This window comes from Sporolactobacillus mangiferae (assembly GCF_023336505.1).
GTDB classification, from domain to species: Bacteria; Bacillota; Bacilli; order Bacillales; family Sporolactobacillaceae; genus Sporolactobacillus; species Sporolactobacillus mangiferae.
This window is the reverse complement of sequence record NZ_JAMAST010000001.1, coordinates 1-461,373: the sequence shown is the minus strand read 5'-3', so window position 1 is coordinate 461,373 and position 461,373 is coordinate 1. Positions and strand designations below refer to the sequence as shown.

Here is a 461,373-nt window from a genome sequence, read left to right as displayed (position 1 = left end):
ATGCAACAGGGAGTACACGGCCGGTTGGTGCGTTCGGATTCGGGATGACAGCGCCACCGTTTGGTTCGCAAAAAGCGCCAACCGGCAAAGTGAAATCATCATGCAGCGGAATAATTTTCGGGCTGAGCGAACACAGATTTGCATAGACCTTGTAAAAGCTGTACGTAATATCGGCAAACGCAACCGGGTTTTCGCGTGAAAAAAAGGTCATAAAGCTGAACGCGAGCACTTCATCCGAACCATTGCCAATGAATACCTGATCTGCTTCCAGCCCAAAGTGCCCGGCGATCTTTTTCCTTAGTTCATCGCAGCTCGGATCCGGATATAAGCGCAATTGACTGTTCGCTGCGTCTTTGATCGCTGCTGTTACGTTCACTGATGGAGGATAGGGATTTTCGTTCGTATTGAGCTTGACATATTTTTTATCCTTCGGCTGCTCACCTGGCACATAAGGATCAAGTTTCTGAACAAATGAATTCCAATAATTACTCATGAGTGCACCTCGCTTCATTCATCAAACGTAATTTCAGATCGAAAAATCTATTGAATGGGTCCATAGATTCTCTTTACTATTATGCAGTATTATTGAATAAAAGCAAAAAAATATAGAACTATTTGATTGCAGATTGTCACATTCTGAAGTGCTCATGTAACGCGCCTTATCCGGGCAAGAGCAGGCGATCCGTTCACTTAAAGGTACTTTCTGCAGCCGCTGAATTTTTGCGGATCACGGAAAAACATAGACTGGCGCCTATGCGATAAACCTTAGAAATTTCTTATAATAAAAAAGAAGCCAGACAAATACCATGGCTCCCTGAGACTGTTCATCCCATTTATTTTACACTGATTATTTAATTTCTTTTCCCTTTTTAAATACACGTTTTTCTTGCTGAATAACGGTAATGTCCTGCAATGGATTGCCACTGAGCACGATGAAATCGGCAAATTTTTCGGGTTCCAGACTGCCGTATTCCTGATTAATCTGCAGCAGTTCCGCTCCGTTGACTGTTGCTGCCTGAAGTGCCTGCAGCGGTGAGCAGCCTGCCTGGACCATCAGTTCCAACTCGAAGGCTGAGTCATTCTCGAAGTCATTGTTCGGCGTGCCGGCATCGGTGCCCATCGCCAGTCTGACACCAGCCTCAGCAGCTCTTCCAATGCTTTCCATATGCGCCCGTTTCACTTCACGGGCGACATCAAGCATGAAATCGGGCACCTGTCCGGCTCCGCGATCGGAAATGCCATACACGGCGATTAATGTCGGAACAATAAACGTGCCTTTCTCGAGAAACATTTGAATCGCTTCATCATCGAGGTAAAATGCATGCTCAACGGAATCGACACCGGCACGAAGCGCGTTTTTAATCCCTTCGGTGCCCTGCGCATGGGCATTTGCCGTTCGCCCTTTATGATGCGCTTCGGTAACTGCGGCGCGCATTTCTTCTTCGGTCAGTTGCACATCATCTGGCGATTCACCGCCGAACGAAACACCGCCGGTTGCCATGAGTTTAATATTATCCGCACCGTTTTTGAGCGCCTGCCGGGCAGCTTTTCGGGCTTCGTCAGGGCTGTCCACTTCATAACTGATCGTACAGAAATGCCCGCCTGTCATGGCGAGCGGCCGCCCGGATGCGCAAATACCCGGAGATACGATGTGACCGCCTTTTTCGAGTCTGGAAAGCTGAATGTCAACGTCAAAGTCAGCACCGACATCACGTATGTAAGTCACGCCGTGTTTCAGCAGGCTTTCAAGATTATCAAGTGCGATTTTGGCAGCAACAACGGGAGTCAGTTTGGGTGAGCCAAGCGCATCCAGCTTTCCAGAGACATCGGATGTAATGTGCGTATGTGCGTTAATGAGACCGGGCATCACAAATCGGTGCTCTAAATCGACTGTACGATCTGCTTTGCCAGGCAAACCGTTGTCTGCCTCCACAATTTTTCCTGTCTCGTCATCGACAATAAGCGATGCGTTGGCGTCAAAATGGTCCTTTTTTCCACTAAACAATGAAAAGTTGTGATACAGTGTGGTGGTCATGGTTGTACCCCCTTCAAAGATTGGATTGAAAAATCTCAAAAATGTTAAATTTATAATAATTTATACTCTTGATAATAGTTTATCAATAAACGGCGAGCTTTCAATCCTTTTTTTATATATTGCAAGAAACATTCAGAAGAAAGGGTGTCAATGGGTTGGCAACATTCTGTAAATGAATATTTTTATTCGTTCATGTAACAGAGTCTGTAAAAAAGAACGATCTTTTTTTGACATGACTTGCACTTATGGGTCGAAACGCATACAATGAAAGAAAAATAATAATCAAAAAAGCGAAGAAAAGGACAACAGCCGTTGCAGCCGTTTCTAGAGAGGGAAGGATTGCTGGAAACTTCCCAGCAGGGCACAATGGACTTACCGCCTTGGAGCTTCAGCGCCGAACGTTAAGTAGCCGCTGACGGCACAGCCGTTATTCGATCAAGTGCCGCCGTGTTCATGTACAGGGCGGAAGCAAGGGTGGAACCACGAGCACAAGCACTCGTCTCTTATTGAGGCGGGTGCTTTTTATTTTCAAAGGAGTGAAAGTCATGTCATCTGTTTCATTAACGTTCCCGGATGGAAAAGTACAGGAGTTTCCTAAGGGCGTCACAGCCGAACAAGTAGCTGAATCGATCAGTACAAGCTTAAAGAAAAAAGCGGTTGCCGGAAAAGTTGACGGCAAACTCTATGATCTGACACGGCCCATTGAGGAGAATGCAGCAGTCGAAATCGTTACTCAGGATTCCGAAGAGGGTCTGGAGATCATGCGCCACAGTTGCGCGCACTTGCTTGCGCAGGCATTAAGACGCCTCTATCCGGATGTTAAGCTGGGCATCGGTCCGGTCATTAAGGATGGATTTTACTATGATGTCGATATGGAGCATTCCCTTTCGAAAGAGGATTTCCCTAAAATAGAAAAAGAAATGAAGAAGATCATCAGTGAAAATCTTCCAATCACGCGTAAAGAGGTCAGCCGCGAGGAAGCCACTGACATTTTTACGAAGCTGAATGATTATCTGAAACTGGAATTAATTCGTGACCTTCCCGATGATGCAACAATTACAATCTACACTCAAGGTGAGTACGTGGACCTTTGCCGCGGACCGCATCTTTCGTCTACAGGAAAAATTAAAGTGTTTAAGCTGATGAACGTATCCGGCGCGTATTGGCGGGGAAGCAGCGACAATCAAATGCTGCAGCGCATTTACGGAGTCGCTTTTCTGAAACAGAAGGATCTTGATGCGCATCTGCATTTCCTTGAAGAGGCTGCCAAGCGTGATCACCGCAAACTCGGTAAGCAGCTTGAACTGTTCATGTTCTCGGAAGAAGCGCCGGGCATGCCGTTCTATCTGACAAACGGCCAGATTATTCGCACAGAACTCGAGGATTTTTCGCGCGAACTGCAGCGTCAGGTGGATTATGACGAAGTGCGGACACCGCTGATGATGAACCAGCGACTATGGGAAAATTCCGGTCACTGGGATCACTATCATGAGAACATGTATTTCACGAAAGTAGACGATGTGAATTATGCGCTCAAACCGATGAACTGTCCGGGGCACATGCTGATTTATAAAGACACCCTCCATTCGTATCGCGATCTGCCGATTCGGATCGCTGAATTCGGCCAGGTGCATCGTCATGAACTGAGCGGTGCGCTGAACGGAATGCTCCGTGTCCGGACATTCTGCCAGGACGATGCACACATTTTCGTACGTCCGGATCAGATCGAGAGCGAGATCAAGAACATTTTCCAGCTGATCGGTAAAATATACAGTACGTTTGGTTTTGAATACACAGTCGAGCTGTCGACAATGCCCGAAGATCATATGGGCAGCCTGGAGCTGTGGCAGCAGGCGGAAGCAGGACTGAAGCATGTGCTCGAAGCGATCAATCAGCCTTACACGATCAACGCTGGTGACGGAGCGTTCTACGGACCGAAAATTGACTTCCATATCAAGGATGCAATTGGACGCGAGCATCAATGCGCGACGATTCAGCTTGATTATCAGATGCCTGAGAAATTCGACCTGACATACATTGACGAGAATAATGAGAAGGTTCGGCCGGTTGTCATTCACCGCGCCATTTACGGATCGCTTGACCGTTTCTTTGCGATTCTGATCGAGCACTTTGCCGGTGCATTCCCGACCTGGCTTGCACCGACACAGGTCCAGCTGATTCCGGTTGCCGATGTGCATATTGATTATGTGAAGAAGCTTGTGACGGACATGAAGAAGGTCGGTATTCGTGCTCATGCGGATCTTCGCGGCGAGAAACTCGGTTATAAAATTCGTGATGCCCAGACGCATAAAATTCCTTATATGCTCGTCATCGGCGATCAGGAAATTGAGCAGAATGCCGTGAATGTTCGCAAGTACGGCGAACAGGAATCCAGAACTGTTTCTTATGAAGATTTCAAATCGGCGATTCTTGAAGAAATCAGAAACAGAGTGACCAAGCTCGTTAAAGCTTAATGTGATATAAGGAAAACGCCGGCAGGAGATTCTGCCGGCGTTTTCTAGCAGGTGAAGAAAGTATCTCTTTTTTAACCTGTACAAACCAGCAAATCAGTTTTGCAGGTGTGGTATTTTCATTTCGATGATTGGTTTTGTGCATAGTCGTACAGGCCGACTGGCAAGAAAAGAGCAGAGTGCCAGTGATCCTGCAAAAAGAAAGGTGTACTGATACAGGGTGTCAATTTTTTCATAAATCGGAAACAGAGCCATTGTTTTAATGAAAAATCCATGCAGCAGGTAAATATACAACGTATTTTTACCTAAATGAGTAAATAAAAATTGTTTTTTAGGGATCAATGCCATAAACGCGAAAATAGTTATCGTGGTGATGGCATAGACGAATAAACGGACGAATCCGCCGGTACGATTGGACAAATCAAAGGCATGATACGATGAATCATGCAGCAGCCAGTCCTGAAGGTTCTGAGGGAAAATATAGAAACAGGCGAGATAGATGCCGACGAGTACAAAAATGCTGGCGATTCGCGCCGTTTTACGGGTCAACAGCTCTGAGAACTGTTCTTTCTTCAGCAGAAAACCGAGATAGAAAAAAGGAAAGAAAGCCAGTGTACGCGAAGCACTGTAGTCCGTTGAAATAGAATCAAAGAATCCTGCACAGACGCCAATCATAATCGCTGCTGGAAAACCGAATTTGCCAAGCTTTGCAAATGGTATGATCATCAGCTTCCAGCACAGAATACTGATCAGAAACCACAGTGTCCAATGCGGCGATACTAAGTCGATTTTAAAACTATGTTCATATCCGGTCATGTAATAGAAGTAAGAGTAAATAACCTGGAAGATGATATAAGGGATAAGCGTCTTTTTGACAACATTGCTTACGTATCCCTGTTTTTTGAAATGCTTGGAAAAATAGCCCGAAATTAGAATAAATGCGGGCATATGAAAAATGAAAATAAACGTGTACAGCGCATTGATAATCGGCATATCAGATTTCAGCTTGGTAAGACTGTGTCCGAAAACAACCAGTAAGATTAAGAAGAATTTGGCGTTATCGAAATAACTGTCTCTGACTTTCGTCATGATTTTCTTCTCTCCCTTAACATAAGTTTCAACAAAACGGTTCGTACCTTTTCAAGATAAAATTATGGTTGTCACTCATTCATTAACCAATTGCAAAGGGCACGTAATACTTGTAACCTTGTGCCGTTTCATTCGACGGCTCTGCATTTATTGTGACAAAAAACGATTAAAAGTTTCTTAAAAAACGGTGGTTAAAAAGATGGCGTTTTGCACACGCATTTGCTTGCTCATGGAACCAAATATCTTGGGTCGATATAAAAATCCACACAAAAATGCTCCTTGGTCATCTCTTGCTTTTGATTCCGAACCCTGTTCGGATCGAAGAGAAACAAAGAAGCAAAATATGTTATAGCATATCTGAAAGTCGGTTTCAATAGTTCTGGAATACGCTCTGCTAAGCCTTGTTTTTTGCCCTGCGTGTTAGCAAAAAGCAGAGAGAAGGGGGAAATAACATTAAAATGAAGTGGCAACTTAGATTAAGAAAGAAGATGATACAGCCTTTCAAATCCAATGGATAAACAGAATTCATTCCAGAAGAACACCGTTATCGTACACATAAGGATGGTCGGGCTCTTTTATCGGTTGAATGTTTGTTCTTGTAAGCACAGGTACGGCTGTTTTGGATTTACTGACGGTTTCCAGTGTGCCTGTAACTTGTATCCATGTATCTTTTTTTAAGGATGTGACAGATCCCTTGGTGCGAATGCCATAAACGGATGCATCAGCAATGCAGCAGGATATATCAAATCGTGCTGTGACAATTTCATTTGTGGGCGTATGCGAATCACGATAGACGACCCCCTTGAGAACCAGCTGCTTGCCCCTGAACGCAGAAGGGTCCTGTTCCAGGATATTAAGAATATATGTGTACTGTGCATCATCAACGACAATTTTCTGGCGCTTCAGAAGCTTTTGCTTTAACGCATCAAATTGCTCCTGGCTGATCGGGTTCCTTTGTGCACCTGCAGAAGTTGCGGTTTTCTTAACTCCTTTTTCTTGCCGCGCCGTTTGACTCGGGATCGCCTGTTTAAAGGAGCGATTACTGGCAATCGCACTCCCGAGTGTATAATGAGGAAATACGAAACCGGTGAGCACCGGCAGAAAAAACAGGCTGAAAAAAAGCAGCGAGTGCAATCCCTTCTTAGGCAGTGAGTGATGATGCTCACAATCGTCACAGTTGTCGTGGCGATGCGTGACAGGAGGAAGGACAAAATGTATAAGGCTGAGCAAAGCCAGGGCACCAATCGTGAATTGAGCATAGATCGCCAGTTTAGGTGCGAGATAATATTTCAGATCGCCATAATAGGAGATACGAAAAAGGAATAATGCCATGCCTCCAAGTACAATTCCGCGCAAATAATGATGTCTGCTGATCCGCCGTTCATCCATGAAGCAATCCTCCTGACTTATAATAACCAATCCATTAACTGGCACAGAGTATAGACCGATACAGAAGTCAGTATGAAAAAAGTGAAGACAAAGCGAGCCTTGAAAACGCCAAACAGCATCATTGTATTTTTAATATCCAGCATGGCACCGAATACAAGAAAGGCAGTAATGGCACCGGGCGTGAATACACCGGTAAATGAAGCACCCAGAAAAGCATCCGAGGTCGAGCAAACGGATAAAAGGTAAGCCAGTCCCATCATTGAAGCAGCACCCAGACCGGGGTTAGCACCAATTGATGTGAGCAGATGCTGGTTAAAGAAGGTTTGAAATGAACTGGCGATGATTGCTCCGAAAATAAAAAATTTAGCAGTATCAAAGAATTCATCACTTATATGCATCAGCGTGTCCTGCAGATTAAAATGAGTATGTTGATGTCCATGCTGATTCTGTTCATGCATATAAAAAGACTGCCAGCTGATCCTGTTTTCATGGCTGACTGATTCTCCTTTAAGAATTGAATATTGGCCGAACAGATGATAAACTGCAGCGCCGATAAACAGTGATGAAAGCAGCGCGATGGTCATGCGCCCATACAGGATAACCGGATTATTTTGAAAGGCATAGAAAGTTGACAGAAAAACAATGGGATTCAAGACGGGAATGGCAGCAATCATGACGATACCCAGATGCTGAGGAAGCCCTTTTTTAATCAGACTGCGGATAACCGGAATGATGGCACACTCGCAGACAGGGAATAACACGCCGGTCAGAGCTGCCGGAACCATGGCAAGAATCGTGCGGTGTCCGGAAAATAAGCGTTTAATCAGTTTCTGGCTTACAAAGGACTGGATGAGCACAGAGACAAAGGCACCGATTAATATAAATGGAAGTGATTCAATGATCATACTGAGAAAAATAGTGTTGAAGCTGTAAAATTGTGCAGGAATCTGTTTCGGTGTTATGCCATTGGTCCGCTCAGACAGAAGAACGAGAATAAAAAGAAAGATAAAGAAAGCAATGGTCATGGGATGACTCATTCGTTTCATACCGAATGTATTCATAATAGCCTGTCTCCTTTGCATTTTTGATTGCGTCGCAGAGTACGAATGGTTAGACAGTGGTTGGATGAGCTGTTTTAATCCCTATGACGCTAAATGAGAACTAGAACTCTTTTTACGTTCTTGCTTGCACTTCTGTACAATTGGTGGTTAAATAGAGAATACAAAACGTAATGATTACGATTAAAGAGGAAGGGACATCTCCATGGCAAAGAAATCAAAAATAATAAAGCAGCTGAAACGTGAAGCATTGGTTGCTAAGTATGCTGAACTGAGACGCGAACTGAAAGAGAAGAAAGATTATGAAGCATTGGCGAAACTTCCGCGTGATTCGTCACCGACACGGCTGCACAATCGCTGCCCGCTGACCGGACGTCCGCACGGATACATGCGCAAATTCAATATGTCACGTATCGCTTTTCGTGAATACGCTTATAAAGGCCAGATTCCAGGTATAAAAAAAGCGAGCTGGTGATCTGATGATCGATTCAGGAAAATGTTCATCGCTGTTATTTCAGATCTGTGAAACATTCGAGATGCATGGTATGTGCGGAAGCATTGGTAACAGGTAATCTTTTGACAAATTAAACCGTAATGATTACTATTTATATTTGTGATCGGTTGCAGCCTGGCAAATTTAAGGTGAAAACAAATGGACAATTTGCACTTGGTATGCTGCTGAACGAGGGGACGAAAGCCCGCCCTGTGATAAAAGATATTTAGTTTCGATTTAGAAAGCATGAATAATGGGGGAAAAACAATGAAGTGTATGCGTAAGAGTTATGGTCTTATGGGAATTCTGATTTTACTGGTGGGTATTTTAGCTGGATGCGGCAGCAACGCGTCATCGGAGAACGGCGGAACTTCAAAAAAAATAAACATCGTTGCGGCGGAAGATTTTTATGGGGAAGCAGCCGAAGCAGTTGGCGGTAAATATGTTAAGGTTACTTCAGTGATTAATAAGCCAAGTATGGACCCGCACGATTATGAACCCACAACAGGGGTGGCTAAAGCAGTCAGCCAGGCAGACGTTGTGGTGTACAACGGTATCGGTTATGACGGGTGGATGACCAAACTGGTTAATGCTGATGATCAGAAAGTCGTCCGGGTTGCTGAAGACGTTATGGGGAAAAAAGATGGCGATAATGAGCATCTATGGTATCAGCCGGAAACCATGCCGAAACTTGCGGATAAAATTGCTGATCAATTAGCGAAAGTTGATGCGAAGCATGCCGATGAATATAAAGAAAATGCGAAGAAATACAAGGAAAGCATTAAACCGGTCAAAGATAAGATTACAGAATTAAGTCAGAATGCCAATCAAAAGCTTGTCGATGTATCCGAACCCGTTTTCGACTATACTCTGGATGCACTCGGCTATAAGGTAGCGAACAACCATTTTGAACTGGCCGTTGAACAGGAATCTGATCCGTCACCAAAAGATGTTGCAGCAATGCAAAAAGATGTTAAAGAAAAACGAATTGCGTTCTTTGTCAGCAATATTCAGGAAATGAGTCCGACGGTTAAGAAAATCGTTACGCTCGCTGATCAGAATAAAGTACCTGTTATCGAAGTGACGGAAACGCTGCCGTCCGGTAAAAATTATAAAACCTGGATGCTTGATCAACTGAAGCAAATTGAAGATGCACAGAACAGCAGCAAGTAAATCGCCAGGATCATATCCTGCACGATTATTACAGCTTTCGTGCACTTGCTCTGTCTTTTTTCAGGCAGAGTGCAGAATAATACTTGACAAAACAAATCGGTATCATTACTATTTATCAGTACGGTTGAATAAAAAACGTCCGATAGACCGTGTGTGAGGAGGATTCCGGATGCTGCACAAGATTCAAATCGACAAGCTGGAAGTGAATTTTCATGGGGAAGAGATACTGAAAGATTTGTCGTTCTCTGTGCCGGCCGGACAAATGTTTGCGATTATCGGGCCTAATGGTGCCGGCAAATCAACCTTGCTGAAGTCAATACTTGGCTTGGTTCGTCCGCAGCATGGATCGGTAAGCATAGCCGGAGATCCAAAAAAAACGGTGATTGGGTATGTGCCGCAATCACGTATTATTGATGAGGAGACACCCATTAATGCAAAAGATTTTGTATCCTTGGGCTTGATTTCCAGAATGGTTCCCTGGCTGTCACGGCAGGAAAAAAAAGGTTTGAAAGAAATCATGCGCTTTACGGATACCGAGCGGCTCGCAAAGAAACCAATCGGTAAGTTGTCAGGTGGGGAACGACAGCGCGTATTTCTGGCTCAGGCACTTGTTCGCCGCCCTGACTTGCTGCTTCTTGATGAATCAACCGCGAATCTTGACCCGGATGCTCAAGTTCGCATGATGGCACTTGTCAAGAAGGCAGTAAAAGAATGGGGTGTCACAGTGCTGTTCATTTCCCATGATTTACGTCTGGTTCGGGACTACGCAGATCAGGTACTGATCATCGCTCGCGGATTTTACAAAACAGGGGCCACTGAGACCATTCTGGATGATGCGGCACTGCTGAAGCAAGTATTTGAATTGCCTGCTGAAGATGCAGGTTCAGGTCGCGATCCTCTGAATGCATCCGAAATGCCGCTTTCAGCATCTTCATCTTAACCGGGCATGCGGCGGTGCTGCTCAGGAAGATGAATGGAGGGACTTTTACTTGACCATGTTTCAATATGATTTCATACAGCATGCATTTATCGCTGGTACACTGATCGCCCTAATGTGCGGTGTCATGGGCGTATTTATTATTGCGCGCTCACTTTCGTTTATTGCGCATACAATCTCGCATATTGGCTTTGCCGGTGCAGCCTTTGCAGCCTTTGCAGGCATTGATCCGCTGATCGGATTATTGGCGTTTACGCTATTGGGCGCGGCAGGTGTCGGTCAGATGGGTGTGCGGATGTTTCGACGTGATGCGTCGGTCAGCGTGATCCTGAGTTTATCGCTTGGTCTTGGGATTTTTTTCCTTTCGATCGGAAATATTCAAGGTAACTATTCACGAACACTGCTGTTTGGCAGTGTTGTCGGTATCGATATGGCTGATATTTGGCAGATTGTAGCGATTACTTTTTTTGTGCTTTTAGTACTGGCTGCCGGATATCGCTGGCTCAAATTCGATTCGTTTGATCAGGTAGGTGCCCAGGCTGCCGGTTTGCCGATCCGCATGATTTCAATCGGTTTTTTGCTGCTGATGGCGGTCGCAACCAGTGTGACGGTGCAGATTGTCGGTGCACTTCTTGTTTTTGCGTTAATGACCGTTCCCGCGGCAGCTGCCAGACTTTACACACAGTCGATTGCCGGAATGATTGTGCTGTCGTCACTGATCGCTGTGCTTAGCGTCTGGTTCGGGCTTGTCGCCGGTTATTATACCAGTGCGCCAGTCAGTTTTTTCATTGTTGCCTTTGATGCCGCTTGTTATTTTCTTGGGACGGTTTACCATCGGTTAAGTGATCGACGGCAAATCGCGGCATAGAGCGAGCGTTCATCTGTTTTTAAGCAGGAACATCATCTTAATGACATGTTAACAGAGAATAATAAATATAAAATCAATGCCCGATCATGTTTCCGGATGATCGGGCATTGATTTTTTCAGATAGCTCCAGCCTTCTTTTTGATACAATCGATCTGCTTTCATGAGCTGGCCAAGCGCTTTCTTAAAATCACCTTTGCTGATGCCGAAGCGATCTCTGATATCTTCCGCCCTGCTTTTATCCCAATAAGGCATTGCACCATCACGATCTTCCATATAGTTGAGAATCTTTTCAGCATTTTCACCAATTCTTTCATAGCTTCGCGGCTTCAGAGAAAGGTTCAATCGCCCATCTTCTTTTACAGCGATAACGCGTCCGGAAACCGACTGTCCAAGTCGCAGAGGAGTGTCAATTTCATTGTTGTGAATAAAGCCAAGAAAGCCTTCCTCGGTAATGACATGTACCCCATCGTCGAGCAGACGATAGACTGTTGCCTGCACGTTTTTATTTTGCAATTCGGAAGGAGCCGGTTTGCCAGTTCCCTGAATAGCTGACTCATCTGCCAGACAGGCAAACAGGCGGTTTTTCTTATCCAGTTTCAAGCTGCAGTAGACATGGTCACCTGGCTGCGGCCAGTAAATCCACTCATCCGGAAGATCATCCTTGGAGAGCAGCAAGTCTTTCTTGATGCCGATATCAACAAATACACCGTATTTCTTGTGCAGAGACACAGCCTGGACCCAGCCGTATGTATCGAAACTGATTGAGGGGAGGGCGGTAGTTGCAGCGATTCTTCCCTGATGGTCCTGATAAAGGAAAACGGTGACTTTGTCTTTATCCGCTAAAGTTGCTCCTGTGTCATGCTCGTGAAGCAGGACTTCCTGGTCACCGCAGCTGAGAAAATAGCCGAACGGCGCTTTATGTGAAACCTCGAGGGTCGTAATCATTCCGGCAGTTAGTTGTGCCATATTGTTTCCTTCTTTCCTGACGGTGCTCTTTTAACTTCATTATAGCATGAGTCGGCCCATGCTTATTCACAGTCACAGTAGTTTCTTTGTCAATGGTCGAAATCCGTAAGGACTGGAGGATGAATTTCCAGGTAACATGTATGATTTTCGTCACACTTTTTTCGCCAATTTAAGAAAACATCTTGTATAATAAATACTAGGAAATAAAGTCTGCGCCATTGCCGGGGCTTCGTTATTGTTTTCCCCATCCATGCTTCACTCACAGCAGGATGCATCTTTTAGAAAATTAAGGGCGTGATGCTATGGAAGAGATCGCTTGCTTAAATCAGGACGGATTGACCAATACGTGTATGTTTTCAGAATCAAGCATGAATGCGCTGAAATCGATAATGGTCGAGACGACCTTCAAAAAAAACAGAAACATTTTCTGGGAAGGTGATTCTGCTGACAAGCTCTATTTCGTGCTGAAAGGGTGCATCAAAGTCTTCAAAACGGCTTATGACGGGAAAGACCTGGTCATGCATTATTTCATGGAAAATGATCTGTTCGGAGAAGTCAGCTGTCTCGGCAGTGTTGAAAACTCATTCACGGCGACGACTATGAGTGACTGCAGAATTGGCGTCATTAATGAAAAAGATCTCGAGCCGCTGCTGCTCACAAATGCGAGCCTGTCTTTTGAATTTCTCAAGTGGTCGGGTATGCTGGGACAGTTTACTCAGATCAAAATGCGCGATTTAATTTTCTATGGCAAAAATGGAGCACTCGCGTCAACATTGCTTCGCATGATTCACGGATTCAGCCGTACAGATGACAATGGTGATATTCACTATACCATCAGTTTAACCAATACGGATCTGGCTCAGCTGATTGGATCGACGCGCGAGACGGTCAACCGGATGCTGCAAGCATGGAAAAATGACGGGGCGATTGATTACTATCACGGTTCCATCGTGATTAAAGATTTAAAGTATATTAAGTCTATCTGCCATTGCGAAGATCGCTGTCCTCTTAATATCTGCCGCCTGTAATTACAGCGTTGATGATAATGCAAAACGGCCGTCTACGCCGACGGCCGTTTCTTATTGCCCAAAATTTTTAAAAAGGTGAATACATGATGAATCGAAAAAGTTTTTCCACAGAAAATCACGCGGCAAGGTTGGCAATCTTAAAAAACGGATGTTTACGGGCCTTTCTCAGCCTTTTAGTATGTGCTTTGTTATTCGGCTGTTCGGAAGAAGTGGGTACCGGCGCGACCGGTTCGAGTACGGCACCCGGTACGCATGCATCAGCGGTCAATGAAACGGCCGGCAGTTATACGAAAACAATTAGGATACCGGACAACGGTGTGACAGCTAAGGTCGTCAAAGTCATTGATGGCGATACCTTTGAAGTACTTTATAAAGGAAAAGTAACCACTGTGCGCGTGCTGTTGATTGATACGCCGGAAACACATCATCCGAAATTGGGTGTTCAGCCATACGGACCGGAAGCAAGCGCACATGCACATCAGCTGCTGGATGGCAAAAGGGTTACACTTGAGCTTGCAAAGGATGGGGCACGCGATAAATATGGCCGGCTGCTTGCCTATGTCTTTGTAGGCGGGCAGTCGTTTGAAGCACTGCAGCTGTCAGCTGGTCTGGCACGTGTTGCTTACGTGTATCCGCCCAACACAAAATATCTGAATCAGTTTCAGGCGATAGAGCAGCAGTCGCGTGCAAAAAAACTCAAAATCTGGGCGGTCAGCGGCTATGCAGCTTCAGACGGGTTCCATTCCGACGTGATGAAGGGGACGAAAGCATACAATGAGATACATAAGGACAGCAGTCATTCAGCTGTAAGTACTGAATCAAACATTTCCGGATCAGGACAATCTGCTCCGAATGCCCAAGGCAACTGCAGCGGATTAATTAAGGGAAACGTCTCATCACGAGGGAAAATATATCATATGCCATCCGATCCTTATTATAAAGTGACAAAAGCAGAAGTTTGTTTCAAAAACCGGAGCGACGCACAGCAGGCGGGGTTCCGTGCAGCACGATAAATAAGAAGATCACCAGTTGCGAAGGCATGCGGTGATCTTTTTATCTTACCAGGAACGTATTAGATTTTAAGGATGATTAAAGTACGGTACTAATTTCAATTTTATTCTAATCAAATCAATAAATAATGGCCTGGCTGAGCATCGAAGGTTCGCAGCAAGTGAGCTGCTGCAGCAATTCAAAGTCATTTTGAGATAAGTTATCGCTGCTGTGACATGATTTCTTCTTTTACTTCTTTATAAGCTGTATCCAGATTTCGAATTCGGCGGATGAGTTCGAAATTTTTATTGATCCGATCCTGAATGATTGCGCTGACAACCGTGCGGTAGTAACTGTTCATCGTTTGAACCGGAGTCTGAACAGCTTCATTTTTCTGTACCTGCAGATGCAGCGCTTCCTTAAAGTAATCAACACTGAACAAATCTGAATTCATGGAACTCCTCCTTATTTAAACCTGTAAGAAGCGTATTCTATTGAATGAGTTTCCATTCATACGTTCCACCATGAACCTGTGTAAACATTTCCGCCATTTTCTCAATCAGCCGCTGCGCTTCTCCTGAATCCATGGATGGGCGCACGTAAGCAAGTTGCAGTGCCTGAGTCGTCTGCGGTGTGACACAGGTCCGCTTTGAATCGACAATCGGGCTTCCGAATGCGCCGTTTCGATCCGCAGAAATAATTTTTTGATTCATATGCATGAGACGCCCGTTCAAACCGTCATATTGATCGGTTTCCGTACCGATGCGAACCTGTATGGCTCCGTCCAGCTGCTCAGCATCATAAATACCCATCGGTATGCTGTATTGAACGCTGAAAAAATTGATCAGGTCAACAGCGGAATGAACAAAATGCGGCGTGCCGTCTTTTTTAATTTTCCGAAGCAGTGCTTCCTGAGAAGGCCGGTAACGCGAGGGATCTGTTCCCACTTTTTTAAAGATCTGACGCCATTCCTGAATTCCGGAAATTGCACTAATCGGTTGCGTGTCAAAACTCATTTGTACATTATTATAATAAACCGGTAGTCGGTCTCCAATGAGTGCCGGCAGTTTACCGATCACAATTGACGAATAGAACATGACTCCGATCTTAAAGTCCGGAACCGCAGACTTTAATTGAGATGAAAGCGTAACATCAAGCATGGCGCGCCTCCTGTGCATTCATTCTAGTGTTAGTGTACCATAAAGGCCGGCTTAAAGAATAACATTGTTTATCACGATGAATGGGTTGATTGGTAAAAAAACATTCAGCATGATCTGTCTGGTTGCTTCAAGGGCGCAAACATGCATTCTGGTATTTCATGTTAACATAGGATCATTGCTGACAAAAGAGCAGAACGTTCCGCAATTTTTGCTATAATTAATATAGGTAGTTTTGTTAAAGCCTGCTGTAGTTTTTAATCATTTATGACCCTCTATTGCTTACCGTGAGTCAGGAAACAACATTAAATGAAACATAGCTAAGTAGATAAGTTTTCAGCCACAATCGGCCGCGTCATCTGATCTCATTTTTGTATCTTGAATTGTTAAATTTAAGTACGACGGCACCTTTGCCAGAGATACGGTGAAGACAAGTTTTCTAAAAGGAGAAATGTCATGAATGCGAATGATTATCTTGCTGTCTGTGAGATGAATTCTGCGATCGGCCCCCTGACCTTGGCCGTTTATAAAGATCAATTATGCCATCTTGATTTTGGTACATGCAATGACCGTGAATCTGAATTAAAACAATGGGCACTCAGGAATGGGCTGCCCGCTGTTCTGATCCGGGATGAAATGCAATGCGGCGAGGCGATGCGTCAGCTGAGCGGCTATTTTGCAGGAACAAGAAAAAGCTTTACGTTAAAGCTGCTGATGAAAGGAACGGATTTTCAGAGAAAAGTATGGCAGGCGCTTGCCGAAATTCCGTTCGGAGAGACGCGTTCGTATAAAGAAATTGCGCATCGGATAAACAATCCGAAAGGTGCACGTGCGATCGGCATGGCAAATAATCGTAACCCGGTACCAATCGTTATTCCGTGTCATCGCGTGATTGGTGCGAGCGGTGCACTGATCGGTTACGGAGGAGGCCTTGCCACGAAACGCTTTTTGCTGAATCTGGAGCAAGTGTAGATGGCATCCGCCTGCAGTTTCTGCGTCATGATTTTATGCCTCAGCGCATAAAAACAGTAGAGAAAGAGAAATCATGGCGAAACGAGGAATCATTGTGGACTGGAAAGACATCTTTCAAGACCATATATCAAAACTTGGTAATTATTGGGTAGGTGCTGCCGATCTTCACCGCCTGGCATGTGATGCGGATGAGGAGCGGCGTATGGAAAACAAAGTAAAAGCACTGCGAGATCAGCGGGCAGAAATTGAACAGGTCATTGTTCATGCAGAGGACGTTCGTACCCTGGATAAGCGTGAGGATCTGGTTATTGATTATTGTCTCCACACTCAGTGGTTAATCCAAAGACAGCAGGATTTTTTCCTGGAGGAACGGAGTGAAGACCGTCAAGCCGTGATCCGTAACGGCCGAATGGTTAGCGATGCCTTAATTCCCCTCGTCTCTGCTCAGGAAGCTGCCACGCATACATCAGACATGCGTGAACCTTCCATGACTCGATCAAGGCGCTATGATCGGCTTCAGGCGGTTCGTTATGCAGATCTGTGGTGGAATCAAAGGAATCCACGCTATCCGAAGGTTGCGGATGATTGTACTAACTATATTTCTCAATGCCTGCATGCAGGAGGAATTGAAATGTGGGGCGATCCCATACGAAACAGAGGATGGTGGCAGAAACAAACCAATTGGAGTTTCAGCTGGACCGTTGCGAACAGTCTGCGCTGGTATCTGAGCAAGCAGGGCAATATCATCGGTACCGTTGAAAAAAGCAGTGCGCGTGATCTTGTTCCGGGAGACGTTATTTGTTATGACTTTGAAGGGGACGGGCATTGGAACCACAATACAATGGTGACCGCAATCGATGGCGCTGGAGACCCACTTGTGAATGCGCATACCTATGACGCGCGGCACAGACCGTGGGCATATACGGATTCACCGGCATGGACAGAAAATATCGCCTACAAATTTTTCCATATTAAGGATCAGATATGATTTCTTTTGCCTTACTGTGTTATAATAAATTCGATTTTTCGTCATTATGTTCAACAGGGTCGGTGCATCCGGCCTTTTTTCATTCACGGTCTGCAGAGGAGTTTTTATACGATGAGTAATCACGTTGTGCTTTATCAGCCGCTGATCCCGCCCAATACCGGGAATATTGCGCGTACCTGTGCCGGGACGCGCAGCGGTCTTCATTTGATCCGCCCGCTTGGCTTTTCCACAGATGACAAGCATTTGAAGCGTGCCGGTCTGGACTACTGGGCGTCGGTAGATCTGCATTATTATGACTCACTTGATGATTTCTTTGATCGGCATCCGAATGGTGAGTACTATCTCGTTGAGACGGACGGAAGCCGGCCATATGATGCGTTTGATTACAGCGATCCGAGTAAAGACTATTATTTTTTCTTCGGACGCGAGACAACCGGACTGCCTGAGGAGTTTGTTGCGAGCCATCAGGATCGCTGTGTTCGCCTTCCAATGACCGATGCGATCCGTTCGCTGAACCTTTCGAATTCAGCAGCAATTATTATTTATGAAGCACTGCGTCAGCAGCGGTTTCCCGGATTATCTTGAAGAAAACTGGCGGGTGCTTCATGCATCCTGCTGACGATGCATCCGCGCATCCTCCGTCGCCGTTCTTCCGCTGTCATAAAATATTTTCGTTAAGGAAACGGCAGTGTTTTTTTCCTTTGTGAACGCTTTTCCTGCTTTTCCAAATCAGGCGTTTCTGCAGCAGTTTCCCCTATTTCCATGAAAGATTAACATCCGCCAGCATACACTTAAATACATGAGTGAAACATTGGCGAATCTTTTCTAGGGGGGATACAATGAACTTTCTTGATAAACTGAAACAATTCCGCGACTATGAAGAACAGCTGAAATGGGAAGGAACATTTGCAGACTACTTGGAACTAGTAAAGAAGAATCCGATGATCGCGCAATCCGCACATTCAAGAGTCTATCAGATGATTATTTCGGCTGGTGTTTCCGAGAAGGATGGGCACAAACATTACCACTTCTTCGATGGACAGATTTACGGGCTTGATGAGGCCATTGAACGGCTTGTCGAGGAATACTTTCATCCGGCTGCTCGGCGGCTGGACGTCAAGAAGCGCATCCTGCTTTTAATGGGGCCTGTCAGCGGTGGTAAGTCGACCATTGTCACCATGCTCAAACATGGACTTGAGAAATACTCATGGACCGATGCAGGGGCGATTTATGCGATTAAAGACTGCCCAATGCACGAAGATCCTCTCCATTTAATTCCACCGCATCTACGTGAAGAATTTTTCCAGGAGACAGGCATTCGTATCGAAGGCAATCTCTCTCCATTGAATGCAATGCGCCTTGAGAAAGATTACGATGGCCACATTGAAAATGTCCCTGTCGAACGAATCTTTCTTTCCGAAGATAAACGAATCGGCATTGGCACTTTCAGCCCCTCTGATCCGAAGTCTCAGGACATTGCCGATCTGACTGGCAGCATCGATTTTTCCACCATTGCTGAATATGGCTCAGAATCTGATCCGCGCGCTTATCGATTCGATGGTGAATTAAACAAGGCGAACCGCGGACTTATGGAATTTCAGGAAATGCTGAAATGTGACGAAAAATTTCTGTGGCATCTGCTCTCGCTGACACAGGAGGGTAATTTCAAAGCCGGAAGATTCGCCTTAATTTCAGCAGATGAACTCATCATTGCACATACGAATGAAACGGAATATAAAACGTTTATCAGCAACAAAAAAAATGAAGCGCTCCACTCACGTATGATTGTCATGCCGGTGCCTTATAATCTAAAAGTCAGCGATGAAGAAAAGATTTATGAAAAACTGATCTCGGAAAGTGATGTGGCGAGTGTGCACATTGCCCCGCATGCGCTAAGAACGGCAGCTGTGTTCTCTATTTTGACACGTCTTAAGGAGTCAAAGAGCCGGGGAATCGACCTTATCAAAAAAATGCGCCTTTATGACGGTGAAATCGTTGAGGGCTACAATGCGGCGGATATCAAAGAACTGCGTCATGAATTTCCGGATGAAGGTATGAGCGGTATCGATCCACGCTATGTGATCAACCGCATTTCTTCGGCAATCATTAAGAAAGGCGTCCCATCAATCAATGCTCTGGATATTCTGCGTTCCATAAAAGAAGGGCTGGATCAGCATCCTTCAATTTCTGACGAAGATCGGGCGCGCTATGTTGAGTATATCGCGCTGGCACGCCGAGAGTACGATGAATTGGCAAAGAGTGAGGTACAGAAAGCATTCGTCTATTCGTTTGAAGAGTCTGCCAAGACGCTGATGGACAATTATCTGGATAATGTTGAAGCATATTGCAACAGCAATAAAATCTTTGATCCGATTACAGGAGACGAAGTAGATCCGGATGAGAAACTGATGCGTTCAATTGAAGAGCAGATCGGAATTTCAGAGAATGCCAAGAAATCATTCAGAGAAGAAATTCTGATCCGTATTTCGGCCTATGCGCGCAAGGGCAAGCGTTTTAATTATAAGTCCCATGAACGGCTGAAAGAAGCAATTCAGAAAAAGCTGTTTGCTGATCTAAAGGATGTCGTGAAAATAACAACGTCAAGTAAGACGCCGGATGAGACGCAGCTGAAACGAATTAATGAAGTTATTGCCAGACTTGTGGATGAATACGGTTATAATACAACATCTGCCAACGAATTATTAAAATATGTGGGCAGTCTGCTTAATCGATAAGCGGTGTCGTGGGGCGCAGCCATTAAGAAGGGACTTTTGCAAGTCAATGAGCACAACAAAAAAAGAATTCTGGAGCTGGGTTCGAGCGGTTGCCATTGCAATTGTCATTGCTCTGCTTGTCCGTCATTTTATTTTCAGTAATTACATTGTCCGCGGTGAGTCGATGATGCCGACACTTGATGATGGTGACCGGCTTATTGTAAATAAAATCGGCTACTCAATCGGTTCGCCGCACCGTTTCGATATCATTGTCTTTCATGCAAACGAAACGGATGATTTTGTCAAAAGAGTTATTGGACTGCCGGGGGATACCATCGTTTATAAAAATGATCAGTTATATGTGAACGGTCGAAAAGTGGCTGAACCGTATTTAAAAGCATATAAAGATGCCCTATCAGATGGTCAGCTGCTGACAGAGAACTTCAGTCTGAAATCCAAGACCAGTGTTGTCAAGGTTCCGGAAGGGAAGCTTTGGGTAATGGGAGATAACCGCCGGAACAGTGAAGATAGCCGCTATTTAGGGTTTATCAGTCAAAAAGCGGTTGTCGGCAAGGTGTCTGTCCGTTACTGGCCGTTTAATCACTTGACCATTCTGCAAAGTCTTGTGCTCCGATAGGCGATTTTAATGTTTAAATCATGACTTTTGGGTGGATTGCGAAAGTGCGTGTTTTTACTGATGTGCCATCAGCAGTAAAAGACATAATATTTTAACGGAATCTGCCGATAAAGGAAATGAGATGAATCGTAGGCACCGGGTGACCGTCGGTGCTTTTTTATACTATTAAGAAAGTATATAAATTTTAAGGAAAATAGTATAAGTGCGACGGCGACTTCGCTCGTGTCAAAGGCTTGGTGAAGCCAAGTTTTCTAATCAGGGGTAAAAAAAGTATATGATTTTAGCTAATCCTGTAAGCCAGATACGAAAGTGTGAGACTCCGCAGATTCCAGTTGTCCGAGGAGGCTCGCGGTGTGCCCGCGGCAAGCGAGCAGCTGGAATGTCCGTCAGGTATAAGATCAACGGCATAAAAGCTCTTTGATGCTCAGTGGGTACACTTATTGATTCCGTCATCGGTGCCGGGATCGGTATAAATGAACCCTTATCAGAATTGGAGACACAGCGCGCGAACGGGCGCGAAATGGCAAGCAGACGCTTGAGATCTGCGATAAGAAAGTATAAAATTTTTTAAGAATGATCGTAATGCTTCGTGCCTGCTACAGGCATGGCGAAGCCGGTTTCTCTAAGAAAGCATTCTTCATGTACATTGTCGTGTGAAGCAATTGTGAATGAACTGGGAGTCGTTGCAGTATGAGTCAGGACAAGAAAAGAAGCGAAACGTTTGCATGGTTTCGGGCGATTGCACTTGCTGTGCTGATCGTCATCATCGTTCGTACTTTTATACTTGGAAATTATATCGTTGACGGTCCGTCCATGGAGCCGACACTTGATAATGGCGACCGTTTAATCGTCAATAAAATTAATTATCGCTTTTCTGAGCCGAAACGGTTTGACGTCGTTATCTTTCATGCGACCAGGACTGATGATTATGTAAAGCGTGTAATCGGACTTCCTGGCGACACAATCCAGTACAAAAATGATCAGCTGTATGTGAACGGAAAACCTGTCGATGAACCGTTTCTGAAACAGGAAAAAAGGGCGATGCTGACCGGTCAGCTGACCTGGGATTTTTCGTTGAAAGAACTGACAGGGAAGGAACGTGTGCCAGAGGGAATGCTTTGGGTCATGGGTGACAACCGGCAGAACAGCACTGACAGCCGGGTTTTCCATTTTGTCAGCGAAAAAAAAGTGGTCGGTAAAGTGGATCTCCGATACTGGCCGCTGAAACATTTCGGTGCTATTCATCGAAACTAGTTGCTCTGTTTTCTGATGACCGCGCAAAAAACCAGCTGCCGGGCAATGTTCCTCGGTGGCTGGTTTTCTTCAATCAGTGGACTTTTCAGTTTTGTTCATTTCTAACGAATTCGCTTTGATCTCATGTTGATTCATCACGAGACTGACATAGGCATACCAGAGTAGCATCATTACTGGAAGCGCAAGCAGCAGTCCATAAGCGGTTTTGCTTAAATACGCTCCTTTGGCAATACGATATACGGCAAATTGAAGATCTTTTCTCTCTTTAAGGATTCCATTCTGTGAAAGAAATCCTCCGGGGTAGAGATCGCGCTGCTCATAGCCGCTTCCGTTGATTGCCAAGGTAAGCGATGCGCCCTTATTTCCATGGAGCTGGGTAATCGTTATTTGTTTTTTCCCCTTAATCCCGCCATGCGCGATCCTGAATGTTTGCACAGGCTGTCTGTACCGGGGGGCAAATGTTTTTGCAAACAAAGCATGCCCGGATCGTGCTTCAGAAAGAACGAATCTGTATTTTGCGTGCCGTCTGTTTTTCAACACGCCGAACGAGATCCGGTTGAATGGGCCGGTTGCCTGAAATGTCTGCGCTACGGAATGGCGCGCATCGACTTGAATGCCTCCTTTACCAACTTTGTAGCGCTGGTCGACAATATAATAACGCTGCGGCGAGTGTGCCTCCGTTACTGCATACATGCCTGCCAATCCGCCCAAACTGACAGCCGTCAAAAGAGTGATGACGACCGCAGCTTGTAATCGCTGGCGGCTGAGCGCGCCATGCTTGTTCCAGATGCTGCATGTGCTGATCCGTAGCTCAAGTTCCTTGAAACCGAATAACGCCCCAAGAAGAATGAACGGTGTAAAAAGCAGGCTGTAGCGTGGCTCGGCTTCCCAGACAAACACATAGAAGATAAAGTTTCCAAGCAGGCAGATCTGGATGAGCAGGTTCAGGTCTGCTGCCTTTATCCGAAAAGAACGCAGGACCGATAAGAGCAGCAAAATCAGATGAACGACATAGAATATCTGAATAATATAGATGGTTACCTGATTCTTTCGATTGAAAAGATATTGGTAAGCCTCTGTCGGATGAGCCGAACTATGCGTGTACCAGTAATAACCATGTGCGCCGACACCGTAAGTCCGGGCCGCTTTAATTCCCCATATGCGGATCAGACCTCTGATCCCGTATGCTTGAATACGCTTCGCGATTTGCTGCCGGTCAGCCTTTTTCTTCAACATGGGTGTCGTCTGCAAGCGAGTGAGCCGATAATCCCGGTGATTATAACCTCCATCATGCGACAGACCAAGCATGATCCAGTGGAGCGTGGGCATGTTCAGAGCTGGATCATGCTGATAGCCGAAATGCCGTTCGATCTGCTGCGCACCAGTGCTCAGGACGATCATCAAAAGACCAATGAGCGCAAGATTGAGCAGTACTTTCCTCCATTTCAGAGTGAAAAACATGTAGATCGCTAAAGCAGGCAGAAAAAGAATCAGGTTCGGCCGAATCAGTACGCCGACCCCGAGTGTCAGGCCGAGCAGGATCATGTACCGCTGTTTTCCGTTCCGGGCGTAAAGATACCACAGATAGAGCATAAGGACCGGAAACGCAATGACTGCTGTATCCGTATAGAAATACATAGTGTACAGATAAAGCGGCAGACAGGTTATCGCGATCAACAGAAAGAAACAAGCGGTCTGGCTGTCAAAGAATCTTTGCACCAGCTTCCATGAAATATAAATACCCAGGTCAAGAATCAATGCACAAAAAAAACGGTCGATCAGCATAAAACTGGAGATACGCATTGAACCGAACAGACTGTAGAGGAAGTAGCGAAGCAAAGTGACCGGAATATTGTTTGGATAAATTTTGAAATAGATGCTGCCTGAGGCGTGCCCGTGTGTGAGCAGATAAAGTGCTTCAGCATACGTATGCCCGCCATCAATGACCGGAGGAAGAATCGTGCGGAAGGAAATGATCAGCACTGCTTCAAAAATGACCATGATCAGAAAAAACATGGCACTGATTCTTATCACTGTCCGCTTGTCCTGGCAGCGAAGCCATCGGTAGCTGGCGATAAAGAATAAAAGGACAATGCATGCGAAAAAAAGCAAGGTAAATGCAGTTATTGCGGGCGTTATCCACATGGTTTCGTGACGGAAAACAAGCGGATAAACAAAACTGATGGAAAGAATGATCAGAAAACAGCTGAAAAAAGCAACACTGAACAGGTAAATCAGGCTTCGTTTTAAAGGTAAAATTGACGTCACACCCTATCTTAGCACAAGTCATTTGATACTGAATGATACATTTAGAACACGTTGTGTTTGAATGATTGATGTGTAAGAATCCGCTTCTCCACAATATAGCGTGGCCGGTGTTTCGTTTCCTTGAAAATTTTGCCGATGTATTCACCGATGATGCCGATTGCGACAAGCTGCATGCCACCGATCAGCCAGAGCGAGAGAATCATCGATGTCCATCCGGTAACTACATGTCCGAGAAAATGCTGAATCAGGGCATAAATACCGATGAAGAATCCGATACCGGCAAAGAAGGTGCCGAGGTAAGTGACCATTCGGATCGGTGTGACAGAAAAAGATGTGATGCCGTCAATCGCGAAATTCAGCATTTTTCGTAACGGATATTTGGATTCACCGGCGAAGCGTTCGGCGCGATTATAATAGACCTTGGTACTCGGAAAACCGAGCAGAGGGATCAAACCGCGCAAAAAAATATTTTCTTCCTGATAATTTACGAGTTCGTCCAGCACGCGTCTGCTGAGCAGCCGGAAATCGGCATGATTCGGAATCGTTTTAACCCCGAGCCGTTCCATTATTTTATAGAAGAATATTGCCGTGTTCTTTTTGAAAAGAGTGTCGGTATCACGTTTGTCGCGGACGCCATAAACAATGTCAAACCCTTCTCTGTATTTAATCAGGAATTTTGCGATTGCAGTCACATCGTCCTGAAGATCGGCATCAATCGTAATCACGCAGTCCGAATAAGAGCGAGCGTTTTCCATGCCGGCAATCAGCGCATTTTGATGGCCGAAGTTCCGGCTTAATTTTAAACCAGTGATTTTCTGATCCTGCTGAGCAAAGTGGTCGATGAGTTCCCATGTATGATCCGTGCTGCCGTCGTCCACAAATAAAATCGTACTTTGAAATGAAATCAATCGGTCATGGAATGCCTGTGTCAGGACATCTGACAGCCGTGAAACGGTTTCCTTCAGAACTGCTTCCTCGTTATAACAAGGCACAATAATTGTTAAAATGGGTGCTTCCATTATATGTATCCCCCCAAAAAACATTCGAAAGCCTGTGGCTCTCACCTTTCAGGCGAAAGAAGCACGCACATGCCTGAACTTTCTCCCTGCATTTCGCCTGCCTTTTTCTATGTTAGTTCTGTATGATTAATTCATAACAAGCAAACGATGAGAATTTTCTCATTAAATATTCACGATATTCTTTTTACAGCGGATTGACGAAGCATTTATAATAAGTTTGAAAAAGTCTGATCGAAAATTCTTATTTGCGGAAGAGATGGGCATGCAGATGGAGAAGGCCAATATTTTACTTGTTGAAGATGAGCAAAGTGTTGCTTCGTTCGTTTCGGCGGAATTAAATTTTGAAAATTATCACGTTCAGGAAGCCGGAGACGGTGAGGAGGCACTTAGAATTTTTTTTCAGAACGAATCCAGGTGGGATCTCGTACTGCTTGATATTATGTTGCCGAAACTGAACGGACTGGATGTCTGCCGGCGCATTCGAAATAAGAGTCTTGTGCCCATTATCATGATGACGGCTCGGGATTATGTCGGAGACAAGGTCGCCGGTCTTGACGGCGGGGCGGATGACTATATCACCAAGCCGTTTGAGATCGAAGAGCTTCTGGCGCGCGTTCGGGTGGCCATCCGGAGGAAAACCAGATATGAGGCAGCGTCCATGAGCCTTGTCCACAAGGTCGGTGATCTTGTTCTGGATATTGAGAAGAGGACGGTTGTACGAGGCGGAAGGACGTTTAATCTGACACAGCGGGAATTTGATTTGCTTGAAGTACTGATGAAGAACAAAGGAAGAGTCATGACCAGGGACGAATTGCTTTCCAAGGTATGGGGATTTAACTTTATGGGTCAGACGAATATCGTCGATGTCTATGTACGGTATTTGCGGAATAAAATCGATCAAGATCAAAAAATAAAGCTGATTCACACGGTTCGCGGTGTCGGTTATGTATTGAGGATCGGTTCATGAAGCCATTCCATAAAATCAGGAAACACACAACACTTTTTCAAATGGTCTTCTGGTACACCTTGATTCTTACGCTCACGGTGCTGTTCATCGGTTTCTCGGTGCTGATCATTGTCAGCCATCAGCTCTATAAAAATACGGAGCAGGAAGTCGAGTATGTAAAAAAACAGCTGATTGTTGAATCAAGAGAGAAAAATCCGGATTGGACGGATTCCATAGAAAGTATCCTTTATGTCCAGCACCCGGATTTCTATGTGCGGATTGAGACACCGGACAATCGTATGATTTATTCAAAAGGCAGTGAGAGCATTACTGATAACAATACGTACATGTTTAAGTTGTCTCTGTTTTCATCGATTGCGTTCAAGAAAAAATTTGTGCCGATCTATCATCATCGTTTCAATAACAACCGCTACACGTTCGATTTGTACGTCCGGATGATCAGTATCCATAAATTTATTGTCACGATGGTGAAAGTACTTGCCATTTGCATCGTGCTCGGCGTTCTTGCCGGCTCACTGGCCATTTATCAATGGTCACGCCGGATGATCCGTCCATTGATGGATGTAACCGGAATGATTAACGAAGTAACCAAAACCAATAACCTGAAAAGACGGGTGCCGGTTCCTGATCAGCCGAGGGAAGTGCGTGATCTGGCACACTCTTTTAATCGTTTACTGGGGCGTCTGGATCAACTGATTGAAAGGGACAAGCGTTTTGTCTCGGATGCTTCGCACGAGTTGCGCACGCCGTTGTCGGCAATCCGCGGACATGTCGAACTGATTCAGCGTCATGGGAACGGACATCCCGAAGTTGTGCAAAAATCGATCCATTTTGTTGACGCGGAATCCAAACGGATGCAGAATCTGATTGAACAGTTGCTGATGATCGCGCGTATGGGGAGAGATTCCCGAGCACTTGAATCCGTAAACCTTTCGGCCGTTGTCAGCAATGTGATCGCAGATTATGCTGAAGGCTTAAGCCAGGATTTTAAAACGGATATCGCCCATAATGTGTATGCACAAGCTAATGAAGATTATGTGCATCAGATCGTTGTATCGCTGCTCGGCAATGCACAAAAATATACACCGGCGAATGGATGGATCCAGATTAAAGTGAATGGAAACAATCAATTTTCTTATATACATGTGCTGAACAACGGTCCTTCCATTCCAGATGAAGAGAAGAGGAGAATTTTCGGCCGTTTTTATCGAGTGGATAAATCCAGAGCACGGACCCCCGGCGGTACCGGTCTTGGACTGGCGATTGTCAAAGAACTTGTGGAACTCGAAGACGGAATAATCTGGGTCGAGGATCTCAGGCCTTCGGGATGTGCATTTGTTGTTCGACTGAATGCAGACAGCACAGGGGCATGAGCCGTTCGGGGTTAAATGTAACAAGTATAAAGTACAGGACTGTTTACACCATTCACATCAAAAATAAAATGGTGCTCAAAAAGAATAAGGAGTCTCAAAAGCTATCTGGCGTTGAGATTCCTTATTTAATATGCTCTTTATTGTTTGATAAGTAAGACAGGATGAGCCATGCATAGCAGGGACTCCATAGTGCACCATAAGCAGGATTCTTTTTACAACGGTCACTTCACTGGTGAGACTCGATCGAACTTGCTTTTTTATGCCGACTCTGCATCAGGATCCTTGTGGAAAAAGTATTTCATAGCATGGTAGACGTCGCTTTTCTGTTTCAGGATGAATGAGTGGAAGGCTTCGTTTTTAATGCTTCGATAAGCACTCATTAACGTGCTTGATCGATGATATGGATTTATTTCACCGTAGCCGAAGAAATCAGTGATGTTCATGATTTCATTGACCAGACGCGTGCATTTTGGATTGTCTGACGACAGATTGTCACCATCTGAAAAATGGAACGGATAGATATTGAATTTAGACGGAGGATAAGCGGAGTGAATCAGTTCCAGTGCTTTAACATACGCGGAAGAGCAGATGGTTCCGCCGCTTTCGCCTTTGGAGAAGAAGTCTTCTTCACTCACGACCGTTGCTTCGGTGTGATGGGCAATAAACTGAATGGCAACTTTTTCATATTTCGTGCGCAGAAAACGGGTCATCCAGAAAAAGAAGCTGCGGGCAATGTATTTCTCCCATACGCCCATCGAGCCGCTCGTATCCATAAGTGCAAGCACGACTGCCCGGCTTTCCGGTTTGACAATCGTTTCCCATGTTTTAAAGCGCAGGTCTTCTTCGCGAATCGGATGAATCTGCGCGCGGCCGTCACGTGCATTTCGCTTAATTGCAGAGAGAATCGTTCGCCGCTTATCAATATTACCCATTAATCCTTTACGCCGGATATCACGATAGTCATAGCTGTTAACGGTAATATCTGCTTCCTGTTTTCTTTTCAGATGCGGCAGTTCCAGTTCCCTGAAAAAAAGATTTTCGATTTCCATAATCGACACATTGGCTTCGTAATAGTCGATCCCCGGCCGGTCGCCGGCACCCTGACCTTTTCCGGGCCCCTGCTGTGCTGACTGCTTTCCCGGTGCTTTTGCAATCACATCGCCGACCTGGCTTTTTCCGTTGCCCTGACCGACATGCTTGGTCTTGTCATAGTTATACCGCAATTTGTATTCGTCCAATGATCGAATCGGAATCCGTGTCATTTTTTTACCGTCTGAAAGAATAATATTCTCGCTGCTGATCAAGTCAGGCAGGTTGTTTTTAATGGCTTCTTTTACTTTTTCGGCATGCCGCCGCTGGTCCTGTTCACCTTTCTGATTCAGTTCCCAGTCTTCTTCAGAGATTAAGAAATTACTCAATATAGATCCCTCCTTTAATTTGCTCAAAAAGCCGGTTGCATGAGACTGGATCTGTGAGGGTTAATTATTTTAGTTTATGCACGAGTCGCCGAATCTTGACTTTTTTTCAGACTTTATGCATTTCATTGTGCAGGCCATGTTAAACGTCCACGTTTCGCTGATTTTTATAAATCTTTGTGAAAATGATCGAAATCACAATCACTCATGATAAAATAAAATTTGAAACCATCTGAGAAGGGTTGTATTTGATGATTAAAGCAATCGTTTTTGATTTTGACGGTGTGATTTTAGACAGTGAGCGCATCATGTATCTGGTTACGCAGAACCTGTTTCATCGCTATAAAGTCGAACTTCCGCTCAGTATCTGGAGTCAGGCGATTGGCACGCAGCACGGCTTTGATTCAATCAGCTATCTGGAAGAGCATGCACAGGTGAAAATAGATCGCAAAGCTTTTCGGGAGGAGCGCAACGCACTTTTTAACAGGCTTGTGGACGAAGAAGAGGTGCTGCCGGGTGTACGCTCGATACTTGAGCAGGCAAAGGCGCTCGGCATGAAAATTGGACTCGCTACAAGCTCAAGGGGCGACTGGCCGCGCAGACATCTGAAACGGTTCGGTCTCTCCGACTACTTTATGAGCATTAAATCATGGGATGACGTGCAGAGAGTCAAGCCGGATCCCGCTCTTTATCTTCAGTCGCTGGAAAGCCTTGACGTTGCCCCGAAGGAAGCCATCGCGATTGAAGATTCATTCAACGGATCGCTTGCCGCCAAACGCGCAGGTATGTACTGTATTGTTGTTCCGAATGCAGTGACGAAACAAATGCCGTTTGGCCATGTCGATGGCTGCTTCAATTCGCTTCAGGATGTCTCTTTAGATAAACTCATCCGTTATTTTTCTTCTGAGCTGCGCGCGCAGGCATAAACTTTTATCACAATGTTCAAATCTTAATAAGGGAATGACAGCGTTTTTTTTATCGTTGATATATAATAGAGAGGGTTTTCTCTCTGGACGTTTTAAATTGTATTTACTTAATGAGGTGAACACGATGAATTGGGAAACAGTGTACAAGAAATGGCAATCAGATGCAAATCTGGATCCGAATTTAAGAAAAGAACTGGAAGCGATTGCTGATGATCCGGTAATGCTGGAAGACTGCTTCTACACAAATCTGGAGTTTGGTACTGGCGGCATGCGCGGCGAAATCGGACCAGGCACGAACCGTTTGAATATTTACACCATTCGTAAAGCGTCTGAAGGACTGGCACGCTACATTGAGAGCGCCGGTCCTGAGGCAGTTAAGCGTGGGGTTGTCATTGCACACGATCCGCGTCATTTTTCTGCGGAATTCACACTCGAAGCAGCGAAAACGCTGGGAGCACATGGCATCAAGACTTATATTTTTGATTCGCTTCGCCCGACACCGGTATTGTCTTTCGCCGTTCGCTATCTGCATGCGTTTTCCGGTATTGTCATTACGGCCAGCCACAATCCGCCGCAATACAACGGATACAAGGTTTATAATGAATTCGGCGGTCAGCTGCCGCCTGCAGAAGCAGACGAGGTCATTCGTTATGTCGCTTCTGTTGCCGATGAACTGGCAGTCCGTGTTGGTAATGAAGAAAAGCTGAAGGCAGACGGTGTGCTTGAAATCATCGGCGAAGAAGTGGATCAGGCCTATCAGGAACAGCTCAAAACTTTGTCGCTGAATTCGGATGTCATTCGAAAGGTCGGCGCAGATCTGAAGATTGTTTATACACCGCTTCACGGCACCAGTTACCGCCCGATTGTGAACGGTCTGAAAAACTGGGGTTTTACCAATGTCACGGTAGTCAAAGAGCAGGCGGATCCGGATCCGGAGTTCTCAACTGTCAAGTCGCCAAATCCTGAGGAACATGCGGCATTCAAGATTGCTATTGCGTACGGTGAAAAACTCGATGCAGATTTGCTGATCGGCACGGATCCCGATTCTGATCGTCTTGGCGTTGCCGTAAAGAACGATGCCGGTGAGTATGTTGTATTAACCGGTAATCAGACCGGAGCCGTTTTGCTCGATTATTTGCTGACACAGAAAAAGAAAAAAGGCCTGCTCCCGGATAATGGAGTCGTTGTCAAAACAATCGTCACGTCGGAAATTGGCCGCACGATCGCAGCAGCTTTCGGCATTCCGACGGTTGACACATTGACCGGATTTAAGTTTATCGGTGAGAAAATCCATGAATATGAAAAAAGCGGGGCGCGCAGCTTCTTATTTGGTTACGAAGAAAGCTATGGTTATCTGATCGGCAAGTTTGTACGCGATAAGGACGCTGTTCAGGCAGCGCTGTTTTCGTGCGAAGCTGCGGCTTACTTTAAGTCGCAGGGAAAATCGTTTTATGATGCGCTTCAGGATATTTTTAAAACATATGGTTATTTTGAAGAAGGGTTGGAATCATTGACACTGAAAGGCATTCAGGGCAAAGAGCAGATCAATGCGATTATGAATGATTTTCGCACACAGCCACCTGCAGAAGTCTCGGGGGTTCCGGTGTCGGTGATTGAAGACTATAAAAAATCGGAAGCACAGGATGTGGCTGCGAAGACCGTTTCACCGATTAAGCTGCCAGTATCCAATGTGCTGAAATACAAATTGAGCGATGGATCATGGTTCTGCCTGCGTCCGTCCGGAACCGAACCGAAAATCAAATTCTATTTCGGCGTTAAAGGCGACGATGCGTCTGATCGAGACAAAAAATTTCAGGCACTGAAGAAGGCAGTCATGGATCGTGTGCATACATTAGTCGGTGAATAAGTGTAATAGCAACAGAATTCGTTATGATTCGCGCAACTTATGCATATAATGGATGAGTACAAAAGCATTCGCAGCAAATTGCCGATTGAAGCGGACGAAACGACGGCTGCTTAACACCGGCACGGCGGGTGCTTTTTCTTGAGCGGAAGCGCAACAATTTTGGTAAACGAATCATGATGAGCAGACGCGAAGATGCTACGAATCGGTTCATCCGTGAAAAATCCGTACTTTTCGTTTACTGAGAATGAGATGAAACATTAATCATGCCACTTAATCACGATATTTTTAATAGAGGTTGGAATTTTCGTCAGATGATTAATTGATGTGCGAAACTTTCTACAGATCAGTGCATGTGCAATAGGAGGAAACCATGAATCAGTTACAGCAGGAAATAAAAAGGCGACGGACATTTGCCATTATCTCCCATCCGGATGCCGGAAAAACGACGCTGACTGAGAAACTGCTGCTGCTTGGCGGTGCTATTCGAACAGCTGGTGCAGTCAAATCGCGTAAAGCTGAAAAATTTGCGACGTCGGACTGGATGGAACTTGAGAAGAAGAGAGGCATCTCAGTCACGTCCAGTGTGATGCAGTTTGAATACGACGGCTACAAGATTAATATTCTGGATACACCCGGGCATCAGGATTTCAGTGAGGACACGTACAGAACTTTAATGGCGGTTGACAGCGTTGTGATGATTATCGATGCGGCCAAAGGTGTGGAGCCGCAGACAATCAAATTGTTCAAAGTTTGCCGTGATCGCGGCATCCCGATCTTTACTTTTATTAATAAACTGGATCGACAGGGAAAAGAGCCACTCGAACTCTTTGAAGAAATTGAAAAGGTACTCGGTATTGAATCGTATCCGATTAACTATCCGATCGGCATGGGCCAGTCGTTCCGCGGCGTCTATGATCGGCAGGAACATAAGATTGAATGGTATAACGAAAAACGCGAACGTCAGGTGCAGTCGCTCAGTGACGTCGATGAACTTTCGGACATTTTGAGAGATTCTGTTGACGATTTTACGCTTGGGCAACTGGAAGAAAATTTAATGTTGCTGGATGAAGCAGGGGCAACATTTGATCTGGAAGCGGTCAAGGAAGGGAAACAGACACCGGTATTTTTTGGCAGTGCCATTTCAAGCTTCGGTGTGCCGACCTTTTTGGAACATTACCTGAAGCTTGCCCCGCAGCCGCAGCCGCGTCAATCCAGCAAAGCAGTCGTTCAGCCTGATGATACGGATTTCTCTGGTTTTGTGTTCAAGATACAGGCGAATATGAATCCGGCACACCGTGACCGTATTGCCTTCCTGCGTATTTGCTCAGGCAGGTTTGAGAAAGGAATGAGCGTGTATCTTGATCGGACGGGAAAACAGCTCAAGCTTGCCCAGCCGCAGCAATTTTTTGCCGATAGCCGGGAAATGATTGACGAAGCATACCCTGGCGATATCGTCGGATTATACGATACCGGATTTTATCAGATCGGTGATACGGTCTGCAGTGCAAAAGATACTTACAATTTTGGGGCATTGCCACAATTTTCCCCGGAGCATTTTGCTAAAGTGCGGGCCAAGAACGCTATGAAACAAAAGCACTTTTTAAAGGGTGTCAGTCAGCTTGCACAGGAAGGTGCAATTCAGGTGTATAAAACGCCTTATGAAGAAACCATTCTTGGTGTCGTCGGCACGCTGCAATTTGATGTATTCGTTTATCGCATGCAGGCTGAATACGGCGTGGATCTGGAAATTGAACATATGCCGCATCAAGTCGCCAAGTGGATCGCAAAACGGGAAGATGCGGAAGCGCTGCGCCGCAATGCCAACAATCTGATCGTTTCCGACTATAAGGATCGTCCGGTCATTATTTTTGAAAACGACTTTTCTCTACGCTGGTTCCAGCAAAAGCATCCCGATGTAGAACTGCGTGATTCCAGTCATAACATGTAGCAGTTCAAACACATGCGGAGTAAAATGTGAATCCAGCTTGTTCTCAAATCAACTGTATCGATGATTGAATACAAAAAAAGCGCCTGGAAAGCCCAGACGCTTTTTTGTACTATAAGCAGGTTTAAAATTCAGGAGTGAACTTACTTTGGCCCATTATAATATAATCCGCATTTTATTTGCTGACGCGATTGCTGAGTTCATTGCGTACTTCATGTGCCGCTTTGACCATGTGCTTAAGTGCCGGAATGGTTTCTTCCGGACGACGCGTCTTCAGGCCGCAGTCCGGATTGATCCACACAACTTTCGGATCAAGCACCTTAAGCGCCCGTTCCGCATAGCTTTTCATTTCTTCAGTGCTCGGTATGCGTGGACTATGAATATCGTATACGCCGAGACCAATGCCCTTCTTATATTTAAAATCTTCAAAAGTAGAAATAATCTCACCATGGCTTCTGGCGGCTTCGATTGAAATAACGTCAGTGTCAAGTGCGTCAATAGTGTCAATGATTTCATCAAATTCGGAATAACACATATGGGTATGAATTTGTGTATCGTTGTTGACAAAAGAGGTCGCCAGTCGGAACGCGTAAACCGCATCGTGCAGATACACGGGTTTTTTCGCTTCCTTGAGCGGCAGGCCCTCGCGAAGTGCCGGTTCGTCAACCTGAATCATGCGAATGTCTGCTTCTTCAAGCGCATGCACTTCTTTTTTCAGCGCAAGTGCGATCTGATTGAATACGTCTGCCTGGCTGATATCGTTGCGAACAAATGACCAGTTATAAATTGTGACCGGTCCGGTAAGCATGCCCTTCACTGGTTTGTCTGTCAGTGACTGGGCGTAGGCGCTCATTTTAACTGTCATCGGCGCACCCCAGGAAACGTCGCCGAAAATCAGCGGCGGCTTGACGCAGCGCGATCCATAAGACTGTACCCATCCGAATCGGGTAAAGGCAAAGCCTCCCAGTTTCTCACCAAAATATTCAACCATGTCATTACGTTCAAATTCACCGTGAACCAGTACATCGATGCCGATCTCTTCCTGAATTTGGATCCATTTTGCGGTTTCGTCTTTGATAAACTGTTCATATTTTTCTTCGTTCCATTCGCCCCGACGCAAATGACGGCGTGCCTGCCGAACTTCTTTGGTTTGCGGGAAGCTTCCGATTGTTGTTGTCGGAAGTGGTGGAAGATTAAAGGTGTCTGCCTGAATCTGCTGACGCAGCTGATAGGAGCTCGGACGTGCCGGCAGTTCACTGCTTAGTTGCGCCAGTTCTTTCTCAACTTCCTGATTATTGCGGTGTGCTGACTGCTGCAATGCTTTCAGGTCGGAAATACTTTTCTGGATTGCCCCGTCAACTGCGGCCGCACTTTCATTCAAACCTTTTGCGAGCGTCACGATTTCACTGAGCTTCTCATCGGCGAAGGAAAGAGCATTCAGCAATAACGGATCAAGTTCGCTTTCGTTGGAGACGGTAACCGGGACATGGAGAAGACTTGATGACGGCGTTACCCAGAGCTTCTCATGATATTTAACAGCCGAGAGCAGCGTTTGCAGTTCATCAAGCGTTGCAGCGAGATTGGTTTTCCAAATGTTCCGGCCATCAATCACTCCTGCGGCCAAAACTTTGTCTTCAGGAAAGCCAAACGTCCGGATTGCCGACAGATTGGCTTCTTTTCCATAGACAAAATCAAGACCAATGCCGTCCACTGGCAGGCGGACTGCGGCTTGGTAATCGTCCACGGCTTCAAAGTAGGTTTGAAGCAGCAGTTTTAAGCCGGGCACGCCGTCTTTAATCACTTGGTAGGCTCTGCTGAAGGCAGCCAAATCTTCATTCGTCTGTTCTTTAACTAATATCGGTTCATCGATTTGTACCCATTCTGCGCCCGCTTCCCGCAGTTCATTCAGCACGCGCACGTATAAAGGAAGAAGTTCATCAAGCAATGTGCTGAAATGTGCGGCATCATATCCTTTTGACAGTTTAAGCAGTGTAATCGGCCCGAGAATGACCGGTTTGGTAATGAGCCCGAGCTCCTCTTTTGCCTCGATGAACAGGTCAAGAAGACGATTATGCGTGATATAAGGTAGGGTATCGTTGCTGATTTCCGGAACGATGTAGTGATAGTTTGTATTAAACCATTTTGTCATTTCAGATGCCTCTGCGTTTTTGTTGCCGCGGGCAATGGAAAAGTAGGTTTCCAGTGAAATTTCTTTTTCCCCTGTCTGGAAACGTTTGGGAATCAGCCCGAAGAGTACTGCTGTGTCAAGCACGTGATCGTAGAGGCTGAAATCCCCGACAGGAATCAAATCGACACCGATTTGTTTTTGTTTTTTTAAATAGCTAAGACGAAGTTTTCTGACTGTATTCAGGAAAACATCTTTGGATAGATTACCTGTCCAGAATTGTTCCAGCGCCTTTTTCCATTCTCTTTTTTCACCGATTCTCGGGTATCCGAGATTTGCACTCAACACTTTGCCCATTGTTTCATCCTCCTGTAATCAATTTGCGATCATTTCTTGAGGGTTAAAATAAAAGGCCTCTCCGATCAGAGAGGCCTGAATAATTATCCGCACCCTCTTATTTTTCAGGATTTTCAAGTGAGAAATCCTGCTGGAATTAGCACCTTTTCAAAAAATGAAAGGTTGCCGGGCTTCATTGGGCCAGTCCCTCCGCCGCTCTTAATAAGAGTTCAATTAAGTTAATTCGAATGTTAACATGGATTATGATATTCGTCAATAATCGGATTTAAGATGACTTTGAAGTAATATGAAAATCGTCACATTTTCTGACTGAATGCTTAAAACGGACGGTAAGGCAGATTAAAAAAATCAGGACATATGGGTTCAGGTTACCAGGCTTTCTGACGATATAATAAAAGTAAATCTGCAATTTTTAAATGAACGGCAGCTTAGAGATACGAGGATGGACAGAACATGAGCGAATTATCAAGTCAAGAAAAATGGCTGGCAGAGGTTAAAAAGCAGAAAGTTGCACTGCCAGTCAGCAATCATAAGTTCCGGCTTCAAATTGCACTGATGAACGTTCACCAGCTGGACCTGCAACTGGTTCGCTGGATAAGCCCACTTCTTTTGAAGCATCATCAGAAGATCGCTGAACAAATGCATGGTTTTGCTACCGAATTATATCGAATGCAGAATAAGAGTCTCTCACAAGAGACGGGTGAGCAGCTGGTTAAGATGTATCAGAAGAAAACACGGTGTCTCTCCAGAGGAACACTTGATGCGTGTTTTCTTGCAGCTAGTCAGAATGAGGCGCGGTTCTTTTTCAAACATCGATTTAGTTTATCTGAGCAGTCTGCGTTTCTTGAAAAGTATAATCAGGCGATGACGGCAATGCTTAATCAGGAGGCTGGCCTTCCCGAGCAGGTACTGCTGCTATCCAAATCTCTGGATAAGATCCTCCGCCTGATGCAGCAGTTTGTGCTTGATGAGTATCAGCTTCTTGAGCATGAATATGAGACCGGGAAAGAAAATGCGCTGCGGTTTAAGGCATATCACGATGCGCTGACCGGTCTCCCAAATGATCTTATCGGGGAAAAAACGATTGAGCAGCTGATCAGCGCACGGGAAACGACACAAAAGACATTTGCTGTGCTGAAAATCAACGTGGATCGTCTGAAACTGATTAATGAAACTTTTGGAAGAAGCATCGGCAACGAATTGCTGATTGCTTTATCCGGACGCATGAATCAGGCATTGGATGGATTTCATGCACAATTATATCGGAGCAGCAGCGACGAATTTATGATCATTTATCAAGACAGCCTGAATCAGCAGGAGTTGGTTCAGGCGGCGGCGCTGCTGCTCCGTTCGACTGAAAAGCCGTACTATATCGACGGAAAGGAGATCTATGCAACATTCAGCATTGGTATCGCAGAATATCCGGCGAACGGCTGCTCAAGTGTTGAAATTTTGTCTGCGGCTGATGCGGCACTTCGAGAGGCAAAGAAAAATCATAAAAACCGCTATTTTTTCTATAATAATGATCTTCATCATCAGATGCTCCTGAAAGTAAATACGGAAAATGAATTACAGGTTGCTCTGTACAAGCACCAGTTTACTTTATTTTATCAGCCGCAGGTCAACGCAGATTCAGGGCATTTAATTGGTGTGGAGGCACTCATTCGCTGGCGGCATCCGAAACGCGGCATTATTTTGCCGGGCGCTTTTATCTCAGTTGCAGAAGAAACGGGCATGATCTGTGATATTGGCTGGTGGGTGCTTAATGAAGCCTGCCGTCAGATGAAACGCTGGCATGACAGTGGAGCGTTGAATGTGCCGATCTCGGTCAATCTTTCGTTTAATCAGTTTCACGATGACACGCTGGTTAAACGCGTGCAGCGTGCACTGAAGATGAGCGGGCTGCGCCCTGAGTTTCTTGAACTGGAAATCACGGAGTCAACGATGGCGGAGAATCTGGAGCGCTCAATTAAAATCCTGAATGAAATACGTGCGCTTGGCGTCGGTGTCAGTCTGGACGATTTCGGAACCGGCTACAGCTCACTCAGCTATTTAAAAAGCCTGCCGATCAACCAGTTGAAAATTGACCGTTCCTTTGTGCGCGATATCGCACAGAATCATCGAGACCAGGCCATTGTGACGGCCATTGTATCTATGGCTGAACATTTGTGGATTGATGTAATTGTTGAGGGGATTGAATCCTCCGAGCAGCTTCGCGCAATTCAGCGATGCCGTTGTCATGCCATTCAAGGCAACTATTACAGTCAGCCGCTTGCCGAAGATGATTTCTCAGAGAAATTTTTCGCGTAAATAGTGACCAAAGTGTGTAAAAAGGTCAAAAGCAGACAGAGTAACGGCAAATTATGTCATAATAAATTTAAAACTGAGGGTGGGTGAAGGTTCATGCCTTTATTAAAGAAAATGGTGAAAAAATCGTGGACGGAACAGGCAAAACAGGAAGAGGTACGGATTGATGTCTCAGAAGAACATGTGCAAGAAAAACTTTCGATGTTATCTATTGAGCAATATGATCTGCAGCTGCTCAAAATCATGCGTCCGTATGTAGAAAAGGAAATTGATCGAATCGCGCATGAATTTTATTCCAGTTTTACGAAAATTGATTCGTTGAGAGCAATCATTGAAAAACACAGCACAGTTGAAAAATTAAGCAAAACGCTGTCTGCCCATGTGCTGGAAATGTTCTCCGGAACAATTGATGATGCCTTTATTCAAAGAAGATATCGTGTCGGGATCATGCATTATCGTATCGGCCTTACACCGCCTTATTACATGGGTACTTTTCAGAATCTGCTTTCCAACCTGATAACCATTGTCTTAAGTCATACTGAGGATATGCCCTCGGCAGATCGCGTTATTCGAGCAATCAATAAAATCATCAGTTTCGAACAGCAGGTTGTGCTTGAAGCATATGACAAGGAATATGAAAATCACTTGAAACAGGAATATGACACAGGAAGGGACGATCTGCGCAAAGCTATTCTCCAGGTCAGCGATCAGCTGACGCAGCTGTCTGAAGAGAGTGGCACTCTGGTCAATCATCTTCTCGAGCAGCTAAAAGTTGTTCAGAAGAACTCAAAGAAAAGAAACCAGATGTCCCAGGAGGCGAAGTCCAACGCGGCTGACGGGCAAAAACAGCTTGAACAGCTTTTCGTTCAGGTGATGGCAGCCAATAAATCCGTTCAGAATATGGGTGAAATGGTCGGTGAACTGGAAGCATCGTCCAAACAGATCGGGCAAGTTACCCTGCTCGTCAAGGACATTTCCGAACAGACACATATTTTAGCGATTAATTCGGCCATAGAAGCAGCAAGAGCAGGCGAATACGGCAAGGGCTTTACCGTGGTTGCACATGAGATTCAGAAGCTTGCTGAAGAAACTAATCAAGCGATGCTTCAAATTTCCGAATTGATCAAGAAGTCGGGGAAAATGACCAAGGAAGTGGTTGCTTCACTTGAGCAAACCAATCGTGTCATGCAGAAGAGCATTGAGGAGTCAACGCATACAGGAGAAAAATTTGCCTTTGTCATCGACTCTGCCGATCAGAACAATTCGCTATCTCAAGTGACAAACCAAAGCATTGATCAGCTTGCCTTAATAACCGATAAATTGAGCGCAGGGATTGAGACCATAGTCGCATCTGCCGAGCAGTTGAAAGCCAGGCTTTAATTAAGTTTTTACGATTCTGTTTAAGAATCACGATGTCTGTCGTCACGGATCGAAACCATTCGTGGATTTTTTGCTAAAGGTTTACCGGCGCTCATTCTTTAATACTGCAAGAGGATAATAAATGATGAAGAACAGACGAATGTTATCGTGTGTTCTTTTTTGTACTATATTAGAAAGCATATAAATTTTAAGGAAAATAGTATAAGTGGTCCGAAAAAACGCCGCGTCCTGCGGCTTATCGGACACTAGGCCGTCCATGGCCGTCGCAAGAGGCTTGTCAAAGCCAAGTTTTCTAACATAAGAAAGTTTAAAATTTGCCGAATTGCTCATCTTTCAGTTACGCTGAAACGGTATGGGAAGGTGAAAAGCTCTGAGCGAGTCCTGTTGCTTGGCAATAAAAAAATTTTTTTTGTACAATAAAGTTAATGATTGAAATAATCGGAATACCGCGGAATCGAGGTAACTTATGAACTCAGACGCCGAATCGCATCAAATGATCTCAGAACTCATTGATCATGTAGAAACTGTAGTTGTAGGGAAAAGAGATGTCGTGAAACTCATGACAACCGCCATGCTTGCAGGTGGTCATCTGTTGATTGAAGATGTTCCTGGTGTCGGAAAAACCGTACTGGTTCATGCACTTGCAAAATCAATCGGAGCGGATTTTAAACGCATTCAATTTACACCCGATTTACTGCCTTCTGATATTACCGGGCTGTCCATCTATAATCAGAAGGAAGCAATTTTTGAATTCAGACCCGGACCGTTAATGGGCAATATTGTGCTTGCAGACGAGATCAACCGAACGTCACCGAAAACGCAGTCGGCACTCCTTGAAGGAATGGCAGAGGGGCATGTGACGGTAGACGGTGTTACCCGATCATTGCCGGAATTGTTCTTCGTCATGGCAACGCAGAATCCGATTGAGTATGAAGGCACTTACGCGCTCCCTGAAGCGCAGCTGGATCGTTTTTTAATGAAACTGTCCATCGGTTACCCGGATCGAAAGGACGAGCTTTTGCTTATGGACCGGGCACCCGGTAATCATCCGCTTCGTGACCTGCAGCCCATTTTGTCCATTGATGACGTTCTTTTTCTGCGCCGAAAGGTGTCTTCTGTATTCGTTTCTGATGACATGAAAAATTATCTGCTTGACCTTGTTCAGGCGACACGCGAACATCCTCTGATTACGCTTGGCGTAAGTCCGCGCGGGACGCTTGGTTTGCTGCGTGCTGTGCAGGCGTATGCCTTTATTGAGCAGAGGGATTTTGTTATTCCGGATGATGTGAAAAAGGTTGCTCCTTATGTGCTCGCTCATCGCCTTATTCTGAATCAGGAGGCGGTATTTGCGCATACCGATGCATTTTCACTGGTTCAGGAAATGGTGAGACAGATTAAAGTTCCAGTATTTGTAAAGGAATCTTTGAAATGAATTTTTTCCGATGGTACAGGAAGAGAAGAACGGGTGCGGTGCTGCGTGCCTTGCCTCTGCCTGTTCTTGGCATTGTGCTGTTTCTGTTCGCCATCGCGCAGGGCGGATTTTTGAGCTGGTTTCTCTTTTACATTTTTATTCCCATTGTTCTCTATCAATTCATTCTTATCGGTTACCCCTTTCATTCAATTGAACTTAAACGATCGATACACACCGGACGGTTGGTTGCCGGTGATACACTTGATATGACCCTCCATTTAAGAAGACGCTGGATGCTTCCTCTGTTTTTTGTGACCATCCGGGATTGCAGTGAGCATACCGTACAAAAAACGGGGATGCTGATTTGGTATACAAGGGAAGCGGCGCTTCCAATGACTTTCCGTAATATGCGAAGAGGGAAATATGTATTGGATACGCTTGAATTGAAAACAAGTGATCCATTCGGCCTTTTCGAACGAAGCGTTCTGCTGAGGTCGAAGCAGGTAATCTATGTATATCCTAAAGCGCGGCTGCTTTCATCAGCTGAACTCGGAATGCAGAGAAATGGCGCAAAGGCTTCCGTTCAGGATACGGACCTTGCCGGTTTTTCGGGTATCCGCGCGTATCGTCCGAGCGACCGTCCTTCCTGGCTTGATTGGAAATCTGCGGCACGAATGAACAGCCTTGTCACCAAGCAATTTGAACCGGAGCGTGAACGCCATGCATCCGTAGTTCTTGTTTCAAAGAAGGAAGAGAATGATGAACGCTTTGAACGTGCGGTCGCTCACACAGCCTCGCTTGTTCAGACCCTTCTCAGGCTTGGCTTTTCTGTTTTATTGACCTATGGTTCTGAACATGTGCCTCTTTTGCTGCAGGAACAGTTGCCACGATCTGTAGATACAGCCTTAAAAACGCTGGCTGAGCTTCGAAAAGAGCAGGCGCTGACGGTTGAAGATGTCCACATGGCGGCCAATAAAAAGTATGTCGGTTATGCCATCAGTACAGATCCTCAGTTAGCAGGCATGATGCGCAATTTTGCAGAAAAAAGCCGACAGTATCAGACAATGTATTATATAACGGATCAAGTTTCGTCTCAAACGATGCGTGGCATGAAATCATCGTGGTTTTCTTTGCGAACCGTGACGGAAATGAAAGGCAGGCGTGACAAAATCTGATGAACCGATCAATGATGATACAGCTGATGAACGCGGTCATGTATGGGCTTGCGGGCTTACTTTTATGGCTCTGCAGCAGACCGCTTGTTGAACTGACCATTCTTAATTCGAAAATTCTGCTTATCGTATTCATCGCAATCATGCTGCTGTTCTTTTATTTTAAAATGCCCGTATGGATTTGTTTTATGACTTGCGGTCTGCTCATTCTGTATGCGATGCATTTCTACTTCTTCACAAATGATCCCTTATTCGGACCTGTATGGCTGGCTCAGTTCACAGGAAGCATTGTTCAAAGTGTTGGCAGTGTGTGGAGAGGTGAGGTGGTTGAGGCATCTGATTTGTTCAGTGCTTTTCTTTTCTTTATTCTTTTTGGCATGATTCTGTTTGCCATCCGTTACTGGCTGAAGAAAGGGCGTCTCATACTTTTTTCTTTACTTGCCATGTTCAGTGCCGCGCTCATTGATACGTTCACTTTTTACGATGGGAGCCGTCCGATCGTGTTGATCGCAGTCGTCGCGCTGCTCATGCTCGTTTTTCGTAAGTGGCAGCGTTTCATGGTTGAAGGGACAGAAGCAGATGAGCCGAAAGGTCATCTGCCGTGGCTTTCGGTCACAGGTCTGGCCATGGCAGCCATTCTGTTTGCTGCACTTTTGTTTCCTAAACCGGACAGCCAGTGGAGCGGACCGTCGGATTATTTAAGTGGATTTGGATTTACGCTGTTTCAAAACGGTTCTTTCTTTTCAAGCGGTCAGCGGATCGGCTATGATGAGGATGATTCGCGGCTCGGCGGGTCCCTGGCAATGGATCAGACCCCGCTTTTTACTGCTTCAGTGAGCAGTGATCCCGGTTATTGGCGAGTGGCACATAAAGATCGTTACACCGGACGCGGATGGAGCAATGATACTCCGCTTTATATTCAAGTGCCCGCGAGCGGCGAGACGATTTCGCTGCTGTCTCTTTATGAAAAAAATACAAAAACAAATCAACAGACGGCGATTCTGCGCTTTGATCGTTCCAGCCCGGCAATCCTTCCTTTTACCGGTGAGCCGACACATGTCGCTGTGGCAGGAAGAAATCTGAAAGTCGAATTATCAACCGGTCAGTTAAAAACTGAGAATGAACAGAAAGCTGCTTCGGAACATCTGGTTTTTGCTGAGCCGGTCTATCGAAAATCACAGCTACGAAAAACCGATGTCCCTCCTGATTCTAAAGCGATTCGAAACCGCTATCTTCAGCTGCCTTCGAAACTTCCGAATCGAGTACGTGCACTTGGCCAGCGGCTCACCTCCGGACATGACAATCGTTATGATCAGGTCAGAGCAGTCGTCGATTATTTACGTTCATCACGTTTTCGCTACGCAACCGATCAGATTCCGCGCCCTTCCCGAGGGCAGGATTATGTCGATCAATTTCTTTTCTCGACCAGAGTCGGTTACTGCGATAATTTTTCGACCGCTATGGTTGTACTGCTTCGTTCCGCAGGTATTCCGGCCAGATGGGTTAAAGGATTTACGGCAGGGGAATATCAGGGCCAGGTTCAGGAAACGGTTAATGGGGAAAAGAAGAGTCTGAATAAATATCAGATTACAAATGCCGATGCACATTCCTGGGGCGAAGTTTATTTTCCCGGCAGCGGATGGGTACCTTTTGAGCCAACGCCGTCATTCAATGATCCGAGTCAATTTGCGTCTAATGCGTCAACGAACCGCGGATCAGGAACAGATGATGTGCAGCAGCAGTCCGAGGATTCAGCGTCAAGTCAGCCGGATGCTTCATCATCCCGCACGCAGCAGCAGGAGAAGCAATCCGAGCAACAGTCGGCGGGACAGTCAGACGTGCAGCAAGGCAAGGGACAAAGTACAGATGAACCACAGAACACGTCACATATAACAATTAATTGGACACGCGCTGTACAGGGGTTGCTTGTTGTGTTTGTGGCCGGCATGGCTGCAGCATGGCTGACACGCAGACGTTGGCTGCGCGCACTCTATAAGCGGAAGATTATGAACGATCCGCTTGGCAGCAGCAGCGACTTTCAACATACTTATCAATTGCTGCTCCGTCTCCTTCAGTTAAACGGCGTGAGAAGAAAGAATTCGGAAACATTGCGCGAATTCGCCATGCGTGTGACAGAAGGCAGGTCAAGAAACGCATTGCTGCTGCTTACTCGCCAGTATGAGCGTATGCTTTATTTACAGGACCATACCTTTACAGATCAAGATGCTGTTCGCGCAAAAAGACAGTTCCGCCATTTAATCGTCGATTCAAATCGAGTTTCTGAACATCAGGAATCACGGCGTAAAGCAGACTAAGCATCATTTCAACTGAATTTCCGGGCATTTACCGGGTATAAAAAGGCTGGCTTGCTTCATATGATGAAGAATAAAGTCATTGCCCGAGGCGGTAATGCCCAGAAAGGATGCTGCGATCCGATGGCAAAAAATGAGCATGCAGAACTTGAAAAGTCGATTGATGAAATTACAGAGATTGCAGAAGGATTTGGCCTTGACTTTTATCCGATGCGCTATGAAATCTGTCCCGCAGAAATCATTTATACATTCGGGGCGTACGGCATGCCTACCCGTTTTTCTCACTGGAGTTTCGGAAAACAGTTTTATAAAATGAAGCTGCAATACGACTTAGGGTTGAGCAAAATCTATGAATTAGTCATCAATTCAGATCCTTGCTACGCCTTTCTTTTGAATACCAACAGTCTGGTGCAGAACAAAATGATTGTCGCTCATGTACTTGCGCACTGTGACTTTTTTAAAAATAATGTTCGGTTTGTGAATACACGGCGCGACATGGTCGAGAGCATGAGCGCAACTGCCGAACGTATTCATAATTACGAGGAACAGTATGGAAGGCGGAAGGTAGAAACATTTCTCGACGCGGTGCTTGCAATTCAGGAACATGTTGATCCACGCATCATCCGCAAGGGCGACTGGCTGGACAGTAAACCGGGAAAACCGACAAAAAAACGAAAAAAACCGCTGTCCGCCTATCAGGACCTGCTGAATCTTGATGATCAGGAGCAGACGGATGAGGCAGAAACGGAAGCCACTAAATTTCCAAATCGCCCAGAAAAAGACTTGCTGTTTTTTATTGAAGAATACAGCAAGGTACTCGAAGACTGGCAAAGAGATATTTTAACGATGATGCGCGAAGAAATGCTCTATTTCTGGCCGCAGCTGGAAACGAAGATCATGAATGAAGGATGGGCGTCTTACTGGCATGCACGCATTATGCGCGCGCTGGACCTCACCTCTGATGAAGCGGTGGACTATGCGAAACTTAACGCGCAAGTCGTGCAGCCATCGCAGCAGAGCCTGAATCCTTATTATCTGGGATTAAAAATATATGAAGATATAGAGGAGCGCTATAACCATCCGACTAAGGAATTGCTTTCGCTCGGCGTCAAAGAAGGATCTGGAAGAGAAAAAATCTTTGAAGTGCGTGAACTTGAATCGGATCAATCCTTCATTCGCAATTATTTAACCAAGGATCTTGTTCAGCGTGAAGATCTTTTTCTTTTTGAAAAGAAAGGCGACAAATATACAGTTACCGACAAAGACTGGAAGAATGTTCGGGATCAGCTTGTCTCAATGCGTATTAACGGCGGCTTTCCATATATTGTCGTTGAGAACGGTGACTACCGGGATAATGGCGAATTGCTGCTCAAACACCGCTTTGAGGGCATAGAGCTGGATACGAGAGACTTGGAAGGTGTGCTCAAGTATCTTTTCCAGCTGTGGGGCCGCACCGTTCACCTTGAGACGGTTATTGAAGAACACCCGGTCCTGTTCAGCTACGAGCATGGAGAAATCAAAAGAAAGCGGCTGGATAGCTGAATGAGTAACAAGCCAAGCAGCTCCTCATTTTTTCTGAGAAGCTGCTTTTTGGTGCGCCCGGCATGGCACTGCCAGGGCAGTGGAAGTCTGTTACAGGTATCGCAGTGGGAGCGGTTAGCTGAAGGTAGCGCAAAACTAAGAATTCCCCTGATTTTTCCAGACACCACGTGACAATCTTTATTTTTTCTTAAAACGGCTTTCACAATCTTTATTTAAAATGAATATAGAAGCTAACTTTGGTAAGGAGTTGAATGTTTTGCGCCGCTCACGAAAAGTCATCCTTAGATCCGTTCAACTGCTTCTTGTCCTTGCCCTGCTCTACATCCCAATGATGGAGCATCCGCCGAAGATGCCTATCTATAAATCGCTTGAACAGCAGCCGTTGATTGAAAGTGAGCAGATTTCCCGAACTTCTGATTCCGAGCAGCAAACAGACATCCCAGTGTCAGGAAAGAAAAAGTTTCTTGCTTATACGCCGATTATCAAATAAATGAAGAAACCAGGCCAATGCCTGTTTTTTTTCATTTTAAGGGTTCTGTTACTTATGCGACGTATGGCTTTCCTGCAGAAGGAGAATAACCGCACATTCAGGATGACCATTCAATTTTAAAAGTATCGCCACCTCGAATATAAGAAAGAATAGGTAAATCTTCTTCGGTTATCCGCCCGATAACGTTCACTTTCGGATCGGCAGGCAGATCGCGTCGTGTGATTTGAATTTCGCCCTGGTACCTCCCGTACAGCTGATTATCAACGGTAACTGTTCCGGACGCTCGCTCCCGTCCATTGTTATAAGGCGAAACTGGAGATGGGATGAGATGAAGCGTTCTTGATTCTGCTGAGCGAATGCAGTCTCTTGCTTCGTCAAGGCGATTCATCTGCGGCGAAGAAACAATGTGAAGTAAATCCGAATCGTCAATCTGAGCATGAGCGCTCAGCAGAAAGATTCCCCTTTCCAAGGCAGCAAATTGGCGGAGGGCATGGGCGCTCATGCCGGGATCGCCAAGGATAAAATCGTCGATTTGCTCCTGAGTCAAATCGAGAAATGAAACAAACGGTGAACACTCGCGATGATCCTCGAGTGTCGGCAACCCTTTAAAAACAGGGCCGCGCAGATCGGCATCGCCGGGGAAGAAGGCGGCGGTTGTCAGTCCATGATTTTTCAATAGCTGATTTCGTTCACGAAATGTGCGGCGGGACAAGCCTGTTTCCGGACGCGGATAAAAATTATGGCAGGCCGTCACCTGATCGGTCCTGAGCCCTTTATTGATCAGCAAATCAATGAATGCTTCTGTAAGATTGCTGGCATTGAGCACAATAGGCATTTGCCGTGAAAGCGCTGCGGTAGATTCAGCAGTAAACCCTTCATCAAGACGCAGTGTATCAACCCCCATCTTCTTTAGCTCCGTTGCCTGGTTTAGCGGCAATCCGAGCACTTCTAAAGAATCTGCGGAAATATCAACAGTCAAGTGAAGGTTCAACTCTGTTGCCAATGCGCCTAATGCTTCCAGACGTTCTTTGTATGTTGCGCTGTCTTCCTCAGGTATGTGCAAAGAAGTAAACAGCAGATTAAAACCATGAGCATGATAGGTTTCCAATTTTTTTTGCTGGTTATTTATGGGTTGATTTAAATAGACAGAAAAGCCAAGCATCGATTGCCCACTCCCATTAATGTGCCTCAAACGAAGCAAACAGTGTAAAAATGAACTACACGAATAAAAAAGATGGAGCAGTTGGCCCGCTGCCAGCTCCATTCTCCAAGTATTCTTATTTGATGTTATCCGCCATTTTTTCATTATAGCCAAACAGATAAGTCAGGATAAATCCCGCTACGTAAGCAATAACAAGACCGATAAAGTAGTAGACATATTTATTCTGGGCAATAAGCGGAATCAATGAAAGTCCGGAAACGCCGATTCCAACTGCTCCCGTATGCATCACCGCCTGGAAAGCACCACCCAATGCGGCACCGATACATGCCGTAACAAAAGGCCTGCCGAGAGGAAGCGTGACACCATAGAGCAGCGGTTCGCCAATACCAAGAAATCCTGCCGGCAGACCTCCTTTGATATTGTCCTGAAGTTTCTTGTTTTTTGTTTTCACATAAATGGCAATTGCAGCGCCTACCTGTCCGGCACCGGCCATCGCCAGAACAGGGAGCAGGCTGGTAAATCCGTAACGGTGGATCAGATCCAGATGGATCGGTGTCAGCCCCTGATGCAGACCGACCATGACCAACGGCAGAAAGAAACCGGAAAGCACGGCACCTGCAAGGACGCCGCCAACGTTCAGAATAGCCTGAATACCGCTTGTTATGCCATCAGTAAATACTCCGAACAGCGGCTGAACGGCATAAAGTGAGAGCAATCCAACGATCAGCAGCGAGATTAAAGGAGTAATAATAATGTCTGCGCTGTTGGGCACGGCTTTGCGTACCTGTTTTTCCACAACCGTAATGAGCCACGCCGCGAAAATGACGCCGAACAGTCCGCCACGGCCGGGAGTGAGTGGTTCGCCGTAGATTGTAATATTGGCGAGTGCAGGATTAAAAAGAATCATACCCATAATTGCACCGAGTACCGGCGTTCCGTTAAATTCTTTCGCCGTATTCCAACCGACTAAGATTGCCAGAAATGTGAAAAGACTGCTGCCGATAAGTACCAGTATGGATAATAGCGATGATTTCGGATCTGCTCCGGAGTTAATGGCAAAGTTAGCGATTCCGTTAATGAGTCCGGATGCAACCAATCCGGGGATCAGCGGAATAAAAATGTTACCGATTTTTTTCAGTAGTTTTTTGATCGGTGTCTTTTTAGCAGACTGTTTCATTTTTTGTTTGTTAATGGCTGCTCGCTCCTGGAGCGTCAGGTCATCCGGATTGTTTTCTTCGCCGATTGCGAGCCCTGTTAACCCACTGAGTTCGTCAGCAACTTTGTTCACTGTTCCCGGACCTACAACGATTTGCAGTGTTTCATCATCGACAACACCCATGACACCGTTAATTGCCTTTAGTTTCACCAAATCAGCGTTTTCTTTCTTATTCAGCGAGAGGCGTAACCGTGTCTGGCAGTACATGATCTTCTGCAGATTCTTTTTCCCGCCTATGTTCTCCAAAATGGACGCAGCCATCTGTGTTTCTTTTTTCATTCTGTTTCGTCCCCCTCTAATGTTTTGCGGACAAATCCGTTTGCCTTCTGCAATCGATCGATCGCCTCATCATATGAGCAGTGAAGAAGGCTCATGACAATTGCTGCTTTTACATTGTGTCCTGCTTTTTCAAACTGGCATTCGGCTGTTTCATAACTGCATCCGACTGCCTCCATGATCATTCTTTTTGAACGTTCAATCAGTTTCTTATTTGACGGCTGAACATCGACCATTAAATTGCCGTAGACTTTGCCGATCCGGACCATTGACGCGGTTGAGAGCATATTAAGTACAAGTTTCTGTGCGGTTCCTGCTTTAAGCCGGGTCGAGCCAGTTAAGACTTCCGGGCCGGTTGCGACTTCGATAGCGATATCAGCATAACTGCTGATCGCTGATCCCGCGTTGCATGCAAGACTTATTGTTGTCGCGCCCTGTTTTCCTGCATATCTGAGACCGCCGATCACATATGGCGTTCGTCCGCTTGCCGCAATGCCGACAACCGTGTCAATCGGCCCAGCGCACACTTTTTTCAGATCATCACCTCCGAGTTGTTCACTGTCTTCCGCACCTTCAATAGCCGTTGTCAATGCTTTTTCACCACCGGCAATAATGCCCTTCACCATGTCGGGTGAAGCACTGAATGTAGGCAAACACTCAGAAGCATCAAGAACGCCGAGCCTCCCGCTGGTTCCTGCTCCGATATAGATCAGGCGTCCGCCCATGTTAAAGGAGTCAACAATTTTATTAACGGCCTTTTCAATCTCCGGCAGAACCTTACTGATCGCAAGCGGAACGGTTTGATCTTCACGATTCATCAGTGCGAGCAGATCATGCAGTGGCATCCTATCCAGATCCAACGTGTTCTGGTTACGGCTTTCGGTGGAATAATGTTCGTTCACAGCGCACACCCTTTATCTGTTTTCTTTATTTATTATATTTCTTCTTAATATTCTATAAAATTGAAATGAAAAGTCAATATAATTTAATTAAATGGTGAAATTTAATTTCAATTTATTGTAATAAAAGAAGTCATCAGGCCTTATCTTCTGAACCTGAGGACTGCTTCTCGTGCTTCACGATATTGTTCAACAAGATGGTCACTTGATTGATGGAAAACACTAAGATAGAGTGCACCAATAATATTCAGCTGTGTCATGGTTGAGGCAATGCTGCCGATTCGAAAATCCTGTTCTACAGGCGGTGTACAGAGCTTAATATCGGCAATTTTATAAAGCGGTGAATGCTGTGCGTTGGTGATTGCAATGACACAGGCCTTCTTATTCCGAGCAAGTTCCGCAAGTTGAAGGACATCTTTAGTCTTGCCGGACATACTGATAGCAATGAAAACAGAAGACGCTGTCAGGAAGGGCGTTGTGGCGGCGGCTTGATGAAAGTCGGAAATCATGACGGAATGATAGCCAAGCCGTGAAAATTTGTAGCTTCCGTCGATGGCGGCAATTGACGAACCACCGACGCCATAAAAAAAGATTCGATCGGCGTTCCGCAAATCGTTAACTGCCTTCTCAAAGCTTTTGCGATCAAGTGACAGCAGGGTCGACTCAATCGCATGTTTGTTCAGTTGGGTGACCTTGCAAAAAAGATCGTAGGGCGCATCAGCTTTTTGCAGGCTGGCAAAGTTCGTTAGATCTTCCTCGGCGAGTGTCAGCTCTTTTGCAAGCTCCAATTTAAATGTTTTAAAATTTGCGGCGCCGATCGATTTGCAAAAGCGAACGACGCTGGCCTCACTGACATCTGCTTTAATGGAGAGATCTTTTGAGGTCATGCTCGGAACGAGTTCAGGATGCTCCGTAATGTAGCGGCCAACCCGTTTCTCAGCTGATGACAATTGGTTTAATCGATTTTTTATTTGCTGAATGATCCCGTTCATGAATCCTCCTCCAAGGCGTGCTGTGAACAGATTTTGACGGCTTCTTTTATCTTATTATGGTTTCCAATGGGGTGCAAGACAGTAATGATTTTATTTGTTTGTGATATATTGAATTTGCGAACGTTTACGGAGAGGAGATTTTAAATGAAACAGATCGCTGTTTATTGCGGCGCGAGTAAGGGAAACAAGCCGATTTATGAGGAATATGCCGTCAGGCTTGGAACATGGATCGCGAGGCATCATTATGGGCTAGTATATGGCGGAGGAAAAGTCGGGTTGATGGGCTGTGTTGCTGATGCGGTTCTTGGTCTGGGAGGGACAGCGATCGGGATCATGCCACAATTTCTTGTAGATCGGGAGATTGCCCATCAGGGATTGAGTCGCTTGATTATCACTCAGGACATGGATGAACGGAAAAAGAAAATGATGGCGCAGTCGGATTGCTGTATTGCATTGCCCGGCGGACCGGGAACGCTTGAAGAAATTTCCGAGGCAGTTTCCTGGGCAAGGGTTGGTGAAAATGACAGTCCCTGTGTGTTTCTGAATGTGAACGGCTATTATGACTTGATCAAAAGCTTCCTGGATCAAATGGTTGGCGAAGGCTTTCTCACGGCTGAAGATCGGTCAAAAATCCTGATTACGGATGATTTTGATGAAATTGAGACCTATATGGACAGCTATGCGCCGCCTCATGTTCGTCGATATGCTGAAAATTCTTGATAAGAGCCGGCTCTGGTATCTGGTCACTTTAAACGATATAACAAAGCACGCCGCATTTCCAAGCGGCGTGCTTTGTCTCTTTATTTTATTGTGGAACAGCGACGAGCGGTCTGCGAATCTCCCGCTGAATGAGCATGGCGGCACGCGCGACTTCGTCATCTGTCGGTGGTTCGATACCCTCCAGTGGGTAGTCAAGCCCAAGCGCCTTCCATTTGTATACGCCCATTGTGTGATAGGGCAGAATTTCAACACGCTCCACATTGCTCAGTGAATTGATAAACGAGCCAAGCGCCGACAGGTCTTCTTCTGAATCGGTAATCGTTGGTACCAGTACGTGCCGGATCCAGGTTGGTATGTGCTTTGCGGACAACAGTCTGGCAAAGGCTAAAATATGCTTGTTCGGTTGACCGGTCAGCCATTTGTGCCGCTCCGAATCAATTTCTTTTATATCCAGCAGAACAAGATCAGTGTACTTTGCCAGTTCATCGAACTTTTTATGAAAGAAGGGCGCATCAACATAGCAACATCCGGATGTATCAAGGGCGGTATGGACACCGATAGCTTTGCATGCTTTGAATAATTCGGTCAGAAAGGGAATCTGCAGCAATGCTTCACCTCCGCTGACGGTTATTCCTCCGCCGGAAGCCTGGATAAACGGCAGATATTCCTTTAATTCATGAATAATCTCTTCCACACTGATTGATTTTCCGGTACCGATTGCGCGTGTGTCCACGTTGTGACAGAACTTGCACCGAAGCGGGCAGCCCTGCGTGAACACGACAAACCGGATACCTGGACCATCAACCGTACCGAATGATTCAACAGAGTGAATGTTGCCGAGAACCATGAGCCCCCCCCTCCTTTCAGGACACACATCATTTTGTTCAGATTGACTTATGGAACGTACGATGAAGTACTTCCAGCTGCTGTTCGCGAGTCAGCTTGATAAAGTTGACGGCATATCCGGAGACGCGAATGGTCAGCTGCGGATATTTTTCCGGGTGATCCATCGCATCGATCAATGTCTCCCGGTTAAACACATTGATGTTAAGATGATGGCCGCCTTTTACAGCGTAGCCGTCGAGCATTGCATCCAGGTTGGCTTCTCGGACGGTGTCATCTTTGCCGAGCGCCTGGGGCACAATAGAGAATGTGTTTGAAATTCCGTCGAGTGAATACCGGTACGGCAATTTCGCAACGGATGACAGAGATGCAAGTGCGCCCTTAGTGTCACGCCCGTGCATTGGATTCGCACCGGGAGCAAATGCTTCGCCGCGAAGACGACCGTCCGGTGTACTGCCGGTTTTCTTTCCGTAAACGACGTTGGAAGTGATGGTCAGGATTGATAAAGTCGGAACGGAATGACGGTACGTTTCTACCTTTTTCAGCTTTGTCATGAAACGTTCGACGAGATCGACCGCGATCGCATCAACGCGATCATCGTTATTACCATATTTAGGGAATTCACCCTCAATGTCAAAACCGACAGCAAGACCGTCGTCATCACGCTTTACATGCACCTTGGCGTATTTAATCGCGCTCAGCGAATCAGCAGCAACGCTCAGTCCTGCAATACCGGTCGCCATTGTACGAAGAATATGCGTATCGTGAAGCGCCATTTCGCTTCGCTCATATGAATATTTGTCATGCATGTAGTGAATTACGTTCAGCGTGTTGATATACAGCTCGGATAACCAATCCATCATGCGATCAAATTTTTTCATTACTTCATCATAGTTCAGAACGTCATCAGTGATCGGCGAAAGTGCCGGAGCGACTTGAACTTTTTTGATTTCATCAACGCCCCCGTTAATCGCGTAGAGCAGTGTTTTTGCCAGATTGGCACGTGCACCGAAGAACTGCATCTGTTTGCCGATGCGCATTGCGGAAACGCAGCAGGCGATGCCGTAATCATCACCATACTCCACACGCATCAAATCGTCGTTTTCATACTGAATGGCACTCGTTTTAATTGAAATTTTTGCACAGTATTCTTTGAATGCCTTTGGAAGCTGTTTCGACCACAACACGGTCAGGTTCGGTTCCGGTGCCGGGCCGAGATTTTCCAATGTATGCAGGAAACGGAACGAGTTCCTGGTCACGAGTGTGCGTCCATCAACACTCATACCGCCAATTGATTCGGTTACCCAGGTCGGGTCTCCACTGAACAGTTCATTATATTCCGGCGTGCGTGCAAACTTAACCAGACGAAGTTTCATGATAAAATGATCGACCAGCTCCTGTGCTTCTTCTTCAGTCAGCACATGATTGGCAAGATCACGTTCGATATAAATGTCAAGGAACGAAGAGGTTCTGCCAAGACTCATAGCGGCACCGTTCTGTTCTTTAACGGCTGCCAGATAACCGAAATACAGCCACTGGAATGCTTCACGTGCACTTGCAGCCGGTTTGGAAAGATCAAATCCATAGCTTGCGGCCATTTTTTTAATATCTTCCAAGGCACGAATCTGTTCGGTAAGCTCTTCACGCAAGCGTATGACGTCTTCACTCATTTTATTTCCGGTGTTTTTCTTATCCAGTTTCTTTTGTCCAATCAGAAAATCAATACCGTACAATGCAACGCGCCGGTAGTCGCCGATGATACGTCCGCGTCCGTAGGCATCGGGAAGTCCCGTTATAATACCAACATGGCGTGCCAGCCGCATTTCATCCGTGTAAGCGTCAAAGACACCCTGATTGTGGGTTTTTCTGTATTCAGTAAAGATATGCTTCACTTCATCGTCAATTTTGTAACCATAGGACGCAGCAGCCTGATCAGCCATGCGAATGCCGCCGAACGGCATCAGGGCCCGCTTAAAAGGTGCATCTGTCTGAACGCCGACAATTTTCTCCAGCTGTTTATTCAGATATCCCGGTTTGTGCGAGGTAATTGTTGAGACAATTTCGGTGTCCATTTCCAGAACGCCGCCGTTTTTTCGCTCCTCTTCAGACAGCTGAAGCACTTGTTTCCAAAGAAGATCCGTATTTTTGGTTGCGCCGGCGAGAAAAGTTTCGTCACCTTGATACGGATGTATGTTTTTCATAATAAAGTCGCGAACGTTAATTTCATTCTTCCAGATGCCGTCAACAAATCCATCCCATGCGGATCCATACTTGCTTTCTTCAATTACCGCTTCCATAGTGTTCATCTCCTTGATTAAATGGTGAACCAATTGAACAGATTCTTTCTGAGCACATATTAATTATATAATAACAATTGAAAACGCTTACATTATAAATGTGGCTATTTTGTTAACATTTTTAACGCTATGTTTGACAGTTGAGTGAACATTGAAGAACGCTCATAAAAGCCCTTCTAAGGTGTATTGACGTGTTTTTTGATACAATAAAGGCAAATCCTCAGAAATGGAAGTGATGCTTGTGTTCTGTCCGGTCTGCGATGATGTGCGGATGAAGGAAATCGAGAGAGATGGTGTGCAGGTCGATGTGTGTCCGAGCTGCAAAGGGGTCTGGCTGGACCGCGGAGAACTGGATAAGTTGTCGCGTCGGGTGAAGGAAGTCAGACGCCCGTTCAATGAATGGTATGAGCGTGACTACGATGACGACGAGCACAGAAAATACAGAGATCGTGATTTTCATGATCAATCTTATTATGATAAAAGAAAAGACAGAGATACCTATTATCCGAGAAAGAAGAAAAAGAAGTCGGTGATGGACATGTTCGGCGATCTTTTTGATTGACAAAGCAGGTCCGGAAAAGTCGGAAAGCACTTTTCCGGATATTATTACATAATTAGAAAAATAAAGATTCAGAGAAATTCAGGTAGTATGACGACTTTGCAGGTGGCCTGGTGAAGTCAAACTTTCTAACTATTATTAAGAAATAAGTCTTCATGATCATCGTTTTTTTCTGTTTGCTAATCCATTGCCTGTGTGGGAAATAGATTTATAAAGAGGAGCTGTATGTCATGCATCTGCATTACTTTCAGCACGTATCATTTGAGACACCAGGATTTGTCGCCAACTGGTGCGAGAAGAGAGGGCACAAATTCACCGGCACCCTCTTTTTTGAAGAAAAACCTGACGTGCCTGATCTTTCAGATATCGATCTGCTCGTTGTAATGGGCGGTCCGATGAACATCGATGAAGAAACAGTCTATCCATGGCTCAGGCAAGAAAAACAATGGATTTGCGAAGCTGTTGAACGCCGGATTCCTGTGCTCGGCATCTGTCTCGGCGCACAGCTGCTTGCCAGCGCTCTTGGCGCCAGGGTCTTTCCGGGAAAAGAAAAGGAGATCGGATGGTATCCAATTACCTGGATGAATCAATCGGAGCCAATTTTCCTGAAAATGCCGGAAAAGATGACTGTTTTTCATTGGCATGGCGATACTTTTGATCTGCCAGACGGCGCGTCACATATGGCATTCAGCAAAGCGTGTAGCAATCAGGCATTCGTTTACCATCAGAAATTTGTCGGACTCCAGTTTCATCTCGAAGTAGATGAGAAAAACATTCGCAAAATGATTGAACATGGACGCGATGAACTGATGCTTGGCGGCAGATTTGTCCAAGGCATTTCCGAATTATCAGGGCAGCGTGCGATTGTTCAGCGGAATAAAAAAGTCTTTTTTGATTTTTTAGATCGTTGGGCAGGACGAATAGCAGGTCATTGAAAGAGGTATAGCACATTCATCCGCAAGGAGTGCCTCCTTGATGTCCTCCAGATCGTTTGACAATGTAATTGTAATCTGCCGCACAGATGATCATTGTGGATGCTTCGGTAATGGCTGGCCGCTTCTTCATGCTGGCTAAACTCTGTATATAAGTCAATGAATTCGCTTACTTTTTTGACTTGTGATACACTGTCGATACACAATGCAGCTAAAAGGAGGGCCTATCATGACACGCCGTGAAAAAGTTTTGGCGTATCTGGAAAACCATGCTCTAAGTATTCCCCAAGGTGTGACAACAAGCGAAATATCTGAGGCGATCGGTGTGCTGCGTCCAAATGTCAGCAAAGAGCTGAATCAGCTTGTCAGAGAGGGACGGATAGCGAAGACGAAGGGGCGTCCGGTTCGCTATTATGTGAACCACGCAGCCGAGGCAGGAGAATCTAAGCTGCAGCAGAAACCCAATATCGGTTTTGCGGGTTATGCGCGTATCCGTGATCAACGTATTAAAGAAGATACGGCAAATCGGAACGAGACGGATGTTTTTAAGCACATGATCGGCAGTCGCGGCAGCCTGAAAAATCAAGTCGAGCAGGCCAAAGCAGCGTTGCTTTATCCACCGCACGGATTGAATACATTGATTATCGGGGCGACGGGCTCTGGCAAGACGTATTTTGCCAGTAAGATGTACCGCTTTGCACTGGATAAAAAGATTATTTCAAAGAAGGGATTTACCACATTCAACTGCGCGGACTATGCACACAATCCGCAGTTATTGATGTCACATCTGTTTGGGTACGTCAAGGGAGCTTTTACCGGTGCCAGCACTGATAAGGATGGGCTGATTCAGGAAGCGGATGGTGGCATGCTTTTCCTTGATGAAGTACATCGTCTGCCACCTGAGGGGCAGGAAATGATTTTTTACTTTATGGATCATGGGACATACAGTCGGTTAGGTGAAACGGCCAAGGTTCATCATGCGGACGTCAGACTTGTTTTCGCGACAACTGAGGATCCGAAAAGTTCATTGCTGCAGACTTTTGTCCGCCGTATCCCAATCATCATCCAGCTGCCTGATTTTAACCAAAGAAGTGCACATGAGAAGCTGCAGTTATTGGAACAATTATTAACGCTTGAAGCAAATCGGATTCATAAAAATATCCGTTTGGGTGAAGATGTTGTGCAAGCTTTGCTTGGCAGTGTCACATACGGAAATATCGGACAGTTAAAATCTAATATTCAATTGATCTGTGCTCAGGGTTTTTTAAATAGCATGCATAATAAAAATGAAATTAGCCTGCAGTTCAGTCAGTTGCCGCCCAATATTAAAGACGGGCTCTCCAATCTGGCTAACAATCGGCAGGAGCTGGGAAATCTGAGTCGTTTGCTGGAACCAACGATGGTGATCAAGCCTGATGCCGAGCGTGGGCTGCCCGACATTGACAGTTACGAGCTGCCATATAATTTATACGAAATCATTGTCGACAAAGCTGCATTGCTCAAAGAAGAAGGATTGGATCAATCAGCGATCAGCAACTTCATTATGACAGATATCAATCTGCATCTAAAATCTTTTTATCGTCAGGGAAAGATAGAAAAAACAGATGGTGGTCTGAGTGAGATCGTTGATCAGGATATCATTGATTTAACAAAACGGATTCAGCAGATGCTTCAGGAAAGAGAGAATTATCCGGTCAGAGATAATTTTATTTATGCAATGAGTTTACACATCAGTTCGTTTATTAAGCGGATTCAGTCAGGGAAACCGTTGCGCACTATGTCGACAGACCTGATTTCAATGGTTCATGATTATCCGACGGAACTGAAGATTGCAGAGCGCGTTAAAAATTTGATTCAGGATCATTATCATTTTCCTATTCCTGAATCTGAAGTTTATTACATAGCGATTCTTCTCGTATCTCTGAAATCAGAACCTAAAGCCGGGAAAGTCGGCATCGTTGTAGCAGCTCATGGAAACAGTACTGCATCCTCAATGGTACAGGTGGTTTCGCAGCTGCTGTCTGTCGATAATATCGCTGCCTATGACATGCCACTTGAAATGAGCCCCAAAATTGCGCTGGACGGGATTGCTTCACAGGTGAAAAATATTGATCAGGGAAACGGTGTATTACTGTTGGTCGATATGGGGTCTCTTAGCACATTCAGCAATAAACTGACGGAGAAAACGAATATTCATGTCAGAACGATTGATATGGTGACAACAGCGATGGTGCTGGAAGCTGCGCGTAAAACGGCATTGATCGACAGTGACCTTGAAACGGTTTATCGTGAATTGCGTGAATTTGACGGCTATTCGCGAACGGTTGAAAAGGTTCAGAAAAAGAAAGAATATGTCCGGAAAATATCGGATCAGCGTGAGAAGGCCATTATTGCGATCTGTTCGACGGGTGAAGGAACGGCGAGAAGAATCAAGGACCTGCTGGATAAAATATTAGTTGACAATCTGATCGATGATATTACTGTGATCACGGTTTCGGTTGTGTCGATGAGTGAACAGATTGCCAGAATTCAGCAAAACTATCAAATTGTGGCCGCAACCGGTATCGTAAGGCCTCAGATTGCCGCTCCTTTTGTTTCATTGGAAAATTTGCTGCAGGGCGGAGGAGAGCGGTTTGTCAGTCTGATTGAAGAAATAAACAATCATGCCGCCCGCGAGGCGGAGGATCTGGAACATTCGGAATTATTAACGAAAGAAACGAGTCAGAACTATCTGGAACAGTACTTTACATTCATTAACCCTGTAAAAATTGCGGGGGTATTATGGGATTATTGTGATTTTATTCAGCAGCGCAGCAAGTATAAAATGTCCAATGGATTCAAAGTTAATCTGATCATGCACCTGGCGGGAGCACTTGAGCGCTATCTGACACGTTCAGAAATGAGCGTTGATGAGCAAAGACTGTCTGGCGTCAGAAATGAAACACTGTATCCGATCATTAAGCAGGCCAATGAAATTCTGAATAAAACACTTAATATCAAGCTTTCAGATGCAGAAGTGTTTTATATCATTGAATTATTTAATACAGAAAAAGAAAAAATGATACACAAAAATAATTGATACACATTAAATAGTGCGCTCGTTCTATTTTTAAGTGAAAAAATCCAGTGATACCCGTACTTTTTGCGATACACAAAAAATGGCACGTAACTTGCTTGCCGTATGGTGTGTGTATTTTTTGTGATGGTTTGGCCGTTTTGCAGCGGGAAACCTGAATCATGGATATACTACGGCATCACTTGGAAACCATGAACGCATGGCATACGACTGACTGGAAAGGTGGGAGGGCTATTCGTTGTTTCGAGCGCACGGGCAGCGTTAGCGAAGGATCATGACGATGGATGTCCGCTTATTACGTATTGACAGTCGCTTGTTGCATGGTCAGGTGACAACAAACTGGGCAAAAGCCGTCAAAGTGAACCGCATCTTAATTGTGTCCGACCGTGTGGCGGAGGATCTGACGCGTAAGACATTGATCATACAAGCCGCTCCTCCAGGGATTAGAACGAATGTCATCACGGTGGAGAAAATGATCAGACTGTATCGAGACCCGCGTTTTGACATTTTAAAACCGATGATTCTGGTCGAGGATCCTGTTGATGCGAAACGTGTTGTCGAAGGCGGCATAAAAGTTGAGTCGATTAATATCGGTGCCATCAGTTTTGATACAACACGGATCATGGTTACCGATGCGATCGCAGTCAATGCAGCCGATGTCGAGGCTTTCAAATGGCTTCATGATCGCGGTATTAAACTGGATGTCCGCAAGGTTTCCAGTGACAGTTCAAAAAATCTTTGGAAATCACTTTCCGAAAAGGGTTTGGTGTAGATCTAAGGATTCTTGTTTTCCGCTATTTCTTGGCCATGAACTTTCCAAATGTAAAGGAAGGTGAGCAGCGCTTCAGTATAAGAAATTATCCGGTTTTTTGCTGCGAGGTTTTGAAAACGATACTATAATCGGATGTCTAAGAAATCGGTTAAAGTGAAAAAATGATAAAAATAGGAGGTATAGAAGAATGGTGGGTATTATTCTGGCAAGCCACGGCAATTTTGCTGAAGGCATTTTCCAGTCCGCCTCAATGATTTTTGGCGAGCAGAAGAATGTCAAAACGGTCACCTTAATGCCAAACGAAGGCCCCGATGACGTAAAGGCAAAAATGAAAAAAGCCATTGCCTCTCTGGATGATCAGGAAGAAGTGCTGTTCCTGGTCGATCTCTGGGGTGGTACACCTTTCAATCAAGTCAACAGCCTGTTTGAAGAGCATAAAGACAAATGGGCAATCGTTGCCGGTATGAACTTGCCGATGCTGATTGAGGCGTATGCTTCACGCCTGTCAATGAACACAGCGCGTGAAATCGCTGCACATATTCTGGCGATGGCGAAAGAGGGAATCAAAATAAGGCCAGAAGCCTTAGAAACGGAAAAAACTGCCGCCGCAGCGCCCGTACGGCAATCAAATACAGGGGCACCCGGTAAATTTAAATACGTATTGGCACGTATTGATTCTCGTTTACTTCATGGTCAGGTCGCCACTTCCTGGACGAAGACGACACAACCGACACGTATCATCGTCGTGTCTGATACAGTTGCCAGGGATGAACTGCGTAAGAAATTAATTCAGCAGGCAGCGCCGCCCGGTGTTAAGGCACATGTTGTTCCTGTTGATCAAATGATTAAGCTTGCGAAAGACGATCAGCATTTTGGCGGTCAACGCGCGTTACTTCTTTTCGAAAATCCCCAGGATGCGCTCAGGGCAGTTGAAGGCGGTGTGCCGTTGAAGACAATCAACGTTGGCTCTATGGCGCATTCACCGGGAAAAGTTCAGCCGAACAAGGTTCTTGCCTTTAGCCAGGATGATATTGATGCTTTCGTTAAGCTGAAGAAAGCTGGCCTGACCTTTGATGTACGTAAAGTACCAAACGACTCAAAAGGTGACTTGGACGAAATCATCAAGAAAGCTCAAGAAGAACTGAACAGAGTCAGACAATCTTAATGATCTGGGAAAAGGAGGATTAATCATCATGGATTTGAACATTATTCAAATTATATTAGTCGTTATCGTGGCATTCCTTGCTGGTATGGAAGGCATTCTGGATGAATTTCACTTTCATCAGCCAGTCATCGCCTGTACTTTAATCGGCCTGGTTACCGGGGATCTGGTACCGTGTCTTATCCTCGGCGGTACGCTTCAAATGATTGCCCTGGGGTGGGCCAATATCGGTGCCGCTGTAGCGCCTGATGCCGCGCTTGCATCCGTTGCTTCCGCGATTATTTTAGTTCTGGGCGGTCAGGGCAGTGCCGGGGTGTCATCTGCCATTGCAATTGCTGTTCCGCTTGCCGTAGCCGGCTTGCTGTTAACCATCATCTGCCGCACAATTGCCACTGCATTTGTACACTTTATGGACGCGGCAGCTAAAGAAGGAAACTTCAAAAAAATTGAATTCTGGCATATCTGCGCGATTTGCATGCAAGGGGTACGTATTGCTATTCCGGCTGCATTAATTTTAGCCATCGGCGCCGGTCCGGTCAGAAGCCTGCTTGCATCGATGCCTGTCTGGCTGACAGATGGTTTGGCAATCGGCGGGGGCATGGTCGTAGCCGTAGGTTACGCAATGGTTATTAACATGATGGCGACAAAAGAAGTTTGGCCATTCTTTGCGATTGGTTTCGTACTCGCAACAGTGACACAAATTACACTGATCGGTCTGGGAGCAATTGGTGTGGCTCTGGCACTTATCTATCTGGCGCTTTCGAAACAAGGCGGTTCAGGTAAAGGCGGAAGCACAAACACCGGTGATCCATTAGGCGATATTATTGATAATTACTAAGAAGGAAGGGACATAGTAATGGCACAAGAATTGAAATTATCAAAAAAAGATCGTATTTCCGTTTGGTGGCGTTCAACTTTCCTTCAAGGCTCTTGGAATTATGAACGTATGCAAAACGGTGGTTGGGCCTATTCAATGATTCCCGCAATTAAAAGATTATACACTTCTAAAGAAGACCGTGCTGCTGCACTGAAACGTCACTTAGAGTTCTTTAATACCCACCCGTATGTTGCTTCACCAATTATTGGTGTTACATTAGCGCTTGAAGAAGAACGTGCAAATGGTGCACCGGTTGACGACATTGCCATTCAAGGGGTTAAGGTCGGCATGATGGGGCCTCTGGCAGGCATCGGTGATCCGGTTTTCTGGTTCACGGTAAAACCGATCATTGGCGCACTTGCCGCTTCGCTTGCAATGACGGGTAACATACTTGGACCGATTCTTTATTTCGTTGCATGGAATATTATTCGTATGGCATTCATGTGGTACACGCAAGAGTTCGGATATAAGGCCGGTTCTAAAATTACCGATGACCTGTCAGGCGGATTGCTTCAGGACATTACTAAAGGTGCCTCAATCCTTGGTATGTTCATCCTCGGCGCACTGGTTAACCGCTGGGTATCGATAAAATTCACACCGGTTGTCTCTTCTGTTAAACTTGATAAAGGTGCTTATATTGACTGGGATCATTTACCTTCCGGAGCTCAGGGCATTAAAACCGCGCTGGAACAGCAGGCCGCCGGTCTTTCATTAGATGCTCATAAAGTAACGACACTGCAAAACAATTTAGATAGTTTAATTCCTGGATTAGCAGCATTAGCTTTAACACTTCTTTGCATGTGGCTGCTTAAGAAAAAAGTTTCGCCGATCATTATGATTCTTGGCTTGTTCGTGATTGGTATTGTCTTACACCTGGCTCATATCATGTAATCGTGCAAAATTTGACTTGGGTAATTTTTATGTCATTTAGGCGACGGCTTAATCGATGGAACAAGTATAATGGCACATGAGACGAAAGGGGTGCGGTCACTGAAATGGTTCAATCAATGAACACAAAAGTCGATTTTGTAACGGATGCCACTTCTTTTATGGGGTTGACCGATTACGGCAAAATCATGATTGGTGACAAAGGATTTGAGTTTTACAATGACCGGAATATTCGAAAATATATTCGAATCCCTTGGGATGAAATTGATTATGTTGTTGCCTCAGTGATATTCAAGGGGAAATGGATTCCTCGCTATGCTATACGGACCAAGAAAAATGGAACATACACTTTTTCTTCCAGGCATCCGAAAGAAGTTCTGCGGGCAATACGTAAATACGTTCATCCAGAGCGTATGGTCAGGTCTCTGACATTTTTTCAGGTTGTCAAGCGTGGCCTGAAAGCCATGTTCAGTCAAAAAAGGCGTAATTAGTATCCCGCGCATGATTAGAAAAGCAATTTTCATCAGTAAAAACAGCCATTTTGTGAGTGGCTGTTTTTTGTACTATAAGGAAGTTTAAAATTCAGCGGATTATCGTATAAGTGCAACGGCGGATTTGCCTTCACCAGAGGCTTTGCAAAGCCAGGTTTTCTAAGCAGGTAAAGAAGGTATATGATTTTGTTCTGTAAGTAACTAGCAAAACAATACAATGTCTAAGCGTCAAAGCGGAGGCGCTCTGGCGCCTGCGGAGCGTTCCGGTTGAAAGGAGATCCGCAGATATTTCGACCTGTCAGAGGATGCTCCTGGACTGCCCGCGGCAGCGAGCAGCTGGAGTGTTCAGCAGGTACAAGGTCAATGGAACGGGACCGGACTATGCTCGGTTCTTAGCTTTTTGTAGTACTAAAGTTAAACGATTGCACAACTTATTGTATTAATTGGCAAAACTTTCGTTTTTTTGGGTTGACATTTCTGTTTTTGCGCTCTATACTGAAATAGACCTAATGTGAATGACGAAATTACTGATTGTTTTTTGAATAGAGGTTTGTGTGCTTGGTATAACGTGCAAAGATTGCATGGAGAGCAGATTGATCATCTTGCGCTGAATCGTACTGGCTCGGTCAGAGGAACCGTAAGGATGGAAGAGAGGTAGGGCTTTCGTTGTTTCGGCGTTAGAAAAGCCGATTGATGTTTTTGATTTTTTTGTTAGGTCTAATTTTATGATTATTGTGTATGATAAAAGGTAACATTTATAATTCACGTATTATAAAAGGATTATCAATGTATGGTACTTTTTTATTGATACTTTTTATAATATGTGAATTTTTTATTTTTGCGGAAAGACCCGTTTGCTGAATATCTTTTCAGCGGAGGGCAATGTAACGCCAGATAAAACATACGCATATAAATTTTTCATGTGGCTCATTATTGAAATGTGTCCGCAATCTAGGAGGTTTTCTTCGTGAAAACAGGTACAGTTAAATGGTTCAACAGTGAAAAAGGCTTCGGATTTATCGAAGTTCCGGGCGAAAATGATGTATTCGTTCACTTCAGCGCAATCCAGACTGACGGTTTCAAAACATTGGACGAAGGTCAGTCCGTTGAATTTGAAATCGTTGATGGCAACCGTGGACCTCAGGCAGCTAACGTCGTTAAGCTGTGATTAGTGAACTTAGGAAAAACCGTCTCAGATAAAGAGGCGGTTTTTCTTTTTTTTTTTACTCATTTCTTTTATGATTAACTGTGACTTATATACTTGACTTGGGGGAGAGACAATGTCACAGCTTGAAGACATACTGAGATACAACGAAAAATTTGTTCAAAATGGAGACTTTCGGCCGTATGAAGCACCAAGCCGTCCAATAAAAAAGATGACGATTGTTTCCTGCATGGATTGCAGGCTGATCGAACTGCTTCCTAAAGCGATGAACGTAAAGAATGGTGACGCGATTATACTGAAATCCGCAGGTGGTATGGTTGAATCCCCGTACAGCAATATCATGAAGAGTATCCTTGTCTCACTTTATGAACTGGGTTCCCGGGCAGTTTATATTATTGGACACACGGATTGCGGCATGCATGGTCTGCATGCCACAAAAATGATTGAGGATATTAAAAAAACAGGCATTGATGAACATAAATTTGCGTCTGTGCAGATAAATCTAAACCAATGGCTGAACGGATTCCAATCGGTTGAGGATGAAGTGAGAAAGAGTGTATCGATTGTCAGCACGCATCCGCTTCTGCCGGACAATACGCCGGTCATCGGCCTTGTCATTGATCCTAAGACCGGAGAACTGACTCCGGTTGATTGATTTTCGTGTCTGCACCTTACCGCCCGAAATTTTCCAACAGATTGTTCGTATAGAGACAATTGGTCGGGAACAAAATAGGCGTGTAAGGGAGGTGAAACACATGGCCAATTCAAATAATTTAGTCGTGCCAGGTGTACAACAAGCAGTAGATCAGATGAAAGAAGAAATTGCCCGCGAATTTGGGGTCAGCCTTGGACCGGACACAACATCAAGAGCCAACGGTTCGGTAGGCGGAGAAATCACAAAGCGCCTTGTCTCACAGGCACAATCTCAGCTTGGTGGATTTCAAAAGTAAGTATTCGTATAAGCAGAAAAATTGAACGATAATCTGTGGGGTGTCTCGAATCATTCTGATGAGGAGACATCCCTTTTTGGTTCATCCATATTCCTTCCGCTATTCATAATGGTGCCTGGTTCTATTTCACCTGCCGAATTCATAAGCTTTTTTACAGGAACGCAGTATTGATATGGATTCCGAAAAGGGGGATAACCTTGGTATATCGCTTACTTGCTCTGGACATCGATGGGACCCTGTTGAACAGCAGCAATCGGCTGAATCGTCAAACGAAGGAGGCAATTCAGTATGCGCAAAAAAAAGGGGTTGCGGTTACGCTGGTTACCGAACGCCATTTTCATTCGGCCGCCAAGGTCGCGCGTGCGCTTCGATTAACGCAGCCTATTATTACACATAGTGGCGCATTTGTTTCATCTTCGATTGATGATCCGGTGTACACCAGTAAAATTGATCACAGCGTGCTGATGCAGCTGGCTGAATTTCTTGAAGCCTATCCCTGTCAGATCCAGATGTCACATGAACGTCTGTCAATCAGCAATCGGCCGCATCAGAAAAATCTGATTGCGAAAATGACGATCGGTATGAATGAACCGTTGTTTTATCCGGTCACCTATGTGGATTCTCTTAGTCAATATTTACTTGAAAATTATGAGGGCGCGACCGATGTAAAAATCAAACTTGATGATCAAAAGACCATGAATGATCTGGAAAAGGCGATCAATGACTACTTTCCATCACTGAATGCATGGCGCACCGGATCGGATAGTATGACTCTTGTGCGGCAAGGTACGTCTAAGTTTAACGGCTTATTGTTTTTTGCCGGCCAGCTTGGCATCCCGCTTAATGAAATTGTTGCCGTCGGTGATGATCTCGCCGATGCGGAAATGATTGAAAAATGCGGGCTCGGTGTGGCCATGAGAAATGCGGTCGATGAAGTGAAAGCTAAAGCGGATTGGGTCACCCGTTCGAATAATATGGATGGGGTTGCTTACATGGTAAAAGAAGTATTTCGAAAACAAATTCGCGTTCATTAAGGGATTTTCCCCCTGCTGCAGCCTGATTGGGCTGCTTTTTTAGTGCCCAAAAACGAAACATCATTTTAAGGCTGATCCGATAAACACAGATCGATGTTCTTCCGCGGTTCAATCCGGATTGAGAACATGTGATCGGTTGTGATAAAATGGAACAAACAGACAGAGTGAGGGGGGAGTGTCTTGGTTCGATTTATTCATGCGGCGGATTTGCATCTTGATCGACCGTTCGACGGACTGACACAATTGCCCGAAACGATCCGCCAGCGTGCGGCGGACAGCACATTCAGTGCATTAACACGGCTCATTGATGCCGTACTCCGTGAAGATCCTGATTTCCTGATCATCTCCGGCGACATTTTTGACAACAATCATCGCAGTATTAAAGCGCAGCGTCTGTTCGTCCGTGAGATGAACAGACTGCGTGCCGCTTCCATTCCTGTTTATCTTGTGTACGGGAATCATGATCATGTGAACAGAGAATGGGGCCATTTGCGGATGCCTGATCATGTTCACGTTTTCCCGGAGATGCCGTCCGTGTTTTCTGTGACCTGTGCAGACGGTCAAGTGGTTAACCTGTATGGCTTCAGTTATCATCAGCGCTGGATTCATGAGGACAGAGTTCTCCAGTATCATAAAAGAGGGCATGCGGATTATCATATTGCCATCCTGCATGGAGAAATACGTAACGAATCGGCTGAAGGTCACTATGCCCCTTTTTTGATTCGAGAGCTGGATGAATCCGGTTTCGATTACTGGGCTCTGGGCCATATTCACAAGCGGCAGCAGCTTCCATCTTCAGTTCCGGCATGGTATCCCGGCAATCTGCAGGGACTTTCTTTCAAAACATCTGAACTTGGTGCGAAAGGCGCTTCGCTGGTCGAACTGGATCACGACGGCGCACAGGTACAGTTTCTCCCGACAGCAGAACTGGAATGGGCACAGGCGTCACTTGGTTTTTCCGGTCCCGTAAGCGCTGATCAGCTAGAACGGGCACTGACCTCTTTTAAGGAAAAAGAGCGCATGCAGCATAAAGGAGCCTTCATTCGAATAGACCTTTCGTTTGCTGATCCTGGCATTCCAGGATTTAAAGTGGAGGAGATCGTTCAGGAACTTGTAGACGCTCTGAATGGGGATGAAGAAGAAATGGACGACTTTATCTGGCTCATTCCCGGAGCAGTCACGTTTCGAACTTCCTGGGATAAACAGCAGGTTCTAAGCAGTCCTCATTTTCTTGGCGATTTATTTCGTTTCATTGAGAAGCCGGGCAGTGTGAATCAGGCCTCGGATCTCCTATACATGCATCGCATCGGCAGAAACTATCTGGATCCTCTGAATGGAGAAGATCAGGAAGAGATCCGCCGTAAGAGCGAGCAGCTGCTTGCTGACGCATTGATCGGTCAGCAATTGGAAAATAATGAATGAAAGAGATGAGGAGGTACGGCGAATCTGCTTTCCGCCATTTTCGCTTTAAACCATGAGATTACAATCTTTGACTATTCATCAATTTGGCCGTTTCAGAAATAAATCCATTCGCTTGCCGCACACACCGATGATCATGATTTACGGAGAAAATGAATCCGGGAAATCGACGATCATGGCCTTCATTTTAAATCAGTTGTTTGGATTTCCTTCAAAAAAAAATCTTGAAAAATGGAGCGGGACAGCTGGCTCTGATGGACTTGGCGGACTTTTGACGTTCGTTGCGGATAATGGAATCCGCTATCAGATTGAAAGGTCGTTCGGGCGTGAAGAACGGCTGCATGTGATCGGGGAAGCGCGCAAGGCTGAAAGTCTGCATGAATTGCTTAGGGGCATGAATCGTATGCTTTTTGAGCATGTGTTCTGTTTTGATCTGGACGGGCTCCGTGATATTGATAAGATGGATCCGGATGATCTGAACGATCTGCTTCTTGGTGCGGGGATGATCGGCAGCGGTACACTTGGCCATCTTGAACAGACGCTAGAGAAACATTGCGCTGATCTTTTTAAAAAAAGTGGAAAAAATCCAGAGATTAATCAATTGCTCGGCGCGTTGAACAAAAACGCCTCGGAACGGAAAGAATGGGAGCGTAAGCTCGATCAGTATCAGGAGCTTCAAGATGCAATGGAGGCAGGTCGCAAACGTATTGAGGAACTTGAACAGGAAAAGAAAATCGTGCAGCAGAAGTTTCATGAATGGACAGCATACAAAGCCGCGCGGCCATTAATCAGGACTTACCAGTCACTGCAACATGAATTGCGGGCGTTTAAGTCAGATGCTCCATTTCCGCAAAATGGAAAAGAACGTTATGAGGATGTGCAGAAACGCCTTTCATCGTATCGAACGGAATGCGCGGAATTGGATGAGCAGATAAAGCAGCTGGATGAATCTCGGTCAGTCATTCGCGTTGACATGCAATGGAGAACGCATGAAGCGGCGATCCAGCGTCTGGATCGCGAAGCATCCGTCCATCAGCAATACGTGCAGGAAGAACAGCGAATTGAGGAAGAGGAGGCGCGGCTGCAATCTGAGTGCCGGCGCGCAGTCGCCCAGTTGGGCGGAGACTGGACGATTGAGCGCATCCAGCATGTCTCGCCCGAATTATCGATCCGGCGGCAGCTGAAGGAAAAGCTAAGCGAGTGGAAAGGTCTGCTCGAAGATCGCCGCGCATTGGCACGTGATTTGAAGGCTGCACTGAATTGGCATGAACAATTGAACCAGCAGGCAGAGAAGATGAAAGCGGTGGATCCTGGAGAACGGAAACGTTCGGAAAAGAGAAAACGATCCTTCGCATCATTGAGACAGACATTCGCTTTCATCGTCTTAACGATCGTACTTTCTGCGCTTTCGTCCGCCTGGATTGCTCCTCTGGCGGGTATCCCGGTCGCCATCCTGGGGATGGCCGCAATGATCGGTATTTTTTTCTTGATGCAGAAGCGTCCGGAAGCAGATGCCCGCGCGAATACGGCTGCATCGGGTGATATGGAACGGCTTTCCGCGGAGCAAGGGCTTCTGGAACAGCAATTAAATGCTGCCGATATGGAGATTCTTCGTTTAAAAAAAAGACAGGAAACATGTTCACGTTTATGCGAAGAAAAGGAAGCAGCAATTATTAACTGGCTGAATAGTTGCGGATTCATTGTCAGTGATTTGACCGAAGTTGAAGCAAAGGTTCACCTCGTAGATGAAACTCAGGAAAAATGCCGACTGCTTGAGCAGATTGTGATTCGAAAAAGGAAGCTGAAAGAGCGCATCAGGCGTTTTGAAACAGAGACGCGCAGTCTGGCTGCGGAACTGGGTATTTCCGGCGGAGATGCACACTATTTGGCGCAGCGCTGCCATGAAGAAATCGAACGCATCCGCCGCAGAGAAGAAATGGATCATCAGCGGCACATTTATCAAAAACAGAAAGATCGGTACCTGGCACTTATTTCAGCGCTTGAGCATGATCAAACGGGGCTTTTCAGAGCGGCCCAGGTGACTGATGAAGAACAATTCTACGCAGCGGCAGAAAAAAATGAACATCGAATCACGCTAAAAAAACAGTTGGCAACGACAAGGAAGCAACTGCTTGAGTTAACCGGATCTGAAGAACAGATTGCTGCCTATTCCGCATATTTGAATAAACGGCAATGGGAGGAAGAATCAGAACCGGAATTCAGAGATCAGATCGCACAATGTGATGCAGAGCTGAAATCAGTTCGCAATCAACTGGCAGATGATCAGGCAAAGTGTCTGGCACTTGAGAGCAGTCACTCATATCGCGATTTATTGGATGATTACCATGTCCTTTTAGAAGAAGTAAACCGGAAAGCTAAGGAATGGGCGGTTTATCAAACCGCTTTTTGGGCGATTCAGAAGGCGAAAGAGCATTATCGAAAAAAACGGCTGCCACGTGTATTGAGTGAGGCTGCCCGTTATTTGTGCTTAGTGACGGACGGACGTTATACAGATGTTCGCATTGATCGTGATGGTTTTCATGTCGAAGATGCGACGGGACGTGTATTTCGTGCGTTTGAATTGAGCCGTGGTACTGCCGAACAGCTCTATCTGTCTCTTCGTCTTGCGCTGATGCGAGAATTCAGCGGGTATGAGACGATGCCAGTGATTATTGACGACGGATTGGTGAATTTTGACCGTCAGCGCTCGGAACGCGTATACGCGTTGCTTGAAAAAATAGCAGAAGAACGACAAGTCATTATCCTCACCTGCCATGACAGTCCGTATCTACGTGAACATCCTGAATCGGTTTTTCACTTAGATATGGAAGAATCGATGCACAGCTGAATTCGGATTGTGAAATTTTGCCTCTTTTGTCGGTATGGGCGCAGTGCATGTTATAATTTATAATAATAACCTGCAACTCAAGAATCATATAAGGATGATTTCAGAATGAATGAAACACTTTTTAAAATTAATCTTGTTGAAGATGAAGAAAGTCTGTCCTCCATTCTTAAAGCGTATATGGAGAATGAAGGCTGGAGCGTATCTGTCTTTCATACGGCTGAGGAAGCTTTGGATTATCTGCATAATGGTGTCCATTTATGGGTGCTGGATATCATGCTTCCCGGAATGTCAGGGTATGATTTAATAAAGAAAATTAAAGAGAATCATTCCGAACAGCCCGTTATTTTTATTTCAGCCAGAGACCAGGATCTTGATAAAATTCTGGGCCTTGAATTGGGCAGCGACGACTATCTTGCGAAACCGTTTCTGCCGCGTGAACTGGTTATTCGAGTGAAAAAACTGCTGCATCGCGTATATGGTGCGGGCATTCATGAAAATCGGATGGTCATCTCAAAATATCAGCTTGATGTTGTGCGCAGGAAGGTCTTTGATGAAGAAAATCAGCAAATTGAACTCACTACGAAAGAATTCGATGTCCTGCTTTATCTGGTGGAAAATGTGAATGTCGCAAAGTCACGTCAGGATATTCTGCATGAAGTATGGGGCGAGGATTATGTTGGCTCTGATCGTGCGGTCGATGATGTTGTGCGGCGCATTCGAAGAAAAATGAACCGCCTGTCACTGGAAACCGTTTACGGTGCGGGATACAGGATTGTCTCATGAAATGGCATTTTAAAATGACTCTGACCAAACGGATCTGGCTTTCATTCGCATTGCTTGAATGTGTCATTGGTGTCATTATTCTTTTCGTTTATCCTTATTCGATTCAAAGTACATTGAAAGAGAATACTTTCCGAACGATTGAAGTTCAGCAACTGCTTAATTTTCGAATTGGCGGCGGGGGCTATCTTGTCGATAATCCGGAAACCAAGGGAAGCCAGCAAAGTGCGACAGGCAGCGTCTGGACGATGGTGGTCAGCAGCAATCTGCAATTTTTGTATGGTCAGGTCCCGGCAGAGCGCACGGTTTACAGGGAGATGCTGAACAAGGTCAGGCATCAGAAAAGCGGGCTTGCACGTTATGAACTGAAGCAGAATGACTCTACATTATATTTTGTCGCAAGAAAATTCCGCGCATTGGATGGCACAAACGGCTATACGATTTCTTATATGTGGGATGCCTATACCAATGAATTAAAAAACAGTCTCTGGAGCCGGCTGATTTTCACCTTCGTATTGGCAAGCATTCTTAGTCTGTTTCTTGCTTTCTGGCTTGCCCGCTATCTCAAAAGGCCGCTTGATATACTTGGCAGTCGTTTCAAAGAGATTTCACGGTTAAACTGGGAGAAGCCGTTTGAATGGAAAGGTGACGCTGAATACGAACGGCTTTCTGCTCAATTTGAGGAAATGCGGCTGAATCTGATTAAATATGATCAATCTCAAAAAGTATTTCTCCAGCAGGCCTCCCATGAAATGAAGACACCCATTATGATTATACAGAGTTACGCGCAGTCCGTTAAAGACGGTATCTATCCAAAGGGCGGACTTGATGATTCGATGGATATTATTATTCAGGAAACAGAACAAATGGAAAAACGTGTGCGCAAGCTGCTGTACTTCACCCGATTTGATTCGCTCAGTGACAAACAGATGCATTTTTCGCGGCTCCGTTTTGGAGATATCGCGGCTCTCGTTCGCAAACGTTTTATGACTCAGCGTGCAGATATAGAGATTCATATTGACGGCGGTCAGACCGTCATTTATGCCGACAAAGAACAGATTCAGACGGTTATTGAGAATTTGGTTGAGAATGCGCTTCGCTATGCAAAAGAAAACATATGGCTGGAAGCAAACGGAAGCGATGCTTATCGAACCACTATTTGTGTGAAAAATGATGGGCCGCCGATTCCGGAAGATGAGCACAGAGCAATGTTTGAGCCATTCAAAAAAGGCGAAAAAGGTCAATTTGGTCTGGGGCTGGCAATTGTCAAACGAATCATTCATAATCATCATGGAGCAATAGACGTCGTTAATCATGAGAATGCGGTTGAGTTTCGGATGACACTGCCGGCACCACCAAAGGAAAAAGGCAGCAAAAAGTCCGCTGGAGAAGTGAAGGACGAATGATTTCTCGCATGCAAAATCGATGGGTGCATACGGAAAAACAAGGCGGAATGAAAGGAAGGATTCGTGGTGAAAGGAATCGCATTTTATAAAGAAGGCGAGCACGTTCATGAGTACCTGTTGATTAAAAGTGTGACAAAAGGATTGGCCAGTAATGGTAAGCCTTTTCTTACGATCTTTTTGCAGGATAAGACAGGTGACATCGAATCAAAGCTTTGGGGCTGTACCGCAGAAGATGAACAAAATTATGTACCCGGTGCAATCGTCCTTGCGGAAGGTGAAATCACCACATTCAGAGGAAGAAATCAGTTCAAAATCCGGACCATTCGTCCGGCGACGGAACGGGACCCGGTTAATAAAGCAGAGCTGGTCATGTCTGCGCCGCTCACAATCGACCAGCTTAACGAAAAAATAACACAATATTTGTTTGAAATAAAAAACCCGGTCATTCAGCGACTGACACGTGCCCTGCTCAAAAAACATCAACGGGCGTTTTTTGAATACCCCGCAGCTGTGAGTATTCATCATAATTTCCTGTCTGGTCTTGCTTATCACGTGTGCTGTATGCTGGATATGGCAAAAGCAGTTGTTCATCAATATCCGGAAATTAATCAGGACTTACTGTATGCAGGCATTATTATTCATGACATGGGCAAATTGGAGGAACTATCCGGTGTAACGGCAACAAGCTACACCTTGTCCGGGAATCTGCTCGGCCATATTTCGCTTATGGTTGAACATATTGGAAAAATTGCAGACGAACTGGGTATTGGTGATAAAGAAGAGGTGCTTCTGCTGAAGCACATGGTACTGAGCCATCATGAGAATCCGGAATGGGGCAGTCCGAAACCGCCAATGTTCAAAGAAGCAGAGATTTTGCATATGCTTGATGATATGGATGCCAAAATTAACGTCATGACCCGTGCGATTCGCAAGACGCGGCCGGGAGAATTTTCGGAAAGAATTTTTGCGATGAATAATCGAATGCTTTACCGCCCTTCGTTTGACGCAGACGAAGAAGAGACTGAATCACAGCAATGAGGTGAGAAGGGAAAACTCGGTTCAGCCAGGCAGCGGTTGATGTCTGAGCCACAGATGCCTCATGTCCGCCACATCCAATATACTTATAATCATGCATCCAAGGTCTAATTTTCTGATTCTGAGCATAGTTTATAACGCAATCAGAAAATGGGACAGACCAACGGTTAGATTGCGTGGAGGCGAAAGGATGAAACAGGCAAGAAGATCATTGATTGTTGTCGGCGCGCTCTTCGTTCTTTTCATGATGCAACAATTCGGAATGCTTGAATCTATACTGAATAATCTGGAGCGCGTTGCATGGTGGGTTTACTTAGTTGTTGCGGGCATTATTTTCAGCGGTTATCAGGCTTTTAATCTTTCCAAACAGGAAAGAGAAGTGGATGATGAGTGGATTGAGCAGCAGGGAAATGTGTACATGAAGCGAATAAATGCGGAAAAAAAGCGCCGTCAAGATTTAAAGAATCCGAAAACCATGCAGTGATCATGGCTTTCGGATTCTTTCTTTCAATTAAGAAATATTCATGACCTGCTTGAAGGATATGGGACATCACTTGAATGAAAATACCATGGAATAAAGGATACAGCTCGTATTTACGTACACTAGGATTTTCCACCATACAAAATACACATACCAAACCAAAAGGCGCCTGCACGACCGGGGCTGTTGATGCGTGTCAGCAAGGGCCCCGCGGATTTCCAACCTGTCTGAGGAGACTTGCGGTACGTCTGCGGCAAACGGGCAGCTGGACTGTCTGTCAGGTACAAGATCAACAGCAAAGTGAAACAGTACCTGTGATTAATTCTTCATACGTTTATATAGATAAAACACCGGTCAGGGAGATATGGATCTGCCAGGCCGGTGTTCATGATTTCAATTTTTATTGTTGTGTTGTTGATGTGGTCGACGTTGTGGATGTTGAATTAAAGAGATCTTTAAAAGATTTATCTTTAACCTGAACATCTGCGTCCTTAATCAATTTCTTGATGACTTCGTCCTGTGATTTTTCCTTGCTGGCGAGATAAGCTTCTTTTACTGAAGACTTGAGATCCTCATATGAATCTTTTTTGCCTTCAAGTTTGATGATATGGTAACCGCCATCTGTGCTGGAATAAACAAGCGGGCTGAGCTGGCCGACTTTCAGTTTCATGGCTGCATTGCTGAATTCAGAAACCATTGTCGATTGCTTGAACCATCCGAGCTCCCCGCCTTTGTCCTTCGATCCTGTGTCGGTTGAATATTTTTTGGCAAGCTTCGCAAAATCTGCGCCGCCTTTCAATTGTTTCAAAACAGATTCAGCGGTTGATTTTTTCTTAATGAGAATATGGCTTGCCTTAAGTTCGGTTAATTGGACCTTATTCTTATTGTAGTAATCTTTGAGCGCTTTCTCAGTGACCTTTATGCCTGTCTGCTGCGCTTTTGTCATCATTAGGGAATCTTTGATCTGGCGTCTGAACTGAGATTCAGTCAGATTGTTCTGAGCGAGCGCCTGCTTAAACTGATCTTCCGAAGAGAAGGTTTTGCGCACTTCATTATATTTGGCGTCGACAGCTTTCTGTGAAACATTGTATTTCTTCTCCAGCAGTTTTTCGTATACAAGATTCTGCAGAACCGATTCCCCGTTTGTTTTTTTCAATTCATTGTAAAAATCTTCCTTCGTAATATTGCCGCTTTTTGTTTTAACAACAACGGCATCATCTCCGCCATTTCCGCAGGCAGCAAGGCTTGCGAGCACGATTGTGGCGGCTAGAATCATTATTATTTTCTTCACTACGTCCACTCCTATATTTTTAAATGTTCCACATTACAACAGTATTTCGTTGTTGCGCGCGGTTATCCGTCGCAAGCAGCATGATTTTTTAGGTTGTAAAGCGCGTTACCTGCAACACAGTTCATTCTAACTGAAACAGGTCCGGATTGTCGAGTTATTGCAGGAACTTCTTGTCTGATTACCGCGGTGTTTGTGAAATTGTTTCTCGCATGATTCATAAAATGCGCTATAATAAAAAACTGCGGGTCCTTTATGATTCACATTCAATTGAAAAAAAGTATTCATTTGTCAAAATAGATTAGAAAACTTAGCTTCGTCAAGCCTTTGACACGGGCGAAGCTTTAGTTGCACTTATACTATTTTCCTTAAATTTTATATACTTTCTTATAGTATTAGAAAACTTGGCTTTGCCAAGCCTTTGACACGGGCGAAGCCTTAGTTGCACTTATACTATTTTCCTTAAATTTTATATACTTTCTTATAGTATTAGAAAACTTAGCTTCGTCAAGCCTTTGACACGGGCGAAGCCGCCGTCGCACTGCGAGCCTCCTCAGGCAAGCTGGAATCTGCGGGGTCTCTATGGCACGCATCAACTGGGACAATCCCGCAGGCGTCTCACCTTTCGTATCTGGCTTGCACATTGACGCTTAGCTAAAATAAAATCCTATACTTTTTTATCATATCGTATAAGAAGGCCTGATGTTATCAGCTCCCCTGGCGATGGAGGACTCATCATCGCACTCATCATTAAAACGATATATTTTCTAAGTAGTAGAATAAAAAGAGAGGAACGTTTACATGAATGGTTCCAGACAAACAAGAAAAAAGAAAAACTTTTGGAAATACGCCTTCCTGATCCTGATTTCAATTGAACTTCTGGCACTTCTGGTTTTTTTTGCTTTTCTTACAAACGGATTTTCCTCCCCGGACTCACCGACACCGCACGTCAATCGAACCAAAGGACAGGCGATTTTTTCGGTGCAGGCAAATAAGCAGCAACTCGAGAACATGATTAATGATCAGATTGATTCGGGCAATAATAAACGGCTGTCTTATCACGTAAACATTGGTGATCAGCTTGTTTTGAACGGTAAATACAAACTTTTGTTTACCGCAATTCCGTTTTCCCTCACCTTTACACCAAAAGTATCCGATGGGGATCTTGTATTGAAAGAAACCGACGTTAAGCTGGGAAGTATACCGCTTCCGGACAAGCAGGTGCTGAGCTTTCTGAAGATGGGTTCGAAATTTCCAAAATGGGTTGTGATCCAGCCGGAGCAGCGTCAGGTTTACATCCATTTGACTGATGTTGAAGTACAGAAGGGACTTTATCTGCGTGCACAAACGGTTAATCTGCCAAATAATGAAGTGTCATTCAGTGTGCATCAAGTGCGTAAATAAAAGTTCATTCAATTGTTGGTAACGCTTGCATCAACTGACTCCCCAAGTGTTAAAATAAAAAAGGTAACATAATTGGTGCATACTATGGGAGACGGGAGGGACCAGTATTGAAGACTTTTATGCAAAAGCTGGAAAGGTATGCTGAATTGGCTGTTCATGTAGGAGCCAACGTTCAGAAGGGACAGGAAGTGCTGGTCAAAGCACCGATCGAAGCAGGTGAATTGGTACGTCTCGTTACTGAGAAGGCTTATCAGGCCGGCGCAAAGCGTGTCTATTTTAATTGGACTGACGATCAGTTGGCACATCTGAAACTAAAATATGCGGATGAAACGGTGATTGCTGACTATCCGATATGGCAGGCGGAAAAATTGACGGACCTTGTCAAACGCGGTGCTGCGTGTATTGATATCAAAACAGCTGGCATTGGTGTGATGGACGGAATTGATCCGAAGAAATCGGCGCTCGATCAGGAAGCGATGTGGCGGGCTCTGAAAACTTATTTTGATTACCGGATGTCTGATCGCGTGAGCTGGACCATTTTGATTTATCCAACTGTTGAGTGGGCAAAAAAACTGTTCCCGGGAAAGATCAGGGAGCTTGCGCTGGCTGATTTATGGGAAGTTATTTTTAAAATGACACGTGCTGATCGTGATGATCCGGTTCAGGCATGGAAGGATCACACAAAGAGGCTGTCGGAAAAGAAAGCATATTTGAACAGGAAGAAGTTCAGAAAACTGCATTATAAAGGACCGGGAACGGATCTTACAATTGGGCTCGACCCGGCTCATCATTGGGATGGCGGAGCAGCGGTGAACAGCGCGGGTACAACCTTTATCCCGAATATCCCGACTGAAGAGGTGTATACGCTGCCAGCAAAAACAGAGGTGAACGGCACAGTAATGGCGACACGTCCGCTTGTCTACGGTGGCAAGCTGATTGAGAAACTTTCGCTGACATTTGAACGCGGGCGGATAATCAGCCTCAATGCGAGGGAAGGCGAAGAACTGATCAATCATTTGATCGATACAGACGAAGGTGCACGCTTCCTTGGTGAAGTGGCACTCGTTCCTAATCTTTCCCCCATCTCAAAGTCCGGTCTGGTTTTCTATACGACACTTTATGACGAAAACGCGTCCTGCCATTTAGCCATTGGCAAAGCTTACCCTACCTGCCTTGATGGAGGGACCGAAATGTCTGCTGCAGAATTGGAGCAGCATGGCGCCAATGACAGCTTGATCCATGTGGACTTTATGATTGGTTCTGACCAGCTGGATATAGAGGCTCAGAATGAGCGCGGCGAATGGGAGCCGGTTTTCCAGAACGGGGCCTGGGCGTTTTAAAGAAACGCAAATGGCTCGGCCACCGTGTTTTCTTTCAAAAAGTATAAAAAAAGATCCCGCACGTCCAAATGCGGGATCTTCTGATTACAATGATGGCGGGGTCTCTTCTTCGCCCTGTTTTTTCTCAGGAGAATGTTCCGTCAGTTTATTGGCCAGTTTGTCTTTTGCCGCTTCCAGCTGAACCACATTGTTTTTGATTTTTGTTAAATAAGGCTGAACATCCTCTTTCCAATCCTGCAAAAGATTACCGATGTCTGTGATCGCCGATCTGAGGACAGGAACACTCTCATCTTTAAGTGCGATGACACGGTCTTTGACCTGATTTAAGTTGTTTGCAGCCTCTTTCAGCGGCTGTTGGATGGAGACTGCCTTTTCTTTCAAGTCATTTCTAATCTCTTCACCTTTTTTTGGTGTTGTCAGAAGCACAACGGTACCGCCGACGATCCCGCCGACAATCGCGCCGAATGTGTACGATAAAAATTTGCCCACTTCATTCACCTCCCGGGAAATTGTGAAATCATCATTAATTCTATTATACCCCAGATGCTCCCGGTTATCACTTGAAAGCGGGGAACAAAGAAGAAGGAAAAAAGAGACTTAAAAAGAAAGAATACGTGTAACCATCGTCAGGAGGCAGTTTATAAAAACAGTAAAGGTGTCCCATCATCAAAAAGACTTCTGAGACACCTTCAAATCATTATTTTTGCTTCATTTATTTATTCTGGTTTACCTTAATGAAGTGGTCGGATGCGCTGCAGGATGCAGAAATCCGCTTCGCTCGCCGATTTTAACAACGATGGGATAAAGAATGGCAAACAGAACCAGATTCACCAGGGCCGTCGGAAGCACCATGCCAACAAACATGGCACCAAATGCTGAGGCCGGGAGACCGGCAATAAAAATCGCGGCGAGAAGGAAAACCGTTCCGCTGAGCACCGTTCCGATACCTGCGAGGACAGTGCAGAACATGTATTTTACTTTTGACTGACCAGAGCCTGTATTTGATCGGAGCAGGGAAGCAAGTAAGTAAAAAACAAAGAAAACAATCGTTGATGTGATTAGTTTATCGATAACATTTGGAAAGAATCCGCCCGGAAGCGAGGTGGTCAGACCGGCAAGGATACCGTCAACCAGACCAATCACAAGAAACGTTTTCCGGTCGGCAAAGAGAAAAAGTGCCAGGAAAAGCATTACAAGGCTTAAATCAGATTTCATTCCGAAAATCAGCCCCGGAAATACTGCATGAAGTACCGTTCCGATGGCAAGCAACAAGGCGACAACAATTAAATTTTTGAGTTTCATACTGATCTCTCCTCAACTAATCTGGTGTATCCTCCAGCAGTGCCCCAGCGGCCTGCTGCAAGGTGTATTCATACTATACACGTGTTAAAAAGAAAATTCAATTCAAATGCTGAAATTTTCACATTATAGAATGCCGGAAAATCCGGAGAGATTTTCCGCAAAACCGCAGGATTTTCGTTCATAACGTGTCCCGCCGGTCTTTTTATTCTTTCGAGCACATTTCAATGAATTTCTTTGGCAATGGCCTCAGCGATCTCCGCGCGTGCTTCATTTGAATACTCATCCATGTGTGACTGAAAACTGAAAGAGAATGTGTCATCTTTTCCGTAACGCGGGATGAGGTGCAGATGGTAATGGAATACACTCTGGCCGGCAAGCTCACTGTTGTTATTTAATAAATTCATACCGACCGGATGAAAGGCATTCTGAATTGCTTTAGCAATGAGCGGCACTTTACTGAATAACTTTTCAGCGATCTTCGGATCCAGATGAAAAATGTCCTTCTGATGCACTTTTGGAATAATCAGCGTATGCCCCTTGGTTACCTGGCTGAGATCGAGAAAAGCGAATACATCGTTATCCTCGTACACTTTGGCGCTTGGAATTTCTCCATTAATGATTTTGCAGAAAATGCAGTCTGATGCCTCACTCATGAAAATCATCCTTGTCTATGTTTTTTTTAATTTTAGCACACTCTGAAAGGATTTTATCAAGGAATTAGGAAACGCCATGATGAATATAAAATCAGATATAGCATTCCGGGCATTATTTACGTTACAATAATTGTAATTAGATTGAGAAACGGAGAATTCTTATGGCTTATTTATTCAGTCTTCTGGCATTGACTTTAAATCCATTTGTATGGAAAAAGAAAGGGAGGAACAAGGCGTTTCTGTCCTTTCAGGCGGTTCGGATGATTGCCGGCCTGATCATTTTATTCATCCTTTTCTACTTTGGTCTGATTGATCATACGTGGCAGGCATTCCTGAGCTATGGATCGCTTATTTGGGGGCTGTTTCTGATTTCTGATCTTGTTTACGCCAAAGAGCGCCTGATTGCAGTCAATGTCCTTGCCGGACTTCTGATGCTTTTGTTTTTCTGCTTCCTGCACTTTATTTATCCGCTTACGGTGACTAAGGCGAAATACGAATTTGCTGCGGCGAAAACGACCGTGGTAAACCGTGCGGCGGAATCGATGAATGAGCAGCATATCCCGGTTGTTCCGGAAAAGTATGCCCGCTATAAAAGTGAAAAAGTGCTCGGTGAGCTGGCACATGTTTCTTATTATGAATTGGGTCATACTTCGCTGCAGAAAATCGACGGACATCTCTACTGGGTGACACCGATTGAGTACAGCGGCTTTTTCAAATGGATAAAAAGTCATCGTGTTCCCGGATATATTCGAATGAGTGCGGAGGATGAAAATGCGAATGCCTCATTGATAAAAAAAGAGATGAAATACGTGCCGTCCGCCTATTTTTCAGAGAATCTGAAACGGCTCGTGCGCAGCAAGTATGCAAAACCTGTTTTATTTCGTCCGAGTTTTGAACCGGACGAGGCGGGGAACCCTTATTATGTGGTCGCCTACGGCTATTATCAGAAGCTCAGGCAAATTCCGGATATTAAAGGCGTGTTTGTCGTTGATCCGCGATCTGGGCATGTGCGTCACTATACAATTGACAAGTTGCCTGCCTTCATTGATCAGGCCATTCCTTCAAATGTCGCTGAGCAGTGGAATGATTGGTATGGTGAGAATGTGCACGGTTTCTGGAATAAACTGTTTGCGCAGGAAGACATCAAACGGCCGACTGAGTGGTCGCATTCCGATGAAGTGAATGGTGTTTTCGATCATGCACTTGAGCTAAACTGGTTTACTGATTTCACACGGCCAAAATCCGGAAGCGGTGCGATGGTCGGCTATTCAATGCTGAACACGCGAACCGGGAAAATCACTTACTATTCGAGCGCGAACGGCCTGCTTAACGGGAAATCCGCCATGAATGTCGCGGAGAAAACATTTAAACAGAATAAATATGAGGCGGGTATTCCAAACCTCTATACAATTTATGGCCAGGAAACATGGGTGGTTCCCCTGATGGACAGCAATGATGTGCTGCGTGAACTGATGCTGATTCATGCGAAAAATGAGAATGTTTACAGTGCGGAAACCGATAAGCGCAGCCTTTTCGATAACTATAAATATGCGGTGGCAACCAAACTGGGCGGAGACAGTGCCTCACCGACAAACAAGGCCCTGTTAAAGAAACTGAGCGGCGAAGTAACTCAAGTTTATAAATATCAGGATAACGATTCGCGCCAGACAGTAGTTCAGTTTATGATTAACGGCAGTGACAAGATTTTCACAGTGAATTCAGGTCAAAATCCGTATAGTGTCTTTTTAAAGGCCGGGGATAAAGTGTCTGTGGATTATATTGATACGGATGAAATCGTTTCGGCAGTGAAAACGTTCACGACTCAAGGCAAAAAATGAAAGAAGCTGTAATGATGAATCCAGTTTTAACTGTAAACCAATTAAGTGGCGGCTATTCACGGCAGCGTCCCGTACTCCGTGACGTATCGTTTGAGATGGACACGGGTGAACTGGTCGGTCTTGTCGGTCTGAATGGTGCCGGAAAAAGTACGACTATAAAGCATATTCTCGGACTCTTACAGCCTTTTTCCGGCGAGATACGTGTAGGCGGGAAAACCCTTCAAGAGGATATGAGTGCGTACAGACGAAGCATCGCTTATGTTCCGGAGATGCCTGAACTTTATGAACAGCTCACACTAGAAGAACATTTACAGATGACGGCGATGGCCTATCATTTAGATAAAAAAACATATGAGGAACGAAGTGAGAAGCTGCTTCATCTTTTTAATATGGAGAAGAAAAAGCACTGGTTCCCGATACATTTTTCAAAAGGAATGCGCCAGAAAGTGATGATCATGTGCGCCTTCCTTGTTCGCCCTGCTCTGTATATTGTGGACGAGCCATTTGTCGGATTAGATCCGATCGGCATTCAGTCGCTGCTTGACTTAATGAGCGAGATGAAACAATCCGGTTCTTCGATTTTGATGTCTACACATATCCTGACAACTGCAGAGCAGTACTGCGACCGCTTTATTATTCTGCATGAGGGACAAATCGCCATTCAGGGAACACTTGATCAGATCAAAAAGCGATTTGGCAATACGCAGGCAAGCCTTCATGATATTTACCTGGCTGTTGCGAGAGGTGAAACTGAATGGCTGAATTAAGCAGACTCTGGTCAAAGCGTTGCAGAGAAAACATGCAAATGCAGCTTCGCTATTGGAATTTAATCGGAAGAAACAGCGGTCTGATGTTCTTTATCTATGCGATGATTCTGATTGGCGGATTTTATTACAAAAAATGGCTCGACAGCCTGCCAGGCGATTTTCCGGCCATACTCATCGTCAGTCTGCTTGTTGCCGCTGTTTGTGTTCATGCGCCCATTCGTACCTTTATTCAGCGCGCGGATCTTGTTTTTCTTCTGCCGGTTGAAGAAGAAATGGGTGACTATTTTCGCAAAAGCAGAGTGTACAGCTTTGGCATTCAAAGTGTCTGGCTGATCGGAATCTGGGTAATCAGCGCGCCGCTCTATTTCCACTATGAACGGTACAGTATTGGCGCTTTTTTCATCAATACTGTCGTGCTGTTTGCTGTGAAAGCCTGGATGATTGACTGCAGCTGGCAGGAACAACTGATCAGGGAAACTCTCCCGTTTCGCTTTCTGCGCAGTGCCCTTTCTTTTTGTCTGATTTATTTTGTGCTGAGCAGGCAGCCGGTATATGTTGTACTGACCTGCGCGGCCGTGATGTTCCTTGTTTCAGCGTTTCTTTATCACAGACAGACGCGCGGCTCGCGGCTCCATTGGCCGCGACTGCTTGACAGTGAAATGCGTCAGAGTCTGACTTTTCTCAGGTTTGCCAACTTGTTTACGGATGTCCCGCGTCTGCAGCGGAACGTACGTCCGCGCTTCATATTCAGCCGCTTATTTCCTATTCGCCATTTTAATGAACGGGAAGTATTTCTGCAAATCTTTGTCAAAACATTTCTTCGCGCAGATGACTATCTGGGTATGTACGTCCGGCTGACTTTTATTGGTATGCTGCTTGGTTACTTGCTCAATCTGGGTGCTTTTTCCGTATTTCTTGTTATCTCAATTGTTTATGTTACCGGGCTGCAGCTGCTTCCGATCTGGCATTATCCTTTTCCCCAGGCGCTTGCCGGCTTATATCCGATTGAAGAAATGCTGAAGCGTCAGCCCTTTGTCAGAATGGTGGCGGGACTGCTGATCATGCAGAGCGTGATCCTGAGCGCCGTTGCAGGAATCGGCGCTCGTTCGTTTGCTGATTTTCTGTTCTTTTTAGCGGGCGGGCTGGCCGTCAGTTTGCTTTTTTCACTCGCCTATGCGAAAAAATGGCTGCAGCAAAATGCATAAAAAAGTCCGAAGTGGCTTCATTGCGGCATACTTCGGATTTTCTTACAAGAAATACAGCTACGGATTCATTTTAATTTGAGACCAGACAGGTCTTTCGCATATTCTTTGATCAGGCGAAAACCGGGTCATTCAGCGTTTTCGTCAATTTTTCAAGATGACTTTGTTCATCGGCAATCATGTCTTCAAGTTTTACCACCAGTTCAATCATGCCGAGTTCCTGAGCCTGGCTGCGGCGTTCACGATAGTTTTCCAGTGTACTTGCTTCTGCCTGGCGCGCGCCTTCAAGCATTGCCTTAGCATCATTCACTTTCGTAACAGGTGCGGGGACTGTGGTGGGTTCGCCGCCAAGATTGGCAATTTTTTCCGAAAGATAGGCAGCGTGGCCGAGTTCATCGGGAATTTCTTCTTCAAAGAATGGTTTGAGAATCTGATAATTCAGTCCGGAAACCGTTGTTGCATAATAGTTGTACTGAATAACCGCTGAGTATTCACCTGCAAGATCTTTGTTTAATCCGTCAATTAATGCTTGGACTTTCTTGTCCATGTCCTTCACCCCTTCGCAGATCTATAATCAAAATACCCTCACACCATTCATAATAAACCTAATTGGATAAAATCATGGTCATCAGGTATTGTTTTCACAATTTTTTCACATTTTATGGGTTTCTGATCCGTCATGGGACGGAGAAAAAAACCGCTTGAGGTCTATGGAAATGTTTTGGCACACTCTGTATAGTAGAGCTATAAGCTTGGCCAGGACGCCTAAGTCACTGGGCTTTTGCATCGATAAGAAAGGATGAGGGCGTATGTCATTTGGAAAATTATTGGGTGCGCTGGTGATTGTCTTGCTGGGCATCTACTGGTTGCTTGACAATCTTAATCTTATTTCCCAGGGAATGATGCCTCTTTTTGACATGTATTTTCCTTTTCTGGCGGTTTTATTCGGTGTGTTGCTCATCGTCGCTCCACTGTTTGAGCGAAAAAAACCAAATTTGTTCTGGGGACTGCTCTTTCTGATTTACGGTGGACTGCTGCTTGCCGATGACTCAGGCATACTGGTTTTTAAATGGGCGGACTTCTGGAAGCTGTGGCCGTATCTCATCATTTATTTTGGCCTGTCCCTGCTCTTCGGGAAAAATGTAACAGTTTCAGTGACAGATGAACATCGAAGGCATCGAAAGCATCGAACGCAGCATTTTACGCTGGAAGGCGAGGATGAGCAGCACCATCGATCCTCAAAACGCGCGGAAGGGCCTTACACCTTTGTCAATGAGTCTTCATTTAAACATGAAAATTGGATGGTCAAACCGATGAATGAGCGGGTGCGGATCGGGGATTACACCTTTGATTTTACCAAAGCCTTTATTCCGGATGAGACGATTCCGATTACTTTATCCGGATGGGTGGGCAACATTCGGATGACGATGCCGGAGGATCTTGCCTATCGGATTCAGCTGAGGGCAAAAGTCGGCGATGCGAAAATCGGAGATGACAAGCAGAGCGGGGTACTGAGAAATATTGAGTACCAGACTCCAAATTATAATGAATCAACACGTCGAATCAATTTTTCTTTTGATTTTCAAGTCATTGATTTAAGTGTTGCGCAGGTGTAAATCATGCATAATTATCGGATTCGTACAGCCAGATTTCAAATCACGATCAGCTTTTTTTCATCGCTGCTTTTATTCGCGGTATTGCAGATTTACTTTTGGTTCGAGCCATCGGCAAATGCGCTTTTTATCAGTGCACTGGTATTTTTTTCGAGTTTTGTTATCCAATTTTTACTGGAAGCCAATGCCCTGACGAAAGACTATCGTTTGCTGATCGACCAGCTTGATGCTGTCGATTTATTTGTCAAGACACTTTCAACGGGCAAATTATCCGCGAGAATGAGAACGGAAGAAGGCGGCCCAATCGGCCAGGTTGCTCAGTCCCTGAATGAACTTGCTGATAAGATTGATACACAGGTGAAGTCGCTGCAAAGGCTTGTCGATGAAAATGTGCAAATGAATGCGAGGATAAAAAACGAGGCGGTTACGGAAGAGAGACAGCGTCTGGCAAGGGATCTTCATGACGCGGTCAGCCAGCAGCTGTTCGCCTTGTCAATGCTCGCTTCCGCTGCCGAGAAAACCGTTCATACCCACCCAGACCTTGCAGCGGAAAATATTGCTGACGTGTCCGACATTGCGCGTAAAGCGCAGGGAGAGATGCGTGCGCTGCTGCTTCATCTTCGGCCGGTCCGCTTAAATAATGAGGCGCTGGATAAAGGACTGGAGCGTTTGATCCAGGAGCTTGACGGCAAGACGATGATTCGTTTTGAGGCTTCTATTGAACCTGTGCCGGGACTGAGCAAGGGCGTGGAAAACCATCTGTTCAGGCTTAGTCAGGAGGCGCTTTCCAATGCACTGCGACATTCGGAAGCAACGAGGGTTGTCCTTTCGCTGCACGAGAAGGATAATCTGGTAACGCTTACTATTTTTGATAACGGACGTGGTTTTAATCCAAAGCGGGAGAAAGTGGCCTCATACGGTTTAAAAACGATGAAGGAACGTGCCGAGGAAATCGGCGGTCATTTTCTGCTGACTACTCATGAAGGCGAAGGTACATCCGTTAACATTCGAGTACCTATACACAGGGAGGCAGAGAAATCATGACGGAAAAAATCAGAGTAATGCTTGTCGATGATCATGATATGGTCAGGAAAGGGCTGAAAGCGTATCTCGCGACTGAAGAATCGATTGAATGGGTTGGTGAGGCGTCAAGCGGAAACGAAGCCGTCCGTATTTTTGCTGCACTGAATCCCGAGATCATTCTTATGGATCTGATCATGGAGGACGGAGACGGCATTGAAGCGACGAAACAGATTCTCACACAGGATCCTTCGAAAAAAATTATTATTCTGACGAGCTTTTATGATGATGAACAAGTGTTTCCGGCAATTGAGGCAGGTGCGATGAGCTATTTATTGAAAACTGCTTCTTCAGATGAAATTATCGAAACGATTTATAAAGCACATCGTGGGAAAACGGTAATCGATGGCAAAGTTGCCCAAAAGCTGGTGTCCGGTATGCATAGAAACCGGCCATTCGACCAGCTTACGACAAGAGAAAAAGAAGTGCTGCAATTGATTGCCGAAGGCAAAAGCAATGCGGAAATTGCAGACCTCCTGTTTATCGGCATTAAAACAGTTAAAACACATGTCAGCAGTATTTTCAGCAAATTGGAGGTTGCAGACCGAACGCAGGCTGCAATTTATGCATTTCAAAATCATTTATTTACAAAGCACAATTAAAGGCTATATTCATTTTTCAGCGTGTTTTTCAACAAGCTGCGGATTTGCGACAGCATAGAAAACGTGAATCTTTAACCAGATCTTCTGCAAAGTGATACGTAAACTAAAAATATTTGAAAAAATAATCGATTTGCCTTTGACAGATTATAAGATACATATTACAATTAATGTAACAAAAGAATTAGCCTCGTAAAAGGGGAGTAGCCATCAGAGTATAGCCGTCATTACGGGAACAGTCCCCGGCTTCTCTGGCAGCCATATAAGCTGTTGGCGAGACCTTTGCCTCGGACGGATGAAAAAAGGCAAAGGTTTTTTTGTGCAGCCTTTTCGATTCTTGTCGGAGCGGCTGCTTTTTTGTACCTGAGAAATGATTGGGAGGATGATTGAATGGATATTTTTTCGCTGGAGTTCTTGACCTCGCTGCTGCTGATCGTCGGCATCGACCTGATACTGGCGGGGGACAACGCGATTGTGATTGCGCTTGCGGCGGCACGGCTGCAGGAACATCAACGAAAACGTGCGATTCTTTACGGAACGCTTGGTGCGGTCGCTATTCGTGCGGCGGCAACGCTGGCCGTTGTCTGGCTGCTCAAAATTCCGGGCCTGCATCTTATCGGTGGTCTGTTGCTTGTCTGGATTGCTTACAGCCTGCTGAAAGATCACAAGGAAAATAAAAACATCGAAGCAAAAACAAGTTTGGGAGCCGCGATCCGTACCATTATTATGGCTGATGCACTGATGGGACTGGACAACGTACTAGCAATCGGTGGTGCGGCGTCAGGAAATTACCTGCTCGTCATACTCGGATTGCTGATCAGTATTCCGTTGGTTATGGGCGGCAGTACTTTATTTCTGAAACTGGTTGACCGTTATCAGTGGATCACTTATGCCGGATCGGGTATCCTCGCTTTCACGGCGGGGAAAATGATCTTCGATGATCACATAATCCATGATGCTGTTTCGGGTTTTTCCTGGATTAAGTGGCCTGTGCTTCTTCTCATTATTACAGGTGTACTGTTTTTCGGATGGAGAAGCCAGCAGAGGGAAAAGGACGCAGAACAGGCGGTTGTTAAATCATCCATTTAATAGAGACATTGTCTGTTGAAGGAACTTAACGTACCGGTGAATGATCACCGGTTTTATGTTTGCACAAATAAGAAAGTACAGAGATTTGCGCCGGTGCTTTCGCCAGAAGTCTGGCGAAGGCTGGGTCCCTAATTGATGGCATTTTACAGGAGGATTATTGAGAGATGGAGTTATTTACAATGGCCTTTTGGTCATCCTTGGTTATTATTGTCGGCATTGATCTGTTTTTAGCTGGCGACAATGCGGTTGTTATTGCTTTGGCTGCCCGCCGACTGCCGGAGCATCAACGTGGGCGGGCGATTCTTTATGGAACGGCAGGAGCAGTTGTTTTACGGGCGCTCTGCACCATTCTGGTGGTGTATCTTCTGATGATCCCGGGACTTCACTTCATCGGCGGTCTCTTGCTGATCTGGATCGCGTATCGCCTGCTTAAACCGGAAGAATCTTCACAGGAAAAGAAAGAGGTCAAGGCCAGCACAAGTCTCTGGGGAGCGGTGCAGACAATCGTCGTTGCCGATGCCTTAATGGGTCTGGATAATGTACTTGCCGTTGCCGGTGCGGCGCAAAATGACCCGCTGCTTGTTATTTTCGGACTTTTAATCAGTATTCCGCTCTTAATGGGCGGGAGCGCAGTCATTTTAAAACTGATGGATCGTTTTTCCTGGCTGATCTATGTCGGCTCGGGCATTCTCGCAATGACCGCGGCACGGATGCTGTTCGCGGAGCCATTTGTCATTAAGTGGCTCGGGAATCTTGCGTCATGGATCGAATGGCCGGTTGTTGTGGTCACCATTGCGGCTGTTCTGTATGCAGGCTGGTTCAGTCAAAAGAAAAGCATGCGCGCGCATAAGCAGAACCAGGCAGTGTAATTTTTCTATTTCCTGCTGCCCGGTGCGGCAGAAGAAAATTGCTCAAAATAGTCAATAATGAATTGATAAAAGTCCGTGACAATCGACGAGTGATAGCGCTCTTCATTCCACACAAGCCTGATGGTACGGCTGCAATGCGGATGACTGATTCGAAGCGGAGTGATTGATGTATCTTTGACTGTTCGCATGGTAAGTGAAGAGAAAAAGGCGATCCCCAGTCCTTCTGAAACGAGGCCTCTGATAGACAGGGAATCGTCCACTTCGAAGGCAATGTCCGGCTGGAAACCGGCCATCCGGCAGTAGCTGTCCGTTGTTTCTCGAAAAGCGCCGTTTGCTTTTAAGACAAAAGGTTCATGAGCGATATCGTGCAGATCAACGCTTTCTTTTGCGGCCAGCGGATGTTTTTTAGGGACAACGAGATAGATTTCATCATTCATCAGCAGCCGTGCACTGAGCGGTCTATCCTGTTCAAGTGAATATGGGGTAATACACAGATCGATTTCTCCGTTTTCGAGCTGATGCTGAATGGTTGCTCTTGATATTTGTTTTACGCGAAAACGCACAAAAGGATGCAGGCGACGGAATCTGCTGAGCAGGTCAGGAACAATGGGTGAGCGCATCACTGCCATCGAGATACTGTCTTCATTCAATTTTGCTAAGTCGACAACCTCCTGTTTTCCTTCCTGAAGAATGGAGAATGCCAGCTCTGCCTTTTCTAAAAAAATTCTGCCATAGCGATTGAGTTTAATTCGGCGTCCTTTTCGGTCAAAGAGAGGAACGCCGATTTCTTCTTCCAGTCGCTTAATGGTCTGGCTCAATGAAGGTTGAGCGATGGAGAGTTCCTGCGCTGCTTTTGTCATGTGTTCCATTCGTGCAACGGTTTGAAAATATTTGAGCTGAAGAAGCTCCATTTTTTGTGCCCCCTATAGTATATTGGCCGTGTTTCGAGATAAAACAGGTGGATGGCGATGAGTTTGGAGAGGAGCACTCATAGCTTTCAACCTATTCATTTATAATAATATATATATTGGAATTAATCAGCAATCAAGACTATGATGAAACATGCTAAGAATGTGCGATTGAATCCGGCACGTTCCTTCGGGAAAAAATGCAAAAGTAAGGTGTCTTCATTGTCTTTGCCTCTGTGGAAGAAAAACTTGTATGTGGTATGGTTCGGATCCTTTGCGACTGCGGCGGGAATGAGCCAGATTATTCCGTTTCTGCCGCTGTATATTGAAAAGCTTGGTGTTACGGACACGGCAGAAATTGAGAACTGGGCGGGGCTCATTTTTGGTGCGACATTCTTCGTTTCTGCAATTGTGTCCCCATTTTGGGGCCGTCTTGCCGACAAGTACGGTCGGAAACCAATGCTTCTTCGTGCCAGTCTCGGTATGTGCGCGGTTGTTTTTTTGATGGCCTTTGCACAAAATGTCTATCAGCTGTTCGGTCTGCGCCTCGTAATGGGAGTGGTGTCCGGCTATATTCCGGCCTCCATCATCCTGGTGGCTACGCAAACGCCGAAAACACATTCCGGATGGGCACTCGGTATGCTCTCTACTGGTGGCATCAGTGGATCGCTTATTGGACCGCTTGTCGGCGGGGTGCTTGCTGAATATATGGGCATGCGCTTTGTATTCATTGATACAAGTGTTCTGTTGTTCTGTGCGTTTCTTGCATCCTATTTTCTGGTGAACGAAAAAGTAACCGTTACGAAGAAGAAAGCACCGTCATTAAAACAGGTTTGGACTATGACACCGCATATCGGTCTGTTTGTTGCTATGTTTGTCACGACCTTTATGGTACAGCTTGCCAACATGTCCATTCAGCCGATCATTACGGTTTATGTGAAACTTCTTTCCCCGGGGTCGGCCCACCTTGAATTGATTTCGGGGGTGGTTGTCGCTGCGGCTGGCCTTGCAAGCGTCCTGTCGGCGCCGCTTCTCGGAAAACTTTCTGATCGAATCGGACCGCGCCGTGTCTTGCTTTATGCACTGTTGTTTACGGGCATTCTATTTATTCCGCAGGCATTTGTGACGAATGCATGGCAACTGACCGTACTGCGTTTTATGCTCGGTCTGGCTACCGCAGGTATTCTGCCGTCGATTAATACTATCGTGAAAAAAATGGCGCCAGCAGCAATTACCGGTCAGCTGTTCGGCTACAACCAGTCCGCTCAGTTCCTTGGAACGATGGGCGGCTCGCTGCTCGGTGGACATATGGCAGCCGCTTTCGGTATCAAATACGTGTTCTTTTCGACAAGCCTGCTCCTGTTTATCAATGCCGGCTGGGTCGTTGCCTCCGAGTTAATGGTGAAAAGAAGGGAAAGAAAAATCGAAGCGGCCCGAAGCGCGCTCCGATAATTTGGAAAACAGACACACAGGACAGAAGCATCCCATGTTAGTGGATGCTTCTTTTTTTGAAACGGCCGCCTTTGACATCGTGAATGTCACTGATGGCAAGAAACGCACTTTTGTCGATTGAATCCACAATATTTTTTACTTTTGCTTCCTCCAGCCGGCTGATCACCGTAAAGATGACGTTTTTATTGTTTCCGGTATAGGCGCCTTCACCATTCAGATAGGTCACGCCACGGCCAAGCCGATCATTAAGCGCATCGCCGATTTCTTCGTGTGAATCACTGATGATCCAGACGGCTTTTGAAGATTCAAGACCTTCACTGGTAATATCGATCATTTTAAAGGCAATAAAATAAGCGATCAATGAATACATTGCATAGTTCCATCCGAAAACAAATCCTGCCGATCCAAGGATAAAAATATTAACAAATAAAACAATCTCACCGACAGAAAATGGAGATTTTTGATTGAACAGTACGGCCAGGATTTCCGTTCCATCCGATGATCCGCCATTTCGGATGACCAGGCCGACACCGATCCCCATGATAATTCCGCCAAAAACGGCAGCGAGCAGTAAATCGTCGGTAAAGCGCGGAATGGGGGTAAATAAAGTGGTAAGGAAAGCAAGCAAGGTTACGCCGCAGGCGGAAGTAATTGTAAAGGTTTTCCCCATCTGCTTATAGCCAATAATGAAAAACGGGAGATTGATGACCACGAGAAATACGCCAATCGGCCATCCGGAAAGATGCCCTACCATTATTGAAATGCCGACGACACCGCCATCAATGATTTTGTTCGGGACAAGAAAAATTTCAAGAGCCACTGCTTCAAGTGTAACCCCTATCGCAATTAAAAGGGCACGTATGACATATTGATAGAACTTCAATCCTTGATGCTGTTTCTTCGGGAATTCGGTTTGCTCAGCTGTTACCAACAACACAACATCCTTTCTTTTTCACTTCTGGACGATATCATAATGATAAACGTTCAATAGTTCAGAGAATTCATCGCCTATTTCGAACGGGCGGAGCCATAAATTCCGTGCCGATCGCTTTCGGAACATTTATCTCCGACAGGGGGATAAGCGGGTCCGGCCAATAAATCTGATAAAGATCGATATAATCTGTCTGAAGACGGACAAGTGAGTCATCAATTTCTTTCATTATTCTTTCTTTCGATCCGTTGCGGAATACATCTGTTCCGATCCAGTCCAGCCTGCTTTTGTCGCCAGGACAAGTTCATCCCGATGACCGTATTCCTTAAGCACCATGCCGACAACAGTTTCAGCATGCCCCTGACCGTGTGCCGGAGCCGTGTCAATACAATAACGCTCTGATCCAGTCCAGTGAGAATCGTGCGTATCGATTCCTGATCATCAGCGTCTCACTACATCCATCCGCCGATTGCCCATGTACCTATGGCAATTCGTGTCGGCTGGACGGGCAGACCGTGAATTCGAACAGTTTCCAATCGTAACACCCCGCATCTTTGTGAGTCACTCATATTAATTATAGAAAACTTACAGAAATAATCCAAAGATTTTGTATTTGGAATGCACGTGGCTGAGGTGCCCGTCAGGTACGAGATCGACGGCAAAAGACTACGCGTAGCCTTGTTTTTAAAGAGTGTTAAAAATAATAAAAGTTAAATCGTTTTGATTTATGAACGATAACTTTTTTCTGGATTCATCAACATGAAAACGCTATTATTATAAATATACGTATTTGCGTCGTTTTTTTAGTCGGGGTATGATCATTGTACAGGAAGCAGGCAGATTGGCTTCTTGCTGAAAGGGATCTACAGGCAAACAGAATGATTCGTCGTCAGTTGCGCGCATTCATTAAATTAACGCATACATGGCTTACGGCAGTTCATGATCCGTTAATGGGACAAGATATGTTCTTAGTCCGCATATTATCGACTGGCGGCGCACATGATTGAGGGCTTGTTATCCAAAAATCGGGGTTAAAAAGAAGCCTGATGCAGCTGCACCTGTATATGATGTAACCAATTCATGAATTGGCAGCTTTTCCCCCATCCCCTCCTCCATCTGGCAAAAAAGCAGCGCACGCTGCTTTTTTGCCCTATTTAAGAAGGAATATAAATTTAAAGATACCTGTTATAGGCGCGACGGCAGATTCGCCTTGTAAGGTATTTGAACAACAGGCCAGATTCAAAATAGACTGCTTTGCATCTCTCAATGGGTTCATTTAGGTGAAAAGTGGGCCTTTTATAGTGAATCAGGCAATAAACGGTAGAGATGAGCAGCATGCGGGTAACAGTGTGCTATTTCCAGAGTTTTGAAGGGAGGAGACAGCAATGGTGCTTGAAAAACAAAAAATTGTACCTGCTGCCAATAATATGAAAAATTTCGAACGCTTATTGCAGCAGCCATTTAAATATTTAATTATTTTGGACAGCCATCTTTCGGTAATCAAAACGATGGTGGAGATGGGTAAACAGGCAAACAAACGTATTTTTATTCATGCGGATTTGATTCAGGGACTGAAAACAGATCTTGCCGGGGCTGAGTTTATTTGCCAGCAGATCCGTCCATATGGAGTGATATCAACCCGAAGCACAGTACTGGAAGTCGGGAAGAAGCGCGGGCTGGCGACTGTGCAGCGCATGTTTCTTCTTGATTCACGTTCACTGGAGACGGGCTATCATCTCTTTGAACAGGTCAGGCCGGATATGGTGGAACTCCTTCCGGGCATTATTCCCGATTTAATTCGGGAAGTTAGTAAAAAGCTGCCTGTCCCAGTCATTGCCGGCGGATTGATTCGGGAGACTGACGATGTAAAAACAGCACTTGATTCAGGTGCCGCAGCGGTTTCCACTTCAAAAGAGCAACTTTGGCGTAAAACGATTAATCGTTAACTGGATGAAATTCGATTTGAAACAGATCAGTTGTGAACAAAATAAATATTTTTTGTGACAATTTATTGACAACGCTTACATAAATGGGCTATGATTAAACTATCAAGTTCATGCAGTGCTGCGGATCATGAGATTGAAATCATCCACGCAAGAGAGCAGGTATCTATTCCTGTAGCTACTCGGCGTGGATTTTTTTTGAACTTGATCTAAAGAAGCAAGAAGGCCGGCCATTAAAAATTTTTCAAAGGGTGATCGTGATCATGTCTGGATTTCTAGGCGAACTCATTGGCACAATGATATTAATCATACTTGGAGACGGTGTTTGTGCCGGAGTCAATTTGTCAAAATCTTATGCGAAAAATTCCGGATGGATTGTCATTACCATCGGTTGGGGACTCGCGGTTGCGATCGGTGCTTATGCGGTCGGCCAATTCAGCGGAGCACATCTCAACCCGGCACTGACGCTTGCGTTGGCAACAATTGGCGCATTTCCCTGGAAAGAGGTTCCGGCCTATATACTTGCGCAGATGATCGGCGGATTTCTCGGCGCATGCGTGGTTTATTTGCATTATCTGCCGCATTGGCGTGAAACAAAAGATCCGGCTGTAAAGCTCGGCATCTTCTGTACGGGGCCAGCCATTAAGCAAAACTGGTCCAATCTGCTCAGTGAAGCGATCGGTACCTTTGTCCTTGTTCTTTCCATTCTTGCGATTGGTGCTAATCAGTTTGCACATGGTCTGAACCCGCTCATTGTCGGTTGTTTAATTGTCGTGATTGGCATGGCGCTCGGCGGAACAACCGGTTACGCGATTAATCCGGCCAGGGATCTGGCGCCGCGTCTTGCGCATGCTCTGCTGCCGATCGCGGGGAAGGGTGGCTCGAACTGGACTTATGCATGGATTCCGGTTATTGGACCTGCACTTGGCGGCGTTTTTGGTGCCCTATTTTACAATGCTTTTTTTCAGGGACACATCGTACCTGCATTCTGGATCGCGGCCACGCTTTTTGCCGTTGTGATCATTGGTGCTTTCTTCTCAAAGGCAGGGACTGCTTCACCGGATCGGGTATGGGATAAAAACTATTAATCTTATGTTACAGGTAAAAGGGGAGAGCAAACGATGGGAAAGTATATACTGGCACTGGATGCTGGAACGACGAGTGTTCGTTCCATGATCTTTGATGAGCACGGAAAAGTGGTGCAAATGGCGCAAAAAGAATTCACCCAGTTTTTTCCAAAACCAGGCTGGGTTGAACAGGACGCGAATGAAATCTGGGGCTCCATTCTTTCGGTTATTGCCGATGCATTGCTGACAGGAGAAATAGAAGCAAAAGAAGTTGCCGGGATTGGCATAACAAACCAGCGTGAGACGGCTGTGATCTGGGACCGAAAAACCGGTCATCCGATTTATCACGCGATTGTCTGGCAATCAAGGCAAACAGCCGATCTGTGCCAGAAACTGAAGGATGCTGGCTATGAAAAAACATTTAGAGAAAAAACCGGACTTGTCATTGATCCGTATTTTTCCGGAACAAAAATTAAATGGATGCTTGACCACGTTGAAGGTGCACGTGAACGCGCAGAAAAAGGTGAACTGCTTTTCGGTACCATTGATACGTGGCTGGTCTGGAAGCTGTCCGGGGGAAAGGCACATGTGACGGACTATTCGAATGCGTCAAGAACGTTGTTATACAACATCCATGAGCTGAAATGGGATGATGAACTGCTTGATATTCTGGACATTCCAAAGGCAATGCTCCCTGAAGTACGGGAATCCTCCGAAATCTACACCCAAACGATTGACTATCATTTTTTCGGAGAAGAAGTACCCATTGCCGGTATTGCCGGCGATCAGCAGTCAGCACTGTTTGGTCAGGCATGCTATGAAGAAGGCATGGTCAAAAATACGTATGGTACTGGCTGCTTTATGCTGATGAATACCGGAGAACAGGCGATACGCTCCGAAACGGGACTATTGACAACCATTGCCTGGTCACTGAACGGAAAGGTGACCTATGCACTTGAAGGAAGCATTTTCGTTGCTGGCTCGGCCATTCAATGGCTGCGTGATGGTCTGCGTATGTTCCGCTATTCGAAGGAAAGTGAGGAATACGCACGTCGTGTATCATCTACAGAAGGGATGTATTTAGTTCCGGCATTCGTTGGTCTGGGCACACCTTATTGGGATGCCGATGTCCGCGGCGCCGCGTTTGGTATTACACGCGGTACGACGAAAGAGCATTTTATACGTGCGACACTTGAATCGCTTGCCTACAGGACAAAGGATGTTTTGCTTGCCATGGAGAAAGATTCGGGCATCGACTTAAAAAAGCTTCGCGTGGATGGCGGTGCATCAATGAACAACTTTCTGATGCAATTCCAAAGCGATATTCTCGGCGTTGAAGTCGAACGGCCAAAAAGCAGTGAAACGACGGCACTCGGGGCAGCCTATCTTGCAGGTCTCGCAGTTGGCTTATGGAAAAACGAATCCGAAATTGCCGGTATATGGGAATCCGGCCAGGCGTTTACTCCGGGGATGACGGCAGGCATAAGGGAATCTCTCTATCAGGGATGGAAAAAGGCCGTTCACGCCGCACGTGTATACAAGTAATTAATTGACAAGTTAATAAAGGCCATGGACAGGGAAAAGACCGCAAAAATACACATATTGCGAATATGCGCCAGTGTATTTGTGGTCTTTTTCTGTATAGACACCTTGAGAGCATAATAACTAAACGATGAGAACGGAGGAATAAATATGAAACTTTCTTCTTCAAACAGAATGGATATTTTAGAAAAAATGACCGATGAACCTCTCGACTTGTTTGTGATCGGCGGTGGCATTACCGGCGCGGGTATCGCACTCGATGCCACGGTTCGCGGTTTAAATGTTGGTCTGGCCGACATGCAGGATTTTGCCGGCGGGACATCAAGCCGTTCGACAAAACTGGTTCACGGAGGCTTGCGTTATCTAAAACAACTGGAAGTGAAGGTTGTTTCCGAAGTTGGTAAAGAGCGTGCCATTGTTTATGAAAATGCGCCACATGTGACAACACCTGAGAAGATGCTGCTGCCCGTGTATAAGCGCGGAACCTTCGGACGTTTCTCAACATCGATCGGGCTCAAAATTTATGATTTTCTTGCTGGTGTGAGAAAGGACGAACGGCGCGTGATGCTCAATCGCGCGGAGACTTTGGAAAAGGAGCCGTTGCTGAAAAGAGAGGGATTGAAAGGCAGCGGATACTATGTCGAATACCGCACGGATGATGCGCGACTGACTATCGAAGTCATCAAAGAAGCCGCAGCACGTGGAGCGCTTCCGGTGAATTATGCCAAAGTCGAAGATTTAGTCTATGACCAGAACAAGAAAATCATTGGTGTACGCCTTGTCGACCGGCTGACGAAAAAGGAATATCGGGTGTTTGCCAGAAAAATAGTGAATGCTGCCGGGCCGTGGGTGGATACAATTCGTGAAATGGATCATTCGAACAAGGGCAAGCATCTTCATCTGACCAAAGGGGTGCATATCGTGATTGATGGGACACGTTTTCCCGCGAAACAGGCCATTTATTTTGATACACCGAATGGTGATCATCGAATGATCTTTGTCATTCCTCGTGATGGGAAGGTTTATGCGGGAACGACGGATACCACTTATGCGCATTGGCCGATTGATCCCAAACCGACGGCTGCGGATCGCGATTATATTCTGGAGGCGATTAACGGTATGTTTCCATCGGTTCATTTAACGGCGGATGACGTCGAATCAAGCTGGGCGGGTGTTCGGCCGCTTATTCAGGAAGAGGGGAAATCGCCTTCGGAAATATCTCGGAAAGACGAAATATTTATTTCCGCTTCAGGGCTTATTTCAATTGCCGGAGGAAAGCTGACCGGCTATCGAAAAATGGCTGAACGTGTTGTTGACACGGTTACAAAGCAGATCCATGAAGAGACAGGACGATCATTTCCTGCCTGCCAGACCGCGCATATCGCCTTATCCGGTGGGCATTTTGGCGGATCCGCGCATTTCATGGATTATGTACGGAAGCAGGTTTCATTCGGTATGCGTGCAGGGCTGAACGAAAAAGAGGCAAAGAAGCTTGCTGAAAAGTATGGATCAAACACCGAAACGCTCTTTGATTATGTCAGGAAAAATGGTGAAACAGCACAGAAATACCAATTACCGCAGGCACTTTTGGCCACGGTTCAATATGCGCTGGAAGAAGAAATGGTGGTCACATCCGTGGATTACTTTACACGACGTTCGGGTATGACACTTTTCGCAATTGATGAGGCAAGACGATGGGCGAAGCCGGTCATTCAATTTATGGCTGATTTTTTAAATTGGCCTGCAGAGCAAAGGAAGCGTGATGCAGCTGATCTGCTTCAGTCGATCAGCGAAGCTTCTGATTATGACACGCACAGCACGGATTTGTGATTCAGAACAAACTGCAAGTCTTACTAACAGACAGTTCCTGTCCATTTGAACGGGCATGCTGTCTTTTTTTTGTAAGAAAGTTTAAAATTCGGCGGATTATAATATAAGTGCGCCGGCGGCTTTGCCTGTATCAAAGGCTTGGCAAAGCCAAATTTTCTAATACTGAACAGATGCATTGACATTATACCCTGTGGGGGTATAATGTTCTTTGAGGGGAGGCATTTGATGAGCGAGTTTAAAGAAACCTGTGCATGCTCAGAGCATGTGCATCCGCAAATAGAAAATACGGAAAACCGGATGCCGCTCGTGCCCCGGACTTCCGAAGAAAAGCGCAAGATCTTAAATCGTTTGAAACGTGTCGCGGGGCAAGTCCATGGTATTGAAAAAATGGTGGATGAGGACCGCTATTGTGTTGATATTCTGATTCAGCTTTCCGCCATTCAGGCTGCACTGAAAAAGATTTCCTTTTCAGTGCTTGAGCGACATGCAAAATCATGCGTCACAAAAGCTGTTAAAGAAGGACGTGGCGAAGAACAGATTAATGAACTGGTGAATGTGTTGAAACATTTTAAATAATGGCTCTGTTAGAAAACAGTACTTTTTTCACTGGCCCGCATATTTGTGAAAACGGTACACTTTTTACGTCTTTTGGTAACCCGTGCTTAAATAATGGATGTTTCGGTATAACGTGTTTTATCGCCCGCGTGATCCAGGCTGAATTGTTATAGCTGAATTGTTATAGCTGAATTGTTATAAATGGTGAAATGATGGGCAGCATTTCGGTACACCGCAGCAAAAATTAAAATAGTACAGGTTCATAGAGTCCAAATGACATATGAAGAAAACGTAGAAAGGAGAAGCGGCAATGAAAAAAACGGCAAACATCGGGATTACCGGAATGACTTGTGCTGCTTGCTCCAATCGGATTGAACGAATGTTGAACCGGGTGGACGGCGTATCCGCACATGTTAATTTAGCTTTAGAGAAGGCAAAGGTTGACTATGACGATCAAAAGATCAGACCTGCCGATTTATCTGAAAAAATCGAGAAACTGGGTTACGGAGTTGCCAGCTCGCGCGTGGAATTATCGATCACTGGAATGACCTGTGCATCCTGCGCGACAAGAATTGAAAAAGGGCTGAACCGATTGCCGGGCATTAGATCCGCTGTCGTGAATCTGACGACAGAATCGGCAATGGTTGACTATCAACCGGGATTTACAGAACCGGAAGCAATGATTGAAAAAATAAACAAGCTTGGTTACCATGCGGCAATGAAGAAGGATCGTACTGAAGGGATGAAAAAACAGGAAGTGCGGAGAAAACGAAACCAATTGATTCTCTCATCAGTGCTTTCGTTTCCTCTTCTTCTGACCATGGCGGCACACCTTCCTTTTTATCACGGGCCCGAACCGATGCTGCTCATGAATCCGTGGGTTCAGTTCGTACTGGCGTCCATTGTACAGTTTTATATCGGCTGGCCGTTTTATAATGGCGCGATCAGGGCACTGCTCAATAAGAGCGCGAATATGGATGTGCTCATCGCGCTTGGAACGAGTGCGGCTTATTTCTACAGTGTTGTTCAAACTGTGCGTTATCAGATTGCGAACGTGCATCATCCATCTCTGTATTATGAAACGAGTGCTGTTTTAATTACGCTCGTTTTACTTGGAAAATATCTGGAGACACTCGCAAAACGACAGACGACAACAGCCATATCTGAATTGATGAATCTGCAGGCCAAAGTAGCGACACGGATTGAGCGGGGCGCGGAAAAACGTGTACCCATTGATCAGGTGAAAGTCGGCGACGTGCTCCGTGTCCGTCCAGGTGAGAAAATACCGGTAGACGGCATTGTTGTTGAAGGCGATTCCGCCGTTGACGAGTCGATGATAACCGGTGAATCGTTGCCAGTTATGAAACGGCAGGGTGATGCCTTGATTGGGGCTACTGTCAACACAACGGGTTCTTTTTTGATGAAGGCTGAAAAAGTCGGTAAGGATACAGCTCTTGCAGGAATTGTCCGTATTGTCGAAGAAGCACAGGGATCCAAGGCTCCGATACAAAGGCTTGCCGATAATATTTCCGGTATTTTCGTGCCGATCGTTACCGTGATCGCGCTTGTCGTATTTATTGTATGGTTCGCTGGTATTCAACCAGGCCAATGGGATATGGCACTTGCTGCATCGATCAGTGTACTCGTGATTGCCTGCCCGTGTGCGCTCGGTCTGGCGACGCCGACTTCTATCATGGTCGGTACGGGAAAAGCTGCCGAGCATGGCATTTTATTCAAGGGCGGCGAATATCTGGAAACCACACATCATTTGCAGTCCATTATGTTTGACAAAACCGGGACGCTTACAAATGGCAAGCCTGAGGTAACCGATGTGGTTCTGTTCGGCAGCCTGAGCCGCGTGGAACTCCTGAAACTTGCAGCGGCGGCTGAACGCGCAAGTGAACATCCGCTTGGAAGAGCGATTACTGCCGCCTATACGGGCGATGATCTGCCAAAAGCGGAACAATTTGAAGCACATATGGGAATGGGCGCATCTGCGACGGTTTCGGGGAAACGGGTCGTTATCGGGACGCGGCGATTGATGAGCAGAGAAGGAATCACCTTCCATCAGGCACTGGATGACGCGCTTCGTCTGGAATCCGAGGGGAAAACCGTCATGTTTGCAAGCGTGGACAGCACATTTGCCGGTCTGCTCGCTGTTGCGGATACGATCAAGGAATCATCGGTTGCTGCTATTAACGCACTAAAAGCGCGCGGAATCAGTGTTTATATGGTGACCGGTGACAATCAGCGCACCGCTGAGGCGATTGCGAAGAAAGTAGGGATTGACCATGTATTTGCGGAAGTACTGCCGGAAGATAAAGCGGCAAAGGTGCGCGAACTTCAGGACCAGGGTCTCAGCGTTGCCATGGTCGGCGATGGAATAAACGATGCGCCCGCGCTCGCTGTTGCTGATATCGGAATGGCAATCGGCACGGGAACAGATGTGGCTATTGAGGCCGCGGATGTTACTCTGGTTGGCGGCGATCTGCTCCATGTAACCAAAGCACTCGAGTTAAGTAAGAAAACGATGCACAACATCAGACAGAATCTTTTCTGGGCACTTTTCTACAATACGATTGGCATACCGGTAGCCGCGCTTGGACTGCTTGCACCATGGGTCGCCGGAGCTGCAATGGCATTCAGTTCCGTTTCCGTTGTCGCCAACAGTTTGCGATTAAAGCGAATGCGTGTATAGAGAATGGACACAGGTCCTTTAAGGAGGTGAGTATGTTGGCTGAACGTACATTAGAAGTTAAAGGAATGAGCTGCGGTCACTGCAAAATGGCCGTAAGCGGCGCACTGAAAGAGCTGGACGGTGTATCCGATGTTGATGTTGACCTGGCAAGCGGCAAGGTCGATATTCGTTATGATGAAAATAAAGTTGACTTTTTGCAAATGAAAGATGCCATTGAAGATCAAGGCTATGATGTTGTTAAATAATAAGCTGACAAAATGAGGATGCCTCAAGTCTTTTGACGATGAGCCATCCTTTTCTTTTTACAAGAGTAAAGAAACATCCATGACCTGATTGAGGGGTGCGGTGCGCCCGCGGCAAGCGAGCAACGGAAGCGCCGATGCCAACAAAATAAATAGATCAACGACTCTGGTCGAAAACTGTGAAAGCGCCCGCTGACCGGTAAATCATGCTGAAGGAATGACCGGTAAATAGCGGCGAATGGTCGGTAAATCGCAGTCAAACGGCATCCTGTGAAAGTACGTTCTGTGCACAACGTGGAAGCCAGGTTTTCTAACATTTTACTCCCGATTCATTTTCCCCGGGAAATCCTCCTTTTTGGCGATGGACGGCCGTGTAGTTTAACGTACAATCTGATTTGAAAAATGTGACGTAAATGTGAAAATTTTTAATGGAATATAGCCAATAGAAGGATTATAATTAGATAAGAAAACGCTTACAAATTAATGAACGGAGGTTTATGTATGGCGTCAAAACGGGGGAAAAAACTCGAGACATTAAAAAAACAACTGATGGATATTACGGGGACCGAAAATGTGGACGATTCAACGAGTATAAGGCTTGCTTATTCTTATGACGCGACGCCGAACTTCCAGTCGCTGCCTGATTTTGTCGTCTCTCCGCGATCTGCAGAAGAAGTTGCCGCAATTCTGAAGAAATGCAGCGAAACATCAACGCCTGTGTATACACGTGGCTCCGGTACAAATCTATGCGCGGATACGTGTCCTGTTCAGGGCGGCATCGTTCTGCTTACGAAGCATTTAAATCGTATTCTGGAACTGGATAAAGAGAATTTAACCGTTACGGTACAGCCGGGCGTGATCACCAAAAGTATTGCAGATCTTGTCGAAAAGGAAGATCTGTTTTATCCTCCGGACCCCAGTTCGATGAAAATCTCGACGATTGGAGGTAATCTTGCTGAAAATTCCGGTGGACTGCGCGGTTTGAAATACGGGGTCACAAAGGATTACGTCATGGCACTTCAAATCGCGCTGCCAAACGGAGCGTTGATTCGTACAGGAGGCAAACTGACAAAGGACGTTGCCGGCTATGATCTGACGCATCTTTTTGTCGGTTCGGAAGGTACGCTTGGCGTGATCACTGAAGCCACACTCAAACTGATACCAAAGCCGGAAACGCAGAAAACAATACTCGCCCTCTATCAGGATATTGAAGCGGCCGGGCGTTCGGTTTCAGCAATCATTGCACATAAAATTATTCCTGTTACACTGGAATTTCTTGATCAGGATACGATCCGGGCAGTCGAAGATTTTGCACACATTGGGCTTCCGACTAATGTAAAAGCGATTTTATTAATTGTTCAGGACGGTCCAAAAGAAATTGTTGCTCGTGATATTCATCAGATTGCACAAATTTGCCGTGAAGAGCAGGCGATCGATGTCCAGCTTGCCGCGTCAGATGAAGAAGCTGAAAAGCTGGCAACCGCGAGACGGTCTGCACTCAGTGCTCTTGCACGTCTGAAACCGACAACCATTTTGGAAGATGCGACGGTTCCCCGTTCGAAAATAGCGCCGATGGTTCGCGCGATCGCTGACATTGCCATGAAATATCAGGTCCGTATGTCAACATTTGGCCATGCGGGCGATGGTAATCTGCACCCGACCTGCCTGACTGATGCACGTGATCATGAGGAAATGGGGCGGGTGGAAGAAGCATTCGCGGAAATTTTTGAGAAGGCCATTGAACTGGGCGGTACCTTAACCGGCGAACATGGGGTCGGCGCAACCAAAGCACCATATCTTGAATGGAAACTGGGAAAAGCAGGCGTTGATGTAATGAGGGAAATCAAGCAATCGATTGATCCAAGCGGCATCATGAATCCCGGTAAGGTGTTTGCAAAAGAGACACAGGAAAGGATGGCGGCTGCGAAATGATGACCTCAGCACAAAAGGCAAGCATCCAGAAAGCGTTTAAAGAAGAAATGGATTACGACGAACTTTTAAACTGTATGCGCTGCGGCTTTTGTCTCCCTTCGTGTCCAACCTATATTGAAACAGGGCATCAGGAAAAACATTCTCCACGCGGGAGAATTGCGCTGATGAAGGCCGTGACGGATGGTGTGATCGAACCGGACGATGAATTCGCCCAATCGCTTGATCTTTGTCTCGGTTGCCGCGCCTGCGAACCCGTGTGCCCCTCAGGTGTTAAATACGGTCACCTGCTTGAAGGCGCCCGTGACATTCTTCAGCGTAACAAGAAGCAGACCATTCGTGTGAAAATGCTTAGAAAAGGCATATTCGACGAATTGTTTCCTCATCAGAACCGAATGGAAATGGCGACAGGGCTGATCGGTTTCTATCAACGCAGTGGACTGTCCAAAGTGGCGCGAAAAGTTGGTTTTATGAACTTGTTTCCTGAGAGCATGGCTACGATGGAAAAAGTGCTGCCTGAGGTGCCAAAACGGAGCGTTATGAAGCAGCGCCCGCATTTCTTCGCACACGAAGGTGAAAAGCAAGCGACCGTCGCTTTTTTTACCGGTTGTCTTATGGATACGATGTTTTTTAAAACGAACAATGCAACGATTAAGCTTTTGCGCAAGGCCGGATGCGATGTCGTCATTCCGGAAAATCAATTGTGCTGTGGCGCACTTCATGGTCACAACGGCGAACTGGAAAGGGCGAAAACGCTCGCAAAACAAAATATCGAAGCATTTGAGGCGGCAGATGCTGATTATATCATTACCAATGCTGGCGGCTGCAGCGCGTTTCTGATCGAATATGATCATTTGCTGAAAGACGAGCCAGAGTGGTCAGAGCGTGCACGGCAATTTGTAACCAAACTGAAAGATATATCTGCGCTTTTAGTTGAACTGGCGTTTCATAAAACACATCGGCTGCATTTGCCGGAGCAGACCATTACCTATCAGGATTCCTGTCATCTGCGCAATGTCATGAAAACATTCAATGAGCCGAGAATTTTATTGAAAGCCATTGACGGGGCACGGTATGTTGAAATGGAAGGTGCAAATACGTGCTGCGGATCAGCTGGAGATTATAATATTGTGCAGCCGGACATGGCGATGCAGATTCTGGACCATAAAATGGAAAAGGTCGAAACGACGCGTGCACGAACCATTGTTACCGCAAATCCAGGCTGTCTGCTTGAGATGAAGCTTGGCGTTGAACGCGCTCACAAAACCGGGGCCGTACGTGCCGTCCATATAGCCGATCTGCTTGTCGAAGCTTTGGAAGAACCATGAGTGCCATGAAAAATCCTTATTAAACGATTTTAAAAATCATCAAGTTTCCTGCGTTTAACTGCCCCGTCCATAAACGGAAAAACAACTGTCTGAAAATGCCATTATAATAAACAGCAGACCGGAATAATTTTTCCCGGCCTGCTGTTATTGATTTTTGCGTGCGCGCTCCTCTAACTTGGAGGCGGACGATTGTGGATCATCCTTGGTACGTCCAGAGGGTGTAACACTGGATGCAGTCGTCCCCTTATGGGAGCGGTATTCTTTTTTTCTTGCCTCAGTCATAACGAGAAACCTCCTTTGGAAATAGTATGCGGCTACCGCGTGTTTTCGATACATATCATAATTGTTTGCTCATATTTATGTCCGTTGCCAGGTAGCCAAGTTTCTGATAGATGTGGTAGGCGCGTGTATTATGGGCAAACACATGAAGACTGATTTTCATCAAACCGAGCGTTCGACAGTATGCAAAAAGAGTCTGCATGGACTGCTGCCCCAATCCCTGATTTCGATAAGGTTCAAAAATTTCAAAATCGTAAATAAATGCTTCTCTGCGTGCAGGAGAAATATGCAGCCAGATGATGCCGACTTCTTTTCCACTTTCCACGAGTGAAAGAAACTGGTGATTTGGCGTTCGATAGCCCTGGGGAAGCAAACGGCCAATTTCTGTCTGGGCGTTTATCAGTGCCTGATCTGTCGGCCAGGCACCGGATCGCTGTTTTTCTTCAGCATATGTCTGTGCTGAGTGCGCCAGGTAAGGAGCAAACTCATTCTCCGGAAGACTGGCAATCAAAATACTCATGGCAGATAACCTCCTTTGTCATTCAGAAAAAGTCCTGCGGATATCCCGGACGAGCGTAAGAAAATATTCGGGTTTTTTTTGAATAAAATCCATCAGCTGATGTGCTGTCTGCCATGCCTGTGTATACATATTCCGGTCGATAATGCCATTATCCAGTGCTTCGTTCAGTTCATCTTCATCAACTAAATACAGTTTATGATCCGGAAAGAGGATCAGGTCAAGATACAGATCATCAAACCAGGGGGTTCCCTGTGTATCGCGCCCTACCTGATGGACCACATCGAAGTAACATTGGACAAGCCGAAGATCTGCGTTAAACATCGCAGTTAAGACAAATCGCGGGCCATATGCAGGGAAGAGTTGCAGCCATGAATAATTCTTGTCGACTGTCTTTGTGCGCATGCCGCCATACACAACGGACAGAGGTGCTTTAATTTCGTTGAATTGGATTAAAACGGCTTCACCATGAAAAGAAGGCCACATATAATACTTCCTGTGGGTGTGGCTTGAAATAATTCGTTTCCAGCCGCGTCTATCCGCATACTTACGTTTCATTCTTGTTAATTTCAATCGATCACCTTCAGTCCTGCCTGTCTATTGTAACGTAGAATACCAGAAAATGGTGATTAAGCTGTTCTTAATCTGTATTATAGGGCTAAAATTTTTCTCTTGGAATAAATTATGTTTTATTTATCATTTTGAAAACTCGGAAGACGTTAAAAACGGGCAGACCTGGTACCATTCTTTACCTTTTTTAATGATTAATGCATCATCTTTTCCGTGACTACCTTATTGTGTGAAAAATGATTCAAAAAATCATCAGCAAAATTCAACCGCGCCGAGCAAAAAGAAAGCAGGACGACTAACCTGATGTCGGTCAAATCGTCCTGCCCGTTAAGAGTAAATTTACTTATTAACTGATAATCGGAAGTATTTTCGTTTCTTTTTTCATTTTCGAATGGCAAAGCGGACAGGTCGGATGGTCATCAAAAGAAAAATCGTCTCTCATCCATCCGGAACAGGCGTCGTTCGTACATGTCCAAATTGCTGTTTCTGCTTCAGGAACCGGTTCTTGCGGGCCACGATTAAATCCCATAAATTTAAAAATCCCCTTTCCTGTTAATTTAATAATTATAACATTTTGTCAATCCTTTATAAAGTGTTTCACTTTTTAATGAAAGACATTCAATTCGAAATACCAGTCTGCTGAATATTTACGGAGACCTGGCAATGAAAATGAGCGTTTGGATAACGATCCGGCCAGGATGCTCCGTCAAAATGATACGTAAAACTGCGCACCTGGTCTCCCAGTTGAAGCGGGTCAACTCCTTTTTTTTGAAATTGATGCACGAGCGCCTTAGCATTATATGTCAAACTTTTTTCAAAAAGTTTAGCAACCGATTGAGAGGTGCGTTTGCTGATTGCCTTTGGAGTGGCCTGACGTACTTGTCCGATCACTTTGACTTTGGCATAGATATCCGGCGTCGCGCTGTTTCCATTGCGAACATAATAGCTGATCGCTGTGTGTACATTTCTTAGCGCAATATGCTTGCCATGCGCATACTGCATATCATACACACCCTGATTGAACTTCTGGAAGAGCATTTTAAAAAGAAACACTTTTTTATTTGGAATGCTCATGACATAACGGTCTTTTTTAAAAATGGCAAGCCCTCTTAATTCCAGATGGTCGCCTTGCTTGCGGATCAGCGGCATAAACGGGTCCATATATGCGCCATAGTAAGCATAAAGAAATTTGGCCAGATCGGTCTCCGGATAATTTTGCCTGCTGTTGTCCTGAATTAAATTCTGAATGTACTGGGTGACGGACATCTGCGCCTGATAATCATTCGATGTGAGTATTTCTCTGCAGTTTCCCTCTACAACAGCAAGATTCATGTCGCGCGGCAGGTCTGGATCACGGTTGCGGAAGGAAAGCTGCCGGAGCAGTCCGTGCTTTGCCATTGCCTTATTATAGATCATTAAACGAGTCTTGCCGCCTTGCAGGCCCATTTGTCCTTCAGCCTGAAATTTATCAATTAACGATTTTCCATCATAGGTTTTTGCACTGAGCGTGCGCACCATAGGGCCGTTCGCAGGAACGCCTGTACTCTGACTTCCCCCTGAACCTGTGCCTTGGACAAAATTTGGCGTTGTGATTGTTCCAATAATTTTTCCGTTACCAATATAATCATAACCAATGCCTTCAATAATCATGATGTCATCAAAGATATAGGTAGGCACGCAGCCGCTTAAAAAAAACAGGCTGCAGAAAATCGGAATAAGTATTTGCGTGCTGTTGTGTTTTTTTCTCATGTATGATCACCAGAAAGCCTTTTTTTAAGCCATTGAATGAATGAAAGAAAAGGAATGTAAAGATAGACTACGATAAATCCGACTGGTACGAGCAGCCGGTGCACTTCTTTAATCTGCTCGCCATTTTGAATGAGTGATGTGATCAGAATAATCAGGATAAGTATTCCGTAAATTGAATATTTCATTTTTATTTTCGGACAGATTGATTTGATTCCTCGGGTCATGGCCCATGAGCAGACACTGGTCGAAGGAATCAGGTTCCATAACATGATGATGCAGAAAATGATGTCGATATGCTCAAATAGGGGAAAATGGATGCTTTTCCAATAGGTCATGGTTGGCCAGATCGTTGCCTGAAGCGCACCCTGACTGAAAAAAGTGATGGTGACGATGATAATTGCCAGATGGATATACAGGGCATTGAGAAGACCAAAATACGCCCATCTTTTAGCGTGCTTCGTCTGCTTAATAAATGGGTAAAAAAACATAAGATATTCGAAACCCAAAAATTCATGGGTTGCCATAAAGCTGGAAGAGAGGATTGCCCTCGGACTGTGCTCCATTATAGGCAATAAATTGGAAAAGTGCGCATGCGGTATAATGAACAGCAGCGAAAGAAAAACCGGCACAGCATAAATAAAGCTAAGGAGGCAGGTGCCGAAAATATTACGTATTCCCCCCATCACGACATACCAGATAATAAAGCAAAACATCAGTGAGAAGTAAAACGTTGAAAGCTGCGGGAACACCTCAACCTGAAGAATTTCAATGAATCCTCGCAGATAAGTGATCGTATAGAAGCAAATATAGCAAAGAATGACGATATTCATGATGTTGCCGATTCGTTTGCCAAGCAACCTGCACTGCAATGAAAAGAGATCGGCCTGTCCGTATTTCTTTTCATTTTCCAGCATGCTGAGCATGGTCCACATAACGAACAGAGTAGCAAGTCCGTTAATCAGAACTGAGATCCATCCGTCCTGTTCCGGTGAATCGGTAACAATTTGCTGAAAGGAAATAAATCCTACGCCGACCTGCATCGCCTGGGGAATGAAAAACGCGGAAGTTGGTCCGATTTTGCTTGCTTCACTGATTTTGGCCGCCATCATTCTGCCTCCCTATCTGCGCATCATTCGTCAATATCTGATTTATGTTTTCCTTTCTTTGCCTGTACACGTTTTGGACGTGCGCGACCCGGATCACGTGTGCGAAGGAACAACGGACGCATCGTCTGGTTGTTATAAGGCAATCGAATATATGCGTCTTTTAAATCGCTGACGCGAAGTGGAAAAATAGGCTCAATATATGGTCTGCCGAGCGATGTCAGTTTGATCAGATGGCAGACAAAAAGCATGTAGCACAGAGCAATGCCAAGCAGGCCAAGCACCTGCGCGGAGAGTATAAAAGGAAAACGGATAAAACGTATCGTCGTTGCCATCCGGTAATTAGGCGTAATAAAAGCCGCAAGGGCAGACATGGCAACGATAATTAAGAGAACGTTGCTGGTAATGCCTGCCTGGACTGAGGCGGTGCCAATCACGATACCACCAACGATGCCGATGGTCTGTCCCACTTTTGTCGGAAGCCTGGCCCCCGCTTCGCGCAGCAATTCGATCATTATTTCAAGCAGCAGCACTTCAATGATCGGATCATACGGAACTGAATTTCTTGACGTATACAATGTACTCATCAGTTCCTTAGGAATCAATTGATAATGAAAAGTCAGGATAGCGACATAAAACGATGAAGAGGTAACAGAAAAAGCGATGGCGAACAGGCGCAGCAACCGGTAAGCAGACGCAATCGGCCAGCTGACGAGATAGTCGTCAAAAGCGGAAAAAAATTCAACAATGGTCGTCGGCAGCAGAAGCGCGGCTGGCGCTCCGTCAACCAAAATAGCGATTTTACCTTCATAAATGGCGCTTGCAATCCGGTCCGGACGCTCTGTATCAAGAAACTGCGGAAAGAGCGAGTGCCCATTGTCGTTAATTAAAATGGCCAGCTGTGCTACATCCAGCAAGTTGGTGACCTCAAGGCTCTGAATGCGCTGTCTGATGGTGTTCAGATTTTCCTTATTGGTAACCCCATCAATTGATAACAGGCAAACTCGGGTATTAGATATCTTCCCCACACGCATTTCCTCGATTGCCAGCTGAGGGATCGGTATGCGTTTGCGGATCAGATTGATATTGATCTCAATAGATTCAACGAGCGATTCGTGAGAACCAAGGATACTTGTCTCGGTTTCGGCCTCGGTAACCTGTCTCCCGTGATTTTTTGTCGCAGGAATAAGCAGGCATTCCGAGCTGCTTTCTTTTTCCTGTACGATAATGTATCCATCAAGCAGTTTGGCCTGGATCTCGGTCAGATCTTTTGTGCGGATCACTTTTTCCATCGGGAGCACACGTACGGCGTCATTTAAAGACGATACGCGCCGGTCATAGAGAAAGGAAAGTACATCGCGATGCACGAAGTTAATGTCAATTAATGTGTGGAAGAATGAAATCCAGCATGTAAACGTATCACTTCTATGATTGAAGTGAATAAAATCGGGATTTGATTTCAATTGATGAAACAGTCCGCCGATTGTTTTTGCAGGTGTATCCGGTTCTGCCCGTTGATTACGTTTCTTTTTCCAAAACATGGTACAGCGCTCACCTCAATGGTTACTTCCATCTTCCGCGTGTCTCGCTTTTTGCTGCTCCGTTTTATTTTCTTCCAGATACAGGACGATAAATGGGACTGTATTAGGAAATAGAACGAGAATATAAGCAAAAAATGAAGAAAAGAATGAGAGACGAAAAAAGACAAAAATAAAAAAAACAGCGAGAAAGACAAAAAAGCTGAGAAATAAAATAATCGAAGGCATCGCTATCCCCCTCAATATACTCAGACTAGATGCAGCACATATCCGAGTGCTGATTAGTGTACCCGTTTTCAGATGGAATATTCTTTGGACGTACGGTCTGTTCAAAGTGATGACGAAATAATAGTGCAGGTAGCAAATTGTATCACTTCAGACCGATCAGAATAAATATAGTCCGGCCAGATTTCTTGTGGGCTTGCTTTCCCTGCACTTCTTTTCTTTTTGGCCATTCCTGTGGTAAGATTGATCAGGATATGAAACGCAGCATTGGAAGGAAAATGATATGAAATCAACATGGAAAGTGATTAAGGAGCAGATCAACAGCTTTTACCTGATCCGCAGGCTGTCCCTGTATGAATTAAAAAGTGAAAATAACAATAACTATCTGGGTATGGCATGGATCATCATCAATCCGATGATTCAAATTTTTATTTATTGGCTTGTGTTCGGGAAGATTTTAGGCAGATCCAATTATGTGATTATGGAAAACGGGGTCCATGTCAGATATATTCTATGGCTCATCGCCGGTATTTACTTATGGTTCTTTCTTCAGCCATCGGTAATCCAAGGGTCAAAATCGATCTATTCACGGATTCGGTTCATAGCAAAGATGAATTTTCCGATGAGCGCGATTCCTAGCTATGTTATTTTTGAAAAGTTTTATCAGCATTTAATGCTGACAGGAATCATTATCTGTATTTTACAGTTTACAGACAGGAAGCTGAGCATTTATATTGTTCAGCTGCCGTATTTTATGATTTGTTCCGTTGCATTTTTATTTGCTCTGTCGCTGATTACCTCAACTTTTTCAACGATTGTGCGTGATGTGCATCAGATCCTGATCTCAGCGATGCGTATGCTGTTTTATCTGACACCGTTTCTTTGGGAACAAACTTATTTGGACAAGTTGCACCCTGTTTTGAAAACTATTCTGCTGCTGAATCCGATGAATTATCTCGTTCAGGGTTATCGTTCTTCACTGTTAGGCGTCTCCTGGTACGGCGCTCAGCACCTTAAATATACGCTCTATTTTTGGGCGTTCGTCCTGCTTATGCTATTCTTTGGTTCGATGGTGCATCTGAAATTCAGAAATCATTTCGTAGATTATTTGTAAGGAGACATCCTTTCATGGAAAAATCGGTTATTGTCAAAAATGTATCAAAAAAATATAAAATGTACACGCGGAATTCCGAGAAAATTTTGGACCTGATCTCTCCTAAAGGATACGGAAAATCCTTTTATGCATTACTCGACATCAGTTTTGAGGCCAATAAAGGAGATGTCATCGGTGTTATCGGTGTTAACGGATCAGGAAAGTCCACCTTGTCCAATATCATCGCCGGCATTATTCCGCCGACTTCGGGTACGGTAGAAGTCCATGGGGACGCAGCACTGATTGCCATTCAGTCTGGACTGAAAAATGAGCTGACCGGGAGAGAAAACATTGAGCTGAAATGTCTGATGCTTGGTTTCAACAAGAGACAAATCGTTGCCCTGACACCACAGATTATCGAATTTGCTGATATTGGCGATTTCATCGATCAGCCAGTCAAGACTTATTCGAGCGGAATGCGTTCCCGGCTCGGTTTTGCTATTTCAATTCATATTGATCCGGATATATTGGTTATCGATGAAGCGCTGTCGGTCGGTGATCAGACCTTTGCGGATAAATGTCTTGATAAAATGAATGAATTCAAAGAAAAAGGGAAAACGATTTTCTTCATCAGCCACTCTATCGGCCAAATGAAAAAGTTCTGCCAAAAAGCGCTTTGGATTCAATATGGCCATGTTGAACAATACGGCCTGATGTCTGAAATCATGCCTCAGTATGAAGCATTCATCAAGAAATATAAAAAGATGTCTGAAGAAGAAAAAAAGGCCTTTCAGGAGCGTGTGCGAAAGAGCCGGATGATTGAAGCCTGAGCATAAGTATGCTCGCTTTTTTTAGCACGAATAATGAAAGTATATGATTTCCCTTTGGGCAGCAGGCAACTGGCAAAACAATACAATATCTAAGCATCAAAGCGGAAGGTGAGATGCCAGCGGGACCCCGCAGATTTCAGCCTGCCCGAGGAGGCTCCTGACAGTCCGCGGCAAGCGAGCAGAGGAGTGTCCGCCACAAGATCGACAGCGCCTTTGCCAGAGGCTTGGCAAAGTTAAGTTTTCTAATAAATATCTCCTGACATAAAAAAAATCCGCAAATGCGGATTCAGTAAAAAGTGAATTGGGGTTAGGGTTATTTATACTATTGCCAGTTTTTTCTTGAATGAAACCAGATTTAACAAAAAAAGCGTTTTTAAACTTTTTGCTGGTTCTTGAATGTACACTTTAAGTGCGACACTTAAAAGCGCCCATTGCTGAGTATCAAAACGGAGGAGCGAGACCCCGCAGATTCCGGCCTGCCCGAAGAGACTTCCGGATCGCCCGCGGCAAGCGAGCAACTGAAGCGCCGATGCCAACAAAATAAACAGATCAAAGACACCGATAGAAAATTGTGAAAACACGCGCTGACCGGTAAATCGCAGTCAACGGCATCCTGTGAAAGTACGTCCTGTGTACAACGTGGAAGCCACCGCATCGTGCGGAAGTAAGGACCGGGCTATGCCCGTTTTTTCTAAGCAAGCGAAAAAACATGGCTGGTGCTTTCCATGAATGAACAATTCAGTATGCATCTTACACTTCTTTATAAATTGAAGCAGGAAATGTAAGCGCTTTTATTGTATAATAATGTTTAAAAATACGAGACATGCAAATACTTAGAGAGCCTGATCGATACAAATAGAATCCGTAAAGGGGGGAAGGATGCTCGATAAGTAAAAATGTAAACGTTTACTTATCTGCCATCCGCGAACAATGCATACGATTAATTTACTGAGAAAAGCGGTTGAGAATCGAAAAAAGTATTTAATCCAAGTGCTTAAAAAAAATTATGTGGTTAAAGAATCAGATCAACTAAGCAATTGGACCCTGTCTGAACTGGAAAATGAGTGGAAAAACTATCAAAAACGATGTGAGGAAGACATCGGGTGAATAGAAGCGGACCACCACGGCTTCTGCTATACTGGGTATAGATTTTTCAGTGAAGCCCTGTCAGTTTGGAAGTGATGGTCAGTGAATCATTTAATCAGTTTTTCTGATTTTTACGGAAATAAAGTCAGTCTGGCACTTTTGTCCGCTCCCTTTTCAAAACAGCCGAGACATGTTTGGGTTATTTGCAGGTTTTATCGTCAATGGCTGCTTACGATGCATTCGAAAAGAGGGCTGGAATTTCCGGGGGGAAAGGTAGAAGCGGGGGAATCCCCGGAAGACGCAGCCAGAAGAGAAGTTTTTGAGGAAACGGGCGCCCATGTAGCACGTTTGTATTTTATCGGTCAGTATCAGGTGGACGGAAGAAATGAGCAGATCGTCAAAAATATTTACTTTGCACAAATTGATCAAATGCGTTTGAAAGAGGATTATCTGGAAACAGACGGTCCTAGATTGCTCAGTCATTTCCCAGATTCAATGAACAATGAGAAAAGCTACAGTTTTCTGATGAAAGATCAGATCTTTACGTGTTCATTGAAAGCCGTGCAAGAGAAACGTTGGATACCGCTTCGGCGATAGTTGACCAGATGCATTGCTGCCCAGATCTTAGCAGGTCTGTAAATGCTTTGTCTACGCAAAAAAGCAGCTTTTCAGTTCGAATCGCTGCTTTTCCTGTTGGTAAATGATTCGGTTATTTTAAATGAGTGGCCCGGCATTGATCCATTCAGTGGGTGCATCTTTAAACTGTCTGAAATTATTTTGGAAGTGTTTTGCGAGTTGTCTGGCCGCGCATTCATAAGCTGCGCGATCATGCCATGACTGCCAGGGAAGCAGTATGTTGCCTGGCACATCGGGGCAGGAGAGCGGCAGATGCAGACCGAAAATCGGATCCGTGAATTGCGTGCTGCGGTCAAATCGATCATTTAAGGCAGCCGTGACCATTGCACGGGTATAGGCAAGATTTATACGGGAACCGACCCCATATGGTCCTCCGATCCAACCCGTGTTTATTAAGAATACGTTTACATTTTCCTGCTTGATCCGCTTGTTCAAAAGCTTGGCATAAGTTAAAGCGGACAGCGGCATAAATGGTGCACCGAAACAGGTGGAAAAGGTAGCTTCAGGTTTAATGATGCCGCGCTCAGTCCCAGATAATTTACTTGTATAACCGGATAAAAAATGATAGATTGCCTGCTCCGGTGTAAGCAGACTGATCGGTGGGAGCACACCGCATGCATCGGCCGTCAGAAAAATGATGGTATCAGGATGAGTGCCGATGCTTGGAATCCGTGCATTTGCCACATATGCCAGCGAATAGGCGGCTCGTGTATTTTCTGTTGTCCGTGCATCGATATAATCAGGCACCCGCGTTTCATTGGAGATGGCCACGTTTTCAAGAATTGCTCCGAATCCGATACTGTTGTAGATTTGCGGTTCGTCTTTCCGCGTTAGCCGAATCGTTTTTGCATAGCACCCACCTTCAAAATTGAATACACCGTCCTCAGACCAGCCATGTTCGTCATCTCCGATCAGCTGCCGGCCGTGTGCATGAGAAAGTGTGGTTTTTCCGGTCCCGGAGAGTCCAAAGAAGAGCGCTGTCCTTCTGTTCTGATCGACATTGGCGGAACAATGCATAGGCATAACTCCTTTTTGCGGCAGCAGAAAATTAAGAATCGTGAATACTGATTTCTTAATTTCTCCGGCGTATGCGGTACCGCCGATCAGCACGATCCGATGGTGCAGAGAAATGATGATAAAAGCTTCGGAACGTGTACCGTCAAAAGAAGGATTTGCCTTGAATCCCGGAGCGGATAAAATCGTGAACTCTGGCTGATGGTGCATAAGCTCCTGTTTGGTTGGTTTAATGAATAATTGGCTGCAAAACAGATTCTGCCAGGCATATTCATTGACGACCTGAATGGAGAGGCGGTATCGTGCGTCAGCACCGGCAAATCCGCGAAATACATATTTTTCATGCAGGTGGTTCAAATACTGAGTCATTTTCTTCAGAAGGGATAAGAAAACGCTTTCATTAATGTGCTGATTTCGTGACCAGTCAATCGTTTCAGAGGTCCATTCATCTTTTACAAAAAACCGATCCTCAGGTGATCGACCGGTATATTTCCCAGTCGTGACTGCTAAAGCTCCGTTGTTTGCTAAGATACCTTCCTGATTTCTGAGTGCACATTCAATCAGTTCCGGTGCGGATAAATTGATAAATGAGGATGACTCAAGCAATTGAGAAACGGGCGTTGGTACAGACGCTTTTCTCATTAAGAACAGCCCCTTTTTAAGAAGATATAGTCAGTGTATTTTTAGTGTAGCATAATTATGATAATGTTACATACTAATAGCGTGATCGCAATGATCGGTTTCAGCAATGCCGCATGATGAAATGGATGTACCTGTTACTGATAAAAAGAAAAAATTCGTTGACAGGGATAATTCCCTGTTGTAAGATTGGATTTAAACACGGCTGCTCTTATTCCGAGTAGGCAGAGGGACAGGCCCGATGAAGCCCGGCAACCGGCCGCAGATGGTACGGTGCTAACCTGCAGGGAAAAGAGTCATTTGGACTCTTGACGCTGATAATAAGAGGCGAGCGATAAGAATCGGCCTATCCTTAATCGGAGCGGGCTTTTTTCATGCCTTGAAAACAAAAGCAGAGGGATCGGGTACCGTTGACACCATTTTGTATATCATGTTTGAAAGGCAGGGGAAGACAATGACAAAGAAATACTCAAGACGGTTATTTACTTCGGAATCGGTGACTGAGGGACATCCGGATAAAATCTGTGATCAAATATCTGATGCCATTCTGGATGAAATTCTAAAAGGGGATCCGAATGCCAGGGTTGCCTGTGAAACGGTAGTAAATACCGGATTGGTCCTCGTTACAGGCGAGATATCAACATCCACTTATGTGGATATTCCTAAAGTCGTCCGTCAGACCATTCAGGATATTGGCTATGATAACGCGAAGTATGGTTTTGATGCATCGAACTGTGCGATTCTGACAACCATTGAAGAGCAATCTGCCGATATCGCTCAGGGTGTGGATCAGGCACTTGAAGCCCGGGAAGGAGCGCTTACTGATGATGAAATTGAAGCGATTGGGGCCGGGGATCAAGGCTTGATGTTTGGCTTTGCGATTAATGAAACCCCGGAGCTGATGCCACTTCCCATTTCACTTGCACATAAACTGGCGAAAAGGCTGGCAGATGTTCGCAAAGACAAAACTATTGGCTATCTGCGCCCGGACGGCAAGACGCAGGTTACTGTTGAATACGATGAAGAAGGGCATCCGGCGCGCATCGATACAATTGTTATTTCCGCGCAGCATGACCCGGAGGCTACCGAAGCACAGATTAAAAAAGATCTTCATCAATATGTCATTAATCCGACGGTTCCAGGTCATTTAATCGATGAACAGACAAAATTTTTCATTAATCCGACCGGACGCTTTGTGATTGGAGGCCCTCAAGGTGATGCGGGACTGACCGGCAGAAAGATCATTGTCGATACGTATGGCGGTTACGCGCGTCACGGCGGCGGCGCTTTCTCTGGGAAGGACGCGACAAAAGTAGATCGTTCGGCATCCTATGCAGCAAGATACGTCGCCAAAAATATTGTGGCTGCAGGACTCGCTGACAAATGCGAGGTTCAGTTCGCCTATGCGATCGGTGTAGCCGAGCCTGTCTCGATTTCTGTGGATACATTTGGCACAGGAAAGGCGGATGAGGCGACGCTTGTTGCACTTATTCGCCGCAACTTTGATCTTCGTCCGGCAGGGATTATTAAAATGCTTGATCTGAGACGTCCGATTTATCGTCAGACAGCGGCATACGGTCACTTTGGTCGCACGGATATCGAACTTCCATGGGAAAAAACCGATAAGGCGGACATTCTGAAACAGCAGATTTCAACTAACTTCCAAGCATAATCGGATCATGAGGGGAAAACGTTTTTTAACGCCAGAGGGTGTCTGAAAACGTTTTTTCTTATACTATAAGAAAGTTTAAAATTTAGCGGATTATAGCATAAGTGCGACGGCGGCTTCGCCCGTGTCAAAGGCTTGGCGAAGCCAAGTTTTCTAACAAGATAAGAAAGTATATGATTTTGACCCATATGAAAACCAATAAACCAGTGTCTTACCGAGAATCAAAGCGCAAGTGCGCTGGCACCTGCGGAGCATTCCTGTTGATCAGCGAGCCAGGGAAGACCCCGCAGGCCCGCGGAGGCTTCCAGATCGCCCGCGGCAAGCGAGCAACTGAAGCGCCGATGCCAACAAAACAAACAGATCAAAGACTCCGGTAGAAAACTGTGAAAACACGCGATGACCGGTAAATGATGATTAGTGACCGATAAATAGCGCAGGAATGACCGGTAAATCATGCTGAATGGTCGGTAAATCGCAGTCAAATGGTATCCTGTGAAAGTACGTCCTGTGCACAACGTGGAAGCCACCACATCGTGCGGAAGTAAGGACCGGGCTATGCCCGGTTTTTCTAATGTTACATATAATGGTATTTTATCCCCTGTTTGCGGATTATTAAGATTAAAATTGAAGCTCGTACTGCATAAGTGGACTGTTCGTTTGCTATAATAGTTGATAGGTTTAAAAACCGAGGATTTTAAAGTGAGGAGACAGCAATGTCGGTACCGGCGAGACCAATTAAATTAATGGCGCAAATATATAAAAAAGTGCTTCCTGAGGTGCACCGTGAATTAGCGGTATGGAAAAAAAGAGCGCAGAATATTCCCGATGCCGAGTTGCGCAGGCAGGCACTGGCAAGTCTTGAAACAAAAACGTTTCACTGTGAAGGAGGCGGAATCTACAGCCTTTTGGCGGGAGATCACATGAAAGACGCGGTGGCATTCATCGTTGCATATCAGACAATCAGCGATTATCTGGACAATCTGTGTGATCGAAGCGTTTCGCTTGATCCCGAAGATTTCCGCTGTCTGCATCAATCAATGCTTCATGCACTGACGCCCGGAATCGAGCCAGTCAATTATTATCGATACCGGCGTGGCTGTGATGACGGAAATTATTTACGTGATCTGGTGACAACTTGTCAGGAAGTGCTCAGTCAGCTGCCTTTATTAGAAGTGATTCAGCCGGCATTGCACGAACTGGCCGGGTATTATTGTGACCTTCAGGTGCATAAACATGTGGAAAAAGACCAGCGTGTGCCGAGACTTATCGCATGGTTCCAAAAAAATAAAACCCGTCTTCCTGAAATGAGCTGGTATGAATTTGCTGCCTGTTCAGGTTCGACACTGGGCATTTTCTGTATTGTTTCGTATGCAGCTGGACGTGAGCACAATATGAATGAACTCGCCGATCGGATCAAAACCAGTTATTTTCCGTGGGTACAGGGGCTTCATATTATGATGGATTACTTTGTCGATCAGGAAGAAGACCGCGTGGAGGGCGACCTGAATTTCTGTAATTATTATCCGAGTGATCAGGAAATGTTCAGCCGGTTCAATTACTTCATCAAAGAGGCAGATGCAGCGATGAACCGTATGCCAGATATAAGCTTTCACAAGATGATCAATCGCGGGCTGCTTGGTATTTATCTTGCCGACAGAAAAGTGGCCCGGCAAAGGGACGTTCGTGTACTTGCACGAAAATTGATTTTCAGGTCAGGGGCGAGCGCCGTATTCTTTTTTATCAATGGATGGCTTTATCGAAGGATCAGGCAGGGCAGCATGTAAAGGATTTACCTGAAAATTGCCGGTTTGTAATACTTCCCCTGCCAGCTGTCCCGCCTTGCCAGTTCATCATCAATGGCGTCAAGGACCTCCCATTTATTCAAACTCCACATTGGGCCAATCATCAAATCAGCAGGGCCGTCCCCGGTCAGCCGGTGGATGATCATGCCTGGAGGGAGCATTTCAAGCTGATCACAGACAAGCCGAACGTAGGTATGGAAGTCAAGAAATTGCAACAGTCCTTTTTCATACTGTTTTACCATTGCGGTCTTTTTTAAAAGGTGGAGCAAGTGAATTTTTATTCCCTGAACACCCAGTCCGGCCACTGCTTTTGCAGTTTCCATCATCATTTCCGGTGTTTCCCCCGGAAGACCATCGATAATGTGGACACATACTGAGATATCATGGCGCCTCAGTTTGGCTACTCCTTTGACAAAGCAGTCATAATCATGTGCGCGATTGATCAAGATGCCGGTTTTGTTATGAACGGTTTGCAGGCCGAGTTCAATCCAGAGAAATGTGCGCCGGTTTAATGCCGCAAGGTAATCGACAACATCGTCCGGCAGGCAGTCCGGGCGGGTAGCGATGGACAGACCGACTACGCCATTCTGTTCCAGGATTACTTCGTAACGTGCACGCAGAACATCGACCGGTGCATATGTGTTGGTAAAGGCTTGAAAGTAGCCGATGTATTTATCGGCATGCGGCCATTTTGTTTTCATTTGTTCCTTTTGAAGAATGAATTGAGTTTTAAGATTGTCAAGGCGATTGCCTGCAAAATCTCCGGAGCCGTTCTGGCTGCAGAATGTACATCCGCCCCAGGCAACTTTTCCGTCTCGGTTTGGACAGTCAAAACCAGCATCAAGCGAGACTTTGAATACTTTTCCTCCGAATTTATGCCTTAAATAAGTGTTCCAGGAATAATAGCGTTTATCCGGTCCATAATGTGCCGGCCATTTTTTTTCGGTCATTTTGCATGTTCCTCTCATCAATTCTAATGGACATTCTAGCAGACATAGGTGAAAACATAAAGCGGCCGTCTAAACTCAGAAAGCAAACTAGGGAGCAATAGATGTTCTTGCTTGTGATCTGCCGCAAGGACTGCAACCCACAGTATCCGTTCGCACTGGAGTTGACATCTTCTGTTAATATCAATAAAATGGAAGCACAATAGGAATAAGGAAACGACGATGATGGAGATCAGTAGTCTGTGTTTCGCTTTCAGAGAGCCAGCGGCAGGTGCGAGCAGGTACGGGAGCAGACGAACTCACCCCGGAGATGTGTGCACCCTTGATTGGGTTGCATGCCGCTGGCCCGCGTTAAGGGACTTAAGCGAGCGCACGAACGAGATGTCCGGCGCTAATATGGGTGGTACCGCGGGAATACACGATTTAACCTCTCGTCCCTGACAGTAAATGTCCGGGCGGGAGGTTTTCTTCATCTAGTCTCTGTATTGGAAAAAGGAGGAACGTACCATGGCAATGGCTTTTGATCATCGAAAAATTGAAGCAAAATGGCAGAAATACTGGGATGATCACCAAACGTTTAAAACCGATGATGAGTCGGATAAGCCCAAGTATTATGTACTGGATATGTTTCCGTATCCATCTGGAAAAGGCCTGCATGTCGGTCATCCCGAAGGCTATACGGCAACTGATATTATGGCGCGTATGAAACGGATGAAAGGGTTTGAAGTGCTGCATCCGATCGGATGGGACGCGTTCGGTCTCCCGGCAGAGCAGTATGCGCTGGATACTGGTCATGATCCCGCTGTTTTTACGGAACAGAATATCGCCACTTTCAAAAGACAGATCAAGTCACTCGGCTTTTCCTATGACTGGAATCGCGAAATCAATACGACAGATCCGGAGTATTATAAATGGACGCAGTGGATTTTCCTGCAGCTGTATAAGAAAGGTCTTGCCTATATTGCTGAGGTTCCGGTTAACTGGTGCCCGGCTCTCGGTACTGTCCTGGCAAATGAAGAGGTGATTGACGGAAAGAGTGAACGTGGCGGACATCCGGTTATCCGTAAGCCGATGCGTCAATGGATGCTGAAGATTACCGCATACGCAGACCGCCTGCTCGATGATCTTGAAGAACTGGACTGGCCCGACAGTATTAAAGAGATGCAGCGAAATTGGATCGGGCGTTCCGAGGGAGCCGAAGTCCAGTTTGCGATTGACGGATTTAAAAATGAGACTGTGACCGTTTTTACAACGCGCCCGGATACCCTTTTCGGTGCGACCTATATGGTGCTCGCGCCGGAACATAAATTGATTGATGAAATTGTCACGCCGGAACAAAAGCAGGTAATTGATCTGTATCGTGCCGAGGTGGCGGCTAAGAGTGATTTGGAGCGTACTGATCTGGCAAAAACAAAAACGGGTGCGTTTACTGGCGCGTATGCAATCAATCCGGTTAACGGGAAAAAAATACCGATCTGGATCGCAGATTATGTTCTGATTACGTATGGATTCGGTGCAATTATGGCCGTGCCGGGACATGATGAGCGTGATTACGAATTTGCAACGAAATTCCATCTGCCGATTATTGAAGTGGTTGCCGGCGGCGATCTTTCGAAGGAAGCCTACACAGGGGATGGCAAACATGTCCATTCTGATTTTCTTGACGGGCTGGGCAAAAAAGAGGCAATTGCCAAAATGATCGATTGGCTGGTTGATCACGGTGTTGGGCGGCGCAAAATTACTTATCGGCTGCGTGACTGGCTGTTCAGCCGTCAACGTTACTGGGGTGAGCCAATTCCGATTATCCATATGGAGGACGGATCACTGAGGGCCGTTCCAGATGAAGAACTGCCGCTAAGACTGCCGAAAACGAAAAACATTAAACCTTCTGGTACAGGAGAATCGCCGCTTGCCAACGATACGGAGTGGATCCGGTTTATCGATCCCGAAACGGGCATGAAGGGGCGCCGTGAAACCAATACGATGCCACAGTGGGCAGGCAGCAGCTGGTATTTTCTCCGCTATATCGATCCGCGTAATAAAGAAAAGCTGGCGGATCCGGAGAAACTGAAACGCTGGATGTCGGTCGACCTGTATGTCGGCGGAGCAGAACATGCAGTCCTTCACCTGCTATATGCACGTTTCTGGCATAAGGCACTGTTTGATCTCGGTGTTGTGCCAACCAAAGAGCCATTCCAAAAACTCGTCAATCAGGGCATGATTCTTGGCACGAATCATGAAAAGATGAGTAAATCGAAAGGGAACGTCATTAATCCGGATGACATCGTCGCTTCTCATGGTGCGGACACGCTTCGCCTTTATGAAATGTTCATGGGACCGATTGACGCGGCAAAGCCGTGGTCAGAGAAGGGCATTGAAGGCTCACGTCGTTTTCTCGATCGTGTGTGGCGACTTTTTGTTACATCAGAACACAGACTGTCGCACGTTGTCGCCCGGGATGCAAAGGTCAGCGAAGCATTTGAAAAGGTCTATCATCAGACGGTCAAGAAGGTCAGCGAGGACTTTGAAATTATGCACTTTAATACCGGAATCGCCCAGCTGATGACATTTATTAATGAAGCTTATAAGCAGGAAAAAATCCCGGTTTACATGGCGGAAGGTTTTATTCAGCTGCTATCACCCGTTGCACCGCATATCTGTGAGGAAATCTGGTCGCTCATCGGTCACGATCAGTCAATTGAAAAATCGACATGGCCGACTTATGATGATGAAAAACTCGTCGAAGAGCAGGTCGAGATTATCGTCCAGGTCAACGGCAAGATTCGTGCCCGCCTGCAGGTCGATAAAGGAACATCAAAGCAGGAACTGCAGAACAAAGCAATGATCAACGACCGTATTCAGGACATCCTGAAGGGAAAAAGCGTCAAAAAGGTGATTGCTGTTCCAGATAAACTGGTAAACATTGTTGCCAAATAAAATAGTCTGTCTCCTGCATCTCTAAAAAAGCCGCTCCTGTACACGTGTACTGGAGCGGCTTTTTAACAGGGTGAAGAAAGCATATGATTTTGCCCTGCAAGCAACTAGCAAAACAATACAATGTCTAAGTGTCAAAGCGGAGGTGCGCTGGCGTCTGCGGAGCGTTCCTGTTGATCGCGTGCCAGCGAGCAGCCACAGTGATGACGCAAACAAAATAAGTAGATTAACTAACGAATCATGTTGAAGATTGAGTATCAGGTTATACCGGCAGATTCAGAAATCCAACCTGAAAAATGTGACAAAACATGCAAGAGATCGACAAGAGTCTGCTGTATGAACGGCATAATGTGGTAAAATACTAAGAGTTGTGGGCAGTTGGCCCAATTGATGATGATTTAGGAGCGTTGACCGATGTCCGCATCAAAAATGATCCGCGGAGCGATGATCCTGACGATCGCTTCATTTGTTTCGCGGTTGTTAGGTATTCTCTTTGTAATCCCATACAATGCATTAACGGGAACGGAAGGTTCTTTTTTATATCAATATGCATATACGCCCTATGCAATTATGCTCAGCATTTCAACAATGGGCTTGCCGCTTGCCGTTTCAAAGTTTGTGTCCAAATATAATTCACTTGGTGATTACGAGTCTGGAAATCGTCTTTTTAAATCAGGTATTCTGTTGATGTCCCTGACCGGTCTGACCGGCTTTTTGATTCTTTTTCTTGGTGCACCGCACATAGCGGCGACATACGGCGTGCCGCAACGTGAACTTGCCAACGTGATCATGGTTACCCGAGTCGTCAGTATCGCCATTCTTGTTGTACCGGTGATGAGCTTAATGCGCGGTTATTTTCAGGGCTTCCAATCAATGGGGCCGACCGCGGTATCACAGGTAGTGGAACAGATTGTTCGTGTCGCTTTTATACTCGTTGGCGCATTTCTTGTGATCAAAGTATTTGGTGGTACGGCAGTGACGGCGGCAGCACTTGCTACCTTTGCTGCTTTTGTCGGAGCTGTTGCCGGATTTTACGTGATGCTCCATTTTTGGGTCAGCCGCCGTCCTTATTTAAAACGCCTTCAGGATCAAAATACGAAAAGAAGGCGCTATAAAATTTCTTACCCGTCCATGTATAAAGAACTGGTTCTTTATGCTGTCCCGTTTGTTGCGGTCGGCATTTCCATGCAACTGTACCAGCTCATCGATCAGGTTATGGCTTATCACTATCTGCACTATTCCGATACAATGACCAAGCTGGTCATTACCGATTTAACGATGAATGACCAGAAGATGGTTATGATCCCGGTGACACTTGCCACCTCTTTGGCTGTCAGCGCCGTGCCCGCCATTATAAAGTCTTATTCCAGAGGCGCCATAAATGACGTGAATCAGAAAATCACTCAAGCCTTTGAACTGGTCCTTTTTTTAACGATTCCGGCAGCGATTGGACTATCGATGCTCGGCTACATGGTGCATGGACTGCTCTTTGACATTAGCCCGGAAGCTGTATCTGTTGGCGGACGCATTTTGCGATGGTATGCACCAACGGCAATTTTCTTTGCACTCTTTCAAGTGACGGCATCCATTTTGCAGGGGATAAATCATCAGAGAGTGACTCTGATCAGTCTGGCCGCCGGGGTGATCGTGAAAATATTGCTGAATCCCGTGTGTATGAAGCTGTTCGGCATGGTTGGCCCGGTGATCGCTACCAACATCGGTTATATGCTGTGCATCTTCATTAATCTGATCGCCATTAAGCGTGCAACCGATTATCATTATTCACGAATCGGTCAGCAGATGATCCACATTGCCGGATATACGCTGGTCATGTGTCTGACCATACAATTCATTTTTTTCCTGTCTGGCGGTCACGTGCCAAGCAGTCGGGGGAATGCGATGATTATTACGCTGCTCAGTGTCCTGTCTGGCGCTGCAATTTATTTGATTCTGGCGCGGTGGACCGGATTGCTGCGTCGCATTATGAGTGGGCTGAGGGGACGCAGCGCGGGAAAATAACAACCATTCGTGTAAAAAGTTTAACAGCGACTGAAAAATAGCAACAAAAAAACGAAGGCCATGTGTCAGTGCCTTCGTTTTTTATCTTGGCGGGAGGGTCGGACCGCCGATCGGTGGCACGGGAAATCCTAAACGACGTTCAATTGTGCGTACGCGCTGATCAAGTCTTTGCAGTTCCTGCTGAAAATGTTGCTGCTGCCGTTCAATTCGCTGGAGTCTTTGCTCCCATTGCTGCGGGTTAAATGGCGGGCGTGGCTGAGGCATCATCTGCCGCTTGTTTTCGTAACCGTTCCACACAAAACGTTGATTTGCAGACGTGGTGTCCGGTTGGCGAGGAGATGGGAAGGGAGCTTGCGTGTTTGGCGCCTGTTCATTTTGGATCGGGCCGGCTGAACCGTCCGCTGTGCTGCCAATCCATCCTCTCGGTGCTGAAGAAGGTTGAAAAACACGTGCATCCGGCTGTGAAAAAGGGGTGCTATCGTTTGAATACATAAAAATCATTTCCTCCTTAAGTGAGATCTTTATCTGCTCAACCATAGTCTATGTCTGGAAAAAATCATGGTTATAAAAATAATGGATGCGGTCGTGCAAAAAATTCAGCTCCGGGAGATTTTTATACATAAGTAAGAAAGTGCGATTTTGGGGCATGCAGTATATGCACAGCTAGTACGCTGCTCTTGTCAGCGATTTGGGAAGATGAGTTTTCCGATTTTGTGGGTTTTTCTTCATAAAAGGCAAATAAAAAGAGCTGTTAAAAACAGCTCATGAAACTCTAACTTTTTTTTCTGTTACGGTCCATAGTCCTCTGCGAGGGCTTCGAACCAAATCATTATAGGTGAGGATATTCAAGTCTCTTTGCATTGTTCTCTGTGTCATGTCAAATTCTTCAACCAGTTCTTTCGTTGTCACGGTACCTTGTTGCCGAATGAACAAATATACGGATCTAACGCGATTTAGCATTCGATCAGTTGAAGGACTCAAGTCATCACTCCCCAGAATATTTATCAATAAAAGACAGAGCTTTTACTGAGCGAAACATCAAGCAAGAGTTCATACACAGAGTTTCCTGTTTTGTAAGATGAACGCCGATAATCAAGGACTAAGTGTGCACATCTTACCTTAAAAAGTCACATAATTTTCTGTTAACAGTTTAAATATAACTCTTTCAATTTAAATGTCAAATCTTTTTTTGTTTTTAGCGTTTTAACTTTTGCCCGCTCATAAGTCGTTGAGCTATTCCATTGGTTTTGCATCATCGCTGCGGCTGCTCGATTGTCGCGGTCGCACCTCCGCTTTGATGCTCAGCCCATTGTATGATTGATTGGATATGGAGCAAAATCTTATACTTCTGTACCTGTAAAAAAACTGCAAAATACAAGAGTGGACGGTTTTAGATGAAAAAATCTCCGTCGGTTGATTGAACGGAGATTGAAAAATTAATGCGGGAATATATCGCCGGACAGATAACGTTCGCCGGTATCATTAATCATACAGACCACGAGATCACCGGGTTTAAATCGCTTGGCGACTTGGAGTGCCACATAGACTGTGGCTCCGGAGGAAGGGCCGCATAAAATACCTTCTTCGCTTGCCAGACGCCGGGTCAGTTCATAGGCATCCTCGTCGCTGACATCAATGACTTCATCAATAATAGACATATCCATCGTATCCGGGATAAAGCCCGGACTTGTGCCGACAATTTTATGCCGTCCCGGTTTTCCCCCTGAATAAACGGGTGATCCGGCCGGTTCACAAATATGTACAGTCAAATCAGGGAAAGCTTCTTTTAAGGCGCTGCCTGCACCAGAGATCGTTCCTCCGGTTCCGGCCGCTCCGACAAAGGCGCGCAGCGGACGGCCAAGTGCACGGACATCGCTGATAATCTCGGCACCGGTAGTTTGGCGGTGCACTTCTGGATTTGCGGGGTTCTCAAACTGCATGGGCATGTAACTGTTCGGCAATGTATCTGCAAGTTGACGGGCTTTACGGATGGCACCGGGCATTTTATCCTTTCCGGGGGTTAAGACCACATCCGCACCCAAAGCTTTTAATAAATTGATTCGTTCCTGTGTCATGGTGTCAGGCATGACGATTACCGGTTTGTACCCTCGAGACACGGAAGCCATCGCCAGACCAATACCCATATTTCCGGATGTTGGTTCGATAATCGTTGCTCCCTTTGCTATAATTCCTTTTTGTTCCGCTTCACGGATCATTGCCAGTGCCGCGCGGTCTTTTACACTTTTGGTCGGATTAAAGTATTCAAGTTTTGCATAAATGTCTGCACCGTTTGGATCGGGCAGCCTGTTTAAGCGAACCATAGGCGTTCCGCCGACAAGTTCGTCAATCGATTGGACAATTCTTACCATAACGACCTCTCTTTTCAGTTAATTTTGCAATGATATTCTTCTTTGTGTGTCGAATAAATAACAAATATGAGTACAGAGGAACTATTACGTCTGTTTCAAGGTTCCGCGCGTACACTATTCCAATCATAATAGTCTTATTATACAGGATTTATAACCGCCGGGTCGACCGTTGGTGTATTTTCTGCTTGGAAAATAGATTTTATAATACAGGTAAGCAATTTAAGAGGTCAGAGAAAAGAAATGAGGAATTTTCATGATCAGCCATTACTTTTTAGCGATTCCACTTGCAGAGCGGTTGCAGAGAGTGACGCGTCAAACTGCGGAAACCTTTCTAAAGACGGTTCGCTACAAACGAATAACTCAGCCATGTGATTACCATCTCACCCTTTATTTTTTTGGCGCGCTAAACAATGAAGAAAAACAGAAAGTATGCCGCATCAGCAAAAAAATTGCAGATAACAAGAACCCTTTTCAGCTTACATTGACTGGCATCGACGGTTTTGGAGAAAGGAGGCATCCGCATGTGCTTTTTGCTTCTGTTGCGGAAAGCAAGGAACTCATCGGTTTACAGGAGCAAATAACTGAAGTGTTGACTGTGAATGGTTTTCAACCGGATAAACGCGCGTATCATCCGCATATCACCCTGGCCAGGCATTGGATGGACGGCATGATGAATGTGGATTTACCGCAATATTCCAGCACGATTGCCGGTCATACGTGGGAAGTGGATCATATAACACTGTTTCAGATTTATCCGGATCAAGCACGGAAATACAGACCTGCATGTATTTTTCCTTTCAATAAAAAATAATGCGGTGCTTCGGTCCTTTTTTGTATTAAAATAGCCATAGAACATATAAAGGGGAAGGCATATGGCGCAACTCATTAAAATCAATCAGTGTGTTTCACGATATCAACACAATTTCCGATTGTACGCGAACCGGTATCATTGGTTGAAGCAGCGACGGGGGCAAGAGTGGAAACAGAATTGGGAAAATCATCTGTCACACATTAAAACGTATGGCGGAGTTGACGATAATGAAGATAAGAAGTCATGGTTTCATGATTTTGAGAACTGGTTATTTGAGAAACAAATCGAATGGTCGACGCGGACTGCCTATGAACAGTCGCAGTTGCCAGAATCTATTCGCGAAGAATGCTGGCTGAAAAGGATCGTCCATGGAATCAATGATGTTTCATTTCTTATGTTCCAACCGGTTCTCTTAACTAAATCCGGTTCTGTGCAGCTTGATTCACTGCTGATCAGTAACGATACGATCAGCTGTATTCATCCTGTTTCAGGTGCATATGGAGCTGTTTTCAGGCCGGTGTCACAACGACAATGGAAGATTATTGCAGACGGCGGCAATATTCGCACCATTATTAATCCGCTCATCTCGCTTCGCCGATCACAAGCCGTTGTTTCCTCTTTTTTGAAAAAGAACGAACTTTCGGGATTTAATGTGACATCTGTTGTCTACGCGCCCGAATGCTACATTGAAGACTCAGGGACCGGTAGTTATGAAGCGGAATTTGTGGACCGGAGAAATGAGCGAAGCTGGTTCCAGAAAGTGGATCAGCATTCGCTGTTAATGAAACGTGAGCAAGTCGACTGTGTTGAACAGTTGCTGATCCATTGTGAAACGGTTGCTGAGCCGAGAGACTGATTACTTTTGACACTCAATCCGTTAAATGATTGTTGAATGAACGCGAACGTGGTATATTTTTATTCATAGTCTGTTTTTCTCCTGGGCAGAAGGGCAGATCCGGAAAGGCAATGGTGGAATGCTTTGATTCAATTTTTTGACGGCGACAATTGGGAACTTTCTCCCGCCGGGGGATTAACAGGAGAAGCTTTTATGGCACGTTCTGGGGAGAACAGGCTTTTTATAAAGCGCAATTCTTCCCCGTTTCTTGCGGTCCTCTCTGCAGAAGGCATTGTGCCAAAGCTGCTTTGGACGAGACGTATGGATAACGGAGATGTGCTGACTGCGCAGAAATGGATGAAAGGGCGCGTGCTGATGCCAAAAGAAATGGCTTCAGAACAAGTCGCGGCACTGCTGAAAAAGATTCATACATCCGAGCCGCTTGTTTCGATGCTCAGGCGGCTGGGCAAGAAGCCAATTACAACGACGCAGATACTCGAGCAGCTGGAGCAGCAGGCACAGGGGCGGCATGAAACCCGTGCACTGAAACAGGCGTTGCACCTGCTTAAAGATACGGCGGAGCTTGCGGAATATCCAAAGAAAATGGTCTGTCATTCAGATATCAATCATAACAATTGGTTATTGAGCCATGATGAGAAAAACCTGTATCTTGTCGATTGGGATCAGGCAGTCATTGCGGATCCGGCTATGGATCTTGCCATGCTGCTCTACTGGTATGTTGAAGAAGCCCAGTGGGCCGATTGGCTTGATCACTATGGGCTGCAGTTTACGCAGACACTGCGGCTTCGGCTTGTATGGCATATGATTGCGATGACGCTGAGATTCATGTTCTGGCATCAGGAACATGCCGAGATGAAAAAGATGATATTATTTGAAAAGGACTTGCTTTGGCTTCATGAATATGCTGCCAGGACATTGCATTAATGCCGCTTGTTATTTGCTATATAAGCTATGTTTAAATTTAAAGCTGTTTTTCTGGCTTGCGGCAATGTTCATGCCGCCTGAGAGACTGTCCCAGTAGATGTGTGCCAGTGAGGCCTGCAGATTTTCAATTGTCTGAGGGAGCCTTGCGGTGTACGCCTGTGGCAGGTACAGGACAATAGATTTTAACAAAGCCTGTATATAAAATCAGCAGAATTGAATCGAGCATCTTCCCTTCCTGAGGGCGGGTGCGCTTTTTGATTTAAGGTACATTTTGGTGATCTTTTGAAGTAGCAGCCCCGCTAATCGTGATAGAATAGAAGAAAAGCAATAAAATGAATGTGCTGCTGATGCGCAGTACTGTATTTTAAGCGGCTGATTTAAGTGGCAAAGACAGGCCTTCCATGCTTTTTGGCCTGCCGAATAAGCGCCCAATCATTAATGAATTTTTAACATAGCCAAGTGAAAAGAAGAGGGAGAGTTAGTCATGAGAGTGCGTCATAAGCCTTGGGCGAAAGGGAAACTGGATCGTTATCCGGACATCGTTATTCCAGTGCCCAAAGATTATAGCGGAGAGTGGCACGATGCTTTTCACAGGGAGGCACCGCTCCATGTTGAAATCGGATCCGGCAAAGGGCAGTTTATTACCGGAATGGCCAGCCTGTATCCAGACATTAATTTTGTAGGCATAGAAATGCACGAAAGTGTGATTGTTACGGCTCTGGAAAAATGTCTGGATCAGCAACTTGACAATGTGCGCTTAATCAATGAGGATGCCAGGGGCCTGACGGAATTTTTTGCTGAGGATGAGGTGGATGCACTTTATTTGAATTTCTGTGACCCTTGGCCGAAAAGCCGGCATGAAAAACGCAGACTGACCTATTCAACCTTTCTGGCCCAGTATGAATACGTGCTTAAGAAAGGCGGCGTCCTTAACTTTAAAACGGATAACCAGGGGCTCTTTGAATATTCTTTGGAAAGCTTTTCAAAATACGGGTTTACATTGCAGAATATCAGTCTGGACCTTCATCACTCACAGATGAAGAACAATGTAGTAACTGAATATGAAGAGAAGTTTGCTGAAAAAGGTCAGAGAATCTATCGCTGTGAAGCGATTGCAAGTGAATAAATGTAACGCGCTACAGTTCTATGCACCAGAGAATCGGCGCTGACTCTTTAACTGGAGGATGGTTCCGCTTTTTGCGTCTGCAACAAAGTCGTAGTGGTGGTTTTTCCCCTGCTCATTACAGATCAACCCACCTTTATAAACCAGATGGTTCAATTGATCATTTGACCAGATGTGCGGAGTAAGGCAGATCCATGCTCCGTCAAATGACAGCTGATTTTTGGCTGTGTGCTTGACACGTTCAAGTACTTGCTCTGAGCTTAATGTTATTTTTCCATTCATTATGCGGGTCACGGTCATTCCGGCAATATAACCAGCAATGACGCCAATGATCAGCGTTTTGTTAAAGTGGTTGCTCATAATCATTCCTCCGGTTTCGCAAAGGTAGATCGCGACCTGGGATATGCGGTCTGTTCTGCGTTTATTTAAGCTTCTGCAAGGTGTGCTTAATCAAAGTATAATAATAATAAATGCGTTTTGCCAAGGATACATGCAAACATTCAATTATTAAAGGTTTATCCAGTGAAGGAGGGGGGATCAGAAATGAGGATCGGAGTCGGAACAAAAAATCCGGCGAAAATCAATGCGCTGCGGCAACTGATTCAGGAACAGTTTATCGACGCAGACATTCACAGCTTCGACGTTCCGTCAGGGATTTCTGCGATGCCGATGTCGGATCTGGAGACGCGTCAGGGGGCAGTCAACCGAGCTAAGGCAGTGCTTGAGCGTGATGAGACGATTGATCTTGGTGTCGGTATGGAAGGCGGCGTATCCGACATTGAAGGTGAGCTGTATTTATGCAATTGGGCAGCGGTGGCTGATCGTTCTGGACACGTAATCAGTGCGGGGGGTGCACGTATTCTTCTCCCTGACATACTTGCCGATGGCGTGCGTGCCGGTCATGAACTTGGCGATCTGGCCGATGACTATGCACATGAGCAGAGTGTACACACACGCGGAGGGACAATCGGTATTTTAACAGAAGGCCGCGTCACACGGACGGAAATGTTTTTGCATATTTTAAAACTCATTGAAGGAATGTATGCGCATCAGAAGGGCAAGGCTGATGATGAATTATAATCGGGCGGATTAGTCATTCAGACTTACAGTATCTTGTTTGAAAGGGGCACTGTCATGGATCGAGCCGAATTGAAAAAAATGGTTACTCAGCGACTTGGTGCTGAAGGGCGAACACTATATTTTGACCATAAAAAAGACAGCCTGCGCATCGATCAGGGTGAAGCGGGCAAAGGCGTCAGCCTGTCACTGGCCGAACTGCTCCGACGCTGTAATGAAGAGGGGACGGAAATCCTTGATGAACTGCTTTCCGCCATCGACCGCGGGCTTAAGGCAATTGCGGATTCCCCTCATTTGAGAGGCAGAGAGAATCAGATCTATCCCGTGATTCGATCAGCTTCATTTCCCGAACAAACACCGGACGGGCGGACGCTGCTATCAAAACAACATACGGCAGAAACAAAAATTTTCTACGCACTTGACCTTGGCAAAGCGGCCCGTCTGATTGATCTGCAATTTCTGACTCAGGAAGGATTGGATGAGCAGGCAGTCAGAGAACTGGCCATGTTTAATCTGAATGCGAGCCCATTCAAAATAAAAAAAGATGTCGTTCAGCACAATGCTTTTTATTTTGTTAACATGAACGATGGCTACGATGCCAGCAGAATCCTGAATCGGAAGCTCATCGGACAGATGCGCGTTCAGGCAAAGGGAGATCTGACCTGCGCGATCCCGCATCAGGATGTGCTGATATTCGGCGATCTTGTGAATCCGGAAGGATACGATATACTTGCCCAGATGACGATGAAGTTTTACATGTCCGGTCATTTGCGCATCACAATGCTTCCGTTCATGATTGATAAAAAAGGGGCGCTTGAGCCAATTTTTATCATGGCGAACAAGCGGCCGGGTGTTTGAAAAATTAACTATGCGAACAATCGAATTTTTGGAAGGGGTTTTTGTTGCATGATTTTTTATTACAATCCGACAGGGGTCGGAGATGTTTTGCTTGTTTATATGAAAGACGGAGCAAAGCCGTCATTTGAGTCAAAAGGTGCGGTGACCCGGATTTTTGATGAGGAAACGCATGAGACACTTGGCTACAATTTCTTTAATGCTGCATCGTTGCTGGATCATAAAAAAAATGGCAAGATCCAGCCTGATGCGGCTCTGATTAAGCTGCTTAATCAACAACTGACTGAAGCGGAATGGAAGCCCCTGCTTCCCGATGAAATCCGGCCGCTGATTGTAACCGGTTATGTGCGCGAGATGAAGGGGCACCCTGATTCGGATCACATGCATGTTTGTCAGGTTGATGTGGGTGAGGAAACGCTGCAGATTGTCTGCGGCGCGCCGAATATTGATAAGGGGCAAAAGGTGGTTGTGGCCCGGCTTGGCGCATTGATGCCAGACGGGCTGATCATTCGTCCGACTGTGCTTCGAGGAGTGTCTTCCTATGGAATGATCTGTTCAGCAAGAGAATTGGGTTTGCCTAATGCACCGCAAAAAAGAGGTATTTTAGTTCTTGATCCATTAACGGAAGTCGGACAGGATTTTTATGCAATGACCGTTTAAGGGATTGAAACTTGAAACAATTTATGTAGCGAGGGCGAGGTGACGGAAAATGAGCGACAGTTGGTGGCGGCGGCTTTTTAATTTGGACGAGCAGGAAGAAACGAGTCAGGAACGCGATCGGAATGAACCGCCTGCTCCTGTCGGACGCTTTAAAGATGCGAACCGGCATGTCGAAGTGAAAATGTGCGCCCGATATCCTGAACGCCAGGGACATCAAAATGTACATTCTGACAAGGGGAAAAAAATTGAACGATCAGCACCGTCTCATCAATCCTCTGAGTATTATGATAAAAAACCAAAACAGCCTTTTCGATTGACGAAAATTCCTTCACCAGTTTTCGGATTTCATGAACCGCCAAAGCAGATGCGTCCGAAGCAGCAGGAACGCTCGTTTTATCTTGAACATGAGAAAGAAGAACAGGAACGAAAGCAAATTCAGGAACGGAAGCAGGAGCTTATCCAGCATCCTGATGAATTCGGATCTGATCGGCCTGCGCTTGAGCGGAAAAAAGTGGAGCAGCCGGTGGTCCAAAAAAGTCCGATCCGATTCCATGAAGGTGAAGCAGGCAGAATCAGTAAGACTGAACAACAAAAGAGTCAGGCCAGCACGCCATCGACAACCGATGACCGCAGCACACAGGGCAGTGGCCGGCCGCAGCCGAAACCGACAGGTGAGCCAGGCCAGCCTGACACGGTATCGGAGCCAGAGCTTCATGACAGACATTATTCGCATCAGCAGGAAGTGCTGCGTGTCAGCAGCAGTTTGCCTCGTTCACCGCACCGTCACGAATCACAGTCTAAGGTGCCTTTCAATGTGCTGATGTTTCATTCGGATCGCGCGGTCAGGGAAAAACAGGCTGAGCCGGCCGTTCAATCCAATAAGGCAGAGGTGGCACAATTTCCGCTTGATCTCCTGCATGATGCTGAACCTTCGGAGACTGACCGCAAAGCCTGGATTGACGAGAAACAGGCGATTTTAATTGAAACGCTTGAAAATTTTCATGTCGATGCCGATGTGACCGGCTATGTACAGGGCCCAAGCGTGACGCGCTATGATTTACGTCTGCATCCCGGAGTTAAAATCAATAAGGTATTGAGTCTGACTGAGGATATTAAGCTGAGTCTTGCTGCGCGTCAGATTCGTATTGCTCCGGTACCGGGGACCAGTGCGGTAGGTATTGAAATTCCGAATAAAGTCCGCAAACCGGTCTTACTCAAAGACCTGCTGAAATCAGATACGTTTACCAAAAGTACGGCGCCGCTGACAGCCGCACTTGGTCAGGATGTATCCGGCAATCAGGTGGTCACCGATCTCGCGAAAATGCCGCACGGACTGATCGCCGGTGCGACAGGCTCCGGGAAAAGCGTCTGCATTCACTCACTTATTCTCAGTCTTATTTATCGAACATCACCTGAGCAGCTTCGCTTTCTGCTTATTGATCCGAAAGTTGTGGAGCTTGCTCCGTATCAGGAGATTCCGCATCTCGCGGCTCCGGTGATTACAGAGCCGAAAGAAGCGGCGGCCGCACTTAAATGGGCTGTAGAAGAAATGGAACAAAGATATCGATTGTTTGCACGAAATGCCGTTCGCGATATGGAAGGCTATAATCGAAAGCTTCATTCAATGAACGCAGATGCGTTGCCATACATAGTCATTATTATTGATGAACTGGCTGATCTGATGATGGTCGCGCCTCAGGACGTTGAGGAGTCTGTCTGCCGGATTGCTCAGAAAGCACGTGCAGCAGGCATTCATTTGCTTGTCGCGACACAGAGACCATCTGTTGATGTGATTACCGGCTTGATTAAATCCAATATTCCGACCCGGATAGCATTCAGTGTCTCATCACAGACTGATTCGCGAACGATTCTGGACTGCGGCGGCGCTGAACGCCTGCTTGGCAGAGGCGATCTGCTTTTCTCCGAAAACGGATCGAGAAGTTTGCGGCGGCTTCAGGCATGCTATGTATCCGATGAAGAGATTAATCAGGTGACCCATGCATTTCATAATCATCCGAAAACAGATTATCTCTTCTCCCCTGAGACTGCGCGTATCGATTACGAGCGGTCGGAGCAGGAAGACGAGCTGCTCAGCCAGGCAGCTGAATTTGTTGTTGATCAGGGACAGGCTTCCGTGTCGTCCATTCAGCGCCATTTCCGTATCGGCTACAATCGGGCTGCACGGCTTGTCGATGAACTGGAGCTTCGCAACATCATATCATCCAATAACGGCAGTAAACCGAGACAGGTTCTGGTTTCAAAAGACAAATTAAACGAGCAGCTGTCAGAACGTGATCTTGAACAAATGTAAGAGACGTTACTGCCGGAAATAATTGTTTTTACAACCGAATAAATAAAGGTTAAAATAAGTGTCGGATGTTTTAGCAATGATAAGCACAAGCCGTTCGTGGTTCCGCTCATCGTTCTTAAGCAATGATTGACAAAAAATGAATTTACTTCAATCTTATTTCAATCTGTTCATGTTTTCATTGATCACAGCGAATCTGCAGCACACAGAATAGCCAATAAATGAGTATACTATTCATATTGCAGTGATGTGTTCATGGACGAAGCAATTTATGGAGGGTCATTATATGACGAAATACCATTTTGTTGGCATAAAGGGCACGGGGATGAGTGCGCTCGCTCAGATACTGCATGATTTGCATCATGAGGTGCAAGGCTCCGATTACGACAAGCGCTTTTTTACTCAGAAAGCACTGGAAGATAAGCAGATTAAAATCTTACCTTTTACCGAAAAAAATATTACACCGGACGAAGTAGTGATCGCGGGAAATGCGTTTCCGGATCAGCACGAAGAGATTGTCAAAGCTAAAGAAATCGGCATACCTGTTTATCGCTATTACGACTTTCTCGGTGATCTGGCGAAAAAATATGTCAGTATTGCTGTGACAGGGACACACGGAAAAACATCGACAACCGGCCTTCTTTCGTTTGTCTTTGATGCATTCGCACCGAGTACCTATTTAATCGGAGATGGTACAGGTTCAGGCCGTGAAAAAAGTAAGTATTTTATCTGGGAATCATGCGAATATAAACGTCACTTTCTCCATTCGGATCCGGACTACTGCCTGATAACCAACATTGAGTTTGATCATTCGGATTATTATAAAGATCTTGACGATGTGGTCAGCGCGTTTCAGGAGCTGGCATTGAAAGTGAACAAAGCGATTTTTGCATGCGGTGACAATGAGCAGCTGCAGATGATTAAGTCAAATGTGCCGATTATTTACTATGGATTTAATGAAGAAAATGATTTTCAGGCGAGAAATGTCCATTTTCTCCCTGATGATTCCGGTACTGAGTTTGATGTTTATCTGAGGAACGACTTATACGGACATTTCAAAATCACCGGTTACGGCAATCACAACGTACTGAACGCGCTTGGTGTCATTTCATTCTGCAATTATATGAATGTGCCGATCCAGCTCGTTCAGGAACGCCTGGCGCTTTTCCGCGGTGTCAAACGCCGATTCTCAGAAACCAGCCTGGAACGGTATGATCAGGTCATGATCGACGACTACGCGCATCATCCGACTGAAATCCGCGCAACGATTGATGCGGCACGCAAAAAATATCCGGAACGGAAGCTGGTGGCTATTTTTCAGCCGCATACGTATTCTCGGACAATGACATTTATGGATGAGTTTGCCGAAGCGCTGAGTACGGCGGACGAAGTATATCTGTGCGCTATTTTTGGTTCCGCACGGGAAAAAAGTGGCAAGCTTTCCATTCATGATCTTCAGGATCGAATTCAGGGTGCCCATATTCTTCATAACAGCAACATTGACGATTTGAAACAATTTCAGCATAGTGTATTGCTGTTCATGGGTGCGGGCGATATCCAGAAATATCAAAATGCTTATAAAGAATCACTGTAACCCTTTTTCTGAACATGCTTTCTGCCTTTTTTTTGACATTTTTAAATGTTAAGATGAGAAGGCGGACAAGTAAATTTGCGATTCCTGTCCTGCCAGGGTATAGAAATACGATGATTTATTAAACTAATATGGAATCCATTGAAAGGGAGGATGTACGGTGATCATTATCTTATATTTAGCTGTGGCGCTCATTGCCGTTGCTTTTGCTGTACTTGTTTATTTCTTGTCGCAGACATTGCGGGCTGCGCAGAAAACGCTTGAAGACGTTGCTTCGACACTGGAAGATGTTCAGGAACAGGTCAAGGGACTCAGTGAGGAGACAACGGAGCTCCTGCACAGGACCAATGTGCTTGCTTCCGATGTCCAAAGAAAATCCAAGAGCCTGAACAGTGTATTTGATGCAGTCGAGGGGTTCGGGGAATCACTGGGGACCATTAATGATTCAGTGAAACGTGTAACTGCCAGCATTGAAAACCAGGGAATGGAACACTCGGGAAAGGTAGCTCAAACCATGCAGTGGGGAAAAGCAGTCATTGACTTGTTTCAACGCTGGCAGAACGCGCGCAAGTCGAAACAAGTCTGATTATGAGGAGGCATGTCTCATGGGATCTGGGAAGGCAGGAAAATCAGAAAAACGTATGGCTTTCATTTCAGGCTTTCTTATTGGCGGGGCACTGAGTGCATTCACTTTTTATCTGACAGCCGTACCTTCGGGGAAAAGGGCGCTGCAGCTTGTAAAAGAAGAGAGCATTTCATTCGGCAATAAGGGCGTTGAGCTTTTTCAGACAGCAAAGCAAAAGTCGGTTGGCCTTGCCCAAAGTCAACTGGCTGTCAAAAATGTTTCTCCTGAAGAACAAAAGCCAATGATTCCGATTCCAAGAGATTATTAATCAAACGAAATGCTGTTCCTCAAGCATGCTGCGTACTCTGATCCGTGTTTTTTCGCGTTCGGTCGCAAAAAAATATAGCGAATTTTGTCTGAATTTGGTACCATTAAAAACGAGCATCAACACTGATTTGATGCGTTTTTGGGCTACATTAAAATGAAAACGGTATATAGAGCGTGAACGGCGTTCAGGCTGACTATAGAAAAAGTGAAGAATTCTGAGGAGGTAAGTGTGTTGAGCGCAACGATTTATGATGTAGCCAGGGAAGCAGGCGTTTCGATGGCTACCGTTTCCCGGGTTGTAAATGGAAACCCGAATGTAAAGCCAACAACCAGAAAGAAGGTATCTGAAGCAATTAAGCGGCTTGGCTACCGTCCCAATGCGGTCGCAAGGGGGCTTGCAAGCAAGAAAACAACAACAGTTGGTGTGATCATCCCTGATATTTCAAGTGTTTATTTTTCAGAACTTGCACGCGGCATTGAAGATATTGCAACCATGTACAAATATAATATTATTTTATGCGACTCAGATCAAAATAAGGAAAAAGAAATTCACCTGATCCAGACACTGCTTGGAAAACAGGTCGATGGTATCGTCTTTATGGGCGGGAAAATTGACCAGGAGCACATCGATGAATTCAAACAGGCGAATGTATCAATCGTGCTTGCTGCTACAGTGGATGAGCAGCATGAAATACCTTCTGTAAATATCGATTATGAACAGGCGGTTTTCGAAGCAATTTCGACGCTGATCAAGTCGGGAAATCGTCGCATCGGCTTTGTCAGTGGTCCTTTAGAAGTGCCGATCAACAGAAAATATAAGATGGAAGGTTATAAACGGGCGCTTGAATCACATGATATCTCATTTGATGAATCATTGGTGATTCAGGGCGATTACACCTATGAATCCGGGAAAGAAGCGGCAGCGCAGTTCCTCAGCCAGGAAATTACGCCAACTGCTGTCTTTGTCGATTCAGATGAAATGGCAATTGGAACCATCCATGAAATCCAGGATAAAGGTTTGCGTGTTCCGGAGGATATCGAAGTGATCAGCAGCGAAAACACGCGGCTTGTCCAAATGGTCCGTCCAACGCTGACAAGTATTGCAGAACCTACCTATGATATTGGCGCGGTAGCCATGCGCCTTCTCACGAAGTTCATGAATAATGAAAAAGTTGAATCCAGGACGGTTATTCTGCCGCATCGTATTGAGCTGAGAAAATCAACAAAATAAATTGAGTGAATACATAAACCCCCGCTGTTTGATTGTCGATGATAACCAGACGGCGGGGGTTTTTATTTTTTCAACCGCAAGCTCAAGCTTAAGGGCGAATCTTCCCAAGTAACTTCGGGTTTGCTGCCTTCAGATCTGTATATGGAAAATGTGAATTAAAGAAATTCTGATTAAATCGGAACAGGCCACCGGTGGATTTTTGTTCCGCCTGTTGCTCGTTAAATGGTTCGAGCACTTCCACGGAATTCCGAGGTGTATATTTCTCATTCATTAAATCATTGACTTCAAAGCCTGCCGATTTACAATACGCGGTTGGCTTTTCTCCTGTGAGACCACAGTAGGTTTCTTGTCGGATACCGGCTGGCTGCTTGAATGTTTCTTTTGGCGCCATCAACTCTGGATCGACATTATAGGCGCTGTTCGCAAAGCCGGCAAACAACTGTTTGCTTTGATTTGAATAGATGCTGCGGTTGAGCTGTTGGTTGTGTGCATAGCCGATCCACACGCCCATGGTAACATTGGGATTTGAAGCAACCATCCATCCGTCTCGCCAATCCTGGGAAGTTCCAGTTTTACCGGCCCAATCCGCATGGAAATTCAGCATGCGCGGCAATGAAGCACCGGTCCCGTATTTAATGACGTCGCGCATCATATCCAGCATCAGATAGCTGGTCTGCTCTGAGAAAACATTAACCGGTGCAGTCTGATGCTGATAAATAACTTTCCCGCTGCTGTCTGTAATTCGATCAATCATATAGGCATCGATAAATTTTCCGCCATTTGCAAAGGTAGTATAGGCATTTGTATTTTCCTCAATCGTGATTCCTCGCGTGATTCCACCAAGTGCCGCCGAAACATTATAGCCATCTGAAGCGACGAGAGAAGTGATCCCCATCTTTTTCAGGTAGGTCGGTGCTTTATCGGTAGCGGCACTCAGCCTTGTGAATACGCTGACTGCCGGAACGTTATGCGAGGCCGCCAGCGCCGCCCGTGCCGTTTCAAAACCGTGAAAAACAGCACTGCCCGATGTTGAACCATAATCTGTCGGCTTGTACAGCTTTCCGTTGACGACCCGTCTGTACGGAAGATCGGGAACGGTGGAGCCTGGTTGGATCAGTCCTAATTCCATGGCAGGAGCATAGACAAGGAGTGGTTTCATCGTTGATCCATTTTGGCGAGGAACCTCTGTTGCATAATTTAATTCCGATGAATCAAATCCGCGCCCGCCAACGAAGCTGATGATCCGTCCGGTCTTGTTTTCAATCAGCGTAGATCCAACTTGCATCGGATCTTTCAGCTTCTCTGTTTTTCCCGTCTTACTGTTTTTGACCTCCATGATCTTCCCGTTCTGGTCACGGGCGTACTGATCAGGGCTGTATCCCGAATAATTGCGGGCAAAAGCCTCCATATCGTCGTATACCGGTTTATTAATTGTTGTATAAATGCGATATCCGCCGACGGCTAATTTAGCGGCGGCATTTGCCATGAAATCTTTAAAATTTGAGTAATGATTCTGTATGGATTGTAAATTGTAACCATGTTTTTTGGCGATTGCTGACATGGTGCGTCCACGATAAACATTGTGGTACTCATAGACAACTTTTTTATAATTCAGGTAATCCGTATAAAGTGTGTCGCTGCTGTATCCTTGCTGCTTCGCCATCAGCTTGGCCAGAATAATGGTCGTCCGGTTTTCAATTTCTTTCGACAGGTACGGATAGTCATCATTAATGGAACGTCCGCGTTTTGCAAAATGTTTTTTGTAGTCATATTTCAAAGCTTCAACCAGTTGTTTTTTGCTGATGTATCCAGCCGTGTACATACGGCGCAAAACCGTATGTGCCCGGTTGATGCCTGCGGACAAATCTTTTTTCAGGCCACCATGATTTTCAAAGGGAGAGTATGTAAATGGATTTTTCGGAAGACCGGCAATAAAAGCAGCCTGCGGAATAGACAGCTTATCGGGCTTAACATCAAAGATACCTTCGGCTGCGGTTGCCGCACCCGCAATGTTTTTTCCGGATGAATTGCGCCCGAATGAAGCCATATTTAAATAGGCTTCAAGAATCTGGTTTTTAGAAAAATAGCGCTCCAGTCGCATCGCGAGCAGAATTTCTCTGAATTTACGCTCGTTTGATACTTCGTTGGTGAGAATCTGATTTTTGACAAGCTGCTGTGTAATGGAACTGCCACCCGTGACTTGAGGCTTATTCAGAAGTTCTTCCATACTGGCGCGGAGGACCGCTTTCGGAACGACACCGTGATGCTGATAAAACAATTCATCTTCAGTTGCGATTACCGCATGAATGAGGTAAGGGGACATCTCGTCCAAATTCGTTTTGGTCTGAATCAGGTCACTGTTCAGACGGCCAATGGGAATATTTCCCGCGAAATAACTGACACTGCTTTCCGAGTAATTATTGATGTCGTGTTTCATGGTTTGATAATCTGGGACCGGCTGATTGTGCACAAGTGCGGCAAAATATCCGGAAACAGTGCCCACTGCAAAGAAAGAACCAATGAAAAGAATGGACAGCGTAATGAGCAATGAATGCCAGATAGCGCCTGTGATCGATTGCAGAGTCTGGATCGTTGGACTTGAAGCCCATTTATCTGCCAGTCGGTCGAAAAAATCGGAAAAACTCTTTAATCGGGCGTGCATGTGCAAATCTCCTCTATACTCTGAAATAGATTGCCATTAGTATGTAACATTCAGAAAAATATAATGAAAAGCTTCTTATTATATTAGCGTATATTTTTGGGGTTGAAAAGGGAAAAAGACATATAGGCGTTTTTAAAGAATGATGTAATTTTCTTTAATGATAGGCTGTTTATGCACGAAAATGATCGGAAAAATTCCTGCGGAGCTTCCCAGGCTCGCTGATCCTGCTGGCGCCAGAGCACCTCCGCTTTGATTCTCGGCAAGACACTGGTTTATTGGTTTTCATATGGATCAAAATTATATACTTTTGTATGTAAATATGGGTTTTATCCCATGGTATTTTCATTCAAGCGAACCATGGATGTTTCTTAATTCTTATAAAAAAACCCTTCCGATTTAACGGGAGGGTTGCAGGCAACAAGATCAATTATTTTGAGTAGAATTCGACAATCATTGCTTCAGTAATTTCAGCCGGAAGCTCTGAACGTTCAGGAAGTCGGTTATAAGTTCCTTCCAGGGTTTTTTCGTCGAAAGTCAGATACTCAGGTACGAAGTTATTCGATTCCAGCGCATCTTTAATAATAACAAGATTGCGTGATTTTTCACGAACGCCAATCGTTTCGCCGGGCTTTACGCGATAAGATGGAATATCGACGCGTTTGCCGTTTACCGTGATATGCCCGTGGTTGACAAGCTGGCGTGATTGTCTGCGCGTTCTTGCAAGACCAAGACGGTACACAAGATTATCAAGACGGGATTCAAGCAAGATCATGAAGTTTTCACCATGAACGCCCTTCATTTTGGATGCATCATCAAAAATGCGTCGGAATTGACGTTCATTCACTCCATACATAAAACGCAGTTTCTGTTTCTCTTGTTGCTGGCGGCCATATTCAGACAGTTTGATACGCTGATTCGGACCATGCTGTCCTGGTGCATAGGGACGCCTTTCAAGTTCTTTACCTGTGCCGCTGAGCGAAATGCCCAGACGGCGTGATTTTTTCCAAACGGGACCAGTATAGCGAGCCATTAAATGACTCCTCCTTCGTCATTTTATTTTCGCAAAGCTGCACTTGCTCTGTAAATGCTACAGGTACAGCTTCGCATGGTATAAAATGACACCTCTGCATGTACGCTGAAGGTATTTTGCCATCTTGCACCTTCGCCCAGGCAGTCCAGGTTACACAGTACACCTCTTGAGAGAAATGGTATCTCAGCCATAGAGGAACAAAATAGAAAAGCTTCAGAGCCATTACAGCGCTGCCTCATTTTACACGACCGCAATTATACCCTTTATGACAACTCCCTGTCAAGTTATAAAGTTATAAATGGGTAACCAGCGTTTCGGCAAAGGCTTCCAGAAATTGCTGATCGTCTTCCGAAAAACGGTCACATACAGGACTGTCAATGTCGAGAACGCCCAGCAGATTTCCGCCCTTAATCAATGGGATGACAATTTCCGATCGCGATGCTGCATCACATGCGATATGTCCGGGAAATTCATGAACATCGGGCACGCGCAGAATCTCTCGCTTTTCTGCTGATGTGCCGCACACACCTTTGCCCATTTTGATGCGCACGCAGGCTGTTTTACCTTGAAAGGGACCGAGTACGAGTTCGTCCTCTTCAAGCAGATAAAACCCGACCCAATTGATTGTGTCCAGACATTCATTTAACCATGCGGAGGCATTGGCCAAATTAGCGATTCGGCTGGGTTCATCTTTTATCAATGACTCAAGTACCTGAATCCGCGTTCTGTTGACAGAATTCATTGCTTTCCACCTCGAACCTATGAGAAGGTACTCTCATTTTATCAGAACAGGTCGGATTTTTCAGTATTTATGTCGAAGGGTTTTAAAAGGGTAGACGCGATTTTGGGCGAACGTATATAGTAAAAGCATGAGCAACGGTCAGCTGACGAGAGGAGATAAGGCAATGCCTGCAAAAAGCGTAAATGCTGCAAGCGGCAGAAAATCAAAAGAAGCGGTGATTCGCTCAGCGCTGAAATTATTCAACATGAGCGGATACGATGGTGTATCGGTGCGTGCGATTGCTTCAGATGCAGGGGTCAATATAGCACTTGTTTCTTACTACTTTGGCGGAAAACAGGGACTTTTGGAACATCTTATGGCGGATTTTTTTGAAGGTTATCTTGAAACGCTTGAGAAAGCAGAAAAAGAATCCACACGGATCCAGTCACCGGTTGATCAACTTGTCCTGATCGCCAACCGTTTAATCAGCTTTCAGCAGCAAGACTTTTATCTCTCGCGATTTGTGCATCGTGAAATGACGTTGGATAATCAATTGGTGCGTGAATTGATGGCAAGTTATTTAGTGAAAGAAAAATTTCATCTGGACCGGATTTTCAGACGGCTGCCTGCTGAAAGAGGCATTCATTCAGCAAGCAGAGAGTTTCTGATCATCCAATTTCGGGATCTGGTCATCATGCCATTCCTTCAGCCCCAGTATTTAAGAGAAGTTTTCTTTATGCAGCCGAGCCAGCAGTCATTCCGTACATTGTATATGCAGCAGATCGACGACTGGGCGCACAGGCTGTTTGCTGAAAAACAGGACGTTACGGCAGCGAATGGTTGGATTTAGTGCCTGCATCTGTAGGCCGGATGTTTGATATAAATTCAGCGTATCTCAATAGGGATAGAAAAAACATGGTTCAGGGCCCTCATCATGCTGCATTTTCCCCTTTTCAGGCATTCTTATAAGAATTCTGTGCGAAAATCGACAGATTCTTTAATTTATTGACCTTAACTCATTTAATTTTGTTACAATATAGTCAAATAAGAATGAGTGTGTTCCATGCGAGAATGGGGGAAATTCCGTATGTTGTATGTATTGGTGAGCTTGATCCTAATTGTTGTGTTTGTTGTTGCTTATGGTGCGTGGATGAGAAAAAAAACATTTACGAAAATTGACCGTGCCGAGGAGCGCCGGGTGGCACTGATGAGCCGCCCTGTAGCTGATGAACTGTCAAAGATCAAGCAGCTGAATATGGCCGGGGATACTGAAAAGAAATTTGATAAATGGCATAAAGACTGGGATACGATTGTCAGTCAGTCTTTGCCGGGAATAGAAGAAACTTTGTTTCAGGCGGAAGAACTGACTGAAAAATATCGTTTCCATAAAGCTGATAATCTTGTCAAAGAAATGAATAAAAAAATGCAGACCATCGAAAAACGGATTGAGGAAATTTTAAGCGAACTCCATATTATTGTAGAAAGTGAAACAAAGAACCGTGAAGATGTCATGCCGTTAAAGAAACTTTTTCATCAGATTAAAAAAGAGATCATCACCAAACGGAGTCAGTTTGGCCAGACACTCCCCTTACTCGAACAATCTGTAAAAACTATAGAAGAACAGTTGAAAAAGTATGAATCAGAAACAGAAAACGGTAATTACCTGGATGCACGTCAGATTGTCCTGAACGGAAGAAAAACCGCTGATCTGCTTGACAATCAGATCAAAAGGGTACCCGAACTCTATCATGAATTAAAAAAGATAATACCCGATCAAATGAATGAACTGCGCCAGGGAGAGCGTGAAATGAATGAGCAGGGCTATCAGCTTGCACATCTCCAAATAAATGATCAGCTTGATGAGGCAGAAAAACACCGACAGCTGCTTGAGACTGCAGTTGATCACCTGGAGCTTGATGAAGCAGATGCGGGTCTGAAAGCTGTTCATGACCAGCTGGACTGGCTGTACGCTCAGCTTGAAAAAGAAGTAGTGAGCCGGAATAAGCTCGAAGCACTTTCTCCGTCGATTGAAGATCATCTTCAGCGAGTCGGAAATAAAATAAGCGATTTAAGTGATGAAACAGAAATGATCCGTGACAGCTATCATATCGACGATGAAGATTTGAAAATGCAACGTGAATTAAGCAGGACGTTTCAGAAGCTTGAACATCAATTTTCCGAAACAAAAGAAACCGATCGAGAAGAAGCGTTCAGTTCGGTTTTTGACAAATTGGATCATCTGAAGGAAGAGTTGTCAGAGGTTGAGACGCTGACTGACGAATTTCGTGAGAAAATAAAAACGTTGCGTAAAGATGAGCTGAGTGCACGTAAGCAGATCCAGAAACTGAAACGCCAGCTCTTTGAAACGAAGCGGATCATTCTTAAAAGCAATCTGCCTGGTGTCCCCGGTTCGTTCGCATCAGCATTGCAAAAGGCGAGTGAACAACTCGGTTCAGTGAATAAGAAGCTTGATGAAAAGCCATTAAATATGGCGATGGTTCAGAAATTGCTGGAACAGGCGGGCGGAGATATTAATGATGTATTTCAGCAGGGTGAAAAACTGGTGGATACAGCCCGGTTTGCTGAAGAAATGATTCAGTATGGAAACAGATACCGCAGCGACTATTCCGACATTGATCTGGAACTGAAAAAAGCAGAAAATTATTTCAGAAATTATGATTATCAGTCAGCTGCTGAAACAGCAGTACATGCGGTTGAGAAGAAGGAACCGAAAATTTTAAAACGCGCTGAGCTGTATGAGGGGCGCGAAGCGTGAAAAATGGCAAAATGGGAAGACTCATGTTAAGATTCAAGCAAGATGGATACAAATGAAAACAAGTGCCTTTTTCGGCTTTATCTGAAAGGAGTTCCCCATTTTTTATGATTTATTTAGATAACAGTGCGACAACGAAACCTTATCCTGAAGTTCTGGATACATATCGAACGGTTTCCGAACGCTATTTTGCCAATCCTTCATCGCTCCACAGTCTCGGAGGAGTAAGTGAGCATCTGCTTTCCCGTTCACGTGAACAGGCAGCTGCCCTGCTTCATGCTGATCCGGATGAAGTCGTGTTTACTTCCGGAGGAACAGAAGGAAACAATCTGGCCATTAAAGGGACGGCTTTTGCTTATCGGAACAGAGGAAAGCATTTAATTGCCACATCTATAGAGCACGCATCGGCAGGCAATGCTTTTTCACAGCTTGAGGAACTCGGGTTCGAGGTAACGTATCTCCCTGTCAATCACGATGGGCGTGTTGCTTTTGAGGATTTTAAGAAAGCTTACCGGGAAGATACCATTCTTGTGTCGATCATGCATGTAAACAATGAGGTAGGAACCATCCAACCGGTTGCGGAGATTGGACGGTTTTTAAAGGATAAGCCAAAAACGGTATTCCACGTTGACAATGTTCAGGGATTTTCAAAAGTTCCGCTTCAATTAAGGGAGAGCGGGATCGATTTGTGCACAATATCCGGTCATAAGTTCCATGGACCTAAGGGGACGGGGCTGCTTTATGTACGCAAGGGCATACAATTGTCGCCGCTCTTTGCGGGTGGAGGTCAGGAGCATCAGCTCCGATCCGGGACTGAAAACTTGCCAGGCATTTGCGGGATGGTAAAGGCATTACGCATGACCCTGGCGCATGAGTCAGAAGGCATTGCCCATCTCAGAAAACTTCAAAACCGTCTGTTTGACGGGCTGAAGCAAATAGATAACGCTGTGGTTCATACGCCGCAAAGTCCGCTATCCTCACCGCACATTGTGAACGTCTCATTTCTTGGAATCAAGTCGGAAGTGCTCGTCCACGCCTTGGAAGAAGAGAAAATCTATGTATCGACAAAGTCTGCATGCTCATCAAAAGAAAGTGGAGCGAGCGAAATTCTGAAGGCGATGGGCGTATCTGATAAAGAAGCGGAGCAGGCTATTCGTATCAGTCTCGCCTATGAGACAACAGAGTCCGAAATCGATGTTTTTTTGAAAAAGCTGGCGGAGAAAGTCAGTCAGTTAAAGGTGGTAATGAAATGAACGATGTGATTTATGATTATCTGGTGATTCGATTTGGCGAAATCACTTTGAAGGGCAAAAATAAAAAACAATTTGTCATTAAGCTGGAGGATGATGTCCGTGATAAATTGCGCTCTTTTCCAAAGCTGGAGATCAAGCGGCATTTTGACGATTTGGAAGTTAAATTAAATGGAGAGAATTCAAATGATGTCCTTGCTGTTTTAAAGAAGGTTTTCGGCATTCAGAATATTTCGCCGGCTTTGAAAGTGGGTACCGGCTTGGATGCAATCCGTACTGGCGTGCTCAGGGTGGCTGAACAGGAAAAGAGTGCCCGAACATTTAAAATTGCTGCGCGAAGAAAGGACAAACGTTATCCAATTCATGGCAGTGAACTGAATCAGGAACTTGGGGCCTCGGTTTTAAAGCAGTGCGGCTGGCTGAAAGTAGATGTTCATCATCCTGATTTACCCATTCGGGTCGAGGTCGGTTATCACGAAGCACGAATATATGGTAAAGAAGTTCAAGGAGCTGGCGGACTCCCTGTAGGAACGAGCGGCAAAGTGATGTTGCTCTTGTCCGGAGGCATCGACAGTCCGGTTGCCGCTTATTTGGTTGCCAGACGTGGTTCGATTGTCGAAGCCATTCATTTTCAGAGTCCACCTTATACCAGTGATCGTGCAAAGCAAAAAGTCATTGATCTGTCAAAAAAACTGCGTGAGTTCGGTGGGAAGTTCGTATTGCACTTAGTGCCATTCACAAAAGCACAAGTGGCGATTCGTGATGCAGTGCCGGAGGACTATCGCATCACAATTATGCGCCGTCTGATGTTCCGTATTGCTGAGAAAACAGCTTTGAAACGTGGCGCTTTGGCTCTTGCAACCGGTGAAAGTCTTGGTCAGGTGGCAAGCCAGACGCTGGAGAGCATGAATACCATCAATGCGGTAACGGATCTCCCGATTCTTCGTCCGCTGATCGCAATGGACAAAATCGATATCGCGCGGATTGCGAAGAAAATTGACACCTACGATATATCGATCCGTCCCTATGAAGACTGCTGCACCATTTTTCTGCCGAAGGCGCCACGTACGCGACCTGACCGTGCGCATGCTGAACGATTTGAGCGCAATCTTGCGGTGGATCAGTTGGTTCATGAAGCCGTGGAAGGCATTGAGACGCTCGTAATCGATGATGATTCAAACGAAGACGCGCTGCTTAATCTGCTCTGACGATTGAAATAATTACCATCGCCTCCTGTGCATGCAGGTATTGAAGACTGCACAACATAATGGCACAAGGAGGTGAGAGACATGGCAGAAAATAATAGTAATCAGATCCTTGTTCCAGGTGCAGAAAAAGCGCTTGAACAATTGAAAAACGAAATTGCTTCTGAATTCGGTGTACAGCTTGGTCCGGACACGACTTCGCGTGCGAACGGTTCCGTCGGCGGTGAAATCACGAAACGTCTGGTTGCACAGGCACAGTCTCAATTCGGCGGTCTCCAGAAATAATTTGGAGTTCAATAATGGTTAATAAAAAAAGGGTGTCTCAATGAAAATTGGGATGCCCTTTTTGTAAATCCAGCGGACTGCCCGCGGCAAGCGGGCAGCTGAAGCACCGATGCCAACAAAATAAATAGATCAACAACTCTGGTCGAAAACTGTGAAAGCGCGCTGACCGGTAAATCATGCTGAATGGTCAGTAAATCGCAGTCAAACGGCATCCTGTGAAAGTACGTCCTGTATGCAACGCGAAAGCCACCGCATCGTGCGGAAGTAAGGACCGGGCGCTTTTTGCCCGGTTTTTCTTATAAAAGTATATAAATTTTAAGGAACATAGTATAAGTGCGACGGCGGCTTCGGCCGTGTTAAAGGTTTGGCGAAGCCAAGTTTTCTAATATAGATCGGTAAAGAATCATGTCATTTCTTGCCATAGCACCTTTGTATATGAGCATTGCGGTCAGCCGGGAATCTGTTTTGGATGCGTGATGCTGCTATTGACTTATTGCCCTTTTTCCACTAAAATACACAATAAATGCTTTATCGTAATAGTGAGGTAAAGCAAAAAGTGTCACGTTTCATACAGTATAGAGACAATGATTGTTGAGAGGAAGAATTGTTTTATGGCACAACCATACATGTTTGAAAAACCGCTCGGATTGCGTGACACACTGCCTAGGGCTCAGCGGGAGATTTCCAGGCTGGAGCTGATTTTTCAGCGCGAACTGCAACGCTGGGGGTATGATTTTATTAAGACGCCAGCATTGGAATATGCTGAAACCGTAGGCCGCGCTTCAGCAATTGCCGATCACAGGCTTTTTAAATTTCTGGACGCCGAGAGTCATCCTGTTGTACTTCGTCCGGATATGACGACACCGATTGCACGGATTGTCGCTTCAAGCCTGAGAAATGAGCCCCTGCCGCTCCGTTTGGCATATACGGCCAATCTGTATCGAAGCCAGCGCAAGGAAGGCGGACATCCAAGCGAATTTGAACAGACCGGGGCTGAACTCATTGGCGACCCTACACCTTATGCTGATGTAGAGGTCATTTCATTAATGATGAGTCTGCTGGAGAAAAGCGGATTGGAAGCTGTTCGTCTGGCAGTCGGGCATGTCGGATTTGTCAATGCCTTCTTTTATGACATGGTAAAGGATAAAGAAACGGTGATGCACCTGCGCAACCAGCTCTATAATAAAAATGATGTCGGGTTTCATGACTTTGTAGATGATCTGGAATTGCCGCGAGAAGATGCGAGAAAACTCCATTTGTTTATCGATTCACGAAGAATGGACAACAGGGATACGATAAAATTTCTTGAATCGCTTGTGACTCAATCCGCGACACCGGTACATTCATATTATGAAAACATTGTAGCGTTGATTGATTTACTGAGCGTGGATCATCTGGAAACCCAGATTGATCTGGATCTGACACTTGTTCCGCATCTCAGTTATTATACAGGATTTGTTTTTCAGGGGTTTGGCGGGAATCTGGGTTTTCCCGTTGCCAGTGGAGGCAGGTATGATGATCTGCTTGCAAAATTTAACCGCCCCTGCCCGGCGACCGGATTTGGTATTCGGCTGGATCGCCTGATGAGTGCCATGAAAATGTCTGAAGACGGGCATGTAAATAAAAAGCATGCAGTAATCTATGATCACATGCATGCGGGTGCAGCCATGCAATTTGCTGCAAAAGAAAGAGAAAAGGGGCGAACGGTTGTTCTTCAGCATGCGGATGGAATCGAAAACCCGGAAGTGTTTGCCCGCCAATTTGAGACAGTCCGTTATTTTCCGGACAGAACGGAGACAGGAGAATGAATGAATCGATACTGACCATTGCCATGCCAAAAGGGCGTATTTTCGGCGATGCCTGCCGATTGTTAAGAAACGCGGGGTTCCGGTTGCCCGAAACGTTTGAAACAACAAGAAAGCTGATCCTTGAACTGGATTCTGAACCCTTTCGCTTTATTCTGGCTAAACCGGTGGATGTACCCACTTACGTTGAATATGGTGCGGCAGATTTAGGTATTGCCGGCAAAGATGTTCTGCTTGAGAGCGGAAGAGATGTTTATGAAATGGTTGATCTGGGCATCAGCAAATGCCATATGGCGGTTGCTGGCAAACCGAATCACCGCAGCCGAAATCCTTTTCTTAAAATTGCTACAAAGTACCCAAATATTGCCTCGAACTTTTATCGCCGACGCGGTGAGCAGGTGGATCTGATCGCGCTGAACGGGTCGATTGAACTGGCACCCATTATCGGGCTGGCGGACGCCATTGTCGATATTGTATCGACAGGACAGACATTAAAAGAAAACGGGCTGGTGGAGTTTGATCGATTGCTTGACATTAGTTCAAGATTAATTGTCAATCCGGTGAGCTATCGACTGAAGAAAAATCTGATCGATCAAATCGTGGAAAAAATGATCAAGGCGACGGAGGGGACAAAAATTGGAATGGATTAAAGATGGCAATCTTGACTTTCTTAAAAAAAGAAAAATAGAAGCCAGGGAAGAAGCACAAAAATCTGTTGCCGAAATTATTGCCAAAGTAAAATCGGACGGGGATCAGGCGCTTCTGGATTATACGAGACAGTTTGACGGAATTGGGCTGGCTTCCATTCTCGCCAGCGAAGCAGACAAAAATGAAGCCGTGCGACATGTTCCAGAACCAGTACTGGCAGCGATCAAACAAGCAGCTAAGAACATATATGCCTTTCATAAAAAACAAATGCCGAAATCATGGACGGAGCCGGCAGAGCAGGGGGTTGTGCTTGGCCAGAAAGTAACACCCCTTGATTCAGTCGGTGTCTATGTTCCGGGGGGAACTGCATGCTATCCCTCATCGGTTCTGATGGGAGCCATCCCAGCACTGGTAGCCGGAGTAAAACGTGTTGTACTCGTATCGCCCCCTCAAAAAAACGGAAGGATCGCTGACGGCGTGTTCGCTGCGGCCAATGAAATCGGGATTGACGAAATTTATCAGGTTGGCGGCGCTCAGGCAATTGCCGCACTGGCTTATGGTACGGAATCGATTCGTCCTGTAGATAAGATTGTCGGTCCGGGAAATCTCTATGTCATGCTGGCGAAGAAGCAAGTATTCGGTGACGTTGCGATTGACAGCCTTGCCGGACCAAGTGAAATTGCGATTGTGGCTGATGAAGCATCTGACCCCGCCTGGATTGCTGCAGATCTGCTGTCTCAGGCAGAACATGACAGGCTTTCTATGCCAATATTGGTAACTGTTTCCGAAGCATTCGGCAAGCAGGTTGAGCAGGAAGTGATGAAGCAATTAAAAGATCTTCCGCGCACGGACATTGCTTCTGAATCCGTCAATCGCCAGGGGAAGATTATTTTAGTCAGTGGCCTGAGCGAAGCGGCCCAAGTGATTAATTCAATTGCGCCGGAACATTTGGAACTTGCGACCGGTGATCCGCACGCATTGCTTCCGCTCATTCGTCACGCAGGTGCCATTTTTCTCGGTAAATACAGTTCAGAACCAGTCGGTGATTATTTTGCCGGTCCGAATCATATCATTCCGACAAACGGTTCCGCCCGCTATGCCAGTCCGCTTGGTGTTGAAAGCTTTATCAAACGGTCAAGTATCATTGAATACAGTAATGACGCGCTGCAGGCGAACGGACAGGCCATCGCTGCTTTCGCCCGTTTTGAAGGACTGGAAGGTCATGCGCGCGCAGTGGAAAAAAGGATGGAAGGTGCGGTTGTTCATGGATAAACGTGTCGGACATATTGAACGGAATACGTACGAAACTCAGATAAAGTTGACCTTTGCTGTTGATGGAGGCGGCGAGGCAAAACTTGCCACCGGTGTTCCTTTTCTTACACATATGCTGACCTTGTTTGCAAAACACGGACTGTTTACGCTGGATGTCGAAGCTCATGGCGATACTGAAGTGGACGATCATCATACGACCGAGGATATCGGTATCTGTCTCGGCAGAGCGATTCGCCAGGCCGTCGGCGATAAAAAGGGTATTAACCGGTACGGTTATGCGGTCGTCCCTATGGATGAAGCACTGTCTGAAGTTGCAGTTGATTTAAGCGGACGTCCGTATTTCGTTTTTAATGGGGCGTTTCCTGCGCAAAAGGTCGGCACCTTTGATACGGAACTTGTTAAGGAATTTCTGGATAAATTAAGCATTGAAGCCCAGATGAACCTTCATGTTACGGTGCGTTACGGAGAAAATACACATCATATGATTGAATCGGTTTTTAAAGCGCTCGGCCGAGCCCTCGATGCGGCAACAGTACGAAATCCCAGGATTCAAGGGGTTCTGTCGACGAAAGGAACATTATGATGATTGGTGTTGTAGATTATGGTATGGGCAACCTGTACAGCCTTAGCCAGGCACTCAGAAGGCTTGATCAGACTTACATTATCAGTGACCAGGCAGAAGATTTGGATCGGGCTGACGGGCTCATTCTTCCGGGTGTCGGTGCATTTAAAGACGCGATGAGATTGCTTCATGAGAAGCATTTAAGCACTTATTTAAGAACGTTTGCGGAGACGCGGCCACTGCTTGGTATCTGTCTTGGCATGCAGCTCTTGTTTGATGAGAGTGAAGAAGGCACTCTGACAAAAGGACTGGGGCTCATTCCGGGACGTGTCGTCCGTTTTTCAGGCGTCTCTGAAAAGGGCAGGCGTTACAAGGTGCCCCATATGGGCTGGAATACACTGACTTTTATCAATCCAAATTCACCTTTGCTGAGCGGAGTCAAACCGGATTTTGCTTATTTTGTACATTCCTATTTTGCTGAACTTAAAAACCGCGGCACGCTGGTTGCCGCTGCCGATTATTATGGAGAGGTTCCGGCAGTTGTCAGCAGAGGCAATGTATATGGCATGCAGTTTCATCCTGAAAAAAGCGGCGCATTCGGTCAGGCACTGCTCAGGAATTATTTGCAGCTTGCATGCAGGCGGAGCGAGTCCAGCGCGTGCAGAAAGGAGAAGTGCTGATGTTTACTCTCTATCCTGCCATTGATCTGATTGACGGTAAATGCGTTCGGCTGTTTCAAGGCGATTATGGACAGTCCACGGTGTATGGAGAGGAACCGGTGGAGGTGGCGAAATCGTTTTATGAACAAGGTGCCGAATGGCTGCATGTTGTTGATCTTGACGGCGCGAAAGCGGGCCATCCCGTGAATCAGAACCTGATTGCGAAAATGGCTGCCGAAGTACCGATTAACATTGAAGTCGGCGGCGGTGTTCGCACAATTGAGACATTGGAAAATTATTTGAACCGGGGAATTAAGCGAGTCATTCTCGGCAGTTCAGCGATCAGCAATCCGGAATTCTGCAAGCAGGCGCTGCACCGGTTTCCAGAATCCATAGCGATTGGAATTGATGTAAAAAAAGAAAAAGTTGCCGTGCGGGGGTGGCTTGAGGTGTCCGAACTGAACGCAGCGGATCTTGCCAAACAATTGATTCGGGAAGGTGCCAGGCATTTCATTTATACAGATATTTCCAGGGACGGAGCCCTTCAGGGTGCGAATGTGGCGGCTGCAGAACAGCTTGCACTCGAAATCGGTATGCCGGTTGTCGTTTCCGGAGGAGTGACAACGTTGTCAGAAATAAAACAGCTGGCGGCTGATCGGAACATCAGTGGAGCCATCATCGGTAAAGCGCTGTATACGAAACAAATCGTGCTTAGTGACGCGATCAGGGCGGTGAAGCGATAATGCTGGCAAAAAGAATTATTCCATGTCTGGATGTTAAAGATGGCAGAGTGGTTAAGGGAAAACAGTTTGTCCAGTTGCGCGATGCCGGCGATCCTGTGGCGCTTGCGATGTTTTACAATCATGAAGGTGCGGATGAACTTGTCTTTCTCGATATATCTGCATCCAGCGAAGGCCGAAACACGATGGTCGAAATGGTGAAGCAGGTCGCGGCCAACCTGAACATTCCGTTTACGGTCGGCGGCGGCATTCACTCGCTCGAAAACATAAAAAAACTGCTTCGTGCCGGTGCAGATAAAGTATCGCTGAACAGCTCAGCAGTGGCCAACCCGGATTTGATCAGAGAAGGCGCAGATTTTTTTGGCAATCAATGCATTGTATGCGCCATTGATGCCAGGTGGCATCAGGAAAGCGGTACATATAAGGTATATACGCACGGCGGGCGAAGGGCAACGGATCTTGATGCGATTGCCTGGGCGAAAAAGGTGGTTCGTCTTGGAGCGGGCGAAATTTTGCTGACCAGTATGGATCAGGACGGTGAAAAGAATGGCTTTGAGCTGAACCTGACACGCGCAATCAGTGATGCAGTTGACGTGCCGGTTATTGCATCAGGTGGTGCCGGAAAGGCTTCTGATTTTCTTGATGTTTTTGAAAAGGGGAAGGCAGATGCAGCACTGGCAGCCTCAATTTTTCACTATAAAGAAACTTCTGTTGCCAGTGTGAAGGCATTTTTAAAAGAAAAGGGAGTGGCTGTTCGATGAATACTGAGACATTGAAATTTGATGAGCATGGATTAATTCCGGCAATCGTGCAGGACGCGCAGAGTAAAGAAATTCTGATGATGGCTTACATGAACAAAGAATCCATTGAAAAATCGCTGGAAAGCGGCGAAACATGGTTCTTCAGTCGTTCGCGAAATCAGCTTTGGCATAAGGGTGAGACATCGGGTAACACGCAGCGGATTGTGGACTGGGCGGTTGACTGTGATTCAGATACGCTGCTTGTGAAAGTGAATCCTGCCGGTCCGGCATGCCACACGGGCACGTACAGCTGCTTTACGCCGGAGCGATCAGATAAGCAGGAAGCGGTCGCAGCAGGTGCCGAGCGCTACGAAATTCTTGCGGAACTGGAGCGTGTGATTGCACAGCGGGAGGCTGAACGTCCGGAGGGTACGTACACAACATATCTGTTTAATGAGGGCATTGACAAAATACTGAAGAAAATCGGCGAGGAAACATCGGAAGTGATCATTGCGGCAAAGAATCGTTCAGTTGCCGAACTGGAATGGGAAGTATCCGATGTTATCTATCATACACTGGTTATGCTGCGCGAACAAAAAGTCGGTTTTGATCGGGTGCTGCGGGTGCTTGAAAAACGGCATCGCGACAAAAGTGAATTTCAACGTGAAAAAGCGAAAAATTTAGAGTGACACGTTTTCTTCTGCCCGGGCACAGACGCTCGGGCATTTTTTACATGTTTTTGAACGATTTACCGGATACTAAAAACAAAAGAGACAAAAAGGAGCGTCGAGCGTGCGCCTGTTCATCATTTTGTCAGTTATCTGTGTGAGTCTTTTTGTTCTTGTGATTTGTATCTTTTTAAAAAGCACACTCACCATGCGTGTCAAATTATTGATCAGCGCACATTCCTGTTCGTGGAAGGTTAAGATTTACATCTGGGGTATATGCCTGTGGGCGCAGCAATCTGATCCATTGCGCCAGGTTCCTTCTGAATCCACCGCGAACCAGAAGCATGATCCGGGATATTCACAACAAGAATTAGCGGATTGGCAGGAGCAGTTGGGCCAAGGAATAAGACTGCTGCGCAAAATGAACGTCAGTCATAAAATTCGCGTGCAGCTCGTTTCGTGGGTCACGCAATGCGGGACAGGCGATGCATTTGAAACAGCTATTCTCAGCGGCATCATCTGGTCGATAAAAGCCTCACTGATGCCGTGGATCGCCCCGTGGATTTCTGATCGTCCACGCATTCAGGTTGTTCCGGTTTTCCAAAGAATGTCTCTATGTTCGGATCTGTCATGCATGTTTCAGCTAAGGATCGGGGATGCTATAGTCATGATCAAGAAGATCAGGCGCCTAATGAAAGAAGGGTAAGCATATGGCAGATCATCCGATACAGGGACTAATGAAAACGGCGTTGGACAGTCTGCAATCAATGGTCGATGTCGGAACAATTGTCGGCGATCCGATTGAGACTGACGACGGGCACACAATTATCACTTTGTCAAAGGTCGGTTTTGGCTTTGTCGCAGGCGGAAGCGAATTTAATACCAAAAATGAAAATCCGGATGAAGATCCGAGTGAAGATACAGAAGCCTATCTTCCGTTCGGCGGAGGAACCGGCGGAGGCGTTTCGATCACCCCGATCGCATTCCTGATTATTGGTGAAGAGGGAGTAAAAACAGTTCATCTGGATAGCAATACGCACTTATATGAGCGCCTGATTGATCTTGCTCCCCAGACTATAGAAAAGATCAAAGAAATAATTGATAAAAACGGCGGTGGAGCTGCACAGCGGCGGAAAAAACGTCGTGGAGAGTGGCAGGACGAGGAATTTAATTAAATTTGATAATTGAAACAGAATGTTGCTCGCCGCGCATTCTGTTTTTTTAGGCTTGAATGTCTGAATGTCGGAGTGGTAGTGCGCTGGCGCCAGCGACAAGCAAGGGCCACAGCGATGATGCAAACAAAAAGGAACAGGATCAGGTCGAAGATTGTGGGAAAGTGCTGGCCAGTAAATCACGATTAACCAAACAGACCGATATATTGTGCAAACGGACCGATAACCCGCGCAGGAACAGATCGATAAATCGCGTTGGAAAAAACAGCGACGTTGCAGTCAATATGGCATAAATCACGAATCAGGATCTGAAAGGCTTTTTCGCTAAGCACGTATATGTCCTGTGAAAGTAGGACCGGGCGTTTTAGCCTGGTCTTTTTGATTGAAAAATTTTGTCCGGCCGAGCTGTTCTTAAATCATTTTTGCGCAAAATGAAACGAACCTGCTTAATGATACGTAGTAATAAAAGGCTTTATACGGATTTATGCAAATTCGCAGCCATTGCTCTGATATGAAATTTAGTCTATAGTTAGTGAACGTAGGAGTGAGTGCGAATATGGCGCAAGTGAAGATTCAGACGAACAGAAAAAAGCTGCAAAACAGGTATCCAGAAAAGAAAAAAGGATATCTCCACTCAATAGGTCTGCCAAAATTTGCATTCGAAAATGAGACAAGATCATTCAATCTTTTACAGGAGTCAATAGGCAATTTTTAAAATTCACGATATAATATATTATGAAAGCGCTTTATTTATATTTGGAGGAAATGACTTTGCAAACAACGTCAGTCAGTGAACTCTTTTCAGTGTTTGATCAGGCAACACTTTTTATAAAAAAAAATAACGAAACGAATTATTTAACCGCGCTTTGTGAGACAGCAGAAGGGCTGCTTCGCAATGAGATCAGGCAGGAGCCCTTAGAAAAGAAACTAAAGCCGCTCTACGAACGTTTTAATCACCTGAAGATGACAGCTGAAGAAGTCAGACGCGCATTTCAGCTTGCACTGCTTAAAGGGATGAAAGAAGCACCTCAGCCAAATCAGGAATTAACGCCGGACACTCTGGTGCTTCTGATCGGGCATATGTTTGCCATGCTAGCTGGGGAAAAAGCTTATTCCATTCTTGATCCCGCCGTCGGCTCCGCCAATCTGCTGACAGGTATACTGAACCAGTCGAGAACGGATAAGGTTCAAGCGTACGGGATTGACGCAGATCCGCTTCTTGTCCGACTGGCAGCGGCTAACGCAAACTTGCAGCAGAAAGAAATTCAGCTGTTTCATCAGGACGGTCTCAAACCAATCATGATCGAACCGGCCGATTTTGTTGTCTGCGATGTTCCGGTTGGGATCTACCCTGATCAGCGTTCAGCGGATACGTATTTACTTAAATCAGTAACAAAACAACCATTGACACATTTTCTGTTTGTGGAACAGGCATTGAGAAAATTAAAAACGGAAGGCTATGCGCTTTTTCTTATTCCGAATCACTTATTCACGGATGATCAAACGCATACGTTTCATGATTTTCTTAAAAAAAACGCAAACATACTTGCACTCATTCAGCTGCCTGTTTCTCTGTTTAACAAGGTAAATCAGGCAAAAAGTATTTTATTGCTGCAAAAGAAGTCAGGCAAAGGCACCCTTGCGCGGCAAGCACTGCTCGCGGAAATGCCGGATTTTTCAGATGAAGTGAAAATGCGTAAATTTATGCAGCAGTTAGATCATTGGTTTTTGCACCGTTCGGTTTAAGATGACGAGGGGGTGATCGACATTGGCATTAATTCTTGCGATCAACGCTGGCAGCTCCTCGCTGAAATTTCAGCTGCTGGATATGCCTGCAGAGCGTCTGGTGACTAAAGGTTCGTTTGAACGTATTGGTCTGTCGGATTCCATTTTTACAATCAGTGTACATGGAGAAAAAAAACAGGAAATTGCATCAGTACCAGATCATGAAGAGGCTGTGCGCATACTGCTTGATCGTCTTACCGGTTTAAAAATTGTCCGCACCTTAAAAGAGATCAGAGGCGTTGGACACCGAGTTGTGCATGGGGGCGAGACTTTTGATGATTCTGCGCTGGTTACAGATGAGGTCATAAAAAAAATAGAAGATCTTTCTGAACTCGCGCCACTTCACAATCCTGCGAATCTGGTCGGCATTCGGGCGTTTCGTGAAGTGCTGCCCGAAGTTCCCGAAGTCGTCGTTTTTGATACCGCTTTTCATCAAAGCATGAGTGATGAGGCGTATCTGTACAGCGTTCCATACGACTACTATAAACAATATGGCATTCGAAAATACGGATTCCATGGGACCAGTCATAAATTCGTTGCTTATCGTGCGGCGGAATTACTCAAACGGCCGATAAAAGAGCTGCGTCTGATTTCCTGCCATCTTGGAAATGGTGCCAGCATTACCGCAGTCAAAGCCGGTAGATCGATTGATACATCGATGGGCTTTACGCCGCTTGCCGGATTGACCATGGGGACACGTTCCGGTGATATTGATCCCGCTTTAATTCCCTACATTATGGATAAAACCGGTATGAACGCAAGTGAAGTTATTAATGTGTTAAACAAAAAAAGTGGTATGCTCGGAATTTCCGGATTTTCCAGTGATTTAAGGGACATTGAAAAAGAAGCGCGAAGAGGGAACAAACGTGCGAAACTTGCGATCGCGGTCTTTGTTGAACGGATACAGAAATATATCGGGTCCTTTGCTGCAAAAATGAATGGTGTCGATGCCATCATTTTTACTGCGGGGATTGGAGAACACAGTTCGATGATCCGTGCGCGTGTCCTTGATGGTCTCAGTTTCCTTGGCGTTCACTGCGATCAGGAAACGAACAAGATTAACGGACAGGAGACGTTCATCAACATGCCGGATTCAAAGATCAAAGTACTTGTCATCCCAACTAACGAAGAAGTAATGATTGCGCGAGATACTGTGCGTTTATCACAACAGCAGCAGAGTATCTGATACGGCGCTTTGCCATACAGGAAGAGGGTTCCTCAAAGAATATAATTCTTTGAGGAACCCTCTGGCATTTGCCTTGATAACGCTCGCCGACTGAATCTTTACTCGATGATTTGGAGCGCTTTCGGGTAATGGGTCAGCGTTTCCGGGCCCTTTTCACCAAGATAGACATCGTCTTCGATACGGACACCGCCGACGTTTGGAACGTAAATACCGGGTTCAATCGTAAAAACCATGCCGGTCGTCAGTACTTTGTCGTTTGCAGCACTCATGGATGGCTGTTCATGCTCACCAAGACCAAGCCCGTGTCCAAGCCGATGCGTGAAATAATGACCATAACCTGCGTCGGCGATCACTTTTCGCGCGACTCCGTCAAGGTCACCGATGCGCAATCCCTGGCGAACGGCTTCAAGCGCAGCAAGATTAGCCTGCAAGGTTGCATCATAAATTTTATATTGTTCGTCTGAAGCATGTTTGAAGCAGACGGTTCGGGTAATATCGGAGCAATAACCATCAATGACGACACCGAGATCGAAGAGCACGAAATCACCTTCGTGAATTTGGCGTGTTCCCGGATAGCCATGCGGATTTGCTGTGTTCTCCCCAGTCAAAACCATCGTATCAAAGGCCATTTCAGAATAGCCTTGTTTGGCAAGCTCATACTCAATTTCTGCGACAATTGCAGCTTCTGTACGGCCTTTTTTAATTGCGTCGATTCCTAACCTTACCGCATAATCCGCAATTTCGCCGGCTTTTTTCATAACTGCGAGTTCATGTTCATCTTTAATGTTGCGCATGTCAGCCAGATAGTCCTCAATGGATCGGAATTCAAGTTGCTTATCGATGGCTTTTAGCGCAAGCGTCTTATTATAAGGCAGTGTGCTTGGCTCAATATACACTTTGTTAAATGAAGCTGCACGGCTGCTCAGTGCTTTTTTTACGGTATCCCACGGATTCTGATCATCGCGGTAACCAAAAACCTCATGACCAAATGCCGATGCGCGTGCCTGACCGACTTCCAGTTCCGGGCAAACGAGGAACGGTTCATCATCGGGAAATAAGAATAAACCGAGAAAACGTTCATGTGGATTACATTTGAAATGCGTAAGATAAAAAACATTTGTAGGGTCGGCTATATAAGCGAACCGCCCTTCATGGCCGCGCAGCCATGATTCAATTTGCTTCATCTTCTCTGACAATTAGGGTCACTCCAGTTTCATTTAATAATAATAATGTATCACAATATAAGCGTGTTCGGGCCGTTTCGGGTTGATTTCTTAAAAAAGAGTTCTGCTAACTTTACTGTTGTATTTCGATCGATTATTCATCAGCCTGCTGAGATGATGAGGAGAGCAGATGAACCGATGACTGTGAGGTCCCGCGGATTTTTACAAAGCCAAACAGGATCAAACAAGGTGCGGCAACTGTTTTATGCAAACTTCGGCCTATATGTAGTGTATAATAATTTTTATAAATGCATGTTAAGAACGGGCGCTTAGTAATTAATGTTCAGTAACGAAGGGAGAAAAAGTGAATGAAAATTACCTATGTCGGACATTCGACCGTTTTACTGGAGACGGAGAAGGGCAATTTATTAATTGATCCATTTATCAGAGGGAATCAGCGGACCCCAATGACGATTGATGACTTACCAAAAATTGATGCCATACTGCTGACGCACGGTCATGGTGACCACATCGAAGATACGCAGCTAATTGCTGAGCGCGACGGGTCACTGGTTATAGCCATTGCCGAACTGGCTACTTATTTCAGCTGGAGAGGTTTGAAGACACATGGCATGTCTATTGGCGGTGCGCACACTTTTCGTTTCGGTACCGTTAAAATGACGCAGGCCTTTCACGGGTCGAGTATTACTGATGCGGCAAATCGCCAGATCGTGTATGCGGGTATGCCGGCCGGGCTGCTGCTGAAGATTGAAGAAAAGACGATTTACCATGCAGGGGATACTGCACTTTTTTCCGACATGAAATGGATCGGTGACCGCTATGCGATTGATCTTGCATTTCTGCCAATCGGGGATAACTATACGATGGGGCCAGAAGATGCACTGCAGGCGGCAAAATGGATCAAGGCTAAGACTGTTGTTCCGATTCATTACAACACATTTCCAGTCATTCAGCAGGATGCCGGCTGGTTTGCGGATCAGCTGAACGGACACGGATGTGTGATGTCACCTGGTCAGACACTAACCCTGTAAGGGCTGTTTGGAGCGGTTGATATGGAGACGAAGCATGAACAAATCTTAAGATACATTGCAGACCTGGATGTTGGCAGCAAAATTTCAGTTCGTCAGGTTGCTAAGGTTCTTCAGGTCAGTGAAGGCACGGCGTATCGGGCAATAAAAGATGCAGAGATTCAAGGACTGGTCAGTACCGTTGAACGGGTAGGGACGGTGCGGATTGAGCAGAAAATGAAGGAAAGCATTGAAAAACTGACCTTTGATACGGTTGTGAATATAGTAGATGGACAAGTACTCGGCGGGCGAACAGGGCTTTCGCGGACGCTGAATCACTTTGTTATCGGTGCGATGGAAATGGATGCGATGAAACGCTATATTGGCGCAAATGATCTGATGATTGTCGGCAATCGCGAGTCTGTCCATGAGTATGCTTTAAAAGAGGGTGCAGCAGTTCTGATTACCGGCGGTTTCAATACAAGTGAGCGTATTAAACGGCTGGCTGATCAGACACAGCTGCCAGTTATTTCAACTGCCTATGATACATTCACCGTAGCTGCAAAAATAAACCGGGCCATTTATGATCAGTTAATCAAAAAAGAGATTGTTTACGTATCGGATATCATGATTCCTTTTTCAGAGACCCAGTTTGTTTTTAACTATGATTCACCGAAACGTTGGTATGAATTAAACCGCAGGACTTCACATAGCCGTTTTCCGGTTGTAGATCAGCAGATGAAAGTCGTCGGAATAGTGGCGATGAAAGATCTGATGAAAGATCAGCATGTATCAACAATTGAAGAAATCATGACTGCAGCTCCGCTTGTCGTCACGCCGACAACATCAGTGGCTGCCGCTGCACATCGAATGATATGGGAAGGGGTGGACGGCTTGCCGGTTGTTGACAAGCAGCATCACCTTGCTGGTATTGTCACGCGTCGTGATGTGCTTAAAGCACTGCAAAGAATACAGCAGCAGCCGCAAATGGGTGAGACCATTGAGGACATCGTTTCGTCACAGCTCGCGGATTATTCAAATGATCATCGCTATGAATTTCGATTTACCGTTACACCGCAGATGAGTGACTATCTGGGTTCAGTCTCCCACGGAGTTATGACGTCAATTGTAACAACCGTCGGCAGACGTATTCTGAACCGCCTGCGTCGCGGTGATTTGGTAGTGGATAATCTTTCCTTTTATTTTTTCAAGCCGGTGCAACTGGAGCAAACGGTGACCGTCCATCCCAAAATTCTTGAAATGACTCGAAGAAACGGGAAGCTGGACATCGAACTGTTCGCAGACGGTCAGCTTTGTGGCAAGGCATTGCTTAATGCTCAGTTTATTGACCGTTATTGACGCATTCAAAATGAAAAGCGAATCCATAGGAGGACGCACATGATTGATGAGATTTTAAATCAGATTAAGCAATACGACACTATTATTATACATAGGCATGTACGGCCTGATCCTGACGCACTCGGATCTCAGGGGGGGCTCTCATGTCTGATAAAGGATAACTTTCCGCAAAAAAATGTTTATATTGTCGGAGAAGAAGCTGCCGACCTGCGGTTTCTGGTTACCATGGATACCGTTGATGAGGATGTATATGAAGAGGCATTGGTTATTGTCTGTGATACGGCAAACCGAGAGCGGATTTCCGATAACCGCTACCGTCTCGGCCGTCACCTTCTGAAAATTGACCATCATCCGATTGTTGACTCATACGGAGACCTGGAATGGGTTGACCCGCAGGCAAGCTCAACAAGTGAGATGATCTGTTCCATCTATCAAAGGCACCCGGAATTAACGCTTTCGCAAAATGCAGCCCGGCTGCTTTTTGCCGGAATTGTTGGTGATACCGGTCGTTTTCAGTTCAGCAACGTCACTTCTGCCACTTTTCGCGCGGCCTCAGAACTTGTCAGGCTCCCCTTTGACCGTCAATCGTTTTTTAATCAGCTCTATGAGCGCAGCCTGGCACAGGTACGTCTAAACGGTTATGTCCTGGAGCATTTTACGCTGACCGAAGAAGGCGTTGGCTACGTTAAACTTACTCAGCCGCTGATCCACGCTTACCATCTGACAGCTGCAGACGCTTCTTCACTTGTGAACAGCTTCTCCAATGTTGCTCATCTGAAGGCATGGGTCCTTTTTTCGGAAGAGGGGAAGGTTATTCGGGCAAGAATTCGATCAAAGGCGCCTTCAATTAACCAATTGGCTGAGAAATATCATGGAGGCGGACATCCGATGGCCTCAGGTGCAACAGTTAGCAGTTGGGAAGAAGCTGATCAGCTGATCGCAGATTTGCGCGCACTTTGTGCAAAATAAACGGATCGATCATCAATCTGGAAGAAGGAGTATAAGCCGATGACGTTTGTACATCTTCATGTTCATAGTGAATACAGTCTGCTTGACAGCACTTGCCGAATCGACCAGCTTGTTGCGCAGGCGCAACGTTTTGGTCAAAAAGCGATTGCGCTTACTGACCGAAATGTCATGTATGGTGTGATTCCTTTTTATCGTGCCTGCATGCGGTCAGGACTGCATCCGCTGATTGGGATGGAAGTGTCTCTTGAACTCGCAACTGAACAAAAAACAGTACACAGCAAAGCAAGCGACGATTTTCCGACAATCTTGTTATTGGCTCAAAATAATTTAGGTTACCAGAATCTTGTTAAGCTTTCTTCAACTATTCAATGCAGCGGCCGTTCATGTGCCCCTCTGCCTGTAATTGAAAAATATTCGGATGGTGTGCTTGTGTTATCAGGAGGTGCTGATGGTCCAATTGACCGTCTTCTAGCCAAAGAGAACGACGCATATGCGCGTGAGGCTGTTGAAGCTCTTCTCTCTGTTTTCGGAAACCGTTTTTTCATTGAAATTCAGCGCGCCGAGCATCATCAACCGATTGAGCGTCAGCTGCGGGCGCTTGCCAGACATTATGCACTGACACTTGTTGCGACAAACAGTATCCATTATCTGAGTCAGGAAGATGCAAGGGCCCATGCATGCCTTGCCTGTATAAAGAATGGGACGACCTTGAAGGAGCGGCCGGTATTCGATCATGAATTTGATTTTAAATCGACAGAAGAAATGTCGCGTAAATTTGCTGATCTTCCCGAAGCCGTTGCAGAAACCGGCAGGATTGCCGAATTGTGCCACGTCTCTTTCGAATTTGGAAATGCGCGTTATCCTTCTTTTCCATTGCCTGAGGGTGAAACGTCAAGACAGGTACTGCATGAACAGTGTATAAAAGGCATGAATGAACGCTATTCGGTGATCACACTGCAAATTCAGGATCGTCTGAAGTATGAACTTTCCATTATAGATAAAATGGGATTCAATGACTATTTTCTGATTGTTGCAGATCTTGTTGCGTATGCAAGAAAATCTGGCTATATGCCAGGCCCGGGCAGAGGTTCTGCAGCCGGGTCTTTAGTTGCTTACGTTTTAAAAATCACAGAAGTAGACCCAGTCAAATATCATCTGCTTTTTGAACGGTTTTTGAATCCTGAACGTATCACGATGCCAGATATTGATCTGGACTTTCCGGATATTGATCGAGATAAAATGATTGAATATGCGTATAAGAAATATGGGCGCGCGCATGTGGCACAAATTATCACCTTTGGCACACTGGCTGCAAAAGCGGCAATTCGCGATGTCGGACGAGTGCTCGAAAGTGATCCGCAGCTCGTTGACCGCATGGCACGGTTAATCCCTGCACTGCCGAAAAGAACACTGGATCAGGCGCTTAAAGAATCAGACAAGTTGAGGAATCTGGTAAATGCATCGAAGGAAGCGGCTGAGCTTGTTGCACTGGCACGTAAAATCGAGGGGCTTCCGCGCCATACATCGATTCACGCGGCAGGCGTTATTTTCAGTGACCGTCCGCTGACCGATTTGGTTCCCATCCAGCTGGGGCACGATTCCATTCCGGTAACACAATATCCGATGGATATTCTGGAATCCTTAGGGCTACTTAAGATTGACTTCCTTGGTTTGCGCAATCTGACTTTTATGCGGGAAGTCGTGCAGAGAACTCCTGAGTTTAATCATAACTCCATCACTCTTGAAACGGTCCCGTTAGATGATCCGGAGACATACCGGCTGCTTGGAAGCGGAGAAACGATGGGTATTTTTCAGATGGAGTCGGAAGGCATGCGTCAAGTCCTGCGTAAATTGCAGCCAACCGAATTTGAGGATATTGTTGCTGTACTTTCGCTCTACCGTCCTGGACCGGTACAATTCATTGATCGCTATGTACGCTGCAAGCACGGAGAAGAAAAGGTGACCTATCCGCATCCTGATCTTGAGCCAATATTGAAACAGACATACGGCGTTCTTGTCTATCAGGAACAAATTATGCAGATTGCTGTACGAATAGCCGGATACTCGCTTGGACAGGCAGATATTTTACGGAGGGCAGTCGCGAAAAAAAAACGTGCACTGCTCGAACAACAGAAAAAATCATTTATTGCCGGATGCGTGCGGAACCGGCACTCTGAAGAATCAGCATCAGAAATCTTTGACTTAATTGTCCGGTTTGCAAATTATGGATTTAATCGATCCCATGCAGTTGCCTACAGCTTTATCTCCTATCGGCTTGCTTTTTTAAAGGCACATTTTCCGCAGGCTTTTTTCGCGGCACACCTGACTGCGATCATTAACAATACGGATAAGCTTGAAGCAACCCTTCGTGAGTTACACAGCCGGAATATCCCGCTTTTCCCGCCTTCGATTAACGAAAGCGAGCGAGGGTTTGAACCTTCAGATCGAGGCATACGCTTCGGATTGGCAGCAATAAAAAACGTGGGTGTTGGCGCGGCTGATGCGCTTGTGTCTGAACGAGAAAAAAATGGCCCCTACACCAGTCTTTATGACTTCTGTCGCCGCATCCCGTCCCGCAAAGTGAACCGTAAAGCAATTGAGGCAATGATTTTTGCCGGAGCGTTTGATCTTTTTGATGTTGAACGCTCTTCTCTGCTTGCGACTCTGGATCGAGCAATGAGCTTTGGCGAAGAAGAGCAGAAGATGGCAGGTGGCCAGACCACGTTGCTGCCCGCCGAGCATGATCAGGATGACTACGCTGAGGTCCCTCCGCTCAGTCGGCAGGAACGCATGCACTATGAAAAAATGGTGCTCGGGTTTTATTTGTCGGCACACCCTGTCAGCGAGTTTCGGGCACATTTACCGCGAGGATTCACAACGGTTAGCGAAGCAATAAAAATGTCCGACGGCGGTGTGGCTGTGTTGCTTGTTATGAGTGAGCAGATAAAACGCATTCGAACAAAAAAGGGGCAGCCGATGGCCTTCTTTTCCGCGAGTGACGAAACGGGTGTCATTGACACCGTTTGTTTTCCGGATACGTATCAAATGGTTGATCATCTTCTTCTCGAAGGACAGTTACTCGTGATTCGGGCAAAACGAGCAAACGGAAAGGGCGGAGACACGCCGCAACTAGTGCTCATTCGAGTAATGCTTCTGAAAGATTATTTATCCCGAAACCAGATGGTACTTTTTCTGAAGATCGATCGCGCTCATCATCATCCGGAGATGCTTGAACAAGTAAAATCAGCACTGATGCAATCGCCGGGCAGGCATCGCGTTTTTCTGTATTATGAACTGAGTAAGGAAACAGTTGCCCTTGGCCCGAAATATTCGGTTCATCTGGATGAAGCATTTATCTCTTCTTTGCGCTCGCTTCTGGGTACGCATAATGTGACGACTACTTCTGAACGTATGCGGTGAGCATTTTTCACGCGTTCGCTCTGAACAGTGATGACCTGTGCATTTCTGTATTTTTGTATGACGTTTGTTATAATAGTGAAGTTTAGGAATTTTTTCGTGCAGCCGGCCTTTTAAATCATCGATTCAGTTTTCTGCATTAAATCCGTTAATGTGAAATTTTTTTAGCAATGATTGAAACCATTTATCAACGATTTCATGAATTATGCGTGAAGAAAAAGTGACAGGTTTACAAGGAAGATGAATTAAAAGTTTTGACAAAGTAAGAGGGTGATATACTTGATGAAGGACTTTTTCACTAAGAAAAAAAAGTACGCAACAGTCCCCTCCGCGAAAGCGAGGCAGGATGTTCCCGAGGGCATTGTCCGTAAGTGTCCAAAGTGTAAAAAAATCATGTATGTCAAAGAACTGCAGAAACATCTGTTTGTCTGCCAATCCTGCGGATATCACTATCCAATCAGTGCACAGGTCCGTGCAGAAATGCTGTTCGACCAGAATTCATACGTGGAATTTGACAGAAATATGGTTTCACTCAATCCACTCCAGTTCCCCAACTATCTCAACAAGCTGGAGTCGGATCGAAAAAAAACAGGACTGAACGAGGCGGTCTGGACCGGGAAGGGCATGATTGAAGGATATGAAACTGCCGTTGCCATTATGGACAAGGGATTTCGCATGGGCAGTATGGGTTCGGTCGTTGGCGAGAAATTGACGCGGCTTGTCGAATATGCAGATCAAAATGGGTTGCCAGTCATTATATTCTCTGCATCCGGAGGGGCACGCATGCAGGAGGGTGTGCTCAGTTTAATGCAGATGGCGAAAACAAGTGCGGCATTAAAAACGTTCAGCAAAAACGGCGGACTCTATATTTCGATTATGACTCATCCGACGACTGGTGGTGTTTCAGCAAGTTTTGCGTCGCTCGGTGATTACAACTTTGCTGAACCCGGGGCGTTAATCGGATTCGCCGGACGCAGGATCATTGAGCAGACAATTGGCGAAAAGTTACCCGAAGATTTTCAGACAGCGGAATTCTTATTGAAGCACGGTCAACTCGATCAGGTGATTCCACGTTCTGAACTGAGAAATGTGCTCAGTCGGATTTTGTCAATCCATGCGGCAGGAGGTGTCGAGGGATAATGGGACCGGAACTTGATTTTGAGAAGCCGATCTTTGAACTTCAAAAGAAGATTTCCGAGCTGAAGACGTTTATGGACGAGAAGGGCATTGATCTCTCTGACGAATTGAATCATCTGCAGGAACGGTTGAAGGATCTCGAAAAGGAGACCTACGGCAGCATGACCCCGTGGGAACGTGTTCGCGTTGCGAGAAAGTTGAATCGTCCGACAACATTGGATTACCTCCCGCTTCTCTTTACCGATTTTGTCGAATGCCACGGCGATCGCCTTTATGGCGATGACCCGGCGATTGTCGCTGGAATTGCAAAATTCCACGGACGCCCGGTGACGGTTATCGGGGAACAGCGTGGACGTGATACCAAAGAGAATATCATGCGAAATTACGGCATGCCTCACCCGGAAGGCTATCGTAAGGCGCTGCGTCTGATGCAGCAGGCTGAAAAATTTCGCAGACCGATTATTACCTTTATTGATACTAAAGGGGCATTTCCAGGAAAGGCTGCCGAGGAACGTGGGCAAAGTGAAGCGATTGCCCGGAATCTTTTTGAAATGTCGTGGTTGTCTGTTCCTGTCATTTGTGTTGTCATTGGTGAAGGTGCAAGTGGTGGTGCGCTGGCGATTGGCGTTGGCAATCAGATTCTGATGCTGGAAAACTCATGGTATTCAGTGATTTCTCCCGAAGGAGCAGCGGCACTTTTATGGAAGGATGCCGGTAAAGCGGAAGTTGCCGCGAAGACGATGAAAATAACCGGTTCCGATTTGAAAAAACTTGGTATTATTGATAAACTGATTCCGGAGGTTTTGGGCGGTGCTCATCATGACCCGGGGAAGCAGGCAGAAATTATAGATCAGGCACTTATTGATTCGTTGAAAGAGTTAAGTCCGCTGTCTGCTGAGCAGATTCGTCAACAGCGTTTGACCAAGTATCGCGCAATCGGCGATTATGAGACCGTCCAGGGAAATCAATCCGACCAGAAAGGCAATAACAGAGATAATAAAATGAGGTGATTGTTGTGATGAAAAAGATTGGTGTGCTGACGAGTGGCGGTGATGCTCCGGGTATGAACGCTGCGATCCGTGCAGTTGTAAGATCGGGCATTTATCGCGGCGTTGAAGTTTACGGTATTTATCATGGCTACAAGGGCTTAATTACCGGAGACATTAAAAAACTGGAAGTATCGGATGTCGGTGACATCGTGCAACGTGGTGGCACCATACTTTATACTGCCCGCTGCGAGGAATTCAAGACCGAAGAAGGACGAGCCACTGCGATTAAGCAAATGAAAAAATTCGGCATTGAGGGACTTGTTGTCATTGGCGGAGACGGTTCTTTTATGGGCGGTGTCAAACTGACCCAGCTTGGCTTTCCCACTATCGGCATCCCCGGCACTATTGACAACGACATTCCGGGCACTGATTTCACTTTAGGCTTTGATACGGCACTGAACACGATTATTGATGCAATTGACAAAATTCGTGACACAGCGACGTCTCATGAGCGACGGTTCATTATTGAAGTAATGGGCCGGGGATGCGGGGATCTTGCTCTGTGGTCCGGGCTTGCCGACGGTGCCGAATCGATTCTCATCCCTGAATCGAAGGAAGATCTTGATACCATTGTTGAGCGCCTGAATCGCGGAATTGAACGCGGCAAAAAGCACAATATAATTGTTGTTGCGGAGGGCGTAGGCAGAGCGGACGAAGTTGCCAAGGCAATCAAGGACAAAGCGAATATGGACACGCGTGTGACGGTTCTCGGACACGTTCAGCGTGGCGGTGCGCCTACTGCTTTTGATCGCGTGCTCGCGGCGCGGATGGGCAATAAAGCCGTTGATTTGCTCCTTAGCGGTGACAAGGGCAAAATGATTGCGATCCAGAATAATCAGATTGTTGCTCATGATATTCTCGATTTGCTCACTAAAAAGCATGAGTTTAACGAAAACTTATATCAGTTAGCAAAAGTTTTATCCATATAAAATGCCGGAGGGAACTATTTAATGAAAAAGACAAAGATTATTTGTACGCTGGGACCATCAAGTGACACGGTGGATACGCTTGTTAAAATGATCAATGCGGGTATGAATGTTGCGCGTTTCAACTTCTCACATGGTGATCATGAAGAGCATCACCAAAAAGTGCTTAATCTTCGCGAAGCAATGAAAATCACCGGAAAAAGAGTGGGCATCCTTCTTGATACGAAGGGGCCGGAAATTCGCACACACGATATGGCTACTCCGGAGGTTTTACTCGAAGAAGGCAAGAACGTTGATATTTCAACTACTGAAGTTGCCGGAACGGCAGAAAAATTTTCCATTACTTATGCTGAATTGATCAATGATGTCAGTGTAGGTTCGAAAATCCTGATTGACGATGGCCTGGTTGAGCTTGAAGTTACAGGCATCGACAAAGAAGCAGGACTGATTCATAACAAAATTCTTAACACCGGCGTTTTGAAGAGCAAAAAAGGCATTATTGTTCCCAATGTCAGCATTAAGCTCCCTGGTATGACAGAAAAGGACGCGGACGATATTGTTTTTGGCATCGGCGAAGGTATTGATTTCATTGCCGCTTCTTTTGTTCGCCATGCTTCGGATGTTCTGGATATTCGTAACCTGTGCAAGGAGCATGGTGCCGATGATGTGCACATCTTCCCTAAAATTGAAAGCCAGGAGGCTGTTGACAACATCGAGGAAATCCTTGAAGTTTCTGATGGCCTGATGATTGCCCGTGGCGATCTTGGTGTTGAAATTCCGCCGGAAGATGTACCGCTCGTACAAAAACGCTTGATCAAGATGTGCAATAAAGCGGGCAAGACGGTCATCACAGCGACACAGATGCTTGATTCAATGATCCGCAATCCGCGCTGTACACGTGCTGAAGCCAGTGACGTGGCGAATGCAATTTTTGACGGTACGGATGCAATCATGCTGTCCGGCGAATCAGCATCTGGTAAATGGCCGGTTGAAGCAGTGACGACGATGAAAAACATTGCATTGAAAGCAGAATCAGCTCTCGATTATAAAGGCATACTTAAGAAATTGAGCGATTCCAGTGAACCGACGGTTACGGCTGCCATTGGCGAAGCGGTTGCCCATACGGCATTGAATCTGGAAGTCGGTGCAATTATCACCTCTACGGTGAGCGGTTATACGGCAGGTGTCGTTTCACACTATCGTCCGAAAGCACCAATCATTGCTGTAACGAATTCTGAGCGTGTGGCCAATAAAATGTGCCTGGCATGGGGCGTAACACCGGTGCTGAGCGAAAGCGCAAAAACAACGGATGAAATGTTCGAAATTGCTGTTGACAGCGGCAAGAAGACGGGTCTTGTCAACGACGGTGATCTTGTTGTCATTACTGCGGGCCTTCCTGTTGCAGCATCCGGCAAGACCAATATCATGCGTGTGCATAAAGTTGGCGAAGTGCTGACTCAGGCTTGATGATCTGAACGATTTATTTTTATTCTTGCATTGTATTGTTTATGATAAGAGGGTGTCTCAAAAGTCTATTGACAATGGGGCACCCTTTAAAATTACATATGTTTTGGGATTAAGGTTGCGGGTAATGGACTCCGCGGAAATCCCTGCTGGTGCGGGCAACTTAAGCGCAGTATAAGTTCGCTGCTTTTTGTGCCTTCTCTTTAATATTCGCTTGTTAACAGAAAAATGTTTTTTGTCAGTTAAAGAAGCATCTCCAGGCGGAGTAATCGATACAATCACGATCTGAGGAACGTAAACAAGCGGAAATTTCTCAAAAATAAATTTTAACTTTGGGGTGTAACCGAAATGAACGAATGCACGACAAAAATTGCTGTTCGTTATAATGAAACCGATAAAATGGGTATAGTTCATCACAGTCAGTACGTCATTTATTTTGAAATTGCGCGCACGCAATTCGTACGCCAGGCAGGTATCCCATACAGGAAAATTGAGGAGGACGGATTGATGATGCCGGTACTCGGTGTCGAAGTACACTATCATTCTCCCGCATACTACGATGATTCGCTTATCGTGGAGACATCCATTGCTTCATATGACAGCATTAAAATGACTTTCAATTATAAAATATTCAGGGAAAGCGACCATTGCCTGCTGGCAGACGGATCAAGTATGCATTGCTGGACAGATGCAAATCTGCGCCCGGTTTCGATAAGGCGCAAAAATCCGCAATTGCACTCATTGATTGTAAACGCACTCAAGCGGACGCAATGAGGTGCAGCCATGATAAAAAAAGTGCTGCTTTTGCTGCTTCTCTATGTTTTCGCAGAAACAGGCGTACTGATTTATGTTGGCGGGCGGATTGGTGCTCTTCAATTATTTTTAATTGTATTCCTGTCGATGGTCATTGGCATTTGGATGGTGCTGCGTCAAGGTCTTGCTCTTCTTAATCGTATCAGAGATGAGTTAAGAATGAAGAGAATACCGGGCGAACAGCTTCTTGACGGGGCATGTCTGCTTTTAGGCGGGTTGTTGCTGTGCAGTCCGGGACTGATCAGTGATTTACTTGGTGTGTTGCTTCTTGTCCCGTCAGTAAGAGTTAAAATGGTTGTTTTTATCAAAAAATGGATACGCAGGCGGCTGAGCGATGGGAGCCTTTCTCTTTTCTTATTCAGAAGGCATTAACGATTGGTGTGTTATACTTTTTTTCCAGTGATGTATTGCCATATTGTCTGCCAGGTGCCTGTGCGATGCAAGGTTTTAATCGCAACGAGAGTCAATGGACCGATGATGATCCCGGGAAGGCCAATCCAGCGAAAACCAAAGTAAATGGATATCAGCGATGCCAGCGGGTCAATGCCGATTGCCATTGATAAAATTTTTGGTTCCATAAGCTGCCTCTGGATGATTGCCGCAATGTACAGACTGGACAGGCATATGGTGAAAAAGTAATGATGCGTGAAGAACTGATAGAGAATCCAGGGAATGAAAATAACGCCTGTGCCCAAATAGGGGATTAAATCGATAACCCCGGTGACAAGGGAAATGGTCAGCGGATGCGGCACACGTAAAACCAGCAGTCCTGTATAGATGAGCAGCATTGTCATAAAGACGAGCAAAAACTGGGCGCGTACAAACCCAATGCACGTTTTTTTCAGCTCCGAGAGTACGTGGTCAATCAATTTTCCGGTTGGATAACGATCACAGAATGCGTGGAAACGTCGTTTAATCTGTTCGGAATCCTTTGACAGAAAAAAAGAAGCCAGGAAAATAAATATAGCTGAAATCAATGTATCCGGCAAAGTGGCAACGAATTGTGTCAGATGAGACAGCAGCTGGCCGGCAAAATCGTTGACAAAATCAACAAGTGTACCTGCCATGCCTTCGATATTAAGTTGAATTGTTTTTTGCTGAACTTCCGGAAGTCCGGAGAAAATATGCATGGCTTGTTCCCATGACGGAAGCAGTTTTGAAAAAAAGAAGGTTTGTATATCGCCAATCAATACTTGAATTTCATCAGGAATCGATCGAGAAAAAGAAGATATGCCCCGGGTGACAGCGATAACGATAAATAAAAGTATACTGATAGAAAGAGAAAAAAAGAAAAAAAGGACAACAAATGACGCTGCTCCTCGGGGCAATCCTATTTTTTTTTCAATAAAAACAACGATGGGATTGATGAAGAAAGCGAGCACGCAAGCAATCAGGAAAGGCAGTGCGTAACGAACTGCGAGCAGCAAAGTGGCCACAATTAATGCCATTGCAGCCATAACGACGAGGGCACGTAATAAAATCATCAGACCAGCTATGAATGGTCGTGTTTCCTGTGAATTCATGTCCCATCCCCACCTTATATTCATCCTATGCGGACAAGGCATGAATAGAACGCAACAGAGGAGATAAACGAACGAATAGAGAGATTTTATTCACAAAGCCTCTGCAAGCAGATATAATCAAAATAACGATAGCTGAGTAAAAAAGAAACAGCCTGTCGATCCGCTTTTGATCCTGTAACTTGCTTCCAAATGATGAAGAGAAATGATTTAAAAACATCGGAAACAGAACGGCGCTTTTAAGGAGGGAATGACTTTGACGACAACGAGGGGATTGGAAGGTGTTGTTGCAACGACGTCAGCAATTAGTTCAATAAGAGATGACGTGCTGACGTACCGCGGCTATAGAATTCAGGATTTGGCCGAAACGGCGACTTTTGAAGAGGTTGTTTATTTGCTGTGGTATGGTGAACTGCCTTCAGTGCGGCAGCTTAAATCGTTCAGGCAGGCACTTGCTGAGCATGCGGAGGTACCAGATGAAATCTTTGAAATGATTAAGAAATTTCCTTTAGATATTGTTCATCCTATGGCAGTGCTTCGGACCGCTGTGTCGAATCTTGGAATCTATGATCCAAACGCTGAACAGATGAGCCGGGAAGCGAATATAGAGAAGGCAATTCGGATTCAGGCACAAATTTCAACACTGGTGGCTGGTTTCGCGCGTATTCGAAAGGGGTTAAGCCCAGTTTCTCCCAACAGGGCGCTTGGCTATGCGGCCGATTTTCTTTATATGCTGAAAGGAAGCCTGCCGCCTGATGCGGAGGCACGTATGTTTGATAAAGCGCTTATTCTCCATGCCGATCACGAATTGAATGCCTCAACATTTACGGCACGTGTGTGTGTCGCGACACTCTCAGATATGTATTCGGGAATTACATCAGCGATCGGTGCATTGAAAGGGCCGCTTCATGGAGGGGCAAACGAACAGGTCATGAACATGCTGACGCGCATTGGATCGATTGAATGGGTAGAAGATTATGTGGCGAATGCACTTGAGAAGAAGAAAAAAATTATGGGTTTTGGGCATCGCGTTTATAAAAACGGTGATCCGCGTGCCAGAATATTAAAAGAAATGGCCAAAAAGATCAGCGATCATCGGGGCGACCGCCATTATTATGACATGTCTGAAAAAATGGAAAAAATCATTCGCGAGAAAAAAGGGCTTTTGCCGAATACAGATTTCTATTCAGCGACGCTCTATCATTTACTTGGCATTGATCATGATTTGTTTACACCTGTCTTTGCGATCAGCAGAACCTCAGGATGGGCCGCGCATATTATGGAACAATATAATGGAAACCGGTTGATTCGGCCGCGTGCTGAGTATAATGGTCCAAAGCTCAGACGCATTGTCCCGATTGAGCAGCGCTGAGCGCTCGTCATCAATCATCAAATCTATATGAGATCATGAGAAGATGGAGGTATCGTTGTGTCAAGAGGAGAACAAATCAACGTAAGAGACGGTCAGCTAATCGTTCCAAATCATCCAATTATACCCTACATCGAAGGAGACGGAATCGGTCCGGATATATGGCGGGCGGCTTCCCGTGTTTTTCAAGCCGCTGTTGAAAACGCCTACAAGGGAGAGAAAGAGATTGTCTGGAAAGAGGTTTATGCCGGGCAGAAAGCTTTTGATCTGCGCGGGGAATGGCTGCCTCAGGAGACGATGGATGCGATCAGAGAATATAGAATTGCGATTAAAGGGCCGTTAACAACACCGGTTGGCGAGGGCATCCGTTCGCTGAATGTGACACTTCGACAGCAGCTCGATCTGTTTACTTGTCTGCGTCCTGTACGATACTTTGCGGGTGTTCCTTCGCCGATCAAACATCCGGAACAAGTGGATATGGTGATCTTTCGGGAGAATACCGAGGATATTTATGCAGGCATTGAGTTTGCCGCAGAATCTGAGAAAGCCAAAAAAGTTATTCGTTTCCTTCAGGATGAAATGCACGTCGGGAGCATTCGTTTCCCGGAAACATCCGGAATTGGCATCAAACCCGTGTCGAAAGAAGGCACCGAGCGGCTGGTACGCGCGGCCATCCGTTACGCGATCCATGAGGGCAGGAAGGGCGTGACGCTTGTTCACAAAGGCAATATCATGAAATTTACTGAAGGTGCTTTCAAGAAGTGGGGCTATGCGCTTGCTGAACGAGAGTTTCCAGATCATATATTTACTCAGAATCAATATAACAAAATCGCATCAGAAAGTGGAAAGGAAGCGGCGGAGCATGAATTAAGCAAGGCAGTGGATGCTGGAAAGATCATAGTCAAAGATGTGATTGCGGATAATTTTTTGCAACAGATTCTCATCCGGCCAGCGGATTATGATGTTGTTGCTACGCTGAACTTGAATGGAGATTATATTTCCGATGCGCTTGCGGCTCAGGTTGGCGGTATTGGTATTGCGCCGGGAGCCAATATTAATTTTGTAACAGGTACCGCTTTATTTGAAGCGACACATGGGACCGCCCCATCATTTGCGGGACTTGATAAAGTAAATCCGTGTTCATTGATTCTTTCCGGTGTGATGATGCTGGAACATATAAACTGGCATGAAGCGGCGAACTTGATTATTCATGCAATCGAGAAAACAATTGCAAACGGGATAGTCACATTTGATTTTGCACAATTGATGGATCATGCTACTGAAGTTAAATGTTCGGAGTTTGCTGATGCATTAATTTGTAATTTGTAAAAAGACAGATCACAAAAGTAATAGCTGGAAGGGACCTAAAGGTAATGGCCTTAGGTCCTTCTTTTTTATACGCTTGAAAGTATTTTAGCTAAGCATAAAGTGTAAGCCAGATACGAAAGCGCGAGATGCCAGCGAGACTCCGCAGATTCCAGCTTGTCCGAGGCGGCTCGCGGTGCACCCGCGGCAGGCGAGCAACTGAAGTGCCGATTCAGTACCATAAAGACACGAACCCAATTCGATTATAGAGTAAAAGGAACTTCCACTAACGTAGGGAATTTTCAATAACTATAAGGAACTTTCGATGGTTGAAAAGGAACTTCCACTAATGTAAGGGAACTTTCAATAATGTAAGGGAACTTTCAATAATGTAAGGGAACTTTCAATAATTATAAAGGAACTTTCGCTAAGGGCGCATACGTCCTGTATGCAACGCGAAAGCCATCACGTCCTGTGAAAGTACGTCCTGTATGCAACGCGAAAGCCATCACGTCCTGTGAAAGTACGTCCTGTGCACAACGCGGAAGCCACCGCATCGTGCGGAAGTAAGGACCGGGCTATGCCTGGTCTTTCTAACAGATAAAGTATATGGTTTTGCCCTGTATCAAAACAATGCTCAGCATAAGTACAATGACTGAATACAAAGATCTTCAAAGGATGTCTGCTGCTTCGAGGACTTATGCATGATCTTGATGCTGGCGATAAATAATAGTTATGCATGGACAAAAAAATCAGTCTGACCATGCACAAAAACCAGGGAAAAACAATAATGTACGGTGCTTCGACAAAAAGCGTCTTTACAAAACCTTTACAATTCGTTTATATCGCTTTAAAAGTCGAGCCTTAATATTGAAAATGAAATAAGGTGACTCAACAATCTGAGGGGGAAATATTCTTATGAAAAAGAAAAACTTGCTTGCGATTGGACTTGCTCTTGTCCTTTCATTAACACTCATCCTTAGCGGATGTGGAAACGGGAGCGGTTCATCAGACAGCAGCAGTTCTTCTAAAGAGGACTCCAGTTCATCTGAAGCCCTGTCCGGTAAAATTACAATCGGCGGATCAACTGCACTTCAGCCACTGGCTGCACAGGTTGCAAAGGAATTCATGGAAAAGAATCCTGATGTTCAAATCGAGGTTCAGGGCGGCGGCAGTGGTACCGGTTTAAGTGAAGTTCAGGCGGGCAATTTTGACATTGGTATGTCCGACGTATTTGCAGAAAGTAAATCAAACATTGATGCAAAGGCACTCAAGGATTACCAGGTTGCTGTAGTCGGCATGACTGCCGCAGTAAATCCGAAAGCTGGAGTAAAGAATCTTTCAAAGAAAGATCTTCAGGATGTATTTACTGGCAAAGTAAAGAATTGGAAAGAAGTTGGCGGCAAAGACCAGAAGATTACTCTTGTTAACCGCCCAGACGGTTCTGGTACACGCGCTACATTCGATCAGTTTGCACTTGACAATAAGACACCTGCTGAAGGGATTACTCAGGATTCAACGAATACTGTAAAGAAAATTATTTCTGAAACTCCTGGCGCAATCGGCTATATGGCACTCTCTTATTTCACAGCAAATGATGATTCAGTTGTTAAACTTTCCATTGACGGCGTTGATGCATCAGAAGATAACGTAGCATCCGGAAAATTCCCAGTGTGGGCATATGAACATATGTACACAAAAGGTGAACCTTCAAAACTGGTTAAGGCATTCCTTGACTTTATGATGAGTGATGCAGTACAAACCAAAGACGTTCCTGCTCAAGGTTACCTTTCTGTAAAAGACATGAAGGTTCAACGTGATGCTGAAGGCAAACAAACGGATAAATAAAAAACGCATATTAAATCAATGCGTCAGTTAAATAAGAGTTGAAAAGTCTAATGGCGGCTAAAGCGGGATCGTAAGATACATCCCGCTTGTCGCCATATAAGCATTTTGAATAACTGTAAAATGAGGTGTGAGGATGAAAGTCGGCAGTTTAAATGATGCGGCACCGGCATCTGAGGGAAAATCAAAATTAATTAATGAAAAAAGCTTTTTTGGACGATTTACGGATCGCGCAAGTGAAAGCAGGGGAAAAGTAATCATTTACAGCAGCGCGCTGCTTATGATTGTTGCTGTTGTTGCGATCACATTGTTTTTAACAATACAAGGTCTGCGCTCGTTTGTTGTTGATCACCTTAACTTCTGGACGTTTATTACAGGGACCGAGTGGTATCCGGACCGCACAAAAAATCCGACTTTCGGTGCATTTCCATTTATTTTTGGATCGCTGGCGGTTACTTTTCTTGCTGCTTTGATCGCGACCCCCATCGCGATCGGAACCGCTGTATTTATGGCGGAAATTGCCAAAAAATGGGGAACAAAGGTGATGCAGCCGGTCATTGAAATTCTGGTTGGTATCCCCTCCGTTGTTTATGGACTTATCGGCCTTTCGATTGTCGTTCCCTTCCTGCGTCAGCATTTCGGCGGGACTGGATTTAATTTGATAGCCGGAGCATTTGTTGTAGGTATCATGATTTTGCCGACTGTGGCCAGTATTGCGGCGGACAGTCTTCGCGCTGTTCCTGATTCGCTGAGACAGGCATCATTCGCAATTGGAGGAACGAAATGGCAGACGATCTGGCGTGTTGTCATCCCTGCCGCAGGTTCCAGTTTGCTGACAGCAATTATATTAGGTATGTCCCGAGCGTTCGGTGAAGCTCTTGCCGTTCAGATGGTGATTGGAAACGCGAGAGATCTTCCCAAGTCCATTTTGGATCCCTCAGCCACATTGACAACGATCATTACTTTAAGTATGGGGCACACAACCACCGGGAGTCTGTTAAACGATGCTCTGTGGTCACTTGGCTTGATCCTTTTACTTATTTCATATGTTTTTATTGTCATCATTCGTTTTCTGGGGAAAAGGGGTGAAAGCAGATGAACAGCAAGGTGACGAATCGGATCGCACTGTCCGTCATTTTTTTATGCGCAGCTGCGATGGCAGCAATCCTGCTTTCCATGCTTGGCTATATTTTGGTTAAAGGTGTAACCAGTATCTCCTGGCATTTCCTTACAACGTCAGCAAGCCCGTTCTTAGCCGGCGGCGGTATTAAAGATCAGCTGTGGAATTCTTTCTATGTACTGGTTATCACCATGTTGCTGACAGTTCCGATCGGTGTATGTGGCGGTATTTACCTTGCTGAATATGCTAAACCGGGCAGACTGACTTCATTTATCCGTACTTGCGTTGAAGTTCTTGCTTCACTTCCGTCTATCGTTGTGGGTATGTTCGGTATGCTTATCTTTGTGAATTATTTTGGATTAAAATATTCGGTATTATCCGGTGCACTTGCGTTGACGGTTTTTAATCTTCCAGTCATTGTCCGAGTTACAGAAGACGGTTTCCGCGCACTGTCCCGCCATCAAAAAGAAGGCGGGCTCGCTCTTGGCCTGACGCGCTGGCATACCATCAAAACCATCCTGCTCCCTGCAGCATTTCCAAGCATTCTTACTGGCGTTATTTTGTCTGCCGGCCGAGTGTTCGGCGAATCTGCCGCACTTTTATTTACAGCCGGTCTCTCTTCACCGGATCTGGATTTTAATAACTGGAATCCGGCGGCTCCGAATTCACCGCTTAATATTTTCCGCTCAGCCGAGACGCTTTCAGTGCATATTTGGGCTGTAAATACAGGCGGTATTATGCCGGATGTACAAACGATTGCCAACGGATCAGCCGCTGTTCTTGTCATCAGTGTGCTCATATTCAATCTAATTGCCAGGATGCTTGGCAAAGTCATTGATCAAAAATTTTCAGGCAAATAAGCAGGAGGAATGAATGATGATACAAATGGAAAACAATATTGTGACCTTTGCAAATAATAATACGGTCAATAAAGAAATGCCGATACAGATTAATGTGGAACATGTTGATATTTATTATGGAGACAATCATGCAGTGAAAGATGTGAATCTGCCTATTCACGAAAAGTCGATTACAGCGTTGATCGGACCTTCCGGATGCGGGAAATCAACGTTTATCCGAACAATCAATCGAATGAACGATTTGATTCCATCTGCACGTTGTGAAGGTACCATCAGCTACAAGGATGTCAATATCCTTAATCCGAAAGTGGATGTGGTTCAGCTTCGCAAAGAGATTGGCATGGTTTTCCAGCAGCCGAACCCATTCCCAAAATCCATCAGTGAAAATATTCAATTACCGCTGCGCTTTGCTGGCGTACGCAACAAAAAAACGCTGAGAAAAGCGACTGAGGACTGCCTGAAACAGGTTGGACTTTGGGATGAAGTAAAGGATCGTCTGGATCGCTCAGCAACCAGTCTTTCCGGCGGGCAGCAGCAGAGACTGTGTATTGCCCGCGCGCTTGCGCTTAAACCGGATGTTATTCTACTCGATGAACCTACATCTGCACTTGATCCGGTGTCGAGTTCAAAGATTGAAGAACTTTTACTTGAGCTTAAAAACAGTTATACAATTATTATTGTTACGCATAACATGCAGCAGGCAGCCAGAATTGCGGATTTTACGGCCTTTTTCTATCAGGGCGAACTGGTTGAGTTTGGAGAAACAAGGAAATTGTTTACAAATCCTGAGAAAAAAAGCACTTCCGATTACATTTCGGGACGTTTTGGTTGATCTGTATGCAATTAAATGCAATGATTATACTGAATGTTATGATATAGAGAGCAGTAAGGGGTGGATGAATTGGCAAAAAAAATTCTGGTCGTTGATGATGAGCCGTCCATTGTGACACTGCTCTCCTTTAACTTGAAAAAAGGCGGCTATGAGGTACTGACAGCAACGAACGGGACGGATGCACTTAAATTGGCGAAAGATAATCGTCCGGATTTAATTGTACTTGATTTGATGCTTCCGGGAATGGACGGCATGGATGTATGCAAGCAACTTCGGCAGGAGAAATTCTTTATCCCGATACTCATGTTGACCGCGAAAGATGATGAGCTTGACAAAATTCTTGGACTTGAATTAGGCGCTGACGATTATATGACGAAACCATTTAGTCCACGCGAAGTGGTTGCACGTGTCAAGGCAATATTAAGACGGACGGACCTGGGCAAACAGGAACAGAATGAAGTGCTGTCCATTGGGGAACTGAAGGTTTATCCGAATAATTTCGAAGCGACATTCAAGGGTGAAGAGATGGTACTGACACCCAAGGAGTTTGAACTTCTTGTTTATATGATGCAGCATAAAGGGCGTGTTCTGACACGAGAACAGCTGCTTAATGCGGTCTGGAATTATGATTTTGCCGGTGATACACGTATTGTCGATGTGCATGTCAGCCATCTTCGCGATAAAATTGAAGATGTCACACGAAAACCAGTTTATATTAAAACAGTGCGGGGGTTGGGTTATAAACTTGAAGAGCCAAAAGTTTGACAAAATGATCTGGATACGTTGGGCATTTGTACTTGCCTGCCTATTCTTCATTGTTTTTGTCTTAAACGAAGTGGTCCAGTTGGCTCTTCTGCATAATGATCGTCTTGCAATGGAGTCTCGTGCACGGACTGTTGAAGCAATCGTTGTTCAAAAAGGAACCACCGTGCATACTCACGAATTAGAGTCAGTTCTGGGGCGTTATGCGAAAAAGGAAAGGGTTCGCATCTCTGTATATAATCAGAACAAAAAGTTATCCTATTCAACCGGCGGTGAGAAAGAGACTTCACTTGACCGCGTGATGTATGCAAACCAGTCAGGTGATTCTTTTGTATACATAAATGCATTAAAGACGAATGGGAAAACTGCCGGCTATGTGAAGCTCACGGGTCAAAAATCTGTTGTGGTCGGATTAGGCATGATCTATGTCTTTATAATAGCTTCCGGTATTGTCCTGCTTGTATATCGCGATGTACTCGTGCATTCTTATTCGCGGCCTATTCGATTTGCAGCACGGATGGCTGAAAATCTGCTCGAAGGCTCCTATAATATGATTGCGTCGGAGCAGGTGAAGCGTGACAGCGTACTTCGTCTTAATCTGGCGATGAATCGAATGTCGAATGTGATGCATGAACTGAATCGTTCGTACTCCAGACAGCAGGACAGTATGACGACATTAATTGAGAATATTGGCAACGGGCTTTTGTTTATTGATGGGGTCGGAAGAATCAACTATGTAAACAAAACTTTTAAAGAGGATTTTCAGACACAGGCAACGCATTGGGAATTGGCGGACTATCATGAAGCCGTGCCTTATGAAGAAGTCCGTCAAATGATCGATGAGGTCTTTCGAACGAAACAGAAACTGGTACGGCAGCTGCAGCTTCCCGTACATATAGAGCGCAAACATTTTGATGTGTCCTGTGCACCGATTTTGAATAAACGCAGGAAAGTCCGCGGTATCGTAGTTGTTTTCCATGATATCAGTACAATTAAAAATCTGGAAAATATGCGTAAGGATTTTGTTGCCAATGTATCACACGAATTAAAGACGCCGGTTACTTCACTGATTGGATTTACAGAAACATTGCTTGACGGTGCCTGTGAAGATAAAGAGATGGAAAAGCAGTTTCTGCACATCATGCTGCATGAAGGAAGGCGTCTGCAGAGCTTGATCAATGATCTGCTTGAACTGTCAAAAATTGAGCGTGCGCATTTTGCAATCCAGTGGGAATTCGTTTCCCTGAGGAACATTGCAAAAAGCGTTGTGCTGATGCTGAAAGAAAAAGCGGCAGCGAAAAATATTAAGCTGGAACTGACAGAAGGCAGTGAAGGGGTCGTTTCCGGTGATACCTTTCGCATCCGTCAGATAATGATCAATCTCATTTCCAATGCAATTGCTTATACCCCGGAGCATGGCACTGTCACCGTGAGCGTCAGGGAACACGATCAGAAAACGGATCTTGTCATTGCAGATACAGGCATTGGCATTGAAAAAGAAGAGATTCCGCGAATCTTTGAGCGCTTTTACCGCATTGATAAGGCAAGGAGCAGAGATTCCGGGGGAACCGGTTTGGGTCTTGCCATTGTCAAGCATCTTGTTGAAGCACATGAAGGGCAGATTCATGTGAAAAGTACTCCGGGAAAAGGATCGACATTTACTATTACATTTAAGAAAAGACATTCTTGATTGGATAAATCACCTGTGTTGCTTTAAAATAGGCTATGTTAAAGAATTGTTTTGTTGTTTAATACGGATCAGTCCTGCATCTGCTTGCTGGAATATGAGGGACCTTTGTTTGTACCTTGAACTCAGTAAACGGTTGAAAAATGATCCGTAACATCAGCAAAGTTTAACAGTGCCTGAAAGCAACGCAGGTTTTCTTTATGACGCGTTCAAATCAATGATTAGAAAAACATGGCCTTGCCAAACCTCTAGTTTCAGGAGGATTCTATGAAAAAACTTGTTTTAGTTGATGGAAATAATGTAGTCTACCGTGCGTTTTTTGCTCTGCCTCTGCTCAGCAATAATCAGGGGCTGTATACGAACGCGGTATATGGATTTACTATGATGCTCATGAAGGTGATCGAAGAAGAGCAGCCAACGCATCTGCTGGTCGCGTTTGATGCAGGGAAAATGACCTTCCGGCATGAAACATACAAAGAATATAAGGGTGGACGTCAAAAGACACCGCCGGAGCTGTCCCAGCAGTTTCCGCTTGTTCACCGGCTTCTTGATGCGATGGCAGTAAAACATTATGAGCTTGATCACTATGAAGCGGATGATATTGTCGGTACATTGGCACGCAAAGCGCATGCTGATGGGTATGATGTCCGTATCGTAACTGGAGACAAGGACTATCTGCAGCTTGTTGACGAAGGAATCCGCGTCTCACTGATCCGTAAGGGAATTACTGATGTCGTTGACTATGATATTGATCAGGTTCGTGAACGTTACGGAATCAGTCCAGCAGAAGTCATTGATTTAAAAGGTCTGATGGGCGATGCATCGGATAACATTCCTGGCGTTCCCGGTGTCGGAGAAAAAACAGCAATCAAATTGTTAAAACAGTTCGGCACTGTCGAAGGCGTATATGATCGTATTGAAGAGGTTTCCGGAGCTAAACTGAAGGAAAAGCTGCAAACCAATAAAGCCCAGGCATTATTAAGCAAAAAAATAGCTACCATTGATCGTGACGCTCCGGTCGGCATCACGCTGGATTCATGTGTCTATGCACATGAATTTTCCGACCAGCTAATCGATTTTTTCCGGGAACTTGGTTTTCAGTCCCTGCTTGACAAGCTGGAGATCCCGGATACACATAAATCTGACTTGCGGGCAGAAAAAATTTTCGTTGAAACAGTAACTGAATTCAGGGAAGAACAGCTGACTTCTCCAAGTGCGCTCATTGTTCAGATGCTGGATGAAAATTATCATTACGCCGAGATCAACGGTTTTTCAGTTTCAAACAGCGCCGGAACCTTTTTTATTCAAACGCAAAATGCGCTGGAAGATTTGCGCTTTCGAAAATGGCTGGAAAATCCGAGGATGAAAAAAGTGTTGCTGGACAGCAAACAGTCAGAAGTTGCTTTGAAATGGCGCGGCATTTCACTGAAAGGCATTGTCTTTGATGTTCGCCTGGCAACCTATCTGATCGATCCTTCTGAAGCGGGCCAGGACCTGGCGCAATTGGCAGCAAAACGCGGCTTGCCCGCCATCGAAACTGATGATCAGTTCTATGGGAAAGGGGCCAAAAGAAAAGTGCCCGATGGAGACGGACAAGCGCGGCATCTGGGCAGCAAAGCGGCTGCCTTGCTGCAATTGGAACCAAAACTGATTAAGGAACTTGAAGCCAATCAGCAAAAAGAACTGCTGTTTGATCTTGAATTGCCACTTGCACGTGTACTCGCGAAAATGGAGTATCTGGGTATTAAGGCAAGCGGCGAAACGCTGAGAGCGATGGGCAGGGAACTGGATCAGACGTTGGACGTGATTGAGCAGGAGATCTATGCAATGGCAGGGGTTCCTTTTAACATCAATTCACCCAAACAGCTCGGTGAAATTCTGTTTGAAAAACTGATGCTGCCGCCAATCAAAAAGACGAAGACAGGCTATTCAACGGCTGCCGATGTTTTGGAAAAATTACGCAGCAGGCATGAAATTGTCGGCAGAATTCTTGATTTTCGCCAGCTTGGGAAATTAAAGTCGACCTATGTTGAGGGTCTGCTCAAGGTGATTCACCCAAAGACAGGACGTGTTCATACTTGCTATAATCAGGCGCTGACACAAACCGGAAGACTCAGTTCAAACGACCCTAATCTTCAGAACATCCCAATCCGTCTTGAAGAGGGGAGAAAAATCCGCAAGGCCTTCCTGCCAAGCGAGGCGGGATGGCAGATTTTTTCTGCAGACTACTCGCAAATTGAACTACGGGTGCTTGCTCACATTGCAGATGATGAAAACCTGAAGCATGCTTTTATTGACGGGATGGATATCCATACAAAAACCGCCATGGATGTTTTCGGTGTTGAAGAAAAAGATGTGACGCCACTCATGCGGCGTCATGCCAAGGCGGTTAATTTTGGAATTATTTATGGAATCAGTGATTACGGTCTGTCACAGAATCTGGGTATTACCCGAAAAGAAGCGGCTCTGTTTATTGATAAATATTTGCAGAGTTATCCGGGCGTTCGCCGATATATGGATGAAATCGTCAAAAAGGCCAGATCCGACGGGTATGTCACCACCTTGCTTCATCGCCGCCGCTATTTGCCGGATATTAAGAGCCGAAACTTTAACAGCCGGAGTTTTGCGGAACGGACGGCCATGAATACGCCTATTCAGGGAAGCGCCGCAGATATCATTAAAAAAGCGATGCTGATTATGGATCAGCGTATTAAAGAAGAAGAATTGTCTTCACGTATGCTCCTTCAGGTACACGATGAATTAATATTTGAGGTTCCGCAACAGGAACTGGAGATCATGCAACAGCTCGTGACGGACGTTATGGAGCATGCGGTTAAACTGAATGTACCACTAAAGGTAGAAACATCTTTTGGGCCTACCTGGTATGAAGCAAAATAAGAGAGAGCAAAGTAGCCAAACGATGATTGAACGACATTAGGGGGAAGCGCATTGCCAGAATTGCCCGAAGTGGAAACAGTGAAACGAACATTGAGAATGCTTGCTTTAGGGAAAACGGTGAAGGAGGTCGAGGTACGCTGGCCGAACATTATCCGCCGCCCGAATGATATAAGCCAATTTAAGTATGCCTTAATCGGCAAAACGCTGCGCGATGTGCAACGGCGCGGTAAATTCTTGCTGATTCATTTTGACGACCTTGTTCTTGTTTCTCACTTAAGAATGGAAGGACGATACCATCTTGATCCCGAACAGGAGCCAACTGATGTCTACACTCATGTGATTTTCCACTTTACAGACAGAACGGCACTGCGCTATCGCGATGTACGTAAATTCGGAACGATGCACCTGTTCAGAGAGGGCGAAGAATACAAACACTTACCGCTTTCGAAACTGGGACCGGAGCCCCTTTCCCCAAACCTTACTGCCGGTTACCTGGAGGCTGCTTTTCATAAAACAAAGCGCTGCGTAAAACAAGTGCTGCTTGATCAAACGGTCGTTGCAGGACTCGGGAATATATACGTCGATGAATCGCTGTTCCGGGCAGGCATCCACCCGTTGGTACCTGCATGTTTTCTTGAACTGAAACAGTTGGAGCGGCTGAGACAAGCCATTGTGGACACGCTGAGCGAGGCAGTCAGACTTGGCGGGAGCACGATTCGAACATTTGTGAACAGCCAGGGCCAGGAAGGCTTCTTCCAGCAGCAGCTCAAGGTATACGGCCGCTCAAAAGAACCATGTGTGCGCTGCGGAACGCTGATTGAAAAAATAAAAGTGGGGGGACGCGGCACGCATTTTTGTCCGGTGTGCCAGCGTAAAACTGACAGAACATGATGAAAATCGGGCTGACTGGCGGCATTGCCAGTGGAAAGAGTACCGTGTCGCAATGGTTGAAGGCACACGGCTATAAGGTTCTGGATGCTGATCAGATTTCGCGTGAGGTGGTTGCTCCGGGTCAGCCGGCACTCAGTCAGATTGCTGAACAGTTCGGACGATTGATGATTTTGCCGACTGGCGAACTGAATCGCCGTCTGCTTGCTTCCGTTGTTTTTCAGGACAGCGAGAAGCTGAAAAAATTAAACGCCCTGCTCCATCCGCTTATCCGTGCGCGTATGCTGCAGCAATTGGATCTGCTCGTCCAAAAGGGGATTAAGACGGTTTTTTTAGACATACCTCTACTGTTTGAAAGCGGGCTGGACAGGTGGACAGACAGAATTATTGTCGTAGCTGTATCAGAAGAAAATCAGCTTAAGCGATTAATGGAACGCAATCAGTTAACCGAACAACAGGCACGGGCGCGGATCGCTTCGCAAATGCCGCTTTCAGACAAGGTAAAACGTGCGGATGCTGTTATTGATAATAACGGGACGGTGAAGAAAACAGAGATTCAATTGCGCAGGCTTCTTCAGCAATGGTTGCTTATGCCGTGAGTCATGGCAACCGTTCATGCAGCTTTTCTTCTGTAGTCCAGTAGGATACAATAAGCTTAACGAAAACAGCAAATGGAGTGAGAGAAATGCGCTGTCCAAGCTGTAAACAAATGGGAACGAAAGTGCTTGATTCCCGTCCTGTTGACAACGGACGGGCAATACGAAGACGAAGAGAATGCGAGTTATGCCATTTTCGTTTTACCACGTTTGAAAAAGTGGAACAGACACCGCTTGTTGTGGTTAAAAAGGGGGATAACCGCGAGGCGTTCAGCCATGAAAAAATGCTGCGCGGTCTGATCAGGGCATGCGAGAAACGCCCGGTGCCGCTCGAACGGTTGGAACAGCTGGCAAATGATGTGGAAAAGAAGCTTCGCGATGAAGGACGTTCAGAAGTCAAAAGCCACGAGATCGGCGAACTTGTAATGAATGAATTGGCGAAAGTCGATGAGGTTGCCTATGTTCGTTTTGCTTCGGTATACAGGCAGTTTACGGATCTTAATGTCTTCGCAAAGAAAATTCAGGAACTTAAAGATCAGCTGGAAAAAGAGAAAAACAGCAAAAAGTAAACGATCAAGGCATGCAGATCATGCATGGTCCTTGATTTTGCATGAGCTACGCAGAATGGGGGGAGAAAATGCTGCAGTCATGGAAAGAAGTCCTTCCCGGAGATCATTATCGTGTTCAGATACATGGGCTGCTTCACTCTTTTGACCAAAGAGTGATTACGTGTCTCTACCAGCCTCTGGTTGGCCTTGAGGCAGTAAGCATGTATTTTACGTTTTGGCAGGAAGCTAGTGATTCAGAAGCATTTTTTACGCACCATCATTTGATGGGGGCAATGAATCTTCCACTGGATCGCATTCTCCTCTCAAGGAAAAAACTTGAGGCAATCGGCCTGCTGCACACCTTTAAAAAAAAGGAATCCGCTCCCGGCCAATTTGTCTATCGCCTTGAACCGCCGCTTACGCCGAACCAGTTCTTTAATGACGGTTGTTTAAATCTGTTTTTGTATCGGCAGGTTGGGCCGAGGGAATATAAACGATTGATCCAAATGTTTACGGAATCATCGATGGACACAGAGGGATATGACGAAATATCTGTATGTTTTGACGATGTTTTTCAGTCACTTCCCTCGGCGGAATCTGCTGAGGAGCGGCTTATGGAAGCTTCTTCCGGCGATACGTCTTTTCGTTCGGAGGCACCGGGTGTTGGCTTCCGAAATCACTTTGATTTTAAGAAAATGCTTGTCTACCTGTCGGATGCCATTGTTGACGAAGACGCACTTACTGAAGAAGTTCGTCTTGCCATTGACAAGCTTTCGTTTGTCTATCAGCTCGAACCGTTTGATATGAGCCGGGCGGTTCAGGCGGCTGCGCTTCATACCGGGACCATTGATATTGAGACCTTGCGAAAAGAAGTGCGTGATTTCTATTTGCTTGAACATGGACCGGACGAGCTCCCAGCATTATATGAACGCACGCAGCCGGCGAAAGATCGCGAACTCGACGAGAAAAAGCCGGAAACCGAAGAAGAGAAACTGATTGCCTGGTATGAACGGAACTCTCCTTATCAGCTTCTTGAAGCACTGGGCGGGGGAAGCAGGCCGGCTGCCCCTGATTTGCGTCTGGTCGAAAATTTAATGTTTGATACCCAGCTTAATCCCGGCGTGATCAATGTGCTCATCGATTACATTTCACAGATTAACGACCATAACCTGAACAAATCTTTCGTTGAGAAAGTAGCGGCACAATGGGCACGTGCAAATATTCGAACAGTTCGCGGGGCAATGGTGTATGCGCGTGAGGAACAGAAAAAACGGGCGCAAATCCAAAATCGTTCGCAAGCCTCACAGAATAAAACAAGGCAAAAAAGAAAGACTGCCCAAAACGAACATCATGAAATTATACCTGAATGGATGAATAAGCCGGAACAGGCCGAGCCGAAATCCCGTGAGGACGATGAAGCAGTGGAACAGCGCGTAAAATGGCTTGAGGATTACCTGAAGAATATCTGAGTGAAGAGAAGCTGGCCGAAACCGAATTTTCAATGATGGTTCCTTAGTATGGGAAAGGGGGATGGAGATGAAACCGATCCATTCGTTCTTTAATGATTTACGGGCGGGAAATAAGATGCAGGCACAATGGGAAGAGCTGACGAATACACTTCACAGGCATCCTGCCGTCCGAGATTTTGCTGAAAAAAATCCGAATATTGACGCCGATGCATGGGTGAGAAGTCAGTCACGAATTTATCAGTTCGTTCAGGAGCGGGATCACTGTACGCGTTGTCCGGGTCTTGATCAATGCCCGAATATGATGAAAGGTTATCGGCCGGAACTGATGAATGATAAGGGAACGCCTTCCCTGACCTTTTCGCCCTGTCCTTTGCTTGCGGAGCGGGAAGCAAGACGCCGCCAAAGTGAGCTGATTCGCAGTTATTATGTGCCTATGGATATTTTAAGCGCAACGTTTGGTTCGATTGACAAACGTGAAAGTGGGCGAATAGATGCGATCGTTGCGGCCGGCGATTTTGTTAAAGCATATCTGGAGAACCCTTTGCAGACAAAGGGGCTTTATCTTTGCGGGCAATTCGGAATCGGCAAAACGTTTTTAATGGGCGCAATTATGAATGCACTGGCCAGGCGAAAGCATATTGCTTCATTAATTGTCTACGTTCCCGACTTTTTCAGAGAAATCAAAGGAGCAATTCAGGATAATACAGTTGACGCTAAGCTTGATGTTCTGAAAAAGACGCCTGTGCTGATTCTCGATGATATCGGCGCTGAAACGATTACTCCGTGGGTGCGCGACGAAGTGCTGGGCAGCATTCTGCAATATCGGATGATGGATCATCTTCCTACGTTGTACACGTCAAACTTTAACTATGATGAATTAGAAGATCACTTTTCTTATTCACAGAAAAGCGGTGTTGAGCACGTGAAAGCGAAAAGGCTGATGGAACGAATCAGGCATTTTACAAAATTGGTGAAGATGGAAGGCGAGAATCGCCGCTGATCATGATGATTACAGGCAACTGGATATGCGACATTCAGATTTGCCGATCTGCATGCAAAAAATAATGAAATGAACGCATGAATGTGAACCTCCGCCCATATAGTTCTTATATAAGTTGGGACGGGGAGGATGGACCATTGGAAATTGAGTTTGATACACAGCAGGAGGCGGCGGACTTTTATCGAAGACTGCCTTCTTCATTCAGACAATTGAACGGTGTCCTGCAAATCAATAACCGACTTGCCGTTTTTCCTGAGAAAACAGCAGACTTTAAGGAGTTTGCGCAGCTGATTACTCGTTATATTATCGACCTTTATGAAAAAAAATGGATCATGGAAATTATTGAAAAATTCTACTATTTTACGGATCCTGAGGAACAGGTCGCCATTTTAAACATTGTGTCGGCAATTTTTGCCGGCGAAAAAAATGATTTGCCGCAGATTGAAGTACTGAAGGACAGACGTGAGACGATTATGGAATCACTTGAAGGAATGTTACATGAACATCATTCATTTTCATTCGCTTCGATCATTCGTTTTCGGCTGACCGCTTATAAAGAGGCACTGCGACGATTTGTTGAAGTGGCAATTGATGAATATAAACTTGAACAGGAGTATCAGGTTTTTGTAGACAAGCTGAGACGCATCATCAGAGCTTATAAACCACTTTGTGAAAAAATCGAAGTTTATGATGAACATCCATTCAGACTGTATGATGATCGCCATCGCCTGATCCGCAACATGCAGTCGGTGCGGTCATTCTATCCGCTCCTGAAGCAATGGGGTATTGAGGCTGAGCCCTCCATTGTACTTTCACTTATTGCGCTTGCTCCGAAACAAGTCATTGTGTATACGAATCGGCCGGACTCCGGGGTAATGAAGACACTGCATCATGTGTTTGAAGATCGTGTCTGTTTTGTTCACTCATCTTTGCGGATGACGAGCGAGAATCGGATTATGCAATGAGTACCCATCTTTCTAAAAAGGGTTTACAATGAAATATTTACCATTTATAATAAGAAAGTAAATGAATGAAAGGAGGTCATCGGAAATGATGACATTTGGAAAAAACATTACCAAATCACCAATTATATATCATGTGCCGATGACCTCGGTGAACGTGTGATTCATGACCAGTTAATATTGGCAGTAATGAATTAAGACGCAACCCGCAGGTCTTTAACGACTGCGGTCTTTTTGTACTATAAGAAAGTTTAAAATTCAGCGGATTATAGTATAAGCGCGACGGCGGCCTTGCCTTCGCCAGAGGCTTGGCAAAGCCAGGTTTTCCAATGACTTCTTTTATTGACCGCAAACGGCAGCAGCTGTTTCTGCGGTTTTTTGTGTACTCTCGGGTGTAACGCAAAATAGCTATCTTTATTTTTGCGTTTTCCAATAAATCAATTAGTGAAAGGATGATCAGTATGCAATCAGCATCAGCAAGCGTAGTAACGATGAACCCATGGACTAAAGGCAGGTCATTAATCATGAAGGGAGGCCATGACATGATGCATTTTAGTTTGTTTAATCTGACCTTTACTGTTTCGATCAGGAAACAGAGAACGAATCAGGAACGATATGAAGATCATATTCGTATTGATGCGCTGAGAAACCAGATGCTTGATAAGCGCTACGAGTGTCGCCGCTATATGTATTAATACTATTTATTATAGTGCGGCTCTCACCTTGTCTGAGAAGCCAATTCTCTAAAAAAATCATGGTTCGGCAAAGGATCTTAAAGTATTGCTGCGAATCTTTCGTCAAAAAATCATAACCTAATAAAAGGAGGAGTTCTAATGATTGTAAAAACAGCTTCGGTAATTCAGGCACGTTATAGAAGGGGGACACGCTTTTTGTAACGGTGTTTCGCTTTGATTGCCAGTATGGTTGTGGTACGATAGCAGCAGAAGAAAAAGGAGTGAGCGGTGATGAAAACGTTTCTTGTTTTGCTTGCGGACGGATTTGAGGAAACCGAAGCAGTGACAGCCATTGATGTTCTTCGGCGTGGAGGCGTTAAGGTTGTACTCTGCTCACTTGCCTCAACCTTGTTGGTTGAAGGATCCAGAAATATTGTCATTAAAGCGGATGTGCCAATCGACAGTGATGGCTTATTGGATTTTGACGGTATTTATCTGCCCGGGGGAGCAAAAGGGGCAGCAACACTCCGTGATGATCAGCGTGCCCAGCAGTTAATTCGTGAGTATAAGGCAAGCGGCAAGCTGGTTGCGGCTATTTGTGCCGCACCGATTGCCCTGGAACGTGCCGGTGTGCTGAGAGGAGAGACGGCGACGAGCAATCCGGATTTCAGAGATCATATTAAGGACGCTGTTTACAGCGAAGACCCGGTCGTCGTCTCCGGGAAAGTGATTACATCGCGTGCTGCGGGCACAGCTTTGCCGATCGGATTGGAAATTTTGCGACAGCTTGGGTTGAAAAAAGAAGCGGAAAAAGTCAGTCACGACATGCTTTTTGATTTTCTTATGGATCATCACGATAAAATCCGTGCGTAATTGAATGTATTGATGTTGCAATTCAGAATCATTCATGGTACAGTAATACAGTAGTTTAACAAAAGGAAAGCAGAGGCGCCCGGCTTCTCACCTGTTCGACGCAGCAATGCCGTTGCCAGGTATGAAACATAGAATGAATTGTTAATGTGGGCGCTTTTGTGCCTGCATTTTTAGTATGTTTGCTTAGCCAGCGATTTGCTTAAATTATTTTGGAGGTGGCTCGATATTAGCAAAGATATGATTGTCAACGAAGGTATCCGTGCGCAGCAAGTCCGTTTGATCGGTCAGAACGGGGAACAAATCGGTATCAAGTCAAAATCCGAAGCATTGGTGATGGCCCAGAATGTGAATCTTGACCTGGTTATGGTTGCTCCGGGCGCTAAGCCTCCGGTTTGCCGGATCATGGACTACGGGAAGTTCCGTTTCGAGCAGCAAAAGAAGGAACGTGAAGCTCGGAAAAACCAGAAAGTCATCAGCCTCAAAGAAATTCGTCTTAGCCCAAGTATTGAAGAACATGATTTCAATACGAAAATGCGCAATGCCAAGAAGTTTCTTGAAAAAGGTGACAAGGTAAAGGCTTCCGTTCGTTTCAGAGGACGTGCGATTACTCATTCTAATCTTGGCAGGCAGGTACTTGAGAAGCTTGCTGAGGAATGCGCAGATATCAGTGTTGTTGAGGCAAAGCCGAAGATGGAAGGGCGCAGCATGTTTCTTGTGCTTGCCCCTAAAGCCGATAAGTAAGAAAAGTTATTAACGGATCGACCTGAAGATGATTTCGGCAGTCTGCAGCGACCGATCCAATGAGGAGGATTTTTCATGCCAAAAATGAAAACACACAAAGGTGCCGCAAAGCGATTCAAAAAGACGGGTACCGGTAAATTTAAACGTGAACACGCATTTACAAGCCACATGTTCAGCCATAAGTCGAACAAGCAAAAACGTAATCTTGATAAGAGCGCGATAACAACGTCAACTCTGGCTAACAAGCTCAAGAAACTGATTAATAATTGATTTTTCATCGAAACAGGATTCATTTTTAATGCCGATTCGTGGCAGTCTCAGAAAACACTGAACGGCTTATTCTAGGAGGTTTTTATAATGGCAAGAGTTAAAGGCGGATATGTGACCCGTCGCAGACGCAAAAGAGTACTTAAATTAGCGAAGGGCTATTTTGGTGCAAAGCATAAATTATTCAAGGTTGCACAGCAACAGGTCTTCAAATCGCTGACCTATGCTTACCGTGACCGCCGTCAAACCAAGCGCAACTTCCGCAGACTGTGGATCGCGCGTATCAACGCTGCGGCCCGTCTGAACGGATTATCCTACAGCAAACTGATCAATGGGTTAAAGGTTGCCGGTATTGAAGTGAATCGCAAGATGCTCGCAGATCTCGCAGTTAACGATGCAGCTGCATTTGCGACACTTGCTGAAAAAGCAAAAACAGCAGTCGTGAAATAATGACTGTCAGCGCATAAGATCCCCTCTCGCCAAAGTGCGGAGGGGATCTTTTCACTTTGTTAAACTTTACTGCTCGTTCTCCACCTGTATTCTCAGCGGAACCGCTGGATCTTTCAACATGCGGAAAGATGTGAAAAATCCACACTTTTCACGAATGAGTTAATCCATGCGGCTAACAATAAAAGTTATCCGTTCCGTTGGTTCGTGCTCAATAGCAAAATGCTGTTCCCACGATAATCAGCAGAATGAAAAGGACAACGATCAATGCAAATCCATTGCCTGATTTGTAAGCATATTCACCCATAATGATGACCTCCTTATTTACATCCCTTATTGATGATGAATGAAAAAGAATAAACGCAGATTTACCGGCACATCTGTTTCTTTTACTGCTTCATGTGCGTCACAGTATAATCGTTACAGCGGAGATACCAGAAACAACCCATGCAAACCAGGTGATCACGTCAATGCGGCCGCTACACCATTCTTGTATTCGCAGGCAAAGCTCATGCCGTCCGTTAACCTGTGCTTTCCTCTATCCATCACTTACTTATGCAGTATATTCGAGAACGGGTCAGGTGGTTATGATCAGTTTGCCTTGTTTTCCGTTTAATGAGGAGGAGATAATCATGAATGCCCGGTCCAGAGAGCAGTTCTACTCATACCTGCTCTCTTAAATGCTTTTTATTTTCCCGATAATATTGTGCCTGTGCCTGCCACAATTGATGATACTGGCCATCCGCATCCTGCAGCAGTTCGTCATGATTACCGCTCTGAATCAGTCTGCCTTTGTCAAAGACTAAAATATTGTCACAGAAGCGGCAGGAAGAAAGTCGGTGCGAGATGTAAATCGCGGTTTTGTCGCTGGCAATTTCCTGGAATTTGGAATAGATCTCAAATTCGGCAACCGGATCAAGTGCCGCGGTTGGTTCATCTCATCCTTATAAAGTGCGCGGGCAATGGCAATTTTCTGAGCCTCCCCACCGGAGATTTCAACACCGTCTGCATCTATTTTATAAAGTGGTGTATCAAGATCTTTGCTCATTTTACGAATCCGATCACCAACGCCGGCCTTGTCAAGGCATTCCATCGCACGTTCTTTATCGTAATGCACGTCTGCTGCAACGTTTTGTCCGACAGAAAAGGCAAACAGTTTGAAATCCTGAAAGACAACGGAAAAAAGCTGCAGATATTCCTGGTAGTCATATTTCTGGATATCGATTCCGTTCAGCAGAATTTTACCCTCCTGTGGATCATACAGTCGTGTGAGCAGTTTGATGAACGTTGTTTTGCCTGAACCGTTGCGTCCGACAACAGCAAAATGTTCGCCGATTTTCAGCTTGAGTGAAAGATCTTTTAAGGCATAGATGCCGGAGCCCGGATATTTAAACGATACATTTCGAAATTCAATCTCATATTCATTGTCATTGCGTTTCTCAATGGGCAAAGTTCCTTTGTATTTTGGGTTCGGCGTGTCGAGAAATTTGAAATAGAGTTCGACATAATCAAGATCCTGCCAAATGTCGGTTGCCGAAGTAATCAGTTCGGAGAAACCGGTTGTAAACTGGCTGATTGCGCCGACATACTGCACAACTGACCCGATACTGATCAATCCGATTAACGCCTTCATGCCGACGAATAAATAAACGAATCCGCTGATCAGAGCGGAAAGCGCGGCACTGCCTGCCCAAAATCGACCTTGCCGTCTGGATATGTCAAAGCAAAACGAGACCATTCCTCGCCGGTTGAAATCGTCATAGGCTTTTTTAATCAATTTTTGTTCCTGATAAATTCGGATATCCTTCCCTAATTGATGATCCTGCATCAGATGACCATAGAAGCTAAATGCGCGGTTAATTGGCATCATAGCGTCCATCTTATGAAACGCCCATTTGCTGAACCTGGCGTTTGATCGAACTGAATAAAGGGAGGAACAGAGAATCAGAGCAAGAAAAAGCAGAGACAGCCACGGCGAATTAAAAAAAGAATCCGAATGTACTGAAAGAGCTAAGAATAACGGGATGGACAGAGTCACAGCAAAAGCAACAATACATAGGTTAGCGATAAATGAACTGATCAGTTCAGGAAGTTGCCAGATACCGCGCCTGTTCATGTTGGCTGCTTCGTCAATTTTTTGTTTTTTCAGGTGAAAATCAGGTTTTTCCACGTTCTCGTAATCTGTGTTTAAGATCAACTGATCCATCTCGAACGATCCGAAATAGAGCAATCGGAATTCCCCCATGTCTTTTATGCGTTCCATCGCTTTTTGCAGGAGATATACGATTAAGTTCAGAATAACGGTTACAGCAGCCAGCCACGCAAGATAAGCAGCGGAGCGCGCACCAAATAGTTCATCAATGATCCGGGCCGTTAAATAGATGGTGATAAAAGGACTGAACGCTTTCAGCAGCGCACCCAATGCAACGGACGGGAGCAGGGAAGGCACTTTGGCATGAATAAATCTTAAACCGCGCCATAGATAATGCCATTTCAATTTTGATTGCTGAATGTGGACTTTCAAAACGATTCGCCTCCTGCAGCTTCTCCGTGAAGCTGATCTTGATAATAATGACTTTGGATGGCAAAAAGTTCCGCATACTTTCCGCCCTGTTTCATGAGTTCATCATGGGTACCGGACTCAGCGATTTTTCCATCAGACAGAAAAATGATCCGATCACAAAAGCGTGTGCTGGACAGGCGGTGAGAGATAAACAGAGACGTTCTCCCGGCTGCCAATATTCCGTAGCGCTGATAGAGTTCGTTTTCTGAGATGGGATCAAGCGCCGCAGTCGGTTCGTCAAGAATCAGAATTGGTGATTCCTTATACAAAGCACGTGCAAGCAGCATTTTCTGAAGCTCGCCACCGGAAAATTGCACAGCGTGTTCATGCACTTCTTTCACCATCATGGAGTCCAGCCCGTGTTCAAGACTGTCAATTTTGTCTTTAAAACCTGCCAGGCGCAGGCAGCGCTCCATTTTCTCATCATTGATAGGCTCATCAAGTTTCGGTACAATGTTACGGGCAACCGAAACGGGCAGAATATGAATATCCTGAAAAACGGCCGTTAACAACTGGTAATATGCATCTCGATTAAAAGAAGCTGTGTCTTTGCCGTTGATCATGATGCGGCCAGATGTCGGCTGGTAGAACCCGCACAGCAATTTGATGCAGGTTGTTTTTCCGGCACCGTTCAAACCGACCAGTGCGATTTTTTCTCCGGCATTGATATGAAAACTGACATCATCGAGAATTTTCCGATCATTTTCTGGATAAGAGAAGGAAACATGGTCGAAGGTGATAGAACAGGGCCAGCTGTCTTTTGATGGAAGTGGAATGCCTTTACCACGATTCGATGTATCCTTCATATCCAGATAATTACGGACATCACAGATCTCAAGGCTCATATGCTGCACCTTTGCCAATTGCTCGGTCAGACCGGTCAACCATGTGGAAAATCCGGCAATGGTGCCAAAAAACAGCGTAAAATCAGCAACTGTTAACTGCCTGTTCAATACAAGATAAATGAGATAAGCGTATGCCGCGCAATCACGGCACAGTGCCATAATACCAACGACACCATCGGAAAAATAGTGACGCAGTGCAATGCGCTTGAGCCAAGTGGTCCGATCATGCATCAGTTCATCGAATCGTTCGCCGAACCAGTCGGTCATATGATAAAGACGCAGATCTTTTCCGGTTGAATAGTCGTCGCATTCGCGGATCAGATAATCCAGCTTGTTTTCGGTCGGTGTCCAATCATCCTTATGGCTGTGTTCATAGACCTGCGCGTGGCGGGAGAAAAGGAAGCCAGTAAGCGCAGTGATCAGCAGAAAGGCAATCACCAGTGGATTAAGCGTGGCAAGCACGCCGCCATAAAGAATGATACCGAAAAGATTGGCAGCAAGCGTAACGAGCGCCATGATGATCGCTTCTGTTCCTTTTTGATTGCTGTTTGTTGCCTGATGCGCCTTTTCCCGTTTGTTTTGTCCCTCGGGGCTTTCAAGGTTGCCGTAATCTGTATCCATCATCTTTTGCTGCATAAGCTCAATGTAATGGATGCGATTACCGGTAACATTCCATTGCAACCAGGCATCAAGGTATCTACCGAGCGTATTGCAGACAAGAATGGCAAGCGTCATGAGGCCGATGAACGAAGCGAAATGCCAGGGGCTAACTTTTGCAGTCAGGCAATCAATAACCAGCTTCGGCATAAAGATGCCCAGAAAAGGAAGAAAAACAAGGAAAGGAACACGCGCGGCCGCAGCGAAAAATAACTTTCGGTTCCAATGCCACATGTTTTTCAGAACGTATCCGATATTTTGTACTGTCGAGTAACTCGGCTTTTGATCAGATTGTCTCACGAAACATCAACTCCTTATGACTAAAAATTAGCACAGGAATTGCTTTAGGGATTTAAATGTGCACGAATGGCACGAAATGAAACACGAACGGTTAATGACTATTGCGTGAAATAAATAACCGGTCCCACCTGCGCCCTCTCGTTAAAGGGGCAGCACAATTTGGGTTCATCAGCGCCCCTCCCCAGATAAAGGGGCAGCACAATTTAGGCTCATCAGCGCCCCTCCCCAGATAAAGGGGCAGCACAATCTGGGCTCATCAGCGCCCCCTCCTCAGTTAAAGGGGCAGCACAATCTGGGTTCATCTGCGCCCTCTCGTTAAAGGGGTAGCACAATTTGGGTTCATCAGCGCCCCTCCCCAGATAAAGGGGCAGCACAATCTGGGTTCATCAGCGCCCCCTCCTCAGTTAAAGGGGCAGCACAATCTGGGTTCATCAGCGCCCCTCCCCAGATAAAGGGGCAGCACAATCTGGGTTCATCAGCGCCCCTCCCCAGATAAAGGGGCAGCACAATTTAGGCTTATCTGCGCCCCTCCCCAGATAAAGGGGCAGCACAATTTGGGTTCATCAGCGCCCCCTCCTCAGTTAAAGGGGCAGCACAATTTGGGTTCATCAGCGCCCCCTCCTCAGTTAAAGGGGAAGTATAATCTCTGTAGCGAATACGCCGGGCTCGTTTTGGCGGTTGAGATAGCCGCCATATTTCCTGACGAGGGTGTCAATCCGCTTTAAACCGAAACCGTGACCTATGCCTTTTGTTGACAGGTAGCGCCCGATGCCTGTTTTTCTGAGCTTTTCCGGTGCGGAGTTCGTTACGGAAAGGTAGAGCTGTTTTTTAAAAATGCCGATATAGATGCGGATGAATGGCTGCGGGTTGCTGAGCAGCGCGCGGCAACTCTCAAGCGCGTTATCAAGCAGGTTGCCAATGATGATACACAGATCGACATCGTTTACAGTAAGTCTGGCGGGTACCTGGGCTTTGGCATTTACTTGAATGTTGCTGCTTGCGATCAGTGAAAGCTTGCTGTTCAGAATGGCGTCCAGTTTGATGTTGCCGGTTTTTATTACCGTATCCACAGCTTCCAGATCATGATCCAGCATGTCCAAATAAGCTTTGAGCTCGTCTGTTTGATGAAGGGCAAGATGAGCTTTCATCGTTTGGATATGGTTGTGGTAGTCATGGCGCCAGCCGCGCATTTTGTGGTAGATATTCTGGATTTCATCATAGTGCTTGGCAAGCAGATCCTTCTGATATGTATCAAGACGGTGTTCATCTGAGCGGCGTATGTGACGTTTTGTCATCATCATAGTCAGAAAGATCAAGGAGAGGGTAGCCAATCCATAAACGAAATAAAAAATCATCGCAGGACATCTCCTTTATAAAAACGGATGAATGCCTCATTGACTTCCTGATAGCGGCGCCTGCTGACTGGAATGTTCTTACCGTTATCAAGCGTCAGTTCCGTTTTTCCAAGCTGGCTGATATATGCTAATCCGACAAGATAAGAGCGATGGGGCCGGACAAAGAGATAAGGATCAAGCTGACGCTCAAGCCGATCAATGCTTGCTTTAACCTGATAGTTTTGCTCTGAGGTGGTCACATCAATGGTGTGAGCGAATGCTTCCAGACAAAGAATGTTCTCCTGATTTAGGCGAACCGTCTCACCGTCTTGCTCTATCAGCAGCGTCTTAATCTTCTTTTCCTTTTTCTGGGAAGCACGTTCAAGAACAGGAATAAGCTTCTCCTTTTGCACTGGTTTCATCAGATAATGGAGTGCCGAAACTTCATAACCTTCGTCCATAAATTCGGAATATCCGGTAATGAAAATGATAGCCAGCTGTTCATCATTTTCGCGTATTCTTCGGGCCAGTGCCATTCCGTCAAGTCCCGGCATTTGAATATCAAGAAGCAGCGCATCATAACTTTGATCGCCACTCCAGGAAAAGAGAAATGCCTGCGCATTTTCAAAGCATTCCAGTCTAAGCATTGTGCCGCTCTTTTTCGCCCATTCACTGACGAGGGCCGTCAAGTATTCTCTTTGCGTTTTGTCGTCATCACAGATTGCGATTTTCATTTTTTGGCTCCGGCAATTATTCATTAAGTTGATTATAATGTGTATTCTGCTTTCAGCCAAGGTACGGGAGATGGACCCATGGCCGATCCGCAGACGGACCTGTTTTTATCTCAAAGATGTGCTTAAGCATGATGAGGAGCAAAATTAAGGTTATATTCAACTGAAAAATAAAAAAACAGCACAGATCACACTGTGCTGCTTCTCAGTATGCTTTCAGATCACTTCTTTATACACCTTGCTCGAGTCGTGACAGCATTTGATCGCGGAACGCGTTGTCTGACTTGTTCCAAAGCACTTCGAAAAGTACGCCGAGTCCGGGCAGCATTTTTTCCTGACCGTCCTGAATGGCGTCAACGACGGTATCCTGAAGCTGCTGCTTATTATTTCCGTGAAGATTGTGCAAAACGGCGCGTCTGATGTCCAGATCCATTGAAAAGCAAACTCCTTTCATATAAGCATTTAATGCCGGTGATATGGTATAGTATGGATAGTCTGCGGACAAATATGTAACACTTCTAAAGGGGCCTGTAATCGTGCGTCGTATGGTGTCATTACAAAATGAAAAAGTAAAGCTATGGAAAAAATTAAAGCTGCGCAAATGGCGGGAGCGTGAGCAAAAGTATTTGATTGAAGGTCCGCATTTAGTTCAGGAAGCCGTTTTTTCCGCCAGAGAGCAAGTGAATACAATTCTGATTGATGAAGCTTTCCATCTGCCTGCGGAATGGCCGTTGGACGGGATTGAAATCTTTCAGGTGACACATAAAATTTTTACAGAGCTGACGCAAACGGAAACCCCGCAAGGTATCATTGCCATATGCGAAATGAGCCGGCCGGCGGTACTATTAAAACCCGGACGCTATCTGCTTGTTGATGGTGTCCAGGACCCGGGGAATCTGGGTACGCTGATCCGAACCGCGGATGCCTTTGGGCTTGATACCATTTACCTTGGAGACGGATGCGTCGACGGTTATAATGCGAAAACTTTGCGCTCTGCTCAGGGTTCACATTTCCATCTTCCGGTTGTCCATAAAAATCTTTTTCAGCTTTCTAAAGAAATGAAAGCACAAAAGATCCCACTCTATGGTTCTTCACTTCAGGGGCATGAACTTGATCAGGTTAGCGTAAATGGACCGTATTTTGGGCTGGTCGTTGGAAATGAAGGAAATGGTGCGTCGCCTGAACTGCTTGCCGAGATGGATCAGCAAGTGAAAATCCCAATGCGCGGATCTGCGGAATCACTCAATGTGGCGGTTGCATCAGGTATTCTGCTGTACTGGCTGCAGGCGAAGGGACTTGCATAAACGGATGAAATTATCTATACTGAAAAAAGATTAACCCGAATTCACGGATCGTTGCTGTGATCGGGAATGAAGGAAAAACGATGAAGGAGATCAGTACTTCGGAACCGTTATTCAGGGAGAGCGTGCCGCCGACTGAGAGCGTGCTTATAATATGGGCCGAACGAATTCACTCCGAAGTTGCTGTCTGATGCCGGTTTTCAGCCGGCCTAGGATCAGCCGGCACTCGCCGTTAAACGAACGAAAGTGGGCAGTTTTTTTGTCAGAACTGTCAACAAGGGTGGTACCACGACGCTTCGTCCCTTTTCAGGGGAGAAGCGTTTTTTTTATGAATAGGAATTGATGAAGGGATGAAGAAAAATGCTGAAAGAGAGACTGCTTGAGCTGCGCGCTCAGGCGCTTGAGAAAATCGAATCTGCGGACGGACTCAAGACCTTGCAGGAAGCACATGTCCGCTTTCTTGGCAAAAAAGGTCCGATTACTGAAGTTCTGAAGGGCATGGGGAAACTTTCCGCTGAAGAACGCCCGATTGTCGGCCAGCTGGCAAATGAAGTGCGCAAACTGATTGCTGCGAAGATTGAGGAGAAGAAAGCGGATCTGGAAGCGAAACTGCTGGAAAAACAGCTTGAAGCGGAGAAAATAGATGTGACACTGCCCGGAAGAAAAATAACGACCGGCAGTCATCATCTGCTTGCTTCCATCATTCGGGAGGTAGAGGACCTGTTTATCGGACTTGGCTTTTCAATCGAAGAAGGGCCGGAGGTGGAGCAGGATTATTACAATTTCGAAGCGCTTAACCTGCCGAAAGATCATCCGGCGCGCGATATGCAGGATTCATTCTATATTACGGATGAGATCCTGATGCGTACGCATACATCGCCGGTTCAGGCACATACTCTTGAGAAGCACAAAGGGATCGGACCGGTCAAAGTGATCTGCCCGGGCAAGGTATATCGGCGTGACAATGATGATGCGACGCACTCACACCAGTTTATGCAGATTGAAGGGCTTTATGTTGACCATCATGTGAGACTGAGTGACTTAAAGGGCATTTTAACCGTATTCGCGAAACATCTGTTTGGTGCAGATCGTGAAATTCGACTTCGCCCGAGCTTCTTTCCCTTTACCGAACCTTCGGTAGAAATGGATATCTCCTGTTTCAGATGTGGCGGCCATGGCTGTCGTGTATGCAAGGGTACGGGCTGGATCGAGATTCTCGGTGCCGGAATGGTGCACCCGAATGTGCTTCGTATGTCAGGATTTGATCCGAACGAATACACGGGTTTTGCATTCGGCATGGGACCGGAAAGAATTGCCATGCTGAAATACGGCATTGAAGATATCCGTCATTTCTACACCGATGACATTCGTTTTCTGAGACAATTTAATCGAGCGTAAGGAGAGAGAAAAATATGCTGGTTTCTTATAAATGGCTGCAAGACTATGTGGATTTAACCGGAGTGACGCCGGAACAGCTGGCGGACAAAATTACCAATGCCGGGATCGAAGTCGAGCATATTGACTACCCCGGGGAAGGCCTGAAAGGAATCGTTGTCGGCAAAGTCGAAGCCTGCACGCCGCATCCTGAAGCGAAAAAACTTCATCTCTGCCAGGTGAATTTAGGATCCGAAACAGTCCAAATCGTTTGCGGCGCACCTAATGTTGCTGCCGGTCAGAAAGTGCCTGTCGCTACGGTCGGTGCACAGATCGCGAACCACGTAACCATCAAGCGGGCACAGCTGCACGGCACGGAATCAAACGGAATGATTTGTTCACTTGAAGAACTTGGTTTTGATCGTAATTACGTGCCAAAAGAATATGCGGACGGAATCTATATCTTTGATGATCAAGTACCGGTTGGCGCTGACGCACTTCCCTATTTGAATCTGGATGATGTGATCCTTGATCTGGATATTCTAGTGAACAGCGCACACTGTATGAATATGCTTGGCGTCGCTTTCGAAGTCGCAGCCATTCTTGATCGGAAGGTTCGCTTCAGAAAGCCTGAAGTCATGGAATCAACTGATTCCGCAGGCAGCAGAATCAGTGTGTCAGTTGAGGCTGCAGACAAAGTCCCCTACTATGGTGCGCGTGTCCTGACCGGGATTCAGGTTACTCCGTCGCCCAGGTGGATGCAGCTGCGCCTGATCGCTGCCGGCGTTCGGCCAATCAGCAATGTGGTAGATATCGCTAACTATGTCATGCTTGAATACGGTCAGCCGCTGCACACGTTTGATCTTGATCAATTTGGCTCAAACCATATTCTGGTTCGTTTTGCCGGAGAAAATGAAGAGATTACGACACTTGACGGTCAGCAGCGAATACTTGTTTCGGATGATCTGCTGGTCACCAATGGTAAAAAAGGTGTGGCCGTTGCCGGTGTGATGGGCGGCGAAAATACGGAAGTTTCTAATGATACGAAAAATGTGTTGCTTGAAGCGGCAGTGTTCGATCCGATTTCAATTCGTAAAACAGCTTCACGGCTTCAACTGCGTTCGGATGCCAGCAGCCGTTATGAAAAAGGTGTGGATCGAAACCGTACAGCAGTTGCTGCAGATCGTGCGGCTGAACTGCTGGCTCAATTTGCTCATGCAACAGTACTTAAAGGAATTGTTGAACAAGGTTATCGCACGGTTCCGGAACAAAAAATCACCATGCCACTGGAGAAGATTAACCAGGTTCTTGGTACTCAGCTTCCGCGAGAACAGATTGTCGGCATATTGAAGCGATTGAATTTCACTGTCAAAACGGAAGGAGAAACGCTTCACATATCCGTTCCCGCACGGCGCTTCGATGTCAGCATTCCAGAAGATATTATAGAAGAAGTCGGCCGGATATACGGATATAATCGGATTCCGGCAACTCTTCCGGACGGTACTTCATCGCATGCCGCGCTGACGCCCTATCAAAAAATCAGGCGCAGGGTAGAGGCGCTGATGGAGAGTACCGGGCTTAATCAGGTTTATACGTATTCGCTGACAACGAAAATGCATGCTTCATCCTATGCCGTGCACCATGCGGCAACGGAACCGACACAAGTCGTCTGGCCAATGAGCGAGGAGCATGAGGCACTGCGTCAGAGCATTGTTCCGCAGCTTATTGATGTCATTCAATATCATCTCAACCGGCAAATGGCGGACGTCAAGCTTTATGAAATCGGCAAGGTGTTCCTGCCGGACGCTGGCAGTCCGAGACCGTCCGAAGAAGAACATTTAGCCGGAATCATGACTGGAAAGCGTACGGAACGAAACTGGGAAGGCGAACCGGAATCAGTAGATTTCTTCTCAGTTAAAGGAATCGTTGAAACGTTATTTGAGTCACTAGCCATTGAGAATCAGGTCGACTACCGTCCATCGAAAAGAGCAGGCATGCACCCAGGGCAGACGGCAGACATTCTGCTCAATGGCGAGGTTATCGGCTATCTGGGCACACTCCATCCAACGGTCCAGCGGGAACATGGGCTGAACGCTACGTATGTTTTTGAGATTGCCATTGAATCACTGCTTCGTCGTGGTGCAACTGAAATCAGTTACCAGCTCCTCCCGCGTTATCCATCAACGTCACGGGACATTGCGCTGGTCGTCAAAAGGTCAGTTGCCGCGGCAGATCTGTATCGTGTGATTCGCGAACACGGCAGGCCGCTTCTTAAATCGGTTCGACTTTTTGACGTATACGAAGGTGGGCATGTTGCCAGTGATGAAAAATCGATGGCTTTTTCCCTTGTCTACTTTGATCCTGAACGGACATTGACCGATGATGAAGTGAATGCCGTTCACGAGAAAATATTGAATGCCTGTGCCGATGAACTGGGTGCTGAGCTGCGGGGCTAAGGGGATACCGGTGATTTTAAAGCCAATGCGACAGATGCATTGGCTTTTTCATACGATCAGAAAGTATAAGATTTTAGCTAAGTATAAAGTGTAAGCCAGATACGAAAGCGCGAGATGCCTGGGGGCCCTGCAGATCCCAGGTGCCCGAGGAGGATCGCGGTGCGTCCGCAGCAAGTGAGCAGCTGGAATGTCCGTCAGGTACAAGATCTGTGGCAAAGGACCTGGCTTTGCCTGGTCTTTCTAAGTTGCATAAAAGGATGAATCCGTGTAAAAGCTGCTGTTTGACAGAGATTGTGCATGAAAGTCTTGTTTTTCATCTGTTTGAGTTTCTGATATGATAGAAAAAAGTACGTTTGCCGACTGCTTAACGGTCGGTTTCTATCATGATGCAACAAAGAAAGTTGGGATTGATTTTTATGCTTCTTACGATTGTTTTGCTTATCATCCTTGCTTCAGGTTTCTTCAATGGCTTTCGGCGTGGACTGATCTTGCAGCTGATCCATCTGGCAGGATTTGTTATTGCCTATGTGGTTGCGATGATGTACAGCAAACCGCTGGCCGGCACACTGAAATTCTGGATTCCTTTCCCGACCTCCGCTTCGGAGAGCAGTGTGTTTCAATTTCTCGGTACAATGGATCTGCAGTCCGCCTATTACCAGGCCATTGCGTTTATCATCCTGTTTCTTGCGACAAAAATAATCTTGAATATTATAGGGTCAACATTGAATTTTCTTGCCGAACTGCCTATTCTGCGTTCAGTTAATCACTTGGGCGGTGCATTAATCGGTTTCATTGAGATTTATCTTATTCTGTTTTTCCTGCTTTACGCCGGTTCGTTAACGCCGGTCAGCGGGATTCAATCGGCGATCGCTCAATCGTCGCTTGCCAAATCAATGATTGCGCACACACCATATTTTTCAGATCTTCTTAAGGGAATGTGGGTGGCCTTTGCCGGCTGGATCAGATAATTTCAATAAGTGAACAATTTCGAGCGATAAGGGCATTGCATAAAAAAGGTGAGCTTCTGTGGATAAAAAACAGATTATTAAACAGCTGGATATGATTGCTGTCTATCTGGAAATAAAGGGCGAAAATACTTTTAAAGTTGCCGCCTACCATCGTGCGGGACGCGCATTGGAGAACGATCCGCGTTCAATGAAAGAAATCGATGATTTAAGTAAATTGAAAGGCATCGGCAAATCGACTGCACAGGTCATCGAAGAATTGCTGGTGCACGGTCAATCATCAGTGCTGGATGCACTTGAAAAAGAAATACCGCGCGGGCTGATTGATTTACTTCGTCTGCCGGGACTTGGTGGAAAGAAGATCGGCCGCTTATATCGAGAACTTGATGTGATTGACCGGGATTCGCTTCGCAAAGTCTGTGAACAGGGAAAAGTGCGCCTGCTTTCCGGATTTGGCGAAAAAACGGAAAAACATATTCTGCAGGCGCTCAGCGAGCAGCAAAGACCTGCTGAACTGGCTGTCCCATACATGCTGGAGCTGGCGGAAAAAATCATGTGCATTCTCCGCCAAATAAAATCGATCAAACGTTTTTCCTATGCCGGCAGTTTAAGGCGCACAAAAGAAAAGATGAAAGACCTGGATTTTGTTATTGAAACAGAGCAGTCAGAGCAGACTTCGGAAGATTTGCTGACATCGCTTCCGGTTAATGAAGTTGTCGGGCGCGGTGAGGCAAAAATGACGGTGCTGCTCGATGATCCGGCTCATGTTTCCGTTGACTTTCGGTTTGCCGAAAAGAAAACATATGCGTCGATGTTACTGCATTTTACAGGATCACAGGCGCACAATGTGCTGCTGCGCAGGCTGGCCAAAACGCGTCATGAGAAGATCAGTGAATATGGGATTGAGCGAAGTGACGGATCGGTGCTTACGTTTGACAGCGAAACAGCCATCTACAATTACTTTGGGTTAACTTACATTCCACCGCAGGTGCGTGAGGGAAAGCAGGAAATAGAATGGGCACAGGAAGGGGCACTCCCGTTTATCAAATGCTCAGATATCAAAGGTGATCTGCATATGCATTCCACATGGAGCGATGGATCACATACGATTATGGAAATGGCGTCTGCGATGAGGGCAAAGGGTTATGCCTATGCCTGCCTGACCGACCATTCACGTTCGCTGCGTGTCGCAAACGGTCTGAGCTTTGAGCGCCTCGATGAGCAGATCAGCGAAGTTGCACGAATCAACAAACAGTTTGATGACTTTACATTATTCTCGGGAACTGAAATGGATATTTTGCCGGACGGGGCGCTGGATTATCCTGATGAGATGCTGAAAAAGCTGGACTTCGTCATTGCATCTGTTCACTCCTCTTTTTCGCAGGATCGCAGGCATATCATGAAGCGTCTGGAAAATGCCTGCCGCAATCCGCATGTTCGTCTTATCGCGCATCCGACCGGCCGTCTGCTCGGCAAACGACGTGGATATGACGTGGATGTTGAACAGCTGATTGAACTGGCAAAGGAAACTGGAACGGTGCTTGAATTGAATGCCAGCCGTTCTCGCCTTGACTTGTCTGCAAAATGGCTGGACAAGGTTCAGAAAGCCGGTGTCAAAATAGCCATTAATACAGACAGTCACTCCCTGCAGATGATAGAAGATATGCATCTGGGTGTGGAAACGGCGATCCGTGCAGGTATCCGGCCGGAAAACGTGATAAATACATGGCCGATTAATCGGATCAGAGATTTTTTACTTCAGAAAAAAAGATAACAGAAAGCATCCTCAAACAGAGGGAGATGTTGATTTTGAATGAGCATGCCTTGCGCATCCTTGAATATGAAAAAATAAAGCAGCAACTGATGTATTGCGCTGCGTCTTCGCTTGGCAAAGAGCGCATTGCGGAGCTGACACCATCAGGAAGTCTGGATACAGTCAATCGTATGCAGGAAGAAACGGATGAAGGAGCAACCGTACTGCGTCTGAAGGGTTCGGTCCCCTTCGGCGGCATTACGGACGTACGCCCTGCGTTGAAGCGGTCAAAAATCGGCGGAATGCTTCAGGCAAAGGAACTGATTGATCTTGCCGATACGATTCGTGGCGCACGATTAATGAAAAAGTTTATTTTTGATTTGATCGGGAATCAGGAAATTGAATTACCGATATTGGTTGATCTTGTCGCTCAGATTGATCCGCCAGGAGGTCTGGAACGAAAAATCCGCAGCGCTATTGATGATCAGGGTGGTGTTATGGATTCGGCCAGTCCGGCACTGCGCCAGATACGCGGACAGATCCGAACATGTGACAGCCGGGTCAAGCAGAAGCTGGAGAGCATTGTGCGCGCGAATAACAAAATGCTTTCCGAGCAAATCATTACGATTCGCAATGATCGGCAGGTCATTCCAGTGAAACAGGAATATCGCGCGTCATTTGGCGGAATTGTTCATGACCAGTCCGCTTCGGGCGCCACTTTATTTATTGAACCTCAGTCCATTGTGGATCTGAATAATCAACTCAGCGAGGCGCGGGCAAAAGAACGCCATGAAATTGAGCGCATCCTGCGCGCACTTTCTGCGGAAACAGCGGAAAGTGCCGAGCCGATGCTTGAGGACGTCGGACGACTTGCACAGCTTGATTTTATTTTTGCCAAGGCGGCATACGGACATCAGATAAAGGCGACGCGCCCAAAATTAAATGATCACGGAATCATTCGGCTCAAGAAGGCGAGACATCCGCTGATTGATCCCGATCAGGTCGTTCCGATTGATGTTGTTTTTGATGAGCACACTCATGCCTTGATTGTTACCGGTCCGAATACCGGCGGAAAAACGGTCTCTCTGAAAACAACCGGCCTGCTGACGCTGATGGCACAATCCGGGCTGCAGATACCGGTTGCCGAAGATTCGGAGGCAAGTGTGTTCCGCAACGTGTTTGCAGACATTGGTGACGAGCAGTCCATTGAGCAGAGTCTCAGTACGTTCTCCTCTCATATGACGAATATCGTTAAAATTTTAGGAAATGTGGATTTCAGCAGTCTCGTTCTTTTCGACGAACTGGGTGCGGGCACTGATCCTCAGGAGGGTGCGGCGCTGTCCATGTCAATCCTTGATGCCGTATACGGGAAAGGTGCGACGATTATCTGTACGACACATTACAGTGAATTAAAAGCATATGCTTACGAACGCCCAGGCGTCATGAATGCCAGCGTGGAATTTGATGTTGAAACGCTGAGTCCGACATATCGTCTTCTGCTTGGCATTCCCGGACGAAGCAATGCATTTGAAATCGCACGAAAGCTCGGTATCCCGCAGGAAATCATCGAAAGCGCCCGTTTGCAGATCAGCCATGAAACCAATGAGGTAGACAAGATGATCGCTTCGCTGGAAAAAAATCGTAAAGCGGCCGAGATGGAAGAAGAAAAGGCGCGCCGGCTGAAGATCGAAGCCGAGAAGAAAGAGGCGGATCTGACAAAGCAGCTGGAGGAGCTGGAACGTTCAAAAGAAGCAATTCTGGCTAAGGCTCGTGAAAAAGCGGAACGAGCGCTTAAGCAGGCGTGCCGTGAAGCTGAGGAAATTATTGATGAATTGCGCCGGTATCAGAGGCAGGGACAGGTGAAAGAACATCAACTGATTGATGCCAGGACGAAACTGGTCCATGCCATTGATTCACTGGAACCGGCTTCTGATGCACCCGCATCAGAAAAACCAAACAGCTCAGTTTCCGGATTTCGTCCAGGCGATGCCGTAAAAATTATCAGCTTTGGACAGAATGGATATATTGTCAATAAAATAAGCGATCAGGAATATCTCGTTCAGGCTGGTATTTTAAAAATGAATGTACAGGCAGGCGATTTAAAACGAGTGAAAGAAGAAAAAAAGGTAAAACCGGTGGTTAACGTCCGCACTTCGGGGAATACTGTACGCCCGGAGCTGGATCTTCGCGGGGAACGGTATGAGGATGCCATGCGGAGGTTGGAAAAATACTTGGATGAAGCCATGCTGGCCGGCTATGCGCGTGTATCGATTATTCACGGCAAAGGAACAGGTGCGCTGCGCAAGGGTGTGACACAGTTGATCGAAGGCCACCCTCGAGTCAAAACATCGCGGCTCGGTGCTCAGGGCGAGGGTGGCAGCGGTGTTACCGTTGTTGAATTTAAGTGACGGGACACTCAAGCTGAATAATGGCATCTCAGAGCGGCACATGCTATACTTTGTGACATAAAGCAATCTGAATTTTGTTAAGGGGGTTTCACAATGGCAATTAATCAGGTAACTGATACAAACTTTACGGATGAAACATCAAAAGGACTCGTGCTTGCCGATTTCTGGGCAACCTGGTGCGGACCATGCAAAATGATGGCACCGGTTCTTGAAGAAGTGGATTCTGAATTATCCGATAAGCTTAAAATCGTTAAGCTGGATGTTGATGAAAATCAGGCAACTGCCAGCAAATACGGAGTTATGAGCATACCGACTTTGTTCCTGTTCAAAGACGGTGAAATTGTTGACAAGGTTGTTGGTTTTCAGCCCAAAGAAGCACTTGCTGAACGCATTAAACAACATATTGGTTAATGCCTGATCACTCATCAACAGGCCCATTAGTGGTCGACAACCTGCTTTCTTTATACTATAAGAAAGTTTAAAATTTAGCGGATTATAGTATAAATGCGACGGCGACTTCGCCCATGCCAAAGCTTGGCAAAGCCAGGTTTTCTAATACTATAAGAAAGTATATAAAATTTAAGGAAAATAGTATAAGTGCAACTAAGGCTTTGCCCATGCCAAAGGTTTGGCAAAGCCAAGTTTTCTAATAGCAGGCATTAAAAAAGACTGGGAACGGCTGTATGCCGATTTACCGGTCTTTTTTTTGCAAGAACTATATGCATTTACCTTGTTGATACAACGATTAGTGGCATTTCATCACGAAAGTTCTCTCAAGATACATAGGTGCCAGGCGCGCGAAAGATGCCATGTCCTGCGCCTATTCAGCAATATTTTTAGATGAAGGGTCAAAATTGACGATTTCCAGAATAATAGGAACATTTGACGCAACTTCGGATCCTTCAGGTACGAGCATCATTAAATTACCTATATCTTTTCCTCCTGAGGTATAAGCAAAATTGTCTTCCATTTGCAACACGCCATTTATAAATACATGGAAATAGCTGTTGTCAAGATTCAGTTCAGGAAACTCAGAAGCATTCTCACCTGTATCATCCAGAAATTCAGACACATCAATTTGTAAGGTCGTGCCACCGGGTGCGGTTTCTTTTGTTTCATAAAAAAATCTACCTACTGACGGTGTAACCGAAAGCTTGGTTTCAGCAGGAAACGCAAGTTTTATTATCTTTAACGGCATCCTTATTCCTCCTGTCTTTTTAAAAAACTGAACAAACGATAGACCTTCCGGTTCTCATGTCTTACAAGATAAGAAAGTATATGATTTTGCCCTGCAGGCAACCAACAAAACAATACAATGTCCGGGCATCAAAACGGGAGGTATGTCTGCGGGAACTGCGTTACCAGCGGGACCTCGCAGATTTCAACTTGCCCGAGGAGGCTTCTGGACTGCCCACGGCAAACGAGCAGTCGTCACCTCTTCCACCACGGAACGTGCCGTGCACAATTGATCTCTCCCTTCAGTTCAATGGTTATGCTGTCTATGGTCACAGTTGCATTCTATGTGAATTTGTATCTATGCGTATAAACGAATAACCCGCCGAATAGAATTATTCAATTTGCCGAAAAAAGTGTCACCCTTTGCAGGCGATGCGAATAAAATGAATCACAATATGGAGGGAGCGGCAATGAACAAAAAAGATATTCCGAAACCTTTTCTGAACTACCCGACTGTCTGTGGCACAGAAATACAGATTTCTCTTCCTGCTTCGGTTAAGTGTTTCGAATTTTATACGATTTCCGACGGTCTGAAAAGGGTGTACACCAATAAAGATGCTTTAAAAGGGTACGGGCAGCAGCGAATTCTGGATCCATGCAGCACTTCATTTACAAACTTATTTGTTAATGGTATTTTGCAGCCAAAAGCAAGCTATGAAGTAGGCGAAGGGAGACTTGTGTTTAAGACGGAGGATCTTCCTCCGGCAGGTGTCTCAATCATCTTACAAATGATTGTCATGTGATCCATGCTAAGAGCACCGTTTAACTACTGAAGGCTTTTCGGCGGACTGGTTAAATTGTTCAGCAGGCTGAAAAACATATAAAGTCAGCACTTTTCACGAATAAGCCGGTCTGCGCGTAAAACTGCATTAACTTTTGAATGTAAGCATAATGGCGCACCTCTTTTGCCAACTGACTTCTTCGCTTTTGACCGCCTCGCCCGCCTCAAATTTCTGCTTCACTTAATATGTCGTGCAGACATCTCAATTCTTGCCTCTATTAACTGATACATCGATCCAAAAATTCCAATGGAATACACTGCAGCCTTTCCAAAATGCAATGGCGCAGCATTTTATATGATGAACGAATCTTTTACAAGGAGGATGACCAGTTTTGAGTTTTGAAACAATTAATGGCAACTACGATTCCATCTTCAGTTTAGGTGATTTATGCCTTGCAAGTATTCAATTAAGAAAACTTCATTTACGGCCTTTTGCCGGAGTTATCGATTGGATGGGCTCGCCATCATTGCATGACGTAAATCGGCTGCTTAAAAATAGATTTCAAGGATTTATGGAGCGGTCGAATTTGTCAGTGAAAGGATACGCTGATGAAAAGAATCTGCTGGTCGTTGATACGCAGTACAATATTATTTCCAATCATGATTTTGATGCCAGGCTGAATACAGTGACCCATCTGGCGACGTATCCGGAAGTCAAAGCAAAATTTGATCGCCGGGTGAATCGATTTCTGACCAAGGTGAGGACTAACAAACGGATACTCTTTATTCGTACGGAGGGTGCATTTGATGAGATTCTGGCACTGCAGGAAACGTTATCACAGTTAGTAAACGGTGATTTTCGCATTCTTGTGATCAATCATACGAACGTTAAAGACATGGTCGTGAAAAACTGGCCGATTGATAAAGTCTGTGCACTTGAGTTTCCTAATCGTGATAAGTGGGACGGAAATAATGAACTTTGGGCACAGGCGTTAAAAGATGTTCATCTCCGGTGAATGCTCAGCATATAGAAATGCACACAACCCGTATCAGGCGGGCTGTGTGCGCATCTTTACACTCAAAACTTCTCATTGAGAGCAATTGGCAGCTTGTAATCTTCAGGAAGTTCATCTGCAATCGTGTCCCACACAGTACGATCGACAGCTACCGGATCATGCTCTGTCTCCGGCTCAAGGAAAAGGTGGCTGTAATGACGAGAATCAAATTGATTCAGCAGTTGCAGATCCCGTACATCCGGTATCTTATAATCTTTTGGGAACCGGCGAATCATAGGATCCCAGATTTCACTGTTAACAAAGACATCTGGTGTGCGGGTGTCGTTTAGAAAGAGTGAAGGAACACGGTCTGTTTTCATTGTTTTAAAGAGTTCAATCGTCTCAGAATCAGGCATGGAAAAAGTCGCAGGTATTGCTTTCATGATTGATCGCCACGGCTCATCAACAAAAACCCTGGCGGTGTCAGACGGATTCCTGAACAGCTGGTTATAGTGGTTCCCGCTCATCGAATCAAATGTCCGAAGCAGATCATGATCAGGAATCCTGTATTGTTTTGGTAACTGTTTTAATGTTTCGCCCCATAATTCATGATCAACAAACAGGTCCGGAGTTTGGCTGGCATTAGTGAACAGCTGATTATACCGATCGCCATTCATTTTTTGTAATAAACGCAGCATCGCCTGCTCCGGGAGTAAATATCCGTCCTTTGTATCTTTGCTTATTCGATCCCATATTAATCGGTTGACAACAACTTTTGCCGGTGGGGAAGGCGGCAAAAATAAATGATCGTATATGTGGCTATAACCGGGCTTAAAGGGCAAGACATTTTCTTCAGCGGATTGTTCCTGTGCACGTATATTTTTGGGCGATTTCCAGAAATGTGTCAACCATGTACGTGCTCGCGACCATGCGTTTAATAACGCATATTTAATGATTAACAGAAAAGCCCGTATCATCGGTCACATCCTCTCCGGCAGTTTGCGCGCGTTTGTAGATTTTTATTAAATTTCTTACTGCACGTTCCTGAGACCAATGACTGATTCCCCATATTTTAGCATTCGATCCCAGTTTTTTTCTAAGCTTGGCACTGTCCAGCAGAAGATCCAGATTTTCATACAGGGACTGAGGATCGCCTGCGGGGACAACGATTCCGGTAACGCCATTCTCAACCATTTCCGGTAATCCCCCCGCGTCGCTGACAAGCACTGCCTTTCCGGCAAGCTGTGCTTCAATAACCGATAATGGCTGATTTTCAAGAAGACTGGGTAAAACATGTACGTCACTTAAAGAGAGCAAATACGGTATATCCTGCCGTTCACCGAAGAAGAAAACGTCATCAGTTAAGCTGAGTGATTGCGCTCTAATTTTTAAATCTTCCATCTGATCTCCGTCGCCGATGATCCAGCATACCCAGTCTTTCTCTGCGCGCTCTTTTTTTAACTGGCCCAGTGCAGTCAATAAATGGTGTACACCTTTTAACTCTACTAACCTTCCAGTATAAGTAATGACTTTTTTGCCTGATGGTTTTTTAATAGATGATTTTTCTTTCATTTTTTCCAGGAAACTTCTCGTATCATAGCCGTAATGCTGCACCTGGATTTGTGTCGTTGGAACGGCAAATTCATCAGTTAAGATATTTTTCAGCCAATGATTTGCAACAATCGTTGTGTTTGCCGAAGTTGCGCCTAAATACTCCAGCTTTTTATAATACTCCTTCGCCATGAACGATGTAGAAGAACGAAGCGTTGTCTCCAATTGATGATAAATTTCATGCGCGACAGAACCGTGCAATGTTGCCACCAAAGGAATATGACTCGGTTTAATACGGCTCATGGAAACGGTAGACAGTACATCCTGTGTATGAATCAGATCATAGTCTCCAAGTCCAAAGTATGCCGCTGCCAGTTCATACATGTACCGGTGAAATTCGGTATATTTCACCAGATCATTGGCATAGATCTCAGGATAATTCGCAGGTGTAATTTTCGCCTGGAGCAGCGGGCGTAATTGATCCGTAGATAGTTTTTTGTTTTTATTAACGAGGTGAATGAACGTATTATCCTTGCCGTAGCCTAGCAAATCCACCTTGTGTCCTGCTCTTTCCAAATTTTTTTTCAACTGAACCATGTATTTCCAGACTCCGCCCACGTGTGGAACAGCCCAGTATGTGGCTAGCAGTATTTTCACTGGTTAATCATCACCCTTTCGTCGTATATGTTAACTATATTGTTTACCTGTGTCTTTGGATTGGATGATTGACCTGAAGATGATAAATAACTCGCTCTGTCTTCATTAAGCTGGGCATCTGCAATCGGGCCGTCTGTTTTTCCATTAAATATGCCTGTTTTTTCTTGCGTACAAAAGTATAAGATTTTCTACCATACCAAATCAGCTAAACAATGTCATGTCCAAACATCAAAGCGAAAGCGTGAGACACCTGCGGGATTGTTCCAGCTGATCTCTATCAGGTGAATCTGCAGATTTCTGCCTGCCGGGGAGGCTCGCAATGCGCCCGCGGCAGCGAGCAGCGATAGCGACGATGCAACTCAAAAGGCATCAATCAACGACTCATGATAGAAGATTTAGGACCGCACCCGGTTTTCATACAAACCTATGTTAGATTCACCTAATTATGAATACGAGACGTCAAGATAAAGAGACTGCCTATGCCATCCTGAAAATGCCATGCATACGCTATAGAAGCTGAGGATTGAGATAAGCGAAAAGGTGTTTGCAGTCATAGAAGCGACCGGGACAAACACTCACTTCTGTCTTAGTATTCAGCCTATCGTTACTATGAATTTCGGGAGGCATTGGATTTGTTGGCGAATCAAATCATCCTGGTAACGGGTGGAACAGGATCATGGGGATATGAGTTAATTCATCAATTGCTAGATAAACAACCTAAGGAAATTAGGATCTTTTCAAGAAATGAAGCCAATCAATTTACAATGAAACAGCAATTTGATCAAAATCCTAAATTACGTTTTATTATTGGCGATATCAGAGAAAAGGACGCTTTGTTTGAAGCGTGCAGAGATGTTGATTATATTTTTCATCTGGCAGCGCTAAAACACGTGCCTATTTGTGAAGAGCAGCCTATTGAAGCATTGAAAACGAATGTGATCGGTACGCAGCATGTCATTGATGCAGCCATCCATTGCGGTGTAAAAAAAGTCGTTTATATATCAACGGATAAAGCATCGGATCCATTAAATTTTTACGGATTGTCAAAGGCTATGGGCGAACGGTTAATGATTCACGCAAACACAATGAACAGGCATACAAGATTTGTATGTGTTCGGGGCGGCAATGTACTGGGGACGAACGGAAGTGTGATCCATGTTTTTAAAAAACAGATCATCGAAAAACAGAGAATCGGAATCACTGATCTAGAGATGACACGCTTTTTCCTGTCTGTACAGGACGCAGTGAAGCTGGCTTTAAAAGCTGCTTATGAGAGTGTCGGTGGAGAAATTTATGTGATGAAAATGCCCTCCTGTAAAATTATTGATCTTGCTCAGGTGTTATCGGAAGCTGCGGGCATAAAAAAAATAGACGTCACTATTCTTGGCATTCGTCCGGGAGAGAAAATTCATGAATTACTTCTTTCGGTCAATGAGAGCATGAAAACAGTCATTTATGATGAAGCCTATTATGTGATCCTGCCGACCGTGCCAATAAAAGGCTTGGCAGAACATTATGCTAAGTATCCTGCAGCCAAAATAGCCGACTATCGTTCCGATCAGGACTTAATGAGTAAAGACGAAATTAAAGCAATGCTGAAAAAAGGCGGATTCATCTAAATGAAGCTGCTGATTTTCGGAGGAGAAGGCATGGCAGGGCATGTCATCGTATCTTATTTTCAGGAACTCTCAAATGTTTCGCTGTATTACACAACGAGAACTATTGATGACCGGCACAGCATCTACTTTCATTTACCCGATTCTGTAAAGGCAGAAGAAATTATTGAAATGATCCGCCCTGATATTGTCATTAATTGCATTGAAATAGCAGGAGAGGAAGCTGAAAAAAATCCGCTTCTTGCTCTTCAAATAAACAGTTTGTTTCCATATCAGCTTGCGAAATTAACGGAACGTCAGGGTGGGCGACTGATTCATTTAAGCACTGACTGTGTTTTCTCCGGGGCAAGAGGCGTGTATTCAGAAACGGATGATCCCGACAGCCATTCTGTCTATGCAACGTCCAAACATTTGGGCGAAGTGACCCGCGGTCCTCATCTGACGATTCGTGCTTCCGTGATCGGGCCTGAATTGCGTGCCGGAAGCGCAAGGCTCTTTTCCCGGTTCATGGAATGCACTGATGAAATAAGCGGCGCTGAATATTGCATGTGGAATGGGGTCACAACTCTGGAACTGGCGAAAGCAATCAAAGCGTTTATCGACAATAAGGTTACCGGACTCTATCACTTGAGCTCGCCTCACCAGATTTCGGAAAAAAATTTATTGGAATTGATGCAACGTGTTTTTTTAAAGAATGAGATAACCATCATTCCGGAATTTGAAAAACATTTTGAACGATTCATTAAAAATTCAAGAACAGATGCTGATTACCAGGCGCATCCATATGATTTAATGCTGATGGAATTAAAACAATGGATGAATGTGCATACAATTTAAGGAATAGCCCGATTCATAAGATGCAGACACTGCCTACATTGCCATACAACGATGCGGGCAGTGTTACTGCGCAGTTAATTTTCGGGCCAGTTCTGCAATTATTTTTTTTTCGTTTGCTGTGTAACGGTTCGCCTTCTTTGTCCCGCCTGACCCATCTGCGATTCCGATAATTTGAGTGGGTGCCATGACCTGGTCAACAATAATATCGCCGGCATTGCCGATGATTCCGCCTGAGACTAAGTGGCAGTCTTTTTCGGGATATTCAATTCTTCCCATTGTTTGTGTGAAAAAGGATGTTACTTCATGACTTAGCAGAAGCACATAGTACAAAAAGGCAATCCGGACATCTAATCGATAACAGGTGATACCCTTTTTCAGAGCCTTTTTAATAAAGGCTGGTTTAAAATTGTTAATCCCTCCGTCAATAATCAAGGAATCTTCATTCAGAAAAGGAAGGAAATCCTCGCCGATGATCCCATCGGCAGACAAAAAGGAAATGATGCTGTCATAGTTGCGGGCAGGTGCCTGTACAGCATGTATGGCCGGAGAGAATTCAGGCGTAATTAAATTTAAACAGTCAGCGATTTGAACGGCTTTGGTATAGCTTCTGCTGAGTAAATGCACATTTGCCTGTCTCTCAGCAAGCCTTAAGGCAATTTTCGTACTTAAATTACCGGATCCGATCACCAGTATGGATTTGTTTTCCAATTCATCATGTGCGTGATGTCTGATGAGCAGATCGCAGGCCTCCACAGTTGCATCATTAGGCTTGCACGTGATGATTCTGGACTGCGTAATCATTGCTCGTGCAGTGCGAATAAGAGATATATTCTGTTTTTGTTCAATATCAATCAGAATGTAGTCGACCTGACCGTCTAGTGCAAGCAGACAATCACGAACCTGTTTCAGATCGGTGACCAGAAAATTGATTGCCGTGAAGCCCAGTGCTGTTCTTCTTGGTAGTGTACGCAGGCCGCTTGATTTTCTGCCAGTCATACTGATAATTGCCATGGACTTCTTCCTGGTATTTCTCAAAAACCGCAACTCATCGTTGATCATTTTCCAATGATCCATAGTGATGCCAATCGCTCCCGTCACAATTGTTTTCATCTTGTGCACGCTTCGCTTTACGAGAAAAGCAGCAAACAAGGTGAGTAAAGAAAAAAGCTCACTTAAATTGTATTCAGGATGCGAATTTTCGTGCGGTCAGGGCTGTCATCTTTCAAAGTATTCGGCTGTTGTTCGTTCATTTCACGAACGGTCATCCGGAAGTTGCGCATTTTGCCTGTAACAAGTGGTCGTTTTCAGACACACTTCGTGGTATTCCATTTGCGTATGATGTTCATAAATTGCTGCACATGCGCTGACAAAGTTAATGTCTTTCGATAGACAAGCATGACCGTTAAAAAAGGCTGACTTTCATCGGTCAGGTGGATGCTGACGATCGGATCACCGGGAAGGATGGTCAGATCGGCAATGTAACTGATCGCTGTCCCGTGCGACACGATACGCTTTAACGTGTCAATATTGCTTGTTCGGTAAATGATGCGAGGCGTGACACCTGCATAACGGGAGATTTGTTCAAATGCAATGGAATTTGCAAAATGGTGATTGAGTACGACGAACGGGTAACGGGTGGCTTCTCTGAAGCTGATAGATGTCTTTCTTGCAAGCGGGCTGGACGGAGCAACCACAATTTTAAACGGTACGGTTTTCAGTTCCTCAGCACAAAGCTGCTGGCGAAGCAGCGGTGCCACGCTGCCGACCAGTCCAATATCAATGTTTCCGTCTATAATCGATCGGAGTACCTCGCGTGATCCGTCTTCATAGGTTTGCAGATGGTTCAATAACCCGGTCTTCAGTAACTGATTCGTCACTTTTGGGAAAAAATAGCTGCTGATTGCCGGGGACATGCCAAAGCGGATAACCTGCTCGTTCAGAGCGTGAATTTCCTGATGTGCCAGCTGCCATTCATTCAGTATCTGCTCAATATGGCGATACAGTTGCATCCCGCTCTCAGTCATTGACAGATCATTATGCGCAGCATTCCGCTCCACCAGTTTTGCGCCGAATTCTTTTTCAAGCCGTTTAATTGCCAAAGTAATCGTTGGCTGACTCACATGAAAATGGCCGGCCACTTTCGTAAAGCTCTGATCCAGAACCAGCTGGTGAAAATAGTTAAGATCCTGTATGTTCATGATGCACTCCCACCATTAATAATATTTATGACCCTTTGAATGTTTGACTATGATTCTAGCATAGTTGTAAGCTTGTAACTACGAAAAATAAATAAAATTTATGACCACGAAAAAAATTTCAAAGATACTTTCATTATCGTTGATCGGTCAGATCTGGAGGCACCTGAATTGGGGACTTTTTTTCAAGGCATTCAAGGCATCTTGGTTATTCTTATTATGATCGCTTTAGGCTATGAACTGACGCGCCGCGGATGGTTCGATAAAAAAATGAGTAAATTAATTGCCAGGCTGGTCACGCAAGTCGCTTTGCCTGCCTATATGATCAGCACAATAACAAATGATTTTACAAGCAAAGAACTGCTGAATCTGCTGCCAAATCTCCGTTTTCCCGTCCTTTCAATGCTTATTCTGTTTGCCATTTCATTTCTGGCTGTGAAGATCTTTGCTGTTCCTGAGCGACACAGCGGGCTTTTTAAGTCCATGTTCTGCAACTCTAATACGGTTTTTATCGGCCTGCCGGTAAATCTGGCGCTCTTTGGTGAACAGAGCCTGCCGTATGTACTTGTTTTTTATATGGCTAATACAACATTTTTCTGGACACTTGGCGTATACCTGATCCAGCGTGACGGTGATCTTCATGAAAAAATGTCGCTGAAACAGACGTTGGGCAAGATCTTCTCGCCGCCGCTTCTGGGTTTTATGATCGGTGTGGTACTTGTGCTGCTGCATGTTAAGCTGCCCGTTTTCTTAATGTCCGACCTGAATTATATCGGCGGGCTGACTATCCCGCTGTCAATGATCTTTATCGGAATTGCGATTCATCAGGCGGGATTGCGCAAAATTCGACTTGAAAAAGACAATATCGGTGTGCTGATCGGCCGTTTCGTTGCTGCACCAGCGATTATGACGCTGCTCGTATTGCCGACACCGATGCCTCTTCTTATGAAGGAAGTCTTTATTCTACAGTCGGCGATGCCGGTCATGACCAACGCGCCGGTTGTATCGGAATTGTACCATGCTGATTCGGATTACGCCGCGGTCATGGTAACTGAAACAACATTATTAAGCTTAATTGAGATCCCAATTCTGATGGTACTCATTTAAAGCCTATTTTTCAGAGCCGGACAGATGCGCAATGATTTGCGTCTCTGTTCGTTTTTTTTGTACTATAAGAAAGTAAATAAATTTTAAGAAAAATAGTATAAGCGCAGGCGGCGGCCTTGCCTACGCCAGAGGTTTGGCAAAGCCAAGTTTTCTAATACTATAAGAAAATTTAAAATTCAGCGGATTATAGTATAAGTGCAGCTAAGGCCTTGCCTACGCCGGGGGCTTGGCAAAGCCAAGTTTTCTAATACTATGTAAGAAGACATATAACTTTTAAGGATTATAGTATCAGTGTGTTGGCGGGTTTTGCTACCGTCAGGCATAGCTGGGTCAAGTTTTCTAAAAGGATGATTGAACATGGTCAGTCAGAAAATTAAAGAGAAGCTCAGCCTGCTTCCTAAACAGCCGGGCTGTTATCAGATGAAAAATGATCAGGGGGAAATTATCTACGTCGGAAAGGCGAAGAATCTTTTTAATCGTGTCCATTCTTATTTCAGTGGATCACATGACGCGAAGACGCAGCGGCTGGTTGCGGACATCGCTGACTTTGAATATATTGTCGTTTCTTCGGAAATTGAATCACTGCTGCTGGAAATTAATCTGATCAAGAAATACGAACCGCACTACAACATTATGCTGAAGGATGACAAAAGCTATCCATTTATCAAATTGACGAGTGAAAAATATCCACGCCTGATCATCACGAGAAAGGTGAATCGGAAAAGCGGCAAATACTTTGGTCCCTATCCCAATGTAACGGCTGCCAGCGAAACGAAGCGTCTGCTTGACCGGCTCTATCCGCTGCGCAAGTGCCGCACGTTGCCGAACCGTGTCTGCCTGTACTATCATATTGGCCAATGTCTCGCGCCATGCGTGAACAAGATTCCAAAGGAAACGTATGAATCAATGGCTGAAGACATTACACGTTTTCTCAACGGTGGCTATCAGGACGTAAAAAAACGTCTGAAAAAAGAGATGTTCGAGGCTTCCGATCAGCTTAATTTCGAGAAAGCCAAAGAACTGCGCGATCAGATCAGCCATATCGAAACGGTTATGGAGAAACAGAAGATTATTTTTAATGACCTTGATAACCGCGATATCTTTGGCTTTGCCTATGACAAAGGCTGGATGTGCGTCCAGGTCTTTTTTATGCGCCAGGGGAAACTGATTGAACGCAAGGTCTCGATGTTTCCTTTCTATCAGGAACCTGAGGAAGATTTTTTAACCTTCATCGGTCAGTTCTACAGTCACCAGAATCACATAAAACCGAAGGAGATTCTGATTCCGAATTCTGTTGACCGGCAACTGATCGAACAGATGCTGGAGACGGATGTTCTACAGCCGCAGCGTGGAAAGAAAAAAGATCTTGTCGCAATGGCAGTTAAAAATGCCGGCATTGCGCTGAAAGAAAAATTCTCACTGATTGAGCGGGATGAAAAAAGGACGATCGGAGCTGTCGAGCAGCTTGGTGAAGCATTGGATATGCCAGCGCCACGCCGGATCGAAACGTTCGATAATTCGAATATACAGGGTGCGGATCCGGTATCGGCGATGGTTGTGTTTGAAGACGGGCGTCCGAAGAAGAATGATTATCGAAAGTATCGGGTAAAAACTGTGGATGGTCCCGATGACTATGCGACAATGCGCGAAGTTGTGCGCAGGCGGTACGCACGCGTCCTGAAAGAGGGCAAACCGCTTCCGGATCTGATCCTGATTGACGGAGGCAGAGGCCAGCTTTCGGCGGCAATTGATGTGCTGGAAAACGAATTCGGACTTTATATACCAGTCTGCGGTCTGGTGAAAGACGACAAGCATCGCACCTCCCGACTAGTCATTGGTGATCCGCCGCAGGCTGTCCCGCTTTCACGAAACAGCCAGGCCTTTTACTTGCTTCAGCGGATTCAGGATGAGGTGCACCGGTTCGCGATCACGTTCCACAGACAGGTCCGGGCGAAATCGATGGTTCATTCACTGCTTGACGATGTACCGGGAATCGGCAAGCAGCGTAAGCAAATGCTGCTGCATAAGTTCGGGTCAATGAAGAAGATTCGTGAGGCAAGCAGCGAGGAGCTTCAAGACGCCGGTCTGCCGGAAAAAGTGGCTGTGTCAGTCAGGGAATACCTGGATACGGTGAAATAAAAGATGTTGTTGTTTCGCTCGCACAGGTTTGTTATAATTACGATAACTTAATTTTTTAAATATCTGAGTGATAGAGGAGCAATCTTCATCAGTAGACCGCGCGAGAAGAATGAACTTTGCAGACCGCGGTGGAAAGGGGAGCTTGCCGAAGCCGTAGCTGTTTCATTGCCGCCGCGAGCTGGACCTGTATTGAACAAGTGCAGGGCTGTCACACTGTAAGGTCGTTTCATGGCGTGCCTCGTGTGGAGAACTATCTCAGCATGTTGATGGCTATTGACGGTTCAGCAGCGGGGATTTTTCTCGCTGTTCTTTTTGTCATTGAAAAGATGATCAGGGACATGCTCCGAATGCGCCTGGGACGACAGACCAGAAAATGGGTTCGGCACATTATAATGCCGGTTAACTCAAAGGAGCGAATGAATGTGGCTTTAACGGTAATGAAATTTGGCGGGACTTCCGTCGCTTCGATTGAACGGTTGCAAAGCGCGGCGGAAAAAATCATCAGAAAAAAAGAAGCGGGAAATCAAGTGATTGTCGTTGTCTCAGCCATGGGGAAAAAAACAGATGATCTTGTGTCTCTTGCCCGAACAATTTCCGCTCATCCTTCCAAACGGGAGATGGATGTGCTGCTTTCAACAGGAGAGCAGGTAACGATCGCGCTGCTGTCAATGGTACTGATGGAACGCGGCTGTAAGGCAGTCTCGTTTACCGGCTGGCAGGCGGGAATCAAGACGGAATCGGCGCATGAGCATGCACGGATTCTTTCAATTGACACTTCGCTCATACGTCCGCATCTGAAAACAGGGTCGATTGTTGTTGTCGCCGGTTTTCAGGGGGTTACTGAGGACGGTGAAATTACGACATTAGGCAGAGGCGGCTCCGATACATCGGCAGTGGCGCTTGCAGCAGCTTTTGGTGCGGCGCAATGCGAAATTTATACTGATGTGACTGGCGTGTTTACGACAGATCCGCGTGTTATAAGTAAGGCAAGAAAACTGAAAGAAATCAGCTATGATGAAATGCTTGAAATGGCTTATCTTGGTGCCGGTGTTCTGCACCCGCGCGCGGTGGAATATGCGAAAAACAGCCATCTTGAACTTGTGGTCCGTTCCTCTTTCTCTGATGAGGAAGGGACGGTTATTAAGGAGGAAGTATCCATGGAAAAATCGAAATCAGTCAGAGGCCTTGCTTTTGAGAAAAATGTGACACGGGTGACTCTGCTCGGACTTCCCAATAACGTGACTGCTGTATCTCATGTGTTTGACGCAATCGCGGCAAAACAGATCAATATTGATGTTATTGTTCAGAATGTGCTCGATGAAGCGAGAACCAGTCTTTCCTTTACTGTTGATCAGGACGTTTTAAGCGATATACTGAATGTGCTGAACGATAAAGAAGGGGTACTTGGCTATCAGCAGATCATACATGAATCTCATTTAGCAAAGGTTTCCATCGTCGGTTCCGGCATGGCGTCGAACCCGGGAGTCGCGGCGGAGATGTTTCATGCTCTGGCTGCGAAGGGAATTAAGGTAAAAATGATCAGTACTTCAGAGATTAAGGTATCCACAATTATCGATGATGATAATCTGGTTCCGGCACTGGATACACTTCATGAAACCTTTCATCTGGCAGAAGAAGAATCACTCAGTTTGTAAAGAGACAAAAAGCAGGCGTATGCCTGCTTTTTGTCTTAATATAAGAAAGTTTAAAATTCAGCGGATTATCGTATAAGTGCGCTGGCGCCTTTGCCTTTGCCGGGGGCTCGCGGTGCGCCCGTGGCAAGCGAGCAGCTGGAGTGTCCGGCAGGTACAAGATCAGCGGCAAAGGACTAGGCTTAGTCAAGTTTTCTAAAGATCAATTTGCCGCTGAACGAGTAACCGAAGCAATAGGGTCTTTTGCATCCCATTTAACTGAGTAGACTACTTTTTTCTGTTTGCCGTTTTTGGTTTCCATGTAGCTCTCAGCAACATATCCGGTTTGCCGCTGAATTTGTTCGGCAATGAAACCTGCTTCAAGGGAGAAACTGCCTGAATCCGGATAATCATGAATTCTTGACGCGATCAGCGGTGAGCTGCATTCAAAAGTCATTTTATTTTTGGTCTTGCTGATCAGGCTGAGGGTCCCCCATCCGGCGCGATCAAAAAAATCAATGACCTGCTGCTCGTTTTCAAGCGGATACTGACGGGCTAATTTACGTCCTGACCAGTAGAGAATCGATGCCGTTTCCTTGCCAAGCAGCTCAGGAATCAGCAAACTTCTTATAAGTTCATACCCGAATGCCGGTACAGTTGCTTCTCCATAATGCTCCGGCTGCGGACGGGTTTCATTTTTCTTCATCACATTTATCCCCCCACTGACTAACTGACTATATTATAACTTTCTTTGCCATAATCCTCTATGGATGTGGGAGAAAGTACGTATTCTTATTGTATCATAGAGATTTCACACATCCGAGGTCATACATAAGCATTGCGTAGCCTTTTTGCAAGGGTACGCAAATTGTATTTCACAAAAACAGCGAACTATGTAAAACTTAATAAAGGAAAAATGAGAGGGTGAATATTTTTGAATTATCGATTGGAGCACGACACACTTGGCGAAGTAAAAGTCCCGGCAGAACGTCTTTGGGGCGCACAAACTCAGCGAAGCAAGGATAATTTTAAAATCGGATGGGAAAAAATGCCGATGGAGATCGTGTACGCACTGGCTGTTCTGAAAAAAGGTGCTGCCCTGGCCAATGCGCAGCTGCTGACTTTAGAACCGGAAAAAGCAGAGGCCATCGCTGATGCGGCGGACGAGGTGGTCTCCGGAAAATGGGACGGTGAGTTCCCGCTCGTTGTCTGGCAGACAGGAAGCGGTACACAGTCCAACATGAATATGAATGAGGTCATTGCGCATCGGGCGAATCAGTTGCTGGAAGCGCGGGGCAGCGCCATGCGTATTCATCCGAATGATGATGTGAATAAAGCGCAGAGTTCTAATGATACATTTCCGACCGCGCTGCATATAGCAGCTGTGCAGGCCATAGAAGATCGCGTGCTGCCTGCTTTGATGGAACTGAAGACCGCATTGGATGAAAAAGCGGAAGCCTTCCAAGCTATTGTCAAAATCGGCCGCACGCACCTTCAGGATGCCGTTCCGCTTACTGTCGGACAGGAAATCAGCGGCTGGTCGTATATGCTGGAAGTATCGAAAGCATTGATCGAAAGCTGCACTGATCATCTCCGCGGTCTGGCGATCGGCGGAACGGCGGTCGGCACCGGGTTAAACGCGCCTGCCGGTTTCGGCGATCTGGCAGCGGAAAAAATCAGTGAATTAACCGGGAAAGCGTTCCATGCTTCGGAAAATAAGTTTCATGCACTGACCAGCCATGACGCCGTGGTTGCGGCTCACGGGGCTTTAAAAGCACTTGCAGCCGATCTGATGAAAATCGCCAATGACATTCGCTGGCTTGCCAGCGGACCGCGCTGTGGTCTCGGCGAGCTTGAGATTCCGGCTAACGAACCTGGCAGCTCCATTATGCCAGGAAAAGTAAACCCGACACAGGCTGAGGCCGTGACCATGGCTGCTGTGCAAGTGATGGGAAATGATGCGGCAGTCGGTTTTGCAGCCAGCCAGGGCAATTTTGAACTGAATGTGTTTAAACCCGTCATTGGATATAATTTCCTTCAGTCAGCCAGCCTGCTTGCCGATGTCATGCATTCGTTTACCGTGCACTGCGTCTCAGGTATTAAAGTGAATGAAGACAGAGTGCGGGAGTATCTCCATCATTCATTGATGCTTGTTACTGCGCTCAATCCTAAAATCGGGTATGAGAAATCAGCACAAATCGCCAAGTTCGCACATTCAGAAGGTATTAGTCTGAAAGAAGCGGCTATGAAACTTGGTATTCTGAATGCCGATGAATTTGATCGTCTTGTTAAACCGGAAGAAATGGTGCATCCGCATCTGTAAATGCCTATGGGATGATTCCAGCTGCTGCGACCCAAAAGGTATAAATCAATTTCTCACGGTTATAAGTACAGGAATTTACGCTGTAACCATTCAAAATAACAATGGCTTGACTAAGCATCAAAGCGGAGGCGCGAATAACTAAAAGGGATTTTCACTAATGAAAGGGGATTTTCAATAACTATAAGGAACTTTCGATGGTTGAAAAGGAACTTCCGCTAATGTAGGGAATTTTCAATAACTATAAGGAACTTTCGCTAAGTGCGCATACGTCCTGTATGCAACGCGAAAGCCATCACGTCCTGTGAAAGTACGTCCTGTATGCAACGCGAAAGCCATCACGTCCTGTGAAAGTACGTCCTGTATGCAACGCGAAAGCCATCACATCCTGCGGAATTCGGGCCAGGTGTATTTTACGTTTTTTTCTAAGGGCGTTCCAAAGACGTTTGTGTAAACAGGTCAAACCGCGCACGCATCGTCCTTATTTTCATAAACTGGTATTGACTAAAAACCTTCCCCGCCCGCTCTTCTGCTGAGCAAGGAGGGGGAATTTTTGAAGGAAGAATATCACCGTCCAAAACCTTTGCTGACGAAGAGGGAGAGAGAAGTTTTCGAATTGCTTGTCCAAGACAAGACAACCCGAGACATAGCTAAAGAACTCTTCATTAGTGAAAAAACCGTTCGCAATCACATCTCAAACACCATGCAAAAGCTTGGTGTGAAGGGACGCTCCCAGGCGGTTGTCGAACTTTTGAGGCTCGGAGAACTCAAATTATAGCATCGGCCGGCTCCTGATAAAGAGCCGGCTGTTGTTTTTGTAATAGATAACAAATCATGCTTTTTTCATTGATTTTCATTTGCGAAAAATCAGATTTAATCCCAGACCCTAATTTGTTCAAGTAAAATAAACGATTTAAACGCATCATTTCGTTCTACTATAAGAAAGTTTAAAATTCAGCGGATTATAGAATAAGTGTGGCGGCAGTTTTGCCTTCACCATTTTATCCTTTTGATTCTAAAAATTATTTTTCGAATATAAAATCCAATTAATCGTTCACGAAATGTTCGATTTTTTGTAACCAAAATTGCAAATTTAAAAAATCAGCAGTAAAATTTAAGCGATGTAAGCGCTTCACCGATGAATCCATCAGAAAAAATTTTACGTTTTATGGGGAAGGGGAAGATAAAGATGCAATGGGCTCAGAATTATAATCCGTTGGGTAATATGTTTCTGTCTTTTCTTGTTGCCTGTATTCCGCTTGTGTTTTTTTTCTGGAGTCTGGCAGTCAAAAAAATGAAAGGCTACCAGGCCGGTCTTCTGACGGTTGGCGTTGCCATACTAGAGGCGGTTCTCATTTATAAAATGCCGATTCATTTAGCTTTGGAAGCGACCGCATTAGGCGGCCTGCAGGGACTTTGGCCAATTGGCTGGATCATTGTAACGGCGGTTTTTCTTTATGAACTGACGGTTGCTTCGGGAAAGTTCCAGATCATCAGTGATTCGATCACTTCTATTACACAGGATCGACGGCTGCAGGCTTTGCTGATTGCCTTTTCGTTTGGCGCCTTTCTCGAAGGAACGGCGGGCTATGGTACACCGGTTGCGATTGCCGGTGGTCTGCTTGCTGGCTTAGGCTTCAATCCCTTTTATGCTGCAGGGCTTTGCCTGATCGCGAATACTGCACCGGTTGCATTCGGAGGTGTCGGCATCCCGATCCTGACTTCGGGTCAGGTCACTGGAATTGATGTTTTTGCACTCAGTCAGATGGTCGGTCGACAGGTTCCTCTGCTGTCTTTAATTGTGCCCTTCTGGCTGGTTCTGATCATGGCCGGATGGAAGCGCACCCTTGAAGTGCTTCCGGCAATTCTGGTTTGCGGACTATCATTTTCCGGGACTCAGTTTCTAACTGCAAATTTTCTTGGACCTGAGCTGCCTGACGTGGCTTCAGCTATTGTGAGCATGGCGGCACTCGTTCTTTTCCTGAAATTCTGGCAACCGAAAACCGTTTTTCGGTTTAAAGATGAAGAGGAGCAGCCATCTGCAGCTTCTGTTCAACAACAAAAAACGTACACTTTCGGGCAGATTACGCGTGCCTGGTCACCCTTCGTTCTCCTGGTTCTGGTCATTTGCGTGTGGGGTGGATCATCAAGTTTTAAAGAATGGCTTGGCAAAGCGACGGTTATGATTCCGATCCCAGGATTGGATCAGATGATTGAGCAAGTGCGTCCTATTGTCACTCAGCCCACACCTTATGGAGCGATCTATAAGTTCGATGTGCTTGCTGCTACAGGAACCGCTATTCTTCTCACCTGCATTTTAAGTAAACTTCTAATCGGAATTAGCTGGAGGCGTTGGTGGGTGACATTCTGGCTGACTCTGAAAAAGCTGGCATTGCCGCTTGTGATGATTGTGTCCGTTCTCGGCTTTGCCTACATTGAAAATTATTCGGGAATGAGTGCGACACTTGGTTTAGGTCTTGCATCGACTGGTGCGATTTTTCCATTTGTTTCACCGTTCATTGGTTGGATCGGGGTGTTTCTCACAGGTTCGGATACCTCGTCCAATGCTTTGTTCTCGAATCTTCAGCATGTGTCGGCACGGCAAATTGGAGTGGATCCTACACTGCTCGTTGCTGCCAACTCAACCGGAGGTGTTGCGGCTAAAATGATTTCTCCTCAGTCCATTGCGGTCGCTACCGCAGCAACAGGTCTGGTCGGCAAAGAAGGAAATTTGTTCCGGTTTACTTTAAAACACAGCCTGCTTCTTGTATCCATTATCGGAATCATTACCTTGTTTCAGGCCTACGTATTTCAATGGATGATCCCGTAACATCGATGCATTTGTTAAAGCTAAGTTGAAAAAAAGACAGAGAAAAGTCCTATGTGGACTTTCCTCTGTCTTTTTTTCAAAAAACATCCATTCTGGAAATTCTTTGATTTTCGTGCCTGTTTGCTGCTATTAATCTGGAAAGCAGAAATGATAGTGCAAAAAATAGTCTGCATTAAGCATTCTTTAAGAATGGCCTGACATAATGTCTTTAAGCAAAAAAGCCGATACTGACGAGTATCCGGTGAAGGGTGATCTGAGGAGGAATTTGAGATGAACTTATTTAAAAACAGGCGTGTGGATTTTTATTTAATTGCGGTTATTGTTTTTTCGGGATTCATGAATTTTTTCCTGCTTAACAAAGCAGACACAAATGAGTATTACACAGTAGCGGTCAAGAGCATGATGAAAAATTTTCATAACTTTTTCTATGCTTCTTTTGATCCCGCAGGATTTATCACCGTTGACAAACCGCCAGTTGCGCTCTGGCTGCAGGCAATAAGCGCCAAACTGCTGGGATTCAGCAACTTCAGTGTTCTGCTTCCAGAAGCTGCGGCGGCAGTTCTATCAACAGTGCTTGTTTACCAGATGGTGAAGCATAAAGCCGGTAAGCTTGCCGCCTTTATTTCCGGAATGACCATGTCGGTGACACCGATTTTCATTGCGATCACACGGACCAATAACATGGACAGTATTCTGATTCTTTGTCTGGTTATAGCGGCATGGGCAGTACTGAAAGCCGTTTCCACGACTAAATTTCGCTGGCTCTTACTCAGTGTAGCAATGATCGGTATCGGTTTTAATGTAAAGATGTTTGAGGCCTTTATGATTGTTCCGGCAATCTACCTGCTTTACTGGATAGCAATGAAGGTCAACTGGAAGAAGAAAGTACTGCATCTTCTTGCTGCAACAATTGTTTTGGCAGGCATTTCGCTTTCATGGGCCATTATTGTTGATTCTGTTCCTGCCAGCAAGCGTCCTTATGTCGGTGGAAGCCAGACCAATTCAGTTCTTGAGCTGGCATTCGGTTATAATGGCGTATCACGATTAACCGGGCAGCAGGGCGGTGGACAAAAGTCAGGAACACTCCCAAAAATGTCCGACAGCAATCAGATGGAAAGCGGAACGCAGTCATCTGATAATCAGCAGGGGATGCCAAACATGAATGCCACTTCCGGAGAGAATAATAATTCCGGAGACGGCATGGGTGCTGCTGCTCCGGGCGGGATGAGAGGAAACCAGGGAGGCATGTTCGGGACGGGAAGCGCGGGTCCGCTGCGCCTTTTCTCCAAAGAACTGTCCGGACAGGCAAGCTGGCTGCTCCCATTTGTCCTTTTTGCTGTGATTGCGATTGCTGCTGACTGGTTCCGTCTCAGAAAGCTGGATGATAAACACAGGTTCACCATTTTCTGGCTTGCCTGGCTCATTCCAGCAATGATTTTCTTCAGTATCGCGGGTTTCTTTCATCAATATTATTTAAGCCTGATGGCACCGCCGATCGCGGCACTAGTGGGTATCGGGTTCTCGTACCTGTGGCGTGATTTCAGTGATCCCGATCATTCATGGCGGGGGTATCTCCTTCCGATCGCTTTTGGCTCCACGCTTCTTTTTGAGGCAGTGATCTTCTATCAGAACAGCATCGGAACGATTTGGACCGTGCTGCTCATTGCTGGCGGTATCCTTACGCTCGGTTTCGGAATTGTCTGGCGGTCTGCAGAACGGAAAATTCAAGGAGCTGTAGCCGGAACCAGCCTGTTCATTATGTTGCTGGCGCCACTGTATTGGACGCTACCTTCAACATTTAATCAGACAGGAAGTTCCACTCCGATTGCCGGGCCAAGCGACACGCAATCCGGCATGGGCGGTATGGGCGGCAGACAGATGAATGGGCAGCGCCCGAGTGGCTTTTCCGGAAATGGAGCTGCAGGTCCGGGCGGCGGCCAAAGTGAAGCACCATCAATGGGCGGCAATTTTGGTGCTCCTCAGGGGAACACTGGATCATCACAAGGCCAGTCTTCAAGTAATAATGAAAAGCGCATAGTAAGACGCGGCGGTATGGGTGAGCAGGTAAATACCAAGCTACTCACCTACTTGCGGAAACATTACAACGGTGAAAAGTTCATTCTGGCAGTTCCAAGTGCACAGTCTGCCTATTCGATCATGATGAAAACCAATTATGCAGTAATGGCCATGGGCGGATTCGGAGGCAGTGACCCTGCATTAACTGTAAGTAAATTGGAAAAGATGGTGAAGGCAGGAGAAATTAACTATTTTCTGATCTCTGAAAATGGACGCGGCGGGCAGAATACCGCGGTAACAAACTGGATCAAGAAACACTGCACCAAGGTTAAAACGAGTGAATGGTCCTCAAGCTCAAGTTCAGGCAGCCAAATCGGTCCAGAAGGTCAGTCAACGCTCTATGTCTATAATAAATAACAATAGCCAATGATTGCGATATGAAAATAAGAAGGAGGATGCCCATGACTGTTAAATATTCCGTTGTCGTGCCGGTGTTCAACGAAGAAAAAGTGATTTATGAGTCATATAAGCGGCTGAAAACAGTTATGGATCGAACGTACGAATCCTATGAATTGCTCTTTATCAATGACGGAAGCCGTGATCGGACCTCTGAAATGCTCAGTTATATATCTGAAAGTGACACAAATGTTAAAGTGCTTGAATTCTCACGGAACTTTGGCCATCAAATCGCAATAACGGCCGGGATGGATTATGCGACAGGTCAGGCTGTTGTCGTGATCGATGCTGACCTTCAGGACCCGCCCGAATTGATTCTGAAAATGATTGAGAAATGGCGTGAAGGCTATGATGTAGTCTATGGGAGGCGAGTCCAGCGAAAAGGAGAGACCCTTTTTAAGAAATGCACGGCAGCCATTTTTTACCGGACATTAAAAATGTCCACGGACATCGATATACCGCTTGACACGGGTGATTTCCGCCTGATTGACCGGAGAGTATGCGATGAAATGAAGCGGATACCTGAAAAAAACCGATTCATTCGCGGTCTTGTCAGTTGGGTCGGATTCAAACAGACGGCCATTGAATATGTACGTGAGGAACGGCTGGCGGGCGAGACAAAATACCCTTTAAAGAAAATGCTGAAGCTTTCGATTGATGGATTGACATCGTTTTCTTATAAACCGCTGAAACTGGCAACTTACGGCGGAGCGATCCTTTCGCTGGCAGGTTTTGTTTACATGATCGTTGCTCTTTCATTAAAATTGTTCACATCAAGCACGGTTCCCGGATGGACCTCATTGATTGTCATTCAGCTGCTGTTCAGTGGTTTCACTTTGTTCATCCTTGGCGTCATCGGTGAATATATTGGCAGAATCTATGATGAGACCAAAGATCGTCCTCTCTACATCATCAAGGAAGCCAAAGGGTTCGGTACGGCCAATCGCGTACGCTCCATATCCAGTGTCAAGCATGGGTGAGTGATCGATTGTCATTAAATGCATAATAAAATCCGGACAGACCTTATACCTGTCCGGATTTTTTTCATATTATAAGAAAGTTTAAAATTCAGCGGATTATAGTATAAGCGCAGCGGCGGCTTCGCCCATGCCAAAGATTTGGCAAAGCCAAGTTTTCTAATATTACATGGATATCATTTATGAGAGCTGGAACAGACTGCATGGTATACGCTTTACAGGGTCGGTGAGCGGACCTGATCGTAGCAAAGAAGCCATTATGATTTTAATCTGAATGAACTGTTAAATCCGCACCGAAAACGCCGTTGATCTGTCCTGACTGTTGAATCGGGAAGGATAGGGTGACACAGGGTTGTTTTGTAATTGCGGAAAAATAGGGCTCTGATACAAAAATGTTGCCTTTCATCGCTTCAAGGAACCACTGACGCGCGCCGGCATTGGCCAAAGCGGCTTCAGGTTCTGAATAAATGAAGGATCCGTCAGGAAGATTTGACCATACTGCTTCCAGTTCGGGATTGTTGTTTTTCAGTGTGTTCAGGATACCTCGGTGCCGGTTCGTCTCAATTGGCGAAAGCGGATGATCATTGATGAAGTGAAGAATAGTCTGTTTCATCTGACTGATTAACTCTGGATCTGTGGTCATCACCATACCTTTGTCTGTCTGAATGGAATTTTGAAGTTCGTCTGAGGTTCTGATAAGCTGTTTGTTCAGATCAAGCATCTGCGCGATGCTTTTGAATTGAGTGGAGATATCTTTCTCAACGGTTTCCGCGAGTGCCTGATTTGTCTGAGTCATTGCTGAAATCTGATTCATGAGTTCGGATATGGCACTGATGCTTGCTGTCTGTTGATTGACAGATTCAGCGGATTTTTTGCTGCTTTGTTTAATCGTTTCTACTTTTTGTCTGAAACCGCCAAGTTGTGTAATGACTTTTTTTAACTTTTCTGCGCCCTGATTAATGTCGGTGGTCTCCTGATTCACACGTTCGGTAGACTGCCGGATTTCATTCTGAATACTTTGTATCGATTCTTTTGTTTCAAGAACCGCCTGCTGCGTTTCACCGGAGAGCTTACGGATTTCATCGGCCACAACGGAAAAACCCTTTCCCGCTTCACCTGCGCGGCTTGCCTCGATCGCAGCGTTCAGTGACAGAATGTTGGTTTCCTCAGCAATTGAACCGATTAGTTGAAAAACCTGATCGATTTTTTGAGATTGTGCGACCAGATCGTTCATTTGCTGAATCAGCTGCTGATGACCGCGCAGAATACTGTTCATCGTCGCTTCCAATTCGTGAATGGATGCTGAAGAAAGCATGAGGTCATGGAAGGTTTGCCGGCTGTCATCCTGAACACGATTGACGGTAGCCAGTATTTGCTGCGATGACTGATGAATGACCTGCATTTGTTCATTGACCTGTGCGCTGTCCTCTGCTGTTCGTGCGGTATGTATTTTGAATTCAGAAACACTGGATTCACTGGAACTTGAAGATGCGCGCAGTGCGTCGGCCGCGCGCTTCAATTGTTCCACGATTCCCTTCAACTGATCGGCAGCAACCTGAATCTTTCCGATTGACTGACTGGCTGATTTGTTTTCTTCCACCTGGACCTTACGATGTTTTTTTAAGAGGATCACGCGATTCCCTCCAATATTTTTATTAAATTAAATCTAACTAAAAGTATAGCACGATATGAATGAATTTTCTTATTTTTTAGGCATTTGCTGGACAACACCTTTTTCAATATTTTATTTGACCTGGAGCAAGGTCACACCACATGATGAAGCGCCTGCCCGGTTCAAACATCTTTTTCGCTCAGAAGGTCTATTCAAAGCAACGGCTCGTATACATAGAAGTACAACCCTGTAGGGATTAAGGAGGGTACTCACGATGGATCGTCGTTCATCAATTATTATTTCAAGCGTGTCTCTTATTCTAGCCGTGACATTGCTGTCCGGTTGTGGAAGTATGGCAGATCGGCAGCCGGACAGTGTCACCTATGTAAATCGTAAAAGTGACCTGGCAAAAACAGCAACGCGTCAGCAATTTACAGAGCGGGTTCTTTATTTAAAAGACGTGAACGGTCTGGTTGCACCGCAGGCGGTTGGACTGCCCAAAACAGATCAAGCAACCAAGCAGGTACTGAATTATTTAGTTGATGACGGACCAGTGTCTGAACTGCTTCCTAACGGATTTCAGGCCACGCTTCCGCCTGGAACAGAAGTCAACCATGTGTCCATAGATCAAAGAGGAAATGCGACAGTAGATTTTTCTAAGGAACTGTTTGATACGCCTGCATCTGGCCAGACTCAGGCCATTCAGTCAATTGTATGGACGCTGACACAATTTCCGTCCGTTAAATCCGTGACGATTACAGTTAATGGGAAAACGCTGAGTGTCTGGCCGTCTACAAAAAATGAAGTGGGCGGCGGACTGACCCGCGCAGATGGTATTAATCAGGTTTCAGGAGGGGTTGCGGATATGAGCGGCAGCCAACCGCTCACCGTTTATTATCTAGCCGCCAACAAGGGGAAAACGTATGATGTACCCGTAACGGTGCGCGGCGCGGCGGATACTGACCGTGTGACCAGTCTTGTTCACGCTTTGATCCATGAGCCCGAATCTGGACCGTTTATCACACCCCTGAATCCTGAAACAGAACTAACGGAAAAGCCGAAAATAAAAAATGGTACTGTTTATCTCCACTTTAACGAAGCTATCTATGATAACAAAAAGGCGAAAACAATTAATGATCAAGTCATACGCAGCTTAGTACTTACGTTAACTGGAGATGCCGCGATTCAAAAAGTATCCATAAAGGTCGGACAGTCCACGAAGATGACGCTGGAGTCGGGAAAAACGATATCTGGCCCTGTAACACGGGAGTGGGTTGACGCTACGGGCATATAATGATCGGGATGAAATATGGTATAGTAAAGGGGAGCGCAGGATGCTCCTCTTTTTGGCGAGGGCGCATTAATCGGTGCAACGGGAGCAATTTAAACGTCATGAGACCAGATGGAAGAAAATATGATGAATTGAGAACGATCCAGATTCAACCGGATTTTATTATGCATCCGGAAGGCTCTGTTTTGATAGCTGTCGGCAATACGAAAGTGATTTGCAATGCAAGTATTGAAGATCGAGTCCCGCCTTTTTTACGCGGACAAAAGAAAGGGTGGATTACTGCTGAATATGCCATGCTGCCCAGAGCAACGCCGGAGCGTAATATGCGTGAATCAACCAAGGGGAGGGTAAGTGGAAGAACAATGGAAATTCAGCGATTGATTGGCCGTGCGCTGCGTTCCGTTGTCAATCTTGAAGCAATGGGCGAGCGAACACTTTGGATTGACTGCGATGTGATTCAGGCGGACGGTGGTACACGGACAGCTTCAATAACAGGCGCTTTTGTTGCCGCAGTGCTTGCTTTTAAGCGTGCGGTTGCACGCAAAGAAATTGTGAAAATGCCGATTCAGTCCTATCTGGCAGCGACCTCAGTTGGTATTCATCCGACATATGGCCCCATTCTGGATCTTTGCTATAAAGAAGACGCAACGACGGATGTGGATATGAATATTGTCATGAATGGACGCGATGAATATATCGAAATTCAAGGTACTGGCGAAGAAGCTACTTTTAACGAAAAGGAATTGACGGTACTCCTTGCACTGGCCAGAAAAGGCATTCATCAGCTGATTCAGGCAGAAAAAGCGGTGCTTGGTGATTGGACCGCAGAACAGAAAGCAGGTGCAGCGCATTGAAAGTATTAATCGCGTCCAACAATGAGGGGAAAATAAAAGAATTTAAAGCGCTTTTTGCACGATTCGGAGCAACAGTCTGTTCACTAAAAGATCTGGACCTTGATGTAGACGTACCCGAAACGGGGACTACTTTTCGCGAGAATGCGGCATTGAAAGCAGAGACACTTTCCCATATGACCGGTATGCTTACGCTTGCGGATGATTCCGGGTTATGTGTTGATGCTTTGAATGGGGCGCCCGGTATTTATTCGGCACGCTATGCGGGTCCGGATAAAAACAGCGAACATAATATTGATCTGCTGCTCAGCAGGCTTAAAAATATACCGGAAACTGAGCGTACGGCTCATTTTATATGCGTACTGGCAATCAGTCAACCAAATGGTCCGACTCATTTTGCGGAAGGTCGGTGTGAAGGGATGATCACCATGGAAAGACGCGGAACAGATGGATTTGGTTACGACCCTGTTTTCCTGCTTCCGGATCGAAACAGGACGTTTGCCCAGATGGGACATGCTGAAAAGAATAAAATCAGCCATCGGGCGCTGGCGCTGGAACAGCTGAGAAAAAACTGGACAAGTTGGGTGGGAGCGAGTAAATGAAAGCACTGATTGTCAGTGACACACATGGCCTGTCCCATGAATTGACCGAACTGAAAGAGCGTTATGCTGACCACGTAGACGCAATGATACACTGCGGCGACTCAGAACTTTATCCCGACCGGATGGAGATGGACGGTTTTTTTCCCGTTGAGGGTAACTGTGATGCCCCGGGCGCTTATCCGAATGAGCGTATAGTCAGAATCGGCGCTCTGAACATTCTGATCGCACATGGACATTTGTTTGGTGTGCGCCAGTCGCCAACGCGTCTCTGTGATTGCGGTCTTGAACGAAATGCCGACATCATCTGTTTCGGGCACACCCATGTTGCAGGTGCGTTCCAGCAGGAACACATGATTGTCATTAATCCCGGAAGCCTGCGTCTTCCACGCAATTATCATGAAGGCACTTACGTAATTCTGGACTACAATCAGCAAAAAAAGAGTGCGTGCGTTAATTATTATAATGCCGCGGGAGAACCTGTTGACATTTTTTCAAAATCATTTAATCTGACTGATTAATTGTTAGGTCTAAAGAATGGTGGATTTTTCCTTTTAGAAAATCCGGCTTCGTCAGGCTCGTGGATGGCGATGGTTCAGCCGGACTTAAAGTGCTATTCAAGGTAAAAAAAGAGAGCCGGTGGAAACCGGCTCTCTTTTTCGCGGAAGCGACACCGCTGTATGACAGGGAGTGATGAGGAGGGGCACTCATATGGCGGTTATCAGACATTGTAAAGTTTTGTCTGATAGTACATACTATGACGACAGTAAAGCAATGCGTGGGGAGATGAACAGGCGGAAACGCCTGTTTTTTCCACGCGCGAGTAAAAGAGGGTCGGCTCATATAAAAATGTGCAACCGCTTTTTTATTTGTGATAGACCGGTATCTCATTGCTGAAAAACGGATATACTGCCGATATGCAAATCAATCGGTCTGAGATCGGGTCAGGTTCGCGGAAGACAGTAATGAGGTGAAATAATGGTGGATGGCAATTTTTTTAAGGGCGCGTTGTGGGCAGCTGCTTTATGCATCCCATTCTGGATCGCAGTCATTAGTTTGCTGATCGCGTTCTGGTGACGGAAGTTCATTGATTGAACGCCCGAACCTTGATACAATCAAAGAAAAAGCACCGGATGAAGAGGGTTAAAGATGCTGATCAATGCCGACGAAATCGTAAGCAAGTTATCGCCAAATCAAAAAATTAATTATGACTCTGTGTTGCTGAAAATGATCGAATCCTGGAAAAAAGAGGGCGAGCGTCCGAATTTACTGATTCACAGCTGTTGTGCCCCCTGCAGTACTTATGTGCTCGAGTTTCTTTCTCAATATGCTGATATTGTTATTTATTATACAAATTCGAATATCCATCCGAAAGCAGAATACGAACGGAGAAAATATGTTCAGGAGAAATTTATTCTTGATTTTAATGAACGAACCGGCCATCATGTTCGTTTCCTCGCTGCTCCCTATCGTCCGCTTGAGTATTTTGCAAAAGTAAAAGGGCTGGAAAAAGAACCTGAAGGCGGGGCGCGTTGCAGTGTCTGTTTTGAGATGAGACTTGATCTGGCTGCAAAGAAAGCGAAAGAATTGGGCTGTGATTATTTTACCACGGTACTCACGATCAGTCCGCATAAGAACAGCCAGGTTGTGAACAAAATCGGGCTCATGATTCAAAAAACGGATAACTGTCCCTACCTGCCTGCTGATTTTAAAAAACGCGGCGGCTACCAGCGTTCTGTGGAAATGTGCAAAGAGTATGCCATTTACCGTCAGTGTTATTGCGGATGTATTTTTGCAGCGTTGCAGCAGGGTGTTGATCTCGTTCATGTAGTGCGAGAGGCAAAGTCAGCTTTAAAAGATACGGAAAATGTAAATAAAACTCAAAAAAAATGTAATAAAGAAAAAACATTACTATAATAAAAATTTTGCAAATAAATGTAGCTTTCTGTTACTTTCTCTGTTAAGCTAAAATTGTAATTCGTAAAAGTAATAACCCCCCTTTTAGGACCTTCTGTAACTGTAAGGTCCGTTTTTCTTGCAAGCAAAAAATGTAGCATTTTGTCGTATCAAACTACAGTACCATGTTTAAGTGGAGGCGCCCCGCAGCAAGCGGGCAGCCAGAGCGACGATGCAGTTCAATGGTACAGATTGATGAACCATGGTTGAAGAAGGAACTTCCGATGCTAAAAGGAAGGTAAGAGCTGGGTAATGTCCTGTAAACAGCTTTTGAAACGATTGCTTTTAGAAAGTTTTTAAAAAGAACACAACAAAAAACTTGTGTTTTGATAATTCCAAGTTATATAATATGAATTGCCTTCTGTTTCTGATATGTAACATCCTTTTCGTTCGCTTCTCAATAATTTGAGAAGCTTTTTTTTGTTAATTTTAACCATATTATCAGCTGATCACTAAGGATTGCGCATGCGTGCATACTATTGCATGAGGTGAATACAATGCGGACAATGTGGAAGGGCTCTATACAATTCGGACTTGTTTACATTCCGATTAAGCTGTATACAGCAACAGAAAACAAAGATATTCGCTTGCGCATGTTGCATAAAGACTGCATGGCGCCGATCAATTATACACGAACCTGTTCTAAATGTGGAAAAGCTGTAGAAAATGACGGAATTATCAAGGGCTATGAATATGCACCAGGACAATTTGTCGCGATCAGTGAAGAGGAACTGAGCGATCTTCAGGATCATGCAGATAAACATATTGAAATCATCAATTTTGTGAAATTAAGTGAAATTGATCCGATTTACTATGAAAAAGCATATTTCATCGGTCCTGACAGCGGAAATGGTCTGCGCGCCTTTTCATTGCTGAAGCAAGCGATACAGGACACCGATAAAATCGGAATTGCCAATATTATTATCCGCTCAAAACAACATTTGGCTGCGATTCGCAGTTATCAAAACGGCATGCTGCTCGAAACGCTTTATTATCCTGATGAAGTGCGCGGCATCAGCGAAGTGCCGGGAATCAGTGATCTTGCTCCCGAGCAGGAACCCAAAGAACTGAAGATTGCCAATCAATTAATTGATCAGCTGACGACCGCATTCAATCCGACTAACTATAAAGACGATTATCGCATGAAACTGAAAAAACTGATCGACGAAAAAGCGGCCGGTATGCCGGCCAGACAAGAGACAGGTCCTGTTTTGTCGAAGCCTAATGTAGTTGATCTGCTGTCAGCGCTTGAAGCGAGCGTAAAAGAAACGAAGCCAAAACGAAGAACGGCTGCACGTAAAAAAAAGACGGTCTGATCTGATGAAAATAAATCCATTGATCCCATTTGAACCAATACGCACTGAAGTGATCCCTGAAGGATCGGATTGGATTCATCAGGTGAAATGGGATGGTGTGCGCCTGCTCACTTATTATGACGGTTCGGAAACACATCTGTTCAATCGAAGAAAGAATGAACGCACCATGATTTATCCGGAATTATCAATGATCGGAGATATGGTCAAGGCACATTCCATGATTCTGGACGGAGAAGTTGTTGTATTGGATGAGGAGGGGCGCCCATCTTTTCATGAAATTATGAAACGCGACCAATTGCGTGATTCATCACGTATCGATTTGATGATGCGGATGCTGCCGATTAATTATATGGTTTTTGACATGCTTTATCACAACGGCTGCTGGATCAATCATCTGCCTTTTTGCGAGCGAACAGAACTTTTAAAAGAAGAGCTTCCTGAAAATGAACACATCCATTACGTTCCTTCGTTTGAAGATGGCCCCGCGCTTTTTCATGCCGTTGAACTAAGAGGTATGGAAGGCATTGTTTCGAAAAAAAGGGACAGCCCATACATGATTAATGGAAAAAACAGAAACTGGAGAAAAATTAAAGTGATCCGTGATCTCATTGCCGTTGTTGGCGGAGCTATCTTTAAAAATGGGACGGTAAACGCCTTGCTGCTGGGCCTTTATGAAAAAAAGCGGTTCATCTATATCGGCCGGGCGGGTACGGGGAGACTCTCGGATGAAGATTGGCAGTTCCTGACCCAACTTGCCAGCCAGATGGCCGCGGAAAAAAATCCATTTGCCAGTCCGGTAGAGAAGGTTGCCGGCATTCACTGGATGAAACCAATAGTTACGGTCAAAATCGCCTATCAGGAATGGACAAACGGCCAGGCGCTTCGCCAGCCGAGCATTCAGGCCATTGTTGACATGGATCCAAAGCAGTGCACCATGGAAGAGAGGAATGAATAATGAAGCACGATACGATGACCGAAGCTGCTCAAATGGTGATCACACATCCGGAGAAACCGGTCTGGGGTGAGCCTTCGATCAACAAGGAGCGATTTATCGCCTATCTGGAACGGGTTGCACCGTTGATGCTTCCTTTTTTACAACATCGTGCACTGACGGTTATTCGATATCCTCACGGAATACCCGGCCCGTCCTTTTTTCAAAAACATTGGCCCGATTATGTACCGGAATGGGTGCGCACGGATGTAGAAGGAGCATCTCAAAACATGGTCTGCAACAATTTGGATACGCTGAAATGGCTTGGCAATCAGCTGGCGGTCGAGTATCACATTCCATTTCAGAAAATCGGATCAACCGGTCCTGAAGAAATTGTGTTCGATCTGGATCCACCTGAACGTGCATATTTTCCGCTCGCTGTCCAGGCAGCACAAAACATGCATGATCTGTTTGGACGATTAGCCATTACTGGATTTCCGAAACTGTCCGGAAGCAGGGGCCTGCAGATTCACATCCCTGCTTTCGGGCTTGGACTAAGCTATGCGGACACACGGCTTTTTACATCTCTTATCGCAGAAATGCTGGTCAGGCAGTCTCCTGATCTGTATACCATTGAGCGGCTAAAGAAGAATCGGGGCGGTAAACTGTATATTGACTATGTTCAGCATGCGGAAGGAAAAACGATCATTTGCCCTCTGTCGCCGAGAGGGAAGGAGGGGGCAACCGTGGCAGCTCCTTTATTCTGGAAAGAGGTCAATGACCGGTTGCGGATTGAATCGTTTACGATACAGACTGTGCTTAAACGCGTCAAGCAAGGCATCAATCCGATGCATGCGTACTTTTCGTGCCGCAATGAATCGCTGACGGCGATCATCAGACATCTGAAGAAACATGTCAATAATCGCTAATCAGGAAAAACGGGCAATCCTGACTTTTACATGCTGCTGATGCCGCGTGCAATCCGGCCGATAAAATGGATATTGACAAAATCAATGACCTCACAATTGACGTCTTCATCATTGCGAAGCATCAGTGACTTCCCGGTCAATAATTTTGATTTTCCGGCAAAAAGACGCTGATCAATCGTTTGAACGATGATCCGATCGCCCTCAAGAAACATTGCGCGTGGTTCGATTATCCAGACAGAAAAATGCCGGATGTCGATAAAATCAACCAGATCGATATTCAGACTGTAAAGAGCAAAAGTTTTCGGAAAGACATGCTCTTTTTCATGAATGGCATACGGAAAATAATGATTTTGATTAACTACATGCGGCGAGATCCATTGACCGCCTTTCAAATCAGTGACGTAAGGGAGCCTGACAATCCGAGTGGGTTCCAGCTGAATGTTAAACACCTCCAAACCATTCATGAGAAATTCATTACTTATTCATTCTGCGCATAGCAACAACGTCAATATAATCGTAATTATTATGGACTAAGCAGATCAGGCATGCAACTGTTCATTTCTTTTTTAACCCGCCACGTGTATGTAAGAAAACGCATTTTTGCTTTTATGCGTGCTGAAAATAAGAATGCTTAAATGACTGAAAAAAAACAATAGACAGTAACTGCAACGAGGATGATGCTGATAAGAATCACGTATAATTTGCGGTTGTTAGTGGATGAAACGATTCGCTGATCCAGCACATCGATACTGCTGACCTCAAGAATACTGTCACATTCACCATCATCCTTATAAATTTTAAATGAGACAACGTATGTCATACCTGATTTTGTACGATATGACATATTCTCCAGCCCGACGATATCCTCCCAGTACAGCCGTTTGAACTCACGCGCACCTCCTGTAATCCGCGCACAGATTTCATCCAGTTCATGTGGTTTGAACTTTTTTCCAACTAATTGATTTAATGCGTCAATCATATAAATCCTCCCATTACGCCAGGAAATACATACGTTTTTTTGAAAGTATAAAATTTTCCTCAATAACAAAGAACAGCATCCATGGCTTGCAGATCGCCCGCGGCAAGCGAGCAGCCGCAGTGACAATGCAATCTGCAATCCAACAAATCAATAGTTCGAAGATGGAGGACCAGGTGTTTTTGCCCGGTTTTTTCTTGTTTTCTGATAATTACTGTAATCAAAGAAGAATATGGATGACATGTTGCTGTTATATGAAACTGGTACATTGTATTCAGAAAAAAATTAAAGGATGTTGGTAATGAAGAAAATCATTTTGTTACTTACCTTGATTACGCTTGTTTTTTCGAGTATGCCTGTAAACGAGGCAGTAGCGAAGTCAAAATATAAAAAAATATCAGTTAGTGCAACCGCATATAACGAACTTGGACGGACGGCTACCGGGTTTGACTATCGGAAACATCCTACGGCAAAAGCTATCGCAGTAGATCCGCGTGTAATTCCGCTTGGATCAAAAGTCTATGTACCGGGTTACGGCTATGCAATTGCCAGAGATGTCGGTGGAAGAATTAAAGGAAAGATTATTGATGTCCATTTTAAAACCAGAAAACAAGCGATCAAATGGGGCAGAAAGAAAGTAAAAATCCGAATTTATCGAAAATAAAGCAAAAGGAACGCTCATGTCTGCGTATGCAGCCATGAGCGATTTTTTTTAACCTTTTTCTCTAGTTTGTCTAACGTTCGTTCATTAAGTCTGGGTTGCGCGTATGGTAGCGATCCCAGATAATGGCACCAATAATCGGGACAAGGACACAGACAGTACCAAACACACCTAGTGTAAACATCTCTCTGTCACGCTCCCTTAAGTTTTTTTTGAAAACGTTTACATCTATAGTATACATCTGTACTCCTGTCCTTTTCAAATGCAAAGCTAAATGGTTTATAACGATAAAAAAATATCGAAATACAATAAATATATGCTGTTAAACAATAATTATTGTGTTATAATCTTTTTGGCATAATAAAGAAACTGAAGTGAACGGGGAGTGTAAAAAATTCTATGGAAAAATGGAAAGAAAAAAGCATAAATAAAACGGCCTCTCGAAGAGGACTCAGGCTTTTAATCAGTACGATACTGCTTGGCATCCTTGCCACTTGGTTCTTTTTTGACCAGCTTCCGGGTATTACGATTCCGCTTTTTGTGACCGCTTTTTATAGCGTATTCTTCTGGAACGTGAATGGGGAAGTTCATGTTCAACGGAGTTTTGCCTGGCTTTTAATCATTCCCATTGCTCTGCTGTCACTGACCTATTTTGTTTTCTCAAATCGCGTTTTCTTTGCGCTTAATCTATTAGCTGTGCCGATCCTGATTGTGCTGCAGACAACACTTGCCGCGCATAAGGCGAAAAGCTCATGGGAATCATTTAAAATCATTGGCGATCTTTTCACAGGCTGTCTCTATCGCCCGTTTGCTTTTCTCTTCGTTCCTTTTCGCATAACTATAAAGCTTATCAATGCCAAATTTGCAGCTAAGGAAAGTCAGACAATGGTAAAAGTGTTGCTTGGTATGCTGATTGCTGTACCGCTTGTGGTTGTGATCGTGTCATTGCTCACATCTGCTGACGAGCGGTTCAGGTACTTGCTTGGCGGCATACCGAATCTCTTTACAGCTATTAATCTCGATGAATGCCTGCCACGGCTGATCTTTACTCTCGTCATTGCCTTGCCGGCTTTTAGTTATATTTGGAGCCTTATGACGAAAGCGAAGCCGGTGGTTTCCTTCCGCGTGCCGGAGGATGTTTCGAACGTGACCAGCAGCCTTGACTGTGTGATCGCTGCGACGCTTTTGACGATTATCAATGCGATTTATGCGCTGTTTACTTTTGTTCAGTTTTCCTATCTGTTCGGCAGTTTTTCATTGGCATTGCCGCATCAATTTACTTACGCGGAATATGCGCGCCGAGGATTTTTCGAGCTGGTTCTGGTAACTTTGATTAACTTCAGTATTTTACTTGTGACCGTGTATTGTACAAAGAAAGGGAGAAAGTCAATGAATCGCCTGTTGAACGGCCTTCATTCATTACTGATCAGTTTTACGCTGGTTATGCTGGTCTCAGCATTTGTCCGTATGTATGCATACGAGCAGATGTATGGATTCACCTATCTCCGTGTCCTGACTCATGCGTTCATGATCTTTCTCTTTGTCCTGTTTATCGTGACGCTGTGCCGGATATGGAATGAACGATTTAAGCTGTTCAAATATTATTTGCTGATTGCGCTCTCCACTTTTGTTCTGATCAATTATGCAAACGTGGATGTCTGGATTGCCAAGTGGAATAGTGAGCGCTATGAACAGACAGGAAAAATTGATGTTGACTACTTAATGACGCTTTCAGATGATGCTGTTCCGCAGCTCACCGCACTGCTCGATACTCAGGATCCACAAGTTGCACAACAGGTAAAGAAAGGGTTGGCAGACTGGAAAGAGTCACTGGATGCGGAGCGATCCTGGCAATCATTTAATCTCTCAAGCCTTCATGCAAGACAGGTACTGCAAAGTTATGATCTGGGGAGCGGGGACACATCAGCTGGCTCTTCCCAGGATCACGATTAAATCACTGCCTGCAGAAAAAGGACGGACACCAAAATTAAGGTGCCCGTCCTTTTGATTTTAATTTATTATTCCACATGCAATGTGACATTGCCTAAATGATGATCAAAGCTTGCCACATAGGTTCCTTTTTCCAGCTGTTCCGGCAGACAGAAGGTTCCAGTTGAGACGGTTGTCCCTCTTGTTATTTTTTTTCCTTCCTGATCTAATCTTTCGACAAGCCATTTCAATGCATGGAGCGGATTACCGAGCACTTCGGATGAAACCCCTGAAGTCAACGGCTGACCATTCAAGGTAACCGTTGCATGTACATCAGTCAATGCCTCAACGGAGGGTTTCGGTGCCGTCTCGCCAACTACAATGCGGCCGCAGACCGCGCTGTCCGAGATGACGAGTTCCAAAGGCAGCGCAGGAAACCAGTTCTTGAATCGTGAATCCGGCACCTCAATACCCGGTGCAATTTCTGTTTTCTCAAGCAGGGTCTGTACATCATCTTCCGGTGATAAATCTTCTAAAGCGGTGAATTCCAGTTCAAGTTCAAGCAACGGTTCATTAAGTGTACTTAACGCAACTGTGGCACCGTTTCTCAGAACACTTGACGCTACGATTTGCCCGTAAAGCGGAGAGTCAGAATGGAACATATCCTGAGTCTGTTTGCTGGTCAGGCTGATTTTGTAGCCCTTGACGGGTTCGCTTTTCTGTTCATTAAATTTGTGCTGCACCTCATAAGCATGCTCAGGGGTCAGACCGGAGCGATCGACAGCCTCCCAATCCAGGGGTTCATGCGTACTGAGCGCGTTGTACAACTTTTCTGATAAATCATCCTTTGTTACTGGCATGGTAAAACGCCTTCCTTTTCTGTTTTCTATTTTTTATCTGTATTTGTAAGGATCATTATAGTACTGCAAGAGGCAGAGTCAACCCTTTTTATGGAAAAAATCGGACAGATGGCAATAATCGCGCTGCGGGAACAATTCTGAAATTTAAGGCTGGCAGTAGTGTGAGACGAACGAGCCGGACTAATGGGTGGAAAATCGGATAGACTGAAGCGAATAAGAAAAATGCATCCCATTTTGGGATACACAGTTTTTACGGCTTATCCTTTTAGGTCAATAATAGTTCCTAAATTAGGATCTGTCGCCTGAAGGGTTTCAACCAATTGGGCACCGCTTTGCTTTGCGCTGTTCAAGGCCATTTTCGTAACAGCAAGACTAACATTCTGGCCGAGCAAAGATTGGTTTAAATCGATTGACAAAGATGGAATATCCAAGATAAACGCCTCCTTATTTATTATATCGGAACGATACTGAATTTCTTGAGGAGCCGGTGAAGGACTTACTTTTTTAGAATTATGCTGTTATCAAGCCTCTGGCAAAAACGCCGCCGCACTTATACGATAATCCGTTGAATTTTAAACTTTTTTATAAAAAAATCCTGCGCTTGCCGCGCAGGAGGAGAGGGGTAGTTTGATTTTACATTTATTATATCGGCTGACTCATTGCATTCTTTTAACTTATCGATCTGCCGAATAAGCGGCTTATACGTTCCAGCCGAATCAGATTTGGGCATCGGCAATCTGATTTGCTTATTTCCAATGACCGCCTATTTTTTTGGATCGGATTCGGAGCTGGCTGGACGGACGCAGAGATGGTCCTCTGAACAGTGCAGTCCGGCCATATTTTTGATGAATGGCATCTATAGCGGCGTTTAGTTTTTCTTTTTTTTCTGACTGATCGAACAGACTAAGCTGGTATTCTTTATCAGAATGCAATCCGGAAAGGGTTACGGCAATGCTTCTGATTGGCTGCCGGTCCCAGAAACGATCAAACAGGATGGAAGCAGCATGATAAATATCCATTCCGAAACTTGTTGTGTGGAAAATGGTTATCTGTCTGTAGAAGCCTGTCGGGTGATCAAAGTTCGCACCTCTGACACCGATTGAGACAATATTGCCGCGACAATGTTTTGCGCGTGCGCCGCGTGCCACTTCTTCGGCCAATTCAAGGATGATTGTTTTTATATCTTTTTCGTACACGTAGTCGTACGGAAGGGTTATGTTGTGGCCAATCGCTTTCGGTCTGTCATAAGTATGGACGGTTACGGGTGACGAATCGATCCCATTGGCTGTCTGCCACAGCAGCACGCCATTGATACCCCAGCGTTTTCTTAGCAGTTCAACAGGAGTGCTGGCCAGCATACCAACGGTTCGGATTCCCATGCCGATTAAATGCTTTTCCATATGACTGCCTACACTGAACATTGCTCTGATCGGCAAAGGCCACAAACATTTTTCAATATTATTTTGATCCAGCCGGAAAATGCCCGCTGTATTTTTTTTGGCGAAATTGTCGCATGCCATTTTTGCAAGCACTTTGTTTGTCCCGATGCCGATCCTTGCACGGACTCCCGTATCCTTCATGATTTTTTTCTGAATGGTTCTGGCTATTTCATCAGATGTTCCAAAAAGGTGCCGGCTCCCTGTGATATCGAGAAACTGTTCATCAACGGAATAGGGTTCAACAAGGTCAGTGAATGATTTCAATATCTGAGTGATCAACAGAGAGATGTCAAGATAGTGCTGCATACGTGGCCGTACAAGGACGGCCTGCGGACACTTAAGCAATGCCTGACCAACCGATTCAGCAGTCTTTATCCCATAGCTTTTGGCAACGGGATCCGCTGCCAGAACAATACCTGATCTTTGCTTCGGGTCACCGGCGACGATCAGCGGCTTATCTTTAAACTCCGGATGATCAGCCTTTTCTACAGAGGCATAAAAGGTCTGTATATCAACCAAAAAAATTTCCCGTGTCATATCATCATCACCATATATATTATATACGAACACACGTTCCTTTTATACTGGAAAAAACATGTATGGCTGCTGATTGATGAAAATGAAGAAAAATGAGTAGGAAAATACCGTACGTGATCCGATGGAACGCCTGATCTTTGGTGAGCTGAGACTGGATTTCTGCGAGCCTGCGAGGCACACATTGATCGATAATGACGGTGAAGGAGCAGAGCGGTATAAGCCTTTTCTCTTGTTTATGAGAGTGATTTTATGACGGAATGTTTGGCTGTATGAACAAGCTGGCACGAACGCAAAGCTGAGAGACAGGTAGAACAGGGCCAAAGATAAAAAATGGTGAGGCAAATTCTATTTTCCACTAATACCGAGAAAGTAGAATATCGGTAAAGCCACACCAGCAATTCGATAGAAAGTTTTAATTCCTGGATTCGGTTTGAAATGAGAAAATACCGGGCTGGATTTCATTGTCCACTCTGGTTTGATAATGGCAACGAGACCCCATATACAAATGATTATTCCACCAGCGATTTCTTTAAACATAACGAACTCCTTAGCCACGATGATGAACTAATTATAGCAAAAAAGGGAGGCGGGTACGTGTCATATCTGGAACATTGCACTCTCCCGGTAACTGCGCGCACAGGCTTTTATCAGGCATTGCTGTTTTGAAATCAATGATTAGCTAACTATTTTCGATTTTCCTGATTAACTTGTAATATTCAACAACAGCGAGAAGCAAGAAGGGATTAATCATAAATGAATAAATGGTTTTCCACCATCCATAGCGAAAATATCCCCACGGTTCAGGTAATAATGTCACAAGTTCATATGCGGTAATGGCTACTGTCCAAAGGGATAAATACAAAACGCGTTTATATAAAGAACGTCCAAACGGATACCAATTCAGAAATATCAAATTAACTGGCGGAATCAGCATAACTAAGGCAGGCAGAGCCTCAAAATCAACCCCGGGTTTGAAATACCAATACGCATGAAATTTCTGAATGACAAACGCGTCGATTATAACTTGGAAGGCGATAGTAAATGTCCAAATATGAAAAATTTGATTTTTTGTTAATCGTGAAACCCTTAAAAAGGCAAAGAAATTAAATAAAACCACGGCAGTTAGCAGGCCGATCATGAAACTCACCTTGTTTTTAGACCTATTATTTCCGTTACGTACGGTATGTATGCGAGCAAGCGCTTTGAGTGGATCACACGGGTGTTGCCAATGCCGTTGATCGAGTGTATACAGAAGCGCCTGAGGACGTTCAGTGGATTGTTCAGGCAAAGTATTGGAGCAAAGACAAAACCAACTGGCAGACAATCGCTGGACGTTTGGGCGTGAGCATGCAGAAAGCAGTAAGGATAAACAAGGCGCTAATTTTTAAGACAGCGGATATTACGGGATTATGTCATGTTATAATCAATACAGGCAATAAATGAAGCATATGAGCGGATGCGGTGACACCCTCAGAAAGGGGGTGAAGCCGATGACGGTATTTCAAGCATTAACATTGATGATTAGTTTTGCAATGCTGGTGCTGATACTGTCAGATAAAAAGAAATGATCCGCTTCATATGCCATTTGCGGTGGCTTTGATTGAAGTGGATCATTTTCAGATGATATAAATTTTAGTCTTAGCACCGTACCGCTCTATGCGGATATTGCCATTCCGTCAGTGTTCGCGCACTGACGGTTTTATTCTACGTTCCTTGTGTCTTTATTATACCCGGTAAGAGGTATAAGATGCAACGATAATACGGCGGAACAAAATTATACTGGTTGCTTTTTTGTGTCTATAAGATAGTCTTAAAGCCGTTTATTTTAATTCATTTTTGCACTCGATTTGCACCTTTCGGATTTCTGAGAGGGGATCACGAAATTTAGACAAAACAAAAAGCCTTATATATCAAGGCTTTTCGGTATGTCCCAGAAGGGATTCGAACCCATGACCCACGGCTTAGAAGGCCGTTGCTCTATCCAGCTGAGCTACTGGGACGAATATTTACGACGACCTTTATAATTTTAGTGAACGGGACAAGATCTGTCAATGCCTAACGAAAAATACTTTTCTCACGTCAAGAATCTTTTTATTTTCTTGTCATGGTATTTCTGGTTTTGCGCAGATTGATGTGGGAATCAGCGTTCTGTGCGGCTATAAAAGAGTAAATAGGAGAAAGGTACCTCTCCGGTTGCGCGCATCAACGAGGGCAGCCGCTGGCGATCCAGGAGTCTCCGTGGCAGACCTGCGCTGCCAGCAGGATCCCCTTTGGATCACATCAACAGGGACGCTCTACAACAGTAATCCGCCACCCGTGTGCTTAATCTCAAAACGTACGTCATTTTAAAGGGTGTCCCATTGTCAATAGACTTTTGAGACACCCTCTAAAAAAGAGTTATTATCGATTAGGTATTTGAGCCGTTAAGGATAACAAGGGGTTTATCCCTCTTTGAAATCGTTTCACTCTGAGACGATAGAAGTCTTCGATGACAATGTATTTCTGATTGTTTAGTTGAATCACATCACCTTTTTTATACTTTTGACTGCTGGCATTGATCTGCACCTTCTGGCTTAAATGCCATGAGAATCGATCGACATATTTAATCACATACATATTGCGAAGCATAAAAGATAACCTCCTTGTTTTGTGATCATGATTGTTGAAGATGTAATTCGGATAATTATTATAGCAATTCATGCAGGAAATGAAGCAAAAGGTTAATATCTTATACATTGTGAAAAGGCGGGGGAGGAAGATCAGGACAAAAACAGATCTCGGAGTCCGCATTACTTGTGCAAACTTTTTTCTGATCTGCTTATTTCAATGGCATACGTCACAGTATTAATTTTTTTCTTCATGTATACTGACAGCAACAGGTTTTTAGATATTACTGATGGCAAGTGATACCAGTATCCGGCATCATGAGAGACTGGATGAACGAATGTAAAGGAAAAGAGGTCATGAACATTGAAAAGAATTATTACGTTAAACACGATGAATTTAAAAGAATCAGTGAGCCACGGGGGACATGGCGAATGCCAGACGTCTTGCCAGTCTGCGTGCAAGACATCCTGCGGCGTTGCCAATCAGCAATGTGCTGAGCCGGCCAATCGATAAACCGCTGGTTGTTACCGCTCAGTTGCCGCATGCAGCTGGGCGGCAATTTTTTTGTGCGATTCAGGCGTCTTTTCGTCATTTGACTAAATAATCTATGTGCGGTACGAAGGAGCTTGATTGAATGATTCATCAATATAAATTAAACGGATACAACATTGTGCTTGATACGTACAGCGGTTCGGTACATGTTGTTGATGATCTTGCCTACGATATTATTGAACGCTATGAACATATGGATCCGGACACTATTATTGAGAAAATGCTGGATAAATATCGGGGCCACGAAGATGTAACGGAAACGAGCATACGCGAGACGATTGAAGAGGTTGCTCAGTTGAAAAGAGATGGCAAGCTTTATTCTGAAGATGAATTCAAGGATCTTTCCTTCAATCTGAAAAAAAGAAAAACTTATGTCAAGGCTCTTTGTCTCAATGTCGCCCATACGTGTAACCTGACCTGTGATTACTGTTTTGCGAGCCAGGGTAAGTATCATGGTGCACGGGCGCTGATGAGTCTGGAAGTCGGCATGCGGGCAATCGATTTCCTTCTGGAGAATTGCGGTTTTCACCGCAACCTGGATGTTGACTTCTTTGGCGGTGAACCGCTGATGAACTGGCAAGTCGTCAAACAGATTGTCGCTTATGCACGAAGCAAGGAAGGAACGTGCAATAAACATTTTCGTTTTACATTGACAACCAATGGTTTGCTGCTTAGAGATGAAGTCATCGATTTTCTGAACAAGGAAATGCACAATGTCGTTCTCAGTCTGGACGGGCGCAAAGAAGTTCATGACCGGCTGCGCAAAACGATTAATGGAAAAGGCAGTTATGATTATATCGTTCCGAAGTTCCAGAATTTTGTCAAAAAACGTGGAGACAGGGAATATTACGTACGTGGAACGTTTACCCATAACAACGTGGATTTCACCAATGATATTTTCCATATGGCGGACTTAGGTTTTGATCGTCTGTCGATGGAACCTGTGATCAGTGATCCGTCTGAGCCATACGCACTTAAAGAAGAAGATTTGCCTGAAATTTATGAACAATACGAAATTCTTGCTAAGGAAATGCTGAAGCGCGAAGAAGAGGGACACGGCTTTATTTTCTATCATTATATGCTCGATCTGAACGAAGGCCCGTGCATTCATAAACGAATCTCAGGTTGCGGATCCGGGACGGAGTATCTGGCAGTTACCCCATGGGGAGAGTTGTTCCCCTGCCATCAATTTGTCGGTGATGAGGCATACAGCATGGGCAACATTTGGGATGGTGTGAAAGCACCTGAAATTCAGGAGCAGTTCAAAGAGACCAACTGTTATTCAAAACCGGAATGTCAGGATTGCTGGGCAAAACTATATTGTAGCGGCGGCTGTCCGGCAAATTCGCTCCATGCAACCGGTAAACTGACAGGAAACTTTGAATTCAGCTGTGATATTTTTCGCAAACGTATTGAATGTGCCATGATGATTAAGGTCGCACAGTCCATGAAAGTGGGCAGCGAAAATCAGGCTGTGTATAAATAAAAAATGGTAGGTTAAGAGACTGTACCCAGAGGCATTTGCTAACAACCCCACAATTTGATGCATCAGAAATTTGCGCGTTCAAAGAGGAATCTCATAGTCAAATCGACTTTTGAGACCCTCTTTTTTTGCAGGTTCAACTCGGTGATTGCTATTTCGGAATATTTCATAATGAGTCATATAAGAAAATATATGACATAATATATAGAAGTAATGACGTAATTATGTTATCCTTAAAGTGGCGCGTAAATTGTCGCTGCATAACGGACAGTGAGTGGCATGCTTACAAAAGCAAAGGCTGGCGATCATTAAAAATAATAAAGTTAAATCTAGTTGTGAAAACGCTTGCAACATATTTTATGAGGTTAAGGGGATGCCGATGGACACGAAGTACCTGGATTTACTTGCTGAGAAGTATGATACAGAAGAAAAAGTGGCAACGGAACTTATTAATCTGGAAGCCATTTTAAACCTGCCTAAGGGGACTGAGCATTTTGTCAGTGATTTGCATGGTGAATATTATGCATTTCAGCATGTTTTGCGGAACGGTTCCGGAAACGTCAAACAAAAGATCAGTGATTTGTTTAAGAATTGGTCACAGCATGAAATCAACGAGTTTGCGACACTTGTCTATTATCCCGAGGAGAAACTTCAGGCTGTGAAAAAAACAGTCAGCCAGGAGCAGATGAACCAATGGTATGAAGCGACAATTGATCGATTGATTAAGTTGACCTCGTTTTCCTCATCCAAGTATACGCGCTCAAAAGTCCGTAAAGCCCTTCCGCAGTCCTTTGTCTACATCATTGAAGAACTTCTTTATAAAAAAGATGAATTCAGCAATAAAAAGGAATACTACTCAAAAATTATTAACCACATTGTTGCGCTCGGTCAGGCGGATAAATTGATTATCGGGCTCTCGTACACAATTCAGCGTTTGGTTGTTGATCATTTGCATGTTGTTGGCGATATATATGACCGTGGGCCACACCCGGATCGAATCATGGACACGCTTCTAACGTATCATTCTGTCGATGTCCAGTGGGGGAACCACGATGTTCTTTGGATGGGTGCTTATTCGGGTTCAAAAGTATGTCTTGCCAACCTGATTCGTATTTGTGCGCGATATAATAATTTGGACATTATTGAGGATCGCTACGGAATTAATCTTATCCCGCTGCTCAATCTTGCTGAAAACTATTACAAGGACAATCCGGCATTCCGGCCCAAACTGAGCGGCAATACGCACATTACCGAAAGTGAACGGCTGCAGATCACTAAAATTCATCAGGCAATTGCAATGATCCAATTTAAGCTGGAAATACCGATTATCAAGCGTCGCCCAGACTTTCATATGGAGCACCGTTTGCTGCTGGAGCGTATTCACTTTGACCAAAAGTCGATTGAAATAAATGGAAAGCGATTTCCATTGACGCATACCTGCTTTGCCACAGTTGATCCGGAACATCCGGATCAACTGCTGCCCGAGGAAGAAAAGGTGATCAATAAACTGCTAAGCTCTTTCCAGCACTCTGAAAAATTAGCGCGGCATATGAATTTTCTGATTGAAAAAGGCAGTCTTTACTTGAAGTATAATGGCAACTTATTAATTCATGGCTGTATTCCGCTTAACGAGGACGGCAGCATGAAGGCAATGACGATTAATGGACAGAGGTATAAAGGGAAACAGCTGCTTGACATTTTTGAACACTATTTGCGTTTCAGCTGCGCACATCCGCAAATGAATGATGATCTGGCAACGGATATGGTTTGGTATTTATGGACAGGTGAAAATTCATCGCTTTTCGGGAAGAAAGAAATGACAACATTTGAGCGGTATTTTATTGAAGATAAATCGATGCATAAAGAAGAGAAAAACCCGTATTATACGCTGCGTGAACAAGAAAAAGTGTGTCGCAGAATTCTCAGTGACTTCGACCTGGATCCCGAAAATGGGCACATCATCAACGGACATACGCCAGTTGAAGAAATTAACGGTGAAAATCCGATCAAGGCGAATGGTAAGATGATTGTCATCGACGGCGGTTTTTCCAAAGCCTATCAGTCAAAAACGGGAATAGCAGGCTATACGTTATTGTATAACTCGTATGGAATGCAACTGGTTGCGCATCAACGGTTCACCTCCAAGGAAGATGTGCTGATGAACGGCATGGATGTTCTTTCGGTAAGGAGGCTTGTCGATCACGAATTACGAAGAAAAAAAGTGCGTGAAACAAATGTTGGCAAACAAATATTAGAGCAGATTGCTGTATTAAACGACCTGCTTAAGCATTGTTATCAGCATTAATTCCTTCTTGAAAAGCTGTTTCAAAGTAGTAAGGCAGCGATAAGAAAGTCCCAAGTTCTAAGAATCATTTATCTATCATATAAAGCGCCCTTGCCGGAGGCATAGCGAAGCCAAGTTTTCTAATACGAAAGGAAAGTATAATTTTTTCCCTGTAACAAATAAGCAAAGCAGTTATTTCCTGGTGTTCTTCCTTTATTTTGCTACGCATTTTCTGTAGGTGAAAATCATCGTGATGATCCCAAAGCCAATGATTCCGAGAATAAGCAGCGCTGCGTGAAGAAAGAACGTTTCCGGAAGAATACGGATAATCGGATCTGCTGCAGGATCGAAAATCCAATAGTTGTTTCGGAAAAATATTCGATGGAACAAAATAAACGTGCCGTTAAAATCCATGGCAAAAAGCAGCAACGGTATGATCGTGAAAAGGGTCAGGAATACAGCGGCGCGTTTCAGAGGGAAAAAGTCGCGGATTCTTGTCATTTTCCAAATACCGAATGCACTTGATAACGCAGCAAGACCAAGCAGCACTTCAACTGCTGTAAAAATTCGTTTGACTTCTTGAAAATGGATGCGCCCGCCATTTGAATAGGCAAGCGAAGGGAGTTCAAAAGGTTGTGGAAACGGGTTAAGCAGATAAGCAATGACATAATTATAATTTTCCACGATTTGCTCATGGCTGAAACCGGACTCATTAGCGATTTGCAGATGCCAGATATCAAAATAGTAAAGCGGTGTAAAAGATAGAGTAATGATTATGGCAAGGCAAATGACGAATACGGCAATACTGAGTGCAAGAAAGCTCTGGACCAGGCGATATGCAGAAAAAAACAAGTATGAACACTCCTTACGGCAACGGATTGATGATTAATGGAAGATCAGTTCCATCTCTCTTACCTTCCATTATCTATTATTATTAGCAGAAGTTCAAAAGTGGGGATGAATAAAAATTAAAGGGACCTTGAAAAAGTCGTCATTTGCACGGCGTACTTACGGAGAGAATAACGATAAAAATTCTTTGGTTTTGTCATTTTCCGCGCAATAAGTGTGACGGCGGCTTCGCCTTCGCCAGAAGCTTGGCGAAGCCAGGTTTTCTAATCCAATGCAGGCCGTTTTTGCGAAGTCGACATGACGGCACATTTCAGATGATCAAATGTTACGAATGATTGTTCGCTTGTTTTTAATGATTTAACCATATGGAAATGCCGGAAGAAAATTAGTTTTGGGCTCTGTAAGCAAACCTTACAGTATCGCCTGCAGAATTACTGGTTCAGCAGGCTTCATAGTCAATAGCAAAATGATGCACCGATAATAATCAGCAGGATAAACAGAACGATCAGCAGGGCAAATCCGTTTCCGTAATTCCAGCCGCTATTTTCCCATCCCATGGCGGCAACTTCCTCATCACGTGATACTGTATTATATGACGGATGAAAGCACTGGGTTTGAGCCAATGCCAGACTATCGGTGCCGCTCGTTTCACAATCGTTTGATTAAATAGGGCATATTATTGCTTGCTTTATTTAAATCTTTTGTGACCTCATAGCACTGCATGCATTCTGAATCAAAAGGTTTAAGCATACGCAACAGCTCGCCTGGCTCCGTTGAAGGATCGATCCATTTCTCTTCATCCTTTTTGGAAAGAATAACGGGCATGCGGCTGTGAAATGGCTCTACCAGCGCATTTGCTTCAGTTGTCAGAATGGTGCAACTGTAGATGGTTTGCCGGTCTTCGGTTACCCATGAATCCCACAGCCCGGCCATCGCGAACAGATCGCCTGACTTCATTAGAAATCGATAAGGTGTCTTCTGAGAGTGTTCGTTATGATCCCACTCATAAAATGAATCGGCAATGATCAGGCAGCGTCTTTTGCTGAACGATTCACGAAAACTTGGCTTCTCTGTCACACTTTCCGAACGTGCATTGATCAGTTTATAACCAATTTTTTCATCTTTAGCCCAGGAAGGAATCAGTCCCCAGCGCAGATAACCCATGCGATTTCCTGAACTTCCTCTGACTACGGCAAGTATATTCTGACCGGGCGCAGTATTATAGCTTGCATTGTACTTCTCTTTACTTACGGCATGGCGAACGCCAAAACGTGCAGTGATATATTGGTAAGGCGCAATCAGAGTAAAACGTCCGCACATCAGATCACCTCATTATTGTCTGCTTAAATCAAGTATAACAAATTTGATCGAATGGAATGGAAAGATATGGAGATACTATGAGATGACCAATAGATAAGTATTCCAAGGAGAGAATGAAATGTCTGCCATTGTTAAAAATATGGATTTATCTGCTCGGGGCCTCTGGTTTCCGATTACTCTGACATTGTCGCTTTTAGTGCTTGTTCTCTTCATGAAGAAGAAACAGTTAACATGGAGAGAGATCTATCTCACCTATGGATCCATTGGATTTCTGACCTGGGTGATTGATACACTGACTGGAAACATACTGGATTTATATGATGTTGGCCATGCAGGCATTACAGGAATCGGTGATTTTCTTTCTTTTTCGTTTGTACCGTCTTCATTAGCTGTCATTTTTTTGAATTTCAGAACAGAGAAAAACAAGGGATTCATGATTTTATTATTTACGGCCATTTCAATGATTATCTATTGGGGAGTCCGTGCATCCGGGTACTTTAAGGATAAAGGGTGGAACATTTTTTTGGCGCTGGCAGTTTTTATCATTGCGTACTGGCTTATCATTCCACTGCATTTACGCCTGATGCGTAATAATGATCGACATATGCGGAAATAGCATCGTGCACGAACAGTGAAATCATCAAAACTTCTATGTCTGATGTTCTCCAATAACGGCAAGTCAGCTATAATAGAGCAATAGATATGGAGGTAATGATATGGAGCAATTTCATGAGGCATTAAAAAAATTTGCAAGGCTGGCAGTAAAGACGGGGGTAAACCTGCAGCCCGGACAGGGACTTTTTCTGACTTCACCAGTTGAAGCCGCGCCTTTTGCACATCTGGTAGCTGAAGAAGCGTACAGGGCTGGCGCAAAGGATGTCACAATGCGCTGGGGAGATGATGAAACCGACCGCCTTCGCCTGGAACATGCACCGGAAGAAATACTGAAGCAAGTCCCAGAATGGAAATTCGTTGCACAAAATGCAGCGGTAAAAGATAACTATGCGGTTTTACATATTTACGGACCGAATCCGGATTTACTGGATCAGATTGACGGAGCGCGGGTCGGTACCTTTATGAAAGCAATGAACAATGGATTAAAGCCCTATATGGAATGCATCATGAAAGATGAGACGCAGTGGTCCATTATCGCTTATCCAACCAAAGCGTGGGCTGTGAAGGTGTTTCCGGACAAAAAGGAAGAAGAAGCGCAGCGCCTGCTCATGGAGGAAATTTTACGTATCAGCCGTGTAAGCGGATCAGATGATCCCGTCGCCGCATGGGATGCCCATAATGAAATCATGCACAAAGCCAGTGATTTCATGAACCGAAAAAAATTTAAGCAGTTGATCTATCGAGCACCTGGAACTGATTTAACCATTGATCTGCCGGAAGGACATATTTGGAGCGGCGGGTCAGGGCCATCGACAGCCGGTATCTATTTCAACGCAAATATTCCGACCGAAGAAGTATTTACACTGCCTCATAAACGCGGTGTCAACGGCACGGTTGCCAGCACAATGCCGCTAAACGCTAACGGACAGATCATTGATCACTTTTCACTGACTTTTAAAGAAGGTGAAGTGATTGACTTTAAAGCGGAAAAAGGTGAAGAGGCCCTGAAACATTTGCTGGATTCCGATCCAGGGGCATGTCGCCTTGGAGAGGTTGCGCTTGTTCCTCATAATTCCCCTGTTTCCCAATCAGGACTCGTATTTTTTAATACGCTTTTTGATGAAAATGCGTCCTGTCATTTAGCGCTTGGCAAAGCTTATCCGACATGTATTAAGGGTGGCAATGCACTTGATGAGGCAGGATTGGATAAAGCAGGTGTCAACGACAGTCTCATTCATGAAGATTTCATGGTCGGTTCGGCCGAACTGGATATCGATGGACTGACAGAGGATGGTATCTATGTACCTGTATTCCGAAAAGGTGCCTGGGCATTTTCGTTTGATTGAGCATCTGGTGATGATGTCAATGAGCAGGCATTGCTAAGTCGGGTCGAAGCTGATATTCTTAAAGCAAAGGCTACGGGAGCGGGAAAGCAGGATGAAAATAAAAGGCAGACCAGTCCAAGTCAGGGGAAACGTAGTCATGTTTCCGAATTTGGAAGAGAGACTGCTCAGCAAGGCAATGGCTTTGCTTGAAGAAAAAAGGTACGAACCAGCGCGTGAACGATTCGGGAATTTGCTGGAAATTAATCTCCGTAATGTTCGTGCACTTTACGGGTGGGCTGTCTGCTCCATTGAACTTGGCGATTATCAGCAGGCGGAGGAAGCAATTACACTCCTTCTTGAAGAGGATACGCCCTACTACTATGATGTATTTCGCCTGTATTTAACGATTTTGATTGAACGCAAAGATTATAAGGCAGCACTTTACGAAATAGAAATGGTGGGGAACAAGAACGACCTTCCTCAAGAGTTCAAGAATTTTCTTGATCAGATGGAAAAGTTCTGCCGAATACGTATGGATGAGCCGTCGCATCACAGTGAAAACAGAGCAATCAGCCTGGATGAGTCAGGCAAGCGGGCGGACAAACCAGGCCGGGAAAAAATGTCCATCGACTGGCCTGCTCTGGAAAAAGCCAACACCAAAGATCAACTGCTCCTGATTCATAATTTGGCTGATCGATTGCGTGCGACGCATCTGCCTGAAATTAAACGGTTTCTTCTTGATGAAAAGCAGCACACAGAAATTAAAACCATGTTGCTGTGTGCCGTTAAAGAGGGCAATCTAGCAAAAGAGATTCCTGTACGGAAATTCGGCCATATTTATCATGCTCATCTGGAGAGCGACGAATTTCTTAATAAGCATCTCGCCGATGAAATTGAAAGAACCATACGGAAGAAGATGGACTCGGACAATCCGACATTAGCGAATTTAGCTGTTGAGATGGAAAGAATGTTTACGATGAATGTTTATCCGAAACCAGTCAGTCCGAACAGTGCTCATGTGTGGGCGGCCGTTTTTTGTTTGCGTGCGCTGGCTGTTGACACTCAGGATGAGAAAGAAAAGGTATTGGATCAATTTGGTGTGAAAGATGATGATTATCAGTGTGCGGACCGTTTTTTGCGTGAGATTGAGACCTACGGACTCTGGGATTGAAGCCGCGGGCGTATATGTCACTAATTTGTTGCAAATCGGTTTTTTACAGGAAACTCTTATGTTATAATATGAAGGTTGTCATTGCTTGCTGAAGTACGTCGCAAAAGCGTGCTCACACTGGCATAACAAATGGCGGATATGCGTGTCATTCAGGCGGATAGCCAGTATGCTAAAAGCATGAAGGAAGATAGATGGTGGAGGTAAAGAATAAATGACTGTAGAAGCAAAATGGGACAAAAAAGAAGGTAACGTCGGCACACTGTCATTCAAGGTGGACGCTGCTACTTTTGATCAGGCATTGGATAAAGCCTTCAAAAAAGTAGTCAAGAAGGTAAACGTGCCTGGATTCCGAAAGGGGCGCGTACCGCGCATGCTGTTTGAACAGCGTTTCGGTATTGAGTCATTGTATGAAGACGCAATTGATTTTGTGCTTCAGACAGCGTATTCCGAGGCACTTGATCAAACCGGAATCGAACCGGTAGATAAACCGCAAGTTAACGTGGAAGAGATTGGCAAGGGCAAGGACCTGGTACTTAAAGCTGAAGTTACGGTTAAACCGGAAGTCAGACTCGGCGAATACAAGGGGCTTGAAGTTGAAGAAAAGAGTACCGAGGTCACCGAAGAGGATGTAGATCACGAAATAAAGCATCTTCAGGAGCGTTATGCCGAGCTGGTGGTTAAAGAAGACGGTGAAATTGAAAACGGCGATACAGCTGTGATTGATTTTGAAGGCTTTGTAGACGGCAAGGCATTTGAAGGTGGCAAAGGTGAGAACTATTCACTCGAAATTGGATCCGGTTCCTTTATTCCGGGCTTTGAAGATCAGCTGATCGGTCTGAAAACGGGTGCGGAAAAAGATGTGGCTGTTACATTCCCGGAAGATTACCACGCAGAGGAATTAAAGGGGAAAGAAGCAACATTCAAAGTAAAGGTAAACGAAATTAAACAGAAACAGCTGCCGGAACTTGATGATGAATTCGCTAAAGATGTCGATGAAGAAGTTGAAACACTGGCCGAATTGAAAGAGAAAATTAAAAAGCATGAAAAAGAACACAAAGAGGCGGACGCGGTAAGCAGCAAGCGTGACAGTGTCGTTCAGCAGGCTGCGGCGAATGCGGAAATTGACATCCCGGAAGTTATGATTTCCAATGAACAGGACAACATACTGAAAGAATTCGAACAACGCCTTAAAGCTCAGGGCATGACGCTTGAGATGTACACTTCACTCACCGGAAGTGACAAAGATCAGCTTCGCGATCAGATGAAAGAGGATGCCGAAAAACGCGTGCGTGCCAATCTGACACTTGAAGCAATTGCTAACGCAGAATCTATTGAAGCAACTGAGGAAGAAATTGAAGAAGAACTGAAAAAGATGGCTGAACAATACAGCATTGGCGCGGATCAGATTAAGGCTGCCATGGGCGGAACGGATTTTGTTAAGAACGATCTCAGATTGCGCAAAGCCGTTGATTTCCTCATCGATAACAGCAAGGTTAAAACTGCTGAGGAAAAATAAGGCTGACATAGCTGGATGATCATTGGCGGAGCACTTTTTTTGCAGTTGCTCTCCAATGATTTATTTTTTACAGGCATGGAAAATCTTTTCTGTGCTGTACATAGTTTTTGTGGAAAAGGCATATGGCTTATCGGAAGCATCTTTTTGTGTTACAATGCCTACATAGTAAACGAGCTGAGAATCTGAAATTCGATGATCATAAACATTTCTGAGCAATTGTGAAAACTTACCATGATCGGAATGATCGCTTTTCTCTCTGGTTGGTTAGCCTGTAAGTAGTAAGAGGCGACAATATGTCGACTGTGATGCTCTTCCATCGGTGGTACGATTCATGTGAACGGAGAAAAAGTAAGTATGCTGTTTCTGCATAACATGCAGAGCAACTGATGAGTCAATCGGCCACAGGTTCGCTCTTATCTGAAAAAACGATAAGGAAAGCATGAATAGGGGTGAAAGAATGTTCAAATTTAATGAAGAAAAAGGGCAGTTGAAATGCTCGTTTTGTGGAAAGACTCAGGATCAGGTACGCAAGCTGGTTGCAGGTCCCGGTGTCTACATTTGTGATGAATGTATTGAACTGTGTACAGAAATTGTAGAGGAAGAACTCGGTACGGATGAAGAGGTGGAGTTCAAGGATATTCCGAAGCCGCAGGAAATCTGCTCCATTCTGGAAGATTATGTGATCGGCCAGCAGGACGCCAAGAAAAGTTTGTCTGTTGCCGTCTATAATCACTATAAACGAATTAACAGCAAACAGAAACCGGATGATGTTGAGCTATCCAAAAGCAACATTATGATGATCGGACCGACAGGAAGCGGCAAAACACTGCTTGCCCAGACTCTGGCACGTATATTGAATGTTCCGTTTGCTATTGCTGACGCGACTTCATTAACTGAAGCGGGTTATGTCGGCGAGGATGTAGAAAACATTTTGCTGAAGTTAATTCAGGCAGCGGACTATGATGTGGAGAAAGCGGAAAAAGGCATCATCTATATTGATGAAATTGATAAAATTGCACGCAAATCAGAAAATCCGTCCATCACTCGTGATGTATCCGGTGAAGGCGTACAGCAGGCGTTGCTGAAAATTCTTGAAGGAACTGTTGCGAGTGTTCCGCCTCAAGGTGGTCGCAAGCATCCGCATCAGGAATTTATTCAGATCGACACAACCAATATTCTGTTTATCTGTGGCGGTGCGTTTGACGGTATCGAGCAAATCATTAAGCGCCGCCTTGGCAAGAAAGTGATCGGGTTCGGTGCCGGAAGCAAAAGTCAGGAGCTGCATCGCGATGATGCTCTGAAAAACGTGCTTCCGGAAGATTTGCTGAAATTCGGATTGATCCCGGAATTTATCGGGCGTCTGCCGGTGATCAGCACATTAAAACAGCTTGATGAGAAAGCACTTGTTGATATTTTGACAAAACCGAAAAATGCGCTTGTCAAACAGTATAAAAAGTTGCTCGAACTGGACGATGTTGATCTTAAATTTACAGATGAAGCTTTGCAGTCGATTGCGAAGCTGGCGATTGAACACAAAACGGGAGCACGCGGTCTGCGTTCAATCATTGAAGGCATGATGCTGGATGTCATGTATGAGCTTCCGTCTCGTGACGATATCGAAAAATGCGTGATCACAAAGGAAACGGTTGAAGGTAAGGCTCATCCGACGCTGATCTTAACGGATGGAACAGAAGTCAGCGTTGAAACGCCGAAAGAAAGCGCCTGAAAAAAGATAAATAGACATGAACTTTTCGAATGTCCCAATAATGGGGCATTTTTTTCGCAAGAGAAGAAAGTATATGATTTTTTTCCATATCAAACCAAAGAAAGATCGTGTCTGAGCATCGAAGCGAAAGTGCGCCCGCGGCAAGCGAGCAACTGAAGCGCTGATGCCAAAAAAATAAACAGATCAAAGACTCCAGTAGAAGACTGTGAAAACACGCGCTGACCGGTAATTCATGCTGAATGGTCGGTAAATCGCAGTCAAAAGGCATCCTGTGAAAGTACGTCCTGTGCACAAACACGGAAGCCACCGCATCGTGCGGAAGTAAGGACCGGGCGCTTTTTGCCCGGTTTTTCTTATACTATAAGAAAGTATATAAATTTTAAGGAACATAGTATAAGTGTAACTAGGACTTCGCCTATGCCAGAGGCTTGGCAAAGCCAAGTTTTCTAATTATACCGGAAAGCGATTATGGACATTAAAGATTTCAATATGCCTGTTTAAGTCATCTTATCCTTGGAAATACTGCCTTTATGATATGTCGTTCGGTCAGCGTTAAGACGCTACGGTCAGAGGAGGCAGAAGAACACATGAACTGGATGGTATTGTTAATCTTCACACAAATTTTCTTTGGAGCGATTATCGGTCTGTATTTCTGGAGTCTGCTACGCAATCAGCGCGTCCAAAAAATATCAATCGATAAAGAATCAAAAAAAGAAATGGAGCAACTAAATCGAATGCGCCGACATGCTTTGTCAGAGCCCTTGTCTGAGCGCATTCGGCCCAGAACACTTAGCGATGTGGTTGGGCAGAACGATGGGATTGTTGCATTGCGTGCGGCTTTATGCGGTAAAAACCCGCAGCATGTAATCATCTATGGACCGCCCGGGGTGGGTAAGACGGCTGCGGCGCGGCTTGTGCTTGAAGAGGCCAAAAAAAATCCGGACTCTCCCTTTAAACCCTCTGCTCCATTTGTTGAACTGGACGGGGCGACCGCCCGGTTTGATGAACGAGGGATTGCCGATCCTCTGATCGGTTCTGTCCATGACCCTATTTATCAAGGAGCAGGGGCGATGGGACAGGCGGGTATTCCTCAGCCGAAGGAGGGCGCAGTCACTCATGCGCACGGCGGGGTGCTGTTTATTGACGAGATCGGTGAATTACACCCGATCCAGCTAAACAAGCTGCTGAAAGTGCTCGAAGATCGCAAAGTGTTTCTCGAAAGTGCATACTATAATGAAGAAAATCGGCAAATTCCTGCTTATATTCATGATATATTTAAGAACGGTCTGCCGGCAGACTTTCGTTTGATCGGCGCAACGACCCGGCGCCCGGAAGAAATTCCTCCAGCCATTCGTTCGCGTTGCCTGGAGATATTTTTCTCGGAACTTAGTCGGTCAGATCTTGTTAGAATTGCCAAAAGGGCTGCCGACAAACTGTCACTGACGATTTCCGGTGAATCATTGGAGAAGATTGCCGACTATGCGAAAAGCGGGCGTGAAGCGGTAAATATGATGCAGATTGCAGCAGGGGTGGCAACTGCGAATGCAGGCAGCAATACCGTCATTGGACTAGATGAAATTGAGTGGGTTGTGCGATCGAGCAGGCTCACTCCGAAACCCAATCATAAAATACCGTCCACGCCGCAGATTGGTCTGGTCAATGGTCTTGCCGTTTACGGACCGGGACAAGGTGCTTTGCTTGAGGTTGAAGCTTCCGCGGTAAAAAGCCGTCGTGAAGGCAGTCTGACTATTACCGGCATTGCCGAAGAAGAGTCAATGGGTTCTTCGGCACATACGGTTACACGGAAAAGCATGGCGCGAGCATCGGTAGAGAATGTATTGACGGTTCTGAATCGGATGGGTTTCGCTTCATATCACTACCATATTCACGTCAATTTTCCGGGTGGTGCGATTGTTGACGGCCCTTCTGCAGGTATTGCAATGGCGGTTGCCATAGCTTCGGCCATCTTGCGGCGACGTGTTTACCCGGATATTGCAATGACCGGAGAGCTTGGTCTGCACGGGCAGATCAAACCAATCGGCGGGGTCATGGCAAAAATCGAAGCCGCGGTTGAGGCAGGAGCCAGACGCATCATCATTCCGAGAGAAAATATGCAGGAAACGCTAAAGCATTATGATCAAGCGGAAGTCATCCCGGTTGAAACACTCCATCAGGTACTCGAAATGAGTCTTTGCACTGATGCTGCAGGTAAAACGCATGATCTTCACAAATCTCTTATTGACATGCAGCTGAATCATCAATTATCTGCACGGTCGGCATCAAGTGATCTTGAGAAGCAAGGCTGAGCTTTATTGACATACACGGTCTCACATTTAAAAGCTTTTGATTTACTTGAATGGGACCTTATTTGTATAGGATGGTTAATGAAAAAATCATCGATTCCCGATGGTTTTTTATTGTTGCGGCAAAAAGGATCGCTACTATTGACGAAGGTCTGGTGAAACCAGGTTTTCTAATGGCCGCATTGGACAGGGATGACGGTTTTCGTTAGAATGTGAATACATGAGTCGGCTCGATTTCGGACGCCTACGAGGAGCGATAATAGTGAAAGTAACACAGGCGGATTATGTAATCAGTGCGGTGGGTCCAGCGCAGTATCCGAACAATGGCTTGCCGGAATTTGCGCTTGCCGGACGCTCGAATGTCGGAAAATCATCTTTTATCAATAAAATGCTGAACCGGAGAAATCTGGTTCGGATTTCTGAAAAACCAGGCAAAACACAAAAATTAAATTACTTTATCATTAATGACTCTTTTTATTTTGTTGATGTGCCCGGATATGGCTATGCTAAGGTGTCAAAGAAGGAAAAAGAGGCCTGGGGGAGAATGCTTGAGACGTATTTTGCGGAACGGACTGTCCTTTCTGCTGTAGTACATTTGGTTGATCTTCGTCATCCACCGTCGAAGGAAGATGTGCAGATGCATGAGTTTCTGGCTTTCTACAAGCGCCCGGTTATTACGATTGCGACAAAGGCTGATAAGATACCTAAAAGCAGGCAGCAAAAACATAAACAGATCATTGCTCAGACGCTTTCACTCACGCCTGAGGATCCGCTTATTCTTTTTTCATCACAGACGGGTGCGGGAAAAGAAGAGGCATGGCGTGCACTTGAACATTATTTGCATTAAGATGAGTAAGAACCGTGTACATAATCATGTATTTGAAATGTGTTAAGAAGGGGAAGGAAAGTATGAATTTATCCAAATCCATTGCTGCTTACGAAGAAGCGAAACCACTGATGCCGGGTGGGGTCAACAGTCCGGTGCGATCTTTTCCTTCAGTGGACATCAGCCCTATTTTTATGGATCACGGGAAGGGATCGAAAGTTTATGATATTGACGGAAATGAATATATTGATTATGTTCTGAGCTGGGGACCGCTGATTCTCGGGCACGCCGATGAACAGGTCATCAATTTTATTAAAGAAACCGTAGAGAAGGGCACCGGGTTTGGCTCACCGACGCTTCTTGAAACCAAGCTGGCAAAGCTTGTCATTGATCGTGTTCCCTCTGTGGAGAAGGTTCGCTTTGTCAATTCGGGAACTGAAGCAACGATGAGTGCGATTCGACTTGCCCGGGGGTATACGGGCCGGGATAAAATAGTGAAATTTGACGGCAGTTACCATGGCAGCGCGGATTCACTGCTGATTAAAGCGGGATCGGGTGTTGCAACGCTGGGTCTTCCTGACAGCCCGGGCGTGCCGGCGCAATTGGCAAAGGATACGCTGACCGTTCCGTATAATGATACAGAACGGGTTGCTGAAGTTTTTAAACAGTACGGGCATGATATTGCCTGTGTGATCGTCGAACCGGTTGCCGGAAATATGGGTGTTGTACCACCGGTTAACGGCTTTTTAAAATCGCTTCGGAAAATTACGAATGAATATGGTTCACTGCTGATTTTTGATGAAGTAATGACCGGTTTTCGAGTGGCTTATCATTGTGCGCAAGGGTATTATGGTGTGATGCCTGATCTGACGACGCTTGGCAAAGTAATTGGCGGCGGGATGCCTGTCGGTGCCTATGGAGGACGCGAAGACATTATGAGCCAGATCGCCCCGGAAGGACCGGTCTATCAGGCGGGAACCTTGTCCGGAAACCCGATCGCCATGGCGGCCGGTTACATGACACTCAGCCAGCTGACGCCGGATGACTATAAAGTATTTCGTAAAAAAGCGGATCTTTTGGCAGAGGGCTACAAAGCGGCTGCTGATCAATACGAAATTCCTCTGACCGTAAATCAGGCTGGTGCGATGATGGGCTTTTTCTTCACTGATCAGCCCGTCATCAATTACCAACGTTCGAAATCATCAAATCTGAGCCATTTTCGAAGCTATTTTACGACAATGATCGAACAGGGGATTTCACTTCCGCCTTCTCAATTTGAAGGTGTGTTCCTGTCGACCAGGCACTCGATGGAAGATATTGAAAAAACCATTCAGGCAGCGGCGTATGCCTTTAAAACAATAGCCGAGTCTGAACGGTAAATGCTGATTCTCAAAAAAGTATGTTGATCAGAATGAGTCCGGGACGAACATGAAAATGGTTCGTCCCGGATTTTTTTACATAGGTACGTTCATTCAAAATATTTTTTGCATATCGAGAGACAATAAGCCTGAGATAAATGAATGATTTCGTGCGAAGGTGGTCAAGTTATGCATTTTGTTCGTATTTCAATTGAGCTTATTTTAGGTTTCGCAGCGCTTTTTCTCATGACGAAAATTCTCGGGAAAGCGACACTGGCACAGGTCACACCCTTTGACTTTATTTCGGCAATCGTATTAGGCGAATTTGTCGGCAACGCGCTCTACGATCCGAACATTGGGATCGGCTCCATTTTCTTTGCCATTGCACTGTGGGGAGCCCTGATCTACATCGTTGAGTGGTGTACCCAGAAGTTCAGGAAAACACGCGGTTTTCTTGAAGGGAGTCCGACCATTGTTATTCGGCATGGACATATGGATAAATTGGCGATGAAAAAGGAAAAGCTCGATATTGATATGCTTCAGAATCTGTTAAGGCAGAAGGATGTTTTCTCAGTCAGGGAAGTCGAGCACGCTATTTTAGAGACGGACGGATCGGTCAGTGTTCTGAGAAAATCCCAATATGATACGCCAACTCAAAAAGATTTGCAGCAACCGAAAAAAGCGGTCTATCTGCCTTATACCCTGATTGATGATGGTGAAGTTGACTGGGACAACCTGAAGGAAGCAGGGTTGAATGAAGAATGGCTGCTGAAAAGTCTCAGACAGCACCATATCAAAAGCTATAAGGATGTTTTTTATTGTGATTGGAAGAAGGATGAGGGGGTCTTCATTGAAAAATATTAATCCGTGATCTAAAGCTGAACGGAGCATCTTTGCCGGAACAAGTGTCTATCGAATGTTTGGGCATATTTCCATACTTCACGCATACAACAATATTAAGAATGGATGAGAGGGTGGAAGGAATGTCTCAATCTTCGAATGATCGCTTGCAATTTTCAATAAATGAATCAGTGTGGCTCAGAGATGACGCACCTGCTGAAGAAATATTGTCCATGGCTTTGGAACCGGATATAACCGTTGAAGAAAATTGGAATGACGTGAGTATAAAAGGCTTTCTTCGTCTGACGGGTGAATACAGACCCGCTCAGGTTTCGGGCACAGATGCGGGCACAGAAAGTGCAGCCCCCTTTCGCACCATTGATGAGATCATAGATACGGGCAATGGAACGGACACACTTGAACATCGCTTCCCAATTGATATAACCATACCGGCAGATCGTGTACCAGACCTGGAGAATCTCTTTGTTGTCATTGACTCTTTTGATTATGAGTTAACCGAACACCGGCATATTCAGCTGCAGGCCGATATTGCCATTACCGGACTGATCAACAAAAATTCGGAAGACCGAACAGAAAAGCCGAAAGAGGCACCGGTTGTTGAAAAGCCCGAAGAAGTACCAGTAAAAAAGGAAAAAGCAACGAAACCGTCAAAACCTTTAAAAAAGCCGGTAACAGAAAAAGCAGAACAGAAGTCTGATCAGGCAGAGAAAAAACCAGCTAAAAATGCTGAGAAAACCGAACAGGGCAAATCTGCCGCCCCAAAAAACGGAAAGGAAAAACAAACCGAAGCAGAGACCAAAGGAAAATCTATAAAAAAAGAAGAAAAGTCAGCAAAGAGCAAAGAAACAAAGAAAGCGACAAAATCGGACCCTAAGAGCAAACGTACACTTGGTGATGGACTGCCTATTGCTGGTGCTGACCTTTCCGAAGAAGTATTTGAAGAGATGCCAACGGATCATTTGAATCGGGAAGAGGCAGATGATTTTCAATATGAGGCATTTCGTAAACCTTCTGATGAACTGCCGGATGACAGTACACCGCATATTGCTTTTAGCGGGCAATTTTCAGATCGTTCAGAAGGCGTGCAGGCGACGCACCAGCAGCCGGCGCCTGTCCCGGAACAGGATCAGGCGAGCCAGCCAGCAGGTGAACCCGGAACCGAACAGCCAGAAGGTAATGAAGAGAAAAAATCTCCGGATGCCACAAGTCTGTACCTGACTAAGGTGCTGGCAGGGAATGACGAAGAGCAAAAAACAAGGCTGAAAATCTGTATCGTTCAGACTGGTGATTCTCTTGAGACGATCTCGGAGCGGTATCATGTTCCTGTAACGACACTGCTGCGAAAAAATGATCTCACCTCTGCAGAAGTGGAACCTGGGGAACTGCTTTATATCCCAAAAAGTACGAAGGCTGTTCAGGATGATCGATGATCATGCAGCGGTTTTATCTGCTGCTGCGGCCCATTTTAATTTTGGCCGAATACGCGTGGTGAGTGACCAGCCACTCTTGATTGAGACAGAGCGAGGGATGAAGAAGATTCGAGTCTGGGAGAACAATGCATTATTGAAGATACACTTAAAGTGGCGTGAGCGTGTGTCCGGTGATCAATTTCTGGTTGACCGTATGTATGTCACCCGGGCAGGTTATCCGCTGGTCCGACTCGGACGTCTGTCGGTGACCTGTCATGATGCACCATCTCTTTTATTTAAGCAGGAGGGCAATGAAAAAACGCTGGCACAGCTTATTGATTATCTGTTTCAAAACAGTCGCGGCATTCCGGCTGAAAAGCCTGTGGGTTCGTATAATGCTTACGTGCACCAGCTATATGAGCAGACAAAAAATAGTGAGTCAGTGCAACAATCAGAAATCTGGAGCATGGTTTCTGCCTGCTTCTCTTCTGCCTGTGCACGTGCGGAAACCGCTGATCGGTTGCGCAAGGCTCATCACGGACGATCGACTGTTTTTCTGCTCCCTGAAGATTTCTCATATCATTCATTTTTTTCTCTTTTTGATACCATTTTTTTCGAAATCGGTCAGTCACGGCCAGTTAACGGATACGGCCGAATCGCAGCTTTTTTTTTAGATAAAAGCTTGATGTGCAGTGAGCAGTCGATGCATCGCTTATTTGAAGCGGTCAGGGAAAACGGATCAATGGATCGCGAAATGGTCGATTTGCTATTAGCGGAATGGTACGAGCCAGCAGAGTGGGTACGTTTGCTTCACTATGGAGCTTCATCCCGGGTGCAGGACAATGACCTGATAATTCAGGAATTTAGAAAAATATGGGATCGAAAAATAAAATTAATTAAAGTATTTGAATCGATTGTGATGCAGCCATGAGCATCGGATAGGGAGGAGTGGCATGTGGAGCGGACGGCCAGCAACCAGATCAATCGCATCCTTTTTTATTATGATCTGAAACCATACAACTATACCCCTCATGGACAATTAACTCGTATTGATACAATCGCCGGGTCTTTCGCATTAAAAGAAAAGGTGCTGAATGACCGGCAGATACGTAATCTCCAGACAGTTTATGATCTATCGCGTCGATTGGTGATCGATGCGGTATGCCCTCTCCCATCCAAGTACGGTGATCTTGTGATTCAGGATTCGGGAAGCAGCTGGTATCTGATGCCCTGGCTTGATGAAACTGTCGATGATTCAGATTTTCAGGAGCGATATCGCCATCTGTTTGTTAAAGCCGGGCAGCTTCATATGCAGACACGCGGCAAGGCAGTTGACTGTACTTCACTCGATCAGGGCATGATGCGGGTATTAGCTCAGAGACAGAGGATATGGGAACTTTTTATGTATCAGGCCGAGCATCATGTCTATCCATCACCGTTTGAGCAGGCTGTACTGAGCAAAGCTTTTATATATCTTGAAAACATGCAAAGAGCGCGGAACTTCTTTTCGCAGGAGAAAAATGACAATGGTAAGCAGAAAACATTGCGCTACGCGCTTTGCCATGGACGTCTGAGTCCGCTCCATTTACTGATTGAGAACGAACGGGTCCGTCTGACTAACTTTGAGAACAGTGAGGACGGTTTTTTTATTGTTGAGACGGCCACGCTGTTTGAGCAGGCGTCGGCAATGCTTGAGCCAGAACAGGCAAACTGGCGTGATTTCTACCGTTCCTACCAGTCTGTCTGTCCGCTGAGCAGTGAGGAACAAGCTTTTCTTCTCCATTTTTTGCTGTTTCCCGGCGCGCATGCCCGGTTGCTGGATCAGTACATGCATGCGACCAATCAGGTAAATGAACAGTGGTTTGTCAGACAATGGACGAAACTGTGCCGTGCGCATCAAATCATGTATACAGCCATTAAAAAAGAGATCGATGAAGAAAATGAAATAAGAGCAGCCAGGCAGGCTAAAGAAAAGAGTGGTGAAGAGGGACACGCAGAAGAAGAACATGCAGAAACGTGATACGCGTCACCTGCTTATAGCCATTTCTTAAGGAACCCGACGTAAATAAAAAAGAGAATGGCCGTCAGGAGAACATCGAGCGTGGTTGGCAGAAAAATAGTGCGCGTCAGCTGAAAGAGCGCAAGAGGCAGGACAACGACGCTTAAACCCTCCCGGCATTTTTTTAAAAAGGGTTGAAATCGATTGTTCTTGAACAACTGTAAGTGCTCCTCTCGTTAATAAGAAATGATAAACGAAGTGAAATCATCACTAAAGGCTCAAAACCACTATCCAATTTAGCTATGCTATAGACTATGATTCGTTCTGATTGTGCGTGTGCTTTTTTACGGGCATTGACGAGCGGTGCATGAAGTATATATAATAATAAAAAACGCAGATATTCTGTGTCACAACAAAATGCTGTGACAGGGAGCAGTACACATTGTTGTGCTAGAAGAGAGAGAAGCTGACACGCTGAGAGGCTTCTTTAGTGGCAGATGTGGAAGTAGCCCTTGAGCAGTCTTTCTGAACGATCTTTTTGTGATCTAATAGGAAAGTCCGGATTTCCGTTATCAAACGAATGAGGCGCGCTTGTGCGCGTGAACATAGGTGGTACCACGAAGCTCCCTTCGTCCTTGCGGCGGAGGGAGCGTTTTCGTTTGTTGATCCGAAGACAGAGAAAACTGAAACAAAGGAGCGGTTCATAATGGATACTGAAACGTTAGCGACAAAATATGATCCAAGTCAGACCGAAGAAAAATGGTACAAATACTGGCTTGAGCACGATTACTTTAAGGCGGAAGGCAACCCTGAGAAAAAGCCTTATTCGATTGTTATTCCGCCTCCAAATGTTACAGGAAAGCTGCATCTCGGCCATGCCTGGGATACGACAATGCAGGATTTGCTGATCCGTTTTAAACGCATGCAGGGTTATGATGCGCTTTATCTGCCGGGTATGGATCATGCCGGTATCGCAACACAGGCAAAGGTAGATGCGAAATTGCGCGAGGAAGGAAAATCGCGCTACGATTTGGGACGGGAGAAGTTTCTCGAAGTAGCCTGGGAATGGAAAAAGGAGTATTCGAATTTTATCAGGAAACAATGGGCCAAGCTGGGACTGTCTCTTGATTATTCCCGAGAGCGTTTTACTCTTGACGAAGGCCTGTCGAAGGCGGTCCGCAAGGTATTTGTTGACTTGTATAACAAAGGGCTGATTTATCGAGGCGCTTATATTATTAACTGGGATCCGGCTGCGCGAACCGCTTTATCCGATATTGAAGTGATTTATAAAGAAATTCCCGGACATCTGTGGCATGTGAATTATCCGCTCGCGGACGGCTCAGGCTCGATTCAGATTGCCACGACCCGGCCGGAAACGATGCTGGGCGATACAGCCATTGCGGTTCATCCGGATGATGAGCGCTATAAAGCACTTGTTGGCAAGAAGGCGATTCTGCCGCTTGTCGGTCGTGAGATTCCGATTATTGCCGACAGCTATGTTGACCAGTCATTTGGTACCGGAGCTGTGAAAATTACACCTGCCCATGATCCAAATGACTTTGAAGTAGGCAGGCGCCATCATCTCCCTCAGATTCTTGTTATTGACCTTGCAGGAAAAATGAACAAAAATGCGGGAAAATATCAGGGCATGGATCGTGATGCGTGCCGCAAACAGATTGTTAAGGATCTGGAGGATTCCGGTACGCTCGCGTATGTGGAAGAACACGCTCATGCAGTCGGCCATTCCGAGCGTACCGGGGTTGTCGTCGAACCGATTCTTTCGACACAGTGGTTTGTCAAAATGAAGCCCCTGGCGGATGCATCTTTAAAAATGCAGACAACAAAGGACAAAGTCAATTTTGTTCCGGAACGTTTTGAGGGCACATACAGACACTGGATGGAAAATATTCGTGACTGGTGTATTTCTCGTCAATTATGGTGGGGGCATCGTATTCCTGCATGGTATCACAAACAGACCGGAGAGGTATACGTGGGTATGGTGGCTCCTGAAGACGTTGAGAACTGGAGACAGGACGAAGATGTTCTCGATACATGGTTCAGCTCTGCGCTTTGGCCGTTCTCGACGATGGGCTGGCCGGAAGAGGATGCGGCAGATTTTAAACGTTATTTTCCGACCAATGCGCTTGTGACAGGCTATGACATTATCTTTTTCTGGGTCGCACGCATGATGTTCCAATCGACTGAATTTACAAACAAGAGTCCGTTCCGTGATGTGCTGATCCACGGTCTCGTTCGCGATGAACAGGGAAGTAAAATGAGCAAATCACTTGGTAATGGCATTGATCCAATGGATGTGATCGCGAAGTATGGTGCTGATGCACTTCGTTATACACTGGCAACGGGTACGACACCGGGACAGGATTTAACCTTCCAATGGTCGAAGGTAGAAGCGAATTGGAATTTTGCCAATAAGATCTGGAATGCATCACGTTTTGTGATCATGAATCTTGAAGGATTTACTGCGGAGGAGGTTGACCTTTCCGGAGAGAAATCCGCTGCGGATCGATGGATTCTGGCGCGCCTTAATGAAACCATTGGAAAAGTCAGTGCGTTCTATGAAAGCTACGATTTCGGTGAAGCCGGCCACTATTTGTATCAGTTTGTCTGGGATGACTTCTGCGACTGGTATATTGAAATGGCGAAATTGCCGCTTTACAGCGAGGATGCTGATGCCAAGAGAACAACTAAGTCCGTGCTGACCTATGTGCTCGACAAAATTTTAAAAATGCTTCATCCGATTATGCCATTTGTTACTGAGGAAATTTGGCAGCATATTCCGCATGATGGTGAAACGATTATGCACAGCAAGTGGCCAGCAGTCAACCCGGAATGGAATGATGCCGAAGCGGAAACAGAAATGCTTGTCCTGCAGAATGTGATTCGTTCTGTGCGCAATATCCGTGCAGAAATGAACGTAGCGCCAAAGAAACCGATTGATATGCTGATAAAAACTGCTTCTGAACGTGAAACAAAGATTTTCCGGGCAAATCAGGAATACATTGAGCGTTTCTGCAATCCGGCAACGCTGTCCATCGGAACGAGCCTTCAAGTACCGGAAAAGGCGATTTCATCGGTTATCACCGGTGCGGACATTTATTTGCCACTCTCAGGATTGATCAACATTGAAGAAGAAATTGAGCGTTTGAAAAAAGAGCTTGAAAAAATGAATGCCGAAGTTGCGCGCGTGGATAAGAAGCTTGGCAATCCAAAATTTGTTGATAAAGCACCAGAGGCGGTTGTCAATAAAGAGCGCGAAAAAAAGACGGACTATCTCCAAAAACGCGATAAGCTTGAAAAGAGAATCGCTGAATTGCAGGCATGAAAAATATTCGATGATTGATTAAGACAATGGCGGGGGGCTGTCTGGCTCGCCGCCATTATTTGTCAGCATGTACAGGAGGCAGTCATAATGTTTAGAAGTATTGAAGAAACGATGGATTGGATTCATCAGTTGAATAAATTCGGGATCAGGCCCGGGCTGGAGCGAATGGAGTGGGTGCTGCGGGAAATTGGTAACCCGGAACGGAAGCTGCATGCCATTCATGTGGGCGGTACGAACGGGAAAGGGTCAACGGTCTGCCTGCTGCGGTATATCTATCAGGAATCTGGTTTGCAAGTTGGAACGTATATTTCCCCGTATATTACATCGTTCAATGAGCGGATCATGGTGAACGGGGAACCGATCAGCAATGGAGACCTGATTAAAGCCGCCAATATCGTCTATCCGTTAGCACAGCGTGTCAATCGGGAAACGGATTTCGGCAATCTGACTGAGTTCGAGGTGGTCACTTTGATCAGTTTTGTTTACTTTGGCATGATCAGGCCATGCAATCTTGTCATTTATGAAGTCGGGCTCGGAGGACGCCTGGATTCAACCAATGTGATCCAACCGCTCGTTTCAGTCATTACCAATGTTGCGATGGATCATATGAATTTGCTTGGAGACACAATTAAGGAAATTGCCTTTGAAAAATCAGGAATAATTAAACAGGGAATCGGGGTTGTCACAACAGCTGAGCATCCGGATGCACGAGCTGTGATTCGCCGGAGCGCAGCAGAGAAAAACGCAAAACTTTTTGTGATCGATGAAGATTTTACGACCAGACCGCTGGGTTATGATGAAGCCGGTGAGCATTTTGATTTTGATACCAAAACAATACATTATCGAAATCTGACCATCCATTTACGCGGGACGCATCAGCTGAACAATGCCTCTGCAGCGTTAATGGCTGTTAATTATTTAGCCACTTATTGCGGCATCACTGTTCAGGAGGATGCCATACGTTCAGCATTGAAAAAAGCCGCATGGCCTGGCCGGTTTGAGAAAATCATGGACCACCCGCTTGTCATCATTGACGGCGCGCATAATGTTCAGGGGACAGAAGCACTGGTTCAGGCGATTCAGCGCTATTATGCCAAGAAAACGATTCATCTGCTTTATGCGGCACTTGAAGACAAAGAATACAAAAAAATGATTCGCTGTATCGAAACAATTGCGAGCGACATGACGCTGACTACCTTTGATTTCCCAAGAGCAGCCAGCAGTGATGTGCTTTTCAGTGTTTCACTGCATCCGCGCAAAAGAAAAATAGCAAATTGGAAAACAGCCCTCCGTCAATTGCTTGCTCAAACAACGGATCAGGATTTGCTTTTAATCTGCGGATCGCTTTACTTTATTTCTCGTGTACGGGTTGAACTAAACCGTTACATGCATGATTAACAGATGTCGCTTTGAATAGAAACGGATACATTTTCTTAAATGTTGAGAAGGCTTAGAAAAACCTTTTCAACCTATTTTTGTTTTGTTACAATTATTAGTAAAATAGTAATAGGATAATAGATTATTAATTGTAATCGCACAGCAGAGAAAAAGGGGGAAGTGCGATTGAGCATAATAAAGCAACGAGTGATAACTGTCGCTTGGCTTTTGACGTTTATAATTTCACTGCCTCTCGTTTATGCGGCAGATCCGCCGCGCAACATCACAACTTCTTCTCTATTAACCGTAGCGATTGTTTTTATTCTGACTGCCCTTTTCAGCTTTAAAGTGAATGGAACAGATATTATTGTCCTGCAAGGCATTGGTCTGGCGGCTTTTCTGATCTTTGGCCTGTTTGTGGAACTGTTATTAACTCAGTTCTGCATTTGCGTTTACTTGCTTACACAGCGGATCAGCAAAACCGATCTCCACCGGATACCTGTAAACCTGACGATGTTTCTGCTCGTATCGGTTGCTTCCGGGACGGCCTACTACTTTCTTGGCGGTGGGAAAATCGCCATTACAAGAAATGTTCTGCAACTTGGGTTACTGCCAATCGCCGGTTTTTATACCGTTGCCTATTTAACGAACACGGCAGTGCTTGTACTCATTCGCAAATGGCTGCTTGATCCTCCGGTTAAAGCAAGGTTCTTTGACCGAGATTCGCTGTGGGAAGTTCTCATCACCTTTCTGATGCTTCCGCTTGGACTTGCTTTCTATCTAATGTACGCGGCAAGGGGATGGGAGGGCATGCTGATGATCGCCATTCCCATGGTCGCACTTTCAGTTATTATGCGGCAGATTAATTACAGCCAGGAACTTGTCAGATTTCTGCAAAGCGTCAATCGCTTCGGACAGCAGCTGACTGAGGTCCTTTCTGTAAAGCATGTTTTTGATCTTCTTTTTGAAAAAATGCCGAAAATGCTTCCGGTTGATTATATGTACGTCGTCCTGTACACACACCCTGATCGCCCGAAACTTGTGCGTATATTCCGTAAGGAGCAGGGAGAGTCGTTTGTTCCTTTTCAACAGGAGGCCGATGTCAGTCTGAGTGTCTACCGCCAGGGAAAGGCAGTCATCGGCTCTGGCAGCACAGCAACGCTCTATCCTTTTTTGGACGCCATATCAGACAGCCGCGCCCGATCCTATCTGTCCGTACCGATGATGCATCATGGACAGGTTATTGGCGTGATGACACTTGCATCGCATATGAGCAGAGCTTATACGAAAACGAGCCGGATCGGCATTGAGATTGTCGGTGATTTTCTGGCGATCAGTCTGGAAAATGCAAAAAATTTTGAAATCCGAAAAAAAGAGAGTGAGCGTTGTCCACTTACCGACCTGTACAATTATCGTTATTTAATGAAAGCTATCAATAAACTGTATAACAATCCATTAGTGGACGTATTCTCAATTATCATGATGGATATCGACAATTTTAAAAGCATTAATGATACATATGGGCATCAGAACGGTAACGCAATATTGATCGGTGTCGCCAACCGGCTGCGCAAGACTGTCAGCACGAAAGGAATCGTAGCCAGGTATGGGGGGGAAGAATTTACTGTTCTGCTGCCGGATATGGATCGCAATCTGTGTTTTGCCGTTGCAGAAACCATTCGGCTTGCTGTTGCGACTGAACCGTTTATGATCTTCAATGAAATTGAAAATCGATACGATAAAATATTTGTGACAATCAGCCTGGGAACTTCTACTGCACCCGCGGATGCAAAGGATCCCTCAGAACTCATTTTCAATGCGGATCATGCCATGTACAAAGGAGCAAAACAGCAGGGGAAGAATCGAGTAGCGCGCTATATTTAATGCAGGAGTACGGTGCATACCTGCCGGCATTTGCTCATTTTGTATCGGCATGCAAACGAATTTACCTGCGGATTCAGTAAAACCGGCAATTCAGCAGGCTGAACAATCTGCGTTTTGCATAAATAGGCCAATCTGTTTCATGCGCTCAATGTAAAAAAGAGACGAAAAAAATTGTGGACGAGACGACAAATGTCTTGTCTTTTTTTATACATGCTGTGCTAAACTTATCGGAAGCTTAGCCTTGCTTCGGATTAGGGGGAATCATACGTGCATGAAGGAAACAAAAAGAAACCCCAGGTGACGGTTACTTTTAACGGCAGAAAATATACGCTGGACGAGTGGACAAAGAAACAGACAGCTGCTGATCGGGAAAAAACACTGGACTGGAGTGCGGCATTTTCAGCTGCTCGTGAACCGAACGAGCAGCACGTGCAGCCGCTCGCTGATCCAGATGCATCTGAAGAGCAAAAACCTGAACGGCCTGGCTCTGCGCCTCGAAGATCTACAGATCCGCTGCGTCCACTTCGCTTTATCTGGCTTCCCGCTGCTGCGGCACTTGTTGTCGGGCTTGTTATCGGAATGACCATGCTCATGCTTTTCAGTCAACAGAACACGCAATCAAGCCGTTCGTGGACTGGGACAAGCCAGACGGCGCAATCTGACGGCAATGCAAAGTCTGTTCGTACAGCAGATTTAAATATATCTGTATTTGCGATTCAGGCAGGTCTTTATCGTTCGGAAAATAAAGCAAGCCAGATTGCCGATCAATTGCGCGGCACTGCGCCTGCATCTTCTCTGCAGGTATCCGGAGGAACGGCTATTCTCGTCGGCATCTCTTCAACGGATCAAGGTGCTGCGAAACTGCTGGATGTCTTCAAACAAAAGAATCTGACTGTGTTTAAAAAGAAAATTTCGATTCAAGCTACCCAGAAAACAGTTAAGGATCAATCACGCGCGAGCGACATGCTGAGCTGTAAAAAAATGCTGCTTGCACTGCTTCATCTGTCTGATCAAATGAAAAGCGGCACCCAGGGAGAGCGGACGGCTGCTTTAAAAACATTTGACAAGCTTTATAAATCAATAACAAGTACCCAAAGAGTAAAAACAGATTCTTTTTTGAAAGATGTGAAAGCAGCACGCCAGGCAGCCGGGGAATTACCGAAGAAAAGCTCGGATTCACAATTCTTTGCTTTTCAGCAGCAACTTTTAAATGCCCTGGTTGATTATCGTGCGTTGATTCATCTGTAATGTTATGAAAATTTAATGTAGCCATTTTTTGTGTTTTAATGACATAAAGCATGGCGTCGTGTCGAAAATAATGAGCAGCGGCCAGAAAATCGGCTCGTTTTTCACATTTTCCATTCTGCAGACATTATCAAAACAAGCTATGCTATAACGAAACAGGATTTCAGTTATGCAGAATGGAGGAGCCGATAATGGTGAAGAATATCAGGATGAAAGATATACCGCAGGAAGATAGGCCGCGAGAACGGCTTGCACGTGACGGTGCATCGGCACTTTCGAATCAAGAGCTCTTAGCCATTCTCCTGCATTCGGGAACAAAGAACGAATCCGTGATGCAGCTGGCTGAGCGATTGCTCTGCCGCTTCGAGGGTCTGGAACTTTTGAAAGATGCGAGTATTGAGGAATTAAAACAAGTTAAGGGGATTGGTGCTGCAAAGGCGATTCAATTACTCGCAGGATTTGAACTTGGGCAGCGCATGGCACGAAAGGCTCGTGAGTCGCGGTACAGTATTCGCTCTCCCGAAGATGGCGCGGATTATGTGATGGAGGAAATGCGTGCTCTGAAACAGGAGCATTTTCTGGTTTTATTCCTAAATACAAAGAATCAGGTGCTTCACAAGAAAACCATTTTTGTTGGCAGTCTGAACGCTTCAATCGTGCATCCGCGTGAAGTATTTAAGGAAGCGGTTCGCCAGTCTGCGGCATCTATCATCTGTTTCCATAATCATCCAAGCGGTGATCCAACACCAAGTCGGGAAGATGTTGATGTCACCAGACGTCTTGCTTCGTGTGGTAAAATGCTTGGTGTTGATGTTCTTGATCACATTGTGATTGGTGACCGGCGTTTTATCAGTTTGAAAAAAAAGGGGCTGATGTGAGCAGTAAATTAATTTTGCGTGCAACATTTTGCTGAGCCCCTATAAATTCAGGGACAATTAAGATATAATTAAGGACATGAGTTTTGCAACTTGAAGGGAGATTACATAGATGTTTGGCGGATTTTCTAAAGATATGGGCATAGACCTCGGTACGGCGAATACGCTTGTGTACGCCAAAGGCAAAGGTGTTGTCGTCAGAGAACCTTCTGTCGTCGCTTTGCATACGGATACGGGTCTGATTGAAGCTGTAGGCACCCCGGCAAAAAAAATGATTGGACGCACGCCCGGGAATATTGTTGCCGTTCGCCCGATGAAAAATGGTGTAATCGCGGATTTCGAAACGACTGCGACAATGATGAAATATTTTATAGATCAGGCACAGAAACAGCGCTCTGTATTTTCACGTAAGCCCAATGTGATGGTTTGCGTACCTTCGGGAATTACGGCAGTTGAAAAGCGGGCGGTAGAAGATGCGACAAAGCAGGCGGGAGCACGTGAAGCCTATACAATTGAAGAACCGTTTGCTGCAGCGGTTGGTGCTGATCTTCCGGTCTGGGAACCGACGGGAAGCATGGTCGTTGACATCGGCGGCGGAACCACTGAAGTTGCGATCATCTCGCTCGGTGGCATTGTCACCAGCCAGTCTATTCGAATTGCCGGGGATGACATGGATGAGGCAATTATTCAATATGTTAAGAAAACGTACAATCTGATGATTGGCGAACGTTCAGCTGAGGCATTGAAAATTGAAATCGGTTCGGCCGGCGGATCTGAAGAAATAGAAAGTGAAAAAATGGAAGTACGCGGACGGGATCTTCTGACCGGACTTCCGAAAACCATTGAAATTACGGGTAAAGAAATTGCCGAAGCACTGCATGATTCGGTGAATCAGATTATTGAAGCAGTGAAAGTAACACTTGAAAAAACGCCACCTGAACTTGCTGCAGATATTATGGATCGAGGGATTGTGCTGACCGGAGGCGGCGCGCTTCTGAATAATCTGGACCGTGTGCTGAGTGATGAAACAAAGATGCCGGTTGTCGTTGCGGAAAATCCATTGGATTGCGTGGCTATTGGCACCGGCCGTTCTTTAGAAAATCTGCCGCTCATCCGCGCAAAAGCCAATTCAATTCAGGCTGCAAAAAAATAATAAGTGTTCATGATTAAGCAGGTGTCTGTATGCCTTCATTTTTTTCAAATAAAAAATTAATTATACTACTGACGAGCCTGATTATTTTGATTGCGCTAATCAGCTATTCTCTCAGACAGGGGAACCGATCGACATGGACTGAACAATTTGTTCAGGATGTGATCGGCGGATTTCAATATGTAGTTAGTGTACCCGCTCGTTATGCAGCGGGTTTCTTTCAGAATGTCAATGACATCGAACGTGCCTATCAGGAAAATAAAAAACTGAAAGAAAATCTAGCAAATTATGCAAGTGTTGAACAGGAAAACAGAGATCTGGCTGCACAGAACAAAGAACTCAAGGCACTTATTGGCATGAAAAATGATCCCGCTCTTTCCGATTACAAAAAATATTCGGCTACTCTGATCGGTCGTTCATATGATCAATGGAATCAGCTGATTACTATTGATAAAGGTAAGGTGAACGGCATAAAAAACGGTATGCCGGTGATCACATCGGGTAAAAGACTGATCGGCAGTGTAACCAAAGCTGGCAACTTTACAAGTAAGGTGTCGCTGATTTCCGATGATCAGAATACAAATCAGATTTCGGCAATGATCCTGCCAAAAAAGGGTGCACCGATTTTCGGAATGATTGAAGGCTATGACCAAAGTAAAGGTGTATTGACTTTTGCCAAAATACCGATTAAAGCGAAAGTGTCAAAAGGGCAGGTAGTCACAACATCGGGGCTGAGTGGCAAATATACAAAGGGATTGGTTGTTGGAACCATTACACAAGTGACAACGGATCAGTATGGTCTGACAAAGACGGCGCTGATAAAACCCGCGGCGGATTTGAATCATCTGAACTATGTGCTTGTTTTGGACCGGCAGGCACAGGAGTCCGGTGGAGGGGGGAAGGGTGATTGAAGCAAAGCAAGATCTTCATTCTTCTTCTCTTTCTTTTTCTCATTCAGGGCACGGTCATGCCTTTGTTGCCTTTTAGCGATGCATGGGGAAAGGTGCAGCCGGTTTCGGAGTTTGTTTTTGTTGCTCTGATCCTGACCTCCTTTTTTGGTTCACTGAGCCTGAGCTTGCGCTACGCGCTTATATTTGGTTTTTTAACCGATATTGTTTATTCGTCCATTCTCGGTGTGTACGCGTTTTGTTTTGGCGTGACCGTCTATTTAGTGCATGCCCTCTCCAAATGGGTAAATTTAAACGCTGTGATGACTGTTTTGCTTGTTTCATTAGGGATTTGCATGGTGCAGGCGGAAATCTATCTGATTTATTCCATGATTGGCATTGCAAAACAGCAAATTGAATTTTTCTTTCAATATCATCTCCTGCCGACTATCGGATTGAATGCTCTATTTACATTATTGCTTTATTATCCATATAAACGCCTTTTGGAAAAGATTGCTGATGCCATTGAAAAATAACGCAAAATTGCCGATACATAATTCGTTAGTTCTCTTTGAGTGTACCGTGATTGTTAATGCGTTTTTTCTCAGCATTTATGAAGGACTTTTTCCTTCTCGCATTGAATATCAAACATATCGAGGTGAAAATCCCGATGTCAGTCATACAGCCTCTGGTGACAATGAAAGGCAGAAAAGACGGGCTCGTTCTTGTTATGGATGAAACGTGTGCCTATCGTGATTTAGTGCATGAACTCAAGGTTAAATTAACCGAAAACACGAACCTATATAAGGATGGCCCGATCATCTCAGTTAAGGTTCAGGTAGGAAACCGTTATATCAGTACAGAACAGCGGGAACAGCTGAGGGACATCATTCATGCATTTGAGCGTCTAAAAGTGGACGAGATTCAGTCCAACGTCATGTCACTTGAAGAGATTGCTCAAAAACAGAAGCAGGAACGAATCATTCGAATGGCCCGAATCATTCGCTCGGGCCAGGTGCTCTCAGTAGAAGGTGACTTGTTGCTGATCGGTGATGTCAACCCTGGGGGCAAGGTTTCGGCCTCTGGCAATATTTATATATTGGGTGCTCTGCGCGGTATAGCTTCCGCAGGACTGGCCAACGACGGAAAAGGCGCGGTCATTGTGGCATCACTGATGATGCCGACACAGCTGAAAATCGGACAGGTCATCAGTCGAAATGAGTACAGTGCGGTCGAAGAAATGAAAGAAGATCATCTGCTTGAATGTGCGTACCTGGATGAAAAGATTGGAAAAATTGTGATCGACAGATTGCACACCGCGTTAAAGAAGCAAAATCTGTCATTAACGCTGAATAAGTTGTTAGATTGAGATAAAGGGGTGTTAACGATGGGGGAAGCAATCGTTGTGACTTCAGGCAAGGGTGGTGTCGGGAAAACGACGACGTCAGCAAATATCGGCACTGTGCTTGCATTGCAGGGGAAAAAAGTATGCCTTGTGGATACAGACATTGGATTACGCAATCTTGATGTGGTCATGGGGCTTGAGAACCGGATCATCTATGACCTTGTCGATGTTGCCCAAGGGCGGTGCAAACTGAATCAGGCGCTGGTCAAAGATAAACGCTTTGAGTGTCTGAGCATGCTCCCGGCTGCGCAGACAACTGATAAAACAGCAGTCAAACCAGCTGAGATGAAGAAAATGGTCGATGAGCTGAAGGCGGACTTCGATTATGTAATCATCGATTGTCCGGCGGGAATCGAACGTGGTTTTCGCAATGCTGTTGCGGGTGCAGATCATGCGATTGTTGTGACCACTCCTGAAATCTCTTCAGTGCGTGATGCTGACCGCATTATTGGTTTACTGGAACAAGAGGAGCAGGTTACACCGCCTCGACTGATTATCAATCGTATCCGCCAGCATCTGCTGAAAAGCGGCGATATGCTGGAAATCGATGAGATCATGAATATTTTAGCGATTGATTTGCTTGGCATTGTCGTTGATGATGATCGTGTCATTTCTTCTTCCAACAAAGGAGAACCGATTGCCTTAGATCCGAATTCACGGGCTTCGCAGGCCTATCGAAATATCGGCAGGCGTATTTTGGGTGAGACAGTGCCTTTGATGGTTCTGGATGAAAAAGGCGGATTTTTCCATCGAATGAAAGCCTTGCTTGGTATGCGATAAAAAAACGGATAGGCAGCTGCTCCAAAAGGGTACTGAGCTTTTGTTGCGTTGCTCATATCAGCGGAAATCGCCTGCTCAAGGTCAACCAAAATGCTTCTGGGACTTCGCTACCCGCAACTTAATATCAAAACGTATGTTTTTTAGGGTATCTCATAAGTCAGCAGACTTCTGAGGCCCTTTTTTTCAGGTAAAGTATATGATTTTTCCTCCATATCAAATCAAAACTGAATCATGTCCAAGTATCAAAGCGGAGGTGTGAGACAGCCTGCGGAGCGTTCCTGCTGATCGCAGGCCAAAGGAGATCTCGCAGGTTTCGGCCTGTCTGAGGAGGCTCCTGAACTGCCCACGGCAAGCGAGCAGCTGAAGCGCCGATTCAGTACCGTAAAAACACGAAAGCCACCGGAAGTAAGACTAGGCTTAGCCTAGTTTTTCTTATACTATAAGAAAGTACATAAATTTTAAGGAACATAGTATAAGTGCGACGTTTTTGCCTTTGCCAGAGGTTTGACAAAACCAAGTTTTCTAATATTCATAATTTACTAAATCATATGTGCTGCTGTTTATGCGTCCACCATTCATAAACGGCCTGACTACTGCATAAAAATCTTATTGAGAATGGCAAATTGCTGTCAATGGACCAACCGGTTCAATGCATAAGATGGACAAGGCAGAAAGGAAGTCGGCCATGAAGAACTATATGGACTACAGACGCAGACATGAGCAGAGAAAAAGGCAAAGGTTGATCAATCTGCAAACACCGTTAAAATCATATTCGGATGACGGAATGGGCACTTTACATCAACATACACGGCCATACTGGGAAGATACGGACGAACAAGTCAGACCTTCAAACCATCATCTGCGCCGCTTCATGATTCAGTGCGTGATGTCTGCCCTCCTTGTAGGTGCTGTGTATTGGATAAATGAAAATGAAAACAGTCAACTGCGAAAAATCAAAACATCCATAGATACGGCAATGACACAAGAATTTCAATTTGCAACGGTTTCTGACTGGTATCAGCAGCATTTGGGTGATCCGATTGGATTTTTACCAGGTTTCAACGATCAGAAAGCAACGAAAGCATCCGATGAGCAACTTGTTAAGAATGGGACCGGTTCACAGTCTTCCTCATTCACTGAACCTGTGGTGGGACAAGTTAAATCTCCTTACAGCAGCGAAACCAAAGGGGTAACCGTTGAAACATCTACCCATTCCGAGGTTAAAGCCGTAAAAGACGGACTCGTTGTTTTCGTTGGCGAAAAAAAGGGGATCGGCGAGACGGTGGTCATCCAGCATAAAGACAGCGATGAGTCCTGGTACGGCAAATTGGATAAAGCGAATGTCAAAGTATATCAGGAGGTGAAAAAAGGACAAAAAATCGGTATTACCTCGGGAAAAGATAAAAAAGGAACTTTTTATTTCGCGTTGAAAAAAGGAGAAAAGTTTATCGACCCTATTCAGGTGATGTCCTTTGATTAGTCTGCTGCGCTGTGTGCGTATTCATCCGGTTTTCTGGCTGGTGATCGCTGCTGGCACGTTAACCGGTCATTTATGGGATACAGCTATTGCCTTTTTCATCGTTTTCGTTCATGAACTGGGTCACGCGGCGGCAGCCCAATTGTTTCACTGGAAGATTAATGAAATCGAATTGCTTCCGTTTGGTGGAGTCGCAAAATTTAATGAGCGCGAAATCTATCCATTTTATCAGGAGTGTGTCGTCATCATTGCCGGACCGCTGCAAAACCTGTGGTTGCCGCTGCTTTCCTATGCGATGCTTCGTTTCCCGTTCTGGGGAGAAAATCAACATGCGATTTTCTTAGCACAAAACAGTGCGCTGCTGCTTTTTAATCTTCTGCCGGTCTGGCCTCTGGATGGCGGACGGCTGGTTGATCTGATGCTGGAAATTGCTTATCCTTTTAAGCAAGCCTGCAAACGAATACTTGCTTTTTCATTTGGCGCATTGCTGCTTTTCAGTGGACTGGCACTTTGGCATTTTCCTTTCTCCATTAATCTTTGGATTATTCTTGCTTTCATTATGCTGGCCATCTATAAAGAATGGCGCGTGCTCCCTTTCCGTTTTATGCGCTTTTTAATTGCCGTTTCCGTTCATCGCGGCAGACCCATGCGTTTGAAGCGACTGATTGTTTCCAGGGATGCACCGCTTCCTCAGGTGTTTGCGATGTACTATCGGAATGCCGAGCATCGTATTCATATTGACGGCATCAACAATTCCGGCATTGATGGAAACGAGCTTGCCAGTCAATATCTTAGCGGACGCTGTGCAGGGACAACAATAGGGGATTGTCGCTGATTTTGATTCGGTTGCGATTATGGTCGGTATTTGCGATAATGATGCTGAATGCGGGGGATGAATGGTGTCTCAGACAACATTGGTGTTGGAGCAAGAAGCGGACGGCATTCGCGCTGCTTTTCTGGAAAACGGAACTGTCGTATCCTTTTACTTTCAGCCAAATTCAGATGATGCTCGAGTGGGTGACATCTACATCGGACGGGTGCTTAAAAATCGATTTGAACAGATTGGCTGTTTTATCGATCTTGGCGGTGGTCGGAGCGGATTTCTGCCGCACTCAAAGTGTGGCAATCGGCCGCCGGTGGCCGGTGAACGATTGCTGGTGCAGGTTACTAAGGAACGAAGGGAAGCAAAAGTTCCCGAATTAACCGACCAAGTGCAGATCAAGGGCAGACTGCTGATCTATCTGCCGCTCAATCATTATGTCACGGTATCACGCCGCATTTCGTCAGATCAGTGTGAACGCTTAAAAAAAACGGTGATGGAGTGGTGCACTTCAGGAGATGGAGCGATTGTCCGTACACAGGCGGAAGGATGCTCATACAACAGTCTTCATGAAGAATTTGACGTACTCCGAAAAAAATGGCTGTCCATTCTGTCGCACAGCGATAATCATCAAGGGAAAACACGTATTTTCAGACAATTTTCTTTTGCCATGGCACTATTGAATGAAAACCGTTTTCCATCAAACTGCACAGTCATCGCTAATTTTCCGGTCCGTAAAGAAGATCTTCCGCCAAACACAGAGTTTATTTATCAGCCGGAAGAGGAACTTTTTCTTAAACGAAAAATTGAAATGGAGTATAAAAATGCATTGAAGCCATTTGTGCCGATAACAGATGGTGCTTCATTAATGATTGAATATACCGATGCACTGACGGCGATTGATGTCAATTCGGGCAGCGCAGCATTTGCCAGGGATCGGGAACACACTGCACTGGAAATTAACTGCCACGCGGCCAGGGAAATTGCAAAGCAACTGAGGCTGCGGCAAATCGGCGGATTGATTGTTATTGATTTTCTTCGTATGGAAAAAGAGCAAAGTCGTACACGATTGCTGCAGGAGCTGAAACGTGCGGTCAGTCCGGATCCGTGCAGTGTGCGTGTGTACGGGTTTACCCGGATTGGTCTGGTCGAGCTGACCAGAACGCGCGTGCGCTCCGGGCTGCGCACTTATGCACAATTGAAAGGAAAAGTATGATTATTGACATTCGCAGGCCCACTATGCTAAGATAAACCACGTTATTGTGTTGTTTTGAGGCTTAGGAGCATCTCGCTCCAACCGCTCGGAACTGGCTCTTAATGCCCCTTCTTAGACGGGCAGCCTTTCTCCGGCGAGTCTGAGAATGACAGAGCCTGGAAATTTTTTCCGGCTATGATCTTAAAGGAGGTGCATCAAGGATGTATGCAATTATTGAAACCGGCGGCAAACAGCTGAAGGTTGAAGAAGGAAAGTCGATCGTTGTTGAAAAGCTTGCTGCGGAAACCGGTGACACAGTGACTTTTGACAAAGTCCTTTTTGTCGGCGGCGAAGACGTTAAAGTCGGCGCTCCGACAGTGGAAGGAGCAAGTGTAACGGCGAAGGTTGTTGAACAGGGGCGCGATAAGAAAATTATCGTCTTCAAGTTCAAGAAAAGAAAGAACTATCGCCGTAAACAAGGTCACAGACAGCCTTTCACGAAACTTGTGATTGAAAAGATCAATGCGTGAGGATGATTTTCTGTGGTTGTACTGACTGTTCAGCGTGACCGTCAGGGGAAAATTGCTGCTTTTAAAATGAGCGGTCATGCAGACAGCGGACCACACGGTCAGGATCTCGTCTGTGCAGCAGTATCGGCTGTTGCATTTGGAGCCATTAATGCTGTTGAATCGCTTGCTGGTCTGAGCATGAATGTGCAGCAGGCCAGGGACGGCGGCTATCTTGAATGCAGCATTTCCGGGTGTTCGCCAAAAGCTGATCTTGAGCGTGCTCAATTGATCTTGGAGGCAATGCTTGTCTCAATGCGTACCATTGAAAAATCCTATGGGCAATATATAAGAATTAATGATTGAGGAGGTGCTTAGAGCATGCTGAAATTAGATCTTCAATTTTTCTCATCGAAAAAAGGTGTTGGTAGTACAAAGAATGGTCGTGACTCCATCGCAAAACGTCTTGGTGCTAAAAGAGCAGACGGGCAAACGGTGACGAGCGGATCGATTCTGTACCGCCAGCGCGGAACGAAAATCTATCCGGGTACCAATGTTGGTCGCGGCGGTGATGATACATTGTACGCAAAGGCCGATGGTGTGGTTAAGTTTGAAAAATTTGGTCACAACCGTAAGAGAGTCAGTGTTTACCCGGTAGAAGCTGTAAAAGAAGCGTAATAAGCGATTTTATGCAATGAACTGAGGCGGCAGATGGTTTTTGCGTGAGCAAAAAAGAGCATCTGCCGCCTTTTTTGTCTTGTTATGTCCGGCTTTAGCAGGAAACAGCAGACCGTCTGCAGCAGGGACACGTATTATTATAATCAACGGATTAAACACTATGGGTTGGGGCAGAGTGTTTAAAAGAAGTGAGGTGGACGATATGTTTGTCGATCAAGTGAATGTATTCGTTAAAGGCGGCGATGGTGGAAATGGAATGGTCGCCTTCAGACGTGAAAAATATGTGCCAGACGGCGGCCCTGCCGGAGGTGACGGTGGCAAAGGTGCCGACGTGATTTTTGAAGTAAATGAAGGGCTAAGGACACTTATGGATTTCCGTTACAAACGTCATTTTAAAGGACAGAAAGGCGAGAATGGGCGTACGAAAAACCAGCACGGAAAAAGTGCACCGCCACTTGTTGTCCAGGTACCGCCTGGAACGGTCGTCAGAGACAGAGAAACCGGTCAATTGATTGCGGATCTGACCGAAAACAAGCAGCGTGCAATCATTGCTGCCGGGGGTCGCGGCGGTCGCGGAAACACCCGTTTTTCAACGCCGGCCAACCCTGCGCCCTATATATCCGAAAACGGAGCACCAGGCGAAGAGAAAGAAGTTCAACTGGAATTGAAGCTGCTCGCTGATGCAGGACTTGTCGGATTTCCAAGTGTCGGAAAATCAACGCTGCTCTCAGTTGTTACTTCAGCAAAACCGAAAATCGCCGAATATCATTTTACAACGCTGGCGCCGAATCTGGGTGTGGTCTCTGTAGATGAAGGAAGAAGTTTTGTTCTTGCCGACCTTCCGGGACTGATCGAGGGCGCGAGCAGTGGTGCGGGACTTGGCTATCAGTTTTTACGCCATATCGAACGGACACGGGTCATTATACATGTTGTTGATATGTCGGGAAGTGAAGGCAGAGACCCGTATGATGACTTTGTCAAAATTAACGAAGAACTGAAAAGTTATCAGCTGCGTCTGCTTGAGCGTCCGCAGATTGTTGCCGCATCAAAAATGGACATGCCAGACGCTGAAAAAAATCTTGAAGCTTTCAAGAAGAAAATGGATCCAGACATTCAGATTTTCCCGATTTCATCGTTAGTGAAATCAGGACTGCAGTCGATGATCACTGCAGTCTATAACCTGATACTGGAAACACCTGAATTTCCGGTTAAGCAGGCGGAAGAAGCAGAAGAAAAAGCGGTATTTGCATTTGATAAAGACGAACCACCTTTTGTCATCACAAGAGATGCAGATGGTATTTATAATGTATCGGGTCCAAAGGTCGAACAATTATTTAAAATGACTAATTTTCAATTTGACGAGGCCGTACGGCGCTTTGCAAGACAGTTACGTGGAATGGGCATTGATGACGCACTTCGCAAAAAAGGCGTCAGGGACGGTGATACAGTCCGTGTTATGGATTTTGAATTCGAATATACAGATTAAAGAGGCAGGCTAGAGCAGATAGCCTGCCTCTTTTAATGAAGCCGTTGCTCGATCAAGTTTCTCAGACGAGTCAGCTTCAAGTTCGTGAAGATGTACGCCACCAGTCAATGATGAGAGCAGGGACGCTCCGGATTTTTCCAGGTTATCAATGAAGTGCTGCACATCATTTAAATTACGGATCATTAATGAACGGGTAATTTCACCATAGAGTGGATGCTCAACCGTTACGTTAAGGACAGTCACGCCACATTTTACAATTCGTGTCAGTTCATCTTCAGTCTCGGAGATCGTATGATTGCAGGCGACCATTTTGGTAATTGAGTGGGCGTGTGGCTTCTGCAGTAAAAGATAGCCTTGAGAAGTGGCAATAATGGGTTTTCCGGCCGCTTTGAGCAGAGAAATATCCTGGACAATCACTTGCCGGCTCACTTGCATTTTTTCTGCTAAATCATTTCCTTTAATCGGGTCGTCGGCTGATTTTAACAGATCCAGGATGATTGTTCGACGTTCCTCGGCTGACTTTCGCTTCTTTTGCACCATTAAATCGTACACTCCATTGTTCGTTTTACAGGACAGGTTTTGTTAACCCTTGAAAACACGTTTTCACTATGCATCGTTTTGTTCTGAATCAGATCAATAAAACATGTCTTGACCATCGTATCCTGCGGAAGCAGGGGCGTGTTATGCCCGGCTTTTCTTCTCGCAATATTAAGTATAAAACAAAATAATGCTTCTGTGCATTGTTAGATTATGTACGTTCAAAATAAGGACACCATTTTCACAAGTTTCCCCGGGGAAGAGTGGCAAAACGCCCAGAACAGCCATATACATATAATGACTTTCACAGGAGGGATGGGAAACCGTGAAATTATATGTTGTCCAAAAGGGCGATACTTTGGAGAAGATCGCCCATAAACACGGCATGACTATTGACGAATTCAGGAAGATGAATACAAATTTAACCGAAGGATCGCTTGCTCAGGGGATGAAGGTGAGAGTAGCGATTGGAAAACAACCGATCAAACGGGCGGCGGTATCATCCAATGAACGTTCGGAAGCAGTACACCACGCTGCTACTCAGCAGCAACCAGCCCAGCAAGTACCGCAGCCAGCTGCTCCGTCACCAGAAGCGCCGGCAAAGCCAAAACCAAAACCAAATCTCTCGGGAGCGCAAAGCCAGTCAGATAATGAAGCAACAACTGATTATTCACAAATTCTATACCCAAAACATCCGCAAAATAATTGGACACCGGAAGGGCTCGGGTCTTACCCTGATTTTTCTTCGCCAGCCGCGGTCAGCCCGGAAACCGGCGGTCCAGTACAGAGCGGAAATGCGACCTCTTATTATCCAATGGGCAGCTTTGGCAATCCTTTCAATGCGGCTGTACAAAGTGGCTCGAATCTTGGAAATGGAGCAGTACAGGGCCCAAACACAGGTCATGTGGTGAGCCCCGTGTCACAAGGTCCAAACATGGGGAACGTGGTGAGTCCGGCAACACAAGGTCCAAACATGGGTCATGCGATCAGTCCTGCGGCGCAGAGCCCAAACATGGGGAACGTGGTGAGTCCGGCAACACAAGGTCCAAACATGGGTCCTGCGGTGAGCCCTGCGGCGCAGAGCCCAAACACGGGGAACGTGGTGAGTCCGGTAACACAAGGTCCAAACATGGGTCATGCGGTGAGTCCTGCGGCGCAGAGCCCAAACACGGGGAACGTGGTGAGTCCGGTAACGCAGAGCCCGAACACAGGTCATGTGGTGAGTCCGGCACAGGGAAATGGCTCCAATCCTTATTATCCGAATACAACTGTCGGAAATACATGGAAGAACCCTGTGTACTATCCGGCACAAGCTGGAAAAGCAAATAAACAAAGTCCGCAGCTGCAGCCATGGAACGGCCCGCAACCACAATATCCGATCAGTCAAAAAAATGTGACACTCGATAAAGCGTTTGTCAGTGGCAATCATGCACAGAATAACACGAAAGCGCCGTGGATGAATCAGCAAATTACGGGTGCGCCAAAGAAACCGATCATGCCACAGACGTCTCCGACCGGTACAAGCAAGTTGTCTCCATTAGATTATGGAACATTGGGCGGCAATCCATATGCGTATCCGTCTTCGAAAGCGCAACCTAAAAAGCCTTGCAACTGCGGCGGACCGGTATCACCTTTACCCTATGGCGGGATGTCAGCCCCGGGTTACTATGGAGGTAATCAGCCGCCTCATCCGCAGCCATTGCCATACTGGGCAATGCCGAATGTATCGGCACCAGTTTATCAGCCGCAGTCACCTTCTTCAAAAACGAAGCAATAAATAATGGCTGTACACTTATCTAAATTCTGCCAAAATAACGGTAAAAATTCATAAGCGTAAAAAAAGCTCCCTTCACACATGATAAAGTGCGAAAGGGGGAGAAAATCTTGAAAAAAGCAATGATTAAGTTGGGTACAGTGCTTTCATTAAGCGCTCTGCTAGCCGGATGTCAGGCGGGGCCGAATAACGCTGCCTACCAGCGTCCGAACGCACCCAGAGATGTCACATATCGGACCAATAATACAAATCCGAATGTGCCGGACTACACCAACCTGAATGACAACAATGCGAATACGAATCAGATCAATCAGGTAAGTGACAAAGATCAGAGGAAGCTGGCTAAACGAATTGCTGATCGTGCTGCTTCTGTCGACGGTGTAGACAAGGCGCATGTTTTGGTAACCGGAAACAGTGTTGCTATCGGTGCGGTTCCAGATAAAGGACAGACGGACCGTGCCAACCTAAGGAAAAAAATTCGTCTGTCTGTACTTCCGCTTGCTGGTAATCGTGAAGTATTAGTATCCACCGATAACCGTTATGTTAAACGAATCACAGCTGCGGAAACGCCAATTAATGCGGGTAAAGCGACACAGGAAGTCCGTTCAGACGTTGTCGGTATCATCAACGACCTTGCAAATGCGGTAAAACGTCCGTTTCAAAACAACAGCAAATAAAACTCTGAAATGAATAGAGCGAGGGCTTATGCCTTTGCTCTTTTTTTCGGTATAAAAAATGGTTATAATGGGAACGGAACATTTTCAGCGGCACGAGCTGAACGGGATGAAGACGGACAAGAAATTATGTTCCTGTTGAATTCTGTTTATTGGCAACCTGATTGAGCCGCAACAGTTTGGGAGGAGAAAGACGATGTCTGGACATTCAAAATGGAATAATATTCAACATAAAAAGAATGCGATGGATGCTGCACGCGGGAAAATTTTTATGAGACTGTCTAAGGATATTTTCCTGGAAGCACGCCATGGGGGCGGAGATCCGACGATGAATGCCGGATTACGTCATGCCATCGAAAAAGCGAAGGCCGCCAACATGCCCAATGACAATATTTCCAGGGCAATAAAAAAAGCGACCGGAGACCTGGACGGTGTCACTTATGAAGAAATAACTTATGAAGGCTATGGTCCTGGCGGCGTTGCCGTAATGGTTGATGTCTTAACGGATAATCGGAACCGTTCGGCATCGGATATTCGCCATGCATTTACGAAGGCAGGCGGAAATCTGGGTGAATCAGGCAGTGTCGCTTTTTTGTTTAATAAACAAGGCATTATTGAAATTGAGAAAAAAGAGGGCCTGGATGAAGATACGGTAATGATGGATGCCGTTGAGGCGGGTGCAGACGACATGAATACGGAAGATGACCGGTATGTTATTGTGACTGCGCCCGAAGCGTTCGAAGATGTTCGCAAACATCTGGAAGTGAAAAATTATGAGATTGACCGGGCTGAAGTGGTCATGATACCAACCACAAAAACTGCACTGACAGGCGCTGATTTGGAAAAAATGGAAACCTTGCTTCAGATGCTGGAAGATAACGACGACGTTCAAGATATTTACAGCAACCTTGAAGAAGCATAAATTCGTGCTTTATGTGTTGGAGAGAGGGACATTCAGAACGAGTGTCCCTTTTTTATACTATAAGAAAGTTTAAAATTAAGCGGATTATAGTATAAGTGCGACCGCGGCTTTGCCTTCGCCAGAGGCCTGGCGAAGGCAAGTTTTCTAACTTTCTATACGCATGTACGTCTTTATCGACAGATTGATTTTAATTGGGACTAATGAGCGCCATATGCTATGATAAACAAAGGCATAAATTTAGAAACGAACGGATAGGGAGCTATCAATGTGTTTGATTATATCCAAGGAATACTGACTTATTTATCCGGTGGCGGAATTGTTATTGAGCAGAGTGGAATCGGTTATCGAATTATTTGCCCGAATCCATTCAGCTACCAGCCCCAGATCAATCAAGAAACAAAAGTATATCTTTATCAGTACGTTCGTGAAGACGCAAATATTTTATATGGTTTTCAGACGCGGGAAGAACGGGAGCTGTTTGTTCGGCTGCTCTCTGTATCGGGCATTGGTCCGAAAAATGCACTGGCTATCCTTGCTGCAGGCGATCCGGATGAAGTGATCAGAGCCATTGAAACAGAGAACGTCAACTATCTGACCCGCTTTCCGGGCATTGGTCGTAAAACGGCAGGACAAATCGTTCTTGATTTAAAAGGAAAACTGCAGGAATTTTCTGTGCATCCCACTGCTGGTGAGGCAGATGATACGAAAGTTCGGATCGAGCATGCCTTGTCTGAAGCATTGGATGTTCTGTCTATGCTTGGCTATTCTGAGCGTGAATTGAGAAAAATACTGCCTCAACTGAAGAAGCAGGATCTGAGTGCTGAAAACTATGTTAAAGAAGCATTGAAACGGCTGTCGAAGGTGTAAAGGAGGAGGGGTATGGAAGAAGATCATTTGCTGTCCAGTGATTCAACACTGGAAGATCAGGGACTGGAACAGTCCATACGTCCTGCCAGCCTTGATCATTATATCGGTCAGGAATCGATTAAACAGAATCTGAAAGTCTTCATTGCTGCGGCGAAGGCACGTCACGAACCGCTTGACCACGTATTGCTTTACGGTCCGCCGGGCCTTGGTAAAACAACACTGTCCATGATTATCGCAACAGAAATGAATGCAGGAATACGCACAACGTCCGGTCCTGCACTGGAACGCCCGGGTGATCTTGCCGCGGTTCTCTCTTCTCTCGAACCCGGTGATGTGCTGTTTATTGATGAAATTCATCGGCTTCCCCGACACGTGGAAGAAATACTGTACCCGGCAATGGAAGATTTTTGTATGGACATTGTCATTGGAAAGGATGAAACGGCGCATTCCGTGCGGATTAGTCTGCCGCCCTTCACACTTGTGGGTGCCACAACTCGTGCCGGATATTTATCGCCTCCGCTTCGGGATCGTTTCGGAGTGATTAGTCGTCTCCAGTTTTACAGTCCAGAAGAATTGTCGCTGATTATAAAAAGAACGGCTTCTGTATTGCACACGGATATAGAGGAAGATGCATGCTTTGAAATTGCACGCCGGTCGCGCGGCACGCCGCGAGTAGCCAATCGGCTGCTGAAACGGATCCGGGATTTTGCTCAGGTTGAAAGCAACGGTGTTATTGACCGAAAAACAGCTCGGGATGCTCTTCGCCGTCTGCATGTTGATGAAGTTGGTCTGGATCATATTGATCACCAGTTACTGACAGGAATGATTAGTCAATTTCACGGTGGACCAGTGGGGCTGGACACACTTGCGGCGGCAATCGGTGAAGAACGCCACACCATTGAGGATGTACATGAACCTTATCTGCTGCAAATCGGTTTTATACAGCGGACACCACGCGGACGTATCGTTACTGATCAGGCATACAAACATTTCCATTTGGAACGAGGAGATCGTAACTGATGGGCGATTTCGGCAAACTTCTAATGACTTTGGGCATCGTTATGTTCCTGGTGGGGCTTTGCTGGCCGCTGATCGGACGTCTGCCTGGAGATTTTATCTTCAAAAAGGGTCATGTAACTTTCGTTTTTCCAGTGGTTACATGCATCATGATCAGTGTTGTTTTGTCTCTGATTCTGTATTTGATCAGGCGTTTTTTTAATTAAATGTGAATGGATATTGCTCTATGCAGTGGTCGCTGTTAACCTTGCTGATGGCTTTCCGACTTATTTTCGCAGGATGAAAACTGGGTGCTACACGACGGAGAAGCTTATCCGTGATGTCGGAGCTGTGCAGTGAGACTAGACTGTTTGTAAAAGCGTTTAAACTTCGCCCCAGTCCACATTGGCGAAAGTAAGTTTTCTAACATTTGAAGTTTAGATATAGGTATGAAAGAGAGTGCGCATATGGATGTTTCAGATTTTGATTACGAATTGCCCGAAGAACTGATTGCACAGACACCGCTTAAAGATCGTGCTGCTTCACGATTAATGGTACTGAATCCGAATAAAGACCGGATCGCACATCACACGTTCAGCGAAATTATTGACTATTTAAATCCCGGTGACTGCCTGGTACTTAATGACACAAAAGTTCTGCCCGCACGTCTGATTGGTCACAAGGAAGAGACCGGTGCCAAAATTGAGCTGCTGCTGCTGAAGCAAAAAGAGGGAGATTCTTGGGAGTGCCTTGCCAAACCTGCGAAAAGAGTGCATCAAGGTGCACGAATTTCGTTTGGTGATGGGCTGCTCATTGGCGAGTGTACGGAAGAATTGGATGAAGGCAGGCGTATCGTTACATTCAGCTATAAAGGAATTTTTTATGAAGTATTGGATACACTTGGCAAAATGCCACTTCCGCCGTACATAAAGGAACAGCTGGATGACCCGAATTTGTATCAGACAGTTTATGCAAAACACCGCGGTTCTGCTGCCGCTCCGACTGCCGGTCTGCATTTCACAAAAGAACTGCTTGCTCAGATTGAAAAGAAGGGCATTCATCTTGTATTTATCACGTTACATGTCGGACTCGGAACTTTCCGTCCGGTCAAAGTGGATAAGATTGAGGAGCATACGATGCATTCGGAGTTCTATCAGATGTCTGCTCAGGCAGCAAAACAGCTGACCAGGGCACGTACTGCAGGCAATCGTATTATTGCCTGCGGGACTACGGTTATCCGGACTTTGGAGACGATTGCAGCCAAATATGACGGAATGTTTCAGGAGGCATCCGGATGGACAGATATTTTTATCTATCCAGGATTCAAATATCGTGCCATCGATGGAATGATTACCAATTTTCATCTGCCCAAGTCGACGCTGATTATGCTGGTCAGCGCGTTTGCCGGACGTGACTTCGTTTTGAAAGCATATCGCGAAGCTGTGAAAAACAGGTATCGTTTTTTCAGTTTTGGCGACGCTATGTTTATTGAGGAAGGAATTAATCGTTTATGAAACCTGCAGTCACTTATGAATTAATTAAGACGGATAAGCATACCGGTGCACGTTTCGGCAGACTGCACACACCGCACGGAACGTTCGAGACGCCGATGTTTATGCCGGTTGGGACACAGGCCACTGTAAAAACAATGAGTCCTGAAGAACTCAAAGAAATGGGTGCGGGTGTGATATTGAGCAATACGTACCACCTCTGGCTTCGTCCCGGTGAGGCCATTGTTGAGGAAGCGGGCGGCCTGCATCGGTTTATGAACTGGGATCAGGGGATTTTGACCGATTCTGGTGGATTTCAGGTATTCAGCTTAAGTAAATTGCGAGACATTTCCGAAGAAGGCGTTCACTTTCGTAATCATTTAAATGGAGAAAAATTATTTTTATCTCCCGAGAAATCTATTGCGATCCAGAATGCGCTTGGGTCAGACATTATGATGGCATTTGACGAATGTCCACCGTTTGATTCAGATTTCGACTATATGAAAACCTCAGTTGAGCGGACAAGTCGTTGGGCGGAACGCTGCCTGGCCGCAAACATCAATCCAGAGCGTCAGGCTTTGTTTGGGATTGTTCAGGGCGGAGGATACAGGGAACTGCGTAAACAGTCTGCAGAAGCTTTGACATCGCTTGATTTTCCCGGTTACGCAATTGGTGGTTTATCAGTTGGCGAACCGAAGGACACCATGAATGAGATGCTTAGCTATACGACTCCGATGCTTCCGTCAGACAAGCCGCGCTATTTAATGGGCGTTGGTTCACCTGATTCACTCATTGACGGGGCGATTCGTGGTATTGATATGTTTGACTGCGTTCTGCCGACCCGGATTGCCCGTAACGGAACCTGCATGACCGAACACGGACGGCTGGTGATCCGCAATGCAAAGTATGCCCATGATTTCGGCCCAATTGATGCATCGTGTGATTGCAAGGTATGCCAGAACTATTCACGTGCTTATATTCGACATCTTGTAAAAGCAAACGAAACATTTGGATTTCGGTTAACTACTTATCATAACCTTTATTTTCTGATAAAATTAATGAAGCGTGTCCGATCTGCAATCAAAGAAGATCGGTTGCTCGATTTCAGAGAGGAATTCTTTGAAGCTTATGGTTTTAACAAACCGGATGCGAAAAATTTTTAGTGTATAGAAGGGAAGAAGTTCATTGAGTAGTCTCATGCAGTTTTTGCCGTTACTTATCTTCGTTGTGATTTTCTATTTCTTGCTTATTCGTCCGCAGCAGAAAAGGTCTAAGGAAACAAGAGAAATGCAGGCTGCGCTGGCAAAGGGCGACAAGGTTGTAACGGTTGGCGGTCTTCAAGGTACGGTTGATGCAATTGATGATCAGACAGTTGTGCTTCGTGCAGGTGGAAGTAAGCTGACATTTGAACGTAATGCCATCCGCGGTGTTCTGAAAAAAACAAATGTGCCTGAACCTGCCGTTGCAGAAGAAAACGAAAAAAAATAATGATTCAAACAAAGCGGCCGATAAAACGGCCGCTTTGTTCATGCTGTAAGGAACAGAAAGACTCATGGCGTTGCTCCTTGCTGATCTCAGATGATCCAATACATACCCTGCTTGTCTGCAAAAAGGCAAGTTATTATCCGGCATCTCTTCCGGGAAAAGGGATGGAAAACGTCTTTTCATCCTGTAAATACCAAATCAGTCACCATCATTCTAGTGCCTTGCCGCTGCAAAGAGATTAACGCCAATCGCACCTCCAAGCGAAGCAGATGCAATATTGGCAATGAAAAACAGGTACTGATTGAGGCCGGGAGCCTGATCAAGGCCGAGATATTGAAAAAACAGGCTGAACAAGCAATAAGCAAGACCGGTGATTGCGCCGATCAACAGCCCTTTTTCTTTTGTTTTTGATCCGGCGATGACGCCGCCGATAAAAAGCGCAACCAGAGATATGACAATTGGCAGTATAGATCCATTCGATTCGGCGAACGAAGTAAATCGCAGCAGTGAAGCAAGCAGAAGAGCAGAAGCCAGTACAATGACAATTGCGGCAGTCATTCCATAAGTGACTGCACTCAGCCAGTTTCGTGACATATATGACACCTCCGAACAGTATTTTGGGCAGTAACCGCCATGGCCCAGCGGCCATTTGAACGATTGGATAGTCCATTTTATTCGTACAATCCTGAATTCATGACACCTGTTTGATTCATGAAATCATCAGCTTTGCTCATAATAACAGGAGAACGTCAGGAACCTGGAGTGGGGGAGCAGAATGGAAACATCGGTTGTTCGGACGATATGTCTTGTATTGCTTGTGATGCTTGGCTTTAGAAAAGTGATGCGCGCAAAGCTCTCTGAGCAGACGGGTGCAGATCTTGTCCTGCTTCTTTCATCGTCGGCTCTTGCAACTGCTGCGGTACTTATGCCTGAAAAACCGCTGCTGCCTATCCTCGTACCGCTTATGCTGCTTATCCTGATTGATCGATCCCGCCTCTGGATAGATCATTTTATTTCCCACGGCTCGTCTTATGAGCCTCTGCCTCACTATGTGAAACAAGCGAAGAAAAAGGAGACAGAAAAAGAAGTGTACATGCCTAGATCCGGGTTAGCACTGATTGAAAAAGGAAAGGTGCGAAACGATAATCTGGCACGGATTGGAAAAACACAATTCTGGCTCAGGCGGGAATTAAGAAAATTCGGTTATCGGAACATTCGTCAGGTCAATTATTTAACAATTGATGCACTTGGCAACTTTTATATGGATCTCAATCAATTTATGCACTGAGATTAGCTGAACCATTTTCCAATCATCGGAAGCTGACTCAGCTGTTCTTTTTGCAGCAGACCAAGGAAAGAGGCGAGAACTGTATAAAAAGCAGTGATGACGGCAATCAGAGCCATTGTTCTGGGCAGCAGCGCCAGCGTGATGAAGGCATGCTGAATCAACAGGCGCGCGATAAATGCTGTAAACAGAATTAATATCAGTGTGCGGATATAATCACGGATAATCAGTGAAAAGCCGATTGCATGAAACATAACTGCAGCATGGAGCATTGTGACGAGGACGACGTTGATGCAAATTGCGAGCGCAGTGCCTTTAATACCAAACTCCGGGCTGCAGGTCAGAATAAAAAGCAGAATATTTTTGATGATCGCTCCGATCAGCGTGTTATACATTGCAGCTTTTGCCTTATCAACCGCCTGAAGAACGGCATGCATCGGTGCCTGAAAATAAAAAATGAGAAAAAAAGGTGCCATTATATGAAGAAACTGCGAGGCTTCCGGCGCGTCATAAATAATGTCCATTAGAGGTTCAGCAAATGAATAAGTAACAATAACGGAGAGCCCGCCGGTTAGCATGGCAATGCGCAGCGCCTGATTCAATCGATAATGAATCATTTTGTATGACTTCCTTGCATAGGCTTCGCTGGCAGCGGGGACTAGTGATACATGAAGTGCATGAGTAATAAAACTAGGCAGAAGCAGCAGTGTCATCGCATACCCTGTCAGTTGTCCGTACAGCTTCGTCGATTCCGCGATTGAAAAACCCGCAATGACAAGTGCATGGGAAGCAATCATCGGTTCAAGAAAGTTACTTAACGAACCGATCAGCCTGCTTCCCATGGTCGGTAAACCAATACGAAGAAGATCCCGAAAAATTTCGCGCGTTCCTTTAAGTGACCGCCTTCGCGGTCCTTTTAACTTGATTCCTTCATCGTGTTTAAAAATGTAAAGCATATAAAGCAGTGAGGCGCATTCTCCGGCAGAACCGGCAACCATTGCTCCTGCAGCTGCATAGGCAACACCGTAGGGCATTAATAAGTTCGCAAGAGTTGCGACAAGAGAAATGCGGACAACCTGTTCGACAATTCCTGAATACGCGTAGGGCTTCATATTACGGATCCCTTGGAAATAGCCGCGAATAACAGAACTGACTGCAACGATCGGAATCACGGGTGTAATGGCGAGTAAAGGGTAAACGACACGCGTGTCGGCAAACAGATATTTTGCTGACAAAGGAATGACCAGAAGCATGGTCGTGGTCAGTACAACACTGACCAAACCGACAATAGAAAGCGACCAGACAAGGATGAGCTTAATCTTTCGATAGTTGCCGAATGTCTGAGCTTCCGCAATGAGTTTGGAGATGGCGACTGGCAAACCGAGTTCAGTCAGCGTGACCACAAGGAGCATCGCAGGGAAAGCCATCATGAACAGACCGACCCCTTCGTCGCCGATTACCCGTGCCAGAACCATGCCATTAATCATACCTAGTATCCGGGTGATCAATCCGGCAGTCATTAATATAAAAGAACCCTTTAAAAAAGATTGTCGTGTCATAATCGGCCCCCCTTCACTGTTTAGTCGTAGCCATGACGGTGGATGGTTCCGCGGCCATAGTGAAGTATATGCATGAAAGGGGTCCAAGCATGACAAGCAGTTTGTGCTTCTTCGGCAGTGAATGAAAACTTAAGAGGGATCGTATTATCACATCATGTTAGAGGCGGAAACGAGTATTCACAGTGTTTTTGGGCGGACTGGCGAAAAATGAGCTCGAAAAACAGTGGCTGAGTTTTAACGATACCAGGAAAAAAGTCGAGTACTTGATTTTGTGTTTCGTATTCGTTCACAAATATGCTATTATAAGCTTTATGGGAGGAATCGAAATGCCGGATGAATTGTATAGCAACGATCTGGAAAAGTGGCGGCCGATTATTAAGCCGTTTTTGGATAGCAAATTAGATGAATTTCATTTGCTTGGTCTGAATCACTTGAAAATGGATGAATTCTGGCAATTTGTGAAAGCTTCTTTAGAAAAAAAGAAAGAGGACAGGCCGGGTCGACTGCATGAAGTGGTGGCTGCTGTCATGGCACTGACGGTAAACGATTACATGGACAAATTGCGTGTTGATCTGTTTAAAAGCGGTGCAAATGAAATGGACAGTACATTCCTCGGATAACGAACGGCTGCAGGGACATGCTTTCGCTTTGCGCGAAAGCTGCATTAAGAGAAGGGAGCAGACTTGGATAATGGTTAAAAAAGGACCGATTTTTTCCTTTTTTGCACTTATAATTGTGCTGGGGGTCATCATAGGTTTTGCGGTTAATCCTATCATACATAAAGTGAATCTTGGACTTGACTTGAAGGGCGGTTTCGAGGTGCTCTATCAGGTTGAACCGCTGAAGTCAGGTCAGAAAATTGATCAGGCGGCAATGAGCAACGCAGTAGCGGCAATCAATAAACGTATCAATGTGCTTGGGGTAAGCGAACCAAACATATCGATCGAAAATGGTCATCGAATCCGCGTTCAGTTGCCGGGGGTCAAAAATGAAAAGCAGGCACGTCAATTGCTTTCAACAACGGCAAAACTGGAATTTCGCGATTACAAGGACCGGCTGATGATGGACGGAACGGATCTGAAACCGGGGAAAGCCAAAGTAGCATACGATGAAATGAACAAGCCAATGGTCACGCTGCAGCTGAAGGATCCTAAGAAATTTGCCAATGTGACCAAAAAAATTGCAGGTTACTATCCGAATAACGTACTGGTCATTTGGATGGACTACAGTAAGGGCGATTCCTTTGCCAAAGAAGCAAAGAAAACCGATCATAAGTTTATTTCCGCTCCGACTGTGCAGCAGGAATTAAACACATCGGATGTTGAGATAAGCGGCAGCTTCACAACCAAAGAAGCCACCACGCTGAAAGATCTTCTGAATTCCGGTTCGCTACCTGTACGACTTGTTGAAAAATATTCGACATCGGTCGGCGCGCAGTTTGGGCAGGATTCGATGAAGGAAACAATTTATGCAGGTGCGCTTGCGGTCGCCGCCATTATGTTGTTTATGATTTTCTTCTATCGTTTAGGCGGCTTAATTGCGGACATCACTCTGGTTATTTATGTGGCGGCCGTTATGGCGGTTTTCGTTGGTTTGCAGGCAGTGCTCACACTGCCCGGGATTGCTGCGATGATTCTTGGCGTCGGCATGGCAGTCGATGCCAATATCATTACGCTTGAACGAATTAAAGATGAACTGCGCAGCGGAAAATCGGTGCTTTCCGCCTTTAAAGCGGGAAACCACCGGGCATTGCCTACAGTTGTCGATGCGAACATGACGACGATTATTGCGGCAGCCGTGCTGTTTGTGCTTGGTGTCAGTGCGGTTAAAGGATTTGCCGTCATGCTGCTGATCAGTAATATTGTTACATTTATAACCTCTGTATACGGTGCACGTCTGCTGCTCGGTCTTCTGGTCCACAGCCGCGCGTTAAACGATCATCCATGGCTGTTTGGCGTTCGAAGGAGTGATATCCGTGGAAATGAATGAAAAAATGAACTATAAGCATTACAATAAATTTTATGATCGCTTCGATTTTATGAAGCATCGAAATATATTCTTTGCTATTTCGATTGCTTTGATCATCATTGGTATCCTATCGCTTTTTGTCTTCAGATTGAATCTGGGCATTGATTTTTCAAGCGGCACACGTGTTGATGTGCAAAGTAAGCAGGCGATTTCAGTAGAAAAGGTGGATCAGGCTTTTCGTGTGATGGGTTACACGCCTGAGCGCCCGGTATTGTCGGGGACTCATAATAATATCGCAACCGTGCGGATTAATCAGGAATTGAACCAGCATCAGATTGCTGAAATTAAAAGCAAGATAAAAGATCAATTCGGTGTAGAACCGAATGTCAGCACGGTATCGCCGCAGGTCGGCCGGGATCTTGCAAAGAACGGGCTGCTTGCCCTTGCGCTGGCGTCAATTTTTATCATCATTTACGTGTGGATTCGGTTTGAATTTCTTCAGGGATTGACTGCAGTCCTGGCGTTGATTCATGATGCGTTCTTTATTGTTACGGTTTTCAGCCTTTTGCACATTGAAGTCGATATTCTGTTTATTTCAGCGATATTGACGATCGTCGGTTACTCGATCAATGACACGATTGTAACCTTTGACCGAGTACGCGAAAATATCAAGCTGAGCAGAAAACGCTTGTCAACGATTGAGGAATTCGGATTTATTGTGAATCTGAGCATTCGCGAAACGCTGACACGTTCGCTAAATACTGTGCTGACCGTTTTGATTCCAGTTGTGCTGCTGCTGATTTTCGGTAGTGAATCAATTCGGACCTTTACGATTGCTCTGTTTGTCGGTCTGATCTGTGGTGTCTATTCTTCAATCTGCATCGCCTGTCCTCTGTGGGCAGTACTGAAGGTCCGTTATCTTGAAAAACGAAAGCAAAAAAGAACTCTGCAGACGACTCAAGGCTAACTAATTGGAGGTGCTGACAGATGACGAAGCAATGGAGAATACTTCTCGTTTTGATTTTTATCTTAATCGTCGTTCTGTTTTCCATAGCAAATGTGGAAACCGTTGGATTCAGCTATCTCTTCGGTGTAGTCCGGTTGCCGCTTATTCTCATCATTATCAGTTCGCTTATCATCGGTGCTTTGCTGATCGGTTCTTTCACCTATCCATCCATCTATAGGCAGCGGCGCCGCATCGGTAAACTGGAACGCGAAGTGGACCGAATGATTGAACTGCATCCTGAGGACTCTGACCGGTTGAACATTGCAGCCAGTGGCGAAGAACCGCAAAACAGTGAAACACGCAGCGCACGCAGGTCGAAAAAATAAAACAATCCGGCTGAGCGAGGAACCGGCAATTTTAGGGAGGCGCAAAGACGGATGTTGAAACCAGAATATTACTGGAAAGTAAAAAAAACAGATGATGAAAAAGTGCAGCGACTGTGTCAGTCGCTGCATATTTCTGCAACCACGGCACATCTGCTGGTTGCCAGAGGCTTTGAGCAGGCTGAGGACGCAAAGCGTTTCATGGATTGCCGTTTATTAACATTCTATGATTCTATGAAAATGAAAGGCATGCCCGAAGCGGTTGCCCGGATTCACAAAGCAGTGGAAAATGAGGAGCATATTCGAATTTTTGGTGATTATGATGCGGACGGTGTGACATCGACGGCCATTCTGGCGCGGACTCTGAACGTGATGGGGGCCTCTGTGACAACGTATATTCCCAATCGCTTTAAAAACGGATACGGTCCGAACGCAGCAGCTGTCGAACAGGCCAAAAAAGATGGCATTTCTTTGATCATTACTGTTGATTCAGGGATCGCGGCACATGACGCAGCTGAGTGCGCTGCAAGAATGGGTATTGACTACATTATTACCGACCATCATGAACCACCGGAGCATCTGCCGGATGCCTCGATCATTGTTAATCCGAAACAGACGGACTGTTCATATCCATTCAAGGGGTTATCCGGGGCAGGTATCGCGCTGAAGCTTGCTCAGGCGCTTTGTCCTAGGGATTCTTTTGAAGAGGACTGGATTGCGCTCGCAGCCATTGGAACGATTGCCGACCTGGTACCGTTGGTTGATGAGAATCGGCTGATTGCCTATCGCGGTTTGAAAAAAATAAACGAAGGCTCGCTCCCGGGTATCGATGCGTTGAAAACGAAAACTTCAGGCGGGGGAAACGTTGACAGCGATGTGATCGGTTTTCAGCTGGCTCCACGAATCAATGCTGCCGGAAGACTGGATGATGCGCGGGCGGCACTTGAATTACTGCTGACAGAATCAAGTGACGAGGCAGCGCAATTAGCCGATCATCTTGATGCGCTGAATCAGGAACGACGGTCCATTGTCGACCAAATTGCAAAAGAGGCAGATGAACAGGCGGCCTATTATATACATCGCGGAGATAAGGCACTTGTTTTGGCAGGGAAAAACTGGAACCAGGGTGTAATCGGTATTGCTGCTTCCAAAATAGTCGGTAAATATTACCGACCGGTTGTCATTCTCAGTGTGGATGAACGTGCAGGCACAGCAAAGGGGTCAGGGCGCAGCATTGAAGGTTTCAACTTATACCAGGGATTAAAGGATTGTGCAGAACATGTGCTTCAATTTGGCGGACATCAAATGGCTGCCGGTCTGACCGTAGCGGAAAGTGAAATTGATGATTTTCGCATGGCTTTTGCTGCAGCGGCGGAACGTATGCTTCAGCCTGAGGATCTTGTCCCGACCTTAATGATTGACGGTTCTGTTTCGGTTGACGCGCTTTCGGTTGATTTAATGGATGAGCTCAATGCGCTTGCACCATATGGTACCAGTAATCCACGACCGCTGCTGCAGGTCAATCCGGCACCGATTGCGAAAATCAGTGCGGTTGGTAATGACAAAAAGCACTTAAAGCTTTCTTTAAAAGGCGACAATCAAACACTGGATGCAATTGGATTCGGCTTGGGTGAACGATTGGCACAAATTTCACCGAGCGACCAAATTTCAGTGGCCTGTGAACTCGGTATTAATGAATGGAACGGCTTCAGACGCGTGCAGTTATTTATTCGGGATCTTCGCGTTGACGGCATCCAGGTCTATGACTGGCGGTCGGCGCACGACTTCCAGGATCGAATCAGAGCGCTTATGGCTGAATCCGTTCCCATGCTTGCCTTTCAGCAAGAAACAGAGACTTATTTTCGCCTTGCAGAGGGATCCGTGCAGCATTATGAACCGGGCACTAATATTCACGCTGATGCAGTGGCATTTCTGGATCTGCCTGGTGAAGAGAAGATTATGGCTGATTTTCTGGCAGAAAATCAGCACCTGAGCCGGTTTTACTGCATTTTTTATCATTCGCAAAACCATTATTTCTCAGTTTTTCCGGAACGGGAGCATTTCGTGTGGTACTACGCGCTGATCCGTCAGCGGCAATCTTTCGAACTGCGCACCATGATTCGGCAAATTGCTGGATATAAAGGATGGAGCGAACACTTAATTTCTTTAATGACGCAGGTGTTTTTTGAACTTGGTTTTGTTAAAATAGAGAAGGGTTTTTTAACGATTAATCCTGCTGCAGCCAAAACGTCGCTGACTGAATCTGAAACGTACCGGAGGGAGAAAACACAGCGTGAGCTGGAGGCAGCCTTATGCTACTCTCCTGTCGGCGAACTGAAGCAGCGGCTCATCGGTTACATGAAAACCAGTGCGGAAACCCTTTAATACATATTGGACTTTGGTTTTGGAGGAGAACAAACAGGAATTCATTGAAGAACGGAGCGGAAACGAAGCATGGATTACGCAAAATATATTAAATCGGTTCTGGACTTTCCAACGGCCGGTATCAATTTCAGAGACATTACTTCCCTATTGGAGGAAGGACCTGTCTACCATTCGGCAATTGACGAGATGGCTGCTTTTGCAAAAAATAAGAATGCTGAAGTTGTTGTGGGCCCGGAGGCCCGCGGGTTTGTTATTGGCGGTCCGCTTGCTTATTCGCTTGGGATCGGCTTTGTTCCGGTGCGCAAACCCGGCAAACTTCCACGGGAAGTAGAGACAGTTTCCTATGAAAAAGAATACGGAATCGATACTTTATGTATTCATAAAGATTCGATCAGATCGGGGCAGCGCGTCATTGTGACCGATGATTTACTGGCGACCGGCGGTACGATTGAAGCGACAATTAAGTTAGTGAAGAAATTAGGCGGAGTTATTGTCGGCGTTTCTTTTCTCATTGAATTAACCGAGCTTGGCGGTTCTGATCTTTTGAAAGATTACGACGTTCTGTCTTTGATTAAATATTAAAGGCGTATGGAGTGCCAGAGTTAAGGCACTCTTTTTTTACTCTTGAATTTACATTTTAAGTGCGACGGCGTTTTTGCCTTTACCAGAGGATTGGCAAAACCAGGTTTTCTAACACGCTGGAAGTCTGGACCATGAGGTTTGCCTTTTCTCTGAATGGGAAGAATAACCATAAACTCTTTACAATAAGCGCAGTTTCTTTGATAATGTTCTTAAAGCGAGGATCATGTCAACGGCACCATTGGTACCGGCTTCAGTTTTTTTGTTTATTCATAGTTTCATATTTATCTGAATAATTAAATTCAATATCTTCGAAGATTGATTTTGACAGCGGAAGTGGGGACCGGCTTGCAGGTGATCATACAATGACGATGGAAGAACTGATCCGGAAAGCATCGACTTATTTAGATGAAAAAGACATAGAACTCATCCGCAAGGCCTATAGGTTTGCGGATCAGGCACATAAGGGACAAGTCCGCAAATCGGGAGAACCTTATATCACGCATCCGATTGAGGTGGCCGGCATCCTCGTCAATTTAAAAATGGATGTCACGACGATCATCAGCGGTTTTCTTCATGATGTCGTTGAAGACACGCTGATTACACTTCAGGACATTCGTGAGGAATTCGGAGACAGTGTTGCCGAGCTTGTTGACGGTGTTACAAAACTGAGAAATTTTGAATATACGTCAAAAGAAGATCAGCAGGCGGAGAACCACCGGAAAATGTTTGTCGCAATGGCGCGGGACTTGCGCTGTGTGATCGTAAAGCTGGCCGACCGTCTGCATAATATGCGCACTCTGAAATATATGCGTCCTGAAAAACAAATTCAAAAGGCGAATGAGACACTGGAAATTTACGCGCCACTTGCCAACCGGCTTGGTATTTCAGCAATCAAATGGGAGCTTGAGGACATATCGCTGCGTTATCTGAAAACGCAGCAGTATTACAAAATCGTTAACTTAATGAAACAGAAGCGTGATGAACGTGAGGCATATATCGCTCAGGTTGTTGATGAAGTGAAACAGTATGTCCGTTCAGTTCATATTGATGCGGAAGTGTCGGGACGTCCGAAGCATATATACAGCATTTATCGCAAAATGGTGAATCAGCATAAGCAATTCAATGAGATTTATGATTTATTTGCCGTTCGAATTATTGTGCAATCGATCAAGGACTGCTATGCGATACTGGGCATCATCCATACACACTGGAAACCGATGCCCGGTCGTTTTAAAGACTATATAGCAATGCCTAAGGCAAACATGTACCAATCACTTCATACAACGGTGATCGGACCGAAGGGAGATCCGCTTGAAGTACAGATCCGTACCGAAGAAATGCATGATGTTGCTGAATACGGAATCGCCGCTCACTGGGCATATAAAGAAGGAAAGTCACGAAACATTAACAATAAATTTGAAGACAAGCTGACCTGGTTCCGCGAGATTCTTGAGTATCAGAATGAGACCGATGATGCAAAAGAATTCATGGAATCACTGAAAATGGATTTGTTTTCAGACACCGTCTTTGTCTTTACCCCGAAGGGAGACGTGATTGAACTTCCCGTCGGATCGGTGCCGATTGATTTTGCATATCGTATTCATACGGAAATCGGCCATAAGACGGTCGGTGCACGTGTAAACGGGAAAATGGTTCCGCTTGATTACAAACTGAAAACGGGAGATATTGTCGAGGTGATGACCTCCAACCACTCCTATGGCCCAAGTCGTGACTGGCTCAAGATCGCTCAAAGTTCGGCGGTGAAAAACAAAATCAGGCAATGGTTTAAACGTCAGCAGCGTCAGGAAAATGTGGCCAAGGGCCGCGAATTGCTGGAGAAGGAATGCCGCAGTCAGAATTTGAGCCTTAAAGATAACCTGAGTGAAGAAAAAATTAATGCTGTTGCAAAAAAATTCAACTTTTCCCACGAAAATGAATTGTTTGCGGCAATTGGCTATAACGGAATTACTGCAAAGCAGGTAGTGACTCGCCTGACTGAGGATGAGCACAGGCACTCAGAAGAATCCGAAGCAGATGAGAAGATCAAGCAGGTAAACGAGAATCGTTCCAATACGAATACGCATCGAAAAACGTCGCTTGGCGTACGCGTCAAAGGTGTAGACAATCTGCTTGTCCGTCTTGCGCGATGCTGCAATCCTGTGCCTGGCGATGCGATTGTCGGCTACATCACGCGCGGCCGGGGCGTCACGATCCATCGTGTGGATTGTCCGAATATTATTCATGAAGAAGAGCAGCGCCTGATGAAAGTCGAGTGGGAAAACAATGAATCAAAGGCCAAGGAATATAATGTTGATATTGAAATAACCGGATATGATCGAAACGGATTGCTTAATGAAGTACTTCAATGCGTTTCGGATTCGCATACAGCGATTAATGGCATTTCCGGCCGTGCAGATAAGAATAAGGTAGCCACAATTCATATGACGATTGCTATTACGAACATTGATCATCTGTATCGCGTTGTTGAGAAAATCAAGCGGATCCCGGATATTTATTCCGTCCGCCGTGTCATGCAGTAAAGGAAGGACGGACGATATGAGAGTTGTTTTGCAGCGTGTGAAAAATGCCAAAGTCGATATTGACGGTGAGACGGTTGGAAAGATAAACTCGGGACTCCTCCTCCTGGTCGGCATAAAAAACGAAGATACGGAACAGGATCTTCAATATGTAGCGGACAAGCTTGCGGGGCTGCGCATTTTTGAAGATGAAGGGGGCAAAATGAACCGATCGATTGTGGAGGCAGGGGGAGCCATTCTTTCTGTTTCTCAATTTACTTTATATGGGGATGCGAGTAAAGGGAGGCGGCCAAGCTTTATCAGTGCCGCACGTCCTGAGATTGCCGAACCGCTCTATGAAGCTTTTAATGACAAGCTGCGCGCTCATGGCCTTCATGTCGAAACCGGTGTGTTTGGCGCCAATATGGCTGTGTCATTAGTCAATGACGGGCCAGTCACTTTGATCATTGAAAGTAAAAAACATGAGCATTGAAAAAGCGGACAGCAGGTAACTTTTCATCAAGCCTTGACAATTATAGTGAAGATACGTAGTATAAAAGAACGAACAAAGCCATTGATGAAGAGGTTTCGGGGTTGATTCGTCATAAGAGAAGGCGTGCCGCAGGCTGGAAGCGTGCCGGCGAATTCCCGCAAACAGACACTTCAGAGGCGTTTTTCTGAACGACCGCATACCATGCGTTCATTAGGATCAACCGTACCCGGGCGTTAACCGGATTCAGAGGAAGCAGTGTTACTGCTTTGAATAAGGGTGGCACCACGAAGCGTATTCGTCCCTTGTCTTTCGGATTTCCGATGGACAAGGGCTTTTGTTTTACTATAAGAAAGCTTAACATTCAGTGGATTATAGTTATAAGTGCGACGGCGGTTTTGCCTTCGCCAGAGGCTTTGCAAAGCCAAGTTTTCTGATCTATACATGTATTTTTTCTGGTACATTAAAGATTTTACAGAGAGAAAGCAGCTGTTGCGGTAATTATCCGCATTAATGCGAAAACAGATGAAGGAGGAAGATTCTGTGACAATTCAAATTCCACGCGGTACTTATGATGTCCTGCCGGAAGATGCCGCCAAATGGCAGAAAATAGAAGATGTCGCAAGAGAAATCTGCGCTTTATTCAATTATAAAGAAATACGGACACCAATTTTTGAATCCACCGACCTGTTTCACCGCGGTGTCGGCGACACGACCGATATCGTGCAAAAGGAAATGTATTCATTCAAGGATCGCGGCGGCCGTGATCTGACACTTAGGCCGGAAGGGACGGCTTCAGTTGTCCGTGCTTATGTGGAACATAAATTATTCGGAGCGCCAAACCAGCCGCAGAAACTGTACTATATCGGACCGATGTTTCGGTACGAACGTCCGCAGGCGGGACGCAATCGCCAGTTCACACAGTTCGGATGTGAAGCACTCGGTTCGGCCGATCCGTCGATCGACGCGGAAGTGATTGCACTGGCAATGTCTTTTTATCGCAGGCTCGGATTGAAAAACCTGAAACTTGTACTGAATAGCCTCGGAGATCCGGAAAGCCGCAAAGCACACCGCGAGGCACTGATTGCACACTTCAAACCATCAATCGGTGAGTTTTGCGAGGATTGCCAGAATCGCCTGGAAAAAAATCCATTGCGCATTCTTGACTGCAAAGCGGACCACGATCATCCATTGATGGCAACCGCACCGTCGATTATTGATTATCTCAATGCTGCCTCACATGAGTATTTTGAAAAGGTGAAATCGATTCTGGATGAGATGGGAATCGGCTACGCGCTTGATCCAACGCTTGTCCGCGGACTCGACTATTACAACCACACGACCTTTGAGATCATGGGTGCAAGTCAGGGAGCTATCACCACTTTGATGGGCGGCGGTCGTTACAATGGCCTGGTCAGTGAACTTGGCGGTCCGGAGACACCAGGCATTGGCTTTGCACTGAGCATTGAGCGTCTGCTTCTTGCCCTTGAGGTTGAACAGGTGGAGCTGGATGCAGATGACGTTCTGGACTGCTTTGTCGTTGCCATCGGCGATTCCGCTGAGCAGAAAGCGCCGGTGCTGCTAAATCAATTGCGGCAGGCCGGATTACGCGCCGATAAAGATTATATGGCGCGCAAGGTGAAAGGGCAGTTTAAGCAGGCTGATCGGGAACGTGCCCGTTTCGTGATTGTGGTTGGCGACGAAGAGCTGAATGCACAACAGGCGGTTGTCAAGAATATGGCGGACGGAACGCAGGAAAACATCGTGTTCCGTTCATTAACGGATTATCTTAAAGACAGACTTTAATTAGTAATGGTGTTCAGAGCTTTAGCAAATATACCGGAAAATATTAGTCAATTGACCATATGGAGGTAATGAAATGTATCGCAACGCGAATTGCGGTGAATTAACCGAAGCATCCGCCGGTCAGAGCGTAACACTGGCAGGATGGGTGCAAAAACGAAGAGATCTGGGCGGTGTCATTTTTATTGACCTGCGCGACCGCTCTGGAATTGTTCAAATCGTCTTTAATCCGCAGGTGTCTCAGGAGGCATGGAACAAGGCAGACAAGCTACGCAGCGAATATTGTGTGACTGTCAGCGGCGAAGTAACAAAACGTGATCCGGAAGCAGTTAACGAAAAGATTAAAACTGGGAAAATTGAAGTGATGATCAGTGAAATCACATTGCTGAATAAATCGAAAACACCGCCGTTCCCGATCGAAGATGAAATTGAAGCTTCCGAAGATATTCGACTGAAATATCGCTATCTTGATCTCAGACGTCCGGAAATGCTGGCGACTTTGAAAATGCGGCATAAAATCACGCATACTCTGCGTGAATTTCTGGATGAAAAAGGCTTTCTTGATGTCGAGACCCCTATTCTGACAAAAAGCACTCCGGAAGGTGCGCGTGATTATCTCGTACCAAGTCGTGTGCACCCCGGTGAATTCTATGCGCTGCCGCAGTCGCCGCAGCTGTTCAAACAGCTCCTCATGGCTTCCGGCATTGAGAAATATTATCAGATTGCTCGCTGTTTTCGTGATGAAGATCTGCGCGCTGACCGTCAGCCTGAATTCACACAAGTGGATATGGAGATGTCTTTCTTCGAAGTGGAAACATTCCAGAACATGATCGAAGAAATGCTTTTCCGCGTTATGAAAAATGTAAAGGGGATTGAGATTCCCCGCCCTTTCAAGCGCCTGACCTATGCCGAAGCCATTGATTTGTACGGTAGTGACAAACCGGACACACGTTTTGGTATGACGCTGATCGACCTGACCGACATCGCGGCGGACAGCACGTTGAAAGTATTTAAAGAAGTTCAGGAAAAGGGCGGACTCGTCAAAGCGATCAACGCAAAGGGCGCCGCCACGCAATTTTCACGCAAACAGGTCGATGAAGACCTTCGGGCCGTTGTTTCGCCATACGGAGCCAAGGGCCTTGCATGGCTGAAGGTCGAAGAAGGCGCTATGAAAGGCCCGATCGCGAAATTCTTTGACAAAGCATTGACGGCACGTATTATGGAACGTACCAATGCCGAACCGGGAGACTTGCTGCTGTTTGTTGCCGATAAGAAAAAAGTGGTCGCCGACAGTCTTGGGGCACTTCGTCTGCATCTCGGCAAGATTCTTCATTTGATTGATGAATCAGCGTTCAACTTCTTATGGGTGACACACTTCCCGCTGCTCTCATACAGCGAAGAAGAACACCGCTATGTGGCAGAACACCATCCGTTTACAATGCCGGTTGTTGAGGATCTTGATCGAATTGACAGTGATCCCGGCAGCGTACGCGCCCAGTCCTTTGATATGGTCTTAAACGGGTTCGAGTTGGGCAGCGGTTCTCAGCGTATCAGTGATCCAGCAATGCAGGAACGAATGTTTAAGCTGCTCGGTTTCACGGAAGAGCGCGCAAGGAAGCAGTTTGGTTTTCTTCTTGATGCCTTTGAATATGGCGTTCCGCCGCATGGCGGAATGGCACTGGGGATTGACCGTATTGTCATGCTGCTTGCCGGGCGCAGCAGCCTGCGTGATACGATTGCGTTTCCGAAAACCGCGAGCGCCAGCGACGTGCTGACCAAAGCACCAAGCGAAGTCAGCCCGGTACAGTTAAGCGAACTGCATCTGGATGTAGCGGCGATTTTAAAGTGATTACCAGCAATCTCCATACTCTTCAATGTTGATAAGCGCTTTCAATTGTGCTAAAATAAAGGCATAATAAAAGATGAAGAAATCCTGAAGTGTTAGTCTAAAGTCGTTATGTTTTGACCGAACATATTTTGAAAGGGAGTCCGTTGTTTCCGCTCGGAGTGCATGCCCGTAATCGGGACCCGCAAACTGTGGAACAGGGCACCCACCTGCTTATAAGTGCGGGTTTCAAATCTGCGGCTTCACAACGGCACGTTCGGGGTTTTTTAATACGCTAAGAAGCTGTATAGGATTTTAGCTAAGCATAAAAGTGTAAGCTAGATACGAAAGCGCTCACCAGCGCTTGCTGAAACCAAAGCTTTTTACATCTGTAATTTTTAAAACAGCGCGTGGCAACCAATGCTCATCCCGGTATCTCATCATGTCGGGGTGAGCATTTTTGACAAGTAAAGAAACAGCCATGGCCGGCCGCCTGAGACCCTGCATGCTCAAAATCTGCGGCAATCAAATATATGTTGTTTGTTCGAATGAATCACATTATACTAATTTTAAGGAATTGAGCGAAGGAGATAAACTTATGCGACAAACCAATCAAAAGAAGTGGCTGCATGCAGGTATGATTATGGCAACCGTTGTTATTCTTTTGATTGGTTTAGTTCTTTTTCATGGATCCAAAATGCAAGTAATGGATAAGAAAGCAAAAAGTTCTGTAGCTACGAAAATAAATGCACCGAAGCGTCAGCAAGGCAAGTATAGTCGTGAAATAAGTGAGACACAGAACTTCGTTGACGGAGAGTTGTCGGGGTCCACTGGCATTTATACCAACTTGAAGGATACTGAACAAAATCAAAATTCGGCCAGTGGGCATGAAGTATTGAGTGAGTCATATGGCTTATTATTAAACATTTATGCACTTGAGAAAGATAACAAGTCATTTGACAAGACCTGGTCTCAGTTGCAGAATACATTAAACATGGAGATGGGATGGAGCTACCGCTATAGCCCGAAATGGGACAAGAAATATCCAACTAATGCAGCTATTGATGATCTGCGTATCATATATAGTTTAAAGCTTGCTGCAAGTCAATTTTCAGATTCTGGATACATACAACGAGCGAATAAGTATAGTGCCCGTTTTAATCGTTATATGATAAAAAACGGTCGCATGTACGACTTTTATGATTCGCTTTCAGACAAGAACAACGAGTATGTAACCTTATGTTATATTGAGTTGAAATGGCTTAAACAATTAACAATGGAAAAGAGTGAAAAAAAAGAATTGCTTCGCAATATGGCAACAATTCTAAGGAATGGCTATATCTCTGACCATCTGCCATTTTATAAGAAAAATTATCATTATGCGACAAAACAATATGATTCTCTGACTACGATCAACACGACTGAGTCAATGCTATCCATACTTAGCCTTACAGAATTGGGGTTAGAAAAAGACAGGAGCATTGACTTTATTAAGAAAAAGGTGGATCAACGACAGTTAGCCAATGCCTATCATCAAGATGGTTCTGTGGCCGACGAAAATCAGTCGGCAGCAAATTATGCCATTGCCGCGATGATTGCATCGGAAATGAATGATAAAACATTTTTCGAAAAGAGCATTCATCAAATGAATACTTTCAGAGTTAATGATAAAAAAAGTAAATTCTATGGAGGGTTTGGTTATCCGGAAACAAAGGCGTTTTATTCGTTTAATAATCTAATGGCACTCCTAGCCTACAATTATTGAATGCAAGGCATGATTTAAAATCATTTGGGAGGTAACTCAAGACAATGTATCGAATTTTAAAAAACAACTCCCTCTCTTACAATAAGATTTTTCATATTTTTACACCAAGCCTGATTGCCAGCCTTGGCATAGGGGTCGTTACTTCATTGCTATTATTTGTTCCTCCTTATAAGGGTGTTGCAGATAATGGAGACTTTTTCAGAGTAGCCTATAGTAATGGCCTTTACTATTTGCCACATTATGACAGTAATTATTTCGGTTATTTTGTTCGACAATATGGGCTATTAAACTACTATAATGAAAATGGTTCTACATATTTTTCTTCACAGTCTCTGTTTATCCAGCTTTCTATAATGCTTAATCGACTTTTCTTTAGTTCACATATTTTTGATATTCGTTTTCAAGCAGTAATTTATGTTCTGCTTTTAATGATTGGTATCTATCTTCTGGTTGAATCGCTGACCTGCATGGCCACCAATGTCCTTAGTGGGTACTTTGTGGCCGGCTTAACAGTATTTATTTTCGGTGATTCTGCTTATACTGAATATTTTAATTCTCTGTACAGTGAAAGTACCATGTATGTGTCGTTTATTTTTATTGCCGCTTTCTCATTATTACTTTATCGTAATCGATATAATAACCTGTTACTGGTCATTCTGTACACGGTAAGTGCTGTTATTTTTGTTACATTAAAACAGCAAAATGCACCACTGTCCCTGATTTTTGCATTGTTTGGAATGAGCTTCTGCATGATAAATAAAAATCGCTTTTTTCGTTGGACCGTTGTATTTTTGATGCTTGTCATTCTTGGTTCTGGTGTCATGACTTACCATTTTATTTCTGATGAATTTAATAACATTAACCAGTATCAGGCGCTGACAAGGGGCGTTTTGCTTAATTCTAAGGATCCGGAACAGTCATTGCAATCATTGGGGATAAACAAGCAGTATGCCTTGTTAAGAGAAAGTATCTATTATCAGCAATATAGTACGGTTGGCGTTAATTCTAATGAACTCCGCAAAGGCCTGTATGATCATTATAACTTTGTATCTATTAGTATTTATTATATAAAAAACCTGGACCAATTTGTTGATTTGTTAAATACTGCGGCCGTGCATTGGTTTGATGTCCGGCCTATGGCCATGGGGAATTTTGAGCGATCTTCTGGCTATGCTTTTGGCGCACATACTTCATTTTTTTCAGGCTATAACACGATTCGGAAGTTGATAGCGCCAGGAAGATTTGGCTTTATCGTTGTTTTTGGCCTTCTCGTCAGCGGATGCTATCTATTTTCTTTTATTCAGGCGTATCGACAGAAAAAAAAGAGACTGTTCATTCGCTTTTTCTTGATTTTGACGTTTTTATTGCTGGGAACTGCTGCGACAATGATGTCGATCATTGGTGATGGAGATGCAGATTTAAGCAAGCATTTGCTGCTGTTTCCGATTACATTTGATTGCATGATTACTATGTTCCTATCTGATCTCATCACGAAACATGTATTTAAAAATCATGGAATTGTTAATCGAAAACAAGATAGAACCAGACGCCGAGAAATGCAGGAAAATTTACCTTCAACACCGGTTTTGGAGGACCTGTAATGAAAAGATATAAATCATTGCTGCTTTTTTTAGTTGCTTCTACTCTTGTTTTCCAGTTCATTACGCCTGAGTACACTCAGGCAGGAACATTGAATCATAAAAAGGTGCTTGTTGTTTATGATGGACTTTCTTTTCATACCGCGCATTCAGATAATGTGGCGTATATAGTACGTCAGTTAACGAGCATGGGCAGGCAAGTGACACTAACGGATCTTGCACACTATAAGTCAAAAACTGTCAATGAATTCGATAATATTGTGTACATTGTGAACACGGAAAATAACAATAACTTGAGCGGCAAATTTGAAAATGACTTAATTCAATATAAAGGACATTTTTTTCAAATTGGCGGATCACTCATTTCAAAATATTCAAACCTGCTCCGCCTGCGTACGCAGGTAGCGAGTGGAACAACACGGATGAGTGTGCACGATCAAGAATTGGAGCAAATATTGAGAGGCTCTGATACACGTTATATTAGTGATGGAAAAGGCACTCTGCTGGGACGCGTCTCCATGAATGGACAAAAAACGGGCAGTATCGGTATTTTAAATGAGCATAATCATATTGGCTATATGGCCAATCTAACCAATAATTTATCGCTGAAATTATTGGTTGCTGATCTGCTGAAAAAGTGGCTTTCCATTAAGGGGCAGGGAGCTGCTTATCTTACTTTAACGGATATAACACCATTCTCCAATTTTAAGGTGATCAGGTATGTTGCAAAAGAATTATATGACAGAGGCATCCCCTTTATTGCGGTCGCTCAACCAGTATTTTCTCATTTAAAATCTGATGCAATGCTGCGTTACCTTAATGTTTTAAATGAACTGCAAAGTAGAAATGGCGCCCTCTTTATCGGCTCGCCAGTTGTGTATAAAACGGATGTCAATGATAATCAATTGCTTCAACGTCAGATGGATGCTTTTATAAATACATTGGCTGATCATCACATTGCTCCGCTTGGCATTTCATCTCAGAACTATTGGCTTTTTGATCGTCAATATCGTAAACAAGGACTTGGTTTCTTTTCAGCTGTAATTAACACTGAAAACGATGCACACTTGTACTGGCGAGATAAAACGGAAACAGCCTTAGTAAAAGAGACACAGCTGTTTTCACTCCCTTTTCAACAGGTGGTATCACTAAATCTGCCTGAATGGGCCCAGCTTGACTTGCCAATGAACACGGCTTTAACTTATAGCATCACCCATTTCAAAACCATGAGTTCTATAAAACAATTCTTAAAAGAAATAGATACCTATCCGATCACAATTAATGACTTTATGAGGAATGATTTAGAGACGAAAAGCAGTCGTCATCATATAGAACAAAAAAATGGTGAAATATTTATAGATGGCGCACCAATAAATCATGATATACTTAAACAAATTGAATTAAAAAAGCAGAAAATACAGAAGAAAAAAAGTCAAAAACAAATTATTTTTGCAAGGCAAAACCGTTTTTTAATTCTATTATTTTCTTCTGTATTAGTTCTGTTTATTGTTTTTCTTCTAATCAGCAGACGCTATTATAAACGTAAATATCTTAAGGATTGATGAGATATGCTATCTGCCAACACGCTCCTGATTATTTCTACAGTGTGTATCTGGATATTACTCTGCATAAATATTTTATTAATCATTGCCGGATACATCTATTATTTAAAAACTGAGCATGCAACTGTTCATTTAGTGAATAAAGATTATCCTTTTGTAAGTGTGCTTGTGCCGGCGCATAATGAAGCAGTTGTGATTACACAAACGGTTAAGTCACTGCTTTCCTTTAACTATCCCAGTGATCGTTATGAAGTTATAGTCATCAATGACAACTCTTCAGACAACAGCTCGGAATTATTGGAAAATCTGAAATTAAACTACCCAACAAGACAGCTAATCATTATTAATACCAATGCACGGAATGGAGGAAAAGGAAAATCCAATGCCTTAAATATAGGGCTTAAAAAGAGTAAGGGAGCACTCATTGCAGTATACGATGCAGACAATACACCTGAGCAAAACGCTCTTCTCTATCTTGTTTCGGAACTGGTGCAGGATGAACGGCTGGGAGCGGCTATTGGTAAATTTCGAACACGGAATCGTTTAACTAATTTGCTTACACGATTTATTAATATTGAAACATTGTCCCATCAATGGATGTCGCAGGCAGGGCGCTGGCAGCTTTTTAAATTATGTACGATTCCCGGGACTAATTTTATCATACATAGACGGATTTTAGAGAAGATAGGGGGATGGGATACCAATGCGCTTGCAGAAGATACGGAATTAAGTTTTCGTATTTATATGGAGGGCTATTTAATAAAATTCCAGCCCAAAGCTGTAACCTGGGAACAAGAACCCGAAACTTTACTGGTTTGGTTCAGACAACGGACCAGATGGGTGAAAGGAAACATTTACGTTATTGTTAAAAATACAGCACTATTATTTAATGTGAAAACGAAAAAGATACGCTTTGATATTTTTTATTATATCGCGATTTATTTTTTGCTTGTACTGGCGCTAGTCACATCTGATTTGCTTCTGGTCCTTAACTTTTCAGGATATGTACAGACCACAGTTGCTGGAATAAGCAGTATGCTATGGTTGATTGCGATCCTATTATTTATTACAGGAACTTTTATAACGGTGACCACCGAATCTGATGAGATGACGATGAAAAATGTGGCCATTATTGCATTGATGTATTTGACATATTGCCAGATGTGGCTTGTTGTTGCTGCGTATGGACTCATTATGTATTTTATTGATAGTATTTTTAAACGTGAGAGAAAATGGTATAAGACAGAGCGTTTCAAATAAGTACTAGAATAGACACGAAGCAAGGTTTCAACGGGGAGATGAGTACGATGAAATACAGAGCGGTAATCGTTGCAGTGATTTTAATGGTTGCGCTGCTGGCGAATAATACAGCCAAGATTGTAAAAGCACAATCTAATAAAGAGATTAGTTCCACTTATGCTTTTCAACTTAACACAAATAATCAGGATTCCACCTTTCAGGATTTATATGATGACAAGGATTACTCATTTGAGACGATGCCATATTGGAAGACAAATAAGGTAACTGTACAATTGGATTATTCTCTATCACAGCTTACAGATCCAGATTCATCAAGTGTCACACTGTCTATAAATGGTAAGCCATTCTTTTCATTCCATCCCAAAACTTCAAAAAATCCCAATGCTATTGAGCATATTGCGGTTGTGATTCCTCAACGTTTTATTAACAATGGTTCCAATACATTAAGAATTAATAGTGAAATAAATACACGAAATTCTGATCGTATTTGCAGAACCAACGATACAAATGATTGGCTAACCGTTTATAAAACCTCACAGATTCGTGTTGATTATAACAATAAACACTTTTCTTCTCATGTCAGTGATTTTTTTGAACGCTTTTCCGGTGTCGACGTTATGACAAAGCATGATAACTCAATTGCTGTCTCTGACCAGGCAACTCATTCTGAATTTAAAGCTGCAGCGTACAGTCTTATAGGCGTTAATCAATTCAGTTCAACCGATCCGAGTTCGGCAAGCACTGGCGTTTCTATCAATCATTGGAACAGTCGCTCACTGAAAGGCAAACATTGGATCCTTCTGATCTCAGAGTATAATCATCTCCCCAGTGAGATAAAAAAACAGATCCCATCCAAGAATCTTAAAAGTGAAGCAATAATAAAAGTCGTCTCGTTCGGTAATAAGCAAGTCGCTGTTGTGACCTCGATGAATGCGGATGCATTAATACGAACCGCCAGATTAATTGCAGATCAATCATTATTGAAGCAGATGAATTCATCCTCTGCATACATAAGTAAACAAATGAATATGTTACCGGCAGACCAGAACTTTAAAACCAGACAGAAAATAGTCACTTCAAGCGATCAGGTGATCGGCCCGTTCCATCATGAGAAGAATTATTATTTTACAGTTCCAGTTAATCAAGTACTTGCCGCCGGAAGCCGTATTCATTTGCAGCTAAGGTATGCAAAAAATTTGGATTTTAATCGTTCCCTAGTTACGGTTTCAATTAATAATACGCCTGTTGGAAGCAAGAAATTAACAAAAGACCATGCGGATTCAGATTCCTTAGATCTTACTGTTCCAAAAGATATTAGAGTCTCTGGAAATTTCACGATTAATGTTTCTTATGACCTTGAAATGGATGGATTAAAATGTGCCCGAATCGGAAGCAAAACACCTTGGGCACTCATAACACCACAATCTTTTATTCAAATTTATACAAAAGAGGAAAAGAACAAGTTATTCCAAAGCTACCCATTCCCGTTTTTGAGCGATGGCCAGTTGAACCATGTGGCTGTTGTTCTGCCGTCTGAAAAGAATGACAGTGTATATGAATCTTTATCGAATGCATTAAGCTTAATTGCGAAAAATGCTCAAACAAATAATGGATCAATCGATTTTTATAACGATGATGTGGACAAACAAAAAATACGTAATAAAAACATCATTACAATTGGTACTTATTTAAATAACGGCTTAATACGGGAAATTAACAAAAACCTATATTATAAATATGATCGAAAGGGCCAAAAATTCTTGTCTAATGAGAAAATGCTGATTGACCAGAATTATGGACAAACCATTGGTACGCTGCAGCTAGTTGATGCTCCTTTTTCAAAGCAGAACGAAATACTTGTCATTACAGCACCCCATCATGCTGATATGAAAATGGCGTCAAAACTAATAGGTTCAGAAATAAATTTATCGAAAATCAGCGGTGATGGAGTCTTTGTAGACAGAGATAATCGAATTCAGTCCAATCGATACAAAAAAATAATAAATGAAGACAAGAATTCAGCCAATCTGTTTTCCAGAATGAAACACAACTCAGGCTTTGTCTGGATATTATCAATTACATCCCTGATGTTACTAACTCTGGCGACAGCCATCATTCTGCTAATTTTTAAATATAGAAAAAGGAATGAATCTGATCATGAAAAAAAATAATCTATACACAGATCTCTCGTTTATCGGATTTATTTTCCTTTGCTTTGTAATGATCGGTTATGGGTACTTATTTCATGATAATGCCTATGAACAGGCACTTTTTTTGAACATCACATTGCTTATTGCTTTAATTACTTACTTTAGTTCACTGACTCTGGGATTGATTATTAATCTGGTGTTGATTTTTTTATGCGGTAGCTATGCGCTATATCAAACCACAGTCATCGGCAATTTCCAATATTATGAGCTGTCATTTTGGATGATTGTTTCGCCGATTATGACAGTAGTGGTTCATATTATGGCACGTCGCTTAAAGTCACTGCAATCCGACATTTCGAAAATGGAAAATAATAAAACGAAATTAGGCCTGTTAGACGAAAAAACAAAATTGCGTACGCTCATCGGGTTTCAACAGGATTACAATGTCTTTATAGAGACTTCAAAGAGATATAATATTCCACTGTCTTTGATGACGATTACGCTCAGGCATAAAGCGGCGTTGGAAGGCATACTGAATCGTCAACAGCTGGATCAAATTCTTAATGATATCTCACAGACTTTAATTAAAAGTACAAGAAAAAATGATATTCTTTATCTCATTGATAAAAAGAACTTTGTGTGGGCGTTGCTTTTATTTGTCGATGGCGACCGTACGCCAATTATTATAGAACGTGTAAAAAAGAATTATGATGAATTAACAAAGTCAGGTCAGTTTCCTGTGATGCTCGATCTGCAAATGGGTTACTTACAATACGATAAAAATAATGAACTTTCTGCAGGGGAATTTATATCAGAAGCAAATAAACAAATGCAGTATGATGTCAATCAAAAAAATAATGTCAGCGGAAGAAAGTAGAGTAAAACGTGCTGGTTCGTGTGTCTTAATTGGTAGTCCTCGACGTAACGATTCATATATTTATTTTATAAAAAGCAGTTCTTGATTTAATTTTGGAAACTTCGGGAAATGAGCAGTAAAGTTTAAAGCTGAAAATGGTTTTTAATAACCTTTACAATTCTTTCTGATGCATGGCCATCTCCATAAGGATTTTTGGAGTTGGCCATTTTATTATAGTGCTCTTTATTCGTTAACAAGTCCAAAGCAGTCGTTAAAATAACATTCTGATCTGTTCCCACCAGTTTTAAAGCACCGGATGTGACGCCCTCTGGACGCTCTGTTCGGTCTCTTAAGACAAGTACCGGGACATTAAAAGAGGGCGCCTCCTCCTGGACACCACCACTGTCGGTCAAAATTAAATCGGCTCTTGACTCAAGATGGTGAAAACTAATGACATCAAGTGGCGGAATGAGATGAATGCTTCTATTTCCGGACAACATCTCATTTGATAAGTTCTGAATGGCCGGGTTTAAGTGCACAGGGAAAATGACATGCAGATTATCCAAGTGCTCAGTAATTTGCTTAACAGCACTAAAAATATTTACCATATTTGATCCCAGGTTTTCTCTTCTGTGAGTGGTAAGCAGAACAATGCGTTGTTTTTTCTGGGTTTTCTTCTCCATTTGAAAAATATCATCCAGTACAGGATGACTAAAAGGGGCTTTGATCGTCTGTTGCAATGCGTCAATTACTGTGTTGCCGGTAACAAATATGTTTTTGGAGGACTTTCCCTCACTCAATAAGTTTTGTTTTGCCTGTTCTGTCGGGCAAAAGTGTAAGTCTGCTAAAGTCCCCGTAATACGCCGATTCATTTCCTCTGGGAAAGGTGCATATTTATCATTGGTCCGCAGCCCGGCTTCAATGTGCCCGAGAGCGACTTTATTATAAAAAGCGACGATACCTGAAGCCATGGTTGTCGTCGTATCCCCATGTACAAGGATCAAATCAGGTTTTTCTTTTTTGACAACGTCATCGAGATGATTAATGACATTGCAGGTTATATCAACTAAACTTTGTTTGTTTTTCATGATGTTCAAATCATAGTCAGGAATGATATTGAATGCAGTCAGCACTTGATCCAGCATTTGCCGATGCTGAGCAGTTACTGAAACAATGGTCTTCATTTGTACTTCTTTTTTCAGCTCAGAGATAACGGGACACATTTTAATTGCTTCGGGCCGTGTTCCAAACACAGTCATAATTTTAATCATAAAAGCACCATGCCTTCAGAAGTAATTTTTACTTAGGAACAAGGGATTAGAATAATTAAGATTATATTATCATAAGGTTTTTAAGATGTTAATCTAATTTATGTTTTGCATTAATCCTCTTATAGGATCCTATAGTTTCTTTGAAAAATGGTAAAAATGTTTCAAGATTGCTTAAAACGATGACAATGCATGCCCATTAAGAAAAAGCGTCTTATAGATGGAGAATATATATTCCCCCCAAAAAAGAGAAGAGATCATACCGATAGCGATGAAAGGGGCAAATGGGATCGCCTGTTTTCTGTGTATCATATGAAGCATACGTGCAATGATGCAGGTGATTGTACCTGCAAACAGCGCCATAATAAATCCAATAAATACTATTTTAGTGCCGACAAGAATTCCTGCAGCAGCTAACAGTTTAATATCACCACCGCCGATCCCTCCTTTGCTTAAGAATGCAATGAAAGATAAAAAGAGAAAAATAAGTGTACCTCCAAGGATAGAGTCCCACCATGGTTGCATTGTGAAAATCATTCGATATCCTGAAAAAACGATCAGGAAAAAAAGAATCAGTTTGTCCGGGATGATCATTTTAATTAAGTCAGTCACTACTGCGATCATGACGAATGAAATGAGCAGTAAATGTGCGGCTAACGTAACCAAATTTACAGCATAAGCTGAAGCAAGAAGGAATGCAAAGCCTGTTGACGCTTCAATAATTGGGTAAAGAAAAGAAATTTTAACTTTACAATGCCTGCACTTACCTTTGAGAAGCAAGAAGGAAAAAATGGGGATGAGATCGCGGTGTTGTATAGGATAGTGACAATTCGGGCAACGCGATCGTGGAAACACAATGGATTCATCGGTAAGCATTCTGTTTCCGACGACATTAAAAAAGGATCCAAACGTTATGCCTGCAAAAAATGCATAAATGCTGATTAGCGGAGAGGACATTTTTTCCCTTCTTTCGAGAGAGGATTTTTTGAGGTTGATAAGAGGATAATGCTGTAATTTTATATTATTTTGATAAATTTGTAAATGGACACTTAAAGGGTGTCTCATTGTCAGTAGACTTCTGAGACACCCTCGGGATACTTATATTTTTTTACTTCGCAATCTTCTCCAGATTCCCGTTCTGATCCATCTTGAAAGCGGGCGCGTCATCTGCTTCATCCTGTTCCTTGAAAGCAACCATCCGACGGGCTCGATCCATGATACCGATCAGTGCCTGATAGTCGTCTTCAACCGTTTGCTGACGGTTGTTCAGATTTTCCACCTCATGTTCAAGTTCCTCAATGCGTTTTTTCAGTTGATGATTCTCTTCCTTAAGTTGGGCGTTTTCTTTAGTAACGCGCTCGTTTGTTTCGCCGCCGTTTTGAATCGTTTGCAGAAAGTGAATGACATCGTGCATCGTCAGGGGATTTGGCGCGGCAGATGCACCATGGGTATTTTCCGATTCGGGCAAATCAATTGGAGCCTCTGAAGTGAATGGAGCAGGATCAGGCATGGATGCTGTTTCCATAACAGGAAACGCAGGGGCCACAGGGCGGATGATCCGCCCGCGCTGTTCGGCGCGTTTCTTTTGTTTGCGCTGCTTTTTGGCAATTTCAATGGCTTGCTCGTATTTTTTGCGGACAATCGCATTCCAGCGGAATCCGCATGCCGCTCCTGTCCGATTCAGCCGATCCCCGACTTCCTCAAAAGCGTCGAGCTGTGTACTTCCTTCTCTGATATGGCGCAGGACGGTTTCCGCAAGCAGAAGATCGTCTTCATGCGACCAGGCATCTTGTCTCACTTTTGTCATGGTATATGCTCCTTCTTGCATTCTTGTTGATTTGTAAAAAGGATTGACAACTTGCAAGACTTTTATACACATATGTCATTTTATGGCAGTGTATCCGCACCAAGTGATTGCTTAGTGCTTTTCAAGATCTCGTTTAGCGAAGTAGTCCAGCCGTTTCTGCACTGTGCGTTCATATCCGCGTGGTGATGGATGATAGAAAGTTTTGTGCCGCAGTGACTCGGGAAGATAATCCTGTGGCACATAACCGCCTTCAAAATCATGCGGATAGAGATAATCTCTGCCATGGCCGAGCTTCGCCGCTCCTTTGTAGTGGGCATCGCGTAAATGAATCGGGACTTCACCGCTTTTTTCATTCTTTACGGATGACAGCGCTTCGTCAATTCCGACGACGACGGCATTGCTTTTTGGTGCCGTTGCAACGTACAAGGCGGCTTCGGCGAGCGGTATGCGTGCTTCGGGAAGTCCGATGAAAGTCACCGCCGTAACAGCTGCATTGGCAACAAGTATGGCATTTGGATCTGCAAGGCCGACATCTTCCGCTGCGTGAATGAAAATACGGCGGGCGATGAATTTCGGATCCTCACCTGCGGCAATCATTTTTGCAAGCCAGTAAAGCGTAGCGTTCGGATCAGAACCGCGCATGCTTTTAATAAATGCAGAAATGGTGTCATAATGGTTGTCGCCTTTTTTGTCGTATTGCAATACTTTTTCCTGAATGGATTCTTCCGCAACTTCCAGATCAATATGAATGACACCGTCTTGGTCTGGATTGGTCGTCAGAACGGCGAGTTCGAGTGCATGGAGAGCAGTACGGCTGTCGCCGTCTGCCACACGCACAAGATGATCGAGCGCTTCAGGATCCATCTTGATCTTGACTTTGCCATATCCTCGGATCTTATCATTTAGCGCATGCTGGAGTATGTTTCGGATCGCTTCGTCGGTAAGCGGCTCAAATCGAAACAGGCGCGAGCGCGACAGAAGCGCTGCATTGATTTCAAACATCGGACTTTCAGTTGTTGCACCGATCAGGATGATCGTCCCTTTTTCTACAGAGGGAAGGAGTGCATCCTGCTGTCCCTTATTAAATCGATGGATTTCATCAATAAAAAGTATCGTTTTCTGGTGATCGAATTTCAGTCGTTCCTCTGCAGCAGAGATAATTTTTCGCAAATCGCTGACGCCTGAGGTCACTGCGTTTAATTGTTCATAATAAGCTGAAGTTGTGCGAGCGATAATGTGAGCAAGCGTTGTTTTACCGGTTCCAGGAGGACCGAAAAAAATCATCGGTGTCAGCTTGTCAGCCTGGATCGCACGACGGAGTAAGCGGCCTTTACCGATAATATGCTCCTGCCCAACAAAATCATCGAGTGTCTGCGGACGCATACGGTCAGCGAGCGGCCGCCCGTTTAAATTGGATTGGTCATCGGCTGGAAAATCAAAAAGATCCATTCCGATCATCCTCTCATTTATCAGTTTTAGTAAGGATTTTAATAGATCACGTGCAACTCCAAGCATTTTCGTCTATAATGATTGAAGGTCTGCACATAGTTTACCATAAATCCGTCCACCTGTTCGCCAGGCATGAATATCATTCAAAATGTCGGACGGACATGATACTGTGAATAATATTTAAGTACTGAAACAATTGATTGAATAGATCGCTTGATGCGTCTTTCATTGTTTAAGATAAATGAAGAGGTGGCATGTTATGAAGATCTCAACAAAGGGCCGTTACGGCTTGACCATTATGATGGCTCTTGCAAAGAATAAAGGGCGCGGACCGCTTTCCCTGAAAGCGATCGCGAACGAGCATAATCTTTCAGAACATTATTTAGAACAGTTGATTGCTCCTTTGCGCAATGCGGGGCTGGTAAGCAGCATTCGCGGTGCTTACGGCGGATATGTTTTATCAAAAATGCCGAGCGAGATTACGGCAGCGGATGTCATCCGCGTACTGGAAGGCCCGATTCAGCCCGTTGAAGTGATGGACGATGATGATCCGGCCAAACGTGAATTGTGGGTGAAAATCAGAGATGCCGTGCGTGACGTGCTTCAGGGAACAACGCTGGATGATTTGATTCATTATGATACGGATCCTCAAGTCCAGGATCCGGATATGTTCTACATTTAAAAACAAGAGGTTGCCGGTGCCGTTTGATGGTGGCCTGTGTTTTCGGGTAATTGATAAAGGAGTGTAAAAAAGGTGGATCCGATTTATCTTGATCATGCCGCAACAACGCCAATTGATCCGGAAGTTCTGCAGATCATGGTGGAAACATATCAAAGTGCAGTAGGGAACCCGTCAAGTATACACTCATTCGGGCGCAAGGCACGTAAAATTGTAGACGATTCCAGGCACGAGATTGCAAAATATATCGGCGCGCGCAGCCGTGAACTTGTGTTCACAAGCGGTGGAACGGAAGGTGACAATCTTGCTATTCTTGGCACGGCCTTCGCTAATAGCCATAAAGGGAAGCATATAATTACGACGAAGATTGAGCATCACGGAGTTCTTCGTACATGTGCCTATCTTGAAAGCCAGGGATTTGAAGTTGATTATCTGGACGTTGATCGTTCAGGCAGGATTTCGATTGATGATTTGAAGAGCAAGCTGCGGCATGACACGATACTCGTGACGATCATGTTTGCCAATAATGAAGTGGGCACAATTCAGCCGATCCGTGAAATCGCACATTTGCTTGCTCATCATCAGGCTTATTTTCACACCGATGTCGTGCAGGCGTTCGGAACAGTGGATATGGATGTTAAAGATACACCGATTGATCTGCTGTCAATGGCAGGGCACAAGATCGGCGGACCGAAGGGCATTGGATTCCTCTATGTGCGTGACGGAGTGTCATTGAAAGCTTATACACATGGCGGCGATCAGGAACGGAAAAGGCGCGCGGGTACAGAAAATGTTCCGGAAATTGCCGGGCTGGCCCGTGCGGTTGAAAAAGTCGGTGAACGTCTGCACGAGCGGATTCAGGAAGGTTTGAAAGCGCGGCAAATCATGCTGGAGACGCTTGACGAGGAGCAGATTGACTACAAGATTAATGGCAATCCGGAGCACTTTCTGCCGCAAATCTTAAATCTTTATTTCCCCGGCACACAGGTGGAAACGCTGCTGACAAAACTGGATTTGGCGGGCGTCGCTGTATCGAGCGGATCCGCTTGTACAGCAGGTTCTGTTGAGCCGTCACATGTATTGACGGCAATGTTCGGCAAGGGGGCACCCGAGACCGGCAGTTCGATTCGCATCAGTTTCGGTGAAGGAATGAACGAAACGCGACTGAGGGAAGCAGGCAGGATTATTGCTCAGTCCGTACGAGAACTCACAACAATCGGAAAGTCTGGTGAATTAATGTGAACAAGAAATCCCCCAACCAAACGAGAGTCGTCGTGGGCATGTCCGGGGGTGTGGATTCGACTGTTGCCGCGCTTCTCCTGAAGCAGCAGGGCTATGATGTGGTCGGCATTTTTATGAAAAACTGGGACGACACGGATGAAAATGGCGTTTGCACAGCGACCGAGGATTATGAAGATGTGGTGCGGGTTTCCAATCAAATTGGCATTCCCTACTATGCGGTGAACTTTGAAAAGCAGTACTGGGATCGTGTGTTCACGTATTTTCTTGAAGAATATAAATTAGGACGTACACCGAATCCGGATGTCATGTGTAATAAGGAAATTAAATTCAAAGCTTTCCTTGATCACGCCATGGCACTCGGCGCTGATTATGTAGCAACCGGTCACTACGCGCGCGTTGAACAACGCGGTGATCATGTGGCCATGATTCGTGCTCAGGATCAGAACAAAGATCAGACTTATTTTCTGAATCAGCTTTCACAGGAGCAGGTGTCAAAGGTGATGTTCCCCCTTGGAGATCTTGAAAAACCGGAAGTGCGTGAGATTGCACGGGAGCATCATCTAGCAACGGCAAATAAAAAAGACAGTACCGGGATCTGCTTTATAGGCGAACGGAATTTCAAGGAATTTCTGAGCCATTATCTGCCAGCCAATCGCGGAGAGATCCGTTCGGTTGACGGTGATCGCAAAGGGTGGCACGACGGACTGATGTACTATACCAACGGTCAGCGGCAAGGACTGGGCATCGGGGGTCCGGGCGGCCCATGGTTTGTCTGCGGCAAGGATCTGAAGCGGAATATTCTGTACGTGGCAGAGGGTGCAGATCATCCGGCACTTTATTCGCAAGGGCTGATTGCCGATCACGTGAACTGGATTGCAGGGAATCCAAGAGACAAAATATTCCACTGTACAGCGAAATTTCGCTATCGCCAGAAAGATCGTCCGGTAACCGTTCATGTGATGGATGATGGGCGGATTGAGGTCGTTTTTGATGAACTTGAATGGGCGGTAACACCAGGTCAGGCGGTCGTTCTGTATGACCGTGATGAATGTCTCGGCGGAGGGACCATTGCAACGATTTTGAACCAAGGGACCGATGCCGCACTTGATTTTACAGACTCGGCTTCGCTTTAAAGAAGTCCGGGCCTTTTTAATCTTTAATCTTTTGGCGGTGATCGAGTGGCAAAAATTATGGCGCAAATACAGCGTCTCATTGCGGAGAAAAAATATGAACAGGCAGCCAAAATTCTGAATCAGCAGATTGAGAAAAATCCTGAAGATCCGGCAGGCTTTACCAATTTCGGCAATCTGCTTCTGGCTATCGGAGACGACGCCCACGCCTTGAATTTTTTTGAAAAGGCGCTGTCTTTAGATAAAGCCTATGGATCGGCTTTGTTTGGATACGGAAATGCACTGTTTGAACTTGGCAGGTATGAGGAGGCGTTGACACAGTTTATGGCCGCTCAGGCCGCAGGTGTTAATAACGGGGATCTTTTCTATATGATCGGCCGTTGCGCTCAGGAACAATCCCGCCCCGGTCAGGCATTGGCGGCATTTCAACGGGCGGTCGAGCTTAATGCCAATGATGTGGATGCACGTTTCCAATATGCGCTGCTGCTCGCTCAGTCAGGAAGGCTGGCTACGGCTGATAAACAATTTTTAAAAGTTATTGATTCGGATCCGCAGTATGCAGATGCTTACTACAACCTTGGTGTCATCGCCGCCTTTAATGATGACGTGAATAAGGCGCAGCGCATGTTTCAGAAAGCAGTGGCGCTCAATCCCGGTCATGTGCTGGCTGCAAATGGTTTAAAAACGTTAAATAAGAAAATTTAAACTTTACTATTGATATTTCGGCTGCTCACTCAGCAAACGTAAGGATGAGCCGATTCGTGATGAAGGACAACATGATTCGTAACTATACAGTTCATTGAAAAAAAGCAGAAGGGACGGCGGAACATGGAGCAGACCACAATGGATCTCTTTTCAACTCAGAAGGGCTCGGTCAAAGGGGAACCGATTCGGATCGTTTTTCAAAACAGCGACAATGGCTACACGGTCATGATCGTTAAAATTGATGAAACCAATGAACCGATTGATGAGAAAGAGATTACCATGGTCGGCTACTTTCCCGCAGTTCATTTGTATGAAACATATCAATTTGCCGGTCATCTGAAAAATCATCCGCGATACGGACAGCAGTATGAAGTCGAAAACTATCGTAAAATGCTGCCAAAATCCAAATCAGGTGTAATTACCTACCTTTCAGGCGACCTTTTTCCTGGAATCGGCAAGAAGACGGCAGAAGCGATTGTAAATGAGCTTGGTGAACATGCGATTACGGAAATTTTAAATGATCCATCCTGTTTGAATCGTGTTCCCAGACTGGATGACTCGAAGCGCTCACTGATTGCGGATACATTGCTGCAGAATGAAGGCCTGGAGAAAATACTGATCGGTTTGTCAGACTACGGTTTTGGCAGTCAGCTGGCAATGAAAATCTATCAGGCTTATGGAAATGAAAGCCTGGAGATCATTCAGGAAAATCCATATCAGCTGATACAGGACATTGAGGGAATTGGTTTTCAGCGGGCAGACGAACTTGCTGCAAATTCAGGGATTTCAGGCAATCACCCAGATCGAATACAGGCGGCGTTTTTGTACTGGCTTAATGAACGGGCAATGAATGACGGTCATGTGTATATGCCTGAGCAAGAGACGATTCACGAGGTACAGAGGCTGCTTTCATCCCGGGAAAAGATCGATGAAGGCGATCTGGAACGGGAACGAGACGTGCTTGAGGAAGACGGAAAACTGGTTCATGACAATGACCATCTCTACCTTCCGCCGCTTTATTATGCTGAGAAGGGAATTGTCACCGGGATTGAGAAGCTGACGGATCAGGAACCAGAAGAAGAGTTCTCGGAGAGCGAATTTCTTAAAGCGCTTGGAAAAGTAGAGGACAAGCTGTCTATGCAATATGCGAAAAGCCAGCAGGAGGCAATTCGCCAGGCGATTCAGTCACCGATCATGATCCTGACCGGTGGGCCAGGTACTGGAAAAACAACCGTTATCCGCGGTATTGTCGAGGTTTATGCTGAGCTTAACAGCTATTCGCTCGAACCAAAGGATTATGACGATGAACATCCGTATCCGATTTTGCTTGTGGCGCCAACCGGGCGTGCTGCAAAAAGAATGAAGGAGTCGACCGGACTTCCTGCTGTTACGATTCATCGCCTGCTCGGATGGAACGGTGGATCCGGCTATGCGCATGACGAGGATGATCCGATTGAAGGAAAGCTTCTGATCGTTGATGAAATGTCAATGGTTGATATATGGCTTGCCAATCAGCTTCTGAAATCACTTCCTGAGGGAATGAAAGTGGTTATTGTCGGAGATGAGGATCAGTTGCCTTCAGTCGGACCGGGACAAGTGCTGAGCGATCTGATCCATTCAGAAGCAGTTCCCGTTATTCGGCTTACGGATATTTTCCGCCAGGCACAAGGCTCATCAATTATTGAACTGGCACATGAAATTAAAGAGGGCGCTTTGTCAGATGTGACTGTACCAAAGAATGATCGACGTTTTTTCAAATGCCATCAGAATCAGGTTGTTGATGTAATCTGCCAAGTGGCATCACTTGCAAAAAAGAAAGGATACCCTCCGAAGGATATTCAGGCTCTTGCTCCGATTTACCGGGGAAGCGCCGGCATTGAACGGATCAACAAGGCACTTCAGGAGCTTTTCAATCCGAAAGATGAGCAGAAACGTGAGCTCGAATATGGTGATCAATGCTTTCGTGTCCATGACAAAGTGCTGCAGCTTGTAAATAATCCTGATGAAAATGTCTTTAACGGTGATATTGGCGAAATCACGGCTATCTTCAAGGCGAAAGAAACGACAGATAAAGAAGATACGGTGATTGTCACATTCGATTCAGTAGAGGTCAAGTACTTAAAACATGATTTGAATCAATTGACACTTGCCTATTGCTGCTCGATTCATAAAGCGCAAGGAAGCGAATTCCCGATTGTCATTCTGCCTGTGGTTAAAGGCTACCACAGAATGCTGCGGCGCAATTTGATTTACACCGCGGTGACACGCAGTAAAGAGTCGTTGATTCTTTGCGGTGATGATGAGGCTTTTGCGGAAGCAGTGGGCCGAAATGATGGAGATAAGCGACATTCTGCTTTAGCAAAAAAAATACGTGAGCGGCTGCATCTGCCTCCAATTTCTGAGGATTGCGATTAAAAAATGATATTTACGAGGGAAGAATCTTTGCTTTAGAGAAGATTCTTCCCTCGTTGTTATTTCCATGGACGCTGATCCGGATGACATTTCAGCAAATCTTTTCTATTTTTTATTAGATATGTATAGATCGTTAAAAAAATGGGCATGGATGCGAGTAATCAAAAAATCATGCTTTCCAGATTTATGAGGTGAAAACAGATGAAATGTCCAAATTGTCACCATTCGAATATTGGTAAAATCGGTGTCAATCAGTATTATTGCTGGGATTGCTTTATTGAACTGATGCTGGTAGACGGAAAATTATCTTTGCGTCAGGTTGAGGAAGACGGCAGTCTGACTTTGCTTGATGATCTGTTTCAGGAGTCTGAATTGAAAGCTGATGCCAATGGCTTTTAAATCTGTATATGCAGTCCGTTTGCATTTTGTCTCATGTTTTTACCTGTAGTTGGGCAAAACTAGAGACGGAGGGATGAACATGCGCAATTGGACTGCATTACAGTGGATGAAGGGCTTGTCGATTTCACTGCTGCTTTTTCTGAATGGCTACCTGTTTTATCGACTGCTGCCACTGATTGGCACTGTTGCACAGTTTCTCCTGCATGTGGCCGTACCGTTTCTGGCTGCCGCGATTATCGCGTATCTCCTTCATCCGCTTGTCGGTCGGGTTCAACGGATCGGTCTACCCAGGACGATCGCCATTCTGAGTATCTATGCTCTTTTTTTTGGCGTTGCCGGATTAACACTTTATAAAGGCGGCCCCATATTGCTTCATGAACTGCGTGGTCTTGATGACGATCTGACCAATTATCAGAAAATCTATCAAACGAATGTTGATCATGTTTATGGCTCAACACCTGAAGCGATACATGATCAGGTTAATGAAGCGCTGGCACGAATCCGCAGTGGACTGATGCAAAGCGGCGAACGTGTGATGGACTGGTGTTCCGGTGTCGTTCAATCATTTTTAACCTTGTTAATTATTCCCTTTCTCTCTTTCTATATTTTAAAAGATGCAGGATCAATCAGAAAACATAGCCAACTGCTTATTCCGGAACGCTGGCGTCAGCAAACGGTTGATTTGTGTTCGGAGATGGATCGGTCAATCGGCAAATATATTCGCGGCCAGCTGACTGTGTGTGCCATTCTCGCCGTAATGGCGACGATCGGTTTATGGATTCTGAAGGTACCGTATCCAATTGTTTTCGGACTGTTCATTGGCTCTACGGATTTGATCCCTTACTTTGGTCCATTTATTGGCGCTGCTCCAGCCGTTCTTGTCGCGGCAACGAAATCTTTTTATTCCATGGCCGGTGTCGTACTTATGATCATTTTGATTCAGTTTCTTGAGGGAAGTGTGATCGAACCTCTGGTGGTCGGAAAGAGTGCCGAAATTCATCCGCTGTATATTATGCTCGCTGTAGGAATAGGCGGCGATCTGGCGGGCATTGTCGGAATGCTGCTTGCTATTCCCTGTTTTATTGTTATTCGTACCTGCTGGCGCCATCTGAACGAGCGGTTTCGTTTCATTGACAAATAAGGGGAAACTCATCTATAATTACGGCAGAATAGTGAAACCGAGACGAAAAGAATAGCGACAGCGCGAGCAGTCGGGATCGCCGTTGAGATGCGGGATATACTTTTTATCCTAGCGGGTCTTCGGTGGCGGCGCTGTGATACATAAGCCGCGGAGTTTCTTTTCATGTGCGGCGCAGAGTAAGCTTGAAAGCTTTCGTCCTTTCTGGTGATGGGATGAGAGCTTTTTTCATTGAGCGCCCCTGTGGTTTACATTTACATAATGATAGTTGAAGCTTATAAAGTGTGGAGGTTCTTGTGATGAGACAACTGAGTTCATCGGAAGTCAGGCAAATGTTTTTAGATTTTTTCAAGGAAAAAGGACATTCGGTCGAACCGAGTGCCTCATTGATTCCGGTTGACGATCCGTCGCTGCTTTGGATCAACAGCGGTGTGGCAACGCTGAAAAAGTATTTTGACGGACGCGTGGTACCTAAAAATCCACGCATCTGCAACGCACAGAAAGCGATACGAACCAATGATATCGAAAATGTCGGTTACACGGCAAGACATCATACATTTTTTGAGATGCTTGGGAACTTTTCGGTAGGCGATTATTTCAAAGCAGAGGCCATTACGTGGGCATGGGAATTCCTGACCAGCCCGAAATGGATCGGCTTCGAACCGGACAAATTGTCAGTAACCATTTATCCAGATGATGAGGAAGCTTATAAATTGTGGCATGATAAGATCGGCATTCCGGAAAATCGGATTGTTAAACTTGAGCACAATTTCTGGGACATTGGCGAAGGCCCCAGCGGCCCGAATACGGAGATTTTCTATGATCGCGGTGAAGCATTCGGTAATGACCCGAATGATCCGGAACTCTTTCCCGGGGGAGAAAATGAGCGCTATCTTGAAGTTTGGAATCTTGTGTTCTCTCAATTCAATCATAACCCGGACGGCACGCACACTCCGCTGCCGAAAAAGAACATTGACACGGGCATGGGGCTTGAACGAATGGTGAGTGTCATCCAGAATGCGGAAACAAATTTTGATACGGATCTGTTCCTTCCGATTATCCATAAAATTGAGGAGCTCTCCGGTGCAAAATACCAGTCCGGCAAAAAAAGTACGGCATTCAAAGTTATTGCCGATCATGCGCGCACGGTCACCTTTGCGATCGCTGATGGTGCACTCCCGTCGAACGAGGGACGTGGCTATGTGCTGCGCCGGCTGATCCGTCGCGCCGTTCGTTATGCAATGGATCTGGGACTTGACAAACCGTTTATGTACGAGCTGGTGCCGGTTGTTGCCGAAATAATGAAGGATTACTATCACGAAGTTTTGGAGAAAGTAGCATTTGTACAGAAAGTTGTCCGCAGTGAAGAAGAGCGGTTTCAGGAAACGATCCATGAAGGGGTAACGATTCTGAAAGAGCAGCTTGAAGAAACGAAAAAACAGGGCAAGAGGGAACTTTCCGGAGAAAATGTGTTCAAGCTCTATGACACGTATGGATTTCCAGTGGAATTAACAGAAGAATATGCACGGCAGGCCGGCCTTGAAATCGATAAAAACGGCTTTGATGAGGCGCTTGACGTCCAAAGAAATCGAGCACGTTCGGCACGAAAAGATCAGAGGTCGATGCAGGTTCAGAGTGATACACTGCGCAATATTACGCAATCGAGCGAGTTTATCGGCTATGACCGATTCGAGGCGGACAACGTCAAAGTCATCGCGCTTGTAAAAGATAATACGGTTGCTGATCAGGCAGAGAAAGGCGACACCGTTCAGGTGATACTTGATCACACGCCATTCTACGCAGAAATGGGTGGCCAGGTGGCGGATCGGGGAATGCTATCCGGCAATACGTCAGAGCTTGAAATCATCGACGTGCAAAAAGCACCGAACGGCCAGAACCTGCATACCTGTATGGTTAAAAGCGGCCGCGTTCGGATTGGCGATCATTTTTATGCCGCAATTGATGGAAAAGCACGTCTCGCCATACAAAAGAACCATACGGCAACTCACCTTTTGGACCAGGCACTTAAGGACGTGCTTGGCAGTCACGTCAATCAGGCGGGTTCCTATGTATCCGCGGATCGACTGCGCTTTGACTTCTCACACTTCGGTCAGGTCACGGATGAAGAACTGCAGCGGATTGAGCGCATTGTCAATGAAAAGATTTGGGAACAGCTGCCGGTAACCACTAAAGAAATGCCGATCGATGAAGCCAAGAAAATGGGTGCAATCGCTTTGTTCGGTGAAAAATACGGCAAAATTGTCCGTGTTGTCAGTGCTGGTGACTATAGTATTGAGCTCTGCGGTGGCTGTCATGTATCCAATACATCGGAAATCGGATTGTTTATACTTGTCGGTGAGAGCGGTATCGGTGCAGGAACGCGGCGTATCGAGGCGTTAACCGGGGCTAAAGCATTTGAAAAATTGAATGAAGTCCGCCTGCAGGTTAAGACCATTGCTGCATCGCTGAAGGCATCACCAGACCAGCTTGCCGAACGCGTAGACGCTTTACAGACGCAGATAAAGAATCTCGAGAAAGAAAATACCGTATTGATGGATAAACTTGGCAGTGCAAAAACCGGGGAACTTGAACAATCGGTAAAAAAAAGCGGAGATGTTGCGTTTGTCGCTGCAAAAGTAGATTCCGTGGATATGAATCAGCTGCGCTCAATGGCTGATGATCTGAAAAATAAACTTAAATCAGTAATTGTTGTTCTTGCATCTGTCGAAGAGGGTAAAGTTCATCTTGTCGCCGGGGTTACTAAAGACTTGATTCAAAAAGGATTCCATGCTGGCAAAATCATTAAAGAAATTGCAGCAATCTGTGGCGGGGGCGGAGGTGGACGTCCGGATATGGCACAGGCAGGCGGAAAGCGGCCGGAAAAAGTGCAGGCTGCGCTGGATGCGGTAGCGGATTTAATTGAGAAGGCAGTTGTCGGCTAAGAGGTTGTGCCTGTTTTATGTGAATTCCAGTTTGGGGGATGAGTATCATGGATAAGACGATGAAATTCAGTTTTGGTGAACAAAGAGACCATAATCCGCGTGAAGTTCTGTTTCAAGTCTATGATGCGCTTGATGAAAAAGGCTATAATCCAATTAATCAAATTGTCGGTTACCTGATCTCGGGAGATCCTGCCTATATTCCAAGACATAAAGACGCACGGAAACTCATTCGCCGGCTGGAGCGCGATGAAATTATTGAGGAACTGGTTACTGCATATCTAAAAGAGAAATGGGATAAAGAATGAGAATCATGGGTCTGGACTTCGGCACAACAACCGTCGGTGTTGCCATCAGCGATCCGCTTGGCTGGACTGCTCAAGGTATTGAGACGGTTAATTATGTCGAACATAAGAAAAATCTGCTTTTTAACCGCCTTGGCGAACTGATTATCAAGTATGAAGTTGATCGGATTGTCGTTGGGCTTCCAAAAGACTTAATTGGGACCGAAAGTGCGCGAGCCTTTGCCTCACGCGGATTTGCCAAAAGTGTACGCCGCAAATTCAAGATTCCGGTCGAGCTCTGGGATGAACGGTTGACAACAGTAGCCGCAGAGCGGATTCTAATTGCTGCTGACATGAGCCGGAAAAGGCGAAAACAGGTTATTGACAAGGAAGCTGCGGTGCTGATCCTGCAAAGCTATCTTGATAAAAAAAGAATGGAGCAATGAAGCGATGAGTGAACAAGAACATAATCATTACCCGATTTTCCTGCCGGATTCAGAGGAAAAAGAACGCATTGTTATTCCAGAAGAAAATGGGGATGAAAATTTATTTGACGTCCTGTTCTATTTCGATGTCCCGGAGACGGACAAGTCATATGTCGTTGTCGTTCCCACAGAGCAGGAGAGTGAGGATGACGATGATGAACAGGAAGTTTTCGCTTTTCGTTATGAAGGAAGCGACGAAGATTTCAAACTGTTCCCGATTGAAACGGATGAAGAATGGGATGTTGTTGAAGAGATGATTAACACATTCAGTGATGAATTTGAAGAGTAAAGCAGACAAAATGCTGGCTGCCGTTTTTCAGTGCCCGGGCCCCCCATCAGCCAGGGCTTTTTTCATACGATAAGAACGCATTTTAGCTAAGCATAAAGTGTAAGCCAGATACGAAAGCGCGCTGGCGCCAGCGGAGCGTTCCTGTTGACCCGCGTGCAAGCGAGCAACCGTAGCGTTGATGCAAGCATAAATCAATAAATCATGGTCGGTGGATCAGGCGCATGTGCCCGATTTTTCTTATACGATAAGAAAGTATATAAATGTTAAGGAACATAGTATAACTGCAACCAGGACTTTGCCTTCGCCAGAAGCTTGGCGAAGCCAAGTTTTCTAACAAGTAAAGCAAGTCTATGCTTCTTCCTAAGCGCGAGATGACTTCGGCAGAGATTCTTACGAAAACAATGTCGATTTATGGAAAAAACGTGTGTTATTTAGTGTATAATTGACGAGGTACTCTTGAAAGGAGTGGCTCATTGGCATGATAAAAAAGCATTGGCGTTTATTTAGCGCCATAGTGGTTGTTTTTCTTATACTGACCGCCGGAGCTGCCTGGGGGTTTAATCGCTATTATGTAAGTCTTTTAACCCCTGTTGACAGGCAGGATGACCGGCCAGTTTCAGTGACCATCCCTCCAGGTGCGTCTGTAAGGGATATCGGTCATCTTCTGCAAGAAAAAGGTCTGGTCCGAAAAGCGTGGGCTTTTGAATTTTATGCCCGCTGGAATCATCTGAATCAGTATCATTCCGGAACTTATTCGTTTACTCAATCAATGTCGGTCGGAAAAATGATGATCAGTCTGAAAAAAGGCGAACATGAGCTTGTCCGGCTCGTGGAAGTCCGTCAGGGCATGTGGATCAGCGAAATTGCAGACCAGATGGCAAAAGCGACGCAGACGGATAAGCAGAGTATTCTTCAGAAACTTGGCAATCATGATTACATCAAGGCACACTATGCTGTAAAATATAAATTTCTGACAAATGAAGCTTTTGCAAAGGGGATTAAATATCCTCTTGAAGGTTATCTTATGCCAGGCAGTTATTCCTATAAGGTCACAAAACAGCATCCACTGACGCTTGATCGGATCGTGGATCAGATGCTTGACCGAACGGCACAGACTTATGAAACTTATGAGCCGCAGATAAAGCGGAGCAAGCTCGGATCACTTCATAAAATCCTGACTCTGGCATCTCTTGTCGAACAGGAAGCACCAGATTTGAAGAATCGCAAGAAGATTGCAGGTGTTTTTTTAAACAGACTTAATCAAAAAAAGCGTCTGGAGTCCGACACAACGGTCATTTACAGCAGACAAAAACGAAATCGCGATTATGATCTTAAAGATATCCGAAAAGACACGCCCTATAATACCTACACACGTACGGGGCTTCCTGTTGGTCCGATCGGTGCACCGGCAAAAGATGCAATCCAATCCGTGCTACAACCCACTCAATCGGATGATTTGTTTTTTTACGCAAGACCAAACGGAAAAATTTATTATTCGAAAACATTTGAAGAACATAAAAAAATTGTTGCAAAATATAGACATGAGTGGTCGGAATGATCGTGAGTTTGCGGTAATAAATGAATTGGAGGAAGAAAAACTTGATTGATTTTAAAGCGCTGTCGGCTTACGCGGCCGCTTTTACACAATCAGAAAATGATCTGCTTCGGCGCATGGAACAGCGTGCATCTGATCTTTATATTCCGATTATGCAGCCTTCTGCAATGGCCTTTCTTCAGCAACTGATTCAATGGACCGGCGCGCGTCAAATTCTTGAGCTGGGAACAGCGATTGGCTATTCTTCTATACGAATGGCGATTGCTGCGGGACAAGATGCTCAAATCATAACCGTTGAAAGAGATGAGAAAATGATTTGTGAGGCGCGTCAGAATATTGAAGCGCTTCATCTGCAGAATGCCATTCAAATTGTCGAAGGCGATGCCACAATGCACTTACCTGAAATTGAAAAAGCCGCTCCTTATGATCTCATTTTAATTGACGCGGCAAAAGCGCAGTATGAACATCTGTTTATGAAGTGTGCAGCAATGGTTGGCAAAGGCGGAATGATCGTGACCGATAATGTTTTTTTTCACGGTCTCGTCTGCAACATTGATGCAGTAAAAAAGAAGCAGCTGAACAGGCTGGTTAAAAAGATAGACGATTATAACCATTTCTTATTCAAGCAAAAAAAGTTTGACACTATTTTTCTTACGATCGGCGATGGGATGGCTGTAAGTACGAAGAATAGTGATGGGGAGGAATGCTGCCTTGAGAAGAAATAAGCCGATTGTCATTGGTGTAGCCGGTGGCTCAGGTTCCGGGAAAACGACGGTTACTAAAGAAATCTACCGAAGTTTCCCAGACAAATCAATCGCAGTGATCCAGCAGGACTCCTATTATAAAGCGCAGGATGATAAGCCTTTTGAAAAAAGATTACTTACCAATTATGATCATCCGCTTGCTTTCGACACCGATTTGCTGATTTCTCATATCAAAGAACTGCTTCACTTTCACCCGATAAAAAAACCTGTATATGACTATACAGTACATACAAGATCTGCTAAAATTGTACCCGTCGAACCGAAAGATGTGATTATTCTTGAAGGTATATTAATCCTTGAGGATGAGAGACTGCGCGATCTGATGGATATAAAAGTTTTTGTGGATACCGATGCGGATCTGCGCATTATTCGGCGTCTGCTCCGTGATACGGAGGAACGCGGGCGAAGTGTTGAATCAGTCATTAACCAGTATCTGACTGCCGTTCGTCCAATGCATCTGCAATTCGTTGAACCGACGAAACGTTATGCGGATATCATTATCCCGGAAGGCGGGAAGAACACAGTAGCAATTGATTTGATGACAACGAAAATACGTGCTGTTCTGGAAAGCACGAGCGAATCATGGTAAATTAAGTGATTAAACGTTTGCAGTCTATACCGGATGTAAGGTATTGGCGAAGTGAACAGATGGACATAATTTATTCAGGAGTGTGGAAGAAATGGCTGAAAAACTTCATTATATGACCGCTGAAGGAAAAGCAAAGCTTGAACATGAACTGGAATATTTGAAGACGGAAAAGAGAAAAGAAGTCGTTGAACGCATTAAAATTGCCCGTGGCTTTGGTGACCTGTCTGAGAACTCGGAATATGATGCGGCCAAAGATGAACAGGCTTTTGTTGAATCACGTATCCAACAGCTGGAACTCATGATTCGTAATTCAGTAATTATTGAGGACGATGAAACGACTGATGTTGTGAAAATTGGTAAATCAGTGACTTTCCGTGAATTGCCGGATGGTGAAGAAGAGACTTATCAGATTGTCGGCAGCGCAGAGTCAGATCCTTTTAAAGGGAAAATATCAAACGATTCACCAATGGCAAAAGGATTGATTGGTCTGTCTGTCGGTGAAGAAGTGACGGTCAATACGCCGGGCGGCGACATTCGTGTCAAGATTTTAAAAGTGGAATAATCGTTTCTCAGTGACGGCGCAAATCTGTTCGGTTGTGATTCATACCGGCGGATTTGCTTTTTTTATGCTATAAGAAAGTTTAAAATTCAGCGGATTATCGTATAAGTGCAGCGGCTTTGCCTTTGCCAGGGGCTTGGCAAAGGCAAGTTTTCTAATACTCTTGAAGGCGTGTAAATATAATAATTTTGGTTTTATTCCCGGTTTCTCTTATATTCTTGGATTATCATGCATTCGTCAGAGCCATGTGCATATCTTAGAGGGAAACTCGAATTAGATTTAAAAAAGACAGTCACGATTCTTACTCTGGGTTCGAATCATTTCTTATTAGTATTGCATTTAGAAGGAAAAAACTCGTTTTTCAGGTAAAACGAGAACGATTAATCTATCGTTCTGCTGTTCAAACCATCATATCAAGAGTTTGTTTTTACAATCATGGTTGTTACATGAGCTGTAGTCGATCAAAAAGGAGGATGTCATATGAGAAGTCAAAGAGGGAGTGGGTATTCCTCATCCCGCTACGAGCAGCGCAGAAGCAGGACAGACCGTTTGCTTGGCTGGATCATTGGCATGGTCTCACTGCTGATTTTAGTGGTCGGCTGCATCATTCTCATTTCCGTTTTCCATACATCATCGGAAACGAACCAGGCGTCATCGTCAAATACGCATTCACAGTCCAGCACAACCAACAACAGCAAATCACAGGAAAGTAAATCGGATAAATCATCATCTTCGTCTTCAATATCGGATTCAAGTCAGGTTTCAAATGACGACAGCAGCACTGCTTCGAGTGCTGACTCAAGTTCGTCATCACAATCGGATGAGAATCATCAGGCATCTTATGAGATGGGGTCGGCGGACTGGAATGCTCAAGTCGCCGCAATTTCTGAAGCAACCGGAATCGAAGAAGAAAGCATGACTATTCGCTGGTTAGGAAATGGCGGCACGCCCAACAGTTCACTCGCCCGTGTGGCACCTAAGGATAATCAAAATGCGATTTATGTTGTGCATCTCGTTTACAAAAACGGTCACTGGCAAGCAGATGATGTGAAAAAACCATAAAATTATTTTTTCAAAAAATGACTGTGATTAAGAAAGTATACCTTTTGCGCCGGGCGCTTTTGTCCGGCTTTTTTGTACAGTAAGAAAGTATATAAATTTTAAGGAACATAGTCTAAACAAGTAAAGAAAGTATAAGATTTTGACCCGCATGAAAACCAATAAACCGGTGCCTTGCCGAGAATCAACGTGGGGGTGTGAGATGCCTGCGGAGCGTTCCTGTTGATCAGCGAGCCTGGGAAGACCCCGCAGGAATTTGCCTGCCTGAGAAGGCTTCCGGATGCCCGCGGCAAGTGAGCAACTGGAGTGTCCGTAAAGACAAGTTCTACGGAAAAGGACTAAGCTCAACCTAGTCTTTCTAACGTTTTGAAAATTCTCTGTCATTCAGAGCTGATGTGTATCAGTTGAAGACTTTTACAACCTGTGCTAATTTAGTAACATTGAATGCTTTAATCCATACTAATATTATACGAATAAACAGTATTATGGCATTATTGGAGGTATTCGCATGGGACGCGAATTTATTCATACATTTGAGCAATGGGCAGACAAATACGATCAGTCGGTTTCCGGAAGCGATCCGGAATACAGGGAAGTTTTCAAGGACTACGAGATAATACTTGATGAAGTAGCAGAAAATGCACGTGGAGCTGTTCTTGAATTTGGCGTTGGCACAGGCAACTTAACAAAAAAATTGATCAAGAATCATTGGCAGATAACCGGAATTGAGCCGTCAGAAAAAATGCGCAGAAAGGCGCTGGCAAAACTTCCAGGGCTAAGATTGCTCGACGGCGATTTTCTTGATTTTCCGAAACCGGATCATCAAGTGGATACAATTGTCAGTTCCTTTGCCTTTCATCACTTAACGGATGCGGAAAAAGAACAGGCGATTGAAATCTATAGTCGCCTGCTCTCAAATAATGGTAGAATAGTGTTTGCAGATACTTTGTTCGGAAGCGAGATTGAGAAAAAAAGGATACATCGCTGGGCACGTGAACACCGTTATTTTCATCTGCTGAAGGATTTGCAGACAGAGTATTATCCGCTGCGCGGAACGCTGTACAGGATGTTTCGCAAGCATCATTTTATTCCCTATTTTAAGCAGCTGAACGAATTTGCGTGGTTAATCGTTGCTGAAAAAAATTCATGATTTCGGAGGATCGAGACTGTGACACTAGGAATAATCGGGGCAATGGAAGAGGAAGTGTCCCTGCTCAGAGAACAACTGGATAAAGCTGAATCATACGAAATTGCCGGGTGCCATTTTTTTAAAGGGCAGCTGCAAGGTACAGATGTTGTCCTTCTTCAGTCCGGAATCGGTAAAGTGAGCGCGGCAGTCGGTACAACGTTGCTGATTGATCATTACCATCCTAAGGCCGTGATAAACACCGGTTCAGCAGGCGGAACAGATTCTGCGCTGTCGATTGGCGATGTAGTCATTTCGTCATCTGTGGTCCATCACGATGCGGACGCGACTGCATTTGGCTATGTACCCGGACAAATTCCGGGCATGCCAGCAGAGTTCCTGCCGGGCCAGGCGCTTGTTCAGGTGGCATTTGCTGCAGGAAAGTCAGTACTGGACGATCATCAGATTGTCGAGGGGCAAATTGGTTCTGGCGATACATTCATGGCTGACCCACAGCGCATCAAATCGGTGATGCACACTTTTCCAAAATTAAAAGCGGTGGAGATGGAGGCGGCGGCTATTGCACAGGTGTGTCAGCAGTTTCATGTTCCGTTTCTCATTATCCGGTCTTTGTCCGATATTGCAGGCAAAAATTCATCGGTTTCTTTCGATCAGTTTTTAAAAAAGGCTGCCCGTCATTCAGCAGAATTTACACTTTCTATCATAAAGGAGCTGTCCAATCATGGAGCGTAAAAAAATGAATGTGGAAAGTTTTAACCTGGACCATACGAAAGTTAAAGCCCCCTATGTCCGCCTTGTTGGTGTGACTAGGGCGCCGCATGGTGATGAAATTTATAAATATGATGTTCGTTTCTGCCAGCCGAACCAGGAGCATATGGAGATGCCAGCACTTCATTCCATGGAACACTTAATGGCGGAAAACATTCGCAATCATATTGATAATATATTTGATGTCGGCCCGATGGGCTGCCAGACCGGTTTTTATGTGTCGATTATCGATAACAGCAGCTACGATGCGATTCTTAAGGCACTTGAGCAGACGTTGAACGATATATTAAATGCAACAGAAGTTCCAGCTGCAAACTGTTATCAGTGCGGCTGGGCGGCAAGCCACGATCTTGCTGGAGCAAAAAAAATTGCAGAAAAAATGCTGGCGCACAAGTCCGAATGGAAAGAGATTTATGTCTGACCTTGTGCCCATCAAGAGGGAGAGAAGGTTATGGCCGTTTACAAGAACGTGCATGAACTTGTCGGAAAAACGCCGCTCGTTCAATTAGAGGCATTTCCATTGCCTGAAGGAGTCCATCTCTATGCAAAGTGTGAATTCTTTAATCCGGGCGGTAGCGTGAAGGACAGATTGGGAGAGAAACTTGTCCGCGAAGCATTGCAGTCAGGCACGCTGAAACCGGGTGGAACCTTAATTGAACCGACAGCGGGGAATACTGGTATTGGTTTAGCTCTTGCTGCGATTGGCAAGGGCATTAAGGTGATCTTCTGTGTGCCTGAGAAATTTAGCATCGAAAAGCAAATCATTATGAAGGCGCTCGGTGCTGAAATTGTCACAACACCGACAGAGCTGGGCATGACTGGAGCGATTGCCAAGTCCCGTGAATTGGCGCAGTCGATTGAAGGCGGTTATTGCCCGAATCAATTTGCCAATCCTGATAATCCGGCAGCATACACGGAAACACTTGGACCGGAAATCTGGGAAGATCTGAATGGAAAAGTGGATGTTCTTGTTGCTGGTGCCGGAACGGGCGGCACATTTACCGGAACCGCTGAATATCTGAAAGCGAAAAATCCAGATGTAAAAACAATTGTTGTCGAACCGGTTGGCTCTATCCTTAACGGAGGTACACCTGCTGAGCACCGAACTGAGGGGATTGGCATGGAATTTATTCCTTCTTTCGTTAAAACCGAGTATTTTGATGGTATTTATACAGTTAGCGATGAAGATGCTTTTCGCAGACTAAAAGAGGCAGCAAGAAAAGAGGGCCTGCTCATTGGAAGTTCCTCGGGTTCTGCATTGCATGCAGCGCTGCTTGAGGCAGAGAGATCGAGGAAAGGGACGAATATTGTCGTTATTTTTCCGGATTCCAGCGAACGTTATCTCAATGAACATATTTATAGTTAAATCATGCAGCAATTCTTGAGTGGTTGTGCGTTAAAAAGCAGCATTAAAATTTCACAGCATTATTTTTTTAGAAAACGGGGGGATGAGACATGAAAGCAAAAACGCAGGTCGTACACGCGGGCATCACTGGTGATGAATTTACAGGTAGCGTCAGTGTACCGATTTATCAAACCAGTACCTATAAGCAGGAATCAGTAGGAAAAACAAAAGGCTACGATTATTCACGGTCCGCTAATCCGACACGCCGAGCGCTGGAAGTTTTGATCAGGGATCTTGAACATGGTAAAGCGGGTTTTGCTTTCGGATCTGGCATGGCAGCGATCTCATCGGTGCTGATGCTTTTAAACAGCGGAGATCATCTGGTGATTACTGATGATGTATACGGAGGGACATTCCGGGTTATTGACAAAGTTTTTAAACGGCTGGGTATTTCAGCGACCTTTATCGATACGAGCAAACCTGAAAACATTGAAAGGGCGATCACCGAAAAAACCAAAGCCATCTATCTTGAGACACCAACAAATCCGCTGCTTAAGGTGACGGATATTCAGAAATCCGCAACGATTGCACACGATCATGGGCTTATACTCATTGTTGACAATACCTTCGCCACACCGTATTGGCAGCATCCGCTTGATTTAGGCGCAGATATTGTGCTGCACAGCGCAACAAAATATATTGGCGGACACAGTGACGTGGTCGCGGGGCTTGTAGCTGTTGCAACGGATGAACTGGCTGAACGTCTCTATTTTATCCAAAACTCGGTCGGTGCGGTTTCCGGTCCTCAAGACGCGTGGCTACTGCTCAGAGGTATCAAGACCCTTGGACTTCGCATGGAGCAGATTGAAAAAAATGCACGTCAGATTGCAAAATTTCTTACTGAACATCCCAAAGTAAAGCGCGTTTATTATCCGGGTCTGGAGTCGCATCCAGGCCATGCGCTTGCTGCGCGACAGGCATCTGGCTTTGGCGGTATGATTTCATTTGATGCGGGGGATGAAGCAGCAGCAAATCGAATTTTATCCCGTGTCCGATATTTCACGCTGGCTGAGAGCCTTGGTGCGGTGGAGAGTCTGATCTCGGTTCCGGCAAAAATGACACATGCATCGATTCCAAAAGTTCGACGCGAAGAACTGGGTATCACCGACGGCCTGATCCGTCTTTCCGTTGGTATTGAGGACGCAGAAGATTTGATTGAGGATTTAAAAAACGCACTTGAATAACGGTATTCTGTTTAGGAAACGCACAAGCAGAATATTGCCAAGTCGTAAAGACGGTCTCCTTATTGTGAAAAATTTCCTGAACCGTTTTCCCCTCTCTCATGGTATAGTAATCTAGTGATAACTGACGGAGGGGATGAACATGGAAGAAGAGCAGAAGATGATCATGGAGAAAATTACGGACTGCCGAAGATTTGGCATGATGTGCCTGTCACTCAGCACTTTTCTCTATATGGGCATGCTGATTCCGGGTTATGGTGATGTTGAATGGAAGGCTGGGTTGCTCGCTTGTTCCAGTTTCCTGTTTTTAATATTATCGTTTGTTTTTTATCGAAGATCGGCCAAACTCAATGAAAAAATATAATATGCTGGTGCATTTAAAGCTTCTGGACAACCCGTTACGGTTGTTCGGGGGCTTTTTGAGTTATCGTTCTTTTTAGTTTTGGTGTGAAAACAAGTGTTCATGCTGAAATGTGAAGCCGGAGGATGCAGGATCGGTGGCACGGCTTTTCTAATACTTTTAAGTCGTAGAGAAAATCAGTCTTCAGCGGGAGAATAAAACCATTCGAAAGGACGTCGAAACGCGGTGGATCGGGCAATAAAATGAATGTATGACAAAACAGGAGGCTGATTTCAATGGATCGATTCCGTATTCATTCAGGCATGATTTTTAATTGGGGATTATTCTCTGAGGAGGACGTGACACAGTTTTTACATCGAGACCGCTTCGAAAAAGCGCATGAAACGGTTTTGGATTATCAATGCACGAATTTTTATCAGATCGCTTTCTATCGCTGACCAGATGTAACATGCGGGAAGAGAGAATGATTGCTGGAAAAAACAGCAGCAGATAAGATGTAAAGGTCTTTTTCTGCTGCTGCTCGCCGGTTATCTATTTAGTTTCGGATCTCAAATTGATGAAAGTTTTTCGGCTCTGTATATTCATAAATGTCAACGTCGCTGATTCGTGAAAAGGGGCTTCCTTTTTTAATGGTTTTCATAAATTGCTGAATGTCGGATTTTTCACCTTCTGCAACGATTTCAACGCTGCCATCGCTTCGGTTGCGGACCCAGCCGAAAACACGATAGACGTTTGCAGTCTGCCAGGTGAAGTAGCGAAAACCGACTGCCTGCACTCTGCCTTTCACGATCATGTGAATGGCTTTTATTTCTTCAGGCTCGCCCATGAGATTTAATCCTTTATTCTTGTCTGATTTGTTCATCATAATCCCTCGATTCTGGTTCTTATTCTGAACTTCTCTGGTTTTAGTGTACCATTGAATGGGGGGATGTGTATATTTATCGATTTTTAATGATTCGGTTTTCGATAAATTTCATGGAACAGTTTCATGAGTGCACGTTTTTCGATGCGTGATACATAACTTCTTGATATGGACAGTTTATTTGCGATTTCTCTCTGTGTCAGTTCATCCTGATTGTTAAGCCCGAAACGGTTGATAATCACTTCACGTTCACGAGCGTCAAGAATGTGCAGGGCACCATATATTTTCTTTGTTTCAAGGTTGAGTGAAATTTCATCGACGACGTCTTTGTTGCCTGATTTCAGAATGTCGATCAGACTAATGGTGTTTCCTTCTTTATCCTGGCCGATCGGATCGTTCAATGAAACATCTTTTCTGGTTTTTTTAAGCCCACGTAAATGCATCAGAATCTGATTTTCAATACATCTGGCCGCGTAGGTGGCAAGTTTCGTACCCTTATCTGCCGAATAACTGTTAATCGCCTTGATTAAGCCGATCGAACCTATCGAGATTAAGTCATCAGTATCTTCTTTTGTATTGTCGAATTTTTTGACAATATGAGCAACGAGACGCAGATTGTGCTCGATGAGTTTGTTGCGTGCCTTCTCATCTCCTTCAGCCATCCGTTTCAGACATTCAGCTTCTTCTTTCTCTGACAACGGCTGAGGAAACGCATTATTTTTGATATAGGAAACCAGCAGCCATACATTTTTGAAAAGATAGGCAATTCCACCGACAATTGACAGCATAATCGTTCACTCCCCGGGAGATCTGATTTTTCTTCGCTGTCTTTTAGTCTATGGGTGTTTGCCCTGTTCTGTGCCTGTCTGCTGGATAAATGAGCGAATACCGAAGGGTTTCTGAAACCGGGAAGTTCTAAATGATCAGCTCGTTTGTTTTAATTCCTTCTCCAGGCTTCGTCTGTTTATTTCAGCCTCAATTAATTTGATAAAGTCTTCGCTTAAATGAAATTCTTTCGCCTTAGTATAGGACTCAATAAGCAAATCGTCAGATAGATTGTTCATTTTCAACCGTTACCGGGTTTTCATCTCCTTTAAAAAATGTTTTGAGTAGAATCATTGACAATTCAACCTGTGGAAAAACGCGCAGAACTCAGGGAGAAATTTTTTGAAATTGTCAACCGCTTCCATTTGTACTGGCCATTGTGCATATTCCAGTAAATTTTATAAATACACTCTATCATGTTCCTGGATAAGGGACAATTCGTTTTTTATCCACACGAAAGGTGGATAACTTGTGGGTTTTGTGTGGGTAAAAGATAAAAAATGTAGAAAACTACAAGCGGGTACTGTGGATAAAAACTATCCACAAGTATGCTTTGTCAGCATGTGTCGAAAAATTTTGCTTCTATATAGCGACCCTCACGCATACAAATCGTTAATTTTAGGAAATAGGGCTTGGTAAAATGACGAACATGTGGGAAAATGAGATCAGGATATGAGGTGAAGTATTTCGTGCTGAAACAATTTTTGCCTGAAGAACATGCAGAAAGCATTCTGAATATAGATCCGGACAAGCTAAAGCGAAGGGGCATTAAGGCTCTTGTTACGGATTTGGATAATACATTGATTGCATGGAATGAAAAGGATATGAAGCCGGAACTTATGCGCTGGTTTTCTGAACTAAGGGAAGCAGGCATCACAGTGATGATCGTATCAAATAACAATGAAAGGCGCGTCCAGGCCTTTTCACACCTTGCGGATCTTCCATTCATTTATCACGCACGGAAGCCGTTGCCGTTTGCTTTTAAAAGAGCAATGAAGATGATGGATGTGACTGGTGAGGAGACCGTTGTTGTCGGCGATCAGCTGATGACTGATATTTGGGGTGGAAATCAGGTCGGCGCGCACACCCTTTTAGTAACACCCATTGCTTCAACAGATGGATGGGCAACAAAAGTGAACCGCCATTTGGAACGCTGGATCCTTTCGCTGCTGAGACGTAAAGGGTGGCTGAAATGGGGGGAATAAAGCATGGTTGACCTTTATTGTTCGGGGTGCGGTGTTAAAATTCAGACTGAGGATCCGGAAATGATCGGCTATGCGCCGGCAAGCGCTTTACAGCATAAACCTGTCGTTTGCCAGCGCTGTTTCCGATTGACCCATTACAATGAAATTCAGGATGTTTCCCTGAATAGTGACGATTTTTTAGCAATGTTGTACAGGATCTCCGATAAAGATGCCCTTGTTGTTTATTTAGTGGACCTTTTTGATATTGCCGGAAGCTGGGTTCCTGACCTTCAGCGTTTCATCGGCAGCAATCCGGTGCTTCTGATAGGGAATAAACATGATTTATTTCCAAAATCAACGAATCCAAATAAACTCATCAGCTGGCTGCGAAGGTCTGCGCGTGGGCAAGGAATTGATCCGGTAGAGGTCCTTCTCATGAGTGCCGGAAAAAACCATGGGGTGGACGAAGCGGCATCGAAAATTGATGTGTATCGGAAAGAACGTGATGTTTATGTAGTCGGTTCAACCAATGTTGGGAAATCAACATTTATTAACCGACTGATCCGAAATCTGGGCTCAGGTGATTCGGTGATCACGACCTCACGTTTTCCAGGCACCACTTTGGATTTTATTTCCATTCCGCTTAACGATGGTCATCATTTATACGATACGCCCGGCGTTGTCAATGATCATCAGGTGGCGCAGCATATCGACACGCGTGACTACAAGATCATAATGCCTTCAAAAGAGATCAAACCAAAAGTGTATCAGTTGAATGAAGGGCAGACGTTATTTCTTGGCGGCCTTGCACGTGTCGATTACATTGGGACTTCGCGCAGATCATTGATTGTCTACGCATCCGGCGCTTTGCTTATCCACCGGACGAAGACGGAACAGGCGGACGATCTCTACAAGCGGCAGCTTGGGAATCTGCTTGCACCTCCCGGCAAGGATACTCACCTGCCGCCAATGGTCCGGCATGATTTCCGTACGCGTGAGACGGATACAGATGTTGTTTTTTCCGGCCTGGGATGGATCACGATCAAAGGAAAAGGGGCATTTGTATCTGCCTATGCCCCGAAAGGAATCGGTGTCTCGTTGCGCCCATCAATCATAAAGGGGTAGATATGGTGACGGATCAATATCGACTCATTGGTGCACCGGTTGCACACAGCCTTTCTCCAGTTATGCATAATTATTGGTTCAGATCACTGGAAATTTCCGCGTATTATCAGGCGGATCTTGTCACGCGGGATGAACTGGAACAGGCCGTCATGCAAATACGAGCATCCGGAATCAAAGGTTTTAATGTGACCTTCCCACACAAAAAGTCAATTTTACTGTTGCTCGATGAACTAAGCGAACGCGCCCGCCTGATCGGCGCGGTAAATACGGTCGTTTGCGCAGGTTCCAGGCTGATCGGGTATAATACAGATGGAGTGGGATTCTTACAGGGTCTGTTTCACCATTTTCCAAATCTTGCCCAGAAGCAGCATCTGTCCGTACTGATGATCGGCGCTGGAGGCGCAGCTTATTCAGTCGCTCAGATTCTGTCCGAAACCATTGCTGAACGTATTGATATTTGCAATCGAACCATGGAAAAAGCGTTTCACCTCAGTGCAGCATGTGGCGCATCCGTTTTATCTGATGCGCTGACCTTTGCACAGGCGGAACAGCATTTGGATCAGTATCAAATAGTTATTAATACAACCTCTGTTGGTCTCATGCCAGAGCAGGACCATTTACTGATTCGGCTTGATCATGCGTGCAGACATACCGTATTTGTCGATCTTATCTATCAACCAAGGCGCACGGCTTTACTTAAAGAAGCAGAGCGGCATGGGTTCCCTGTTCTGAATGGCTTGTCCATGCTGGTGTACCAAGGCGCACTTGCTTTTCAAATGTGGACACAATTGGTTCCAGACAGCAGATCAATGGAATCCTATCTTGAAAATAATTATCTGTCCTGAATGAAAACGGAGGCATTTATAAGAATATGCTTAGCAATGACCAGAAAAAATTTTTGAAAAAATTAGCCCATCCGCTTAAACCGGTCTTTCAGGTTGGAAAAACCGGTGTACACGATCAGTTTATTCAAGAAATTGATCGTGTCCTGGAAAAGCGTGAATTAATTAAAATTCAGTTTTTGCAGAATACATTTGAGAATCCGGTAGAAGCAGGCAGAAAAATCAGCGAATATACGCATTCAGAGCTTGTCCAAGTCATTGGTCACACAGCGGTTCTCTACCGGCGTTCAGAAAAACACCGGCAGATCGATGTTCCGTTAAGGTAGGGCAGGCAGATGAGCAAAAAAATTGGTTTATTTGGTGGTACATTTGATCCGCCACACCTGATGCATTTACTCATTGCGGAGGAAGCGCTGGAAGCCTGCAAGCTGGATCAGATCTGGTTTTTGCCGAGCTATCAACCGCCTCATGCCAAAGGCAAGCAGGCACATACAAGTGCTGCACATCGCGCTGAAATGCTGCGTCTTGCAATTGAGGAAAATGAACATTTTTCCATTTGCTTTGCAGAAATTGAGCGAAGAGGGAAATCTTACACAGTGGATACACTTCGTGGATTAAAACAAAAGTATCCTGATTTTCAGTTTTATTTTATTCTCGGCGCGGATATGGTCGAAGATCTCCCGACCTGGCATCACGTCAATGAGTTATGCAGAATGACCTCATTCATTGCCTTCAGTCGGCCGGGGTACGCAGATACACCGCCGGATTTTGCCGATGTGCGGTACATCGACATGCCGAAGGTTGAACTTTCTTCAAGCTACTTGAGGGCGCGCTTGAAGCAGGGGAAATCGTGCCGTTATTATCTGTGTGATTCAGTAATCAGCTACATAAAGGGGCGAGGGCTTTATGAAAATTGATGAGGCGGAACAGGCAATTAAAAAGATACTTCCGGAAAAACGTTTTGTACACTCCGTTAGTGTTTCGGAAACGGCGGGACGACTTGCCAAAAAGTACGGAGGAAATGAAGAAAAAGCACGGCTTGCCGGTATGCTGCATGATATTGCCAAATATTTTTCAAACGACGAATTGAAAGCTATGATCCTGAGCAAACCGGGTACATGGCATGACTGCCTTGACTATTCGGATAAATTATGGCATGCACCTGCCGGAGCCATTTATGTTCAGGAAAAATATGGAATTGACGATTCGGACCTGCTACAGGCAATGATTTATCATACAACTGGGCGCAAGCAGATGACGCTGCTTGATAAGATTATCTTTCTTGCTGATTATATTGAACCGGGACGTGACTTTCCAGGCGTTGAGGAAGTCAGAAAGGCTGCGGAAATGGACCTGGATACAGCTGTTTTGCTTGAACTGCAAAAAACGATTATGCATTTGCTGAATCAGCAGCAAAGGGTTTATCCGAAGACTTTTGAAGCATATAATGAACTTGTAAACAGACATGCAAACAAATAAAAAGTAATGAGGTGACTGAATGAATAGTGAAGAATGGGTCAAATACCTGACAGAAGCTGCAGACGATAAGAAGGCGCACGATCTTGTCATTCTTAAGATGCAGGGAATCTCGATAATGGCTGATTACTTTATCATTTGTCACGGAGATTCTGAAAAACAGGTGCAGGCCATCTCAACCGCGCTTCGAAAAGCTGCGGATGAGAAGGGGATTATGGTACATCGAATGGAAGGCTATGATCAGGCACGCTGGGTGCTGATCGATTTGGGTGATGTGATTGCCCATGTCTTTCATAGAGATGAACGCGACTATTACCAATTGGAAAAATTATGGGGAGATGCCCCGTTATATACATTGGAAAAAAAACCACTGTTGTAAATCATTTTCGGGCGGAGGGGTTAAGGATCTCTGCTCTTAATAATAGAAATCAGCAATGAGTCCGTCCGGGGTTAACAATAAAATTTAATCGATCAACATTAAAAAACCGAATTGCAGTCATTTAAGCTGCAATTCGGTTTTTTGAAGGATTTTAAGTGACTGTGTCGAATTTATTTATTGATCCTCAATTCAGTGTTCTCCATGGTTAAATGCGGTATCAATCTGCTTGCGGTCTTCCTCAAACTTTTTCTGCGTTTCAGTAAACAATTTCTGGAATGTATCATGATTCTCCTGTTCAAGAACCTCAATACCAATCCCGGTAATACCGCCTTTAACCGTAACTTTTTTTTGCAATTCCCCCAGAGTGTAGGTTCCATCTGCCAGTAATTTCCCCAGACCTGAGATCATCTCTGTTGTCAATTGCGTCGCCTGTGCTTGTGTAATCGGCGTCGTGCTTACAGCGCCGTCAATCATTTTTCGCAAAAGAAAAGTCAGAAATGCAGGACCGCAGCTTGCAAGATCTGAAGCTGCCCGAATCGTTTCTTCGTCAATCTCAATGGGATGGGAAAAATGGGAAAGCAGCGCCCATAGTTTGCTTTTTTGTATATCGGTGATCTCGGTTCCGAATGTAACCAGCGTGCTGCCTGCAAGACTTTGGTTGACAATACTCGGGATCACTCTTGCAACCTGGCATGGAATCAACTGCTCCAATTGTCGCACGGAAATCGGGCTTGTGATGGATATGGCGACTTGCGAAGGATGCCAAGCCCCGCGCAAGGAATCAAGCAAGGGAAAAAATTGGTCGGGCTTTACACAGATAAAGACAAGATCAGAGTGCTGGAGCACTTCATTTGGTGATGTAAGTACGGACAGGTGGTGATATTTTCTTTTTAAAATTAACGCTTTTTCTTTGGTCCGGTTCATTACAGAAATGAATTTCGGTTTCACTGCCCTGCTTCGGATTAGTGCGCCAACAAGCAGCGAACCCATATTTCCAGTCCCAATTACGCCGATCCTCATGATGCTTCACCTCAATATTGCTTCGGTATCCTTTTTGAACCTATGTGTGTTTACGGTAAATTATGTCTGTGATCTCTAGTGATGAAGGGGGGATATTTCTGAGAATCTATTGGCTAAAATTTAAATGGTGGATTATTCTGGGTGCCGTATGCCTTTTGGTTCTTCTATGGGTTTTCTATCAGTATCAGGGAAATAATAAGAGTACGGCCCAGGTCCAGAAAGCAGATTCATTTTTTTCAGATACAGAGACACAGAAATCAAATGAACAAAAGCAGAATGTTTCTCAGCAGAAAACGATTGTGATTGATATAAAAGGGGCTGTGCAAAAACCGGGAATATACCATGTTCAGGACACAGATCGCGTCATTGATGCGATTGAGCAGGCAGGAGGATTCACAGAACATGCGGACCGGGACAAAATTAATCTGGCACAGAAGCTAACGGATGAACTCGTCATTTATGTACCTAAAAAAGGTGAAAAAGAGTCTTCGGCGTTTTTGACATCGGCAAGCAGTGAAATAGCGGACCAGCAAACCGGCAATGACAAAATTAACGTGAATACCGCAGATGAACAAACATTGCAGAATCTTCCCGGAATTGGTCCAGCGAAAGCGAAAGCCATTATTCAATATCGAGAAGAACATGGACCGTTTAAAAACGCGGATGAACTGACGAATGTGACAGGCATTGGCGATAAGTCACTGGAACGTATGAAGCCGAATTTACAGTTGCAGTAAACGGACAAATTTAAAAGGCGGACAGTGCCGGAATTCTGGTACAATGAAAGCAGTTTGATTCATCTGGGAGGATGTAACATATGGAGAGACTGTCTTGGGATCAATATTTTATGGCACAAAGTCATTTGCTTGCTTCAAGGAGTACGTGCACAAGACTGGTTGTCGGTGCAACAATTGTTCGCGATAAGCGTATTATTGCCGGCGGTTATAACGGATCCATTGTCGGGGGACCGCACTGCATAGACGTTGGCTGTTATATGATTGACGGGCACTGTGTACGCACGATCCACGCGGAGATGAACGCGATTCTTCAGTGCGCAAAATTCGGTGAACCGACAGACGGTGCTGAAATTTATGTTACACATTATCCATGTCTGCAATGCTGCAAGGCGATCATTCAGGCGGGTATCAGGGCTGTCTATTATGCAAAGGACTATAAAAATGATCCTTATGCCCAGGAGTTATTTGAGGCAGCAAAAGTGACCGTGAAAAAAGTACCGTTCGATGCCGTTATTTCGTTTCGATCTTTGAGAGAACAAAAAAATTAATGAATCATTTGTTAGGGAGTGATCAGCCATAGCTATTCTTCATTGCTTGAATCAAGCACTCCGTGAGGATGTCTTTGATACGCTTCTTCGGTAGATGGCATATACTTGCGCTCTCAGGCTGTCTGGCTGCCTGGATGCTTCAAAACCTGCATTCGTTAGTTCCTGCGCTTCTGTACGGCGCATTCGGGTTGTTTCTGCTTTGGCGAAGACAATTTCTGCTTTTGTCCGCCGCTGCTTTATTACTTGTGGTGACGATCATTGATATTGTCTATGTCCAGACAAATGAGAGCCTTCTTTCTGAGGGACAACGTGAACTGAACGGGCGGATTTCCGGTATCCCGGATTTCGATGGAGACCATTTGCGCTTTCAATTAAAAACAGAACAAGGCGAGGATGTTTTAGTTGAGATGCGTCTTGTGACTGAATTGCAGAAGCACACTTTAATGCGTGATTTGAAAGTCGGCATGGCATGCAAGGTTAAAGGAACGCTTGAAAAACCCGAACGTCCGGGAAATTTTCATGGTTTCGATCAGAAAATGTATCTGGAACGCCATCATATCTACTGGATTCTGACATTAAGCAGTGCCCCCGTTTATTCAGAGACTGAGCAATCGCCGGTTGAGCACATTCAACGTTTTCAGCAGGAGCAGATTCAATTTATTCATGAGCACTTTACGTTGACCACTGCGGAGATGATGAACGCGCTTTTGTTCGGCTACGACAGTCAAATGAGCGATGAACTCATTGATGCGTACCGAATGTTTGGCCTTGTTCATCTGCTGGTCGTCTCAGGCATGCATATTGCAGTTGTATTCGGGGCACTGTTTTATATTTTTCGCCGAGCGAGCATTGCACGCGAGCATGCTTTGCTGCTGATGCTCTTGTTAATTCCGGGCTATGTTGTGATGACAGGATCAGAGCCTTCCATCATACGTGCGGGAGTGACGTCAGGCTGTCTGATTCTCTCATCATGGATAAAAGCCATTCATCTCACCGTCACTGATGCAATCAGCATCGCCTGTTTGCTCATGGTGCTTTTTGATCCGAAGATCATTTATGATCTGGGGTTCCAGCTTTCGTTTGTGGTCACGTTGGCCGTCGTGCTTGCCTCTAAGGCTGTGCGTTCATATAAATCGCTGATTGTGCGGATGGTCGTTCTCTCATTGATTTGCGAGCTGGCTACTTTTCCGATCATTGTGTCTCATTTTTATCAGTTGTCACTTGCAGGGATTGTCCTCAGTATCTTTTTTGTCCCCTTCATTACATTCATTATCTTTCCTTTGTGTGTCGCCGCTTATTTTATATCACTTTTTTTTACAGAACTCACCCCATTTCTGTCCTACCTGATTGACAGTGTGTTGTACTGGCCGCACCGGCTGTTGTTTTATCTTTCACAGCATCCCCCGTTGCAGTTAAATTACGGTGCATTGACCGGCTGGGAAATTTGCGTATCAATTCTCATCATTTATTCCTCGCTCATTGTGTGGGAACATTACCACAATAATCGCTCCATTTTTATACTGCTTGTTCCATTTGTTTTTGTTTATGCCATGCTTTTTGTTTCAGATCGCCTTGATGCACATGGATCGGTTACGTTTCTCAATGTGGGGCAGGGGGACAGCATATTCATTCAATTTCCATATAAGAAAGCGGCAATGCTGATTGATACCGGAGGAACGATCATGTTCAATCAGGAAGAAAAATGGCGACAACGGCGAAAATCTTTTGAAGTGGGACGTGACGTGGTCGCGCGTGAACTGTTAGCCGAACGGATTGGACGCTTAGATGCGGTTGTGCTTACGCATCGCGATTACGATCACATCGGGGGGCTGAAAGGGCTCACTGATCAGATTCCCGTCAGCCAGTTGTTCGTCAGCCCTTATCATGACCCGGACGCAAAGGATCAAGCGCTTTTCAGAGATCTGATAAAGAGGGGAACAAGAATTGCTCAATTGCGCTCAGGTATGTCATTGAAATTTAACGAGACAACGTTTCATGTAGTGGCACCTGAGGAGCGCTCCAAAGAAAGCAATGACAATTCAATTGTGCTGCATACAGAACTAGGGGGCGAACAATGGCTGTTTACCGGGGATCTTAGCCAGGACGGTGAAAAAAGAATGCTGCAGGCATTCCCATCAATCAAAGCAGATGTGCTGAAGCTCGGTCATCACGGCAGTCGTACTTCAACTTCTGAAGAAATGCTTATCCGTTTGCAGCCGAAAATCGGTATCATCTCATGCGGGCGCAGAAATCGATACGGTCACCCTCATCCGGAAGTGCTTCAGTTGCTGCGCGCTTACCACGTGCGCAATTTACGAACGGATCAGAACGGTGCCATTCGTTTTCACTTTGACCGTAAGCGAATCATCGGCTGGGAGCAGCCACGCGCTCCATGATTTAGATGAATTGCCATTAATTAGCTGCGAAAAGCATTTGCTGTCACCCATACTTTTATCGTTCATAGGATAACATAGAGAGAGTAATGTATATCGCTCGGCCGGCAATGTCCTAGGCTTTGCGGGTCGGCGTTTATATATATCAGGAAGCAGGGCATCACTTTGCTTCCTTTTTATTTGGCATGGATGATCGAAGGCTGCCGGCAGCAGGCAGGCGTTTTTCTGCTTCATTCGTTGTCCTTAGTTACAGGGTAAGCGCCATTGTTCCTGCGGACGTTGCTGCCCGCGCAATGAACAAGGGCTTGTCATGCATTCATTTGCACGTTAAAGTTAGATATGGGCACTTGTATCATTATTATTTCGACAATTATTGCCTCTGAAGGAATGATTCATTCATGGCAGCAGCAAAACAAGCAAATTTAACGATCAGTAAACCGCTGGCACCGATTTATCTGCTTTTCGGCACTCAGGATTTTCTGCTTCAATTGATGAAGAAAAATATTACTGACGAAGCATTAAAGGATGAAGAACGTGATTTTCATCTGTCCGTTTATGATCTGGCGGAAGTACCGCTTGATCAAGCTGTCGAAGATGCTGAGACAGTCCCTTTTTTTGGCGGGAAGAAGGTGGTCATTCTGGAAAATGCCTATATCCTGTCTTCAGAACGCGTAAAATCAAAAGTTGAACATAAAGTGGATCGCTTGCAAATTTATTTGGAACATCCCGCAGAGGACACCGTGCTGATCATGGTTGCACCGTATGAAAAGCTGGATCGAAGGAAGAAAATCGTCAAAGTGGCAGAAAAAACGGCCGTTACATATGAACTCTCACGTATTACGGATACCATGATTTACAGGCTGATGGAAAATGTAGCTGCCCAGTACAATGCATCGTATACAAAAGAAGGGCATGAACGATTACTTGCAGCTATTGGACCGAATCTTGGGCAACTGGCAAATGAAGTGGGTAAGTGCGCGCTTTATTGCGGTCCAGAACGTCCGATTGATGCCCGGGTAGTTGATGAAATTGGTTCACGTTCACTCGAGACCAATGTGTTTTTACTTGTAAATCGAGTTATGGCAAGAAAAACCGCCGAAGCACTTCATATGCTCCACGATCTGATTCTGATGAAAGAAGAACCGCTTAAGCTTCTTGCGTTGCTTGAAAGGCAGTTTCGCATTGTCTATCAGGTTGGCTTTTATCAGAAAGCAGGATATACCCAGAACAACATTGCCAAAAAGACGGGTGTGCATCCTTATGCAGTCAAACTGGCACTTGACCAGACACGTCTGTTCAGCGAGCGTATGCTGGAGATGGCACTGGAACAATGCGCGGAGGCGGATTATCAGATCAAGACTGGTCAGACAGATAAGGTGCTGGCCCTTGAACTTTTGATTGCTGCTCTTTCTAATAAAAACGAGAATGTTTAAACACTGGGGAATCATGATCGTTCACAGAATGCGGTAATTTTCACGCCGTCGTTCTTAATTATGGTCAAGCTTATTTGTTAAAAAGAGTAAAAAAAGAGACTCGCCAATGGCGAGCCGTTTTTTTATGCGTCCAGACTGTTTAATTTCTTAGAAAGCCTTGACTTCTCATGGGCAGCTTTATTTTTATGGATCAGGCCCTTAGTTGCCGCCTTATCAACCTTTTTCGTTGCGGTCACAAATGCTGCTTTCGCGCCTTCAACATCTTTTTCTTCAACCTTTGAGTTGAACGACTTGATTGCCGTGCGCATCGCTGACTTATATTGAATGTTATGCTGACGATTTGCTTCACTTGTTTTCACACGTTTAATCGCTGATTTAATATTTGGCATTCGATTCACCTCCAAATCTGGATTCCCGGTCATCATACGAACTCCGCCGAAATATATAAAGAAAACTGAACAGAACCAGATTTACTGGCTGAGTTTTCGCTTACTTTTACACTCTATTCACAACGATTATACAGTGTAAAATAAACCTCTATGCTTGCAGCAGAGCTTCATTCTGACAAACTGTATTGTATCAAAGGAAATTCGCTTTTGCAATGAATGAATGAAAAAAGGCGAATTGAACATCCTTTTAACGATAAGCACGAGAAAAAGGAGCCAGAACTGATGAATGAATTGGATGTCAATCGATTTGCGGTAAGGACCGACCTTGCAGTCGAGGCAAGTGAGCAAAAACCGGGAATTCAGAGTGTGCAAACCTCCGTGCAGATGGAATCCGGCATTAAAATTACCACGATGATGATTAACGAGCAAGCCGCGATAGCCATGAAAAAAAAATCCGGCGCTTACTTGACATTTGAAGCACGTAATTTTCGCAAAGGCGATACAGAATTTGATGGGAAAGCAGAGACCATATTTGCCCGATATTTCGCTCAATTCCTGAAGAACCTGAAGATCGCTGATGACGCAAGCTGTCTGATCGTCGGGCTGGGCAACAAGCAGGTCACTCCAGATTCGCTTGGTCCGAATGTTGTTGACAACATCCTGGTCACAAAGCATTTATTCGATCTCCAGCCGGAGAATGTCCAGCCGGGTTATCGTTCAGTGAGCGCTATTACACCGGGTGTCATGGGATTGACCGGTATTGAAACGAGTGACATCATTCTTGGCGTGATCGAGAGAACAAAGCCTGGGTTTGTGATTGCTATAGATGCCTTGGCTGCGCGGGCTGTAGACCGTGTGAATACAACCATTCAGGTTGCCGACAGCGGCATTCATCCCGGCTCAGGAGTTGGTAACAATCGAAAGGAACTTAGTATGAAGACTTTAGGTATTCCGGTTATTGCAATCGGTGTACCGACAGTGGTTGATGCGGTCACGATTACGAGTGATTCACTGGATCTCCTGCTTCGGCACCTGCATCGGGAAATGACTGACCGCAAACCTTCCAAGGCGCTGGCTCCCTCCTGGATGGCCTTTGGGGAAAAAATTAATTATAAATCGATCGATCTGCCAAGCAAAGAAAATCGCGCTGCGTTTCTCGGCATGGTTGGCACGCTGACGGAAGATGAGAAGGCGCAATTAATTCGCGAAGCACTCGGTGCAAGTGGTATGCAGATGATGGTGACACCTAAAGAGGTTGACTTCTTTATCGAAAAAATGGCCAATGTAATTGCCGAAGGGCTGAACGCTGCTTTACATCACCAAATAAACCAGAAAAATGTCGGTCATTTTACTCATTAAGACATAGCAGTAAAGAGTCATGCATAAAGTAGATAGCGGAATATAGGACAAGCCAGATCAAAAGGAGAGATGTTTCGATGAAGCGTATCGTGATCGAATGTTTGGTTATCTTGCTTGTCCTACTTTTTTGCAGTTTGTACGGGGCGGTAACTGTCAGGGACGTCAGGCATCCGGTGCAGACGATTCAATCCGCACGTGAATTTAATGACAGGGAGACTTCCCAAACCATCGTGATTCCTGAAAAGCAGTCGAGCCCAGTTTCTCCGGAAACGAACAGACAGTCTGGTGCCCTCCCAAAAAATTCAACAAGTGATGTTTTTTCCGAACATGTGCAGCGCTTTTTCTTGCAGGGAGTCAGCGCAGTTGCCGAATTTGTCGGCGGTCTGATCAAAGCTTTCTAATTGAAGAGGGTTACACGTTCATCATGTCTCAGTATTTCTGTGCCGATTATTTTCGGTAAATTCCAATTAAAAATACCGGCCATGGCCGGCAGAAACAAAAATGACATGTCCTTCATTGAAACACAGCCTGGTGATTGATATAATCGAAACCAAGTGATGTTTTTTGGATCAGGAGGAACGAGCATGTCAGACAAGCAGTCACGTCAGTCGCGGATCCGTAATTTTTCGATCATTGCGCATATAGATCATGGGAAGTCAACTTTGGCCGATCGAATTCTGGAAGCAACACAAGCGTTGACGCAAAGAGAGATGAAAGCGCAAACACTTGATGCAATGGATCTGGAACGTGAGCGTGGGATTACCATAAAATTAAATGCAGTCGAATTAACTTACAAAGCGCCCAATGGAGAGACATACATCTTTCACTTAATCGATACACCTGGGCATGTCGACTTTTCCTATGAGGTGTCGCGGAGTCTCGCTGCCTGTGAGGGGGCATTGCTGGTTGTCGATGCAGCACAGGGAGTAGAAGCCCAAACGCTTGCCAATGTTTATCTGGCTTTAGAGAACAATCTGGAAATTATACCAGTCATTAATAAAATTGATCTTCCTAATGCAGATCCGGAACGCGTCAAACAGGAGATTGAGGATGTGATCGGTCTGGACGCTTCAGAGGCCGTGCTGGCTTCTGCCAAAACGGGGATTGGGACCGATGATATTCTTGCACAGATTATTGATAAAATCCCCGCGCCTGACGGTGATCCGAATGCGCCGCTTCAGGCGCTCATTTTTGATTCGCTTTACGATGCTTATCGTGGTGTGGTGGTCTACATTCGCGTTGTGCAGGGCACTGTCCGGGTCGGTGACAAAATTAAAATGATGGCCGGAGAAAAGACGTTTGAAGTGCTTGAAGTCGGTGTCTCCACTCCAAAAATTGAGAATCGCCAGGAACTGTCCGTGGGCGATGTCGGTTTCATCACAGCATCGATCAAATCAGTGCATGACACGCAGGTTGGCGACACGGTAACACATGCTGAACACCCGGCCGAAAAGCCGTTGCCCGGATATCGTAAAATGAATCCGATGGTATACTGCGGATTGTACCCCATTGACACCGCACGCTACGATGATCTTCGCGAAGCATTAGGCCGTTTGGAATTGAATGATTCCGCACTTCAATATGAACCGGAAACGTCGGAAGCACTCGGTTTCGGTTTTCGATGTGGCTTTCTCGGATTACTGCACATGGATATTGTTCAGGAACGGTTGGAACGTGAATTCAATATTGATTTGATCGCTACCGCACCGAGTGTTATCTATCAGGTTAAATTGACGGATGGTTCAAGCGTGCGCGTTGGCAACCCTTCGGAGATGCCGGAACGAAAATTCATTGCTGAGGTTGAAGAGCCATATGTGAAGGCAACCATTATGACGCCGAATGATTACGTTGGAGCGATTATGGAACTGTGCCAGCGAAAACGCGGCGAATTTGTCACGATGGAATATTTGGATGCGAACCGGACGAATGTCATCTATGATTTGCCACTTTCGGAAATTATGTATGATTTTTTTGATATTCTGAAGTCAAGTACAAAAGGGTACGCCTCACTTGATTATGAAATGGATGGGTATCGTACCAGCGATCTGGTGAAAATGGATATTTTGCTGAACGGTGAACGAGTGGATGCCTTGTCTGTCATTGTGCATCAGGAGTTTGCCTATGACCGCGGCAAAGCGATCGTTGAGAGACTGAAAGAACTGATTCCGCGTCAGCAGTTTGAAGTACCGATTCAGGCAGCGATCGGTCAGAAAATTATCTCCCGCTCAACAATTAAGGCATTGCGTAAAAATGTGCTTGCAAAATGCTACGGCGGCGATGTTTCACGTAAAAGAAAACTGCTTGAAAAGCAAAAAGAAGGAAAAAAGCGAATGAAGGCAGTCGGAAGTGTCGAAGTGCCACAGGAAGCGTTCATGGCTGTGTTCAGGATGAGCCACGATGACTGAGATTCAGCGCGGGGCATATATTCATATTCCGTTTTGCGATCACATTTGTTATTACTGCGACTTTAATAAGGTGTTTATGAAGAATCAGCCGGTCGATGAATATCTTGAAGCGCTGTCAAAAGAAATGAATCATTGTGCCATGGATGAGCTGCCGATTACGATCTATATTGGCGGAGGTACGCCGACGGCATTAAATGAAAAACAATTTGAACGGCTTTTGTCCAATGTTGACCGGTTTCTTATGAATCCGGCTGTCAAAGAATATACCGTAGAAGCAAACCCGGAAAGTTTGAATGCAGCAAAACTTGAAATGATGAAAAGATATGGGGTCACGCGATTAAGTATCGGTGTGCAGACTTTTGACGATCGGCTGCTTCGTGAAATTGGGCGTGCACATCAGTCGAATGATGCGGAACAAGCGGTTCGCCTTGCACAGGAGTATGGTTTCGACAATATTACGGTTGATTTAATGTTCGCTTTGCCGGGACAGACGGAGCATGTGCTCCATCAGTCGCTGGAGCGGGCGATTCATCTACATACGCCGCATATTTCGATTTACTCACTTCAGCTTGAGCCGAAAACCATATTTTACAATCGAATGCAGAAAGGCAGTCTGAAGCTGCCTAGTGAGGACATCGAGGCGGATATGTACGGCCAGATCATTTTAGAACTTGAAAAACATGGACTGCATCATTATGAAATCAGCAATTTTTCCAAACCGGGCTACGAAGGAATCCATAATTCCATGTATTGGCGGAATAAGGAATATTACGGGATCGGCGCGGGAGCACACGGTTATTGGTCAGGCGTGCGCTATGCCAATGTCGGTTCGGTTAAGAAGTATATTGAATCCATGTATGTTGACGGTCACGCACGAATTTCCGAACACAAAGTTTCTCGTTCAGAACGAATCGAGGAAGAAATGTTTCTTGGACTGCGTCTGATGGAAGGTGTAAATAAGCTGGATTTTAAAGAAAAGTTCGGTCTCTCGATGGACGATGTTTATCGCTTGCAAATCAGGCAATTAAAGAAGCAAGGATTAGTGCACGAGAAAGATGGGTGGCTGAAGCTGACTCAAAAAGGGATATTTCTGGGAAACAACGTTTTTGAAGCGTTTTTAATTTCTTGAGAGCCGGCAAAAACATTTGACAAACAGCCATGAAGTTGATACATTTTAATGTAGATTTAGCACTCGTTAACTTCGAGTGCTAACAGGGGTGATCAACAAGATGTTAACTGATCGTCAATTGTTCTTGTTACAGTTATTGGTTAATGACTATGTTGTCTCTGCTGAACCGGTTGGTTCGCGATCTATTGCCAAAAGGGATGATGTCACTTTCAGCCCGGCGACGATCAGAAACGAACTTGCTGATTTGGAAGAGATGGGTTACCTTGAGAAAACCCATCTGTCCTCAGGGCGGGTGCCATCAGAAAAGGGATATCGATTTTATGTCGATCATCTGCTTGCGCCAGTGATGCTGTCGGATGATGAAATAGAAAATATCCGCCACGCGTACCAGAAGAAGTTTTCTGAAACAGAAGAACTGATTCGCGCAACTGCAAAAATTCTTTCTGAGTTTACAAACTATACGGCGATCATGCTTGGTCCCGAGCTTCTGGAGATGAAGCTGAAACATATTCAGATGGTTAAGCTGAATCAAACTCAGGGTGTTCTCATTATTGTTACGGATACCGGACATGTGGAGAACCGCACCGTTTCTTTACCACAAACGATAAAGGCGGAAGATGTTGAGAAAATTGTTAATATCTTAAATGATAAGCTGAATATGGTGCCTCTCTACCAGTTGTCCAGAAGATTAAATACAGAAATCGCCAGCGTTATGCGAGATCATGTTCGCGATTACCAGCATGTGATGTCATTGTTGAAAGACAGTCTAATGATCGATGACCCGGAACAGATTTTCTTCAGCGGTAAAAACAACATGCTGGCTCAGCCGGAATTCCAAAATGCTGATAAACTCTTGCCGCTTTTTAATGTGCTCGAAGGAAAAGAATTTGTGCGTGAAATCATGAATATGTCTTCTTCGGGTCTGCAAATCCGTATCGGCAGTGAAAACAAACTGAACGGTATTGAGGATTGCAGCCTGGTTACGACCACCTATTCCATAGGCGGCGAACACTTGGGAACTGTTGCGGTCATTGGACCAAAACGCATGGCTTATCCGCGTGTGGTTACACTGATCGATATGGTTTCAAAATTGCTGACTGAACATCTTAACAAACAAGAGCACAGCAGTCAGTAGCTGTTTAACAATTCAGGAGGTGAGCCTATGACAGAAAAGGTAAATCAGGAAAAAGCGGAAACAAAAGAAGAAACAGAAGAATTGAAAAACGCGCAGACTTCGGCAGATGTCGATGATACTGAGAATGATCAATCCGTGAGCGATACGCAGGAAGCTGCAGAAGAAGGCCAGGAAAAGAAGGAAACAGATTCAGATGCGTTACTTAAACAGATTAAGGAGCAGGCCGCTCAGATTGAGGCGCTGAAGAAGGAAACGGAAGAAACGAAAAACCGCTGGTTGCGCACTCAGGCTGACTTTGATAATTTTCGGAAACGCACCGCGAAGGAGAAGGCGGATTCACGAAAATTCCGCGCTCAGGAACTTGTTTCTGATATGCTTGAAATTCTGGATAATTTTCAACGTGCACTTGCTGTTGAAACGGTTTCCGAAGATGGAAAAGCGTTGAAAAAGGGAATGGAAATGGTGTTGTCAAAACTGGAGGCTGCTTTAAAAAAAGAGGGTGTGGAAGAAATTCCTGCATTGCATGAACCGTTTGATCCGAATGTGCACCAGGCGGTTATGCAGGAGCAAAGCGAGGAGCATGAATCGGGCATAATTATTCAAGTCCTGCAATCAGGCTATACACTGAATGGACGAGTAATTCGCCCGGCAATGGTAAAAGTAAGCTCTTAATGCAGACAGTCCAAACTCAATGTTTTATATACTAGGAGGAATTGGTCATGAGTAAAATTATTGGAATTGACTTAGGAACAACAAACTCTTGCGTTGCAGTTATGGAAGGCGGGGAACCAGTCGTTATCCCTAATCCGGAAGGCGCGCGGACTACCCCTTCTGCGGTAGCATTTAAAAACGGTGAACGCCAGGTCGGGGAAGTAGCTAAACGCCAGGCCGTAACTAACCCGAATACGATTCTGTCGATCAAACGTCATATGGGTACGGACTACAAAGTCGAGGTTGAAGGCAAGAAATATACCCCTCAGGAAATTTCGGCTATTATTCTGCAGAAGCTGAAGGCAGATGCGGAGGCCTATCTTGGTGAAAAAGTTGAAAAAGCCGTTATTACCGTCCCTGCTTATTTCAATGACGCACAGCGTCAGGCAACCAAGGATGCAGGTAAGATTGCCGGACTTGATGTACTTAGAATTATTAATGAACCGACGGCTGCATCACTTGCTTACGGTCTGGATAAAGGTGAAGATCAAACCATCCTCGTCTTCGACCTTGGTGGCGGTACCTTTGATGTTTCCATTCTTGAACTCGGGGATGGCATTTTTGAGGTAAAAGCAACGGCAGGCAACAACCGTTTGGGCGGTGACGACTTTGACGAACGGATCATCCAGTATTTAATCAGTGAATTCAAAAAAGATACAGGTATTGATCTTTCAGCAGACAAAATGGCCCTGCAGCGATTAAAGGATGCATCGGAAAAAGCGAAGAAAGAGCTGTCAGGCGTTTCTCAGGCACAGATTTCTCTTCCTTTCATTTCTGCAGATGCTACAGGTCCGAAACATCTGGAAATGAGCCTGTCTCGAGCAAAGTTCGATGAATTAACTGCCGATCTGGTTGAATCAACGATGGGTCCGGTTCGCCAGGCACTTTCCGATGCAGATATGACGATGGATGATATCAATAAAATCGTGCTTGTCGGCGGATCAACACGTATTCCGGCTGTCCAGGCAGCCATCAAAAATCTGACCGGTAAAGAACCAAGCAAAGGGGTTAACCCTGATGAAGTCGTAGCTGTCGGAGCAGCTATTCAAGGCGGCGTTCTGACCGGCGATGTAAAAGATGTCGTGCTTCTTGACGTAACGCCTCTTTCGCTCGGTATCGAGACTATGGGCGGTGTATTCACAAAACTGATCGAACGCAACACGACAATTCCAACGAGCAAGTCGCAGGTTTTCTCAACGGCTGCGGATAATCAGACGGCGGTTGATATTCATGTACTGCAGGGCGAGAGGCAAATGGCCGCGGACAACAAAACACTGGGGCGTTTCCAACTGACAGATATTCCGCCGGCTCCGCGTGGTGTGCCGCAAATTGAAGTTACCTTTGAAATTGATGCCAATGGCATTGTCAACGTTAAGGCCAAAGACAAAGGAACGAATAAAGAACAGTCGATCACCATCCAATCATCTTCAGGGCTGAGTGACGATGAGATCGACAAGATGGTTAAAGATGCAGAAGCGAATGCGGAAGCAGATAAGAAACGCAAGGAAGAAGTCGATCTGCGCAATGAATCAGATCAGCTCATCTTTGCTACGGAAAAAACAATAAAGGATCTTGGCGATAAGGTTGATGCCGCTGAAAAATCGAAAGCGGAAGCGGCAAAGGATAAGCTGAAAAAAGCATTGGATGGCAAAGATATAGAAGCAATTAAGTCTGCTAAAGAAGAATTGAATCAGGTCGTTCAGCAACTTTCCGTTAAGCTGTATCAGCAAGCGCAGCAGGCACAAGGCGCTCAGGCTTCCACCAGCGGCGAAAAAAAGGATGACAATGTGGTCGATGCAGATTATAAAGAAGTTAACGACGATGATAAGGATAAGAACAAAAAGAATTGATGGTCAATATGTATAAATAAAGGTTGATTATTGGCGGTTGTGCAGAGACGAGCGTTCCGCCGCCGGATGGAATTTCTTTGAGAAAAGTCGAAGTCGGACGCGGGTTCTGGCTTTGGCTTTTTCTTGCTTAACAGGCAAAGTCAATGATATGATAAACCTTATGTGAAATCATTTCGGGAGTGATTTGATGAGTAAGCGGGATTATTACGAAATCCTTGGCGTCAGCAAAGACGCCTCAAAGGATGAAATCAAGAAAGCCTTTCGGAAGCTGGCACGTAAGTATCATCCCGATGTGAACAAAGATCCGGATGCGCCGCAAAAATTTAAAGAGGTTACGAAAGCTTATGAGACATTAAGCGATCCACAAAAAAGGGCACAGTATGATCAGTTTGGAGAAGAAGATCCAAACCAGGGCGGTTTTGGTGGCTTCGGTCAGGGCTTCAGCGGAGCTGATTTTGGCGGCTTTGGTGATATTTTTGATCAGATTTTTAACGGCGGGACACGTCGCCGTGATCCTAACGCGCCACGGCAGGGATCCGATTTGCAGTACGAGATGTCGATAACCTTTGAAGAGGCTGCGTTTGGCAAAACGACAGACATTCGCATTCCGAAAGAAGAAACCTGTACGACCTGTCATGGCACCGGTGCGAAGCCGGGAACGAAACCGGAACAATGTCCGCATTGTCACGGAACCGGGCAGCTGAATCAGGAACAAAATACGCCCTTTGGCCGGATCGTCAATCGACGTGTTTGTCCATATTGTCATGGCACCGGCAAAATCATCAAAAATCCTTGCGGGACTTGCCACGGTACGGGGAAAATGAAAGTAAACAGAAAAATTGAAGTGAAAATACCTGCAGGTATTGACGATGGCCAGCAGATTCGTCTGTCAGGGCAGGGTGAACCAGGCATCAATGGTGGACCGGCCGGAGATCTGTATATTGTTTTCAGTGTCAAACCGCATAAATATTATCAGCGCGCGGGCGATGATGTGCTCCTGGAGGTTCCGCTTAACTTCGCTCAGGTTGCGCTTGGTGATGAGATCGAAGTACCGACTTTATACGGAAAAGTGAAGCTGCGCATTCCTGCCGGTACTCAGACGGGTACGAAATTTCGGCTGAGAGGCAAGGGCATTAAAAACGTCAGAGGTTATGGACAAGGCGACGAGCATGTAACTGTAAAAGTCGTGACACCGAAACATCTCTCGGAAGAAGAAAAAGAACTGTTTAAAAAACTGGCTTCGCTAGGCGGAAACGCAGTCAATGCAGACGATGAAAGTTTCTTTGACAAGATGAAGAAAAAAGTATTTAAAGGCGAATGATAGACTTTTATAAATACATTGATTGCGCAGGCAATCAAGCGGTAATTATCGATTAAGGAGCGATCCGTATACGCGATGAAATGGTCGGAGATTTGCATCCATACAACAGAAGAAGCGGTCGATGCGGTGACGAACATTCTTTATGAAGCAGGGGCTGGCGGTGTTGTCATTGAGGATGCTCAGGATTTTCAAAACACACTGTCAGGAGGCATTGCGGATTATGCATTGGATCCTGCAGACTTTCCGCTCGAAGGAGTCAATGTGAAAGCCTATTTGCCAATGAACAGTTTTCTTGGCGAAACAGTTGAAGAAATCAAGCAATCACTGAACAGTCTTCTCTTGTATGATATTGATCTGGGGGACGGGCGGATCACTTTGAGTGAGCATAATGAAGAAGAGTGGGCAACTGCCTGGAAAAAATATTATAAGCCGGTGCGCGTGGGAAACCATTTCTATATTGCTCCGGCATGGGAAAATTTTGTTCCCGAGGATGCGGGGCGGAGGGTCATTGAGCTTGATCCGGGGATGGCATTCGGCACGGGGACGCATCCGACCACGGTGCTTTGTATTGAAGCACTTGAAAAATATCTGCCTGAGAATGCGAAGCTTCTTGATATTGGTACGGGAACCGGGGTCTTGTCCATTGCGTCTGCAAAACTTGGCGCCCGGCATGTGGATGCCGTGGACTTGGACGCAGTCGCGGTGCAGTCTGCGCGGATCAACGTCAAACTGAATCATGTTAAGGATGTTGTCTCAGTCAGCCAAAACAATCTGTCAGATAGCATCGACGGACAGTATCAGGTTATCGTCGCCAATCTGCTTGCAGAACTTGTTATTCGTCTCGCGGATGAAAATGTCGCTCGCCTGCTCGACCATGATGATGGTGTGCTGATCACATCAGGGATCATTAAACCAAAAAAAGACCAGGTTACAGAAGCACTTTCCAGATCGGGTCTGCGCGTCATTGAAGAGATGGACTCAGGTGACTGGATTGCTCTCATTGCTGCAAGGGTGGATTGATCGATGCAGCGTTATTTCGTTTCAAAAAACAATATCGCCACTGATGGTCATATCATCATCACAGGTGATGATGCACGACATATTCAAAAAGTAATGCGTATGCGGCCCTCTGACCGAATGATTTGTGCGGATAACAGTGGAAATGCTTATCAGTGTGTCATTGAAGCATGCGGTGATGATCAGGTTCACGCGTATGTTCAAAACAAACTGACTGCTGATCCTGAACTTCCGATTTATGTCGCCATTGCTCAAGGTATGCCAAAGAGTGATAAATTTGATACAATTGTTCAGAAGGGAACCGAATGTGGTGCTTCACTTTTCATTCCTTTTCAGGCCGAGCGATCAATTGCGATCTGGAAAGAAGAAAAGAAAGACAAAAAGCTGCTTCGGCTGAAAAAGATCGGCAAAGAAGCTGCTGAACAGTCGCATCGTCTCTATATTCCTGAAATCGTTAATCCGATGGGTCTTGATCAACTGATTGCATTCAGTGCCTCATTTCCCTTCAGAATTGTAGCTTTTGAAGAAACTGCAAAATCCGGAGAACAGGCCGTTCTACCTGAACTGTTAGGGAAAATGCATAGGGGGGAACGGCTGCTTGCCGTGATCGGTCCGGAAGGTGGACTGACTCTGGAAGAGGCGCAAAAGCTGAAAGATCACGGTTTTGCCTTATGCGGATTGGGGCCAAGAATTTTAAGAACCGAAACGGCTGCCGTCTATCTGCTTTCAGCGATTTCTTACCATTTTGAATTACAACAGGTGAGGTGAATGGATAAAAATGCCTTCAGTTGCTTTTCATACGTTAGGCTGCAAAGTCAACCATTACGAGACCGAAGCCATTTGGCAACTTTTTAAAAACAGCGGTTATGAGCGAACCGCATTTGAAAAACATGCAGATGTATATGTAATCAATACTTGTACCGTGACGAATACCGGTGATCAAAAAAGCCGCCAAACCATTCGCCGGGCAATCCGCAGCAATCCGGACGCGGTTATTTGTGTCACGGGGTGTTACGCACAGACCTCTCCTGCTGAAGTGATGTCAATACCCGGTGTGGATATTGTGGTTGGCACGCAGGACCGCAATCGTCTGCTTGGCTATATTGAACAGTATCGAAAAGAGCGGGAACCGATTAACGGTGTAAATGATATTATGAAAGCCAGAGTCTATGAAGAACTGGATGTTCCAGAATTCACGGACCGCACACGCGCTTCATTAAAAATACAGGAAGGATGCAACAATTTCTGTACATTTTGCGTGATTCCATGGGCACGCGGTCTTCTGCGATCCCGCAAACCTGAAAACGTGATGACGCAGGCGCAGCAGCTTGTTGATGCCGGATACAAAGAAATCGTTCTGACCGGAATACATACGGCCGGGTACGGCGAAGATATGGATGATTATAATTTTGCACAGCTTCTGCTGGACCTTGAACAAAACGTACGTGGATTGAAGCGTCTGCGGATCTCATCAATTGAGGCAAGCCAAATTACAGACGAAGTCATTGATGTGGTCGGAAAATCGAAAGTCATTGCCCGGCATCTGCACATACCGCTCCAGTCAGGATCGGATACCGTGCTGCAACGCATGCATCGCAAATACAAAACAGCTTTTTTTGCTGAGAAGATTGCCCGGCTTCGCGAAGCGCTTCCGAGTTTTGCGCTGACTTCAGATGTCATTGTCGGTTTTCCAGGCGAAACGGAAGAAGAATTTCAGGAGACCTATGATTTTATTCGCGATCTCCGTTTTGCTGAATTACATGTTTTCCCATATTCCAAGCGAACAGGAACGCCTGCGGCCAATATGCCGGGACAGGTACCTGATGAAGTGAAACACAATCGAGTGAACCGCTTGATCGAGTTATCAGGCAGGCTGTCAGCGGAGTATGCCGCAAATTACAAAGGCCAGGTTGTAGAAGTAATTCCGGAAGAACCGCTCAACCATCATGAGCCCGACGGATATTTTGTCGGTTTTACGGATAACTACTTAAAAGTAAAATTTAAATGCCCGACTGCGGATATCGTCGGCAGACTGGTACGTGTGAAGCTTGTGAAAACGGGTTATCCGATCAATGAAGGTGTATTCGTAAAGATGGTGGAAAACGAATCTTCTGAAGCACTGATCTGAATTCTGCGCCATGGTTTACAGTCGAGTGCGTTCCACCCAGCGACCAAATGGTCCGGCCAGCGGGATGGCAAGCAGGCCCGTCAGCAGGTTGAATAAAACAGAAGCATGTGCCAGAGCTGAGCGTCCCGTTCCGCCAATCATCATTGAGTAATCAGCCATGTAATGAATGAGGGGAAAGAAAATAACAACGCTGAGCACATTAAAAAGTATATGTGTATAAGCAGTCCAGCGCCCTTCTCTGCCTGTCCCAAGACTTGCAATATAGGTTGTGAGACATGTACCAACATTTGAACCAAGCATAATGGCGATTGCTGCGGGCAGTGACAGAATGTTGTGATCGAGAAATCCCATGCAAACAAGCAGAGTAGCGGAACTCGATTGAATAATGGCTGAGAACAGGGTGCCAACAAGAACCGCATAGACCATGCTGTCATTGGAGTCGACAAGCAGATCTCTGATGAAAGGTGACTGAACAAGCGATTCAGCCAGGTTGCTGAATCCGGTCATTGAGGCGAAGAGACAGCCGATGCCAAATAAAAAAGAGCCAATTGAGAAGAAGCGGCGAAGAGGAAGACACATCATGATCAGGCCTGCCCCGAAAAAAATGTAGTGAAGCGAGCCCATTGGCAAGGCAGCAATTTCTCCGGTCATGGTCGTGCCGATATTTGCGCCAAGTATTATGCCAACACTTTGGGAAAAGCGCATCGCATGGGCTCCGATCAGTCCGACAGTAATAATCGTGACCGCCGAACTGCTTTGCAAAAGCATCGATGCAAGCGTGCCAATGATCAATCCCTTCAAAGGGGTATTGGCTGCCTGCTCAAGTGTACGGCGCATTCTGTTTCCGACAAGTGCATGCATACCGCCCGTCATGACACCCATTCCGAATAGAAAAAGTAAAATATACAGAATAAAAACCATGATCTGCTGATTCACATTCGGTCACCTCGTCCTATTGTATGGACAAGAAACGATGCACATGACTTGAAATTCAATCTTTCAGTCTAGTCAATCAATGAAGAGACTGTCTCATTTGGTAATCTCCAGAAAAAGGCAGCATTCATTTGATAATTTGTTTTTTATCGTATATAATGGCTAGTGACATAAAAGAGATGTCCTTTGAATTGTTTTCGTTTTTGGAGGGAGGGAAACATAGATGGTCGAGACACGGGTTCGCAAAAATGAATCAATAGAAGATGCTCTGCGTCGTTTTAAACGTTCGGTTTCTAAATCCGGTACATTAGCAGAAGTGAAAAAACGGAGAAATTATGAGAAACCAAGTGTGAAGCGTAAGAAAAAATCTGAGGCTGCACGTAAGAAGCGCCGCAGGTATTAAAAACAGCTCAAAAAGAATGCTGAAGAGAATGATTGCGTTCTACTTGGAAGATACCATCCCGACATTCTTTTCTCGGTCTTTTTGAACCTTTCTTAAAGGAGTACGACAAATGAGCCTTGTTGATCGTTTGACAACCGATATGAAACAAGCGATGAAAGCGAGAGCGAAAGAACGTCTCTCGGTTATCCGTATGATACGTACGTCGCTTCAGAACGAATCGATCAAGCTAGGTAAGCCGTTGTCCGACGACGAGTCACTGGCGATTCTGTCCCGAGAGCTTAAGCAGAGGAAAGACTCCCTCCAAGAGTTTAAGAATGCAGGACGGCAGGATCTTGTGGACGAAGTCACCAATGAAATTGCAATTGTGCAATCTTATATGCCGGAACAGCTTTCTGAGGAGAAAGTTGCATCAATTATAGATGAAACAATTTCTGAAGTGGGTGCCACTGGCAAAACGGATATTGGCAGAGTAATGAAAGCAGTAATGCCAAAAGTAAAAGGCCGGGCGGACGGTAGCTTGGTCAATAAAATTGTGCGCAGTAAATTAACTTAAATTAAAAAGAAGCTCTGTTTGTTTTAAAGCGAACAGAGCTTTATTTTACTATAAGAAGTATATAATTTCTAAAGCTTATCTTAATGAGCGTAACGGCACCTTTGCCAAGGTTCCGAGAAGCTGGGTTTCTAATTCCTTTCTTTCTCCAGATAAAAGGCCCCTCCGAAACAAGTTCACAGGCATGTAAACAAAATTAAATGGTCAGGAGATGAGCGACACATGCAGCTTGATGCTTCAACAGTCGGTGTATTTATCATTGCCGCACTGATTATTATTGCTCTTGTTATTCTTTTCACAATGGTACCGGTAATGCTTTGGATCTCTGCACTTTCATCCGGGGTGCGTATCAGTATTTTTACATTAATCGGAATGAGATTGAGACGGGTAGTACCAAGACGCGTCATCGATCCGCTGATTAAGGCGACAAAGGCCGGCCTGGATCTGCATACAAACCAGCTGGAAAGCCATTATCTTGCAGGCGGCAACGTAGACCGTGTCGTTAATGCGCTGATTGCGGCACATCGTGCAAATATTGCGCTGACGTTCGAACGGGCAGCGGCAATCGACCTGGCAGGGAGAAATGTTCTTGAGGCGGTGCAAATGAGCGTCAACCCGAAAGTGATTGAAACACCTTATATTGCCGGAGTTGCGATTAACGGCATTGAAGTAAAAGTTAAAGCACGAATCACTGTACGCGCGAATATTGACCGTTTGGTAGGTGGCGCCGGCGAGGAAACGGTTGTTGCACGTGTCGGTGAAGGCGTTGTCAGTACAATCGGTGCTTCGCATACGCACAAAGATGTCCTGAAAAATCCGGATACGATCTCGAAAACTGTGCTTGAAAAGGGGCTGGATGCCGGAACTGCATTTGAAATTCTTTCAATTGACATTGCTGATGTCGATGTCGGTAAAAATATTGGTGCATTCCTTCAGACGGAGCAGGCAGAGGCCGATAAAAATATAGCGCAGGCAAAGGCTGAAGAACGCCGTGCCATGGCGGTCGCCAACGAACAGGAAATGCGTGCACGCGTGGAAGAAATGCGTGCTAAAGTTGTTGAGGCAGAATCGGAAGTCCCAATGGCGATGGCTGCTGCGCTTAAATCAGGAAAATTGGGTGTAATGGATTATATGAATTATAACAATATTAAAGCAGACACGGAAATGCGTCACTCCTTCGGTAAAGATAATAACGACGATACTTCTTCCGGCGATGAATACAAATAACGATTAAATAATGAAGGAGGCTGTCTGATGTCCCTGATCTGGATTATTGGCGCAGTCATATCCCTGATTTTCTATGTGGCCAAATCCGTCGAGAAACAGAATGCTGAAGAGCGACAACGCAGACAGAAGCGCGGTAGACGGCAGATGGCACCATCCGAAGAGCGGCATAATAATCGTCCAATACCTGTGGATTCTGACACCACAGTGAAAAAAAAGACATTGCATCCACCTTCAGTTCAGAACGAACTGGCAAAACGATATGCTGAAGTGGCCCAACGAATGAACAGGCCAGAGACTGTCCCTGCTCCTTCTATTCAAGTTGTCCGTACAGAGCGTTCTCCCCATCATTCTGTGAATCAATGGTTCCGTGACCGACAATCACTGCGTCAGGCATTTGTTTTTTCCGTATGCATGGGGAAGCCGCGCGCGATCGAACCGCACCGTTCTTATCAACGGTACAGAAAAAACTGAATGATCATTTCACAAGGCTGTTCTGCATACCATCAATCGGTTGCGGACAGCTTTTTTTGTACTATAAGAAGGTTTAAAATTCAGCAGATTATAGTATAAGTGCGCCGGCGTCTTTGCCTTCACTAATATATATTCTTCATAAATTACAGATTCATAGTGCTAGGCAACTTTATTTATTCATAAGGTTGTAAAGAGGTGGGGAGAGATCATGAAAAAATGGAGTGCGCATCTAAAAAAATGGTTTGCCGAGGTCTCAGACATTCCTGAAGATGTAGTCATGGGCCTGCCCCGATTAACATTAGTCGGTCGTTTCCGTCTCTCCATAGAAAACTACGAAAGCGTGCTTGCATTTTCAAAAACAGAGCTCAAGTTGGCGGTAACAGATGGCGAACTTCATATTGCCGGGGATGATTTCATTCTGGAAACGATATTAAAACAGGAGATTATCCTTAAAGGAAAAGTAAATGATGTCCGATTCGTGGATGACTGAATGGAGGGTGAGTGTTTGAAGCATGTAGTTCAACACGCAAAAGGGTATTTAAAAACAGAGATCCTTGGAGATGATCCTGAAAAGTTCATCCGTTATTGTGTTCGTGAGCATATAAGAATATGGAATATTGTGCGTAAAAATGAGACAACCCTCATCTGCTTTATAGAATTGAAGAATTCACAGACATTGAAAGAATGGCTTAAAGAAACGAATTGCAGAATGCGTATTTTAGAAAAATCGGGCATTCCTTTTTTTCTGAAAAAATTAACCCGGCGTTTAGGAATCGCAGCGGGCATTCTGTTTTTTTTATTCATACTGCTGCTTCTGTCAAATATGGTATGGTCCGTTCGTGTGCAGGGCGCCGATGCACAATTGGAAGAACAGATTCGCAGCATACTGAAACAGCATCATCTGTATGAAGGGGCACTCGATCTGCTTATACCTGACGCTGGGCAGCTTGAAAACGAGTTGTCTACCCGTCTGACAAAAGTGACCTGGATTGGGGTTTCTAAAGAAGGAACGACTTATAAAATAAGCGTGGTTCAAAAAAAATATCCGAAACCGAAATCCGTATCCGGTCCGCGCAACCTGGTCGCGGCAAAACAGGCCGTTGTTCAAAGACTGTTCGTTGAAACGGGACAACCAGCAGTGGAAAGTGATCAATTTGTCAAAGCAGGACAGGTTCTTGTCAGCGGGATGGTCGGTGATGAAAAATCGTCAAGGTTTGTTTCTGCAAAAGGGACGATCATTGGCGAAACATGGTATCATTCAGATATGCAGATTCCTTTAAAAAGCAGGTATACGCTTTATCCGGGGCAAGATGCTCATAAGTACCGCCTTATGGTCGGCAATGTCTCTCTGCCGCTGTGGGGAACTAAGAAAAAGCCGTTTAAACGGTATGACCGTGAAGAATTACGCAAACCGATTCGTTTTTTGTTTTGGCGGACTCCATTTGTATATGTCCAGGAAAATTTTCGAAAAAAACAAGTTGTTGAGCGTCGCCTGACTGCCAGACAGGCGATGGCAGAGGCAATGGAGTCCTCAGAAAAAAAGCTGCTGGACAGTCTGCCAAAAGGATCCAAAATCATTTCTTCAACGATTGACTACAAAAAAGTTGTACGGGACAGCTTGTATATTCGAACACATCAGGTAGTCAATGAAAATATTGCGGTTCCAAAACCGATCAATGTAAAAAAGGAGACAGGCAAACAAAATTCCAAAAAACAATGACTGGCTAACTGCACAGTGATAACGATTTTTGGAGCAATACGTGGATGTACACGGTTTATTGAATGAGTCACAAAACGGTGGGCATAAAACCGATTGGAATTTAATGTGATACCTATGATAAAATAATGGAAACGTTACTGATTTTGAGGGGGACACATAGAGTTTGCCAGAACGCCACTTATATAAAATTACACTGAATTTTGAAAACGGAAATGAGGCAATGCTCCTGTTCGGACCGAGGGATGCCCATTTAAAAATTATTGAACAGACACTTGGCATTTCAATCGTGACAAGGGGCGGATCGGTGAATGTGTCAGCTGAGCGTGAAGAAAGCGCAAGAAAAGTGGAACAGGTTCTGAAAGCGCTGCTCAGCCTGATTAGAAAAGGAATTGCCATCACTGATCGGGATGTGGTTTATGCGCTTAAAATGGCGGATAACGGGCAACTTGATGCATTTGATGATTTATATGGAAACGAAAGTGAAATTACGACGAACAGCAAGGGCAAGCCAATTCGTGTTAAAACGCTTGGTCAAAAAAAATATGTAGAAGCGATCAGTAAACATGATATGGTCTTCGCCATCGGACCGGCCGGAACGGGGAAAACCTATTTAGCGGTTGTCATGGCCGTGACTGCGATGAAAGCCGGAAAAATCAAACGTCTCATCCTGACCCGGCCAGCAGTTGAAGCGGGAGAAAACCTCGGCTTTCTCCCTGGTGATCTGAAAGAGAAAGTGGATCCATATTTAAGACCCCTTTATGATGCACTTCATGATGTGCTGGGCTCAGAACATACATTGCGATTAATTGAAAGAGGAACAATTGAAATAGCACCTCTTGCCTATATGAGGGGAAGAACTCTGGAAGATGCCTATGTGATCCTGGATGAAGCTCAGAACACAACACAGGAACAAATGAAAATGTTCCTTACAAGACTTGGGTTCGGTTCTAAAATGATTATCACCGGTGACATCACTCAGGTTGATTTGCCGAAAGGGAAAAAGTCGGGATTAAAAACAGCGAAAGAATTGCTGGGACAGGTCGATGAAATTTCTTTTATTCAATTAAGCCGCACTGATGTTGTGAGGCATCCGCTTGTTCAAAAAATCATTGAAGCCTATGGGGACTGAAACGCTGCGTAATCCGGTTTACCTGCTTACTTGTTTTAACAATTGCGCCAGGCTTTGAGAAAATAAGTCGTGGAGGCATAGCGATGTTACAATCAAGCCCAATCAAACAAAAAATAAAATACGTTGCACTGAATTATTTGTCTGACTGGGTCATTGTACTGATTGTCGGCTGTATTCTCTATGGACTGATGATCGGCAGTGTATTACCGAGAGATCCAGATGTAAAACTTCATGAAATCGCGACCAGCGATATTCAGTCGCCAATTGATACGGTTGACACGCAGGCCACTCAGGCAAAACGACAGGAAGCGATTGGATCCACGCCTTCAGCCTATGTTTATAATAAAAATCTTGCTTTAATCCAGGTGGAGAAAGTCGGTGATCTGTTTGATACGATTACTGCGGTAAAGAAAGAAGATAAGATCAGCTCTGACTCATCTCAGACAGAAATAAATACGGCGGTTCAGGCCATCAAGGACAGGCTTTCCGGTTCTTCCGATTCACAGCTCTCCGACAAAACGCTTGGCACCCTGAGCACAGCATCAGATCACAATCTGCAAATTGCGGTAGATATTGCCAGTACAGGTATCTATGAAGCGATGAATGACAAGATTGGCTGGAATGACTTGGAACGCGTGCAGAATAAGGCCTCTGCACAACTGCCATCATCAGTACTGAATGACGGCATGCGTCAGGCACTTAATGATGTGCTTCATGCGTACATTACCGCAAATTATTCCTTTGACGCTAATGCAACCAAGCAAAATAAGCAGGAGGCAGCAAGCAACGTTGATGAAGTTGTGATTCATCAGGGAGAAGTTATTGTGAAGAAGGGTGAATTGGTTACTAATGATATGATTCGCCAGCTGAAACTTGTCGGGCTTCTTGATGATCACTTCAATATTATTCCCTTTGTCGGCTTATTATTGCTTATCGGATTTATTATGTTTCTCTTTTGGTTTGAATACTATCGGTTTAGAGAAAAACAGCAAAAAGTCTCCGTGAAATTTCTTTATATGTATGCGATTATCTTTGCTGGAGCGGCTGCACTTATAAAATTGTGCAGTTTTCTTAAACTGACAGGGGTTCCAGGCATTTCCTATGTGTTGCCACTTGCAACAGCATCACTGATGATTCGGATATTGTTAAATGAGCGCGTTGCGTTTGCCTCTGGAGCAATGCTTTCGCTTGTGGGCAGCGTTATCTACGGAATCAGCGCCAAAGCGGCAATTTTTGACGCTCCTTTCGGTATCTATTTATTTCTTTCGACACTTGCCGGAGCATTCGTTCTGAAGAAGAGGATGGCACGGCCGAAAATCGTTCAAACCGGCGGCCTGATTGCATTGGTGAATGTTCTGGCTGTACTTGCACTTTTTATGTTTCAGAATACGCCATTTTCACCGGTAAGTACAGGGCTCAGCCTGGGATTCGCGGCTTTGTCTGGATTTATCGTAGTTATATTGACCAACGGATTGATGCCGCTTTTTGAGACGGGTTTCCAAATTCTTTCGCCGATTCGGCTGATTGAACTGTCGAATCCCAATCATCCGCTGCTCAGAAAAATACTGGTTGAAGCTCCAGGCACTTACCATCACAGTCTTATGGTTGCCAATATTGCTGAACGCGCCTGTGAAGTTATTGGTGCAAATGGTTTGCTGGCAAGAGTTGCCGCGTATTATCATGACGTGGGAAAGACAAAAAGGCCTAAATTCTTTGTTGAAAACCAGATGGACGGAATCAATCCACATGATAAAATCTCACCTCAGCTCAGTCGAACAATTATAATTTCTCATCCGTACGATGGAGCAGAAATCCTCAGGCAGTACCGTATGCCGAAGGAAATTGTCGATGTCGCTGAACAGCATCATGGGACGACGCTGCTTAAATATTTTTATGTAAAGGCTAAGGAACAGAGTAATACATTGATTGATGAAAGTGAGTTTCGCTATCCGGGTCCAAAGGTGCAGACTAAGGAAGCAGCTGTCGTCGAACTTGCAGACAGTATTGAGGCAGCAGTGCGTGCAATGAAGAAACCCAATCCGGTCAAGGTAAATAATCTGGTAAAAAATATTTTTAATGATCGTTTGAGTGACGGTCAGTTTGATGAATGCAATATCACATTAAAGGAATTGAAACGTGTCGAACGATCAATTGATGAGACATTGCGCGGTGTCTATCATTCACGCATTGAATATCCAAAAGACCTCAAAATGAAAAGGTGAACTCGAAATGACAATGACCATTGATATGCATGATGAAACTGGAGAAATTAATGATAATATTCAGGAAGCTGTGATCCGTCTGATTGATTACGCTGCCGGGCAGCTGAACCTGGCCGGAGAAATCGAGTGTTCGATAACTTTCGTTGATAATAAACGTATTCAGGTGATCAATCGAGAGTATCGAAGCATTGACCAGCCGACAGACGTCATCTCGTTTGCTCTTGAAGAGATGGGGGCAGATGAGGTACCAATACTGCGCGAAGAAGGAGCGCCCAGAGTGCTGGGTGATATCATCATTTCTGTTGAGCGCGCGCATGAGCAGGCTGTCGAATATAATCACTCATTTGAGCGTGAACTTGGGTTTCTTGTTGTTCACGGACTTTTGCATCTTCTTGGTTATGATCATCAGACCAAAGAACAGGAGAAGGAAATGTTTGGTCTTCAGGAACGGATTCTTTCTTCATTTGGATTAAGCAGGGGATAAAGTGAAGAACCAGCAGCCAAGAAGGCATAAAAATCTGACGGACAGCTTCAAAGATGCGACTTCCGGATTCATGCTCGCTCTGTGGCAAGAACGAAATCTACATATTCAGCTGTTTGCAGCTGTCGCTGTTCTTGTTTTTTCTTTAATGATTCATGTATCACTGATTGAACTCATGGTTGTCATTGTTCTCATTGGTGGTGTAATCAGTCTTGAACTTGTCAATACCGCGATTGAGCGAATCGTCGACTTGGTCACCAAGGAAGAACATCCAATGGCGAAAGCGGCAAAAGATACAGCAGCGGCGGCTGTATGGTGGTTTTCTGTGATTGCCGTGATTGCCTATATTTTTATTTTGCTGCATACCTTGGGATAAATGAACGGGAGTGTAATAATTTAATGGAAGATAAAAAACTCATAGCGCTTGCGAAGGGCGCAATGCAGATGGCCTATGTACCTTATTCACATTATCAGGTAGGGGCTGCCCTGCTTACTAAATCAGGAAAAGTTTTCACAGGATGTAATATTGAAAACGCAGCTTATTCAGTTTGCAACTGCGCGGAACGTACAGCCATATTCAAAGCTTTTTCAGAAGGTGAGCACGAATACGATGCAATGGCTGTTATCGCGGACAGTAGAAGACCTGTTCCCCCATGTGGCGCGTGCAGGCAGGTTTTAAGCGAACTGTGTCCCGGCAGTATGCGTATCATTCTGGCAAACATAAAAGGGGACGTAGAAGTGACAACAGTCGCTCAATTGCTTCCCGGGGCATTTGTATCGGAGGATATGCAATGAGCAAACAATTCAAATCCGGATTTGCGGCGATCGTTGGCCGTCCCAATGTTGGCAAGTCCACTTTGCTGAATCGTGTGCTGGGTCAAAAAGTTGCTATCATGAGTGATAAGGCACAGACTACGCGAAACAAAATCCATGGTATTTATACGACGGATAGCGAACAGGTGATTTTCATTGACACGCCAGGCATCCACAAACCAAAGCATAAACTTGGGCAAATGATGACGTCCCTTGCTCTTGCCACTCTGAATGAAGTTGATCTTGTCCTGTTTCTTATTGATGCGGAGCAGGGGTATGGCCGCGGTGATCAGTTCATTATCGATTTTTTGAATAAAACGGAAGTCCCCGTTTTTCTTGTTGTGAATAAAATTGATAAGGTACATCCCAATGACCTGCTTCCGTTGATTGAACGCTACAGACATCTCTATGCGTTTAAAGAGATCATTCCTGTATCTGCATTACAGGGCCAGAATGTTTCATCATTGATGAACCAGGTCACAAGCTACCTCCCTGAAGGGCCAAAATATTATCCGGAAGATCAAATTACCGATCATCCTGAACGATTTATTATTGCAGAATTGATTCGCGAGAAAATTTTGCATTTAACCCGTGACGAGGTACCGCATGCCATTGCCGTTGTCATTGATAAAATGAAAGTGGATGAACATCGAAACTTTGCTGAAATTCAGGCAACGATCATGGTTGAACGTTCATCTCAAAAAGGAATTATTATTGGAAAGTCAGGCAGTATGCTTAAAAAAATCGGCACATTGGCACGCAAGGAAATTGAAGCTTTAATTGGTGCCAAGGTCTTTCTTGAACTTTGGGTTAAAGTGGATAAGAATTGGCGTGATAAGGAAGAGGAACTAAAGAATTTTGGATATACTGTCGACGATGAGTGATTTAATGGTCTCGTTTCCATTTCCATGATTTATTGACAATCATTGCATCACATGATTCCTTTTTTTTCGTTCACTCTATAACTGAGGCGAAAAAATGGGAAGGATGAGACAAATGTTAGAACTTAGTTGGAAATTATTCAGCATGACAGGGAGCATTGGCTCTTATCTTTTAATTAAGGAATTAGAACGTACAGGATATGCGAAACCAGAACATTTTGGCAGAAAGATAGCTGCTGCGAAAAAACAGGCAGGTGCGTCATAAAGCAGTGAATCGACGCAAGGGGAGCGTGTTGATCCTGATGATGGCTAAAGCGGAAGGAATTATCATTCGCACAACAGACTATGGGGAGAGTAATAAAATTGTTACATTGTATACAGAACAGTTTGGCAAAATCGGGCTGATGGTGAGAGGAGCAAGAAAACCAAGCAATCCATTATCCGCGGTCAGCCACGTTCTTTTTTACGGCCTCTGTCTTTTTCGTAAAGGCAGGGGCCTTGGTGTGTTGTATCAGGCGGAATCGATCAATCCCTTACGCGCCGTGCGGGAGGATATTGAGAAGATGGGTTACGCGGCTTTGATTTTAGAGCTTGTGGACCGTCTGACCGAAGAGAGACAGCCGGCGCAGGGATTGTATCATTTACTGCGTGATGCACTGCTGCTTATGGAAAAAGGAACGAGTTCCCCGGTTCTGGCCTTAATCTGTGCACTAAAAATGATGCCGCTTGCCGGGATTGATCCTGAGCTGTCCTGCTGCACGAGGTGCCATGAAAAAAAGATGGATTACTTATTTTCAATCTCAGAAGGCGGATTTCTTTGCAGAAACTGCGCACATATTGATCGGTATGCACAGAACATCAGTCCTGCCGCTCAACGACTTCTACCGCTGCTGCGGGCGGTGCCGCTTGAAAGGCTGGGAAAAATAGCACTGAAAACAAAAACTATTGGCGAGTTGGAATCAATCGTTTATTCTTATTATGAGGACAATGCGGGCATTAAACTCCGATCCACCCACTTTATCAAACAATTGGCCAAGTTTCGAAGCGATGAAGCATGATTGATGGTGGAGGAGACGGTTAAAAGAAAAAAGGGAGGGGCTTGCTGTGGAACTTAATGATCGGCAGCATAAAATTATTGAAATAGTAAAAAAACAAGCGCCGATCACCGGGGAACAAATAGCTGAGCATTTGAATGTAACACGCGCGACGCTTCGACCGGATTTATCGATCCTGACAATGTCTGGATTTCTTGAAGCGCGTCCGAGAGTTGGTTACTTTTATACAGGTAGAACCTCAGAAACAATCGTATATGAAGAAATCATGAAAATGCAAGTGAAACAATTTCAATCAACCCCGGTGGTTATTCCTGAATCCGCATCCGCATATAAAGCGGTATGTGAGATGTTCGTTGAGGATGTAGGTTCACTGTTTGTTGTTGATGAACACGGATTGCTCTCCGGTGTGCTGTCACGAAAAGATTTGCTTAGAGCAGCCATCGGTTCACAGGATATGAATCAAGTTCCGGTCAGTGTCATCATGTCACGAATGCCTAATATCGCGTACTGTAAGCAAAAGGATACGGTGCTGGACGTGGCTCTGCTTCTGATTAAGAAAGAAGTTGATGCCGTGCCGGTAGTTCAGGAAAGGGGAAATGGATTCGAAGTGATCGGCCGAATGACAAAGACCAATATCACGAAGGCGTTTGTCAGCTTCGCCCATGGTAAGAATCCTGAAAAGTCATGATTTTCGCCCCTACGCTATTTGATAAGAAAAACTTGATTTTCGCCGGTTTTTTGAATAGAATGCCAACCATGGCCTAACCTTGCCAGACACAAAAAAGAAAAGTGTTTTCTCTGTCTTAATAAATAAATTTAGTTTATAATATTACTTTGTTGTGTATGTGTCATTATTCGACATATTGTGACACTATTTTAAAAATAAAAACATAAAGGTACATGCAGGATTTTTTACAGGAAATAGAGAATCCTTAAACTGATGAAAAAGATCACATTATTTGTCGATGCTGATGCATGTCCCGTGAAAAATGAAATTTTATCGATTACACAAGCCTTTGGTGTGGAACCTGTTTTTGTTGCTTCATATGCAGCATATTCGGCAAATCAGGAGGGGACCTGGATTTTTGTTGATCAGGAAAAGGAGGCCGCTGATCTCTACATTGCTAATCATGCACAGGCAAGTGACCTTGTTATTACTCAGGATATCGGACTCGCAGGTTTACTGACAAAGCGTCAGGTGTGGGTGCTTACCGTGCGTGGTCTGTTAATTGATGAACGAAATGTCGCTATGCTGCTTGAACGCAGATACCGTGCCTACCAAGCACTGAATGCCGGTAAAAAGGTGAGGGGGCCGAAGCCCTTCACGAATCGAGATCGAAAATATTTTTCTGAAGCTTTAACAAAACTGTTATGCAGGATCGATCATTGGGATATAAATAAGTAAGAATAACTGGTGGTGCATGCAAATTTGCAACTTCAGGAACAAGTCATCGAAAAGATAAGAAAGTCTCTGGACATTGTTGATGTGATCGGCGGATACGTACAGTTAAAGAAACAGGGGAAAAATTATATTGGTCTCTGCCCCTTTCATTCTGAACGTACTCCTTCTTTTTCTGTGTCACCGGATAAACAGCTTTACCATTGCTTTGGCTGTGGCGCCGGCGGGAATCTTTTTACATTCATGATGGAGATCGAGGGCATGTCTTTTACCGAATCGGTTCAATTTCTTGCTGACCGTGCCAATATTCAGCTGGACACTTCTTTTTCGAAAAAAGACTTTCACAGTCCCAATAACCAAAAGAAGAAACAGACTATCGAAGGGCTGGAGCTCTTAACGAAATTTTATCATTATTTACTGACAACTGCAAAATACGGCACACCGGGCATGCATTATCTTGAATCGCGTGGATTTAATGAGGAGATGATTGAACGGTTCCAGATCGGTTATGCGGTGGACAGTTGGGATGTGGTGACAAAATTTCTGCAAAAAAGAGGCATCCGACTCGAACTTATGGAACAGGCAGGTATGATTAAAAAACGCGGATTTGATGATAAATATTTTGATCGATTCCGCAATCGGATCATCTTTCCCATTTTTAATATGGCAGGAAAAACGGTCGCTTTTGGTGGAAGGACGCTTGGTGACGAGAAGCCTAAATATTTAAACTCTCCTGAATCCGATGCTTTTCATAAAGGGCAGATTCTTTACGGATTTCATTTGGCAAGGCAGGCGATTCGAAAAAGCAGTCAGGTGGTTCTGCTTGAGGGCTATGTTGATGTGATACGGGCACATCAGGCAGGCGTGTTGAACAGTGTGGCATCCATGGGCACCTCATTGACCGAAGCGCAGGCATCGGCACTGACAAGAATAGCTGATACGATTATCATTTGCTATGATTCAGACACGGCAGGTGTTGAAGCAAGTTTTCGGGCTGCCGAAATGCTTCAGGGAAATGGAAAGATCATTAAAATAGCAAATATGCCGGAAGGCTTTGACCCCGATGACTACATTCGCAAGTTTGGCGGCGAACGATTTAAAAGTGATGTAATAGGGGCAAGTCAAACACTGATGACCTTTAAGATGAATTATCTCCGAAGAAAAAGGAATCTAAGTGATGAAGGAGATCGCCTTCTTTACATTGAAGAAGTATTGAAGGAAATGACTTCACTCACTCGTGCGGTTGAACGCGACCATTATCTTCATTTGCTTTCGGAGGAATTCTCAGTTTCACTTGACTCTTTGAAAAAGCAGTTACATCAAATGAGTGTCACGAAGCAAAGACGGGAACAAAGAAAGGGCACTGTCTTGCTTGAGAGGAGCCATCGGGTTCCACCTGCATACGAAATGGCAGAGCGAAAGTTGCTCGCAAGGATGATGAGAAGCAGGGAGATATCTGATCGAATTCGAGACACCATAGGTGGTTCATTTACTATTGACGTTCATCAGGCTTTATCTGCATATCTTTACGCATACTATGAACAAGGCAATCCGCCCGATGAAGGGCTGTTTCTGCAAAAACTGGATGATCCGGTTTTACAGCGCAAGGTCACGGAATTATCTCTCATGCCGATGAGCAGCCAAGTAAATGATCAGGAAATTGAGGATTGCATGAAGCAAGTCATCAGGCATGCTAAATCGGCGCTGATTGCGGATAAAGAAGAACAGAGAAAGCAGGCGGAACAAAGCGGCAACTATGAACTTGCTGCTCAGATGCTGTCCGAAATTATCAGCGCGAAAAAACAGTTAAGCTAATCGCAAATTGAGCGTGAACAGGATTTGGAAGGAGGGGGTCAAATGGCTGGAAAAGTTAGCAAGACGGATCAGGAATTAACCGTGGATCAGGAAAAGGAACAGCTGCTTGAACTCGGCAAAAAGAGAGGTTCGCTCACCTATCAGGAAATTACGACCCGACTTGCTCCATTTGATCAGGAACCGGAACAGATGGATGAATTTTATGAGACACTTGCCGATCAAGGTATTGATGTCAACGATGAATCCGATGGACCGGCTTCCGATGATAAAAATAAAGAAGAGGAATTTGACCTGAATGATCTCAGCGTTCCTCCAGGTGTTAAAATCAATGATCCAGTCAGAATGTATCTGAAAGAAATTGGACGTGTGGATCTCCTGTCGGCGGATGAGGAGATTAGCCTGGCCAAGAGGATCAATGATGGTGATGAAAGTGCCAAACGGAGGCTGGCCGAGGCCAATCTTCGTCTCGTTGTCAGCATTGCAAAGCGGTATGTGGGGCGCGGCATGTTATTTCTTGATCTCATTCAGGAAGGCAACATGGGCTTAATGAAAGCCGTTGAGAAATTCGATTATACGAAAGGCTTTAAGTTCAGCACTTATGCAACATGGTGGATTCGCCAGGCAATTACACGGGCAATCGCTGATCAGGCGCGGACAATCCGAATTCCGGTGCATATGGTGGAAACCATTAACAAGCTGATTCGGGTTCAAAGACAACAGCTCCAGGATTTGGGACGCGAACCGACGCCCGAAGAGATTGGCAAAGAAATGGAATTATCACCAGACAAAGTACGTGAGATATTAAAAATTGCCCAGGAGCCTGTTTCACTCGAAACGCCGATCGGTGAGGAAGATGATTCGCACCTTGGCGATTTTATCGAGGATCATGATGCTAAAGCACCATCTGATGCCGCAGCCTATGAATTGCTTAAAGAACAATTAGAAGATGTTCTCGATACACTTACAGACCGTGAAGAAAATGTACTCCGTCTGCGATTCGGACTGGACGACGGGCGGACACGAACTTTAGAGGAAGTCGGTAAAGTTTTTGGTGTGACTCGAGAACGCATTCGGCAAATTGAAGCCAAGGCACTTCGCAAACTGCGACATCCAAGTAGAAGCAAACAGCTAAAAGATTTTCTTGATTAAGTAGTGATTGCTCCCTTTTTAAGGGAGCATTTTTTTATACTATAAGATAGCTTAAAATTCAGCGGATTATAGTATAAGTGCGACGGCATCCTTAGCTTTGCCAAGCCTCTGGCAAAGCCAGGTTTTCTAATAAGAGCAAAAAAGTCTAAGATTTTGCCATGAATGAACTCGAAAAAACAATGGATCGGCTGAAACGGGATTATGTTGGTGCCCGGAGGCATTTGATCATACCTCTTTCATCTAAGATACAAATTGTCTATGCTTTTATTCTAATGAGTTTAGTCGGTGTATGCAAATATCAGTTGGCTGCATGATCCGTTTTTTTGATTTCTGCTGAAATTCGGTTCATTTCCTGCTGAAAAAGGTGGAAAGCAAACCCTCCACGATTGTGCCAATCCGCAATAACCCATCATGTTTTGCCAGGCTGTAATTAATCCAAAGATACCCTCTGCTATGACCACCTATATTTTAATCTATTTTGAAAGCGTTATCAATAATTTTGATGACCTTTCCTCTGAATTGGGATTTTCGCTCGTTTGTGTTACCATAACATTGAACTTAGATGAAAAAACAGGGATTGTGATCATGAAAACAATGCACTTGTCACCAAGATTGAATGCCGTGCTCCATATGCTTCCAAAGGGCAAATGTTTAGCAGATATCGGTTCGGACCATGCTCATTTGCCGTGCCGTGCGATTCAGGAAGGGCTGTGTGAAACGGCCATTGCCGGTGAAGTTCGCGTAGGTCCTTATCGGCAGTCGGTCGACAATATTGAAACGCTTGGTTTTTCACACTGTATTGATGTTCGGCTGGGTGACGGTTTGGATGTACTGCATCCTGACGAAGCAGACACGATTGTCATTGCCGGGATGGGCGGTGAACTGATTGCCGATATTCTGGAGCGGGGCAGGGAAAAGCTGGGCACAACCACCACCTTAATTCTTCAGCCCAATATCCGCGAGCCGCGTGTGCGTGAGTGGTTGAGTCAGAATGGATGGTCAATCATTGACGAAACGATTGTTGAAGAGACACCTCATTTTTATGAGATTATCCGTGCGGAGCAATGCCCGGATTGGCAAAAACTTTCGGATCTGGAATTACAGTTCGGCCCGATTCTGTCGAAAAAAAAACAGACGGCATTCGTAAAAAAATGGAGGCGGAGAGAGCATAGCCTGGCTGCTATTCTGATTGCTCTGAAGCATGCCGAACAAACAGACAGTGTAAGAAAAAAAACAGCAGAATGTGAAAAAGAATGGACAATGATTCAATACTGCCTTACTGTTGAAACCGATCAGGAAGGGAGCGATTAATGATGCCAAAATGGATATCAGGCGAGCGGTTGATTCAACGTTTGGAAGAATGGGCACCGAAAAAGCTGGCTTACGACAATGATAAGATCGGCCTTCTGGTCGGAAGTTTACATAAACAGTTAAAACGTGTGATGGTGACCTTGGATATTTTGGAAAATGTTGCTGATGAAGCAGCAAGGCAGAATATCGACTTGATTATTGCGCATCATCCGTTAATCTTTCATCCTCTGAAAAACGTCCGTTCAGATGAAGGACAGGGAAAAATTGTTACGAAATGCATTAAACACGATATAGCTGTCTATGCGGTACATACGAATCTGGATATTGCTGACGGCGGTGTAAATGATATGCTTGCTGAACAGTTAGGTCTGGATCAGGCCGAAATTCTGCAGCCCACATACCAGGAACCAATCTATCAATTATCGGTTTATGTGCCGGAAAGCCATGCTGATCTTATACGGAAAGTAATCGGGGAAGCAGGCGCGGGGAAAATCGGTAATTACGATTACTGCAGCTTCAGTACGAGCGGCGAAGGGGCTTTCTTGCCGCGATCCGGGGCAGATCCTTATGCAGGGAGGACAGGCAGACTGGAACAAACAAGAGAACTGCGCATTGAAGCGCTTGTTCCGGAACATCTTCTTCGCACGGTGATCGCGAAAATGGTCAAGGCGCACCCGTATGAAGAAGTGGCTTATCAGGCGGTGCCTGTAAAAGATGCCGGGAAAACCTATGGGCTTGGCCGGATCGGCGTGCTTCCTGAACCACTCCAGTTCAATGAATATTGCCGGATTGTAAAAGAAACACTTGGTTTGGACGGACTTCGGGCGATTGGACCGGAAAAGAAACCAGTGCGTACCGTTGCAGTTTCGGGAGGCGATGGAAACAGTCTGATCCCCTACGCAAAACAGCGAGGCGCTGACGTATTGATTACGGGCGACATCTATTATCATACTGCACATGATGCACTGCTCTGTGGCCTCAATGTGATTGATGCAGGCCACCATATCGAAGCCGTCATGAAACCGGGTGTGCAGAAGTTTTTGAAACAGATCATTGCTCAAGAAGGCTGCGATACTGAAGTTGTGATTTCTGAATCGGTGACGAATCCGTTTCGCTTTTATTAAAAAAATCTGCGATAAAACAAACGCGGCAAATTAAAAAGATAAGTGGCTTTGGCTTTATTAATTTTTCGGTGCAGTCGAAGCTGCCATTGCACTAATTTATCCTTAAAAATTATATGTTTTGTTCCGCCCCTCAAGTGGGTCATGAATGTCTATCTTGTTAAAAAGACAGATCGGAATCATTATCCGATCTGTCTTTTTTGCACGCAAACAGTCTCCGTTTTTCACGAATGCAGCAATTCTTGATGGCAAACGGTATGGTATTATCTTTTAACGGAGCCACGCGTTTTACTGAAAGATTTCAGGTTATTTCTTAACGCTTGGTTTTGCTTTCACTTTGACCTTAGGGAGAATGTTATTATTTTTGGCAGCCTGGCTTTCAGTTGACCAGGTATCCGGGTTGGCTGAATCGTACTGATCAAGAAACAGAATAACTTCTTTCGTTAACTGCGTTGGTGTGGAAGCGCCGGCAGTTACTGCAACCACCTTAACGCCATCCAGCCATTCCAGCTGCAATTCTGAAAGGTCAGCGATTCGATATGACCGCGTGTGCGCAATTTCCTGAGCAACCTGAGCCAGCCGATTTGAATTGTTGCTGCGCGGATCGCCGACAACAATCAGCAGATCCGCGTCTTTTGCCTGCTCTGCAACGGCTTCCTGCCGGGTCTGTGTCGCCCGGCAGATTTCATTATAGTTTTCTGCCTGCGGATACCGTGTCTTGATATATTTCATAATGTCCTGAACGTCCCACTGACTCATTGTGGTCTGGTTGGTAATCAGAACTTTGTCCGTCTCTAAATGCAGACGATCAACGTCATCAATAGTTTCAACAAGATGAACGTGGCCCGGTGCGACACCGACTGCCCCTTCCGGTTCCGGATGCCCTTTCTTGCCGATGTAGATGATCTCATAACCGCTTTTTCTTTTTTCTTTAATCAGTGTATGTGTTTTGGTTACATCCGGACAGGTAGCGTCTATGACCGTTAATCCCTTTTCTTCAGCGAGGGCGCGTACCTCCGGAGAAACACCGTGGGCGGTAAAAATAACTGTTCCGTGATCAATCTCCTTGAGCAGATCAATTCTTTTTTTCCCTTTTATATCAAGTGTAATCACTTCGTCGTTTTTCAGTGCTTCGGTGACATGATGATTGTGGACAATCATCCCTAGTATATAAATCGGTCTTGGCAGGTCCTGGTTCATTGCCGCCTGCCGGGCAATGACCAAAGCATCCACCACACCGTAGCAATAGCCCCGCGGCGAGACTTTAATCACTTTCATCCGAATCTCCCCGTTCTGCAAGATGCAATTAATAGAAATTGGTACTCAATTAGTATAAATGAGGCAGAAAAGAAACACAATGATTCTGCAGTTTCTCAATGCTAAATATACATCCTCGGAACTGAAGGTCTGGACGGAAGGGAGTCACTGTGCAGCAGTGTAAGCACATCCGATTTTTGAGGGTGCGTGATTGCCTTTTCCTGCCCTTTTTTGGGGGGATTTTGCTTTTCCGTGGATGGCATTACGGCTGCTTTTTCGGCTGGCTTCGTCTGATCAGCCGAGTGTTCTTTCTCTTCTTTCTCTTCTTTCTCTTCTTTCTCTTCTTTTTCATGATCAGCTGATTCTGGATTTTCAGTTTCAGAATCCTTCTGAAGTCCTTTCAGCGCGCTCATGATTGCCGGTGCATTCTTTACAAGCGGTCCGAACTGTCGAATCATTGGAATGATCGTTTGGGCGGTTTGGATGGCCTTCTGAGCGTTTACGAGCATGTCTGCAAAATTTATAGTTCCCGTCTCTGATCCACCTGGAGAAAGAAATGAAGCAATGAGTCCACCGATTCCCGTGCCGCCCTGAGGTGCAGGTGGCTCAGCCGATGACCTGACAGGAAAAATTGGTGGAAAACCGCGCTGCTGAGCCATTGGTGGCGTATGAGTCGCCTGACGGGGGTTCCAAAAGAGAAACGGCTGTTGCGGCTCATGTTCGAACGTGGGCATGCTCCCTTCCTTCCTTTCCTGAAAAAGTGATTGGACACTTGCTGATACTTAGTTTATGTCAAACCGCCTAAACGGTGACAAACAAAGCATGCATAAGTAATCGCATGAGAGGCCATCTGTGATAAAATAGCAAAAGAACAGAGGAGGGATTGTTCGTGCTGAAAATCGGATCTCACGTTCACATGTCCGGAGCCAAGATGCTGCTTGGTGCCAGTGAAGAAGCAGTGTCATTTGGAGAGACAGTTATGATGATCTATACAGGTGCACCGCAAAATACCGTTCGAAAACCTATTGAGAAATTAAACATCGAGGCAGGCCGAAAACATATGGCTGAGAACGGTATTGAAGAGGTCGTTGTACATGCACCGTATATCATCAATATAGCGAATACGGTGAAGCCGGCAACCTATGAATTGGGTATATCGTTTTTGCGCAAAGAAATTGATCGCGCCGAGGCGCTTGGTGCAAAACAAATCGTGCTGCATCCAGGCGCGCACGTTGGCGAAGGTGTTGACGTCGGTATAAATAAAATTATTGAGGGTTTAAATGAAGTGCTGGAAGCACGTGATAAAGTTCAAATTGCTCTTGAGACAATGTCAGGAAAAGGGAGCGAATGCGGGTTCCGTTTTGAGCAGCTTGCAAAGATCATTGATGGTGTCCGTCTCAATGATAAACTTTCCGTATGTTTTGATACATGTCATACAAATGATGCAGGATATCCGGTTGCCGAAGATTTCGACGGCGTGCTTAATGAATTCGACCGAACGATCGGTGTCGAACGAATACGGGTAGTTCACGTGAATGACAGCAAGAACCCTGAAGGATCACGTAAGGACCGACATGAAAATATAGGGCTTGGTACGATCGGATTTCAGGCGCTTAACTATATTGTGCATCATCCGCAATTCGAATCAATACCAAAAATTTTGGAAACACCGTATGTGGGTGACGATAAAAAGAGTAAAAAGCCTCCTTACAAATATGAAATAGATATGTTTAAAAAACAATCATTCAACGAGCATCTGCTGCAGAATATCAAGCAGGGATGATTGACGCATCACCTTTCTAAAAAAAGATGGCTTAAAGTCCCATGCGACTTTAAGCCATCTTTTTCTTTTGCATGGGACTGAAAGGCCACAGATGATTTTTCGGGTTGCTGAATTCGGATGTGAGAATGGGCGCTCATTCTGCGTTCACTAAATCAGCAAATTGTTCAGCAGACAGAGCAATGTTAAAGATCAGCAATTTTCACAAATGATCTGGCTGGCATCCTGATTTATAAAGACTTTGCCAGTTGTTCAAACTGCTTTTCCAAGCTGGCAGCAAGTTCTGGTCCAACCTCTTCATCCAGTATCTTGCGCAGTTTTTTCTTCCCTTCAGGATGAAAGGGGTTAATGTTTTTGTTGTGCACGCGTTTAACGATCTGTTCAATCTGGGACTTTGTCACCTTAATTCCGTAGTGTCCGGCATATTGATACAATTCATTTACGGTGATGCTGTTTATTTTTTGAATCACGATTTGTTCGATAAAAGAGTTCAAAGTGCCCACTCCTATCCGTTAAAAATGGCATACAACGGTAATGTATGATTTTGAGCACGTATTGATGCCACTTTTTTATGGTTGATTTTTCTGAAAAATGTCGGAACTTGTCTAACAATAATTGCCAATAAAACTGTCACATTATTTTCGTTTAAAGTATAATTAATGACAATAAGAGCGATTAGAAGAGACAACAGATCTGCACCATACATCCGCTGGGGAGCAGAAAGAAGGTGCAGCAAGCTGGCGCAGCCAAATAGTGATTAATTGGGGAATGGTGAAAAAGTTGTTACTATTGCAGAGGGAGTGATAACCATTATTTACCGTGAATCCTATCTTCCTGTTTCGGAGAAAGACCCAGGCGAGCAACTATCAATAGAGATGCGCTTCTGCATGGAGCCGGACGGGCATATATTGGCTTACAACAAGAAAGGACAGGCTCTTGTTGACCGTTTTGGTTCGCATTTTCTGCATTTTTTTCCTGAGGACGTTGCCTCTGACGCAAAAGATTATCTGAATACAATTTTGGAAAGCGACGATATAGTGTCGACTTTACTTATCGATAAATTAAGCGAGAAAGATCTTGGAACATTTTACAATGGGTTTTTGAAAAATGGAAAAATTTTTTTAGTTGGCTATCGAACGAAAATGTTTACACGCTTCGCAGGTGAATTTGTTCACGAATTAAGAAATCCGCTGACTGTGATCAAAGGTTTTCTTCAGCTATGCAGTTATACAAAGGAATATGATAAATTTCAGCCAGTTATTTTGTCCGAAGTCGATCGGATGTATTCCATTTTGGATAATTTTCTTTCGATGTCACTGAGAAAAAATTCATTTCGTCAAATGAACCCTGATAAACTGTGCAAGAAGCTTGTCTCTGTATTGTCGGCAGAATGTTTAGTCAATAAAGTGGCCTTTGATTATGATATCGCTTACTCAGAAAACCTGTGCCGTGTTGATCTGAATAAAATGAAGCAAGTCATGATTAACTTGCTTCGCAATGCCCTTGAGGCTCTTGAAGGGAAAGCTGCGGAGAAAAAAATTATTTTTCGCGGCAGTGTTGAGGATTATGGTTATCGTTTTTCATTAATTGACAATGGCAAAGGAATGAAAACCGAAGTTCTTGAGAAGCTCGGCCAGCCATTGTATACAACAAAGCGGAATGGAACAGGGATTGGTCTGTCACTGTGTAAAAAAATTATTGCTGATCATCGTGGTACGTTTTGTGTCAGCAGCGTCCCGGGAAATGGAACAACGGTCAGTTTTTTCCTTCCGTTTATTTTACCGTAATTGGTGTTTCCATAATATGCATCTGTGAAAATGATCATTCTGAGTCACACTATAGCTGATCCTAAAAAGAAAGCGAGGGGTCATTGTGACTGATAAGGATCATTTTCATGACAAGGACTCTATATATGATAAGCAAAACGCTTATCATAATGAAGAGTACGCCAGAGAGCTCGCTGCCGATCAATACAATTCGGAAGTGAACGGAGACCGTGATGAAGCTGATCATCGGCGTGTCGTTGAAGGTGGAGGGGGCCTCGGCTGGCTCGCGTTAATCTTGTCAGTGATTGGTTTGTTCTTCATGCCAATTGTTCTGGGCATTGCTGGTATTATTATCGGTTACATTGCGCTCAGACAAGGTGCACGCACATTGGGAGGCTGGGCTATCGGCATTGGATGCTTAGCGGTGCTGATTCAGCTGCTCTCACCTTTATTTTGGTAAAACAAAAGAGCCCTTACTTCGGTAAGGACTTTTTTGCTTGAGCTTATTTCTATGAAATTGTCTGTGATACATGTTACACTTGGTACGACAGGTTAGGATCTTTTTATAAAGGACTGAGTGCAATGGATACAATTGAAGCAATCAAAACGAGAAGATCAATTCGTAAAGTTTCTGACCAGGAACCGCCTAAGAAGCTGATCGAACAAATTTTAGACGCAGCGAGGCGCGCACCAAATCATAAGAACACGGAACCGTGGCATTTCACCATTCTAACTGGTGAAGGAAGAAATAAGCTTGGTGAAGTATACGGAAAAGTGAACCAGCGGAATCTGGGAAGTGCAGATCAGGCGACTCTCGATGCTGCTTATGAAAAGGGACTCGCCAGTGCGAAACGTGCCCCTGTTGTTATTGTTGTTACTGTGGAACCAAGTGACAATCCGAATATCGTTGAAATTGAAGAATTTGAAGCTACAGCGAGTGCGGTTGAAAATCTGCTGCTGGCTGCACATGCGCTTGGACTGGGTGCCATGTGGCGAACCGGTGCAGCTGCTTATACGGAAGAAGCAAAAAGACAATTTGGCGTATCCGAAAAAGGAAGTGTCGTTGGCTTTGTTTATGTTGGGTATCCGGTTGAAGGTGTTGATCCGAAAGTTCCGGAACGCAAACCCGTCTCGGAAATCACAACATGGGTGGAAGCTTAAATCCATTTACTGATATGACGAAAAAGGATTCATTTTTTCTGCCACTGCTAATCGTTTCCTGTTATTTCAGGTGTAATTTTTATTAATAGAGTCATGTTAAAAGGACCGGCGCATTTCCGCTGGTCTTTTTTGCACCTGGAAAGGCAGATGTGCGGCTCTGCGATTAACGGCATTTCATCAATAAATTCATTCATTTGCCTATTTCAACTGTCATAAATTTTCTGCCCCGGCCATAAATATGAGCTTGTACACTCATTCAGAAAAAGGAAAGGGATTGATTTATGGCCGATACCCAAGTGGTTACTTATGATGATGCAGTTCACAATCGTCTGTTTAACACGGGTTCTTTCTCGTCAAGAATTGTTGTTATGATTCCAGCACATAACGAAGAGGACTCAATTGCTGATGTGCTTAAAAGTTTACATGAGCAGTCGCTTCCAAAAGGAATTGAGATGGATATTTTTATCGCGCTTGATCACTGTACAGATAATACAGAAAAGGCAATCAGAACATGCAACAAACAGTATAAGATGCCAGTCTATCTCCTCCATACACTGAATAACCAGCAGCGAAAAGTAGGCGCACTGAATCAGCTTTATCAGCTTTTTTGGGGCAACCCTAATGATCCTGACCATAAAGAAGTCGGAAGGCAGCAACAAAGTTACACGCGCAGTATTGTTGCTTTTGTCGGTATCGATGCAGACGTTTATCTTGACAAAGAGTGTATTCGCACGCTGTGGACTGAACTCAGCCATAATCATAAAATCGGCGCTGTCTCAGCCAATTATACTTGTCTGATGCCAGAAAGTGCGCGGCATATACTTCGAAACGATCCGGATCGCGAACGATTGATCCGTAAAGGAAAATACGGAAATGCCCTGAATCGCTGGTGGGTGGCGCAGCAGAATCGAGAGTTCGCACAATGGACCATGAAACAGAAGTACAGCAGCTATTTTGCGGAAATCGCCGGCGGTCAATGCAGTATTTTTCGACCAGAAGCGGCCAGAGAAGTACGTGAGCACTATAAGCTGAATGGGCTTTACGATGATAAATCGGATACTGAAGATTTACTCCTAACACAGTATATCCGTGCCTGCGGCTGGGTGTGTATCATCAGTAAGAAAGCAAGATGTTATGTAGACAGTATGAAGACGCTGCACACATACAGCAGTCAAAGAAATAAATGGGTATCCGGTACGACTGACTTAAGACGAAATATTCTAGAAGATTATGGATTCAGGAATGCGGACTTTTTATCAATTTTCTGATCCGGCTGCTTTTTGTTATCTTAGTATGCACTGCGTTACTCACTGACCAGTTTTACTGGAATTGGATCTGGGTCACCCCGGTGGTTGCTGCGTCTCTGCTTAATCTAGTGCTTACTTTGAAAACACCGAACAGCCGATTTATTGATGTTGTACTGGCGACTTTGCTCATCAGTCCCGAAATTTATTTATGGATTACAATCAGTATCCATATCAAGGTCTGGCTGTCGAAAATCAGGATTACCAAGCAGGACGGATGGGCGAATCAATATCGTGCGGAAACAGGACAAACCCGTTCACATGTACTGCTTTATGCAGTTGCGCTGCTTGCCTTTGCCGTCGCTGTTGCCTATCTTATTAAATTAAACTTCGGAACACTGAGCAATCCTGCGGTTCAGCGGGCACTGAATCCGTATCTGACCCAAGGATTCGTTATGTTAACTGTTTTGACTATTTTTGAATTTATGGTGATGCTGAATCAACTGTGGAAACTTCGCGGCCCTTATAAAGCTTAAAAAGAACGCTATTAAGCATGGTCAGTGCGTTTTTGTGAGGTTTTGTTAAAAATTGGCTGATGGCTTGCCATTGCTTCATTTCATTGTGCCTGCCTGAAGCGGGCACACGGCGGGTATCCTCAGATATGCAGGAATCTGCGGGGCTACGCTGTCACGCAGGTCGAAAAAAGCAAATTGAGTTTAAACATAGCTTTTTATGTACTGTTATGCTGAAAAAAGCAGCGCCCTGAAATGCCTCAAGGCATTTCAGGGCGCTGCTCATTTAAAGAACGGCCGTTTTAACTGTTGACCTTTTCCTGTTCAGCTTTTTTCTTAGCAAAGTATTCTTCTGCCAACTTGTCAATTTCAATTTTCAATTCTTCAACCATGCGGTCTTCCGGTACTTTGCGAATAACTTCACCATGCCGGAACAGGAGACCTTCACCGCGTCCCCCGGCAATACCGATGTCTGCTTCACGTGCTTCACCAGGACCGTTGACTGCGCAGCCAAGCACGGATACTTTAATCGGCACGTTAATTTTTGAAATATATTGTTCAACCTCATTAGCAATTTTAATCAGATCGATTTGGATTCTTCCGCATGTCGGGCAGGAGATCAATGTCGCTGCGTTAGTCAGGCCAAATGTTTTTAATAGCTCACGGCACACTTTAATTTCTTCAACCGGGTCAGCGGAGAGCGAGATGCGGATTGTGTTTCCAATTCCCTTATTTAACAGAATACCGAGCCCTGCCGCGCTTTTGATACTGCCTGAGAAGAGTGTACCAGATTCTGTAATGCCTAAATGGAGCGGATAATCAAAAGTTCTGGCAGCCTTTTCATAGGCCTCGATTGCCAAATGGATGTTTGAAGCTTTTAAAGAGACAATGATGTCATGAAAGTCAAGATCTTCGAGAATCTTAATATGATGCAATGCACTTTCAACCATTCCGTCAGCAGTCGGATAGCCGTATTTATCAAGAATATGTTTTTCAAGTGAGCCTGCGTTGACGCCGATGCGAATCGGAATATGTTTTGCTTTTGCAGCCCGGACAACGGCTTCAACATTCTCCTGCCTGCCAATATTGCCCGGATTAATTCTGATTTTATCAGCGCCGCCTTCAATGGCCTTAAGCGCCAGTTTATAGTTAAAGTGAATGTCGACCACGAGCGGAATGTGAATTTGTTTTTTTATTTCCGGGATTGCCAGTGCGTCTTCCATGGTTGGGCAGGCAACGCGTACCATCTGACATCCGGCATCTTCAAGCCGGTGAATCTGCGAGACTGTAGCTGCCACATCTCTTGTTTTTGTTGTGGTCATACTTTGTATGATCACTTCGTTCGATCCGCCTATCGTCAAATCGCCGACTCTGACTTTCCTCGTTTTTGCACGGTGCGTCATTTCAGACACGAGCGACTCGCTCCTTTATTAAAGATGAATGATTTGTGAATCTTGCAGTAAGGTCAGTATACCACGAAACCGCTTGTTTTGCCTGAATAAGTGATCAGGAACTTATTGAGTTTTATCACCTGCGATCAGAAGCGGCTGAATCGTAACGGGGGAAAGCGTAGGTTTCACCGATCCTGAGATGGTTTGGATCAACATTGGGATTCAAGAGAGAGAAATCTTTCAGCGTCTTTTCTATTGAAATCTGAGTACTGTTGATGCGTTCAGTGACTGAGAGTAAAGTGTCCCCCGGCTTCACCGTTACGCGTTGATATGGGACAGCTGCTGATTCACTGGACGCTGGCGTCGTTTGACGTGATAATTCCGCATGCCCAGCCGGCAGAGAGCCTGAAGTTAAATCTGCATAACTTGTCCAGCAGGCAACAATGAAGAGAATTGTGAAAAACCTTTTTTTCATCGCTGATGGACTCCTTCCACACGATTTTTCCAGAAAAGATGCTCTCTACATCTATATGCGATACTACGAGAATATATGCCTGATTTTTAAAAGATACATCACAAATTTCAAACATAACTTTTCCAGAATCCCTGTGTATGGTTTAATGAAAAGAGAGGCTTAAGGCTAACGATTGTACCGCTTATTTATTAGAGAACGCATTTGAGCATAATAGAGAGGGGAATACCAATGGCATTACTTTCTTATCCGGCCGGGGGATTCGCAGTCATTTTGCTCGCCTCCTGTTTTTTATTCGCTGAATTGCTTGTTAAAGCGAAGGGTGTACTTTTTCTGACAGGAAGCGGATTGTTTATTTATTATTTTATGTATTTTCTTACAGAGCAGGCTTCGTCATGGATCTTCCTGCTTCTTGTCGGGGGATTGCTGCTGATTATCATTGATGGTAAACTGCTGACCACAGGAATTATCGGTATACTTGGCTTCGCACTTATGGTGCTCGGTTGCGCATTACCGACACCTTCGCTGCTTTATGGACTGATGGTTGGCATTGCGTTTATCATTGGTTCATGTATGTCGCTTTTATTTCGGAAATTATTGCCGCAGCGCGATTATCTGGCGAAGCTTATGCTCCATGATAAATTGTCGAGCGATAAAGGTTACAATGCGATGAATAGCGATTACCATACTTTAATCGGCAAGGAAGGAAAGACAGTAACGCCTTTTCATCCGGTTGGTACAGTTAAAATTGACGGCAAGCATTACAGTGCGATCACAGATGGCCTGTTTCTGGGAAAAGATGTTACGGTCAGAGTGATCTCGGTTGACGGGACACGGATTTTTATTGATTCTATTGAAGAAAAACAGTAAGTTGTATCTGCGGACGAAGGTGCACACGCACCCCTCATTCAAACCGATAATCTCGCTGCAAGAGTTCAGTTGAGTCAATAAATTGATTGAAGCATTTGAGAAGACCATAGTGAAGAATGATTTTGTTTTCTTTACTATAGGGCTATTTGCGACCGTAGATTCTGAAAAAATAGGCGCAAACACTAAGGTAAAGACTAAAAATCAAAAAGGTTATTGTAATATCTATCCATATATGCTATATTATTTCTTGTCGTTAAGAACAGGATGTTGTTTGGAAATTTATGTTGACAGGCTTTATTACCTGTGATAAATTAGTTCTTGTTCTGATTTTGTTCCACAGTAGCTCAGTGGTAGAGCAATCGGCTGTTAACCGATCGGTCGTAGGTTCGAACCCTACCTGTGGAGCCATGGCGGTGTAGCTCAGCTGGCTAGAGCGTACGGTTCATACCCGTGAGGTCGAGGGTTCGATCCCCCCCGCCGCTATTTTTTTATAATTTCACTAACCAATGGCGGTTATGGTGAAGTGGTTAACACACCGGATTGTGGTTCCGGCATGCGTGGGTTCGATCCCCACTAACCGCCCGTGGACCCTTAGCTCAATTGGTTAGAGCTGACGGCTCATAACCGTCCGGTTGTAGGTTCGAGTCCTACAGGGTCCACCACTTATTATGATGGAGGAATACCCAAGTTTGGCTGAAGGGATCGGTCTTGAAAACCGACAGGGGCTTCACGGCTCGCGGGGGTTCGAATCCCTCTTCCTCCGCTTGTACATAATTTGTACTACTTTCCAAACACTCGGAAGTCGCTATTCTAAAGCACTTTCGGGTGTTTTATTTTTTCCTGATTCAGGATGATCTGCAGGAACTTATATCGATTCGATTTTTTCACCTATTGCTTTTTGACAGAATATAGAGGCGCACTTAAAATTGAGAGAGGGGAAAAACTGTGAAAAACGTTAAAGTTTAATGACATCCTCTCGCCTTACTGTTCTTAAATCGAATATAATCGACGAATAGAATAGATGCGTAAACAGTTGATTGAAGTCTGACGTACGTAAAAACGGCACAGTTCAGGAGGAGTAAAATTGGCTCAGGAAATGATGCAGAATAATAAAGAAAAGAAAAATAAATTACCGTTGAGGCTGAACATACTCTTTCTGGTTGTCTTTATCGCTTTTTCCGGGCTGATCTTACGGCTGGGCTATTTGCAGATTGTTAAGGGTGAGGATTACAAAAACGCACTCAATGCCAATCAGCATCAAAGTGCACGTATTGAATCAGCACGAGGAAAAATCGTTGACACAAACGGCGTGACCCTTGCGGACAACAAGGCTGAGCTTGCGATTGTTTATATTCGCAACGCAGGAATCAGCGCTCAGGAGAGTTTGAAGCTTGCACAGAAGCTCTCCAACTATTTAACGATGGACAAAAAGGCGATTGATCGTATTTCAACGCGGGATAAGCGGGAATACTATGTGTTAACGAAATTTAAATCACTCCAAAAAGCCTATGATCAATATCTGACTAAAAAGGAACAGACAGCATACGAAAAGAAGCAAAGTGCCGCGTATAAGCTGCTGCTCTCTAGAATTCCAAAATCAAAATTAACCGGCTACTCGGCAAAAGATGTTCAGATTATGGCGATTCAGCATGAGTTCAACCAGGCTTCCAATCTCAGCCCCTATATTATCAAAAGAGGATTGAACGTTGATGATCAAGAATACATCAATGTTGTCGATCATCTGAACGACTTTAACGGGTCAATACAGACCGCCAATGTTTCATCAAGAGAGTATATTAAGGAAAAGCCGTTTTATGTCGGGAAAATGGGGCAGATTCCCGAAGACAAAATTAACGGGTACCTGGCTCAGGGATACAGTCGGAACGCTGAGGTCGGCGTCAGCTATCTTGAAGAACAGTACGAGAACTACTTGCGCGGTGTCCCGATGACATTGACCTATAAAACCAAGAAGGGTCTCCCGGTTGGGAATCCAACGGTTACAGATGGAAAACGTGGCGATGATTTGCAGCTGACTATTGATATACGGTTGCAAAAAAAACTTGACCAAGTTTTGGAGCAGAAAATTCTGTCCGCGCGTTCAATGGCCGGAAACGGACAGAACAACAGTGCTTATGCGGTTATGATGAATCCGAAAACCGGTGCCATTCTGGCTATTGGCGGTAAAAAATATGTGAACGGTAAATTTCAGAATGTCGCAAGTGATGCGATTACTTCACAGTTTGAAATGGGTTCTGCCGTGAAGGGTGCGACTGAACTGGTTGGCTTTCAGCACAATGCTGTCCCCTCCCAATTTCATGATATGCCGATTAATTATCGAAATTCAAAAAAATATTTTAAGTCTTGGGAAGTCAGCGGGCTGGGCACTTTGACACCTGAGACAGCTCTGCAATTTTCATCAAACGTATTTATGGCTAAAATCGTTTCAAATATGTCTGGAATTACATTGACCCCTGCGGGTGGCAAGTATATAGCCAGAACACCTTTCGTTACAAATCCACGGTTTGTCAAGGCAATCAACGATTTAAGAAATGGTTACAGTCAGTTTGGGCTCGGCGTAAGGACAGGTATTGATTTACCAACTGAAGGTACCGGGTATAACGGCGGTATGCCCAATGAATCTGGGGTTATTCACCAATACGCGATCGGCCAGTTTGATACGTATACACCACTTCAAATGGTGCAATATATATCAACCATTGCAAATGACGGAAAACGAATTCAGCCGCACCTTCTTGATTCAGTTCATGAGCCGGGAACGGACGGATCTAAATTAGGAAAGACTGTTTATCAGTTCGAACCGCAGGTGTTGAATACGATCGGTAATAACAAACATGATTTAGAGCGAGTGCAACATGGTCTGTATCTAGTCACTCACGGGGCGAGAGGAACAGGCAGCGTTTTTTACACGCAGGGGCAGAAGTATAAAGTTGCAGCTAAAACAGGCACGGCACAGGTTAATGCAAATGATTTAAGCTTATACAACGAAACTTTTGTATCCTATGCGCCATATGATGATCCTCAAGTGGCAATCGCAGTTGTTGTGCCGAAAGTTCGAAAGGGACATCAGAATCAGGAAATTGCTTTAGAAATGTATAAATATTATGATCAGCTGTACCATTATACAAGCAAGAATTGAAAAGAGCGCAGCTTTTATGAAACCAGCGGACGTCTATGAACAGTTCGCTGGTTTTTTTGCGCGAGAAAAGAGTGCATGATGAATCAATCAATGGCTCATTAAAGAACAATTGTCCGGTTTTGCTGGTTGTAAGGTGTATGGTTTTAAAGATTGTCATATAAGTGCAAATAAAAAAACAGGCTGGAATCTTCAGCCCGTTTTTTATGAACGTGATTAATTGCTGTGATTTTTTGTAATCACCTGAGCAAGTTTTGGAATCGACATATCGCTTGAAACGTTAAAGCTGCCAAGCTGCACGTATTTTTCAAGCTTATTTTTGTGTAAATAGGAATCAAAGTCCTGTTTTTGATCTGACTTGAGAATTTTTGCACGAACCAGTTCGTTCGAAATATCTCCAGGTGTCATGCCGCTTTTAATCTGCAGCTTGTACTTGGTTGTCTTGGCTTCATCGGATTTGCTGTCTGACTTTTTGCTGCTGTCTGATTTCTTGTCATCTTTTGCAGCCTGTTCCGTTGCTTTCTTTGTACTGCTCAGCCACTGGTTATAGGCATCAAGATCAACTGCTTTCTGGTGATGGCTGGCAAGATATTGAGTAACGGTTGCTTCGGTCAGCGGCTTCTGCTTTACGACATTTTTTTCAGGCTTCTGATCGCCCTGATTGAAAATCAGGTAGTAAAAAAAGGCGAAAACAGCACAGCTCAGCAGGATACCGGCGGCGAAACCGCGAATTTCATTTTTTGTCAATGCTTTCACCCTTTAGAATGATCTTGGTTCCCGAGCATAATTTCTTCTTCGAGCACACGGATTTTTTTCTTTACTTTGTATAGTTCTTGCATCATGGTTATTGAATTTTCCTCAAGCTGACCTTCTACCTGCTTGATGCTGTCCTGCTTTGAATACGAAAAAGCAAGTGCAATCAGTCCAACAATCATGAGTATCAAGATGACTAACCCCAAATCATTACCCCCCTCACCATTGTCTGAGACATATGCAGCGTAAAGACTGCATGACAATCACCATATTTATTTATAACATATCTCCATAGGCAGCGAAAGAATTACGGAGAAAAAGAAAGAAGATTGTAAAATAAATAGTAAAAATTGGGGATATTGTGGGGATTAATGGCATCATTTTTAAAAGTGGTTAATTAAAGGTTGAAGTGCAGACTCTTTTTTGCTAAGATTAAGTGTATGTTTGAAGAGCTGAATATTCGTGCAATGGAGGGATAAATATGCGTGTTAAGGTTATTTTGGAAAATACAGAGACCGGCGATCGTGATTACATCACGACGAAAAACAAACAAAAGAATCCGGAACGTCTTGAACTGAAGAAATACAGCCCGAAGCTGAGAAGATACGTGACTTATCGCGAAACAAAATAAGCCAGCCCGGACGCAGGAGCCGCAAAAAACCTTTGAGGGGTATTTTGCGGCTTTTGTCTGTATATTGTCTCGTTGTCTGGGCAAGTAACTATTCATCAAATTTTCAAATGTGGAGGACAGAATGAACCAGAAAAAATTGAACATACGCAACCGCATACTCCAACAGTTGGAAAGAATCGATGAATCTGTATTTACAGAGCAATGCAAAAGAATCAGAGATCGCTTATTTGCAACAAAGATCTGGCAATCGGCGGATACAGTCGGCATTACAATATCCATCGGCCGTGAAATCGAGACCATGGCAGTGATTACGAAAGCCTGGACTGAATCCAAACGCGTGTGTGTCCCTAAATGCAATCATAAAATGCATACGCTTGCATTTTATGAGCTACAGACATTCAGCGAACTTGAATCTGGCTTTTATGGGTTGATGGAACCTGATCCTGAAAAAACAAAGCTCGTTGAGCCTCCGTCCATTGACTTGCTACTGGTTCCCGGTGTTGCCTTTGATCCTCAAGGCTACAGAATCGGCTACGGTGGTGGTTATTATGACCGTCTGCTGAACAGCTATGAAGGCGGGACTGCTTCTTTGCTGCTTGAAAGACAGCTTATTGATGAATTACCGATTGAGCCGCACGACAAGCCTGTTGATTGGATGATTACGGAATCAAGATGTCTGAGCGCGAAAGCATCAGAGAATGAAAACATGGTCCATAAGCCACACTAAGTGCAGCAGACTTGAGAGTGAGGTGCTTATTGTGGCAAGAAGAAACGCATGTATTTCAGCAATTTTATGGGCAATCACTGCGCTGTTTTTAATGAATCGTCGCCGCGTCATTATAGAATGCGCTGCATTGCTGGCAGCGAATGTGTTTCTGTTTCGCTGGATGCGTGCAAATGACGAAACGGATGGTTAGCACCTTTATCTTGCTATTCATGTGAAGTTTTGTTTCAACATAATTAAGTGGTGATCACTGGATTCAATAATAACCAGCATGTGATCGTCCGCGATTAATAAGAGCGGCACGGTGCTTCCAAGGGGAGATTCACTTTGTCCTTCAGTAAGCTGAATGCCGCGTATAAAATTTTTATAAAGCCCCTCCCATAGCTGACCGACGATTCGTTCCACTGTTTTTTCATTAAAAAATGGAAAAATGCGTGTCTTTGATTCGTCGGTTAACATATCTAAAGAGACAATTCGGTAATGATCAGGAGAAAAATGATAGTGCGCGGCCGCTCTTCCAAGCAATTGTTTTCGTTCCAGATCAATTTGTCGGGTATGGCTGCTGAGCTGATTTGCTTCATCCGGTGTTTTCGGATGACGGAATGCATGACGCCCACTGGCTGAGACGATCAGATAGTCCTGTGACAGCCGTTCTTTACCGTAGATGTCACTATTGATATGCAATTCGGCCTGATGAACAGTCAGCGCGTTATAGAAACCTGATCTTATGCGCGCATCTCTAGCAGAAATCAGCTGATTCGTGTTTCTTTGCCAATGATTTAAAATGGCGATGAGTCTGTTGTTACGATACAATAGCGAAAAATTTTGTATCAGCTGGTTAGTTTCGATGGTCTGAGACTGAACGGATAAATGGAGCAGCTGTTCATCGGTCATAATGCTCAGATGTGTATCGGACTTAGTAAAGCGTATACGCGGATTATCTGGAAAATACGTGATTGCCGCCCGATCTGACAGCAGAAAAGGGAGCATCAATGTAAATAAGGCGACCGCAATGATAAGCAATGAGATGAACAGATTTTTTCGATACATCGCGCGCTAACCTCCGGACAAGTATCTTCACTCCAATTTATTCAAAATTTATGCCAATCATGCAGGGATATCATTAAAAACTGTGTGTTTTGTCTGCATCGATAAAAAAGTGATGAACGAACATTGCCAAAATGCTAATTTTGAGAGAAAATATAGGGGTGAACTTATTTGGACAGGCGGTGATCGTCAGATGATTAATATTGGTGTCGATTTAGGCGGTACAACAATTAAAATGGCCCTAATCAATGAAGAGGGCAAGATGATCGATAAATGGGTGATTGCGACAAATACCATTGATAATGGAAAGCATATTGCTTCAGAGATCAGCAAAAGCATTTTAAAAAAAATCAGGCAGTTTGGCCTGGAAACTTCATCTGTTCATGGAGTCGGGGTTGGTGCACCGGGATTTATAAACTTGGATACCGGTTTTATTTATCAGGCTGTGAATATCGGATGGAAAGATTATCCGTTTAAAGCGGAGCTTGAGCAATTGCTTGGACTTCCGGTTATTGTGGATAACGATGCCAATATGGCTGCTTTAGGCGAAATGTGGCTTGGAGCAGGACAGGGGACAAGGAACCTGATCTGTGTCACCCTCGGAACGGGAGTCGGTGCCGGAATTATCTGCGATGGCAAAATTCTTCACGGGGTCAGTGGCATGGCGGGTGAAATCGGCCACATTACGGTAATACCTCGTGATGGGGCTGCTTGTAATTGTGGGAAAACCGGTTGCCTTGAGACGGTTTCATCGGCAACAGGAATTCGCCGAATGGCTTTGGACGCACTTGATTATATCGATTCTGAAAGCATTTTGCGGACGATGTTTGAAACGAAGGGAGACATTACGGCGGAGGATGTGTTCGACTGTGCGGAAAGGCAGGATCCGCTCTCCTCAACGGTAACTGAAAAAGCAGCATACTATCTTGGTTACGCACTCGGCGCACTGGCAGTGACGGTGAATCCTGAAAAAATTGTGATCGGCGGCGGCGTGTCACATGCTGGAGATGCATTGGTCAAACCATTGAAGAAATATTTCCGGCATTTTTCACTGCCGAAAATTGCTGATTCTTGCAGCATTGATCTTGCAAAATTGGGAAATGATGCCGGTGTTTTCGGTGCCGCATGGCTTTGCATGCAAAAGTAAGCCCGATTTCTTTTAAGGGAATGTATTTTGCAAGGCGGAACGCACAGTTACGGTGACTGTTCATAAAATAGGGTGAACAATTGCTGAAGGATGTGCGCAGAGTGAAGAATCGTAAATATATTGACTTCCTTGCTAAGCTGGCGGTTGATCATGCGCATCCGGGAGGAATCGGACTGACCGAAACGCTTGTCAGCCGTCTATTGATTCAAAGCGGGTGCAGAGTGCTCGATGTTGGCTGTGGCACGGGTGGAACAGCGGTGTATCTGTCTGAAAAGGCTGGTGCAAGGGTAACGGGAGTGGATTTGCATCCGGTGATGGTTGAACAGGCAAAAAAACGTGCAAGTGCCAGTTCGGTTTCACCAAGGATTCTTCAGGGATCTGCAGAAAAACTGCCTTTTACAAGCGAATCATTTGACTGCATTCTGTCAGAATCTGTGACCGCATTCACGAATGTAAAACGTTCACTGCCGGAGTATTATCGCGTACTGATACCCGGAGGTCAACTGGCAGCTATTGAAATGACGCTTAATTATCCGCTTGATGTGCAGAATAAACAAGCGATTAAAACCGTTTACGGGGTGGACGATGTCCGCACGGAGGAAGAATGGATAACTGCCTGGAAAGATGCCGGTTTTTCCGGAATCCGTTCATTTCGGGCAAATGAATTTCAAAATCATTCAAAAGATTCAATGCCAACTTATCATTTGACGACTAAGATCGATGATGAGGCAATTGAGATGTGGCTGAAACATATGCAGACGATGGCGCAATATAAAGATGTATTAAGCTATCGCATTTTTATAATGAAAAAACCTGTATCAGCAAAAAAATAACCTGAAGGATACGAAACATCCCTTCAGGCTTTTTTTTATACGATGGCATTGGGCACTTTTTGAGATGTGAGCTGCCGGTGAAGTCAAATTTCTAATGTTTTTTCAGTTTGGACCTGATAGATGCGACATAGTTTTCAATGGCATCAGGAATCTGTCCGAACAATTGATTGCGCAAAGGGGGACGTTGTGCTTTTTGCTCCATACGTGCTTTTTTCCTTTCCTCGCGGGGTGTCTCCATGTAACGAACAAATTGCTCGGTTAAAAAACGAACGTATTCATCAGATTTCATAAAAGATGCTCCTTACTGGATATTCTGCAAACAGTTAAGAAAACAGAAGATATCATCAGTCAGGTTAACCAGATTAAGGAGGATTGATACTCAAAAACAAATGATCTTGAAACCGAAGATGCCATTGTTCCAGTCTGTCATCAATCAGCATACAGTCAATGAACGGGCAACTATTTGATACGTTCCAACCAATTCGTCATTTTTTTACTTTCTTTAGAAAAGGTCACTTTGTCGACTTCGTTACTTTCACGTGCTGAGATGGTTAAGGTAACAATAAGCGAATCGGTTGATTCCTCGACATGATAGCTTACCGTTCCCTGGCGATAATTGAAGCTTCCTTCCTGATTCAGTATGTCTTGATTGATTTTTCGTTGAAGATCAATAAGCGCACATTCACGCAATTGCTGAAAGGTAAATTGTAAAGAGGCATAGTGATAATACTTCCGATCACTGTTCAGCTGAATAATGCTGTGCAAGATAAAGGCGAGCAGCAGGACGGAAAGGATCACACTGAGCGGTAAAATAAATCCGTTCTGATTACGGAGACGATTGTTCATAGGCAGCACCTTGTAGATAAAGCATATCACTCCAAAAGTATTGATGATTGGATTGATCCGTGATTTGAATGGAGATCCATTTGTCAGTGACATGAAATTGGGCGTCGCTTACTTTTTGCAGCACAATTTCATAGCCCTGTCCGTTCACTTGCCGAATCACGCGTCCGGGGGAAACCCAGGCATAACGGATCTGCTCCTCTGTCCGGCTAAGCATCAGACTTTGTCGATCATTTGAACTGGATACCGAAGAGGATCGATGAATTTCTGCCGAAGTTTGCACGAAAAATGTCTGTATCTCTTTTTGATTGCTCCGTTGCGGCTGAACGAACTTTGAAAGCGGCTGGACGACTGATAAAAAGAGACCAACTAAAATCAGAAATGCGGACAGGGCAAGAAGCATGGATAGAAGTGTGAATCCGCTTTGACTATTCATTTCTTAGCTTCTCCCGAAATTTTGAATACACGGCCGGAATAAGTCCATGAAATATTAAGATAAGCTGATGTCTCACTTTTTTCAACCCACTCCAACTGATAATCTGCAGCCATTTTTGGTGTGAAAGTAATATTTTTACCGCTTTTCCACGTAAGTAATTGGGAACGAAGCAAACGGATGGCTTCCATTTTCTGGCGGATCACCTGCTGCTCATGATGTGTGTGAATTAAGATGGGCAATACAGTGATCATTACCAGTACAAACAGTGAAAGTGCTGCAAGTGCCTCGGTAAGAAAGATACCGCGCTCATCAGGACATTTTTGTATAATAAAACCTCCCTTGACCCAAAAGTAAAACAAATCGATATTTTATCGTGCCTAATGAAATGATGTACGATTGTACTGTTGAAAAATGACCGAGCTGGTTGATGGTGATCGCATTTTCTCCCGATGTACTGTAGATCTGAATGCGTGCATTAAATGTTTTGCGTGTTGTCTGATTGTTGATCGATACATAATAAAAATGCTCCTGATTATTAAACACAATTCTGGCAACGTCACACCCTGTTATCGCTTCCATCTGTGTATCATGAACTGTTTCATAAAGTTCGTTTACAAAATTCCTGAGTGTCATTTCGTCAGTTAGATGAGAGAAACCGCGGAAAGAGATGGGAACGATGATACAGGCGATCAATACAACGATCAAGACCTCAATCAGAGTGAATCCGTTCTGGCTGTTACAATATTTTTTATGGGGCACGGACTTCACCGGTTGTATTGTCGTAGACAAGTGGTTTGCCGTCAGAAGTTTCCGTACTGTTCACATAGTCGGGTTTTAGCGCTTCCAGGGTTTCAGGAAGGGCACCATCATGATCCATCTGATAGGCGGCGATCTGGCTCTGTACCAGTTTGACTGTAGCCTCTGTACTTTTATCCATAACGACGTCATTGGATTTCGTCATATTAGGAACGGCGATCAGAAGCAGTATTGAAATAATGAAAAGAACGATGGTCATTTCGATCAGAGTGAATGCACGTTCAGAAGTGAAAATCAGTTTGTGAAAGGTTTTAAACATGCGAGGAACTCCTTTGTGGTGATGTGAATTTGAAGACAGGCATATAAAAGACAGGTACTGAGAAGTAAATCAGGATGCAAAGAAGGGAAAAAGGGGGCAAACGGTATGAAAAAAATAATCACCTCCTCGGGAATGGAACATAAAAGAAAAGCGTAAATTATTAATTCGACAAGATTGGATCTGATTCCTTTCCATATAATAAAAAATTTTGTGATAAGATTCAAAATTATCGCCAATCTGTTTTTCTGCCGACCGCCAAACAGAAAATAAGGATTCATACGAAACATGACCTCGGTATTCGATTCTAACAGGCAGGATGGGAGTACGGGTGTTCTCTCTGACATAAGTTGGCAAGTAGTCTGCAATTTTTTATGGGTTGTCCCTCAACACATACATCACCGTTGCGGGCAGAGAGAGTTGATTTTAAAAATGAAAAGAGTACTCTTCTTTAGTAGGAAATCAATTGTTAACTGGCAGAATGATGCACCGATCTTCGTCGTACGTGAGACGATTATTGTGGGAGGGGGCAGGAACATATGAAGAAAAATATTGTCATCGCGGGCGGCAGTGGCTTTATTGGACAAGCGTTGATCCGTTCATTTCATCGGCACGGTCATCATCTCTATATTTTGACGAGACAAGCTTCCGAACATTTTACCCCCTGTGAAAATATCCATTATATTCAATGGATGAAGAAAGAAGCGGGTGATTTATTCGCTAAGCTTCCTGAATCTATTGACTGTATGATCAACTTATCAGGGGCATCCATCAATAGCGGACGATGGACGCGTAAAAGAAAGCAACTTTTACTGCACAGTCGCCTGCAAAGCACGGACACGTTGATTCGTTTTATCGAGCAAGTAAAAACAAAACCGTGCCTGCTGATTAGTGCGTCGGCAGTTGGTATTTACGGCACATCCAATACGGACACCTTCATTGAGACATCAAGTCACGGTAATGACGACTTTCTCAGTTATCTCGCCTCTGTGTGGGAAAAATCAGCTCTTAAAGCAGAGCAATTTGGGGTGCGCACGGTTTGTGCACGATTCGGCATCGTTCTTGGTCAAAAAGGCGGCGCGCTGCCTCTTCTCAATCTGCCTTATCGGCTTTTTATTGGTGGTAAAATCGCATCGGGAAATCAATGGCTGTCATGGATCCACATCGAAGATCTTGTCCAGCTTATCTTATTCATTATCGATAATCAAGAAATAAGAGGACCCGTCAACTTTACATCGCCGAATCCAGTGACCATGGAGAAATTCGGCAGGATACAGGCAAAGGTATTAAAACGACCGTACTGGCTGAACATTCCGGGACGATTAGTCAGGCTTGCGCTTGGGGAAAGGAGCCTTATGGCGATTAAAGGACAGCGTGTTCTCCCCCAAAAGGCACTGGACGCCGGTTTTCGGTTCCGATTTAACGATCTTGAAGAAGCACTGCTTGATTTATTGACCAAGCGATCCATCGAAAAATGAATTTATTGATCATCAAATGACCACGGCGTTGATGTAACGATGATTGATGGAGAAATAAACAGCTGACAAAATGAAGAACATACGTTCCTGATATTCGTGTTTTTTTGAATGCAAGGGATGAATAAAGGAGCTGTCTCAGAAAAAGCATGCTGTTTCATCTTTGATGCTTAGATATTGTATGGTTTGCTAGTTGCTTACTGGGCAAAATCGTATACTTTTTTCTCTTGTAAAAAAACCGGTCAGACATGTGTCCAGCCGGCCTTTTTCAGATCATCAAAACTCTTCATAACGTGCGGGGTCTTGATCGTGTGTGCGACCATCTGGCTTGCTCAGCGCATTGATTGTTTGCATTTCTTCAGCACTGAGCGTGAAATCAAATAGTGAAAGATTGTCAAGCTGACGTTTTGGCGATGAGGACTTTGGCAGCGGGAGTGCACCAAGCTGAATATGCCAGCGCAAAATAATCTGTGGAATTGATTTATCGTGGGCATCAGCAATTTTTCGGATCGCCGGATCTTGAAGCAATGTGTTTGCGCGTCCGAGCGGACTCCACGATTCGGTCACAATCCCATGTTCGTTATCATAAGCACGCTGTTCTTCCTGTGAAAAATAAGGATGCAGCTCCACCTGGTTAATACTTGGCACAACACCGGTCTCTTTAATGATGCGGTCCAGGTGCCCAGGAAGAAAATTGGAAACACCAATTGAACGAATAAGACCCCATCTCTTTGCATCAATTAATGCTTGCCAGGCTTCAACGTAGAGATCTTTGCTCGGGTTCGGCCAATGAATTAAATAGAGGTCAAAATAGTCCAGACCTGCTCGAAAAAGCGATTCCTGAATGGTCACAAGTGCTTCCTTATATTGATGATGACGTCCGGGAAGCTTGGAGGTAATGATAAGTTCTTCGCGCGGCACTGAACTGCGGCGAACCGCTGCGCCCAGTGCCCCTTCATTTTCATAATTAAACGCTGAATCAAGTAAACGGTACCCGGTGTCAATGGCACTCAGCAGAGTATTAATGCCAGATGCACCATTTAATTTATAGGTCCCAAAACCAATTGCCGGAAGTACCAATCCATCATTTAATGTGATTTGCGGAATAGTGGTCATGAATCTTCTCCTCCTTCGTCCATTTTTAGTTTAGCATGCTCATTTTCCATCGTCTAACAAATGAATCGGGCAATCAATCGATCATCAAAAGGTCAGAAATTTCTCTATTAATAAATTCTTGTTAAAAACTAGAAACTCATTTATCTTATAGATAATGAATTTTTATGAATTTCATTCATATTATGGAACGTTGCATGATAAACTGATTGTTTTTGAGGTGAGCCATCATTCGTAAACGTTATGTAATCATTGGCAGCTGCGTGCTTGCTCTTGCTGTGCTGGTTTTTGGAGTGATCAGTTACATTCAGGCCAATCGGTTTAATGCTCATATCACCATTAACGGAGTGAATGTGGGCCATTTAACCCCTGAGCAGGCGTTGGCTAAATTATCCGGACAAACTTTGAAAAACGATGTCTATATTGGAAAGAAACGGGTGGTCAACGGGAAAAATTTAAAGTCTGAATTTGGTTCTGAAGACCTGCCTGCAGTTAAACGTATTTTTCAGAAACAGCGAACATGGCTGCCGTCATCAACCAGGCAGACCTATACGCTCAATCCGAGAAGTGAAGGCAGTTATCGGTCGCAAACATTAAAGAAGCTGTTGGAAAACGAGTTAAATCGCCTGAATAAACACTTGAAAGCGCCAAAAGATGCCTATGCGTATCTGGAAAATGGCAAAATCGGCGTGTCGAAAAGTGAGCCAGGGAAAAAATATGATATTAAAAAGATGATGCATGCCTATGATCAGCAGGAGTACAACAGTGAAATACATCTGGATGAGTCCCTGCTTGTTCCAATTAAAGCTGACAGTAAAACAGTAAAGCATGAGATATCAGCACTCAAGTCTCTGATGACCCGTACAATCAATTATAAAGTTCAGGACAAGACATATGCTTTAAAAGCCGATGAACTGATCAAGAAGGCAACTGCTTCTTCTGATCAGAAAATTCGTATTGACTCAAATGAGTTAAAAGCAAGAATCTCCGAGATCAACAAGAATCAGTCAACACTCAATAAGAAATTCTCTTTTAGGACCCACACAGGGAAGGTCATATCCGTGCAAGGACAGTCATACGGATGGGCGCTGAATGTCAGCAAGGAAACAGAACGTATTGAGAAGGCCTTTGAGCAAGGGAAAACGGATATAAAGGCCTACAACGTATACGGCGTCGGTTACAGCACGTATGGAATTGGTTACCATAATACGACAAATCACGGGATTGGCAATACCTATGCAGAAGTGTCAATTTCTGAACAGAAAATCTGGATTTATAAAAATGGAAAACTGGTTGTTTCAACACATGTCGTTACCGGACGGCATGATACGAATGAAGATACACCGAAAGGTCTCTGGTACATTATGTATAAGGAGTCGCCCTCTACTCTCGAAGGCAGCGAGGCAGGCAACCCTAATTATTCGGTGAAAGTCAATTACTGGGCTCCGTTTACAATGAGCGGTTGCGGTTTCCATGATGCCAAGTGGAGAAAAAACTGGAAAAAAACTGCGTATCTGACGCATGGTTCTGGGGGGTGCGTGAACACACCACCAGGAATTATGAAGCAGGTTTATGACAATTTGGATCAGAATGAACCCGTTATTATTTACTGATCTGACAAAGTGATCATTAGAAAAGCGTCCATCTATTTGATGGGCGTTTTTCAGTTGATTTTCAGTTTTGCGATGTAGGGTAAGTAAATGGAATGTTTTTAAAAAATATTTTAACAGATTCGCAACATCTACTGTAACGGTACATGAATTTCCGTCAAAAAAGGAGGATATTATGAGCAGACCTAGTTCTAAATGGGTTGCTTTATGCACAGCAGCGATTGGAATTACCTACGCTGCAGGCTATGTAGTCACTGACCAACAAAATTCATTGGCATCAAACGCAAGTGTGACTGGTACGCATGCACAGGAATCGCTTGCAAAAAAACATCAGAATACGCAAAAGGATGGCCAGGCAGATCATCGCTCAAATTCAGCAAATACAAAGTATAAGGACGGTACTTATTCCGGGGAAGGCATGAATCGAATCGGTTCTGTCGCGGTCAGTGTGACTATAAAGAACGGGAAAATAACACGTGTCCAAATCACTGATTGCACAACCTCATATCCCAAATCAAAAATTGAGCAACTTCCAGCTCAAGTGATTGCCCGTCAAAGTTCGAACGTTGATCATGTGTCTGGCGCAACTGAGAGTACCAACGACTTTATCGCTGCAGTGACAAACGCATTATCTCAGGCGCAGAGCTAAGAGGAGGCTTCAATTCGTGGAATTTGAACGACGATTTATCGGCATGGACACACTGATTACAATTAAAGTGGTTTCCGATAAACCCCCCGAGCAGATTGATGCGATCATTAACCAATCCGTCGAAAATTTCTACTATGTTGAGCATGTGTGCAGCCGTTTTGAATCAGACAGTGAACTCATGCGTCTTTGCAGGCATACTAGAGAACCGGTTCCGGTTTCACCACTTTTGTATCATGCGGTATCGTTTGCCTTGGAGGTTGCAAAGGAGTCTGATGGTGCTTTTGATCCAACGATCGGAAGAGCGATGGAACTGCGGGGATTTAATCGTAATTACTTACACGGACAAAGCATTTCCTCGTCCTTTGCCGATAGTGCAGATGTCGATTACCATGATATTGAATTGATAGGTGATCGTTATATCTACCTGAAACGGGCACTTGTGATTGATCTTAATGCGGTAGTAAAAGGGATGGCGGTTGATCTGACCGCGAATGCAATGAAACAGGCGGGATTGGCGAATTTTCTAATCAATGCCGGTGGTGATATTTACGTAAGTGGAAACAACGATCAAAAGGAACCGTGGAGAATAGGAATTCGCGACCCTTTTCATCGAGAACAATGCGTAGGCATTGTTTGTATGAGACAAGGCGCAATTTGTACATCAGGGAATTATGAACGGCGTATGCACCCGAATTCAGAAGAAAGTCACTTGTTCAAACCCAATACACACCAATCACCGCGCGGGCTATCAAGCTGTACTGTCGTGGCGCCGTTTGCTATGCTTGCGGATGCGTTTTCAACTACCGCCTATGTATTGGGACTGGAACGTGGCATGAATAAGATGGAGGAGCTAGGTTTTGATTGCCTAATGATTACGCATACTGCGAATCAATTTTTCACACAAAAATTTAAGGAGAACTTGTTATGGAACGTATTGATCGACCGATCCTTCGAGAAAAAAGTATTTCGTCAGAACGCCCTGCTGAACATAGAAAAGTGTTAAGGAAAAGATCTTCTTTGCAAAAATTTCTAAAGTCCCCAAAGGGGGCCGTGGTAATCTTTTTGGTTATTCTTACCTTAGTCGGTGCTTCTTACGCAGGAGGAGTCTCAGGTATCAAAAATGGATTGTTGGCAATCATTACCGGGATTCTGTTTGACTATTTAGTCATGTATTTAATGAACCGTCCATGGCATTTTCCAGATGGTGCGTTGATAACCGGAATCATCGTTGGCGGCATACTCAGCCCCGCAACCCCATGGTTCTACGTTATGATGACAACAATCATTGCTTTACTTTCAAAACATCTACTGAAGGACAAAAGGAGGCCGCTGCTTAATCCGGCAGCGGTCGGTTTATTTATCAGTGCGATATTATTTTCAACTGGAGAGAGCTGGTGGATCGGTTTATCGATGATTCCATCATGGTGTGCCATAATCATGATTTTATTTGGCATGTTTATTGCCAGTCGGATCAACAAACTGCCACTCGTTTTTGCTTTTCTGGCAACATATATGATTTTTTTTCTTATTGCGGGAATTCTTAACAGTGCAGGTGCAGGAGATGTGCTGCGAACGCCCTATATCAATGCCGCCTTGTTTCTCTCTTTTTTTATGCTGACTGATCCGCCCACGTCACCAGCAAAGTATCGAGAGCAGATTTTGTTCGGCTGTATCGTTTCAATGGTCAGCTGCGCCGCTTTTCTACTCGTGAGCAGATTAACGTATCTGTTCATCGGGTTGTTTATTTCCAATTTGCTTAAACTCGCTGCTTCAAAAATGAATCGTGCGCCCATCCATGGTGCAGCACGGCGGTGATCTGAATTTGAATAACGAAAAAGCTGCCTCGTCATAGTTACTCATTGGCGAGACAGCTTTTTCCGAGTTATATAAAAGTTATCCATTAATTGAGCTGCAGGTTATGGGGATGTTACTGAGGCAATAACGGCAGCAATTCAGCATGTTTCTGAACATAAACCATCTGCCCGCCATAATGACCGGTAAGCGCCAGCATGATCGACCCTAAAATACAAAAAATCGGTATCAATACTGCGAAAATCTTTTTTGGAACAATAAAATAAAGCAGCCTTAAGACAATGGCGATGCTGAATAAAAGAAGTGTCGCTGCTGCATAAAATTGGTGGGTTTCAACGAGCGAGCGGTAAGCATTGCCCCAATGTTCACGTGCGAAGCGTTCAGCCCCGTCTCCGGTAAGAAACGCGGCAATTCCGGAAAGTAAGCCTAGTGAAAGTAGCAGCAGTGCTGTTTTGTCAAAAAAATCTCGTTTCCATAAAGAAAGAATCTGAAGAATAGAACCCAATAACAGAAGAGCGATGGGAAAATGAACAATCAGAGGATGGAGCGGTATTTCGAACAATTCAATCATCTCCTTTAAGTAGGGCAAGTGTATAACAACCAACTGAAAATGAACTGAATTATTCACGCTTTTTCAGAATCGGCAGCACTACTTTGAAAACCGATCCTGAATGAAAGCCGCTGTCAAGACTGATGCTGCCGTGGTAGGATTCAATGATTTTCTGCGCGATTGACAAACCTAATCCGCTGCCACCGTTCTTGCGTGCCCGTTCTTTTTCTACCCGATAAAATCGTTCAAAAATGTGCTGTTGTTCCGTTTCCGGTATACCGATGCCTGTATCTTTTATGATAAAGAGCAAGTCAGCATCTTTTGCAACAGATTCTATTTGTAATGAAATATGATCTCCTTGCTTTGTGTAATTAAAAGCATTATCCAGAAAAATCATAAGTAGTTGCTTGATTTCAATAGGATTGGCATGGATATTCAATGGTTGGTGAGGCCAGTGGCTGTTGAAAGATTTTTTTTCAAGTTGCCCCCTATGCGCATAGTAAGTGACAATGGGTTCCAGCCACTGGTTTAATCGAAAATCTGCTCGCTTTTGTGTCAATTCTTGATCAGCCGCGGCAAGCGTGAGCAGATGACTGATCAATGTGTTCATATCCCGGATTTCATCTTTCAGATCAGCAATAGTTTCTTTTGAAGAATCAGATAAAGAACGGTTGTCCTCCGCCTCTATATACTCCAGGCCTGCTGAAAAGACACTGAGCGGCGTTCGCATTTCATGACTTGCATCAGCCACGAATGCTTTTTGTTTTTCATAATTACGTTTCATGGGGAGAACAGCTCGACGGGCAAGAAAATGAGCGACCAGCAAGGCTAAAAAGCCAGTCAGAAGACTCAGTAAAAAAAGCAGCCAGAACCACCTTTCAATTAATTCATGCGGACCGAGAATTCCTTTTGCAATAGCAATGAAGCCATTAGTTCGTCCATTTTCTGTAACTGGCGCAATGGCGTAGATCAGCAAATTCGGTTTTCCGTCAGATTCGTGAACGCGGATTAATCCTGATGTCTTTTCATTTGCGATGTGCGTGGTTAAATCATTGCGAAGTTGATCCGGCATGCTTCCCCGATAAACGATATCTTTACCGCTTTTTGAAAGATAGGCAGACAAATAAAGGGAACGTCTGAGATGACCTCCCTCAAGATGATGCTCGTGTGCAAATTCAATGGCCTGATCACGTGCAATATCCTCAACTTGCCAGCTTACGGATTGATAGATCATATTCTTAAATACGAAAAACAGAATGATAAAGAGAGTAGCAAGTGTGAGGAAGAACCACAGGCTGTAAGTAAGCGTTAGTTTTCGCTGCAGTTTCTTAAACATGCCGGTCCTCCCACATGTACCCCGAGCCGCGCACAGTTTTGATATAACTGTTCTGTTTTGTTTGGCCAAGCTTTTTGCGCAGAAGTTTCACATATGCTTCCATGGTATTGAAGGTGACATCGCCGTGCGTTTCCCAAACTTTCGATAATATCATTTCTTTTGAAAGCACCCTGCCACTGTTTTTAACAAGATAAATCAATAACTGAAATTCACGAGACGTAAGCGAAAGAGTTTCGTCTCCTTTTTTTATCACATGACTACTTAAATCGATAAACAAATCATGCGTTGTGATGATCGTGTGCTCAATCGGATAAATCGTTCGCCGACCAAGCGAGCGCATCCGAGCGAAGAGTTCTTCAAAAGCAAAGGGCTTCGCCATATAGTCATCTGCGCCAGCATCAAGTCCATTGACCCGATCTTCGAGTGCGTCACGTGCAGTCAGCATCAGGATGGCTCCTTTATAGTCTTCTTTTCTTAATGATTGACTGACCTGGATACCACTTTGCTCTGGCAGCATCCAGTCGAGAATGATTACATCATAATCGCCAGTCAATGCATGCACGTACGCTTCTCTACCGTCTTCGACCCAGTCAGCGGTGTATTGTTCTTTTTTTAACATCTTCATGATCAGTTTTCCTAATCGCAGGTCGTCCTCAGCAAGCAATACTTTCATTACAGCCCCTCATTTCTTATTCTTTCTATAAGTCATTCGTTGCCTTATTTGCTGTTCGGGGATTAATCAATGATGAAGACCATGATATACTTATTACACTTGTTTGAAAGAACGTAGACTGTTTGGTGCTGTTGGGTTGAGAAATAGAAGTGGGCGAGATTCAGCGACTCCTACGGAAATGTTAAGATCCTTGCTACTGAAATTCATTTATTCATGCATAGGATCTCTTAGTGCAGCCATTGTCTGATTGAGTAAATAAGCCGTCATTTGTTCCATTGCTTCAAGGCAATGATATGATCACTTTAGAAAAAGTTCATTTGATATGTGGCACGGATGACGGTGTGCTCTGTCGTGTTCCGTAAGTGCATATATCGTCCGCAATTAAAGTGTGTATGAACAGAAAAAACAATCAGAAAAATTACAATGCGTGAATCAATATATTTTGATGAGAGGGTCAGCAGATGTCGCTAATAACAGGAAGATTAATTTTCATTTCACTATTGATGATGATCGTAACAACCATTGAAACACTTGCCTATTCAACACGAATATCCGGAGTCCGTGTCAAATTAATGGCAACGGCAATTTCATTATTCAGTACCTTGGTGATTGTCTCACGTTTCTCAACGACGATTCAGCAGCCTCTGACTGCCAAATTGCTCTCGGCGGTTCCGGAGAACGCCGATCCGCTTCACTTCATTGAGGAACAGTATCGGCTGTTAATCGTTGCTGTTTCGGTCGGTGTGCTTATCGGCATCCTCCTTTTTCCAACATTTATCGGTATCTTCTCCAGAGCCATCGTTCAGTTGACGTCCGAAAGAGGTTCGATTCTATCACTTGGCCTGAAATGGATAAATAGTAAAGGGATCAAAAAAGTGGTTCGGTGTGTGCGTCTGCCGAAACGTTCGGATCTGAAAGGTATTACGTTTCAAACGATTCCCAAACGTCTTTTTATGATCAATGTTGCCATCACTTCCATTTACACCGTGGGCGTGCTCGCCTCACTCTACGCATCGCTGCTTGTCCCTGGAAATTACGGACAAACCGCGGTGATGTCCTCAGGAATTATTAATGGAATTGCGACCATTTTACTGACGCTGTTTATCGATCCCAAGGCATCCGTTCTGGCGGATCGAGTGGCCAAAAAGGAATGCGCGTATATTTATCTGAAAAGCTATTCGTTAACGATGATCGGCTCAAAACTGATCGGTACTTTGGTTGCCCAGGCCATTTTTATCCCGGCGGCTTATTATGTTGCCTGGTTCGCTAAACTGTTGTGATCAATATTAATTACTCCTGGCATGTGGTGTATCAGAATGAAACATAAATTTTATTGCATAGTGGATTAAGACAGTAAAGAGATAAGAAAAGCTACACCATTTTATTCATTTTATTTTCAGTATCGGTCCCTTGTCTGGGTGTAAATACTGTTAAAACCATGTTTTGTTTTTCAGCGAGCATCAGGCCAGTATAATTCAATTGCAGCGTGCCCAGTTCCGGATGGTTGATTTCTTTATTGCCGTCAGGCGTTTCATCTACATCATGTTCGGACCACCAGGTTTTGAATTCATCGCTTACATTCGTCAACTTTTCAGCAAGCGCGTTCAACCAGGGATCATTTGTATATTTTCCGTAAAAGCTTCTGAATTGAGCAAGCAGGCTTTTTGCTGTGTACTCCCAATGCGTGAACAAGTGGCGATAATCTTCTCTTGTAAACATTCGCCAGACGAGATTTCGATCCAATACATCCGAATTCTCAAAAGGACCGAAAATTCTTTCGGCAAGCACGTTCCATGCAACGACAGTCAGTCGTGAGTCCACTACATAAGCAGGGTAGTGGCGTATTTCGCCAAGAATGAGCTGCACGGCTTCAGGAACCGGCTGCAGTTCATCCGTATTGATAAATGTCTGGGATGGTACTGCATGACCGGCCATTCTATATAAATAGTGCCGTTCCTCTTCATCCAGCTGAAGTGTGCGTGCAAGGCTTTCCAATACCTGTGCGGATACATTAATCGGCCGTCCTTGCTCGAGATAGGTATACCAGGCTAGAGAAACACCAGACAGCGCGGCCACCTCTTCACGCCGCAGGCCTGGTGTTCGCCTGGTTGTGGCATCTGTTGTTAATCCGGCCTTCTCCGGAGTCAAACGTTCACGTCGCGTACGTAAAAAATCACCCAATTCCTGATGCCGTTTCCGTTCACTCATTCTGATACACTCCCTCAGTCACATCTTCCTGGTATTTTTAATTCTACGATAAGTGGTCTACTCCCTATTATACGAAAAAATTTATAGGATTAAGTTGTGCGGGACAATGTTTGGCTAAAAAAATCAATCTATGGAGTGTGAATAGACGATGGAAGAACAGATGAATCGAAAAAATGTTTTTATTACGGGATCTTCGGGAGGCATAGGTACTGCGGCAATCGAAAAGCTGGTGGCGCAAGGATATCGCGTCTTTGCAGGGGTACGCAATCCAGAGAAAATTAAGAGATTATCAGAAAAGCTGGCCCCGGCAGTCATCCCGGTTAAAATCGATGTCACCGATTCTGCTTCCGTTGCATCTGCTGTTCATGACGTCAATGAAGTTGTAAAGGAAGAGGGGCTTACCGGTCTGATTAATAATGCCGGTTATATTCTTCAGGGACCTTTAGAACTGCTGAGCATTGAAGAAATCAAAGAGCAGTTTGAAGTCAATGTCTTCGGACAGATTCGTGCGGTTCAGGCATTTCTGCCGATGATCCGGAAAGCCGAGGGGAGAATCATCAACATCGGTGCAGTTACCGGGAAAACAGCCATGCCGTATATCGGAGCGCTTTCGGCATCGAAACAGGTAGTTGAGGCTTTAACCGACGCTCTGCGTATTGAACTTAAACCTTGGAGAATTCAGGTTGTGCTGATTGAACCTGCAGCAATGGAAACATCTATTTTTGATAAAGCAAAATCAGCTTCTGATGCTGCTTTGCAGAGCGTTCCACAAGATAAGAAAGCTTTATATGAGAAGGTACTTTCATTGGTGGATGCCTCAATGGCAAATCAGGTGCTGAATGCTCCGGGGATTGTCGCGGACAGCATTTATCATGCGCTTAGCGTGGAGCATCCACATACCCGTTATGCCGTTGGCAGAGGAGCACGGCTGGCGGTCACTTTAGGCCGGCTCCCTGACCGTCTGCGTGATCAAATATTGATTCGGGCACTGGGGCTGCATAAATACTTTGCTTCAGAAAGATAAAAAGAAATTTACTAAAAGGTGAATGGAGATTGTTGTACTTTATTGGAATATTAGAAAGCACTCCGTTCATGTATCTGCTTTCAGTAATCAAAACAAAATGCTCGGAACTGAATAGCATTGAATTTATCCAATGGGTGTCTCAAATGTCTCTTGACAATGGGACACCTTTAAAATGACATGCGTTTTGGGATGAAGTGCGGATGCCCGGATGTCCGTGGAGCGTTTCTGTTGAGCGCGCGCCAAAGAAACCTCCGGAGACGCTGCAGGATCTGTCAAAGATGTTTCTGGATCGCCTGAAGCCGCTCTTGTTGAAGCGAGCACCCGGAGTGCAGTATAAAGTTAGGTATTTTTGGGACGGCCTCTTTTTTTATGCCCATATCAATATAAAACAATGGATCGGCAAAAAATAGAAACATCGATGCGTGCCAACCTGCAGGTCGTTCCAAGTGATATGCACCAATGAATCCCGCGAATTCGTGACTGTCTGGGCCGCCGTTGTACAGCCAAGGGGAGTGACTGACGTTTAGCGCAATGAATTGCCTCGTGCAGCGTAACGGGCACATTTTGCGGGAATTGCCGCCTTTGTCTGTGGTCAAGTCAATTACCAATCAAATCAATTGACGTGGGCAAATAATATTGTGTAAAATTTAATTGTGCAAAATGAATAAATGAGGGATGGATTTTGGAACAGCCTTTTTATCTCAAGGATCATCTGTGTTTTTCGATTTATGCATGTTCACGTTCCATTTCGCGCATGTATCAGCCGCTTTTAAACCAATTGGGGTTAACGTATCCACAATATTTAGTATTGCTCGTTTTATGGGAGAAAGGAGAATGCTCAGTAAAACAACTGGGTCAGATGCTTGATCTGGATTCTGGCACATTGACCCCACTGCTTAAAAGGGTTGAGAGTAAAGGGCTGATTCTCAGAAATCGTTCTCGGGAAGATGAGCGGAAGGTAACGGTCAGGCTGACTGATCAAGGTTCGGCACTGCAAGAAAAGGCGCAGTGCATTCCTGATGCACTTCTTCGGTCAAGTGGCATGCTGCCTGAAGAACTGCAAAAATTAAATCAGTCGATGAAATTATTGAACCAGCATGTGTCACAGTATCATAAAAGTATCCCCCAAAAAGAGTAACTGAAATGATTTGTTATTTTTTATAAACACTAAAGGGAGGGGATGCCTGATTATCATATATCTATGAAGTGACATCCTGCATTTTTGAACTTGAAATATAAATATATATACTGGGAGGAATTTTAGATGAGTGAGGAACGTATTGGTGTGGCAACTGTTGGAGGAAATCCGATTACTTTAATTGGACCGGAACTGAAGGTTGGTGATCAAGCACCTGAATTTACCGTGAACAAGGATTTAACTGAGGAAGCAACACTGTCTGACTACAATGGGAAGGTCAAGTTGATTTCTGTCGTTCCATCTTTAGATACGAGAGTATGTGACGCTCAGACACGCCGCTTTAATGAGGAAGCAGCCAAACTTGGCAGTCATGTTGCCGTACTGACTATTTCGGTTGATCTGCCCTTTGCTCAAAGCAGATTCTGCACTGTTGCCGGAATTGAGAACCTGGACACCCTTTCAGACTACAAGTTTCACACCTTCGGCAAGGCGTATGGCGTGTTAATTAAAGAATTGCAGCTTGATATGCGCTCAATCTTTGTCATTGATGAAGAAAATACGATTCGTTATGTACAGTATTTGAAGGAAATGAAAGAACATCCGGATTATGATGCAGCGCTTGAAGCAGTTCGCTCCCTTTTGTAAAAAATACAGGAAAATCACTGAATTTTTCAGCCGGATGAGGGTATCTTCAATTGAATGTAAATAGGACAGAATTCCTGAAGTCGAATCATTGGCGACTTCAGGTTTTTTGTGACAATAAGAAAGTTTAAAATTCAGCGGATTACAGTTATATAAGTGCGACGGCGGCTTTGCCTTCGCCTGGTTTTTCTTACGCACTGAGCAGACATTTTTAAAGATTTTGCCCAACTTTTCCGCTTGCATGAACGGATATTCGGGATCATTTTTCACTGGCTTGTATGAATGAACCTGTATTTTTTGCAAATTTGTCATGATTTTATCATGCATCTTATTTAAGAGAATGGATAATAATGATATAATTTATTGTGAAATTGATAATCATTATCATTTAAATAAGGGCGTTGATTTATAGATGCAAAAGATTTTAATTATTTATGCCAGCGAGACTGGAAATACAGAAGAAATGGCCGCACGTATTGCGGAGGGTGTGCAAAAAGCCGGAATTAAACCCGCAGTTCAAGCGGTCGATCAGATAAGCATCGATGAGCTCATGAAATACGATGGGCTCATGTTCGGCAGTTATACAGACGGAATGGGGGATTTGCCTTACATAGTCGAAGATCTGCTCGATGAGCTTAACGGGCATGACTTAACAGGAAAAGCAGCAATGTGCTTTGGATCAGGTGACAGCAGCTACGGACTTTTTGCAGCTGCCGTTGACACAATTCAGGAATCGTTTGTCCGGTACGGTGCAGAAATCATTGAAGATGCTTTTAAGGTTGAACTGTCAATGACCGAAGAAGAAAGCAATCAGGCAATGCACATTGGAGAATCCTTTGCCAGGAAGCTGATGAATCGGGCCTAACAGAGCAGAGGCTTTATGGGGCGAAGTTATCATGATGACTTCGCCCCATAAAGCCTGCAAGCAGGTGTTTTAAGGTCACCTATTCATAGGTTTCATCATTTTGCCGCTCAGCCTTGTCTTTGCAGCGTTTCAGCGAAAGCCCGTATGCGCTGATCATAAAATTCTTGTGTGCTGTGACTATCACCCTTGATCTTTTTCATGATCAGCTTGTCAAAGAAATGCATTTTTTCAAATTGAATTGCGTATCCCAACACGTCTTTGACTACGGCTTTTTGACTTAAGGCAGCTGGAAAAGCTTTTTCCAGTTCATTAAATCGTTCTTTTTCATCAGGGTGTGCCGCACAAATAAAAAGACCAAGCCTTTTGCTTTCCAATGCTGCCAGATGTGCTGTCACGAAGTTTGTGAGCGGCTTCTGAATTTTTCCCATATAAATGGGTCCTCCGAGAACGACAGTTTCAAAGGAATCAAGACGAGGTATCGCACTTGTTTGAATATTAACAAGTTCAGTTTCTCCATTGAAGTGTTCTGCTAATCGATGTGCCATTCTTTCTGTTGAACCATATTTTGTTGCGTATAGGATGAGCGTCTTCATGCATATTCTCCTTTAGTGGCATCGTTATTTTTCACAGACTTGCATGGCAACACGAGTACCCCTTTTTTAAAAGCTTCCGTCCTTTGACTCTAATTATTTGAAAAGAAAAAGTCAGTGAGCTAGTTCACAAGTACAAATCAGCAGCAGTGACCTGGAGAAGTGTGGCAGGCTGCAGACTTCATTCATATGCTATTAGCAGATTCTTAGATCTTTGGGAGTGTGATGGTGGTCAGGCAACCTGAATCAAGTGAGGCGATCAGCCATGGAAGTTGGACAGTGGGTTTACACAAAATATATGGGCAAACATGATTGTATTGGTTTTGTTACATCTGTTTATCCGGACTTTAGACGCTGTAAAATTCGTGTGACTCAGTGCGAAAATCACCCGCGCATGAAATGGTTGGAAATATCTTTTGAAGATATTCTTCCCGAAAAATATGATTTCACACGTTTGGAACTGGATAGTTTAATTGATCTGGCATTAGCCACATATGATAAAGATTGGTTTGAACAGCTGACAGCTCTCCAGGAGTATATCTAATGCAATACCGAAATTGGAACTGCCAAATGGCATCTATGATATTCCATGTACCTTCAATGATTTGCTTGCAGCCAGCAACAGATGGATCGTTGCTGAATTTATTTCAGCCTGCGTCCAGTTAAGAAAAACAGAGAGGAACAGCCATCAACGCTGTTCTTCTTTTATCAATTATTTGATTTCAAATCCCGGAGCTCGGATGGATTTAACTCACGAATACCGTTTTTACGAAATGTGAACTGTTGAACAATGAGTTTCCTCCTGAGTGTTGCATCATCCGGATGGCGTGCCTTCATGTAGCTGTTGATTTCTTTTTCTGTTTCATGGATGCATGCGTTTTTGAATGGTATTTTTGCAGCACATATTGCTGAAAAAATGTAAATAAAAGAACAGCAGCCGGATAAAGAAGTGCCCAGCCTAGAAAAAGGCACATAAAAAGCGTGGCAGCAAATGAAACGATGCTGACAGTCATTTTACTTTTATCGCCTCTGAAAAGGACCACACCTGCTGCACAGCCACCTAAATAATTTAATAAGAAGGTTGCATTTGGCAGCTGGATAAGCTGTGCAAGATTTAAAATTCGCGTGGAATAGAGTGTTAAAATAAGAGCGAAGCAGGACATAAGGAAAAGCAGACCGCCGGTAGGTGTCTTATATTTGGATGATGTGCATGCAAGCCATCTCGGCGCGTTTCCTTGATCGGCAAGTGTACGTGCAAGCCTTGAAGCTGCGCCAATATATGTAATCACCGTTGCAAGACAGATCAAAAATCCAGCGGCACCGACGCAAACGGCGCCAATCGTTCCGAATGCCCGCTTGGCGACAGCAACCAGAGCAGCTTCTTCATGCATCTGGTAGCTGTCCGTACCGATCACAACATATGCATTCAGAAAATAGAGAATGCCAATAATGACAGCAGAAATAATTGTTGCCCGGACAACGTCTTTATCAGGATTAACAAATTCGCTGGATAGATGAGAGACTGCTTCCCAGCCGATAAAACACCAGAAGAGTATGGTTGATGCTCTGCCGATACCGCGAGCGCCATGCGTGATAAACGGTTCAAAATTAGAATCCTTAATCAGAGGCAGTGCACCGATTATAGTGATTATCAGCAGTCCGACAATGGCTGAGACTACTATGATCTGTACTTTTCCGGCAAGACGCATGCCGACATGATTTAAATAAAATGCGATCAGAAGCATGACACAGGCAAGAATAATCCCCATAGCCTCTGATAATCGTAAAGACGCTGCTAAGTAACCTGCTCCCGTCAGTGCGGCGACCGGTGCGCCAATCGGCACAGACATCAGAAAAAACCAGCCGATGACTGTACCGAGTCTACGCCCGAAGGCTTGGGTGACAAAGTAGGCGACACCACCCGAATTCGGATATTTTTGTGCCAGAAAAGCCATACACAAGGCAAGCGGTATAACCAGAATGAGTAGGATACCCCAGTCGATCAGAGAAGCAGGACCCGCCAGCTCGGCGGCTAATCCCGGTACAATAAGAATCCCTGCACCGAGAACAGCACCAATATACAAAGCGATGGCTTGCGGTAGTCGTATCGTCGGTTTCATTTTATTTGCTCCTTCATTTCTTTTTTGGTAGCTATTCTGTATCATATGAGTAAATGAATAATCAGTAAAGATGATTATTTGAATAAATATTATCAGTAAAACCGATTGGAGAGGGCTATGGAAATTAAACAATTACAGACTTTTCAAAAAGCTGCGGAACTGCTTAATTTTACAAAAACCGCAGAACAGTTGAACTTTGCTCAGTCCAGCGTCACTGCCCATATTAAGGCTTTGGAGGATGAACTGGGCATTCCGTTGTTTGATCGAATGGGGAAACGATTGCAATTAACGGTGGCCGGGAAAAAGTTGCTGCAGTATGCCAATCGTATTCTGAGTTTGGTGGATGAGGCGCATAAAATGATTCATGTTCAGGGAGAACCGGAAGGGGAACTGGTTATTGGGGCATCAGAGAGTTTATGTACATATCGGCTTCCGCCGGTGCTTCTGCTGTTCAGACAGCGGTATCCTAAGGTTCGCTTTCACTTTGTGCCGGGCATGTCTGATCAGTCACTTGTGGAGCAAGTGACTAAAGGGGCTTTGGATGCAGCGGTATTAATGGATGAAGGAGAAGAAACAGATCTGCTTCATGTTGTGCCACTGCAGCGTGAACCAATTGTGCTGGCCGCGGCAGCAGACCATCCATTGGCGAAATTCGATCAGATCGGCCCTCAGGATCTATATAAAGAACCGCTGCTTTTAACGGAGAAGAATTGCTGCTATCGTCGTGGCCTTGACCGTGCGCTTGCAGAACGTCAATTAATTCCTGAGCAGATCTCAGAATTCGCCAGTATAGAAGCGATCAAGCAATGTGTGATTGCCGGCATCGGTGCTGCTTTACTACCGCAAATGACGATTCGCAAGGAACTTGAAGACGGTTTGATCTGTATTCTTCCCTGGATTGATGATTCGATCCAAATATTCTCAAAGCTTGTCTGGCGAAAAGATAAGTGGGTATCGCCTGCACTACATGCGTTTCTGCAGATGACGCAAAAGCTTTTAGGAACGTTTGAAGAAGAGGAGAGCAGATAAGGAGGGAGACCAGAAATGCAGAATCGATCCCATTCCAAGAAACACAAGCAATAATGACATGCTTTTTTAATAATATTAGAGAATGACTAACGGCCAACATTGGCTTGATCGCTATTTCTGCGAGAATATCAAAAAGGCAGGGGACAAGAATCCCCGAATCGTTGCATGCAGCGGCATCTTGACGGTGCTACGTCAGAAAGAACAAGCACAGGGAAAAAGACTTCTGATATAAAAATCAAGAATAAGTATAAAAGAATGTGGGTTCTGTATATGAAAACGATTAGTCCAGAAATTCAAAATTTGTCGATTAAATCCTTAGAATCAACTTTTAATAAACTTTCAAATGCTTATAAAAGCATGGCAGAAAAAGGCTCAAATATAACCTTGGTTGAAAAAAGAAGAAATGCAGTAAAAATTGGCGCAGCAAGCCTCAAAAGCACTTGGAAGGGAGAAGACTTTTGGTATGATGTAACAACTGTACTGACTTCTAAAGCAGTTTTACAAAGTATTGTCCCATCTATTGAAAAACAAATAGAAAAAGCAAAAGAAGGCAGTTCACAAAAAACATTGAATGAACGTCGCATACTTGCACTCAAATTGGCAATCGAATCCTTGGAAGAACGGCTTATTTGAGACAGTTCTCACACAAAAAGAGAGACTTCATTTATGTAACGCAAGATCTAGTGATATAATTTACACAAAGTGTAAAAGCGCTGTGTGCTCACGTCGTGTACCACTTTTGATACATTTTGGTTTCAAGAATACGTTCAGGACGCCACTTGACAAAGCACTCGAGCACATGGCAAAATATTCACAGACCATTTTCTGCCATAGGTTGGACTTGATTTTTCCGGAAAGTAGCTCAGCTTGGTAGAGCACATGGCTGGGGGCCATGTGGTCGCAGGTTCAAATCCTGTCTTTCCGATAAGACGTGTTACAAAGGGATTTTTAAGGAATAATTGAGAAAAAGCACCTGGCGTTCTCCGACAGACCGTGCTTGACTGTTTTTCTGACCTCTTAGTAAGTGTTACCGAGTAAACACTGCCGGGAGGTTCTTTTTTATTTGAAAATGCGTACTTTATTTTTTCCCAACGAGCAGTACACAGTACAGCATGCCCTAAAGTCCTGTTATTTTGGAGTACGGGGCATCATTCCATCGGCCTGATTTTCTCAAATTCAGGTGTATCAAGTTGCTTAACCACGTTTAAATCAGCAGTGCTCTCCATGCAAATCAGGATTCGAAAGAGTAAACAGAGAAATTTTCAGCGTACGTCCGGGAGCTGAAAAGTTCTCTGTTGAAGAAACGAGAGGGAAATGATCCTTTGATCTTCCCGGCTGGCATAATACCATTTCTCATCAGCCGACCACGCTCAGGTGAGATTCATGCCATAACGTCTGATTTTCCTTGTTGTCGTTTTTTCGAATTCCCTTTCAATAATTTCAAACATGCGGATGTGTTTATAGTCCGGCATTTTATTATTCACTTCTTCGACAATTGATTTGATCATTGCCTGTATTTCTTCTTTTGTGGGAAGATGACCGATGATTTTGGCCACACCCTCCAAATCAGGAAATATTTTTGCCTTCACACAAATGTCTCCGTGGCGGTCATTGCCGGTAAGAATAAGAGCCTCACTGATCGTCTCCTTTTCCAGAAGCCGTGCTTCCAGTTCCTCAGGATAAATGTTTTTTCCATTGGCTGTTACAATCACATTTTTCATGCGGCCTTTGATGTACAAAGCTCCATCCTTATCGATGAAGCCCAGATCACCTGTCCGGAAGTAACCGTTGCAGAAAGCATTAGCCGTGGCTTCCGGCGCGTTATAGTATCCGAGCATGATATTATCGCCTTTGGCAAGGATTTCGCCGACACCGGCCTCATTTGGATTGTCTATCATCAATTCTACGCCGGGAATAGCAACGCCGGTAGATTTGGCGTTGAAATAAAAATCGTTATTCCCTGCCAGAAGAGGGGCGGATTCAGTGAGTCCGTATCCTTGCAGAGCCCGGATGTCAAGTGCCAGGAAATCTTCTACTACAGCAGGAGAAAGATCTGCTCCGCCAACAATAAACGTGTGAATTCTGCCTCCGAGTGATTTCTTTACTTTTCTGCGAATGATCATCCTTACAAGCACAGGCAGAGTCTGAAGCATCATGCCGATGGAGGAGCCATTGAGTTTTGAGCGATATTTTGCCGGGCAATTTTTTAAAATGGCCGCGTGAATCCGCTGGTCTAAAAGCTGAAGCAGCGCGGGAACGACGATGAGAAGCGTCGGCCTGTATTCAAGAATGTTGCGGCGTATCGCATTCAGACTGTCTGCGTAGGCGATGCAGGCGCCACGCGACAGAATGAGCAGGCAGTTCAGTGTGCACTCATACGTATGGCAAAGAGGCAGGATTGAGAGTGTCTTGTCTCGGGGGGTGACCTTCACAATTTGTGAGGTTGAGAAAATATTCGCACAGATGTTTTTTTGAGAGAGGCATACACCCTTTGGATTTCCGGAAGTACCTGAAGTGAAGAGCAGAACGCTCATTGTATCCGCTGCAATAGGTAGCATATCCAGGCGCGTATCGTCGCGCGCAGGAATGAAGGGTCGGTCGTCCTGCAGGGACAGGAGCAATCGCTTGCTGCGAAGGATCGGTCTCAGCTGTTCAAGAATTTCACTGTCTGCACAAATGGCCGCACAGTCGGCACTGACAATAAACTGATAAATATCTTCAGGCGAGAGTTCACGATCAATTGGAACAGCTACACCGACTGTTGCAGCGCATGTATAGTGAAGCACCCAGTCATAGCTGTTTTTTCCAATGACTGCGATTCGTCTGCCATGCAGACCAAGATCAAGAAAATGCGTGCCCAGCGCTTTAAATTCTTCTTTAAACTGGGCATATGTTACATATCGGTAATTTCCGTCTTTCTTTTTTATCTGAAAGGCAGATTTCTTACCGAATTTCCTTGCACTCGCATAAATCATTTCACGAAAATCCGTGTACCGTGTAGCACTGTTCAATCGTTTTGTTTTCATATTCCTGCTCCTGCTCTTTGTGATCATTCATTATTTTTCCTGTGGCACAGCTTCACTCCATAGTAGAGCACGCATTCTGAAGCAACTAGAAATGCACAGATGCTTTACTTTTAGACATAGCAAGCTGACCATAATCGGAATGGACCTTCTGACATTCCCGCGCCAGAAAGAAGAGAATTCGTTTCCTGTATTCCTTTTAATTACGTTATTATTTGCGAATAGTTTCAGTGATCTGAGTGCTTTTGAAGAAGTGAATCGTGTGTCCGAATTCTCCGGTATGCGGCAGGACAGATCATCTTCCGGGATGCTATAACTAATTAAAGAGATACAGATTTACTCATAAAAAAACAACGTATTCGTTTTTTCAGAAAAACAATGTTCAAATTGCACTTTATTCGTTACAATTAGCTTTGTAGTTTCATTGATTTGCCTGAACCATTTGTTTATTCAGGTACAGGATTAAGGGATGAAAAATGGAGAATACAGAGCGCAAAAACACTGCACTACATACATATTTTGGCATTCTCTTTGCCATTGGCTGCGGCCATTTCTTTAATGATTCTATTCAGGCAGTTATTCCGGCTATGAATCCGATTCTTGAGCAGACATTGAATCTCACCTACGCCCAGCTTGGCTGGATTGCCTTTGTTGCCAATATGACCGCTTCAGTGATCCAGCCTTTTTTTGGCTATTATGCGGATATAAAGTCCAAACCGTTTTTGCTTCCGACGGGGATTCTGACCAGTCTGACCGGCCTTGTTCTCTTTGCATTTGCACCGACCTATATTTGGGCTCTGTTTGCCGTCTTTTTTATTGGGATCGGATCATCCATATTTCATCCGGAAGGATCGCGCGTCGCACATATGGCTGCGGGTAAGAAACGCGGTCTTGCGCAGTCGATTTATCAGGTTGGCGGCAATCTGGGTCAATCCATGGCACCGGTTCTTACGGCATTGCTTTTTGTTCCCTTTGGACAAAAGGGCGTGCTGTCTTTCTCAGCCTTTGCATTTATTGGCATGATCATCCTTCTATTTGTCTCCTTCTGGTACAGAGCGCATCAGCCGGAAAAACCGATACGTCTGAAGCAGCAGCGGCGCAAGCTGAACCATCGTGAAGTGTTCGTTCATAAGCGAGTCCTGATGGCGATGACCTTATTAGTTGCAATTATCTTTGCACGTTCCTGGTACTCTTCCTGCATTTCTAATTTTTATCAGTTTTATCTCATTCATGATTATGGACTTTCGATTCAGTTTGCACAGATCTTTATCTTTGTATTTATGATTTCTGGGGTGATCGGTACTTTTTTAGGCGGTCCGCTTGCAGATCGTTTTGGTCGTAAAACTGTGATTCTTGGTTCCTTCATTGGCGCGGCCCCATTGTCCCTGCTGCTTCCATATTTGCCGATCACTTTTATTGCACCCGTCTTTTTCCTGATTGGCCTGATCATTACTTCAAGCTTCAGTGTAACGGTTATCTATGCACAGGAACTGATGCCGGGAAGATTGGGGATGGTCTCCGGTCTGACGATTGGCTTTGCCTTTGGCATGGGCGCGATTGGCGCAGTTCTGTTCGGAAATTTAGCGGATTTACTTTCTATTCGATTTGTTATGATTCTCTGTAGCATATTTCCGATTGTCGGACTTCTTTCATTCGCGCTGCCTGGTGATTCAAAAATCAGGAGATGGACAAAGCTCCCGCATAAATAAGTTCATAGATTTTTATAAAAGGGACATATAGTAACCGTTTACACCGAATTTCTTGAAGGGCCATGCTGCATGTAGTATATGAGGAGTGAGTGCTGAGTGAACGCTGCTTTTTTGATTACACCGAAAAGCGATGTGAAATTTGTCTATGATCATTGGACGATCAGACAGGCACTGGAAAAGATGGAGCATTATCGCTACTCCGCGATTCCGGTGCTGAATAAAAAAGGTCTGTACGTAGGGACATTGACAGAAGGAGATATTCTATGGAGTCTCAAAAAAAATGAAAATCTGAATTTCAGGGATACAGAACATATTCTTTTAAATGAGGTGCCGCGTCATCGCGATATAAAAGCGATTTCCATTGATGTCGAGATTGAAGACATACTGGAAACTTCGCTGACGCAAAATTTTGTACCAATCGTGGATGACAGCCATGTCTTTATTGGCATGATCCGCAGACGTGAAATTATTGCTTATCTGCTGAAGCTGCGGTCAAATGGAGATAAATAACCTATGAAAGGAAAGTACAGGACCTCTGTTTGATGAACCGTTTTTAGAGAAAATGAATGAATCGATGAAGATACAAACCCGAGAATGCGCAGCAGTCTCTTATATTCTTGTAAAGGTTGTTTATGATACAATGATTTAATATGCAGAACTTCGAGGGAAGAATGCGGGTGAACAGTAAATTGAAAGCGAACGATGGGAAAGGCAGGAGAAGCAAGATCGTAACGATTATTGCAGTCGTCTGTGCCGTCGATATTCTTGCCACCTTAATCTACTATTATGTATCGGGAACGTTTAAATTTTGATGCAGGTATTAAGGATGGTTCTGAAACATATTTAGTATAAACCATGAAATCCATAAAAAATAACAATAACCGCTGTGTCAGTCGGACACAGCGGTTATTGTTATTTGAATTGATTAATTTTTCTTTATCTGGCTTCTGGCGATTCCTTGTGTCGATCAAAGACTTCGCTCATTATCGCTCACAACACTGTTTTCTTTTTTAGGCAGGAACGGCCACCAGTTTCCGCGCCCGAAAAATTTAACCATAACAGGCACGAAGAGTGGAATAATAATGGCTGCATAAAGAATCAGACCGATAATGACGACCGTAGCTATCTGGACAAGGGACAGCATTCCTGAAGGCATCATCGCGGCAAAAGTTCCGCTCAGAATCAGAACAGCCGAGAAAATCACGCTGCCCATATGCCAGAGCGTCAGCAGCATCCGTTTCTTAATCGCCAAATTCGCGTATTCATTGAAGCGCGTCATGACAAAAATTGAATAGTCAATGCCCAACGCAACCAGGACAATAAAGCCGAAGAATTGTGTCGTCCAGGTCAGACCGGAATAGTGGAACAGTTTCGTAAAGATCAGTTCCGCAAATCCCATCGATGAGAAATAAGTTAAGAGCAGTGAGGCCACCAGATAAATCGGCATACTGAGCGAACGCAGGATGATCACCAGCGCGATAAAGACACCGATAACGACAAAAGTGACCGCTCGTTGGTAGTCTGAACTTGACAGATGCTTAAGATCGCTGTTTGAGCTGGCGATACCGCTGATGCCGATATGCGCGTTTTCAAGTTTGGTTCCTTTCAGAATGGACGGAAGCTCTTTTTTCAGTGAGTTAAAACGAGCGATCCCCGCATTTGTATAAGGATCATCTTTCATCGTCACCTGAATCATGGTGATTTTTCCGTTATCACTCATGTACTGATCAAGGGAGTCTTTAAAGTCTTTATTGTCAAGAATTTCATCGGGGACATAAATACCTGACTGCCCATAAGAAACTTTGGACCATTTGTTAATAAACGCGTTTGCTGAATTGACACCGTCTTTGATCTGACCGGCACCATCCGCACCCTTAGCGAGTCCGCCTGACAGAGTTTTCATCTGATCCTGAACATCACTGAATCCATTTTTGAGCTGGTTCTGCCCGGATGCGATCTGAGCCAAGGCATCGGTGATTTGCGGTGTATTCTGTACGACCTGATCCTGTCCGTTTGCTGCCTGATTCAGTCCGTCTTCGAGTTGGCCAAGCCCGGCATCCAATTTCGACAGTCCTGACTGGAACGCGCTGAGGCCTGTGCTGATTTTAGCCGACTGATTATTCAGCTGGTTCATTGCATCTGCCAGTGCCTTGATGCCGCTGTTCAGCTGTTTGACTTGTGCCTGAGCACTTTGTGTCTGCTTGCTGATCTCCGTTTTGATCGATGTTTGCATGGCATTCATCTCGTCAGGGAGCTGCTGGAGACTGGCCACTAATTGCTGGAAATTTGGATCCTGCATCGCTTCAGGATGCGCAGCAAGATAGCCCTTCAGGCTGGTCTGGATCTGGCCCATTGTTTTTTCCAGCGCTGTTGTATCGATTGCCGGCTGCCCGCCTGACGCTGTCGAGAACTGATCAAGCTGTCGGGAAATGTTCTCCAGGTTCTGCTCGACTTTTTCATAGCCGCCTTGAATCTGTTTCTGTCCGGACTGTAATTTGGCTAACTGAGTCTTTGCCGTTTTCACATTATCTCTGATTTCTCCGGTACCGGCGGATCCGGATTTGATGCCGTCAGAGATTTGTGACAGTACGTCCTGCATTTTGAGTACACCGTTTTTTGTATCGTTCGTTCCGCTTTGCAGCTGATTAACGCCATTCAAGGCATCGTTCAGCTGAGGCTGAGATGCATCAATTTTTTTACTGGTGCTGTTCAGGTTTTTCTGAAGTGTGCCGATTCCGTCGGATGCTTTTGACAAACCGTCATGCACTGTATCTGCCTGCTTTGTTACATAAATATCGTCCAGCCGATCGCCAAGTGGGCGGGAAACACTCATGACTTTGTCGACATTCGGGTCTTTTTTCAAGTCAAGAGAGATGCGTTCAATCAGCGCCACGTAGTCAGTGGAACGCATATTGTCATCATTTTTCAGATAGATTGTAGCCGGAGACAGATTTCCGGCACCAAAGTCTTCTGAAATGATGTCAAAACCATGTTTGGAAGCATAGTGACTCGGCAGTTCTTCCGGTGAATTAAACGAAAGCTGACCATTATACGTAATAATCGAAGGTACCGTAAATAAAGCGACAACCAATAGTGTGAGGAGCGGACGGGCAAATGCAAATTTTCCCGATCCTGCCCAAAGTGCACTTTTCGGTTCTTTAATTTCTCCCCGCATTGGCCAGAAAAGCTGCTTGCCTAAGCTGACCATAAAGAGCGGCAGCAGCGTGAACAAGGCAAGAAGTAAAAAGATGACGCCGATGCCGACAGCAATTGCGCTGCGGTATAAATTAAACTGGACAAAGGAAAGCGACAGGAAAGCAATGAATACAGGAATGCCACTGTGCAGTACAGTGGTGCCTGCTGTCTTAAAAGTAGCAAGCGTTGCTTCAACACTATCTTTCCCCCTGGCCAGCTCTTCTTTAAAGCGGCTCATCAGCAGGATGCAGTAGTCCGTTCCGATACCGAACATCACGGCAACCATGAAAATCTGGGTGAAGTTGGACACTGGAAAATTAAAATATTTGATGAGAAAAGTGACGACAACCTGCGCGACAACATAACTGATTCCGACTGTGAACAGCGGAATGAAAGGAGCAATTAAGGAACGAAAGACGAGCAGAAGCACGATGAGAATAAAGACAACCGTAATGCCTTCCGTTCTGTGCAGACCAGTCTCCGCGGAGATGTTCATGTCATCGTTAATTAATTTTTCCCCCGTCAGATAGGTTTTAACACCGTTCGTTTTGATTTTATTGTCTATACTGGTGCGCAGCTGGTGAACAGTGTTCTGGTTGACGTTTTCAACCTGAAAAGCGGCCATCAGCGTTTTCTTATTATCTGAGAAAAGCTGATCTTTCAAATCTTTGTGGTCAAAACTGTCAATGATGCTTTCAATTTTAAGTTTCTTTTTATCGTCTTTAACTTTTTTCAGAGTTTTTTCGATCTTGTTCAAATCATTCTGTGTCAGCCCATTGTCAGAATGAAAGACTGCAATATAAGTGGTTGTATCCTTGTCACCGCTGAATTCCTTTTCAAGTTTCTGTGCCTGGCTTGTGGAATAATTGTCAGGCATGGCATAGCTGCCCTTGCTTCTTACAAGCTCATTCATATCCGGAGAAGTGAAAATAAGCGCAGCGAGTCCGACAATCCAGACACCGAGCAAAACCCATCTTAATGATATAATTTGCTTCATTTGTTTACCCTCTGCTTTTTAATAATTTCATTGATTTTCCAATAGATGCGAATAAATTCTTTGCTGTCCTCTTCACCAAGTTCTCTGATCCATTCCCCGACCAGTTCATGGATCTTTTGCTGTCCTTTCAAAAAGAGTTCTTTTCCGGCTTCAGTAGTATAGAGACCGTGACTGCGATTGTCGATCATTTTTTTTTCAATGTAGCCTTTATCGACGAGTCGGCCGATACGAATGCTGACACCGCTCTTGTTGATGTTAAAATAATCAGCGATCTGAATCGGGCTTGTTCCCGGTTTTAATTCCAATAAACGAAGCAAACAAAATTGTTCAAAAGTAATCCCGTACTTTTTTATCACTTTTTGAACAGCCTCTTGCACCTGATCAGTCGTATACACGGATAAATTTTCATAGGCAGAAATTATAGCGTGGATTGAATCTGATTCCAAAAATGGACCTCCTCTCCAAACAGGTAACTGTGTTAACTATTTGAGCGTAACAGTTTTTGTTAATACAGTCAACCAAAATGAATGTTTATTTTTTATAACTCGCACAGCAATGAAAATATTTTTTAATATCTGCAAGACTAAGGACAACACCTGATCATAAAAGCTTCAATAGATGTTCTTCATTGTATAATAAAGAATCATTTAGAATTTATGCGAGGAGGGGGGTATTATGATGAGTGAGTGGCAGACAAAAGAGGCACTGCGCGAATTGTTATGTGATTTAGTACGTGTCCCCAGTATTTCTGGTTCACTTGCGGAGAAAGCATTTCCTCAATTTTTGCTGCAAAAGCCGGGAGTGCTGAATTACTTCCGTGAGCATCCGGATGATCTAAATGAGGTGCTGACAGGAGACGGACGTTCATTTGTATCGGCATTTGTGCGTGCGCCAGCCAACAGATCAGACGGTCATCTTATTCAGCCATTTTGACGTAGCCGGGGTGGAATAATATGGAAAATGGAAGTATCTCGCATTTGATGTCAAACGACTGACTGAATGTTTTTATCAAGAGCAGGACAAGCTTCTCAAGGTGATTCGTGAGGATCTTCAATCTGGTCATTGGCTATTCGAAATAGGGACGATGGATATGAAATGCGGACTTGCACTTCATATGTCTTTGATTGAATCTGCCTGTGCGGTCGGATTTTCAGAGAATTTACTGCTTATATCGGTTCCCGATGAGGAGGCTAATTCGTCTTGCATGCGTGCCGCTTTGCCATTTCTTCTCCAGTTAAAGGAAAGTCAGGGTTTAAATTATTGCTTTGCACTCAATTCTGAGCCTATGTTTTCTCTTTTTCCAGGTGATGATAACCATTTCATCGAGCAGCACTATTTCAGCGGCATTTCGGATCTAAGCTATATCGGCATTCCGGAGAAAAATGCTTCCATGAATTCACTGAACCATTGAGATTAAATCGGATTCTGCTGCCTTTTTTCAATGTGAAAATCCGTCATCTTTATTAAGGATTTGATCCAGAGGCAAATCAATAGCAACAAGTTCATGAACTTCCTGAATGATTGCCTTGCCCATTGAATCTAAGTCGAGAACTTTACAGATTGAGAGTCCTTTATGGATTAATTTTGTTCCTTCATCTGGTTTTCCAAGTTTCATAAGTAAAAGGCCTTTTCTGGTATAGGCAACTGATAAGCCTTCGAATCTTTTGATTTTGATACATTCTTCAATAGCCTTATTTGCATATTCATAGGCTTCCTCGTATTTATTGTTTTTAAATAGCAGAATCGTTAAATTCAGTAAATAAGATGATTTCAATTCGTTACTTTTAATAATATAAGAAAAACGATCGATTTCTTTAAGGGCACGTTCAGCAATAGATATGCTTGTTTCAAGTGGAAAGTAAAAGAAGATATTATTTATTAGTTTTAACTCAATGGAATACCAGTTATCGAGTTTGGAAAGACGCTCCCAAACCTTATTTGCATACGGAAAAGCATGATCGAAAGTTTTTTCAAAATGTAAAGCTGTCATTGCTTCACAGACATAGTGTATATCTTGGACAACACTGTCTGAGTGGCATTTTAAATATTGTGTACACTTGGAATTTACAGCATAAACTTTTTCTATTTCTGCACTTGTTGTTAACTTAAAAAAGTCGTGAACGATTTCGTCCTTCCCATTCAGGCTATAAGAATTTTGAATATATGTTAATTCTTCATAAGATAAATCAAGTTTCTTTAATATATGCATGAATTTTCCAACGGTAGGCTGCATATCGCACGCTTCTATTTTTGCATAGGTTGCTCGTGACATCTGATCCCCGGCAATGTACTTTTGCGTATAGCGTTTTGATTGGCGAACTTTTTTTAAGACCTCTCCTAATTGATATTTCATTAGCATGACCCCCGATGTGAGTATATTATACATTCTAATATATTTTTGTCGAATCATGCTACGATAATTTCATTAAGAGGAGGTGTAGGCCATGTACAGTCCTGATATTCTATGGTTTATCTCAATTGAACGGTAGGCTGTCTTGCTCGGCTATTGTTGATGCTCCCCAAACGGTAGCCTTACTTTTCGGGCTGCATTGCAGTCTCTCAATGCAAATCTTCATTTCATCACGAAATTACATACTCAATAATAATGAAGAAAAAGCATTGTGTCAGTTGAGAATCAGATGTGGGCGGATGTGGCCCGATACGATTCCCAACTGTTTTTTTGTGTGATAAACATGATTTTTTAAGAAGGATAAACACGGATATTTTTTGGAAAATCTGGATTTCTTATTTAAGCATGACAGCTCCTTTCTTCTTTGCAATGAATGTCGTGATCAAATTCTGAAGTTAGTGTATAGTTTAATAAGAATCAAATTTTATACATAGGCATGGATATAGCTACAGTACAGATATCAGCCAAGGGAGGACTACTCTTGAAACGAACGGGGGAAATCACTTTAACGGTCATTGGCGGCTGCATTAATTTGCTGTTTTTGCTGATTGGCATTCGTTTATTAACCGTAGATTTCACAACATTCCAGATGCAGCTGGAAGCGGCCGGAGAAAAGCAGCAGTTAACGTCGCAGCAATTGACTGACCTTGCTTATTTTGCACAAATTGCCGGAATTTTTATTTTGATTTTTACCATTCTGATCTTTGCGTTGACAGCGATCGGCCTTTTTTTGCTGCTTAAATTGAAAAAAACAAGAGCAGCAGGTACGGTGTTGCTGATTGCCGGAATTTTGAGCCTGCCGGAGTTGTTCATTCCGGGCGTTTTATTGATCATTGCCGGTATTATGGTATTAGTGAGAAAGCCGCGTCAGATTGATAAATTTTGAAGGGTTTCTGTTTGCGTTTTACCCACAGTTTTATTAAAGGAGGGTGACTCAAAAGTCTATTTGGACAATGGGACACCCTCTTTTGCTGGATAAAAAAATATAGGATTTTGCACTTACCCGATTTTTCTTAGCTCAGCGAACTAAAGTCGATAAATAAAAAACAGCCAATCGGCTGTTTTGATGCGTATGCCTATTAAAAGGCATAGGGAAGAACAATTTTAATAAAGCAGATATATCCGGTGATTGTTCCAAGCATCATTCCGGCCAGCACATCTGAAGGATAATGAAGGCCAAGAAAAATTCGTGAGACCGCTACACTGAGTCCAACAGGCAAAAGTATGAGGCTCAGTGACGGATGGAATAATATAAGAGGTATAATAACTGAGAAAATCGCGGTTGTATGTCCTGATGGAAACGAATTGTCCTGCAATGCATTGACTGGATAATTCGCATCGTCAAGAATCAGGTAGGGACGCTTTCTCGGAAAACATTTCTTGAACACCTGAACGATGATATGGCTTGCAGTTAAAGAAATGGCACAGGCTACGGCGGTAAGACGCAAGTGACCGCGCGCAAAAATCAACAGGAGGAGAACAAGCAAAATCTCAAGGACAGCACCGCCAACATTCGTGACTGTGCGGAAATAAGCATTCCAGATCCTTCGCTCAAAATGTTGATTGATTTTTCGAAAAAGGCGACATTCCAGTTCATACAGTTCATTAAGAAGCAGCATTAGCTTCACCTCCCAGCTGCACGCATACGGATGTCCTGACACAAGAAAGCGAAAATACATGATTCGCAAATATATGTTCTTTTTTGATCATTACTGATGCACAGTTCAACTATATCGTAAATCTTTGCTGTTAAGAAAGTGTGAACCTTTGATTAAGTATAAGTGAATGTCCTGTACAAAAAGCGTAAATGATTGCTTGCTTGATTTATTATAAATGAAAAGAACATAACGCTTTAGAATGAGTCACAGTTTACAAGATTGCAGGTCAATAGTATACTCGATTCAACATATGCGATAACGTATACATAATTGATACATTGGAGGAAATGAGACGATGGATTCCAGGTTTGACGTGAGAAATGACCGAGATCTCACGATGCTGGTCGACTTTTATGAATTAACGATGGGAAACAGCTATCTTGAAGAAGGGGTCGGGGATCAGATTGTTTATTTCGATATGTATTTTCGCCGAGTTCCCGACGGTGGCGGTTACTGCATCATGGCTGGTGTAGATCAGCTGATTGAATATCTTGAAAATCTTCGTTTTACTGAAGATGATATAAATTACCTGCGTTCAACAAACACATTCTCAGAAAGGTTTCTTGAGTATCTGGCGACTTTTTCGTTTTCCTGCGATGTGTGGGCCATACCCGAGGGTTATCCGGTATTTCCGAATGAACCGCTGGTAACAGTTCGCGGACCGGCTATTCAGGCGCAGCTTCTTGAGACGATGATTCTGGTGACGATTAACCATCAGACCTTAATTGCGACCAAGGCGAATCGTATTTGCCGGGTGGCTGGCAACCGGCCGGTCATGGAGTTTGGATCACGGCGCGCGCAAGGATACGATGGGGCTATTTATGGTGCGCGTGCCGCAGTGATTGGTGGTTGTTCAGCAACCGCCAATACATTGGCGGGCATGATGTTCGACATTCCGGTATCCGGAACGATGGCGCACAGCTGGGTACAGCTGTTTGACAGTGAACTTGAGGCATTCCGTGCCTGGGCAAGAGCCTATCCGGATCAATGCCTGGTCCTGATCGATACATATAATGTGCTTAAATCCGGTTTGCCGAATGCTATTCAGGTCTTTAAGGAACTGCGGGAGCAGGGCCATGAACCGCTCGGTATTCGAATCGATTCCGGAGATATTACCTACCTGACTCGAAAAGTCAGAAGGGCGCTTGATGAAGCAGGATTTTCAAAAGCAATCATTGTGATTTCCAATTCTCTTGATGAGCACATTATCAAAGATGTGCTTGCCGAAGGTGCGCAGATTAATTCATTTGGTGTCGGGGAACGGCTGATCACTGCGCGTTCTGAACCTGTATTTGGCGGTGTGTATAAGCTTGTTGCTGTTGAGAAAGACGGCAAAATCATTCCGAGGATTAAAATCAGTGAGAACGAAGAGAAAATCACTAATCCAGGATTTAAAAAAATCTACCGTATCTATGACAAAGATGCGGATAAAGCCATTGCCGATCTGATCTGCGATGAATCGGAAACGATTGACGAATCTCAGCCGCTGACTTTATTTGATCCGGTTTTCACATGGAAGAAGAAGCGATTGAAACGGTATAAGGCAGAGCTGCTTCGCAAACAAATTTTCAAGGCCGGCCGGCTTTGTTACCAAAGTCCTTCTGTACGCGACATTCGCCAATTCGCCATGGAGCAGGTTCAGAGACAATGGGCAGAGGTGCTTCGCTTTGAGAACCCGCATCATTATTTTGTCGATCTTTCATGGAAAGTCTGGAATACAAAGCATGATTTGCTGAATAATTATTCAGAAGAGTTCAGCGGAAAGTAAAAAAGACAAGCGACCTCCGAAGACTTACCGTTTCATGGGATCGCTTGTTTTTTTGATTGAGTCAATCAAAGGTTGAAATGCTCTTTAATCATTGTTGCAACCTGTTCTGCACTTATAGTGGTGTTATTTATTCTTAAATAATTGCGTGCCCTGATCTCACCTGGCCGTGAGTTGAGCCGATCATATTCCGCGGATTCAAGAAGATTCTGCTCAGATTTGGCAATGTTTCGTTTTGTAGGCTTTTCCGCAAGACGGTTCGGTGTTCGGTTCCTTTTAAGACGTACGGCGGTATCTGCCTCAAGCTCGACAAAATAGACAGTGGCACCCACTGCGCGAAAGATGTTACACACCCTATTAACAAAAGACCAGTCCTCTGCGCGATTAAATGCCCATACCTTTGTAAAAATGATGCCATACTGACCGCTCCCTGCAAACGTTTTGAATGTCTCCGTACGAACAAGGTGGCACAGCCGCCACATTTGGGCGTAAAACCGAATAACGGCGCGAACAGGTCAATGGTCATATGATTATGAAATAATTTCAAGCTGGTAATCCTGGTGAGCTCCTGGCCTACCGTCATTTTTCCAACAGCCTGAGGACCAAAAAGAAGGACAAATTTCATCGCCAGACACCTCGTCTTTTATTCGGATTTATGTATGGGCATGCTCATGGATTGGGTTGTCTGATTTTTTTGCATCATTCGGATGGATCGGTAGAAAAAGAAAATTCCTGTGGCACTGAGTATCAGATAAAAAAACGCCATGCCGTATGCCGGCAGAAAGGCACCGACTAATACGCCAACTGTGCCCATGATCTTAGCTCCCTGAAAAACGAGTCCGTAGACAGCCATATAGGCGCCTCGCGAGTCCTCCTTCATCATTGCAGCAAGCAGTGACTGACAATGGGGCACATACATGAGCTCACCAAGCGAGGTAATCAGGATCATGAAAAAAAGCAGCACCCATTGATTGCTGAATGCCAGCACCACATATCCGGAACTGTAGAGTACAAGTCCTGTAAATAAAACGTGGTCAGGATGATAGTGCTTCATCCACTGATTGACGGAAAAAGTACAGAGTACGATGAGTACAGTGTTTTCAACACGCAGCCAGCTGAGCATTTTTAAACCGTCAACGATCTGATGGACAATTACGGCATGAAATTCATGTGACAGACGAATCGCGATAAAGTTGTTCATCTGAAATTCCAGTGACAGAATAAGCAAATGTGCGAGACAAAAGACGAGAAAACGGTGATCTGTCATCACGGTCCGGTAACTTTTGCCCATGTCGCCAATTATCTGCCGGACTGATGCAGATGGACTGTGAGGGAGCGGATGTAACTGATTTTCGTGCATGAAAAAAGCCAGCAATATAAAAACAAACACCGACGTGGCAGCAAGAAGTGAAAATAACCAAAAACGTTCACTGTTAAAATATAATCCTCCGATAATGGTTCCGGCTGCAATTGACAGATTTACAGACCAGTAATTGACACTGTACATAAATGGCCTGTTTTCCTTAGTACTTACGTCAATCAGCATGGCTTCGGCAGCAGGGTTCATGAAACCGCTGCTCACACTTTGCAGAAACATCATAAAAAACGTTGTTTTTGCGGACTGATACCAAGGTGAATTGGCAGCTGCCATGATGATGAACGCAGCAATCTGGATGGTCTGGGCCAAAATCATCATACGTTTTCTGCCAAACCGGTCAGAAGCATATCCGCCGAAAAAGCTTACCGTTAATGAAGCCAGAACATTGAACAGAAGCAGAATGCCCGCTGTTGCGGCGCCAAATTCCTGAGCAAAATAAATGGCCATAAACGGAAATACCATATTGCCGACAAATCGGGAAATAAAGGAAGTAAGCAGACGGACTTTTATATTGGTATGCAGGCTCATAAATGTTTTGATCATTCAGTTGTCCCCTTAAATTTTAAATGGTATTGTTATTTTCAATGAAAATAAACCGTGAAAAAAGTGTAGATTAAAAACATTTTTTTCCTCTTTTTTAGGTGAGCCCTTTTCTGCTGGTTTTTCGGGTTTTTTCAGCGAACAGGTGAATTTTTCACAAACAAACGGATATGGGCGACTACACTATTACCTGAACATAGCCATTTCCAATGAGATTCGCCAACAATAGGAATGAGAGGGAGACTCAAAGCCATGCATGCATTCGATTATTATACGGAGTTTTATTTGGCAAAAGTCCGTGATGCAAAGCAGCACGCTGATACAAGTGTCCGTGAATGCGCGGGCATCTTCTACTGCACGGAGCGCAATGCGAAGCTCATTATCCGAAAGCTTGTAAATCTGCACTGGATTTACTGGGAAGGCGGGAGAGGCCGCGGGCATAAATCACGGGTCACCTTTCTGAAAAGGCTGGATGCTCTGATCGATGAACAGATCAACGAGATCCTTCAAAAGCAGCAATTGGACAGAGCAATCAAGTTTATCCAGTCTCATGCACTACCTGAACAATTAAAATTGAAAAGCTATAATCGGATCAAAGAACAGTTTGGTTACCATACAGAAGCAAGCAGTGAAAATAAATGTGATATGCTTCGCATTCCGATGAAACGACGGCTGGCAACTTTAGATCCTGCTTTTTCGGCAATTACAAGCGAGTCGCATATTGCAAGACAGGTATTTGATTGCCTGGTTAACTATAATTTAGTGAACGACACTTATGAACCGCATCTCGCGCATGCCTGGGACGCTTCGGACCAGTGGCGGAACTGGACGTTCTATTTGCGCAAGGGTGTGCATTTTCATCATGGACGTGAACTGACTGCCGAGGATGTGCGTTTTACCGTTCAGCGTGTCTTTGATCCAATCGAACGGATTCCATGCCGGTGGTATTTCCGGACATTGCAACAGGTTAAGATACAGGACCGCTATACGATTACACTGACGTTCACTGAACCGACACCAGCCCTGCTTTTTTTCAGTGCGCTTAATTTAGCCATACTCCCTGCTGATATCGGGTTTAATCCTGAGCACATCATTGGTACCGGAGCCTTTCGAATTGTAAAATACAATAAGCAGCGGCTTGTTTTTGAACGCTTTTCCGATTATTTTCGTGAACGAGCGCTCCTGGACCGGATTGAACTGTATTTTGCCCCGGAATTTGCACGTACACAAAGGCTGTATGAAGTGCCAAATCAGGATGTAAAATCTGAACTACCCGTACATGAGAAAACATATGAAGAGATCGGCAGTAACTATCTCATCTTCAATTTTAATAAAAAGGGTCCTCTGAACGATTGGCATTTTAGAAACGTGTTTGATCTGCTCATTGACCGCAATCGTCTCATCCGCGAACTCGGTGAAAACCGTTTGCGTGTTTCGAACAGTTTTATTAATCATGATCACGCATTGAAACTGCGCCCGTCTGACAATATTGAGAAGACGATTAAGCGGCTTCTGTCAGAGAGTACATATACCGGAGAGACTTTACTGCTTGTTCACTTTGATCATCAGGCAGTGATCAGGGATGCAGAGTGGATACGGCAACGTGCATTGCAATTTGGCATTTGCATGAAGCTAATGCCGATGCCGATGAATCTTTTTTATGAAAAACAGCTGATTCATGATGCGGATCTGGTTCTTGGCGGCGAAGTACTTGAAGAAAATCTTGAACTCGGAATCCTGCAATTGTTTTGCAATGAGAGCAGTTTAATCCGGCGAATGATAAATTGTGAACAAGCGCGCCGCATTGACCTTTTTATGGGTGAATTTCTTCGAGCAGAGAGTCATCACGCCCGAATGAGTATCTTTCGGAAACTGGAACAATTTATTCAAAGTGAGCGTCTATTAATCTATTTATATCACAGCAAGCGGGAGATTACTTTTGACAGTGCACTCTCAGGAGTAAAGCTGAATGCCTTTGGCTGGGCCGACTTCAGCAAGCTGTGGATTAAACATACTACA

General features: G+C 44.9%; 429 protein-coding genes, 7 tRNA genes, 1 other RNA gene, 3 pseudogenes, 3 riboswitches and 4 other annotated features (1 of these 447 only partly in view). Of the genes and pseudogenes, 325 read left to right on the top strand and 115 right to left on the bottom strand.

From position 1 onward, the window contains the following. Together hisC and M3N64_RS02175 are read right to left on the bottom strand one after the other, a co-directional pair. A protein-coding gene (gene hisC, locus M3N64_RS02180; protein ID WP_249096687.1) for a histidinol-phosphate transaminase crosses the window boundary here: on the bottom strand, positions 1 to 493 show its beginning. 569 nt of this gene lie to the left of the window's left edge; 493 of the gene's 1,062 nt are visible here — the first part of the coding sequence; it begins with the start codon at positions 491 to 493; the stop codon falls past the left edge of the window. Positions 494 to 847: 354 nt separating this feature from the next. Next, positions 848 to 2,035 (bottom strand): metal-dependent hydrolase family protein, encoded by a 1,188-nt coding sequence (locus tag M3N64_RS02175; RefSeq protein ID WP_249096683.1) that lies wholly within the window; start codon positions 2,033 to 2,035, stop codon positions 848 to 850. 284 nt (positions 2,036 to 2,319) lie between these two features. Beyond that, positions 2,320 to 2,542, top strand: a binding site (T-box leader). A 38-nt stretch (positions 2,543 to 2,580) separates the two neighbouring features. Between M3N64_RS02175 and thrS the strand changes: the two genes are divergently transcribed. Then, on the top strand, positions 2,581 to 4,509 hold the full coding sequence (gene thrS / locus M3N64_RS02170; RefSeq protein WP_249096680.1) for a threonine--tRNA ligase: 1,929 nt from the start codon (positions 2,581 to 2,583) through the stop codon (positions 4,507 to 4,509). A 93-nt stretch (positions 4,510 to 4,602) separates the two neighbouring features. On the opposite strand, the gene M3N64_RS02165 is transcribed toward thrS, so the two are convergent. The 3 genes from M3N64_RS02165 to M3N64_RS02155 form a co-directional block, all read right to left on the bottom strand. After that, positions 4,603 to 5,595 (bottom strand): acyltransferase family protein, encoded by a 993-nt coding sequence (locus M3N64_RS02165; protein WP_249096677.1) that lies wholly within the window; start codon positions 5,593 to 5,595, stop codon positions 4,603 to 4,605. 525 nt (positions 5,596 to 6,120) lie between these two features. After that, a complete protein-coding gene (locus M3N64_RS02160) occupies positions 6,121 to 6,984 on the bottom strand; it encodes a TIGR03943 family putative permease subunit (protein ID WP_249096673.1) in 864 nt (287 codons plus the stop codon). Between the two features lie 17 nt (positions 6,985 to 7,001). Then, positions 7,002 to 8,045, bottom strand: coding sequence for a permease (locus M3N64_RS02155; RefSeq protein ID WP_249096670.1), 1,044 nt, complete (start codon positions 8,043 to 8,045; stop codon positions 7,002 to 7,004). Between the two features lie 202 nt (positions 8,046 to 8,247). Between M3N64_RS02155 and rpsN the strand changes: the two genes are divergently transcribed. The 4 genes from rpsN (at position 8,248) to M3N64_RS02135 (ending at position 11,513) form a co-directional block, all read left to right on the top strand. Next, positions 8,248 to 8,517, top strand: coding sequence for a 30S ribosomal protein S14 (gene rpsN / locus M3N64_RS02150; protein WP_249096669.1), 270 nt, complete (start codon positions 8,248 to 8,250; stop codon positions 8,515 to 8,517). 315 nt (positions 8,518 to 8,832) lie between these two features. After that, a complete protein-coding gene (locus M3N64_RS02145) occupies positions 8,833 to 9,708 on the top strand; it encodes a metal ABC transporter solute-binding protein (protein ID WP_249096665.1) in 876 nt (291 codons plus the stop codon). Positions 9,709 to 9,877: 169 nt separating this feature from the next. Next, positions 9,878 to 10,648 carry a metal ABC transporter ATP-binding protein gene (locus M3N64_RS02140; RefSeq protein WP_249096657.1) on the top strand — a complete coding sequence of 257 codons (771 nt, stop codon included), beginning with the start codon at positions 9,878 to 9,880 and terminating at the stop codon, positions 10,646 to 10,648. 55 nt (positions 10,649 to 10,703) lie between these two features. Then, positions 10,704 to 11,513 (top strand): metal ABC transporter permease, encoded by an 810-nt coding sequence (locus M3N64_RS02135; protein ID WP_249096908.1) that lies wholly within the window; start codon positions 10,704 to 10,706, stop codon positions 11,511 to 11,513. Positions 11,514 to 11,597: 84 nt separating this feature from the next. Here the strand turns inward: M3N64_RS02135 and M3N64_RS02130 are convergent, their stop codons facing one another. Next, positions 11,598 to 12,479 carry a CvfB family protein gene (locus M3N64_RS02130; RefSeq protein WP_249096655.1) on the bottom strand — a complete coding sequence of 294 codons (882 nt, stop codon included), beginning with the start codon at positions 12,477 to 12,479 and terminating at the stop codon, positions 11,598 to 11,600. Positions 12,480 to 12,781: 302 nt separating this feature from the next. Between M3N64_RS02130 and M3N64_RS02125 the strand changes: the two genes are divergently transcribed. Further along, entirely contained in the window at positions 12,782 to 13,507 is a 726-nt protein-coding gene (locus M3N64_RS02125; RefSeq protein ID WP_249096642.1) for a Crp/Fnr family transcriptional regulator, read from the top strand. Positions 13,508 to 13,593: 86 nt separating this feature from the next. After that, positions 13,594 to 14,520, top strand: coding sequence for a thermonuclease family protein (locus M3N64_RS02120; RefSeq protein WP_249096636.1), 927 nt, complete (start codon positions 13,594 to 13,596; stop codon positions 14,518 to 14,520). 197 nt (positions 14,521 to 14,717) lie between these two features. On the opposite strand, the gene yvfG is transcribed toward M3N64_RS02120, so the two are convergent. Together yvfG and M3N64_RS02110 are read right to left on the bottom strand one after the other, a co-directional pair. Next, positions 14,718 to 14,951, bottom strand: coding sequence for a protein YvfG (yvfG, locus tag M3N64_RS02115; protein WP_249096634.1), 234 nt, complete (start codon positions 14,949 to 14,951; stop codon positions 14,718 to 14,720). Between the two features lie 37 nt (positions 14,952 to 14,988). Beyond that, positions 14,989 to 15,657 (bottom strand): B3/B4 domain-containing protein, encoded by a 669-nt coding sequence (locus M3N64_RS02110; protein ID WP_249096632.1) that lies wholly within the window; start codon positions 15,655 to 15,657, stop codon positions 14,989 to 14,991. A 453-nt stretch (positions 15,658 to 16,110) separates the two neighbouring features. Between M3N64_RS02110 and M3N64_RS02105 the strand changes: the two genes are divergently transcribed. From M3N64_RS02105 to lepB (M3N64_RS02080), 6 genes are all read left to right on the top strand, one after another. Continuing rightward, positions 16,111 to 16,626, top strand: a complete 516-nt coding sequence (locus M3N64_RS02105; RefSeq protein ID WP_249096627.1) for a methylated-DNA--[protein]-cysteine S-methyltransferase — start codon at positions 16,111 to 16,113, stop codon at positions 16,624 to 16,626. A gap of 94 nt (positions 16,627 to 16,720) precedes the next feature. Then, complete coding sequence (locus M3N64_RS02100) at positions 16,721 to 17,614, top strand: amidase domain-containing protein (RefSeq protein WP_249096625.1); 894 nt, start codon at positions 16,721 to 16,723, stop codon at positions 17,612 to 17,614. Between the two features lie 111 nt (positions 17,615 to 17,725). Then, the gene (locus M3N64_RS02095) at positions 17,726 to 18,199 is read left to right on the top strand and encodes a tRNA (cytidine(34)-2'-O)-methyltransferase (RefSeq protein ID WP_249096622.1); all 474 of its coding nucleotides are present in this window, start codon (positions 17,726 to 17,728) and stop codon (positions 18,197 to 18,199) included. Positions 18,200 to 18,453: 254 nt separating this feature from the next. Beyond that, entirely contained in the window at positions 18,454 to 20,349 is a 1,896-nt protein-coding gene (locus tag M3N64_RS02090) for a PrkA family serine protein kinase (protein WP_249096620.1), read from the top strand. 46 nt (positions 20,350 to 20,395) lie between these two features. Continuing rightward, a complete protein-coding gene (lepB, locus tag M3N64_RS02085; RefSeq protein WP_249096618.1) occupies positions 20,396 to 20,965 on the top strand; it encodes a signal peptidase I in 570 nt (189 codons plus the stop codon). 690 nt (positions 20,966 to 21,655) lie between these two features. Next, on the top strand, positions 21,656 to 22,219 hold the full coding sequence (lepB, locus tag M3N64_RS02080; protein WP_249096614.1) for a signal peptidase I: 564 nt from the start codon (positions 21,656 to 21,658) through the stop codon (positions 22,217 to 22,219). Between the two features lie 69 nt (positions 22,220 to 22,288). On the opposite strand, the gene M3N64_RS02075 is transcribed toward lepB (M3N64_RS02080), so the two are convergent. After that, positions 22,289 to 24,487 carry a glycosyltransferase-like membrane protein gene (locus M3N64_RS02075; protein ID WP_497007931.1) on the bottom strand — a complete coding sequence of 733 codons (2,199 nt, stop codon included), beginning with the start codon at positions 24,485 to 24,487 and terminating at the stop codon, positions 22,289 to 22,291. A gap of 41 nt (positions 24,488 to 24,528) precedes the next feature. Continuing rightward, a complete protein-coding gene (locus tag M3N64_RS02070; protein ID WP_249096607.1) occupies positions 24,529 to 25,506 on the bottom strand; it encodes a glycosyltransferase family 2 protein in 978 nt (325 codons plus the stop codon). A 268-nt stretch (positions 25,507 to 25,774) separates the two neighbouring features. Between M3N64_RS02070 and M3N64_RS02065 the strand changes: the two genes are divergently transcribed. Beyond that, entirely contained in the window at positions 25,775 to 26,473 is a 699-nt protein-coding gene (locus tag M3N64_RS02065; RefSeq protein ID WP_249096906.1) for a response regulator transcription factor, read from the top strand. After that, complete coding sequence (locus M3N64_RS02060; protein WP_249096605.1) at positions 26,470 to 27,846, top strand: HAMP domain-containing sensor histidine kinase; 1,377 nt, start codon at positions 26,470 to 26,472, stop codon at positions 27,844 to 27,846. Before M3N64_RS02065 ends, M3N64_RS02060 begins: the two co-directional genes overlap by 4 nt. Positions 27,847 to 28,103: 257 nt before the next feature. Here the strand turns inward: M3N64_RS02060 and yhbH are convergent, their stop codons facing one another. After that, on the bottom strand, positions 28,104 to 29,264 hold the full coding sequence (yhbH, locus tag M3N64_RS02055) for a sporulation protein YhbH (RefSeq protein ID WP_249096599.1): 1,161 nt from the start codon (positions 29,262 to 29,264) through the stop codon (positions 28,104 to 28,106). A gap of 248 nt (positions 29,265 to 29,512) precedes the next feature. On the opposite strand from yhbH, the gene M3N64_RS02050 reads away from it, so the two are divergent. From M3N64_RS02050 to M3N64_RS02040, 3 genes are all read left to right on the top strand, one after another. Then, a complete protein-coding gene (locus M3N64_RS02050; RefSeq protein WP_249096597.1) occupies positions 29,513 to 30,187 on the top strand; it encodes an HAD family hydrolase in 675 nt (224 codons plus the stop codon). A gap of 124 nt (positions 30,188 to 30,311) precedes the next feature. After that, positions 30,312 to 32,054, top strand: coding sequence for a phospho-sugar mutase (locus tag M3N64_RS02045; RefSeq protein ID WP_249096592.1), 1,743 nt, complete (start codon positions 30,312 to 30,314; stop codon positions 32,052 to 32,054). Between the two features lie 370 nt (positions 32,055 to 32,424). Further along, positions 32,425 to 34,002 (top strand): peptide chain release factor 3, encoded by a 1,578-nt coding sequence (locus M3N64_RS02040; RefSeq protein WP_249096590.1) that lies wholly within the window; start codon positions 32,425 to 32,427, stop codon positions 34,000 to 34,002. A gap of 172 nt (positions 34,003 to 34,174) precedes the next feature. Here the strand turns inward: M3N64_RS02040 and metE are convergent, their stop codons facing one another. Beyond that, the gene (gene metE / locus M3N64_RS02035) at positions 34,175 to 36,481 is read right to left on the bottom strand and encodes a 5-methyltetrahydropteroyltriglutamate--homocysteine S-methyltransferase (RefSeq protein ID WP_249096588.1); all 2,307 of its coding nucleotides are present in this window, start codon (positions 36,479 to 36,481) and stop codon (positions 34,175 to 34,177) included. Between the two features lie 94 nt (positions 36,482 to 36,575). Further along, a riboswitch (SAM riboswitch) is annotated at positions 36,576 to 36,689 on the bottom strand. 245 nt (positions 36,690 to 36,934) lie between these two features. Here metE and M3N64_RS02030 point away from each other — a divergent pair. The 7 genes from M3N64_RS02030 to M3N64_RS02000 all read left to right on the top strand — a co-directional run bounded on the left by M3N64_RS02030 (position 36,935) and on the right by M3N64_RS02000 (position 47,095). Beyond that, the gene (locus M3N64_RS02030; RefSeq protein WP_249096585.1) at positions 36,935 to 38,791 is read left to right on the top strand and encodes a putative bifunctional diguanylate cyclase/phosphodiesterase; all 1,857 of its coding nucleotides are present in this window, start codon (positions 36,935 to 36,937) and stop codon (positions 38,789 to 38,791) included. 93 nt (positions 38,792 to 38,884) lie between these two features. Beyond that, positions 38,885 to 40,168 (top strand): globin-coupled sensor protein, encoded by a 1,284-nt coding sequence (locus M3N64_RS02025; RefSeq protein ID WP_249096582.1) that lies wholly within the window; start codon positions 38,885 to 38,887, stop codon positions 40,166 to 40,168. A gap of 466 nt (positions 40,169 to 40,634) precedes the next feature. Next, on the top strand, positions 40,635 to 41,600 hold the full coding sequence (locus tag M3N64_RS02020) for an AAA family ATPase (protein WP_249096577.1): 966 nt from the start codon (positions 40,635 to 40,637) through the stop codon (positions 41,598 to 41,600). Further along, on the top strand, positions 41,597 to 42,754 hold the full coding sequence (locus M3N64_RS02015; RefSeq protein ID WP_249096573.1) for a DUF58 domain-containing protein: 1,158 nt from the start codon (positions 41,597 to 41,599) through the stop codon (positions 42,752 to 42,754). Before M3N64_RS02020 ends, M3N64_RS02015 begins: the two co-directional genes overlap by 4 nt. Further along, entirely contained in the window at positions 42,754 to 45,066 is a 2,313-nt protein-coding gene (locus M3N64_RS02010) for a transglutaminase TgpA family protein (protein ID WP_249096571.1), read from the top strand. The genes M3N64_RS02015 and M3N64_RS02010 overlap by 1 nt, the downstream gene beginning before the upstream one ends. 120 nt (positions 45,067 to 45,186) lie before the next feature. After that, a complete protein-coding gene (locus tag M3N64_RS02005) occupies positions 45,187 to 46,605 on the top strand; it encodes a SpoVR family protein (protein WP_249096905.1) in 1,419 nt (472 codons plus the stop codon). A 256-nt stretch (positions 46,606 to 46,861) separates the two neighbouring features. Further along, a complete protein-coding gene (locus M3N64_RS02000; protein ID WP_249096568.1) occupies positions 46,862 to 47,095 on the top strand; it encodes a hypothetical protein in 234 nt (77 codons plus the stop codon). Between the two features lie 97 nt (positions 47,096 to 47,192). Here the strand turns inward: M3N64_RS02000 and M3N64_RS01995 are convergent, their stop codons facing one another. The 4 genes from M3N64_RS01995 to M3N64_RS01980 all read right to left on the bottom strand — a co-directional run bounded on the left by M3N64_RS01995 (position 47,193) and on the right by M3N64_RS01980 (position 51,640). Then, positions 47,193 to 48,257 (bottom strand): DUF871 domain-containing protein, encoded by a 1,065-nt coding sequence (locus M3N64_RS01995; protein ID WP_249096561.1) that lies wholly within the window; start codon positions 48,255 to 48,257, stop codon positions 47,193 to 47,195. Positions 48,258 to 48,372: 115 nt separating this feature from the next. Next, positions 48,373 to 49,752, bottom strand: a complete 1,380-nt coding sequence (locus tag M3N64_RS01990) for a PTS transporter subunit EIIC (RefSeq protein WP_249096560.1) — start codon at positions 49,750 to 49,752, stop codon at positions 48,373 to 48,375. Then, a complete protein-coding gene (gene murQ, locus M3N64_RS01985) occupies positions 49,749 to 50,651 on the bottom strand; it encodes an N-acetylmuramic acid 6-phosphate etherase (protein ID WP_249096557.1) in 903 nt (300 codons plus the stop codon). Before murQ ends, M3N64_RS01990 begins: the two co-directional genes overlap by 4 nt. 140 nt (positions 50,652 to 50,791) lie before the next feature. Next, positions 50,792 to 51,640 (bottom strand): MurR/RpiR family transcriptional regulator, encoded by an 849-nt coding sequence (locus tag M3N64_RS01980; protein ID WP_249096552.1) that lies wholly within the window; start codon positions 51,638 to 51,640, stop codon positions 50,792 to 50,794. Positions 51,641 to 51,784: 144 nt separating this feature from the next. Between M3N64_RS01980 and M3N64_RS01975 the strand changes: the two genes are divergently transcribed. Next, complete coding sequence (locus M3N64_RS01975) at positions 51,785 to 52,360, top strand: LOG family protein (RefSeq protein ID WP_249096547.1); 576 nt, start codon at positions 51,785 to 51,787, stop codon at positions 52,358 to 52,360. A gap of 85 nt (positions 52,361 to 52,445) precedes the next feature. On the opposite strand, the gene pflA is transcribed toward M3N64_RS01975, so the two are convergent. Both pflA and pflB read right to left on the bottom strand, forming a co-directional pair. Then, on the bottom strand, positions 52,446 to 53,207 hold the full coding sequence (gene pflA / locus M3N64_RS01970; protein WP_249096545.1) for a pyruvate formate-lyase-activating protein: 762 nt from the start codon (positions 53,205 to 53,207) through the stop codon (positions 52,446 to 52,448). 37 nt (positions 53,208 to 53,244) lie between these two features. After that, complete coding sequence (gene pflB / locus M3N64_RS01965) at positions 53,245 to 55,500, bottom strand: formate C-acetyltransferase (RefSeq protein ID WP_249096539.1); 2,256 nt, start codon at positions 55,498 to 55,500, stop codon at positions 53,245 to 53,247. Between the two features lie 271 nt (positions 55,501 to 55,771). Between pflB and M3N64_RS01960 the strand changes: the two genes are divergently transcribed. The 18 genes from M3N64_RS01960 to M3N64_RS01875 all read left to right on the top strand — a co-directional run bounded on the left by M3N64_RS01960 (position 55,772) and on the right by M3N64_RS01875 (position 75,378). Next, on the top strand, positions 55,772 to 56,062 hold the full coding sequence (locus M3N64_RS01960; protein WP_249096534.1) for a TFIIB-type zinc ribbon-containing protein: 291 nt from the start codon (positions 55,772 to 55,774) through the stop codon (positions 56,060 to 56,062). A gap of 227 nt (positions 56,063 to 56,289) precedes the next feature. After that, positions 56,290 to 56,994 carry a type 1 glutamine amidotransferase gene (locus M3N64_RS01955; protein ID WP_249096530.1) on the top strand — a complete coding sequence of 235 codons (705 nt, stop codon included), beginning with the start codon at positions 56,290 to 56,292 and terminating at the stop codon, positions 56,992 to 56,994. 226 nt (positions 56,995 to 57,220) lie between these two features. Further along, complete coding sequence (locus M3N64_RS01950; protein ID WP_249096528.1) at positions 57,221 to 60,070, top strand: sigma-54-dependent transcriptional regulator; 2,850 nt, start codon at positions 57,221 to 57,223, stop codon at positions 60,068 to 60,070. Positions 60,071 to 60,347: 277 nt separating this feature from the next. Next, on the top strand, positions 60,348 to 60,839 hold the full coding sequence (locus tag M3N64_RS01945; protein WP_249096518.1) for a PTS sugar transporter subunit IIB: 492 nt from the start codon (positions 60,348 to 60,350) through the stop codon (positions 60,837 to 60,839). 187 nt (positions 60,840 to 61,026) lie between these two features. Then, a complete protein-coding gene (locus tag M3N64_RS01940) occupies positions 61,027 to 62,004 on the top strand; it encodes a mannose/fructose/sorbose PTS transporter subunit IIA (RefSeq protein ID WP_249096516.1) in 978 nt (325 codons plus the stop codon). A gap of 28 nt (positions 62,005 to 62,032) precedes the next feature. Next, entirely contained in the window at positions 62,033 to 62,839 is an 807-nt protein-coding gene (locus M3N64_RS01935) for a PTS mannose/fructose/sorbose transporter subunit IIC (protein ID WP_249096513.1), read from the top strand. Between the two features lie 18 nt (positions 62,840 to 62,857). Beyond that, complete coding sequence (locus M3N64_RS01930) at positions 62,858 to 63,769, top strand: PTS system mannose/fructose/sorbose family transporter subunit IID (RefSeq protein WP_249096511.1); 912 nt, start codon at positions 62,858 to 62,860, stop codon at positions 63,767 to 63,769. 104 nt (positions 63,770 to 63,873) lie between these two features. Then, positions 63,874 to 64,257: a DUF956 family protein gene (locus tag M3N64_RS01925; RefSeq protein WP_249096509.1), complete on the top strand. Its 384-nt coding sequence runs from the start codon at positions 63,874 to 63,876 to the stop codon at positions 64,255 to 64,257. 967 nt (positions 64,258 to 65,224) lie between these two features. Beyond that, positions 65,225 to 65,425, top strand: a complete 201-nt coding sequence (locus M3N64_RS01920; protein ID WP_249096506.1) for a cold-shock protein — start codon at positions 65,225 to 65,227, stop codon at positions 65,423 to 65,425. 112 nt (positions 65,426 to 65,537) lie between these two features. Continuing rightward, positions 65,538 to 66,077, top strand: a complete 540-nt coding sequence (locus tag M3N64_RS01915) for a beta-class carbonic anhydrase (protein WP_249096503.1) — start codon at positions 65,538 to 65,540, stop codon at positions 66,075 to 66,077. 100 nt (positions 66,078 to 66,177) lie between these two features. After that, positions 66,178 to 66,372, top strand: a complete 195-nt coding sequence (locus M3N64_RS01910; protein ID WP_249096500.1) for an alpha/beta-type small acid-soluble spore protein — start codon at positions 66,178 to 66,180, stop codon at positions 66,370 to 66,372. 197 nt (positions 66,373 to 66,569) lie between these two features. After that, the gene (locus M3N64_RS01905) at positions 66,570 to 67,406 is read left to right on the top strand and encodes a Cof-type HAD-IIB family hydrolase (protein ID WP_249096496.1); all 837 of its coding nucleotides are present in this window, start codon (positions 66,570 to 66,572) and stop codon (positions 67,404 to 67,406) included. A gap of 180 nt (positions 67,407 to 67,586) precedes the next feature. Beyond that, entirely contained in the window at positions 67,587 to 68,828 is a 1,242-nt protein-coding gene (locus M3N64_RS01900; protein WP_249096492.1) for a metallophosphoesterase family protein, read from the top strand. Between the two features lie 52 nt (positions 68,829 to 68,880). Then, entirely contained in the window at positions 68,881 to 71,673 is a 2,793-nt protein-coding gene (locus M3N64_RS01895; protein ID WP_283163257.1) for an ATP-binding protein, read from the top strand. A gap of 105 nt (positions 71,674 to 71,778) precedes the next feature. Continuing rightward, the gene (locus M3N64_RS01890; protein WP_249096486.1) at positions 71,779 to 72,456 is read left to right on the top strand and encodes a response regulator transcription factor; all 678 of its coding nucleotides are present in this window, start codon (positions 71,779 to 71,781) and stop codon (positions 72,454 to 72,456) included. After that, positions 72,453 to 73,859, top strand: coding sequence for a sensor histidine kinase (locus M3N64_RS01885; protein ID WP_249096481.1), 1,407 nt, complete (start codon positions 72,453 to 72,455; stop codon positions 73,857 to 73,859). The genes M3N64_RS01890 and M3N64_RS01885 overlap by 4 nt, the downstream gene beginning before the upstream one ends. A 63-nt stretch (positions 73,860 to 73,922) precedes the next feature. Continuing rightward, positions 73,923 to 74,897, top strand: a complete 975-nt coding sequence (gene yhaM / locus M3N64_RS01880; protein ID WP_249096478.1) for a 3'-5' exoribonuclease YhaM — start codon at positions 73,923 to 73,925, stop codon at positions 74,895 to 74,897. A gap of 187 nt (positions 74,898 to 75,084) precedes the next feature. After that, on the top strand, positions 75,085 to 75,378 hold the full coding sequence (locus M3N64_RS01875; protein WP_438270981.1) for a sporulation YhaL family protein: 294 nt from the start codon (positions 75,085 to 75,087) through the stop codon (positions 75,376 to 75,378). A gap of 397 nt (positions 75,379 to 75,775) precedes the next feature. On the opposite strand, the gene M3N64_RS01870 is transcribed toward M3N64_RS01875, so the two are convergent. After that, entirely contained in the window at positions 75,776 to 76,666 is an 891-nt protein-coding gene (locus M3N64_RS01870; RefSeq protein WP_249096476.1) for a peptidylprolyl isomerase, read from the bottom strand. Between the two features lie 798 nt (positions 76,667 to 77,464). Between M3N64_RS01870 and M3N64_RS01865 the strand changes: the two genes are divergently transcribed. Then, the gene (locus M3N64_RS01865) at positions 77,465 to 78,067 is read left to right on the top strand and encodes a YpmS family protein (RefSeq protein WP_249096474.1); all 603 of its coding nucleotides are present in this window, start codon (positions 77,465 to 77,467) and stop codon (positions 78,065 to 78,067) included. Positions 78,068 to 78,174: 107 nt separating this feature from the next. Next, entirely contained in the window at positions 78,175 to 79,407 is a 1,233-nt protein-coding gene (locus M3N64_RS01860) for an aminopeptidase (protein ID WP_249096473.1), read from the top strand. 84 nt (positions 79,408 to 79,491) lie between these two features. On the opposite strand, the gene M3N64_RS01855 is transcribed toward M3N64_RS01860, so the two are convergent. The 3 genes from M3N64_RS01855 to M3N64_RS01845 form a co-directional block, all read right to left on the bottom strand. Continuing rightward, the gene (locus M3N64_RS01855; protein ID WP_249096472.1) at positions 79,492 to 79,896 is read right to left on the bottom strand and encodes a YtxH domain-containing protein; all 405 of its coding nucleotides are present in this window, start codon (positions 79,894 to 79,896) and stop codon (positions 79,492 to 79,494) included. A gap of 237 nt (positions 79,897 to 80,133) precedes the next feature. After that, positions 80,134 to 80,709 carry a tryptophan transporter gene (locus tag M3N64_RS01850; protein ID WP_249096471.1) on the bottom strand — a complete coding sequence of 192 codons (576 nt, stop codon included), beginning with the start codon at positions 80,707 to 80,709 and terminating at the stop codon, positions 80,134 to 80,136. Positions 80,710 to 80,930: 221 nt separating this feature from the next. Beyond that, a complete protein-coding gene (locus M3N64_RS01845; RefSeq protein WP_249096470.1) occupies positions 80,931 to 81,362 on the bottom strand; it encodes an HIT family protein in 432 nt (143 codons plus the stop codon). Positions 81,363 to 81,523: 161 nt separating this feature from the next. Between M3N64_RS01845 and M3N64_RS01840 the strand changes: the two genes are divergently transcribed. The 3 genes from M3N64_RS01840 to M3N64_RS01830 are packed head-to-tail and all read left to right on the top strand — an operon-like array spanning position 81,524 to position 85,172. Next, positions 81,524 to 83,200 carry a hypothetical protein gene (locus M3N64_RS01840; protein ID WP_249096465.1) on the top strand — a complete coding sequence of 559 codons (1,677 nt, stop codon included), beginning with the start codon at positions 81,524 to 81,526 and terminating at the stop codon, positions 83,198 to 83,200. Positions 83,201 to 83,214: 14 nt separating this feature from the next. Then, positions 83,215 to 83,967, top strand: a complete 753-nt coding sequence (locus M3N64_RS01835; RefSeq protein WP_249096464.1) for an ABC transporter ATP-binding protein — start codon at positions 83,215 to 83,217, stop codon at positions 83,965 to 83,967. Continuing rightward, positions 83,955 to 85,172 carry an ABC transporter permease gene (locus tag M3N64_RS01830; RefSeq protein ID WP_249096462.1) on the top strand — a complete coding sequence of 406 codons (1,218 nt, stop codon included), beginning with the start codon at positions 83,955 to 83,957 and terminating at the stop codon, positions 85,170 to 85,172. Before M3N64_RS01835 ends, M3N64_RS01830 begins: the two co-directional genes overlap by 13 nt. 109 nt (positions 85,173 to 85,281) lie before the next feature. Here M3N64_RS01830 and M3N64_RS01825 read toward each other — a convergent pair whose 3' ends face one another. After that, complete coding sequence (locus M3N64_RS01825; RefSeq protein WP_249096460.1) at positions 85,282 to 85,716, bottom strand: ferritin-like domain-containing protein; 435 nt, start codon at positions 85,714 to 85,716, stop codon at positions 85,282 to 85,284. 262 nt (positions 85,717 to 85,978) lie between these two features. Here M3N64_RS01825 and liaF point away from each other — a divergent pair, with 262 nt between their 5' ends. The 5 genes from liaF to M3N64_RS01800 all read left to right on the top strand — a co-directional run bounded on the left by liaF (position 85,979) and on the right by M3N64_RS01800 (position 90,419). Then, complete coding sequence (liaF, locus tag M3N64_RS01820; RefSeq protein WP_249096457.1) at positions 85,979 to 86,785, top strand: cell wall-active antibiotics response protein LiaF; 807 nt, start codon at positions 85,979 to 85,981, stop codon at positions 86,783 to 86,785. 3 nt (positions 86,786 to 86,788) lie between these two features. Beyond that, positions 86,789 to 87,826: a sensor histidine kinase gene (locus M3N64_RS01815; RefSeq protein WP_249096450.1), complete on the top strand. Its 1,038-nt coding sequence runs from the start codon at positions 86,789 to 86,791 to the stop codon at positions 87,824 to 87,826. Continuing rightward, complete coding sequence (locus M3N64_RS01810; protein WP_249096440.1) at positions 87,823 to 88,464, top strand: response regulator; 642 nt, start codon at positions 87,823 to 87,825, stop codon at positions 88,462 to 88,464. Before M3N64_RS01815 ends, M3N64_RS01810 begins: the two co-directional genes overlap by 4 nt. 387 nt (positions 88,465 to 88,851) lie before the next feature. Next, a complete protein-coding gene (locus M3N64_RS01805; protein WP_249096436.1) occupies positions 88,852 to 89,550 on the top strand; it encodes a TerC family protein in 699 nt (232 codons plus the stop codon). Positions 89,551 to 89,714: 164 nt separating this feature from the next. Continuing rightward, positions 89,715 to 90,419 carry a TerC family protein gene (locus tag M3N64_RS01800; RefSeq protein WP_249096435.1) on the top strand — a complete coding sequence of 235 codons (705 nt, stop codon included), beginning with the start codon at positions 89,715 to 89,717 and terminating at the stop codon, positions 90,417 to 90,419. Between the two features lie 5 nt (positions 90,420 to 90,424). On the opposite strand, the gene M3N64_RS01795 is transcribed toward M3N64_RS01800, so the two are convergent. Continuing rightward, the gene (locus M3N64_RS01795; protein WP_249096433.1) at positions 90,425 to 91,330 is read right to left on the bottom strand and encodes a LysR family transcriptional regulator; all 906 of its coding nucleotides are present in this window, start codon (positions 91,328 to 91,330) and stop codon (positions 90,425 to 90,427) included. A gap of 225 nt (positions 91,331 to 91,555) precedes the next feature. On the opposite strand from M3N64_RS01795, the gene M3N64_RS01790 reads away from it, so the two are divergent. Then, a complete protein-coding gene (locus tag M3N64_RS01790; protein WP_438270986.1) occupies positions 91,556 to 92,779 on the top strand; it encodes a multidrug efflux MFS transporter in 1,224 nt (407 codons plus the stop codon). Between the two features lie 37 nt (positions 92,780 to 92,816). Here the strand turns inward: M3N64_RS01790 and M3N64_RS01785 are convergent, their stop codons facing one another. The 3 genes from M3N64_RS01785 to M3N64_RS14065 form a co-directional block, all read right to left on the bottom strand. Continuing rightward, a complete protein-coding gene (locus M3N64_RS01785) occupies positions 92,817 to 93,713 on the bottom strand; it encodes a YitT family protein (protein ID WP_438270980.1) in 897 nt (298 codons plus the stop codon). Between the two features lie 67 nt (positions 93,714 to 93,780). Next, positions 93,781 to 93,939, bottom strand: a complete 159-nt coding sequence (locus M3N64_RS14070) for an aldo/keto reductase (RefSeq protein WP_283163255.1) — start codon at positions 93,937 to 93,939, stop codon at positions 93,781 to 93,783. Continuing rightward, positions 93,939 to 94,046: a hypothetical protein gene (locus tag M3N64_RS14065; RefSeq protein ID WP_283163254.1), complete on the bottom strand. Its 108-nt coding sequence runs from the start codon at positions 94,044 to 94,046 to the stop codon at positions 93,939 to 93,941. Before M3N64_RS14065 ends, M3N64_RS14070 begins: the two co-directional genes overlap by 1 nt. Positions 94,047 to 95,095: 1,049 nt before the next feature. Here M3N64_RS14065 and M3N64_RS01775 point away from each other — a divergent pair. The 9 genes from M3N64_RS01775 (at position 95,096) to M3N64_RS01735 (ending at position 106,844) form a co-directional block, all read left to right on the top strand. After that, entirely contained in the window at positions 95,096 to 95,656 is a 561-nt protein-coding gene (locus tag M3N64_RS01775) for a glycerol-3-phosphate responsive antiterminator (protein WP_249096430.1), read from the top strand. A 260-nt stretch (positions 95,657 to 95,916) separates the two neighbouring features. Next, a complete protein-coding gene (locus tag M3N64_RS01770; RefSeq protein ID WP_249096428.1) occupies positions 95,917 to 96,741 on the top strand; it encodes an MIP/aquaporin family protein in 825 nt (274 codons plus the stop codon). A 33-nt stretch (positions 96,742 to 96,774) separates the two neighbouring features. Continuing rightward, the gene (gene glpK, locus M3N64_RS01765; protein WP_249096426.1) at positions 96,775 to 98,265 is read left to right on the top strand and encodes a glycerol kinase GlpK; all 1,491 of its coding nucleotides are present in this window, start codon (positions 96,775 to 96,777) and stop codon (positions 98,263 to 98,265) included. A gap of 147 nt (positions 98,266 to 98,412) precedes the next feature. Continuing rightward, positions 98,413 to 100,092, top strand: a complete 1,680-nt coding sequence (locus M3N64_RS01760; RefSeq protein WP_249096422.1) for a glycerol-3-phosphate dehydrogenase/oxidase — start codon at positions 98,413 to 98,415, stop codon at positions 100,090 to 100,092. 297 nt (positions 100,093 to 100,389) lie between these two features. After that, positions 100,390 to 100,668 carry a metal-sensitive transcriptional regulator gene (locus tag M3N64_RS01755; RefSeq protein WP_249096898.1) on the top strand — a complete coding sequence of 93 codons (279 nt, stop codon included), beginning with the start codon at positions 100,390 to 100,392 and terminating at the stop codon, positions 100,666 to 100,668. 289 nt (positions 100,669 to 100,957) lie between these two features. Further along, a complete protein-coding gene (locus tag M3N64_RS01750) occupies positions 100,958 to 103,345 on the top strand; it encodes a heavy metal translocating P-type ATPase (RefSeq protein ID WP_249096419.1) in 2,388 nt (795 codons plus the stop codon). 32 nt (positions 103,346 to 103,377) lie between these two features. Then, positions 103,378 to 103,590, top strand: coding sequence for a copper chaperone CopZ (copZ, locus tag M3N64_RS01745; protein ID WP_438270979.1), 213 nt, complete (start codon positions 103,378 to 103,380; stop codon positions 103,588 to 103,590). A 498-nt stretch (positions 103,591 to 104,088) separates the two neighbouring features. Next, the gene (locus M3N64_RS01740) at positions 104,089 to 105,519 is read left to right on the top strand and encodes an FAD-linked oxidase C-terminal domain-containing protein (protein WP_249096400.1); all 1,431 of its coding nucleotides are present in this window, start codon (positions 104,089 to 104,091) and stop codon (positions 105,517 to 105,519) included. Next, complete coding sequence (locus M3N64_RS01735) at positions 105,519 to 106,844, top strand: (Fe-S)-binding protein (RefSeq protein WP_249096896.1); 1,326 nt, start codon at positions 105,519 to 105,521, stop codon at positions 106,842 to 106,844. Before M3N64_RS01740 ends, M3N64_RS01735 begins: the two co-directional genes overlap by 1 nt. Before the next feature lie 144 nt (positions 106,845 to 106,988). Here the strand turns inward: M3N64_RS01735 and M3N64_RS01730 are convergent, their stop codons facing one another. The 8 genes from M3N64_RS01730 to M3N64_RS01695 all read right to left on the bottom strand — a co-directional run bounded on the left by M3N64_RS01730 (position 106,989) and on the right by M3N64_RS01695 (position 112,828). After that, positions 106,989 to 107,126 carry a hypothetical protein gene (locus M3N64_RS01730; RefSeq protein WP_249096386.1) on the bottom strand — a complete coding sequence of 46 codons (138 nt, stop codon included), beginning with the start codon at positions 107,124 to 107,126 and terminating at the stop codon, positions 106,989 to 106,991. Between the two features lie 55 nt (positions 107,127 to 107,181). Further along, positions 107,182 to 107,643, bottom strand: coding sequence for a GNAT family N-acetyltransferase (locus M3N64_RS01725; protein ID WP_249096384.1), 462 nt, complete (start codon positions 107,641 to 107,643; stop codon positions 107,182 to 107,184). 18 nt (positions 107,644 to 107,661) lie between these two features. Further along, on the bottom strand, positions 107,662 to 108,213 hold the full coding sequence (locus M3N64_RS01720) for a ribonuclease FAU-1 family protein (RefSeq protein WP_249096379.1): 552 nt from the start codon (positions 108,211 to 108,213) through the stop codon (positions 107,662 to 107,664). Between the two features lie 343 nt (positions 108,214 to 108,556). Further along, positions 108,557 to 108,739, bottom strand: coding sequence for a cold-shock protein (locus M3N64_RS01715; RefSeq protein WP_249096378.1), 183 nt, complete (start codon positions 108,737 to 108,739; stop codon positions 108,557 to 108,559). Between the two features lie 89 nt (positions 108,740 to 108,828). Then, positions 108,829 to 109,959, bottom strand: a complete 1,131-nt coding sequence (locus M3N64_RS01710; protein WP_249096377.1) for a Ger(x)C family spore germination protein — start codon at positions 109,957 to 109,959, stop codon at positions 108,829 to 108,831. Next, positions 109,956 to 111,065 (bottom strand): GerAB/ArcD/ProY family transporter, encoded by a 1,110-nt coding sequence (locus M3N64_RS01705; protein WP_249096375.1) that lies wholly within the window; start codon positions 111,063 to 111,065, stop codon positions 109,956 to 109,958. The genes M3N64_RS01710 and M3N64_RS01705 overlap by 4 nt, the downstream gene beginning before the upstream one ends. A 23-nt stretch (positions 111,066 to 111,088) precedes the next feature. After that, complete coding sequence (locus M3N64_RS01700) at positions 111,089 to 112,603, bottom strand: spore germination protein (protein WP_249096358.1); 1,515 nt, start codon at positions 112,601 to 112,603, stop codon at positions 111,089 to 111,091. Between the two features lie 15 nt (positions 112,604 to 112,618). Beyond that, positions 112,619 to 112,828 carry a hypothetical protein gene (locus M3N64_RS01695; protein WP_249096356.1) on the bottom strand — a complete coding sequence of 70 codons (210 nt, stop codon included), beginning with the start codon at positions 112,826 to 112,828 and terminating at the stop codon, positions 112,619 to 112,621. Positions 112,829 to 113,108: 280 nt separating this feature from the next. Here M3N64_RS01695 and M3N64_RS01690 point away from each other — a divergent pair, with 280 nt between their 5' ends. The 4 genes from M3N64_RS01690 (at position 113,109) to ytkD (ending at position 116,431) form a co-directional block, all read left to right on the top strand. Beyond that, the gene (locus M3N64_RS01690) at positions 113,109 to 113,939 is read left to right on the top strand and encodes an ABC transporter permease (protein WP_249096355.1); all 831 of its coding nucleotides are present in this window, start codon (positions 113,109 to 113,111) and stop codon (positions 113,937 to 113,939) included. A gap of 14 nt (positions 113,940 to 113,953) precedes the next feature. Continuing rightward, the gene (tagH, locus tag M3N64_RS01685) at positions 113,954 to 114,748 is read left to right on the top strand and encodes a teichoic acids export ABC transporter ATP-binding subunit TagH (RefSeq protein WP_249096354.1); all 795 of its coding nucleotides are present in this window, start codon (positions 113,954 to 113,956) and stop codon (positions 114,746 to 114,748) included. 930 nt (positions 114,749 to 115,678) lie between these two features. Continuing rightward, positions 115,679 to 115,855, top strand: coding sequence for a Fur-regulated basic protein FbpA (locus tag M3N64_RS01680; protein ID WP_249096347.1), 177 nt, complete (start codon positions 115,679 to 115,681; stop codon positions 115,853 to 115,855). An 81-nt stretch (positions 115,856 to 115,936) separates the two neighbouring features. Then, complete coding sequence (gene ytkD / locus M3N64_RS01675; protein ID WP_249096344.1) at positions 115,937 to 116,431, top strand: RNA deprotection pyrophosphohydrolase; 495 nt, start codon at positions 115,937 to 115,939, stop codon at positions 116,429 to 116,431. 117 nt (positions 116,432 to 116,548) lie between these two features. Here ytkD and pckA read toward each other — a convergent pair whose 3' ends face one another. Next, positions 116,549 to 118,126 (bottom strand): phosphoenolpyruvate carboxykinase (ATP), encoded by a 1,578-nt coding sequence (pckA, locus tag M3N64_RS01670; RefSeq protein ID WP_249096333.1) that lies wholly within the window; start codon positions 118,124 to 118,126, stop codon positions 116,549 to 116,551. 205 nt (positions 118,127 to 118,331) lie between these two features. Continuing rightward, positions 118,332 to 118,450: riboswitch (SAM riboswitch) on the top strand. A 127-nt stretch (positions 118,451 to 118,577) separates the two neighbouring features. Between pckA and metK the strand changes: the two genes are divergently transcribed. Next, positions 118,578 to 119,795, top strand: a complete 1,218-nt coding sequence (gene metK, locus M3N64_RS01665; protein ID WP_249096323.1) for a methionine adenosyltransferase — start codon at positions 118,578 to 118,580, stop codon at positions 119,793 to 119,795. A 710-nt stretch (positions 119,796 to 120,505) separates the two neighbouring features. After that, a complete protein-coding gene (tbcS, locus tag M3N64_RS01660) occupies positions 120,506 to 121,576 on the top strand; it encodes a tetraprenyl-beta-curcumene synthase (protein WP_249096316.1) in 1,071 nt (356 codons plus the stop codon). Between the two features lie 5 nt (positions 121,577 to 121,581). Here the strand turns inward: tbcS and mnmL are convergent, their stop codons facing one another. Next, on the bottom strand, positions 121,582 to 122,544 hold the full coding sequence (gene mnmL, locus M3N64_RS01655) for a tRNA modification radical SAM protein MnmL/YtqA (protein WP_249096314.1): 963 nt from the start codon (positions 122,542 to 122,544) through the stop codon (positions 121,582 to 121,584). Between the two features lie 510 nt (positions 122,545 to 123,054). Here mnmL and leuS point away from each other — a divergent pair. Both leuS and M3N64_RS01645 read left to right on the top strand, forming a co-directional pair. Further along, entirely contained in the window at positions 123,055 to 125,478 is a 2,424-nt protein-coding gene (gene leuS, locus M3N64_RS01650) for a leucine--tRNA ligase (protein WP_249096895.1), read from the top strand. A 411-nt stretch (positions 125,479 to 125,889) separates the two neighbouring features. After that, on the top strand, positions 125,890 to 127,494 hold the full coding sequence (locus M3N64_RS01645) for a putative polysaccharide biosynthesis protein (RefSeq protein ID WP_249096300.1): 1,605 nt from the start codon (positions 125,890 to 125,892) through the stop codon (positions 127,492 to 127,494). 81 nt (positions 127,495 to 127,575) lie between these two features. Here the strand turns inward: M3N64_RS01645 and M3N64_RS01640 are convergent, their stop codons facing one another. From M3N64_RS01640 to cysK, 3 genes are all read right to left on the bottom strand, one after another. Beyond that, entirely contained in the window at positions 127,576 to 127,986 is a 411-nt protein-coding gene (locus M3N64_RS01640) for a hypothetical protein (protein WP_249096297.1), read from the bottom strand. 270 nt (positions 127,987 to 128,256) lie between these two features. Continuing rightward, entirely contained in the window at positions 128,257 to 128,475 is a 219-nt protein-coding gene (locus tag M3N64_RS01635; protein ID WP_249096294.1) for a DeoR family transcriptional regulator, read from the bottom strand. A gap of 455 nt (positions 128,476 to 128,930) precedes the next feature. Next, positions 128,931 to 129,863 (bottom strand): cysteine synthase A, encoded by a 933-nt coding sequence (gene cysK / locus M3N64_RS01630; protein WP_249096290.1) that lies wholly within the window; start codon positions 129,861 to 129,863, stop codon positions 128,931 to 128,933. Between the two features lie 253 nt (positions 129,864 to 130,116). Here cysK and thpR point away from each other — a divergent pair, with 253 nt between their 5' ends. The 4 genes from thpR (at position 130,117) to trmB (ending at position 133,580) form a co-directional block, all read left to right on the top strand. Then, a complete protein-coding gene (thpR, locus tag M3N64_RS01625; protein ID WP_249096287.1) occupies positions 130,117 to 130,674 on the top strand; it encodes an RNA 2',3'-cyclic phosphodiesterase in 558 nt (185 codons plus the stop codon). Between the two features lie 61 nt (positions 130,675 to 130,735). Next, positions 130,736 to 131,530 (top strand): hypothetical protein, encoded by a 795-nt coding sequence (locus M3N64_RS01620; RefSeq protein ID WP_249096276.1) that lies wholly within the window; start codon positions 130,736 to 130,738, stop codon positions 131,528 to 131,530. A 192-nt stretch (positions 131,531 to 131,722) separates the two neighbouring features. Beyond that, positions 131,723 to 132,454: a phosphotransferase family protein gene (locus M3N64_RS01615; RefSeq protein ID WP_249096274.1), complete on the top strand. Its 732-nt coding sequence runs from the start codon at positions 131,723 to 131,725 to the stop codon at positions 132,452 to 132,454. 484 nt (positions 132,455 to 132,938) lie between these two features. Further along, the gene (trmB, locus tag M3N64_RS01610; RefSeq protein WP_249096272.1) at positions 132,939 to 133,580 is read left to right on the top strand and encodes a tRNA (guanosine(46)-N7)-methyltransferase TrmB; all 642 of its coding nucleotides are present in this window, start codon (positions 132,939 to 132,941) and stop codon (positions 133,578 to 133,580) included. An 18-nt stretch (positions 133,581 to 133,598) separates the two neighbouring features. Here the strand turns inward: trmB and M3N64_RS01605 are convergent, their stop codons facing one another. Further along, positions 133,599 to 133,937: a hypothetical protein gene (locus tag M3N64_RS01605; protein WP_249096270.1), complete on the bottom strand. Its 339-nt coding sequence runs from the start codon at positions 133,935 to 133,937 to the stop codon at positions 133,599 to 133,601. Positions 133,938 to 134,120: 183 nt separating this feature from the next. Here M3N64_RS01605 and M3N64_RS01600 point away from each other — a divergent pair, with 183 nt between their 5' ends. The 8 genes from M3N64_RS01600 to ccpA all read left to right on the top strand — a co-directional run bounded on the left by M3N64_RS01600 (position 134,121) and on the right by ccpA (position 142,191). After that, the gene (locus M3N64_RS01600) at positions 134,121 to 134,657 is read left to right on the top strand and encodes a DUF84 family protein (RefSeq protein WP_249096268.1); all 537 of its coding nucleotides are present in this window, start codon (positions 134,121 to 134,123) and stop codon (positions 134,655 to 134,657) included. Between the two features lie 54 nt (positions 134,658 to 134,711). After that, positions 134,712 to 135,512 (top strand): DUF1444 family protein, encoded by an 801-nt coding sequence (locus M3N64_RS01595; protein WP_249096267.1) that lies wholly within the window; start codon positions 134,712 to 134,714, stop codon positions 135,510 to 135,512. 48 nt (positions 135,513 to 135,560) lie between these two features. Further along, positions 135,561 to 136,169, top strand: a complete 609-nt coding sequence (gene ytpR, locus M3N64_RS01590) for a YtpR family tRNA-binding protein (RefSeq protein WP_249096265.1) — start codon at positions 135,561 to 135,563, stop codon at positions 136,167 to 136,169. A gap of 49 nt (positions 136,170 to 136,218) precedes the next feature. Continuing rightward, complete coding sequence (locus M3N64_RS01585) at positions 136,219 to 138,480, top strand: DNA translocase FtsK (RefSeq protein ID WP_249096262.1); 2,262 nt, start codon at positions 136,219 to 136,221, stop codon at positions 138,478 to 138,480. A 283-nt stretch (positions 138,481 to 138,763) separates the two neighbouring features. Next, entirely contained in the window at positions 138,764 to 140,071 is a 1,308-nt protein-coding gene (gene murC, locus M3N64_RS01580) for a UDP-N-acetylmuramate--L-alanine ligase (protein ID WP_249096253.1), read from the top strand. Positions 140,072 to 140,228: 157 nt separating this feature from the next. Further along, a complete protein-coding gene (locus M3N64_RS01575; RefSeq protein ID WP_249096248.1) occupies positions 140,229 to 140,654 on the top strand; it encodes a DUF948 domain-containing protein in 426 nt (141 codons plus the stop codon). A gap of 19 nt (positions 140,655 to 140,673) precedes the next feature. Next, positions 140,674 to 140,961: a YtxH domain-containing protein gene (locus M3N64_RS01570; RefSeq protein WP_249096239.1), complete on the top strand. Its 288-nt coding sequence runs from the start codon at positions 140,674 to 140,676 to the stop codon at positions 140,959 to 140,961. Between the two features lie 231 nt (positions 140,962 to 141,192). Continuing rightward, positions 141,193 to 142,191: a catabolite control protein A gene (ccpA, locus tag M3N64_RS01565; RefSeq protein WP_249096237.1), complete on the top strand. Its 999-nt coding sequence runs from the start codon at positions 141,193 to 141,195 to the stop codon at positions 142,189 to 142,191. An 88-nt stretch (positions 142,192 to 142,279) separates the two neighbouring features. Here the strand turns inward: ccpA and M3N64_RS01560 are convergent, their stop codons facing one another. The 3 genes from M3N64_RS01560 to M3N64_RS01550 all read right to left on the bottom strand — a co-directional run bounded on the left by M3N64_RS01560 (position 142,280) and on the right by M3N64_RS01550 (position 146,625). Then, positions 142,280 to 144,853, bottom strand: coding sequence for a transglycosylase domain-containing protein (locus M3N64_RS01560; RefSeq protein WP_249096224.1), 2,574 nt, complete (start codon positions 144,851 to 144,853; stop codon positions 142,280 to 142,282). Between the two features lie 427 nt (positions 144,854 to 145,280). Continuing rightward, positions 145,281 to 145,883, bottom strand: a complete 603-nt coding sequence (gene rpsD, locus M3N64_RS01555) for a 30S ribosomal protein S4 (protein WP_249096218.1) — start codon at positions 145,881 to 145,883, stop codon at positions 145,281 to 145,283. A 292-nt stretch (positions 145,884 to 146,175) separates the two neighbouring features. Continuing rightward, positions 146,176 to 146,625 (bottom strand): GAF domain-containing protein, encoded by a 450-nt coding sequence (locus tag M3N64_RS01550; RefSeq protein ID WP_249096211.1) that lies wholly within the window; start codon positions 146,623 to 146,625, stop codon positions 146,176 to 146,178. 163 nt (positions 146,626 to 146,788) lie between these two features. Here M3N64_RS01550 and refZ point away from each other — a divergent pair, with 163 nt between their 5' ends. The 17 genes from refZ to M3N64_RS01465 all read left to right on the top strand — a co-directional run bounded on the left by refZ (position 146,789) and on the right by M3N64_RS01465 (position 163,354). Further along, positions 146,789 to 147,454 carry a forespore capture DNA-binding protein RefZ gene (gene refZ, locus M3N64_RS01545; RefSeq protein WP_249096208.1) on the top strand — a complete coding sequence of 222 codons (666 nt, stop codon included), beginning with the start codon at positions 146,789 to 146,791 and terminating at the stop codon, positions 147,452 to 147,454. A 237-nt stretch (positions 147,455 to 147,691) separates the two neighbouring features. Next, positions 147,692 to 149,380, top strand: coding sequence for a septation ring formation regulator EzrA (gene ezrA / locus M3N64_RS01540; protein ID WP_249096199.1), 1,689 nt, complete (start codon positions 147,692 to 147,694; stop codon positions 149,378 to 149,380). A gap of 104 nt (positions 149,381 to 149,484) precedes the next feature. Further along, complete coding sequence (locus M3N64_RS01535) at positions 149,485 to 150,630, top strand: cysteine desulfurase family protein (RefSeq protein WP_249096198.1); 1,146 nt, start codon at positions 149,485 to 149,487, stop codon at positions 150,628 to 150,630. Positions 150,631 to 150,635: 5 nt separating this feature from the next. Then, complete coding sequence (gene thiI / locus M3N64_RS01530; protein WP_249096892.1) at positions 150,636 to 151,835, top strand: tRNA uracil 4-sulfurtransferase ThiI; 1,200 nt, start codon at positions 150,636 to 150,638, stop codon at positions 151,833 to 151,835. An 81-nt stretch (positions 151,836 to 151,916) separates the two neighbouring features. Next, on the top strand, positions 151,917 to 152,117 hold the full coding sequence (locus M3N64_RS01525) for an alpha/beta-type small acid-soluble spore protein (protein WP_249096196.1): 201 nt from the start codon (positions 151,917 to 151,919) through the stop codon (positions 152,115 to 152,117). A 611-nt stretch (positions 152,118 to 152,728) separates the two neighbouring features. Further along, positions 152,729 to 153,925 (top strand): ATP phosphoribosyltransferase regulatory subunit, encoded by a 1,197-nt coding sequence (locus M3N64_RS01520; protein WP_249096195.1) that lies wholly within the window; start codon positions 152,729 to 152,731, stop codon positions 153,923 to 153,925. Beyond that, positions 153,922 to 154,572, top strand: coding sequence for an ATP phosphoribosyltransferase (gene hisG, locus M3N64_RS01515; RefSeq protein ID WP_249096194.1), 651 nt, complete (start codon positions 153,922 to 153,924; stop codon positions 154,570 to 154,572). Before M3N64_RS01520 ends, hisG begins: the two co-directional genes overlap by 4 nt. Next, the gene (gene hisD / locus M3N64_RS01510) at positions 154,559 to 155,842 is read left to right on the top strand and encodes a histidinol dehydrogenase (protein WP_249096185.1); all 1,284 of its coding nucleotides are present in this window, start codon (positions 154,559 to 154,561) and stop codon (positions 155,840 to 155,842) included. The genes hisG and hisD overlap by 14 nt, the downstream gene beginning before the upstream one ends. Then, positions 155,835 to 156,425 (top strand): imidazoleglycerol-phosphate dehydratase HisB, encoded by a 591-nt coding sequence (gene hisB, locus M3N64_RS01505; RefSeq protein ID WP_249096183.1) that lies wholly within the window; start codon positions 155,835 to 155,837, stop codon positions 156,423 to 156,425. The genes hisD and hisB overlap by 8 nt, the downstream gene beginning before the upstream one ends. Continuing rightward, the gene (gene hisH, locus M3N64_RS01500) at positions 156,425 to 157,084 is read left to right on the top strand and encodes an imidazole glycerol phosphate synthase subunit HisH (RefSeq protein WP_249096182.1); all 660 of its coding nucleotides are present in this window, start codon (positions 156,425 to 156,427) and stop codon (positions 157,082 to 157,084) included. Before hisB ends, hisH begins: the two co-directional genes overlap by 1 nt. Continuing rightward, positions 157,078 to 157,806 carry a 1-(5-phosphoribosyl)-5-[(5-phosphoribosylamino)methylideneamino]imidazole-4-carboxamide isomerase gene (hisA, locus tag M3N64_RS01495; RefSeq protein WP_249096886.1) on the top strand — a complete coding sequence of 243 codons (729 nt, stop codon included), beginning with the start codon at positions 157,078 to 157,080 and terminating at the stop codon, positions 157,804 to 157,806. The genes hisH and hisA overlap by 7 nt, the downstream gene beginning before the upstream one ends. Beyond that, positions 157,806 to 158,564 carry an imidazole glycerol phosphate synthase subunit HisF gene (gene hisF / locus M3N64_RS01490; RefSeq protein ID WP_249096174.1) on the top strand — a complete coding sequence of 253 codons (759 nt, stop codon included), beginning with the start codon at positions 157,806 to 157,808 and terminating at the stop codon, positions 158,562 to 158,564. Before hisA ends, hisF begins: the two co-directional genes overlap by 1 nt. Beyond that, on the top strand, positions 158,561 to 159,232 hold the full coding sequence (hisIE, locus tag M3N64_RS01485; protein WP_249096168.1) for a bifunctional phosphoribosyl-AMP cyclohydrolase/phosphoribosyl-ATP diphosphatase HisIE: 672 nt from the start codon (positions 158,561 to 158,563) through the stop codon (positions 159,230 to 159,232). Before hisF ends, hisIE begins: the two co-directional genes overlap by 4 nt. Before the next feature lie 103 nt (positions 159,233 to 159,335). Next, a complete protein-coding gene (locus M3N64_RS01480; RefSeq protein ID WP_249096162.1) occupies positions 159,336 to 159,917 on the top strand; it encodes a DUF2953 domain-containing protein in 582 nt (193 codons plus the stop codon). Positions 159,918 to 159,921: 4 nt separating this feature from the next. Beyond that, positions 159,922 to 160,386 carry a GerW family sporulation protein gene (ytfJ, locus tag M3N64_RS01475; RefSeq protein WP_249096159.1) on the top strand — a complete coding sequence of 155 codons (465 nt, stop codon included), beginning with the start codon at positions 159,922 to 159,924 and terminating at the stop codon, positions 160,384 to 160,386. Between the two features lie 762 nt (positions 160,387 to 161,148). After that, positions 161,149 to 162,129, top strand: coding sequence for a class I SAM-dependent methyltransferase (locus M3N64_RS01470; protein WP_249096149.1), 981 nt, complete (start codon positions 161,149 to 161,151; stop codon positions 162,127 to 162,129). Between the two features lie 22 nt (positions 162,130 to 162,151). After that, the gene (locus tag M3N64_RS01465; RefSeq protein ID WP_249096146.1) at positions 162,152 to 163,354 is read left to right on the top strand and encodes an acetate kinase; all 1,203 of its coding nucleotides are present in this window, start codon (positions 162,152 to 162,154) and stop codon (positions 163,352 to 163,354) included. A 98-nt stretch (positions 163,355 to 163,452) separates the two neighbouring features. On the opposite strand, the gene M3N64_RS01460 is transcribed toward M3N64_RS01465, so the two are convergent. Next, positions 163,453 to 164,550 carry a M24 family metallopeptidase gene (locus M3N64_RS01460; protein ID WP_283163250.1) on the bottom strand — a complete coding sequence of 366 codons (1,098 nt, stop codon included), beginning with the start codon at positions 164,548 to 164,550 and terminating at the stop codon, positions 163,453 to 163,455. Between the two features lie 335 nt (positions 164,551 to 164,885). Between M3N64_RS01460 and M3N64_RS01455 the strand changes: the two genes are divergently transcribed. The 10 genes and pseudogenes from M3N64_RS01455 to M3N64_RS01410 all read left to right on the top strand — a co-directional run bounded on the left by M3N64_RS01455 (position 164,886) and on the right by M3N64_RS01410 (position 177,051). Beyond that, positions 164,886 to 165,569 carry a metal-dependent hydrolase gene (locus M3N64_RS01455; protein WP_249096140.1) on the top strand — a complete coding sequence of 228 codons (684 nt, stop codon included), beginning with the start codon at positions 164,886 to 164,888 and terminating at the stop codon, positions 165,567 to 165,569. Between the two features lie 21 nt (positions 165,570 to 165,590). Further along, positions 165,591 to 166,904 carry a DRTGG domain-containing protein gene (locus tag M3N64_RS01450; protein WP_249096138.1) on the top strand — a complete coding sequence of 438 codons (1,314 nt, stop codon included), beginning with the start codon at positions 165,591 to 165,593 and terminating at the stop codon, positions 166,902 to 166,904. 39 nt (positions 166,905 to 166,943) lie between these two features. After that, positions 166,944 to 167,873 (top strand): DHH family phosphoesterase, encoded by a 930-nt coding sequence (locus M3N64_RS01445; protein WP_249096137.1) that lies wholly within the window; start codon positions 166,944 to 166,946, stop codon positions 167,871 to 167,873. Positions 167,874 to 167,912: 39 nt separating this feature from the next. Further along, positions 167,913 to 171,293: a DNA polymerase III subunit alpha gene (gene dnaE, locus M3N64_RS01440; protein ID WP_249096135.1), complete on the top strand. Its 3,381-nt coding sequence runs from the start codon at positions 167,913 to 167,915 to the stop codon at positions 171,291 to 171,293. A 276-nt stretch (positions 171,294 to 171,569) separates the two neighbouring features. Beyond that, positions 171,570 to 172,430 carry an acetyl-CoA carboxylase, carboxyltransferase subunit beta gene (gene accD, locus M3N64_RS01435; protein WP_249096133.1) on the top strand — a complete coding sequence of 287 codons (861 nt, stop codon included), beginning with the start codon at positions 171,570 to 171,572 and terminating at the stop codon, positions 172,428 to 172,430. After that, positions 172,430 to 173,437 (top strand): acetyl-CoA carboxylase carboxyl transferase subunit alpha, encoded by a 1,008-nt coding sequence (gene accA, locus M3N64_RS01430; protein ID WP_249096132.1) that lies wholly within the window; start codon positions 172,430 to 172,432, stop codon positions 173,435 to 173,437. The genes accD and accA overlap by 1 nt, the downstream gene beginning before the upstream one ends. Before the next feature lie 8 nt (positions 173,438 to 173,445). After that, positions 173,446 to 174,405 carry a 6-phosphofructokinase gene (gene pfkA, locus M3N64_RS01425; protein ID WP_249096127.1) on the top strand — a complete coding sequence of 320 codons (960 nt, stop codon included), beginning with the start codon at positions 173,446 to 173,448 and terminating at the stop codon, positions 174,403 to 174,405. 21 nt (positions 174,406 to 174,426) lie between these two features. After that, positions 174,427 to 175,863, top strand: a pseudogene (pyk, locus tag M3N64_RS01420) (pyruvate kinase); the annotation flags it as partial. A gap of 351 nt (positions 175,864 to 176,214) precedes the next feature. Next, positions 176,215 to 176,640, top strand: coding sequence for an acyl-CoA thioesterase (locus M3N64_RS01415; RefSeq protein WP_249096120.1), 426 nt, complete (start codon positions 176,215 to 176,217; stop codon positions 176,638 to 176,640). Between the two features lie 9 nt (positions 176,641 to 176,649). After that, positions 176,650 to 177,051, top strand: coding sequence for an FxsA family protein (locus M3N64_RS01410; protein WP_249096118.1), 402 nt, complete (start codon positions 176,650 to 176,652; stop codon positions 177,049 to 177,051). Positions 177,052 to 177,062: 11 nt separating this feature from the next. Here the strand turns inward: M3N64_RS01410 and ytvI are convergent, their stop codons facing one another. Continuing rightward, on the bottom strand, positions 177,063 to 178,202 hold the full coding sequence (ytvI, locus tag M3N64_RS01405) for a sporulation integral membrane protein YtvI (RefSeq protein ID WP_249096115.1): 1,140 nt from the start codon (positions 178,200 to 178,202) through the stop codon (positions 177,063 to 177,065). Positions 178,203 to 178,455: 253 nt separating this feature from the next. On the opposite strand from ytvI, the gene citZ reads away from it, so the two are divergent. From citZ to rplT, 20 genes are all read left to right on the top strand, one after another. Next, positions 178,456 to 179,571 (top strand): citrate synthase, encoded by a 1,116-nt coding sequence (gene citZ, locus M3N64_RS01400; protein WP_249096106.1) that lies wholly within the window; start codon positions 178,456 to 178,458, stop codon positions 179,569 to 179,571. Between the two features lie 57 nt (positions 179,572 to 179,628). Next, complete coding sequence (icd, locus tag M3N64_RS01395) at positions 179,629 to 180,897, top strand: NADP-dependent isocitrate dehydrogenase (RefSeq protein WP_249096103.1); 1,269 nt, start codon at positions 179,629 to 179,631, stop codon at positions 180,895 to 180,897. An 894-nt stretch (positions 180,898 to 181,791) separates the two neighbouring features. Then, the gene (locus M3N64_RS01390) at positions 181,792 to 182,721 is read left to right on the top strand and encodes a phosphate ABC transporter substrate-binding protein (RefSeq protein ID WP_249096100.1); all 930 of its coding nucleotides are present in this window, start codon (positions 181,792 to 181,794) and stop codon (positions 182,719 to 182,721) included. Between the two features lie 133 nt (positions 182,722 to 182,854). After that, positions 182,855 to 183,817, top strand: a complete 963-nt coding sequence (pstC, locus tag M3N64_RS01385; protein WP_249096098.1) for a phosphate ABC transporter permease subunit PstC — start codon at positions 182,855 to 182,857, stop codon at positions 183,815 to 183,817. After that, entirely contained in the window at positions 183,814 to 184,698 is an 885-nt protein-coding gene (gene pstA, locus M3N64_RS01380) for a phosphate ABC transporter permease PstA (protein ID WP_249096096.1), read from the top strand. Before pstC ends, pstA begins: the two co-directional genes overlap by 4 nt. A 76-nt stretch (positions 184,699 to 184,774) precedes the next feature. Next, positions 184,775 to 185,530, top strand: a complete 756-nt coding sequence (gene pstB / locus M3N64_RS01375; protein ID WP_249096879.1) for a phosphate ABC transporter ATP-binding protein PstB — start codon at positions 184,775 to 184,777, stop codon at positions 185,528 to 185,530. 69 nt (positions 185,531 to 185,599) lie between these two features. After that, on the top strand, positions 185,600 to 186,295 hold the full coding sequence (locus M3N64_RS01370; protein ID WP_249096093.1) for a response regulator transcription factor: 696 nt from the start codon (positions 185,600 to 185,602) through the stop codon (positions 186,293 to 186,295). 4 nt (positions 186,296 to 186,299) lie between these two features. Beyond that, positions 186,300 to 187,982 (top strand): two-component system histidine kinase PnpS, encoded by a 1,683-nt coding sequence (gene pnpS, locus M3N64_RS01365; protein WP_249096091.1) that lies wholly within the window; start codon positions 186,300 to 186,302, stop codon positions 187,980 to 187,982. 264 nt (positions 187,983 to 188,246) lie between these two features. Continuing rightward, positions 188,247 to 190,877: a DNA polymerase I gene (gene polA, locus M3N64_RS01360; RefSeq protein WP_249096090.1), complete on the top strand. Its 2,631-nt coding sequence runs from the start codon at positions 188,247 to 188,249 to the stop codon at positions 190,875 to 190,877. 51 nt (positions 190,878 to 190,928) lie between these two features. Further along, the gene (gene mutM / locus M3N64_RS01355) at positions 190,929 to 191,768 is read left to right on the top strand and encodes a DNA-formamidopyrimidine glycosylase (RefSeq protein WP_249096078.1); all 840 of its coding nucleotides are present in this window, start codon (positions 190,929 to 190,931) and stop codon (positions 191,766 to 191,768) included. Beyond that, positions 191,765 to 192,364 (top strand): dephospho-CoA kinase, encoded by a 600-nt coding sequence (coaE, locus tag M3N64_RS01350; protein WP_249096066.1) that lies wholly within the window; start codon positions 191,765 to 191,767, stop codon positions 192,362 to 192,364. The genes mutM and coaE overlap by 4 nt, the downstream gene beginning before the upstream one ends. Before the next feature lie 86 nt (positions 192,365 to 192,450). After that, complete coding sequence (gene nrdR, locus M3N64_RS01345) at positions 192,451 to 192,930, top strand: transcriptional regulator NrdR (RefSeq protein ID WP_249096065.1); 480 nt, start codon at positions 192,451 to 192,453, stop codon at positions 192,928 to 192,930. Between the two features lie 68 nt (positions 192,931 to 192,998). Then, a complete protein-coding gene (locus M3N64_RS01340; protein WP_249096062.1) occupies positions 192,999 to 194,378 on the top strand; it encodes a replication initiation and membrane attachment family protein in 1,380 nt (459 codons plus the stop codon). Positions 194,379 to 194,445: 67 nt separating this feature from the next. Next, positions 194,446 to 195,378: a primosomal protein DnaI gene (dnaI, locus tag M3N64_RS01335; RefSeq protein WP_249096059.1), complete on the top strand. Its 933-nt coding sequence runs from the start codon at positions 194,446 to 194,448 to the stop codon at positions 195,376 to 195,378. 137 nt (positions 195,379 to 195,515) lie between these two features. After that, positions 195,516 to 196,343: a putative sporulation protein YtxC gene (locus M3N64_RS01330; RefSeq protein ID WP_249096056.1), complete on the top strand. Its 828-nt coding sequence runs from the start codon at positions 195,516 to 195,518 to the stop codon at positions 196,341 to 196,343. Between the two features lie 539 nt (positions 196,344 to 196,882). Continuing rightward, positions 196,883 to 197,035 carry a YrzI family small protein gene (locus tag M3N64_RS01325; protein WP_249096053.1) on the top strand — a complete coding sequence of 51 codons (153 nt, stop codon included), beginning with the start codon at positions 196,883 to 196,885 and terminating at the stop codon, positions 197,033 to 197,035. Between the two features lie 270 nt (positions 197,036 to 197,305). Further along, the gene (locus tag M3N64_RS01320) at positions 197,306 to 197,887 is read left to right on the top strand and encodes a DJ-1 family glyoxalase III (protein ID WP_249096050.1); all 582 of its coding nucleotides are present in this window, start codon (positions 197,306 to 197,308) and stop codon (positions 197,885 to 197,887) included. Between the two features lie 237 nt (positions 197,888 to 198,124). Then, positions 198,125 to 198,628, top strand: a complete 504-nt coding sequence (gene infC, locus M3N64_RS01315) for a translation initiation factor IF-3 (protein WP_249096046.1) — start codon at positions 198,125 to 198,127, stop codon at positions 198,626 to 198,628. A 75-nt stretch (positions 198,629 to 198,703) separates the two neighbouring features. After that, positions 198,704 to 198,898: a 50S ribosomal protein L35 gene (gene rpmI / locus M3N64_RS01310; RefSeq protein WP_249096039.1), complete on the top strand. Its 195-nt coding sequence runs from the start codon at positions 198,704 to 198,706 to the stop codon at positions 198,896 to 198,898. A gap of 87 nt (positions 198,899 to 198,985) precedes the next feature. Beyond that, entirely contained in the window at positions 198,986 to 199,345 is a 360-nt protein-coding gene (gene rplT / locus M3N64_RS01305; protein WP_249096037.1) for a 50S ribosomal protein L20, read from the top strand. A gap of 208 nt (positions 199,346 to 199,553) precedes the next feature. Here the strand turns inward: rplT and M3N64_RS01300 are convergent, their stop codons facing one another. The 6 genes from M3N64_RS01300 to sspI form a co-directional block, all read right to left on the bottom strand. Continuing rightward, on the bottom strand, positions 199,554 to 199,649 hold the full coding sequence (locus M3N64_RS01300) for a YjcZ family sporulation protein (protein WP_249096032.1): 96 nt from the start codon (positions 199,647 to 199,649) through the stop codon (positions 199,554 to 199,556). A 495-nt stretch (positions 199,650 to 200,144) separates the two neighbouring features. Continuing rightward, positions 200,145 to 201,866 carry an ATP-binding cassette domain-containing protein gene (locus tag M3N64_RS01295; protein ID WP_249096018.1) on the bottom strand — a complete coding sequence of 574 codons (1,722 nt, stop codon included), beginning with the start codon at positions 201,864 to 201,866 and terminating at the stop codon, positions 200,145 to 200,147. Beyond that, positions 201,863 to 203,707, bottom strand: a complete 1,845-nt coding sequence (locus tag M3N64_RS14155; RefSeq protein ID WP_249096015.1) for an ABC transporter ATP-binding protein — start codon at positions 203,705 to 203,707, stop codon at positions 201,863 to 201,865. The genes M3N64_RS01295 and M3N64_RS14155 overlap by 4 nt, the downstream gene beginning before the upstream one ends. 626 nt (positions 203,708 to 204,333) lie before the next feature. Next, on the bottom strand, positions 204,334 to 205,062 hold the full coding sequence (locus M3N64_RS01285; protein ID WP_249096013.1) for a sensor histidine kinase: 729 nt from the start codon (positions 205,060 to 205,062) through the stop codon (positions 204,334 to 204,336). Next, complete coding sequence (locus M3N64_RS01280) at positions 205,059 to 205,775, bottom strand: LytR/AlgR family response regulator transcription factor (protein ID WP_249095999.1); 717 nt, start codon at positions 205,773 to 205,775, stop codon at positions 205,059 to 205,061. Before M3N64_RS01280 ends, M3N64_RS01285 begins: the two co-directional genes overlap by 4 nt. Positions 205,776 to 206,001: 226 nt before the next feature. Next, positions 206,002 to 206,205 (bottom strand): small acid-soluble spore protein SspI, encoded by a 204-nt coding sequence (gene sspI / locus M3N64_RS01275; protein WP_249095997.1) that lies wholly within the window; start codon positions 206,203 to 206,205, stop codon positions 206,002 to 206,004. Between the two features lie 112 nt (positions 206,206 to 206,317). Here sspI and M3N64_RS01270 point away from each other — a divergent pair, with 112 nt between their 5' ends. From M3N64_RS01270 to trxA, 7 genes are all read left to right on the top strand, one after another. Further along, on the top strand, positions 206,318 to 207,076 hold the full coding sequence (locus M3N64_RS01270) for a TrmH family RNA methyltransferase (protein ID WP_249096871.1): 759 nt from the start codon (positions 206,318 to 206,320) through the stop codon (positions 207,074 to 207,076). Positions 207,077 to 207,147: 71 nt separating this feature from the next. Then, positions 207,148 to 207,380, top strand: a binding site (T-box leader). A gap of 56 nt (positions 207,381 to 207,436) precedes the next feature. Then, positions 207,437 to 208,471 carry a phenylalanine--tRNA ligase subunit alpha gene (gene pheS, locus M3N64_RS01265; RefSeq protein ID WP_249096868.1) on the top strand — a complete coding sequence of 345 codons (1,035 nt, stop codon included), beginning with the start codon at positions 207,437 to 207,439 and terminating at the stop codon, positions 208,469 to 208,471. A gap of 14 nt (positions 208,472 to 208,485) precedes the next feature. Beyond that, a complete protein-coding gene (gene pheT / locus M3N64_RS01260; protein ID WP_249095994.1) occupies positions 208,486 to 210,903 on the top strand; it encodes a phenylalanine--tRNA ligase subunit beta in 2,418 nt (805 codons plus the stop codon). A gap of 416 nt (positions 210,904 to 211,319) precedes the next feature. Further along, positions 211,320 to 211,871: a CvpA family protein gene (locus tag M3N64_RS01255; RefSeq protein WP_249095991.1), complete on the top strand. Its 552-nt coding sequence runs from the start codon at positions 211,320 to 211,322 to the stop codon at positions 211,869 to 211,871. A 58-nt stretch (positions 211,872 to 211,929) separates the two neighbouring features. After that, positions 211,930 to 213,642, top strand: coding sequence for a DNA polymerase/3'-5' exonuclease PolX (gene polX, locus M3N64_RS01250; protein ID WP_249095990.1), 1,713 nt, complete (start codon positions 211,930 to 211,932; stop codon positions 213,640 to 213,642). Between the two features lie 35 nt (positions 213,643 to 213,677). Further along, entirely contained in the window at positions 213,678 to 216,029 is a 2,352-nt protein-coding gene (locus M3N64_RS01245) for an endonuclease MutS2 (RefSeq protein ID WP_249095980.1), read from the top strand. Between the two features lie 93 nt (positions 216,030 to 216,122). Beyond that, the gene (gene trxA / locus M3N64_RS01240) at positions 216,123 to 216,440 is read left to right on the top strand and encodes a thioredoxin (protein WP_249095977.1); all 318 of its coding nucleotides are present in this window, start codon (positions 216,123 to 216,125) and stop codon (positions 216,438 to 216,440) included. A 409-nt stretch (positions 216,441 to 216,849) separates the two neighbouring features. Here the strand turns inward: trxA and M3N64_RS01235 are convergent, their stop codons facing one another. Further along, a complete protein-coding gene (locus M3N64_RS01235; protein WP_249095967.1) occupies positions 216,850 to 217,227 on the bottom strand; it encodes a DUF4183 domain-containing protein in 378 nt (125 codons plus the stop codon). A 448-nt stretch (positions 217,228 to 217,675) separates the two neighbouring features. Here M3N64_RS01235 and M3N64_RS01230 point away from each other — a divergent pair, with 448 nt between their 5' ends. Then, the gene (locus tag M3N64_RS01230) at positions 217,676 to 218,008 is read left to right on the top strand and encodes a DUF4183 domain-containing protein (RefSeq protein ID WP_249095964.1); all 333 of its coding nucleotides are present in this window, start codon (positions 217,676 to 217,678) and stop codon (positions 218,006 to 218,008) included. 370 nt (positions 218,009 to 218,378) lie between these two features. Next, positions 218,379 to 219,002, top strand: coding sequence for a DUF1796 family putative cysteine peptidase (locus M3N64_RS01225; RefSeq protein WP_249095961.1), 624 nt, complete (start codon positions 218,379 to 218,381; stop codon positions 219,000 to 219,002). A 62-nt stretch (positions 219,003 to 219,064) separates the two neighbouring features. On the opposite strand, the gene M3N64_RS01220 is transcribed toward M3N64_RS01225, so the two are convergent. After that, entirely contained in the window at positions 219,065 to 219,958 is an 894-nt protein-coding gene (locus M3N64_RS01220; protein WP_249095958.1) for a hypothetical protein, read from the bottom strand. After that, positions 219,930 to 221,189 carry a glycosyltransferase family 4 protein gene (locus tag M3N64_RS01215; protein WP_249095955.1) on the bottom strand — a complete coding sequence of 420 codons (1,260 nt, stop codon included), beginning with the start codon at positions 221,187 to 221,189 and terminating at the stop codon, positions 219,930 to 219,932. Before M3N64_RS01215 ends, M3N64_RS01220 begins: the two co-directional genes overlap by 29 nt. Before the next feature lie 632 nt (positions 221,190 to 221,821). Here M3N64_RS01215 and M3N64_RS01210 point away from each other — a divergent pair. Beyond that, positions 221,822 to 222,808: a polysaccharide biosynthesis protein gene (locus M3N64_RS01210; RefSeq protein ID WP_249095951.1), complete on the top strand. Its 987-nt coding sequence runs from the start codon at positions 221,822 to 221,824 to the stop codon at positions 222,806 to 222,808. Then, positions 222,809 to 223,642, top strand: coding sequence for a sugar nucleotide-binding protein (locus M3N64_RS01205; protein WP_249095948.1), 834 nt, complete (start codon positions 222,809 to 222,811; stop codon positions 223,640 to 223,642). Positions 223,643 to 223,705: 63 nt separating this feature from the next. Here the strand turns inward: M3N64_RS01205 and M3N64_RS01200 are convergent, their stop codons facing one another. Both M3N64_RS01200 and M3N64_RS01195 read right to left on the bottom strand, forming a co-directional pair. Continuing rightward, a complete protein-coding gene (locus M3N64_RS01200; protein ID WP_249095928.1) occupies positions 223,706 to 224,653 on the bottom strand; it encodes a Rossmann-fold NAD(P)-binding domain-containing protein in 948 nt (315 codons plus the stop codon). Positions 224,654 to 224,946: 293 nt separating this feature from the next. Next, positions 224,947 to 225,840 (bottom strand): LysR family transcriptional regulator, encoded by an 894-nt coding sequence (locus M3N64_RS01195; protein ID WP_249095926.1) that lies wholly within the window; start codon positions 225,838 to 225,840, stop codon positions 224,947 to 224,949. Between the two features lie 168 nt (positions 225,841 to 226,008). Here M3N64_RS01195 and M3N64_RS01190 point away from each other — a divergent pair, with 168 nt between their 5' ends. The 3 genes from M3N64_RS01190 (at position 226,009) to M3N64_RS01180 (ending at position 230,738) form a co-directional block, all read left to right on the top strand. Next, entirely contained in the window at positions 226,009 to 226,944 is a 936-nt protein-coding gene (locus tag M3N64_RS01190) for an AEC family transporter (RefSeq protein WP_249095924.1), read from the top strand. A gap of 357 nt (positions 226,945 to 227,301) precedes the next feature. Next, positions 227,302 to 229,083 (top strand): excinuclease ABC subunit UvrC, encoded by a 1,782-nt coding sequence (gene uvrC / locus M3N64_RS01185; protein ID WP_249095921.1) that lies wholly within the window; start codon positions 227,302 to 227,304, stop codon positions 229,081 to 229,083. A 63-nt stretch (positions 229,084 to 229,146) separates the two neighbouring features. Next, positions 229,147 to 229,344, top strand: a riboswitch (Lysine riboswitch). A gap of 161 nt (positions 229,345 to 229,505) precedes the next feature. Next, positions 229,506 to 230,738 carry an aspartate kinase gene (locus M3N64_RS01180; protein WP_249096858.1) on the top strand — a complete coding sequence of 411 codons (1,233 nt, stop codon included), beginning with the start codon at positions 229,506 to 229,508 and terminating at the stop codon, positions 230,736 to 230,738. A gap of 199 nt (positions 230,739 to 230,937) precedes the next feature. Here M3N64_RS01180 and M3N64_RS01175 read toward each other — a convergent pair whose 3' ends face one another. Then, positions 230,938 to 231,420 carry a YslB family protein gene (locus tag M3N64_RS01175; protein ID WP_249095909.1) on the bottom strand — a complete coding sequence of 161 codons (483 nt, stop codon included), beginning with the start codon at positions 231,418 to 231,420 and terminating at the stop codon, positions 230,938 to 230,940. Between the two features lie 228 nt (positions 231,421 to 231,648). Here M3N64_RS01175 and fumC point away from each other — a divergent pair, with 228 nt between their 5' ends. From fumC to M3N64_RS01150, 5 genes are all read left to right on the top strand, one after another. Beyond that, positions 231,649 to 233,037: a class II fumarate hydratase gene (gene fumC, locus M3N64_RS01170; protein ID WP_249095905.1), complete on the top strand. Its 1,389-nt coding sequence runs from the start codon at positions 231,649 to 231,651 to the stop codon at positions 233,035 to 233,037. 550 nt (positions 233,038 to 233,587) lie between these two features. Continuing rightward, positions 233,588 to 233,812, top strand: a complete 225-nt coding sequence (locus tag M3N64_RS01165) for a helix-turn-helix domain-containing protein (protein ID WP_010026148.1) — start codon at positions 233,588 to 233,590, stop codon at positions 233,810 to 233,812. Between the two features lie 411 nt (positions 233,813 to 234,223). Further along, positions 234,224 to 235,864 (top strand): L-lactate permease, encoded by a 1,641-nt coding sequence (locus M3N64_RS01160; RefSeq protein WP_249095902.1) that lies wholly within the window; start codon positions 234,224 to 234,226, stop codon positions 235,862 to 235,864. Positions 235,865 to 236,134: 270 nt separating this feature from the next. Continuing rightward, complete coding sequence (locus M3N64_RS01155; protein WP_249095899.1) at positions 236,135 to 238,297, top strand: ArnT family glycosyltransferase; 2,163 nt, start codon at positions 236,135 to 236,137, stop codon at positions 238,295 to 238,297. A 38-nt stretch (positions 238,298 to 238,335) separates the two neighbouring features. Beyond that, entirely contained in the window at positions 238,336 to 239,316 is a 981-nt protein-coding gene (locus tag M3N64_RS01150; protein ID WP_249095897.1) for a glycosyltransferase family 2 protein, read from the top strand. Positions 239,317 to 239,578: 262 nt separating this feature from the next. On the opposite strand, the gene M3N64_RS01145 is transcribed toward M3N64_RS01150, so the two are convergent. Further along, positions 239,579 to 240,946 (bottom strand): methyl-accepting chemotaxis protein, encoded by a 1,368-nt coding sequence (locus M3N64_RS01145; RefSeq protein ID WP_249095894.1) that lies wholly within the window; start codon positions 240,944 to 240,946, stop codon positions 239,579 to 239,581. 253 nt (positions 240,947 to 241,199) lie between these two features. Between M3N64_RS01145 and M3N64_RS01140 the strand changes: the two genes are divergently transcribed. The 8 genes from M3N64_RS01140 (at position 241,200) to ligD (ending at position 248,798) form a co-directional block, all read left to right on the top strand. Next, positions 241,200 to 242,219, top strand: a complete 1,020-nt coding sequence (locus tag M3N64_RS01140) for a GerMN domain-containing protein (RefSeq protein ID WP_249095890.1) — start codon at positions 241,200 to 241,202, stop codon at positions 242,217 to 242,219. Between the two features lie 98 nt (positions 242,220 to 242,317). Beyond that, positions 242,318 to 243,070 carry a ribonuclease PH gene (rph, locus tag M3N64_RS01135; RefSeq protein WP_249095887.1) on the top strand — a complete coding sequence of 251 codons (753 nt, stop codon included), beginning with the start codon at positions 242,318 to 242,320 and terminating at the stop codon, positions 243,068 to 243,070. Then, positions 243,067 to 243,669 (top strand): XTP/dITP diphosphatase, encoded by a 603-nt coding sequence (locus tag M3N64_RS01130; protein ID WP_249095885.1) that lies wholly within the window; start codon positions 243,067 to 243,069, stop codon positions 243,667 to 243,669. The genes rph and M3N64_RS01130 overlap by 4 nt, the downstream gene beginning before the upstream one ends. Beyond that, positions 243,666 to 244,187, top strand: a complete 522-nt coding sequence (locus tag M3N64_RS01125; RefSeq protein WP_249095882.1) for a YfcE family phosphodiesterase — start codon at positions 243,666 to 243,668, stop codon at positions 244,185 to 244,187. Before M3N64_RS01130 ends, M3N64_RS01125 begins: the two co-directional genes overlap by 4 nt. Positions 244,188 to 244,818: 631 nt before the next feature. Then, positions 244,819 to 245,583 (top strand): epoxyqueuosine reductase QueH, encoded by a 765-nt coding sequence (locus tag M3N64_RS01120; protein WP_249096856.1) that lies wholly within the window; start codon positions 244,819 to 244,821, stop codon positions 245,581 to 245,583. A 536-nt stretch (positions 245,584 to 246,119) separates the two neighbouring features. Beyond that, positions 246,120 to 246,938 (top strand): non-homologous end joining protein Ku, encoded by an 819-nt coding sequence (gene ku / locus M3N64_RS01115; protein WP_249095878.1) that lies wholly within the window; start codon positions 246,120 to 246,122, stop codon positions 246,936 to 246,938. Positions 246,939 to 246,942: 4 nt separating this feature from the next. Further along, entirely contained in the window at positions 246,943 to 247,893 is a 951-nt protein-coding gene (locus tag M3N64_RS01110) for an ATP-dependent DNA ligase (RefSeq protein ID WP_249095865.1), read from the top strand. Then, positions 247,893 to 248,798 (top strand): non-homologous end-joining DNA ligase, encoded by a 906-nt coding sequence (gene ligD, locus M3N64_RS01105; protein ID WP_249095862.1) that lies wholly within the window; start codon positions 247,893 to 247,895, stop codon positions 248,796 to 248,798. The genes M3N64_RS01110 and ligD overlap by 1 nt, the downstream gene beginning before the upstream one ends. Positions 248,799 to 248,824: 26 nt before the next feature. On the opposite strand, the gene M3N64_RS01100 is transcribed toward ligD, so the two are convergent. After that, the gene (locus M3N64_RS01100) at positions 248,825 to 249,262 is read right to left on the bottom strand and encodes a hypothetical protein (protein WP_249095860.1); all 438 of its coding nucleotides are present in this window, start codon (positions 249,260 to 249,262) and stop codon (positions 248,825 to 248,827) included. Between the two features lie 167 nt (positions 249,263 to 249,429). Next, positions 249,430 to 249,777, bottom strand: coding sequence for a hypothetical protein (locus M3N64_RS01095; protein ID WP_249095858.1), 348 nt, complete (start codon positions 249,775 to 249,777; stop codon positions 249,430 to 249,432). Positions 249,778 to 250,075: 298 nt separating this feature from the next. Between M3N64_RS01095 and M3N64_RS01090 the strand changes: the two genes are divergently transcribed. Beyond that, complete coding sequence (locus tag M3N64_RS01090) at positions 250,076 to 250,438, top strand: 3D domain-containing protein (protein ID WP_249095856.1); 363 nt, start codon at positions 250,076 to 250,078, stop codon at positions 250,436 to 250,438. A gap of 396 nt (positions 250,439 to 250,834) precedes the next feature. Then, positions 250,835 to 252,388 (top strand): DUF4153 domain-containing protein, encoded by a 1,554-nt coding sequence (locus tag M3N64_RS01085; RefSeq protein ID WP_249095854.1) that lies wholly within the window; start codon positions 250,835 to 250,837, stop codon positions 252,386 to 252,388. 65 nt (positions 252,389 to 252,453) lie between these two features. On the opposite strand, the gene M3N64_RS01080 is transcribed toward M3N64_RS01085, so the two are convergent. The 5 genes from M3N64_RS01080 to M3N64_RS01060 form a co-directional block, all read right to left on the bottom strand. Then, positions 252,454 to 253,224 (bottom strand): 2-keto-4-pentenoate hydratase, encoded by a 771-nt coding sequence (locus M3N64_RS01080; protein ID WP_249095845.1) that lies wholly within the window; start codon positions 253,222 to 253,224, stop codon positions 252,454 to 252,456. A gap of 257 nt (positions 253,225 to 253,481) precedes the next feature. After that, positions 253,482 to 253,655: a YjfB family protein gene (locus M3N64_RS01075; protein ID WP_249095843.1), complete on the bottom strand. Its 174-nt coding sequence runs from the start codon at positions 253,653 to 253,655 to the stop codon at positions 253,482 to 253,484. 315 nt (positions 253,656 to 253,970) lie between these two features. After that, entirely contained in the window at positions 253,971 to 255,200 is a 1,230-nt protein-coding gene (locus tag M3N64_RS01070) for a DNA polymerase IV (RefSeq protein ID WP_249095841.1), read from the bottom strand. A gap of 345 nt (positions 255,201 to 255,545) precedes the next feature. Then, positions 255,546 to 255,737, bottom strand: a complete 192-nt coding sequence (locus tag M3N64_RS01065; protein ID WP_249095840.1) for a hypothetical protein — start codon at positions 255,735 to 255,737, stop codon at positions 255,546 to 255,548. Positions 255,738 to 255,879: 142 nt separating this feature from the next. After that, the gene (locus M3N64_RS01060; protein WP_249095838.1) at positions 255,880 to 256,338 is read right to left on the bottom strand and encodes a hypothetical protein; all 459 of its coding nucleotides are present in this window, start codon (positions 256,336 to 256,338) and stop codon (positions 255,880 to 255,882) included. Between the two features lie 68 nt (positions 256,339 to 256,406). On the opposite strand from M3N64_RS01060, the gene M3N64_RS01055 reads away from it, so the two are divergent. After that, positions 256,407 to 256,643: a hypothetical protein gene (locus M3N64_RS01055; RefSeq protein ID WP_249095837.1), complete on the top strand. Its 237-nt coding sequence runs from the start codon at positions 256,407 to 256,409 to the stop codon at positions 256,641 to 256,643. A gap of 483 nt (positions 256,644 to 257,126) precedes the next feature. On the opposite strand, the gene M3N64_RS01050 is transcribed toward M3N64_RS01055, so the two are convergent. Next, a tRNA-Arg gene (locus tag M3N64_RS01050) sits at positions 257,127 to 257,200 on the bottom strand. Between the two features lie 400 nt (positions 257,201 to 257,600). Beyond that, entirely contained in the window at positions 257,601 to 257,828 is a 228-nt protein-coding gene (locus M3N64_RS01045; protein WP_249095835.1) for a hypothetical protein, read from the bottom strand. Between the two features lie 342 nt (positions 257,829 to 258,170). On the opposite strand from M3N64_RS01045, the gene scfA reads away from it, so the two are divergent. The 3 genes from scfA (at position 258,171) to M3N64_RS01030 (ending at position 262,147) form a co-directional block, all read left to right on the top strand. Beyond that, on the top strand, positions 258,171 to 258,320 hold the full coding sequence (gene scfA / locus M3N64_RS01040; protein WP_249095832.1) for a six-cysteine ranthipeptide SCIFF: 150 nt from the start codon (positions 258,171 to 258,173) through the stop codon (positions 258,318 to 258,320). Positions 258,321 to 258,441: 121 nt separating this feature from the next. Further along, a complete protein-coding gene (scfB, locus tag M3N64_RS01035; protein WP_249095821.1) occupies positions 258,442 to 259,845 on the top strand; it encodes a thioether cross-link-forming SCIFF peptide maturase in 1,404 nt (467 codons plus the stop codon). 376 nt (positions 259,846 to 260,221) lie between these two features. Next, positions 260,222 to 262,147: a fructose-1,6-bisphosphatase gene (locus M3N64_RS01030; protein WP_249096855.1), complete on the top strand. Its 1,926-nt coding sequence runs from the start codon at positions 260,222 to 260,224 to the stop codon at positions 262,145 to 262,147. A 192-nt stretch (positions 262,148 to 262,339) separates the two neighbouring features. Here M3N64_RS01030 and M3N64_RS01025 read toward each other — a convergent pair whose 3' ends face one another. The 3 genes from M3N64_RS01025 to M3N64_RS01015 form a co-directional block, all read right to left on the bottom strand. Next, positions 262,340 to 262,978: a TIGR01906 family membrane protein gene (locus M3N64_RS01025; RefSeq protein ID WP_249095803.1), complete on the bottom strand. Its 639-nt coding sequence runs from the start codon at positions 262,976 to 262,978 to the stop codon at positions 262,340 to 262,342. Positions 262,979 to 263,430: 452 nt separating this feature from the next. After that, entirely contained in the window at positions 263,431 to 263,532 is a 102-nt protein-coding gene (locus M3N64_RS01020; protein ID WP_249095799.1) for a YjcZ family sporulation protein, read from the bottom strand. Between the two features lie 91 nt (positions 263,533 to 263,623). Further along, entirely contained in the window at positions 263,624 to 264,295 is a 672-nt protein-coding gene (locus M3N64_RS01015; RefSeq protein ID WP_249095781.1) for an SOS response-associated peptidase, read from the bottom strand. A 118-nt stretch (positions 264,296 to 264,413) separates the two neighbouring features. Between M3N64_RS01015 and M3N64_RS01010 the strand changes: the two genes are divergently transcribed. The 12 genes from M3N64_RS01010 (at position 264,414) to M3N64_RS00955 (ending at position 279,425) form a co-directional block, all read left to right on the top strand. Further along, positions 264,414 to 264,911, top strand: a complete 498-nt coding sequence (locus M3N64_RS01010) for a hypothetical protein (RefSeq protein ID WP_249095777.1) — start codon at positions 264,414 to 264,416, stop codon at positions 264,909 to 264,911. A gap of 100 nt (positions 264,912 to 265,011) precedes the next feature. Then, the gene (locus tag M3N64_RS01005) at positions 265,012 to 266,256 is read left to right on the top strand and encodes an aminopeptidase (RefSeq protein WP_249095774.1); all 1,245 of its coding nucleotides are present in this window, start codon (positions 265,012 to 265,014) and stop codon (positions 266,254 to 266,256) included. A 136-nt stretch (positions 266,257 to 266,392) separates the two neighbouring features. Continuing rightward, positions 266,393 to 267,406 carry a tetratricopeptide repeat protein gene (locus tag M3N64_RS01000; protein WP_249095760.1) on the top strand — a complete coding sequence of 338 codons (1,014 nt, stop codon included), beginning with the start codon at positions 266,393 to 266,395 and terminating at the stop codon, positions 267,404 to 267,406. Between the two features lie 211 nt (positions 267,407 to 267,617). Further along, positions 267,618 to 268,922: a trigger factor gene (gene tig, locus M3N64_RS00995; protein WP_249095742.1), complete on the top strand. Its 1,305-nt coding sequence runs from the start codon at positions 267,618 to 267,620 to the stop codon at positions 268,920 to 268,922. 457 nt (positions 268,923 to 269,379) lie between these two features. Continuing rightward, on the top strand, positions 269,380 to 270,648 hold the full coding sequence (clpX, locus tag M3N64_RS00990) for an ATP-dependent protease ATP-binding subunit ClpX (protein WP_249095708.1): 1,269 nt from the start codon (positions 269,380 to 269,382) through the stop codon (positions 270,646 to 270,648). A gap of 587 nt (positions 270,649 to 271,235) precedes the next feature. Continuing rightward, positions 271,236 to 272,954, top strand: a complete 1,719-nt coding sequence (gene lonB / locus M3N64_RS00985; RefSeq protein ID WP_249095690.1) for an ATP-dependent protease LonB — start codon at positions 271,236 to 271,238, stop codon at positions 272,952 to 272,954. Between the two features lie 259 nt (positions 272,955 to 273,213). Further along, positions 273,214 to 273,798, top strand: a complete 585-nt coding sequence (gene yihA / locus M3N64_RS00980) for a ribosome biogenesis GTP-binding protein YihA/YsxC (RefSeq protein ID WP_249095659.1) — start codon at positions 273,214 to 273,216, stop codon at positions 273,796 to 273,798. Positions 273,799 to 273,860: 62 nt separating this feature from the next. After that, positions 273,861 to 275,156 carry a glutamate-1-semialdehyde 2,1-aminomutase gene (gene hemL / locus M3N64_RS00975; protein WP_249095623.1) on the top strand — a complete coding sequence of 432 codons (1,296 nt, stop codon included), beginning with the start codon at positions 273,861 to 273,863 and terminating at the stop codon, positions 275,154 to 275,156. Between the two features lie 168 nt (positions 275,157 to 275,324). After that, positions 275,325 to 275,999, top strand: a complete 675-nt coding sequence (locus M3N64_RS00970; protein ID WP_249095622.1) for a YetF domain-containing protein — start codon at positions 275,325 to 275,327, stop codon at positions 275,997 to 275,999. A 119-nt stretch (positions 276,000 to 276,118) separates the two neighbouring features. Next, on the top strand, positions 276,119 to 277,426 hold the full coding sequence (locus M3N64_RS00965; RefSeq protein WP_249095617.1) for a LysM peptidoglycan-binding domain-containing protein: 1,308 nt from the start codon (positions 276,119 to 276,121) through the stop codon (positions 277,424 to 277,426). After that, on the top strand, positions 277,416 to 278,336 hold the full coding sequence (locus M3N64_RS00960) for a hypothetical protein (RefSeq protein WP_249095614.1): 921 nt from the start codon (positions 277,416 to 277,418) through the stop codon (positions 278,334 to 278,336). The genes M3N64_RS00965 and M3N64_RS00960 overlap by 11 nt, the downstream gene beginning before the upstream one ends. Positions 278,337 to 278,360: 24 nt before the next feature. Then, positions 278,361 to 279,425: a protein kinase family protein gene (locus M3N64_RS00955; protein WP_249095612.1), complete on the top strand. Its 1,065-nt coding sequence runs from the start codon at positions 278,361 to 278,363 to the stop codon at positions 279,423 to 279,425. Between the two features lie 14 nt (positions 279,426 to 279,439). Here the strand turns inward: M3N64_RS00955 and M3N64_RS00950 are convergent, their stop codons facing one another. Next, positions 279,440 to 279,622, bottom strand: coding sequence for a YszA family small membrane protein (locus M3N64_RS00950; protein WP_249095610.1), 183 nt, complete (start codon positions 279,620 to 279,622; stop codon positions 279,440 to 279,442). A gap of 195 nt (positions 279,623 to 279,817) precedes the next feature. Continuing rightward, positions 279,818 to 280,044: a binding site (T-box leader), on the top strand. A 66-nt stretch (positions 280,045 to 280,110) separates the two neighbouring features. Here M3N64_RS00950 and M3N64_RS00945 point away from each other — a divergent pair. The 17 genes from M3N64_RS00945 (at position 280,111) to obgE (ending at position 298,512) form a co-directional block, all read left to right on the top strand. Then, on the top strand, positions 280,111 to 282,747 hold the full coding sequence (locus M3N64_RS00945) for a valine--tRNA ligase (protein ID WP_283163248.1): 2,637 nt from the start codon (positions 280,111 to 280,113) through the stop codon (positions 282,745 to 282,747). 87 nt (positions 282,748 to 282,834) lie between these two features. Next, a complete protein-coding gene (locus M3N64_RS00940; RefSeq protein WP_249095607.1) occupies positions 282,835 to 284,145 on the top strand; it encodes a bifunctional folylpolyglutamate synthase/dihydrofolate synthase in 1,311 nt (436 codons plus the stop codon). 165 nt (positions 284,146 to 284,310) lie between these two features. Next, a complete protein-coding gene (locus tag M3N64_RS00935) occupies positions 284,311 to 286,008 on the top strand; it encodes a GGDEF domain-containing protein (RefSeq protein ID WP_249095605.1) in 1,698 nt (565 codons plus the stop codon). Positions 286,009 to 286,275: 267 nt separating this feature from the next. Next, complete coding sequence (locus tag M3N64_RS00930) at positions 286,276 to 287,256, top strand: hypothetical protein (protein ID WP_249095601.1); 981 nt, start codon at positions 286,276 to 286,278, stop codon at positions 287,254 to 287,256. 188 nt (positions 287,257 to 287,444) lie between these two features. Further along, the gene (radC, locus tag M3N64_RS00925) at positions 287,445 to 288,131 is read left to right on the top strand and encodes a RadC family protein (protein ID WP_283163247.1); all 687 of its coding nucleotides are present in this window, start codon (positions 287,445 to 287,447) and stop codon (positions 288,129 to 288,131) included. Between the two features lie 109 nt (positions 288,132 to 288,240). Beyond that, positions 288,241 to 289,281 (top strand): rod shape-determining protein, encoded by a 1,041-nt coding sequence (locus M3N64_RS00920; protein ID WP_249095598.1) that lies wholly within the window; start codon positions 288,241 to 288,243, stop codon positions 289,279 to 289,281. 29 nt (positions 289,282 to 289,310) lie between these two features. Then, the gene (mreC, locus tag M3N64_RS00915; protein WP_249095595.1) at positions 289,311 to 290,189 is read left to right on the top strand and encodes a rod shape-determining protein MreC; all 879 of its coding nucleotides are present in this window, start codon (positions 289,311 to 289,313) and stop codon (positions 290,187 to 290,189) included. Then, positions 290,186 to 290,701 (top strand): rod shape-determining protein MreD, encoded by a 516-nt coding sequence (gene mreD, locus M3N64_RS00910; protein ID WP_249095592.1) that lies wholly within the window; start codon positions 290,186 to 290,188, stop codon positions 290,699 to 290,701. Before mreC ends, mreD begins: the two co-directional genes overlap by 4 nt. A 134-nt stretch (positions 290,702 to 290,835) precedes the next feature. Further along, on the top strand, positions 290,836 to 291,534 hold the full coding sequence (gene minC / locus M3N64_RS00905) for a septum site-determining protein MinC (RefSeq protein ID WP_249095589.1): 699 nt from the start codon (positions 290,836 to 290,838) through the stop codon (positions 291,532 to 291,534). 18 nt (positions 291,535 to 291,552) lie between these two features. Beyond that, positions 291,553 to 292,350, top strand: a complete 798-nt coding sequence (gene minD / locus M3N64_RS00900) for a septum site-determining protein MinD (protein ID WP_249095587.1) — start codon at positions 291,553 to 291,555, stop codon at positions 292,348 to 292,350. A 685-nt stretch (positions 292,351 to 293,035) separates the two neighbouring features. After that, the gene (locus tag M3N64_RS00895; RefSeq protein WP_249095584.1) at positions 293,036 to 293,830 is read left to right on the top strand and encodes a M23 family metallopeptidase; all 795 of its coding nucleotides are present in this window, start codon (positions 293,036 to 293,038) and stop codon (positions 293,828 to 293,830) included. Beyond that, positions 293,823 to 294,662, top strand: a complete 840-nt coding sequence (locus M3N64_RS00890) for a site-2 protease family protein (protein WP_249095581.1) — start codon at positions 293,823 to 293,825, stop codon at positions 294,660 to 294,662. Before M3N64_RS00895 ends, M3N64_RS00890 begins: the two co-directional genes overlap by 8 nt. Before the next feature lie 64 nt (positions 294,663 to 294,726). Then, positions 294,727 to 295,863 carry a ribonuclease E/G gene (locus M3N64_RS00885; RefSeq protein WP_249095577.1) on the top strand — a complete coding sequence of 379 codons (1,137 nt, stop codon included), beginning with the start codon at positions 294,727 to 294,729 and terminating at the stop codon, positions 295,861 to 295,863. 69 nt (positions 295,864 to 295,932) lie between these two features. After that, positions 295,933 to 296,014: a sequence feature (ribosomal protein L21 leader region), on the top strand. A 49-nt stretch (positions 296,015 to 296,063) separates the two neighbouring features. Continuing rightward, on the top strand, positions 296,064 to 296,372 hold the full coding sequence (gene rplU / locus M3N64_RS00880; protein ID WP_249095559.1) for a 50S ribosomal protein L21: 309 nt from the start codon (positions 296,064 to 296,066) through the stop codon (positions 296,370 to 296,372). Positions 296,373 to 296,384: 12 nt separating this feature from the next. Further along, the gene (locus tag M3N64_RS00875) at positions 296,385 to 296,714 is read left to right on the top strand and encodes a ribosomal-processing cysteine protease Prp (RefSeq protein ID WP_249095556.1); all 330 of its coding nucleotides are present in this window, start codon (positions 296,385 to 296,387) and stop codon (positions 296,712 to 296,714) included. Positions 296,715 to 296,729: 15 nt separating this feature from the next. Continuing rightward, on the top strand, positions 296,730 to 297,026 hold the full coding sequence (rpmA, locus tag M3N64_RS00870; RefSeq protein WP_249095552.1) for a 50S ribosomal protein L27: 297 nt from the start codon (positions 296,730 to 296,732) through the stop codon (positions 297,024 to 297,026). Positions 297,027 to 297,228: 202 nt separating this feature from the next. Next, on the top strand, positions 297,229 to 298,512 hold the full coding sequence (gene obgE / locus M3N64_RS00865) for a GTPase ObgE (RefSeq protein WP_249096836.1): 1,284 nt from the start codon (positions 297,229 to 297,231) through the stop codon (positions 298,510 to 298,512). A 9-nt stretch (positions 298,513 to 298,521) separates the two neighbouring features. On the opposite strand, the gene M3N64_RS00860 is transcribed toward obgE, so the two are convergent. Then, complete coding sequence (locus tag M3N64_RS00860) at positions 298,522 to 299,052, bottom strand: transcription repressor NadR (RefSeq protein WP_249095536.1); 531 nt, start codon at positions 299,050 to 299,052, stop codon at positions 298,522 to 298,524. A gap of 322 nt (positions 299,053 to 299,374) precedes the next feature. Between M3N64_RS00860 and M3N64_RS00855 the strand changes: the two genes are divergently transcribed. The 9 genes from M3N64_RS00855 to yajC all read left to right on the top strand — a co-directional run bounded on the left by M3N64_RS00855 (position 299,375) and on the right by yajC (position 307,260). After that, positions 299,375 to 300,826, top strand: coding sequence for a LysM peptidoglycan-binding domain-containing protein (locus tag M3N64_RS00855; RefSeq protein ID WP_249095533.1), 1,452 nt, complete (start codon positions 299,375 to 299,377; stop codon positions 300,824 to 300,826). A gap of 107 nt (positions 300,827 to 300,933) precedes the next feature. Beyond that, complete coding sequence (locus tag M3N64_RS00850) at positions 300,934 to 301,500, top strand: YhcN/YlaJ family sporulation lipoprotein (RefSeq protein ID WP_249095505.1); 567 nt, start codon at positions 300,934 to 300,936, stop codon at positions 301,498 to 301,500. Between the two features lie 193 nt (positions 301,501 to 301,693). Continuing rightward, positions 301,694 to 302,419, top strand: a complete 726-nt coding sequence (locus tag M3N64_RS00845) for a YebC/PmpR family DNA-binding transcriptional regulator (protein WP_249095502.1) — start codon at positions 301,694 to 301,696, stop codon at positions 302,417 to 302,419. 267 nt (positions 302,420 to 302,686) lie between these two features. Next, positions 302,687 to 303,286 carry a Holliday junction branch migration protein RuvA gene (gene ruvA, locus M3N64_RS00840; protein ID WP_249095498.1) on the top strand — a complete coding sequence of 200 codons (600 nt, stop codon included), beginning with the start codon at positions 302,687 to 302,689 and terminating at the stop codon, positions 303,284 to 303,286. A 12-nt stretch (positions 303,287 to 303,298) separates the two neighbouring features. After that, entirely contained in the window at positions 303,299 to 304,306 is a 1,008-nt protein-coding gene (gene ruvB / locus M3N64_RS00835; RefSeq protein WP_249095481.1) for a Holliday junction branch migration DNA helicase RuvB, read from the top strand. Then, on the top strand, positions 304,306 to 304,509 hold the full coding sequence (locus M3N64_RS00830) for a DUF2905 domain-containing protein (protein ID WP_249095451.1): 204 nt from the start codon (positions 304,306 to 304,308) through the stop codon (positions 304,507 to 304,509). The genes ruvB and M3N64_RS00830 overlap by 1 nt, the downstream gene beginning before the upstream one ends. A gap of 240 nt (positions 304,510 to 304,749) precedes the next feature. Next, positions 304,750 to 305,796 (top strand): tRNA preQ1(34) S-adenosylmethionine ribosyltransferase-isomerase QueA, encoded by a 1,047-nt coding sequence (gene queA / locus M3N64_RS00825; RefSeq protein ID WP_249095448.1) that lies wholly within the window; start codon positions 304,750 to 304,752, stop codon positions 305,794 to 305,796. Further along, positions 305,793 to 306,935: a tRNA guanosine(34) transglycosylase Tgt gene (gene tgt / locus M3N64_RS00820; RefSeq protein ID WP_249095421.1), complete on the top strand. Its 1,143-nt coding sequence runs from the start codon at positions 305,793 to 305,795 to the stop codon at positions 306,933 to 306,935. Before queA ends, tgt begins: the two co-directional genes overlap by 4 nt. A 34-nt stretch (positions 306,936 to 306,969) precedes the next feature. After that, on the top strand, positions 306,970 to 307,260 hold the full coding sequence (gene yajC / locus M3N64_RS00815; protein ID WP_438270985.1) for a preprotein translocase subunit YajC: 291 nt from the start codon (positions 306,970 to 306,972) through the stop codon (positions 307,258 to 307,260). A 210-nt stretch (positions 307,261 to 307,470) separates the two neighbouring features. Here the strand turns inward: yajC and M3N64_RS00810 are convergent, their stop codons facing one another. Further along, on the bottom strand, positions 307,471 to 307,851 hold the full coding sequence (locus tag M3N64_RS00810; protein ID WP_249095381.1) for a TIGR04086 family membrane protein: 381 nt from the start codon (positions 307,849 to 307,851) through the stop codon (positions 307,471 to 307,473). 181 nt (positions 307,852 to 308,032) lie between these two features. Between M3N64_RS00810 and M3N64_RS00805 the strand changes: the two genes are divergently transcribed. Further along, entirely contained in the window at positions 308,033 to 308,545 is a 513-nt protein-coding gene (locus M3N64_RS00805) for a YetF domain-containing protein (RefSeq protein WP_249095378.1), read from the top strand. 2 nt (positions 308,546 to 308,547) lie between these two features. Here the strand turns inward: M3N64_RS00805 and spoVB are convergent, their stop codons facing one another. Beyond that, positions 308,548 to 310,101: a stage V sporulation protein B gene (gene spoVB, locus M3N64_RS00800; RefSeq protein WP_249095376.1), complete on the bottom strand. Its 1,554-nt coding sequence runs from the start codon at positions 310,099 to 310,101 to the stop codon at positions 308,548 to 308,550. A 326-nt stretch (positions 310,102 to 310,427) separates the two neighbouring features. Between spoVB and M3N64_RS00795 the strand changes: the two genes are divergently transcribed. From M3N64_RS00795 to ssrS, 10 genes and pseudogenes are all read left to right on the top strand, one after another. Next, complete coding sequence (locus tag M3N64_RS00795; RefSeq protein WP_249095344.1) at positions 310,428 to 310,721, top strand: post-transcriptional regulator; 294 nt, start codon at positions 310,428 to 310,430, stop codon at positions 310,719 to 310,721. A gap of 70 nt (positions 310,722 to 310,791) precedes the next feature. Next, positions 310,792 to 313,036, top strand: a pseudogene (gene secD / locus M3N64_RS00790) (protein translocase subunit SecD). 20 nt (positions 313,037 to 313,056) lie between these two features. Then, positions 313,057 to 313,401 carry a lipopolysaccharide assembly protein LapA domain-containing protein gene (locus tag M3N64_RS00785; protein ID WP_249095342.1) on the top strand — a complete coding sequence of 115 codons (345 nt, stop codon included), beginning with the start codon at positions 313,057 to 313,059 and terminating at the stop codon, positions 313,399 to 313,401. 51 nt (positions 313,402 to 313,452) lie between these two features. Beyond that, on the top strand, positions 313,453 to 315,783 hold the full coding sequence (gene recJ / locus M3N64_RS00780; RefSeq protein WP_249095337.1) for a single-stranded-DNA-specific exonuclease RecJ: 2,331 nt from the start codon (positions 313,453 to 313,455) through the stop codon (positions 315,781 to 315,783). A gap of 69 nt (positions 315,784 to 315,852) precedes the next feature. Further along, positions 315,853 to 316,365, top strand: coding sequence for an adenine phosphoribosyltransferase (locus M3N64_RS00775; RefSeq protein ID WP_249095334.1), 513 nt, complete (start codon positions 315,853 to 315,855; stop codon positions 316,363 to 316,365). Positions 316,366 to 316,727: 362 nt separating this feature from the next. Next, positions 316,728 to 318,905, top strand: coding sequence for a RelA/SpoT family protein (locus M3N64_RS00770; protein WP_249095331.1), 2,178 nt, complete (start codon positions 316,728 to 316,730; stop codon positions 318,903 to 318,905). A 16-nt stretch (positions 318,906 to 318,921) separates the two neighbouring features. Next, a complete protein-coding gene (gene dtd, locus M3N64_RS00765) occupies positions 318,922 to 319,374 on the top strand; it encodes a D-aminoacyl-tRNA deacylase (protein WP_249095328.1) in 453 nt (150 codons plus the stop codon). A 540-nt stretch (positions 319,375 to 319,914) separates the two neighbouring features. Continuing rightward, positions 319,915 to 321,177, top strand: coding sequence for a histidine--tRNA ligase (hisS, locus tag M3N64_RS00760; protein ID WP_249095308.1), 1,263 nt, complete (start codon positions 319,915 to 319,917; stop codon positions 321,175 to 321,177). A gap of 73 nt (positions 321,178 to 321,250) precedes the next feature. Beyond that, entirely contained in the window at positions 321,251 to 323,023 is a 1,773-nt protein-coding gene (gene aspS, locus M3N64_RS00755) for an aspartate--tRNA ligase (protein ID WP_249095306.1), read from the top strand. Positions 323,024 to 323,101: 78 nt separating this feature from the next. Next, positions 323,102 to 323,287: non-coding RNA, 6S RNA (gene ssrS / locus M3N64_RS00750), on the top strand. A 66-nt stretch (positions 323,288 to 323,353) separates the two neighbouring features. Here ssrS and M3N64_RS14055 read toward each other — a convergent pair. Continuing rightward, on the bottom strand, positions 323,354 to 323,482 hold the full coding sequence (locus M3N64_RS14055; RefSeq protein ID WP_283163244.1) for a hypothetical protein: 129 nt from the start codon (positions 323,480 to 323,482) through the stop codon (positions 323,354 to 323,356). A gap of 115 nt (positions 323,483 to 323,597) precedes the next feature. Here M3N64_RS14055 and M3N64_RS00745 point away from each other — a divergent pair, with 115 nt between their 5' ends. From M3N64_RS00745 to M3N64_RS00720, 6 genes are read left to right on the top strand one after another with little or no spacing between them, the layout of a single operon-like run. Further along, positions 323,598 to 324,764, top strand: a complete 1,167-nt coding sequence (locus M3N64_RS00745; RefSeq protein WP_249095302.1) for a hypothetical protein — start codon at positions 323,598 to 323,600, stop codon at positions 324,762 to 324,764. A 44-nt stretch (positions 324,765 to 324,808) separates the two neighbouring features. Further along, a complete protein-coding gene (gene wsfD, locus M3N64_RS00740) occupies positions 324,809 to 326,365 on the top strand; it encodes a glycan biosynthesis hexose transferase WsfD (protein ID WP_249095300.1) in 1,557 nt (518 codons plus the stop codon). Continuing rightward, positions 326,365 to 327,924 carry a hypothetical protein gene (locus M3N64_RS00735; RefSeq protein WP_249095298.1) on the top strand — a complete coding sequence of 520 codons (1,560 nt, stop codon included), beginning with the start codon at positions 326,365 to 326,367 and terminating at the stop codon, positions 327,922 to 327,924. The genes wsfD and M3N64_RS00735 overlap by 1 nt, the downstream gene beginning before the upstream one ends. Positions 327,925 to 327,930: 6 nt before the next feature. Beyond that, on the top strand, positions 327,931 to 329,184 hold the full coding sequence (locus M3N64_RS00730) for a glycosyltransferase family 2 protein (protein ID WP_249095295.1): 1,254 nt from the start codon (positions 327,931 to 327,933) through the stop codon (positions 329,182 to 329,184). 47 nt (positions 329,185 to 329,231) lie between these two features. Beyond that, a complete protein-coding gene (locus M3N64_RS00725) occupies positions 329,232 to 331,355 on the top strand; it encodes a cellulose biosynthesis cyclic di-GMP-binding regulatory protein BcsB (RefSeq protein ID WP_249095292.1) in 2,124 nt (707 codons plus the stop codon). Next, a complete protein-coding gene (locus M3N64_RS00720; RefSeq protein WP_249095277.1) occupies positions 331,342 to 332,211 on the top strand; it encodes a diguanylate cyclase domain-containing protein in 870 nt (289 codons plus the stop codon). Before M3N64_RS00725 ends, M3N64_RS00720 begins: the two co-directional genes overlap by 14 nt. 122 nt (positions 332,212 to 332,333) lie before the next feature. Here M3N64_RS00720 and wecB read toward each other — a convergent pair whose 3' ends face one another. From wecB to M3N64_RS00700, 4 genes are all read right to left on the bottom strand, one after another. After that, the gene (gene wecB / locus M3N64_RS00715; protein ID WP_249095258.1) at positions 332,334 to 333,461 is read right to left on the bottom strand and encodes a non-hydrolyzing UDP-N-acetylglucosamine 2-epimerase; all 1,128 of its coding nucleotides are present in this window, start codon (positions 333,459 to 333,461) and stop codon (positions 332,334 to 332,336) included. A gap of 171 nt (positions 333,462 to 333,632) precedes the next feature. Beyond that, positions 333,633 to 334,523, bottom strand: coding sequence for a prepilin peptidase (locus M3N64_RS00710; RefSeq protein ID WP_249095241.1), 891 nt, complete (start codon positions 334,521 to 334,523; stop codon positions 333,633 to 333,635). 43 nt (positions 334,524 to 334,566) lie between these two features. Beyond that, entirely contained in the window at positions 334,567 to 335,265 is a 699-nt protein-coding gene (locus tag M3N64_RS00705) for an RsfA family transcriptional regulator (RefSeq protein ID WP_249095238.1), read from the bottom strand. A 111-nt stretch (positions 335,266 to 335,376) separates the two neighbouring features. Beyond that, positions 335,377 to 336,714, bottom strand: coding sequence for an AAA family ATPase (locus tag M3N64_RS00700; protein WP_249095235.1), 1,338 nt, complete (start codon positions 336,712 to 336,714; stop codon positions 335,377 to 335,379). Positions 336,715 to 336,973: 259 nt separating this feature from the next. On the opposite strand from M3N64_RS00700, the gene cymR reads away from it, so the two are divergent. The 23 genes from cymR (at position 336,974) to M3N64_RS00585 (ending at position 358,241) form a co-directional block, all read left to right on the top strand. Continuing rightward, on the top strand, positions 336,974 to 337,396 hold the full coding sequence (gene cymR, locus M3N64_RS00695; protein WP_249095233.1) for a cysteine metabolism transcriptional regulator CymR: 423 nt from the start codon (positions 336,974 to 336,976) through the stop codon (positions 337,394 to 337,396). A gap of 72 nt (positions 337,397 to 337,468) precedes the next feature. Further along, complete coding sequence (locus M3N64_RS00690; RefSeq protein WP_249095230.1) at positions 337,469 to 338,635, top strand: cysteine desulfurase family protein; 1,167 nt, start codon at positions 337,469 to 337,471, stop codon at positions 338,633 to 338,635. Further along, a complete protein-coding gene (gene mnmA, locus M3N64_RS00685) occupies positions 338,632 to 339,768 on the top strand; it encodes a tRNA 2-thiouridine(34) synthase MnmA (protein ID WP_368389877.1) in 1,137 nt (378 codons plus the stop codon). Before M3N64_RS00690 ends, mnmA begins: the two co-directional genes overlap by 4 nt. Before the next feature lie 45 nt (positions 339,769 to 339,813). Next, on the top strand, positions 339,814 to 340,470 hold the full coding sequence (locus M3N64_RS00680; protein WP_249095226.1) for a tetratricopeptide repeat protein: 657 nt from the start codon (positions 339,814 to 339,816) through the stop codon (positions 340,468 to 340,470). A gap of 123 nt (positions 340,471 to 340,593) precedes the next feature. Continuing rightward, positions 340,594 to 342,885: an SF1B family DNA helicase RecD2 gene (gene recD2 / locus M3N64_RS00675; protein ID WP_249095223.1), complete on the top strand. Its 2,292-nt coding sequence runs from the start codon at positions 340,594 to 340,596 to the stop codon at positions 342,883 to 342,885. Positions 342,886 to 343,083: 198 nt separating this feature from the next. Further along, the gene (locus tag M3N64_RS00670; RefSeq protein ID WP_249095220.1) at positions 343,084 to 343,281 is read left to right on the top strand and encodes a YrzR-like zinc ribbon domain; all 198 of its coding nucleotides are present in this window, start codon (positions 343,084 to 343,086) and stop codon (positions 343,279 to 343,281) included. A 79-nt stretch (positions 343,282 to 343,360) separates the two neighbouring features. Then, positions 343,361 to 344,422, top strand: a complete 1,062-nt coding sequence (locus M3N64_RS00665) for an AI-2E family transporter (RefSeq protein WP_249095217.1) — start codon at positions 343,361 to 343,363, stop codon at positions 344,420 to 344,422. A gap of 296 nt (positions 344,423 to 344,718) precedes the next feature. Next, the gene (gene alaS, locus M3N64_RS00660; RefSeq protein ID WP_249095214.1) at positions 344,719 to 347,361 is read left to right on the top strand and encodes an alanine--tRNA ligase; all 2,643 of its coding nucleotides are present in this window, start codon (positions 344,719 to 344,721) and stop codon (positions 347,359 to 347,361) included. A 38-nt stretch (positions 347,362 to 347,399) separates the two neighbouring features. Continuing rightward, positions 347,400 to 347,666, top strand: a complete 267-nt coding sequence (locus M3N64_RS00655) for an IreB family regulatory phosphoprotein (RefSeq protein WP_249095210.1) — start codon at positions 347,400 to 347,402, stop codon at positions 347,664 to 347,666. After that, positions 347,663 to 348,088 carry a Holliday junction resolvase RuvX gene (gene ruvX, locus M3N64_RS00650; protein ID WP_249095191.1) on the top strand — a complete coding sequence of 142 codons (426 nt, stop codon included), beginning with the start codon at positions 347,663 to 347,665 and terminating at the stop codon, positions 348,086 to 348,088. The genes M3N64_RS00655 and ruvX overlap by 4 nt, the downstream gene beginning before the upstream one ends. 4 nt (positions 348,089 to 348,092) lie before the next feature. Then, the gene (locus M3N64_RS00645; RefSeq protein WP_249095175.1) at positions 348,093 to 348,416 is read left to right on the top strand and encodes a DUF1292 domain-containing protein; all 324 of its coding nucleotides are present in this window, start codon (positions 348,093 to 348,095) and stop codon (positions 348,414 to 348,416) included. Positions 348,417 to 348,894: 478 nt separating this feature from the next. Further along, entirely contained in the window at positions 348,895 to 349,974 is a 1,080-nt protein-coding gene (gene mltG / locus M3N64_RS00640; protein ID WP_249095170.1) for an endolytic transglycosylase MltG, read from the top strand. Positions 349,975 to 350,015: 41 nt separating this feature from the next. After that, a complete protein-coding gene (locus M3N64_RS00635; protein WP_249095138.1) occupies positions 350,016 to 350,696 on the top strand; it encodes an O-methyltransferase in 681 nt (226 codons plus the stop codon). Further along, complete coding sequence (gene udk / locus M3N64_RS00630) at positions 350,683 to 351,324, top strand: uridine kinase (RefSeq protein WP_249095135.1); 642 nt, start codon at positions 350,683 to 350,685, stop codon at positions 351,322 to 351,324. The genes M3N64_RS00635 and udk overlap by 14 nt, the downstream gene beginning before the upstream one ends. Positions 351,325 to 351,415: 91 nt before the next feature. Next, a complete protein-coding gene (gene greA / locus M3N64_RS00625) occupies positions 351,416 to 351,886 on the top strand; it encodes a transcription elongation factor GreA (RefSeq protein WP_249095132.1) in 471 nt (156 codons plus the stop codon). Positions 351,887 to 352,363: 477 nt separating this feature from the next. Then, entirely contained in the window at positions 352,364 to 352,945 is a 582-nt protein-coding gene (locus M3N64_RS00620; RefSeq protein ID WP_249095129.1) for a YrrS family protein, read from the top strand. A gap of 505 nt (positions 352,946 to 353,450) precedes the next feature. Next, the gene (locus M3N64_RS00615) at positions 353,451 to 354,092 is read left to right on the top strand and encodes a class I SAM-dependent DNA methyltransferase (RefSeq protein ID WP_249095126.1); all 642 of its coding nucleotides are present in this window, start codon (positions 353,451 to 353,453) and stop codon (positions 354,090 to 354,092) included. 18 nt (positions 354,093 to 354,110) lie between these two features. Continuing rightward, the gene (mtnN, locus tag M3N64_RS00610) at positions 354,111 to 354,821 is read left to right on the top strand and encodes a 5'-methylthioadenosine/S-adenosylhomocysteine nucleosidase (RefSeq protein ID WP_249095124.1); all 711 of its coding nucleotides are present in this window, start codon (positions 354,111 to 354,113) and stop codon (positions 354,819 to 354,821) included. Continuing rightward, positions 354,811 to 355,278: an S-ribosylhomocysteine lyase gene (locus M3N64_RS00605; RefSeq protein WP_249095107.1), complete on the top strand. Its 468-nt coding sequence runs from the start codon at positions 354,811 to 354,813 to the stop codon at positions 355,276 to 355,278. The genes mtnN and M3N64_RS00605 overlap by 11 nt, the downstream gene beginning before the upstream one ends. A gap of 30 nt (positions 355,279 to 355,308) precedes the next feature. Further along, positions 355,309 to 356,223 (top strand): PLP-dependent cysteine synthase family protein, encoded by a 915-nt coding sequence (locus M3N64_RS00600; protein ID WP_249095105.1) that lies wholly within the window; start codon positions 355,309 to 355,311, stop codon positions 356,221 to 356,223. A gap of 89 nt (positions 356,224 to 356,312) precedes the next feature. Then, positions 356,313 to 357,446 (top strand): bifunctional cystathionine gamma-lyase/homocysteine desulfhydrase, encoded by a 1,134-nt coding sequence (locus tag M3N64_RS00595; protein WP_249095103.1) that lies wholly within the window; start codon positions 356,313 to 356,315, stop codon positions 357,444 to 357,446. Positions 357,447 to 357,585: 139 nt separating this feature from the next. Beyond that, positions 357,586 to 357,807: a YrhC family protein gene (locus M3N64_RS00590; protein ID WP_249095100.1), complete on the top strand. Its 222-nt coding sequence runs from the start codon at positions 357,586 to 357,588 to the stop codon at positions 357,805 to 357,807. Between the two features lie 272 nt (positions 357,808 to 358,079). Next, entirely contained in the window at positions 358,080 to 358,241 is a 162-nt protein-coding gene (locus tag M3N64_RS00585; protein ID WP_249095098.1) for a hypothetical protein, read from the top strand. 98 nt (positions 358,242 to 358,339) lie between these two features. Here M3N64_RS00585 and M3N64_RS00580 read toward each other — a convergent pair whose 3' ends face one another. The 3 genes from M3N64_RS00580 to M3N64_RS00570 form a co-directional block, all read right to left on the bottom strand. After that, on the bottom strand, positions 358,340 to 358,597 hold the full coding sequence (locus M3N64_RS00580; RefSeq protein ID WP_438270984.1) for an acylphosphatase: 258 nt from the start codon (positions 358,595 to 358,597) through the stop codon (positions 358,340 to 358,342). A gap of 155 nt (positions 358,598 to 358,752) precedes the next feature. Further along, positions 358,753 to 359,454, bottom strand: coding sequence for an RNA polymerase sporulation sigma factor SigK (gene sigK / locus M3N64_RS00575; protein ID WP_249095095.1), 702 nt, complete (start codon positions 359,452 to 359,454; stop codon positions 358,753 to 358,755). Between the two features lie 135 nt (positions 359,455 to 359,589). Next, positions 359,590 to 359,730, bottom strand: coding sequence for a sporulation histidine kinase inhibitor Sda (locus M3N64_RS00570; protein WP_249095091.1), 141 nt, complete (start codon positions 359,728 to 359,730; stop codon positions 359,590 to 359,592). 450 nt (positions 359,731 to 360,180) lie between these two features. Between M3N64_RS00570 and M3N64_RS00565 the strand changes: the two genes are divergently transcribed. The 7 genes from M3N64_RS00565 to rsfS are packed head-to-tail and all read left to right on the top strand — an operon-like array spanning position 360,181 to position 364,497. After that, positions 360,181 to 360,696 (top strand): YqeG family HAD IIIA-type phosphatase, encoded by a 516-nt coding sequence (locus M3N64_RS00565; RefSeq protein ID WP_249095075.1) that lies wholly within the window; start codon positions 360,181 to 360,183, stop codon positions 360,694 to 360,696. Between the two features lie 3 nt (positions 360,697 to 360,699). After that, positions 360,700 to 361,800, top strand: coding sequence for a ribosome biogenesis GTPase YqeH (gene yqeH, locus M3N64_RS00560; protein ID WP_249095070.1), 1,101 nt, complete (start codon positions 360,700 to 360,702; stop codon positions 361,798 to 361,800). A gap of 5 nt (positions 361,801 to 361,805) precedes the next feature. Then, on the top strand, positions 361,806 to 362,645 hold the full coding sequence (gene aroE / locus M3N64_RS00555) for a shikimate dehydrogenase (RefSeq protein WP_249095056.1): 840 nt from the start codon (positions 361,806 to 361,808) through the stop codon (positions 362,643 to 362,645). Between the two features lie 26 nt (positions 362,646 to 362,671). Then, positions 362,672 to 362,968 (top strand): ribosome assembly RNA-binding protein YhbY, encoded by a 297-nt coding sequence (gene yhbY, locus M3N64_RS00550; protein ID WP_249095037.1) that lies wholly within the window; start codon positions 362,672 to 362,674, stop codon positions 362,966 to 362,968. Positions 362,969 to 362,977: 9 nt separating this feature from the next. Continuing rightward, positions 362,978 to 363,559: a nicotinate-nucleotide adenylyltransferase gene (locus M3N64_RS00545; protein WP_249095006.1), complete on the top strand. Its 582-nt coding sequence runs from the start codon at positions 362,978 to 362,980 to the stop codon at positions 363,557 to 363,559. Beyond that, entirely contained in the window at positions 363,549 to 364,121 is a 573-nt protein-coding gene (gene yqeK / locus M3N64_RS00540; RefSeq protein ID WP_249095004.1) for a bis(5'-nucleosyl)-tetraphosphatase (symmetrical) YqeK, read from the top strand. Before M3N64_RS00545 ends, yqeK begins: the two co-directional genes overlap by 11 nt. Before the next feature lie 19 nt (positions 364,122 to 364,140). Next, entirely contained in the window at positions 364,141 to 364,497 is a 357-nt protein-coding gene (rsfS, locus tag M3N64_RS00535) for a ribosome silencing factor (protein WP_249095001.1), read from the top strand. A gap of 189 nt (positions 364,498 to 364,686) precedes the next feature. On the opposite strand, the gene comER is transcribed toward rsfS, so the two are convergent. Further along, positions 364,687 to 365,517, bottom strand: a complete 831-nt coding sequence (gene comER / locus M3N64_RS00530; RefSeq protein WP_249094992.1) for a late competence protein ComER — start codon at positions 365,515 to 365,517, stop codon at positions 364,687 to 364,689. A gap of 155 nt (positions 365,518 to 365,672) precedes the next feature. On the opposite strand from comER, the gene M3N64_RS00525 reads away from it, so the two are divergent. The 4 genes from M3N64_RS00525 to holA all read left to right on the top strand — a co-directional run bounded on the left by M3N64_RS00525 (position 365,673) and on the right by holA (position 370,628). Further along, the gene (locus M3N64_RS00525; RefSeq protein ID WP_249094978.1) at positions 365,673 to 366,254 is read left to right on the top strand and encodes a helix-hairpin-helix domain-containing protein; all 582 of its coding nucleotides are present in this window, start codon (positions 365,673 to 365,675) and stop codon (positions 366,252 to 366,254) included. Positions 366,255 to 366,334: 80 nt separating this feature from the next. Further along, positions 366,335 to 366,802 carry a ComE operon protein 2 gene (locus tag M3N64_RS00520; protein WP_249094960.1) on the top strand — a complete coding sequence of 156 codons (468 nt, stop codon included), beginning with the start codon at positions 366,335 to 366,337 and terminating at the stop codon, positions 366,800 to 366,802. Positions 366,803 to 366,876: 74 nt separating this feature from the next. Beyond that, complete coding sequence (locus M3N64_RS00515; protein WP_249094957.1) at positions 366,877 to 369,198, top strand: DNA internalization-related competence protein ComEC/Rec2; 2,322 nt, start codon at positions 366,877 to 366,879, stop codon at positions 369,196 to 369,198. A 395-nt stretch (positions 369,199 to 369,593) separates the two neighbouring features. Further along, complete coding sequence (holA, locus tag M3N64_RS00510; protein WP_249094938.1) at positions 369,594 to 370,628, top strand: DNA polymerase III subunit delta; 1,035 nt, start codon at positions 369,594 to 369,596, stop codon at positions 370,626 to 370,628. A gap of 122 nt (positions 370,629 to 370,750) precedes the next feature. Here holA and rpsT read toward each other — a convergent pair whose 3' ends face one another. Continuing rightward, the gene (gene rpsT, locus M3N64_RS00505; protein WP_249094922.1) at positions 370,751 to 371,017 is read right to left on the bottom strand and encodes a 30S ribosomal protein S20; all 267 of its coding nucleotides are present in this window, start codon (positions 371,015 to 371,017) and stop codon (positions 370,751 to 370,753) included. Between the two features lie 282 nt (positions 371,018 to 371,299). Between rpsT and gpr the strand changes: the two genes are divergently transcribed. From gpr to mtaB, 11 genes are all read left to right on the top strand, one after another. Beyond that, a complete protein-coding gene (gene gpr, locus M3N64_RS00500; protein ID WP_249094905.1) occupies positions 371,300 to 372,376 on the top strand; it encodes a GPR endopeptidase in 1,077 nt (358 codons plus the stop codon). A 77-nt stretch (positions 372,377 to 372,453) separates the two neighbouring features. Further along, positions 372,454 to 372,777 (top strand): hypothetical protein, encoded by a 324-nt coding sequence (locus M3N64_RS00495; protein ID WP_249094870.1) that lies wholly within the window; start codon positions 372,454 to 372,456, stop codon positions 372,775 to 372,777. Positions 372,778 to 372,960: 183 nt separating this feature from the next. Continuing rightward, entirely contained in the window at positions 372,961 to 374,781 is a 1,821-nt protein-coding gene (gene lepA / locus M3N64_RS00490) for a translation elongation factor 4 (RefSeq protein WP_249094866.1), read from the top strand. A 1-nt stretch (position 374,782) separates the two neighbouring features. Continuing rightward, complete coding sequence (gene hemW / locus M3N64_RS00485; RefSeq protein ID WP_438270983.1) at positions 374,783 to 375,910, top strand: radical SAM family heme chaperone HemW; 1,128 nt, start codon at positions 374,783 to 374,785, stop codon at positions 375,908 to 375,910. A gap of 100 nt (positions 375,911 to 376,010) precedes the next feature. Continuing rightward, a complete protein-coding gene (gene hrcA / locus M3N64_RS00480; protein ID WP_249094801.1) occupies positions 376,011 to 377,045 on the top strand; it encodes a heat-inducible transcriptional repressor HrcA in 1,035 nt (344 codons plus the stop codon). A 27-nt stretch (positions 377,046 to 377,072) separates the two neighbouring features. Next, a complete protein-coding gene (gene grpE, locus M3N64_RS00475) occupies positions 377,073 to 377,717 on the top strand; it encodes a nucleotide exchange factor GrpE (protein ID WP_249094798.1) in 645 nt (214 codons plus the stop codon). Positions 377,718 to 377,764: 47 nt separating this feature from the next. Then, a complete protein-coding gene (gene dnaK / locus M3N64_RS00470) occupies positions 377,765 to 379,606 on the top strand; it encodes a molecular chaperone DnaK (RefSeq protein ID WP_249094795.1) in 1,842 nt (613 codons plus the stop codon). A gap of 187 nt (positions 379,607 to 379,793) precedes the next feature. Then, on the top strand, positions 379,794 to 380,927 hold the full coding sequence (dnaJ, locus tag M3N64_RS00465) for a molecular chaperone DnaJ (RefSeq protein ID WP_249094775.1): 1,134 nt from the start codon (positions 379,794 to 379,796) through the stop codon (positions 380,925 to 380,927). Between the two features lie 75 nt (positions 380,928 to 381,002). Then, on the top strand, positions 381,003 to 381,947 hold the full coding sequence (prmA, locus tag M3N64_RS00460; RefSeq protein ID WP_249094755.1) for a 50S ribosomal protein L11 methyltransferase: 945 nt from the start codon (positions 381,003 to 381,005) through the stop codon (positions 381,945 to 381,947). A gap of 3 nt (positions 381,948 to 381,950) precedes the next feature. Beyond that, a complete protein-coding gene (locus M3N64_RS00455) occupies positions 381,951 to 382,712 on the top strand; it encodes a 16S rRNA (uracil(1498)-N(3))-methyltransferase (protein WP_249094737.1) in 762 nt (253 codons plus the stop codon). Positions 382,713 to 382,722: 10 nt separating this feature from the next. Beyond that, positions 382,723 to 384,072 carry a tRNA (N(6)-L-threonylcarbamoyladenosine(37)-C(2))-methylthiotransferase MtaB gene (gene mtaB / locus M3N64_RS00450; protein ID WP_249094735.1) on the top strand — a complete coding sequence of 450 codons (1,350 nt, stop codon included), beginning with the start codon at positions 382,723 to 382,725 and terminating at the stop codon, positions 384,070 to 384,072. 15 nt (positions 384,073 to 384,087) lie between these two features. Here the strand turns inward: mtaB and M3N64_RS00445 are convergent, their stop codons facing one another. Beyond that, on the bottom strand, positions 384,088 to 385,008 hold the full coding sequence (locus M3N64_RS00445) for a Na/Pi symporter (RefSeq protein ID WP_249094703.1): 921 nt from the start codon (positions 385,006 to 385,008) through the stop codon (positions 384,088 to 384,090). Positions 385,009 to 385,228: 220 nt separating this feature from the next. Between M3N64_RS00445 and rpsU the strand changes: the two genes are divergently transcribed. From rpsU to M3N64_RS14050, 21 genes are all read left to right on the top strand, one after another. After that, the gene (rpsU, locus tag M3N64_RS00440; RefSeq protein ID WP_010025726.1) at positions 385,229 to 385,408 is read left to right on the top strand and encodes a 30S ribosomal protein S21; all 180 of its coding nucleotides are present in this window, start codon (positions 385,229 to 385,231) and stop codon (positions 385,406 to 385,408) included. Between the two features lie 109 nt (positions 385,409 to 385,517). After that, on the top strand, positions 385,518 to 385,961 hold the full coding sequence (locus M3N64_RS00435; protein WP_249094659.1) for a GatB/YqeY domain-containing protein: 444 nt from the start codon (positions 385,518 to 385,520) through the stop codon (positions 385,959 to 385,961). Between the two features lie 219 nt (positions 385,962 to 386,180). Further along, entirely contained in the window at positions 386,181 to 387,185 is a 1,005-nt protein-coding gene (gene floA / locus M3N64_RS00430; protein WP_249094656.1) for a flotillin-like protein FloA, read from the top strand. 27 nt (positions 387,186 to 387,212) lie between these two features. Then, complete coding sequence (locus M3N64_RS00425) at positions 387,213 to 387,656, top strand: hypothetical protein (RefSeq protein ID WP_249094637.1); 444 nt, start codon at positions 387,213 to 387,215, stop codon at positions 387,654 to 387,656. Positions 387,657 to 387,864: 208 nt separating this feature from the next. Beyond that, the gene (gene yqfC / locus M3N64_RS00420) at positions 387,865 to 388,146 is read left to right on the top strand and encodes a sporulation protein YqfC (RefSeq protein WP_249094635.1); all 282 of its coding nucleotides are present in this window, start codon (positions 387,865 to 387,867) and stop codon (positions 388,144 to 388,146) included. Positions 388,147 to 388,161: 15 nt separating this feature from the next. After that, positions 388,162 to 389,376 (top strand): sporulation protein YqfD, encoded by a 1,215-nt coding sequence (gene yqfD, locus M3N64_RS00415; protein ID WP_249094632.1) that lies wholly within the window; start codon positions 388,162 to 388,164, stop codon positions 389,374 to 389,376. 220 nt (positions 389,377 to 389,596) lie between these two features. Next, positions 389,597 to 390,505 carry a PhoH family protein gene (locus M3N64_RS00410; protein WP_249096829.1) on the top strand — a complete coding sequence of 303 codons (909 nt, stop codon included), beginning with the start codon at positions 389,597 to 389,599 and terminating at the stop codon, positions 390,503 to 390,505. A gap of 83 nt (positions 390,506 to 390,588) precedes the next feature. Then, the gene (locus tag M3N64_RS00405; protein ID WP_249094619.1) at positions 390,589 to 392,727 is read left to right on the top strand and encodes an HD family phosphohydrolase; all 2,139 of its coding nucleotides are present in this window, start codon (positions 390,589 to 390,591) and stop codon (positions 392,725 to 392,727) included. Between the two features lie 7 nt (positions 392,728 to 392,734). Further along, on the top strand, positions 392,735 to 393,211 hold the full coding sequence (ybeY, locus tag M3N64_RS00400; protein WP_249094617.1) for an rRNA maturation RNase YbeY: 477 nt from the start codon (positions 392,735 to 392,737) through the stop codon (positions 393,209 to 393,211). Position 393,212: 1 nt separating this feature from the next. Then, a complete protein-coding gene (locus M3N64_RS00395) occupies positions 393,213 to 393,584 on the top strand; it encodes a diacylglycerol kinase family protein (RefSeq protein ID WP_249094602.1) in 372 nt (123 codons plus the stop codon). Between the two features lie 23 nt (positions 393,585 to 393,607). Continuing rightward, complete coding sequence (locus tag M3N64_RS00390) at positions 393,608 to 394,003, top strand: cytidine deaminase (RefSeq protein WP_249094587.1); 396 nt, start codon at positions 393,608 to 393,610, stop codon at positions 394,001 to 394,003. Further along, the gene (gene era / locus M3N64_RS00385; RefSeq protein WP_249094584.1) at positions 394,000 to 394,905 is read left to right on the top strand and encodes a GTPase Era; all 906 of its coding nucleotides are present in this window, start codon (positions 394,000 to 394,002) and stop codon (positions 394,903 to 394,905) included. The genes M3N64_RS00390 and era overlap by 4 nt, the downstream gene beginning before the upstream one ends. A 112-nt stretch (positions 394,906 to 395,017) precedes the next feature. After that, on the top strand, positions 395,018 to 395,167 hold the full coding sequence (locus M3N64_RS00380; RefSeq protein WP_249094581.1) for a YqzL family protein: 150 nt from the start codon (positions 395,018 to 395,020) through the stop codon (positions 395,165 to 395,167). 4 nt (positions 395,168 to 395,171) lie between these two features. After that, the gene (gene recO, locus M3N64_RS00375) at positions 395,172 to 395,960 is read left to right on the top strand and encodes a DNA repair protein RecO (protein WP_249094578.1); all 789 of its coding nucleotides are present in this window, start codon (positions 395,172 to 395,174) and stop codon (positions 395,958 to 395,960) included. A gap of 46 nt (positions 395,961 to 396,006) precedes the next feature. Continuing rightward, positions 396,007 to 396,645: a transcriptional regulator CcpN gene (gene ccpN, locus M3N64_RS00370; protein WP_249094574.1), complete on the top strand. Its 639-nt coding sequence runs from the start codon at positions 396,007 to 396,009 to the stop codon at positions 396,643 to 396,645. A gap of 252 nt (positions 396,646 to 396,897) precedes the next feature. Beyond that, complete coding sequence (locus tag M3N64_RS00365) at positions 396,898 to 397,362, top strand: YaiI/YqxD family protein (RefSeq protein ID WP_249094572.1); 465 nt, start codon at positions 396,898 to 396,900, stop codon at positions 397,360 to 397,362. Between the two features lie 24 nt (positions 397,363 to 397,386). Then, positions 397,387 to 399,171: a DNA primase gene (gene dnaG / locus M3N64_RS00360; RefSeq protein ID WP_249094569.1), complete on the top strand. Its 1,785-nt coding sequence runs from the start codon at positions 397,387 to 397,389 to the stop codon at positions 399,169 to 399,171. Positions 399,172 to 399,213: 42 nt separating this feature from the next. Further along, positions 399,214 to 400,320, top strand: coding sequence for an RNA polymerase sigma factor RpoD (gene rpoD / locus M3N64_RS00355; protein ID WP_249094567.1), 1,107 nt, complete (start codon positions 399,214 to 399,216; stop codon positions 400,318 to 400,320). 453 nt (positions 400,321 to 400,773) lie between these two features. Then, the gene (locus tag M3N64_RS00350; RefSeq protein WP_249094564.1) at positions 400,774 to 401,631 is read left to right on the top strand and encodes a tRNA (adenine(22)-N(1))-methyltransferase; all 858 of its coding nucleotides are present in this window, start codon (positions 400,774 to 400,776) and stop codon (positions 401,629 to 401,631) included. Positions 401,632 to 401,633: 2 nt separating this feature from the next. Next, positions 401,634 to 402,755, top strand: coding sequence for a Nif3-like dinuclear metal center hexameric protein (locus M3N64_RS00345; RefSeq protein WP_249094561.1), 1,122 nt, complete (start codon positions 401,634 to 401,636; stop codon positions 402,753 to 402,755). A 145-nt stretch (positions 402,756 to 402,900) separates the two neighbouring features. Continuing rightward, positions 402,901 to 403,026 (top strand): hypothetical protein, encoded by a 126-nt coding sequence (locus M3N64_RS14050; protein WP_283163240.1) that lies wholly within the window; start codon positions 402,901 to 402,903, stop codon positions 403,024 to 403,026. A gap of 32 nt (positions 403,027 to 403,058) precedes the next feature. Here M3N64_RS14050 and M3N64_RS00340 read toward each other — a convergent pair whose 3' ends face one another. Together M3N64_RS00340 and M3N64_RS00335 are read right to left on the bottom strand one after the other, a co-directional pair. After that, positions 403,059 to 404,030, bottom strand: coding sequence for a 4-hydroxy-3-methylbut-2-enyl diphosphate reductase (locus M3N64_RS00340; protein WP_249094544.1), 972 nt, complete (start codon positions 404,028 to 404,030; stop codon positions 403,059 to 403,061). A gap of 101 nt (positions 404,031 to 404,131) precedes the next feature. After that, positions 404,132 to 404,743, bottom strand: a complete 612-nt coding sequence (locus M3N64_RS00335) for a VrrA/YqfQ family protein (RefSeq protein ID WP_249094541.1) — start codon at positions 404,741 to 404,743, stop codon at positions 404,132 to 404,134. 155 nt (positions 404,744 to 404,898) lie between these two features. Here M3N64_RS00335 and M3N64_RS00330 point away from each other — a divergent pair, with 155 nt between their 5' ends. Next, positions 404,899 to 405,792: a deoxyribonuclease IV gene (locus M3N64_RS00330; RefSeq protein WP_249094538.1), complete on the top strand. Its 894-nt coding sequence runs from the start codon at positions 404,899 to 404,901 to the stop codon at positions 405,790 to 405,792. Between the two features lie 227 nt (positions 405,793 to 406,019). Here the strand turns inward: M3N64_RS00330 and M3N64_RS00325 are convergent, their stop codons facing one another. Then, entirely contained in the window at positions 406,020 to 406,283 is a 264-nt protein-coding gene (locus M3N64_RS00325) for a DUF2624 family protein (RefSeq protein ID WP_249094535.1), read from the bottom strand. 306 nt (positions 406,284 to 406,589) lie between these two features. On the opposite strand from M3N64_RS00325, the gene M3N64_RS00320 reads away from it, so the two are divergent. The 5 genes from M3N64_RS00320 to M3N64_RS00300 all read left to right on the top strand — a co-directional run bounded on the left by M3N64_RS00320 (position 406,590) and on the right by M3N64_RS00300 (position 410,496). Further along, entirely contained in the window at positions 406,590 to 407,576 is a 987-nt protein-coding gene (locus M3N64_RS00320) for an ATP-binding protein (RefSeq protein WP_249094532.1), read from the top strand. An 85-nt stretch (positions 407,577 to 407,661) separates the two neighbouring features. Then, positions 407,662 to 408,015, top strand: coding sequence for a hypothetical protein (locus M3N64_RS14145; RefSeq protein WP_249094530.1), 354 nt, complete (start codon positions 407,662 to 407,664; stop codon positions 408,013 to 408,015). Positions 408,016 to 408,137: 122 nt separating this feature from the next. After that, positions 408,138 to 408,716, top strand: coding sequence for a nitroreductase family protein (locus M3N64_RS00310; RefSeq protein WP_249094526.1), 579 nt, complete (start codon positions 408,138 to 408,140; stop codon positions 408,714 to 408,716). A gap of 281 nt (positions 408,717 to 408,997) precedes the next feature. Beyond that, complete coding sequence (locus tag M3N64_RS00305; protein ID WP_249094524.1) at positions 408,998 to 409,984, top strand: glycosyltransferase family 2 protein; 987 nt, start codon at positions 408,998 to 409,000, stop codon at positions 409,982 to 409,984. Positions 409,985 to 410,064: 80 nt separating this feature from the next. After that, entirely contained in the window at positions 410,065 to 410,496 is a 432-nt protein-coding gene (locus M3N64_RS00300) for a hypothetical protein (protein WP_249094522.1), read from the top strand. Between the two features lie 278 nt (positions 410,497 to 410,774). On the opposite strand, the gene ispG is transcribed toward M3N64_RS00300, so the two are convergent. Next, positions 410,775 to 411,884 carry a flavodoxin-dependent (E)-4-hydroxy-3-methylbut-2-enyl-diphosphate synthase gene (gene ispG, locus M3N64_RS00295; protein WP_368389876.1) on the bottom strand — a complete coding sequence of 370 codons (1,110 nt, stop codon included), beginning with the start codon at positions 411,882 to 411,884 and terminating at the stop codon, positions 410,775 to 410,777. A 115-nt stretch (positions 411,885 to 411,999) separates the two neighbouring features. Further along, the gene (gene yqfZ, locus M3N64_RS00290; protein ID WP_249094519.1) at positions 412,000 to 412,338 is read right to left on the bottom strand and encodes a protein YqfZ; all 339 of its coding nucleotides are present in this window, start codon (positions 412,336 to 412,338) and stop codon (positions 412,000 to 412,002) included. A gap of 228 nt (positions 412,339 to 412,566) precedes the next feature. Between yqfZ and M3N64_RS00285 the strand changes: the two genes are divergently transcribed. From M3N64_RS00285 to M3N64_RS00255, 7 genes are all read left to right on the top strand, one after another. Continuing rightward, entirely contained in the window at positions 412,567 to 413,205 is a 639-nt protein-coding gene (locus tag M3N64_RS00285) for an NfeD family protein (RefSeq protein ID WP_249094516.1), read from the top strand. Positions 413,206 to 413,538: 333 nt separating this feature from the next. Then, positions 413,539 to 413,613, top strand: a tRNA-Asn gene (locus tag M3N64_RS00280). Between the two features lies 1 nt (position 413,614). Beyond that, positions 413,615 to 413,688, top strand: a tRNA-Met gene (locus M3N64_RS00275). A gap of 26 nt (positions 413,689 to 413,714) precedes the next feature. Continuing rightward, a tRNA-His gene (locus M3N64_RS00270) sits at positions 413,715 to 413,787 on the top strand. Between the two features lie 3 nt (positions 413,788 to 413,790). Next, positions 413,791 to 413,867, top strand: a tRNA-Ile gene (locus M3N64_RS00265). An 11-nt stretch (positions 413,868 to 413,878) separates the two neighbouring features. Next, positions 413,879 to 413,968, top strand: a tRNA-Ser gene (locus tag M3N64_RS00260). A gap of 321 nt (positions 413,969 to 414,289) precedes the next feature. Next, positions 414,290 to 416,362 (top strand): peptidoglycan D,D-transpeptidase FtsI family protein, encoded by a 2,073-nt coding sequence (locus M3N64_RS00255; RefSeq protein WP_249094513.1) that lies wholly within the window; start codon positions 414,290 to 414,292, stop codon positions 416,360 to 416,362. Between the two features lie 213 nt (positions 416,363 to 416,575). Here the strand turns inward: M3N64_RS00255 and M3N64_RS00250 are convergent, their stop codons facing one another. Both M3N64_RS00250 and M3N64_RS00245 read right to left on the bottom strand, forming a co-directional pair. Continuing rightward, positions 416,576 to 417,106, bottom strand: a complete 531-nt coding sequence (locus M3N64_RS00250; protein WP_249094511.1) for a hypothetical protein — start codon at positions 417,104 to 417,106, stop codon at positions 416,576 to 416,578. 5 nt (positions 417,107 to 417,111) lie between these two features. Beyond that, positions 417,112 to 417,318, bottom strand: coding sequence for a hypothetical protein (locus M3N64_RS00245; protein ID WP_249094509.1), 207 nt, complete (start codon positions 417,316 to 417,318; stop codon positions 417,112 to 417,114). Positions 417,319 to 417,593: 275 nt separating this feature from the next. Between M3N64_RS00245 and rpmG the strand changes: the two genes are divergently transcribed. The 3 genes from rpmG (at position 417,594) to M3N64_RS00230 (ending at position 418,660) form a co-directional block, all read left to right on the top strand. Continuing rightward, positions 417,594 to 417,743, top strand: a complete 150-nt coding sequence (rpmG, locus tag M3N64_RS00240) for a 50S ribosomal protein L33 (RefSeq protein ID WP_205005659.1) — start codon at positions 417,594 to 417,596, stop codon at positions 417,741 to 417,743. A 121-nt stretch (positions 417,744 to 417,864) separates the two neighbouring features. Beyond that, positions 417,865 to 418,470 (top strand): 5-formyltetrahydrofolate cyclo-ligase, encoded by a 606-nt coding sequence (locus M3N64_RS00235; RefSeq protein ID WP_249094507.1) that lies wholly within the window; start codon positions 417,865 to 417,867, stop codon positions 418,468 to 418,470. Positions 418,471 to 418,501: 31 nt separating this feature from the next. Continuing rightward, positions 418,502 to 418,660 (top strand): hypothetical protein, encoded by a 159-nt coding sequence (locus M3N64_RS00230; RefSeq protein WP_249094495.1) that lies wholly within the window; start codon positions 418,502 to 418,504, stop codon positions 418,658 to 418,660. Positions 418,661 to 418,677: 17 nt separating this feature from the next. On the opposite strand, the gene M3N64_RS00225 is transcribed toward M3N64_RS00230, so the two are convergent. Further along, the gene (locus M3N64_RS00225) at positions 418,678 to 419,517 is read right to left on the bottom strand and encodes a hypothetical protein (RefSeq protein ID WP_249094492.1); all 840 of its coding nucleotides are present in this window, start codon (positions 419,515 to 419,517) and stop codon (positions 418,678 to 418,680) included. A gap of 190 nt (positions 419,518 to 419,707) precedes the next feature. Here M3N64_RS00225 and M3N64_RS00220 point away from each other — a divergent pair, with 190 nt between their 5' ends. Continuing rightward, positions 419,708 to 420,661, top strand: coding sequence for an ROK family glucokinase (locus M3N64_RS00220; RefSeq protein WP_249094489.1), 954 nt, complete (start codon positions 419,708 to 419,710; stop codon positions 420,659 to 420,661). 101 nt (positions 420,662 to 420,762) lie between these two features. After that, entirely contained in the window at positions 420,763 to 421,494 is a 732-nt protein-coding gene (locus M3N64_RS00215; RefSeq protein ID WP_249094473.1) for a class I SAM-dependent methyltransferase, read from the top strand. A gap of 91 nt (positions 421,495 to 421,585) precedes the next feature. On the opposite strand, the gene M3N64_RS00210 is transcribed toward M3N64_RS00215, so the two are convergent. The 6 genes from M3N64_RS00210 to comGC form a co-directional block, all read right to left on the bottom strand. Further along, positions 421,586 to 421,783, bottom strand: coding sequence for a YqzE family protein (locus M3N64_RS00210; protein ID WP_249094471.1), 198 nt, complete (start codon positions 421,781 to 421,783; stop codon positions 421,586 to 421,588). 170 nt (positions 421,784 to 421,953) lie between these two features. Further along, complete coding sequence (gene comGG, locus M3N64_RS00205) at positions 421,954 to 422,340, bottom strand: competence type IV pilus minor pilin ComGG (RefSeq protein ID WP_249094468.1); 387 nt, start codon at positions 422,338 to 422,340, stop codon at positions 421,954 to 421,956. Continuing rightward, positions 422,321 to 422,773, bottom strand: a complete 453-nt coding sequence (gene comGF, locus M3N64_RS00200; RefSeq protein ID WP_249094451.1) for a competence type IV pilus minor pilin ComGF — start codon at positions 422,771 to 422,773, stop codon at positions 422,321 to 422,323. Before comGF ends, comGG begins: the two co-directional genes overlap by 20 nt. Then, positions 422,770 to 422,961 carry a hypothetical protein gene (locus tag M3N64_RS00195; protein WP_249094448.1) on the bottom strand — a complete coding sequence of 64 codons (192 nt, stop codon included), beginning with the start codon at positions 422,959 to 422,961 and terminating at the stop codon, positions 422,770 to 422,772. Before M3N64_RS00195 ends, comGF begins: the two co-directional genes overlap by 4 nt. 121 nt (positions 422,962 to 423,082) lie before the next feature. Beyond that, positions 423,083 to 423,562, bottom strand: coding sequence for a competence type IV pilus minor pilin ComGD (gene comGD / locus M3N64_RS00190; RefSeq protein WP_249094445.1), 480 nt, complete (start codon positions 423,560 to 423,562; stop codon positions 423,083 to 423,085). Beyond that, the gene (gene comGC / locus M3N64_RS00185; protein WP_249094442.1) at positions 423,522 to 423,848 is read right to left on the bottom strand and encodes a competence type IV pilus major pilin ComGC; all 327 of its coding nucleotides are present in this window, start codon (positions 423,846 to 423,848) and stop codon (positions 423,522 to 423,524) included. Before comGC ends, comGD begins: the two co-directional genes overlap by 41 nt. A gap of 536 nt (positions 423,849 to 424,384) precedes the next feature. On the opposite strand from comGC, the gene M3N64_RS00180 reads away from it, so the two are divergent. After that, entirely contained in the window at positions 424,385 to 425,323 is a 939-nt protein-coding gene (locus M3N64_RS00180) for a TIGR01777 family oxidoreductase (protein WP_249094439.1), read from the top strand. Positions 425,324 to 425,596: 273 nt separating this feature from the next. Here the strand turns inward: M3N64_RS00180 and M3N64_RS00175 are convergent, their stop codons facing one another. Next, on the bottom strand, positions 425,597 to 426,436 hold the full coding sequence (locus M3N64_RS00175; protein WP_249094434.1) for an aldo/keto reductase: 840 nt from the start codon (positions 426,434 to 426,436) through the stop codon (positions 425,597 to 425,599). A gap of 227 nt (positions 426,437 to 426,663) precedes the next feature. Between M3N64_RS00175 and M3N64_RS00170 the strand changes: the two genes are divergently transcribed. The 4 genes from M3N64_RS00170 to M3N64_RS00155 all read left to right on the top strand — a co-directional run bounded on the left by M3N64_RS00170 (position 426,664) and on the right by M3N64_RS00155 (position 430,507). Beyond that, positions 426,664 to 428,046 (top strand): L,D-transpeptidase family protein, encoded by a 1,383-nt coding sequence (locus M3N64_RS00170; protein ID WP_438270982.1) that lies wholly within the window; start codon positions 426,664 to 426,666, stop codon positions 428,044 to 428,046. A gap of 172 nt (positions 428,047 to 428,218) precedes the next feature. Continuing rightward, positions 428,219 to 428,692, top strand: coding sequence for an FMN-binding protein (locus tag M3N64_RS00165; protein WP_249094429.1), 474 nt, complete (start codon positions 428,219 to 428,221; stop codon positions 428,690 to 428,692). Positions 428,693 to 428,708: 16 nt separating this feature from the next. After that, positions 428,709 to 429,695: an FAD:protein FMN transferase gene (locus M3N64_RS00160; protein WP_249094424.1), complete on the top strand. Its 987-nt coding sequence runs from the start codon at positions 428,709 to 428,711 to the stop codon at positions 429,693 to 429,695. Between the two features lie 47 nt (positions 429,696 to 429,742). Next, the gene (locus tag M3N64_RS00155; protein WP_249094409.1) at positions 429,743 to 430,507 is read left to right on the top strand and encodes an RnfABCDGE type electron transport complex subunit D; all 765 of its coding nucleotides are present in this window, start codon (positions 429,743 to 429,745) and stop codon (positions 430,505 to 430,507) included. Positions 430,508 to 430,619: 112 nt separating this feature from the next. Here M3N64_RS00155 and M3N64_RS00150 read toward each other — a convergent pair whose 3' ends face one another. Genes M3N64_RS00150 through M3N64_RS00140 form a run of 3 tightly spaced genes read right to left on the bottom strand, consistent with a single transcriptional unit; the run spans position 430,620 to position 433,063 of the window. Continuing rightward, positions 430,620 to 431,066: a DUF2231 domain-containing protein gene (locus M3N64_RS00150; protein WP_249094406.1), complete on the bottom strand. Its 447-nt coding sequence runs from the start codon at positions 431,064 to 431,066 to the stop codon at positions 430,620 to 430,622. A gap of 58 nt (positions 431,067 to 431,124) precedes the next feature. After that, the gene (locus M3N64_RS00145) at positions 431,125 to 432,390 is read right to left on the bottom strand and encodes a sensor histidine kinase (RefSeq protein ID WP_249094402.1); all 1,266 of its coding nucleotides are present in this window, start codon (positions 432,388 to 432,390) and stop codon (positions 431,125 to 431,127) included. After that, on the bottom strand, positions 432,383 to 433,063 hold the full coding sequence (locus tag M3N64_RS00140) for a response regulator transcription factor (RefSeq protein WP_249094399.1): 681 nt from the start codon (positions 433,061 to 433,063) through the stop codon (positions 432,383 to 432,385). The genes M3N64_RS00145 and M3N64_RS00140 overlap by 8 nt, the downstream gene beginning before the upstream one ends. Positions 433,064 to 433,524: 461 nt before the next feature. On the opposite strand from M3N64_RS00140, the gene M3N64_RS00135 reads away from it, so the two are divergent. Beyond that, positions 433,525 to 434,343 (top strand): lipid II flippase Amj family protein, encoded by an 819-nt coding sequence (locus tag M3N64_RS00135; RefSeq protein WP_249094395.1) that lies wholly within the window; start codon positions 433,525 to 433,527, stop codon positions 434,341 to 434,343. A gap of 91 nt (positions 434,344 to 434,434) precedes the next feature. On the opposite strand, the gene M3N64_RS00130 is transcribed toward M3N64_RS00135, so the two are convergent. Next, positions 434,435 to 435,271: a helix-turn-helix transcriptional regulator gene (locus M3N64_RS00130; RefSeq protein ID WP_249094392.1), complete on the bottom strand. Its 837-nt coding sequence runs from the start codon at positions 435,269 to 435,271 to the stop codon at positions 434,435 to 434,437. A 148-nt stretch (positions 435,272 to 435,419) separates the two neighbouring features. Between M3N64_RS00130 and M3N64_RS00125 the strand changes: the two genes are divergently transcribed. The 4 genes from M3N64_RS00125 (at position 435,420) to M3N64_RS00110 (ending at position 438,940) form a co-directional block, all read left to right on the top strand. Then, positions 435,420 to 436,295: an SDR family oxidoreductase gene (locus tag M3N64_RS00125; protein WP_249094389.1), complete on the top strand. Its 876-nt coding sequence runs from the start codon at positions 435,420 to 435,422 to the stop codon at positions 436,293 to 436,295. Between the two features lie 682 nt (positions 436,296 to 436,977). Then, positions 436,978 to 437,433 carry a MarR family winged helix-turn-helix transcriptional regulator gene (locus M3N64_RS00120; protein ID WP_249094372.1) on the top strand — a complete coding sequence of 152 codons (456 nt, stop codon included), beginning with the start codon at positions 436,978 to 436,980 and terminating at the stop codon, positions 437,431 to 437,433. A 126-nt stretch (positions 437,434 to 437,559) separates the two neighbouring features. Continuing rightward, positions 437,560 to 438,078 (top strand): thiol peroxidase, encoded by a 519-nt coding sequence (gene tpx / locus M3N64_RS00115; RefSeq protein ID WP_249094369.1) that lies wholly within the window; start codon positions 437,560 to 437,562, stop codon positions 438,076 to 438,078. Positions 438,079 to 438,487: 409 nt separating this feature from the next. Further along, complete coding sequence (locus M3N64_RS00110; protein WP_249094367.1) at positions 438,488 to 438,940, top strand: flavodoxin; 453 nt, start codon at positions 438,488 to 438,490, stop codon at positions 438,938 to 438,940. Positions 438,941 to 439,047: 107 nt separating this feature from the next. Here M3N64_RS00110 and M3N64_RS00105 read toward each other — a convergent pair whose 3' ends face one another. Then, complete coding sequence (locus tag M3N64_RS00105; RefSeq protein WP_249094364.1) at positions 439,048 to 439,533, bottom strand: flavodoxin domain-containing protein; 486 nt, start codon at positions 439,531 to 439,533, stop codon at positions 439,048 to 439,050. A 262-nt stretch (positions 439,534 to 439,795) separates the two neighbouring features. On the opposite strand from M3N64_RS00105, the gene M3N64_RS00100 reads away from it, so the two are divergent. Then, positions 439,796 to 440,074: an IDEAL domain-containing protein gene (locus M3N64_RS00100; RefSeq protein ID WP_249094360.1), complete on the top strand. Its 279-nt coding sequence runs from the start codon at positions 439,796 to 439,798 to the stop codon at positions 440,072 to 440,074. A gap of 164 nt (positions 440,075 to 440,238) precedes the next feature. On the opposite strand, the gene M3N64_RS00095 is transcribed toward M3N64_RS00100, so the two are convergent. Next, entirely contained in the window at positions 440,239 to 440,367 is a 129-nt protein-coding gene (locus M3N64_RS00095; protein ID WP_249094357.1) for a hypothetical protein, read from the bottom strand. Then, on the bottom strand, positions 440,364 to 441,650 hold the full coding sequence (locus M3N64_RS00090; RefSeq protein WP_249094354.1) for an APC family permease: 1,287 nt from the start codon (positions 441,648 to 441,650) through the stop codon (positions 440,364 to 440,366). Before M3N64_RS00090 ends, M3N64_RS00095 begins: the two co-directional genes overlap by 4 nt. Before the next feature lie 117 nt (positions 441,651 to 441,767). On the opposite strand from M3N64_RS00090, the gene M3N64_RS00085 reads away from it, so the two are divergent. From M3N64_RS00085 to M3N64_RS00075, 3 genes are all read left to right on the top strand, one after another. Beyond that, positions 441,768 to 442,679 carry a LysR family transcriptional regulator gene (locus M3N64_RS00085; protein WP_249094351.1) on the top strand — a complete coding sequence of 304 codons (912 nt, stop codon included), beginning with the start codon at positions 441,768 to 441,770 and terminating at the stop codon, positions 442,677 to 442,679. Positions 442,680 to 442,949: 270 nt separating this feature from the next. After that, positions 442,950 to 443,312 (top strand): hypothetical protein, encoded by a 363-nt coding sequence (locus M3N64_RS00080; protein WP_249094349.1) that lies wholly within the window; start codon positions 442,950 to 442,952, stop codon positions 443,310 to 443,312. Positions 443,313 to 443,530: 218 nt separating this feature from the next. After that, positions 443,531 to 443,604 (top strand) — tRNA-Pro (locus M3N64_RS00075). A gap of 445 nt (positions 443,605 to 444,049) precedes the next feature. Here the strand turns inward: M3N64_RS00075 and M3N64_RS00070 are convergent. After that, entirely contained in the window at positions 444,050 to 445,705 is a 1,656-nt protein-coding gene (locus M3N64_RS00070; RefSeq protein WP_249094346.1) for an AMP-dependent synthetase/ligase, read from the bottom strand. A 473-nt stretch (positions 445,706 to 446,178) separates the two neighbouring features. Here M3N64_RS00070 and M3N64_RS00065 point away from each other — a divergent pair, with 473 nt between their 5' ends. The 3 genes from M3N64_RS00065 (at position 446,179) to M3N64_RS14040 (ending at position 448,223) form a co-directional block, all read left to right on the top strand. After that, a complete protein-coding gene (locus M3N64_RS00065) occupies positions 446,179 to 447,411 on the top strand; it encodes an MFS transporter (protein WP_249094343.1) in 1,233 nt (410 codons plus the stop codon). A 96-nt stretch (positions 447,412 to 447,507) separates the two neighbouring features. Next, positions 447,508 to 447,921 (top strand): CBS domain-containing protein, encoded by a 414-nt coding sequence (locus M3N64_RS00060; RefSeq protein ID WP_249094341.1) that lies wholly within the window; start codon positions 447,508 to 447,510, stop codon positions 447,919 to 447,921. 167 nt (positions 447,922 to 448,088) lie between these two features. Then, on the top strand, positions 448,089 to 448,223 hold the full coding sequence (locus M3N64_RS14040; protein ID WP_283163237.1) for a hypothetical protein: 135 nt from the start codon (positions 448,089 to 448,091) through the stop codon (positions 448,221 to 448,223). Between the two features lie 155 nt (positions 448,224 to 448,378). Here the strand turns inward: M3N64_RS14040 and M3N64_RS00055 are convergent, their stop codons facing one another. Beyond that, on the bottom strand, positions 448,379 to 451,603 hold the full coding sequence (locus M3N64_RS00055) for an MMPL family transporter (protein WP_249094338.1): 3,225 nt from the start codon (positions 451,601 to 451,603) through the stop codon (positions 448,379 to 448,381). Further along, a complete protein-coding gene (locus M3N64_RS00050) occupies positions 451,600 to 452,049 on the bottom strand; it encodes a MarR family winged helix-turn-helix transcriptional regulator (RefSeq protein WP_249094336.1) in 450 nt (149 codons plus the stop codon). The genes M3N64_RS00055 and M3N64_RS00050 overlap by 4 nt, the downstream gene beginning before the upstream one ends. Before the next feature lie 229 nt (positions 452,050 to 452,278). Between M3N64_RS00050 and M3N64_RS00045 the strand changes: the two genes are divergently transcribed. After that, a complete protein-coding gene (locus M3N64_RS00045; RefSeq protein WP_249094318.1) occupies positions 452,279 to 452,536 on the top strand; it encodes a hypothetical protein in 258 nt (85 codons plus the stop codon). A 100-nt stretch (positions 452,537 to 452,636) separates the two neighbouring features. Further along, on the top strand, positions 452,637 to 453,014 hold the full coding sequence (locus tag M3N64_RS00040; protein ID WP_249094314.1) for a hypothetical protein: 378 nt from the start codon (positions 452,637 to 452,639) through the stop codon (positions 453,012 to 453,014). Positions 453,015 to 453,041: 27 nt separating this feature from the next. On the opposite strand, the gene M3N64_RS00035 is transcribed toward M3N64_RS00040, so the two are convergent. Next, positions 453,042 to 453,956 carry a helix-turn-helix domain-containing protein gene (locus tag M3N64_RS00035; RefSeq protein ID WP_249094310.1) on the bottom strand — a complete coding sequence of 305 codons (915 nt, stop codon included), beginning with the start codon at positions 453,954 to 453,956 and terminating at the stop codon, positions 453,042 to 453,044. A gap of 538 nt (positions 453,957 to 454,494) precedes the next feature. Here M3N64_RS00035 and M3N64_RS00030 point away from each other — a divergent pair. After that, positions 454,495 to 454,899 (top strand): DUF4064 domain-containing protein, encoded by a 405-nt coding sequence (locus tag M3N64_RS00030; RefSeq protein ID WP_249094307.1) that lies wholly within the window; start codon positions 454,495 to 454,497, stop codon positions 454,897 to 454,899. Between the two features lie 193 nt (positions 454,900 to 455,092). On the opposite strand, the gene M3N64_RS00025 is transcribed toward M3N64_RS00030, so the two are convergent. Continuing rightward, the gene (locus M3N64_RS00025; protein ID WP_249096821.1) at positions 455,093 to 455,629 is read right to left on the bottom strand and encodes a phosphatase PAP2 family protein; all 537 of its coding nucleotides are present in this window, start codon (positions 455,627 to 455,629) and stop codon (positions 455,093 to 455,095) included. Between the two features lie 337 nt (positions 455,630 to 455,966). Between M3N64_RS00025 and M3N64_RS00020 the strand changes: the two genes are divergently transcribed. Beyond that, complete coding sequence (locus M3N64_RS00020; protein WP_249094304.1) at positions 455,967 to 457,439, top strand: nicotinate phosphoribosyltransferase; 1,473 nt, start codon at positions 455,967 to 455,969, stop codon at positions 457,437 to 457,439. 65 nt (positions 457,440 to 457,504) lie between these two features. Here the strand turns inward: M3N64_RS00020 and M3N64_RS00015 are convergent. Both M3N64_RS00015 and M3N64_RS00010 read right to left on the bottom strand, forming a co-directional pair. Then, positions 457,505 to 458,061: pseudogene (locus tag M3N64_RS00015) on the bottom strand (DEAD/DEAH box helicase family protein). An 18-nt stretch (positions 458,062 to 458,079) separates the two neighbouring features. Beyond that, complete coding sequence (locus tag M3N64_RS00010; protein WP_249094301.1) at positions 458,080 to 459,357, bottom strand: MDR family MFS transporter; 1,278 nt, start codon at positions 459,355 to 459,357, stop codon at positions 458,080 to 458,082. 249 nt (positions 459,358 to 459,606) lie between these two features. Between M3N64_RS00010 and M3N64_RS00005 the strand changes: the two genes are divergently transcribed. Then, positions 459,607 to 461,373 (top strand): ABC transporter substrate-binding protein (locus tag M3N64_RS00005; protein WP_249094298.1); only part of this gene is annotated, 1,767 nt, incomplete at its 3' end.

What these genes read in the sequence shown, in the direction of transcription:
- M3N64_RS01560 (WP_249096224.1), bottom strand. Translation starts at nt 144,853, where the DNA reads ATGCACGCCCGATTAAAGAGTTTTTCCGATTTTTTCGACCGACTGGCA.
- ybeY (WP_249094617.1), top strand. Translation starts at nt 392,735, where the DNA reads ATGACAATGACCATTGATATGCATGATGAAACTGGAGAAATTAATGAT.
- grpE (WP_249094798.1), top strand. Translation starts at nt 377,073, where the DNA reads ATGACAGAAAAGGTAAATCAGGAAAAAGCGGAAACAAAAGAAGAAACA.
- M3N64_RS02165 (WP_249096677.1), bottom strand. Translation starts at nt 5,595, where the DNA reads ATGACGAAAGTCAGAGACAGTTATTTCGATAACGCCAAATTCTTCTTA.
- metE (WP_249096588.1), bottom strand. Translation starts at nt 36,481, where the DNA reads ATGGGCAAAGTGTTGAGTGCAAATCTCGGATACCCGAGAATCGGTGAA.
- M3N64_RS01640 (WP_249096297.1), bottom strand. Translation starts at nt 127,986, where the DNA reads ATGTATTCAAACGATAGCACCCCTTTTTCACAGCCGGATGCACGTGTT.
- M3N64_RS01825 (WP_249096460.1), bottom strand. Translation starts at nt 85,716, where the DNA reads ATGGACAAGAAAGTCCAAGCATTAATTGACGGATTAAACAAAGATCTT.
- mreC (WP_249095595.1), top strand. Translation starts at nt 289,311, where the DNA reads ATGCCTTCATTTTTTTCAAATAAAAAATTAATTATACTACTGACGAGC.
- M3N64_RS00010 (WP_249094301.1), bottom strand. Translation starts at nt 459,357, where the DNA reads ATGATCAAAACATTTATGAGCCTGCATACCAATATAAAAGTCCGTCTG.
- M3N64_RS00145 (WP_249094402.1), bottom strand. Translation starts at nt 432,390, where the DNA reads ATGTTTAAGAAACTGCAGCGAAAACTAACGCTTACTTACAGCCTGTGG.
- M3N64_RS00645 (WP_249095175.1), top strand. Translation starts at nt 348,093, where the DNA reads ATGAGTGAACAAGAACATAATCATTACCCGATTTTCCTGCCGGATTCA.
- M3N64_RS02010 (WP_249096571.1), top strand. Translation starts at nt 42,754, where the DNA reads ATGAACCGATCAATGATGATACAGCTGATGAACGCGGTCATGTATGGG.
- M3N64_RS02030 (WP_249096585.1), top strand. Translation starts at nt 36,935, where the DNA reads ATGAGCGAATTATCAAGTCAAGAAAAATGGCTGGCAGAGGTTAAAAAG.
- M3N64_RS01340 (WP_249096062.1), top strand. Translation starts at nt 192,999, where the DNA reads ATGCTGCAGTCATGGAAAGAAGTCCTTCCCGGAGATCATTATCGTGTT.
- M3N64_RS01090 (WP_249095856.1), top strand. Translation starts at nt 250,076, where the DNA reads ATGAAGAAAATCATTTTGTTACTTACCTTGATTACGCTTGTTTTTTCG.
- M3N64_RS01005 (WP_249095774.1), top strand. Translation starts at nt 265,012, where the DNA reads ATGGAGCAATTTCATGAGGCATTAAAAAAATTTGCAAGGCTGGCAGTA.
- minC (WP_249095589.1), top strand. Translation starts at nt 290,836, where the DNA reads ATGTCAGTCATACAGCCTCTGGTGACAATGAAAGGCAGAAAAGACGGG.
- M3N64_RS01945 (WP_249096518.1), top strand. Translation starts at nt 60,348, where the DNA reads ATGGATGTCCGCTTATTACGTATTGACAGTCGCTTGTTGCATGGTCAG.
- polA (WP_249096090.1), top strand. Translation starts at nt 188,247, where the DNA reads ATGAAAAAACTTGTTTTAGTTGATGGAAATAATGTAGTCTACCGTGCG.
- dtd (WP_249095328.1), top strand. Translation starts at nt 318,922, where the DNA reads ATGAGAGTTGTTTTGCAGCGTGTGAAAAATGCCAAAGTCGATATTGAC.
- M3N64_RS01690 (WP_249096355.1), top strand. Translation starts at nt 113,109, where the DNA reads ATGAAATCAACATGGAAAGTGATTAAGGAGCAGATCAACAGCTTTTAC.
- M3N64_RS01605 (WP_249096270.1), bottom strand. Translation starts at nt 133,937, where the DNA reads ATGAGCAACCACTTTAACAAAACGCTGATCATTGGCGTCATTGCTGGT.
- yqfC (WP_249094635.1), top strand. Translation starts at nt 387,865, where the DNA reads ATGAAAAAATGGAGTGCGCATCTAAAAAAATGGTTTGCCGAGGTCTCA.
- M3N64_RS00020 (WP_249094304.1), top strand. Translation starts at nt 455,967, where the DNA reads ATGGATTCCAGGTTTGACGTGAGAAATGACCGAGATCTCACGATGCTG.
- nrdR (WP_249096065.1), top strand. Translation starts at nt 192,451, where the DNA reads ATGCGCTGTCCAAGCTGTAAACAAATGGGAACGAAAGTGCTTGATTCC.
- M3N64_RS01085 (WP_249095854.1), top strand. Translation starts at nt 250,835, where the DNA reads ATGGAAAAATGGAAAGAAAAAAGCATAAATAAAACGGCCTCTCGAAGA.
- dnaK (WP_249094795.1), top strand. Translation starts at nt 377,765, where the DNA reads ATGAGTAAAATTATTGGAATTGACTTAGGAACAACAAACTCTTGCGTT.
- rpsD (WP_249096218.1), bottom strand. Translation starts at nt 145,883, where the DNA reads ATGGCTCGCTATACTGGTCCCGTTTGGAAAAAATCACGCCGTCTGGGC.
- M3N64_RS01585 (WP_249096262.1), top strand. Translation starts at nt 136,219, where the DNA reads ATGAGCGACAGTTGGTGGCGGCGGCTTTTTAATTTGGACGAGCAGGAA.
- rpmA (WP_249095552.1), top strand. Translation starts at nt 296,730, where the DNA reads ATGCTGAAATTAGATCTTCAATTTTTCTCATCGAAAAAAGGTGTTGGT.
- lepB (WP_249096614.1), top strand. Translation starts at nt 21,656, where the DNA reads ATGAGTCAGGACAAGAAAAGAAGCGAAACGTTTGCATGGTTTCGGGCG.
- spoVB (WP_249095376.1), bottom strand. Translation starts at nt 310,101, where the DNA reads ATGACACGACAATCTTTTTTAAAGGGTTCTTTTATATTAATGACTGCC.
- M3N64_RS02145 (WP_249096665.1), top strand. Translation starts at nt 8,833, where the DNA reads ATGGGAATTCTGATTTTACTGGTGGGTATTTTAGCTGGATGCGGCAGC.
- M3N64_RS02070 (WP_249096607.1), bottom strand. Translation starts at nt 25,506, where the DNA reads ATGGAAGCACCCATTTTAACAATTATTGTGCCTTGTTATAACGAGGAA.
- M3N64_RS01885 (WP_249096481.1), top strand. Translation starts at nt 72,453, where the DNA reads ATGAAATGGCATTTTAAAATGACTCTGACCAAACGGATCTGGCTTTCA.
- M3N64_RS01100 (WP_249095860.1), bottom strand. Translation starts at nt 249,262, where the DNA reads ATGAATGGTTTGGAGGTGTTTAACATTCAGCTGGAACCCACTCGGATT.
- M3N64_RS00730 (WP_249095295.1), top strand. Translation starts at nt 327,931, where the DNA reads ATGCTATCTGCCAACACGCTCCTGATTATTTCTACAGTGTGTATCTGG.
- sigK (WP_249095095.1), bottom strand. Translation starts at nt 359,454, where the DNA reads ATGCTGTCAATTGTCGGTGGAATTGCCTATCTTTTCAAAAATGTATGG.
- M3N64_RS00615 (WP_249095126.1), top strand. Translation starts at nt 353,451, where the DNA reads ATGGGACGCGAATTTATTCATACATTTGAGCAATGGGCAGACAAATAC.
- pnpS (WP_249096091.1), top strand. Translation starts at nt 186,300, where the DNA reads ATGATCTGGATACGTTGGGCATTTGTACTTGCCTGCCTATTCTTCATT.
- tgt (WP_249095421.1), top strand. Translation starts at nt 305,793, where the DNA reads ATGAAACCTGCAGTCACTTATGAATTAATTAAGACGGATAAGCATACC.
- M3N64_RS01755 (WP_249096898.1), top strand. Translation starts at nt 100,390, where the DNA reads ATGCCGCTCGTGCCCCGGACTTCCGAAGAAAAGCGCAAGATCTTAAAT.
- M3N64_RS00140 (WP_249094399.1), bottom strand. Translation starts at nt 433,063, where the DNA reads ATGAAAGTATTGCTTGCTGAGGACGACCTGCGATTAGGAAAACTGATC.
- M3N64_RS02125 (WP_249096642.1), top strand. Translation starts at nt 12,782, where the DNA reads ATGGAAGAGATCGCTTGCTTAAATCAGGACGGATTGACCAATACGTGT.
- hisF (WP_249096174.1), top strand. Translation starts at nt 157,806, where the DNA reads ATGCTGGCAAAAAGAATTATTCCATGTCTGGATGTTAAAGATGGCAGA.
- era (WP_249094584.1), top strand. Translation starts at nt 394,000, where the DNA reads ATGAGCAAACAATTCAAATCCGGATTTGCGGCGATCGTTGGCCGTCCC.
- M3N64_RS01235 (WP_249095967.1), bottom strand. Translation starts at nt 217,227, where the DNA reads ATGCCGTTAAAGATAATAAAACTTGCGTTTCCTGCTGAAACCAAGCTT.
- M3N64_RS00670 (WP_249095220.1), top strand. Translation starts at nt 343,084, where the DNA reads ATGAAATGTCCAAATTGTCACCATTCGAATATTGGTAAAATCGGTGTC.
- M3N64_RS00080 (WP_249094349.1), top strand. Translation starts at nt 442,950, where the DNA reads ATGAAAACGATTAGTCCAGAAATTCAAAATTTGTCGATTAAATCCTTA.
- M3N64_RS00700 (WP_249095235.1), bottom strand. Translation starts at nt 336,714, where the DNA reads ATGGATCTTTTTGATTTTCCAGCCGATGACCAATCCAATTTAAACGGG.
- M3N64_RS00945 (WP_283163248.1), top strand. Translation starts at nt 280,111, where the DNA reads ATGGATACTGAAACGTTAGCGACAAAATATGATCCAAGTCAGACCGAA.
- M3N64_RS14055 (WP_283163244.1), bottom strand. Translation starts at nt 323,482, where the DNA reads ATGGCTGTTTCTTTACTTGTCAAAAATGCTCACCCCGACATGATGAGA.
- M3N64_RS01960 (WP_249096534.1), top strand. Translation starts at nt 55,772, where the DNA reads ATGAAGGAAATCGAGAGAGATGGTGTGCAGGTCGATGTGTGTCCGAGC.
- M3N64_RS00095 (WP_249094357.1), bottom strand. Translation starts at nt 440,367, where the DNA reads ATGAAGGCACGCCATCCGGATGATGCAACACTCAGGAGGAAACTCATT.
- ligD (WP_249095862.1), top strand. Translation starts at nt 247,893, where the DNA reads ATGAAGCACGATACGATGACCGAAGCTGCTCAAATGGTGATCACACAT.
- M3N64_RS00285 (WP_249094516.1), top strand. Translation starts at nt 412,567, where the DNA reads ATGGCATTACTTTCTTATCCGGCCGGGGGATTCGCAGTCATTTTGCTC.
- M3N64_RS00590 (WP_249095100.1), top strand. Translation starts at nt 357,586, where the DNA reads ATGGAAGAAGAGCAGAAGATGATCATGGAGAAAATTACGGACTGCCGA.
- M3N64_RS00545 (WP_249095006.1), top strand. Translation starts at nt 362,978, where the DNA reads ATGAGCAAAAAAATTGGTTTATTTGGTGGTACATTTGATCCGCCACAC.
- trmB (WP_249096272.1), top strand. Translation starts at nt 132,939, where the DNA reads ATGAGAGTGCGTCATAAGCCTTGGGCGAAAGGGAAACTGGATCGTTAT.
- M3N64_RS01830 (WP_249096462.1), top strand. Translation starts at nt 83,955, where the DNA reads ATGGCTGAATTAAGCAGACTCTGGTCAAAGCGTTGCAGAGAAAACATG.
- M3N64_RS00065 (WP_249094343.1), top strand. Translation starts at nt 446,179, where the DNA reads ATGGAGAATACAGAGCGCAAAAACACTGCACTACATACATATTTTGGC.
- M3N64_RS01070 (WP_249095841.1), bottom strand. Translation starts at nt 255,200, where the DNA reads ATGACACGGGAAATTTTTTTGGTTGATATACAGACCTTTTATGCCTCT.
- yqfZ (WP_249094519.1), bottom strand. Translation starts at nt 412,338, where the DNA reads ATGAAAAAAAGGTTTTTCACAATTCTCTTCATTGTTGCCTGCTGGACA.
- M3N64_RS02155 (WP_249096670.1), bottom strand. Translation starts at nt 8,045, where the DNA reads ATGAATACATTCGGTATGAAACGAATGAGTCATCCCATGACCATTGCT.
- M3N64_RS01445 (WP_249096137.1), top strand. Translation starts at nt 166,944, where the DNA reads ATGATTGATGAGATTTTAAATCAGATTAAGCAATACGACACTATTATT.
- M3N64_RS01980 (WP_249096552.1), bottom strand. Translation starts at nt 51,640, where the DNA reads ATGAACGGGATCATTCAGCAAATAAAAAATCGATTAAACCAATTGTCA.
- M3N64_RS00960 (WP_249095614.1), top strand. Translation starts at nt 277,416, where the DNA reads ATGATCGATGATCATGCAGCGGTTTTATCTGCTGCTGCGGCCCATTTT.
- M3N64_RS00435 (WP_249094659.1), top strand. Translation starts at nt 385,518, where the DNA reads ATGAGCCTTGTTGATCGTTTGACAACCGATATGAAACAAGCGATGAAA.
- M3N64_RS01525 (WP_249096196.1), top strand. Translation starts at nt 151,917, where the DNA reads ATGGCAGAAAATAATAGTAATCAGATCCTTGTTCCAGGTGCAGAAAAA.
- M3N64_RS00305 (WP_249094524.1), top strand. Translation starts at nt 408,998, where the DNA reads ATGGCCGATACCCAAGTGGTTACTTATGATGATGCAGTTCACAATCGT.
- M3N64_RS02175 (WP_249096683.1), bottom strand. Translation starts at nt 2,035, where the DNA reads ATGACCACCACACTGTATCACAACTTTTCATTGTTTAGTGGAAAAAAG.
- hrcA (WP_249094801.1), top strand. Translation starts at nt 376,011, where the DNA reads ATGTTAACTGATCGTCAATTGTTCTTGTTACAGTTATTGGTTAATGAC.
- M3N64_RS00920 (WP_249095598.1), top strand. Translation starts at nt 288,241, where the DNA reads ATGTTTGGCGGATTTTCTAAAGATATGGGCATAGACCTCGGTACGGCG.
- mnmL (WP_249096314.1), bottom strand. Translation starts at nt 122,544, where the DNA reads ATGACCGAAAAAAAATGGCCGGCACATTATGGACCGGATAAACGCTAT.
- M3N64_RS00220 (WP_249094489.1), top strand. Translation starts at nt 419,708, where the DNA reads ATGATTAATATTGGTGTCGATTTAGGCGGTACAACAATTAAAATGGCC.
- tig (WP_249095742.1), top strand. Translation starts at nt 267,618, where the DNA reads ATGACTGTAGAAGCAAAATGGGACAAAAAAGAAGGTAACGTCGGCACA.
- M3N64_RS02050 (WP_249096597.1), top strand. Translation starts at nt 29,513, where the DNA reads ATGATTAAAGCAATCGTTTTTGATTTTGACGGTGTGATTTTAGACAGT.
- M3N64_RS02020 (WP_249096577.1), top strand. Translation starts at nt 40,635, where the DNA reads ATGAACTCAGACGCCGAATCGCATCAAATGATCTCAGAACTCATTGAT.
- M3N64_RS00365 (WP_249094572.1), top strand. Translation starts at nt 396,898, where the DNA reads ATGAAAAAGATCACATTATTTGTCGATGCTGATGCATGTCCCGTGAAA.
- M3N64_RS02025 (WP_249096582.1), top strand. Translation starts at nt 38,885, where the DNA reads ATGCCTTTATTAAAGAAAATGGTGAAAAAATCGTGGACGGAACAGGCA.
- scfB (WP_249095821.1), top strand. Translation starts at nt 258,442, where the DNA reads ATGATTCATCAATATAAATTAAACGGATACAACATTGTGCTTGATACG.
- ytfJ (WP_249096159.1), top strand. Translation starts at nt 159,922, where the DNA reads ATGGCAGATCATCCGATACAGGGACTAATGAAAACGGCGTTGGACAGT.
- M3N64_RS01065 (WP_249095840.1), bottom strand. Translation starts at nt 255,737, where the DNA reads ATGTTTAAAGAAATCGCTGGTGGAATAATCATTTGTATATGGGGTCTC.
- M3N64_RS00965 (WP_249095617.1), top strand. Translation starts at nt 276,119, where the DNA reads ATGTCTCAATCTTCGAATGATCGCTTGCAATTTTCAATAAATGAATCA.
- wsfD (WP_249095300.1), top strand. Translation starts at nt 324,809, where the DNA reads ATGTATCGAATTTTAAAAAACAACTCCCTCTCTTACAATAAGATTTTT.
- M3N64_RS01865 (WP_249096474.1), top strand. Translation starts at nt 77,465, where the DNA reads ATGAATGGTTCCAGACAAACAAGAAAAAAGAAAAACTTTTGGAAATAC.
- comGF (WP_249094451.1), bottom strand. Translation starts at nt 422,773, where the DNA reads ATGAATAGTCAAAGCGGATTCACACTTCTATCCATGCTTCTTGCCCTG.
- comER (WP_249094992.1), bottom strand. Translation starts at nt 365,517, where the DNA reads ATGAGGATCGGCGTAATTGGGACTGGAAATATGGGTTCGCTGCTTGTT.
- M3N64_RS01775 (WP_249096430.1), top strand. Translation starts at nt 95,096, where the DNA reads ATGGTGCTTGAAAAACAAAAAATTGTACCTGCTGCCAATAATATGAAA.
- M3N64_RS01200 (WP_249095928.1), bottom strand. Translation starts at nt 224,653, where the DNA reads ATGGCAATTATCAGTATGACTGGCAGAAAATCAAGCGGCCTGCGTACA.
- M3N64_RS01030 (WP_249096855.1), top strand. Translation starts at nt 260,222, where the DNA reads ATGGACACGAAGTACCTGGATTTACTTGCTGAGAAGTATGATACAGAA.
- M3N64_RS01770 (WP_249096428.1), top strand. Translation starts at nt 95,917, where the DNA reads ATGTCTGGATTTCTAGGCGAACTCATTGGCACAATGATATTAATCATA.
- rsfS (WP_249095001.1), top strand. Translation starts at nt 364,141, where the DNA reads ATGAATAGTGAAGAATGGGTCAAATACCTGACAGAAGCTGCAGACGAT.
- M3N64_RS00805 (WP_249095378.1), top strand. Translation starts at nt 308,033, where the DNA reads ATGGAAACATCGGTTGTTCGGACGATATGTCTTGTATTGCTTGTGATG.
- M3N64_RS01805 (WP_249096436.1), top strand. Translation starts at nt 88,852, where the DNA reads ATGGATATTTTTTCGCTGGAGTTCTTGACCTCGCTGCTGCTGATCGTC.
- M3N64_RS00725 (WP_249095292.1), top strand. Translation starts at nt 329,232, where the DNA reads ATGAAATACAGAGCGGTAATCGTTGCAGTGATTTTAATGGTTGCGCTG.
- ytpR (WP_249096265.1), top strand. Translation starts at nt 135,561, where the DNA reads ATGATTTTTTATTACAATCCGACAGGGGTCGGAGATGTTTTGCTTGTT.
- pstA (WP_249096096.1), top strand. Translation starts at nt 183,814, where the DNA reads ATGAACAGCAAGGTGACGAATCGGATCGCACTGTCCGTCATTTTTTTA.
- metK (WP_249096323.1), top strand. Translation starts at nt 118,578, where the DNA reads ATGACAAAGAAATACTCAAGACGGTTATTTACTTCGGAATCGGTGACT.
- M3N64_RS14065 (WP_283163254.1), bottom strand. Translation starts at nt 94,046, where the DNA reads ATGGTGCTTAAGGAATACGGTCATCGGGATGAACTTGTCCTGGCGACA.
- yvfG (WP_249096634.1), bottom strand. Translation starts at nt 14,951, where the DNA reads ATGAATTCAGATTTGTTCAGTGTTGATTACTTTAAGGAAGCGCTGCAT.
- M3N64_RS00425 (WP_249094637.1), top strand. Translation starts at nt 387,213, where the DNA reads ATGTCCCTGATCTGGATTATTGGCGCAGTCATATCCCTGATTTTCTAT.
- M3N64_RS00035 (WP_249094310.1), bottom strand. Translation starts at nt 453,956, where the DNA reads ATGAAATATCAATTAGGAGAGGTCTTAAAAAAAGTTCGCCAATCAAAA.
- M3N64_RS01080 (WP_249095845.1), bottom strand. Translation starts at nt 253,224, where the DNA reads ATGCCAGTAACAAAGGATGATTTATCAGAAAAGTTGTACAACGCGCTC.
- alaS (WP_249095214.1), top strand. Translation starts at nt 344,719, where the DNA reads ATGAGACAACTGAGTTCATCGGAAGTCAGGCAAATGTTTTTAGATTTT.
- M3N64_RS01800 (WP_249096435.1), top strand. Translation starts at nt 89,715, where the DNA reads ATGGAGTTATTTACAATGGCCTTTTGGTCATCCTTGGTTATTATTGTC.
- M3N64_RS01095 (WP_249095858.1), bottom strand. Translation starts at nt 249,777, where the DNA reads ATGATTGACGCATTAAATCAATTAGTTGGAAAAAAGTTCAAACCACAT.
- pflB (WP_249096539.1), bottom strand. Translation starts at nt 55,500, where the DNA reads ATGGAAGCGGTAATTGAAGAAAGCAAGTATGGATCCGCATGGGATGGA.
- M3N64_RS00860 (WP_249095536.1), bottom strand. Translation starts at nt 299,052, where the DNA reads ATGGTGCAAAAGAAGCGAAAGTCAGCCGAGGAACGTCGAACAATCATC.
- M3N64_RS01700 (WP_249096358.1), bottom strand. Translation starts at nt 112,603, where the DNA reads ATGTTTTGGAAAAAGAAACGTAATCAACGGGCAGAACCGGATACACCT.
- dnaI (WP_249096059.1), top strand. Translation starts at nt 194,446, where the DNA reads ATGAAACCGATCCATTCGTTCTTTAATGATTTACGGGCGGGAAATAAG.
- M3N64_RS01750 (WP_249096419.1), top strand. Translation starts at nt 100,958, where the DNA reads ATGAAAAAAACGGCAAACATCGGGATTACCGGAATGACTTGTGCTGCT.
- comGC (WP_249094442.1), bottom strand. Translation starts at nt 423,848, where the DNA reads ATGTTTAAAACCTTTCACAAACTGATTTTCACTTCTGAACGTGCATTC.
- M3N64_RS00110 (WP_249094367.1), top strand. Translation starts at nt 438,488, where the DNA reads ATGCAAAAGATTTTAATTATTTATGCCAGCGAGACTGGAAATACAGAA.
- trxA (WP_249095977.1), top strand. Translation starts at nt 216,123, where the DNA reads ATGGCAATTAATCAGGTAACTGATACAAACTTTACGGATGAAACATCA.
- M3N64_RS00745 (WP_249095302.1), top strand. Translation starts at nt 323,598, where the DNA reads ATGCGACAAACCAATCAAAAGAAGTGGCTGCATGCAGGTATGATTATG.
- M3N64_RS01325 (WP_249096053.1), top strand. Translation starts at nt 196,883, where the DNA reads ATGATGCATTTTAGTTTGTTTAATCTGACCTTTACTGTTTCGATCAGG.
- lonB (WP_249095690.1), top strand. Translation starts at nt 271,236, where the DNA reads ATGAACTGGATGGTATTGTTAATCTTCACACAAATTTTCTTTGGAGCG.
- M3N64_RS01595 (WP_249096267.1), top strand. Translation starts at nt 134,712, where the DNA reads ATGGATCGAGCCGAATTGAAAAAAATGGTTACTCAGCGACTTGGTGCT.
- hemL (WP_249095623.1), top strand. Translation starts at nt 273,861, where the DNA reads ATGAATTTATCCAAATCCATTGCTGCTTACGAAGAAGCGAAACCACTG.
- M3N64_RS01845 (WP_249096470.1), bottom strand. Translation starts at nt 81,362, where the DNA reads ATGAGTGAGGCATCAGACTGCATTTTCTGCAAAATCATTAATGGAGAA.
- M3N64_RS00405 (WP_249094619.1), top strand. Translation starts at nt 390,589, where the DNA reads ATGTTACAATCAAGCCCAATCAAACAAAAAATAAAATACGTTGCACTG.
- M3N64_RS01015 (WP_249095781.1), bottom strand. Translation starts at nt 264,295, where the DNA reads ATGTGCGGACGTTTTACTCTGATTGCGCCTTACCAATATATCACTGCA.
- M3N64_RS01955 (WP_249096530.1), top strand. Translation starts at nt 56,290, where the DNA reads ATGCATCTGCATTACTTTCAGCACGTATCATTTGAGACACCAGGATTT.
- rpmG (WP_205005659.1), top strand. Translation starts at nt 417,594, where the DNA reads ATGCGTGTTAAGGTTATTTTGGAAAATACAGAGACCGGCGATCGTGAT.
- M3N64_RS00390 (WP_249094587.1), top strand. Translation starts at nt 393,608, where the DNA reads ATGGAAGATAAAAAACTCATAGCGCTTGCGAAGGGCGCAATGCAGATG.
- M3N64_RS01010 (WP_249095777.1), top strand. Translation starts at nt 264,414, where the DNA reads ATGTCTGCCATTGTTAAAAATATGGATTTATCTGCTCGGGGCCTCTGG.
- M3N64_RS01155 (WP_249095899.1), top strand. Translation starts at nt 236,135, where the DNA reads ATGAACTTATTTAAAAACAGGCGTGTGGATTTTTATTTAATTGCGGTT.
- M3N64_RS01950 (WP_249096528.1), top strand. Translation starts at nt 57,221, where the DNA reads ATGACACGCCGTGAAAAAGTTTTGGCGTATCTGGAAAACCATGCTCTA.
- M3N64_RS00970 (WP_249095622.1), top strand. Translation starts at nt 275,325, where the DNA reads ATGCATTTTGTTCGTATTTCAATTGAGCTTATTTTAGGTTTCGCAGCG.
- M3N64_RS02090 (WP_249096620.1), top strand. Translation starts at nt 18,454, where the DNA reads ATGAACTTTCTTGATAAACTGAAACAATTCCGCGACTATGAAGAACAG.
- hisH (WP_249096182.1), top strand. Translation starts at nt 156,425, where the DNA reads ATGATTGGTGTTGTAGATTATGGTATGGGCAACCTGTACAGCCTTAGC.
- M3N64_RS01410 (WP_249096118.1), top strand. Translation starts at nt 176,650, where the DNA reads ATGATAAAAAAAGTGCTGCTTTTGCTGCTTCTCTATGTTTTCGCAGAA.
- M3N64_RS01975 (WP_249096547.1), top strand. Translation starts at nt 51,785, where the DNA reads ATGAAACAGATCGCTGTTTATTGCGGCGCGAGTAAGGGAAACAAGCCG.
- M3N64_RS00620 (WP_249095129.1), top strand. Translation starts at nt 352,364, where the DNA reads ATGAGAAGTCAAAGAGGGAGTGGGTATTCCTCATCCCGCTACGAGCAG.
- yhbY (WP_249095037.1), top strand. Translation starts at nt 362,672, where the DNA reads ATGCTTAGCAATGACCAGAAAAAATTTTTGAAAAAATTAGCCCATCCG.
- coaE (WP_249096066.1), top strand. Translation starts at nt 191,765, where the DNA reads ATGATGAAAATCGGGCTGACTGGCGGCATTGCCAGTGGAAAGAGTACC.
- M3N64_RS02135 (WP_249096908.1), top strand. Translation starts at nt 10,704, where the DNA reads ATGTTTCAATATGATTTCATACAGCATGCATTTATCGCTGGTACACTG.
- rpmI (WP_249096039.1), top strand. Translation starts at nt 198,704, where the DNA reads ATGCCAAAAATGAAAACACACAAAGGTGCCGCAAAGCGATTCAAAAAG.
- M3N64_RS00600 (WP_249095105.1), top strand. Translation starts at nt 355,309, where the DNA reads ATGGCCGTTTACAAGAACGTGCATGAACTTGTCGGAAAAACGCCGCTC.
- thrS (WP_249096680.1), top strand. Translation starts at nt 2,581, where the DNA reads ATGTCATCTGTTTCATTAACGTTCCCGGATGGAAAAGTACAGGAGTTT.
- M3N64_RS01280 (WP_249095999.1), bottom strand. Translation starts at nt 205,775, where the DNA reads ATGAAAATCGCAATCTGTGATGACGACAAAACGCAAAGAGAATACTTG.
- M3N64_RS00570 (WP_249095091.1), bottom strand. Translation starts at nt 359,730, where the DNA reads ATGAACAATCTATCTGACGATTTGCTTATTGAGTCCTATACTAAGGCG.
- pheT (WP_249095994.1), top strand. Translation starts at nt 208,486, where the DNA reads ATGCTGGTTTCTTATAAATGGCTGCAAGACTATGTGGATTTAACCGGA.
- M3N64_RS00235 (WP_249094507.1), top strand. Translation starts at nt 417,865, where the DNA reads ATGAACCAGAAAAAATTGAACATACGCAACCGCATACTCCAACAGTTG.
- M3N64_RS01840 (WP_249096465.1), top strand. Translation starts at nt 81,524, where the DNA reads ATGGCTTATTTATTCAGTCTTCTGGCATTGACTTTAAATCCATTTGTA.
- M3N64_RS01230 (WP_249095964.1), top strand. Translation starts at nt 217,676, where the DNA reads ATGAACAAAAAAGATATTCCGAAACCTTTTCTGAACTACCCGACTGTC.
- M3N64_RS00775 (WP_249095334.1), top strand. Translation starts at nt 315,853, where the DNA reads ATGGATTACGCAAAATATATTAAATCGGTTCTGGACTTTCCAACGGCC.
- M3N64_RS00225 (WP_249094492.1), bottom strand. Translation starts at nt 419,517, where the DNA reads ATGTATCGAAAAAATCTGTTCATCTCATTGCTTATCATTGCGGTCGCC.
- M3N64_RS00135 (WP_249094395.1), top strand. Translation starts at nt 433,525, where the DNA reads ATGTCGCTAATAACAGGAAGATTAATTTTCATTTCACTATTGATGATG.
- M3N64_RS00830 (WP_249095451.1), top strand. Translation starts at nt 304,306, where the DNA reads ATGGGCGATTTCGGCAAACTTCTAATGACTTTGGGCATCGTTATGTTC.
- M3N64_RS01220 (WP_249095958.1), bottom strand. Translation starts at nt 219,958, where the DNA reads ATGATACGGGCTTTTCTGTTAATCATTAAATATGCGTTATTAAACGCA.
- cymR (WP_249095233.1), top strand. Translation starts at nt 336,974, where the DNA reads ATGAAGATCTCAACAAAGGGCCGTTACGGCTTGACCATTATGATGGCT.
- mtaB (WP_249094735.1), top strand. Translation starts at nt 382,723, where the DNA reads ATGCCTTCAGTTGCTTTTCATACGTTAGGCTGCAAAGTCAACCATTAC.
- M3N64_RS02140 (WP_249096657.1), top strand. Translation starts at nt 9,878, where the DNA reads ATGCTGCACAAGATTCAAATCGACAAGCTGGAAGTGAATTTTCATGGG.
- M3N64_RS02045 (WP_249096592.1), top strand. Translation starts at nt 30,312, where the DNA reads ATGAATTGGGAAACAGTGTACAAGAAATGGCAATCAGATGCAAATCTG.
- M3N64_RS00180 (WP_249094439.1), top strand. Translation starts at nt 424,385, where the DNA reads ATGAAGAAAAATATTGTCATCGCGGGCGGCAGTGGCTTTATTGGACAA.
- radC (WP_283163247.1), top strand. Translation starts at nt 287,445, where the DNA reads ATGGTGAAGAATATCAGGATGAAAGATATACCGCAGGAAGATAGGCCG.
- lepB (WP_249096618.1), top strand. Translation starts at nt 20,396, where the DNA reads ATGAGCACAACAAAAAAAGAATTCTGGAGCTGGGTTCGAGCGGTTGCC.
- M3N64_RS01875 (WP_438270981.1), top strand. Translation starts at nt 75,085, where the DNA reads ATGAAACAGGCAAGAAGATCATTGATTGTTGTCGGCGCGCTCTTCGTT.
- rpsN (WP_249096669.1), top strand. Translation starts at nt 8,248, where the DNA reads ATGGCAAAGAAATCAAAAATAATAAAGCAGCTGAAACGTGAAGCATTG.
- pstB (WP_249096879.1), top strand. Translation starts at nt 184,775, where the DNA reads ATGCCGATACAGATTAATGTGGAACATGTTGATATTTATTATGGAGAC.
- M3N64_RS14070 (WP_283163255.1), bottom strand. Translation starts at nt 93,939, where the DNA reads ATGAAAGAAATTGATGACTCACTTGTCCGTCTTCAGACAGATTATATC.
- M3N64_RS01730 (WP_249096386.1), bottom strand. Translation starts at nt 107,126, where the DNA reads ATGACTGAGGCAAGAAAAAAAGAATACCGCTCCCATAAGGGGACGACT.
- M3N64_RS01455 (WP_249096140.1), top strand. Translation starts at nt 164,886, where the DNA reads ATGAAAATTACCTATGTCGGACATTCGACCGTTTTACTGGAGACGGAG.
- M3N64_RS01060 (WP_249095838.1), bottom strand. Translation starts at nt 256,338, where the DNA reads ATGATCGGCCTGCTAACTGCCGTGGTTTTATTTAATTTCTTTGCCTTT.
- M3N64_RS01140 (WP_249095890.1), top strand. Translation starts at nt 241,200, where the DNA reads ATGGATCGTCGTTCATCAATTATTATTTCAAGCGTGTCTCTTATTCTA.
- liaF (WP_249096457.1), top strand. Translation starts at nt 85,979, where the DNA reads ATGTCATTTGGAAAATTATTGGGTGCGCTGGTGATTGTCTTGCTGGGC.
- refZ (WP_249096208.1), top strand. Translation starts at nt 146,789, where the DNA reads ATGCCTGCAAAAAGCGTAAATGCTGCAAGCGGCAGAAAATCAAAAGAA.
- M3N64_RS00710 (WP_249095241.1), bottom strand. Translation starts at nt 334,523, where the DNA reads ATGAGACACCCTTTAAGTGTCCATTTACAAATTTATCAAAATAATATA.
- M3N64_RS00105 (WP_249094364.1), bottom strand. Translation starts at nt 439,533, where the DNA reads ATGAAGACGCTCATCCTATACGCAACAAAATATGGTTCAACAGAAAGA.
- M3N64_RS02015 (WP_249096573.1), top strand. Translation starts at nt 41,597, where the DNA reads ATGAATTTTTTCCGATGGTACAGGAAGAGAAGAACGGGTGCGGTGCTG.
- holA (WP_249094938.1), top strand. Translation starts at nt 369,594, where the DNA reads ATGGCAGCAGCAAAACAAGCAAATTTAACGATCAGTAAACCGCTGGCA.
- M3N64_RS00045 (WP_249094318.1), top strand. Translation starts at nt 452,279, where the DNA reads ATGATGAGTGAGTGGCAGACAAAAGAGGCACTGCGCGAATTGTTATGT.
- M3N64_RS01815 (WP_249096450.1), top strand. Translation starts at nt 86,789, where the DNA reads ATGCATAATTATCGGATTCGTACAGCCAGATTTCAAATCACGATCAGC.
- M3N64_RS01940 (WP_249096516.1), top strand. Translation starts at nt 61,027, where the DNA reads ATGGTGGGTATTATTCTGGCAAGCCACGGCAATTTTGCTGAAGGCATT.
- accA (WP_249096132.1), top strand. Translation starts at nt 172,430, where the DNA reads ATGGGACCGGAACTTGATTTTGAGAAGCCGATCTTTGAACTTCAAAAG.
- M3N64_RS01930 (WP_249096511.1), top strand. Translation starts at nt 62,858, where the DNA reads ATGGCACAAGAATTGAAATTATCAAAAAAAGATCGTATTTCCGTTTGG.
- M3N64_RS01760 (WP_249096422.1), top strand. Translation starts at nt 98,413, where the DNA reads ATGAAACTTTCTTCTTCAAACAGAATGGATATTTTAGAAAAAATGACC.
- M3N64_RS00410 (WP_249096829.1), top strand. Translation starts at nt 389,597, where the DNA reads ATGCTCCTGTTCGGACCGAGGGATGCCCATTTAAAAATTATTGAACAG.
- ruvB (WP_249095481.1), top strand. Translation starts at nt 303,299, where the DNA reads ATGGAAGAAGATCATTTGCTGTCCAGTGATTCAACACTGGAAGATCAG.
- M3N64_RS00785 (WP_249095342.1), top strand. Translation starts at nt 313,057, where the DNA reads ATGACGAAGCAATGGAGAATACTTCTCGTTTTGATTTTTATCTTAATC.
- lepA (WP_249094866.1), top strand. Translation starts at nt 372,961, where the DNA reads ATGTCAGACAAGCAGTCACGTCAGTCGCGGATCCGTAATTTTTCGATC.
- pckA (WP_249096333.1), bottom strand. Translation starts at nt 118,126, where the DNA reads ATGAGAAAAGCGTCTGTACCAACGCCCGTTTCTCAATTGCTTGAGTCA.
- M3N64_RS01935 (WP_249096513.1), top strand. Translation starts at nt 62,033, where the DNA reads ATGGATTTGAACATTATTCAAATTATATTAGTCGTTATCGTGGCATTC.
- minD (WP_249095587.1), top strand. Translation starts at nt 291,553, where the DNA reads ATGGGGGAAGCAATCGTTGTGACTTCAGGCAAGGGTGGTGTCGGGAAA.
- M3N64_RS01890 (WP_249096486.1), top strand. Translation starts at nt 71,779, where the DNA reads ATGAATGAAACACTTTTTAAAATTAATCTTGTTGAAGATGAAGAAAGT.
- M3N64_RS01645 (WP_249096300.1), top strand. Translation starts at nt 125,890, where the DNA reads ATGTCCGCATCAAAAATGATCCGCGGAGCGATGATCCTGACGATCGCT.
- ruvX (WP_249095191.1), top strand. Translation starts at nt 347,663, where the DNA reads ATGAGAATCATGGGTCTGGACTTCGGCACAACAACCGTCGGTGTTGCC.
- M3N64_RS00770 (WP_249095331.1), top strand. Translation starts at nt 316,728, where the DNA reads ATGACGATGGAAGAACTGATCCGGAAAGCATCGACTTATTTAGATGAA.
- M3N64_RS00210 (WP_249094471.1), bottom strand. Translation starts at nt 421,783, where the DNA reads ATGAAATCTGATGAATACGTTCGTTTTTTAACCGAGCAATTTGTTCGT.
- sspI (WP_249095997.1), bottom strand. Translation starts at nt 206,205, where the DNA reads ATGGATCTGGACATCAGACGCGCCGTTTTGCACAATCTTCACGGAAAT.
- M3N64_RS14050 (WP_283163240.1), top strand. Translation starts at nt 402,901, where the DNA reads ATGTCTATCTTGTTAAAAAGACAGATCGGAATCATTATCCGATCTGTC.
- M3N64_RS00195 (WP_249094448.1), bottom strand. Translation starts at nt 422,961, where the DNA reads ATGGAAGCCATCCGTTTGCTTCGTTCCCAATTACTTACGTGGAAAAGC.
- M3N64_RS01255 (WP_249095991.1), top strand. Translation starts at nt 211,320, where the DNA reads ATGCTTCTTACGATTGTTTTGCTTATCATCCTTGCTTCAGGTTTCTTC.
- M3N64_RS01535 (WP_249096198.1), top strand. Translation starts at nt 149,485, where the DNA reads ATGATTTATTTAGATAACAGTGCGACAACGAAACCTTATCCTGAAGTT.
- M3N64_RS00130 (WP_249094392.1), bottom strand. Translation starts at nt 435,271, where the DNA reads ATGAGTGAACGGAAACGGCATCAGGAATTGGGTGATTTTTTACGTACG.
- comGG (WP_249094468.1), bottom strand. Translation starts at nt 422,340, where the DNA reads ATGAACAATCGTCTCCGTAATCAGAACGGATTTATTTTACCGCTCAGT.
- M3N64_RS01620 (WP_249096276.1), top strand. Translation starts at nt 130,736, where the DNA reads ATGGCGCAACTCATTAAAATCAATCAGTGTGTTTCACGATATCAACAC.
- rpsT (WP_249094922.1), bottom strand. Translation starts at nt 371,017, where the DNA reads ATGCCAAATATTAAATCAGCGATTAAACGTGTGAAAACAAGTGAAGCA.
- rph (WP_249095887.1), top strand. Translation starts at nt 242,318, where the DNA reads ATGAGACCAGATGGAAGAAAATATGATGAATTGAGAACGATCCAGATT.
- dnaE (WP_249096135.1), top strand. Translation starts at nt 167,913, where the DNA reads ATGACGTTTGTACATCTTCATGTTCATAGTGAATACAGTCTGCTTGAC.
- M3N64_RS01910 (WP_249096500.1), top strand. Translation starts at nt 66,178, where the DNA reads ATGGCCAATTCAAATAATTTAGTCGTGCCAGGTGTACAACAAGCAGTA.
- M3N64_RS01300 (WP_249096032.1), bottom strand. Translation starts at nt 199,649, where the DNA reads ATGGGTGAATATGCTTACAAATCAGGCAATGGATTTGCATTGATCGTT.
- M3N64_RS00495 (WP_249094870.1), top strand. Translation starts at nt 372,454, where the DNA reads ATGAAGCGTATCGTGATCGAATGTTTGGTTATCTTGCTTGTCCTACTT.
- rpsU (WP_010025726.1), top strand. Translation starts at nt 385,229, where the DNA reads ATGGTCGAGACACGGGTTCGCAAAAATGAATCAATAGAAGATGCTCTG.
- uvrC (WP_249095921.1), top strand. Translation starts at nt 227,302, where the DNA reads ATGGTCAGTCAGAAAATTAAAGAGAAGCTCAGCCTGCTTCCTAAACAG.
- pstC (WP_249096098.1), top strand. Translation starts at nt 182,855, where the DNA reads ATGAAAGTCGGCAGTTTAAATGATGCGGCACCGGCATCTGAGGGAAAA.
- hisB (WP_249096183.1), top strand. Translation starts at nt 155,835, where the DNA reads ATGGATAAACGTGTCGGACATATTGAACGGAATACGTACGAAACTCAG.
- M3N64_RS01895 (WP_283163257.1), top strand. Translation starts at nt 68,881, where the DNA reads ATGAGATTACAATCTTTGACTATTCATCAATTTGGCCGTTTCAGAAAT.
- yqeK (WP_249095004.1), top strand. Translation starts at nt 363,549, where the DNA reads ATGAAAATTGATGAGGCGGAACAGGCAATTAAAAAGATACTTCCGGAA.
- M3N64_RS01600 (WP_249096268.1), top strand. Translation starts at nt 134,121, where the DNA reads ATGAGGATCGGAGTCGGAACAAAAAATCCGGCGAAAATCAATGCGCTG.
- wecB (WP_249095258.1), bottom strand. Translation starts at nt 333,461, where the DNA reads ATGATTAAAATTATGACTGTGTTTGGAACACGGCCCGAAGCAATTAAA.
- M3N64_RS02105 (WP_249096627.1), top strand. Translation starts at nt 16,111, where the DNA reads ATGAATGCGAATGATTATCTTGCTGTCTGTGAGATGAATTCTGCGATC.
- recD2 (WP_249095223.1), top strand. Translation starts at nt 340,594, where the DNA reads ATGGAGCAGACCACAATGGATCTCTTTTCAACTCAGAAGGGCTCGGTC.
- leuS (WP_249096895.1), top strand. Translation starts at nt 123,055, where the DNA reads ATGGCTTTTGATCATCGAAAAATTGAAGCAAAATGGCAGAAATACTGG.
- M3N64_RS00070 (WP_249094346.1), bottom strand. Translation starts at nt 445,705, where the DNA reads ATGAAAACAAAACGATTGAACAGTGCTACACGGTACACGGATTTTCGT.
- M3N64_RS02130 (WP_249096655.1), bottom strand. Translation starts at nt 12,479, where the DNA reads ATGGCACAACTAACTGCCGGAATGATTACGACCCTCGAGGTTTCACAT.
- M3N64_RS01285 (WP_249096013.1), bottom strand. Translation starts at nt 205,062, where the DNA reads ATGATTTTTTATTTCGTTTATGGATTGGCTACCCTCTCCTTGATCTTT.
- copZ (WP_438270979.1), top strand. Translation starts at nt 103,378, where the DNA reads ATGTTGGCTGAACGTACATTAGAAGTTAAAGGAATGAGCTGCGGTCAC.
- rpoD (WP_249094567.1), top strand. Translation starts at nt 399,214, where the DNA reads ATGGCTGGAAAAGTTAGCAAGACGGATCAGGAATTAACCGTGGATCAG.
- M3N64_RS01550 (WP_249096211.1), bottom strand. Translation starts at nt 146,625, where the DNA reads ATGAATTCTGTCAACAGAACGCGGATTCAGGTACTTGAGTCATTGATA.
- M3N64_RS02110 (WP_249096632.1), bottom strand. Translation starts at nt 15,657, where the DNA reads ATGCTTGATGTTACGCTTTCATCTCAATTAAAGTCTGCGGTTCCGGAC.
- floA (WP_249094656.1), top strand. Translation starts at nt 386,181, where the DNA reads ATGCAGCTTGATGCTTCAACAGTCGGTGTATTTATCATTGCCGCACTG.
- M3N64_RS01915 (WP_249096503.1), top strand. Translation starts at nt 65,538, where the DNA reads ATGTCACAGCTTGAAGACATACTGAGATACAACGAAAAATTTGTTCAA.
- cysK (WP_249096290.1), bottom strand. Translation starts at nt 129,863, where the DNA reads ATGGTAAGAATTGTCCAATCGATTGACGAACTTGTCGGCGGAACGCCT.
- M3N64_RS01850 (WP_249096471.1), bottom strand. Translation starts at nt 80,709, where the DNA reads ATGAAACTCAAAAATTTAATTGTTGTCGCCTTGTTGCTTGCCATCGGA.
- M3N64_RS01520 (WP_249096195.1), top strand. Translation starts at nt 152,729, where the DNA reads ATGGCACAACCATACATGTTTGAAAAACCGCTCGGATTGCGTGACACA.
- ytvI (WP_249096115.1), bottom strand. Translation starts at nt 178,202, where the DNA reads ATGAATTCACAGGAAACACGACCATTCATAGCTGGTCTGATGATTTTA.
- M3N64_RS02005 (WP_249096905.1), top strand. Translation starts at nt 45,187, where the DNA reads ATGGCAAAAAATGAGCATGCAGAACTTGAAAAGTCGATTGATGAAATT.
- M3N64_RS02060 (WP_249096605.1), top strand. Translation starts at nt 26,470, where the DNA reads ATGAAGCCATTCCATAAAATCAGGAAACACACAACACTTTTTCAAATG.
- M3N64_RS01795 (WP_249096433.1), bottom strand. Translation starts at nt 91,330, where the DNA reads ATGGAGCTTCTTCAGCTCAAATATTTTCAAACCGTTGCACGAATGGAA.
- M3N64_RS01000 (WP_249095760.1), top strand. Translation starts at nt 266,393, where the DNA reads ATGTTTCCGAATTTGGAAGAGAGACTGCTCAGCAAGGCAATGGCTTTG.
- M3N64_RS01175 (WP_249095909.1), bottom strand. Translation starts at nt 231,420, where the DNA reads ATGAAGAAAAATGAAACCCGTCCGCAGCCGGAGCATTATGGAGAAGCA.
- M3N64_RS02160 (WP_249096673.1), bottom strand. Translation starts at nt 6,984, where the DNA reads ATGGATGAACGGCGGATCAGCAGACATCATTATTTGCGCGGAATTGTA.
- M3N64_RS00310 (WP_249094526.1), top strand. Translation starts at nt 408,138, where the DNA reads ATGGATACAATTGAAGCAATCAAAACGAGAAGATCAATTCGTAAAGTT.
- M3N64_RS01995 (WP_249096561.1), bottom strand. Translation starts at nt 48,257, where the DNA reads ATGCTTGGCTTTTCTGTCTATTTAAATCAACCCATAAATAACCAGCAA.
- M3N64_RS01705 (WP_249096375.1), bottom strand. Translation starts at nt 111,065, where the DNA reads ATGGCGGCCAAAATCAGTGAAGCAAGCAAAATCGGACCAACTTCCGCG.
- pflA (WP_249096545.1), bottom strand. Translation starts at nt 53,207, where the DNA reads ATGGTTCTCGGCAACATTCACTCTGTTGAATCATTCGGTACGGTTGAT.
- M3N64_RS01020 (WP_249095799.1), bottom strand. Translation starts at nt 263,532, where the DNA reads ATGGGATGGGAAAATAGCGGCTGGAATTACGGAAACGGATTTGCCCTG.
- M3N64_RS01045 (WP_249095835.1), bottom strand. Translation starts at nt 257,828, where the DNA reads ATGCTTCGCAATATGTATGTGATTAAATATGTCGATCGATTCTCATGG.
- M3N64_RS01205 (WP_249095948.1), top strand. Translation starts at nt 222,809, where the DNA reads ATGAAGCTGCTGATTTTCGGAGGAGAAGGCATGGCAGGGCATGTCATC.
- M3N64_RS01680 (WP_249096347.1), top strand. Translation starts at nt 115,679, where the DNA reads ATGCATACGATTAATTTACTGAGAAAAGCGGTTGAGAATCGAAAAAAG.
- prmA (WP_249094755.1), top strand. Translation starts at nt 381,003, where the DNA reads ATGAAATGGTCGGAGATTTGCATCCATACAACAGAAGAAGCGGTCGAT.
- M3N64_RS01710 (WP_249096377.1), bottom strand. Translation starts at nt 109,959, where the DNA reads ATGAGAAAAAAACACAACAGCACGCAAATACTTATTCCGATTTTCTGC.
- M3N64_RS00665 (WP_249095217.1), top strand. Translation starts at nt 343,361, where the DNA reads ATGCGCAATTGGACTGCATTACAGTGGATGAAGGGCTTGTCGATTTCA.
- M3N64_RS00085 (WP_249094351.1), top strand. Translation starts at nt 441,768, where the DNA reads ATGGAAATTAAACAATTACAGACTTTTCAAAAAGCTGCGGAACTGCTT.
- dnaJ (WP_249094775.1), top strand. Translation starts at nt 379,794, where the DNA reads ATGAGTAAGCGGGATTATTACGAAATCCTTGGCGTCAGCAAAGACGCC.
- M3N64_RS01125 (WP_249095882.1), top strand. Translation starts at nt 243,666, where the DNA reads ATGAAAGCACTGATTGTCAGTGACACACATGGCCTGTCCCATGAATTG.
- glpK (WP_249096426.1), top strand. Translation starts at nt 96,775, where the DNA reads ATGGGAAAGTATATACTGGCACTGGATGCTGGAACGACGAGTGTTCGT.
- gpr (WP_249094905.1), top strand. Translation starts at nt 371,300, where the DNA reads ATGAATGAATTGGATGTCAATCGATTTGCGGTAAGGACCGACCTTGCA.
- recJ (WP_249095337.1), top strand. Translation starts at nt 313,453, where the DNA reads ATGTTGAAACCAGAATATTACTGGAAAGTAAAAAAAACAGATGATGAA.
- M3N64_RS00705 (WP_249095238.1), bottom strand. Translation starts at nt 335,265, where the DNA reads ATGACAAAAGTGAGACAAGATGCCTGGTCGCATGAAGACGATCTTCTG.
- M3N64_RS00735 (WP_249095298.1), top strand. Translation starts at nt 326,365, where the DNA reads ATGAAAAGATATAAATCATTGCTGCTTTTTTTAGTTGCTTCTACTCTT.
- M3N64_RS00720 (WP_249095277.1), top strand. Translation starts at nt 331,342, where the DNA reads ATGAAAAAAAATAATCTATACACAGATCTCTCGTTTATCGGATTTATT.
- M3N64_RS02040 (WP_249096590.1), top strand. Translation starts at nt 32,425, where the DNA reads ATGAATCAGTTACAGCAGGAAATAAAAAGGCGACGGACATTTGCCATT.
- M3N64_RS01740 (WP_249096400.1), top strand. Translation starts at nt 104,089, where the DNA reads ATGGCGTCAAAACGGGGGAAAAAACTCGAGACATTAAAAAAACAACTG.
- M3N64_RS00340 (WP_249094544.1), bottom strand. Translation starts at nt 404,030, where the DNA reads ATGAAAGTGATTAAAGTCTCGCCGCGGGGCTATTGCTACGGTGTGGTG.
- thpR (WP_249096287.1), top strand. Translation starts at nt 130,117, where the DNA reads ATGATCAGCCATTACTTTTTAGCGATTCCACTTGCAGAGCGGTTGCAG.
- M3N64_RS00940 (WP_249095607.1), top strand. Translation starts at nt 282,835, where the DNA reads ATGTTTAGAAGTATTGAAGAAACGATGGATTGGATTCATCAGTTGAAT.
- M3N64_RS01715 (WP_249096378.1), bottom strand. Translation starts at nt 108,739, where the DNA reads ATGGGATTTAATCGTGGCCCGCAAGAACCGGTTCCTGAAGCAGAAACA.
- M3N64_RS00585 (WP_249095098.1), top strand. Translation starts at nt 358,080, where the DNA reads ATGGATCGATTCCGTATTCATTCAGGCATGATTTTTAATTGGGGATTA.
- M3N64_RS00055 (WP_249094338.1), bottom strand. Translation starts at nt 451,603, where the DNA reads ATGAAGCAAATTATATCATTAAGATGGGTTTTGCTCGGTGTCTGGATT.
- M3N64_RS00125 (WP_249094389.1), top strand. Translation starts at nt 435,420, where the DNA reads ATGGAAGAACAGATGAATCGAAAAAATGTTTTTATTACGGGATCTTCG.
- hisG (WP_249096194.1), top strand. Translation starts at nt 153,922, where the DNA reads ATGAATGAATCGATACTGACCATTGCCATGCCAAAAGGGCGTATTTTC.
- queA (WP_249095448.1), top strand. Translation starts at nt 304,750, where the DNA reads ATGGATGTTTCAGATTTTGATTACGAATTGCCCGAAGAACTGATTGCA.
- M3N64_RS01570 (WP_249096239.1), top strand. Translation starts at nt 140,674, where the DNA reads ATGGGATCTGGGAAGGCAGGAAAATCAGAAAAACGTATGGCTTTCATT.
- M3N64_RS00520 (WP_249094960.1), top strand. Translation starts at nt 366,335, where the DNA reads ATGGAGAGACTGTCTTGGGATCAATATTTTATGGCACAAAGTCATTTG.
- tagH (WP_249096354.1), top strand. Translation starts at nt 113,954, where the DNA reads ATGGAAAAATCGGTTATTGTCAAAAATGTATCAAAAAAATATAAAATG.
- M3N64_RS00810 (WP_249095381.1), bottom strand. Translation starts at nt 307,851, where the DNA reads ATGTCACGAAACTGGCTGAGTGCAGTCACTTATGGAATGACTGCCGCA.
- M3N64_RS02095 (WP_249096622.1), top strand. Translation starts at nt 17,726, where the DNA reads ATGAGTAATCACGTTGTGCTTTATCAGCCGCTGATCCCGCCCAATACC.
- M3N64_RS01615 (WP_249096274.1), top strand. Translation starts at nt 131,723, where the DNA reads ATGGCACGTTCTGGGGAGAACAGGCTTTTTATAAAGCGCAATTCTTCC.
- M3N64_RS01390 (WP_249096100.1), top strand. Translation starts at nt 181,792, where the DNA reads ATGAAAAAGAAAAACTTGCTTGCGATTGGACTTGCTCTTGTCCTTTCA.
- M3N64_RS00455 (WP_249094737.1), top strand. Translation starts at nt 381,951, where the DNA reads ATGCAGCGTTATTTCGTTTCAAAAAACAATATCGCCACTGATGGTCAT.
- greA (WP_249095132.1), top strand. Translation starts at nt 351,416, where the DNA reads ATGGCTGAAAAACTTCATTATATGACCGCTGAAGGAAAAGCAAAGCTT.
- rplT (WP_249096037.1), top strand. Translation starts at nt 198,986, where the DNA reads ATGGCAAGAGTTAAAGGCGGATATGTGACCCGTCGCAGACGCAAAAGA.
- M3N64_RS01195 (WP_249095926.1), bottom strand. Translation starts at nt 225,840, where the DNA reads ATGAACATACAGGATCTTAACTATTTTCACCAGCTGGTTCTGGATCAG.
- M3N64_RS01415 (WP_249096120.1), top strand. Translation starts at nt 176,215, where the DNA reads ATGAACGAATGCACGACAAAAATTGCTGTTCGTTATAATGAAACCGAT.
- murC (WP_249096253.1), top strand. Translation starts at nt 138,764, where the DNA reads ATGACGAAATACCATTTTGTTGGCATAAAGGGCACGGGGATGAGTGCG.
- M3N64_RS01925 (WP_249096509.1), top strand. Translation starts at nt 63,874, where the DNA reads ATGGTTCAATCAATGAACACAAAAGTCGATTTTGTAACGGATGCCACT.
- mltG (WP_249095170.1), top strand. Translation starts at nt 348,895, where the DNA reads ATGATAAAAAAGCATTGGCGTTTATTTAGCGCCATAGTGGTTGTTTTT.
- M3N64_RS01835 (WP_249096464.1), top strand. Translation starts at nt 83,215, where the DNA reads ATGAATCCAGTTTTAACTGTAAACCAATTAAGTGGCGGCTATTCACGG.
- M3N64_RS00895 (WP_249095584.1), top strand. Translation starts at nt 293,036, where the DNA reads ATGAAGAACTATATGGACTACAGACGCAGACATGAGCAGAGAAAAAGG.
- M3N64_RS00580 (WP_438270984.1), bottom strand. Translation starts at nt 358,597, where the DNA reads ATGATCGTGAAAGGCAGAGTGCAGGCAGTCGGTTTTCGCTACTTCACC.
- M3N64_RS01270 (WP_249096871.1), top strand. Translation starts at nt 206,318, where the DNA reads ATGGTGTCATTACAAAATGAAAAAGTAAAGCTATGGAAAAAATTAAAG.
- M3N64_RS00100 (WP_249094360.1), top strand. Translation starts at nt 439,796, where the DNA reads ATGGAAGTTGGACAGTGGGTTTACACAAAATATATGGGCAAACATGAT.
- clpX (WP_249095708.1), top strand. Translation starts at nt 269,380, where the DNA reads ATGTTCAAATTTAATGAAGAAAAAGGGCAGTTGAAATGCTCGTTTTGT.
- tbcS (WP_249096316.1), top strand. Translation starts at nt 120,506, where the DNA reads ATGTCGGTACCGGCGAGACCAATTAAATTAATGGCGCAAATATATAAA.
- M3N64_RS00380 (WP_249094581.1), top strand. Translation starts at nt 395,018, where the DNA reads ATGTTAGAACTTAGTTGGAAATTATTCAGCATGACAGGGAGCATTGGC.
- M3N64_RS00845 (WP_249095502.1), top strand. Translation starts at nt 301,694, where the DNA reads ATGTCTGGACATTCAAAATGGAATAATATTCAACATAAAAAGAATGCG.
- yqeH (WP_249095070.1), top strand. Translation starts at nt 360,700, where the DNA reads ATGGTTGACCTTTATTGTTCGGGGTGCGGTGTTAAAATTCAGACTGAG.
- M3N64_RS02065 (WP_249096906.1), top strand. Translation starts at nt 25,775, where the DNA reads ATGGAGAAGGCCAATATTTTACTTGTTGAAGATGAGCAAAGTGTTGCT.
- M3N64_RS00350 (WP_249094564.1), top strand. Translation starts at nt 400,774, where the DNA reads ATGACCACCTATATTTTAATCTATTTTGAAAGCGTTATCAATAATTTT.
- M3N64_RS01320 (WP_249096050.1), top strand. Translation starts at nt 197,306, where the DNA reads ATGAAAACGTTTCTTGTTTTGCTTGCGGACGGATTTGAGGAAACCGAA.
- M3N64_RS01160 (WP_249095902.1), top strand. Translation starts at nt 234,224, where the DNA reads ATGCAATGGGCTCAGAATTATAATCCGTTGGGTAATATGTTTCTGTCT.
- M3N64_RS01695 (WP_249096356.1), bottom strand. Translation starts at nt 112,828, where the DNA reads ATGCCTTCGATTATTTTATTTCTCAGCTTTTTTGTCTTTCTCGCTGTT.
- M3N64_RS00795 (WP_249095344.1), top strand. Translation starts at nt 310,428, where the DNA reads ATGCCGGATGAATTGTATAGCAACGATCTGGAAAAGTGGCGGCCGATT.
- M3N64_RS01990 (WP_249096560.1), bottom strand. Translation starts at nt 49,752, where the DNA reads ATGAAAAAAGAAACACAGATGGCTGCGTCCATTTTGGAGAACATAGGC.
- M3N64_RS00345 (WP_249094561.1), top strand. Translation starts at nt 401,634, where the DNA reads ATGCCAAAATGGATATCAGGCGAGCGGTTGATTCAACGTTTGGAAGAA.
- M3N64_RS00335 (WP_249094541.1), bottom strand. Translation starts at nt 404,743, where the DNA reads ATGCCCACGTTCGAACATGAGCCGCAACAGCCGTTTCTCTTTTGGAAC.
- M3N64_RS00595 (WP_249095103.1), top strand. Translation starts at nt 356,313, where the DNA reads ATGAAAGCAAAAACGCAGGTCGTACACGCGGGCATCACTGGTGATGAA.
- M3N64_RS01470 (WP_249096149.1), top strand. Translation starts at nt 161,149, where the DNA reads ATGACTTTGCAAACAACGTCAGTCAGTGAACTCTTTTCAGTGTTTGAT.
- ezrA (WP_249096199.1), top strand. Translation starts at nt 147,692, where the DNA reads ATGTTGTATGTATTGGTGAGCTTGATCCTAATTGTTGTGTTTGTTGTT.
- M3N64_RS00175 (WP_249094434.1), bottom strand. Translation starts at nt 426,436, where the DNA reads ATGACCACTATTCCGCAAATCACATTAAATGATGGATTGGTACTTCCG.
- M3N64_RS01735 (WP_249096896.1), top strand. Translation starts at nt 105,519, where the DNA reads ATGACCTCAGCACAAAAGGCAAGCATCCAGAAAGCGTTTAAAGAAGAA.
- pfkA (WP_249096127.1), top strand. Translation starts at nt 173,446, where the DNA reads ATGAAAAAGATTGGTGTGCTGACGAGTGGCGGTGATGCTCCGGGTATG.
- ku (WP_249095878.1), top strand. Translation starts at nt 246,120, where the DNA reads ATGCGGACAATGTGGAAGGGCTCTATACAATTCGGACTTGTTTACATT.
- M3N64_RS01110 (WP_249095865.1), top strand. Translation starts at nt 246,943, where the DNA reads ATGAAAATAAATCCATTGATCCCATTTGAACCAATACGCACTGAAGTG.
- infC (WP_249096046.1), top strand. Translation starts at nt 198,125, where the DNA reads ATGATTGTCAACGAAGGTATCCGTGCGCAGCAAGTCCGTTTGATCGGT.
- M3N64_RS01450 (WP_249096138.1), top strand. Translation starts at nt 165,591, where the DNA reads ATGGAGACGAAGCATGAACAAATCTTAAGATACATTGCAGACCTGGAT.
- M3N64_RS01810 (WP_249096440.1), top strand. Translation starts at nt 87,823, where the DNA reads ATGACGGAAAAAATCAGAGTAATGCTTGTCGATGATCATGATATGGTC.
- hisIE (WP_249096168.1), top strand. Translation starts at nt 158,561, where the DNA reads ATGAATACTGAGACATTGAAATTTGATGAGCATGGATTAATTCCGGCA.
- obgE (WP_249096836.1), top strand. Translation starts at nt 297,229, where the DNA reads ATGTTTGTCGATCAAGTGAATGTATTCGTTAAAGGCGGCGATGGTGGA.
- M3N64_RS01150 (WP_249095897.1), top strand. Translation starts at nt 238,336, where the DNA reads ATGCCCATGACTGTTAAATATTCCGTTGTCGTGCCGGTGTTCAACGAA.
- M3N64_RS00655 (WP_249095210.1), top strand. Translation starts at nt 347,400, where the DNA reads ATGAGTATCATGGATAAGACGATGAAATTCAGTTTTGGTGAACAAAGA.
- M3N64_RS00165 (WP_249094429.1), top strand. Translation starts at nt 428,219, where the DNA reads ATGAGCAGACCTAGTTCTAAATGGGTTGCTTTATGCACAGCAGCGATT.
- M3N64_RS02120 (WP_249096636.1), top strand. Translation starts at nt 13,594, where the DNA reads ATGAATCGAAAAAGTTTTTCCACAGAAAATCACGCGGCAAGGTTGGCA.
- yajC (WP_438270985.1), top strand. Translation starts at nt 306,970, where the DNA reads ATGCAGTTTTTGCCGTTACTTATCTTCGTTGTGATTTTCTATTTCTTG.
- M3N64_RS00090 (WP_249094354.1), bottom strand. Translation starts at nt 441,650, where the DNA reads ATGAAACCGACGATACGACTACCGCAAGCCATCGCTTTGTATATTGGT.
- M3N64_RS01725 (WP_249096384.1), bottom strand. Translation starts at nt 107,643, where the DNA reads ATGAGTATTTTGATTGCCAGTCTTCCGGAGAATGAGTTTGCTCCTTAC.
- aspS (WP_249095306.1), top strand. Translation starts at nt 321,251, where the DNA reads ATGTATCGCAACGCGAATTGCGGTGAATTAACCGAAGCATCCGCCGGT.
- tpx (WP_249094369.1), top strand. Translation starts at nt 437,560, where the DNA reads ATGAGTGAGGAACGTATTGGTGTGGCAACTGTTGGAGGAAATCCGATT.
- rplU (WP_249095559.1), top strand. Translation starts at nt 296,064, where the DNA reads ATGTATGCAATTATTGAAACCGGCGGCAAACAGCTGAAGGTTGAAGAA.
- M3N64_RS00605 (WP_249095107.1), top strand. Translation starts at nt 354,811, where the DNA reads ATGGAGCGTAAAAAAATGAATGTGGAAAGTTTTAACCTGGACCATACG.